We start from the raw sequence: 455,033 nt of genomic DNA, 5'->3' as shown, positions 1-455,033 counted from the left end.
GCTGGTCGATGCCGGCAAGCTGCGCTGGCTCAACCTGTGGACCGCGCAGCGCTCGCCGCGCTGGCCGGACGCGCCGACACTGCGCGAGCTCGGCTACGACATGGTTTCCAGCTCGCCCTACGGCGTCGCCGGCCCCAAGGGCATGGCACCGCAGGTGGTCGCCGTGCTGCAGGACGCGCTGCGCCGGGCCACCGAGGACCCGCGCTACCTCGCCACGCTCAAGCGCATGGACCAGGAGCCCATGTATCTCGACAGCGCGGCCTATACCCGCTTCGCCCTGCAGCAGATCGCCGAGGAGAAAGCGCTGGTGGAACGGCTCGGCATCCGCGCCGATTGACGGCGCAAGCCTCCCGGCGGCCGGACGCCCCTGCGCGCCCCGCCGGTCTCCGCCCGCGCCGGCCCCGGCGCGGCCCACACTTCACACTTCCGGACCGCCACGCAGCATGAGCACCGCCCCGACCGACATCCCCTTCGACCCGCGCGCCCACCGCCTGTGCGAATCGCGCTACTTCGACGACTTCCGTCTCGGCGAGCGCTTCGTGCTGCCGTCGCGCACCATGACCGAAGCGCTGTTCGCCGCCTTCCAGCTCGCCAGCGGCGACAACCACCCGGTCCACTACGATGCCGAGTACTGCCGCGCGCGCGGCATGCCGCACATGCTGGCCCACGGCTACCAGGTGCTGATCCAGACCGCCGCCGGCGCCGGCCTGTTTCCGCACATGGTGGAGGATTCGCTGATGGGTTTCATCGAGCAGCGCAGCCGCTTCCTGCATCCCGTCTTCGTCGGCGACACGCTCTACGCCGCGCTGGAAGTCTGCGAGCTGTCGCCCAACCGCAGCACCGGCGTGCTGGCGCTGCGCAGCACCGTCCATAACCAGCGCGGCGAGCTGGTGATGGATGGCGAGCAGCGCTACCTGCTGCGCAAGCGCCCGGCCGGCTGAACCGGCATGAGCGCCGGCGGCGGGAAATTTCACAATTCCCGTACATCGGCTGGCTACCCCAGGCTTCGCCGGCTATACTGCGTCGTTCTCCGGCGCGGGGATCCTCCCCTCCCCGCGACACCGTGCCGGGCGGCGCGTGCCCTCTCCTCCCCGAGGAACGCGCGCCGCCCGACACCATCCGGCCCGCCGGCCCGCCAGCCTGGCCTCGGGCCGCCCTGCACAGGAGGACGCTCACCGACATGCATGGCCTGCACCTCACCGCGGATCTCTACGGCTGCCAGTGCGACCCCGCGCTACTGACCGACGAAACGGCGCTCGCCGAACTGTGCCGGCAGGCCGTCGCCGGCGCCGGCCTGAGCCTGGTGGCGCAGAAATACCACCCCTTCCCGCGCTGGCGCGGCCAGCCCGGCGGCGTCACCGGCGCCTGCCTGCTGGCGGAATCCCACCTGGCGGTGCACACCTGGCCCGAGCGCGGCGGCGTCACCCTCGACGTCTACGTCTGCAACTTCTCCGCCAACAACTCGCCCAAGGCCGAGGCCCTGCTCGATGCGCTGCTGGTCGCCTTCGCGCCCGCGCAACAGAGCACCAACCGCATCCTGCGCGGCAGCGACGAGCCGCAGGACAACGCCAACGAACTGCTGCTGGAATGGCTGAACGCGGACTGCGCCTACGGCTTCCGCGCCACCCGGCGGCTGGAAACGCTGCGCTCGGCGCACCAGTTGCTGGAGGTGTTCGACACCCCGCAATGGGGCCGCCTGCTGCGCATCGACGGCCGCTACATGACCTCCGAGCGCGACGAGTTCTTCTATCACGAACCCATGGCCCATGCCGCCGCGCTGGCGCACCCGGCGCCGCGCAGCGCGCTGGTGCTGGGCGGCGGCGACGGCGGCTGCAGCGAGGAACTGCTCAAGCATCCCGGCCTGGAACGGCTGGTGCTGGCCGAACTCGATGCCGAAGTGGTGCGCCTGGCGCGCAAGCACCTGCACACCATCCATCGCGGCGCCTTCGAGGATGCGCGGCTGGCGCTGCGCATCGGCGACGGACTGGCCTATATGGAGGCCCAGGCGGCCGACCCGCAGGGCGAGCGCTTCGACCTGATCGTGCTCGACCTGACCGATCCCGACACGCCCGCGCATCCGCTCTACGGCGAGACGGCGCTGCGCGTGGCCGGGCAACTGCTGGCGCCCGGCGGCGCACTGACCCTGCACATCGGCTCGCCGGTGTTCCAGCGCGAGCAGGTGGCGCGCCAGCTCGCCCTGCTGGGCCGGCTCTTCGCGCACGTGCGCCCCTTCGGGCTCTACGTGCCGCTGTACGGCTGCTACTGGGGCATGGCCTGCGTCTCCGACAGGCTGGACCCGCTCGCCGTGCCGGCGGAGACCATCGACGAGCGCATCCGCACGCGCGGCATCGGCGCGCTGCGCTACTACAACGGCGCCGTCCACCAGGCCCAGTTCGCGCTGCCGAACTTCTATCGCGAGCTGCTGCCGGGGCAAGGCACCCCCACCTGCTGAACGGCACACGCCCGCCGCGCGCCGCCAAAAAAACGGGGCGGGACCGGCCAGCCGGCCCGTCCCGCCCCACGCCTAAGCTGGTGGCAAAGGCCCCGCCCGCGGCGGGACCCTCCTTGCGGTCATACAGTCATGCGGTCACGCGGTCACGCGGTCACGCGGTCACGCGGTCACGCGGTCACGCGGTCACGCGGCCATCGGATCACGCGCTCATTGCGTCTCGATCCCGGCTGTCTTCACCACCTTGCCCCACAGCGCCAGCTCGCGCTGGATGCGGTCGGCCAGCGGCTTGGGACCGGTCACGTCGAGGTCGTAGCCGACTTCGCTCATGCGGTGCTTGAACTCCGGCACCTCGCCGACGGCCTTCTGCGCGGCCACCAGCTTGTCGACCACCTCGGCCGGCAGCTTGGGCGGCCCGACCAGCGCATACCAGCCGGTCAGGTCATAGTCCTTCAGGCCCGACTCGATCAGCGTGGGCACGTCCGGCAGCGCCGGGTTGCGCGTGCGCGAGGTCACCGCCAGCGCGCGCACCTTGCCGCCCTGGATATGGCCGATGGCGGTGCCGGTGATGTCGAACATGAAGGTGACCTTGCCGCTCATCACGTCGGTCATCGCCGGCGCGTTGCCCTTGTAGGGCACGTGCAGCATCTTGACGCCGCTCATCTGCGCCAGCAGTTCGGCGGACAGGTGGTTGGAGGCGCCGATGCCGGCCGAGCCGAAGGAAACGCCATCGGGATGCTTGCGCGCGTACTCGACCAGCTCCTTGACGTTCTTGGCCGGGAAGTCCTTGTTGATCACCAGCACGTTGGTGTAGTCGGTGATCAGCCCGATGTAGCTGAAATCCTTGGTCGGGTTGAAGTTCACCGTCTTCTGGATCAGCGGCGTCATGGTCATGGTCGGGCTGGCGACGAAGTACAGCGTGTAGCCGTCCGGCTTGCCCTTGGCGGTCAGGTCGGCGGCGATCGCGCCGCTGGCGCCGGCACGGTTGTCCACCACCACCGGCTGCTTCAGCACGCGGCCGAGCTGGTCGGCGTAGATGCGTGCCGCGGTGTCCACCGGGCCACCCGGCGCATAGCCCACCAGCAGCCGGATCGGCCGGCTCGGGTAGCTCTCCGCCCAGGCACTGCCCTGCACGATCGTCAGCAATGCCGCTGCCGCGGCCATCCATCGCTTCATCTGTCTTCTCCTTTGATGTCCTTCGGGTCTTGTACGGTTCCCTGCGGTCTCCGCGGTCTGTGCGCGTTGCTGCGGGAACTCGTCGGGGCGCCGGCGGCACGCTTGCCGCCGCGCTGCTTGCCGCTCTTGTCGTCGGCTCGTCGGTTCGTCGGTTCCGTCTCAGCCCAGCAACGCCCGCAGCGGCTGCTTGAGCAGCTTGCCGCTGGCGGTGGTGGGAATGCTGTCGATCACGCGGATCTCGGCCGGCCGCTTGTAGGGCGCCAGGTTCTCGCGCAGGTAGGCATCGAGCGCCGCCTGGTCCGGCACGGCACCTTCCTGCGGCTCGACGAAGGCCACCACTTCCTCGTTGCCGTCGGCGGCCGTGCGCCCGACCACCGCCGACTGCCGCACGCCCGGGAAGGCGTTGATGACGGCCTCGACCTCGATCGGGTAGACGTTGAAGCCCGAGCGGATGATCAGGTCCTTGGAGCGCCCCGAGATGAACAGCGCGCCGTCGTCCGCCAGGTAGCCCAGGTCGCCGGTATTGAGCCAGCCGCCGGGCAGCAGCGCCTCCGCGGTCTGCTCCGGGTTGCGGAAGTAGCCGGCCATCACGCCCGGGCCGCGCACGCGGATCTGGCCGCGCCCGCCCGCCGGCAGCGGCTTGCCTTCGCCGTCGGTGATGGCAATCTCGACGCCTTCGACGATGTAGCCAGCCGAGCAGTCGGCACGCGGCGCTTCCATGCGGGTGATGAACAGCGAGCCGGCGTACTCCGTGATGCCGTAGCCATGGTGCAACGGCTGCCCGAACCATTGCTCGACCTCGCGCTTGAGGGTGGGATCGAGCGGCGCGCCGCCGGTGTACAGGTAGCGCAGGCGCGGATAGCCGCCGGCCGGGTGCACGCGCCCGGGCGCCACCGCCATCAGCCGCGTGAACATGGTCGGCACCCCCTGCAGGATGGTGATGCCGGGCTCGGCCAGCGCGTCGAACACCTCGCCGGCATCGAAGCGCGGCCGCAGGATCAGGCTGGCGCCCGCGTACAGCGTGGCCATCAGCACGGTGGCGATGCCGAAGATGTGCGACATCGGCAGCGCGCCGTAGGCGATGTCGGCCGGCCCCAGCTCGCGCGAGGTGGCCGAGATGCGGGCGAAGTGCGTCAGGCCGGCATGCGGCACCATCACGCCCTTGGGCGCGCCGGTGGTGCCCGAGGTGTAGATCAGCGTCGCCACCTGGCGCGCCTCCTCCGCCGCCACGCGCTGCGGCACGGTGGCGGCGCGCAGCACGTGCATGCCGGCATCGAACACCGGGCAGCCGCTGGGCTGCGCGCCCAGGCGCTGCCCGTGCGCCGCCGCCACCTCGGAGACGTGGCCGGTGAAGAAGGTCAGCAGCGGCTCGGCATGGGCGCGGATGGTGTCGATCTCGCGCGCCGACAGGCGGGCGTTGACCTGGATCGGCCAGGCGTGCAGCGCGCTGCAGGCGAACAGCATGACCACCATCTCGTTGCAGTTCTCGCCGGCCACCAGCACCCGGTCGCCCGCGCCCACGCCTTGCGCCGCCAGCCAGTCGCGCGCGGCCTCGATGCGCCGCCACAGCTCGCCGTAGCTGACGATGCCGCCGGCCTCGCGCAGGCAGGGCGCCTGCGGTGCCTGCACGGCCCAGTGGCGGGGAATCTCGTGGATGAACTCGGGACGGAAGGACGACATGGTGCTCCGGGATGGCAAGGATGCGTAAGACAGGGCCGGGATGGCCGGCGGGTATTCAGTCGATGCAGTTCAGTCGGTGCGGCTCAGCCGGCTCGGTTCAGTCGGCACGGATATGGGCCGAGCGGATCAGCCCGTCCCACTTCTCGTACTGCGTGCGCATATAGGCGCCGAACTGCTCCGGCGTGGAGGGGAACGGCACGGTGCCCTGCTGGGCGAGCCGCGCGGCCAGGTCGGGCTGGCGCAGCGAGGCCACGATGTCGGCATTGAGGCGATCGATCACCGCGCGCGGCGTCCCGGCCGGCGCCGCCACGCCGAACCAGGCGGTCAGCTCGTAGCCCTTGACGCCGGCCTGCGCCAGCGTCGGCACGCCCGGCAACTGGTCGGACGGCCGCTCGGTGGTGACGGCCAGCGCGCGCACGCGGCCTTCGCGCACGAAGGGCAGCGCGGTGGAGATGCTGTCGAACATCATGGTGATGCGCCCGCCCAGCAGGTCGGTCATCGAGGCGGCGCTGCCCTTGTAGGGCACGTGGCGGATGTCGACGCCGGCCAGGTGGGTGAACAGTTCGCCGGCCAGGTGCGAGGACGAGCCGATGCCGAAGGAGCCGTAGGTCAGCTTGCCCGGGTCGCGGCGCGCGAGCGCCAGCAGTTCGTCGATATTGCGTGCCGGCACCGACGGATTGACCACCAGCACATTGGGCAGGTAGGCCACCGAGGCAACCGGGGCGAAATCCTTGAGCGGGTCGTAGCCCGGCTTGTCGTACAGGCTCTTGTTGACCGCCAGCGAGCCGAAGGTGCCGAACAGCAGCGTGTAGCCGTCGGCCGGCGCGCGTGCCACCGCCATCGCCGCGAGGTTGCCGCCGGCGCCGGGCCGGTTGTCGATCACCACCGACTGGTGCAGGCGCGCCCCCAGCGCATTGCCGATCTCGCGCGCCAGCAGGTCGGTGGCGCCGCCCGGCGGGAAGGGCACGACCAGGCGCAGCGGCTTGTCGGGGTAGGAGGCTGCGGCGGGCGCGGCGGCATGTGACGCCGCAGGCAGGCCGCCTGCGGCCAGTGCCAGCAGCGAGATTCCCAGCGCCAGCGCGCGAGAGGTCCAGCGGGCCATCGGTTTGTCTCCAGGTTGCGCGCTCGTTGCGGCGCGTCATGTCGTCATGCCCTCGGCTGCGGCACGGCATGCCCCGTCGGGGAGGCACCGCCGCAGTGTGCGGCAGGGCCTGCCCCCTTGCTATTCCGATTTGACTAAGGCCACCTTTGGCCTGGACGGAAGCGCCCGTCCCGCAAGGCCTGGCGGGCGATGGTTTCGCTGCTGCGAAGAGGCGCTTTGCCATTGCGGAAGAAGCGAACGGCACGCCGCCCATACAATCGGCCCACCATGGCGAGACGGCCTGCGCGCCGTCTCCGACACTCAGGGGACAAGCAGATGGATTTGCGTTTCACCGCTGCGGAACAGGCGTTCCGCGAGGAAGTGCGCGGCTTCGTGCAGGCCAAGCTGCCGGCCGATATCCGCGCCAAGGTGCTGGGCCACCAGCGCATCGAGAAGGACGACTACGTACGCTGGCACCGTATCCTGCACGCGCACGGCTGGGGCGCGCCGAGCTGGCCGAAGCAGCACGGCGGCACCGGCTGGAACGCGCTGCAGCGCCTGATCTTCGAGATCGAGGCCTTCCGCGCCGGCGCGCCGCGCCTGCTGCCGTTCGGCCTGACCATGATCGGCCCGGTGCTGATGAAATACGGCAGCCCCGAGCACCAGGCCCGCTTCCTGCCGCGCATCCCGACCGTCGAGGACTTCTGGTGCCAGGGCTATTCGGAACCCGGCTCGGGCTCCGACCTGGCTTCGCTGAAGACGCGCGCGGTGCGCCGCGGCGACAAGTTCATCGTCAACGGCCAGAAGACCTGGACCACCATGGCCCACTTCGCCGACTGGATCTTCTGCCTGGTGCGCACCGACCCCGAGGCCAAGGCGCAGGAAGGCATCTCGATGCTGCTGATCGACATGAAGTCGCCCGGCGTGACGGTGCGCCCGATCAAGACGCTCGACGGCGGCCACGACGTCAACGAGACCTGGTTCGAGGACGTGGAAGTGCCGGTGGCGAACCTGCTGGGCGAGGAGAACCGCGGCTGGACCTACGCCAAGTACCTGCTCGGCCACGAGCGCACCGGCATCGCCGGCATCGGCCACTGCAACCGCGAGCTGCGCCAGCTCAAGCACTACGCCAGCCTGGCCACCGATGGCGCCGGCCGTCCGCTGATCGAGGACGTGCGCATGCGCGACAAGATCGCCCGCATCGAGATGGACATCATGGCGCTGGAGATGCTGCTGCTGCGCGTGGCCACCGCCGATGCAGCCGGCCAGGGCCCCGGTCCCGAAGCCTCCATCGTCAAGATCCGCGGCTCGGAGATCCAGCAGGACCTCGCCATGCTGCAGATGGAAGTGGCCGGCCCCGACGCCTGGCCCTATGCGCCGGAGTGGCTCGAGCCGGGCGCCACCCAGCCGGTGGCCGGCCCAGACTGGGCCGCGCCCGCCGCCTCCACCTACTTCGACATGCGCAAGACCACCATCTACGGCGGCGCCACCGAGGTGCAGAAGAACATCATCTCCAAGATGATCATCGGATTCTGAAGGAAGCAGCGCACATGGATTTCACCTACAGCGAAGAACAGCGGATGCTGGCCGACAGCCTGCGCCGCTTCATCGATGCCGAGTACGGCTTCGAGGCGCGCCGCAAGAGCGCACGCGGCGGCGGCAGCCTGGACCGCGCGGTGTGGAAGGGCCTCGCCGAGATGGGCGTGCTGGGCCTGACCATCGACAGCGAATACGGCGGCTTCGGCGAAGGCGCCACCAGCCAGCTCGTGGTGCAGCGCGAACTGGGCCGCGGCCTGGTGCTGGAGCCGGTCACGCCCAGCAGCGTGATGGCCGCGGCGGTGCTCGGCGCCTACGGCAGCGCCGCGCAGAAGCAGGACTGGCTGCCCGCCATCGCCGCCGGCGAGCGCATCGTCACGCTGGCCTACCTGGAGCCGGGCACGCGCTACCGCCCCGAGGCGGCGCGCGCCAGCGCCAGCCGCAGCGGCGGCGGCTACGTGCTCAACGGCACCAAGAGCCTGGCCTGGCACGGCGAGGCGGCCGATGCCTTCCTGCTGACCGCGCGCGTCGCCGGCAGCGACGAGATCGCCCTGTTCCTGGTGCCGCGCGACAGCGCCGGCCTGAGCGTGAGCGGCTATCCGACCATGGACGGCCTGCGCGCCGCCGACGTGAAGCTGGCCGACGTGGCCGTGCCGGCCGACGCCCTGGTGGGCCAGCCGGGCGACGGCCTGGCCGCGCTCGACCTGGGCCTGTCGCACGGCATCGCGGCGCTGTGCGCCGAGGCCGCCGGCGCCATGGAAAAGCTGATCGAGATCACCGCCGAGTACCTGGGCACGCGCCAGCAGTTCGGCAAGCCGCTGGCCGCCTTCCAGGCGCTGCAGCACCGCGTGGCCGACATGCTGGTACAGAAGGAGCTCGCCATGTCGATGGCCTACGTCGCCGCCCAGGCGCTGGACGAGGCCGACCCGGCGCAGCGCCGCCGCATGCTCTCGGCCGCCAAGGTCACGGTGGCCAAGGCCGGCCGCTTCGTCGGCCAGCAGGCGGTGCAGCTGCACGGCGGCATGGGCATGACCGACGAGCTGGCGGTGGGCGACTACTTCAAGCGCCTGACCATGATCGACCCGCTGCTCGGCGACAGCGACTACCACCTGCAGCGCTATACGCAGGTGATGGCGGCCTGACGGCGCCCGCGGCGGGCCGGGAGGGCAGCGGCATGCACGCCGCGCCCCCCTTTTCCCCCTCCCCCGCGCCGATTGCCATCGGCGCGGGCCGGCACCATACTGTGCGCTATCGCCATCCCACCCGGGCGGGTTTCCGATGAGCCACGCGCACGACCATGACCATGAGCACGATCATGCCGATGAGCATGATCACGACCACGGCGGCAGCCCGCTCGCCGAGATGGACCTGCGCGTGCGCGCGCTGGAATCGCTGCTGGTCGACAAGGGCTATCTCGATCCCAAGGCCCTCGACGTCCTGATCGAAACCTACGAGAAACAGGTCGGCCCGCACAACGGCGCCCGCGTGGTCGCCAAGGCCTGGGCAGAACCGGCCTACCGGCAATGGCTGCTGGCGGACGCCACCGCGGCCATCGCCTCGCTCGGCTACAGCGGCCGCCAGGGCGAGCACATGCAGGTGCTGGAGAACACGCCCGCGGTGCACAACCTGGTGGTCTGCACCCTCTGCTCGTGCTACCCGTGGCCGGTGCTCGGCCTGCCGCCGGTCTGGTACAAGTCGGCGCCCTACCGCTCGCGCGCCGTCATCGATCCGCGCGGCGTGCTCGGCGATTTCGGCGTCTCGCTGCCGGCCGACACCGAGGTGCGCGTGTGGGACTCCACCGCCGAACTGCGCTACCTGGTGCTGCCGATGCGGCCCGCGGGCACCGAGGGCTGGGACCAGGCGGCACTGGCCGGGCTGGTCACGCGCGATGCCATGATCGGCACCGGCGTGGCGCTCGCGCCGTCTTCCATCGCCACGCAGGCGCCGGGAGCACGGCCATGAACGGCGCCCAGGACCTGGGCGGCATGCAGGGCTTCGGCCCGGTGCGCCCCGACCCCGACCCGCACCCCTTCCATGCCGACTGGGAACGCCGCATGCTGGCCATCACCGTGGCCATGGGTGCCTGCGGCAAGTGGAACCTCGACGTCTCGCGCGCCGCGCGCGAAAGCCTGCCGCCGGCGCAATACCTGTCCAGCAGCTACTACGAAATCTGGTTCGAGGGCCTGAAGCGGCTGCTGCTCGCCAACGGCATGGCCACGCCCGCGGAGATCGAGAGTGGCAGGCGCCAGGTCGAGCCGGTGCCGGTGGCGCGCGTGCTGGCGGCCGACCAGGTCAGCGCGGCGATGCTGCGCGGCGGCCCCAGCGAGCGCCCCGCCCCCGGGCCGGCACGCTTCGCCGTCGGCGATGCGGTACGCACGCGCCAGCTCCACCCGGCCACGCACACCCGCCTGCCACGCTACTGCCGCGGCCGGCGCGGACACATCGTCAGCATGCATGGCGCCCATGTCTTTCCCGACACCAACGCCATCGGCCAGGGCGAGCAGCCCCAATGGCTGTACACGGTGCGCTTCGAGGCCGCGGAGCTGTGGGGCACGGACACCACGGCATCGTGCGTGCACGTCGACTGCTGGGAACCCTATCTGGAAGCGGTGGACGCATGAAGCCAAGCGAACTCGACACCCTGCGCGCCAGCCTGCCCGACCTGCCCTGCGGCAGCGAAGGCCCCGTGTTCGGCGCGCCCTGGCAGGCGCAGGCCTTCGCCATGACGCTGGCACTGCACCAGCGCGGCGCCTTCACCTGGAGCGAATGGGCGGCACACCTGAACCGCGCCATCCTCGACGCCCAGCAGGCCGGCGACCCCGATCTCGGCGACACCTATTACGAGCACTGGCTGACCGCGCTGGAACGCATCAGCGCCGAGAAGGGACTGGTCACCGACGGCATGCTCGAACAGCGCCGCCAGCAATGGGATGCGGCCGCGCGGCGCACGCCGCACGGACAGGCGATCGTGCTAGATGCGCCAACACCGATCGCCAAGCACACGGTCTTGGCTCCCTCTCCCCGCATGGGGAGAGGGCGGGGGTGAGGGGTGGTTCAGCAAGGCGCCACATCCAGCGAAGCCAACGGTGTGGTCCAGCACGCGAGCGCCCAGGCGAAGCCGTCGGTGTGATCCAGCCCGCGAGCACGGAAACGAAGCGGATGGTGTGATCCCAGCCACCACGGCACAGCCAGCGCCTGCCCTCTCCCCCGGCCCCTCTCCCGCACGCGGGAGAGGGGAGCAGACCAACGCGGTCACCCTCGCCTTCAGCTTCCGCTTGCCGCCGTGGCGCAGGCCTGCTTGTCCCAGCTGCCACAGCGCGCGGCCCAATCGACGAGGGCCTCCTTCAACCGTTCATAGCGCGAGAATCCGCTCAGGATGCTGGTCACGTCGCCGCTCAGGCGTTCCGTGCGGCGCGCCTGGACGGTGCCGTCGGCATCGGTGAAGGTCGCTTCCAGCGTCACCGCGCCGGTATCCAGCGGCAGGAACAGCGCGGCGGCCGAAAGCACGTTCAGCGCGGGGCTGACCGGCTGGACATCGTACAGCGCGACATCCATGCGCAAGGCGTTCTTCGCCGGCGCGGCCGGCGTACCCGACGTACCCGGCGCGGCCGACGTCTTGGCGAGTTGCTCCGCCAGCGCCGCGCGCAGCGTCTCGTAGCCGGCCTGGTCCTCGTCATCCAGCTGCGCGGGGCGGCGGATGTCGATGCGGCCGACTGCCAACCCGTCATAGCGCGCCGGGCTGAAGCCCGGCCGGCTGGCGAGGTGGAGCGTGCGGCTTTGCGTCACGAGCGACAGGGTACCGGCACTGCCGGCGGCGCCGGTGTCCGGCGGTGGCAGGCTGGCACAGGCCGAAAGACCGAGCGCGAGAAGGATGGCACTGAGGGTTTTGCTGGACATGCGGCATTCCTTTCAAGGTGAAAGACAAAATCGGCAAAGCGTTGATAACGCCCTGCCCGCTGCCGGCGCGTCGCCGGATGGCGCGCGCACGCTGCCGCACAGCCTGGCCGGTAAGGCCTGGCTGCGTGGTGGCAATGGAATACGGCGAGAAAGACCTGGCGCCCTGAATCAGGAATACCTTGACTCAGTCCGCCGACGAGCCGCGCGCTGCCTTCCTGGCCCGGTGCGGCCTCTCGACAGCCTTGATGCTTCGACGAATCAAGACCCGGGCCACAAGGCAGGCTGCAAGCGGGCTACAGGCGGCCCGACGACCGGCGCCCGGCCCCCGTCCCGGCGCGGCCGGCGGTGAACTGCAATCACCAGGCGAGCGGGCAAGGGCATAACGCGGCGTATGTTAGCGGGCGGCTGGCGCGACTGACAATTGGATTTATTGATTTTAAAAAATATTTTTCCGATTGATTGACAGACACAATAATGTCTGTACAGCCTGCAGCCGAATAAAAGGGAAAATAAATTAATCAGGAAATATAAACCGGGCGGCTTTGTACACAGCTTCCGGTGATTATCAATGCTACCTTTTGTCGCAGGAGGGATGCAGGCAGGGTGTGGTGGAGTCCGACCGGGGCGGAGCGGCCGGCGGCAGCGCAGGGGAGCGCTGCCGCCGGCAATACCCGGGGCCGCGGGGCAGAATGCCGCGCCGGCAAGCGGACGGCCGCCGCTTCAGATCACCAGTTCGATCAGGAACGGGCCCTTGCGCTGGTTGGCCGAGCGGAACAGGTCGGCGAAGCTCTCCATGTCGGCCGCGCGCGCGGCTTCCACGCCCATGCCGTTGGCCAGCTTGACCCAGTCGAGGTCAGGATTGCCCAGGTCCAGCATGTCGAGCGCGGTCTTGCCGGGGTTGGCGCCGACGCCGGCCAGCTCGCCCAGCAGGATGGCGTACTTGCGGTTGGCCAGCACCACCACGGTGACGTCGAGCCGCTCGCGCGCCATGGTCCACAGCGACTGCAGCGTGTACATGCCGGAGCCGTCCGCCTGCAGCGCCACCACGCGCCGTCCGGGCACGGCCACGGCGGCGCCGGTGGCCAGCGGCAGGCCGTCGCCGATGGCGCCGCCGGTGAGTTGCAGCCAGTCGTGCGGGGCCGCATGCACGGTGCCGGGATAGAAGGCACGGCCGAAGCTGACGCTCTCCTCCACCACCACCGCCTGTTCGGGCAGCAGCGCGGTCAGCGTCTGCGCCACCGCCTCAGAGGTCACCGCGCCGCGCGCGATCTCCGCGCGCGGGCCACCGGCCGACGGCTGCACCTTGGGCGCGCCGAGCTCATCCGCCAGCCGCGCCAGGGCTTCGCCGAGGTCTTCCTCGGGACGCGCCAGCACGTGGATGACCGCATCCTCGGGATAAGGGCGCGGCGACTGGCCGGGATAGGCAAAGAAGGTCACGGGCGGCGGCGCGCCGACCAGGATCACGTTGCGGATGCCGGCCAGCCTGGTGCGCGCCGCCTCGCCCGAATAGGGAATGCGCTCGACGGCGAGACGGCCGCGCCCGCGCGCCACGCGCGCGTTCGACATCGGCGTGATCAGGCGCGCGTCGGTGGCGGCGGCGATGCGGTGCGCATCGGCCAGCGCGGCCTCGCGCAGCGCCGCGCCGGCGAGCACGACCAGCGTGGGCTGGCCCGAACGCAGCACGCGCGCGGCCTGCTGCACGGCATCGGGCGAGACCTTGGGCACCGGCAGGTCGGGCAGCGGGGCGGCCACGCGGCCACCGGCGTCCCAGCACACGTCGGAGGGCAGCACCAGCGTGGCCACGCCGCCCGGCGCGCCACGCGCGGCCTGCACCGCGGCGGCGGCGTCGGCACCGACCGAGGCGGCGCGGGTGGCGGTGCGGGTCCAGACCGAGACCGGGCGCGCCCAGCCTTCGGTATCGGCGGTCAGCGGCGCATCGAGCGGACGGTGATAGGTGGCCTGGTCGCCGACGATATTGACCACCGGCGTGTTGGCCCGGCGTGCGTTGTGCAGGTTGGCGAGACCGTTGGCCAGGCCGGGGCCGCAGTGCAGCAGCGTCGCCGCCGGCTTGTCGGCCATGCGCGCGTAGCCGTCGGCGGCGCCGGTGACCACGCCCTCGAACAGGCCGAGCACGCAGCGCATGCCGGGAATGCGGTCGAGCGCCGCGACGAAGTGCATCTCGCTGGTGCCGGGGTTGGCGAAGCAGGTGTCGACGCCGCTGGCCAGCAGGGTCTTGACCAGGCTTTCGGCGCCATTCATCGGTTCGTTGGTGTCCATGTTGTTCTTGCGGTGGTAGGTGGGAGGGAGGAAAAGCCAAGCTCGGCCGGGCGCGAACGCGCCTCAGGGGCGTGCGCCCCCGGGATCGAGCAGGTCGAAATCGAGGCAGACATACTCGGTCGGGAATTCGATGCGGGCGTAGTAGACGATCACGTCGTCGACGCAGGCATAGCGCCGCAGTTCGGCCAGCGGCGCACCCACCGGCAGTTGCAGCCGGGCGGCGGAGTCGGCGCCGGCGGCAACGATCTGCAGCCGCTGGCGGGCGGCGTTCACCTGCAGCCCCGGGAAGCGGTCCAGCACCGGCACCGAGGCGCCCTGGCGGAAAGCCTCCGGGTCGCGCGCGAACACGCCCGCCTCGATGAACACCTCGCCGATGGCGAAGGGCCGCCCCTGCTGCGTGTGCAGGCGGCGCAGGAAGCGGTAGGCCGGGGCACGCGCGGCCGCGCACGGCATGCCGAGCTCGGCCGGCAGGGCCACCTCGCCGTCCGACTCATGCAGCGCCTGCGTGGCCAGCCGCTCGCCCACCGCCACCGCCTGGTGCCAGCTGGTCGGCAGGTTCAGCGGCCGCCGTTCGCGGCAGCGTGCCTTGACAAAGGTGCCCTGCCCGCGCGCCCGCTCGATCAGCCCCTCATCCTCCAGCACGGAGAGCGCGTTGTGCATGGTCATGCGGGCCACGCCGAACTGCCGGCTCAGCGCATCGAGCGAAGGAATGCGCTGCGCCAGTGCCCACTCGCCGCTTTCGATGCGGCGCCGGAAGATGGTGGCGAGCTGCAGGTAGACCGGTTCGCGGCTGCGCGACAGCAGGTCGTTGGCGGGTGGTTGCGGCGGCAAGGGATGGTGGCCCGGGATGGCGTGGTGTGGTGCGGCGTGGCGCGGCCCGGCGCGGAACAGCGTCCGCACCGCAGCCCGGCAACTCCGGATGACCCCTCACTCTATTAAGGTCTACATACCTAGACCACTAGGGTTAACCGCAGGACCGGCCCGCCGGCGCGGCGGCGGGCTCCGCACTTGTTCCCATTGTCCGAACCCGGGGCATGCATTAGGCTGGGCCTCCCCCTGGCACCCGCGCGGCCCTCCCGCACCGCCGCCGGCTACTGGAGACGCGATGCAGCCCCTTGACCCGATGCCGTCGCCGCATGCCACGCGCCTGACCGTGTCGAGCTTCGACCAGTGGCGCGAGATCATCGACACCCGCTTCCTGCCGCTGGACTATGCGCGCGAGTCGCACGGCCGCTTCCACTGCGAGGTCAGCTACGCCCGCTTCGGCGCCTGCGCGGTGGCGGACATGCAGGTCAGCGCGCACCGCGTGGCGCGCCTGCGCCGGCATGCCGAGGACTCCGATGCCGGCTTCTTCAAGGTCTTCTGGCAACTGCACGGGCGCAGCCGGGTGGCGCAGCGCGAGCACCAGGCCGCGCTCGATCCCGGCATGTGGACCCTCTACGACACTGCCCAGCCCTACAGCATCGAACTGGACGACGGCGCCCGCGCGATGGTGCTGCTGGTGCCGCAGGACCAGGCCTACGGCTGGCGCGACGCCGCCACGGCGATGGGCGGCCAGGCGCAGCGCGGCGAGGGCGCCGCGCGCATCGCCATGTCGGCGCTGGGCGCGCTGCTGCACGACAGCAGCACCGGCCATCCGCTCGACGCCCACGCGCAGCGGGTGCTGCAGGACTCGGTGGTGGCACTGATGGAGACGGCCCTGCGCAGCGGCGGCAGCGGCGGCGGCGGCCAGCCCGCGCTGGCGCCCTCGCGCGCCGACGAAGCGCGCCTGCAGCGCATCCACGAACTGGTGGACGCGCGCCTGCACGAGCCCGAGCTGTCGGCCCAGCACCTCGCGGCCGCGCTCAATATCTCCCGCCGCACGCTCTACAACCTGTTCCGCGAGATCGGCCAGACCCCGCACGCCTATATCCAGTCGCGCCGGCTGCGGCAGGCCGCGCTGCGGCTCGCGCAGGACGGCGGGGTGCAGCGCAGCATCACCGAAGTCGCCTTCGCGCTCGGCTTTGCCGACGCGGCCCACTTCAGCCGCGTGTTCCACGAGCGCTTCGGCATGAGCCCGTCGCAATGGCGCCAGCGCCACGCCGCCACGCGCGCCTGAGGTGGCACGCACGGCGCGCGGGCATCGTTGCACGCAGCGGCAAGCGGTGTGCACCGGCAGGCAAGCCAGCGCCGCGAGCGGGTGCTACTTTTGCCGTTCCCGAACAGGCACATGCCGAGAACGACAGGAGACAGAGATGAACGCACCGATGCAGGGACACCAGGGCCTGGAGCGGGCCATCCGCAATGCCATGCTGATCGACGGCGCCTGGTGCCAGGCAGCCAGCGGCGAGACCTTCGCCGTGTTCGACCCCGCCAGCGGCAGCGAGATCGCGCGCGTGCCGGCGGGCGCCCAGGCCGACATCGATGCCGCCGTCGCCGCGGCGCGGCGCGCCTTCGAGGGCGCGGCCTGGCGCGACACGCTGCCGGCCCAGCGCGAGCGCCTGCTGCTCAAGCTGGCCGACCTGGTGGAGCAGCACGGCGAGGAACTCGCGCGCCTGGAGACGCTGAACAACGGCAAGCTGCTGGCCCATTCGCAGGGCATGGAAGTGCCCGGCGCGGTGCAATGGCTGCGCTATATGGCGGGCTGGGCCACCAAGATCGAGGGCAGCACGCTGGAGGTCTCGGTGCCGTTCCCGCCGGGCACCCGCTACAGCGCGATGACGCGGCGCGCGCCGGTCGGCGTGGTGGGCGCCATCGTGCCGTGGAACTTCCCGCTGCTGATGGCGGTGTGGAAGATCGCGCCGGCGCTGGCCTGCGGCTGCACGGTGGTGCTCAAGCCCGCCGAGGAGACGCCGCTGACCGCGCTGCGCCTGGGCGAACTGGCGCTGGAAGCCGGCTTCCCGCCGGGCGTGCTCAATGTGGTGACCGGCGACGGCGTGCCCGGCGCGGCGCTGGTGGCCCACCCCGGCGTGGACAAGATCACCTTCACCGGCTCGACCGAGGTCGGCCGCCTGATCGGCGCGCGCTGCGGCCAGGACATCCGCCGCGTGGCGCTGGAGCTGGGCGGCAAGAGCCCGGTGATCGTGCTCGACGACTGCGATCCGGCCATGGCCATCCAGGGCGCGGCCGGCGCCATCTTCTTCAACCAGGGCCAGGTCTGCACGGCCGGCTCGCGCCTGTACGTGGCACGCAGGCACTACGAGCAGGTGGTCGAGGGCCTGGGCCGGGTGGCCGACGCCACCGTGCTGGGCTCGGGCTTCGACCCCGCCAGCCAGATGGGCCCGCTGGTGTCGTCGCGCCACCGCGACAAGGTGATGGGGCTGATCGGCGGCGGCCGCGCCGAAGGCGCGGAGATCGTCGCCGGCGGCACCGCGCTGGAGCGCGAAGGCTATTTCGTGCGCCCCACGGTGGTGGCCAACAGCGCCTGCAAGGACCTGACGCTGGTGCGCGAGGAAGTGTTCGGCCCGGTCGTGGTGGCCATGCCCTTCGACGATCCCGAGGCGGTGCTGGCCGAGGCCAACCGCAGCGAATACGGCCTCGGCGCCAGCATCTGGAGCAACAACCTGCGCGCGGTGCAGCGCCTGGTGGACGGGCTGCACGCCGGCACGGTGTGGGTCAACACGCACAACGTGGTCGACCCCAACCTGCCGTTCGGCGGCTACAAGGCCTCGGGCGTGGGCCGCGAGCACGGCCGCTCGGCCATCGATGCCTACACCGAGCTCAAGTCGGTCTGCATGGCCTATTGACGATTGACCGGCCGATCTCCGGCCGGTCGCCGGCTGCGCGGCGGCCGGCAGCTTTCCCCGGCGCTCCCCTCGCGGGAGCGCGGCAAACCCGCGGCACCGGGAGGACCGCGGTGCAGTGCCCCGCAGCCTGAGCAGTCCTGAGCAGTCCTGAGCAGTCGACCCGCGGCCGCTGCAGCCATGGCGGCGGCAGGCGCCGTGTCCGCAACGGGAACGGCGGCAAGAAGCAGCACGGCAACAAGAACAAAGACCGAACCCCAGGAGACATCATGACCCCAGCATCGCAGCCCGCCGCGCGGCGCCTCGCCCGCGTGGCCGCCATCGTCGCCCCGCTCGCCCTGGCCATCGCCGCGGCCCCGGCCGCCACGGCCCAGGACAAGGCGCCGGGCAAGGCCCAGGGCAAGACCCACGACAAGGCCGCGCGCATCCGCGCCGCCACCGGCGCCGTCGACGGCGCCTTCATCCAGGCCAATGCGGCCAAGACCGGCGACTGGCCCAGCTACGGCCTCGACTACGCGGAAAGCCGCTTCAGCAAGCTCAAGCAGATCGACAGCGGCAATGTGAAGCAGCTCGGCCTGGTGTGGTCCTACAACCTGGAGTCGACACGCGGGGTCGAAGCCACCCCGCTGGTGGTGGACGGCATCATGTATGTCACCGCCTCCTGGAGCGTGGTGCACGCCATCGACACACGCACCGGCCGCCGCCTGTGGAGCTTCGATCCCAAGGTGGACCGCTCGATCGGCTACCGCGGCTGCTGCGACGTGGTCAACCGCGGCGTGGCGATCTACCAGGGCAAGGTCTACGTAGGCGCCTACGACGGCCGCCTGGTCGCGCTGGACGCGGCCACCGGCCGCAAGCTGTGGGAGAAGGACACCATCATCGACCACAAGCACTCCTACACCATCACCGGCGCGCCGCGCGTGGTCAAGGGCAAGGTCATCATCGGCAACGGCGGCGCCGAGTACGGCGTGCGCGGCTACGTGACCGCCTACGACGCCGACACCGGCGAGCAGAAGTGGCGCTGGTTCACGGTGCCGGGCGACCCCGCCAAGCCGTTCGAGGACGAGGCGCTGGAACGCGCCGCCAAGACCTGGGACCCGGCCGGCAAGTGGTGGGAAGCCGGCGGCGGCGGCACGGTGTGGGACACCATGGCCTTCGATCCCGAACTGAACCTGCTCTACATCGGCACCGGCAACGGCTCGCCGTGGTCGCGCAGCCGGCGCAGCCCGGCCGGCGGCGACAACCTCTACCTGGCCTCCGTGGTCGCGCTCGACCCCGACACCGGCAAGTACGTGTGGCACTACCAGGAGACCCCGGGCGACAACTGGGACTACACCTCGACCCAGCCGATGATCCTGGCCGACCTGCAGCTCGACGGCCAGCCGCGCAAGGTCATCCTGCACGCGCCCAAGAACGGCTTCTTCTTCGTCATCGACCGCACCAACGGCAAGTTCATCTCGGCCAGGAACTTCGTCGACGTCAACTGGGCCAGCGGCTACGACAAGGACGGCCGCCCGATCGAGCTGCCGGCCGCGCGCGACGGCGCCAAGCCCTACGATGCCATCCCCGGGCCCTACGGCGCGCACAACTGGCACCCGATGTCGTTCAACCCGCAGACCGGGCTGGTCTACCTGCCGGCCCAGCACGTGCCCATCAACCTGATCGACGACAAGAACTGGACCTTCAACGGCAGCCAGCCCGGCCAGCCGCACGGCAACCTGGGCTGGAACACGGCCAAGTTCCTCAATGCCGAGCCGCCCAAGAGCCAGCCCTTCGGCCGCCTGATCGCCTGGGACCCGGTGCGCCAGAAGGCCGCCTGGACACAGGACTACGTCTCGCCGTGGAACGGCGGCACGCTGACCACGGCCGGCAACCTGGTGTTCCAGGGCACCGCCGACGGGCGCTTCCTCGCCTACGACGCCACCAGCGGCGAGAAGCTGTGGGAGACGCCCACCGGCACCGGCGTGATCGCCGCGCCGGTGACCTACCTGGTCGACGGCAAGCAGTACGTGTCGATCGCGGTGGGCTGGGGCGGCGTCTACGGCGAGGCGCAGCGCGCCACCGAGCGCAAGGGCCCGGGCACGGTCTACACCTTCGCCGTGGGCGGCAAGGCGCCGCTGCCGGCCTTCGTCGCCTACCAGCAGGGCGCGCTGCTGTCGGGCGTGAAGTACGACCCGGCCAACGTGCAGGCGGGCACCATGCTGTACGTCAGCAACTGCGTGCTGTGCCACGGCGTGCCCGGCGTCGACCGCGGCGGCAACATTCCCAACCTCGGCTACATGCACACGGCCTACATCCAGAACCTGGACAAGTTCATCTTCAAGGGGCCGGCGATGTCGCGCGGCATGCCGGACTTCACCGGCAAGCTGAGCATGGATGACGTGGAGAAGATCAAGGCCTTCATCCAGGCGACGGCCGACGCCGTGCGACCCAAGCCGTGAGGGAGGCGGTACACGCCGGCCGGCGTCGCCGCTGGCTGGCCGGCGCGCTGCTCGCCACGCCGGCCGCCATGCCCTTCGCCGCGGCCCCGGCCGCGGCCTGGGCCGACGAGGCCACCCTGTCGGACGTGGTGGTCAGCGCCAGCCGCGCCGAGCAGAAGCGCTTCGACGCGCCGGCCGCCATCGACGCGGTGACGCTCGACCCGCTCGCCTCGCCCACGCCGCTGGTCAACCTCTCCGAGGTGCTCGGCGGCGTGCCGGGCCTCAGCGCGCGCGAGCGGCAGAACTACGCGCAGGACCTGCAGCTCGCCGTGCGCGGCTTCGGCAGCCGCTCCACCTTCGGCGTGCGCGGCGTGCGCCTGCTGGTCGACGGCATCCCCGCCACCATGCCGGACGGACAGGGCCAGGCGGCCACCGCCGACCTGGCCAACGCCAGCCGCATCGAGGTGCTGCGCGGCCCCTTCGCCGCGCTGTACGGCAATGCCTCCGGCGGCGTGGTGCAGGTCTTCTCGCCCGATCCGCCCAAGGACAGCGCGACGGCGCGCGCCACCACCGGCATGGGATCGGACGGCCAGTGGATGGCCGGCGTCAGCGCCGCCGGCGGCACCGGCGCGCTCGGCGCCAGCGTCGATGCCTGGACCTTCACCACCGACGGCTACCGCGGGCACAGCGCGGCGCGCCGCCGCCAGCTCAACGCCAAGGTGGTGGCCGAGCCGGCCGCCGGCACGCGCGTGACGGCCCTGCTCAATGTGTTCAGCCAGCCGCTGGCGCAGGATCCGCTGGGGCTCACGCGCGCCCAGGCCGACGCCAACCCGCGCCAGGCCATCGCCCTGGCCAACCAGTTCAACACGCGCAAGCAGATCGAGCAGAACCAGGGCGGCGTGGTGGTCGAGCACCGGCTGGGCGCGCAGGACAGCCTGTCCTTCCGGCTCTATGGCGGCACCCGCCAGCTCACCCAGTACCTCGGCATGAGCGGCGCCGCGCCCAGCTCGGCCGGCGGCATCGTCGACATCGGCCGCAGCTACGGCGGCGGCGCACTGTCCTGGCAGCACGAGACGCGGCTGGCCGGGCTGCCGCTGCAATGGAGCGCCGGCCTGGAGGCCGACGGCATGCGCGACGCACGCACCGGCTACGTGAACCAGAACGGCACGCAGGGTGCGCTGCGGCGCGACGAGACCGACCGTGCCAGCAGCCTGGGCGCCTACGCCCAGTTCGACTGGACCGTGCACCCGTCCTGGCGCCTGGTCGGCGGCCTGCGCGCCAGCCAGGTCCGGCTCTCCATCGACGACCACTACATCACCGCCGCCAGCCCCGACGACAGCGGCAGCGCCGCCTACCGCCGGGTCAATCCCGTGCTGGGCGTGGTGTGGCACGCGCTCGACTCGCTCAACCTCTACGCCAACCTCGGCCGCGGGCTGGAAACGCCGACGCTCACCGAGGTCGCCTACGGCCCCGGCGGCAGCGGCGCCAACCTGGGGCTGCAGCCATCCACCAGCCGCCAGGGCGAGCTCGGCCTCAAGTGGCAGCGCGGCACCCAGCGGCTCGAAGCGACGGTGTTCGACGCCGACAGCCATAACGAGATCGTGCCGCTCTCCAGCGACAACGGCCGCACCACCTACCAGAACGTCGACGGAGTGCGGCGGCGCGGGCTGGAACTGGGCTGGAGCGGGCGCTTCGGCCCCGCCGACCGCTTCGGCGCGGCGCTCAGCTATACCTGGCTGGACGCCTTCTTCGGCCAGGCCTTCCGCAACGCCCAGGGCCTGCTGGTGGCGGCCGGCAACCGGCTGCCGGGCACGGCGCGCCAAAGCCTGGCCGCCGAGGCCAGCGTCGAGGCGCTGCCGGGGCTGGTGCTGGGCGCCGGCGTACGCGTGGAAAGCCGCGTCTTCGCCGACGACCTCAACACCCAGGCCGCGCCCGCCTACGCCACCTTCAACCTGCGCGCCGGCTATGCCTTCCGCGCCGCCGGCACGCGCTGGTACGCCTACGGGCGCCTCGACAACCTGGCCGACCGCCGCTACATCGGCTCGGTCATCGTCAACGAGAGCAATGGGCGCTACTTCGAGCCGGCGCCGGGGCGGCGCTTCTTCATCGGGCTGCGCGCGGAGATCTGAGCGCCGGCCCGGGCGGTCGGCGCAGGCCAAGGCCCAGGACCAGGCAGAGAACCAGGTGAGAAACTAGGCAAAGGCCAACGCGGGCGCGGTCGACGCGCCGGTGGCGGGGACGTCCGCCGCCACGCCGGCCGGCACCGCGAGCCAGGCGCGCACCGCCGCCTCGATCGCTTCGCCGCGCGCCTGCTTGCGCCGGTAGGCGGCACGCTTCTTCGACGGCACGGTGGCCAGATCACGGCGCGGCTGCGCCACCGGCACCGAGACATTGCCGCAGGGCAGTCCCTGCCCGCCGGCCTCGGTCCAGAAGCTCTCGTAGTCGGCCTGGATGGCGCGCGGCGTGCGGCGCTGGCGGCCGACATGGTTGCGGCGCGACACCGCCACCACGCGCTCGGCGCCGAGCGCGGCGCCCAGCGCCAGCAGCGCCTCCATCACGGCATCCTTGGGACGCAGCCCGTCGCAGGCGCGCGTCGCCTCGCGGATCGCGTCGCGGCTGTCGGGGCCGGCCGGCCCCTGCAGGCCGCCGACGAACAGCTCGATGCCGTGCTGGCCCTGCGCCAGGTAGAAGCTGAGCTGTGCCAGGCAGGTCCCGCGCGCGAGGTCCATCCAGTAGAAGGCCAGCTCGCCCTCCTTCGGATTGGGGCCGGAGTCGGCCAGGCGCAGCGCGTAGGGCACGTCGGGCAGCGCCCAGCGCAGGCCGCCGTCGAGGTAGATGCGCTCGCTGACGGCCGCCGGCAGCTTGTCGTGCATCAGGCGGTAGTGCTCCAGCAGCACGCGCGCGCGCTCGTCGAAGCCGAGCCCGAAGCGGGCCAGCGGGCGGAACGGCCGCTCCAGCAGCACCGGCCGCGCCGACGCCACGCGCCGCAGCAGGGCGCAGGATGCCGCCGCGCGCAGCCAGGACAGCACCGCCATGGCGCGGAAGGCGGCACGCCCGATCAGCTTGAGCCGCTTGAGCCACCAGCGGCGCACGCCGACCGGATGGCAGGCCGCCGAGACATTGGCCACGGTCCCCAGGTACCGACAATACAAAAGCGGGCCAGCCCAGGACGCCAGTCCCCTGGCGTGCGGCCCGCTGGCGAGCCATGACAGGCTCGACAAAGGTTCTTGCACGATTGAACGCTCCCCTGTTGCCACGGCGGGCGGTGCCGGTTTCCGGTCTGTTCGCCTGCCGCCTTGATGCGACACCTCAGATCCGGCGGCCTCCTCCCGGGCCGCCTGTCGCCGCGCCGCCACACCCCCGTTCAGCACCGGGATTTTTGTAACTGGCGCGGCACTTCTGTAATTGACTGTAACGCAATGAAATATATGGCGTTGACGGCGTGGACAAAAAATTACAAACCAACGCCCGGCCCCTGTTTCGCCCCCCTCCCTTCTTCGGTAGGGGCCGGCCGCCGGATGCGCGTCGCTAAGATGTGCTCGCGGCGGCGCTGGTGCGTCACTCCATGTCTGCCGTACAACACAAAGGACGGGGTTGCGCCGATCCGGCGCAGGCTATCCGAGCCTGAACACAACAAGAACGAAGGGATCTCGATGAAAGCAAACAGGGAGAACCGGCCGCTGGCCGGCAAGGGCCTGCTTTGGCCCGCGCTGGCGGCTGCGGTCGCGGCATTGGTTGCCTGCGGTGGTGGTGATGGTGGCAGCAGCAGCAGCAGCAGCAGCGGAAGCGGCAGCAGTGGCGGGAGCAGCAGCCCGGCACCCAACCAGCCGACCCAGGCCTCGCTGCAAGGCACGGCTGCCACCGGCGCCTTCATGGCCGGGGCCACGGTGACGGTCTTTGACGCCGACGGCAAGCTGGTCGGCACCCAGACCGCCGATGCCAATGGCGGCTACCGCTTCGACCTCGGCGACTTCAAGGCGCCGTTCGCGGTCATCGCCAAGAGCAGCAGCGGCGTCACCCATGTCTCCGTGCTGGCGGCCAGGCCGTCCAACACCACCGCCATCGTCAACACGACACCGCTCACCACCGCCATTGCCGCCCTGCTGACCGGCGGCGACCCGCTCGCCTTGACCCAGCCGGGCGTGCTCCGCAGCAAGGCCGGCAGCGAGCAGGTGCAGAGCGCCATCGCATTGCTGCGCCAGGCGCTGCAGAACGTAGCCACGGAGACCGGCCTGGATCCGGCCCGCTTCGACCCGATCGCTACGCCGCTGACGCGCCAGGGCGAAGGCGCGGACGCAGTCCTCGACTTGGTCAAGGTCTCGCTGACCGGCAACGGCGCCCGCCTGGTCAGCGTCGGCGTGCCGATGGGCACCGACAGTTCCCAGACCCAGCTCACGCTGACCCAGGATGCCCTCGGCAAGCCTGCCGCCGCCCTGCCCAAGCCGACCGTGAAAACCACGGCCGCCGATTTCGAAGCCATCCGCGCCGCGCTGCAAGCCTGCTTCGCCGGCAAGCCCGAGACCCGCCGGAGCGGCAGCACCGTGCTCGGCAGCTGCCAGGCGGCCTTCGCTGCCGACTACAAGAACAGCAGCTACAACCTGTCGGACGACCTCAGCGGCCTGTTCTCCCGCGACGACATGACCGGCGCCCGTTTCGGCACCCCGCAGATCGTCTTCCACGCGACCAATGCCGCCAGCCAGCCGACCGCCCTGCTGCGCCTGCCCTATGTGCGCAACGACAGCGAGAAGAGCACCGGCCACCTGACGCGCCTGGCCACCAACCGCGCCGCCGCCGGTGCCCCGGCCAAATGGGAGCTGACCGGCAACCAGCACGACTACGACGCCTCGGTGGCGCCGCGCATCACCCGCGTCACCGAGCTGAACCCGGCCGCCGGCGTGGTCTCCCGCTACGAGACCGGCCTGCGCGTGTTCTTCAACCCGAACCGGGGCCCCGGCGCCCAGGCCCAGATCGTGCGCGTGAGCGGCCCCGGCCTGCCGGCCGCCGGCGTGGTGCTGGCGCGCTCGCGCGTGTGCGGCACCAATGGCTACCTGTCGGTGCAGAACACCCGCGGCAGCCTCACCTATGCGGCAGACGATCCGATCTCGCCGAACAAGACCATCCAGACCACCGCCCAGAACACCACCCACGTGGTGCTGGCGGCCAGCCCGCTGCGTGCCGGCGACACGCTCGACTGGAGCCGCCTGGCTACCAGCGCGTCCTACCCGGCCACACCGCTCAGCGACGCGCAGTTCGCCGCGCTGCCGGAATTCGGGCGCTACCGCTTCGAGGTCTGGAACCGCCCCATCGGCGGCGGCTACTACGACGGTGCGCTGGCGGCCGCGCCTGACGTGGTCTTCACCACCATGGCGGGCAGCGGCGTGGTACCGCCCGCGCGCCTGGCGCAGCTGTCGTGGAACGGCATCGCCGCGGCGAGCCTGGGCTTCGTCACCGCCGGCAGCGACAAGACCGGCTTCCAGCCCACCGTCGACGTGGCCTGGAGCAACGATGTCACCGACGAGCCGGTCGACCAGGCCTCCGCCTTCGGTGTCACACCCGCTTCGCCGCTGCCGCAGCGCATGTATGCGCAGGCAAACTACCTGCCGCGCAATGTGAAGACCATCACGCTGAAGCCGGACATGGTGGGCTCGTCCGCGGGCGAAAGCTGCATCGGCGCCGGCTTCGCCGCCTTCAACCAGGCCGGCGACCAGCGCAACCTGGAGATCCGCTCCAGCACCGCGGACGATATCTACAAGTACGTGCGCGTGGTCGGCACGGTGCGCTGAGGCACAGCGAAGCCGCATTCCGGCGCGCGTCATGCGCGCGCCGCTACCGCCCCCGCGGCCCCCGCGGCGGGCGGCCGCAAGCGACAGGGCCGGCATTGCGCCGGCCCTTTTCTTTGTCCGGGGTTGCCGCGGCGCGCCCGCACTGGCGGCGGCTGTTCGCCTACCGAGCCGCGCGCCGCTCGGTGGCGAAATACGCCAGCGCCAGCAGCGGCAGCGCCAGCCCGAAGCGGCTCGCCAGGGTCCAGCCGCCGGTGGCGTAGGCCCAGGCACCGAGCGCCGAGCCGGCCGCGCCGCCGACGAAGAACAGAGCCATGAAGAGGCCGTTGAGGCGGCTGCGGTGCTCGGCGCTGAGCGCGAAGATGGCGCGCTGGCCGACCACCAGGTTGGCGGCCACGCCGAAGTCGAGCACGATGGCCGCCGCCGTCAGCACACCCAGCGCCAGCAGCGGGCCGCTCGGGCCGCTCGGGCTGATATCGCCGCAGGCAAAGGCGCCGGCGGCCAGCACCATGGCCAGCGCGGTCATCTGCCGGCTGCGCCCGCGGTCGGCCAGGCGGCCGCCGATCGGCGCGGCGATGGCGCCCGCCACCCCGGCCAGCGCGAACAGCGCGATGCCGCGTTGCGACAGGCCGAAGGCCGGGCTGGCCAGCCACAGCGGCACCGTGGTCCAGAACAGGCTGAAGGCACCGAACATGCAGGCCTGGTAGGCGGCGCGCCGGCGCAGCACGGGCTGCGTGGCCAGCAGGGTCGCCATCGAGCGCAGCAGGTCGCCGTAGCGCACCGTCGGCGACGGCTGGCGGCGCGGCAGCAGGCGCCGCAGCACCACCGCCAGCACGGCCATGCCGAACGCCGAGGCGGCGAAGATGGCGTGCCAGCCCCAGCGATCGGCCACCAGGCTGGCGACCGGGCGCGCCAGCATGATGCCCAGCATCAGCCCGCTCATCACGTTGCCGACCACGCGGCCGCGCGAGGCTGCCGGCGCCAGGTGGGCGGCGTAGGGCACCAGTACCTGCGCCGCCACCGAGCACAGGCCGATGGCGCCGGCGGCCACCAGGAAAGGCGCGGTATGGATGGCGACGGCGGCCAGCGCCAGGGCCAGCGCGCTGGCGCCCAGCAGCGACACGATCAGCAGGCGGTTCTCGACGATGTCGCCCAGCGGCACGATCAGCAGCAGGCCCAGGCCGTAGCCGAGCTGGATCAGCGTGACGATCAGGCCGGCCGCCTGCGGCGTCAGGCCGAGCGCCTGGCCGATCGGCCCGATCAGGGGCTGGGCGTAGTAGAGATTGGCGACCACCAGGCCGCAGGCGGCGGCCAGCAGCGGTGTCATCCAGGCGGCGCCGCCGACCGGCCCCGCGTGCGCACCGGCGGCGGCTGGGGTGGAAGACAAGGCGCTCTGGCAGGCCTGGCTGGCCTGGTTGGCCTGGCTGGTGTGGCAGGAGGAGGGGCTGGGCGAGGTCATGGCGGTCCGGCACGGGAGGGCGTCGCAGACAGCAGGCGCGTGCCCCGGCGGCATCCTTGTGGCAATGCAGCAAAGCACTGCATGATGCCTCAACTGCACCAAGCCTGCAGACGCGGGCGCGGCGCCCCGCCCCTCGTCAGGACCTCGTGATGCGGCGCTGCATCAGCCGGCCGCGCGCACCTTGACCTTGGCGGCCGCCTCCTTGGCGCGCTCGCGGGCGGTGTCGACGTCGGCGGCGTGCGCCAGGGCCACACCCATGCGCCGCTTGACGAAGCTCTCCGGCTTGCCGAACAGGCGCAGGTCGGTCTGCGGCACGCGCAGCGCTTCGTCGACGCCCTCGAAGACCACGGCCTTGGCGTCCACGCCACCGTAGATCACCGCGCTGGCGCCCGGGCTCTTGAGCGCGGTGCTGACCGGCAGGCCGAGGATGGCGCGCGCGTGCAGCTCGAACTCGTTCTGCCACTGCGTGATCATGGTCACCATGCCGGTGTCGTGCGGACGCGGGCTGACCTCGCTGAACCAGACCTGCTCACCCTTGACGAACAGCTCCACGCCGAAGATGCCCTGCCCGCCCAGGTCAGCGGTCACGGCGGCGGCGATCTGCTGCGCCTTCTGCAGCGCCGCCGGATGCATCGGGTGGGGCTGCCAGCTCTCGACGTAGTCGCCGCTGACCTGTATGTGGCCGATCGGCTCGCAGAACTGCGTCTCGACCTCACCGCCGGCGCCGCGCGCGCGCACCGTCAGCAGCGTGATCTCGTAGTCGAAGTCGATGAAGCCTTCGACAATGATGCGGCCGTGGCTGACGCGGCCGCCGGCCATGGCGTAGTCCCAGGCGGCGCGCACGCCGTCGGGGCCGTCGATCTTGCTCTGGCCCTTGCCCGAGCTGCTCATCACCGGCTTGACCACGCAGGGATAGCCGATGCCGCCGTCGATGGCGGCCTGCAGCTCTTCCAGCGAATCGCAGAAGCGGTAGGGGCTGGTGGGCAGGCCCAGGGTCTCGGCGGCAAGGCGGCGGATGCCCTCGCGGTCCATGGTCAGGCGCGCGGCGCGCGCGGTCGGCACCACCCGCGCCACGCCGGCCGCTTCCAGCGCTTCCAGCGCGGGCGTGGCGATGGCCTCGATCTCCGGCACCACCAGGTCGGGCTTCTCCGCCTCGATCAGCGCCTTGAGCTGGTCGGCGTCGCTCATGGCGATGGTGCGCGCATGGTGGGCCACCTGCTGCCCCGGCGCGTCGGCATAGCGGTCGACCGCGATGGTCTCGACGCCGAGGCGCTGCAGGGCGATCAGCACTTCCTTGCCGAGTTCGCCCGAGCCGAGCAGCATCACTTTGGTCGCGCAGGGAGAGAGGGGGGTTCCGATGTGGCTCATATCAGGTCTGTCTGCTCAGTCAGGTCGCCCGGGCCGGAGGATCCGCGCCGGGTAAAAGCGCGATTGTAAATCCTGCGCCGCCCGGCGGCGGCGTGCGATGGCCTGTCCGCGCATGCGCTCGGGGCCCGATACCCGTTGCGGAAGCGGTGCCCGGAGTCCTGGCGCCCGGAGTCTTCGATCCGCTGCGCAAGCCGTTCCAACTAGAACCTGCAGGTCCGCCCGCCTAAGCTCCAGCGGTCCGGCAGGTCGGCCGAGGGCGCCTGCAGCAGCATGGCCTGGCCGCAGCGGCGGCAGCGGTAGGTGTAGACCTTCTGGCCCGCCTCGTCGCGCAGCACCGGGCCGGGCACGAGGTCGCGGTGCGGCGGGAAGTGCCCTGGCCGGCCCGCCTGTTCATGGCATCGCTCGCATGGTGGCATCTGCTGTCTCCTTGCCGGCCCCGCGTCCCTCGTGCCGCACGGCGGCCGCCGGCAGTGATATGCGGCACCGCAACATTGATTATAGAAAAACTCTGAGAACCCGCTTCAGACAATGGCATGTCGTGTGATGCATTGCGCAATTCCAGGACCCGGGCGCGCCGCATCCGGCATCTGTTCGCCGCGTCGGCCGCCAGCAGGGAGCGGACGACAGCGGTAGCATGCGCGGTGACCCACACTGCCCGCCGCCGGCGGGCCCGACACGGAGGAGAACACGGCATGAAGCAGGAAGCGGTACTGGTGACAGGCGCCTCGAAGGGCATCGGCCTGGCGATCGCGCAACGGCTGGCGGCAAGCGGCCGGCATGTGGTCGGGCTGGCGCGCGGCGCGGCGGAGGCGGATTTCCCGGGCACGCTGCTGCCCTGCGACTTGTCGCGCGTCGACGAAACCGACGCGGTGCTGGCACAGGTAAGCGCCCGCTTCGACATCGTGGGACTGGTCAACAACGTCGGCCTGGTGGCGCCGCAGCCGCTCGGCGGCATCGACCTGTCCGCGCTGCAGACGGTGTTCGACCTCAATGTGCGCGTCGCGGTGCAGGTCACGCAGGCCTTCGTCGAGGCGATGCGCCAGCGCGGCCATGGCCGCATCGTCAACATCTGCAGCCGCGCCATCCTCGGCGCGCGCGACCGCACCGCCTACTCGGCCGCCAAGAGCGCGCTGGTCGGCTGCACCCGCACCTGGGCGCTGGAACTGGCGCCGCACGGCATCACCGTCAACGCCGTCTCGCCCGGACCGGTCGAGACGGAACTGTTCCGCCGCTCGCGCCCGGTCGGCAGCGAGGCGGAACGGCGGGTGCTGGCCGGCATCCCGATGGGCCGCATGGGCCAGCCGGACGAAGTAGCGGCGGCGGTGTGCTTCCTGCTGTCTGCCGATGCCGGCTTCATCACCGGGCAGGTGCTCGGCGTCGACGGCGGCGGCGGCCTGGCAGGGCGCTGAGCGCTGAGCACCAGGCCAGCCCGACCGGCCCGTGGCGGTCCACCCCCGGTGCCGCCGGCAGCCGTCCCCGTCCGGTACCGCATGGCCCCGACCGCAAGGCCGCGCCCGCCACTCTTTACACAATCTTTGCACCGCCGGGGATTAGATAGAGGTGTGGCGGGACGGCACGCCAGCCCCCGCCCCCCTCAAGAGGCTAGAGGCTAGAGGCTAGAGGCTAGAGGCTAGAGGCAAGACAAGCGCAGGCAAACGGGAGAGAAAACCATGCTCAAGGTACTGGTACCGGTCAACGGCTCGAAGCATGCCCTGGACGCCGTGCGGCACGCGGCCTTCATGTACCGGGACAAGTGCGTGTCCGATATCGTCCTGCTGAATGTGCAGGAGCCGCTGGAAGCGGGCCGCGCCGCGGCCTTCCACCGCCTCGACGCCCTGCGCCGGCTCGAGGCGCGCGATGGCGAGGCCGCCCTGCAGGAGGCCCGCCGCATCCTGGAAGACGCCGGCACCCCCTATGTCGCCCAGGTCAAGGTGGGCGACATCGCCCGCACCATCGCCGACACCGCCGCCGCCAACGATTGCGACGCCATCGTGATGGGCACCGCCGCGCGCTCGCCGATGGGCGCCCTCTTCGCCGGCCACCTCTCCAACCGGCTGCTGCGCCTGTCGCGCGTGCCGGTGACACTGGTCAGGTAGGCCGGGCGGCTGCGCGCCCCGCCCGCCGCGCCGCGCGCCATCGCCCCTCTCACTGCACGTTCATCGGCAGCAGCACCATCTGCTTGCCCTGCAGGTGCAGCCGCTCCTGCAGTTCCACCGGGGTCTGGTTGTGCAGCCAGGCGGTGAGGAAGTTCACGCGGCGGAAGATCAGCTTGCTGGCGAAGCAGACGCTGTTGGGGTACTGGGCGGTCACGGCGTCGACCAGGCCGATGAACTCGCGCACCGGATTGGTCCCGTAGGCCGCGCGCGCTTCCGCCGCGAGCCCGTGGCGCTGGCTGCAGGCCACGTAGTAGCGCAGCGATTCTCCCACGGCCTGCTGCAGCCGCTGCAGCGTCTCCTGGCCTTCATAGCTCTGCGCGTCGACCTCGCCCACGGCCAGGAAGACCACGTTCTTGAAGTGCCCGGGGAACAGGCGCTGCACCCATAGCAGCGCATGCATGCTGGCGCCCCGGTGCTTGCCCACCAGCAGCACCGCGGTCGGCGCGGCCGGGTCCAGCGGCCGCACGCGCTCGGCATCGACCAGCGGCGCGCTGCCGGCGAAGAGCGCATCGGCGCGCGCCAGCTCGGCGCGGGTGGTGGTGTAGTGGCGCTTCACGCCCAGGCACAGCGCGATCACCAGCCCGGTCACCAGCACCGTCAGCCAGCCGCCGGCGCCGAACTTCTCCACCAGCGTGATGACCAGCACCGAGGCGGTCACCGAAAAGCCCAGCAGCGACAGCGCGAAGCGCACCAGCCAGCGCGGCTGCGTGCGATGGCGCCACCAGTACACGCACAGGCCGAACAGCGACATGCTGAAGGTCAGGAAGACGTTGATGCTGTAGAGCACCACCAGCACCGACACCTCGCCGCGCGTCCACAGCAGGATCAGCAGGCTGGCGACGCCCATCACCACTACGCCGTTCTGGCGCACCAGGCGCGCGGACAGGTCGCGGAAATGGCGCGGCACCCAGTAATCGCCCGCCATATTGGAAAGCACCGCGGGCCCGTCGAGGAAGCCGGTCTGCGCGCCCACCAGCAGCAGCCCCGCCTCCGAAGCCAGCACCAGCGCCAGCAGGCCGTGCGCGAGCGCGTCCGAGCCCAGCCCGAGATTGCCGATCACGCTGCGGAAGACCACCGCGTTGAGGGTCTGCCCTTCCTGCGGCGCGGCATGCCACAGCATGTACAGCAGGATGATGCCGCCGGCGGTGAAGGCCAGCGAGCTGGCCATGTAGAACATGGTCCATTTGCCGTTGGCCACGCGCGGCTCGGCCAGCATGTTGACATTGTTCGAGACCGCTTCCAGGCCGGTATAGGTGCCGCCCCCGAGCGAGAAGGCGCGCATCAGCAGCGCCGCCACCACCATGGTGCCCATGGTCTGCGACAGGTGCGAGGCCTCGCCCACCGCATCCGGCACCACGGCGGCCAGGCGCTGCCCGTGCGCGGCGACGCCGTAGACGATCAGGCCCAGGTGCAGCACGACGAAGGCGAGGAAGATCGGCATCAGGACCAGGATCGATTCCTTCATGCCGCGGAAGTTCAGGCCGGTCATCAGCACCACGATCAGCAGCTCGGTGGCCAGCTTGAAACCCTGCGCCCCGACCGGCAGCAGGCTGAAGAAGGCGTCGACGCCGCTGGCCAGCGAGGTGCTGACCGTCAGCACGTAGTCGACCAGCAGGGCCGCGCCCGAGACCAGGCCGGGCACCGGCCCCAGCAGCGCGGTCGAGACCCGGTAACCACCCCCGCCGCTGGGGAACAGTTCGATGACCTGGTTGTAGCCGACGGCGATGATGAAGACCGTGGTGGCGGTGGCCACCGCCAGGAACAGCGCCAGCGGCGTATGCGCGCCCAGCGCCAGGAAGGCTTCCTCGGGACCGTAGCAGGAAGAGGACAGGCCGTCGGCACCGAGTCCCACCCACGCCAGCAGCGGCACCACGGCGATCGCGTGCCGCGTGCCCGGGGCGAGCGGATCGAGCGGCTGGCCGGCCAGGAGGTTCCACCACTTCGATTGGCGCGCCATGGTCTTCTCCCGTCCCCGTCTGCCGCGCGGCAGATGCCGGCGCGCGGGATGCCGGGCCGCAGGCACGTCCACGCCGAAGGCCGGGGACGTGGCCCGGATGCAACCAATCTAGGCGAGGGACAGGCGGCACGCAACGCCGCCGCGTGCGCCAGGCAGACCTGGCGCGCCAGGTGTCAGGCGCAAGACAACTCAGGCATGCTTCGCCTGTTCGCACAGGGGACAGATGCGCTGCAGCCCCCCGTCCTGCAAGGCGCCGGCAGTCTCCGCGGCCGGCGGCTCGCAGCGGCAGCCGGCCACGGCCGGGACCGTGGCCGGCACAAAGCGGTAGTGCACGCCCAGTTGCACGCGCCGCTCCCAGGTGCCGGAGGGGTCGAGTTCCAGCAGCCAGAGCCGCGTCTGCAGCGACCAGTGCAGCACGGTCTCGCTGCTCACGCCGAGCTGGCGGGCAGCGTCGGCGACCGACCAGTGGTGCGAGGCGATGCCGAAGAAGGCGCGCAGCTTGTCCTGCGGACGCAGCCGCGCCATCGGCGTGCCGGTCAGCCGGTTGAAGCGGCGCCGGCAGGCGTGGCACAGGAACTGCGGCAAGCCCGAGCTGTCGTGGCCGCACGGGCTCGCGTCCTGCGTGCCGCAGCGCGGGCAGGACGGCGGCTGCCGGCTGTCCGAGCGCAGGCGGCGCCAGGCCGCCTCGAGAAAGCCGGCCAGCGCCTGGTCGGCCGCCTCGTCGGCGACGCTGGGGCGCCAGTGCATCAGCGCCGTGGCGCCGTCATCCGCCGCCGTCCTGCCCGTGCCCCGCTCTTTGCTGCGTGCTCCGCCGCGTGCTCCGCTACGCTCAGCGGCGCGCATTGCCCGGCAGCACGGAGTTCCGGTTATCCGATTTGGCCGGCTTGGCCGGCTTCTGCGCACCGCCGCCGGCGGACCTGGCCGAGGCCCCCGCCAGCGCCGGGGCCAACGCGAGACAGCAGGCCAGCATGGCCACGGCCAGGCGTCCCGGCGTCGTCTTGGTTCCGTTCATCTTCCTTCTCCCTGCGGGCCAGCGCGCCGGGTGGGGCGCGCGGGCAAGATCGTCAAGCCGATGGTGGCCCCGGCGGAGCGGCTGCGCAAGTGCCGGCAGGTGCCGGCAAGCCTCCGGCACCGCCGCCATCAGGCGCTCGCGCCCCCCGCCAGCGCGGCAGGCTCGGCGCCAGCATAGTCGCCATCATGATTGCCGTTGTTGCCGCCGTTGCCCCCACCGTTGCGGCGGCGGTTGACCCAGGCGAACACCACCGGCAGCACCAGCAGCGTCAGCAGCGTGGTGGTCACCATGCCGCCCACGATCACCAGCGCCAGCGGCCGCTGCGCCTCCGAGCCGATGCCGTGCGACAGCGCCGCCGGCAGCAGGCCCAGGCCGGCCAGCATGGCCGTCATCACCACCGGGCGCAGCCGCAGCGAGGCACCCTCCACCACCGCTTCATGCAGGTCGTCCGCGCCGGACTGCGACAGGCGGTTGATGTAGGAGATCAGGATCACCCCGTCCTGGATGGCGATGCCGAACAGCGACAGGAAGCCGATGCCCGCGGAGATGCTCAGCGTCTCGCCGGCGATATGCAGCGACAGCAGGCCGCCGATGGCCGCGAACGGCACGTTCAGCACCACCATCAGCGCGTCCTTGAAGTTGCCGAAGGTGCTGTACAGCAGCAGGAAGATCACCAGGATGGTCACCGGCACGATCACCGCCAGCTTGCCCTGGGCGATCTTCATCTGGTTGAACTGGCCGTCCCAGAAGATGGTGTAGCCGGCCGGCAGCGCCACGGCGCGCTTGACCTCGGCCTGCGCTTCGGCCACCGCGCTGCCGAGATCGCGCTCGCGCACGCTGAACTTGATGGCGATATAGCGCTTGCCGGATTCGCGGTAGATGAAGAAGGGACCGTCGGTGGCCTCCACCTTGGCCACCATCGACAGCGGGATGCGCTGCCCGTCGGGCGTGTCCACCAGCAGGCGGTTGATCACGTCCGGGCTGCTGCGCGCGCTGTCGTTCAGGCGCACGGTCAGGCCGAAGGTCTTCTCGCCATCGAGGATCTGCGTGACCGGGTCGCCGCCGATGGCGTACTGCACCACGGTCTGCAGGTCGTCGACGCTGAGGCCGAAGCGCGCCATCTTCTCGCGGTCCACCGAGATGTTCAGCGTGGGCTGGCCCAGTTCCTTGAAGATGCCCACATCGGCCAGGCCCGGCACCTTCTTCAGCACCGCCTCCACCTCCTTGGCCTTGTCCTGCAGGGCAAGCAGGTCGGAGCCGAAGATCTTGACCGAGTTCTCGCCCTTGACCCCGGACAGCGCCTCGTTGACGTTGTCCTGGATGTACTGCGAGAAGTTGAACTCGATGCCCGGCACGCGGTCCAGCCGCGCGCTCAGGCGCTCCACCACCTGCTGCTTGGTCGTGCCCTTGGGCCAGGCGTCGCGCGGCTTGAAGTAGAGCGCGTATTCCTGGTTGTAGACACCGCCCGAATCGGTACCGTCATCGGGACGGCCGATCTGCACCGCCACGGCGGCGACTTCGGGCTGCTCGCGGAAATAGGCGCGCAGCTCCTTGGCGACGCCGGCCGAGTAGTCGAGGTCGGTGGTCACCGGCAGCGTCACGCGCAGCCACAGGTTGTTCTCTTCCAGCGTGGGCAGGAACTCGGTGCCCAGGTAGCGCGAGCTGTACAGGGTGGCGCCCAGGCCGAGCGCGGCGGCCAGGAAGACCATGCCGGGGCGCTTGAGCAGGCCGCGCAGCAGCGGCTTGTAGCCGCGCAGGATCCAGGCGATGAAACGCGGCGAATGCGGCCGCAGCGAACCGCTGAAGACGAAGGAGGTCACCGCCGGCACGAAGGTCAGCGCCAGCACGATCGAGGCCAGCAGCGCGAAGCCCATGGTGAAGGCCATCGGCTTGAAGATGATGCCCTCCACCCCGCCCATGAAGAACAGCGGCGAGTAGGCCACGATGATGATGCCGGTGGAGAAGATCATGGCCCGCTGCACTTCGCCGGTGGCCTTGACGATGGCGTCCTGCGGCTTGGCCTTGCCCTCCTCCAGGTGGCGCATGATGTTTTCCATCACGATCACCGCCGCGTCCACGATCAGGCCGAAGTCGATGGCGCCCAGCGAGATCAGGTTGGCCGGCACCTTGAAGTGATCCATGTTGATGAAGGACACGCACAGCGCCAGCGGGATCACCGCCGCCACCACCGCGGCCGCGCGGAAGCTGCCGAGGAAGATGAACAGCACCACCAGCACCAGCGAGATGCCGACGAACAGCGCATGCTCCACCGTGCCCATGGTGAGGTCGAGCAGGTTCTGCCGGTCGTAGAAGGTCTTGACCTTGACGTCGGGCGGCAGCACGTTGCGGTTGATCTCGTCGATCTTGTCGCGCACGCGCGCCAGCACCTCGGTGGCATTCTCGCCGCGCTTCATCAGCACGATGCCCTGCACGATGTCGTCATGCTGGTCGAACTGCACCATGCCCAGGCGCTGAGCATGGCCCTCGCGCACCTCGGCGATGTCGCGCACCCGCACCGGCACGCCGTTGGTCGCCGCCACGGTGACGTTGCGGATATCGTCCAGCGTCTGCAGCAGGCCCACGCCGCGCACCACGAACTGCTGCTCGCCGGCCTTCATCAGCCCGCCGCCGGTGTTGGCGTTGGCATTGGTCACCGCGTCGATGACCTGCTTGAGCGTGAGGCCGTAGGCCTGCATCTTCTCCGGCGTCGGCACGATCTGGTACTGCTTGACCATGCCGCCGAAGGCCGTGATGTCGGCCACGCCGGGAACGTGCTTGATCTCCTTGTAGACGCTGTAGTCCTGCAGCGTCTTCAGCGTGGTGACGTCCACGCCGTTGCCTTCGATGCGGTAGCGCAGGATCTCGCCGGTGGCATCGCCGTCCGGAGAGAGATCCGACTGCACGCCCTGCGGCAGGTTGGCCTGCGACAGGTAGGTGACGAAGTTCTGGCGCGCCTTGAAGCTGTCGACGCCCTCCTTGAACTTCACCGTCACCACCGACAGCCCGAACAGCGACACCGAGCGGAAGGACTGCACGTCCGGCACGCTGGCCAGCGCGTTCTCCACCGGGATGGTGATCTGCTGCTCCACCTCCACCGTGCTGCGGCCCGGCCATTGCGTGATGGCCTGCACCGTCACCGGCGCCACGCCGGGATAGGCCTGCAGCGGCAGGCGCAGGAAACTCAGGACCCCGACCACCAGCAGGGCGACGGCCAGGAAGACGATCATCAGGCGCCGCTTGATGATGGCTTGAATCGGCGAGAAGGCCATCTCAGGACTCCTGCTTGAGCAGCATCTCGTTGAGCAGCATGCCCCCTTGCGTGAACACCTTGAGCGGCTGCGCCAGCGGCACGCCGTCGGTCACGGCGAACATGCCGTCACCCTGCGGCATGCCCTGCACCACCTGCCGGCGCACGTGCTGCGCGTCCGGCTGCGTCAGCAGCACCAGCTTGCCCTGGTCCTTGACGATGGCCGACTGCGGCACCACCAGCGCCTGCCGGCTGCCGGTCACGATGCGCGCGGTGGCGTACATCTCCGGCTTGAGCAGCCCGTCCGGGTTGGGCACGTCGCAGCGCACCTGCAGCGTATGCGTGTCGGCATCGACGTTCGGCGCGATGAAGCTCACCCGGCCGGTGTAGCGCCGCCCCGGGTAGGCCGCCGTCTCGATCTCGATGGCCTGGCCCAGCTTGACGTTGCGGATATCGTGCTCGTACAGGTTGCCGGTGAACCAGACCGAGCTGGTGTCGATCACGCTCATCAGCGCGTCGCCCACGTTCAGGTAGGAACCCTGGTCCATCTCACGCTTGACGATGGTGCCGCTGATCGGCGCCCGGATCGTCAGCGTCTCGCTGACCGTGCCGCGCTCGCGGATGCGCGCGATGTCCTCGCTGCTCGCGCCCAGCACGCGCAGCTTGTTCTCGGCCGACTGCATGGTCTGGCGCGCATCGTCCAGCAGCTCCTTCAGGTCGCTGCTCGACAAGGTGTGGTAGGCATTGTGCGACAGCAGGAACTCGTTCTGCGCCGCGATGTAGTCGGGCGAGTACAGCTCGGCCAGCGGCTGGCCGGCGCGCACCTTGGCGCCCTCGTACACCAGGATGCGTTCCACCCGGCCCGCCACCCGCGCCGAGGCCAGCTTGGCCTGCTGCACGTTGTAGGCCAGCCGGCCCGGCGTCGGCATGTCCACCCGCACCGGCTGCGCGCTGAAGGTCGCGCTCTGCACGATCTTCGGGTCGAAGCCGCCTTCGGGCAGCGCCAGCGTGGTGGGGATGGCGCGTGCGCGCGGCTGCGCGGCCTGTCCGGCCGCCGCGTCGGCCAGCGCCGTCGGCTTGCCCGGCGCACCCTCCTTGCCTGCCGTCTCCGGCCCCTGCGCCGTATTGCGCTGCGCCCAGAAATTGCCGCCCACGGCGCCGCATGCCAGCGCCACCACCAGGCCGGCGCCCATCATCAGGTTCTTGTTCATCCGCTCAGATCCCGCTAATCCTGCATTCCATCAAAGAGATTCCCGCCCCACCGCCGCCGCCAGCGTGTAGTACGCCTGGCGCGCGTCCGCCTCCGCCTGCGCCACCGCCAGCTCCGCGTTCTTCAAGGCGGTGCTGGCCGTCAGCAGGTCGGTGAAAGCGGCGTTGTTGTTGGCGTAGTTGGTGAAGGCCATCTTGTAGGCGGCCATCGCCTCGGGAAGCTGCCGGCGGCGCAGGAACTCCATCTGGTTGACGGCCTGGCGCAGGGTATTGTGTGCGGTGTTCACGCCCAGCAGGGTCTGCTGGCGCACGGATTGTTCATTGGCGTCGGAGGCCACCTTGTTGGCCACCGCCTCATCCACCCCGTAGCGTTCCTTGGTGAAGAAGAACAGAGGAATGATGATGTCGAATTCGATGCCGAAACTGGCCGGCCGGAAGCCCAGCGGCGGATTGTTGCCGTTGACGGTGCCGACGATCTGGAAGTCGGGCAGGTAGGCCTTGCGCGCCAGCCGCACGCCCTTCTCGGCCGCGTCCACCAGGTGGCGCGAGGCGCGTACGCTCGGATGCTCGCGCAGCGCCATCTCCTCCAGCTCCGGCAGCGGCGCGGCCGGCAGCCGCGTCGCGCTGCTGTCCCGGCGCAGTTCCAGGGGGAAGGCCGGCGCCTTGCCGATCAGCGTGTTGATCGACTTCAGGCCGTTCTCGTACTGCCGCTCCAGCGTGAAGGCATCGTTCTGCGCGCTGCTCTGCGCCACCTGCGCGTTCAGGTAGTCGACGTAGCCGGCCGCGTTGTTGGCGTAGCGGATGCGCGCCACCTGCTTGACCTGTTCGAGCCGCTTCAGGTTGAGCTGCAGCACCTCGAGCTGGGCCTTCTGCGACAGCGACTGGAAGTAGGTGGTGCTGAGCTGGGCGTAGAGCTCGAGGAACAGCGCGTCGCGCTGCGCGTCCAGCGACTCCGCCTGGGTATCGGCGATCTCCGCCGCCAGCGCCTTCTTGCCGGGGAAGGGGAAGGACTGCGTCACCGTATAGCTGAACTGCTCAGCGCGGGCGAAGGCCAGCGGGCTGCTCCTGGGCAGGTTGCCCCAGATGAAGCCGACCTGCGGGTTGTTGGGCGCGGCGATCTGCGGCACCTGGGCCTTGGCGGCCTGATAGAGCGCGCGCGCCTGGATCAGTTGCGGATTGTTGGCACGCAGTTCCTGCGTCAGCTCCCACAGCGAGAAGCCGGGGCCGATCACGCCCGCGGCTGCATCCTGCACGGCAGCCTCGGCGGGGCGCCCGGCCGCGCGCGCTGCGGCGCCGTCGGCCGCCGCCGCAGTCGTCGTCGCCTTGGGCGCGGCCGGTGCGGCAATGCGGTCCCAGCCGGACAGCGGGCCCGCTCCAGCGCGGCTCGCCGGCGCGCTCCGGCCGCCGCGCATCACGGCGGCAGGATCGGTATCGTCTTTCAATTCGATGGCAAAGGCCGGCTGGCCGAGCTGCGCCAGCAAAGCCAGTACCCCCGTCGCCAGGCCGGCGGGCGTCATCTGCTTCAACACGCGTTCTTCCCTTCTTTTCTCTTTTGTGCTGCATTTATCGCAAGTACAGCTTTCAGCGACCTTTCCGCGCGGTTACAGATGGCTTACTCGCTACCTAGGGATTTCCCCTGCACGTGGCGACCTGGCGCCGCGCATGCCCTGCTGGCGACGGGTGCGCGCCGCCTCGGCGCCACCGTAAGATGACGGCTTGCCAAGATCCCCGCGGAGGGAATGCCATGCAAGCAAACAGCGCCGGCCTGCCGGACCTGGCCCCCCTCGGGGCCGCGGAACTGGCCCGGGCCCTGGCCGCCGGGCACGTGAGCGCGCTCGCCGCCTGCGACGCCGCCATCGCCCGCATCGAGGCCGGCGACGGCGCCATCAATGCCGTGGTGGTACGCGATTTCGAGCGCGCCCGCGCGCAGGCGCGCGCCGCCGACGCGGCGCTGGCGCGCGGCGAGCGCCGGCCGCTGCTGGGCGTGCCGATCACCGTCAAGGAATCGTTCGGGGTGGCGGGCCTGCCCAGCACCTGGGGCCTGGCCATCGCGCAGCAGGCGCGCGTCACCGAAGACGCCGTCGCCGTGGCCCGCCTCAAGGCCGCCGGCGCCGTCCTCCTGGGCAAGACCAATGTGCCGGTGGTGCTGGCCGACTACCAGAGCCGCAACCCGGTCTACGGCCTCACCCGCCATCCGCACGACCTGTTGCGCACGCCGGGCGGGTCGTCCGGAGGTGCCGCGGCCGCGCTGGCGGCGGGCTTCGTGCCGCTCGAGCTAGGCTCCGACATCGGTGGCTCGATCCGCGTGCCGGCGCACTTCTGCGGGGTGTGCGGCCACAAACCCAGCCACGGCCTGGTACCCACGCGCGGCCATGACTTTCCCGGCTACCCCAGCGCCCCCGACGTGCTGTCGGTGGCCGGCCCGCTGGCACGCCGCGTGGCGGACCTGGAACTGGCGCTGGAGGTGCTGGCCGGCCCCGACCGCGAGGCCGCGGCCGCCTACCGCCTGGCTTTGCCGGCGGCGCGCCGCGACGGCGACATGCGCGGCCTGCGCGTGCTGGCCCTGGATGCCCACCCGCTGGCGCGCGCCAGCGCGGCCGTGCGCGGCGCGGTGGCCACCGCTGCGGAGCGCCTCGCCGCCGGCGGTGCCGAGGTGGCGCGCCACAGCGAATGGCTGCCCGACCTGGCCACGCTGCACGAGGACTACGCCCGGATCCTGCTCACCATCACCACGCGCGGCGGTCCGAACCCGCCACCCTCCATCTCCGCGCACGAATGGCTGGGCCTGATGGACCGGCGCATGCAGTGGCAGAACTGCTGCCGCCGGCTGTTCGAAGCCTTCGACGTGGTACTGATGCCGCCGTTCGGCAGCGCCGCCTTCCCCCACATCGACAGTGTCGACTGGGATGCCACCACGCTGGACCTGGACGGCGAGCCCGCGCTCTACCGCGAGCAGCTCGCCTGGGCCGGGCTGGCCACCCTGCCCGGCCTGCCGGCGACCGTGGTGCCCGTGGCCACCGATGCGCAGGGCCTGCCGCTGGGGGTGCAGGTGGTGGGGCCGCTGCTGGAAGACCGCACGCCTCTGGCGGTGGCGCGCTGGCTGCAGGAATCCGGCGCCTGACGCCAGGCGCGCGGCCGGCACCGGCGGTGCGCCAGGGGCCCGCCCCTCACTCGGCGCAGGCCGGCGCGCACAGCGCCTTGCCGGTCTGCACGAAGAAGCCGTCGTAGATCTCCCGCTCGAGCACCGTCTTGGTACGGGAATCGCCATTGCTGTCCCAGACCGTGCGCTCGAAGCGCGCCCGCACCAGGGTGGCACGGCCGCCCTGGCCGGCGCGCACCAGCACGATGGCGGCCAGCCGCTCGTGGTCGGGCTTGGCCGGGAGCATGCCGGCGCGCTGCTTGATGGCGCCGCGCAACAGCTGGCGCCATTTCGGCAACAGGGTCTGGCTGCGGCCCGCCTCCACCAGCCCGGTCTCCTTGTCCACCGAGACGGGGGCAAAGCCCAGCGCGGTCAGGGCGCCGGCCACGGCGTCGAGGGTCCGCTCCGGCGTGGTGCCGGTGAAGACGCGGTCGCGCAGACCCTGCAGGGTCTGCCGCTCGGCCTCGCTCAGATCGACCTCGACTTGGCTGGAGCTGTAGCGCACCAGGTTGCCGCCGCTGCCGATCTGGCGCTCATTGGCGGGCGGGTCGGCGCAGGCGGCCAGCAGGATGGCGGCCGCCAGGCAGGCGCGCCGGCCTGCGCCGGCTGCGATGGTGCGCCACTTCGATGCCGCGGGCGCGGGGGACGGCGATATGATCCGCATCGGGGTTGTCGGGGGGGCTGTCCAGTCGCGCCATGATAGGGAGCCGGCCCGGCCGCCACAAACGAGTTTTCTTGACCGACGCTTTAGATTTGCTTTGCCCTCCACCACCACCAGCCACAACAGGAACGACGAGCCACGCCCCATGCGACGCCTGCCGCCACTGAACGCCCTGCGCAGCTTCGAAGCCGCCGGACGCCTGAACAGCCTGACCCTGGCCGCCGAGGAACTCCACGTCACGCAAAGCGCGGTGGCGCAGCAGATCCGCGTACTGGAAGCCTTCTTCGGCCAGAAGCTGTTCGAGCGCGATGGCCGCTCCTTGCGCCTGACCCAGCGCGCCCAGCACTACCACGTCGACGTGGCGAGCTGCATCGGACGCCTGGCCGAGGCCTCCGAGCAGATGTTCGACGCCCCCGACCGCCGCCAGGTGCGCGTCAACAGCTCGGTGTCGTTCGCGCATGGCTGGCTGCTGCCGCTGCTGGCGCGCTTCCACGCGGCACACCCGGGCATCGAGGTCCAGGTGGTGGCCACGCCCGACCGCGACAGCGAGCGCATCGAAGAAGGCTGCGACGTGGTGATCCGCCGCTACACGCCCGAACTGCGCCGCCAGGGCTTCGTCTCGCGGCCCCTGCTGGCCAATGCCGCGGTGCCGGTCTGCTCGCCGCATCACCCGGCCTTGCCGGACTGGCGCGCCCCGGCCGATCTGCGCCACGCGCCGCTGCTGCACTACGCCGGCATCGCGCGCGCCTGGCAGTACTGGTTCCACCAGGCCGGCGTGGCCGCCGGCGAGACCCTGCGCGGGCCTTTCTACGAGGAGTTCTTGCTGGTGGTCAAGGCCGCGCAGAGCGGGCTGGGTGTCTGCCTGGCACCGCGCGCGGTGGTGCAGGACGACATCGAACATGGCCGGCTGGTGGCGCTGTTCCCCGAGGTGCGCCTGGAAGGACCGCCCTACCACTGCCTGTACCGCGACGATGCCGACGACCGCGCGCTGGGCTCCTTCACCGCGTGGCTGTTCCGTACTGCCCGCGAGCGGCACGGGCCGGCGCTCGACGGACTCGCGGCGGATTGAGCCGGCCCCTGCGTGAGGCAGGGCGCCGCGCCCGGCAGGCGCGGCGCACACCGAGTTGCGCCAACATCACCCTGAAACGGGCTGGCACCGCCCTGCCCGTTGACGTTTCGTCGGCGTTTCGTCGCCGTTCCTCCGCATTTCACGACAACCGCCCGCATTCCGTCGCAGCGGCCCGGCGCCGCGGCCGCCGTCCGGCGATGATGCCGCATCGCCCCACCACGACGCCCGCCGCCAGGCCTCCTTTGCCCTGGGACCGGCGCCGCCAACCCGGAGACATGCCATGCTGATCGCCATCCTGCAACACACGCCCGGCTGGGTCTGGCTGCTGCTCGCGGCCCTGGTCGCCTACGGCCTGGCCCAGAGCACGCCAAAGCAGGTATCGACCGCCCGCGCGATGGCGGCGCCGCTGGTGATGGCGGTGCTGTCCTGGAGCGGCCTGGCGGCGGCCTTTCCGCACCAGCCGCTGGCGCTGGCCGCCTGGGGCGCCAGCGCCGCGGCGGCCCTCGGCCTGGCGCGCCGGCTCGGCCTGTGGCGCGGCATGCGGCGGGCGCCGTCGGCGCGCCACCTGCTGCTGCCGGGCAGCTGGCTGCCGCTGGCGCTGATCCTGTGCCTGTTCGCCATCCGCTTCGCCGCCGGCGTCGCCCTGGCGCGCGACCCGGCCCTGGCCCTGCGCAGCGACCTAGGGATTGTCTTCGCTTTCGCCTATGGTGGGGTCAGCGGTATCTTTCTGGCTCGCGGGCTGCAGGCCTGGAGGCTGACGCGCAGCGCGCTGCCGCAGGGCCTGCCGGGCTGAGCAGGCTGGGCGGGCCGGGCGGACGCCCAGCCCGCCACCGGCCATCCCGCCGCCACGGACCGCGCCCCCCAACGAGACCAGCCGCCCGCCATGCACGACCTGGACCGCTTCCTGCTCCATACGGCCGTTCCCGCCGTCTTCCTGCTCGCGCTGATCGAGGCCATCGTGCTGTCGCGCCGGCAGCGCTACGACTGGCGCGCCTTCTGCGTCTCCACCTTCGACCTGGCGGCGCGGCTGGCGGTCGGCATCTTCCTGCCGCTGTCGATCGCGGCGCCGCTGGTGCACGCGGCCCACGCGCACCGCGTCGCCACGCTGCCCCTGGACAACTGGGCCGCCGTGCCGCTGCTCTTCCTCGGCCAGGAGTTCTGCTACTACTGGTATCACCGCGCCGCCCACCGCATGCGCTGGTTCTGGTGCAACCACGCGGTCCACCACTCGCCCAACGAACTCAACCTGTCGGCGGCCTTCCGCATCGGTGTGCTGGGCAAGGCCAGCGGCACCGCCCTGTTCTTCGTGCCGCTGGCCTGGCTGGGCTTTCCACCGGCCATCGTATTCGCCGTGCTGTCGCTCAACCTGCTCTACCAGTTCTGGCTCCACGCCACCTGGATTCCCCGCCTGGGCTGGCTGGAGGGCATCCTCAACACGCCCTCGGCGCACCGCGTGCACCATGCCTCCAACCTGGACTACCTCGACGCGAACTACGGCGGCGTGCTGGTGGTGTTCGACCGGCTCTTCGGCACCTACGTGCCGGAGCGCGCCGACCTGCCCTGCCGCTACGGCCTGGTGCACCCCATGACCAGCTACAACCCGCTGCACGTCGAGTTCGCCCAGTGGCGCGCGCTGCTGCGCGACCTGGCGGCAGCGCGCAGCCTGCGCGCCGTGCTGGGCTACCTGTTCCTGCCGCCGGGCTGGTCGCCCGACGGCCCGGGCGAGACCACGGAAGCGCTGCGCGCGCGGCGCGATGCCGGCGGCGCGGGTGCGGGCGCGATCGCGGGCAGCGGCCACACCGGAGCGGCATTGCCGGCGACGGCACATGGCCCGAGCGGGAGCTGATGGCATGGCCGGCCTTCTCCAGCCCGCCACCTGGCGCATGCGGCTGCTGCGCGAGCTGGTCTTCTGCGCGGTCATCTCGCTGTCCTGCGCGCTGTTCTTCAGCACAATGTTCCGCGAGCCGTTCGCCACCAACCTGCTCTACGCGGCCTGCATCACCGCCACCATCCAGCTGCTGATCCGCGCCGGCCGCTTCGCCATCCTGCGCTGGTTCGAAGCGGGCCGCAGCGAAGTCGAGCTCGGCGCCGCGCGCGAGCGCAGCTGGCCGCACTGGAAGCTGATGCTGCCCTGGATCGTGCTGTCCGGGGTGCTCGGCTACGTCGGCGGCCACGCCATCGCCGCCTGGCTGAGCGGCGCCCAGGACCCGAGCCTGCTGGTCGAGGGCAACCCGCGCGCGCTGCTGCTGAGCCTGTGCGTGGTGCTGGCGCTGTCGCTCGGCATCACCTACTTCCACTACACGCGCGCACGCCTGGCGGCCACCGAGGCGCGCGCGCAGGCCGCGCAGCGCAGCGCCGCCGAGACCCAGCTGCGGCTGCTGCAGTCGCAGCTGGAGCCGCACATGCTGTTCAACACGCTGGCCAACCTGCGCGTGCTGATCGGCCAGGATCCGCAGCGCGCGCAGGACATGCTCAATCACGTGATCGCCTTCCTGCGCGCCACCCTCGACGCCTCGCGCGCCGGCACCCATCCGCTTGCCACGGAGTTCGCCCGCATCGGCGACTACCTGGCCCTGATGCAGATCCGCATGGGCGAGCGGCTTCGTGTCGAGACCGAGCTGCCGCCCGCGCTGGCGGCGCTGCCGGTGCCGCCGCTGCTGCTGCAGCCGCTGGTGGAGAACGCCATCAAGCACGGGCTCGAACCCGCCGTGGGCGGCGGCTGGATCCGCCTCGCCGCACACCGCGAGGATGACTGCCTGGTACTGACCGTGCGCGACACCGGCGTGGGGCTGGGCGCGCTGCCACCCGACCCCGGCTGCTTCGGCACCGCGCAGGTACGGGAGCGCCTGGCCCACCTGTTCGGCGAGCGCGCGGCGCTGGAACTGCACGCGGCCGATGATGGCGACGGCGGCACGCTGGCCATCGTGCGCCTGCCGCTGGCGGACACTGCCGGGCCGGACGGCCGCGCGGCCCGCCACCCTGGCCCTGCCGCGACCGCGCGCGCCACCGGCGCCGCCCACGCCACCCGCTCCCCTCACAACAGCCATTGACCCTTCGATGCACGCCACCGCCCTCATCGCCGAAGACGAAGCCCTGCTCGCCGCCGACCTGCGCGCACAATTGCTCCGGCTGTGGCCCGGGCTGGAGATCGTGGCGACCGTCGGCGACGGCGCCAGCGCGGCCGAGCGCGCGCTGGCGCTGCAGCCGGACCTGCTCTTCCTCGACATCCGCATGCCCGGCATGAGCGGCCTGGAAGCCGCGCAGGCGCTGGCCGAGGACTGGCCCGACGGCGGCCGGCCGTTCCCGCTGATCGTCTTCGTCACCGCCTACGACAACTACGCCCTGCCCGCCTTCGAGCACGCCGCCGCCGACTACGTGCTCAAGCCGGCCCAGCCCGAGCGGCTGGCCAAGACCTGCGCGCGCCTGCAGGCGGCGCTGGGACGGCGCGCGCAGGCGCAAGGCGCCGCCGCCTGGGAGGCGCCGCTGGACCAGTTGCGCGCGCTGCTGCAGGCCGGCGTGGCGCAGCCGCCCGTGCGGCCGGCCCCGCTGCAGGTGATCCAGGCCAGCGCCGGCAACACCATTTCCCTGGTGCCCGTCGACGAGGTCATCTATTTCGAAGCCGCCGACAAGTACGTGCGGGTGGTCACGGCCACGCACGAGCACCTGATCCGCATGACCTTGCGCGAGTTGCAGCTGCGGCTGGATCCGGCCGTGTTCTGGCAGGTCCACCGCAGCACCATCGTGCGCTGCACCGCCATCGCCAGCGCGGTGCGCGACGACGCCGGCCGGCTCACGCTGCACCTGCGCGGCCATGGCGACACACTGAGCGTGAGCCGGCTGTACGCGGACCTGTTCCGCGCCATGTAGGCCCGCGCCGGCATGCGCCGGCGCCGGACTGGATATACAATTCCGGATGTATATCCAAGCAGGAGGTTGCAATGCAAGTCGCGAAGTGGGGTAACAGCCTCGCCGTGCGCCTGCCGGCAAGCGTGGTGGAAGCGCTGGAATTGCGCGAGGGCGACGATATCGAGATCGTGGTCGAGCAGTCCCGCACCTTCGCCATCCGCAGGAAGCCGGGAACGGATGAACTGCTGCAGCGCCTGCGCCGATTCCGTGGCCGGCTCCCGGCCGACTTCAAGTTCAGCCGCGACGATGCCAACGAGCGGGACGATGGGCGGGATTGAGTCCTCCCGCGCAGCGGGTCGCGGCAAGGCCGAAGGATTCCTTGACAGCAATGTCCTGCTCTACCTGCTGTCGGCCGATGCCGCCAAGGCCGACCGCGCCGAAGCGCTGCTGCGCAGCAGGCCGGTCATCAGCGTCCAGGTGCTGAACGAAGTCACCCACGTCTGCGTGCGCAAGCTCGGCATGCGCTGGGACGAAGTCGACGAGTTCCTGACGCTGGTCAAGAGCCTGTGCCGCATCGCGCCGTTGACCGTGGACATGCACGACCTGGCGCGGCGTCTCGCCGCGCGGTACGGCCTGGCGTTCTATGACGCCTGCATCGTGGCTTGTGCGTCGCTCGAGGGCTGCGAGACGCTCTACAGCGAAGACATGCATCACGGCCTCGCCGTCGAGGGCGGGCCGGTGCTGGCGAACCCTTTCCTCTGAAGCCGCCGGCGGCATGCGCCGGAGGCGGCGCCCGGCCCTCCCCGGCCCCGATGGAAAAAGACCCGCCATCGCCCGGGGGCAATGGCGGGTCTCGCCGCGTCCGCGCCGCGCTTACTCGGGCAGCGCGCCCGACAGGCGGTTGTGTTCGCCCACTTCCTCATCCGGCCAGCTGCGGCCGACCATCCATTCGTAAAGCGTGGGCAGCACGATCAGCGTCAGCAGCGTGGCGGTGATCAGGCCGCCGATGATGACGATGGCCAGCGGACGCTGTGTCTCCGAACCGATGGCGCGCGAGATCGCCATCGGGAACAGGCCCAGCATGGCCAGCAGCGCGGTCATCAGCACCGTGCGCAGGCGGTCCATGGAGCCGGTCAGCACGGCCTGGCGGACCGGCATGCCTTCCTCGCGCAACTGGTTGAAGTAGGTCACCATCACCACGCCGTTGAGCACCGCCTGGCCGAACAGCGCGATGAAGCCGATGGCGGCCGACACCGACAGCGGGATGCCGGTCAGGAACAGCGCAAACACGCCGCCGATCAGGGCGAACGGGATGTTCGAGATGATCAGCGTGGCGCTCTTGAACGACTTGAAGGCGTTGAACAGCAGCAGGAAGATCAGCAGCACCGACAGCGGCACCACGATCGACAGCCGCGCCATGGCGCGCTCCTGGTTCTCGAACTCGCCCGACCAGTTGATCTTGACGTCGTCCGCCTTGACGTTCTTGGCCACCAGCGCCTGCATGTCCTTGACCACGCTGCCCATGTCGCGGTCGTGGATGAAGATGCCGATCGAGGTGGTGCGCTGGCCGTTCTCGCGGCTGATGTTCATCGCGCCGGAGGCGGCGCGGAAGCTCACCAGCTGCGACAGCGGCACCTGCGCGCCATCGGCCGTCTGCATGAAGATGTTGGGCAGGTTGGGCAGCTCGCGCTCGCCCGGCTTCAGGCGCACGGCCACGCTGAAGTGCTTCTCGCCCTCCCACAGCTCGGTCGCGGCCTTGCCGGCCAGCGCGGTCTCCATCAGGTCCTGCACGTCGGCCACGTTGATGCCGTAGCGCGCGGCCTGGGCGCGGTCGAAGTCGAGCACATACTGCGGCAGCTCGCCGTCGCGGTCGATGAAGGCGCGCATCACGCCCCGGACCGACTGCACGTTGGCCAGGATCTGGTCGGCCACCGCCTTGTTGTGCTCCAGGCTGTCGCTCTGCACCTTGATGACGATCTGGCCCTTGATCTGCGAGATGCTCTCCAGGATGTTGTCGCGCACCGGCTGCGAGAAGTTGGGCTCGATGCCGGGCAGCCGGCGCAGGTTGCGGTTGATCTCGTTGATGATCTTGCGCTTGTCGTAGCCGGCGCGCCACAGCTTGTCCGGCTTGAGGTCGACCAGGATCTCGACGGTGTTGATCAGCTTCGGGTCGGTGCCGTCGTCGGGGCGGCCCACCTTGGAGATGGTCGAATTGACCTCCGGCGTCTGCCGGATCACGCCGCGCAGCCGGCGCGCCTGGTCGCGCGCCTCGTCGAGCGAAACCGAGGCGGGCAGGTCGAAGCTGACCCACATCGAGCCTTCGTCCAGCTCGGGCAGGAACTCGCTGCCGAGGAACTTGCCCACGCCGACGGTGGCCACCAGCAGGCCGACCGCGATGCCCACCACCGAGCGCTTGTGGTCCAACGCCCAGGCCAGCATCGGTTCATAAAGCCCCTTGCAGAAGCGCACCACGAAGTTGTCGTCGTGGGCGATGTTCTTCTTCAGCAGCAGGTAGCACAGCAGCGGCACCACCGTCAGCGAAACGATCAGCGAGCCCACCAGCGCGCCCGTCACGGTGTAGGCCATGGGCGCGAAGATCTTGCCCTCGTGGCGCTGCAACGTGAAGATGGGAATATGGGCCGCGATGATGATGATCATCGAGAACACGGTGGGCCGGCCCACTTCGGTGGTGGCCTGCAGGATGGCGTGCATGCGCGCCTTGTTGTCCTGGATCTGCTGCTCCTTGAACTCGCCCAGGCGCTTGAAGATGTTCTCCACCACGATCACCGCGCCGTCGACGATGATGCCGAAGTCCATCGCGCCCAGCGACAGCAGGTTGGCGGGAATGCCGACCCAGGTCAGGCCGATGAAGGTCGACAGCAGCGCCAGCGGGATCACCAGCGCCACGATGGCGGCGGCGCGCACATTGGCCAGGAACAGGTAGAGCACCGCCATCACCAGCAGCGCGCCTTCCACCAGGTTGCCGAACACCGTGTGCAGGGTCTTGTCGATCAGCGTGGAGCGATCGTAGTACGGCACGATCCTGACGCCGCGCGGCAGGATCTGGTCGTCGAGCAGGTCGATCTTCTTCTTCAGCGCTTCCAGCACCAGCGAGGGGTTCTCGCCCTTGCGCATCACCACGATGCCCGAGACGATGTCGTCCTCGTCGTCCTGGCCCATCAGGCCCTGCGGCGGCGCCGCGCCGATCTTCACCTCGGCGATGTCCTTGACCAGGATGGGCGTGCCGTTGTTCTCCGCCACCACCACGTTGGCGATATCCGCCGAGGTGCGGAAGCTGCCGAGCGAGCGCAGCAGGTACTGCTGGCGGCCGTGCGCGACGGCGCCGCCGCCGGCATTGGCGTTGCCACGCTGCAGCGCGGTGAAGAGCTGGGCCAGCGAGATCTTGTAATCGCGCATCTTGCCCAGGTTGGGGTTCACCTCGTACTGTTTGATGCTGCCGCCGATGGTGACCACGTCGGCCACGCCGGGCACCTGGCGCAGGTTCTTCTCCACCACCCAGTCCTGCAGCGTGCGCAGTTCCTGCGGCGTATAGCCCTTGCCGGCCAGGCGGAAGCGGAAGATCTCGCCGATCGCGGTGGACAGCGGCGCCAGGTCGGGATGCACGCCGTCCGGCAGGTCGACGCTGCGCAGGCGCTCGATCACCTGCTGGCGCGCGGTGACGTCGGTGGCGCGGTCGTTGAAGGTGACCATCAGGAAGGACAGCCCGAACTGCGTGTGCGAGAACACCCGCACCGAGTTAGGGGTGCCGGCCAGCGCGGTCTCGATCGGGATGGTGACCTGGCGCTCGACCTCCTCGGCGGCGCGGCCGGGATAGAGCGTGATGACGTTGACCTGGATGTCGGAGACGTCCGGGAAGGCTTCGATGGGCAGGTTCTTGAAGGCGGCCAGGCCGCCGCCGACGAAGATCAGCAGGCCGAGCCAGACGAACAGCTTCTGGTGCAGGGCGAAATTGACGATGCGCGAAATCATGGGGCGGCCGTCCTCAGTGCTTCGCGTCCGAGCCGGCGGCCGGCCGGCCCTGCTCCGCCGCGCGCGCGGCGTTGACCGCGGTGGCGTCGCGCAGGATGTCCTGCAGGTAGAGGTTGCCTTCGGTCACCACCACCTCGCCGTCCTTGAGGCCCTCGCGCACCTCGGTGATGCCGGGCAGCGACAGGCCGACGCGGATCTGGCGCCGCTCGAAGATATTCGGCGCGGTGCGCACGAACACATAGTTGCGGTTATCGGCCAGGAACACGGCCTTGGCGGGCACCGCGATGCCGTCGAAGGAGGCGGCGCGCAGCTTGGCGGTGACGAACATCTCCGCCTTCAGGCGGCGGTCCGGATTGGGCACGGCCAGGCGCACCTTGACGCTGCGCGCGGTGGGATCGACATAGTCGGCCACCTTGACCACCTTGCCGGTGAAGGTCTCGCCAGGGTAGGCGGCCGACACCAGCTTGACGTCGACACCGGGCTGGAACAGGCCGATGTCGGCCTCGGCGGCATCGAGCTGGGCCCACAGCGCGGTCGGGTCGGTCACCAGGAACAGCGGCGCGGCGGGGGGCTGGTCGGGGCGCAGTTCCATGCCGGGATTGATGTTGCGCTCCACCACCAGGCCCGCGATCGGGCTGCGCAGCGCGAAGCGCTGGTTGACCACGTCGGCGCCGGCCTGGCCGTACTGGCGCAGGGCCGCCTGGGTACGCTGCAGGTCGGCGGCGGCGCGCGCGGCGTCGGCCTGGCTCTGCTCGAGTTCCTTCTGGGCGACGATGCCGGCCTCGTAGAGTTCGCGCTGGCGCGTCAGCGCCTTGGCCGCCACCGCATGATCCGCGGCGGCCTTGCGCGCGTCGGCCTGGGCCGCGCCGAAATCCGGCGAGGTCAGCGTGGCGAGCGCCTCGCCGGCCTTCACGGTGGTACCGGGCTGGACCAGGATCCCGGTGACGCGGCCGGCGAAGGGAGAGGCCACGCGCACGGTGCGGTCCTCGTCCCAGACCAGGCGGCCGGGCAGGCTCACCACGCGCTCGCCGCCGCGCTTGACCGCCTCGCCGGCGATGCCGGGCAGGGCCTTGACGCTGGCCGGGAAGGTCACGGTGGCGCCGCTGACCTTGGGCTCATCGTCGGCCTTGGGCGCCTCGCCCTTGCCGCAGGCGGCCAGGGTCAGGGCCAGGGCTGCCAGCGACAGCGCGGCCAGCCGGGCGGCGGCGCTCGGCGCCGACGGCGGCAGCGGCTGGAGCCGAGGCTGGGGCTGGCGTTGGGACAGGGACTGCGGATCAAGGACGCGGCGCATCGGTACTGACCTGGGAATTCGTGGAAGGAAGGGCCTGGCTCGGCAGGCTGGCGGGGCTGGTGGTGCCGGCGGCCTCCGCCGGGGGCGTGCTGGAACGCTGCAGCGCGGCGCGATAGGCCGACAGCGCCTTGGCGAATTCGCTCTGCACGCCGACCGCGTCGAGGCGCGTCTGGCGCAGCGCGCGGCGCGCATCGAGCAGGTCGAGCACCCCCGAGGCGCCCTTGTTGTAGGCGAACTCGGCGCTGGCGGCCACGCTCTCGGCGGCCGGCAGCACCGCCTCGCGCATCTGGCGCAGCGACTGGCGCGCCGCCTCGACCTGGTCGTGCAGGCGCCCGATCTCGTTCTGCGCCTCGAGCAGCACGCGGTTGCGATCGTCGAGCGCGGCGTAGTAATCCACCTCGGCGCGGCGCGCCTCGCCGCCGAAGCTGTGGCGCACGAACAGCGGGATCGAGATGAACACGCCATAGCTGTTGCCGCTGCCGGTGGTATTCGTCTCGGACACCGGGTAGTGCTCGGCCTGGGCGCCGATGGTGACATCGGGCACGCGGCCGGCGCGGGCCAGGTCGCGCGCGGACGCGGCGGCGGCCAGGCGGGCCTCGGCCGCGGTGACGTCGGGGCGGCGTTCCAGGGTGTCGGGGGCGACCGCCGGCGCCGGTGCATCCAGCGCGGGCCAGTCGGGCACCAGGCGATTGCTCTGCAGCGTGCCGGGCACGCCGATGGCCTGCGCCAGCATGGCCTTGTCGCGCAGGTGGTCGGCGCTGGCCTGGCGCAGGTCGGCCTGCGCGCGCAGCACGTCGAGCTGCAGCTTGGTCACGTCGGCGCGCGACACGTCGCCGGCCTTGAGGCGGGTCTCGTTGGCCTGCTGGGTGCGGCCGTACAGCGCCACCGTTTCCGTCAGCACGGCCACGCGCTCCTGGCTGGCCGCCGCATCGTAGAAGGCCTGCTCCACCGCCGTGGACTGCTGCGCGGTGACGGCCTGCAGCATCTCGCCGGCGGCGGCGCTGGCGCGCCGGGCGGTCTGCTCGCGCAGGCCGCCCTTGTTGGCGGTCTCGATGAGCTGGTCGATGCGGAAGGTGGAATCCACGGTCTTGCTGCGCGGGCCGCCGCTGCCGACCCCGAGGTGCGGGTTGATGTTGGCCATGCCCAGGCTCAAGACCGGATTGGGCCGCTGCGAAGCCACCTGGATATCGGCCTGGCTGGCTTCCTCGCCGCGGCGCGCCGCGATGATGTCGCGGTTGCAGCGCAAGGCGTCGAGCCTGGCCTGGGCCAGGGTCAGGGCGGCCTTGGCCGGCGGCGGCAGGCAGGGGCCGTCCGGCGGCAGGGGCCCGCTGCCCGCGTGCGCGCTGGCGGCGACGGCGATCAGGGCGGCGGAAGACGCACAAGTCAGGGAAAAACGCACGATCAGAAGGCTTGGGTTCGAATCAGAAGGTGGATGCGGGATCGCGCAAAACTAAAGAGATGTATGGCGCACTTCGCAGTGAATTTTCATCCAGCTGCCGCCATCCGCCGGCTACGCGATGGAATTCCGGCGGATTTCGCCAGAGTGGACTGCGCCCGACGGTCCCTGCGAGATTTAAACCGCAGATGATTACAAACAGCTTTCAAACTGACAAGGAAATACGTTGCCGCGTCGCATTCCCGCACCGGCCGCACCGGCCGCAGCACGGCCGGGTGCCTGTCATCCGGGTAGCAGGCATCACCCGGCATCAGCGCAGCGCTTGCCTGCAGCGGCTCCGGCGCAACAATGTTTTATGATTAAGACTTTGAATCCTGGATCCTGACCCAGGCCGAACGGCGCCCCTGCTCAGCGCGCGGCCCGGCGGCCCCGCCACCTCGCCGGGGCCATGTCGACCCACGGCCCCCCGCGCCCCCCCTCGCTTCGATCTCCCGACGATGTCCACCTATTCAATACTGCCCTTCCTCGCCCTCTTCACCCTCGGCGGCCTGCTCGGCGCGGTCGGCGGACTGTTCGGCATCGGCGGCGGGCTGATCGCCATCCCGGCGCTGGGGCTGCTGTACGGCATGGACCAGCAGCTGGCGCAGGGCACGGCGCTGGTGATGATCGCGCCCAATGTGCTGATCGGCTTCTGGCAGTACCGGCGGCGCGCCGAGATCCCGCTGCGTACCGCGCTGCTGCTGGGCATGTCGGCCGTGCTCGCCACCTACGCCGCGGCACGCCTGGCCACCGCGCTGGATGCCGCGCTGCTGCGCCGCATCTTCGCCGCCTTCCTGATCGGACTGGCGCTCTACTTCTGGTGGCGCCTGCTGCCGGGGCGCGCCGCCACGGCGCAGCGGGCGCGGCTGTCGCCGCGCTGGCTGCCGCTGGTCGGCGTGGTGGGCGGGGCCTTCTCCGGTTTCTTCAGCGTGGGCGGCGGCGTGGTGGCGGCCCCGGCCCTGGTGGGGCTGTTCGGCCAGCGCCAGGCCGCCGCGCAGGGGCTGGCGCTGGCCTTGGTCACGCCGGGCGCGCTGGTGGCGCTGGCCGCCTACGCGCACGCCGGCCAGGTCGACTGGGCGGCGGGACTGCCGCTCTCGCTGGGCGGCATGCTGACCATCTCCTGGGGCGTCGCGCTGGCGCACCGGCTCCCCGAGCGGCGCCTGCGCGCGCTGTTCGCCATGTGCCTGCTGGCGATCGCGCTGGTGATGCTGGTGCGCGGCTGAGGCCGCCGCGCCGTGGCGGCCCCGAACGCACCGGACGTCAGAACGGGTAGTGGCGCGGCGCCGTCTGCACCGTCACCCAGCGCAGTTCGGTGAAGGCATCGATGCCGGCCTTGCCGCCGAAGCGGCCGTAGCCGGAATGCTTCATGCCGCCGAACGGCATCTGCGCTTCGTCATGCACGGTGGGGCCGTTGATATGGCAGATGCCCGCCTCGATGCGCGCCGCCACCTGCCAGGCGCGTGCGATATCGCGGCCGAACACGGCCGAGGAGAGGCCGAACTCGTTGTCGTTGGCCGTGGCGATGGCGGCCTCCACCCCCTTGACGCGCACCACCGCCTTGACCGGCGCGAAGGACTCCTCGCGGAAGATCCGCATCGACGGCGTGACATGGTCGAGCACGGTGGCCGGCATCAGCGTGCTGTCGGCCTTGCCGCCGCACACCAGCGTGGCGCCCTGCGCCAGCGCGTCGTCGATCAGGGCATTGCAGCGCTCCACCGTGGCCAGGTCCACCACCGAGCCCAGTACCACCGGGCCCTGGCGCGGGTCGCCCAGCGGCAGGCTGCGCGCCTTGGCGGCGAACCTGGCGACAAACTCGTCGGCCACCGTCTCATCGACCACGATGCGCTCGGTGGACATGCAGATCTGCCCGGAATTGGCGAAGGCGCCGAAGGCCGCCGCGGCCACCGCGGCATCGAGGTCGGCGTCGTCGAGGATCACCATCGGCGCCTTGCCGCCCAGTTCCAGCACGACCGGCTTCAAGTACTTAGCGCAGGTCTGCGCGATCAGCCGGCCCACGCGCGTGGAGCCGGTGAAGTTGACGCGGCGCAGCGCCGGGTGGGCCACCATGGCCTCGACCACGGCGCCGGCGTCGGCCGGCGCGTTGGTGACGAAGTTGACCACGCCGGGCGGCAGGCCCGCCTCCTGCAGCGCTTCGATGATCAGCCCGTGGGTGGCCGGGCACAGCTCCGAGCCTTTCAGCACCACGGTATTGCCGCAGGCCAGCGGGGTGGCGATGGCGCGCACGGCGAGGATCACCGGCGCGTTCCACGGCGCGATGCCGAGGACCACGCCGGCCGGCTGGCGCACTGCCATGGCCAGGCTGCCGGGCACGTCGGAGGGAATCACCTCGCCGGCGATCTGCGTGGTCAGGGCGGCGGCCTCCAGCAGCATGCCGGCGGCCAGGTGCACATTGAAGCCGGCCCAGATGGCGGACGCGCCGGTCTCGGCCGCCATGGCGGCGGTGAAGTCCTCGGCGCGCGCTTCCAGCGCCTTGGCGGCGCGCATCAGCAGCGCGCGCCGCTCGCCCGGGCCCAGCGCGGCCCAGGCCGGGAACGCCTGCGCGGCAGCCTCGACCGCCGCCACCGCGTCCTCGGGCGTGGCGGCGGGCGCGCGCGTGGCCACGCTCTGGTCGAGCGGATTGCGCCGCGCGAAGGTGGCGCCGTTGGCGGCCGCGCGCATGGCGCCGCCGATCAGCATCTGGATATCCTGCATCGCTGTCCTCGTCTCCTGGTTCGTGATGGCGCCGTGATGGCGGCGCGACGCTGCGCCGGCCCTGGCCGGCAGTGCCGTGCCACGCAGGCGATGGTAGGCAAGGCCGGCGCGCGCCGCTGTGCCGGGCGTGCACTTCGGGCTGTGCGCGGCGTGCAAGCCGGCCGGGGTTAACCCCGAGCGGGCCGCCGCGGCCGGTGCGCGGGGCAGCCCTATAATGCAGCGGATCCGGCCATGGCCGGACGCACGGCAGCCCCCACGAACGCCACCACGAACGCCCATCCGCATGCAGACCGTCACCACCCTGACCACCGAACCGCTCGCCCCGCGCGAGCGCGCTGCGGCGTGGCGGCAGTGGATGCACGAGCATTTCGGCGGGCTGCAGTCGGATCTCTACGGCGCTGGCGAAAGCACCGATCACGCTGATCGCACAGATAGCGCGGGCTTCCGCGGCAGCCTGTGCGCCTGCCACGCCGGCGGCGTGATCCTCACGCGCCTGCGCGCCGACCGCCACCGCGTGCTGCGCAGCCGCGCCCTGGCCCGCCAGAGCGAGCAGCCTTACCTGAAGATCGTGGCGCCCGCGCTTGGCGTGGCCGAGGTCGAGCAGGCCGGGCGCACCGCTCAGGTGGGCGCCGGCGCCTGGGCCATCTATGACACCACGGCGCCCTACGCCGTCTCGAACCCGCTCGCGTGCGAACACCTGGTCGTGATGGTGCCCAAGGAACGCATCGCCGCTTCGGGCCTGCGCCTCGACGCGCTGATGGCGCGCCAGGTCGGTGGCGCGGCCGGGATCTCACGCGTGGCGCTCGAATCGATGCGCCACACCTTCCGCGAGCTGCCGCACATGAGCGACGCGGCCGCGCACGGCGCCGGCGAAATGCTGCTGCAACTGGTGCAGCTGTCGCTGCTGGAACTGCAGGGCGTGGAGAGCGCGCCCAGCCAGCGCGCGCTGCTGCTGGACCGCATCCGCCAGGCCATCGGCGCGCACCTGCGCGACCCGGGTTTCACCCCCGAGCGGCTGGCGCAGCTGCTGAACTGCAGCCGCCGCCATCTCTACAACGCCTTCTCCGGCAGCGGCGAGACGCCCGCCGAGCGCATCCAGCGCCAGCGCCTGGAAGGCTGCATGCGCGACCTGCGCGCGCCGCAGCTGGCGGGCCGCTCGATCACCGAGATCGCGCTCTCATGGGGCTTCGGCAACCTGTCGCACTTCAGCCGCGCCTTCCGCGCGCACACCGGCCTGAGCCCCAGTGAATACCGCGAACATCGCGGGAGTCCCGGGCAGGCGCGGCCCTGAAGCCCAGGCCGCCGCGCCGGAGACATCAAGAACATCAAGACATCAGGATTTCAGGGCATCAAGGCGACAGCGCGATGGCGCTCAGGTGCGTGCCGAGCGCGATGCCGCCGGCGCCGCTCGCGGCCGTCAGCGCGCCCCGGCATTGTCAAGTGCGGGCGGGAACGGAAGCGCCGCAGCGCCGCCAGCCGGCCGGCCGAGCCGCCACGTGACGAAGGCTCCGCTGGACAGGGGAGATAACGGACAGCATGGCGGACGGCGTTACGGGCGCGTTACGGACACCGTAACGCGGGAAGCGCCCTGAACGGGCTCCGGCGACGGCCCGTGCCAATCCCCGCCTCCACCCGCGGATCCTTGCGCCACAAGGGATTGTGGGCAATCGAAGGCAGCGCGGCCGGCGCCGCGCGACAGCCCGAGGCCACGGGCACGCCAATTGCAGTCCGACCTCTCCGAGTCAAACAACGATCTTAGAGGGGAATTACCGTGCGCAATCCGCATCTCCTGCTCGGCATCACTGTCGGCACCCTGGTCCTGCTCGGCGGCTGCGCCAACGGCAGTGACGGCGCCATGGGCGCAACCGGCCCGGCCGGCCCGGCCGGCACGGCGGGCACCGCCGGCAGCCAGGGCACTACCGGCGCCACCGGCAACGCAGGCCCGCAAGGCACCACCGGGGCCACCGGCAACAATGGCAGCAATGGCACCACCGGTGCCTCGGGCGCGACCGGCACCACCGGCACCACGGGCTCGACCGGAGCGACCGGACCGTCGGGCAGCACCGGCGGGACCGGCGCCACCGGTGGCACCGGCGCGACGGGTGGCAGCGGCGCCACCGGACCGACCGGCGCCACGGGGTCCACCGGCGCCACCGGCCCCTCCGGGCCATCGGGCACGACCGGGTCCACCGGGTCCACCGGCACGACCGGATCCACCGGCGCCACGGGCGCCACCGGCCCCTCGGCGCTCAACCAGCTCGGCACCACCATCGGCGGCGTCGGCAGCGCGGTCAGCAACCTGGGCCAGGGCGCGCTGGCGCCGGTCACCCAGCCGGTGGGTTCGGTGGTCAGCCAGGTCGGCGGCCTGGTCGGCAACCTGAGCCCGCAGTCCGTGACCGCCCCGGTCACCCAGCTGACCACCACGGTCGGCAAGGCTATCGAGCCCCTCACCTCCGCGCTGGTCAGCACCACCCAGACCCTGGGCCAGGCCACCGGACTGGGTGCGCCGGTCAACAACCTGCTCACCACCGTGGGCGGCGCGGTCGGCCAGGTCGGCAACCAGCTCACCCAGACCAATGCACCGATCGTCTCCACCCTGGGCGGTGTCGTCAGCACCACCGGCGCCACGGTGGCATCGCTCGGCGGCCTGCTCAATGCGCCCACCGGCGGCACCGGTGGTACAGGCGGCACCGGCAGCAATCCCCTGGCACCGGTCACCAGCCTGCTCGGCAGCCTCGGCGGCACGCTCGGCGGGAGCAGCGGCAGCAGCAGCGGTCCGCTGGCGCCGGTCACCAACCTGCTGGGAGGCCTGACCGGCGGACTGCAGAACGGCGGCAGCAGCAGCGGCAGCAATCCGCTCGCCCCCGTCACCAACCTGCTCAGCGGGGTGGCCGGCGGCAGCGGCGCCGGCAGCGGTAGCGGCGGCGGCACCAACAGTCCCGCCAACCTGCTGGCGCCGGTCACCAACCTGGTCGGCGGCCTGACCAGCGGGCTGAGCGGCAGCGGCAGCAGTGGCAGCAGCAGTGGCTCGACCGCCAGCCCGCTGGCGCCGGTCACCAACCTGCTGGGCGGCCTGACCGGCCAGAAGAAGAACTGAGAGAACTGAGGCACGGCAGCGAGGCCGCGCCGGTGCCCCGCGGGGATGCCGGCGCGGCCTTCCCCGCCCGCCTGCCCCGTTTCAGCCGGCGCGCCCGCGCCGCGCCACCTCGCTCTCGGCATGCTGCCGCACGCGCGCCAGCATGCGGCGCCGGATCATCCCGCTGACCGGCCGGATCAGGTACCAGTACGGCGCGAACTGACGCCGCACCGCCGCCGTCGGACAGAACACGCGCGTCTCGGTACGCAGCACCGTGCGCCCGGCGGCGTCGCTGCCGGTGTCGAAGCCCATCACCAGGCTGCACACATCGTTGCGGCCGTGCATGCGGAACTGCTCGGGCGAGCGGATCTCCACCAGGCCGTAGTCGGGGCGCCAGAACGCCCCCGTCAGGCCGAAGGCGAGCCCGCGGTCACCGTCGCGACCGAGAAAGGTGAAATCGTCCAGGTCGAGCGGCTGCCGCTGCGACAGCCCGAACAGCCGCGTCGGCAGTTCGCGCAGGCGGATGGCCGTGCGGATGAAGGGATCGTCCTGGGCGCGCTGGCGCGCGGCATGGTCCAGCACGATGCCTGCCGGCGCGTCGATGGTGATGGCGTGGCGCTCGTGGAAATCGAAACGGGGCAGGAACTGATCGAGCAGGGTCATGGCGCGGCGCACTCCGGCGTGCATCAACGGACAGGGCGACACTATGCCATGCCGCCGCGCCGCGCCCGATCTGGTATGAAGCGGCGCGCCGCTCAGTCGTCCAGCTGCGCTTCGATGCGGGCCGTCAGGCGGGAAAACCAGAGGCGCAAGGCCGGATCCAGCGGCGCCAGCGGCAGCGAGCAGGCGAGGATGCGGTAGACGCCGCTACGCGGCAGCTTGGATGCACTGGCCGGATCCAGCCAGGCCGGATTGGCGGCCAGCAGCTCCAGGGTCTCCAGTCCGATCAGGATAGGCCACAGGCAGGCCAGGCGCAGACGCAGCGCGGTGGCGGGAATGGCCAGCGTGTAGTCGATCGCTGCGCGGAAATGCGCCAGCGCGGTACGCAGCAGCTCCTGCAGCAAGGGCCGGGCTTGCCGCGACGCCTCCGGCTGCAGCAGGTCCTGCGGCTGCAGGCCGCAGCGCGCCAGCATCGGCTGCGGCAGGTAGCAGCGCCCGATGCGCAGGTCCTTGCCGCAGTCGCGCAGCACGTTGACGAGCTGCAGCGCCTTGCCGAAGCGCACACCGCGCGCCAGCATGACGGCCGGTTCGTCCTTGAGCGTGCCGGGCAGGTGAGCGTACGTCATCCGGGTCCAGAACTCCCCCACGCAGCCGGCCACCAGGTAAGTGTAGTTATCGAGTTCCGCCGCTGCCTGCAGCGCGACGATGCGGCCCGAGCGCTCGTCGGGAAAGGTGCGCAGGTCGAATTCCATGCCCTCGGTGAGTGTGGACACGATCCCGCGCACGGCTTGACGGTCGTCGGCATCGAGCTGCGCCAGCACATCCAGCGCGGGTCCCAGCGATTCCAGCAGGACGCGCTCGTCCGACTGCGCCTGCTGGGCGCCGACTTCCACGGCCAGGCGCCGCACCAGCGTGCCGTCGTCGGCGGCGCCGTTGACCCGCTCGCGCAGCGACAACAGCAGGGCCAGCCGTTGCTCCGGCGGAATCAGCGAGGTGTCGGCGATGGTATCGGCGGCACGCGCCAGCAGGTAGGCCAGGCCGACCGGATCGCGCATGCCATGCGGCAGGACGCGCAGCGTCAGGTAGAAGGAGCGCGAGACGCCTTTCAGGAGCGGACCGAGCAGGAAGGCCCGGGAAGAATCGGACATGGCGGGAGATGCGGAATGGAGCGACAAGGCCGCGCTGCGGGAGGAGCGCAGCGCGCGCAGCCGCATTGTATCTTCCTGCGCTCCACGCGCTGCCCGGAAAGAAGCGGGCGGCCCGACTTGCGGGCTCCCGGCTGTGGGCGATCGAAGGGAAATAGGCGAACGGGGCCGCCTGGAGCGGCGGCCCCGTTCGTGCGTGGCGCGGGCAGGCCTCGATGCGAGCGGCTTACGCCGCGACGAAGCCTGCCGCGACCACAAGGTGAAAGGGCGAAAGGACGAAAGGACGAATGGACGAAATGGCCCAGGGAAAGAGGCCGGCCGGAGCGGCGCGCGCGATGCGATTCGCCCGCCTCCGCTCCAGCCGGGCAACGTGCCCGAAGGCGACGGCCGCCAGTCCCGCTCAGGCCGTCACCCTGCGTCCGGCACGCCGGATGCCGGTCAGTCGCGGATGCTGCCGTAGTTGACGCCGGCAAGCGGCATCCACGCGGCATTGCCGCTCGAGCTGCTGCTCTTCACGAGGCCGAAGTTCAAGCCAACGAGCGTGCCATATTGCTGGGCGTAAGCCGGCACCTGCGCGACGCGGGTCGTCGTCGTCGAGCGCTCGATCGTGCCGAAATTCGCGCCCGCCAGGCCACCCAGCCGTGCGTAGTAGCCACCGGAAACCGTGCCGGCCGACGAAGACGATGCGATCGCCCCGCCGTTGAAGCCGACCAGGCCGCCGACTTGGCTGCTGTGGCTTCCGCTCGCCGAACCGGTCGAGCTGGACTTCTCCACCGATGCGCCCATGTAGTTCTCACCGATCAGACCGCCGACATAGGCGCGCTGGTCGCCCGCGACGTCACCGGATGCGCTCGACGACGACACGCGGCCGGCGTTCAAGCCGACCAGGCCGCCGACCTTGCCCGAGCCCACCACGGTGACCGAGCCCGTCGCATCGGAGCCGAGCACCGAACCCGTGTTGCGGCCGACGAGCCCGCCGGCGACGCTGTCAAACATGGCCAGGACCTTGCCCGACGCAGTCGATCCGTCGACGGTGCCGCTATTGGTCGCCGCGAGGCCGCCGATGACGCTCTCGAAATCGCCGGTGACCGAACCCGTCGACGCCGATGCCTTCACGGTGCCCGCATTGGCACCGACCAGCCCGCCGGCCCGCGACATCATGCCGGCCATCACGCTGGCCTGCGACGACGACGCGCGGATCGCGCCGTCGTTCACGCCGACCAGACCGCCCGCCGTCGCGAAGTCACCCCCGACCACCTCGCCGCCAGCCGACGAAGCGAGCACTTCGCCGCTCGCCGCATTGCGGCCGACCAGCCCGCCTGCGATGCCGCCCCTGCCCACCATGACGTTGCCGCTTGCGCTCGACGCGTCGACCTTGCCGGCGTTATGCCCGACCAGGCCCCCGGCCACGCCGGCAGCACCGGCCTCCACGGTGACGCTGGACGTCAACTCGCGCAGGCTCGCGAAATTGGCACCGACGAGGCCGCCGACGTTCGACGCACCGGCCGTCACCCTGCCGGCTGCCGTCGATGCGTGGATGACGCCGCGATTCTCACCGGCCAGGCCGCCCACGCGAGCCATGTCGCCAGCTTTCACGAGCCCGTTGAACCCGGATGCATCCACCCGTCCGGCATTGTGGCCGACGAGACCGCCCACGGTCGCAATGTGCCTGGCCTCCACGTCCGCGAAGCCCGTCGATCCCTTGACCACGCCGCCGGCGTTGCTGCCGACCAGTCCACCGATGCGGCCGCCGGCGCCGAGCGCTGCCACGGTGCCCGTGACCGTCGACGCATCGACGACACCACGGTTTTCCCCGACCAGCCCGCCTGCGTTGCCGGTCGAGTAACTGACGACCTGCACGTCGGCACGGCTGTTGCGGATCATCGCGTCGTCGGAGCCCGGCGCCATGAACGAGATATTCTCACCGACCAGGCCTCCGACGGCCTGCGCATCCCTGCCACCGACGACGCGCCCCATCACGGCTGCGCGCTCGATCGATCCACCCCAGTTGCTGCCGACGAGCCCGCCGACGAAGGTGCGCCCCTCGCCTCCCACATAGACGTTCGTCGCCTTCACATCCGAGATGGTGCCAGTGTTGTAGCCGGCCAGCGTGCCGACGCTGACCGGCGACCAGCCGTACGGCACGACAGCTTGAGCCGACACCTTGTCCAGACCGAGGTTGGCGATATGGCCGGAGTTGACGGCGAAGAGACCGACGGCATTGCTGCCCTGATTGGAAACCGACAGATCGCTGATGGTGTTGCCAAGTCCATCGAACACGCCGTCGAAGGCGCCGCGCGCGCCGATGCTCCGGAACGCCGCGCCCTTGCCGTCGACCGCGTTGCCCAGCACGTAGCGTCCCTTCAGGTCACGGTCCACGTTGCGCAGGTCCGCCACGTCGTGGATCACCTGGTAGGCGTCACCGTTCGCCGAGAACGAGGCATTGCGGCCCGACAGCGTCACCGATGCCTTGTCCTGCGCGAAGCGGTGGCCCTGCGCCGAGTTCAGCGCCAGCGCGGCCTGCTCGCCCGTCAGCGCCAGCTTGTCGTCCACGCGGATGCCGCCGGCCGCGTTCACCGCCACGCCCGCCTTCGCCCCGCTCGCCGTCAGCGCCTGCTGCAGCGCCACGTCGCCCTGCTGCGACGTCAGCGTCAGCGCGTGGTCGCTCGACCAGTTCACCGCACCGTTCACCGACAGGTCGCCCGACGTGTTGGTCAGCGCCACGTTGCTCGTGCCCAGCGCGCGCGACAGCGTCTGCGCGCCGATCGCGCTGTCCGCGCCCTCGACGTTCGCGTTCGCCGACTCGATCGTCCACGTGCCGGTGCGGCCCGCGGCACTGCGCGTATCGACCTGCGCATCGTCCGCCACCTGCACGCGCTCGCCGCGCGTCGCCACCGTGCCGCCGGCCGCGTTCAGCTTGCCGCCGACCTTCACCAGGCCGCCGTCCAGCACGATCCTGCCGTCGCGCGCGCTCAGGCCCTGCGCTTCGATGGTGCCGCTGTTGTTCACCACCGCGTTCAGCAGGCCGTTGGCCGCGCGCGCCGTCATCAGCACCTCGCCGCCGTCCGCCTTCAGCAGGCCGCCGTTGCTGGCCTGCGCGTCCATCGCGCCGCCTTCCACCTGCAGGTTCAGCAGGCCCTTGCCGTCGAAGTTCACGTGGAACGCCTCACCCGCGCCCAGCGCCACGCGGCCCGCCTGCGCCCGGATCACGCCCGTGTTCGACACGCGCGCGCCCAGCAGCGCCACGCTGCCGCCTTCGGCCGCCGTGATCGTGCCGGCGTTCTCCACCGACTGGCCCGAGGCACCCGCGAAGCGGTAGTTGCCCGCCAGGAAATCCGCATCCGAGATCTCCTTCGTCGACGCCACCAGGCCGCCCACGTTCACCTGCGAACCCGCGCCGAACACCACGCCGTTCGGGTTGACCAGGAACACCTTGCCGTTGGCGTCGATCTGCCCCTGGATCTGGCTGCCGTTGTTGCCGATCACGCGGTTCAGCGCGATCGACTGGTTGGTCGGCTGGTGGAACGCCACGCGCTCACCGCCGCCCACGCTGAAGTCCTGCCAGTTGGTGACCAGGCGGTCGGTCTGCTGCTGGATCGACATCGACTTGCCGTCCGCCGAGCGCGAGATATCCGCCTGCCCCGACACGATGGCTTCCCCGGTCGGCAGCGCGAAGGCCGGCAGCGCCGCCAGCCCCAGTAGCGACAGGGAAGCGGCCGCGAGCCGCTTGCCGCCGCCCGACTTGCCATGCCGGCGCGCGGTTTCGCTCACCACGCACCAGCCACCCTGGGCCTCATTCCATACCAGCGAATAGGTCTTATTCATTTCCAATCCTTCTTCATACTTCGTTAAAACAGGTCCATCTGCGATGGACCTCCGATCAGGCCGTCCGGCAAGGCCGGGCGGCCCGAACCCCGATGCCCGACAGGCAGGCCGTCGAACCCGGTGCACCGCGAAGCGGCCGAGCAACGGAATCGACCCGCCGTTGCCGATCGATTCGCATACCTGAATGAAAAATGAAGGGCTGCAAGCAACGATTCGCGGCCTGCATCGCGGATATCGACACGACTAGTGCCGGGCATGCCTGCATCGCGTCATGCGACACGGAAAAGCCGGCCCTTCGTGATCGGACCGGCCGCGACTCGATTGCCGCCTTCGAAGAGCGGGATGGGCGAGCAGCGCCACATCCCGCGTTGACGCGGATTACCGCTTGCCGTCGATCATCCCGATATTGAGATCGGCAAACGGTTCAGCCGATGCCGCGCCCGTCGTATGGCTCGATTCGATGCGTCCGGTGTTGATCGCGGCGAAACCGCCGGTAAACACCGGCCGCGCCTGCGTCGGGTATTCGATCTTCGAGCTCGTCCGGGAAGAACGGATCGTGCCGGCGTTCCCGCCCACGAAGCCGCCGCCCCACGAAGCCGCGCTCGACACCGTTCCCGACGATTCCGAATCGGAGATCAGCGCCTCGTTCCAGCCTGCAAAGCCGCCGATGAATCGCCCGCCGGCGACCGTCACGTTGCCGGACGCCTTCGAGCCGCTCACGACGGCACCCCGGCCCTTGTTGACGCCGACCACACCGCCCACATAGCTGTCGCGCCCTGCGGAAACGTTCGACGTCGAACTCGACGATGCAATGGTGCCGTGGTTCTCGCCGACAAGCCCGCCGATCGTGTTGTCCAGGCCGCCGCGCACCGTACCGCTCGACCGCGAATCTTCGATCGTCCCGTCGTTGACGGCCACGAGCCCACCGACCTTGCTCGTGTTGCCTGCGCTCACGCTGCCCTCCGCCGCACTCTGGCGAATCGCGCCGGCATTCGCACCCGCAAAGCCACCCACCGTGGTCGCACCGTTTCCGCTTACGTTGCCGGATGCGTGCGACGCGGCGATCTCGCCTCTGTCGTTGCTGCCGATAAACCCGCCGATCGTGCTGCCCGCCGCTGCAACAACGTTGCCGCTTGCCGATGCGTCGCGAATGGTGCCGCCGGAATTGCTGCCGACCAGCCCGCCGACCGTCGCTCCGGTCGTTGCGCTGACGCTGCCGCTCGCCGACACGTTCGACAGCTCCGCATTGGCGCTCCAGCCGATCGCGCCGCCAACCGTGCTCGCTTTTCCGGCCGACACTGCCATCGACGAAGCCGAGCGGTCGATCGCACCACCGGCCGCGAAGCCGACCAGACCGCCCGCGATCAAGTTGTCGCCCACCGTGAGCCTGCCACTGCTCGACGAATTCGCCACGGTCGAATCCGAGTTCATGCCAACGAGGCCGCCCGCCATATACATGCCGCCCGAAATCTGTGCCTTCGGGGTCGTGATCTCGGCATCGGCGCGACTGTTCACGATCCGTGCGCCGGCGACGTTCTGGGCGGCAATCCCGCCGATCGTCATCGTCCTGTCGTTGCCGCTGACACGGCCCTGGAAGCGCGCGCTGTCGACGACGCCGCCGTCGTTCACGCCGACGAGTCCGCCGGCAACGCTATAGCCCGTGCCGATGGACGAGACGGTCATTCCCGACGCGCGCACGTTCGAAACCGTTCCCCGGTTGTAGCCGACAAGACCGCCGATTCCCGCAACGCTGCGACCTGCCGCACCGCTCACGGCAAGCGAATCGAGCGCAAGATTGGCGATACGGCCGCGATTCCCGGCAAACAGGCCGACGGACGGGCTGCCACCGGTGACCTTCAGCCGGGAAACCGTGTTGCCGAGACCATCGAACACGCCGTCGAACGAGCTGTTCGCAGCGATGCTCTGGAACGCCGCGCCCTTGCCGTCGACCGCATTGCCCAGCACGTAGCGTCCCTTCAGGTCACGGTCCACGTTGCGCAGGTCCGCCACGTCGTGGATCACCTGGTAGGCGTCACCGTTCGCCGAGAACGAGGCGTTGCGGCCCGACAGCGTCACCGATGCCTTGTCCTGCGTGAAGCGGTGGCCCTGCGCCGAGTTCAGCGCCAGCGCGGCCTGCTCGCCCGTCAGCGCCAGCTTGTCGTCCACGCGGATGCCGCCGGCCGCGTTCACCGCCACGCCCGCCTTCGCCCCGCTCGCCGTCAGCGCCTGCTGCAGCGCCACGTCGCCCTGCTGCGACGTCAGCGTCAGCGCGTGGTCGCTCGACCAGTTCACCGCGCCGTTCACCGACAGGTCGCCCGACGTGTTGGTCAGCGCCACGTTGCTCGTGCCCAGCGCGCGCGACAGCGTCTGCGCGCCGATCGCGCTGTCCGCGCCCTCGACGTTCGCGTTCGCCGACTCGATCGTCCACGTGCCGGTGCGGCCCGCGGCACTGCGCGTATCGACCTGCGCATCGTCCGCCACCTGCACGCGCTCGCCGCGCGTCGCCACCGTGCCGCCGGCCGCGTTCAGCTTGCCGCCGACCTTCACCAGGCCGCCGTCCAGCACGATCCTGCCGTCGCGCGCGCTCAGGCCCTGCGCTTCGATGGTGCCGCTGTTGTTCACCACCGCGTTCAGCAGGCCGTTGGCCGCGCGCGCCGTCATCAGCACCTCGCCGCCGTCCGCCTTCAGCAGGCCGCCGTTGCTGGCCTGCGCGTCCATCGCGCCGCCTTCCACCTGCAGGTTCAGCAGGCCCTTGCCGTCGAAGTTCACGTGGAACGCCTCACCCGCGCCCAGCGCCACGCGGCCCGCCTGCGCCCGGATCACGCCCGTGTTCGACACGCGCGCGCCCAGCAGCGCCACGCTGCCGCCTTCGGCCGCCGTGATCGTGCCGGCGTTCTCCACCGACTGGCCCGAGGCACCCGCGAAGCGGTAGTTGCCCGCCAGGAAATCCGCATCCGAGATCTCCTTCGTCGACGCCACCAGGCCGCCCACGTTCACCTGCGAACCCGCGCCGAACACCACGCCGTTCGGGTTGACCAGGAACACCTTGCCGTTGGCGTCGATCTGCCCCTGGATCTGGCTGCCGTTGTTGCCGATCACGCGGTTCAGCGCGATCGACTGGTTGGTCGGCTGGTGGAACGCCACGCGCTCACCGCCGCCCACGCTGAAGTCCTGCCAGTTGGTGACCAGGCGGTCGGTCTGCTGCTGGATCGACATCGACTTGCCGTCCGCCGAGCGCGAGATATCCGCCTGCCCCGACACGATGGCTTCCCCGGTCGGCAGCGCGAAGGCCGGCAGCGCCGCCAGCCCCAGCAGCGACAGGGAGGCGGCCGCGAGCCGCTTGCCGCCGCCCGACTTGCCATGCCGGCGCGCGGTTTCCCCGACCACCGCCCAGGTACCCTGGGCGTCGTTCCACACCAATGCGTAGGTCTTGTTCATGCTGGTTTCCCTTCTTGTCATTCACGTCAGTAGGAATCCCGTCCACAGGACGAGGTACGACAGAGCGCCTCAGAAGTACTGAGTCGCCTGAAGCCATACGCTGGGCGCGCGCGCCGGCGAGCCCGCAGCCGAACTGAGCGGCCAGGCCGCGGTCAGGGTGGCCTGCCGCTTGCCGTCGCTCCAGCCGGCGCCGACGCCGGCCGCCTGCAGCTGCTGGGTGTTGCGCTCGCGCGTCCACGGATGCTTGTTGAACTGCACCTGGCCGGCGTCGACGAAGGCACTGAGCTGCCAGCGCGGCGCCGGCAGGTAGCGCAGCTCGGCGCTCGCCTGCCAGCCCTGGTCGCCGCTGCCGGCGCCTAGCGCGTAGGCGCGCACGCCGTAAGGGCCGCCCAGGCTGAATTTCTCCGAGCCGTCGAGGTTGCGCGAGGCAAGTTGTCCGCTGAACTGCGTGTAGAGCTGGAAGCGGCGGCCGAGCGCCTGCAGGCGCAGCGCGCTCACGTTCAGCTTGGTGAAGCTGCCCATGGCCTTGGTGTACCGGTCCGAACCGAGTGCATCATTGCCACGCAACCGGCCGAGGCCCAGCGTCATGGACAGCGCGCTGCGGCCGCCGCCGAACCAGCCGTCCTCGCCATTGCCGCTGACAGAGACGCTCCACAGGCCGACGTTCTTGTCGTTGCGCACGTCGAACTGGCCGTAGGTATCCTTCAGGTCCTTGTTGTCGTACTGGACCTGCGCCGTGACGTTCAGATTGCGGCTGCGCAGCAGCGGCTGCGCGACGAAGGCGCTCTGCACGCTCGCGCTGCCGCGGTAGTCGAGCTCCGCGAAGCTGCCGGTGAGGTGGTAGCGCATCTCCGAATAGGCCACGCCGACGCGCGTCGACACCGGTCCCAGCGGCAACTGGTAGGCCGCGCGGTAGTAGCTCTGCCGCTCGTCGCTGGCGAGGCCGCGCAGGCTCAGCTGGTCGCCCAGCCCCAGCGGCGAATTGAGGTTGACGCTGCCGCTGAAGCGATAGCGGCCCGACGACGTGTCGCCGAAGTTGTCGAAGTCGAGCGATCCGGTAACGAGGGGCCCGCCTTCGACATCGACCACCAGGTCGGTCGTGCCGGGCTCGATTCCCGCGCGCAGCGTGCCGCGCGCGGTGGCGCCGGCCAGGTCGTCGAGCAACTGCAGGGTGCGCTCGAGGTCGGCGCCGCGCACCACTGCTCCCGGCCGGAGGGCGGAGAGCGGCTGCTGCAGCGCGCCGTCGCTGACGCGCGAGCGGTTGTTCAGCACGATGCGGCCGTAGCGCCCCTCCACCACCGCGATACGCACGACACCACCGTCGATCTCCTGGTGGGGCAGGTAGGCGCGGGCCAGCACGTAGCCACGCTCGCGGTAGTAGGCGGTGATCCGTGCGGCGGCCTGCTGCAGGTCGGCGAAGCCCAGCTCGCGGCCGGCGAGGTCCGCCAGCTGCGGCAGCAGCTCATCGGCATGGAACACCTGGTTGCCTTCGAGGGTGAATGCCTGCACGAACATGCGCGGCCCGCTGTCCGGCGTGACATCCGCATCGGGCTGGGGGGTTGTGATCTTGATCTCGGGCACCGGCGCGGCCGGCAGGACTGGCCGAGCGGTTTCGATGTCACGCATCGCCTGCCCGGCGTTCGGCACCTGGGCGTGCGCCGGCAAGGGAAGCAGCAGCGCCACGCCGGCCCGCCAAAGCAGCGACAGGCCCGGCGGACGGCCCGGCGGACGCGCGGCACGCGCGGGGGGGCGCAAAGGCGTGTAGCCACGCAGGCTCACGCGGAATGAGATGGTGCCGACGGCACCGCTGACAGCGGGATGCGGAACGGCGAGTTCGCGTTCGAAGTGTTCAGGAAACACCGGAATCATCCCTGCCGTGAGGCGGTACGCGCGGCCGCTCGAGAGTGAAGAATGCGACCATCTGGAATCGCTGGCGATGCCCGCCAGTGCTGCTATGTGGGTACGGTGGATCGGCCCGACGGGCCGGAAAAGGCGGTGGAATTTCTGGGGACAATGGTCAGCGATGGCCTCCGGGCGCGTCCATCAGGACATTCTGAAAATCACTCGGAAGAAATTCGCCTCCTTCGGACATTGCCTTGTACGGCTGGCACCGGCTCGCCCGACGCAGCGCCGGCATCGGCGGCCGGCCGCTGGATCATGGAGATCGGGGATGAGGGAGAGGCGGTCGATGCGATGCGGGGCGGCGCCGGGCATCGCGCGCATGGGCCGCTATGGCCGTGCGCCTAGGCAACGGCTCGGCGTGCCCGCATGAGGTCGCGGGCACCGGGCGGTCTCAGTGATTCAGGGGCTCTGGGGCTCTGGGGCTCTGGGGTTCAGAGGGCCGGCGCGGCACGCGGCGTGCTGCCGCTGCATGCGCGAGACTGTGCGCGAGACTGTGCGCGAGACTGTGCGCGACACTGTGCTCGACGGCCCGGGCGGGGCGGTCGAGGGCCGCCCGTGCGATGCGGATGTTTGCGGGTTCCCACCCGCAGCAAAGAGAAGGAGAAGGCGGTGAAGCGTGACGCTCTGGACAAGCGCTTCGCTGCCGCGCTCAGCGGGCCGTGTCGCCTGCCGCCGGCACGGCGCGTCGGCCCTTGCGCGCCAGCGCCGCGGAAGCCGCCCACAGCGCAAAGCCACCCAGGGCCAGCAGGCTGCCGACCCAGCCCGGCGAGGTCCAGCCATGCCCGGCCGCAATGGCCAGGCCGCCGAGGAAGGGCCCGAGCGCATTGGCCATGTTGAAGGCGGAGTGGTTCAGCGCCGCCGCCAGGCTCTGCGCGTCTTCGGCCACGTCCATCAGGCGTGTCTGCAGCACCGTGGCCAGCGAGCCGCCGAGGCCGATCAGGAAGACACTCAGCGAGATGGCCCAGACGTTGCCGGCCATCAGCGGGAACAGGGCCAGCATGGCGGCGCTCCACAGCAGCAGCACACCGGCGGTGCGCATCAGCGCGCGGTCGGCGAACAGCGGCACCACCATATTGCCGGCGGTCAGCCCCAGGCCGAACACGCTCAGCACCAGCGGCGCCGTGCTCGCCGAGACGTGCGTCACTTGCGCCAGGATGTCGGCCAGGTAGGTGTAGACCGCGAACAGGCCGCCGAAGCCGACGGCGCCGATGCCCAGCGTCAGCCACACCTGCAGGCGTGTCAGCGCGCCCAGCTCGCGCAGCGGGCTCGCGGACGGATCTGCCGGCGTGCTGGGCGCGAACAGCCGCACGCAGGTCATGGTCAGCACGCCCAGCGCGGCCACCAGGCCGAAGCTCCAGCGCCAGCCGACCGCCTGGCCCAGCCAGTTGGCCAGCGGCACGCCGATCACGGTGGCGCAGGTGAGGCCGAGGAAGATGCGCCCCACCACCAGCGTGCGCCGGTGGGCCGGCACCAGCGAGGCCGCCGTCAAGGCGGCGATGCCGAAGTAGGCGCCGTGCGGCAGGCCGCTCAGGAAGCGGAACAGCAACATCCAGTGGTAGTCCGGGGCGACGGCGCTCAAGGCGTTGCCGACGCTGAACATGGCCATCAGCAGGATCAGCTGGGTGCGGCGGGCGAGCCGCGCGCCCAGCACCGCCATCACGGGCGCGCCCACCACCACGCCCAGCGCGTAGGCGCTGATGACGTGGCCGGCCGTCGGCGCGTCGATGCCCAGGCTCTGCGCGAAGGCAGGCAGCAGGCTCATGGTGGCGAACTCGGTGGTGCCGATGGCGAAGCCGCCCACGGCCAGCGCGAACAGCACCAGGCCGACCCGCTGCGGCGGCGCGTGGTCCGTGGCGCCTTCGGGTCGGACATCGGCGGGGGTGCGGGCTGGTGCGGGGGGCTGCATCGGGGGTGGGCCTTGTGGAAAACGCAATGTGGCGGGCCCGCCGGTCAGGCGGCCGCCGGCGGGGCGGCTGCGGACCGGGTCGGCCCGCAGTGCAGGCCGGTCATTATATTGCGATGCAGCAAGCCGTGCAGGCGACGCCACCCGCCGCACCGCCGCACCGCCGCTGCCCGCCGACCGCCGCCTCAGGCCAGGCCGGCCTCGGCCAGCTGCCGGCGCCGCACCTCGCCCTGGCGCCGGAACATCCAGCCCGGGTACTCGGACGGCAAGGCGCTGGCCTGGTCCAGCACGGCCAGTTCCTCGGCGCTCAGCGCGATGCCGGTGGCGGCGATGTTGTCCTGCAGCTGCTCCAGGCGCCTGGCGCCGATGATCACGCTGCTGACCACCTTCTGGTGCAGCAGCCATGCCAGCGCCACCTGCGCCACCGAGACGCCGCGCACGCTGGCCATGCCCTGCATGGCATCGATCACGTCATAGGCACGCTCCAGCTCGACCGGCGGGAAGTCGAACACGGTGCGGCGGCTGCCGGCCTCCCCCTTCGCCTGGCGGCCGTACTTGCCGCTCAGCAGGCCGCCGGCCAGCGGGCTCCACACCATCAGCCCCACGCCTTCGCTCTGCAGCATGGGCACCAGCTCGCGCTCGAGGTCGCGCCCGGCCACGGTGTAGTAGGCTTGCAGCGAGGCGAAGCGCGACAGGCCGAGCCGCTCGGCGATGCCCAGCGCCTTCATGATCTGCCAGGCGGCCCAGTTCGACACGCCGATGTAGCGCACGTGCCCCTGCTGCACCAGCGTGTCCAGCGCGCGCAGCGTCTCTTCCACCGGCGTGGCCGGATCGAAGCCATGCACCTGGTACAGGTCGATATGGTCGAGCTGCAGCCGCGACAGGCTGGCCTTGACGCCTTCCATGATGTGGTAGCGCGACAAGCCGCGCGCATTGGGCCCCTTGCCGGTCTCGCCGAACACCTTGGTCGCCACCACCACGTCGTCGCGCCTGACCTTGAGGTTCTTCAGGGCCTGCCCCGTGATGATCTCCGAACGGCCCTCGGAGTAGACATCGGCGGTGTCGATGAAGTTGATGCCGGCCTCCAGCGCGGCCGCCACCAGCCGCTCCGCGTCGGCCTGCTGGACGTCGCCGATCTGGCTCCAGAGCTGCCCTTCCCCGCCGAAGGTCATGGTGCCCAGGCACAGCTCCGAGACGAACAAGCCGGTATTGCCGAGTTTCCTGTAACGCATGGTCGAGACTCCTGGATCGTAGGATTGGCGCCCGGACGGGCTCGCCCGGGCGCAGGACTGGCAGCGTGCCGGCAGGTGCCTGCCGGCCTGTGCCGCGCGTTCCGCGGCCGCTGCATCGCTGGAGGATTATGCAATCCGCCAGCCGATCCGGCGCTGCCGGATTCTCGCGCTTTCCTGCCTATTCCTACGCACCGGGATGAGCGCCGGCGCGAACCTCGCCCGTTATGGGCGGGCGCATGTGCACGGACAGCCATTCCGTTGTGATGTTTCCTCCTGCCCCGCGCTCAGGCGCGCTTCCGGCGCCCGCCGCGCCATACCCGATCCTGCGGGATTCCTGCCTGATTCTCCGATTGTCACCACCCTGTGCCGCCGGAGAAACAGGCAACCGGAAGAACGGAGTAAGCTGGCACCGGTACCGTCCCGCCGCCGCGCCATGACTGCCCTGCCCGACCGCCCCGCCACCGCCTCGATCGCCGAGCCCGCCACCGCGCCGGAGACCCGGCCAGCCCCGCATGAAGCGCACGACGCGCAAGCCGCGCATGACCCGCTGGCACTGCCGCGCCGCGAGCTGGTCGCACTGCTGGAGCGCCACACCGGCACGCTCGAAGGCACGCGGGAAACCGCCGTGCCGGGACTGCGCATCCATCGCATGCAGCACCCCACCGGGCCCCACCATGCGATCCAGACCGCCGCCTTCGCCGTGATCGCGCAGGGCTCCAAGCGCCTGCTGATCGCCGACGAAGCCTACGAGTACGACCCCATGCACTACCTGGTCTCCTCGGTCGACCTGCCGGTGGTGGCGCAGGTGTCCACGGCCAGCGCCTGCGAACCCTACCTGGGACTGCGCCTGGAACTGGACACCGAGGCGATCCGGGCCCTCATCGGCGACGCCAAGCTGCCGCCGCCGGAGCGCAGCGAGCCGGCGCGCGGCATGTACGTGCACCCGCTCGACCCGGCACTGCTCGATGTGGTGCTGCGGCTGCTGCGCCTGCTCGATACCCCGCGCGACATCCCCATCCTGGCGCCGATGATCAAGCGCGAGATCCTCTACCGCCTGCTGATGAACGGCCAGGGCGCGCGGCTGCGCCAGATGGCGCTGCACGACAGCCAGGTCAGCCGCGTGGCCAAGGCCATCCGCCTGCTGCGCGAGCGCTTCGCGCAGCCGTTGCGCGTCGACGAGATCGCGCGCGACGTGCACATGAGCGTCTCTTCGCTGCATTTCCATTTCAAGGAAGTCACCGCCATGAGCCCGCTGCAGTACCAGAAGCACCTGCGCCTGCAGGAAGCGCGCCGCCTGATGCTGACCGGCGACGTGGGCGTGGCGCGCGCCGCGCGCGCGGTGGGCTACGAAAGCGCCTCGCAGTTCAGCCGCGAGTACAGCCGCCTGTTCGGCGCGCCGCCGCTGCGCGACAAGCAGCGCTGGGGGGAAGCCGGCGGCGCCGCGACGCGGCCCGCCTGAGCCGGCCCGGCTACCCCGGCGGCGCCCCTGCAGCGCGCGCGGCCCCCCAGTACAATGGGCCGGCGCCGGCCGCGGCCGGCACATCCCGACACCATGAGGAAGACAAAGACAATGCTCTGGAAAGCAGCACCGAACCTGGCCGACCTGCAGGCCCTGCACAAGGACACCGCCGTGACGCATCTCGGCATCGAGTTTCTCGAGATCGGCGAAGACTCGCTCACCGCCCGCATGCCGGTCGACCGGCGCACCGTGCAGCCCTTCGGCATCCTGCACGGCGGCGCCTCGGTACTGCTGGCGGAAACGCTCGGCAGCTGCGCCGCCAGCCTGTGCCTGGATCCGCAGACGCACTACTGCGTCGGGCTCGACATCAATGCCAACCACCTGCGCTCGGTCACCTCGGGCTACGTGATCGGCAAGGCCACGCCGATCCACGTCGGACGCTCCACCCACGTCTGGTCCATCGATATCCGCAACGAGGAAGGCAAGCCGGTCTGCATCTCGCGCATCACGATGTCGATCCTGGCGCGCGGTTAATTCTCGGTTTGTGCGCAGTTCATGCCGGCCGGAGGGGCAGGACTTCCCCTCCGCGCATCCACGCATCCGCGCCCCGCTTCACCCGGCGCGGAACGACTGCGCCGCCGCCTCCATGCAGGCCAGCAGGCGCGCTGCTGCCGAGGTCAGCGGGCGGTCGCGCCGCACCACGATGCCGGCCTCGATCTCCGGCAGCGCCTCGCGCACGCCGATCGCCACGATCGGCTGCTGGCGCAGTTCCAGCGCGAAGGTCGGCTCGGTCACCAGCGCCACCACGTCGGTGGTCTTCAGCAGGGCCACGGTCGGCGCCAGCGACTGGCATCGCAAGATGCGTTCCGGCGCGGCCAGCCCGTTGTCGGCGAAGAAACGGGCGAAACCGCGGTCGAAATCGTCGCCCGGCTCGCTGGCCAGCAGCCACTCCGCCTCCTGCAGCCTGGCCAGCGTGCGCACGCGCGCCAGCGGATGGCCGCGCCGTGCCGCCACCAGCAGGCGCATCGGCAGCAGGGTGCGGTGCTGCGCATAGTCCGGCCAGCGCATGCCCGGCACGCTGTTGACCACGGCGAAATCCGTCTGGCCGTCGCGCAGGGCCTGCAGCGCCTGGGACAAGGCCGCCTCGCGGAAGCTCACCGTGGTCTTGGCGTCGGCGCGCCGGAACGCCGCGAATGCCTGTGGAATCATCGCGCGCGCCACCGCCGACGACACCGTCGCGGTGACATGGCCGCCGGCGCCGTCGCGCATCGCGATCAGGTCCTCGCGCGCGCGCCGCATGTCTTCCACCAGCAGCCGCGCCCGCACCAGGAAGGCCTCGCCATACTCGGTCAGCCGCACGCCCGACACCGAACGCAGCAGCAGCGGCACGCCCAGGCTCTTTTCCAGTTCGCGCAGGGTGAAGGTGACCGCCGGCTGCGACAGCCCGAGCGCGCGTGCCGCGCCGTGCAGGCTGCCCTGTTCGACGACCGAGAGAAAGACCTGCAGTTGCTGTGGCTTCATCGCTGGCGCTGGCTCGCTGGCTCGCCGGCATCCCGCCTGAGGCGGTCGGAGGGATACGGCAGGCGGTGGGCGGAAGACAGAAGGCAAAGCCGCAGTGTAGGCCATGCCCCGGCGGGTGATAAGAAAACCTGATCGCCTTCCAGAATTCTTGTCTTGTGCAAGCGCCGGTGCCGGTCGATCATTGCCGTCGGCACTCCGGCGCCGCCGCCCTGCCCCTTAGCCCTGCCCCTTCCCCTTCCCCATCACGACACAAGCGAGACAGACCGATGGACGTCGCACGACATTTCGCCGAGACCTATGCCGAGGCCCGCGAGAAATTCACCGCGGCCGCGCGCGCCCGCGGCCTGGAGATCGAACGGGCCATCCACCCCGGGCAAACCGGCCCGGACGGCGAGCCGCTGTCGATCGACAGCGCGCTGTTCGCGCCGGACGGCGCCCGCTCGGTGCTGGTCGTCACCTCGGGCACGCACGGCGTCGAAGGCTTCTGCGGCTCGGGCTGCCAGGTCGGCCTGCTCGGCGACGATCTGCTGTTCACCAAGCTCACCGAGGCGCGCGTGGCGCTGCTGCTGGTGCATGCGGTCAACCCCTACGGCTTTGCCCACCTGCGGCGCGTCAACGAGGACAACGTCGACCTGAACCGCAACAGCGCCGACTTCGCCGCGGCGGCCGCCAGCAACCCGGCCTACCTGGAAGTCGACCCGCTGCTGCTGCCGGCGACCTGGCCTCCCGGCCCGGCCGACCAGGCCGCGCTCAACCAGTTCATCGCCACGCGCGGCATGCAGGCGCTGCGCGACGCCATGACCGGCGGCCAGTACCGCGTGCCCGACGGCATGTTCTACGGCGGCAGCGCGCCCTGCTGGAGCACCCGGCAGATGGGCGAGCTCCTGGCGCGCCACCTGCCGCGCTTCGCCGCGATGGTGTGGATCGACGTCCATACCGGCCTGGGCCCGTACGGCCACGGCGAGAAGATCTTCGTCGGCAGCGACGCCGCCGAGCTGGCACGCGCCAACGCCACCTGGGGCGCCGACGTGCTGCCGATCACGGCGCCGGGCTCGGTTTCGTCGGTGGTGGAAGGGGCGCTGGTGAATCTCGCCTACACGCAGTACCCGGGCATCGAGAAGACCATCATGGCGCTCGAGTTCGGCACCCTCGATTCGATGCAAGTGATGCAGGCCCTGCGCGCGGACCACTGGATGCACCGCCATCCCGACGTGCCGGCCGACACCCGCGCGGAGATCCGCCAAGGCCTGCGCGACGCCTTCTACTGCGACAGCCCCGACTGGAAAGGCCAGGTCTACGGCCAGACCCGCGTGGCGGTGCTGCAGTCGGTGGCGGCGCTGGCGCGCCACGCCCGCGCCTGACACGTTCCGGCCGGGGCGGGCCGCCGGCGCGGGGAAGCGGCGGCCCGCCCCGCCAGGCCGGACCTATCCGTCATCGCCCGTCCGCCGAGGAGGCTCCAGGGCTGTGTGACCGGCGCTGGCTGGTGCCTCCCGGCCCTGTTCGCATTCGTCTTCCTATTCCTCTTCATGGCAACGGGATGCAAACGGGAGGTCCTCTTGCCCCCCGCCTGGATCCATCCGGCTGCGCGAAGCCTATCGCAGTGGCAGGCAGATGCGCGTCTGCAATTGGGCGGGCAGTGTGGTACGCGGGTCGTTCAGGTATTGCTCGAACATGGGGAAGTCCGCGGGATCCATGCCGCTGCGGGGCAGCCATTCGGAGAACATCCAACCGTACGGCTTGTCCATCTCGTTGTACGGTCCGGTGTAGGTCAGCATCGCGCAGCGGATGGCTGGGATCTCGAAGCGTTCCAGTTCGTCACCCAGGTCTGCGTCGGGCGCGACCGGCATGCCCGCCATCGAACGCAGCTGGCCAGCCGGCACCTGCCCGGGATCGTCGAAATAGACGCCGAAGCCGATGGCATCGGGGCGGGCCAGGCCACGGCCGGCGGCCAGCATGAAGACGCGGGTGAAGACCGGACCGATTTCCTGATAGCTGCCATGGTGCGGCAAGGCGGCCAGCACGGTGCCGGGGAAGGTTTCGATGGTGATGGGGTACATGCCTAGCTCCTCGGGGTTGAAGGGACGGGAGCGGGCCGCGCGGTAACGCCCCGGCGAGATGCCGAAGGTAGCGCCGAACGCGCGGTTGAAGGCGGCGTCCGACGCGTAGCCGGCACGCAGCGCGACATCGCGCAATGGCACCCCGGTGCCGCCCAGCACGACCGCCGCACGATGCATGCGGATGCGCTGCACGGTGGCGTTCACCGATTCACCCATCATCGCACGGTAGACGCGGTGAAAGTGATACGGCGACAAGCAGGCGAGGTCGGCCAGCAGATACAGATCCGGGGCGGCGTCGGGGTTGCTTGCCAGCCAGCGCAGGACGGGGTCCATGCGGCGGGCGTATTGGGTGCGGGTCTGGGGTTTCAATTGCGGGCTCCTTAGGGAGCAATGTAGCCTTGCTGGATTTGCAGATCTTGCGGTTTTTCGCAGCGGGCTGGCACGAAGAGGGCCAACCCGCCCGGTCCTTGCTGGAGGGCCGCAACCGCGTTCGACGAGCCGGCCAAACGAACCGTTCAGGGCGGCTCTCCAAGGCTCTCCGACAATCCGACGGCGCCACCACGCTCTAGCAAACGGGTCGCCACCGGCAGGCCGGGGCCGCATGATCGAGCGGGCGCGGTGTGGGGGGATGGGCGCATCGCGGTCCCTGGTCCACCGCGTCATTCCAGAGCCCCCGATCGACAGCGCCTCCGGGCTCTTTGCACCCGGCCTGCGAGCGGCATGCACCGCCGCCCGGATGCGCTGTCCCTGACGCAATGGACTAGGCGCGCCGGAACACCAGGCTGAAGTTGTTGGCCGGCATCGCTACCACCTCCTCCAGCAGCAGGCCGGCGCCCTCGCCCAGCGCCACCACCGCCTCCATGTCGCGCACGCCCCAGTCGGGGTCGGCCGCGCGCAGCTGGGCGTCGAAGGCCGCGTTGCTGGGCGCCGTATGCGCGCCGTCGCGGCGGTAGGGGCCGTACAGGTAGAGCACGCCGCCCGGCGCGAGCAGGCGGCCGGCGCCGAGGAAGAGCGCCTGCGTGGAGGCCCAGGGCGAGATGTGGACCATGTTGATGCACACCACCGCCTGCGCCGACTCCACGCCCCAGGGCTGCAGCCGCACGTCCAGTGCCAGCGGCGCGCGCACATTGGCCAGGCCGGCATGCGCCGTCCAGGCGGCGATCGAGTCGCGCGCAGCCTCGTCGGGATCGCTCGGCTGCCAGGTCAGGCCCGGCAGCGCCCCGGCGCAATGCACGGCATGCTGGCCGGTGCCGCTGGCGATCTCCAGCACCAGGCCGGAGGCCGGCAGCACGCGCCGCAGCACCTCCAGGATGGGATCCCGGTTGCGCTCCGCCGCGGGCGCCACGCGGCGTGCGTCGGAAGGGGGCTGGCTGCTGGTCATGGGGAGACTCTCCTCTGGCTGGACATGAAACCCGGCACAGGGGACGGCGGGCCGGGCCGGCGGGGCGCCGGATACCGCATCTTACCGCCGCGCCGCCACGGCCGCCGGCCGGCGCGGAGCGGGAGTGGCAAATCAGGTCGCCACAGCTGGAGCCTTCGGCCATTGCCCCCCATCCGGCGCTAAATCACACTGTCGGCCACCGACAAAGCAGACAAGTCGCCCGCGCCGACCGCGGCCGGGACGACCCCAGTGGAGACTATCATGCGCGACTACGCCGAGGCCATCGCCGGCTTCAATTACCAGGACGCCTTTGCCGAGCGGGTGAGCGGCACGCTCGACGCCATCAATGCCTGCGTCGAATGCTGCAGCCGCCATGCCCTGCCCGGGCGTATCGCGCTGTTCTGGGAAAGCCGCGACGGCAGCAGCGAGAGCTGGACCTTCACCCAGCTCGACCAGCTCTCGGCGCGCTTCGCCAACTTCCTCCAGGAGCAGGGCGTGCAGCCCGGCGACCGCGTGGCCGGCCTGCTGCCGCGCACGCCCGAGCTGCTGGTCACCATCCTCGGCACCTGGCGCGCCGGCGCGGTCTACCAGCCGCTGTTCACCGCCTTCGGGCCCAAGGCCATCGAGCACCGCGTGCAGAGTTCGGGCGCGCGCCTGGTGGTGACCGACGGCGCCAACCGCGCCAAGCTCGACGAGGTCGAGGGCTGCCCCGCCGTGGTGACCGTGGCCGGCGCCAAGGGCCGCGGCCTGGTACGCGGCGACTTCAGCTTCTGGGCCGAGGTCGAGCGCCGTCCCGCCGATTTCGCGCCGGTCATGCGCCGCGGCGACGACCCCTTCCTGATGATGTTCACCTCCGGCACCACCGGCCCGGCCAAGCCGCTGCTGGTGCCGCTCAAGGCCATCGCCGCCTTCGCCGGCTACATGCGCGACGCCGTCGACCTGCGCCCCGAGGACGCCTTCTGGAACCTGGCCGATCCCGGCTGGGCCTACGGCCTGTACTACGCCGTGACCGGGCCGCTGGCGCTGGGCCACCCGACCACCTTCTACGACGGCCCCTTCAGCATCGAAAGCACCTGCCGCGTCATCAACAAGTACGGCATCACCAACCTGGCCGGCTCGCCCACCGCCTACCGCCTGCTGATTGCCGCCGGCGAAGCCGCGGCCGGGCCGCTGCGCGGCAAGCTGCGCGCGGTCAGCAGCGCCGGCGAGCCGCTCAACCCCGAAGTGATCCGCTGGTTCGCCAACGAACTCGGCACCACCATCCACGACCACTACGGCCAGACCGAGCTGGGCATGGTGCTGTGCAACCACCACGCCCTCGGCCACCCCGTGCGCATGGGCGCGGCCGGCTTCGCCAGCCCGGGCCACCGCGTGGTAGTGGTCGACGACGAAGCGCGCGAGCAGGCCCCCGGCCAGCCCGGCACGCTGGCCATCGACATGACGCAGTCGCCCATGTGCTGGTTCGCCGGCTACCACGGCACCCGCACCGGCGCCTTCGTCGGCGACTACTACCTGACCGGCGACACTGCCGAACTCAACGACGACGGCAGCATCAGCTTCATCGGCCGCGCCGACGACGTCATCACCACCTCCGGCTACCGGGTCGGCCCCTTCGACGTGGAAAGCGCGCTGATCGAGCATCCGGCCGTGGTGGAAACCGCCGTGATCGGCAAGCCCGACCCCGAGCGCACCGAACTGATCAAGGCCTTCGTCGTACTCGACCCCGCGCAGCGCGCCAGCCCCGAGCTGGCCGAGGAACTGCGCCTGCATGTGCGCAATCGCCTGGCAGCCCACGCCTACCCGCGCGAAATCGAATTCGTCGCGGAGCTGCCCAAGACGCCGAGCGGCAAGGTCCAGCGCTTCATCCTGCGCAACCAGGAAGTGGCCAGGCAGCGCGACGCGCAAGGCTGAGGCACAGCCCGATCGTCCGGCAATCGTCCGGCGGCGGGCGCGGCCGCGCCCGTCGTCTCCCTCGCGCCGGGCGCTCTCCCCGCTCCCCGCTCTTCCGCCCCGGCGCAAGGCGCTCGCTGAACACCAAGGCGAGCGCCGTCGCCGCGCCCCCTCCGCCGCGCCGCAGCGGCGCGCCTCCGCTCGTGTCGCGCTGGCGGTTCCCGCTCCCCGCTCCCTGTTCCCTCCTCCCCGCAAGCGCCCGGGCCACGCCGCCCCAAGAGGAAGAAAGCGAATCCATCCGGCGCAATTAATTCATCCCACGCATAGCGCACAGTCCTTACACTGACGCTCGCACCAAACGGCCACGCAAACCCGGACGCCCCCTCGCTGAACGCGAATCCACCCGGGCCGGGGCCACCCATCCCTTCGGCGTTCCCAGCGCCGTTCCTGAGCCATGAAAGACCACGACAGGGCCACCCTCTGCTCCGTGCCGAACCGCACCCGCTGCGCCTCGGCACAAGCGAGTCCACAAAGCATGCCCTGCGATTTCCACTCCGCACTCCACACACGACGCAGATGAGTTCGCTTTTTCACACCAAGGGAGAGAATCTTGAAACCCGGCATCATTCCGCTGGCAGGCTTGTCCTTGCTGTCCGGCGGCGCACTGGCCCAGTCCAGCGTCACGCTGTACGGCGTCATCGACACGAGTGTCCGCTTTGCCAACCACCAGGCCACCAGCAGCGGTCCCCAGACACTGATCGGCCTGCAGGACGGCGCCTTCAATAACGCGCGCTGGGGCTTGCGCGGCGTGGAGGAACTGGGCGCAGGCAGCAAGGCCCTGTTCACGCTGGAGAGCGGCTTCAGCCCGACCACCGGCCGTTCGTCCCAACAGGGCCAGCTGTTCGGCCGCCAGGCGTGGCTGGGGCTTGCCAACGACACCTGGGGCACGATCAAGCTGGGCCGGCAGATGGGCGCCGCCTATCTGTTCGTCATCGGCGTCGACCCCATCAGCATCGGCAACTACAGCGAGTTGAGCTGGCAGACATCGCTGACGGGCCTGCGCTACGACAACACCGTCGACTACAGCAAGCAGTGGGCCGGACTCGGCGTGGAAGCGCAATACGCCTTCGGCGAGCGTGCCGGCGACATGGCCAGCGGCAGCACCGTGCAACTGGCGCTGACCTATGACACGGACAGCCTGCACAGCGGCGCCGTGGCCCAGCAGTCCAAGGATGCGAACGGCCACGCGATGCGCCTGTGGGTCGCCGGCGCGCGCTACGCCATCGGTCCCTTCACGCTGCACGGCTACTACCTGGACGCCTGGCGCCAGGCCGGCTTCGCCATCGGCGCCAACGGTTCCGGCACGCCGCTGGCCAATACCAGCATCGGCGGCAATGCCAATACCGTGCTCGGCGCCGGGACGCAAACGGCCGAGCGGCGCGACCAATATGCCGCTGCCGGCGTCACCTACCAGGCCACGCGGGCGCTCAAGCTCACCGCCGGGTATATGCGGGACAACGTCTCGGGGGTCCGGCCGGGCGTCGCCGGGCTGGTGCAGACGGTCTATGGCGTGGCGATGTACAGCCTGTCCAAACGCACCGAGGTCTATCTCGAGATGGACTACAGCCGTCTCTCGGGCGGCTCCATCACTGATCCCAACAACCCCTCGGGCTCCTTCGGCGGCACCCGCTGCCGCACGGGGGCGGGGGTGGGCCTGCGCACCCGCTTCTGAAACATCGGCGGGCGGAAGAGGCCGTCAACCGCTCCCGCCCGCCGCGCGCCGGTTCGCCAGCCGTCGCGGCGGCCGTGCTCGAAAAAAAAGCCCGCACGACGCATGACGTGCGGGCTGGAAGCGCCTTGCAGGAGGCACGATGAAGAACGGTGAAGCACGGTGAAAAAAACGAGCCGGCCCACGGGGAGGCCGTCCGGACATGGCCTGGCAGAACCTTGCGGCGCCGCGATGCTGTATCCGAGCCTTCAGCTTACGCCTGCGCCACGCATTCCCCAAGCGAATTAAAAGCATGGATTCCATTCGGATTATTCCCCCATCCAGTGGCCCTCGCGCGGCCCCTTGCCGGCCCCGGTACTCCGGCCCGGCGCTGGACATCCGGCGCGCGCCACTGGCAGAATCGCACCCAGCATGCAGCCTGCCGCTGTCCGGATGCGGCCGCCCGCCCCGGCCCCGGCGCTCCCACGCCCTTGAATCCGTTCTCCGCCACCGTTCCCATCTCCCTCGTCAACGGCTTCCTGGCCGGCGCCGACCCTGCGGCCATGCAGCGCATGGCCGGCCGCTCCGGCATCGCCTACGGGCTGCTGAAGACCCCGGGCGCGCGCGTCACCGAGGAGCAGTTCTCCACCTTGTACCGCCTGCTGGCGACCGAACTGGATGACGAGATGCCGGGCATCTTCCGCCGGCCGCTGCGTAACGGGACCTTGAAGTACCTGTGCCTGAGCCTGCTGGATGCCCCGCGGCTGGAGGTGGCGCTGCACCGCTTCGGCCAGTTCTTCCACCTGATCCTGGATGACTTCCGGCTGGAATCACGCCGCGCGGGGGCGCTCGGCCATGTCGAACTGACCGCCGAGCCGTCCGGCCCGGGCGTCAGCGAACTGGGCCGCGAGCTGATGCTGAAGCTGGTGCACGGCGTGGCATCGTGGCTGGTCGGCAAGCGGATCCCGCTCGCCATGGTGGAGTTCGACTTTCCCCGGCCGCCGCGCGCCGACGACTTTCTCTACCTCTTTCCCGGGCCGGTGCAGTTCGGCGGCGGGCACACCCGCCTGAGTTTCGACGCGGCCTACCTCGACCTGCCGATCCGGCGCCGCAAGGCGGACCTGAAGATCTTCCTGGCGCGCGCGCCGGAAGACTGGATCTTCGTCTCCTTCGCCGAGCAGATGATGTGCTACCGGGTGCGCCAGTACCTGGCCGACTGCCTGCCCGCCACGCCCACCATCGAGACCGTGGCGCAGGCGCTGCACTGTTCGGTGCGCACGCTGTACCGCCGGCTGACGGCCGAGGGCACGACCTTCCAGGCGGTCAAGGACGAGATGCGGCGCGACATCGCCATCCAGCGCCTGACGCGCACCACCGATGCCATCGCCGCCATCGCCTACGACATCGGCTTCGACAGCCCGACCGCCTTCCACCGCGCCTTCCGGCACTGGACCGGCAGCACGCCGAAGGCCTACCGCACCATGCCCGAGCGCCTGCACTGAGCGGATCAGCCGGCGGCGCCCTGCCTCACCAGTCCGCGGAATCCTTGAAATGGGAGGTGAAGGACATGGCTGGCACCGACCGATTCCAGGGATTCAGCGGACCAGGTGCTGGCCGAAGCGCTGCCGCAGCACCAGCTTCTGCAGCTTGCCGGTCGCCGTCAGCGGCAGCTCGGGCACGAACACCACGTCGTCCGGCACCCACCATTTCGCCACCTTGCCGGCATAGAAGTCCAGCAGCTCCTTGGCGCTCAGGCTGCTGCCGGCACGGCGCACCGCGATCAGCAGCGGGCGCTCGTCCCACTTCGGATGCGCGGCGGCGATGCAGGCGGCGAGCTCGATCTCGGGATGCGAGAGGGCGATGTTCTCCAGCTCGATCGACGAGATCCATTCCCCGCCCGACTTGATCACGTCCTTGCTGCGGTCGGTGATCTGCATATAGCCGTCGGCATCGATGGTCGCCACGTCGCCGGTGGCGAACCAGCCGTTCTCCAGCGCGCTGCCTTCGGCGCCGAAGTAGCGCTCCACCACCCAGTGTCCGCGCACCATCAGGTCGCCGGCCGAGCGGCCGTCCCAGGGCAGCTCCTCGCCCGCGGCCCCCACCAGCTTCATGTCGATGCCGGGGATGGCGCGGCCTTGCTTGGCGTCGATGCGCGCGCGCTCCTCGGCCGTCTTCTCCGCGTAGCCGTGCGACGGCGTGCAGACCGTCCCCACCGGGGACAACTCCGTCATGCCCCAGGCATGGACCGCCCGGATGCCCAGGCCGCCCAGGGCTTCGGCCAGCTGCGGCGGACAGGCGGCACCGCCGACGATCACGCGCGCCAGCGTGGCACAGCGCTCGCCGCTGCGGCGCATGTGGTCGACCATGCCGAGCCAGACGGTCGGCACGCCGGCCGACACCGTCACCCCTTCCTGCGTGAACAGTTCAGTGAGCGAGGCGCCGTCGAGCCGGGGCCCCGGCATCACCAGCTTCGCGCCCACCAGGGCGGCGGAGAACGGCAGGCCCCAGGCGCTCACATGGAACATCGGCACCACCGGCGCGACGGTGTCGGCGGCATGCAGGTCGAGCGCGTCCGGCAGGGCCGAGGCATACGCCATCAGGTAAGTCGAGCGATGGGAATACAGCACGCCCTTCGGGTTGCCGGTGGTGCCCGAGGTGTAGCACAGCAGCGCCGCCTGCCGCTCGTCCAGCTCGGGCCAGGCGAAGGATTGCGGCTGGCCGTCGAGCAGCGCCTCGTAGCTTTCGAGCGGCACCGGAAAATCGTCCGGCAGCGCCGACGCATCGCCCAGCAGGATCCACCGCTCGACGTGCGGGCATTGCGGCGCGATCTGCGCGACCAGCGGCAGGAAGGTCGCATCGAAGCAGAGGAAGCGGTCCCGCGCGTGGTTGATGATGTAGCTCACCTGCTCGGGGAACAGGCGCGGGTTGATGGTGTGGCAGACGGCGCCGATGCCGGCCGTGGCGTAGTAGATCTCCATGTGCCGGTAGCCGTTCCACGCCAGCGTGCCGATGCGGTCGCCGGGCGCGATGCCCGCGGCGGTAAGCGCGTTGGCAAGCTGCATCGTGCGCCGGTGGCAGTCTGCGTAGGTGTAGCGATGGATGTCGCCCTCGACCCGGCGCGAGACGATCTCGACGCGGCCGGCATGCCGCGCCGCCTGCTCCAGCAGCGACGGCAACAGTAGTGGCGCATACATCATCTGGCCGAAATGGTCCATGGGCGGGTCTCCTGGGAATATAGTGGGCGGAAGAGTGCGGGCATGGCCCGGAGCGGGCCGGGATGCCGGCAGTCCGGCGGGCTGGCTTGCAATGGCCCGCGGTGGCCTGTGGCGGCCCTTCTAGGGACAAGCCCGCGCGCGGGCATTGACAGGACCGGCCGAATTTCTGACAAATCCTGCCAACCGCCGCGCCTGCCCCGCCACGGCGCAATTCGGCAGGTTTTGTCAATGAATGGGCAGTTTTTGTTAGCCTGTACAGGTGCCCCGGAGCTACGATCACGCCTCTGAGCAGCCATGCGGGCAAGGCCGCTGGCTGGATACAACCCGACAGGAGACACGCGATGACCTACCGCGCACCGATCAAGGACATGCTCTTCGTGATGAACGAGCTGGCCGGCCTGGAGGCCGTCAGCCAGCTGCCGGGCTACGAAGAGGCGACCCCGGAGACGGCGCAGGCCGTGCTGGAAGAGGCGGCCAAGTTCAACGAGCAGGTGGTGGCGCCGCTGAACCGCGCCGGCGACCTCGATCCCAGCCGCTGGCAGGATGGCGCCGTGACCACCACGCCTGGCTTCAAGGCGGCCTTCCGCCAGTTCGCCGAGGGCGGCTGGCAGGGCGTGCTGCACCCGGCCGAGTACGGCGGCCAGGGCCTGCCCAAGCTGATCGCCACCGCCTGCAACGAAATGCTCAACAGCGCCAACCTGTCGTTCGCGCTGTGCCCGCTGCTCACCGACGGCGCCATCGAGGCGCTGCTGACGGCCGGCAGCGAGGCGCAGAAGGCGCTGTTCCTGCCCAAGCTGATCGCCGGCGAGTGGACCGGCACCATGAACCTGACCGAGCCGCAGGCCGGCTCCGACCTGGCAATGGTGCGCACGCGCGCCGAGCCGCAGGGCGACGGCACCTACAAGGTGTTCGGCACCAAGATCTTCATCACCTACGGCGAGCACGACATGGCGGACAACATCGTCCACCTGGTGCTGGCACGCACGCCGGACGCGCCCGAGGGTGTCAAGGGCATCTCGCTGTTCATCGTGCCCAAGTTCCTGGTCAACGCCGACGGCTCGCCGGGCGCGCGCAACGACGTGCACTGCGTGTCGATCGAGCACAAGCTGGGCATCAAGGCCAGCCCGACGGCGGTGCTGCAGTTCGGCGACCACGGCGGCGCCATCGGCACGCTGGTGGGCGAGGAGAACCGCGGCCTGGAGTACATGTTCATCATGATGAACTCGGCGCGCTTCTCGGTGGGCATGCAGGGCGTGGCGGTCTCGGAGCGCGCCTACCAGCAGGCGGTGGCCTATGCGCGCGAACGCGTGCAGAGCCGCCCCGTCGACGGTTCGGCGCGCGAGGCGGTGGCCATCATCCACCACCCGGACGTCAAGCGCATGCTGATGACCATGCGCGCGCTCACCGAAGGCGCGCGGGCGCTGGCCTACGTGGCGGCGGCGGCCTCGGACGCGGCGCACCAGCATGCGGATGCCGCGGCGCGCGCCGAGAACCAGGCCTTCTACGAATTCCTGGTGCCGGTGGTCAAGGGCTGGAGCACCGAGCTGTCGATCGACGTGACCAGCCTGGGCGTGCAGGTGCACGGCGGCATGGGCTTCATCGAGGAGACGGGTGCGGCGCAGCACTATCGCGACGCGCGCATCCTGCCGATCTACGAAGGCACCACCGCGATCCAGGCCAACGACCTGGTGGGGCGCAAGACGGTGCGCGACGGCGGCGCCGTGCTGCGCGCGATCTGCGCGCGCATCGCGCAGACCGAGCAGGCGCTGGGCGCGCACGGCGGCGCGGCCTTCGTGGCGGTGCAGGCGCAGCTGGCCAAGGGCCGCGCGGCACTGGAGGCAGTGGGCGAGTTCGTGGTGTCGCAGGCCAAGGCGGACCCGAACGCGGTGTTCGCCGGCAGCGTGCCCTACCTGAAGCTGTGCGGCATCGTGTTCTCGGGCTGGCAGCTGGCGCGCGCGATGCTGGCGGCCGACGCCCGGCGCGCCGAGGACCCGGCCTTCCACTCGGCCAAGATCGCCACCGCGCACTTCTTCGCCGAGCACGTGCTGTCGCAGGCCGGCGGGCTGCGCGACGCCATCACCGCGGGTGGCGCGGCGGCCACGGCGCTGGACGAAGCGCAGTTCTGAGCGGGCGCGTGGACGCCGCCTGGCCGGAGCCGGCCGGCGGCGGTCCAAACGCGCCGGCAGGCAGGCGCAAAGGCAAAGACAAACACAAACGGGCGCTTCCTGGCGGAAGCGCCCGTTTTATTTGCACGGCAGCGCCCGCCGCCACGTGGCGGCCTGCCCTGGACCGCCCTGACCGCGCTCCCGCCATCTGCCATACTGTGCGCTCCGGCCACCCGGCCCCGCACGACGACCAGGCATGAGCGAGCGCGACCACCACCCGCAAGCCCCGCGCGACTACGACGAGCCGGGCCCCGCGGCCGCCGGCGGCCTGCCGCTGCCGGTGCTGCTGAACCGCGCCGCCGTGGCCGTGCTGGCCATCGGCCTGCTGGCTTCGGTGGCCATCTTCATGACCGCCGGCCCGGACCAGGCCGGCCTGCTGGACGACGACGCGGCGCGCCGCCAGTACGAATTCGAGCTGGAAAAGATCGGCGGCAAGGCCGCCGTGCTGGCGGCGGACTTCGCCAACTGGTTCGGCAGCCTGTGGCATGGCCGCACGCTGGCCTTCACCGTGGCCATCCTGAGCGTGCTGATCGCCGGCGCCTGCGCCTGGGTGGCCAGGGAGATCGCGCTGCACGCCAGCCACGAGGCCGCGCACGGCGAAGACAGCCGGCCGCAGCAGCCGCCGCGCCGCGACGGCTGAGGCGCGGCGCCGCCCGCGCCCGTCACCGGATCACCGGAGCGAGGCAGCGGCAGGCGTCAGCCAGCGCACCAGCGCCACCACGCCCAATCCCCACAATCCCAGCACGAGCAGCGCCGCCGGCCAGCACACCGGCGCCGGGCCGGCTGCGTCCGCCGCCCGCCGCTGGGCCTCCAGCACCGCCGCCGGCACCAGGCGCCGCACCGCCAGGATGGCCAGCGGCACCAGCACCAGGCCATGCAGCGGGCCCAGCACCGGCACGGCCGCCGGGACCACGCCGAGGGGCGACAGCGCATAGCCGGACACGGCCCGCGCCAGCCAGCGCACCGGGCGCGGCGTGCCCGGATCGCGCGCGGCCAGCCAGAGCGCATGCACATCGGCGCCGGCCGCCGCCGCCCAGCGCTTCAGCCGCGCCTGCAGGCGCGCGGGCAGGTCGCGCCGCCAGACGCGCAGCCGCACGTCGTCGAACACCGGCACGGCGGCCAGTATCAACAGCAGGCCGGCCAGCGGCAGCGTGGCGATGAATCCGAAGCGATGGAAGCCGAGCGCCCCGCTGACCCCGCCGAGGAAGAACAGCCCCACCAGCGTGCCCAGCACGCGCAGCTTGCGCCGGTCGGCGCGCACCGCCGGGCCGGCATCGTCGGCCAGGCCCAGGTTCCAGTAGAACAGCTTGCCCAGCTCGATACCGATATCGGTGATCATGCCGGTCACGTGCGTGGTGCGGATCTCCGCCTTCGACACCTTGGTCACCATGGCGTTCTGCAAGCCCATGATGAAGCAGAGCACCATCACCGTGGCCGGCACGAACAACCACTCGAGCCGCTCCAGGTTGCCGCCCAGCAGGCCGAACACCAGCAGCAGGAAAGCCTCCAGCAGCAGCGGCAGCGCGTACTCGCTGTGCAGGTGCTCGCGCCGGCCCCAGTGGATCAGCACCGCCGAGCAGGCCGCGCCGGCCATGAAGGACAACAAGGCACCCAGGCCGTCCAGCAGCAGGCCGATGCTGCCCAGCGCCAGGCTGTCCGCCATCGCGGAGATGATGCCCGACATATGCGAGGTGTACTGGTGCACGGCGAGAAAGCCGCCCGCATTGGCCGCCCCCGCCACGAAGGCGAGAAAGCAAGCCAGGCGCCGGTTGGCCTCGGGGCTGCGCTCGCGACCACTCAGCTGGCGCAGGTAGGTGATTGGCATGATGGGGTCCGTCGAACGTGGAAGGAGCGGCGCGCCGCCCGGGCAGGCGGGGCGGCGGCGCTAACGGCGTCTGCCCGGCGCCTGCCACCAGCCGCGCTCCGTGGCGAAGCGCCGGCCTTGCCGCAAGCGCCTGGCCGTGGCGCGCAGCTTCAAGGGATGGGCCGCCTCCAGCCCCTGCGCGCGGGCCAGCAGCGTGTCCAGGGGCGGCAGCGCCGCCCCGCCCTTCCACGCGAACAACGTGTAGTTGCAGCCATCTTCGGACAACGCCAGCGAGACCCCCTCACCGAACGCGGCACGGACCGCGTCCAGGTAGAACGGGATCTGCTCGTCGTCCTCGAGGAAATTCGCCACCAGCACGCCATCGTCGGCCAGCCGCTCGAGGCAGTCCTCGTAGAAGGACGGCGAGCCCAGCCGCGCCGGCATGCCGCCGGCCAGGAAGCCGTCCACCAGGATCACGTCCGGACGCGCCTCCCGGCCCTGGACGTAGTCGGCGCCATCGGCGCAAACCACCTCGAAGCGCTCGCCGTCCGGCGGAATATGAAAGGTCTCGCGCAGCGCGATCACCGCCGGGTCGATCTCGACCGCCACCACCTTGGCCCCAGGCAAGTGGTGATAGCAATACTTGGCCAGCGAACCGCCCCCCAGCCCGATCAGCGAGATCCGCCCGATCCGCGCCGGCTCCGGATGCAGCAGCAGGAAGCCCATCATCGCCTGCGTGTAACCCAGCACCAAGGCATTGGGATCGCGCCGCGACATCAGGCTTTGCGTGGCATGCAGGTCGAAATGCAGCGACAACGCCCGCTCCGTCTCCAGCACCACCGGCGTACCGTCGTGCGGCGCCTCGGCCAGGAGCTTCAGATAGGTAACCAGGGAAGCGCGCGAAGAATCCATCTACCAGCCTCGTCATGGATGGACACGGAGCGCCGGCACCGGCCGCGCCGGCGCCGCCCGGGATCCGGCCCCATCCGGCCGCCGTCCCGGCATCGCGCCTGCGCGGACGTGGCCGCGACGTCACCCATGACAACGCGGCAGGCAGGCTTTGCGATGAATTGCATACAATGATAATCACATTATCATAAGATGCAACTTAGGTGCGCGCGGGTGCCGTGTTGGTCTGCCGCCAGGGGAGATGGGGAGATGCCGGCCAGGGACTGGATGCTCTCAGCCGACGGCGAACCGGCGTCTGACTTTGCTAGCTAGCAAGATCAGAGTGCACGGGACGCGACCACCTGCGCTCCGGCTGACGGCTCTGTCGGCGCGCCCCTTAAGGATTCCGTGATCAGATCTATATCGGCGCTCCGCTCGATCTCTTTCAGCGATTGCGCATGATGCACGTGAAGTCACCCGTCTTACCGAATGGCAAGGTGTTGCAATACAGACTTGAGGCTGCCATCAATCTTCGTGATTCATATCCGCGAATCAAGACTCAGACTCATCCTGCACCAGATGCGTCGTCGTAATAGAAACCAACGCCCAGCTCGGCTCGATGCGATGCCAGCATCTCAACTGTCCGCAGCGTAATCAGTGGCCCTCCGCCTGTCCCGTTGCCTGGCCAGAACACCGAGAAAAAATACCCGTATCCAGCAGCGCTAAGCTCATTGAGAAGCCTGCCAGGTCGCACTCTCGCGACCAGCCAGGCGATATGCTCGTCAATATCGCTCCCTGACACCTTCCCATCTGTATTGATATTCCACCAGTATCGTGGTCTGTCGGCCGACTGGAGTATTCCCTTCATCTCCAACCGCGAACGCATCGCGAGGCGCTCTGGCGATTCGTTGTCTGTGAAATCGAACTGGCTGATCGACCGGTAGGAGAACATCGAGACAGGCAAGTCGGCGTTATGCCTGGAGTTGATGAATAGAGTACAAAAGCAGTTCATTAACGATTACTCCCAGCCTCTTCCGCCACCACGAGCGCGAGGGTTCGCCCTGTCCGGCCAGGACGAGCATTGCTCTGCGCTTGGCCCTTCTGCATATCGTAGTCTTGCTTGATGGCATCAGCACATTGCTGATTCGGGATGTCTAGCGGCTTCTTCGGATTGAAACCCGGCTCGTTCTCGCTAAACCAGCTTCCTTTCCGCTTTTCCGCTTCCCACCACTTCCAGAAATCTGGGTCTTTGATGCCAAAGTTCTTATCTCCCGGCGCGAGTCCGTCAGGGTCCACGTAGCCAATCGGATCCCCACCCACATACGCATACCCATTCGTCTGCCCAGCCGCCCACCCGATCGGATCCGGACTGACGAAGCGCCCCGTCTCCGGATCGTAGTAGCGTGCCCGGTAGCAGTACAGCCTGGTGGCATCGTTCTCCCGCCCCGTGTACTGCTGGGTGTTGCGGCTGGCCTGTCCCAGCACCCGCGTCTTGCCGTAGGGCTCGTAGCGATATTGCGTCTCCAGCGTCGCGCCCAGCCCGTCGCTCAGGCCGATCACGTTGCCGTTGCCGTCCTCGCTCGGTGCGGTACCAGTCCTCGCGGATCCGCGCTATGTCCGCGACAGGGCCATATCCGGAGTGCGTCGGTAGCCCATGCGTGAGGCTCGGTTCCCCACCCTATTGAATGCGCGATGGCCCAAGCCTCCGCCACTCAATACCCGAAGTCCTCCAGCACATACCTGGCCTGACTGAATCCCTTGTCCGCTGCCTGCTTCAGCAGCCTGATCGCAGCCTCGGTAGGCTTGCCGTCCTGGAACTCGCGCAAGGCGAACAGATACAGCGTTTCCGGATTTCCGAGTGCAAACGCCTTCTCGTACCAAGCGTTCGCCTTTGATAGATCGACTGGGTAGCCATACTGTCCTGTCTGGTAATACCAAGCGAGAAGGTGCTGCGCCTCGCCATAGCCGCCCTTCGCAGCACGTTCCAGCCAGTGGTTCGCGATCCTGATGTCTAGGGACACTATGTCACCCCAGCGCTGCATGCAGCTCAGTTCCCACTGTGCCTCCAGATTTCCATCATCGGCCAGTGCTTGGAGGCGCTCGATCCAATGCGCACAGCGCTCCGGATCCACGGCAGTGCCCTCACCCTTCTGACACCACAGGGCTGCCATAATGCAGGCATGCCCCCCTGCCTCAGCGCGGTCCTCTATCAATGGAGAGGCTTGGCCGTCATCGTCGGCGGTATATGCGGCACTGCTTTCCTGACCGCATCGAATCTCGCCCCCATTCCGCCCTTCTCAGTCAGTCGCCCCCGTGCAGACGGAACTCTCGTGGTTCCATCGTCCTCCTCGGTCCAGGCACCTATCAATTGCTAACTCGCGCCGCAGCCAAAGTACTATTGCCATGGCGGCGACAATCGCTACAGCAAGCCCAAAAACAGTTGATCTTTTCATCATCAGTAATTGTCCGCCAACCCACTAGGTCGAACTGGTGAACATAATTGAGAGCACGACTGAGAAGAACTTCCACCCTGACTGCGGCCATATTGATTAGCTGCCTGATCTGCGGCCGAGGCGCTTGCAGGATCTCCTTTGATTTTCTGATCGAACCACTCGCGTCCATTGGAAATCCAGCACGCCATCTTCTCACCTTGCTTGCCTCGCTGGGTGGCTTCACAGTTCGCCTTACAGTGAAAATACTTGTCCGCACCAATCGTATTAGCCTCCCGCATATCTCGGTATTTTCCAAGAAAGTCCCCAACAGCACCGATATATCCGTGACCAGGCAGCGTTCCCTTTCCTGCTGCATACGAGCCTCGACCCGGAACATTCCCGCTCAGCCCAAATGGGTCGGTGCGATTGAAAGGATCCCCACCCACATACCCATACCCATTCGTCTGCCCTGCCGCCCACCCGATCGGATCCGGACTGACGAAGCGCCCCGTCCCCGGATCGTAGTAACGTGCCCGGTAGTAGTACAGCCCGGTGGCATCGTTCTCCCGCCCCGTGTACTGCTGGGTATTGCAGCTGGCCTGTCCCAGCACTCGCGTCTTGCCGTAGGGCTCGTAGCGGTATTGCGTCTCCAGCGTCGTGCCCAGCCCGTCGCTCAGGCCGATCACGTTGCCGTCCATCGAGAAGAATCACTACGTGTCCTCAGAGGGCAGAGCCGTTCCCTTCAGGCGAGCAGGTAAGCCGGAGTACGGTAGCACTTGAATTACTGTCGTCCGGTGGGGCGCTCGCAGTCACCGACTTTGACTCGGGAGTCAGTCGAAGAGGCCGACGCGCCGACGCTCGCAATAGGAGGAGACCTCCAAGGCTAGTCGTCCTCCCGACGTACGGTCTCCGTTTCGCCATAGACGTCCAACGCAAGATCGATTCCAAGATCACCAAGACGTCTTAGCAACGAACTGCCGAACGTGCCCCCTGTGTTCCCTGTCGAATACCACCCGATAAAGAACTCCGATCGACCGCCGCCAGCCCGGATTCTCAAGAAAAGATCTTGGTACTTAAGCAATTCTTCTGACATGCGCTCAAGTAGATCGGCCAGATCCTCATTGGCCTCCCGCGTAATTGGAAATAAGCAATAGCTCCTCTTATAAACACCACCCAGTGCGAGTCCCGCTGGATTAGTCCTAGGCTCCCCGAGCCGGTGCACCCACCTTGGTTTCAAGGCTAGAGTTGCGCAAATCTCGTCGGCACCAACGTCAATGCTGAAGGTTCGAAGTGAGACGACAAAATCGAGAGTTTTCATTTTTCACCTACGGCAGGTACGGACCAACTGGACCGTTGTCGACAGCGTTTCCTTTATGATCACCAGTAATTACGTGACCATCAGGTGTAATTCCCACCCAATCTTGCGGCCCTGCCTCGAGCCCACCTTTGATTCCATGCACATCGTCCTTATCCTATCCCCGTGGCCCCTTGGCCTGATCGATCGGAATCGTTCCTGGTGGACAATTCTTCAGTTTCGAGCCCGGCTTCGGTTTCGACGCCATCATGGCGTCCTGCACGATCGGCCCCGTGAAATTCCAGCCGACCCACGCACCAATCGCACCGCCGACAGCTCCGCCAGCAGCCGCTCCTGCAGCAGGATTCAATCCTAGCGGATCGCGATACCCGACAGGATCCCCACCCACATACGCATAAACGTTGCACTTGAGTCTTGCGGCAGCCCAGTCGGTTCAAGCCTCACACTCCGCGAGGCAAGGATGCTCCGATGATGTCGGGACAACCATCCCCCCAGTTTTTTAACTCATCACTCAAATGAAAATGAGCAATCTCCTCATGGCTTAGGCCATCAAACCTCTCAGCACAGGAAATCAGGAATTCCCCAATTTTTCTCAGAGAATCCGGACTTCCCTGGATGGAAACATCAAGACACTCAATCAAGCCACCCTCAAACACCACTTCGTTTTTTGGGTGACAATAAACCTTATATTTATCCATATTAATAATATAAATTCAGATCATTAAATTATCACTTCCGCTCTAACCTCACATCCAATCCGGCATGTCACTTGGGTCATCGTAGCCATACGGGTTCATTGGATCTATCGCTCTCATCGTAGACTGGGCCCAGTCCTTCAGTAGCAGGAGGTCTCCAATTGCTCCGAGAGCAAAGCCCTTCTTCATTAGAAATTCGCGCAGCTTCTTATTCTTAGGAAGATCGCTTGGACATTTACCATGACTTCCCGTCCCATCCTTATTGATGGCCGTTATAAGATTCCCATTTTTATCGTAAATGTGAGCGTGACTTTGCTGACCCGCGACGTGAGGTGGGTCAATCCGAACAGTGTTCGTTGTACCCGGTACCTGTTTGGGGATGCCAGAGTTTGCAAGCCCAGACGGGTCGGTGTAGATAATCGGATTCCCGTTTACATATGCGTACCCATTCGTCTGCCCAGCCGCCCACCCGATCGGATCCGGACTGACGAAGCGCCCCGTCTCCGGATCGTAGTAGCGCGCCCGGTAGTAGTACAGCCCGGTGGCATCGTTCTCCCGCCCCGTGTACTGCTGGGTATTGCGGCTGGCCTGTCCCAGCATCCGCGTCTTGCCGTAGGGCTCGTAGCGGTATTGCGTCTCCAGCGTCGTGCCCAGCCCGTCGCTCAGGCCGATCACGTTGCCATTGCCGTCCTCGCTCGGTGCGGTACCAGTCCTCGCGGATCCGCGCTATGTCCGCGACAGGGCCATATCCGGAGTGCGTCGGTAGCCCATGCGTGAGGCTCGGTTCCCCACCCTATTGAATGCGCGATGGCCCAAGCCTCTGCCACTCAATACCCGAAGTCCTCCAGCACATACCTGGCCTGACTGAATCCCTTGTCCGCTGCCTGCTTCAGCAGCCTGATCGCAGCCTCGGTAGGCTTGCCGTCCTGGAACTCGCGCAAGGCGAACAGATACAGCGTTTCCGGATTTCCGAGTGCAAACGCCTTCTCGTACCAAGCGTTCGCCTTTGATAGATCGACTGGGTAGCCATACTGTCCTGTCTGGTAATACCAAGCGAGAAGGTGCTGCGCCTCGCCATAGCCGCCCTTCGCAGCATGTTCCAGCCAGTGATTCGCGATCCTGATGTCTAGGGACACTATGTCACCCCAGCGCTGCATGCAGCTCAGTTCCCACTGTGCCTCCAGATTTCCATCGTCGGCCAGTGCTTGGAGGCGCTCGATCCAATGCGCACAGCGCTCCGGATCCACGGCAGTGCCCTCACCCTTCTGACACCAAAGGGCGGCCATGGCGCAGGCCATCGGCTCTCCCGCCTCGGCGCAGGTCTCCATCAATTGAAAGGCTTGGGCGCCATCGTCGGCGTCGTATGCTGCCATCGCCCTCTTGAACTCGGGAGATCTCTTCCGCATCCATCAACTCCACCAGTGCTTCCTTCGGTTGCCTGACCACCAGGAACAATCTCCCCCACCCGCGACGATACGAAGTGACCAACGGGATATCAGGCCCCAACGACGGACGACTTGGCAGTTGATCTCTCCCCGAAAAACTCCCTCCCGCTTGCCATACCAGTCGCTCGCTTGAGACATCTCCTTGCCCTCCTGAATGGCGCTGCGCCTGGATCCATTCCTAGCGACATCGGCACTCAACGGGGCCGCGACCGCGCATGCCCCGTGTTACTACCTCTGGATAAATTGGCTCCAGGTTGCCTTCCTTGCCAATTTCAAGGCACTGCCTGCGACAAGCCGCTTCGGAAGAGGAGACATCCTTCAGGAAAAAGGCGGCGGCGATATTCAATCCAACGAAAGTGGCGAACGCAAGGCAAACGATTATCCATATCGGAATACGATGCCATGCCTTTTCAACTGAACTCAGTAATCCACTAAATCTCATTTCTATCGCATTGAGATCTGCCTAGTCTCCGGATCTTGGTAATGCGCCCGCTCGTAGTACATCGCTCTCCCCACCTGCAATGCCGCGTGTTCCTGCTAGCCGGCCCCTCGGCCCTTCACTTCTGGCACCGGGAACGGGCGCGATGTGACTGCGCCCAGCACACATTGACTCAGCGCCCGAATTCCTCCAGCACATAAATGGCCTGACTGAATCCGTTAGCAGCCGCCCGCTTCAACAATCCGATCGCTGCCTCGGTTGGCTTGCCATCGCGAAACTCTCGCATTGCGAATAGGTACAGCGTCTCCGGGTCCTCTTGCTTCAGCGCTCGCTCATACCAAGCGTTTGCACGCGCCAGATCAATCGGATATCCGTACTGCCCTGACTCGTAGTACCAAGCTAGGTGGTGTTGCGCCTGGCCATGCCCTCCCTCTGCCGCACGCTCCAGCCAGCGGTTCGCGATCTTGACGTTCCTGGGGATCACCTCATTGCCCCAGCGCCGCATGCAACTCAAGTTCCACTGCGCGTCCAGATCACCTCTTCGCGCGAGCGCCGCTAATCGACTGATCCAGAACGCGCTGCGCTCTGGATCGGCATCCGTGCCTTCCCCTCTCTTGCACCACAATGCGGCGAGGAAGCATGCGGCCGGATCCCCTTCATTGGCACACTCCTCCATTAGGCGAAAGGCCTGCACATTGTCATGGGCATCGTAGGCTTCGATTGCCAGTTTGAATTCGGCTGTGATTTTCCTCACTTTTCGCTCCTAGAAGCACACTCTCAATCGATCGACCAGTGCCACCGCGTGCCGACCTCTACAGCCGTATTAGCCTTTCGCATCGCTCGGCAAGGACACACCGATAATGTCCGGGCAATCCTTACCCCAGTTTTTCAACTCATCACTTCAATGAAAATGAGCGACCTCGTTATTACTCAAACCATCAAACCTATCCGCACAAATAATCAAGAACTCCCCAATCTTCCTTAACGAATCCGGATTTCCTTGAATGGAAACATCAAGGCATTCCAGTAATCCACCCTCAAAGACCGCGCCCACCTTGGGATGGCAATAGACTTTGAATATATTTTCCAAAATACCCCTCAATACATAGATTCTTTCACGAAAAACCAACGTCTCTCGCGTTCATATATCGAAGTTCCCGCGCTCATCCGGAATCCAATACGGCATCCGGCTTGAATTGTCGTACCCATGTGGATTGGTTGGGTCAATCGCTTGCATAGTGGACTGAACCCAATTTTTCAGGATAAGAAAATCCCCAAGCACCCCAATAGAAAAGCCCTTCTTCATGAGGAAATCACGCAGCCTCTTATTCTTCGGAAGGTCATCTTGACATTTCCCATGGCTTCCCGTCCCATCTTTGTTGATGGCAGTTATCAGATTCGTAAATATGGGCGTGACTCTGCTGACCGAGAGAGCCTGGGAATGTCGTTGCTACATGCCGCATCTAGTCGCGCCCGACCGACACGGTGATCTTCAGTGGCAGTCCAAGTCGTGCCACTTGTGTCAGAAGGTCTGCACTGAGGCTGAGGTCGCAGTTCGCATTGCCATCTGAGTCACTGCCGAGTGCAATAAACACGTCGACATAGGCCTCCTCTACCCCAGCCACAGTGGGAAACGTCTGACTTGGCCGCACTTTCTCGACGAGCTGAGCGAGTTGCACCTCAAGCAATGGCGAATCGGATTCAATGACAAGGCCCCATAGCCCGCATTTCGCCGTGATTTCGTGCCCCGACGACGAAATTCTCTTTTCGCCGCAACTCCGTTTTCTGTTTGGTTCGATCCCCAGGATCTCCGTGATCCGATCCGGGTCCAACTTCGTTCCCGTAACATAAAGAGCAATGATCAGCATCGGTTCATCTTTCATCATTTCGCCTTTACGCCGTTGAGATTGCCGTAGGGCTCGCGACGGTTGGCGATTTCGCTGTAGCGGCCAAACGCTTGTGCCACACTCGCGCCGCCGTGGATGTAGTCGAGCCACTCGTCGCCCTAATGGCAGCTGCGCAATCAAGGGACAGCGTAAAACGAGATTTCCATCTTCGCTTGATGGCGGGCTAGCAGCTCCGCGATTTGCACGGTGATAACTGGACCTCCACCAATACCCTGATCTTGCCAGAAGACGCTAAACCAGTATTGAAAATCATCACCAAGAATTTCTCTAATCGTTGGATCGACCTTGATTTGGCTAATAACCCAGAGGAAATGATCCTCAATATTTCCCCCGCCCACCATACCATCTGAATTCAATTGCCAGTGATACCTTGGAATCGGGACGTCTTCCAGACCCACTGCACGGCGGAAGCGCATGCGGCGATTCCGTTGCTCTTCAGATGCGTTATCAACAAACCCCCACTTTGTATGCGCTAGGACAGGCAAAAAATCAGGCGGGAGTGAGTCCCGCACATCGGATATTATGTGTAGAATACAAAAAATACTCACCTTTACTCCTCCCACCCGCCTCGCATGCCGCGAAGCCCGCTTCGATTCCCACCTCTAATTTTCCCACCACGCCCGGAATCGCGCGTCTTGCATGCCTCATACTCGTCGACCATGCGATTTGCCATTTCCCTGTTTGGTAGGTCATAAGGCTTATCCGGATTGAAGCCGTTATGGCTTTTATCGAATGGTCCATACCATAACTTATTCGTTTCCCACCACTTCCAGAAGCCCGCATTTTTGATGCCAAAGTCCCTGTCTCCGGGCGCGAGTCCGTCAGGGTCCACGTAGCCAATCGGATCCCCACCCACATACGCATACCCATTCGTCTGCCCAGCCGCCCACCCGATCGGATCCGGACTGACGAACCGCCCCGTCTCCGGATCGTAGTAGCGTGCCCGGTAGTAGTACAGCCCGGTGGCTAAACCCAGACCTGGCCAACGCCGAATCTCATCTGCCAACGACGCTTACCACATGGGTGAGCGTCGTTGGCAATGCCTTTCAATCTGAATCGCAATTAAAAGATACCGTAATCTTTACACCTAATCGACCTAACCATTCCAAATCTACCGATGTCAGCTCGGATTCATACGATCCACCTCCATTCCTATCGGATATCGCTACAAATATGCTGATTTCCGCATAATCAACACCTGGAATTTGCAATGGCAAATAACGTGCAGCCTCGAGCTTTGATCTCAAGCATGAAATATGGTCCGAAAGCGACGAAGAGTGAGCATCAGAGTCCAAAGACCAGAATCCTATCTTAGCCGCCACCTCATGTTTTGTTGATGTCTGCCAAAGCTCACCCTTCACTCTAGATTTTGTGGCTGCAACGCCGAGCATTTCGGTAACGAGATCGGGATCAATGGCATCTCCACGGAGAAGCAAAAATACATCAACCAATGATTTTGATATTTCCATTTACAGACCCCACTCAATAGTCACCCAAGTTCCCAACAACCTCCCCTTCCGGGTCAACAACATCACCAGTAGACGGATTAACCCCATATTCGTCTTTAGGACGGCTCATGTTATCCCCTTGTTTAACCCCCTTATGAAAACGCCGTCTTCCTTCATTTGCACCACAGCCATCTCTTCTTCCCCATTCGGCCGCACCTTTATCTCCGGGCCAATAGCCAGATGGATAGTTCGTTGCCAGAATGGGCCCCAACACATTCCAGCCAAGGTAAGCACCGATGCCTGCTCCGATCGCTTCAGCCGTCGGGGGAAGTAGTGGAAGCAGCATCGCAAACTGTCCCGTCGGATCAGTGCGAGAGATCGGATCCCCACCCACATACGCATACCCATTCGTCTGCCCTGCCGCCCACCCGATCGGATCCGGACTGACGAAGCGCCCCGTCTCCGGATCGTAGTAGCGTGCCCGGTAGTAGTACAGCCCGGTGGCATCGTTCTCCCGCCCCGTGTACTGCTGGGTATTGCGGCTGGCCTGTCCCAGCACTCGCGTCTTGCCGTAGGGCTCGTAGCGGTATTGCGTCTCCAGCGTCGTACCCAGCCCGTCGCTCAGGCCGATCACGTTGCCGTTGCCGTCCTGCAGCAGGAAGCGCTCGGTGCCGTCCAGATCCTGGCGGATCTGCGGCATGTCCAGCGCCGGGCCGTGGAGTGTGGTGCTTTTGTCGCTGCCGGGTAACTCTTGCGCCAGGTTGATGCCGTCGTGGGCGTATTCGATGAACTCCCCGCCCTGGGAGCTCGTGCTGCGCAGGCCACTGGGATCGTAGGTGAATGCCACCTGCCCCGTGGCGGCAGTGGTGACCCGGCGCAGTTGGTCGCGCTCGTTCCAGGTGTAGGTACGCACGCCGTCGTCGATCAGGTTGCCATTGGCGTCGTAGCGCAGGGTGCGGCCGGCCCAGCGTGTCAGGCGGTTGCGCGCGTCGTACTGGGCGTCGGTCACGCTGGCGCCGGGCAACTCGATCGGGTTGAGGCTGCCGCCGATGCCGGAGCGGCGCCCGGCGGCATCGTAGCTGTAGCGGATCTCGCCCAGCTTGCCGCCCGCGCTGCGGTAGTCGAGCCCGGTGAGCTGGCCGGCGGCGTCATAGCTGTAGTCAGTGACGAGCCGGGCACGGCCGCCCTGGCCGGTGGCGGTGCTGCGCACGAGGCGGCCGGCGCGGTCCCATTCGAACTGCAGGGCGGTGGCACGGCCGTCTTGGCTGATACGGGTCACCCGGCCGACCGGATCGTAGGCATAGCGCAGCGTGGGGGAGTCCGGGATGACGCTCGAGCCCTTCATGCGCATCGTCGTCAACTGACCGGGCGTGCTGGCCTCGTAGGTACGGTACACCCGCGTGATGCCGGACATCCACTCATACACCAGGCGGCCGGCGTTGTCGTAGCGCAGCAGTTTGAGGCCGACATTGGTGTCACCCAGGTTGAACCCATTCCCCAGGTCGATGATGTCCAGCTGGCTTTTCCATGGCCAGTTGTCCGCCGTGGCCGCGCCGTATTCGATCGTCTCGGGCTGGCCCCGCTTGTCGCGCTTGATGGTCATGCGCTTGCCGCGCGGGTCCACCGTCTCGCTCAGCGCCCCGGCCAGGTCGTAGCCGTAGGTAGTGCGAGCGCCGTCGGCTTCGGTCCTGGTGGCGACGCGGCCGATCGGCGTATGGGTGAAGCGCGTGGTGTTGCCGCGTTCGTCGGTGCGCGCGGTCAGGCGGCCGGCGGCATCGTAGGCGAAGGCGATCTTGCCGTTGCGGGCGTTGACGATTTCCAGCACGCGGTCCATGGCGTCGTAGCGCACCTGGGTGGCGTGGCCCAGCGGGTCGGTTACCCGCGTGCGGCGGCCCGCGGCGTCCGTCGCGTAGCGCACGGTGCGGCCGAGCGGATCGGTCACGCTGGCGAGGTCGGCGCCGCTATAGCCGTAGGTGGTGGCGTGGCCGAGCGGATTGGCGGCACGCGTGCGCCGCCCCTGGCTGTCGTAGGCCTGGGTCCATTCGCCGCCATCGGGCGCGCGCACGCGCACGAGGTTGCCGCGGCCGTCGTACTGGTAGGTCCATTCGCCGCCGTTGGGCAGCTTGAGCCGGGTGGGGACGTTCCACACCGGGTCGTAGGTGGCTTCGGTGACGCGGTCGCCGTAGCTGAAGGCGGCCACCTGGGTGCGCCTGGCCAGGTTGCCGTTGGCGTCGTAGGCATACAGCGTGACGCGGCCGCGGTAGTCCTCGCTGCGCACCAGCCTGCCGCTGGCGGCGTCGTAGGTGAAGCGGTGCTCGTTACGTTCGAGGATGTTGCCGTTGGCGGCCTGCTGGTTGGCCACCACATTGCCGTTCGCATCGAAGTCGACCTGGCGCACGGCGCCGCGCCGGTCCGTCACTTCGGTGCGGGTCACGGTGCCGCTGGACGGCGTGTAGGCGAAGCGGAAGGTGCTGCCGTCGGCCAGGGTCTGCCGCACCACGCGCTGCGCGCCATCGTACTCGTTGACCAGGGCCTTGATGCCGAGCGCGTCGGTAATGCCGACCAGGCGGTCCTGGCCGTCCCACTCGTAGGTGGTGGTGCCGCCGTCGCGGGCGGTCGCCTTGACCAGGCGCAGGCGCGCGTCGTAGGCATAGGTGGTGGTGCGGCCGAGCGGGTCGGTGATGCGGGAGATCAGGCGCCGCGCGCGCACGTCGTCACTGCCCGAGTAGCCGATCTGCAGCCTGCGCCCGCTCGGGCCCTGCACCGCGATCAGCAGGCCGGTCTGCTCACGGGTCAGCGTGAGGCGGTTGCCGTTGCGATCGGCCACTTCGCTCAGGTACCAGCGCTGGCCGATCAGCGAGAAGGTCCAGCGGTGGCGGTCGTGCAGGGTCAGCACCCGCTCGCGGGCGCCGTTCTGCGCGATCTCGGTGCCGTACAGGTTGCCGCGGCTCCTGCCGTTGCGCCAGCGGCCGTCCGCCACGCGGGCGAAGGGGATCGCCACGCCGCTGGGCAGCACCAGTTGCAGGCGCGCGCCGCCTTCCGTCTCGCGCAGGTAGAGGTCGTAGTGGGGCTGCATGCCGAGGCCGAAGGCCCCCAGCACGGCCTGGCCGTCGGCATTGCGCAGCGAGCTGCGGTAGACGCGCCCCATCTGCAGCGGGATCAGGTCGGCCACGGTGTGGTCGACCACCGCGTAGTCGAACTGTCCGGTGAACAGGTTGACCGGGTCGCCACCGCTGGCTTCCGCGCACTGGCCCGCATCGGCATCGCCGCAGCCGCCGCTGACGTCGTCCATGCTGACGTCGCCGACGATGTATTCGACGTTGTCGGGCGCATCCAGCGACAGTGGCGTGTCGTCCGGCATATAGGGCTTGCCGCCGCCGGGCGGCGCGCCGGCGCAGTACTCGGTGGCGAGCGTGGCGCTGCACAGGCCGCCCAGCCCGCTGGTGACGGTGGAGGCGTAGAGCAGGCAGTTCTTCGAGCCGGGAAAGGCGCCGGCCGCGGCGAACTTGTCGTAGCAGTCTTCGGCCCACGCGGCGGGGGCGAGGCCGGTGATCACGCAGGCCAGCAGCAGCTTGCCGAGCCAGTGGCGCGGCAGGATCGGGGGCTTCCAGTGCAGGCGAGACCAGGACAGCATGGTCGATGCTCCTTGGTGAGGCGGCCGGGTCGTGCCGGCGCCCGGGCGAACGGGGGCCGCGGGCGCGGCCCCGGGAGGGCCGGCCCGGCAGCGGGCGGCGAAGCGGAGAGAGCGGGAAAGGCGTGGCGCCGCGCGGCGGCGCCGGCTCACCCGGTGTGCCCGGCGCTAGGACGTGCGGCGGATCGCGACCAGGTTGCCGGCCGCGTCGTACTCGTAGGTGACGGTGGCGCCGCTGGCCTTGTCGGTGACGCGGACCAGGCGGCCCAGTTCGTCATAGGCGAGCACCAGGTCGGCGGCGCTGGCCGCGCCGGTGCCGCAGAGGGCGCCGGCCAGGGCCAGGGCGGCGAGCCAGCGCGGTGCGGGCCGCCGCGGCGACGCGGGGCGGGTCTGCAGGAAGCGAGTCATGGGTCGATCGTCTCGGTGGACATTGCAACGCATGGCTGCGGGGCCGTCGCGGGAAAGCGGGAGAGAAGCGAGGGAGGAACGGAAGCGATGGCCGGGCCGCAGGGCCTGCCCGCACCGCCCTGCGGGGCGGCGCGGGATGAGCAAAATGCTATGGCCTCGCGGATCGCGCGTACATAGGACGAGTCTGCAAGTTGGCGACGAATGCGAGCCGCATCCGTGCCGTGGCGTGGCGTGGCGGAGAAGGGCCCACCTCGAGCGGGCCGGCCCCGGGGACGCCGCTCAGCCCTCTGCCAGGATCTGCCGGATCGCCTGCTCGAAGGCTTCCGGCGGCTGGCCGCCGCTCACCAGGTAGCGGTCGTTGAAGATGATCGACGGCACCGACTGGATGCCCATCGCCTGGTATTCCCGCTCTTCCGCGCGCACTTCGTCGGCGTAGTCGCCGCGCGCCAGCACGCCGCGCGCCTGTTCGGCGTCCAGCCCGACCGAGGCGGCCGCCTCGACCAGCACGTCGTGGCTGCTGGGATCCTTGCCGTCGCCGTGGTAGGCCTGCAGCAGCGCCTGCTTGAGCGCGAGCTGCTTGCCTTGCAGGCCGGCCCAGTGCAGCAGCCGGTGGGCGTCGAAGGTGTTGTAGACGAACTCGCGCGGGCCGAAGGCGAAGCCGACGCTGGCGCCGCGCTCGCGGATCATGGCCTGGGTTTCGGCGATCTGGGCCGGGGTGCGGCCGTATTTCTTGCCGAGGTAGTCGACGATGGCCTCGCCCTGCGGACCCATCTGCGGGTTCAGTTCGAAGGGATGCATGGCGATGCGGGCATCGACCTCGCCATCCAGGCGCGCCAGCGCCTGCTGCAGCGAGGCCAGGCCGATCGCGCACCAGGGGCAGGCGATATCGGAGACGAAGTCGATCTTGAGGGGAGCGGGCATGGTGATCCTGGCTTCTGGGTGCGGTGAGCTGCGCTCCGGGTGGAGCGCAGGATATTCAGGCCGACAGCGTAGCCGGAATCGCCGAAGCCTGCAGGGAGCCGCGCCGGGCGCGCCGCCGGAAGCGCTGAGCGACGATGGCCGGCGCTCAGGCGCCCTCGCGCATGCCGCGGTAAGCGCTGGGGGCCACGCCGTGCCAGCGCTTGAAGGCCTGCGAGAAGGTCGACAGGTCGCTGAAGCCGAGCCGCGCCGCGATCTCGGTCAGGCTCAGGTTCCCCTCCTGCAGCCATTGCCGCGCCAGCGCGGAGCGGTGTTCGGCCAGCAGCGCGCGGAAGGAGCTGCCGTCTTCCTGCAGGCGGCGCTTCAAGGTGCGCGGGCTGGTGTGCATGCGCTGCGCCATGCCGTCGAGCGTCGGCGGCTGCCCGCCCGGGGCGCTGTCCAGGTAGTGGCGCACCAGCGCGGCGGTGCCGAGGCGCGCGCGCCGTTCTTCCAGCAGCCGGCCGCACATCTGCTCGCACATCGCCACCGTGACCGGATTGGCCTGCGGCAGGGGCCTGGCCAGCCAGGCGCGGTCGAACAGCAGGCTGTTGCGCGCGGCGCCGTAGGTGGGCGTGGCACCGAACACCGTCGGCAGGTCGCGCCGGGAGTTCCCGCGCGCCGGCGCCCTGGCCGTGAGCGTGAAGGCCCGCACGCGGAAGTCGCCGCCGCCGATTTCGCGCAGCAGCACCGCGGCGGCGGCCATGTCGCGCTCCAGCAGGAACTGGCGCAGGCCATCGGCGAGCGCCGGCTCGCCGAAGCCGAGCACCCCGAGTTCGTGTTCTTCGTGGTAGGCAATCCCGCAGAAGGCGAAGGTGAGCGGCAGGAAACGCAGCGCCAGCGCCATGGCGTCGGCTCCCGTGGCGCTGCTGATCAGGCCGTAGCCCCACACGCCGTAGGCGGAGAAGTGATATTGCAGCCCCACCTCCAGCCCCAGTCCGGGCGGATGCTCCAGCAAGCGCAGCAGGTTGCCGGCGACGCGCAGTTCCTGCGCGGCGCTCACGCCCTGGTTGGGGTCGGCCAGCCGTTCGGGCGACAGGCGCGTGCCGGCCAGCAGCTGCGCCGGCGCCAGGCCGCGCGCCACGCCGAAATCCACCAGCAGGTGGACGCTCGCCGGACTTCTCGTGAACTCCCAGAAGCGCATGAGGGGATACCCGGAAACGGTCTGATGTGGCCCGAATACTAAAACAACTGTCCCCGCGCGCCATTGGAGGATTCCCCAGCCGGCCGCAACATTGGCGCCAGCACAGAACTACAGGAGACAGCCCATGCCCGCCACCGCTCCCACCCCCGCCGCACCCGGCGCCACGCCGGACGAACCGCTCGCCGCCATCCTCATCGGTGCGGGCTTCGCCGGCATCGGCATGGCGGTGGCCCTGCGGCGCGCCGGCATCGAGGACTTCCTCATCCTCGAACGCGGCCGCGACGTCGGCGGCGTGTGGCGCGACAACAGCTATCCCGGCGCCGCCTGCGACGTGCCGTCCCATCTGTACTCCTTCTCCTTCGAGCCCAACCCGGACTGGTCACGCACCTTTGCGCCGCAGGCGGAGATCCACCGCTACCTGCAGCACTGCGCCCGCAAGTACGGCCTGGCGCCGCACCTGCGTTTCGGCGCCGAGGTGGCGCAGGCACGCTACGACGAAGCGCGGGCGCTGTGGCTGGTGACGCTGGCCGACGGCGCCACCCTGCACACGCGCCTGCTGGTCAGCGCCACCGGCCAGCTCAGCCGGCCGGCGCTGCCGAAATTGCCGGGCATCGAGCACTTCCGTGGCCACAGCTTCCATTCCGCGTACTGGGACCATGGCTACGACCTCTCGGGCAAGCGCGTCGCCGTCGTCGGCACGGGGGCCTCGGCCATCCAGTTCGTGCCGGCCATTGCCGGCAGCGTCGGTTCGCTGGCGGTGTTCCAGCGCTCGCCGGCCTACCTGATGCCGCGCCCGGACCGGGCCTACCGGGGCTGGGAGAAGCTGCTGTACCGTCGCCTGCCATGGGCGATGCGAATGCACCGCGCCGGCATCTACCTGCGCTACGAATCGCGCGCGCTGGCCTTCACCCGCTTCCGCTGGCTGATGAAGCTGGCGGTGGGCCTGCCCTTCCGCCGGCTGCTGGCGCGGCAGGTGCCCGATGCCGCGCTACGCGCCAGGCTGACACCCGACTACCCGATCGGCTGCAAGCGCATCCTGCTGTCGAGCGAATACCTACGCGCCATGAGCCAGCCCAACGTGACCCTGGTGACCGCCGGCATCCGCCGCATCACCGCGGATGGCATCGAGTGCGCGGACGGAGCGCACCATGCGGTCGATGCCATCGTCTACGGCACCGGCTTCGCCGCCACCGAGTTCCTCTCGCCCATGCGCATCACCGGCCGCGATGGACAGGACCTGAACGAGGCCTGGCGCCACGGCGCCCAGGCCTACCTGGGCCTGACGGTGCCGGGCTTCCCCAATTTCTTCATGCTGTACGGGCCCAATACCAATCTCGGCCACAACTCCATCGTCTACATGCTGGAAAGCCAGATCGCCCATGTGCTGCGCTGCCTGCAGGCGATGCGCGACGCGCGGGCGAGCGCCATCGAGGTCGACGAGGCACCCTACCGGCGCTTCAACACGCGCGTGCAGCAACGCCTGGCCGGCACCGTATGGAATGGCTGCACCAGCTGGTATGTCGACGCCAGCGGGCACAACAGCACCAACTGGCCGGGCTTCACCCTGACCTATCGCTGGCTGGCGCGCCACTCCAGCCTGGCCGCCTACCGCCTGACGCGGCCGCTGCCCGGGCCGACGGGACCCGCCGGCGGCGTCGAGGTGGCCGAAGCGCGCGCCTGGCCCGAGGCGGCCGCCGCGGGGTTCCTGCGTGCCTTCCTGCGCGTGGCCTTCCGCACGCTGATCGGCCCGCCGCTGGGCGCGCGGGCGCAGCGGTGCATCGTGGCCCTGCTGACGCCGCTGATGCCGGGCGCCGGCGGCACCGCCCGCTCGTGGCGCCGCGCCGGCGGCATCGCGCTCGAAGTGGTGGCACCAGTGGTGGCGCCAGTGGTGACGCCCGCAAGCGGCGCGGCCTCTACCGGCGCCATCCTCTACCTGCATGGCGGCGCCTTCTGCCTGGGCAGCCCCGCCACCCACCGCAGCATCACCACGCGGCTGGCCGCCGCCGCCGGCATGCCGGTGTGGGTGCCCGACTACCGGCTCGCGCCCGAGCATCCGCATCCCGCCGCGCTGGAGGACGCACTGACCAGCTACGCGGCCCTGCGCGCGGCCGGCCACGCTCCCGGGCAGATCGTCATCGCCGGGGATTCCGCCGGCAGTGCCCTGGCGCTGGCGCTCGCCCTGGCACTGCGCGAGCGCGGCGATCCCGCGCCGGCGGCCCTGCTGCTGCTGTCCCCGGTGACCGACCCCACGCTCGGCGGCGACACCTTGGCCTCGCGGCGCAAGCAGGACCCGATGATCCGCCGGGCCTGGCTCGAACAGGGCCTGCGCTGGTATGACGGTGGCACCGGCGGCAGCGGCTCCGCCGCGCGGCCGCTCGCAACGGACCTGCACGGCCTGCCGCCGATGCTGGTCCAGGCCGGCGACCAGGAAGTGCTGCTGGCGGACGCCACCCGTCTCGCCGCGCACGCACAGGCCTGCGGCGTGCCATGCCGGCTCGAAGTCCACCTGGGGCGCTGGCATGTCTTCCACTTGCAGGCTTTCTACCTGCCTTCGGCCAGGGCGGCGCTGCGCGGGCTGGCGGCCTTCGCGCGCCGGCAGGTGGCAGCGCAAGCGCCGGCCGTCGCGTCCGAGGCGCCACCGCGGCCAGAACCCGCGCTGCCGCCTGAGCACGGCGTTCCTGCGGCATGAGGTGGCGTGAAGTTGTGTGAGGCGGCGTGAGGCGGCGTGAGGCGGCATGAGGCGGCGTCGCCCGGCTTCAGGCCCCGGGCGGAGCACCGGCGGATGTCGGGGAACGTCGGGTCACAGAACTGCCGGTACCCGTGCCGGCTCGCCTCACTCCGGCAGGCGCACGCGCGCCTCGATGTCCCGGGCCAGCGCCAGCAGCGGCCCCGCCAGCGCCGCCTCGACTTCCGCCGCCTCCTGCTGGCTGGACACGCTGACGTTCAGCACATGCACGCCATAGCCTTCGCAATGCACCGGCGCCGCCAGGGCCACCACCTGGGGCTGCCACGACGCCACGCAGTAGCCGCGCGTGCGCACCGATGCCACCGCGGCTTCGATCTCGCGGCGCAGCTCGCGCCAGCCGCGCCCGCGGGCGCGCGCGGCGAAACCGGCCAGCATGGCGGCGAGGTCGACCGGCGCCAGCGTGGCCAGGTAGGCGCGGCCCAGCGAGGTCAGCGCCATCGGGATGCGCTGGCCCGTCACCACGGTGCGCAGCGACTGGCGGCGGTTGTAGCGGAACGACTCCAGGTAGATCATCTCGTCGCCGTCGGCCACCGCCAGCCCCACATTGATCCGGTGCCGCATCGCCACCTCCACCATCATCGGCGTGGCGACCTTCAGCACCTGCGAGCTGTCGCGCATCGCGTGCGCCATGCTGAGCACCGGCGCGCCCAGGCGGTAGGCACGGAAGTGCGGGATGTATTCGAGCATGCCGGTCTCGATCAGCGACTGCGTCAGCCGGCTGACCGTGGAGCGCGACAGGCCGGTGCGCTCGGCGATCTCGCTGTTGCCGAGCATGGAGGAGCCGGCGCGGAAGGCGCGCAGCACGGCCACGCCGCGCTCCAGCGAGCGGTTGGGGGTGGCCTTGCCGCGCCCCGGCTTGAGGCGGGTGGTGGTGAGTGGGCTGCTGGGCATGGTGGACACGAAGGGGCACCGGAGCGTGCCATGCTACGCGAAACGGCGGGCCCCGCCGTGGCGTGGCGCGGACCTCAGCCCGAGCGCGCCGGCCCCGCTTGGGGCCGCGCCAGCCAGTCCTGCAGCAAGGCATTGACGCGCGCGTGCGCCTCGTACTGGACCCAGTGCCCGGCGCCGGCCACCACCTCGACGCGCGCCGCCGGCGCCGACGGCGCGCGCGCGGCGCGGGCGATGCCGTCGATCGCCTCGGGCGTCACCGTCACATCGTGTTCGCCCCAGGCCAGCAGCACCGGCCCGGCGTAGCGCGCGACCGCCGCCTGCAGGCCGCCCGCGCGCGAGATCGGCTTGCTGCGGAAACGCGTGGCGCGGCAGGCGCGCGTGTGCAGGGCGAGCGCGGCATCGTCGATGGCGGCCGGCTCGGCGAACATCAGGGCCGCCAGGTTGGCCCGCATCACAGCGGCGAGCGACGCCTCGTCCGCGCAACGCCGCCAGTCGGCCAGTTCGTGCACGAGCCGGCGCGGCCCCCCGTGTCCGGCCGGGCCGAGCAGCGCCAGGCTGGCGGGCGCGCGGCCCAGGGCGGGATGGCTGGCCAGTTGCGCCGCCACCAGCCCGCCGAAGGAAAAGCCCACCAAGTCGATGGGGCCATCGCCGCGTTCCGGCAGGGCGGCCAGCGCACGGGCCAGCACCTCGACCAGGCCGGGCAGATCGGCCTGCGCCGGCATGCCCGAGTCGCCGTAGCCCGGCATGTCGGGCACCAGCAGCCGGCGCGTGCGCGCCAGCGGCGCGAGGTTGCGCGTCCAATGCTCCCAGCTGCCGTGGCCGCCGTGCAGCAGCACCAGCGGCGGCCCGTCGCCGCAGCATCGCCACGCCACCGGACAACCGTCCACGTCCACCACCACCCGATCGTGCTGCGTTGCTGCCATGCCTGTCCTCCTCCAATGCCACGCCGGCCTCAGTTTGCCGGGGAAACGGCTGCCTCGCCAGCGTGCGCGCCGGCCAGCACCGCGACGCCGTCGGCTGCCACCACGCCCTGACCCTGCGGCAACACGAAGACCGGGTTGATCTCCGCCTCGAGCAGGCGCCCGCCCAGCGACGCCACCATGCGCGAAAAGGCCACGATGGCATCGGCCAGTGCCGCCACGTCGGCCGGCGGACGCCCGCGGAAGCCGTGCAGCAGCGGCGCGGTCTTCAGCGCGCCGATCATCTCCATGGCGTCGGCGCGGGCCAGGCCGCGGCCCTCGGGCAGCATGCGCAGCACGGTGTCGCCGAACAGTTCGGCGGCCACCCCGCCCATGCCGAGCAGGATGGCAGTGCCCAGCGCATCGCGGTGCATGCCGAGGATGACCTCGACGCCGCCGCGCACCATCTCCTGTACCAGGTAGCGCGCCGGCGCCGCGCCGGTGGCGGCCTCGACCTCGGCCGCCATGCGCGCCATGCGCGCGGCGATGGCCGCGGGTGCCACATTGACCGCGACGCCGCCGACATCGCTCTTGTGCGTGATCTGCGCCGACAGGATCTTCAGCACCACGCTGTCGCCCAGGCCCTGCGCGGCCGCGCGGGCCGCCTCGGCATCGCCCACCACTACCTCGCGCGCGACCGGCACGCCGAAGCCGGCGAACAGCGCCTTGGCCGCGGCCTCGTCCAGCGATCCGCTGCCGAAGGGCGCCAGGTCGGGCAGCGGCAGCGGCGCCGTGCCGGCCTCGGCCGCATCGACCGTAACCGGGCAGGCAGCGGAGGCGCCGCGCGCCGCGCCCAGCATGGCCTCCAGTGCCACCGCGCACGCCTCCGGCGCCGCGAAGGCCGGCACGCCGCGCCGGTTCAGCAGCGCCGCGGCCTCGGGCGCGTGCGGGCTCACATAAGCGATCACCGGCTTGTCACTGGCGGGCAGGCAGTCGCGGATCGCGTTGGCCATCAGGTCCGGCATGCCGACGCCGGACGAACCCACCACCACCACCACGGCGTCGTAGCCCGGGCTGTCCAGCAGGATGCGGATGGCGGCGCGCAGCAGCTCGGGCTGCAGCCCGGCCAGGGTGACGTCGATCGGATTGCGGTCCAGCGCGGCGTGGTCGCCCTGCTGCAGCGCGCGCAGCCTGGCGGCGGTGGCCGCGTCCGGCGCCGGCGTCTCGAAGCCGGCCACGCCCAGGCTGTCGGACACCAGCGTGCCGGCGCCGCCGGTCGAGGTGAGGATGGCGATGCGCTGGCCGCGCAGCGTCCGCCCCGTGGCCAGCGCGGCGGGGACATCGAGCAGGTCGGAGAAGGTCTGCGCGCGGATCACGCCGACCTGGCGGAACAGCGCGTCGTACATGCGGTCGGCGCCGGCCAGCGCGCCGGTATGCGAGACCGCGGCGCGTGCGCCGCTCTCGGAGCGGCCGATCTTGAAGGCCACCACCGGCTTGCCTGCGCGCGCCGCCTTGCGCGCCGCGCGGCAGAAGGCCTCGGGATCGCGCACGCTCTCGACATAGAGAGCGATCACGCGTGTCGCTTCGTCGTCGGCCAGGTAGTCGACGAAGTCGGCCAGGTCGAGGTCGGCCTCGTTGCTGGTCGAGACCAGCTTGGACAGGCCGATGCCGCGCGCCGCCGCGCGCGACAGCAGCGCGCCGAGGATGCCGCCGCTCTGCGACACCACGCCGATGCTGCCAGCCGGGAAGCGGTCCATCTCCAGGGCGCCGCTGGCCGACAAGGGGATGCCGTCGGTCAGGTTGACCAGGCCGATCGTGTTCGGGCCGAGCAGGCGCATGCCGCCGGCGGCCTCGAGCAGCTCGGCCTGGCGCCGCGCGCCATCGGCGCCGGTCTCGGTATAGCCGCTGGCCAGCACGATGGCCGCGCCGGCGCCCCTGGCGGCCAGCGCGCGCACCGCCTGGTGCGCGCGCTCCGCGCCCAGCAGCACGATGCCCACGTCGGGCACCTCCGGCAGCGAAGCCACGTCGGGATAGCAGCGCAGGCCGTCGATCGACTCGACCTTGGGGTTGACCGGGTAGATCGCGCCGGCGAAGCCGTGCTTGCGCAGGTAGGACACCGGGCGGCCGGAAGTCTTGGCCGGGTCGGCGGAGGCGCCGATCACGGCAACGCTGCGCGGCGAGACGAGACGCTGGATGGCGTTCATGGCTTCACCCCTCGCTGGCGGTGCGTGCCGCCGCCGGCTGCATGCCGGCCTGCGCGGTCCTGGCGAGGAAGGCCAGCACCGATTCGCGGTGCGCGCTGCTGGTGTAGCAGATGCCTTGCGCCTGGCTGCCTTGCGCGAACACCTGGTCGGCCGGCAGTTCGAAGGACTGGTTCATGATGCTCTTTCCCAGCGCGATCGCCGTCGCCGAGCCGCGGCTCAGTTCGGCGGCCCAGGCCAGCGCATCGTCGAGCAGGCGGTCGGCGGCGCTCAGCCGGTCGGCGATGCCGAGCGCCTTCGCCTCCTGCGCCGCCACCTTGCGGCCGGTGAAGACCAGTTCCTTGGCACACGACAGGCCGACGCGGCGCGGCAGGAAGTACATGCCGCCGCCGTCGGGAATCAGGCCGCGGTCGATGTAGGACCAGGAGAACGAGGCCGCCTCCGAGGCGATGACGAAGTCGCAGCACAGCGCGGTGTCCGCGCCCAGCCCGGCGGCGGCGCCGTTGACCGCGGCGATGGTGGGCTTGGGCATGGTGTGCAGCAGCTTGACGGTGTGGTGCACACGCTGCTGCCGGCTCCAGCCGTTGAAGGCGACCTCGCCCGCCGGGGCCTCCATGCGGCGCTGCATGCCGGCGACGTCGCCGCCGGCGCAGAAGCCCCTGCCCTTGCCGGTGATCACCAGCGCGCGGATCTCGCGGTCGGCGGCGACGCGCTCCAGCGCGTCGATGAACTCCGCGCGCATGTCGTCGCTCATGGCGTTGCGCTTGTCGGGGCGGTTGAAGGCGAGCAGGGCAATGCCCGAGACGACGTTCAGTTCGATGAGTGCGTAGGGTTCCATGGTGCGATCCGGTGAATGGCGGTTCTGTGGTGCTGTTCTGCGGTCCTGCTGTCCTGTTCCGCTCTGCTGAACGGTTCTGTGGTCCCGTACAGCGGCAAGGCCGCGCGGCTCAGTCGGCGCTGATGCCCGCGTTGTGAACGACCTTGCTCCAGCGCTGGCTCTCGCCCTTGACGTAGCGGCCGAATTCGTCGGGCGTGCCGGCGCCGACCGCCAGGCCTTCCTGGTCGGCGCGCTGGCGGAACAGCGCGCTGCCCACCGCCTTCTTCGCCGCCGCGTTCAGGCGCGCGATCACCTCCGGCGGCGTGCCTGCCGGCACGAACAGGCCGTACCAGCTATCGGCCGCGTAGCCGGGCACCCCGCTCTCGGCGATGGTGGGGATCTTGCTCAGGCCGGGCGCCTGCGAGCGCTGCGCCGTCGTCACCGCGATCGCGCGCAGCTTGCCGCTGAGCAGGTGCGGCGCCACCGCGGCGGCCGTGGCGAACATCACGTCGACCTGCCCGCCCATCAGATCGGTCAGGGCCGGTCCCGCGCCGCGGTAGGGGATGTGGTTGAGGTCCACCTTGGCCAGCGCCTTGAACAGCTCGCCGGCGAGGTGGGCCGAGGTGCCCGAGCCCTGCGAGGCATAGCTGACCTTGCCCGGCCGCGCCTTGGCCTGGGCGACCAGGTCCCGCACGGTGCGGATGGGGCTGTCCGCGCGCACCACCAGCACATTGGGCGAGCGGCCGACCAGCATCACCGGCGCGAAGGCCATGTCGGTGTCGAAGGGCAGCTTGCGGTGCAGGCTCGGGTTGACCGCGTGCGCCATGGTCGCCATCACCAGCGTGTAGCCGTCCGGCGCGCTCTTGGCGACGGCTTCGGTACCGATGATGGTGCTGCCGCCGGGCTTGTTGTCGACGATCACCGGCTGGCCCAGGTCCTCGGCCATGGTGATGGCCATGGCGCGGGCGATCAGGTCGGTGCCGCCGCCCGGCGAGAACGGCACCACCAGGCGCAGCGCATGGTCGGGGAACGCCGCCAGCGCCGGCCGCGGCAGCGCGGCGGCAAGACCGCAGAGGAAGGCGAGGAAGGCGAAAGCCGCGGTCGCCCTGAGGCGAAGGCGGACGGCGCGGGATGACGGCATGCTGGTCTCCTGGAACGGTGCGGGAATGGTGCGGGAACGGTGCGGGACGCCGCGCCCCTGCCGGCGGCAGGAAGCGGGTGCGTTTCTTTGCGTTTCGTTATGGGAGACAGCTTAGTCAGCGGGGCCCTGCGGCACACCCCCGCAATTCCATGACGTGGAATTGCGGGCGCGGCGCGGGACCATGTGCCGAACCGTCCAATGGAGATCGGGCAGGGTCGGTCCCGGACGAACAGGATCGGACGTGGCCGGAGAAGGATCGAGGGAGATCGAGGGGGACCGAGAGAGATCGGGAAGGCCGCTCCGGCACCCGTGTTCGGGGTATATCCCGATTCCGGCCGGCAAAGCCGCCTCGCTAGACTTTGTTCCAGGAAAGAACAACGGTTCTTATATAGAACATCGGCGTGACGGCCCCGCGGTAAAGGCCGCCAGCGCCAGGGAGACAGACGTGAGAATCCAAAGGGCCTGCCGCGCGCTGGCCTGGCTCGCCGCCGGCGCCATCACCCTGGCCGCCGGCACCGCCCGCGCCGAGCCGTGGCCGGAGCGCCCGGTGAAGCTGGTGGTGCCGTTCGCGCCGGCCGGCGGCAACGACGTGTTCGCGCGCCTGATCGCGCAGAAGGTCAGCGAGGGCCTGCCGCAGCAGATCGTGGTCGACAACCGGCCGGGCGGCGGCGGCAACCTCGGCACCAAGCAGGTGGCACGCGCGCGTGCCGACGGCTACACGCTGCTGCTCGGCCACACCGGCACGCTCGCGGTCAATCCCGCCCTCTACGCCGACCTCGGCTTCGATCCCCGGCACGATCTGGTGCCGGTCGCGCCGATCGCCAGCACGCCGCTGGTGCTGGTGGTGCGGGCCGACTCGCCGCTGCATACGGCCAAGGACCTGATCGCTGCGGCCCGGGCACGGCCCGGCGCGCTCAACTATGCCTCCAGCGGCAACGGCACCGGCTCGCACCTGACCGCGGTGCTGTTCGCCAATACCGCCGGCATCCGGCTGGCCCACGTGCCCTACAAGGGCACCGGGCCGGCGCTGACCGACCTGCTGGGCGGCCAGGTCGACTTCACCTTCAGCGTGATCCCGCCGGTGCTGCCCTTCATCCGCGCCGGCAGGCTGCGCGCGCTGGCCGTGACCGGGGCGCAGCGCAGCGAACTGCTGCCCGAGGTGCCGACGGTGGCGCAGGCCGCGCTGCCGGGCTTCGAGAGCACGCTCAGCTACGGCATTCTCGCGCCGCGCGGCACGCCCGGCGCGGTGATCGACGACCTCCATGCGCGCATCGACAAGGTGCTGCGCCTGCCCGACGTCGCCGCGCGCCTGCGCGCCGAAGGCGCCTCCCCGCTGATCGCGTCGCCGGCGGCCTACGCCGAGCTGATGGCACGCGAGGCGGCCAAATGGAAGCGCGTCGTGCAGGCTTCCGGCGCCACCATCGAATAGGCCGCCACCGAATCAGCCCCTACCCAATAAGGCGCGGGATCTCCCGCGTCCCGACACCCTGGATCGACATGACTTTCCCCCTCGTCCCCACTCATTGCCCCCGCAAAGCGCCACGCGCAGGCAGCGGGGCCGCGCCGGCCCGGCGCCGCGCCCTGGTCGGCGCCCTGCTGGCCTGCGCCGCGCTCGGCCTCTGCGCGCCGGCCGGCGCGCAGGGCGAAGCGGGCTACCCGGCCAAGCCGATCCGGCTGATCGTGCCCTATTCGGCCGGCGGCGGCGCCGACAATGCCGCGCGCATCATCGCCGCGCAGTTGTCGCAGTCGCTGAAGCAGCAGGTGATCGTCGACAACAAACCCGGCGCCAGCGGCACCATCGGCGCGATGGCGGTGGCCCAGGCCCCCGCCGACGGCTACACGGTGCTGTACGACGCGTCGACTTTCGCGGTCAATCCGGCGCTGCGCAAGCTGCCGTTCGACCCGGTCAAGGACTTCATCCCGGTCTCGCTGGCGGTGACCGCGCCGAACATCCTGGTGGTGCCGCCCGGCGCCCCCTACCAGACGCTGGCGGCCTTCCTCGACGCGGCGCGCAAGGCGCCGGGCAAGATCACCTATGCCTCCTACGGGCCGGGCAGCCCGGCCCACATGATCGGCGAGCTGCTGAAGAGCCAGGCCAAGGTCGACCTGGTGCACATCCCCTACAAGGGCGGCGCGCCCGCGCTGACCGATCTGATGGGCGGGCAGGTCGATGCCTACTTCGCCAACGCCGCCTCCGGCATTCCCTACGTCAAGAGCGGCAAGCTGCGCGCGCTGGCGGTGACATCGGCCCGCCGCATGCCGGCGCTGCCGGACGTGCCGACCCTGATCGAAAGCGGCCTGCCGGGGTTCGAGGTGCTGGAGTGGAATGGCGTCTTCGTGCCCAAGGGCACGCCGGCTCCGGTGGTGGCGCGCCTCGCCGCGGCCGTCGCCGCCGCCATGCACGACCCCAAGGTCAAGGCACGGCTGACGGAGCTGGGTGTGGTCCCGGTCGGCGGCACGCCGGACGAGTTCTCCCGCTTCCTGCACGGCGAGCTGGCGCGCTGGGCGAAGCTGGTGAAGGACAACCGCATCACGGTCGACTGAAGCCGGGAGGAGACGAGAGACGAGAGCCGGGGCCCGGCGCTGCGCCCCCGCAGTTCCCGGGCCCGGTGTCACGGCAACGGAACGCCGATGGAACGCCCGCTTTGACAAAGTTGCGACTCGCAACTATATTGGGTTGCGCAGCGCAACCTGTGCGAGCCGAGCCACCTTAGCGAGTCAACCATGGACCTCGTCGACGTCCCCGCCACCCCGCGCGAAACCACCATCCTGGAGCTGCGCGACTTCTCCCGCCGACTGGTGCGCGAGCTGGGCTTCATGCGCGCGACCCTGGCCGAAAGCGATCTGGCGCCCTCGGCCGTCCACGCCGTTCTCGAGATCGGCATGGCGCCGGGCATCAGCGCGCGCGACCTGGGCAAGATCCTCAGGCTCGATAAATCGAACACCAGCCGGCAACTGGCCAGGCTGGAAGCCGATGGCCTGGTGGCGCGGCGGGCCTCGCAGGAGGATGCGCGCTCCGCCAATCTCTACCTGACGCCGGCGGGCGAAACCCTGCGCAGCAAGATCGACCGCTTCGCCACGGATCAGGTGTCGAGCGCCTTGCGGCGCCTGCTGCCCTCCGACCAGCAGGCACTGCTGCGCTCGCTGGCACTCTATGCCGATGCGCTGGCGCAGGACAACGACAGCAAGGCGAGCGTGGCAGACGCCGCCTCCGCCGGCATCGTCGAGGGCTACCAGCCCGGCTGCATCGGCGACATCGCTGCCCTGCACGCGCGCTTCTATGCGCAGCACTGGGGCTTCGGCGCCTTCTTCGAACAAAAGGTCGCGACGGAACTCGCCGCCTTCGCCGGCGCCTTGCCCGCCGCCGGCAAGGCGCTCTGGCTGTATGTCGAGAACGGGCGCGCCCTCGCCTCCCTGGCGATCGACGGCGACCTCGACACCGGGGTCGCGCACCTGCGCTGGTTCATCGTCGACGACGCCCTGCGCGGCGCCGGCATCGGGCGGCAGCTCCTCGCGCACGCGATGCGCTTTGTCGACGCGCGCTTCCGCGAGACCTACCTCTGGACCTTCAAGGGACTCGACTCCGCGCGCCACTTGTACGAAGCCTTCGGCTTTGCCTTGCACAGTGAAGCGGAAGGCGAGCAGTGGGGGAGCAAGGTGGTCGAACAACGCTTCACGCGGCGCGCATGACGCAAGCTTCCCCCGCATATCCTTACGAGGAAACATTCGTTTGAGCGCGCCGCCGCGCTGACTAAGCTGGCCCTTTCGACACGATGGGCCAGCCATGTTCCGCCGCACTCCGCTCCGCTCCCTCCGTTCCCTGCGTCCGTTGCGCTCCGCCCTGCGTGCGGCCCTTGGCAACATGAGCGCCGCGGCCACCATGGCTGCCACCGCTGTCACGGTTGTGTTCGCCGGCCTCGCGGCGGCCAGCCCCGCGGCCGCGGCCAACGACACCGCGCAGGCCATCCGCATCGTGGTGCCAGTGGCCGCCGGCGGCAGCGCCGACAAGCTGGCCCGCACGCTGGCGCCCCGCTTGAGCGAGAAGTGGGGGCGCCCGGTGGTGGTGGACAACGTGGTCGGTGCCAGCGGCACGCTCGGCGCGGCCCAGGTGGCCAAGGCGCGGCCGGACGGCAGCACGCTGCTGCTGGCCGGCGAGGGCGTGACCCTGAACGCCGTGCTGTACAAGAGCCTGCCCTATGACTCGGGCCGCGCCTTCCGCGGCGTCACCAAGGCGGTGGTCAACCCGCAGATCCTGGTGGTACGCCCGGACCTTGGCGTGAAGACCTTCGGCGAGTACGCGGCCCTGGTGAAAAAGCGCCCCGGCGAGATCGCGCTGGGCCTGCCGGGCAACGGCGGCATCGCCCATGTCGCCCACGAGATGCTGGCGCGCCAGCTCGGCATCCGCGTCAACTACATCCCCTATGGCGGCGGCGCGCCCGCCACCATGGACCTGCTCGGCGGGCATATCGACGCCACGCTGATCACGCTGGCGGCCGTCACCGACTATGTGCGCAGCGGCCGCCTGACCGCGCTGGCGGTCACCACGCCCTATCGCGCCAAGGCGCTGCCGCAGGTGCCGACCCTGGCCGAATCCGGCGTGCCCGGCTTCGCCGTGGAGAGCTGGCAGGGACTGATCGCGCCGGCCGCCACGCCCACCGCCGTGGTGGAACAGCTCAGCCGCGACGTCGCCGCCGTGCTGCAGGCACCGGCGGTGCGCGCCCAGCTCGAAGAGGCCGGCTATGCCGTGGTCGGCTCGACGCCGCAGGAGCTGGACGCCACCTTGACACGCGACCTGCCCCGCTATGCCTCGGTCATCGCCGCGGCCGGCATCTCGCTGCACTGACACCGCCGCGCCAGCCGCCGTTCCCGCCCCGCAACCGGCGCCTTCGCCTTCGACATGAGCACCGCTTCCGCCCCGATCCCGCCGCCGCGCGGACTCACCGGCACGGCCGACGACGCCCTGCCGCTCTACGTGGTGACGCCGGCCGGGCTCGCCGCGCTGCTCGACGTGCTGCCCGCGGCCCAGGCGCGCTGGGTGCGCGCCACCGGCTTCGCCGCCGAAGCCGGCACCACGCTGCTGCTGCCCGCACCCGACGGCGCGCTGGCCGGCGCCGTGGCGAGCGCCGATCCGGCCCAGCCGCTGTGGCAGCTCGCCGGCCTGCCGGCGCAGCTTCCCGCGCGCCGCTACGCCCTGGCCGCCGTACCCGGCACGGTGGCGCCCGAGCGGCCGCTCGCTGCGCTGGGCTGGGCCATCGGCGCCCTGCCCGGCGGCTGGGAGGCCGGCACACCGGATACCCCGGATGCCCCGGATTCCGCCGTGGCCGAACTGGTCAGCGACGCGGCCGAGCGTGCCGCCGTCGCCCCGCTGGCGGCCGCCACCGGCCTGGTGCGCCGCCTGGTCAATACCCCCGCCAACGTGCTCGGCCCGCAGCAGCTCGCCGACGAGGTGCGCACGCTGGCGCGGGCGCATGGCGCGCGCTACGAACAATGGACGGGCGAGGCGCTGCCCGGCGCGGGCTTCCCGCTGGTGCACGCGGTCGGGCGCGCGGCGGCACAGGCCCCGCGCGTGGCCGCGCTGCACTGGGGCGAGCCCGGCGCGCCGCGCCTGGTGCTGGTCGGCAAAGGCGTCTGCTTCGACTCCGGCGGGCTCGACCTCAAGCCCGCCGCCGGCATGCGCTGGATGAAGAAGGACATGGGCGGCGCCGCCCACGCCATCGCGCTGGCGCAACTGCTGATGCAGGCGCGCCTGCCGGTGCAGCTGACCCTGCTCGTGCCGGCCGTGGAGAACGCCGTCGGCGCCGGCGCGCTGCGCCCCGGCGACGTCGTGCGCGCCGGCAACGGCCTCTCGGTGGAGATCGAGAACACCGATGCCGAAGGCCGCCTGGTGCTGGCCGACGCGCTGGCCCATGCGCTCGACGCGCGGCACGGCGCCACCGCCCTGGTGATCGACTTCGCCACCCTGACGGGCGCCGCGCGCGTGGCGCTCGGGCCCGAGCTGCCGGCCCTGTTCTGCCACGACGATGCGCTGGCCGCCAGCCTGCTGGAGCAGGCCCGGCGCGTGGCCGACCCGCTGTGGCGGCTGCCGCTGTGGCAGCCCTACCAGGCCATGCTCAAGTCTTCCAGCGCCGACCTGCAGAACGCCGCCGCCAACCCGCACGCGGGCGCCATCACCGCCGCGCTGTTCCTGTCGCGCTTCGTGCCGGCCGGCACGCCCTGGCTGCACCTGGACCTGTTCGCCTGGAACCCGGAGGCGCGCCCGGGCCGTCCGCGCGGCGGCGAGGCGCAGGGCCTGCGCGCGCTGGCGGCCTGGCTGTGCGAGCGCTTCGGCGGCGCCGGCGGCACGCCGGGCGACTGAGCACTACGACTGAACATCGCCACCAGCGCGTTCCGATTTTCCGCAGGACGCCCCGCTGCCCTGCCACCTTGTCCCTCTTTCCCGTGGAGACCCTCCCGATGCTGCAACGCCTGGCCCGCACGGCCTCCCTCACCGCCGCCTTCGCCACCCTCGCCGCGTCCCTGGTCACCGCGCCGCCCGCACTCGCCGAGACCGTGCGCTGGGCGCGCTCGACCGATGCCTCGACGCTCGATCCGCACGCGCTCAACAACGGCCCCAATCACAACCTGCTGCACCAGGTCTACGAGCCGCTGATCATCCGCACCGCCGACGGCAAGCTGCTGCCGACGCTGGCGGCCTCCTGGCAGCGCACCGACGATCCCACCGTGTGGGAATTCCAGCTGCGCAAGGGCGTCAAGTTCCACGACGGCAGCCTCTTCACCGCCGATGACGTGGTCTTCTCCCTGCAGCGCGCCAGGGCCCCGACCTCGGACATGAAGTCCCTGCTGGTGTCGATCACCGAAGTCAGCAAGGTCTCGCCGTTCGTGGTGCGCATCAAGACCGCCGGCCCCAACCCGCTGCTGCCCGAGAGCCTGACCAATATCCAGATCCTGAGCGCGGCCTGGGCCAAGGCGCACAACGTCGAGCAGCCGCAGAACGCCTCCGCCAAGGAGGAGACCTACGCCACCCGCCATGAGAACGGCACCGGCCCCTATGTGATCGCGTCGCGCGAGCAGGACGTGCGCACCGTGCTGAAGCTGTTCCCGCAGTACTGGGGACGCGGCCAGTTCCCGCTGGAGATCGACGAACTGGTGTACCTGCCGATCAAGTCGCCGGCCACGCGCGTGGCGGCGCTGCTGTCGGGCGAGGTCGACTTCGTGCAGGACCTGCCCATCCAGGATGCGGCGCGCCTGCGCACCGAGCCGCGCCTGCGGGTCAACCAGGCCGCCGAGAACCGCGTGATCTTCTTCGGTCTCAACGTGGGCAGCGCCCCGCTCAAGTACGCCGACGTCAAGGACCGCAACCCGCTGGCGGACCGCCGCGTGCGCGAGGCCTTCCAGCTCGCGATCGACCGCAACGCCATCAAGACCGCGGTCATGCGCGGCCTGTCGGTACCCACCAACATCATCGCCCCGCCCTTCGTGCACGGCTACGACAAGGCCTTCGACGTGGTCGGCAAGAGCGACGTGGCACGCGCCAGGGCGCTGCTGGCCGAAGCCGGCTATCCCAACGGCTTCGCCATCACCCTGCATTGCACCAACGACCGCTACCTGAACGACGAGGCGATCTGCCAGGCCGCGGCCGGCTTCCTCGGCCGCATCGGCGTCAGGACCACGGTGGCCGCGCGTCCGCTGGCGCTCCAGACCGCGGCCATCAACAACCTGGACACCGACTTCTACCTGTACGGCTGGGGCGTGCCGACCTACGACTCGGCCTACATCTTCGACTACCTGGTGCATTCGCGCGGCAAGAACTCGCGCGGGGCGACCAACGCCACCCGCTACAGCAATGCCGAGCTGGATGCCAAGATCGTCTCGCTGGCCGCCGAGGGCGATGCGCGCCGGCGCGACGAGACCATCCGCAGCATCTGGACCACGGTGCAGAAGGAGCTGATCTACCTGCCGCTGCACGACCAGATCCAGACCTATGCGATGGTGCGCAAGCTCGACATCCCGGTGAATCCGTCGAACACGCCTTATTTCAAGCTGTTCAAGCTGGCCAAGGGATGACGCCGCCGCCCGCTCCCGCACAACCCACACGCCACACGCTACGCCGATGCTTGTCCATCTGATGCGCCGCCTGGGCCAGTCGCTGCTGGTGCTGCTGGCCGTCTCCTTCCTCTCCTTCCTGGTGTTCCGCCATCTCGGCGATCCCACCGTGAGCCTGCTGGGCGAAGATGCCTCGCTGGCGGAACGCCAGCGCCTGGTGGCCGAACTCGGCTTCGACCAGCCGGTGCCGGTGCAGTTCGCGCGCTATCTCGACAACGTGCTGCACGGCCGCTTCGGCATTTCCTACCGCGTGCGGCGCCCGGTCACCGAGGTCATCGCCGAACGCGCGCCGGCCACGCTGGAACTGGCGGCGGTGGCCGCGCTCGTCGCCCTGCTCGGCGGCATCGTGCTGGGCGTGCGCGGCGCGCTGCGGCGCGACGGCTGGACCGGCCGGCTGCTGGCCGCCGCCTCGCTGGTGGGCGTGTCGCTGCCCACCTTCCTGATCGGCATCGGCCTGATCTACCTGTTCGCGGTCCGGCTGCACTGGCTGCCCTCGTTCGGGCGCGGCGAGGTGGTCATGCTGGGGGGCTGGAGCACCGGGCTGCTGACCGCCTCGGGCTGGCTGTCGCTGATCCTGCCGGTGGCCACGCTGGCCTTGTTCAAGCTCACCCTGATCCAGCGCCTGGTGCGCGCGGAGATGCTGGAAGCGATGCGCAGCGACTACGTGCGCTTCGCCCGCGCGCGCGGGCTCGGCGAGCGCCGCATCGTCTACGGCCACGCGCTGCGCAACACCCTGATCCCGGTGATCACCATCGCCGGGCTGCAGGTCGGCTCGCTGGTGGCCTTCGCCATCGTCACCGAGACGGTGTTCCAGTGGCCCGGCCTGGGCGCGCTGTTCATCGCCTCGATCCAGGCCGTGGACGTGCCGGTGATCGCCGCCTACCTGCTGCTGATCGCGCTGCTCTACGTCGTCATCAACCTGGTGGTCGACCTTGTCTACGCGCTGGCCGATCCGCGCCTGCGGCGCGCCTGAGTGTGCCTGTGCGATCGAGCGTGCCTGCACGCGCCGCCCCGTCCTCTCATCGCCAACGTTCCACCCTCCACCTTTCCCGCCCCGACATGAGCCAACCGCCTCTTCCACGCCCGGGCCTGCTGGCCCGCTGGCGCCAGTCCGACCACGCGGCACTGCGCACGCTGGCGCGCTCGCGCGCGGTGCAGGCCGCGCTGCTGACCCTGGGCCTGCTCCTGCTGGCAGCGCTGCTGGCGCCCTGGCTGGCACGGCAGAATCCCTTCGACCCGGCCGCGCTGGAACTGCTCGACGCCTTCACCCCGCCGTGGCGGCACGGCCCTTCGGGCGCCTTCTACCCGCTCGGCAGCGACGACCAGGGACGCGACCTGCTGTCGGCCATCCTCTACGGCCTGCGCGTCTCGCTGCTGGTCGGCGCCGCCGCGGTAGCGCTGTCGCTGCTGGCCGGCGTCGCGCTGGGGCTGCTGGCGGGCTATGCCGGCGGCTGGTTCGACGCCCTGGTGATGCGCGTGGCCGACATCCAGCTCACCTTCCCGGTGCTGCTGGTGGCGCTGCTGATCTTCGGCATCGCGCGCGGCCTGCTGCCGGAGGGCTATCGCGACGACATGGCGGTGTACGTCATCATCCTCGCCATCGCCTTGTCCGAGTGGGTGCAGTACGCGCGCACCATCCGCGGCGTGACCCTGGTCGAGAAACAGAAGGACTACATCGCCGCGGCGCGCATCAGCGGCCGCTCGCGCAACGCCATCCTGCTGGGCCACCTGCTGCCCAATATGCTGGCGCCCGTGCTGGTGATCGGCACGCTCAGCTTCGCCCTGGCCGTGGTGGCGGAATCCACCCTGTCCTACCTCGGCGTCGGCCTGCCGGCGACCCAGCCCTCGCTGGGCACGCTGATCCGCATCGGCCAGGCCTTCCTCTTCTCCGGCGAATGGTGGATCCTGCTGTTCCCCGCCCTCACCCTGCTCGCGCTGGCGCTGTCGGTCAACCTGCTCGGCGACTGGCTGCGCGACGCCTTCGACCCCAAGCTGCAATGACCACCGAAGCCCTGGCGCCGTGCGCGCCGCCGCCCCCCGCGCCCTCCTTGCCTTCCCCGCCCTCCAGCAGCGCGCCACCGCTGCTGCGCGTCGACGGCCTGTCGGTGCATTTCGACACCCCGCGCGGCCCGCTCAGCATCCTCGCCGAGGTCGGCTGCACGCTCGCGCCGGGCGAGATCCTCGGCGTGGTGGGCGAGTCCGGCGCCGGCAAGTCCATGCTGGGCAAGGCCATCGCCGGCCTGCTCGACCCCGGCGGCCATCTCGGCGCCGGCAGCATATGGCTGCGCGGCGAGCGCATCGACACGCTCGGCGCCGAAGACCGGCGCCGCCTGCGCGGCAAGCACATCGGCATGGTGTTCCAGGATCCGATGACCAGCCTCAATCCGGTGCTCACCATCGGGCGCCACCTGGAAGAGACCATCCGCACCCACCTGCCGCTGACGCCGTCGCAAGCACGCGAGCGCGCCCTGGCGCTGCTGCAGGCGGTCGGCATCGCGCAGGCGGAGGCCCGGCTGCGCCAATACCCGCACCAGCTCTCCGGCGGCATGCGCCAGCGCGTGGCCATCGCCCTGGCGCTGTGCGCCGACCCTGCCCTGCTGATCGCCGACGAGCCCACCACCGCGCTCGACGTCATCGTGCAGGCCCAGGTGATCGAGGTGCTGCGCCGCCTGTGCCGCGAGCGCGGCACCGCGCTGATGCTGGTCAGCCACGACATGGGCGTGATCGCGGGCGTGGCCGACCGCGTGATGGTGATGCGGGCCGGGCGCGTGGTCGAGAGCGGCCCGGTGGCCGAGGTGCTGGAGCACCCGCGCGCGCCGTACACGCGCGCACTGGTCGCCGCCATACCGCCGCTGGACCGGCGCCTGCGGCGACTGCCCACGCCCGACGACGCGGTGCCGCCCGCGCCGCTCGCCGTGGCCGCGCAGCCGGCACAGGCCGCACAGCCTTTGCCAACCGTGCACATGCCGGCCGGCGCCGCGCCGCTGCTGCAGGTGAGCGGCCTGTCGCGCCGCTTCGACCTGTCCGCCCCGTGGCTGTTGCGCACCCTGGCGCGCGAGCCGCGCCGCGTGCTGCAGGCGGCGCGCGAAGTCAGCTTCGCCATCCCGCGCGGCACCACCTTCGGGCTGGTGGGCGAGTCCGGTTCGGGCAAGAGCACCGTCGCCCGCATGATCGCCGGCCTGCTGCGCCCGAGCGCCGGCAGCGTGACGCTGGACGGCATCGATCCCTGGTCCGGCACGCAGGCCGCCGCCGCGCTGCTGGGGCGCTTCCAGATGGTGTTCCAGGATCCCTACGCCAGTCTCAACCCGCGCTGGCGCGTCGGGCGCATCGTCGCCGAGCCGCTGCTGGCGCTGCGGGCACGCGACGCGGCGCTGGATGCCGGCGCGATACGCGAACGGGTGGCCCAGGCGCTGCAGCGCGTGCGCCTGCCGGCCGATGCGGCGCGGCGCTACCCGCACCAGTTCTCCGGCGGCCAGCGCCAGCGCATCGCGCTGGCGCGCGCGCTGGTCAGCCGGCCCGACTTCCTGATCTGCGACGAGCCCACCTCCTCGCTCGATGTCTCGGTGCAGGCGCAGGTCCTCAACCTGATGCGTGACCTGCAGGATGAGCTGGGCCTGACCTATCTGCTGATCAGCCACAACCTGGCAGTGATCCGCCAGATGTGCGACCAGGTGGGCGTGATGCAGGCGGGCGAGCTGGTCGAATGCGGTCCGGCCGGAACCGTGCTGGACACGCCGCGCCACCCCTATACGCGCCGCCTGCTGGCGGCAGTGCCCGACCTGGGGCACGGACGGCGGCCGCTGGCCGCCAGAGCCTGAAGCAGGGAGGAGCAGCGCAGGGAGGAGCAGCGCAGGGCGGGGCAGGCCGGGCAGGCGTCCTCAATGCACCCGCGGGAAGCCGTGCCGTTCGGCCAGCAGGTCGAGGATGCGCCGCGTATCGGTGACGAAGCGCAGCACGCCATGGACATGCGCGTCGGCCGGCGGCGCGGCGTCGCCATCCAGCACCAGTACCGGCAGGCCCTGGTTGTCGGGGCCGAGCACGGCCGCCACGGCGGCGCGCGGCCGCGCGAACGGCACGCGCACGATCTCCAGGCGCGCCGCGCGCGCCGGGTCGGCGGCCAGCAGCCCTTCGATGGGCAGGCAGTCGGGGCAGACGAAGCGCTCGCCCGGACGAGCGGCATCGGTGAATCCGGGTTCCAGCAGGAAAAGGCGGTCGCGGCTCATGGTGGTCGGTGATAGCGGTGGACTGGGTCGAGGATGGATGTGATCGGGCGTGGCGGCGGCATGGCTGCCCGCCGCCACGCCCGGACTCAGAAGGTGCGCCCTTCCTTCAGGCGGGTGGTCTCGCCATTCAGGTCATGGGCACCCGGCACCTGCGTCTTGTGCCGCAGCGGGTTGTGGCTGGAGACGGCGCGCCGCGGCGCGCGCTGGTCGAGATCTCTTGGTTTGCTCATGTCATGGCTCCTGGTGCCGCCGCCGGCCATCCCGCCGGGGCCTGTGGATATGGCCGCCCGCTCGAAGTGGTCGGCGGCGAAGAACGGTGGTCAGGCCGCCTGCCGGGCCGGCGCCGTGGCGTCCTGCATCACCGGCGCATGAAGCGGCACCTGAAGCGGCACCGGCAACGGCAGCACCGCATCGAGCAGGCGGCGCGTGGCCGCGTGCCGGGCAGGATCGTGCAGCGCGGCGCTGGCGAAGCGGTCGACGATGCGCCCGCGCTCCATCACCGCGATGCGGTCGCAGAACGAGGCCACCACGCCGAGGTCATGGCTGATGAACAGATAGGTCAGGTCGAGCTCGTCGCGCAGGCGCCGCAGCAGTGCCAGCACCTGTGCCTGGATGGAGACGTCCAGCGCCGAGGTCGGCTCGTCCAGGATCACGCAGGCCGGGCGCGGCGCCAGCGCCCGCGCGATGCCGATGCGCTGGCGCTGCCCGCCCGAGAACTCGTGCGGGTAGCGCGCCAGGTGCTGTGCCTGCAGTCCGACGTGCTCCAGCGCCTGCGCGGCCAGTGCCTGCGCCTGGGCGGCGTTGCGCGCCACGCCCAGGCGCAGCAGCGGATCGGCGATCTGCGCGCCGATGGTGCGGCGCGGATTGAGCGAGGCACCGCTGTCCTGGAAGACGAACTGCACGTCGCGCCGGAAGCCCGCCAGCGCGCGCCCGTGCAAGGCGGTGACGTCCTGGCCGCCGGCCAGCACGCTGCCGCCGGAGGGTTCCAGCAGGCGTGCCGCGAGACGCGCCAGGGTCGACTTGCCCGAGCCCGATTCACCGATCAGGCCGAGGATCTCGCCACGCCGCAGCGCCAGGTCGGTGGGCTGCAGGGCGACCACCTCGTCCGCGCCACGCCGCAGCCAGCCGCCGACACCGCCGCCGCCAGCGCTACCGAAGCGGCGGCCGATACCGCGCAGCGCGAGCACCGTGCTTTCGCCCTGCCCCGGCGCGCCCGCTTCGTACGCCGGCACGGACACCGACGCCGGCTCCGGCGCCCTGCCCTGCGGCACGGCCGCCAGCAGGGCGGCCGTGTAAGGATGATCGGGCGCGCGCAGCACGTCGGCCGTGCGGCCGTGCTCGACCACGCGGCCGGCGCGCAGCACCGCCACGCGCTCGCTCAGGTAGGACACCACGCCGAAGTCGTGGGTGATCAGCAGGATGGCGGTGCCGTCCTCGCGGTGGAGATCACGCAGCAGGTCCAGGATCTGCTTCTGCACGGTCGGATCGAGCGCCGTGGTGGGTTCGTCGGCGATCAGCAGCCGCGGCCGCGCCATCACTGCCATGGCGATCAGGATGCGCTGGCGCATGCCGCCCGACAGCTCGTGCGGGTAGGCGCGCAGCACCCGCCCCGGCTCGCGTATGCCGACCCGCTCCAGCCAGCTGCCCGCGGTGGCGGCGGCCTGCGCGCGGCCCAGGCCGAGCCGGTAGCGCAGCCCTTCGGCCATCTGCTCGCCGATGCGGAAGGACGGGTCGAGCGAAGACAGCGAATTCTGGAAGACGATGCCGATGCCCTGCCCGCGCACCGTGTTGTGCTCGGCTTCGCGCAACCCGAGCAGTTCGCGCCCGTCGAAGCGCACCTGGCCCCAGGCGCGGCAGCCGCGTGCCGGCAGCAGGCCCATCACGGCGGCAGCGGTCAGGCTCTTGCCCGAGCCCGACTCGCCCACCACGGCCACCACCTCGCCGGCGCCGACCTCCAGGTCCACCCCGTGCAGCACGCGCTGCGGCCCGTGCGCGCCGGTGAATTCGATGCCGAGCTGGCGGATGCTGAGGAGACTCATCGCAGGCTTCCTTGCCGGCCCGTGCCGGCGTTTCGCGTTGTCATGGAGGCCGGGCCCGGCTCAGTCGCGCGGATCCAGCGCATCGCGCAGGCCGTTGCCCAGCCAGTTGAATGACAGCGCCAGCACCACGATCACCAGTGCCGGCGCGGTCGCCACGTGCGGCGCGCCCAGCACCATCACCTGCACGCCTTCGGCCGCCATGCGGCCCCAGTCGGCCTGCGGCGGCTGCGTGCCGAGGCCGAGGAAGCTGAGCCCGGCCTGGAACACGATCATGCCGCCCACCAGCGTGGTGCCGTAGACCACGGCACCGCTGGCCACATTGGGCAGCAGCTCGCGCAGCAGCACGGCGGCGGCGCCGGCGCCGCCGGCGCGGGCCGCTTCCAGGTACTCCTTGTCGCGCTCGGCCCGTACCGCGGCATAGACCACGCGCGTCAGGTAGGGCGTGGCCGCCGCGACCACCGTCAGCGCCACCGCCCAGGTGCCGGGCCCGAGCGCGGTGGCCAGGCCGATGGCCAGCAGCACCATGGGGAAGGCGAACAGGATGTCGATGATCCGCATGATCAGCGCCGACCAGGGATTGCGGTAGTAGCCCGCCAGCAGGCCCAGGGCCAGGCTCAGCAGCACCGCCAGCACCACCGGCGGCAGGCTGCCGAGCAGTGCGCGGCGGCCGCCCCACAGCAGGCGGCTGGCGATGTCGCGCCCCTGCGCGTCCAGCCCGAGCAGGTGGTGCGCCGTGCCGGGCGGCGCCAGCCGCTGCAGCGGATCGGCGGCGTCCGGATCGAAGGGCGCCAGCCAGGGCGCGAGCAGCGTGGCCGCCAGCACCAGCAGGATCAGCGCGAGCCCGGCCAGCGCCAGCCGGTTGCCGGCGAAGCGCCGCCACGCCGGGCGCGGAGCACCGCCGGCGGCGTCCGGCGCCGGCGCCGGTGTGGGTGCCGATGTTGGTGCCGGTGTCGGCGCCGATGTGAACCCGGTCGACGGCATGTTCACGGCTGCCCCTGTGCGACGCCCCCGCGCAGGCGCGGATTGAGCAGGTCGAGCGCGATGTCGGTGGCCAGGTTGACGGCGATGAAGCACGCCGTCACCAGCATCACGCCGGCCTGGATCATCGGATAGTCCTTGCCGGCGGCGGCGTTGTAGAGCTGGGTGCCGATGCCCGGCCAGTTGAAGACGTTCTCGACGAAGATCACGCCGGACAGCAGGTAGCCGATCTGCAGCCCGGTGACATTGAGCACCGGCGGCAGCAGGTTGCGGCCCAGGTGGCGCCCCAGCAGCACGCGCCGCGGCAGCCCCTGGGCGCGGAAAGTGCGCAGGTAGTCGGAGCCGAGGATCTCGATGACCTGCGCGCGCACCAGCTGCGCCAGCACCAGCATGGAGATCAGCGCGGCCGACAGCGCCGGCAGCACCAGGTGGTGCAGCAGGTCGGGCCAGTCCTGCTCGCCGCGCATGTCGTACATGCCCGAGACCGGGAACCACTGCAGCTTGACGCCGAACACCCAGATCAGCAGCAGTCCCGACCAGAACACCGGGAAGTTGTGTCCGACCTGGATCAGCAGCATGGCGGCGCCGTCCAGCCAGGTGCCGCGCCGCAGGCCGCTGGCCACCCCCACCGCCACGCCCCCGGCCAGGCACAGCAGCACCGCCGCCCCGGCCAGCACCAGCGTGTTGGCGAAGCTGCGCCCCAGCACCTCGAACACCGGCGTGCGCAGCACCAGCGAAGTGCCCCAGTCGCCGGCGGCCAGGTGCTGCAGCCAGAGGCCGTACTGCACCCAGACCGGGCGGTCGAGCCCGTACTCGCGCCGGATGGCGTCGAGCGAATCCTGCGTCAGCGTGCCGCCCAGCGCATTGGTGATGGGATCGCCGCCGCCGGCATGGGCAGCCAGGAACACCAGCACCGAGACCACCAGGAAGATGGGCAGGGCCTGCAGCAGGCGCAGCACGATGGCGCGGCTCATTTCTGCAGCGAGACCCGGGTCAGGTCGTAGAAGTTCTGCGCCGGCACGTTGAAGCCCTGCACCTTGGGGCTGCTGGCGAAGTGGTTGCGGAAAGTCACCAGCGGCACGAACAGGGCCTCGCGCTGCGCCAGCCCGTTGGCCTGCTTCCAGGCCGCCAGCGCCGCGCCTTCGCTGGTCTGCGCGGTGGCCTTGGCGATCGCCTGCGCCACCGCCGGGTCGACCACCTTCTCGCCGCCGCCGCGCGTGACCACGTAGCCGTCGTAGGCCAGCTTCAACCAGTAGGGCGTGACGAAGCCCCACTCCATGGTGAACAGGCCGGTCTCCGGCGCCAGGTTGGCCAGCTTGCTGGTGTAGGTGAGCCACTCCTGCGAAACCACGTCGACCTTGATGCCGACCTTGGCGAGATCGCGCTGGATCCACTCGATCGACGGCTGGTTGGCCACGTCGGTGATGATGGTGAAGTGGACCTCGCCGTCCTTGTAGCCGGCCTGCTGCAGCAGCTTGCGCGCGCGCACCGGATCGTAGGGATAGTCGCGCTGGGCCGGATCGTAGGCGCTGTTGCCGATGTTGTAGAGGCTGTAGGCGGCCTGCGCGCGGCCCTTGAAGATGGTGCGCGCCAATCCCTCGCGGTCGATCGCCAGCAGCACCGCCTGCCGCACCGCCAGCTTGCTGGTGTAGGGATTGCGGTAGTTCCAGCTCAGGAACAGTTCGCCGGCGGTGGTGCTGTCGTGTACGGTGTAGCCACTCTTCTCCAGGCCGTCGGCGGCATCGGCCGGCACGCGCGTGAGGATATCGATCTCGCCCGAGCGCAGTGCCGCCAGGCGGGTCGCGTCGTCCTGGATGGGACGGAAGATGATGCGGTCGAGCAGCGGACGCGGGCCCCAGTACTGCTCGTTGCGCACCAGCACGGTCTTCTCGCCGTGCACGCGCTCGACGAACTTGTAGGGTCCGGTGCCGGTCGGGTGCAGCGCCAGCCCGTCCTGGCCGTACTTCTTCAGCGCCTCCGGGCTGAAGATGCCGGAAACGTAGTTGCCTTGCGGCAGCAGCCGCGGGAAATCGGTGAACGGTCCCTTGAAGACGAACTGTACGGTGTAGTCGTCGACGACCTTCAGCTCCTGCAGGTTGCCGTAGACCGGCTTCATGGTCGCCGCCGCGCGCACGTCGTAGTACTCGAAGGCGGGATCGGTGAAACGGCGCACGTTGAAGCGCACCGCCTGGGCATTGAAATCGGTGCCGTCATGGAACTTGACGCCGCGGCGCAACTGGAAGGTGAAGGTGCGCGCATCGGGGCTGGCCTGCCAGGCGGTGGCCAGCGCCGGCACCAGCGGCGGCGGTCCCGCCTTGGCCGGATGGGACAGGTCCTCGGCCAGCAGCGACTCGTAGATGTGCTTGTCGACGCGGTAGGTCTCCCACGAATACTGCCGGTTCGGGTCGTAGACGGTGGGCTCCTGGTACTGGCCCACCACCAGCGTGCCGCCAGTCTTGGGCTTGGCCTGCGCCATCGCCGTGCCACCGGCCACCACACCCCACGCCAGCAAGCCGGCCCCCGCCAGCGCCGACAGGCGCAGGCCCGTGCGCCGGCCGCGCTGCGCGCGCAGGCCCCGCGCGATGCGCGACAACAACCCAACCGCCATGATCCTCGACTCCTTTGCAATAACGTGGGGAAAAGTCTAAGCAGACAAGCCTGCCATCCCAACGAAGGATTCCGGATTTGCTCATGCCGGCGCGCACCGGCCTGCAGCCAGCGGCCGGCGGCTATGGATCGGCGGCTATGGACCGGCGGCTATGGACCGGCGGCATCGGGCGCGGCGGCGATCAGCGCGCGCGTATAGGGATGCGACGGCGCCTGCCAGAACTCCGGCTGCGCGCCGCCGTCGACGATGCGCCCGGCCTGCATCACCATCACCCGGTCGGCCAGGTAGCGCACCACCGCCAGGTCGTGCGAGATGAACAGGTAGGCCAGGCCGAACTCTGCCTTCAACTCGACCAGCAGGTTGAGGATCTGCGCCTGGATCGACACGTCGAGAGCCGACACCGGTTCGTCGCAGACCACCAGCGCCGGGCGCAGCAGCAGCGCGCGGGCGATGCCGATGCGCTGGCGCTGCCCGCCGGAGAACTCATGCGGGTAGCGCGCCAGCGCGCCGGCCGGCAGGCCGACCCGGTCGAGCATGGCCAGCACGGCCTGCCGGCGCAGGCGCGCATCGCGCTCACCGTGCACGCGCAGCAGGGTGTCGAGCGCGTCGCCGACGGTGCGGCGCGGATTCAGCGAGGCCTGCGCATCCTGGAAGATCATCTGCATGCGCGGGCGCAGCGCGCGCAGCGCCGCGGGTGCCAGCGTGCCCAGCTCGGCGCCGTCCAGCCGCACCTGCCCGGCGCTGGCCGGCAGCAGCTGCAGGATGGCCTTGCCGAGCGTGGACTTGCCGCAGCCCGATTCCCCGACCAGCCCGAGCGTTTCGCCGGCCGCGAGCGTGAAGGACACGCCGCGCACGGCATGGATGGATTCGCCGCGGCGAACGTGGTGCACGTGCAGGTCCTGCACCGAGAGCAAGGAAGACATAGAGGCAGGTCAGGCCAGCGCAGTGGAGAGGGATGTGCCAGCCGGTACAGGTACAGGCGCGGGCGCCGACGCTGCCGCCGCGCGCAGGACCGGCACGCAGGCCACCAGGCGGGCATCGGCCGCGCCGCCCGGCAGCGGCCGCGGCTCGGGCGGACTCGCGCCGCAGCCGGTCTCCGCCTGGGCACAGCGTGGCGCGAACGGACAGCCGCTGGCCTGCGCGGCCGAGGAAACGCTGCCGGGGATCTCGTCGAGCGGGCCGTCGCGGTAGAAGCGCTGCTGCGCCAGGCGCAGCGAGGCGCGCAGCAGGCCGCGCGTATAGGGGTGGGCGGGCGCGGCGAACAGCGCCTGCGCCCCACCCTCCTCCATCTTGCGTCCAGCGTACATCACCACCACGCGGTCGGCCCACTGTGCCACCAGGCCGAGATCGTGCGTGATCAGCAGCAGCGCCATCGACAGCTCGCGGCGCAGCCGGTCGAGCAGGCCGAGGATCTCCGCCTGGATGGTGACGTCGAGCGCGGTAGTGGGCTCGTCGGCGATCAGCAGGCGCGGCCCGCAGGCGATCGCCATGGCGATCATCGCGCGCTGGCGCTGCCCGCCCGAGAGCTGGTGCGGATAGGCATCGTGCTGGCGCGCCGGCTCGGGCAGGCGCACCAGGTCGAGCAGCTCCACCGCGCGGGCACGCGCCGCGCGGCGTGACAAGCGCTGGTGGCAATGCAGCACCTCGGCGATCTGCGCGCCGATGGTCTGCACCGGATTGAGCGCGCTCATCGGCTCCTGGAACACCATGCCGATGTCGCGCCCGCGCAGCGCGCGCAGTGCCGCCGGCGGCAGCCCGAGCAGCTCGCGGCCGTCGAGCCGCACGCTGCCGGCGGCAATGTGTCCGGGCCGGGGCAGCAATTGCATCAGCGCCAGTGCCGTGGCCGACTTGCCGCAGCCGGACTCGCCGACCAGGGCCAGTGTCTGCCCGGCCTCGACGGCGAAGTTCAGCGCATGCACCACCGGCTGCGCACCGAAAGCGATGCGCAGGCCTTCGACTTCCAGCAGCGCGCTCATCGCAGGCTCCGGAGTGGGCGGCGGCGGGCGCCGCCATGGGGGTCGATGGTGTGGTTCATGCTTGGCGCAGGCGCGGATTGAGGGCGTCGTTGAGGGCATCGCCGACCAGGTTGAGCGACAGCACGGCGACGATGATGGCGCCGCCCGGCAAGGCGGTCAGGTACCAGGCGCTGCGCAGCACCTCGCGTCCGGCGCCGATCATGCTGCCCCAGCTCACCACGTTCGGATCGCCCATGCCGAGGAAGGACAGCGCCGACTCGATCAGGATGGCGCTGGCCACCATCACCGAGATGGTGACGATCACCGGCGGCAGCGCATTGGGCAGGATCTCGGCGAAGATGATGCGGCGGCTGCGATAGCCCAGGCTGCGCGCGGCCAGCACGAAGTCGGCCTCGCGCAGCGTACGGAACTCGGCGCGCACCAGGCGCGCCACCGTGGGCCATGAGGCCAGCCCGATCGCCAGCGCGATGGTGCTCACCGAGGGCCCGGCGATGGCCACGATGACGATCACCAGCAGGAAGCCGGGCACCGTCTGCACCAGTTCGACCAGGCGTGTCAGCAGCGCGTCGGCGAGGCCGCCGAAGTAGCCCGCCAGCGCGCCCACCACGGTGCCGATGACCAGGCTGAGCGCGGCCGCGGCCAGGCCGACCAGCAGCGACACGCGCGCGCCGTGCACGATGCCGGCCAGCACGTCGCGCCCGAGGGAGTCGGTGCCGAGCGGATAGGCCGGATCGGCGCCCGGCCACAGGAAGGGCTGCGCCACCATGTCGAGCGGATCGCCGGGGAACAGGTGCCCGGCCAGCAGCGCGAACAGGCCCAGCGCCAGCAGCACCAGCAGGCCGGCGACGCCGGCCGGGTTGCGCAGGAAGATGCGCAGCGCGCCGCTGCGCGCGGCCGCGGCGGGCAACGGCGCCGGGGCGGTGCCGGCCACCGCGATGGTGGCCGCGCCGGCGGGAACAGGAATCGGTTTCGCCATCGGGTCTTGCTCCTTGCGGTGACGGGGATGGGGATGGTGGCGATGCAGGGGCGCGGCGGCGCGCCTCACGCCGCCTTGATGCGCGGATCGAGCCAGGCCTGCAGCAGGTCGACCAGCACATTGGCCAGCACCACCAGGAAGGACGACAGCAGCAGCACGCCGAGCAGCACAGGGAAATCGCGCGCCAGCACCGCCTCCAGCGCCAGGCGACCGAGGCCGGGCCAGCTGAACACGGTCTCCACCACCACCGTGCCGCCCAGCAGCGCGCCGAAGTGCATGCCGGCCATGGTGGTGATCGGCAGCAGCGCGTTGCGCAGCACGTGGCGCAGCGTCACGCGCCACGGATGCAGGCCCTTGGCCTGCGCCGTGCGCACGAAGTCCAGCCGCTGCACCTCCAGCATGGCCGCACGCGTCAGGCGCGCGTAGATGGCGATATAGAAGGAGGCCATGGCCAGCGCCGGCAGCAGCAGGTGGCGCGCCACGTCGGCGGCGTGCGCCAGCCCGCCCAGGCCGGCGCCGATGGTGGCGGTGCCCTCGCTCGGCAGCCAGCCCAGCCGCACCGAGAACAGCACGATGGCCATCAGGCCGATCCAGAAGCCCGGCACCGAGTACAGCAGCAGCGCGGACAGGGACAGCAGGCGATCGGTCCAGCCGCCCGCGCGCGCCGCCATCACGGTGCCGGCGGCCACGCCGAGCGCGAGCGCCAAGGTCAGCGCGGCGCTGGTCAGCAGCAGCGTATTGGGCAGGCGGGCCAGGATCATGTCCGCCACCGGCATGTTGTAGCGCGGCGAGAAGCCCAGGTCGAGATGTGCCAGCCCCCACAGGTAGCCCAGCAGGCGGTGCAGCAAGGGCTGGTCCAGGCCGAAACGCGCGCGCAGCAGGGCCATGGTGGCCTCGGTGGCCGAACCGGACTCGCCGGCCAGCACGTCGGCGGCGTCGCCCGGGGCGAGCTGCAGCAGCAGGAAGTTGAACACCACCACCAGCAGTGCGGTCGGCAGCGCGCGCCACAGCACCCGCCGCAGCACCGCGGCGACGCGGCGTGCCGGGGTGGCGGGCGCGGTGACAGGCGCGGCAGGCGCGCCGGGCACGGCGGACGGCGATTGCGCTTCGCTAGGCATGGCCGCCCTACTTGTCCAGGTAGACGTCGGCCAGGTTGGACTCGACGCCGTCCGCGGTCAGCGAGTGGTCGTGCACGCGCTTGTTGGCGATGGTGATGAACTGCGGCGAGACCAGGTTCAGGTCAGGCACCTCGCGCCCGACGATCTGCTGGAACTGGCGGAACAGCGTCACGCGCCGCGCCGGCTCGTTCTCCACGGCAGCCTCTTCCAGCAGCTTGTCCACCTCCGCATTGGCATAGTGCGTGCCATTCGAGAAGGGCACGCCCTTCTTGAAGTTCTTCGACCAGTACAGGCGCTGCACGCCGACCGTGGGGTCGAACAGGTTGCTGGCGCCGTTGACGGTGAAGTCGAAGTCGCGGTCGGTGTAGATGCGCTTGACGAAGGCCGGCAGGTCCTGCGAGCGGATCGCCACCTCGATGCCCACGCGCCCCAGCGCCGAGCGCAGATAGTCCGCCAGGCGCTTGCCGTCCTCGCCGATCGGGTTGTAGTCGAGCGTCACGCGGAAGCGCGGCGCCGAACCCTGGCGTGCATAGCCGGCCTCGTCGAGCAGGCGGTTGGCGGCCTGGATGTCGAAGGGGTAAGGCGTCGGCGCGCCGTCATGGAAGGCCGACAGGCCCGGCGCGATGGGCGAGGCGGTGCGGGTGCCGTAGCCGTAGTAGACGGTCTTCAGCACCACGTCGCGGTTGACCGCCTGCGCCACCGCCTGGCGCACCTTGAGGTTCTTGAAGTAGGGATTGTCGAGGTTGAACTCCAGCCGCGTCACGTTGTACGAGTAGCTGTTGCCCTTGGTCTCGAAGACCAGGCTCGGCACCGTCTTCAGGCGCGCCAGGTCCGACAGCGGCACCGGCGTGCGGTAGCCGAGGTCGACCGCGCCGGTCTCGAAGGCGATGGCGCGTGCGGCCGGGTCGGGAATGAACTTGACCACGAGGCGGTCGACGTAGGGCTTGGGCTTGTCCCAGTAATCGGGGTTGCGCTCGTAGACGATGTGGCTGCCGCGCACCCACTCCTTGAAGCGATAGGGCCCGGTGCCTACCGGCGCGCCGTTGTACGGGTTGGAGACCGGGTCGGCGTGCTCGTAGAGGTGCTTGGGCACGATCGGCGACTCGGTCGCGGCGAGCGCCTTGATCAGGTAGGGCGCGGGCCTGGACAGCACGATCACCGCGGTGTACGGATCGGGCGTGCGCACCTCGGTGACGTTGGCGAAGGTGCTGCTGCCGCGCGGGTGCACCTTCTTCAGCAACTGGATGGAGAAGGCGACGTCGGCCGCCGTGAAGTCCTTGCCGTCGTGCCACTTGACGCCGCGGCGCAACTGGAAGGTGTACTGCTTGCCGTCCGCGCTGACCTGCCAGGCGGTGGCAAGCTGCGGGCGCGGCGTCAGGTCGTAGCCGTAGGCCAGCAGGCCCTCGGTCACCTTGGCGCTGACGCTCAGCGCCGGCGTGGCCACGTTGGCCAGCGACACCAAGGTCGGTGGCTCGTAGTTCAGCAGCAGCGTCAAGGTGCCGCCGCGCACCGGCTGGGCGGAGGGCGCGCCGGGCACGGCGGCAGTGGTAGCAGCGGTGGCGGCGCTGGCCGCGACGGCGAAGCTGCCGGCGATCAGCGGCAGGAGGGTGCGGCGCAGCGCGCGCGCGGGCAGGAAAACTCGGGTCATCGGCAAGAGTTCAGCGTGGGACCATGCGTGGAATCACGCTTGGGGCCAGCAAGGCTGGCTGGGTGAGTCGGATCGGCGCGGCCGCGGAACGCGCGGCCGCTGCATCGGTTTGCGTGGGAGCGTGGGTCAGGCGCCTCCCTGCGGCACGGCCTCAGCGCCGCTGGCACTACCAGGCGCGCCGTAGCGGGCGTGCGCCGCGGCCGCGCTGACCAGGCCGTTGCGCACGTCTGCGGCCAGGCGTGCCGGCTCGCGCCGGGCCGGCGCGCCGATGCCGCCGCCGCCCGGCGTCTGCACCACCAGGCGCTCGCCGGCCGGCACCACCTGGCGGCCCTTGCCGCGCAGCGGCGTGCCCGAGGCCAGCGCCACCGTGCCGGGCGCGCCGGCCTCGCCGCCATCGGCGCCGCGCGCCGGGTACAGCAGGCGGTCCCAGGCGGCGGCCAGCACCATCGGCTCGCCGTCGCCGTGCGCCACCTCGATGACCTGGCCCAGGCCGCCGCGCCACTGCCCGGCGCCGCCCGAGTCGGGGCGGTACTCCTTGCGCCAGAACACCAGCGGGCTTACGGTTTCCAGCACTTCCACCGAGACATTGCGCACGCCGCTCGGGAACGAGGTGGTCGACAGGCCGTCCTTGCCGGGGCGGGCGCCGGTGCCGCCGGTGGAGAAGCTGGTGATGGCGAAGGGCCGGCTGCGCATCAGCGCGCCGGCGGCGTCACCGGCCAGCGGCTGGCCGCCGGAGAGCTGCAGGTTCCACAAGCTGGAAGCGCCCTCGGCGGGCACCGCCTCGGCACGGGCCTGGCGCAGGCAGCCGAACACCACGTCGGGCAACATCTGGCCGACGATATGGCGCGCGGTCACGGCGGCGGGAAAGGGCGCGTTGAGGATCGAGCCCTCCGGCGCCAGCACCTGCACCGGCGCCAGCGAGCCGGCGTTGTTGGGAATGTCGGCGCCGATCAGGCAGCGCACGCCGAAGGAGGTATAGGCATCGGTATAGGCCTTGGGCACATTGATGCCGCGTGCCACCATCGGCGACGAGCCGGCGAAATCGACGCGGATACCCTCGCCGGAGATGGTCAGGCGCGCGCGCAGGGTCAGCGGCGACTCGTAGCCGTCGATGGTCATGCTGGTTTCCCAGCTGCCCTGCGGCCAGGCGGCGATGGCCTCGCGCATGGCCTGGGCCGAGCGCGCGATGATGTACTCGCCGGCCGGCTGCAGCGAGGCCAGGCCGAACTCGTCGAACAAGGCCAGCAGGCGCCGCGCGCCGATCTCGTTGCAGGCCACCAGCGCGTGCAGGTCGCCCACCACCTGCACCGGCTCGCGCACATTGGCGCGCACGATATCGAACACCGCCCGGTTCGGCTCGCCCGCCTCGAACAGCTTCAGGATCGGCAGGAACAGGCCCTCGTGGTACACCTGCGTGCCGTCCGGGCCCGCGCCGATGCCGCCGATGTCCACCACGTGCAGCGTCGAGGCGAACAGCGCGACCACCTCGCCCTGGCGCAGCACCGGCGTCACCATGGTCATGTCGAACAGGTGCCCGGTGCCCTTCCACGGGTCGTTGGTCAGGTAGACGTCGCCGGCGCGCATCTGCGCGGTGGGAAAAGCCAGCAGGAAATGCTTGACCGACTCGGCCATGGAGTTGACGTGGCCGGGCGTGCCGGTGACGGCCTGGGCGACCATGCGCCCGTCGGGCAGGAACACGCCGGCCGAAAGGTCGCCGGCTTCGCGCGTGGAGGTGCCGAAGGCGGTGCGGATCAGGGTCTGCGCCTGTTCCTCGACCACCGACAGCAGCCGGTTCCACACCAGCTGGTGGCGCAGCGTGTCGCGCGCGCCGCCCTCGCCGGGACCGGGCCGGGAGGCGAATGCGGGCAGGGGGGCGTTCATTGCAGCACCTCCGCGCCAGCCATTGCCTCGGCCACGGCGGCCGCCGCCTGCGCCGCTTCCACGGCGTCCAGCACGAGGTGGCCATCGCCGTCCAGCACGAAGCGGAAGCCCGCCGGCACCACCGTGGTGGTCTCGTCCTCGACCACCAGGGCCGGGCCGTCCACTGCCACCCCCGGGGGCAGCACGGTACGCTCGTACACCGGTATCCCGCGCGCCGCACCGCTGCCGGCCTCGACCACCACGCGCACGCCCTGGGCGACGGCATGGCGCGCCGGCGTGCCGGCCGCGGCAGCAGTCCCGGCGGCATCCAGCCGCGGCGCCGCCGTGCTGACGTTGACCGACCAGCTGATCACCTCGACCGGATTGCCGGGCAGCGTGCGCGCATACAGCGCGGCGTAGGCCGCCTCGAAGGCGGCGGCCAGCACCTGGGCATCGGCGCTGCCGAGCGCGCCGGCCGGCACCTCCACCGGAATCTCGTGGCCCTGCCCCGCATAGCGCATGTAAGCCAGGCGTTGCACTGCCAGCGCCTGGCCCGGCGCCGCCTGCGCCACGATGGCGCGCGCGCTGCCGGCGAGCTGTTCGAGCACCGCATTGGCGGCGTCCGCGTCGAAGGCATCGAGGCGCTGGTAGAAGCTGCGCACCGCCTGGTAGGCGATCGGCGCCCACAGGAAGCCCAGCGCCGAGCCGACCCCGGCCGACTGCGGCACCACCACGCGGCGGATGCCGAGGCGCCGCGCCAGCGCCGCCGCGTGCAGCGGGGCGGCGCCGCCGAAGGCGACCAGCGTATAGTCCTCCACCGTCTTGCCCAGCTCGCTGGCATGCACGCGCGCGGCATTGGCCATGTTCTCGGTGACGATCTCGGCCACCGCCAGCGCCGCATACTCCGGCGCCGCCTCCAGCGCCGGCGCGATGCGCGCCTGCAGCGCGCGGCGCGCCAGCTCCGGCTGCAGGGCCACCTTGCCGGCGGCGAAGCGGGCCGGATCGAGCACGCCGAGCACGGCGTTGGCGTCGGTCACGGTCGGCTCGGCGCCGCCCAGGCCATAGCTGGCCGGGCCGGGATCCGAGCCGGCGCTGTCCGGGCCCACCTGCACCCGGCCGAGCGCATCGATGCGCGCCACCGAACCGCCCCCCGCGCCGATCTCCACCATCTCGATGACGGGGATGCGGATCGGCAGGCCGGAGCCTTTCAGGTGCCGGTGCACGCGGCCGAATTCGAAGCTGCGCGTGATCTGCGGCTGGTAGTCGTCGATGAAGCAGATCTTGGCGGTGGTGCCGCCCATGTCGAAGGACAGCGCGCGCGCGATACCGGACTGCTCGGCCACGCGGCGCGACAGCACCGCGCCGCCGGCGGGGCCGGACTCGACCAGGCGCACCGGCTGGGCGATGCCCGCCTCGATATTGGTGATGGCGCCGCCCGAGGTCATCAGGAACAGCGGACTGCGCAGGCCCAGCGCGGCCACGCGCGCGCGCAGCCGCTCCAGGTAGCCGGCCACCTGCGGCTGCACATAGGCGTTGGCGCAGGTGGTGGAAAGACGCTCGTACTCGCGGATCTCCGGGCACACCTCGGAAGACAGCGACACCCACAGCCGCGGCGCCAGCTCGCCCAGGATGGCGCGGATGCGCTGCTCGTGGATGGGATTGGCGTAGCCGTGCAGCAGCGTCACCGCCACGCTCTCGACCTGCGCCTCGAGCAGCTGCGGCACCAGCGCCGCCACCGCCGCCTCGTCCAGCGGCAGCAGGGTGCGCCCCTTGCCGTCGATGCGCTCGGGCACGCCGAAGCGCAGGTAGCGCGGCACCAGCGGCGCGGGCTTGTCGAGAAAGATGTCGTACTGGGCGAAACGGTCCTCCCATCCGATCTCGACCAGGTCGCGGAAGCCCTCGGTGGTGATCAGCGCGGTGCGGGCGCCCTTGCGCTCGATCAGCGCATTGGTGGCAAGGGTGGTGCCGAGGATGAACAGATCGACCTGGGCCAGCGTCAGGCCGGCGCTGGCGAGCAGCTCCTGCACCCCCTGGATGACGCCGTTCTCGGGCGCCTCGGGCGTGGTCAGCACCTTGCTGGTGTAGCGGCGCGCGCCGGCCAGCAGCACGGTATCGGTGAAAGTGCCGCCGACGTCGACGGCCAGCCGGATGCCGGCGCCGTCCGGCAGGGAATCTTGTGCGTGCATGTCGCAGAGTGTGATGGGAAGGATGGGCCTGCGCGCGGGCACGGCGGGGCCGCGCACTCGACCGGGACCGCGACAGCGGAAAGCGCCGGCGCCCCGGCGAGACCGCACGGAGGCACGCGACGCGCCTTGCAGAGGGGAACGACGAGACGGCGGCGCCCTGCCGGCGGACACGGTGGCGAGCCGCCGCGCCGCGCAGGAAGCCGGGCCAGCTTAGACGCGCGGCCGGCCTCGGCGGAACGAAGCATTCCGTGCTTGCTTATGCGCCGCCACAGGTGATGGATATGCGTATTGCTTCGTTCGGGATGCCGCCCGGCGGCACGGCCGAGGCGCGCGGGGATGCCGGCGCACCGCACGGGCACGCCTGCGGATCGCCTGCGCCTTCCCCGGCGATCCGGCGGCCCGGCCGCTGGCGCGCTGCGGCGCCACGGTGTCCCTGCGCATGTGACGCCGGCGTCCGGCGGCGCATGTCGATAGCCGTTTTTATTGGTTCGCTTTTGCCGGCCGCCCCCGCATAGTGGGCTCCTGATGGCTATAGACGGCAATGCCCCCCGGCGCCGCCGCCAACCAAGGAGACCCCCATGACGGCCGAACTTCTCGACAAGCCCTTGCACGCCGACCTCGAAGCGGCACGCCGCGCCGGCGCGGCCGCCGGCCTGCCCTATGCCGGCAGCGTCACGCCGCAACAGGCGTGGGCGCTGCACAGCGCCGGCGAGGCGGTGCTGGTGGACGTCCGCTCGGCGGAGGAACGCAAATTCGTCGGGCAGGTGCCCGGCACCCTGCACGTGGCCTGGGCCAGCGGCACCAGCCTGACGCGCAACCCGCGCTTCGTGCGCGAACTGGAAGCCAAGACCGGCAAGGAGGCCGCGATCGTGCTGCTGTGCCGCAGCGGCAAGCGCTCCGCGCTGGCCGCCGAGGCCGCGGCCAAGGCCGGCTTCACACAGGTCTTCAACGTGCTGGAAGGCTTCGAGGGCGACCTCGACGAGGCCGGCCAGCGCGGCACCCGCAACGGCTGGCGCTTCCACCGCCTGCCCTGGCTGCAGGACTGAGCCTGCCCGGCGGCGCCGGCTGGCGCGGCGGCCGCAGCGGTGGCGGCACCGCAGTAAACACTGCAGTAAGCACCGCAGCAGGCATCGCAGGAATCGACGCAAGGACCAACCAGACGGAGGAAGTGCTGTGACGGTGTTCGATGTGGCCAAGGTGGTCGACGACCTGCAGGATCTGCGCCAGCGCTGGCGCGAGGCGCAGCGGCGCTCGCTGGAACCCGGCGGGCGTGAGCTGCCGGCGCGCGAGACGCTGTCCCACATCATCGACACCCTGAAGGGGGTGCTGTTCCCGATGCGGCTGGGCCCGCCCGACCTGCGCCAGCAGACCGAGAACTTCTACGTCGGCCATGCGCTCGACGCCGCGCTGCACGGCCTGCTGGCGCAGGCCCGCCTGGAACTGCACCACAAGGCGCGCCACGACAACGCCGACCCGGCCGGCATCGAAGCGCGCGCGGTCGCGGCGGTGCACGCGTTCGCCGGCCGGCTGCCGGCCATCCGCGTGCTGCTCGACAGCGATGTGCTGGCCGCCTACCACGGCGACCCCGCCGCGGGCAGCGTGGACGAGGTACTGCTGTGCTATCCGGGCATCCTCGCCATGATCCACCACCGCATCGCGCACGAACTGTACGGGCTCGGGCTGCCGCTGCTGGCACGCATCCTGTCGGAGCTGGCGCATGCGGCCACCGGCATCGACATCCATCCCGGCGCCCGCATCGGCGCGGGCTTCTTCATCGACCATGGCACCGGCGTGGTGATCGGCGAGACCGCCGTGATCGGCGACCGCGTGCGGGTCTACCAGGCGGTGACGCTGGGTGCCAAGCGCTTCCCGCGCGACGCCGCCGGGCACCTGGAGAAGGGCTACCCGCGCCATCCCATCGTCGAGGACGATGTGGTCATCTATGCCGGCGCCACCATCCTCGGACGCGTCACGCTCGGCCGCGGCGCGGTGATCGGCGGCAATGTGTGGCTGACCGAGAACGTGCCGGCCGGCGCGCACGTGACGCAGGCGGTGTCGCGCCACGAAACTCGCCACGAAACGCGCCATGAAGCGCGGCACGGCAGCGGCGATGGCGCGGCCGCGCATACCCTCGGCAACGCGGCCGGAGCACTGGCGGGGCCCTCGCCATGAGTGCGCTGATCCGCGACTTCGGCGCCCGGGTGCGCCGCCTGCGCGAGACCCACGCGTGGTCGCAGGAACAGCTGGCCGAGCGCGCCGGGCTCAACCGCTCCTACGTGGGCGAGATCGAGCGCGGCACCGTGATCGCATCCATCGTCACCGCGGAGAAGCTGGCGCGCGCCCTGCACGTGCCCATCGCGACACTGCTGCCCGGCGCCGCGCTGCTGTCCTGAGCGCGGCGGCGCCCCCCTCCGCGAGCGCCCGCTTGATGGCTATAGCATGTTGAGCCGCCGCGGCGCGCTCCCGATAATCCGTTTCGTCATAAGCATCTGTGTTCTTCTTCTAAGCCACCGGAGTCTCCCATGTCGACACAAGTGAGCGGCCAGACGGCGCTCGGCGACAACGCCGCAAGGCAACTTGCCAATGCCACCAAGACCGTCCCGCAGCTTTCCACCATCACGCCGCGCTGGCTCACGCACCTGCTGCAGTGGGTCCCGGTGGAAGCCGGCATCTACCGCCTGAACCGCGTCAAGGATCCGGAAGCCGTGCAGGCCACCTGCACCGCGCGCGAGGACGAGGGCGTGCTGCCGACCACCTTCGTGCCCTACGAAGAGCAGCCGCGCGAGTACTTCCTCAACGCGGTCAGCACCGTGCTGGACGTGCACACCCGCATCTCCGACCTCTACAGCAGCCCGCACGACCAGATCAAGGAGCAGCTGCGGCTCACCATCGAGACCATCAAGGAGCTGCAGGAAAGCCAGCTCATCAACAATGCCGACTACGGCCTGCTGGCCAACGTCGACGACAGCCAGCGCATCTTCCCGCTCACCGGCGCGCCCACGCCCGACGACATGGACGAACTGCTGAGCAAGGTGTGGAAGGAGCCCGCCTTCTTCCTCACCCACCCGCTGGCGATCGCCGCCTTCGGCCGCGAATGCACGCGGCGCGGCGTGCCGCCGCCCACGGTCAGCCTGTTCGGCTCGCAGTTCATCACCTGGCGCGGCATCCCGCTGATCCCGTCCGACAAGGTGCCGGTGGCCGACGGCAAGACCAAGATCCTGCTGCTGCGCGTGGGCGACAAGCGCCAGGGCGTGGTCGGCCTGTACCAGCCCGGCGTGGCCGGCGAGCAGGGCCCGGGCCTGTCAGTGCGCTTCATGGGCATCAACAACCAGGCCATCGCGTCCTACCTGATCTCGCTGTACTGCTCGCTGGCGGTGCACTCGCCCGACGCGCTGGCCGTGCTCGATGACGTGGAGATCGGCAAGTACCATGACTATGCAGACACCTACCGGTAATGCCGCCGCGGGCGGCGCGCTGCCGGAGGTGCCGGCAGCCACGCTGCCGGCCGGCCTGCCCGACCCCGCCACGCTGGCACGGCTGGCGGCCGGGTTCTTCCGCGCGCTGCCCGGCCACGCCGCCGCGCCCGAAGTGAACGCCGGCAGCGGCGCGGTGGGCGGCCTGCCCTCGGCGCTGCCGGCGGCCGCGCCGCTGCTGTCCTCGCTCAGCAACCCGGCCCCCGCCGGCTCGCCGCTGGCCGGGCCGGGCGGCAGTGGCACCGGCGTGCCCGGCCTGCCGCCGCAGGACGCGCTGCAGGGCCGCGTGCCCGGCGCCAACCTGCTGCCGGGCGCCCCCACGCACGTGCTGTCGCTGGGCAACCGCGCCCCCGCGCTGGTGCCGCACGGCGCGGCGCAGAACGGCCTGCCCGACAACGTGGTGGCGATCGCGCCGGCGCTGGAGCCGCGTGCCGGCGGCACCGCGCTCGGCGTGCCCGAGGCCGACGGCCTGGGCGCCACCGCCGCGACGCCAGCCACGCCCTCGCCCTACTACTTCCTCGACCACGCCGCCCGCGGGCCTGCAACGACCGCGCCGGCCACCTTGCCGGGCACCACCGTCGACCCGCGCGCCTTCGGCCTGCCGGACGAGCACGCGCTGCGCGACCTGCTGCCGCTGCGGCGCTTCGAACCGTCCGCGGCGCCGGCCGCGGGCCACGGCCCGCACGCCCACTACGCGCTGGAAGAGGCACGCGCCGCCGCGCACCCGCGCGAAGCGCGGCGCGGCACACCGTTCGCGCCGGCGCGCCCGCCGTTCGACATCGAGGCCGTGCGGCGCGACTTCCCCATCCTGGCCGAACGCGTCAACGGCAAGCCGCTGGTGTGGTTCGACAACGCCGCCACCACGCACAAGCCGCAGGCGGTGATCGACCGCCTGGCCTACTTCTACGCGCACGAGAACTCCAACATCCACCGCGCGGCCCATGCGCTGGCCGGCCGCGCCACCGATGCCTACGAACACGCGCGTGAAACGGTGCGGGGCTTCATCGGCGCCGCCTCGCCCGAGGAGATCATCTTCGTGCGCGGCACCACCGAAGCGATCAACCTGATCGCCAACTCCTGGGGCGAGCAGAACATCGGCGCCGGCGACGAGATCATCGTCTCGCACCTGGAGCACCACGCCAACATCGTGCCGTGGCAACAGCTGGCCGCGCGCAAGGGCGCCGTGCTGCGCGTGATCCCGGTGGACGACAGCGGCCAGGTCCTGCTGGATGCGTACCGCAAGCTGCTCGGCCCGCGCACGCGGCTGGTATCGGTGACGCAGGTCTCGAACGCGCTCGGCACCGTGGTGCCGGTGGCGGAGATCGTGGAGCTGGCCCACCGCGCCGGCGCGCTGGCCCTGGTCGACGGCGCGCAGTCGATCTCGCACCTGCGGGTCGACGTGCAGGCGCTGGACGCCGACTTCTTCGTCTTCTCGGGCCACAAGATCTACGGCCCGACCGGCATCGGCGTGGTCTACGGCAAGCGCGCGGTCCTCGAAGGCATGCCGCCCTGGCAAGGCGGCGGCAACATGATCGCCGACGTCACCTTCGAGCGCACGGTGTTCCAGCCGCCGCCGGCGCGCTTCGAGGCCGGCACCGGCAACATCGCCGATGCAGTCGGCCTGGGCGCGGCGCTCGACTACGTGTCGCGTCTCGGCATCGAGCGCATCGCGCACTACGAGCACGAACTGCTGGCCTACGCCACCAGCGTGCTGGCCCCGGTGCCCGGCGTACGCCTGGTCGGCACCGCGCGCGACAAGGCCAGCGTGCTGTCCTTCGTGCTGCACGGCTACACCACCGAGGAGGTCGGCCGCGCGCTCAACGAAGACGGCATCGCGGTGCGCTCCGGCCACCACTGCGCCCAGCCGATCCTGCGCCGCTTCGGCCTGGAAGCCACGGTGCGGCCCTCGCTGGCGTTCTACAACACCTGCGACGAGGTCGACGCGATGGTGGCCACGGTCCGGCGGCTGGCGGGACGGCGCCGCTGAGGGAGAGGCCGCGAAGGCGGGCGCGGCGGCGCGGGCGGCTCCCCGGGGCAGGGCGCCGGCGCGCCGCGCGCGCCTGGCCACGCCGCCCCCCGGCGCACGACTCCATCGAGGGAACGGCCCGGCGGGGCCATGAGATGATGCGCTCCCCCCCCTCCCCCCCGGAAGTCAGGAAGCCAGACATGCAAGAGCAGGATCGCCAGGTGAGGGAGCCCGCCCACGGCAAGCCCGGTCAAGCGGTGACGGCCGGCTAAGACCACGTCGGGGCCGGCTTGGAGCCGGGTCCGGCCCCAGCCGGCGGCGGCCGCGCGGTCCGCCGCGGCGCCCCGTTCCGGCAAGGAATCGTGCAGGACGACTTCAGCCCGGAGCTCCGCGCGCCGTTATCCTTCGGATTGGTTCGATCTTGCGCCCTGCCGCCCGCCTTCCCCGGGGCGGCAGGCGCTTCCCGATGGATATCTCATGGATCACCCCGACCCCAGCCAGGGCCATGGCGCCGACGCGGAGGCACAGGCAGATTCCCTGCCGGCGGCCGGGCGGGAATCCGCCCTCGATCCGGCACGCATCAGCCTGGCGCTGCAGGACCTGGCCTGGCTGCAGTGCCGGGGCCAGCTGCTCGGGCGCGGCGGCGCGGCGATGTCGACCATCCTGCTCGGCGTCGATCCGGTGGCGCGGCTGTTTTTCTTCGAAGGCTGCCGCACGCCAGCCGAACAGGATTTCCTGCTGGCCTCGGGCGAGGTGCGGTTTTCCGCCCGGCTGCGCGACGTACCGATCGGCTTCCCGATCCTGAACCCGCGCACGGTGCGCTACCGGGGCGGGCTGGCCTGTGCCGCCGAATTCCCCACCCGGCTCGACTTCGACGAGCGCCGCGAGCAGCCGCGCGTGCAGATCGCGCCGGAGTACAACTTTTCCTGCACGCTGCCGGCGCGGGACGGGCGCGTGCAGCGGCTGGGCATCGACAACTTGTCGCAGACGGGCGTCGGCCTGCGCTCGAGCGCGGCGCAGCAGGACGTGCTGCCCACGGGTACCGTGGTGGAGCGCTGCGAACTGCACTTCGGCGTGCACGGCATGATGGAAGCAACATTGCAGGCCACCGGACACGGCATCATCCGGCGCCATGCGCTGGTCCAGCACCTGGTCGGCTGCCGCTTCCTCGCCCTGGACCCGGCGCAGCGGACCTTCCTGCAGCGCCTGGTCTACCGTTTCGAGACGGCCGGCCGCGAGATGTAGGCCTGCCGCACCGCGGGCCGGCGCCCGGCGGCCAATGCAGGGACTAGGTCGAGCCGCGCTCGACGACACGGAAACCGACATCCACCACCGCCGGCGCCACCGACTCTCTCCGGCAGCGCGCCAGCAGCAACTGCGCCGCCCGGGTGCCGATGCCGGCGCCGTCGACCTGCACCATGGTCAGCGACGGGCTCAGGTGCGCGATCCGGCCATCAGGCCCAAGCTGCTGGAGGCGGGCTTCGAGATCGTGGCCAACACGCCGGAGCAGTTCTCGGTCCTCCAGGCCGGTGAATTCGCGCGCTGGAAGAAGGTCATCGAGGTCGGCAAGATCTCGGCGGACTGAGCGCGCGGCGGCCGGGCGCGCCAACCTGTCCTCAGTCCCCGGCCAGCTCCGCCAGGTGGGATGCCAGGCCGCCACCGCCGCCGGCGGCATTGACGTGCTCGAAGTAGCCGTACCACCCCGACGCCTCGATACCCGCCAGCAAGGCATCCCGGGCCGCCGCGTCAGCACAGCGCCAGATGCCCAGGTAGCGATGGCCCGCGGCACGCTCGACCCCGGCATCGGCCCGGCCCAGAGACAGGATCTCGATCCCGAGCGCTCCAAGGCCTTGCATGCCCTGGGCGATGCCGGCCAGGAAGCGCTCGCGCTGTTCCGGTGCCAGCGTCCGCCACGCCGGCTTCGGCGTGTACAGCTCGACGAGATAGTGATGGCCGGATGTGGTCATGTCGTTCCCCTTGTTGCGGTTCCGCGGTTCCGCGGTTGCGTTGTTGCGTTGTTGCGTTGTTGCGTTGTTGCGCTGCTGCGCTGCTGAGTTGCTGGGCCGATTCACGGCATCCCTACTTCACGTTGCGCAAGGCACGCTTGCAGATGCGCGCGGTGGCCTGCGCCGGGCTCTGTGCCGACCACTGCTCGCACAGCGCACTGACCCAGCGCGGCTGGTCCTTGGCCGCGTCGTTGAGCCAGTTGGCCACCGAGTCCTGCACATAGCCTGACGGATCGGCCCGCAATGGCGACAACACCGGCAGGGCCATGGCGGGATCCTTCTTCAGCGGTGCCAGGTGCGCGCACCAGACACCGCGCGGACGCAGCGCCTCGCAGGCGAAGCGGCGCAGGCGCTCCGAGGGCAGCGAAGTCCATCCCGCCAGCCGCTCGATCGCGGCGGGCAGCGCCGCAGCCAGGTGAGGCCGCAGTGCCAGCCAGGCCCATTCGCGCACACCGAAGTGCGGATCGTCCGCCAGCTGACGGATCGCGTCCAGGCGCGCGTCCAGGTCCAGGCCGGGCTGCGCGCCGATCATGAAGCAGGACCAGCCCCGCACCGTGTCGGAGCCGTGCCGGGCGCAGGCGTCGATGCCGGCGCCTCCCAGTTCCGCCCACAGCAGGTCGGCGATGCAGCGCATGCGCTGCAGGATGCCCTGCCGGCACGCCATCCCGGCGGCCTCGTGCAAGAGCGGCGGCAGCGCCGGGAATACCGCGCCCAGCAAGCGCGCCTGGTCCACCGCCAGGCACTCCGCCAGCGTCGCGCTCTGCAACTCGCCGCGCGACAGGGCGGCAAGCACGTCGGGGGCGATATCGGCGGCGCGGCTCGCGCCCTTGCGGGTTGCCGCCGCGTTCGCCGCGTTCATGCGCCCCGCTCCGCCGTACGGGCGGCCAGGTCCGCTGCCACCTTGGCGAGCAGCGCCGAGAGCTGGTGCCGCTCCGGCTCGGACAGGCCGCCGAACAGGCCGGCGATCCAGCCGCCATGCTGCGCGAACACAGTCGCGGCCAGTTGCTTGCCCTTGCGCGTGAGCCGGACCTGCACGCCGCGACGGTCCTCGGCATCGGCCCGCCGCTCGACCAGGGCCTCGCGCTCCAGGCCATCGAGCAGGCCCGTGACCGTGGCGCGCGTCACGCCGGCCTGCTCGGCCAGCACCTTGGGCGCGATGCCCGCGCCGGCCGCGTCCAGCAGGAACAGCAGCACGAAGCGTCCTTCGGACAATCCATGCGGCGCCAGCATCGCCGCGCAATCGCGGTCGATCGCGGCGGCCAGCGACAGCGCCTGGAAACACAGGCGGATATTGTCCACGTCCGGCAGCCCACGGCGTTCCGCCTCGTCCAGCAAGGCCCGGTATTTTTGCTCAAGCTCAATCATAGTCGCCATATTATATGGTGCCTAATTACATGTCAAAGATCCGGCGCAGCTCAAGTACGACCTCGACCTGCAGGAAGCGGCAGCCTCGCATATCCGCGGCGAGGCGGCGGACGCCTGAGCCGGCACGCCGCGCCGGTCCGCTTCCCCAGGGAACTCCTGAACGGCAACCGCCAATCCGCGACAGTCTTGCGCGCACGTCCTGCCGATAATCGTCCCGCGATCGCATCCACGGCACGCCCCTTGCGCAGCCGGGCGCGATCCGCGCACAACGATATCGAGCATGGAGACCGCAATGCCCACCCCAATCCCCGACGCCGAACTGCGCGCCCGCCGTGAGCGCATCGTGCTGGACCACTTCGCCGACGAGGTCCGGCAGGATTTCGACGCGGTGCTGTCGACCTTCCCGCACCCGCGCTACGAACTGATCGCCACCGGGCACGTCTTCGACGGCCATGACGATGTCCGGCGCTACTACGCGCAGAGCCGCCAGGCCTTCCCCGACCAGCGCAGCGAGATCATCCAGCTGCGCCACGCCGACGATGCCGTGGTGGTGGAGTTCTGGCTGCTCGGCACGCACCGGGGCAACCTGAACGGGCTGCCGCCCACCGGCAACCCGTTCCGCTGCCGCATGACGGCCTTCTTCCTGTTCGACGGCGACAGGCTGGCCTGCGAGCGCATCTACTACGACAGCCTGTCCATGCTGCGGCAACTGCTGGCCGGCCTGCCGGCCGAGCGCAGGCACCAGGCCATCGAGGCCTTGCTGGGCGACGCCCGGGCGCCCGCGACGGCCACCGCCTGAGCGGCATGATCCCCACCGAAATCCGGAGACATCGACCATGACCCTGCCAGAAGCCACCACCCACCAGGATCGCCTGCTGACCCTCAATGTCGAGACGGCGCCGCGCCTGCCCACCGAAGTGCCGGGCGTGACCATCACGCCATTGTTCCTCGACCGCGAGAATGGCGTCTGGGTACTGTACGGCTGCTTCGCCCCCGGCACCGTGCTGCCGACGCATTTCCACACCGGTACCGTGCATTTCTACACGACCAAGGGACGGTGGAACTACGTGGAGTATCCCGGCGACCCGCAGACCGCCGGCAGCTACCTGTACGAGCCGGGCGGCTCGATCCACACCTTCTCGGTGCCGGCGGAGGCAAGCGAGGCGGCGGAGGGCATCATGGTCGTGCACGGCGCCAACATCAATTTCGTCGGCGGCGAATACCACAGCATCATGGACGCGGGCGCGATCGAAGCGGCGATCCTCGGCGCGGTGCAGGCCGGCATGATGCCGATGCCGCGCTATATCCGCCCCAGGGGCGGTGCGGAATTCTCGGTCGGCTGAGGCACCGGCCGGGATGCGAGCCCCGGCGCCGGCCCGACATCGAGCCAAGCCTCAGGCCAGGCGGCGCAAGGCCGCCTGGTCGAGCAGCGTGACACGCCCGTAGTCGAGCCGGAGCATCCCCTGCGCCTCCCATTCCTTGAGCTGGCGGTTCACGCTCTGCCGCGAGACGCCAAGCATCTGCCCCAGGTCTTCCTGCGACAGCCGCAGCGCCGCCGGCTCTTGCGGGACGCCCGTCGCGGACAGGTCGTGCGCATGCTTTGCCGCCAGCAGCCGGCGCGCCAGCCGCATGGGCAGCGGCAGCAGCATGGTCTCGTCGATCCACTCCAGTGCCCAGCGGTAGCGCCGGCAGACCAGGCGCATGAACTCCAGCAGGAAAGCCGGCCGCTCGTCGACGATCTCGTGGAAGGAAGTGGCCGGCACCATCAGCAGTTCGCTGTCGACCATCGCGCGCGCATCGTAGACACGCGGCGCATCGATGAAGAGCGACACCTCACCGAACCATTGGCCCGACTCCAGCATGCTGAGCACCGCCTCCTTGCCGCTGGCCGCGGTGACGCTGAAGCGGATCTGGCCCCGCTCCACGCAGAACAGCGCATCGGGCGACGAACCGTAGGTGAACAGCACGTCGCCCCGGGCCAGGCGCTTGCGGATGGCGTGCGCGCGCAGCAGGGCTTCCAGTTCCGGTGAGAGCAGTTCGGCAGGAGCACCTTCCGGCCTGGTGGTGGAGTGGTCTCGCATGGTGTCGGACGGCATCGCGCGACTTCGGGAAAACGACCGCTGCAATATACCAAGCCATCCCCGCGCCGCGGAATGGCCGGCGACGGCGAGAAGGGTATTCCCCCATCCGCGACTGCCAAAAGGCGACAGTGTCCCGCGCGCCCGCTGCCGACAATCGATGCGGGCGCGACAAGTCACACCGCTCGCCCGCGCCGATCGCCCGCAGCGATGGCATCCACCCGAGACAAGACCAGAACAGAACAGAACGGAGACATCCCCCAATGAGCCTCGCCACGCCAACAGGCGCACGCCTGCCCGCACCGGCCCATGCCGGCCCCACCGTGCCTGCCGTCCATGCCGCCCCGACGGGAGCGGCGCGATGAACGGGCGTACATCGATCCCGGCACGCGCGGGCGACGAGGCTGCGCTGTTCCACCGCATCGGCTGGCGGCTGCTGCCGGTGCTGTGCCTCTGCTATGTGTTCAACTACCTCGACCGCACCAACGTCGGCTATGCGCAGTTGCAGATGAAGGAACAGCTGGCCTTCAGCGATGCCGTGTTCGGCCTGGGCGCAAGCCTCTTCTTCGTCGGCTACGCGGTGTTCGAGGTACCGAGCAACCTGCTGCTGGCGCGCATCGGCGTGCGCGCGACGCTGCTGCGCATCCTGTGCCTGTGGGGCCTGGCCTCGGCGGCGATGATGTTCGTGCGCACGCCGACGCAGTTCTACGCACTGCGCTTCCTCATCGGCGTGTTCGAGGCCGGCTTCGCGCCGGGCGTGCTCTACTACCTGACGCTGTGGTTCCCGCGCCGCCGGCTGGCGCAAGCCACCGCGCTGTTCTTCATGGCGTTCAGCGTGGCGCCGATCCTGGCCGGTCCGATGGCCGGCGCGATCATGACCTACCTCGATGGCGCCGCCGGCCTGCGCGGCTGGCAATGGCTCTATCTGCTGGAGGGCATCCCCTGCGTGCTGCTGGGCATCGTGGCCTTCCGCACGCTGCCGGACCGGCCCGCCGAGGCCGCCTGGCTGCACGAGGCCGACAAGGCAAGGCTGCAGGCACTGCTGCGCGCGGACTCGCCCGCGCCGCCGGCCGATCCCCACAGCGGCCTCGGCGCCGCCATGCGCGATGCGCGCGTCTGGGTACTGGGCTTCGTCTCCTTCCTGCTGATCCTCGGCATCTACGCGCTCGCCTTCTGGCAACCGACCATGCTCAAGGGCATGGGGCTGACGGTGATGCAGGTCGGCCTCTACGCCATCGTGCCCGCCACTACCGGCGTGATCGCCTCGCTCCTCGTCGGCCGGCACTCGGACCGCACCGGCGAGCGCCGCTGGCACTTCGCCGCGGGCGCCCTCGCCGGTGCGGCCGGCCTGATGCTGACCACGCGCTTCCAGCACGATGCCTTGCCGGCGATCCTGTGCCTCGCGCTGGCCGCGGCCGGCACTTCCAGCGCGTTCACGGTGCTGTGGTCCATGCCGGGCAGCCTGCTGTCGGGACGCAGCGCGGCCGCCGGCATCGCCATCGTCAGCACGGTCGGCGGCAGCGCGGGCATGGTGGCGCCGGTGGCGGTCGGCGCCATCAAGGCGGCCACCGGCGGCTTCACGTTGAGCCTGCTGTTGCTCAGTTCGGCCCTGGTGCTTGCCGCGCTGATCTTCGTACTGTATTTCCGCCCCGGCCGGCCGGCGATGAGCGGGCCTCGCCGGGCGGAAACGGCCTGATCAAAGGGCGTCAACGCGCGGCCGCAGCCGGCGGCGGCGCGCACGACTCGCGCACCACGAGATGCGGCGTCAAGCTGACCTCCCGGCGCGCAGGCGCGGCGCCTTCCTTGCCCTGTGCCGCGCCGTCGATGGCACGCAGCACCATCTCGGCGGACGACGTGCCTGCCGCCTCCAGGTCCCAGCTCACCGCGGTGATGGCCGGCGAGAAGAGCTGCGGCAGGTCACCGTCGCCGATGCAGATCAGGCTGACATCGCGCGGCACGCGCAGTCCGCTCTGCTTGAGCGCCTGCAGCACGCCGGAGAGGATGCGCGTGCCGAGGCAGAGAAAGGCAGTGGGACGTGCCGGCGCCGACAGCAGGGCCAGCGCATCGCTGAACGAGAGATCCATGGCCGAACGGCTGGTGCGCACCAGCGCCTCATCGGCCGGCAGGCCGCGCTCGGCGAGGGCCGCGCGGTAGCCCTCGATGCGCTCGCGCCCGGGGCGCAGCGCGCCATCGGACGACATCAGCGCGATGCGGGTGTGGCCGAGATCCAGCAGGTAGCGCGTGGCCTCGCCGGCACCACGGCGATGATCGACGTGCACGCCGGCGCCGTGCGCGCCGAAGTCGCGGTCCAGTGCCACCACCGGCAGGTCGCGCGCGATCTGTTCGAGATAGGCCGGCCGCTCTTCCTCGCACGGTCCCAGGATCAGGCCGTCCACGCGGCGCCGGCGGAACAGGTCCACCATCATCCGCTCCTGTGCCTTGCTGTTGTGCGTGTTGCCGACCACCATGGCGTAGCCCTCGCGCTGCAGGCGGGTCTCGACCGCGGTGATGATGCGGCCGTAGAGCGGGTTGGCGAGGTCCGAGACCAGCACGCCGATGACGCCGGAAGTGCCGGTGCGCATGCTCTGCGCGATCGGGTCGGGCGCGTAGGCGAGCGCCTTGGCGGCACGCTCGACCGCCTGTACCGCGGCTTCGCTGACCGGCCCGCTGCGGTTGAGCGCGCGCGAAGCGGTGCCCACGGAAACGCCGGCGGCGCGGGCGACGTCTCGGATCGTGACCCGCGCGGGCGGGTCGGCGCGTTGGCTGCGCGGTGGACTACTCATATCGTGCTCAGGGGCCGGTGGGCGGTTGCCGGGGATTCTTGGAGGGGAGAGACTGGCCTGGCGCAGCTCGGGGGCCATGTCTTGCCCGGCCGGCCATTATCGCCGAAGCGGCTGCGCAGGCCGATGCGGTTGCGCGGGCGATGCCCGGTCCACTGAACTAGTCCACGGAATCGCTGAAATCGGTCGGTACCTGCCATGCCAATTCAATGATTCAGTGGTCTAGTAGACCGCCCGTCCGCCACTGATATCGAACACCGCGCCCGTGCTGAAGCTGCATGACGGGGAGCACAACCAGGCCGCCATCTCCGCCACCTCCTCGACGCGCACGAAGCGCTGCATGGGCACGCGCTCCAGCAGGCGCTGGCGCAGCAGCTCGCGCTGCGCCGCGTCGTGCGTGCCGAAGATCTCGGTATCGGCCGCGCTCGGCGTGATGCAGTTGAGCAGCACACCGCTGGCCGCCAGCTCCTTGCCCAGGCTCTTGGTCAGAGAGATCAGCGCCGCTTTCGAGGCCGCGTAGGCACCGGCGAAGGGATTGCCTTCCTTGCCGGCGATCGAGGCCACGTTGACCACGCGCCCCCAGCCGTCGGCCACCATCATTGGCACCACGGCCTGCACGCAGTGCAGCGCGCCCAGCACATTGATGTCGAAGACGCGCTGCCATGCAGCGGGAGCCACCTGTACGGTGGGACCGTTCGGCCCCAGGATGGCCGCGTTGTTCACCAGCAGGGCGGGCCGGCCGAGCGCGGCGACGGTGTCATCCAGCGCGGCCCGCACCTGTGCGGCGCTGCTGATGTCGACCGCCACCGCGGCCACGGCGCGATGCTGCGCACGCAACACGGCGGCGGCCGCTTCCACGGCCGCGGGGTCGAGGTCCCACAAGGCCACGGCATGGCCCTCGGCGGCGAGCCGGCCGGCGATCGCCAGCCCGATGCCGCGCGCCGCGCCCGTGACCACGGCCACCCTTGGCACCGGCACCGGCACCGGTGCGAGGACCCGCTCGGCAGGCGCGCTCATCGTGCCACTCCAATGCGGCGGATCGGCTCGCTGCCGTCCCAGCCCTGCGCTGCCTGGGCGATCATGGCGAAGTACTCGCCCTTGCCGCCCGCCATCTCCGAGATCTCGACGATATTGCCCGGCAGGTCCGGATGCACGTAGTAGGCAAAGCGCCCGCGCGCGCCCATGCGCCCGCCGTGGCCCTCGACATAACCGCGCGCGCGCAGCGCAGCGCCATCGGCATCGAAGCCGTCGTCGGTCCAATAGGCGATGTGCTGCATGCCCTCGGCGCCGCGCGCGAGCGAATCCAGGTAGAGCGAGGGCGCATCGTTGCGCTGCTGGATCAACTCGATCTGCACGCCGCCGGAGTTGGCCAGCGCGATCGACAGCGCCGGCAATGCCGACGGCGCGCCGTAGTAGCGGAACTCCGTGGTGCCGACCTCTTCCTTGTAGAACCAGGGCCCCACGCCCAGCACCTCGCTCCAATGCCGCATCGCCTTCTCGATGTCGTGCACCACGTAGCCGATCTGGCGTACCGCGCCGAACCGCAGGCTCATTCCGCTCTCCTTGTCCGATGGTCTGATGTGATATGGAAACGATTCCATTCAAGCAGTCTAGAGGAATTGCGAGGTACTGTTTTCCTAGCGTTAACCATGATTGTTATGTCATCAATGGTCGCCGAGACTCTTATGGAAACGTTTCCACTCTTTTAAAAAAGAAGACCCTGGAGCCGAGGCTGTCACCCCAGCCGGAGCGGGAGACGTCCCCCCCCCCGCCTGGAACGGGTGCCGCCCGAAGGAGACAACCATGAGACAGCCCCACCCGGCCACCGGCCGCGCGCGCCGCCTCGCCGGCCCGCTGCGCACCTGGCTGCCCGCCGTGGCCGCCGCGCTGCTGGCGGTGCCGGCCGCGCCGGCCGCCGCGGCCGGCACCGCCGGCTACCCCGAACGCCCCATCCGCATGCTGCTGCCATTCGCCGCCGGCGGCGGCGGCGATATCCTCGGCCGCTTACTGGCCGAGCGCTTCGCGCTCCAGCTCAAACAGCCGGTGGTGGTGGAAAACCGGCCCGGCGCCGCCGGCACCATCGGCACCCATGCGGTGGCCACCGCGGCTCCGGACGGCTACACCATCATGATCGGCGGCATGTCGACGCATCCGCTGGCACCGGCCGTCTACTCCCGGCTGCCCTACGACCCGGTCAAGGATTTCCAGAGCCTGGGCACCATCGGCAGCTCGTCCATCGTGATGCTGGCGGCCAATCCCTTTCCTGCCGACAACCTCAAGGAACTGGCGGCGCTGGCCCGCAAGCAGGCCGCGCCCATGCAGTACGCGAGCTGGGGCGCGGGCTCGACCGGCCACTTCTGCGGCGAGGTGCTCAGCCAGAAAGCCGGCATCCCGATGCAGCACGTGCCCTACAAGGGCACCTCGCAGATCATCACCGACCTGCTCGGCAACCACATCCCGCTGGCCTTCGTCGACATGGTCACCGCCACGCCTTTCGTCAAGGACGGCAAGCTCAAGGCGCTGGCGGTCTGCACGCGGCGCTCGCCCAGCCTGCCGCAGGTGGCCAGCTACAAGGAACAGGGCATCGACTTCGACCGCGAACTGAGCTGGGCCATGTACGTGCCGGCGAAGACGCCCAGGCCCATCGTCGACAAGCTCTCCGCGGTGCTGGAGACCACGCTGAAGGATCCCGACGTGATCGGCAGGCTGCTGGCGCTCGGCATCACCGCCAGGTACGCCTCCGGCGCGCAGCAGCAGGAGAACAACGCGCGCGATATCCCCGCCTGGAAGGCCATCGCGCAACAGGCGCACATCTCGCTCGATTGAAGCGCCGCGCCACCACACCCATGCGGGCAGGCCTTGCGCCCGCCCGCAGGCTTCAGCATCCCCCTCCACGGAAAGGAACGCCACATCATGTCCAACCCGCTGAACGACGCCCGCCTGCAGACCGTGCGGGACCATATGGCCCTCGAATGCGTGCATGACTGGGACGCCGTCATCGGCACCTTCGCGCATCCGCGCTACGAGATGCACGGCAGTGGCCTGGTCTACGACGGCGAAGAGGCGGTGCGCGGCTACTTTGCCGCCTCGCGCGCCGCCTTCCCCGACCTGAGCAACGAGATCATCGCCATCGCCGCCGCCGGCGACACGGTGCTGGTCGAGTTCTGGCTGCAGGGTACCCACCTCGGCCCGCTGCAGGTCGCCGGCAGGACCTTCGCGCCGACCGGGCGCACCTTCCGCGTGCGCATGGCCGCCACTTTCGAATTCGCCCCCGGTTCCGACAAGATCGTGTGCGAGCGTCCCTACACCTCGGCCGACGCCAAGCTGCGCGCGCTCGGGCTGCTGTAAGGCGCGCCCGACGCCCTGCGCAAGGAAGGCTCTGCTGGCAGCGCGATGGACGGCACCCGCCGCGGCCACGGGACTGTCGGCGCTTGCCGGGCAGCCACGGGAGACGGAAGAGGCGCGCGTGGTGCGCCGGGCCGGGCCCGCCTACAATCGAAGCGGCCCGCCCCGGCGTCGGCACCGATCCGCGGCGCGATGGCAGAGGCGCTGCGCGCCGCCGGCGGCATGCAGCGCGCCCGTTCCAGATCCGCAACCAGGTGAAAGATGTCCGCCGAACTCGTCATCGATCTCTTGCACGAAGCCGCCTACGGCACCCTCGCCACCCACTCGACCAGCGCGCCCGGGTATCCCTATGCGACGGTGGTGCCCTATGTCACCGACGCGGCCCATCGTCCGGTCCTCTGCCTCAGCGCGCTGGCCGAGCACACCCGCAACCTGCTGGCCGATCCGCGCGCGAGCCTGTCGGTCCTGCAGCCGGGCGCCGCCGACGTCCAGACCGCGAGCCGGCTGACGCTGCTGGGCGAGGCCGAGCGGATCGAGCCGGACGGCGGCCTGCGCGCGCGCTACCTGCGCTATGCGCCGAACACCGAGGCGCTGCTCTCGCTCGACTTCCACTTCTACCGCCTCAACCCGCGCCGCGTGCGGTATATCGCCGGCTTCGGCCGCATGGGCTGGGTCGAGCAGGCCGAACTCGATGCGCTGCCGGGCCTGGACGCCGGCGTGGAAGCGGACCTGCTCGCCACGCTGGCCACGCAGGTGCCGGATGGTGTATGCGTGCTCGGCCTGGATGCCTGCGGCATCGACCTGGCCGTCGGGGGGCAGCGCGTCAGGGAACGCTTCGCAGAGCGTCCGCTGCAGCCCGAGGCGATCGCCGGCGCCGCGCGCGACGTCCTCGCCCGCCCGCGCTGACGGCCGCGGGCCGCGAAGCGACACCCGCCCTCGCCGCAGCGCGGCGTCCTCAAGATGCGATCCGGCCGGCCGATAACCGAGCGGGATGCCCGGCCTTGCGCGCAACGGTAGCCCCTCACGCCGGCAAAGGCTGCCGGCCCTCCCGAACATCTGGCATCAAGGTATGGCAAAGAGAATGTTGACGGCAGCCGCGTGTGGCGCTGCCATGGTCTGGCTGCAGGGCTGCACGGTCGCCCCGACGCCGCAGGAGAAGGCCGCGAGGCTGGCTTCGACACTGAACGTCTACGAGGACAACCGCATCGCCTACCAGGCCCGCGGCGGTTCCTGGAGCAGCTGGGGCTGGAGCAAGGACAAGCAGGCGGTGCTGGCGCTCGAGATGCGCGGCCAGGCCTACAACGCCCGCGACATCGCCCGCGTCACGGTGGTGGAAGTGCGCCCCAGCCGCAGCATCACCTACCGCGTCACCCTGGTACTGAAATCCGGGCAGAGCATCACCGACGACGTCGACTTCAATGGCAACAACGTGGCCTGGCTGGCCTGCGATACGCGCAAGGCCTGCACGCAGCGCTCCCCGTTCGGCAGCAGCGATTACCGGCGCGACCTGGGCGGGATACTTACCGCCATCACGGATGCCGACCTGATGCGCAGCGAGCCGAGCCGCGCTCCCGGCTCCGATCTGATGAACGACTACCGTGCCATTCCGAGCGCGGGCAGCAATCTGCGTGAAGTGGTGTTCCTGGACGAGCCGGGCAAGGCCGAGCTCGTGGCGAAGCTGGATCGCCTGGACGAGCGCTGGAAGCAGGTGCTGCAGCGCCGCGAGCAGCAGCAGGCGGCCGAGCGCGCCGCGCGCCAGGCGCGCGAGGAAGCGATCCAGAAGGAAGCCGCGCAGATGCGCGCGCGCGTGCGTATCGGCACCCAGACCAACTGCGGCGCGGTGTTCGAGGTACGCCTGCCGATGGTCGGCGTGCAGACCATGAATGGCATGCAGTTCCTCCCGCTGTCACAGCTCTACGGGCCCAGCGCGAACTGCCGCTTCGTCAACGGGCAGTACGTCGGGCGCTAGTGCCTAGCGTTGATGTCGGGCGTTGGCGCCGGCGTCAGAGTGGTGCAGGCTGGGCCGGCGCCTTCGCCGCCGGCGCGGAGGCGGCCGGTTGCTTCTTGTCGGCGGCGGCGCTGTAGGCGAAATACCTGGCCTTGGCATTCTTGGCCCAGTAGGCCACGGTGAACTGCCGGCCATCGCGCGCTGAGAGCAATTCCAGGCTGCCGTTGGCGGCCGTCCACTCGGCATAGCCGTTCTGTGCGCCGGACTCGGTCTTGCGCTTCGCCTCGTAGCGGCCATCCAGCTTGCCGCTCACCTCGTCCAGCACCGTGCGCTCGAAGGTCAGCGTCACCAGGGCCACGTTGTCCTGGTCGTCGCAGTTGACGATGGCGCGGGTCAGGCCCGGCAGGTTGAAGCGGGCCAGGTTCTTGATCTCGATCGCGTCGCCGCCGGCCCAGGGCGTCTTGCCGCTGCGCACGTGGTTCTGCGTGGAGGTCAGGCGCGCGCACTTGGTCTTGCCGAGTTCCAGGCCGAGCGGTGCCGCCACGTTGCCGGCGGCGGCGGCCGAGGCGGCCGAGGCGACGGCGCCCCTGGCCGGCGCGGCGGTGCCGGCCGCATTGCCTGCCGCACGACCGGTCGCATTGGCGGTCGCATTGCCGGTCGCATTGCCGGTCGCATTGCCGACCGTGTTACCGGCGGCATGGCCGGTGGCGGCCTGGGCCAGCGAGGTGGCGAGCACGGCGGCGAGGAAAAATGCCTTCTTCATTCGGGAACATCTCCAATCGGTATCCGCAGGATTTTACGGCCTCGGCGCCGCACGGCTTGAGTGAAGCCGTCCAGCGCCGCGCCGGCCCGATGTTCCGATGCCCGGATGCCCCGCCCGGAGCGGATGCGTCCCGCCCGCAGTGCCGTCAGGCCTGCTGCGGATCGTAGAGCTTTTCCTTGATGCAGAGCGCCGGCAGCAGGCCGCACAGGAAGTAGGCACCGCCCATCACCAGGAAGCCGAGCCCGATCGACCCGTCGGTCGCGATGAAGCCGATCGCCGCCGGGGCGATCGCCGCGCCGAGGCGGCCGACGTTATAGGCGCCGCCCACCGCCGAACCGCGGATGCTGGCCTCGAAGCTCTCCGTCATGTAGGTAGCGTTCACGCCGTACGGAATGCCGTAGAGAAAGCCGAAGATCGTCATCAGGTAGACGATGTTCGCCGGCGAGTGATACAGCACGATGACCGGCAGGAAGACCGCCGAGCCGAACGCGCCGATGGCGAACACCGCGCGGCGGCCGAACCTGTCGGCCAGCCATCCGGCCGCGATCTTGCCGAAGATCATCGCCAGGTAGGTGCCCACCATATAGCCGGTCATCGAGGAGAACTTCACGTGCAGTTCCTTCTCGAGGTAGGTCGGCATCCAGTTGTTGACGCCGTAGTAGCCGAACTGCAGCAGGCCCGCCGTGAGCGACCACAGCAGGAACATGCGGCGATGCGCCGGATTGCCGAAGATGCGCTGCATCGCGCTCGGCCCGGCGTTGCCGCGGCGCCGCGCGAGATCGCCCCTGGCGCGCGCGGCGAGGTAGCTCGCGGGCTCGGGGATATAGCGCTGCATCAGCACCGCCAGCACCACCGGCACGATGGCGAGGAAGAACAGCCAGCGCCAGCCGAAGGACGGCAGGATCCAGCCGGCCAGCAGCGTCGCCACCACGTAGCCGACCGACCAGCCGGCCTGGAGCGTGCCGAGCACCGTGGTGCGGCGCGCCGAGGCCGAGCGAGGCGATGAAGCGGAACACCGCGAACTGCCAGAAGTCATGGGTCAGGCCGAGTGCCGCCGTGCCGAGCGAGAAGACGAGGATGGTCCAGACCACTGTGCGCACGCGGCCGAAGCGGTCGGCGGCCCAGCCGCCATAGATGCCGCCGAAGGCCATGCCCGCCAGCGTGATGCTGCCGAGCGCCCCCGCCTGCACGTTGGACAGGCCGAACTCCTGCTTGAGGCTGGACAGGCTATAGGACAGGAACATCAGGTCGGCGCCATCGACCATCAGCCCGAGAAAGGCGAAAACGAACACCGCGATCCATACCCGGTCGCGTGCGGCCAGTTCGCGCTGGCCGGTCAAACCCACTTCCATCTACTCCTCCAAAGGACGCGCCTGCCTCCCGATCGGCCAGATCCAGCGGATCCGACGATGCGGGCGGACTGCGGCACGTGTCATCACCATGACCCGGCGGCGGGACCGGTACGCGCGCGGCGTCCGTTCCTCTGCTGCGGGCGGCGCCCCGCCTCCGCCCTGCCCGCACGGGGCAAGGGGCTGCCAGGAGGCGCCGATCGCCTGCTGTCCTGCACTGCTGCGCGTGTCACCGGCCCAGGGCCGTGCCCACGCGCTTGACCAGCGCCACGAGGCGCGGGCCGATCTCGTTCTCCAGCATCTCGCGGCTGACCACGAAGGCCGGGCCGCCGCAATTGAATGCCATGCGGGTGCCATCCGGCGCGGTGAACGGCACGCCGACGCTGGCGATGTCCTTGTCCCAGTCGCCGACCGACAGGCAGAAGCCGCGCTCCGCGTATTCCTGCCGGGCCTGCTCCAGCCCTTGGCGGATACGCGGCCACGCCTCGGCGTCCTGCAGGCGCACCTGTTCCAGCACCTCGTCGCGCTCGGCGTCGCCGGCCGCGGCCAGGTAGGCGCGCCCCATCGACGTGGTGGCGATCGGCAGGCGCACGCCGATCCCGCGCATCACCGTGATCGGCGCGCTGCTGCGTACCCATTCGATGTAGACCACCGAGAGCCGGTCACGCACGCCGATCGACACCGAGGCGCGCGCGTGCTCGGCCAGCTCCTGCATCAGCGGCCGCGCCACGTCGCGGATGTCGAGGTTCGACAGCATCGCGTAGCCGAGCGACAGCACGCCCGTGCCGAGGCTGTACTTGCCCAGCGCCTCGCTGTAGCGCAGGTAGCCCAGCTTGGCCAGCGTGCCCGCCAGCCGCGCCACCGTGGCCTTCGGCAGGCCCGCGCGGCGCGCCAGCGCCGACAGGCCGAGGTGGCGCTCGCCCGCGCCGAAGCAACGCAGCAGTTCCAGTCCGCGCGCCAGCGCGGTGACGAACTGGCGGTCCTTGTCCGCGGCGTCGTCGAAACGGGTGATGTCCCGCTGCTCGTAGTTCGGCTTCGGCGCCGCCTCGGCGCCACGTCGGCGGCCACCCGCCACCCGGCTGCCGGTGGATCCCTTGCTTGGACCGGATGCTGTCATAGCGAAAAACTCCATGTCAACGAATTTCAAATTTCGGTTCGCATAGCGGACCATCATAACGGAGACACTGCCGCGAAGGAAATGCCTGCGAATGCCGGCGTATATCGATCCATCCCGCAACAATAGGTCCGATAACCATCGAAATAGGCAATATTAAGGCGAAACCCCGCTATCCATGTGCTGCAGCCTCCATGCGATGGAGGCGCTGGCGCAGCCCTTAGAACAATGAATGGTCCGCAATGCGGACCGAAATGGGGAGCAAGAAAATGTGTGGGGGAAGAAGGCCTGCCACGAAGGCAGCTGGCCCGATGGGTCTTGCGCGAACGGAAGAAGCGGAAGACCCGGCAGGCTAGTTCCCGAGCCTGCGCCGGGGCTTTGCGGCGGCGGTGCGCGCCGGCGGCTTGTCCTGGCGCGGGGCGGGCACCAGGTCGATGCTGCGGCCGGCCTCATGGCCGCCGTCACCGTCGGTGAGGTCGTGGGTCACGTCGAGCACGAAGCGGTCGGCGCGATAGAGGTAGAGGCCGGCATAGGCGATGCGCCCGTCGCGCGCAGTCCACCAGCGCCGGACGCGCACCAGCATGTCGGCCATGCTGCAGTCTGCGCCGCCGGCCAGCAGGTCGGCCGTTTCCTGGTCGGCATAGGCGGCGGTGATTTCCTGGCGGGCCTTGTCCAGCGGGATGCGGTTGTACTGGCGGACCAGGTAGCCGATCTTGTGCCGCTCGTCGCTGCCCGCCGGGAAGCGCGCATAGGTTTCCCGCGCGACATAGCTATCCATCACGCCGTAGGGCTCGCCGTCGTGCAGGTGCAGGGCGCGGATGCGCAGATAAGGCGGGTGCTCGGGCTGGCCGGTGCGCAGCGCCGCGGGCAAGGCGTCGACCGGCTCGCGCAGCAGCACACGGATGGCCTGGCCCGGCGCCAGGCGCAGCGGGTCATTGATGGCGTGGCGCAAGCGTTCGTTGTCCGCCGGCGAGACCACGTCGGCGGTGACGAAGGTGCCGCGGCCCTGGGCACTGCTCACCAGTCCCTCGTCGCTCAGGCGGGCCAGCGCCTGGCGCACGGTGATGGTACCCACGCCGTGAGCGGCGCACAGTTCCGGGATGGTCGGCAGCTGGTCGCCGCGCTTCCATTCGCCCTGCAGGATGCGTCCTCGCAGCAGGCTGGCGATCTGGAGGTAGAGGGCGACACCCTTGCGCCCGGACTTCTGCAATGTGCTCAAGATCACAAGCTCCCGGATTCACGCCTGGGCGCCGCCGCCGGCCGGATTCCCGGCCTGCCGGCGCGCCGGCAGGCTGCTGCGGACGGGACCGGCAGGGCGCAAGCGCCCCGGGTCACGCTCAGGCCTTGGCGACGGCGCGCAGGCCCAGCGGCTCGCCGCCGGCCACGATCGCCAGCAGGCGATCGACGTTCGGGTGTGCGCCCGGGCGGTTGCGCGCGTCGGCGGTGTGCTCGGCGAACACGGCGAGGCCGTGTTCGGCCGCCTTGGCGTCGAGCGCGCCGAAGGCCTGCTGCAGGTAGTGGTACACGGCCAGCGAGCCCTGCTTGCCCGGCACGTTCTCGATGCTGGCGCTCACCGCGCCGCCGGCGTCGACCAGTTCGATGCGCTCGATGCCGTCGATGGCGGGAAGCTGGGCGAGGTTGTCCTTGAACACATGGCTCGGCTGGATCACTGCAGTCACTGAATTCACTCCATGGATTTGTCACGCCGCGTGGCGCGGCGGGCCGTATCTTATCCGATCGAGCCCGGGACGGCCGGCGTCAGGCAGCCGGCCGCCGGCGCGCCCCGCCGTCGCTTTCGCTCTCGCTCAGCGCGCCGTAGATCCAGTGGCGCAGGTCCCGGCGGATCTGGCTGGCGGTCGACGGCAGCAGCTGGGTCATGAACACCACCGCCAGGTCCTCCACCGGATCGATCCAGAAGCTGGTGCTGGCGCCGCCGCCCCAGAAATAATCCCCCGCGCTGCCCGGCATCATGGTGGCGGCCACATCCTGCGTGACAGCGAAGCCGAGGCCGAAACCCAGCCCCGGATAGACCGCCTCGCTGAAGCTGGAGCGCGACATCCTGTCCAGCGTGTTGCCGCCGGGCAGATGGTTCATCGTCATCAGCGCCACCGTCTTGGGGCTCAGTACCTGCTGCCCGTCGATCGAGCCGCCTGCCAGCAGCATGCGGCAGAAGCGAAGATAGTCGTGGGCGGTCGACACCAGGCCGCTGCCGCCCGAGGCCAGGGCCGGAACGCGGCGGAAGCTGCTGTGCGCGGGGTCGTCCTGCAGCGCCAGCCCGCCTCCGGGCGCCGGGCTGTAGCAGGCGCACAGGCGCTCGGCCTTGCTGTCCGGCACGAAGAAGCCCGTGTCGGGCATGCCGACCGGGCCGAAGACCGCCTCCTGCAGGTAGTCGGCGAAGGGCCGCCCGGAGATCGTCTCGACCAGATAGCCCAGCACATGCGTCGCCACCGAATAGTTCCACGCTTCACCCGGCGAGTAGTCGAGCGGGAGCTGGCTCAGGCTCTCGATCATGCCGGCCAGCCCGGTCGGATTGTCCGGTTCGCCGAGGGCGAGCTCGCGATAGGCCGCGTCGACATTGGTGCGGGCCTGGAAATAGTAGGTCAGGCCCGCGGTATGGCGCAGCAGGTCCACCACCAGCATCTCGCGGTTAAGCGGGCGGGTGTGGAAACCGCCGAGGCTGCGCGCGCCGGCCACGGCCACGCCGAGATGCTTCCACGCCGGGATGAAGCGGGAGACCGGATCGTCGAGAGCAACCAGGCCTTGCTCGACCAGTGTCATGAACGCCACGCTGGTGACCGGCTTGCTCATGGAGTAGATGCGGAAGATGGCGTCCTCGCGCATGGGCCGGGCGCGCTCCAGGTCCATCGAGCCGATTACGTTGCGGTGCACGAGCTCGCCGCGCCGGTGCACCAGCGTGACCGCGCCCGGTAGCCGGCCGGGCGCCACGTAGCGCGCATCCAGCCACGCATCGAACGCCGCCAGCCGTCCGGCCGAAAACCCCAGTCGCTCTGCCTTGGTCATCTGTGTTTCTCCTGTGTTCTGTGCTGGCACCGGCCCGAACGAACGGGAAACGGATGTGAAACGGACGGAAGGAGACGGATGCCCCCTCGCGCTCCGGCGCACGTTGCTGCCGCATCAAGTCATTCTAAAAATAGAATGATAGCATCTTTGCGCATGACAAAGCACTTGCTCCAGGCCTCGGGCAAGCCAGCCACGGCAATCAGGCAGCCAGGTAATCAGGCTGTCAGGGAGAAGGAAAGGAAGAGCGCTCAGGCTACGTCCGGCACCGCCGCGCGCACGCCCATCTTGGCGCCGACGCGCGCCTCGTCGACCAGGAAATCGATGAAGGCCCGCACCTTGGTCGGCAGGAACTTGCGGCTGGGGTAGACCACGCTGACGTCGCGGCGCGGCAGCTGGTATTGCGGCAGGACATGCACCAGCCGCCCGGCTTCGATCTCGGGCCGCACCACGTAGGAGCCCAGCATCGCCACGCCCAGGTCGGCCAGGGCAGCCTGGTGGGCCAGTTCGGCATTGCTGCAAAGCAGGCTGGCCCGAACCGGCACCGTCAGCTCGCCTTCCGGGCCGGTCAGGGTCCACTCGGTATCCAGGCCTGTCAGGCGCATGGCGATGCAGCTGTGCTGGCTCAGTTCGCGCGGGTGGGTCAAGGGCGGGTGGGCGCGCAGGTAGCCGGGCGAAGCGCACATCACGATCTCCGCCGAGACCAGCGGCCGCGCCACCAGGTGCGGGCCCAGGCCCAGGTCCGACAGCATCACGGCAACGTCGCGCCCCTCCTCCACGATGTCGACATTGCGGTCGGACAGCATCACGTCGAAGACCACCTCGGGGTAGCGCTGCTGGAAACGCGCCATCAAGGCCGGCAGCAGGTGCAGGCCGAACATCACCGGTGTGACCAGCCGCAGCGTGCCCGACAGCGACTGGCTGCGCGCGGTGACCAGGCCTTCCGCCTCGTCGAGGTCTTCCAGGATCTGCTGGCAGCGCTGCAGATAGGTCTCGCCGGCGTCGGTCAGGGACAGGCTGCGCGTGGTGCGGTTCAGCAGGCGGGTGCCGAGGTGGCTCTCCAGGTCGGCCACGTAGCGGGTCACGACGGCGTTGGACATTTCGAGCTGCTGCGCTGCACGGGCGAAGCTGCCCAGTTCCACCACCTTGGTGAAGACACGCATCGATTGCAGACGATCCATGGCACAGTCCCCCGGCCTGTCCCGGAATTCTTTCCGTAGCGCGGCCTATTTATTGTCAAAAACAAAACCAATCATTTCCGCCGCCAGCATTTATTGAAATAAGGGAAACGCCTAATATTCCGCCATCGGATGTCGCAATGCAGCAGACCAAATACAAGACGCGGCATCCCGTTGAAGAAACGGAGTGAGTGAGCCATGAAGACCTACCAATACGCCCTGATCGTCGTCACCGCCATCGCCGCCGCCCTGACGGCCGCTCCGGCGCTGGCCAAGAGTGGCAGATTCGACACTTACAGCGACGGCGCCCGTACCGCCCGCTATGACGTCTACACCGACGGCGCCAAGAGCGGCGCGAAGTTCGACACCTTCGTCGACGGCGCCAAGAGCGGCGCGAAGTTCGACACCTTCGTCGACGGCGCCAAGTCCGCCAGGTTCGACAGCTACAGCGACGGCGCCCGTTACGAAACGACCGACCGCGCACCGCTGTAAGGCGCGGCGCGGCAGGCCGCATACCGGCGCGCCTTGCGCGTGCCCGCCGCCCTCAGCGGAACGCCTCGCTCCAATACCCTTCCACCTGCCTGACCAGCGGCTCGGGCAACGCCACATAGTGCTCGCGGTCGGCGTCCGCCTGCCCCTCCTGCAGCACCCAGCGGAAGAAGGCTAGCGCGTCCCTGGCATCGCCCGCGCTCTTGCCGCGGCGTTGCATCAGCACGTAGACCACCCCGGTGATGGGCCAGGCCTTGTCCCCGGAGGCGTTGGTGATGACCTGGTAGAAGTCCTGCTGCGGCGTCCATTGCGCCGACGCCACCGCCGCGCTGAAGCTATCCCAGGTCGGCTGCACGAAGACGCCCGCCTGGTTACGCACCGCGGCGTAGGCCAGCTTGCGCTGCAACGCATAGGTCAGCTCGACATAGCCGATCGCCCCCTTGACATTACGGATGTAGAGCGACACACCATCGCTGCCGCTGGCGCCGAAGCCGACCGGCCAGCGTACCGTGGTGCCGGCGCCGACCTGGCGTTGCCAGCCATCGCTGACCTTGGACAGGTAATCGGTCCAGTTGAAGGTGGTGCCCGACAGGTCGCTGCGGTGGACCACCACGATCTTGCGGTCGGGCAGGACCAGGCCGGGATTGTCGGCGGCGATGGCCGGATCGTTCCAGTTGCTGATCGTGCCAAGGTAGATGCGGGCCAGCAGCGGCCCCGTGAGGTGGAGCTGGCCGGGCTGGATGCCGTCCAGGTTCACCACCGGCACCACGCCCCCGACCACGAGCGGGAACTGCGCCAGCCCGGCGCTGTGCAGTTCCTCCGGCCTGAGCGGCATGTCGGTCGCGCCGAAGGTCACCGAGCCGGCCTTGACCTGCTGGATGCCGCCGCCCGAGCCGATCGGCTGGTAGTCCACCGCCTTGCCGGTCTTGGAGTAATAGGAGGCAGCCCACTTGGCCAGCACCGGGTAGACGAAGGTCGAGCCCGCGCCGGTGATCTCGCTGCCGTGCGCAGCAGGCAGGAGGAACGCCAGGGACAGCAGGCACGCCAGGGACAACAGCGACCGCCGGATGAGGCCCGGCAGCCAGCGCCGCGCGGCGCCGCTCAGGTCGGAACGGTCCATACCGGCACCTCCGCTTGTTCTTGCTCTTGCAGGATCCAGGATCCGCGGCCGCATCGGCGCATCGGCGCATCGGTACGCCAGGCCGGCCCGCGCCGCGCCGGGTGCCGCGCGATCGCGATCAGGCGGCGCGGCGATTCCGAGGCAGCGATAGGGCCATTCTAGGACGCCGCGGGGCGCTGCACAGGACGGCGTTGTCCCCGGCCGGCCGGCGCCCCGCGGGAGCGTCCGTCACTGCACCACGAATTCCGTGAACAACACCTCGCCGACCTGCCCGTCGGCGCGGCTGCCCTTGGCCACGGCAGCGACCTGCGCCAGCAGCGCCTCGCGCAGCGCCGCCTTGCCCTCGGCGGAGACGATGCGGTCGGCATGCTGGCTCGCCAGCGTGTTGAGGACGCGGTCGCGGATCTCCGGCATGCGGGCGGTCAGCGCCTCCTTGGCGTCGGGGCCGGCCAGCTTGAGGGTGATGGCGATGCGCAGCAGGTGGGCCGCCGAGCCGTCGTCGCTCAGGTTCACCACCAGCGGATCGAGCGGCAGGTAGGCCGGCGCCGCGGCCGGTGCCGGCGCGGCGCCCGCCGCCTTGCCGCGCAGCCCCCACCACCAGTAGCCCGCGCCGGCGGCCGCGACGACCAGCAGCACGGCCAGGACGGCCAGCAGCAGGCGCGTGCCGGTCTTGCCGGCACCCGGTGCGGCGGACGTCGGCTTCGATTGGAGAGTGGCAGCTTTGGACATCGTAAGGTGGTCTTGGTGAACGAAAAGGCGGGACCGGGACGCCACCGGTCCGCGCATGCATGGTGCGTACCCGCAACATGGGCAGCACATGCTCGGTACATACGGAGCACATGTTCAACACATGTTCAACACATGTTCAACACATGTTCAACACATGCTCGGCACATGTACCGCACATCATCGGCGCACCATCGTCTAACGGCAGGAAGCGGTCCGGCTTGAGTCCGGCGCGCCGGCGCGGGCGGCCCGTCCCGGCGCACCTTGCATGGCAATAACGCAACGCCCCGGCAGCCCTGGGCGCCGCGCAGGGCGGCGCCCAGCCGACTTCGCACGCCACTGCGCGCAAAGCGGCCGATGGCGCGGCCACGCGGCCTGCCCGCATGCTACGATCTCGCGAAAATACAATGCCGTAGCCGCCTCCCCGCGATCGCCATGCACAGGAACCGCCCGAACAGGAACGTCAAGTTCTCAGCCAGCCCCGTGCTGCAGACCCGTACATCGCTCTGGCGCTCCAAGCTGGTGGTCGGCTTCATCACCCTCGCCTTCGGCGGACTGGTCGCCCGCGCCTTCTGGATCGCCGGCCCCGGCAACAGCTTCTTCATCGCCCAGGGCGAAAAGCGCTACGAGCACGCCATCGTGATGCCCGCCGTGCGCGGCAAGATCGAGGACCGCGACGGCCACGTGCTGGCCACCAGCCTGCCCATGCGCACCATCTGGGCGGTGCCGGCCGAAGTCCCCGCCGACCTGCCCGACCAGCAGCTGGCCCAGGCCGGCAAGCTGCTCGAGATGCCGGTGCGCGAGCTGCGCAGCAAGCTGATCGGCGAGCGCAAGTTCGTCTACGTCAAGCGCCAGGTCTCGCCCGAGGTCGGCAAGCAGATCGAGGCGCTCGGCATTCCCGGCGTCTACGAAAGCAGCGAGTACAAGCGCTTCTACCCCGAAGGCGAAGTGACCGCCCACGTGGTCGGCTTCACCAATGTCGAGGACAAGGGCCAGGAAGGCATGGAACTGGGCGAGGAAACCCAGCTCGAAGGCCGCTCGGGCGTGCGCCACGTCATCAAGGACCGCATCGGCCACACCATCGAGGACCTGGACGATTCCACGCCGGCGCGCGTGGGCGCCGACGTCCGCCTGACGCTCGACACGCGCGTGCAGTACGTCGCTTACCAGGCGCTGAAGAACGCGCTGGAGCGCACCGGCGCCAAGGCCGGCATGGCGGTGGTGATCGACGTCAAGGCCGGCCAGGTGCTGGCGCTGGCCAACCTGCCCACCTACAACCCCAACGACCGCGAGCACCTGACCGGCGAGCAGCTGCGCAACCGCGTCTTCACCGATGTGTTCGAGCCGGGCTCCATCCTCAAGCCCTTCACCATGGCGCTGGCGCTGGACCTGCACCGCCTCACGCCTGCCACCCTGATCGACACCGGCCCGGGCCGCTACGTGTTCGAGGGCGCCACCATCACCGACGACAGCGCCAACGGCGTGCTGACGGCGGCCGGCGTGATCCAGAAGTCCAGCAATATCGGCATGACCAAGGTCTCGACGATGCTGCACGCCGAAGAGATGTGGGACATGTTCACCGAGATCGGCCTGGGCCAGGCGCCCAAGCTCGGCTTCCCCGGCGCGGTCACCGGCCGCGTGCGGCCGTTCAAGAAATGGCGCCCCATCGAACAGGCCACCATGGCCTACGGCTACGGCATCTCGGCCTCGCTGTTCCAGCTCGCGCGCGCCTACACCATCTTCGCCAACGACGGCATGCTGGCCCCGATCACCATCCTCCAGGGCGACCCCGCCGCGCAAACCAAGGGCGTGCGCGTGATCGACAGCAAGACCGCCGCCGAGATGCGCCAGATGCTGGCCGGCGTGGTCAGCGTGGGCGGCACCGCCACCACCGCCCAGGTCGACGGCTACAGCATCGGCGGCAAGACCGGCACCGCCTACAAGGCCGGCGCCCACGGCTACGACCACTCCAAGTACCGCGCCTCCTTCGTCGGCCTCGCGCCGCTGTCCGCGCCGCGCCTGGTGATCGCCGTGTCCATCGACGAACCCAAGGCCTCGCAGCACTTCGGCGGCCAGGCCGCCGGCCCGGCCTTCGCCGAGATCGCCTCGCAGGCGCTGCCGCTGCTGGGCATCCGTCCCGACCTGCCGTTCAAGCCCGGCGCCATCCTGGCGGCGCCGACCGACATGCCGCAGGACAACCTGCCGGCCGGCAAGCCCGGCGGGCCGCTGGGCGGCCACGCCTGAAGCAGGATCCCCGCGTGGCCGGGGCCGGCCACGCCAGGCGCCCCCGCTCCCATGCGTGCCCATCGTGACGATCATGACAAGCGACCTGGAAACCGAGAACCGCGCGCTACGGGCGCGCGTCTCTGCGCTGGAAAGCGAGCTGTCCTTCCTGCGCATGCATACGGCCGTCCTGCAGGGCATGAAGGGGGAAACGCTGGTCGCCGACCTTACAGGCGGAGAACTGACGGACTTTGCGGCTGAGCACGATATCGTCGTGGGTGGCTCCGTCACCGTCGAGGTGAAATTCAGCAAACTGAACACACCAGTCGCGCGAGCGGCAACCAGGCGCTGGAACTGGAGCAAACCCCTCGGCTGGAAAGACAAGGGGAAAAGCTTCGCCTTCCTCGTTCTCGTCGGCGAAAAGGACATGCGCTATCCGAATCAGTACCTGGACGATGCGCCGTACGTGTTCTTCCTGATCCCCAAGGCCAGGGTCGGGGAGATCCTTACCCAGGGGAGCACCATCGGTGCCAACGTCCAAATCACGACCCACCTCGCCAGAGCCCGTTCGCCGGCATCACTAGCACTGAAGTCATTCCATGTCCCAGCCGCAACGGTGACCGCTCTGCTTGGACGCGCCCGAGCGACCTAGCCTCCGGACCCGAGGGCTCCGATGCGCATCACCGAGATCCGCGAGCACCCCATCCCGGTCTCACGCTACGACGATCCCTCCTGCCCGCCGGCGGCCTGACCACCAACCTGCTGGCCATCACCACCGACGCGGTGCGCGACGGCCGCCCGCCTGGCCGGCAGCGCCTGTCTGGCGGTGGACGCCATGAACAGCTATCGCGCCGACACCGCGCCGGCCGCGGCCGATGCGCTATGTGAGTACGGACTCTGGTGGTTCGAGGACCTCTGCGACCCGCTCGACTTTGACACCCAGGCCGCTGTGGCCGCGTGTCACCCTCATCCCATCGCCGCCGGCGAGGCCCTCTTCTCGGACGCCGAGGCTCACCTGCTCGACCGCCACGGCGGCCTGCGCCGCGCGCACGGCGTGCTGGTGTTCGACCCGGTGCACTGCTACGGCCTGCCGGGCCACCTGCGCATCCTCGACGCCCGCCTCGCCACCGGCGGCTGGCCGCGCCACGCCTTCTGGCCGCACGGCGGCACCTGTTCGCGCTGCACGTGGTGGCAGCCCTGGGGCTGGGGGGCCGAGGTCAATCCACTCGCCTTCGCGCCCTTCCGCGGCGCGGCCGACGGCAGCTGTGTCGACGCCGGCATGGCGACGCTGCCGCAGGCGCCTGGCATCGGCTTCGAGGGGCATGGGGAGGCCTGGGGGGTGATGCAGCGGGTATTCGGCGGGTATTCGGCGGGTATTCGGCGCGGGGGCCTGAGGCAGGGCGGACAGGGGAAGGCAGCCGCCGCCCCGGCTGGCGCACCGATCCGTGCACTGCCCCCTGGCTCCTCGTCGGACAAAGGGCCGCATCGCATAAATATGCCTTATAGATAACTTAACAATGCATTTATTGACTTTTATCCTCAGAATAATAAATTATTGAACCTTGGATAAAAGAGGATAAAAGCATGCTCTACTTCGCACGGCCATCGCTGGCGGCAGAGCTGGCGGACCAGCTCGAAGGCAGGGCTGTGTTCGGCGACGCCCAGAACGGGCTGTTCCTGGCCGCACCCCGCCGCACGGGCAAGTCGATGTTCCTGCAACACGATCTCAAACCCGAACTGGCGTCACGCAACGTGCTCGTGATCTACACCGATCTCTGGTCCGACCAGCGCCGCGACCCGGGCGACCTGATCGCCGAAGCCATTGCGCGCGAACTCCAACAGCATCTGGGCGTCGTGGCGAAAACCGCCAGGAAGGCCGGCCTGGCAAGCGTGACCATCGCCGGCACGCTCAAGGTCGACACCTCGGGTATTGGGAAGATCGACGGCACAACCCTGGTCCAGGCACTGCGCACCTTGCACGAAACCGCCGGACGCCCCATCGCGCTGATCATCGACGAAGCACAGCATGCCCTGACCAGCGAGGCGGGGGAGACGGCCATGGCAGCGCTGAAGTCAGCGCGCGACCAGCTCAATACGCCCGCGGAGGTCGCCCTCATGCTGGTCATGTCCGGCTCGGATCGCGACAAGCTGCTACGCCTGGTCAATACCAATGGAGCGCCGTTCTACGGTTCGTCCATCCACAAGATGCCAACGCTTGGCAAGGGCTATGTCGACCATGTGACCGCGCTGATCGAAGCCCAGCGGCCTGAGCTGAAACCCGTCGACCACCTCACGCTGCTCGAAGCCTTCCAGCTCTTCGGCCAGCGCCCCCAGTTCTTCCACGCAGCCATCGGCCAAGCCTTGAACCCCCTGGAGTCCACGAGCGGCGAGGGGTTCGAGCAAGGCGTGCTGGCCGCGGCAAAGGAAAAGCGGGCGCAAGATGCGGCGCAGATGCGCTCAGACTACCTGGGCCTGAAGCCGCTGGAGCAAGCCGTGCTGTGGCGCATCCTGGCCGTCGGCCAGAATTTCCGTCCCTATGATGCAGACGCGCTGGCGTTCTACCGCCAGCAGTGCGCCGGTCTCAGCATCACCGCGCAGAAAGTGCAGGCCGCGCTCGAAAGCCTGCGGGCGCGGACGCCGGCGCTGATCTGGAAGTCGGCACGAGGGGAGTACTCGGCGGACGATGCCGCCATGCACGCATGGTTCGGCGAACTGCAGGCGACAGGACAATGGCCGCCTGCGGCCGAGCCGGAAATCCGCTAGCGCCGTGGGGACGGGAAGGGGCAAGCCCCCCTCAATGCCCCGTCCCCGCCAGCAACTCGCGCTTGAGCTTCTTCGCCAGCGACCACTTGTGCACCTCGGTCGGGCCGTCGTAGATGCGGAAGGCGCGCACTTCGCGGAACACCTGCTCGACCACCGTATCGCGCGACACGCCCAAGCCGCCCAGGATCTGCACGCAGCGGTCGGCCACGCGGAACAACGCGTCCGACACCGCCACCTTGGCCATCGAGCTTTCGGCGGTGCCCAGCGAGCCGCCGTCGAGCACGCCGGCGCACCAGTCGATCATCAGCGCGGCCTGCTGCAGGTCGATCAGGTTGTCGGCCAGCATGAAGCCCACGCCTTCATGGTCGATCAGCAGCTTGCCGAAGGCCTTGCGCGTGGTGGCGTAGCCGGCGGCGATCTCATGGGCGCGCGCGGTGGCGCCGAACCAGCGCATGCAGTGCGACAGCCGCGCCGGCGACAGCCGCACCTGGGCATAGCGCAGCCCTTCGTTGACCTCGCCCAGCACCTGGTCCTGCGGCACGCGCAGCTTATCGATGGCGATCAGCGCATGGCCGCCCGGCATCGAGCTGTCGATGGTATCGAGCACGCGCTCGATGCGGATGGCGGGATGCGGCAGGTCGACCAGGAACATGGTCGCCTGCACCTTGTCCGGGCTGCCGGTGCGCGCCATCACGATGCCCACCGCGGCGCCTTCCGCCCCGGTGATGAACATCTTGCGGCCGTTGACCACCCAGGTATCACCGTCGAGCACGGCGGTGGTCTGCAGCATCGACGGATCGGACCCGGCGCCACCCTCCTCGGCCGGCTCGGTCATGAAGAAGGCCGAGCGCGCCTCGCCGCGCACCAGCGGTTCGAGGAAGCGCTGCTTCTGCGCGGGCGTGCCCACCTTGCCCAGCAGGAACATATTGCCCTCGTCGGGCGCCATCGTATTGACCGCCACCGGGCCCAGCGGCGACAGGCCCGAGCGCTTGAGCACGGCGGCCGTCTCGAGCTGGTTCAAGTGGCTGCCGTCGGCCAGGATATGCGGCGTCAGCACGCCGGCCGCGCGCGCCTTGGCGCGCAGCTCGTGCACCAGGTCCTCGGAGGGACCGTGCGCGCCCAGGCGCGCATCGCGCTCGTAGGGAATGACGACGTCGCGCACAAAGGCTTCGACACGGTCCGCGATGATGCGGCTGCGTTCGGTGGGGCAAGGGGTGAACATGGCTGTCCTTCTCTCGATGTCTGTCTTCACGATAGGAAGCAGGGATGGGGGAGCGGAGATCGGGTCCTATCCCGGCTCAGAGCGTGTTGACCAGGTGACCGCCATCGACGGCGAGCACCGAGCCGGTCATGTAGCGCGAGGCGTCGGAAGCCAGCAGCAGCAACGGACCGTCCAGGTCCTCCAGCTGCCCCAGGCGCCGCTGCGGAATGCGCTGGATCATCGCCTTGCCGGCTTCGGTCTCCCACAGGCCGCGGTTGATGTCGGTGTCGAAGTAGCCGGGCGCCAGCGCATTGACGCGGATGCCATAGCGCGCCCACTCCAGCGCCAGCGTCTTGGTCAGCTGCACCACGCCGGCCTTGGACACCGCGTAGGACACCACCCCGCCGGCCTGCCGCAGCCCCAGGATGGACGCCACATTGACGATGCTGCCGCCGCCGCGCTCGCGCATGCCGGGCGCCAGCGCCTGCGCCACATAGAACAGGCCCTTGAGGTTGGTGTCCATCACCGCATCCCAGTCGGTCTCCGGATGGCGCAGGGCCGCGCCCTCGCGCGCCACCCCGGCATTGTTGACCAGGATATCCACCGGCCCGGCCGCGTCGGCCAGCGTGGCACGCGATGCCGCATCGGTCACATCCAGCGCCACGCAGCGCACCGCGCCACCGGCGCCGACGACGCCGGCGGCCCCGATCTCGCGCGCCAGCGCCTCCAGCGCCTCCGCCCGGCGTGCCGCCAACACCACCTCCGCACCGTGCGCGGCCAGCACGCGCGCGAAATGCGCCCCCAGCCCGCTCGACGCCCCCGTCACCAGGGCGCGCTTGCCCCGAAGTTGCTCCGACACCACCGGCATGCCTGCCTCCTGACAATTGTTCCCTCAGATTGTAGGACGATTTAATAGGAAGAAGCCAGCCCCATCCGGCCCTCGGCTACAATGCCCCGATGCCTCCGCGCCGCCTCCCCACCTCCGCACCACCCCAGGAACCCCGTCCGGCCAGCGACCACACCACCGCCCCCGGGCTCGATCCGGCCGGCGACGGCAGCGCCTCCGACACCGTCTTCTACGGCATCGTCAACGGCCTGGAACTGCAGCGCTTCGTGCCCGGCCAGCGCCTGGTCGAAACCGACCTCGCCGCCCACTTCGGCGTGGGCCGCAACTCCGTGCGCGAAGCCCTGCAGCGCCTGGCCGCCGAAGGCATCGTCGAGCTGCCGCGCCACCGCAGCGCCGCCATCCGCGCGCTGAGCCCGCAGGACACCCTCGACGTGCTCGACGTGGCCGAACGCATCACCGGCCTGCTCGCCCGCAGCGCCGCGCGCGGCAGCGCCGACGCGGACTGCGCCGCGGCCCTGCGCCAGGCCATCGACGATCTCGCCGACGCCGACGCCGCGCATGACAGCGCCGCCTTCGCCTCGGCGCGACGGCGCTTCTACCGCACCCTGCTGGAGATGAGCGGCAACCGCGAACTGCGGCGCCTGTTCCCGGCCATCCAGATGCCCATCGTCTACGCCCAGCACCGGCTGGGCTCCCTGCAGGCCCTGCGCCTGCGGGACTACCGGGTGATCGCGGAGGCCGTGCTGGCGGGACGGGCCGAGGCGGCCGATGCGGCGGGAACGGCCCATGTGCGGAACGTCAGGGAAGCCATCGGCGTCGAAACAGCAAGGGAGGCGGCAACCTCGCCCGCGACCCGCGCGGCAAAGCGCTAGGCTTGGCCGCGGCAGGGCGGCCGCGGCATCACGGCAAACCCTCGCGGCCATGCGCCGCGCAACCCATCGAGCCTCACGGTTGGACCCAATGTTCTCTGCAGCAATCTTCGACATGGACGGCCTGCTGATCGACTCCGAGCGCACGATCATGGACACCTGGCTGTCCGTCGCGCGCGACTTCGGCGTCGACATCGCGCCGGCGCGCTACCTCGAGATCGTCGGCCGCGCCGCGCCCGAATGCTTCGCCATGCTGACCACCATGCTCGGCAGCGAAAGCCTCTTCCGCGAGGCCCAGGCGCGCGTGCGCCAGCGCCTGCACGCGCCGACCGACACACCGCTGTTCCCGCTCAAGCCCGGCGCGCACACCCTGCTGACCACCCTGGCCGAGGCCGGCATCCCCTGCGCCGTGGCCTCATCGTCGAACCGCCAGGAGATCGAGTCCCGCCTCGACCAGGTCGGCGTGCTCGGCTTCTTCCGCGCCCTGGCCGGCGGCAACGAAGTGCCGCGCGGCAAGCCCGACCCCGCCGTCTACCAGCTCGCCGCCAGCCGGCTGCAGGCCGCGCCGGCCACCTGCCTGGCCTTCGAAGACAGCGAGAACGGCGCGCGCGCGGCGGATCGCGCCGGCATGCGGGTGGTCACCGTGCCCGACCTGAAGCTGCCGACCGAGGAAGTCGCGGGGATGAGCTTCCGCCTGCTGGGGCGGCTGGATGAGGCGGTGGAGCATGTGCCGGTGTGGTTTGCCGGCCGTGGCGGGGTGGGAATGGCCTGAGGCAGGCGCAGCGCCGTCCCAGCCACAGGACAGCGCCATCCCGCCTGCTTGCGCCCATGCGCTGACCGCGTACTCGAAGGAGATCGGATGTCCTCCCTGCCTCACGCCATCATCGGCCTGCTCGCCACCCTGCTCCCGCTGGCCACGGCACAGGGCCAGCCGGCCCCGGACCCCGGCAGCCAGCAGGCGGACGGCGCCCGCGCGAAGCCGGGCATGCCGTCATCGCCGGAAGACGACGCGCGGCGCGCGCGCTGGTGCCGGAAGCATGGCGGCATCGACGTCACGCACCAGGGAGAACCGACGCCCGGCCCGAATTCGATGGACGTCGTGATCTGCCAGCGCACCGATGGCGGCCCTGGGTTTTCCGGCGCATATATCCCGCAGCAAAGGGGACAGGGCAAGATCTCGCCAGACGTGCGGATGAAGATTGCGCCGCCGGCCGATCCGGCCCCAGCGCGAATGCCGCCGCTTCATCAGGACCCGCACGGTAGAGCCAGCGACTGAACCACCGGATGGCCCCGGACATCCTGACTCGCGCCGTACATCGGCCAGCCGGTGCCATCAAGCCGGTCTCGCCTCCCGTCTCACTCAACGCCGCGTCCCGAAGGCCTCCCGCACGCCCCGCCCCGCCGCCTCGAACACCGCGCCGGCCGCGGGCGTCAGCCCCTTCATGTGGAGGCAGCCATGAATCATGCCATCGAGCTGCCGCACGCTCGCCTTGACGCCGGCGGCGGCCAGGCGCGCGCCGTAGTCCTCCGCCTCGCTGCGCAGCGGATCGAATTCCGCCGTCAGGATGGTGGCCTCGGGCAGCCCCTGCAGCCGCGGCGCGAGCAGCGGCGACACGGTCGGGGCCTCGCCGTCGCCCGGGTCGGCGAGATACATCGCGAAGCAGTACCGCATCAGTTCGCGCGTCAGGTAGTAGCCCTCGCCGAAGCGCTGGTAGGACGTGCCATCCATCCGGTGGCTCAGCACCGGATAGATCAGCAGCTGGTGGGCGATGGCGATGCGGCCGTCGTCGCGCGCCAGCAGGCAGGAGGCAGCGGCGAGATTGCCGCCCGCGCTATCGCCGGCCACGCCGATGCGGCCGGGATCGAGGCCGAGCCGCGCGGCGTTGTCGAAGACCCAGCGCAGGGCGTCGAACACGTCGTGCAGGGGCACCGGATAGCGGTGCTCCGGCGCGAGCCGGTAGTCCACCGACAGCACCACGCTGGCGGTCGCGTTGGCCAACTCGCGGCAGGGGTTGTCGTAGACCTCGGCCGAGCCGAGGCACCAGCCGCCGCCGTGCGCGAACACCAGCGCCGGCTGCGCCATGCCGCGCGCCATGCAGGCCTCGGGCCAATAGCCGTGCACGCGCAGCGTGGCCCCGTCCCGCGCCGGCACCTCGAACACCGCCACGCGCCCGACGCTCGCCTGCGGCCCGTGCAGCTGGCGCAGGCCGGCATCGGTATCGGCGCGCAGGCGCGCGACATCCGCCGGCGCCGCGCTCTCGCCTGCCGCCGCCCACTGGCGCAGCAGGCCTTCTATCCCGGCATCGAGCGGCATGGTCACACCCCGCCTTGGAGGAAGGGCAGCAGGTGCCCGATGAAGGCGTCGGCTGCCTCCTCCATGATGAAGTGCCCGCAGTCGGGAATCACCACCCCCTGCAAGTCATCGGCGTTATCGCGCAGGGTGAGCAGCGGCGCGTCGCGCGTGGCGTGCTCGGCGCCGATGGCCAGCACCGGCATGGCGAGCTTGCGCTGCGCGCGCTGCTGGTTCTGCCGGATGGTCTCGGGAATCGCGCGGTAGTAGGCGAAACCGCCGCGCAGGCCGCCCGGCGAGGCATAGGCATCGATATAGGTATCGACCGCCACGCGATCGCGCCGCCACGACCAGCGCTGGAACATGAAGTCCAGGTAGGCCCGCTCGCGCCCGGCGATCAGCGTCTCGGGCAGGTCGGCCAGCTGGTTGAACATGAAATGCCACAGGAAGATGTTCTCGCCCGGCGGCGCGAAGATCGACGGCGCGGGTGCCAGGCCGGGAATCACGGCCTCGGTCAGGGCCAGGCGGCGCACCACGCCGGGATGGTCGCTCGCCAGCGCATAGGCCACCCACATGCCCACGTCATGTCCCGCCACCTGGTAGGTGGCGTGGCCCAGGTGGGTCATCACGCGGTGCAGCGTGGCGGCGGTGGCGCCGGTGTCGTAGCCGGTGTCGGGCCGGTCGGAGAATCCGGTGCCGGGCGGGTCGACGGCAATGGCCTGGAAACCGTGCGCAGCCAGTGCCTGCATCACGTGGCGCCAGGCGTACCACGTCTGCGGCCAGCCCGGAATCAGCAGCACCGGGTGGCCGCTGCCGGCGCTCACCACATGGATGCGCTGTCCGTCGAGCCGCACGTAGTCGTGGGCGAATTCATGGCCGGAATCGGAACGGGGGGCAAAACGGGGCATGGCTGACATCGCGGGTCTCGGTGAAGGTCTCGGTGAAGGTCGCTGAAAAGGTCTCGATAGGAAAGCGGGACGGTGGGATCACAGGATCGCGGGCTCCCGCTCCTGCGCGATGCCGAGCATGGCGTGGATCTGCCGCCGGTCGACGGCGGCGCCGGCGAAGTCGTCGAAGATGCGTTCGGTCACGCGGATGATGTGCCGGTTGATGAAGTCGACGCCCTCGCGCGCACCATCCTCCTGGTCCTTCAGGCAGCACTCCCATTCCAGCGTGGCCCAACCGTCGTAGTCGTACTGCGCGAGCTTGGCGAAGATCGCCTTGAAATCGACCTGGCCGTCGCCAAGCGAGCGGAAGCGCCCGGCGCGCTCCAGCCACGACGTATAGCCGCCATAGATGCCCTGCCGGCCGCTCGGCCGGAACTCGGCGTCCTTCACATGGAACATGCGGATGTGCTCATGGTAGAGGTCCAGGTAGGCGAGATAGTCGAGCTGTTGCAGCACGAAATGGCTGGGATCGAACAGGATCTTGCAGCGCACGTGCCCACCCACCAGTTCATGGAAGCGCTCGAAGGTCGCCCCGTCGTGCAGGTCTTCGCTGGGATGGATCTCGTAGCAGAGGTTCACGCCCTGCTCGTCGCAGAGGTCGAGGATCGGCCGCCAGCGCCGCGCCAGTTCATCGAACGCAGCCTCGATCAGCCCGGCCGGGCGTTGCGGGAAAGGGAACAGGTAGGGCCAGGCGAACGCGCCGGAAAACGTCCCCATGTCCGTCAGCCCCAGGCGCCGCGACGCCTTCGCCGCCAGCGCCAGCCGCTCCAGCGCCCAGGCCGTGCGCGCCGCCGGATTGCCTTGCACGGCCTGCGGCGCGAAGTTGTCGCACATCGCGTCGTAGGCGGGATGCACCGCGACGAGCTGCCCGAAGATATGCGTCGTCAATTCGCTGACCTGCAGGCCATGCGCGGCAAGGGTTCCCCGGATCTCGTCGCAGTAATCCTGGCTGTGCGCCGCCGTCTCCACATCGAACAGCCGCGTGTCCCATGCCGGAATCTGCAGGGCCTTGAAACCCGTGCGCGCCGCCCAGCCGGCCATGCCGTCCAGCGTGTCGAACGGCGCAACGTCATCGCTGAACTGGGCGAGATGCAGGCTGGGTCCTTTCATGGTCTTCATACGTGCCACCTTCCTTGTGTCGTCGTTAATTCCTTGTCGATCGACAAATAATAGACGGCGAGGATGGCGCCGGTCAACTCGGGTGCGCGATAAAATTCCGCCCACGGACATTTGAGCGAGACAGGAAGATGGCAGGCAGGCCGAGGGAATTCGACCGGGACGAGGCGCTGAGACAGGCGATGCTGGCGTTCTGGCGGCGCGGTTACGAAGGCACGTCGATGTCGGACCTGGTCGAAGCGCTAGGCATCGCGTCCGCGCGCATCTACGCGGCGTTCGGCAGCAAGGAAGCCCTGTTCCGCGAAGCCGTCGCGCTGTACGAAGCCGGCGAAGGCGGCTTTGCCGATCGCGCCCTGCGCGAGGAAACGGAGGTACACGCCGCCATCGAGCGGATGCTGCGCGATGCCATCCTGCTCTACACCAAGCGCGACCTGCCGCATGGCTGCATGGTGGTATCCGCTGCCACCAATTGCTCGGCGCAGAACGACGGCGTGCAGGACTGGCTGGTGGCGCACCGCCGCCAGCGCACCAAGTCCGTGATCGAGCGCCTGCAGCGCGGCGTGAAGGAAGGCCAGCTCAAGCCGGATACCCCTGTGCGCGCCCTGGGCGATTTCTATGCGGTGCAGTTGCACGGCATCTCGGTGCAGGCGCGCGATGGGGTCTCGCGCGAGCACCTGCTGGCGTCGGTACCGCTCGCCATGGCGCCGCTGTCGCTCGCCGCAACGATGCGTTGAGGGAGAAGCGGGCGAAGGGATTCCCGCCGGTTATGGCCCGATGCCCAGGAGCGCATTGCCGGAACCGATCCCCGCCCCCCACACTCCTGAGCGTCCTTGGCACAGGAGGAGACAACGCATGGAGAAGGAAAAGACATCCCGCCGCCGCGCGCATCGGCCGCGCAAGGACCGGGCAGCGGCCGCGATGGCATTCCTGATGGCGCTTGGCGGGGCGGCGGTGGCGCAGTCGCCGGCCCCCGATCCCGCTGCCGCTGCCGTTCCCACTGCCACTGCCACTGCCGGTAATGGGATCGGCCCGCAGGCGGGCGGCGTCATGCAGGGCTTTCCTCCTCCGCCGCCGATGCGCGTGAACAAGGCCAACGCCTTCCTGCCGCCCTATCTGCGCTGGTCCTTCCGCCATGCCCGCGAAACCTCGCCGACCGCGGGACTCCGGCATGCCCGCACGCCCATGCCGCTGCCGGAGCGTCCCGCGCGTGATCTCGACGATCTGCAATTCCCGCTGGACGGGCAGCCGGTGAAACTGGCCGACTACCTCCGCGACACTCACACCGACGGCTTCATCGTGCTGCACCAGGGCCGCATCGTCTTCGAGCGCTACCTGGAAGGTTTCGGACCGGCGCAGCCGCACATCTGGGCTTCCATGACCAAGTCGGTCACGGGCCTGATGGCGGCCATGCTGATGGTCGACGGCAGGCTCGACCCGGACGCCAGGCTGTCCGCCTACGTGCCCGAGCTGGCCGGCACCCCCTTCGGCGACGCGACGCTGCAGAAGAACCTCGACATGGAAGTGGCGGTCGCCTACGCACCGGAGCTTCCGCCCGACCTGGGGCTGTTTGGCGCGGTCGGGCTGATCCCGCGCCGCGCCGGCGCGCCGGACAATATCTACGCGTTCCTCAAGACGGTCTCGGCTGCCCAGGCGCCTGCCGCGCCGGACTACTGGTTCTACCAGAACGGATCGCCGGAAGCCGTCGCCTGGGCGCTGCGCCGCATCGCCGGGCAATCGTGGGCGGAGCTGGCGCAGGAACGGATCTGGTCCAGGCTGGCGGAAGACGACGCCTATATCCAGGTCGATCCGCTGGGCACGGAGATGGCCAGCGGCGGCCTCAGCACGACGCTGCGCGACGCGGCCCGTTTCGCCGAAGCCGTGCGCCGCGCCGAGGCCGGCGATGCCGGCGCGGGCCTGCCGGTGGCCGCCGTGCGCCGCGCCCTGCGGCCGCGCGCCAACCAGGCGGGCTTCGCCAAAGGCCGTCTCGCGGCCGGCCGGCCCGGCTACACCTATGGCGACTACTGGTACCAGGTCAATGACAGCGACGGCTCGGTCGAGGCCGGCGGGCGCTTCGGGCAGAAGATCTACATCAACCCGAAGCGGGAACTGACGGTGGTGAAGTTCTCGTCGAGCCCGGATTCGGCCCCGCGCGCCGCCACGGCGGAAACAGGAAGCGTGGCGGCCAACGCGGCGGCCAACAACCGGTCGTTGGAATCCGAGACAACCTTCATCGCGGCGATCCAGGCCATCTACGCGGCCATCTCGCGCTGAAGCCGGCCATGGGCGACGTGGCACTCAGGTCCGTGCCACGCATAGCTGCCGCACGGCGTCGCACGTGGATGGCGCCGAAGGCCACAGCACGGCCCCAACGCTATCTTCAAGCCGACTCGCCCGACTTGCCCTGGCGCCTCGCGCCACCCCCTGACGCGGCGCGCCCCTTGGATGCCGCGCCGCGCCGCGCGGCGCCGGCCTGCGCGGCGCGGCCGGCCGCCATCGCATCCTCCAGGTAGCCCTGGACCACGCGCTGGAACTCGGCCAGCGCCGCGCCGGGATCATCCACCGTCGCATCCAGTCCCAACGTGACGGCCGCCTTCATCAGGTGCTGGACGATCACCGCGCGCAACCAGGCCTCCGGCGCCGGCAAACCCGGCGCGAGGGCCGCCAGCACCGCGGCGATGCCGCCGCGCATGCGCTCGCGTACGCCGGCCGCGCCCGTCGCCTCGGCCGAAACGAGGGCCGGCACATCGGCCAGCGCCACGAAGGCCGGATGCGTGGCGCGGAAGGCCAGGAACAGCGTCGCCAGCCGCCCCGCCACGATGGCCACGTCGAGCGACGGCACCTCCTCGCGCAATCTGTCGAGCACCGCTTCCAGCTCGCCCACGTACTGCTCCAGCAGTGTCGCGGCGACCTGCTCCTTGGTCGGGAAGAACTGGTAGAGCGAACCGATCGACGACTGCGCGCGCGCGGCGATCGCCGTCATCGTCGTGGCCTCGAACCCCTTGTCGGCAAACTCGGCGCTGGCGGCTTCCAGCAAGGTGGCGACGCGCGCATGGCCGCGCGCGCGGCGCGGCGCCTTGGGCTCACCCGGTAGCGGCGTTGGCTTCTGCGTTGACTTTTGTGAGTTCATCCTCATATACTATTCGTGAGCACACCCTCACAATATACCAGCAAGCCATCCCCACCCAGGCGCCACGCCAGGCGCCTTCTCCCCCTTCACGGAGCCGCATCGTGCTGCCGAAACTCGACCCCAACACCACCGCCCTCGTCCTGATCGATCTCCAGCAAGGCATCCTTGGCTTCGGCAAGGCGCCGCGCCCCGGCAGTGCCGTCGTCGCCACCGCGGCCACGCTGGCCAGGCGCTTCCGCGCAGTGAACGCGCCCGTCGTGCTGGTCCGGGTCGGCTGGAGCGCAGACTTCGGCGACGCGCTCAAGCAGCCCATCGACCAGCCCACGCCGCTGCCCCCCGGCGGCCTGCCGGCGAACTGGTGGGACTACCCCGCCGAACTCGCGCCGGAAGCGCGCGACATCCAGATCACGAAGCGCCAGTGGAACGCCTTCCACGGCACCGAGCTCGACCTGCAACTGCGGCGCCGTGGCATCCAGACCATCGTGCTCGGCGGGATCTCGACCAATATCGGCGTCGAGTCGACGGCCCGCGCCGCGTACGAACTCGGCTACTCGCTGGTGCTGGTCGAAGACGCCATGAGTTGCGCCGCGACGGAGCAGCACCAGGCATCGCTGGACTTCATCTTCCCGCGGCTGGGCCGGGTGCGGCAGTCCGGCGAGGTGCTGGAAGCCCTGGCGGAATGAGGGCGGGCGGCGGGCAATCGCCGCGCCGGCCTTGCGCAGCCCGCCCAACGTGCAGCAACTGCTCGTGCACGAGATCGAACTCGCCTTCCGGCGCGACGATGCCATCTCCGTCTACACCAGCGCACCGGACGCCTTCCGCCCCTTCTTCGACGTAGCCCGCAACGCGTTGGACGCCTACGGCGACAAGCCGGTGCCGTTCTGCCAGGAAGCGATCCTGCCGGGCATCCAGGCCGTGCCGCTGCCGGCCACACACCCGGCCATGCCGGCTATCTGCTCGGCGACGGCGCGCACGCGCTGCTGGTCTGGGGCGACATCGTCCACTTCCCGCACATGCAGCTGGCCCAGCCCGAAGTCACCATCGCCTTCGACAGCGACCCGGCGCAAGCGGCCATGACGCGCGGCCGGTTGCTCGACCGGGTGGCGAACGACATGCCAGCCGTCATACCAAGAATCCTCCGTCGGCTGATTCCGCAAAACAGCGAGTGTTTGCTGAAATAGGCCGTTTCCGGAATCATCCAATAGGAATCTCGCTTTCACCGGGGTAGCCTCCTTGCCTATCCCGTGCTTGACCCTGCTTGATGCATCGGTATGTGCGGACCCTTCGCTAGTCCTTTTGACTCTCGCTGGAGCGCCACCGCATGAGCCATCGACTGCCGTTCTTGAGTCCCCGCACCGTCACCCTGCGTAGTGACGGGTTGTCCGAGATTCTCGAACAAGCCACCTTGACAGTTGCACGCGTCACGGGCAAGGAAAGCTTGAACGACCTGTTCTCCTACGACATCGATCTCAAGACCCCCGATACTCAGTGGGGCCCCGGTGGGCCGGCAGCGAACCTCGATCTGCCGTCCCTCCAGGGCAAGGAACTGACGCTGGAGATTCAACTGGAGGGCTACGGCAGGGGCCTTGCCGGCAACGTCGGTGCCGGCACGAGGGAGATCACCGGCATCGTTACCCAGGTCATCGGGCCGATCTCAGAAGGGCGGCACTATGTCTATCGCCTCACGCTGCAGCCATGGCTGTTCCTGGCGACGCTCACCTCCGACTACAGGCTCTTCCAGCAGAAGACTGTTGTAGAGATCCTGAGCGAGCTGCTGGCGGACTACATATTCCCGGTGGACAATCGCCTGGACGTTGCGCGCTATCCCAAGCGCGAATATCAGGTCCAGTACGGTGAAACCGACTACGCCTTCTTCAAGCGCCTCACTGAAGAATGGGGGATTACCTTCTTCTTCGCGCATTCGGAACGCCGCCACCGACTGGTACTGACCGATGGCAATGGAGCATTCCGTCGCTGCGCCAGCCCTGCTTATCACACGCTCCTCTGGCGTCCCTCGCCGGACCGCGCCGACGCCGAACACCTGTACGACTTTCACGTGCATGACCAGTTGGTTTCCGGCAAGTGGTGCAGCAATGACTACGACTTCGTCAAGCCGAGGGCCGACCTGGCCGTGGCCACGGACGATCCGCGCGACACGGCCCATGCCGGCGGAGAGATCTACCGCTATCCTGGCGACCATGCCCAGCCTGCCACGGGCAACGATCCCTGGCGCGAAGGCGACATGCTTGCCCGTATCCGCATGGAAGCGATCCGGCAGCACGGCAGCCGCGTCGCCGGCGCCGGTAATGTGCGATGCATTGTGGCGGGTACCACTTTCGCCCTCCAAGGCTTTGCCCAGGCCGCCGCCAACCGCGAGTACCTGGTCATCGCCACGGAACTGACACTGGAAGACGTGGCCGAGGCCTCCGGCCAGGGTCACTCGTGGCATTGTGTGGCCGCCTTCCAGGCCCAGTCGAGCACCGAGATTTTCCGGCCCGACCTCACCCTGCCAAAGCCGCTCGCCTTCGGCCCGCATACCGCCACGGTCGTGGGGCCGGATGAACAGGAACTCTGGGTCGATGAGTTCGGCCGCGTCAAGATCCAGTTCCACTGGGACCGGCTCGGCCAGCGCAATGCCAACAGCTCATGCTGGGTGCGCGTGGCACAGGCCTGGCAAGGGGATCAGTACGGCGCCAGCCACCTGCCGCGTATCGGGCAGGAGGTCATTGTCCATTTCACGCACGGCGATCCGGACTGCCCGCTCGTCACCGGGCGGCTGGCGAACCGTGTCAACCAGTCGCCATGGCACCTGCCCGACCAGCACGCGCTGTCAGGATTCCGCAGCAAGGAACTGTTCGGCGAGCGCCACAACACCTTCCTGCAAGACGACACCCAGGGCCAGATCCAGACCCAGATCGGCAGCGACCACCAGGCCACGATGCTCAGCATGGGCCATATCGTGCGAGTGGCCGATCACAGCGGGCGACGCGAGAAGCGCGGCGAGGGATACGAGCTGCGCACCGATGCTTGGGGCGTGCTGCGCGCTGGCTCCGGCATGCTGCTGACTGCCGAAGTGCGGCCGAACGCGGTCAGCTATCACAAGGATATCTTCGAGACGACAAAGCGGCTGGCTGGCGCCTGCCAAGTCCACCAGGCATTGGGTGACGCCGCCGACCACCTGGGCGCCCAGGCATCCGAGCAATTGGATGTAGCCAAGGCCCTGGCGGCACAGCACGACACCCTGCAAGGGCAAGGCGAACAAGGAGAATTCGCCGCGCCACACCTGGTGCTGGCGGCCCCGGCCGCGATCGCCGCCACCGCCGCGCAGGACATTCACCTGCACAGCCAAGGGCACACTGCCTTGACGACGGGAGAACATCTGTCATTGGCCACCGCCAAAAGCCTGTTAGCCAGCGCCATGGACCGCATCGTGCTGTTCGCACACAAAGCGGGAATGCGGCTGTTTGCCGCCAAAGGCAAGATCGAGATCCAGGCACAGAACGACGCCATCGAGATCATCGCGCAGAAGGTGCTGAGACTCATCAGCGCGCAGGACCGCGTCGAGATCACTGCCGCCAAGGAAGTGCTGATCGTCGGCAATGGCAGCTATGTACGCCTGAACGAAAGCGGCATCGAACTCGGCACCGCAGGCACATGGACGGCTCACGCCGCCAGTCACGCCATGCCAGGGCCGAAGACCGCCGGGCAGGCGATACCCGTCATGCCCGATGGAGACTTTCGGCAAGTCGAGCATTTCGTGCTGGCGGACCACCACGCAGGCACCCGCCTGGTGAATCAGTGCTATCGCATCACCTTGGCCAGCGGCCGCGTCATCGAGGGAAAGACGAATGCCCACGGTGAAACGGAGTTAGCCACCAGCAACGCCAGCGAGATCGCCAAGATCGAAATCCTGCGCAATACGGATCCGAACAGCGTCATCGCCGTACTGACCCAGATGGTGATCACCCCGAAATGAACCCATCCGCACCCGAGGCCGAGAAGCGGCCACAAGCCAAGAACCCGCCAACCCGCACCATCGGCGGCAAGCCCATGCCGCTCGACACGGATCAACTGACCACCGAAGGCAGGCCTCCCCGCTATGCCCTGTGCGAACCCTATACCTTCGGGATGCGGCTGGCCGAGCCTGCCACCGATGGAGGTCTCCACAAGTACCGGTATCCGGTGGCAGAGGCTTATACGGATGCGATGCAGGCGCTGTTGACGTTCGGCATCGAATGGCCGGCGATCCCTGGGGCGAAGGGGCCGTTTTTGCCGGCTGGGCGTGAAGGGTTGAGGGCTAAGGCAAAGCCAAGCGGGGTAAGGATGACTTGGCCGGTAACTGGAAAACAGACAGATGCGTTTATCGAGGCGATAGTTCCCATTGTAGAGGCTGCGTTACAAGCCACGGCGTTTCGGCTACCGGCGCCGGCAATCCCTGCCATTGCCTTTTTCGACGATAAGAAGCAGACGTCAGCAGCCGGCACGCTCGACTACAAGTACTGGGAATTGCAAATCAATCCTTCACTGATCGAGGAAATTTGCAAAAGCCGGGAGCCAAGTAGCCGGGATCTGAAGCTGGCCCTGCTGGCCGCAACCTTGTATCACGAGGCGCGGCACGCCCAGCAGTTCTTCTGGATGTTGGCGATGGTGAAGCAGTTCCCGATGGATTACCCGGGTCTTGCGCTATTGCAGACGGTATTCCCGGAAATTTTCAAAAAATCTCTTCCCAGTATCGCTGATACCGCTCCGCTCCCCGACGAACCGACTGCGCGCATTGCCATCAAGCGCATGGTGATCGGGTACTACTACGCCCTGCTAGTCACGCAAACCCGAGATCTGGAGAAACAGTCCAATGCTCAAGGCCAACTGGCTGAATATCAGCGCGAACTGGAAATCTGCGACAAGCAGGCGGCCGAACTGCTCCTCCGCGTCGGCAGGAACGGACGGCCGATCGACTACAAGCAGTTGCCCAGCACTGTGGGATACCGGATCCGCCCCTGGGAGGACGATGCGTTTGCGTGCGATTTCGTGGTTAGTCAACTGTGGTTGGCTCGTGCTCTGCCTGAGCCCGATCGCTGCAACCGCTTCTACGACCTCCGTGCAGGAGAACAGCCCGATGCCAGCCTGTAGTGCCGATGCCGCCCCCTGGTGCGGCCAGCCGCTGCTTCATACGCCGAAGCCCGAAGACCTCAATCATCTGACCCCGGAGCAGGTTGCGCTGTACCTGGAGATTGCCAAGACCGGCATTCGGCTGGTGCGGGACGCTGCGCCGTTTGATGAGGAAAAAGAGATCTTTGGAGAACTAATATTTCACGGCAAACATCACAATGAGTTTACTTATACTAGACCGGAGCTGAACGGAGTATCGATTAAAATCAGACTAGCCAAACCAGAAAACGGATCATCTAATTCCGTGATTCGTTTTTACATTGGGGTAAGAAAACGATTAGCAGGCATCGATAAGCAAGCACTGGAGGAACAGCTGCAGTTGCAGCGAGCAGAAAACTACGTGGCGATCAACCTGGACAGGCAACCCTATATTAATTTTGAGTACGAGGTTGGCATGGACCCAGTTTCCTGCTATCCGGTCACCGTGCTTCTGAATTATTTTAAGGACGAAGCCTATTCTACGTTGGACTCACGCGCAGAGCGGGAGGCAAAGTACCTGGGGCCGGTCCTCATCGAGCGCGCCTGGATGACCCCGGAAGAAACCATGGTGCGCGCGCGCCGCGTGCCCCAATGCCGAAGCCGGCAACCAGCACCACGGTCGGGCCTGTGGAAGCCGACGATTCCGCACGATGTGCCCAATGCCGAGTATTTCAAGCGCCACGAGGCCTATGCCCAACGGGTCCAAAAGGGGCAGCCGATGCTTTCCGTCGGGATCGGCTCGCCAGCGCAGGAAGCCAGGGTCTTATGGACCTGGGTCGGGGAATGACACGCCTTGCAGCTTGCCGTTCGCTTGCAACGTCGTGCTTAGCCCGTTGGGGTTGGCTCGTGCTCTGCCTGAGCCCGATCGCTGCAACCGCTTCTACGACCTCCGTGCAGGAGAACAGCCCGATGCCAGCCTGTAGTGCCGATGCCGCCCCCTGGTGCGGCCAGCCGCTGCTTCATACGCCGAAGCCCGAAGACCTCAATCATCTGACCCCGGAGCAGGTTGCGCTGTACCTGGAGATTGCCAAGACCGGCATTCGGCTGGTGCGCGACGATGAGCCCTTTGATGAGGTGAAGCAGATATTTGGTCGGCAAGTTTCTTATGACAAGAATGACAACGAGTACACCTACGCCAGGCCAGAACTCAATGGCATTCTATTTTCAATCAGATTATCCGGTTCAGCCCCCTCCTCATCCACATCGACAATCCGATTTTACATTGGAGTAAGAAAACGACTAGCAGGCATCGACAAGCAAGCACTGGAAGAGCAGATGGATCTACCGCTAGCAAAAAAAAACTTGGCGATCAACCTAGACAGACAATCCCATATTAATTTCGGATATAAAATCGGCATGGATTCGGTCTCCTGCTATCCGGTCACCGTACTCCTGAATTATTTCAAGGACGAAGCCTACTCCACCTTAGATCCGCGCGCGGAGCAGGAGGCAAAGTACCTGGGGCCGGTCCTCATCGAGCGCGCCTGGATGACCCCGGAAGAAACCATGGTGCGCGCGCGCCGCGTGCCCCAATGCCGAAGCCGGCAACCAGCACCTCGGTCGGGCCTGTGGAAGCCGACGATTCCGCACGATGTGCCCAATGCCGAGTATTTCAAGCGCCACGAGGCCTATGCCCAGCGGGTCCAAAAGGGGCAACCGATGCTTTCCGTCGGGATCGGCTCGCCAGCGCAGGAAGCCAGGGTCTTATGGACCTGGGTCGGGGAATGACACGCCTTGCAGCTTGCCGTTCGCTTGCAACGTCGTGCTTAGCCCGTTGGGGTTGGCTCGTGCTCTGCCTGAGCCCGATCACCGCCACTGCCTCAATGGCATGCACTCCGGGAAATCTTGACTTCGAGCCCAAATTCGAGCCCGGCCGATCGCAGTTGTCTGGCACGGAGGTACTGCGGCTCGCAGAATGGCGCGCAGATCAGCGCGAGCGCTATCCGAATGGCGGCGAAATCCATGCCGAGGTACAAGCCAACACGGAAGCCGGGGTACCGCACAAGCTGGCCGAGGCGAGGCTGGCCACGTTGCTTGGCCTCCTCCGAAATCTCGGCATCACGGAAGAGGAGATGGAGAAGCCTGGCATCGTGGACCGGGCCATCGACTCTGCCCATCTGCGTAGTGCCGAACTGAGGCCGAAGGTGCTTGAGTACCTCAACACTGCCGGCATCTCCATCCATCCGCGATGCCCCCATCCGTGTTGCCTTGGCTCTGAGCCAATAGAAAGGCGGTGATGGCGCTCACGCGCATCGGCTTATGCCCATCGGGCGAACTGATCGGCATTCGGGCGCGGCGCAGCCAGGCGCACCGCTCATGCACGCCATCGCCCCCCCCGAACTTCCCGCAGCCATTCCGACATGACGCCCACCAAAGCCTGCCCCGTCGTACTGAGAGCCGTGCAGAACCACCTCGAAATCCTCGCATTCGAACATCCGCTGGCGGGCCTGCAACTGATCAAGGGCACGATCGAGGCCGGCGAACACCCGGCGGATGCCGCCGTCCGCGAGTTGCACGAAGAATCCGGCATTGAAGGCGTGGCAGCGGTCGACCTGGGCCTGTGGGAATCCGGCTATGAAGGCCAGGTCTGGTCGCTTCACCTCTGCCAGGTCGCCCATCCGCTGCCGGACACCTGGGTGCATCACACGCAGGACGATGGCGGCCATGACTTCCGCTTCTTCTGGCACCCATTGGATCAGGTGCCGTCGGATCGATGGCATGGGTTGTTCCGCGATGCGCTCTCGACCATCTCCGAGCGGCTCGCGACGATGCCCTAGCGTTGCTCCGGGTACAGCCCGCCCCCCGCCCGGCACAATGCGCCAGCCAGTGCGCTACCATTCCCCATCGCCGCCAGTCTCCCCGCGGCCAAGCCCGCCACCATGACCGCCCGCCAAGCGCATCCCCGCCCCGACTGGGTCCACCGCGCCGCCCCCGTCGCCGGCGTGGAACGCATCGAAGCCTTCTTCCACGGCAAGGCCTACGCCATGCACCGGCACGACACCTACGCCATCGGCCGCACCCTGGCCGGGGTGCAGAGCTTCCAGTACCGGCGTGGCATGCGCCACAGCCTGCCCGGCCAGACCCTGGTGCTGCACCCCGACGAAGCGCACGACGGGCAGGCCGGCACCGACGCCGGCTTCCGCTACCGCATGATCTACGTCGAGCCCGCGCTGTTCCAGGACGTGCTGGGCGGCACGGGCCTGCCCTTCATCGAAGGCGGCATCAGCACCGACGCCCGCCTGCGGGCCGCCACCGACACCCTGCTCCAGCAAGTCAGCCACCCGCTCGAACCCCTGGAGCAAAGCGACGCCCTGGCCGAACTGGCCCACGCGCTCGCCGCCGTGTCCGGCCAGCGCCCGATGCGCACCACCGGCGACTTCCCCAGCGCCCGGCGTGCGCGCGAGTACCTGCACGCGCAAGCGCACCGCGTCGTCACGCTGGAAGAACTGGAACACGCCACCGGCCGCGACCGCTGGAGCCTGTGCCGCGACTTCCGCACCTTCTACGGCACCACCCCCTACCGCTACCTGGTCATGCGCCGCCTGGACACCGCACGCCGGCTGATGCTGCTCGGCCTCAGCCTGGCCGACGCGGCCGCATCCGCCGGCTTCGCCGACCAGAGCCACATGACCCGCCACTTCAGCAAGACCTACGGCCACACCCCCGCGCGCTGGCTGCAGATCGCCAGCGCGCCGCGCCGGCGCTGAGCCCACGCAAGATCGTTCAAGACCGGCGCCGCGCCCCGGCGTAGCCTTGGCTTCATCCATCCCCCACCAAGGAGAAGCCCATGTCCCACACCGAAAACTCCGCCCAAGCCCCCGCCACGCGCGGCCAAGGCATCGCCATCCCCCTGCTGGACAAGGCCCGCCGCATCGACGGGCACTGGCAACCGCGCGTAGTCGCCGAAATGAACGACTACCAGTTCAAGGTCGTGAAGATCGAAGGCGACTTCGTCTGGCACCAGCACGCCGACACCGACGAAACCTTCATCGTGCTGGAAGGCGAACTGCGCATCGACCTGCGCGACCGCAGCCTGCTGCTGCGCGCCGGCGAATTGGCCGTGGTACCGAAAGGCGTGGAGCACAAAACCTATGCCGCGGCCGAGGCCAAGCTGCTGCTGATCGAACCACGCGGCGTGCTGAATACGGGCGACGAAGGCGGCGAGCGCACGGCGGCCAACGACATCTGGATCTGAACCACTGGACGCCCCCGCCGCGCCACCAAGATCCCAGGAGGGCCGCCCGCAAGCGGCCCTCGCACTTTGCCGCTCAGATCATCTCTTGCACACGGCTAACCGCCTCATCCAACTGCGCCTTCAGAGGCTCCAGCAGGCAACGGATGCCACAGGGAATGGCGCTAATCCAGGATGGTTTGAAGACGGGCGAGCGCATCCTCCACAACCTCGGCAGGTGCCCGTTCGATCTTCCTCGCACCGCGAGCCTCAAGATCCAGAGTGCGCACCATGTTCACCAGCGCGACGCCTTGAGTCTCCGTGCCCGCCCCGGACAACGGTACGGCAAATCCGGCGAATCGAGCGAAATCGCCGCCCTGCGTAATCGGTGCCACCAGGGCAACACCCAGAGCGTTGAATGCTGCCGGTGACAGCACGAGCGCGGGACGGAAATCCCCTTGCTGCTCACGCCCCTCCGTTGGGTTCAGGCTCACCCGCACAATGTCGCCCCGGTCGAACTTCGCGCGCCTCACCATACTTCGCGCCCAACCGGCTTAGCCCCGCTCCAATCATCCAGCCCTTCAGGCGTCGGCGCCTTGGAGTCGCACTGCGCAAGCAGTTCATCGAGTGAATACTTGTGCCTGGCTGGTTTAAGCATGACACCATCCGGACGCACCTCCACGGACAGTTTGTCGCCCAACGCCACCTTGAGTTGTTCAAGCAAGGTCGTGGGCAGGCGCACGGCCGCGCTGTTACCCCATTTCTGAATCGACAGTTCCATCGCTACACTCCCATGTGTAGATCCATTGTAGATACGTATACTCCGAGCATCAAGACGATGTATCTACAATGTAGATATCAGATGAAACACCAAAGTGCCACATTCACCTCTCTGAGTTCCCAGGCCGAGATTTCCAGATATGGCGGAATGTGAGCCAGTACCCACATGCCCCAGGTGACGCCCAACAATGGGATGAGCGCGTCCCGCCCTGATCACCGATCCGAAGCGAATCGAATGCGGGCAGCGGTAAGTCGCCATGCTGCCTTCGATACGGACGAGAACCGTATCGGGCGTGCCAGGCCTGGAGGCCCGACCCTCTATCGCGGCGATGGCACTGGCCTGTAATCGCCCGGCGTGCGCCAGCGCGACTCTGGCAGGAGAGGGCAAACCCAGCTGGCGCAGATCGATGGCCGGGACGGTGGCCCGTCGCATTATCCACCCGTCCCGTGCGTCTTGCGGGGCACGTGTAGAGTGTCCTGCCCCCCTGATGGATCGCACCCCATGGCGAAAAAAGCAAATAATAGTTTCCGTTTTTGAGCAAGATGGATATTATTTCTTGCATCATGCCTCGAAAAGCCAATGCCGTCACGACCCTTCCTGGACCGGTCAGCCGCTCGCTGGTTCAGCTCGGCCTCAACCTTCAGGTCGCCAGGAAGCGCCGCAAGGAGACAATGGCCGCCTTTGCAGAGCGGATGCAAGTCTCGGTTCCCACGCTCCGGAAGATGGAGCAAGGCGATCCTTCAGTGTCGGTGGCGGTCTATGCGATGGCGCTCTGGCTGGTCGGCCGCTTGAAGTGGCTTCCAGAGATCGCCAACCCTGCCGCCGATGATGTGGCGCTCGACCTGGAGCTCTCGCGCCTGCAGCGGCCGGCGGTCAAGTCGCAAGCCAAGTGGACGAAGCCATGAGTGACCACCTGTATGTCTGGCTCTATCCGCCCGAGGGCCACGAGCCGCGCCTGTGCGGCCGCCTGGATCTGATCGGTGGGCGGCAATGTCTCTTCTCCTATGCGCCCGAGTATTTGAGCCGGCAGGATGCTACCGCTCTCTGCCCCGACCTTCCGCTGCGCCCTGGCCAGTACACCGCGCCTGCCAGCTTGGAACTGCATCCGATTTTCGAGGACGCCGGACCGGATCGATGGGGGCGCCGCGTCATCGACCGGGTGTACAACCCCCGGCGGCGGGCCGCGATCGACTATCTCGCTCTCGCAGGGGAGGACCGGATCGGTGCCCTTGGCTTCTCAGAGTCGGATGGGGTCTACCAGGTCAATCACGCGCCGGTCTTTCGCCGCGGGGATCTACCGAGCCTCATCGAGGCCGCACGCGCGGTAGAACTGCAGATGCCGATCGACGATCGGCTTCGGCGCCTCCTTCGCCCGGGCGGCACCGCCGGCGGAGCCCGCCCCAAGGCAGTCATTGAAGACGACGGTATTGCGTGGATCGCGAAATTCCCCGCCGAAGGCGATGATGTCGACTTCTGCGCAATCGAGCATGCTTCGTTACGCCTGGCTCGCCTGTGCGGTATCGAGACGCCGGAGTCGCGCTATTTGCAATTGGGGCGCAGTCAAACCCTCCTGGTGAAGCGCTTTGACCGGGAGCCAGACGGCAGCCGCATTCACTTCGCCAGTGCCCGGACGATGCTGCTCGGTGAAGGGATTCAAGAAGACCAGATGGCTTATGCGGATATCGCCGAGTTCGCCCGCCGCTTCTCACCCACGCCAGCCGAGGACAGTCGCGAGGTGTTCCGGCGGATGGTCCTGAACATCCTCATCGAGAATACCGACGACCACGCTAAGAATCACGCGTTCCTGCATAGCGGCGGCGATCGCTGGCGACTGTCGCCCGTCTATGACATCCAGCCGCAGCTACAGGGAATTCCCTACCAGCAGCTCATCGTCGGCGACGCGGGCACGGACCCGAGCTTGGCAAATGCGCTCTCGCAAGCAGGGCGGTTCATGCTAACGCCGGCTGAGGCATACACCGAGGCCGAGCAGTTGCTGGACACCGTGTCACGCTGGCGAGAGGTTTTCCTCGAATCTGGCGTCAGCGAGCGTGATATCCGCGAGCTTGAGCCCTTCATGTTGCGTGACGCTGTACTGCCGCCGCAGCCGAGCAGGCGTCGCTCCGGGCGCTCAAGCGGCTGAGCCGCGCTCAAACGCACGAGTCGCCCATTTCATGATCCCGAAGTATGCTGGCGGCCTACCATGATGGTCTATCTCGTTCGCTCCTAAGCCAGCGAGCATCGTCCGGAGCGCGCGCTCGTTCAATACATAGTCGGCATCGACAATAGCCGGTCGCGTAACAAGGGGCAGGCCTCATTCGAAGAGAAAGATTCGCCGTTCGAGGCAGATTCATCCAAGCCCTACCCGACGTACGACGAATCACCTCGCACCACCATCCTCCACGCGCACGAGCCGTTCGCCAGCACCGCCCCGCTCGCAAACAGTGAGCGCGAGTTCGACGAACTGCTCGGCAAGATGGTGCGCATCCTCGCCAACACAGGCCGCCTGAACGCAGTCGCCATCCGCGCCGTGGCAGACCTGGCCGCTGCCGCCGGGATACCGCGAGGAGAGACGGGCAGCTACTCAGCCCCTCTGCCGGTTAGCAAGCCATCCGATCTGGCTCACCCGCTGGATTCCGCCCGAGAACGCGGGCGGCTCGCAGCCATCCGGGAGTGGGAGAGCCCGACCAATCTGCCACTGAAGGAAGCCGCCGCACTGGCCGGCCGCTCCGACCGCATGCTGAACCTCGACCGCCAGGCCGGCCGCGTGTACGCGTTGGTCCTGCCCGGACGCGAGCGCGGGTTCCGCTACCCATCATGGCAATTGACTGTCGATGGCAACCGACTCGCGGCAGCATTGGGGCCCTTCGTGGCAGCCGGTGCCAGTTGCTGGGTCATCCACAACTTCATGCACCGCCCGCAAGACGCCCTGCAAGGCCTCACGCCGGCGCAGTGGGTTGCGGACCCCGTGCGCCCCATCGCAGCCGTGGTACAGATGGTGCAGGCGCGCTATCGGGACGAACAGGGCGCCGCGTGAGTTACACGCCGGAGGCGTTGGGCTGTCCATTGCCGCCTGCCGATCTGGACGGGCGGCCGCTCTCGCGCATCACGCTCGACCTTGCGCTGACCCCGCTCTGGCGCATCCATCGCGCGCATCTTGGGCCTATCCACTACAACCGGCGCGCGGCTGGCGCTACGCCCTATCGATTCGACGCGGCCGGTGGTGAGTTCGGCGTTCTCTATGCCTCGCCGAGTTTCGCCGCCTGCATGGCCGAGGCGGTGATCCGCGAGCGCTTTCACGGGCAGCGGCAACCGCTGTCAATTGAGCAGCACCCATCAATTCGACTGCATCGCCCATCTATTATCCAGCCATGATTTTTAATGGCGACTCCCGAGACAGCGGGCAGTGCTGGATGAGATTTCAGCAAGACGCGAGGCAGAGAGAAAGACGAGAGCCTGAAACTCGGCTTGTAGCTTGTAACGTCCGGCGGTCAATGTGCTGGAGCTTGATACACAGAGCACAGGATGCAAAAGCGAAAGGCCGCCGAGTATCCCCGCGACGATTTCTCGACATTGGAGTCGCGATCGGCTGAGCCCGGTCTCGGGAAGATGCCAGGCTGCTTCACACTACCGAGCAGAGATTGTGCAGTTCGTCAGCTAACGTTGGGTGAGCGCTCGCCGGATACGGCGGCTCGGCGGCTTTCGCGCAGATTCGCCATACCTGAAACTAGCGACCCGAGGGCGGAATCGCGGCCGGAGCGAGGTCGAGTTCTCTCGCGTAAGCGTCTAGATGCTCTCCTACATGGGCCTTCAACGTCTCGACGAATCGCTTGATTTTCGCGTCAACGAACTGGCGCGACGGATAGACGGCGTAGACATTGCGGACATGTGTGTGGTACTCCGGCAGCACGCGAACGAGCGCGCCGCTGCGCAGGTCGTCGATTGCCGAGAACGCGGCGAGCAAGCCGATGCCCGCACCGTCACGCAGCGCCTGTGACATCGAGTCCATATCGTTGACGCTGAAGTGCGGACCCGTAGCGCGAAAGACCGCGTTACCGGCAGGACTCTCGAGATGCCACTCGTCCGGCGCGTAGTCGACGGTCCCGAGTTGAACGCACTGGTGGTCGATGAGGTCCTCTGGACATTCTGGCGCTGGATGCGCAGACAGATAGGCCGGTGATGCCGCGAGAATGCAATGACTGGCACCGATGTTCTGGCTGATGTATCCGGAGTCGGGTAGCGCCCGTGTAATCACGATTCCGACGTCGAGTTGTTCTTCGAGCAGATTCGGCATGCGCTGGGACAGCAGAAGGTCGACCGAGACCTCAGGATACGACTTGCGGTACGCCATGACGGCGCGAGTCACCAGATTGCGTCCTAGTCCAGGGACCGAGTGGACGCGCAGCGTGCCGCGGGGCTCGAGCAGCGCGTCGCGCGCCTCGGCCTCAGCATGCTCCAAGTCGGCCAGGATGCTCACGCATCGGTCGTAGAACCGCCGTCCTGCGTCGGTGATGACGAGGCGGCGGGTCGAGCGTTGCATGAGCCGGGTATCGAGTGCCCCCTCAAGCACCGAAACGGCGCGAGAGATGTTTCCCACAGTCGTATCGAGGTGGTTCGCAACCGCAGTGAAGCTCCCCATTTCGACGACTTTTGCAAATACCGACATGGTATATAACTTATCCATCCCACCTGTCCCACTCGTCTGAATTCATCGTCTCGGCCCCGCGCCGCGCGGTCCACGCGCCATGGTGCGCGGGCGTCCGGCCATCATAGGCGATCGCCGCCTTGTGTGTTGGTAAGCGTAACCGGTCGGAGCGCACGGATTCTCCCTCTCACGGAAAGAGTCATTCCTTCTACCCAGGCTAAAACCGGCCAGGCTTCCCGCTTAGACTGCGTTCCGCAGACAGACATTTACTGACAGCCGCAAGCCAAGGCCGCTTCCTCCAGTGTCGCCGGGCCTGACCAGCTCAGTTCTCGGCCTGGGCATGAAAGCTGATTGCTTCGATTTACTGACTATATTGAGGTTGGGAAAATGAACGCTCATTACGACTCCCTCTATCTTTTCATCAACGGAGAATGGATTGCTGCCAGCGAACGCAGCACTGCCCCGGTCGTCAATCCCGCTACGCTGCAGGAACTGGGCCGGGTGCCGCTTGCAACGGCGGCTGACCTCGACCATGCGCTGCGGACGGCAAAGCGCGCGTTCGACGTATGGCGCAATACGGTGCCGGCGGAACGCGCACGTATTCTTAAAGGCGGCGCGGACCTGATTCGCGAGCGCGCCGCTCGCATTGCGGAACTGCTGACGCTTGAAGAGGGCAAGCCGCTCGCCGAGAGCCGCGATGAAGTGCTGCGTGCTGCCGAGTACTTCGAATGGTTCGCGGAAGAAGCGCGTCGTATCGACGGTCGCGTTGTCCCGTCGAATCGCCCTGGCGTGCAACAACTGGTGAAGAAGCAGGCCATCGGGCCGGTGGCCGCCTTTACGCCGTGGAATTTCCCGGCTATCACGCCTGCCCGGAAGCTCTCGGCAGCGCTGGCTGCCGGTTGTAGCGTCATCATCAAGCCGGGCGAGGAAAGCCCCGCGACTGCGCTCGCGCTCGCCCGCGCACTCGACGATGCAGGTTTGCCCAAGGGCGTGCTGCAGGTGGTCTTCGGCGTGCCCGATGAGGTGTCGAAGACGCTGATTGCGTCGCCGGTTATCCGCAAGGTGACATTCACCGGCTCCGTTCCCATCGGCCGACTGCTTGCCGCGCGTGCCGCCGAAGGCGTCAAGCCGATTACGCTCGAACTTGGCGGCCACGGCCCTGTGCTCGTGTTCAAGGACGCAGACGTCGAACGGGCCGCAGTCGAAGGCGCGGCGAACCGCTTCCGTGGCACCGGCCAGGTCTGCATCTCGTCGACTCGCTTCCTGATTCAGCGCGAGGTCTACGACGAGTTCGTCGGCCACTTCGTGTCGGCCACCCAGGCGCTCAAGGTGGGCGACGGGATGCAGCCCGGCACGCAGGTCGGCCCGCTCGCGAACGCGCGCCAGATTGCCAAGATGGAAGAACTCGTCGCCGATGCGATTGCGCGCGGTGCGAAGGTGCTCGCCGGCGGCAAGCGCATTGCGGGCGATGGTTACTTCTTCGAACCGACCGTGCTCGCCGACGTGCCGATGGACGCCCGCGTGATGCACGAGGAGCCGTTCGGTCCCATTGCGGTGCTGATGCGTTTCGACGAACTGGAAGACGGTCTCGCCGAAGCGAACCGCCTGCCGTACGGCCTCTCGGCCTATGCGTTCACGAGCAATGCGCGCACCGCCATCGACGTGGGCGACGGGCTGGAAGCCGGCATGATCGGCATTAACCAGTACCGCATCGTGTCCACCGAGCTTCCGTTCGGCGGGCTCAAGGAAAGTGGAATCGGCTCCGAAGGAGGCGCCGAAGGTATCGAGTTCTATCTCACGAACAAATTCATCAGCCAAGTGTGAGAAGCGCCCAATCATGTCAAAGGTCAATTTCGACAGCCCGCGCGAAGCCGCGCGTGCATTCACGCCGAAGCTCGCTGCACTCATCGACGACGTGCTGTTTCCGCAGGTCTGGGCAGACCCAGCGCTCTCGCCGCGCGATCGCAGCCTTGTGACCGTCGCCGCATTGATTATGGGAGGCCACCACGACGAACTTCCCGCACACCTGCGACGTGCCCTGAGTAACCGCGTCACGCGTGAGGAACTCGCAGCAACCATTACCCACCTCGCGTTCTACGCAGGTTTTCCGGCCGCTATCTCGGCTTCTGCGGTTGCGCAATCGACCTTCGGCGAAGTACAGGCATAAAAGGACAGGCATTCATGAAAGCCATCACCTTCAACGAATTCGGCGACGCCGATGTTCTCAAACTCGCCAACGTTCCCGACCCGGAGCTGCGCCCCGACGATCTTCTGGTCCGTGTACACGCAGCAGGCGTGAACCGCGCTGACCTCACGCATCGACGCGGCGGTTATGGCCGCCCGAATTTCGGAGACTCGACCATCATGGGGCTGGAAATCGCCGGTGAGGTGCTGGAAGTAGGCGCATTGGTCGAAGGCTACAAGGTCGGCGACCGTGTGATGGGTGTCGTCGGCGGCGGCGCGTATGCTGAACTAGCGCGCATCGACTGGCGCATGGCGATGCCGATTCCGGAGCCGCTCGATTACGTGCACGCGGCGGCCATCCCCGAAGTGTTCGTCACGGCGCATGAAGCGATGATGCATCTCGGACGGCTTAAGCAAGGCGATTCCGTGCTCATCCATGCGGCGGCGGGCGGCGTGGGTTCCGCCGCGGTTCAGCTCGCATACGCGACCGGAGCGACTGTGTTCGCGACCGCCGAGGCAACGAAGCACGAACGCGTTGTTCAACTGGGCGCCGACCATGTGATCGACTACCGCACGCAGGATTTTGCAGCTGTCGTGGCCCAGAAGACAGGTGGACGGGGCGTCGACGTTGTGATTGATTTCATCGGGGAGCCGTATTTTGCACGCAATATCGCTTCCCTCGCGCACGGGGGGCGTCTTGTGCAAGTTGGGATTCTGGGTGGGGGCGGGCAGGTAAGTGTCGACATGGAGACTATTCTGTACCGCCACATCCAGATTATCGGCACGGTCATGAAGTCGCGCGCCCCGGCTGAAAAGCACGCTATGGTCCGGCGCTTCCGTGACCATTGGCTCAACCGCTTTTCCGGTGGCCGGTGCCTAGAGCCCGTTGTCGACAGTACGTTTCCTCTGGCGCGAGCTGCCGACGCCCATCGACGCATGGAATCTGCGGGGAATGTGGGGAAAATCATCCTGACGACGAGTTAAGGTGCGGCGACAGGCTGTCGGATGCGCTCCGGCTTGGATGGCTGAAACTTGTCGAGTTTCAGCCACCTATCGCTGCCACGAAAAGTGTCCGGATTGCAATCGATGCGCGACGCATTATGAAGATCCACGAGAACGAAACTCCGGGCAGCTTAGCAGACTTGTGGTCGCGCACAACGCATCGCATCACGTGGACCAGCCAAGTACGTACCAGAGACGTTTCTGGGGCACCACAATTAACGGATTTCATACAGATCGACCCTAAATAGCCAGTCAAATCCCAAGCAAATCTTCCGATGGCTTTGTACCAACAATGACGGGTTGAAAGTACTGCCCATCCAATCGCTGAACGTCTTCGAAGCCAGCATTCAACATCAATTCACACAGTCGAGTTGCGGATACAGCGTAGTACCTTGAGCGCATAACGTGAGTATGGATGATGCCGGTTGTCAGTTCCTCTTCCACGATGAAGAACGCCAGGTCATAGTGGACTCCAGTGAAGTCCCAGACCTGAAATAGCACATAGCGTTTGCCATCCTCTATGCGAGCTCCGTAGTGCTTCACCAGATTCTTGCCTCGCTCTTCTTTTTCGTAGTCTCTAACAGTGATTAGGCACCCTCCCCCCGGCTTCAGACAGTCAAAGAATTGCCGAAATGCGCTAAGCAAATCATCGTCTGTCAGCAAATGTGGAACGCTGTTGTCGCAGGAAATTAGTACATCGAATCCAGCCCCGTGTTGCGCATGAGCGTTTAGCATGTCAGCCACAGAAAATTGAATGGCTAGTTTGCGCCGCTCAGCTTCTTTTTTTGCTCGCTCAATCTCTTTTTCCGAAAGGTCTGACGCACTAATTGAGTAGCCTAATTCAGCCAGTCCCAGAGCCTGGGTCCCAATGCCACAAGACACATCAAGCAATCGCGTACTGCCAGGCCAATTTTGCTGAATGATGTTGTCTAATTGCCTCCCTTGAAGCTCCACACTGCGCGTCCAGTTTGGATAAATCAGATGATATAACGGTGAAATTTCATCATAGAAATTCATCTTTCCTCCTGCGAAATGTCTACGGTAGCAGATCAGCATTTCAATGTCTGCTAGTGGCCGAACCCGGCCGGCACCCGACCGGTCGCCACCGATCGGAGCCAAGCGTCCCCACCAGGGGAGTTTGACCATGAAATGCCAGATTTGCGGGCGCGAGCTGAATCGAGACGGTGACCGATTGTCAGCGAGTCGCAGTGGCGATTGTTGGGTATGCATCGGAGAAATCGAAGCAGAGACCGGCGACAAGGCATCGCTGGAAAAGGTGCACGACGGGCATTTGCGCTGACTCCGACCGGATTGGCCGGACACCTTAGATGGCGATGACGGTCAGTATCCGACAGCCATTGGCACGTCATCAAGCGCCGTTCCAGGTTCGAAAACAGGCACTGAGCCGGAGGCGTGCAGCCGTCATCCGTATCCGCTGGCTGCTCTGGCTGCTGCAGTGGCACGGCTGCCCGACCGGCCTACGGCACGGCACGCGTGGCGTAGGCCGCGTCAGCCTCCGCACGCACCGCCCCCGGTGGCCGCCCGACCACCCGCTTGAATGCGCGGCTGAACGCGGCGAGCGACCCGTAGCCAAGCCGGTACGCAACGGATTCGATCGCCTCGCGATCACGTGCGATCCATTGCGCGGCGAGCCGCATCCTCAGCTCGGTCAGGTAGCGCACGGGCGTCATCCCAGTCGCCGCGAGAAATCGCTCGGCGAACACCGAACGCGACACGCCCGCTTCGGCGGCCAATTCCGCGACGCTCCAGTTTTGGCCCGGATCGCGGTGCAGCGCGACGATCGCGCGGCCGAGCTTCGGGTCGAGCAGCGCTTGCACCCAGCCCGTTGCGTCGCCGCAGCCGCACTCGACCCAGCCGCGCACGATGAACGAGGCGACTACGTCCGCGAGCCGCGCGAGGATCCCCGCGAAGCCTGCGCGCTCCGAGCAGGATTCGCGCTCCATCGCATCGAGCATCGGACGGATTTCGGGGTAGCGCGCGAGCAGTGTGCCGACGTGCATGAACTCCGGCATCGTGCCGACGAGCGGCTGCATTCCGCCAAGATCAAACTCCATGCACGCGCTGAAGATCAGCGCGTCGCCGCCCGTCGGATCAGATCCCGTGCACGGCGGTGGCGTACCGACCGACGCGATCGAGTCGCAGATCTTCTCGGTCTCGAAGGCACCGATGGGACGGCACAGCGCGTCTGGATCGGACACAAGTGCGTGCATGCTGCCGTGCGGCAACAGGATCGCGTCACCGGTTTCAAGCCTCATCGTTGCGCCAGCCGCTTCGCGCAGCAGGACCGGCCCGCGTCCGACGAAATGGAACTGCGCGCGTCCCGGGACGTGCCCGAAGCTCAACCCGAACGGGCGCGGGACCTGGATGCGGCGATATTGGACGCCGCTCAGGCGCATCCCCAGCAGCAGCTCGCTGACGAGATCGCGCACGTCGGGAACGGGAAGGGAAGCGGACATTGGATCCGGACGATTGATCAATGATTGCGGATTGTATGTCATATACCGTCTTGCCATCGCTGCTTACGATATGCCGTCATTGCACTTTTCCCGATTTTTCCTCTCACGGAACGACGCATGAATCCCGGAATTTCCAAGGCCGCCCCGCTAGCGGCCCCCAGCGAACCCGCCTGGAGTGCGGTCTTCGCAATGTCGCTTGGCGTGTTCGGCCTCGTCACGGCCGAATTCCTGCCCGCGAGCCTGCTCACACCGATGGCTGGCAGCCTCGGTGTGACCGAAGGTGTCGCCGGACAGACGGTGACGGCCACCGCAATGGTCGCGCTCGTCGCGAGCCTGCTGACCGCTGCCGTGACGCGTACGATCGACCGGCGGAGCGTGCTGCTCGCGTTTTCGGTGCTGTTGGTCGCGTCGAATCTCGCGGTTGCGTTTGCGACCAACCTCATGGCGATTCTGATTGGCCGCATTGTGCTTGGCATCGCGCTCGGAGGCTTCTGGACGATGGCGACGGCCACCGCGATGCGGCTCGTGCCTGCTGCGATGGTGCCGCGCGCACTGTCGATTATCTTCAGCGGCGTGGCCGTTGCGACGATCGCCGCAGCCCCGCTCGGCAGCTACTTCGGCCACCTGATCGGCTGGCGCAACGTGTTCCTGTTAGCAGCCACGCTTGGCGGCGTCGCGTTTCTGTCGCAGGTCGCGACGCTGCCGTCGATGCCGCCGAGTGGAACGACGCGCCTGCGCACGCTGATCGACGTGCTGCGCCGGCCGACCGTCGGCCTCGGAATGTTCGCGACGGCGCTTGTGTTCACGGGACATTTTGCGTTCTTCACGTACCTGCGGCCGTTCCTCGAACAGGTCGCGGGCGTTGGCGTAAACGGTCTATCGGCGATCCTGCTCGGCTACGGCGTCGCGAACTTCGTCGGCACGTCGCTCGCCGGCCGCGTGCTTGAACACCGGCTGCGGCCCATGCTGATCGCAATGCCCGCGCTAATGGTCGTGCTCGGGATCGGGCTCGTAGCGCTCGGCCGCGCGCCGATGATCGATGCGGTGCTTGTCGCGCTTTGGGGGATGGCTTTCGGCGGCGTGCCGGTCGCATGGTCGACATGGGTCACGCGCACCGTACCCGATGAAGCCGAGAGCGCGGGCGGCCTGATCGTCGCGGCCGTACAGCTCGCGATCGCGACCGGCGCAGCGGCAGGTGGCGTCATGTTTGATGCAAACGGCGCGGCTGGTGTGTTCGTCGGGGCCGCCGTCGTGCTGGCCATCGCGGTTGCGACGATCGTGACGGGCGTGCCGAATCGAGTGGAGAGTCGCGCGTGCGCGGGCTGATCCGCGACAGCTACGCCGACTTCGGCCCGACCCTGGAGGCCGAGACGCTGCGCGAGCGGCACAGCATTGAGATTTCCAAGGCTTGTGTTCGCCGGATCATGATCGATGCCGGGCATGTCAGAAATTTTGTGTTTAGGGCATAACATGTCGCTAACGAGCATGTATGCCACGCAAAACCAAGACCAACCAGGCTGCTGAGCGCGAGCTGCCGAGCATTCCCGAGGACCTGATTGCCCATTTCGTAAAGGGCCCGATGACCGCCGAGGCGGTTCAGGATGCCTCGATGGCGTTCAAGAAAGCCCTGATCGAGCGAGCTCTGGGCGCCGAACTTGGCCATCATCTGGGCTATCCGCCGGGCGCTGAGCGCCCGGCCGGCACGGCCAATCAGCGCAACGGCAAGACCGCCAAGACCGTCCTGACCGACGATGGCCCGCTGCGGGTGGAGATTCCGCGCGATCGGGACGGCAGCTTTGCCCCGATCCTGATCCCCAAGCACGAGCGGCGCCTCACCGGCTTCGACGACAAGATCATCGCCATGTACGCCCGGGGCATGACCGTGCGCGAGATCCAGGCGTTTCTGGCCGAACAGTACGGCACCGAGGTCTCGCCGGAGTTCATCAGTTCGGTGACCGATGCGGTCATGGACGAGGTGACCGCCTGGCAGGCCCGTCCGCTTGAGGTGATGTACCCGGTGGTGTTCTTCGACGCACTGCGTGTCAAGATGCGCGAGGACGGGGTGGTGCGCAACAAGGCCGTCTACCTGGCCTTGGGCGTACTGCCAGACGGCACGCGCGACATCCTGGGCCTGTGGATCGAGACCACCGAAGGCGCCAAGTTCTGGATGAAGGTGTTCAATGGACACCGCGCGCCGGCTGATGCTGCACGGCCTCAGCCTGGCCGACGCGGCCGCATCCGCCGGCTTCGCCGACCAGAGCCACATGACCCGCCGCTTCAGCAAGACCTACGGCCACACCCCCGCGCGCTGGCTGCAGATCGCCAGCGCGCCGCGCCGGCGCTGAGCCCACGCAAGATCGTTCAAGACCGGCGCCACGCCCCGGCGTAGCCTTGGCTTCATCCATCCCCCACCAAGGAGAAGCCCATGTCCCACACCGAAAACTCCGCCCAAGCCCCCGCCACGCGCGGCCAAGGCATCGCCATCCCCCTGCTGGACAAGGCCCGCCGCATCGACGGGCACTGGCAACCGCGCGTAGTCGCCGAGATGAACGACTACCAGTTCAAGGTCGTGAAGATCGAAGGCGACTTCGTCTGGCACCAGCACGCCGACACCGACGAAACCTTCATCGTGCTGGAAGGCGAACTGCGCATCGACCTGCGCGACGGCAACCTGCTGCTGCGCGCCGGTGAGATGGCCGTGATACCGAAAGGCGTGGAACACAAACCGTACGCCGCGGCCGAGGTCAAGCTGTTGCTGATCGAACCGCGCGGCGTGCTGAATACGGGTGACGAAGGCGGCGAGCGCACGGCAGCCAACGACATCTGGATCTGAACCACCGGACGCCCGCGCCGAGCCACCAAGATCCCACGAGGGCCGCCCACAAGCGGCCCTTGCGCCTTGCCGCTCAGATCATCGCTTGCACGCGGCTGACTGCCTCATCCAGCTGCGCCTTCAGCGGTGCCAGCAGGCAATGGATGCCCACGGTATCCATGTCGGCCTCCTCATCGGCCTCCTCATCGGCCTCCAGCAAGCGCAGCACCGCCGCGAGGCCGGCGCTGACGCGCCATAGCTCCACGCAGCCCTGCTGGGTCACGTCGAGGATGGTGTTGCTGAGGGCGCCAAGCTCGTAGGCGAGTTCCTGGGCGCGGAGGCTGTCCTTGGCGCTGGTGTTGGCGGGGTAGGTCAGCGCGATCAGGTCGGCGATGAGGGGAGATTGGCGGGTGATGGCGAATTGGTGCGCCGGGGATTCGAGAAGAGTGGATTGCTCAGCGCAAGGAGTACGAGCGGACATGGCGCCTCCGTGGAACTCGGTTGGTCGGGTCCTGGATCTTTCGAGTTTCCACTCTCGATCGCCGTTGTTTGCGGCGAGTTGGGGAGTGTGGGCGCGACGCTGACTGCTGTCAATCAGCCACTTCTGACGCGAGCTTCGTCCTGCGTTGATAGCCGAAAGAGGCCCTATTGTTGGGAAGCGGCTCGCTAGAAGACGCTGCTTTGATGACCGCTTCCGACCCTTTTCGGCCGTTCGATAGCATTGGATTGGGCGGTCGGCTTGGCCTATTGTCGTCAGCCGCGATGTACTGCGGCAGATCCAACGCGCAGCGTGATTGCCAATTTACTTGGCGTCCCGCAAGGCTTTCTCCCATGCCGGGGCATCCTCGGCGAGTTCGCGATAGCAATCAAGATTCGCCAGTTGTCGGCCACTGGGAATGTCGACTAGCCTACACGCCATGTTGAAGTGCAACGATCCAGTCTCATAGGCGACCTGTTTTCCCTTCTCCCAAAACACCCATCTCCACACAAATGGATCTCCTTGGATTCGACGGATAACATGCCTCCGCTTGGCGATAACCAAGGTGGAGGGGTAGCTCTGACCGTCCGCCAACGGATAGCTTTCTGTCCAACCTTCAAGGCCCTTCGGCCCCGCCCGATGCGCTGATTCGACGGGCTTGTCTGCCCGCGATGCCTGAGCCAATGCAGCGCCTGCCAACAAGAGCATGCCGATCATGGCAAGCCTTCTGCCTGTGCATTGCATGATTGATGAGAGCGATTTGGGGTAGCTCAGTCTAGCGGATGTTCAGGCGCTGGACTCAACTAGAGGGATACCGGAACGGCCGCTTCTGGCCGATTTCCCACATACGCTTCCGTCATGAGAATGGCGGGGGACAAGGCCTCCGCCTCCACAGGAAAGGTCTACCCAAACAAGGACAGGTTCTGTGCAGAAACATCAGAGCGACCGTGCGTGGACAGCAATAAGGCCGGCATGGCGAGACAGGGCCAACCTGTGGTAAGGAGACCTGGCCTTTCGCCCGGCCGCCATGCCTTTGACCTTATTGTTCACTGCCCCCTAGAAGGACGATGTGAGGCTCGATACCTTGCGGTCGCTGGGAATGGCAGGAAGCAGAAGGTAGCTGTCGTACTTACCCCCGGTGTGCAGCGTCTGCTGACCAGCGAAGAGTTTCGCGTCACGTCCCTCGTGCATGAACGGCGCGGAGCCGCGGAAAACTCCGGTGGCCAGATGAGGGAATGCAAAGTCCTGCCCCTGTACGGTTAGGGCGAGAGTGTAGCCAGGAGGAACTACTACGCTGGTAGGCCAAATCTCGACGTCCGCCGCATACGGCTCCCCGGGTTCCACGTGCATTGGTTGAACGTGTGAGTGATAAGGCCTCCCCAGCTGACTTTTCTCGGTGTTCAACTCGCGATGCGACAGGCGCAACCATCCTTGGGCAACGGGCACTGCAGGGGCGTTCGCTCCCTCGAACGTGACGTCCTTGCCGTTCGGGTCAAGCAACCGAAGCGTGACGAATAAGTCTGCATCTGCTGTTGACGAACTCACCCAGAGGCGTGCCATGAGTGGTCCGGTGAACTCACGAGGCTCACTGCTTGCCGGAAGTTTGAAGGTGACGCCGTCAGATGTAGCTTGATAGCTGACCGTAGTAGCACCGCCGGGCTGCGTTGCGTTGAGAGACAAGTCGTCTGCTTGGAGGTACCAGCGCTCGAAGCGCGTATCGGGCAGTGGCCAAGCCGTCTCGCCCCGCACCTTGTTCCCTTCGACTGGATTCCGCACTGTCACGACGACTGGCGGCTCATTCTTGAAGGCCGATGAGTCGCCCTTCAGAAAGCGGTCAAAGAAGGACTTCTGGAGTTCAAAGTTTCGGTAAAACGCAGAAAAGTGGTCTCCAGAATGAAGCCTCAACCATTTGTCCTTCGAAGCGATGCCCTTGAAACCCTCAATGTTGCCGCGAAGGTGGAGACCAGCGCCGGCCCAGTTGCCGGCGGACAGCGTCGGGATGCTTATTCGCGAGAGGTTCGGGCTCCGCTGCGCGTAGTAGGTGCCGTCAAAAGGTCGCGCAAGCGTGTCATTCAGTAAGGGGGTGCGGCTACTCTCAAGGGCCGCTTGCGAAATCGCTTCGCCGACGGCCGGGCCACCGGTCACAGCGTCACGAAATGCCGAATTGCCGTTTCCATGTTGGTTTGGCAAAACTTGACCTGCCGTCCACATCTTTGTGAACATCGTCGATGCAATGCCACCGTGGTACGACATCTCTCGGTATGAGTCCGACGAACCTTCCCACGGAATAATGGCGGCGAGCCCCTTTGGCTGGAGAGCTGCGACTTGCCACTGGTTGATCGCATAATAGGAAATGCCGAGCAGCCCTACCTTTCCGGTGGACCAGGGCTGTGATGCAGCCCATTCGATAAGTTCCCTGTAGTCCTGCGTCTCGCGAGCACCGAGCGGGTCCAGATACCCCGCGGTCTTGCCCGATCCACGCGAGTCGGCGTGAATGACGACATAACCTGCCGGAACCCACCGCTCTGGGTCCGGCATTTCCCAGCGCATGAACGCGCATGTCGACGCAGTGCACAGGTCAGGTACCTTGGCAGAGACTTTCTGCCATGCATCGCGGTAGGGCTCGGCTGTTTGCCAGGCGACGTCCTTGCCGTAAAGGCCGTGCGTCACGATGACCGGATACCGGCCTGGCGCTTCCGGGCGAAACACGTTGATGCGTAGCGTGTTGCCATCACTCATCGCAACGCCGCGATTGTACTCAAACACAACTCCACGTTGTGGAAATGGCTTGTCCTCGCCGGCGAGACTCGCCGGAGGCCGAATGTTGCTTTGCGACTCAACTGCGATCGCGAACTGCCCAGACAGGCAGGCAGCACCCACTACAGCGGCGATGAACTTAGCGCCGGGGCGCCTAGGCAAAAGAGCTGCCTTGTCTGTTCGGGAAAAGAAGGTTGTCATGCTGTCTCCTTAACGCACTAAACTATGCGTTAGATGATTAAAGCACTGAAGTGTGCTTTAATCAAGAGATGACGACCAGAACTCCGACTTCGCCAACCGAGGCGCCACCTTCCAAAAAGCACCGTATTGGCGGACGCAGTGCTCGCGTGCTTGAGCAAGTAGTTGAGGCCGTGGCGGCTGAACTGAGGGAGGGCGGCCTTGCCAGCTTCTCGGTACCTCGAGTCGCACAGCGCGCTGGGGTGCATACAGCGACTATCTATCGGCGGTGGCCAACCAAGGCCGAGTTGCTCGCGTTCGCGACCGGAAGGTTAGCTGCCGAAGCCCTGCCAGTTCCAGACACGGGATCGCTGCGAGGTGACTTACTCGCTATTCTTCGAGACGTTCGTGACTTCCTTGATGCCCCCGTCGGGGAGATGATGGTGGCCGCAGCATTTGGTGTGGGAAACACACCTGAGTTGCAGAAGATGTTGCGCCTTTATTGGAGCGAGCGGGTCGCAGATAGACGCGCGATGTTTGCTAGAGCACGCCTTCGTGGCGAAATTTGGCCAGAGGACGACCCTGAAGAGTTAATTGAACGTGCTATTGGGCCGGTGTACGTTCGCCGTTTTATTAGTCGGCGCCCGGTTGACGACGGGTTCATCGAACGGACTGTCGACAGCGTCCTAGCTTTTGTCGGCCAACGCTAGCCGAACGGTTGGAGTGGTCGCATGGATGCTTGTTAAGCGACGCGGGAAGGCGTGGTATCCAGGTAGGATTAAGTAGTCTATTTGCAGATCAGACCACTGAGGTAGTTCGACTATCCCCTCCAACTGGAAAAATCTCGGTTGAGCAAGCATATGTAACAACTCTTGATGGGGTCAATCGCCTTACGGCGATCACCTTTTCGCGACGTCAATCACGTAGTCTGGGCGGGTGATCTGTGGCCATTGTTCGAGCGCGGTGGGCTCAATGCCCTGCCCAAGGATGGCTGCGACCTCGTCGGGGCTGTAGATGCGGTTTTCGAGCATGGTGTCGGGCCTGTCAGAAATTTTGTGTTTAGGGCATAACATGTCGCTAAGGAAATGGAATGGACGCCTCCCACCTGTGGGCGATGGAGGACAGTAGTGGGGGAAGTGGCTAGCCACAGACCTCCGGCTGTGCCCATCAGGAGATCATGTAGGTCTCGACAGGCAAACCGGGAGATCCGAGATGAAGCCAATTCCAGTTGGAATCGACATCGCCAAGAATGTCTTTCAGGTGCACCACGTGGACCAGGACACTGGCGTGATCGTGAATAAGCCGATCCCCCGGGCGAAGTTCCTTGAATACTTCGCCAACCGCGCGCCTTGCCTGATAGGCATGGAGGCGTGTGGAGGCTCTCACCACTGGGCGAGACAACTCACAGGGATGGGTCATCAGGTAAGGCTAATGCCGGCGGAGTTCGTCAAAGCATTCAATATTCGCAACAAGAACGACGCCGCGGATGCTCGAGCGATCTGGCTGGCGGTGCAGCAGCCAGGTAAGGCGATCGCCGTAAAGACTGAAATGCAACAAGCCATGCTCGCACTGCACCGATCGCGCGAGCAGTTAGTGAAGTTCCGCACAATGCAGATCAACTGCCTGCGGGGGCTGCTGACCGAATACGGCCAAGTGATGGGGAAAGGCCGCTTGGCCTTGGACAAGGCAATGCCCGATGTACTCGCCCGAGTGGCCAACCGCTTGCCAGCAGTACTGATTGACACGTTACGTGAGCAGTGGAACGGGCTCACGAAGCTGGATAAGCAAATTGCCACAATCGAGCGAAGGCTGCGCGAATGGAAGCAGGAGGATCGCGCCGTGAAGGCCATCAGCGAAATCCCAGGCGTCGGGCTACTGACGGCCACGGCGGCTGTTGCAATGATTGGCGACGCAAAGGCATTCAGATCGGGCCGTGAGTTTGCCGCGTGGGCCGGACTGGTGCCGAAGCAGACTGGCTCTGGCGGTAGAGTCAATCTGCATGGGATCAGCAAACGCGGTGACACCTATCTGCGCACGTTGTTGATTCACGGCGCTCGTAGCGTCTTGCAACATGCGAAGGCATCAGGACCGTGGGTCGAGCAAATGAGCAAACGGCGACCGCCGAATGTGGTAATCGTCGCGTTGGCCAACAAAATGGCGCGCACGATTTGGGCGGTATTGGCCCATGGCCGGTCATATCAAAAAGGGCACGTGAGCGTAGCGCCTGTATGAACGGCTCATTAGATCACATGCATAGATAGCTTGTAGAGCGGAAGGTTGCGTTGGCAATCGAGCGTGATGGCGCGACAGGTCGGACCAGGACTCGCTAAACCTGAATACATGTACGAGCTCCAAGCTCGCCAAGGAAATGAGGTGCGAGTCAGCGGATTCCATAGGGGCCCGCAGCACAGAAATCGCTGCAGTAAGGCCGGATATAAAGCTGCGAACCGTTCCTGCCATACCTGATGCTCGAAAAACTAGCGCAAACGGGAGGCGGGCTGGTGGTGTCGCCGTGCTGCACCGTGGCGATTGAGAAGCTAAACCCAGCTAGGATTCGACGACTCCTTTAGACATGTTCGGTGTTCACGGCGTTGGCGGACTGGTGGGCGCGTACTCACGACGGTGTTCGCTCTCCCCGCGCTAGTATCGATAAATAATGGCATGGCGTTCACAATTCATAAAATTAAAAACCACAATGGTGATTCATTGGAATCAAAATTTATGTCGAAGCGCCACGCGCAGCATTAACTGGTTTTGATTCGATGAAATACTGCTCGCGGACGTCACCTGTGCGAAGTCCAACACAGTACCAGTCGAGTCTCCACCAACGCGCTGGTAGGCACCCTGCACGTAGATGTCCGTCCGCTTCGAGAAGTTGTAGTCCGCCATTAGGCCAACCGTCTGATAGGTCGGATGCTGCACGCCCGTCGTCACATTGAGGTTTGCTCGTGTGTAGACGTAAATGGCACCAACGAACAGCGCGGGGGTGAGTTGATATTTCGCGTTCAGCTCGAAGTTCTGGAATCGCAGCGACGCCGCCGGCCCTGAAGGCGGAGTAATTGCGCCAGAATACGCGTTGCCGAGCGGTTCGATGACCTCGGTATTGGTATACGAAAAGCCCAGCGTGGTCGCACCAAACGCGTAGTTGGCACCCGCGCCGAAGATTCTCAGCCGTGTGCCAATAAAGTTGGCGTCCCCGGCATTGTTGAGCGCCCCGCCGGCGGTCGCCGACGGGTTGTCCGTTTGCTGATAGGCCGCGGCAATCAGCAACCCGCCATGCGCATACTGACCGCCGAAGCTGTAGTGCCGATTGTTTGCGAAGTCTGTGCTATTGCTAAAGCCGTACATACCAGCGAACTGGAAACCGCCGAACGTCGGGCTCGTGTACTTCACCGAGTTATTGACGCGGAACGAATTGTCGGTGTTGTCGTTATCGTACACGTGCGAAAACATGAAGCCGGCCCAATTCCCGTTCGCGGTAGTCTGCGCAACGTAGTCCACTATCGCGTCGTACTGGCGTCCCAGCGTGACCGCCCCGATGCTGTCGTTTCGCAAGCCGACATAAGCCTGCCGACCAAACAACAGCCCACCCTGGCCCAAGCGACCCGTACTCACGTTGAAGCCGTTTTCTAACTGGAAGACCGCCTTTGTCCCACCACCGAGATCCTCAACCCCTTTGAAACCCCACCGGCTGCCTTGAGCGAAGCCGCTCTGCAGCTCAAACAAGCTATGTCCATCAACATTGTTCGTGTAGTTGATACCCTCATCAACCACACCATAGATCGTCACCGCACTCTGCGCCATTGCCGGAATGGAAATGGCAAATAATATTGATCCAATGATTTTATTTCTCATTATCTCTTCCTTATTTTTTTCGAGGCATGCTGGCGCAGCACCTGGCATCCGGCGCTGTCTGCTGGCAAATCAGAATGCATGTCCCCCGGGCGGCCGCTCGTGGTGAAGCTGTTGGTGGCCACATCAACTACCACGGTGATACCCATTGCTTCGCCGAGTCGAAGATTACGAATCCGCTATGCCCCATGAAAATTGAAATTGCGGCATAGGGCGTACTGCAGCGGAATGCGTCATTTCATTCACGATGCCAAACTGCCCGGAAACCCTTGTCGGCAATTGGTCAGCGTAGCGCGGTAGCGATCGATACTCTCGAGGGGGTTCCGGTTACGATGTGGGTAATCCCTAGGCGCTCCCATCCGATACCGCGCGCGTGCAGGCTGATTTTCCCCAAGCCGCTGGCCGGATTGCTCGGACTACAACTCGGCGTGGTCGGCTGGCAAGATCAGCGCCTGCGGCACGTTCGCTTTACTGCCAACGTAGAAGTAGATCACGGCTGGAACAACCAGACCAACGATCCAGGATATGTCGACACCACCGAGCGCCTCCACCCATGCACCGGTGTAGAAGCTGGTCGCAATGAAGGGCATTTGCACCGCTACACCCAACACATAGACCGTCATGCCCCTGGCATTCCAGCGACCATAGCGGCCGTCCGGGTTGAAGAGCGCTGGCACGTCGTAGCGCTCCTTGGTGACAAAGTAGTAGTCGACCAGGTTGATGGCGCTCCAAGGAGTAAGGAACGCAAGGAGGAACAACAAGAAGGCGGAGAACTTCTTGAGAAAGTCATGCTCCCCGGCCGCCAAAGCGAGCGCGGTCGAAAACCCAACCATGACCACGACGAAGAAGAATTTCGTACGGCCGGAGATGGTCCGTTGTCCACCAAGTCCGGTCAGGATGGCGGCGACCGACATGACGCTCCCATACGCATTCAACGTGGTGATCGTGAGTTTGCCCAAGACGATCGTCAGGTAGAGCAAAATGGCCGCTACCCCAGTTGCGCCCAGGTCGACGATGAAGCTCACCTCATGTCCGGCGAACTGGTTGCCCGCCAACGCCGCAGCAAAGACACCGAAGACCATGGAGATCTGCGAACCCAGCACCGAACCAATGCCCACCGCTAGGAATGTCCTGAAAGCCGAGGTCGAGCGAGGCAGATAGCGCGAGTAGTCGGCGACATATGGTCCGTAGGCAATCTGCCATGAGGCGGAAAGGGAAACCGCCAGCAGGAAGTGCCCCACATCGAAGCTGCGATTCTGTAGCAACGCGCCAACGTCCTGCCCTTTGAGTAGGCTGGCGAACAAGTACAGGAACGCCACAACGCCAATCACGCTGGAGACTCGCCCCATGAAATGAATGGTGCGATAGCCGAATGTGGCGAGCATGATCACCAGGCCCGAGAACAGCAGAATCGCGCTGGCGTTGCTTATACCCATCAGATGGCTGAGCGCTTGGCCGGACAGAACCATGCCCCCCGCTGAGAAGCCTACATACATGATGCAGACAAGCACCAGGGGCACAATCGCACCGTAGACGCCGAACTGGACTCGACTGGAGATCATCTGCGGGAGCCCGAGTTGAGGTCCTTGCGCGCCATGGAGCGCCATCACTGCGCCGCCCAGGATCTGTCCAATCAGGAGGCCAATGAGGGACCAGAACACATCGCCGCCAAGCACCACTGCCAGTGCACCCGTTACCACAGCGGTGATCTGAAGATTGGCGCCAAGCCACAAGGTAAACTGACTGGCCAGGCTGCCATGCCTTTCCGATTCCGGGATGTAGTCAATCGAGCGGCGTTCAATGAGCCGGGAGGAAGTCGGGCCTGACGTTACGCCTGAGGTTAGGTCCCGACCTGAGGGTGAGATTGCGGAGGATTCCGCGCCGAATTTCGAAGCGTCCATCTTTGTCTCCTGCGTAGAGGCTTACCTAGCTGTCTCAGTCGACCGCTGGCAGTCTATTTCTTTTGGTGCTGATCAGATGTTCGGAGGTTAGCGCCGCTTTTGCTTGCTGATGTTGGCAGCTAGGACACATAGGATCTCGAACATCAACGTGGCAGCGACCAAAGCCGTATTGCCAGTTGGGTCAAACGGAGGCGACACTTCAACCACATCACCTCCGATGAGATTCAGGCCCCGTAGTCCACGAATCATGTGCTGGGCCTCGATCGTTGTCAGTCCACCGATTTCCGGTGTGCCAGTTCCGGGCGCGTACACGGGATCCAGTGCATCGACATCGAAGGTCACATACGTGCGGCCGTTTCCAACTACGCGCCAGGCTTCCTGGATCACGGCATCGACACCCATCGACCGAAATTCATCCATGTCGATGACTCGAATGCCCTGACGTTCACCCCAATCATTCTCACTGTCGTTGTACAACGCCCCACGAATACCGATTTGTATGGTCCGCTTCGGATCCAGCAATCCCTCCTCGATTGCCCGCCGAAAGGGGGTGCCATGTGTGTAAAGGTTATCGCCAAAATAACGATTCCACGTATCTGTATGCGCGTCAAAGTGCACCATACCAACGGGCCCATCCTTTGCAAGCGCCCGCAAGATCGGCAACGTTACCAGGTGATCTCCACCCACCGATAGCGGCGCAATATCAGCCTTGCATACTACGTCGTAGAATGCGGTGATCCGATTTATCGAATCAATCAAATCCACCGGATTGACGGGTGTATCCCCTAGGTCCGCGCAATTGCAGATCTCGAATGGTTTGATGCCGCTGCTTCGATTGACATTGCGCACCATCGTCGAGATATCACGCACCTGACGAGGGCCATGTCGCGCGCCCGGACGATTGGTGGTACCACCATCCCATGGCACCCCGATCAACCCGATATCCACGTCTGGAATGTTCTCATCCTTCAGGCCGATATGCGGCAGCCGCATCAATGTGGCCAAGCCTGCATAACGCGGCGTCACCGTGCCGGTGACCGGCGCAAACATATTTTCTTCCATGAGTAAGGTCCTCGCGGTTAGTACGACTGGACCGGCGCTCCGATGCTGTAGTCCGGCCCTCAGTCAAAGTCGTCCATTTAGTCTTGCACGCGAGTGCCACATGTTGAATCAGAACTTCTCGAACTTTAGTTTTGGATTCCTCGAACCTTCCCAATCTGCCATTCATGGTCGGCGGGCGTGCTAGGCTGTCCGTGCGATACGACGTAAGCTGTAGGAGCCACTAGTGCAAGCCCACGGAGTGCGGAAGGAGGGGTATTGGTATGATCAGAATGACCGACGTCGATCTACGGTTGTTGCGCATATTCAAAACGGTTGCTGATTTGAAAGGTTTCTCAGCAGCGGAATCTGCACTCAATATGAATCTGTCCACCATAAGCTCCCACATGACGGATCTCGAAAAGCGACTAGGCCTAAGGCTATGCGAGCGCGGTCGGCGGGGCTTCCATCTGACCGAAGAGGGCCATTCTGTTTATCAGGCGGCCGAGAGCTTGCTGAACTCAGTGGAAGAATTCCGCGCGGACATCGGCGCCATACGTCATGAGATTAGCGGCGAGTTAGCAATTGGCGTTGTAGATAACACCATCACCGACGTGCAGGCAAAAATTACGGGTGCGATCCGCACCGTCAAGAAAAAAGGCGGCGATCTCTTTTTGAAGATGGAGATAAAGTCCCCGGACGAGATTGAGGCTGCGGTGCTTGAGCGAAAAATACATGTTGGCATCGGACCCTTCCGAATTATGCATCCCGGTTTGATGTACCTGCCACTCTACACAGAGAATCTGCGTCTTTACTGTAGCCATCTCCACCCTCTTTTCAAATCGGCTCCGAATGACATCAACACGGAGGATTTACAGAAGCTGGATTATGTTGCGAGGGGTTATATGCGCGAATCCAAGGAGCTGAGCGCCGCTAGCAACTTTAAAGTTGCGGCCACCGTCTATCACATGGAAGCCGTCGCGACCCTCGTTTTGTCAGGAAACTTTATCGGCTTCCTTCCAGAGCATTATGCCTTGCAGTGGGTCGAGCAAGACCTGATGCGAGCGATACATCCCGCGTCTCTGAGCCACAGCGCCGAATTCTCGCTTGCGTTGCTAAGAGGTCGTGAACAGACGATGGCTGTCCGAGTATTTGTAGATGCGTTGCAATCTTCTTTGCAGCCAACTCGACGTATGTCAACGTAGCTCTCGCATTTGTGACCCCGAGTTCGACGGTTTCGCGCGCAAACTGTTGATGCCGAAAGCAGCGTTTTTTCCCATGGCGACGTTTGCGAGGGAAGACCATTGGGGAACTCCCTCGGGGCATTCACGAATGCGGCTGGTAGCCAAAGTCCGGGTCGCGAGAGGCGACATCTTTCGCACAGTTTCAACGGCGGATGCCGCTTAGTCTCTAGCTTCAAGTGCAACACCTTGAATCAAGTAAGGTGTTGCGATGAGGAAGTACAAGCATCTGAGCGCGGAGGAACGCGCGGTCATCATGATCGAACAGCGGAAAGGCAGTTGCACAAGGGCCATCGCGCGCCTGCTCGGGCGAAGCGCCTCGACCGTTTCGCGCGAACTGACGCGCAACGGCGATATGTCCGCGCTGCCCTACGATGCAACGCAGGCGGCGTCGGCATACCGCGTTCGTCGTCAAGGTTGCGGCCGTCGGCGCAAGCTGCTTGCCGGCAGTACGTTGTATCAACATGTGCATGACCGGCTGGTCTATTGGCGCTGGTTGCCGCAGCAGATTGCTGCCAGACTTCGTCGTATGCATCCCGATGACCCCGATCAACGTGTCAGCCACGAAACGATATACGCTCACCCGCGAGGTGGACTCAAGCAAGCGATGGTAGAAACATTGCGCCAGGAAAAGCCCGTGCGCGGTGTCCGGCGTACCACGCTTGCCGGCGGCGGATTCGTGCCCGAGGCGCTGCGCATCGTTCACCGGCCCGAAGAGATTGCGTTGCGGCAATTGCCGGGCCATTGGGAAGGCGACCTCATCAAAGGTGCATTCAACCGTTCGGCGGTGGGCACGTTGGTTGAGCGCAAGACGCGCTTCGTGGTGCTGTGTCGCATGGACTGCTGCACGGCTCAAGATGCCCTGGAGGACTTCACACGGCAAATGAAGAAGCTGCCGGCCTTTCTGCGCGAGAGCCTGACCTACGATCGCGGATAGGAAATGACCTGCCATGTCGAGCTCTCCCGGCGATTGAATCTCGATATCTGGTTTGCTGATCCCCATGCGCCGTGGCAGCGCGGCAGCAACGAGAACACCAACGGTTTGCTGCGTCAGTTTCTGCCCAAAGGCGTCGACCTATCGGCAGTGACGCAGACCCAGCTCAATGACATCGCTAAATTGCTCAACGGCCGACCTCGCCAGACCCTCGGCTGGGATACGCCCGAGGAAGCAATGGCCAAGGAGCTGGAACTCAATGGATTTGCTGAGCGTTGCACTTGACTCTTGAGACCGCCGGTCCATTGTGTCGCTTGAATATGACGATCTCGTCCAGCCGGCCACCGCGTGCTTCAATCATTCAGTGCATCGCAGCTTCATAATCCCACATAGGAACAATCACCGGCCGGCTTGTGCGTGCGTTGGAAAACACTGGTAACCACGCGATGCAGGCCGAGGGATGCTGCGTGGTCTGACAAATAAGGCGAAGCGCGAAGTCGCCTTCAATCGCCGGTCCGTGGTGTACATCGGACGTCCGAACGTCCTTGTAGCGGAGCGACCGAACGATGCCTACTGGCCGAAGTCGGTCTCCGCCTCTGACAAACAAACAGCTGGACATCGGCAATTTGGCTATTCGACCGCTCCCAGCATCCACTCAGAACGACCAGCCAGAACGAGCACTGAGCAGCCTGTCATCCCAAAAGGAATGCCCTCTGGCTTTGACGTCATGAAGTTCATGAACTACCATGACCTCATGACCAGCGTAAAACGCCCCTCTCGGAAAAGCCCCAAGCGCCACACATCGAGCGCCCTACCCGCCGCAGCGCCAAGCCCGCGCGACACACGCTCGGGTACGCGCCTTACGCGCCAAGCAGATCTCGCAGCTTCGCCCGCGGCGAACAAAGGGCAGCCCCAATTCGAAGAGGAGAATTCGCCGTTCGAAGCAACTTCATCCAAGCCCTATCCGACGTACAACCAACCACCTCGCGCCACCATCCTCCACGCGCACGAGCCGTTCGCCAGCACCGCCCCGCTCGCAAACAGTGAGCGCGAGTTCGACGAACTGCTCGGCAAGATGGTGCGCATCCTCGCCAACACAGGCCGCCTGAACGCAGTCGCCGTCCGCGCCGTGGCAGACCTGGCCGCTGCCGCCGGGATACCGCGAGGAGAGACGGGCAGCTACTCAGCCCCTCTGCCGGTTAGCAAGCCATCCGATCTGGCTCACCCGCTGGATTCCGCCCGAGAACGCGGGCGGCTCGCAGCCATCCGGGAGTGGGAGAGCCCGACCAATCTGCCACTGAAGGAAGCCGCCGCACTGGCCGGCCGCTCCGACCGCATGCTGAACCTCGACCGCCAGGCCGGCCGCGTGTACGCGTTGGTCCTGCCCGGACGCGAGCGCGGGTTCCGCTACCCGTCGTGGCAATTGACTGTCGATGGCAACCGACTCGCGGCAGCATTGGGGCCTTTCGTGGAAGCCGGTGCCAGTTGCTGGGTCATCCACAACTTCATGCACCGCCCGCAAGACGCCCTGCAAGGCCTCACGCCGGCGCAGTGGGTTGCGGACCCCGTGCGCCCCATCGCAGCCGTGGTACAGATGGTGCAGGCGCGCTATCGGGACGAACAGGGCGCCGCGTGAGTTACACGCCGGAGGCGTTGGGCTGTCCATTGCCGCCTGCCGATCTGGACGGGCGACCGCTCTCGCGCGTCACGCTCGACCTTGCGCTGGCCCGCTCTGGCGGATCCATCGCGCGCATCTTGGGCCTATCCACTACAACCGGCGCGCGGCTGGCGCTACGCCCTATCGATTCGACGCGGCCGGTGGTGAGTTCGGCGTTCTCTATGCCTCGCCGAGTTTCGCCGCTTGCATGGCTGAGGCGGTGAGCTTCGACACAAGAAGATCCCGACTGCCAACTCTAGAACCGCCTTAAAAAAATACCCCCGCCAAAGGCGGGGGCACACTATCGCAACAGTCCACTTCCCGTCGATCCGAACCGCCTCATCAGCGCCCCGGTCCCCACGCCAGGCGGACGACGGACAACCAGTGCAAACACCACGCACTGGCCGCCCTCCATCCTCCCGGACAACGACGGCAACTGGATGCCGAGGCGATCAGAACCGCTTGTCAAACGACAACTTCCCTTGCACGTCGCTGCCGCCGAAGTAGTAGACCCCCAGCCCCACCTGCATATCGCTGGCCAGGCGGTAGTTCAGCGCACCCTTCACGCTGAACTGCGTCTGCCCGAAGCCCGGGTTGCGCACCGAGAAGCTAGCGTTTTCCGTGGCGACGCTGGCCATCACCGAATGGTCGCGTCGGCTGTCGCGGATGACCTTGACGCCGGTGTCGAAGCCGAAGCGGTCGGTCAGGTTGCCGCTCAGGCCCACGCCCAGTACGAAGGCGGTGCCGCTTTGCTTCATCTGCTGCACGGACAGCGCGTCGGACGGCGAGGCGGCGTTGACTTCGGTGAAACCGCTGGTGCGGACCGAGTACGGGGCGACTTCCAGCGTGGTCTGCAGGCGCAGCTTGCTGCCGTTGTACACGTGGGCCAGGCCGATGGCGCCCAGCCAGGCGTCGGACGAGACGCCGTCGGCCTTGGCGGATCCGTTGCCGGTCTGGCGGTTCATGTCGCTGCGGTAGTAGCTGAACGCGGCGCGGGCCAGTGCGTGCAGTCCCAGCCCGCCGGGCAGTTCGGTGGCGGCCGACAGTGAGCCGGTGACGCCGTTGGACCTGCCGTTCAGGTAGTTGCTGCTGGTGGAGACGTCGTTGACCACCACGTTGGCCTTCCATACCGTGCTCTTCACCACGCCGGTGTAGCTGCCTTGCAGGCCGTCGGTCTTCAGCGCATAGGAGGCATAGCCGCCGTTGTCGGCATTGCGGCGGCCGCCGAACACGCTGGCGTCGACGCCTTGCTGCGTCCTGCCGATATCGCCGGCGATGTCCGTGCCGGGCGAGAAGAACAGGGCTTGCTTGCCTTGTTCGGTCAGGCTGGTGTAGGCCTCGGGCGAGAACTTGGCGAACACGGTCTCGGTGCTGCCGCCGGCCGCGAGCGTGGTGACCAGGCGGTCGAGCAGGCTGCCGCCGTTGAACTGCTTGACGTTGCCGGCCGAGTTGACCTGCAGTCCGCTCAAGATGGCGTTCTCGTTGCCGTTCTTCACCACGGCTTGGTAGAAGCCGCTGTAGCCGCCGCTGCCCAGGCCGATCACGCTGCCGGTGCCCAGGCTGAACAGGGCTTCTTGTCCGTAGTTCTTCTGCACGGTGGAGAAGGCGCCGGTCAGCTGCCCCGGGGTGTAGGAGAACAGCGGGATCACTTCACCGAACGCGACATCCGCGCCGCCGTTGTAGTTGGCGATGTTGAGCGTGGTGCCGTTCTGGATCTTGAGCGCGCCGGTCACCTTGACCTGGTCGAAGTCCGTGCCGGCCACCCGGTTGAAGGCGGCGTTGGCGATTTCCATCTTGCTGGTGGAACCGCTGCCCAGGGTCAGGTTCTCCACCTGCAGGCGGCCGGGGGAGTTACCCGGGGACAGCAGCGCGTTGGCGCCCATCGTCACGTTGCCCGACAGCGAGCCGTTGCCGGACAGGACGCCGCCGATGATTTCCGTGTTGGAGGCGGTGACCGTGCCCAGGACCGAGTGGTCGGTGGCATTGCCGAGGTGCAGCGTCGGGACCGCGTCCGCGTTGTTCGAGACCACGGAGATGGTGTTGGCGGCCAGCGAGCCTTGCACGTCCAGCTTGGCACTGTCGTTGACGTTGACGGTGCCGGCGCTGACGTTGGCTTGCGTGTTCACCGTGAGCAGCGCGTTCGAGTTGAGCGCGATGGTGCTTGCCTTGGCGGTGCCGCCGGAGGCCACCGACAGCATGGCGCCCTGGTTCAGCTGGATCAGCGGGAAGGACAGCGTGCTGCCCGAGGTGACCGTCGCGGAGACGGTGCCGGTGCTGCTGCCAAGCGTGAAGGCGCTGTTGGTATCGGTCGACGCCAGCGTGTTGCTGACGTTGAAGCTGCCGCCGCGCACGTCGAAGATGCCGGAGCCGGTCACCGTGCCGGAGAAGTCGCCGCCTTGCTGGACGGTCAGGCGGTTCGAGCCCAGGTCGATGTTGCCGGCGCCGCTCAGCGCGTTGATGCTCTCGTTCCCGCTGACCAGCTTCAGGGTGCCGACCGTGCCCTGCTTGCTGTTGACGGCCACGTTCATCGTCTGGCTGAGGATGGAGTCGCCATCGAGCGCGACCGTGCCTTGGTTGATGACCAGGGTGCCGCCGAGGTTGACGGCGCCGGCCGGGCTGCCCGCCGCACGGGTCAGCGTGAGCGTGCCGGTGCCTTCCTTCACCACGGAGCCGGCGCCGACGATGGCGCCCGCGTACCGGGAGTCACCCGACTGCGCCAGGTGCAGCACGCTGCCCGACTGCACGTTGACGACACCCGAGGCGTTGCCGGCCAGACCGGCCGTGGCGACGGTGCGATCGCCAGCCACGTTGACGGTGCCGTTGTTGGTCACCGTGCCGGTGCTCGCCAGGTTGGCATTCAGGTTGGTGGTGCCGTTGTTCGTCACCGACGCTACGGTTTGTACCGCATTGACGTTGAAGGTGCCGCTGTTCGTCACCGCGCCGATGGTATCGGCCGTGCCTGCCGTGAAGGTGGCGCCGCTGGCGATCTTCACCGCGCCGGTATCGGCCAGGGTGCCGCCGCCGGTGGTGTCCAGCGTCCCTGCGTTCACCAGGGTGCCACCCAGGTTGGTGCTGGCTCCCGTCAGCATCAGCGTGCCGGCGCCGTTCTTGGCGAAGGCGCCGTTGCCGGTGAAGGTGCCGGCGAAGAGGGAGCTGCCGCTCTGGTCGATGGTGACCGTGTCGGCCGCGTTGGCCATGGCGAAGCTGCCGTTGCCGATCAGGGTCGGGGTGTGGATGGCCTGCGCACCGCTGACCGTCCAGCTGCCGTTGTTCAGCACGCTGCCCGCGCTCAAGCCGCTCGATTGCGTAACCGCTGCTCCGCTGTTGTTCGCTACGGCTGCCGCGGTCTGTGCCGCATTGATATGGAAGGTGCCGTAGTTGTTCACCGCGCCGATGGTATCGGCCGTGCCCGCTGTGAAGGTGGCGCCGCTGGCGATCGTTACCGCGCCGGTGTCGGCCAGGGTGCCGCCGCCGGTGGTGTCGAGCGTGCCCGCGCTCACCAGGGTGCCGCCGGTGTAGGTATTGGCGCCGGTCAGCGTCAACGTTCCCGCGCCGAGCTTTTCCAGCCCGCCGTTGCCGGCGAGGGTGCCCGCATAGGTGCTGGCCCCGCTCTGGGTCAGGTGCAGCACGTCGGTGGCCTGCGCCAGGTTGATCACGCCCGAGGCGCTGCCGGCCAGGCCGGTCGTCGCCACGGAGCGGTCGCCGGAGACATTGACGGTGCCGTTGTTGGTCACCGCGCCCGCGCTCGCCAGGTCGGCGTTCAGGTTGGTGGTGCCGTCGTTGGCCACCGACGCCACGGCCTGCACCGCATTGACGTTGAAGGTGCCGTGGTTGGTCACCGCGCCGATGATATCGGCCGTGCCCGCCGTGAAGGTGGCGCCGCTGGCGATCGTCACCGCCCCGGTGTCGGCCAGGGTGCCGCCGCCGGTGGTGTCCAACGTGCCGGCGTTCACCAGGGTGCCGCCCAGGTTGGTGCTGGCTCCGGTCAGCGTCAGCGTGCCGGCGCCGTCCTTGGCGAAGGCGCCGTTGCCGGTGAAGGTGCCGGCGAAGGTGGAATTGCCGCTCTGGTCGATGGTGGCCGTGTCGGCCGCGTTGGCCATGGCGAAGCTGCCGTTGCCGGTCAGGGTCGGGGTGTGGATGGCCTGCGCGCCGCTGACCGTCCAGTTGCCGTTGTTCACCACGCTGGCCGCGGTTACGTCGCCCGATTGCACCACGGTGGCGGTGGCGTTGTTGGCCACTGCCCCGGTCACCGCCAGCGTGCCGGCCGTGGCGAAGGTCGCGCCGGCATTGTTGGTCACGCTTTGCATGGTGCCGCCGTCGACCAGCGAGATCACGCCGCGGTTGCTGACATCGCCCGCCGTCAGCGCGCCGCCGGCCACCATCTGGCCGCCGGCCTTGACGTCGACGGTGGTCATCGTTTCGGCGCCGCCGAGGACCAGGGTGCCGCCGTTGATGGTGACGCTGCCGCCTGCGGACTGCATCAGGTGGCCGAGATTGGCGTGGTCATCGATGGTCGAGACCAGGCCGCCGTTCAGGACGAAGGCGCTGAGCTGGTTCTGGCCGGTCAGGTAGAGCGTGCCGTTGTAGCCGGCGGCGCCGACGTTCAGGCCGCCGTTGGCGATGTTGCCGGACAGGTAGGCGGTGTAGCGCGCATCGGGGGAGATATTGCCCTGGCTGCCGAGGTACTGGCCGTAGACGGCGACATTGCCCTGGTTGCCGGCCAGGTCGATATTGTTCTGGAAGCGCACCGCGCCCTGGCTGTATTCCGAGCCGAACACCAGCGTCGAGTTCGCCGACAGGTAGGAGCTGCCCCATTGCAGGGTCTGGCTCGTGCCGGACGGCGTCAGGCCGAGCGCCACCGTGATGCCGGCGGAAGTGCCGGCGGCGAAGCCACCGGCACCATTCCAGATGAACTGTCCGGGCACGGCCGAGCCGGCGCGCTGGGTCACGTCCGAGCTCAGCAGCAGGGTGCCGGCGTTGCTGGTGGTGAGGCCGGACGCCAGGTTGCCGGCGCCGTTGAAGACGACGCTGCTGGCCGCGTTGATGCCCACGCCCAGGTCTGCCTGCAGCGTGCCGCCCGTCAGGATGGTCTTGCCGGAGTAGGTGTTGTTGCCGACCAGCTGCACCAGGCCGCCGCCGCCGATCTGCAGGTCGGCGCCAGCGCCGGGGGCATAGCCGCCGCTGCCGATGCTGGCCGAGCTGTCGTCGGCGATCTGGCCCTCGATGCGGATGGTATTGCCGACGCCGGGCGCCAGCAGCACATTGGAGCCCTTCATCATGAAGATGTCCGAGCCCGCGGCCTGGCCGGCCTGCCCGCCGTTGTTGCTGGAGCCGGCGAGCACGGTGTTGTCGCGGAACAGCACATTGCCCGTCAGCGTCAGGCTGCCGCCCGAGCGCACGAAGATGGCGCCGCCGTAGCCCGAACCGCCACCGCCGCCGGTGCCGTCGCCATCGCTGCCCACGCCGCCGCCGAAGCCGGCCTTGCCGCCGGCGCCGGCGCTGCCGTCGGCCGCGTTCCCGGTGCCGCCGCCCAGCCCGGCTGCGCCGCCCGAGCCGCCGCCGGCACCGAAGCCACCGGCGCCACCGGCGCCGCCGTCACCGCCATTGCCGCCGTCGGTGATGCTGAGCGCGCCGGTGCCGCCATTGCCGCCGGCACCGCCGGCGCCGCCGCCATAGAAGGTGGACCCGTTGCCGCCGCCGCCACCGGTGCCGCCGTCGCCGCCACGCCCGGCGGTGCCGTTGGCGAGGTCGACGCCCCATTGCGCCAGGTTGGCGATGGCGACGCCGAGATCGACATAGGACTTGGCCGCTGCCGCGACGTGCGCCGCGGACAAGGCTGCCGCGGGCGGGAAGGTGGCGAGCGCCGCCGCTGCCTCCGAGGTATTGGTGACGGCGTCGACGGTGGCGCTGATGACGGCCTCGGTCATCTCGTAGTTGAAGGGGATGCCGTTGCTGCCGGAGCCCGCATTGCCGCCCTTGCCGCCCGCCGCGCCGTTGCCGCTCTTGCCGGAACCGCCGTTGGTGCCGCTGCGCCCTTCGCCATCGGTCACGTAGACGATGGCCTGCGGGCCGGACACGCCGTTGCCGCCGTTGGCGCCCACGGTACCGGTGGCAGCGATATTGTTGAGCGAGCCGCCCACGCTGTAGGGCGAGCTGGCGAGGAAGCCGGTGACGGTCGCGCCCGGGGTCAGGTTATTGCTGAGGGTGACCACATTGCCGCTGATGCTGGTGATGGTGGTGCCGTCGGGGATGCCCGAGCCGCTCACCTGCATGCCGACCTGAAGGCCCGACGTGCTGGTCAGCGTGAGGCTGCGCGCGCCTTGCGCGGTGATGCTCTGGACGATCAGCGCGGTCGGGTTGCCGGTGAGCGCATTGCTCAGCGTCACCACGCCCGACGCCGGGTCGATGGCGACCACGGTGGTATTGGGCGGAATGCCCGTGCCCGTCACCACCGAGCCGACCTTCAGGTGGCTGTCCACCGCCGTCAGCTGGATGGTCGACTGGCCGACCGTGGTCGCCGGCAGGCTGGCCGAGAACTGCAGGGCCGACGAGGAGATCGCCTGCGACAGCGTGACCTGGTTGCCGTTGATGGCGACGATCTTGGTCCCGGCCGGGATGCCGTCGCCGGTGAGCGTCATGCCGACCGACAGGCCTAGGCCGGTCGCCGGCAGGGTCAGGACCTGCCCGCCGCCGGAAACGGCGAACTGCGAGGCGGAGAACTGCGTGACGTTGACCAGGCTGAGCGACTGGCTGCCGCTGACGGTGACGGCGTTGCTCAGCGTGATGCCGGTAACGGCGTTGTTCTGGTCGCGCGTCACGTTGGTGATGGTCGTGCCGGCGGGGATGCCGGTGCCCAGCACCGACATGCCGACCGCGACATCCGAGATGGCCAGTGCGCCGAAGTTCGCCGAACTGATGACGTTGGTGCCCGCGGCCAGCTGTGCGCTGGTCAACGACTTGATCGACTGGCTATCGACGGCGACGGGCTGCGCGAAGGTGACGGCGTTGCCGCTGACGCTGGAGATGGTGGTGGTGTTGGACCCGGTGCCGCCGACGCTGACCACCTCGCCGGCCTGGACCAGCGGGTTGGCCGCGCTCATGGTCGCGCCCGTCACCATGATGGTGCCGTTGTTGTTCACCAGCGTCGGGGTCAGCTGGAACGCGGTCACCGACGACACGGAGGCGCTCTTGTCCGACAGCGCGATCGTCTGCGCGCTGACGCTGACGTCCGGCGTGCTGCCGCCGTCGCCGCCCCGGGCAACGTTCTGCACGAAGCTCACGTTGTTGAGGGTCAGGTTGGCGCCGCTGTTGACGAAGAACACGCCACCCAGGCCGCCGCCGCCGCCGCTGCCGGCGCCGCCCTGCGTCACGAAGTTGGTGAAGATGGCGTTGCTGGTGACCGCCGGGGCCGCCTGGCCGGCCACGCCGACCATCCAGCCGCCGGCGCCATTGCCGTCCACGATGCTCTGCGTGACGGCGTGCGCCCCGCCGGCCGACGTCAGCGCGATCGCGGCGAGCGTGCCGAGGCGCGCCGAGCGCGAGCGCCCAGGCTTGCCGCGTCCCCGGGCCGTTTCCGCAACGGCCACCCAGCTGCTCGAGGCAGCGTTCCAAACCAAACGAAATACGTGATTCAAAGATGGCCGTTTCATTGACGGAGCTCGGTAAAGTCGGAATGAGGTGCCAATGCTATGAAGCGGCCATCCCGCCGGAAAGCGCGCGTCTTTGCGCAACTGCATGCGGAGTTTGCTCAGGACAAACTTTTTTGGGCCCGCGCAGGGGTGCTTGACGGACGGCGAACCCGGCGCGGAACCGCGCCACGCAAGGCCGCCCGGCGGGACACGGGGCGGGCCCGCCGAGCCGGGCCGATATTGACGGACGACCACCCCTCAAGGTGGTCCAAATCCGGCCGATAACCCAGGTTGTCGCCAAGTACCACCCTGAACCGGCCAACGCCGCAGGGCGGTATTCCGCCTCCCCGGCGGGCATCTTTCCCCCACCCTGAACCCAGACCGAACACGGGAGTTGCCATGTCTAACGCTGTTGCACAGGCGCGCTGCGACGCTCTTGTGGGGCTGCGCATCCTGGTCGTCGACGACAATCCCGACGATCGCCGGCTGCTGGCGGAGTATCTCGGCGCCAAGGGCAGCCGCGTCTATCTCGCCGAGGACGGGCACGATGGCTTCAGGAAGGCACTGGCGATTCTTCCCGACCTGATCCTGCTGGATGTCGGCATGCCGGTCTGCGACGGCCTGACGGCGTCGCGGCTGCTGAAATCGGCACCCGACACGCGCGCGATCCCGATCATCTTCCTGACCGCGGCGGGGCGGCCGGCCGAGCGGGTCCAGGGTCTTCAGTCGGGCGCGATCGATTACATCGTCAAGCCCTTCGAGCTGAAAGAAGTGTCGCTGCGCCTGAGCATCCATGCGCGGGCGGGCCGCCACGGCCGGGAGGCCGATCCCAACCGGGATGCCGGCGCGGACACCGGCACGGCGGGCAGCAGCGCACTCGATGCGCACCTGTTCCGCGATGCGCGCCGCCATCTGCTGTCGCGGCTCCACGAGACGCCGGCGCTGCCGTCCCTGGCGAGCGCGCTCAGCACGAACGCCTTGCGCCTGAACCTGGCGTTCAAGCGCTGCGCGGGCGTGACGGTCCTGGATTTCCTCTTCGAGGCGCGCATGCAGTATGCCGCCAGCCTGCTGACCCGCACCACCATCGACATCCAGGCAGTCGCCAGCGCCACCGGGTACACGACCCGGCAGAACTTCTCGACGGCTTATCGCCGGCGCTTCGGCATGTCACCGAACGAATCCCGCCAGCAATATGTCGAGGCCGCCGCTGTCGAGGCGGTGCGGAACTGACCGTGCGGCGAGCTTTGCGAATCGGTCGATCTTGTTTCTCGGACGATCTTTTTTCCGGGCACGCGGCGGCAGCGCAGCAGGCCCGGCCGGCATTCCGGTATCGTACCGAGCCCATGCCCGCCGCCCCACCCGAAGGGAGGGGGCGACGGCCATGTTTTTGCACCGGTCGCCGCCGGCTCGCGCTGTCTTCCGCCGTGCCGGCAACGGCCTGCCGGCGGCGCCTCGCCCTCGCGTCCGCCATTCGTCCATTGCCCCTCCCCCCTGCGCCATGACCCGTATCCTCGTCGTCGATGACCAGCCCAGTGATCGCAGCCTGCTTGCCGATTTTCTCGGGCAGCAGGGTTTTCGCGTGTACATGGCGAGCGACGGCCTGGATGGCGTGAACAAGGCGCGTGCCAGCCGGCCCGACCTGATCCTGATGGACATCGCGATGCCGCGCTGCGACGGCATGAGCGCCTGCCGGCAGCTGAAGGAGGACCCGGCCACGCGCGATATCCCGGTCATCTTCCTGACGGCGTCCGGGCATCCGGAAGAACGCGTCGCCGGGCTCGAGGCGGGCGCGATCGACTACATCACGAAGCCTTTCCACTTCGATGAGGTGCGCCTGCGCGTCGCCATCCACCTGGCGCTCGAGGTCGAACCGAGCACGCCCGCGCCGGCGGCCGACATCACCGCGCCGGGCACCGAGGCCAGCAGCTTCGACGTCGCCCTCTGCCGCCAGGTGCGGGCCATCGTGCTGGCGAACTTCGTCGATGTGCCCGATGTGGAAGCGCTGGCGCGCCAGACCAGCACGTCGGCACGGCGGCTGTCGCTGGCCATGAAGCGCTGCACCGGCTTGACGGTGTTCGACTACGTGCGCGAAGAGCGTTTGCGGGAGTCGAAGCGCTTGCTGTTCGAAAGCGATAGCGATATTGCGACGATCGCCATGCGGGTCGGCTATACGAGCGGCGCGAACTTCGCGACCGCCTTCAAGGCGCGCTTCGGCATCTCGCCGACCGACATGCGGAACGCGCGCGACCGCCAGGGCGCCGTGCGGGGAACTCCGTGATCCTGCCCCGCTTCCGCGCCGGCGGCCGGCTGTCGCGCCTGCTGTGCCTGCCGCGACCGTCGTTCGCGTCGTTCGCGATGCTCGCGCTGTTCGCTTTGTTCGCTTCGTTCACGATGCTCGGCCCACACCAGGCGCTGGCGGCAGGCAAGGTACCGTGGCCGCAGGCGGTCGATATCGCCCCGATCGATGCGCAGCGCCCGCTGGCGACGGAGCTCATGCTGTTCGATGATCCCTCGCACAGCCTGGATGCCGCCGCCGTGCTGCGCCAGCCGGACTGGCAGGCGGTGACGCCGCGCACGCTGTCACGCGGCTTTACCCGCTCGGCCGTGTGGATAGGCGGCACCTTCGTCAACCGTGGCAGGCAGCCCGTCACGCGCTGGCTGGCGCTCGATCCGGTACGGCTCGAAGACGTCGCCTTCTACGTGGTCGATGAGGCCGGCACCGCGGCCGTGAAACGCTACCGCTCCGGCATCGGCGCGCCGCTGGCGGCACGGCCCATCGGGTCCGCGCAGATCGCATTCCCGGTCACGCTCGCCCCGGGCGAGCAGATGCGGTACCTGGTCCGTGTGCAGAGCCGCTCGGCCCTGTTCCTGTCGCTGCAGATATGGGAGCCGGGCGCATTCCAGGACGCGCAATTGCGCGAAGCGATCGTGCACATGCTGCTGGCAGGCGCGATGCTGGCGATGGCCGTCATCTCCGCGGTCCTGGCGGTGGTCTGGCGCGACCGCATCTTCGTGCTGCTGACGGCCACCATCCTCGCCGAAGTCGTCTACGAACTGGCTTTCGAAGGCTTCCTGTACGCGCTCTTCCTGCCCCAAGGGGGGGAATGGGTGCTGCGCTCGCCGAGCATGGCCGGCAGTACCAGCGTCGCCCTGTTCTCGACCTTGCTGCTGTGGTTCCTGGGCTTCGAGCGCGTGCGCGCCTGGCGCTGGATCTACCTGGCGGTGATCGCCGCGCATGCAGGCGTCGTGGCCTGGACCGCCTTCGGCGACTACCGGACCAGCGCGTCGATCGCGGTGCAAGGCACCTTCCTCTGCAACCTGGTATGGGTCGCCTCCTTTATCGACGGGATCCGGCGCGGGATACCCAATGCGCGCCTGATCCTGCTTGCCTTCCTGCCGGATTGCACCACGCTGTTCTTGCGCCTGGCGACCGTCGCCGGGTTCATCTCGCCCGAGTGGAGCGCCGGCACCGCCCAGATCTGGGACAGCCTCGGTGTGCTGCTGCTGCTCTCGTTCGTGATCGGCGGCCGCTCCCGCCAGCTGGTCCTCAAGCAGAAGCGTACGCAGCAGGCGCTGCTGGCGGAGCGCGAGGCAACCCGGGAGAAACTCGAACAGGCGGTGACCACGCGCACGCGCGAGCTGCGGGAAGCGCTGGTCCGTGCGGACGACGCGGTCCGCGTCAAGACCGACTTCCTCGCGCGCATCAGCCACGACCTGCGCACGCCGCTGACGTCGATCATCGGCTTCGCCGACCTCATCCAGGCGGATGGCCGCGAGGATGCCGAACGGGGACGCATCATCCGCCGCAGCGCCACGCATATGCTCGGCATGGTCAACGACCTGATCGACTACGCCAACGGGCGCGACGCCGACGCGCTGTCGCCGCAGCCGGTCTATACCTATGCCTTGCTGGACACCGTCGCGCAACATGGCGCCGCGCTGGCGGCACGCGGCGGCAATGCCTTCTCCGTCGAGATCGCCGGCAACCTGCCGCCCGTGATCGAACTCGACGACCGGCGCATGCAGCAGGTGCTCGGCAACCTGCTCGACAACGCCGCCAAGTTCACCGAACACGGCACCATCCGCCTGACCGTCACGGGCCGCGCGGACGCGGCGGCGCCGCGCCGCTGGAACCTGCGCTTCGCCATCGCCGACAGCGGCTGCGGCATCGCCGCCGCCGACCAGGCGCGCGTGTTCGAGCCGTTCGTGCGCGCGCTGGAGGACGACCACCGGCCGGGAATCGGCCTCGGCCTCTCCATCGTCAAGCTCTGGACCACGCGCATGGGCGGCACGCTGCACCTCGACAGCGTGCCGGGCACGGGAACCACCGTCGTCATGGAACTGCTCGTCAACGAGATGGACGAAGCGGCGATCAGCAGCCTGCGCATGCATGAGCCGGCCGCTGCCCTGCCGCAGATCGATGGCCGCGGCCACCGCGTGCTGGTGGCCGAAGACACCGCCGAAATCCGCGAGCTGCTGCGCGACGACCTGCTGAGCCTGGACTTCGACGTCGAGGTGTACGGCGACGGCGCTGCGGCCGTGCATCGGCTGTCGTCCGCCGATGGCGCGCCGCTCTCGCTGGTGGTGACGGACCTGCTGATGCCGGGCGCTTCCGGACAAGCGGTCCTGCACGCGGCGCGGGAGCGGCACCCGGGCGTGCCGGTGATCATGATGTCAGCGGTGCCGGCTCACCAGTCCAGGGACGACGAACACTTCGATGCCTCGCTGCAGAAGCCGGTCAGTCTCGCCGACCTGCGCAACACCATCGCCACCCTGCTGAACCTGCCCCGCGCCGACCAGCTCACGATCTCCACGGCAGTCGACGTCGAGATGCTGAAGCTACCCTCGAAGAGCCTGCTGGACGAGGCGCGCATGCTGGCCGAGCTCGGCGCCATCTCCGACCTGCTCGACTGGACGGACAAAGCCGCGGCGCTGGACCCCGCGTGCGCGCCCTTCGTGATGAAGGTCAGGCAGCTGGCCAAGCGCGGCGAACTGGACGAGCTGCAAACGATGTTCAGCGGGAGCGTGCCGGCCGCCGGCGTGGCGCTGTAGCAGCGGCTTCCGGGACCATGCTCCCTGGGGCATGAGGGATCTGCGGTACAGCGCATTGGCTTGTTGACACATCCCTTGTACGCGCGTACAAGACATCAAGCAAGATCTTCAAGCAGCAACTTTGAAGTACTGGTTGCGTAACACGCTTCAAGCCTTTCCTTGTTTCTTCCTTGATCTTCGCGCTCCGCCGGCACCCTTGCCTGGCGGGTCTTCAGGAGGAATCCAGACATGGAAACCGGCACTGTCAAGTGGTTCAATGATGCCAAGGGCTTCGGCTTTATTACGCCCGATGCTGGCGGCGATGACCTGTTCGCGCACTTCTCGGAAATCCAGGGACAAGGCAGCGGCTTCAAGTCGCTCCAGGAAGGCCAGAAGGTCCGGTATGTGGTTGGCGTAGGCCAGAAAGGGCCGGCGGCAACGAAGATCGAGCCGATCTAAGTGTTGCTGCGCTGTGCTGTGAGAGAAGCCCCGCCATCTGCGGGGCTTTTTTGCAGGCCGGTTGGCGCGCACTCCTTATGAACGTCCAGGCGCCGACAAGGAAGCAGCGGAAGCGGCGTCGCGCATAAGATGCCGCTCGCCAAGACGCACGCCATCTCTATTTGGCAGGATACTGGCTTGGACTGCACACCTGCATGCGACCGCACCTCAGTGCGCATTCCCTTTCATGCCCTCGGCTTCCATCGCGGCGTGCCATTCCTCGTACGCCTCGATTGGCTCCATGGCCTCGTCGACGAACGCGGTTGCGCGTTCCGCTGCGGCCTGTGTCTCGGGGGGGACATCGCTCTGACCGTCTTCCTCGGTACCTGGTGGTAACAGCATGTCCTCAAGCATCGCGCGGAGTTCTGGCGTATTCCATGGCTTGCCCAGCCTGGCCCTCCGGTTCAGATAGTGACGGATTTCCGAGTCTTGCTCGGCGGTGAGCGGAAGCCCTCGGAACGTAGGGTCCGTGTTGTGATGAATCATGATGCGCCTCCCGAAGCGGTCTGCGCTTTCAATGTCTTTCCATGTAGAGATAGTGATTCCCTGCGGCCCATGTCGCGCGTTGCGAGTGGTCGCTGTGCCGCGTGCGTGCTTTTCGCCAGGCTGACTCACGTCTTCTTCTTGGCGACACCCTCGTTGGCGACGCGGGATTGAACGCTGCTGAACGGGGTGGCCGGCACGGACGGCTTCTTGGGTTGCTTGGGCTTCTTGGGTTCGCGGTTGCCACGTAGTTGACTCTTGGCCATGGCGGTGCTCCTGAAGATTGGCTTGCCGGGTTGGCAATCCCAGCATACGCGCTTAGTCTCCGGCAAAGGGAAAAAACTTTCCTGCGGCGCGAGTGGCTAACGCAACGGAGAGAAATCGGGCTGGAGGGAAACGGGCGCATACTGGAACTGGCGCCGCGCACGCCAGCGAGCAAGGAAACGCTCGGCGTCACCGGACAACAGGAGCCCACCATGGCACTGAACTTCCCGAATCCCAGCCGCAGCTACGACGCCTCGCGGCACTGTGTTTGCTTCTGGGGCTACGACGGTGCGCGCGAGGTCGCTTTCCAGGTCACTGACACTGTTCTTTCGCTCCTGAGTCATGGGGCTGCCTTCGAAGAGACCGCCTTTCTGGACACGTTCGATCGCTATCGCGACCCGATACTGACAATGGCCAGAGATATCTACACACCAGGAATGCGCAACACGTACACCATTTCGTAGGGGCGGCCTGCCGGCGAAGCTGCGGGGGGGAGGCGCAACTGCCGGATTCACCATCGGGATGTCTCGTGTCCCACGGGTGCCGTTCCATCGGAGGGCCTTCCGGTTGGCAACCGACGGCACAATGAGGTGGCTCCCAGGGTCGCTTGCACGCAAGTACATGGTGCACCGCTTGCAAAGCCACTTTGTAAGGGAGATAGGTCGGGAGGCAATGGACCTCTATACTCGTAACCAGAGCGCTCCTGAAACCTGAAGGTCTCGGGCCCGCCTGCCTTTCGTTTCCGGGCTGTCCCCCTCGACGACGTCTGAGGATTGGCGACTGCAAAAGTCACTTACGGGGATTCCTGGAAATTCCATGCACGACGCCACTCGGCGACCTCTGCGCGCTCGCAGCCTCCGTCACCACGAAAGCCGGCCGTTGAATGACGACCACATACCGGAGCCTGCCCGCTACACGCCTGATGCATGACCAGCAGGTCGATGCGTTGTCGGAGGGAAGCCATCACAGATTCGGATTCATACGCCTGGCAGCAACGCAATGGCATCGGGCTGCCACGCTGCTGATTGAACCAGGCCAGCTGCGGATGATTGCCGGTTGCGACTCGAATCTCAAGGAATCCACGAAGCAGTGGATTCACGAACGGGGCGGTGCAGTGATCGACGAGCACAACGACCTGATGCCGGACTTCAGGTGGGTATGATTGCCTTGCCTCCAACCCTCTACGACATCACTCCTCCGATCTTGGGCTCCATCTTGCGAAGCGTGCCGGAACGACAAGGAGATGAGTATGCAATGCACCGTAGAGTACAGGGGCTTTGCGATACGCCTTGACCTGCTGGAGACCCCCGAGGGGATGTTTGATACGTGGTTCCAGATCAAGGGGCCGATTGAAGCCCGTGAAGCAGTCTACGGCACACCCCTCAAGGTGTTCGGCTCTCCGTTTTCACGCCGCTGGGCGCACTTGGTGGGCGAGCTCGCCGGACGGGCGCTTATTGATCAGATCCTAGGTGTCGACGAATTCTGAATCGAATCCTGCAGCTTCACGAACGCGTTGGCGCGCATCGCATGGTACTGGCAACGCACCGTGTCACGCTCAAGGCAGACACGAGCACTTAACGGATCTGAGAGGATCTGAGCGTCCTTCATCCACCTGCGGCTCTATCGAAGTTCACCAACCGGCTCCAGTCATGCACAGTGCAAGCTCGCCATCCAGTTTTCTCTGCACATTGATCGCCGATGGCAAGGGCCTTGCCTATCACGTGTCGGTCAGTTACCGCGACAGCACGCATGCCGAGGGTATCCAGTTCACCAGCTTTGTCGGCGCGGGAAGGCGTTCTTTTACTGTTCGAGGCGCCAATAGCAATCAACAACCGGCGATCGACCAAACCTCGGAAGTGCTTTGTCGAATCGCGATCGGCCAAGTCATGCGAGATCGTCTCTTTGACAAGGCCAACGAGGGAGAGCATCTGCTGGATCCGGAAGCATTGCCCTGGGAGGGCGAGCTCAGGCCCGTGGGGACCGGCGCTAGCGCAAAGCAACCACGGCGGCGCTGGCCCGGCTAGAACGATGCGCGATGGCCGGCCGGACGGCTGACGCACTGGCCGAGCTGTCAGCCGCCTTCCGCAGCGCGGTACGCGGGTAGCCGCCGTGCGGGGTCTTCTGCCAGCGCCCGAATCTGTCGACAAGATGGGGGACGGAGTCGATCGGGCCGCTGAATCCACGGCCGAACCTGGCCGCTTGCAAGCCCGGCGGTTCGGGAGCGGCTCAGACCGCCCCATTGCCAGCGATCAAGCGATGGCATAGCTATCCGGCCTGCACGCCACCGCCGTCCACGATAATGGTCTGCCCCGTGACATAGGGATTGGTCATCAGATAGACGTAAGCCAGCGCGAGCTCCTCCGCCTCGCCGACACGCCCGACCGGCAGGGCCGCCCCGCTCGCGGCGTAGAGCGCTTCGCGGTCTGCTCCGCGATAGCTACGCCGACTTCGGCCCGACGCTGGCTTGCGAGAAGCTGCGCGAGCGCCATGGCATCGAGATATCGCGCAGGTTGCGCACGCCGCATCATGAGCGATGCTGGCTTCTGGGTTCCACCGAAGCTACGCCCGCCCAAGGTCCACCAGTCGCGTACCCGACGGGCCTGTCTGGGCAACCTAGTGCAGATCGATGGTAGCGATCGCCCCCGGTTCGAGGAACGGGCACCGGCGTGCGCCGTGATCGCGCTGGCGTGGAAGTAGATTCATTGCGCATCGCCAGGTGATATCTGCAGGAAACAGGTCGCTCGCCGGCGCCGGAATGCACTTGACCTCCGCGCCTGGCGCATGAAATGACATCGAGCTTCATGGCTTTGCGCATCTTGTCGCGACGTGGCAACACCCCACATCAAGGGGCATCTAGCCGCCTTACCGTATGGCAAGGTGTTGCACTTCAGATTCGTAGACCAATGCGTTTGGGCAGCGACATTCCCTTGACGGAATATAGTCTGGGAGCTATATTCGATGCATGGGATGGGACGTAGAGTACACATCAATCTTTGGCGACTGGTGGGAGGACCTCTCCGAAGCGGAGCAGGAGTCCGTTGCCGCCTCGGTCTCGTTGCTGGAGCATTTCGGACCGAACCTTCGACATCCGCACTCGAGCGGGATCAATGGCTCTCGGCATGGGCATATGCGGGAGCTTCGCATACAGCATGAGGGGAGGCCGTACCGAGTGTTGTACGCTTTCGACCCGCGCCGCGCGGCAATTCTCCTATTGGGAGGGGACAAGACGGGCAACGACAGGTGGTATGACGAAAATGTTCCGCGCGCCGATGCACTCTATGACGCGCATCTGGCCGAACTAAAGCAGGAGGGTCAAAACGATGGCTAAGAAATTTTCGGAACTGCGGGCCACGATGGCGCCTGAGTCCCGGGCTCGGGCTGATGCGAAGGCCCAGCGCCTGGTAGCTGAAATGGCGTTGAGCGAGCTGCGTCGTGCACGCGGTCTGTCCCAGGAGGCCCTGGCCTCGGTGCTGCATGTTAAGCAGCCAAGTATCGCCAAGATGGAGCAGCGTACCGACATGTATATCTCAACGCTGCGCAGCCACATCCGTGCCATGGGCGGCGAACTTGAGATTGTGGCGCGCTTCCCAGATGGCGCCGTGCGGATCTCCAACTTTGCAGAGATCGGCGATACCGCGCAAGTAGACTAGGCAGTTCCTACCACCCTGCCCCTACGTCCCTTCACCAATTCTGCGCCGCCGGGCGCTGCGCAACAGCTTTCACCAAGTCGCCAGTCCCGGTAGGTACACCGGCGAGGGCAATGCCGCCCAGGAAAGTAGCCAGGCTGCCGCGCACGAGACCTGCCCAGATGGCGATCGCACAGCCGGCCAGCGCGAGGGCGCCCCGCCATCGCTCGAGCCAGCCGAGCACGTCAGCGACGACGCTCGGGCCGTGCCCTTCTGTCGTTGTCCCTGCGACGGTCGCCGTCGCCACGATGCCGAGCATGACAACCGCCGCAATAGTTTGCCTGCGAGGGCCGCCGCATGAGACCGCGCGGGCGGACCGCCAAGAACTTGAGTTTGACAGCATGCTCGTTCCTCCGTTGTGTTGAGTATCACCCTAGGTTTTGTACCAGATGCCTTCTCCCTCGCAGCGTGAACGTGCCATTGCGCAACTTCGTGCCGCAGGCCTTCTGCGTGCCAGCGAGCTTCGCAATGCCGGAATCACGCCATCAACTCTCGCCCGGCTTGAGCGCGACGGTGCTGTCATGCGTGTGGGCAGAGGTGTCTACCAGCTTTCCGATTCGCAGCTCGACAGCCAGCATTCCCTAGCCTTGGCGTCCAAGCTCGTCCCGGGCGGCGTCGTCTACCTATCGTCCGCACTGGCCTTCTATGGTCTGACGGACCAGATTCCCGCCAAGGTCTGGATGGAGATTGATCCGAAGGCTTGGCGGCCGCGCATCGACTGAAGCGCTTTACGGAAGAGCAAAGCACTCGGTTTCTGAAGGAAGCCGAGGCCGGTATGCTGGTCAAGGAACTGTGCAGGAAGCACGGGTTCAGTGACGCGTCGTTCTACACTTGGCGCGCCAATCACAAGCGCGTTTATCGCCTGTACCTTGCGGCGGGGCTGGCTGTACGGCGCCGTCGTAGACGCCATGGCGTAATGATCGAGCGCGAACAGCGGGCCTTGCCGAATGCACCCAACGAGGTGTGACTCATCGATTTCGTGATGGATGCGCTCGCCAACGGCCGGCGCCTGAAGTGCCTGGCCATCGTCGACGATTTCACGAAAGAGGCTGTCGACAAGTCGTCGACCACGGCATCTCAGGCTTGTATGTCGCTCGGGCATTGAACCGTGCCGCTCGCTTCCGTGGCTATCCCAAGGCGGTGCGAACGGACCAGGGACCCGAGTTTACGAGCCGCGCGTTCGATCAGTGGGCGTATGCGAACGGCGTCACCCTGAAGTTGATTCAGGCAGGCACGCCCCTGCCCTAATTGGCCGCTTGCTGCCCAATAGCGGACGCCGGGCCCGCCCGATGCCGAAGGACGGCTACCGACCCTGAGCGGTCCTTCGAAATTCTCCAAAGCGGTCGGTCAAAGATGCAGCTTTGCCGTCAGAAGCGGCACTTCTGCCTTGCATGTCCTTCGATTCCGTCTCTGTGCCGCTGCCGGATGGCAGCGATGCTATGGCTTTCGCCGGTCATCGAGTTTCAATTGGCTCGGTATTTGATAGATGACGTACTTGTATTTCGGTATCAGCCTGCGTTCCGCTACGACACCGCCGAGAGATTCGGCAATGCGTCGACTGGGGTAGTTTTCTTCAGCAACAGGATAGGTGAAGCGATCGATGCCCAGTTCGCGGCTTGCCCACGTTGCCACAAGACTAACCGCTTCACGGCCAATGCCTTCGCGGTGGCGATCCTCTCGAATCCAAATGCCCAATTCCGCACTAGGGCTCTTAACGTGATGGAGCCCCGCCAATCCAAGGAATCCCCCGCTATCTCGTTGACGGACTGCAAATACAAAATCCGTTCCTTCGGCTATCGCCGGTAACCACGCTTGCCAGACGAGATCAAAGCTCTCTCTGTCAGGAGGCGGCTCCCATGACATCAAACGAGTCAGTGAAAGCGTGATGCACGGAAATGTAGCGTCAGCATCACTTTCAGAGAAGGGTTTAATCGAAAGTCGACTAGATTCGATACGGATTTCATCCGGGTGCAGCACCAAGGTTCATCCCCATGTGTTTACCGATGTCGTCGGATTGTGGCCGATGTGCATCGGCCTGTCGAACGTCTCAAACTGGCCGAACCCGGCCGGCAGCCGCTTGGTCGCCACCGATCGGAGCCAAGCGTCCCTAACCGGCCTGGCCGAGGCGCGACACCTTGCGGAGCGCGTCCGGGCGATAGCCCCGGCTCGGGCGCGCGGCTCCGCAGTCCCCCGCCAGCATGCGGACAGTTGAACTTGGCGCCACCGCGCCGCCACCGCCCCACACGGCGCGGGACGCCGTCGCGTCCGGCCAGCCCCACCCCACAGCAACCCCGCCAGAGCGTCCCACCCCGCGCAAAAAGCACGCCCGTGCCGACATCTGAATTCTGCCAGCCACGCGACAACTGAGAACCGCCTAGACATCGGGTGTTGGGCGTTTTTTCTAATGTCGTAGGGGATGCGGACGATTTCAACTTAGCCTGGACAGACGGTGTGGTGGCTAAATTGTAATATCCGCACTTCCCCGCGCGATGGGGTGGACGCTGCGCCGGCACCCGCTTGCCCCTGCTCCTCCCACTGCTGGCCGCCCGGCCCTTCGTGCCGGCCGACGTTCTGGCTGGCTACCAGTCACGCCAGGCCGCGCGCGGCCGGCATCGTGACCGTGCGCCAGCGCGGCACGGTCAACGGTGTCACCTTCGTGAGCCTGGAGGATGAGACCAGCATCGTCAACGTGATCATCTGGCCTGACGTGTTCGAGCGCTATCACAAGGAGATCTTGGGCTCCAGCATGGCGGGTGTCTACGGCCAGTGGCAACGCGAGGGCGAGCGCGGCACCTGATCGCCCCGCGCGTGATCGATCTGTCGTGGATGCAGGGCGAACTGGAGGCCACGAGCCGGAATTTCTGTTGAGAGGCAGCCTTGCTTCGATCAGAAGGCAGGCCAGCGTAGAGAGGGAGCTTTCTGAGATCCATCTGCTGTCGGAGATTGGCATACCTCTTCGACGCCATCCTCGTGCAGGATCTTGCAAGTTGGGCAACGTCGCTCGCTCTGTGTTCGATGATCACCGATGCATCGGCGACTTGGATTCGGATTGCAAGCGAAGCGCGCAGCGCGGGTGGTGCGAGTGCGTGAGCGGCCCACGCCGAATGGCCATGACGGCATCAACGATGCGGGGCGTGACGGCATGGCCGGCGCCGTCACGTCACGCCCGGATGAAATCCACCAACGCCCGCAGGGCCGTGGGCAGGTGCCGCCGTCCCGAGTAATAGAGAAAGAACCGGCTCAGCGGCGCTCCCCAAGTATCCAGCACGGCCGCCAACTGGCCCGCAGCCAAATCCTCGCGCACCATTGCCTCGTAGACGTAGGCGATACCCGCACCATCACGTGCGGCCTGGATCATCAGTGCATCGTCGTCGAAAACCAGTGGGCCGGTGACCTCCATTTCCAGCAGCTCGCCATCGATCTGGAACTCCCAGGCGTAACGGTGGCCGCTCGGGAACCGCCGCCCGATGCAGGCGTGGTCGAGCAGCTCGCGCGGCGTCTGCGGCAGGCCGCGTGCCGCGAGGTAGGACGGCGCGGCCACGCACACAAAACGCTGCGGCGGTCCGATCGGTACCGCCACCATGTCGCCGGCCAGGTTTTCGCCGAAGCGGATGCCAGCGTCGAAGCCATCGCCCACCACGTCGGCCAGGCTGTCGTCGGTCGCGACTTCGACCTGCACGCGAGGGTACTTCGCTACGAACCCGGCCAGCATCGGTGCTAGCAGTAGACGGGCCGCCGGGCGTGGCACGTTTAGTCGGAGCGTGCCGGCCGGTTCGGCCTGCAAAGCGCTCACGTCCGCCAGGGCTTCGGCCACCTCGCGCAAAGCGGGGTCGAGCCGCACCAGCAGTCGCCGGCCGGCCTCTGTCGGCGTCACGCTGCGCGTGGTGCGGTGGAGCAGGCGCACGCCCAGCCGTTCTTCCAGACCGCGCAGTGCATGGCTCAGAGCCGAGGCCGAGACGCCGCGCTCGGCAGCCGCCTTGCGAAAGCTGCGATGCCGCGCTACCGCCGCGAATGCGTCCAATTCGTGCAGATCAGGCATCATAGAGGTAAATAAATGAACCCAATTCAGTAGTTCATCAAGCATAACCCACCTTATCGCCATCTATCTGTCGCGTGACACTGACGCCTTCACCCATTGATCGACAGGTTTGACCATGCAGCAGCAACGACTCGGCAGCGCCGATTTCACGATCTCGCCCATCGGGCTGGGCACCTGGGCTATCGCCGGGCCAGGCTGGGAATTCGGCTGGGGTACGCAGGACGACGCCGACAGCTTGGCCGCACTGGAATGCGCGGTGGAGCGCGGGGTGAACTGGATCGACACCGCTGCAGTCTACGGCCTTGGTCACGCCGAGGAAGTCGTTGGCCAGCTGCTGCGCCGCGTGCCGGCCTCGCGCCGCCCGTTGGTGTTCACCAAGGGCAGCCTGGTCTGGGACCAGGCGTCCCGGCAGATCTCGCACTCGCTGGCGCCGAATACGCTGGGGCGCGAGATCGAGGACAGCCTGCGCCGCCTCCAGGTCGAAACCATCGATCTGTACCAGATCCACTGGCCGGCGTTCCCGCCAGGCGGATCGGACGAGGGCATCGAGGCCGCGCTGTCGGCGCTGGCCAGGGCGCGCGAGCAGGGAAAGATTCGCGCCATCGGCGTCTCCAACTTCGACGTAGCTCAGCTCAAGCGCGCCCAGGCGGTGACAGATATCGCCTCATTGCAGCCGCCGTACTCGGCGCTAATGCGCGAGGTCGAGGTCGCAATCCTGCCTTTCTGCGAGCAGGCCGGCATCGGCGTCATCGCCTATTCCCCGCTGCAATCGGGCCTGTTGACTGGCGCGATGACGCGCGAGCGTATCGCCGGCCTGCCCGATGACGACTGGCGCAAGACCCGCAGCCCGGACTTCCAGGAGCCGCGTCTGACGAAGAATCTCGCGCTGGTCGCAGCCTTCCGCCGGATCGGGGAGCGCCACGGGCTGACGCCCGCGGCCGTCGCCATCGCATGGGTATTGCGGCAATCGGCAGTGACCGGCGCCATCGTTGGCGCGCGCCGACCAGCGCAGATCAATGGGCTCCTTGGGGCGGCAGACTTTCGCCTAGACGCGGACGAAATGGCCGAGATCGTGCCGCTGCTACCCGAAGGCATGGGCACCAATGTGCCAGAGGCCACGTCCTGAGCGACGGTTCCCGCACTGCTTACAACAACATTGCACGCCCACCCCGTCGCTGCCTGGCTAAAGGCGGCGACGAGGCGATTCTGCTCTTGACGTCATCGGGCGCGGCGATCAAGGGCGCCCCTGCCCTGGTAAGTCGCGTCCCGATAGCGGACCCCAGGCCATCTCGATGAGATGGCGGCTATCGACCCCTCTCGGCCATTGGCCTTAGCTGGGGTGGACGGCTGCAATGGCCGATTTTGCGACAGTCGAGCAGGCCGTTCCACCGACCGCTTTGGGGCCCGCTAGCGTCTCTGTGCATCCCAATGCGGCGGTCAGCTTCGACCGCGGCGGCAAGGCGCAATCCGGAATGTGGACGATATGATTACCAGTAGTCATCGTTGCCTCGCAACAGCTCCGGATTCACCACCCGGATGCTTCGAAATGCAATCTCGATCAACCCGCGCCTCTCTAGTTTCTTCAAAAGCTCGTTCAACGTCTGGCGCGACACGCCGACTATTGCAGCCAGGTCCACTTGGGACACCTTGACGGTGACAGGACCAACTTGTCCATTGCCCGGGCTCTGTAGCTGCAGCAATTCCGCCAGCTTTGAACAAACACGCTCTTCCGGTGAAATCAGCTTTGAATCCGAGATGTAGCGCAGCATGCTGGCATAGCGCTGCGCAATGAACAGTGCGAGGTAGCGGTAGAAGATCGGATCTTCCATTGCGATTCGCTCGAATTGCGCCTTGGAAAGCAAGAATATCCGGACGTCCGTGTCAGCTATCACTGCCACGGTGGTCTTCGCATTGGTAATCAGTGCCAATGGGCCAAACCAGAAGCCGGGATCCCCTACGTGATAGAGGTTCTCCTCGCCGCCAACCAGCACGCGCGTAACGCGGACGTGGCCCTCCAGCACAGCGCCCATCGCCTTAGGCGTACTTCCCTGCGCGGAAATCACCGCCCTCTTGGTGAAGGTGCGCACTGTCCCGCGGGAAATGAGCTTGTCCTGCAAGGCTGCGGGCAGATTCGCAAACCACGCATTGCTTACAAGGATGCGTCGGAGTTCTTGATCAGTGAAGTCACCAGGGGTGGGCATGGACAAGAAACGAGATGAGTTGTCGCCTGGGCGACAAGTGGCAAGGCCCTTCAAATGTAGCATGCCCTCCAGTCTGGCCATGCTGGCCGGAACGCCTGACAACAGCAAGGAGACGAGTCGTGAAACAGCATTCTGGTTCGAGATCGGTCAATTCGGCCGCATGCCATCAAGTCCGCCGCCGAATCGCCATGGCACTGGCGTTTGCCGCTGCCTGCGGCGCAGTTGGCACGGTAGCCGCGCAATCGCGGCCGTCGAGGTCTGATGGGGCTGCGGTCGCGGATGTTGCCAAAAATGTGGCTCCCGGCCCGCGCAGTTGCTTCTGGTCACGTGGCCCGGTCAGTGCCGATCCGTACATTAATATCGCATACCCTGATGCCGCCACGTTTTACTGGAGCGCGACGTTCTCAATTCCCGAGGGCGCCAGGCTTTCCATTGAAGGCAACTTTCCGCACTCGCGGTATATGTCGCTGATCAGCTATGACGGCGCCGGCGTTCCTGTCGAATCGGTTGCCGACTATCTGATCAGGCCCGCAGCGAGTGCGGTGAATCCCTTCCTGCCCGGCGCAAATCGCAATGCTGAAGCACGAGGATATTCGCTGACGGTAGTTGACGCGGCGCCTCCGGCCGACCAGCCTGTGGGCATGAACCTGCTCGGGCAGCAACGCACAACATTGCACGCCCCGAAGTATGGATCCGGTCAACAGCAACTCCTCTATCGCATCTATGCGCGAGACAAGCAAATGGACGAAACTGGAGGCGTCGGACTGCCCATTCCCGTGCTGACACTCGCGGACGGCCGGGTGCTGAGGGGTGATGCGGCGTGTCCTGCCTTGCGCGCCCAGCAGCCGATGCAGATCGATCCGGCAGCGCTCGCGGTCCCGAGGGAGAAATACCGCGAACTTGTTGCCATCGCCAGGGAGGTCGGCAGAGAGAAGAATCAGCCTGCGTATCCGGCAACCAACCCGCCCACCTGGTATATCCAGTACGACCGAGAATATCTCTACAGCCTGTACACCGGGAAACCGCTGGCTAGCCCGAAGAAGAGTACTGGGGGCTTCTATCCGAACCTCGACAACCAGTACATCCGCACCATCGTCAACCGCAAGCTGGGCAAGGTGTTCGTCATTCGCGGCAAGGCGCCAACCACGCCGCGCACCGCCAACGGGGATGCGGTGATGGGCACGGGCGAACTCAGGTACTGGTCCATGTGCTCGAACCAGGGCTTTGCCAATACACGGGTAAATGGCTGCGTCTATGATGAGCAGGTGCCGGTTGGTCCGGATGGCTTCTACACTATCGTAGTGAGCCGCAAGGAAGACCGTCCGAGCAATGCAATCGCACAATGCGGCATTGCCTGGCTGCCAATGGCAGATGACGGGGATGGCGCTGGCGACGCCGATGTCTCGGTGGTGCAACTGCGGCACATGCTTGGGACGACGGACTTTCCCCATGCGGTACAGGCCATCTCAAAGCCGGGCGATGAGCGCGAGGTGATGGGCGACTATTACCCGGCAGGCCGCTACATGTCGACGTCAGCCTTCGAGACCGCGGTGCCATGCATGCAGGGCAGGCATTGATTCGCCGCAGCGCCGGCGAACTTCTCTCGGAGCGGTCGGCCGCTGGCGACATCGCAGAGCCACCGCTCCACTTTAGTACCCGATGGGTCAGGACCTGCCCCCTCCATCGAAGGCTGGGCCAGCAGGCGCGGAGCGAGCGAACTGCGAAAGGCTGGGGCAGTTCGCTCCGCGCCAACTGGTTGCCTCGAATAGGCCTGCAACGGCGGGCCAAGGGCGGCCGCCCGAGTGGTCACAATGGAAAATGCGTGAACGCCCGCTCCTGGCCCGGCCAACGCCTTCCCTTGGTCGAACGGCAGCAAATCGGCCGACCCGGTCTTTCGGTATGCACCCGGCGGATGACTCAAACTGGCCGATCTCCGCCGCCAGCTCTTCTCTCGACGATCGGCGACGGCTTTTGACAGCTCCCGACCCTTCTGAGACATCCGACTGCTGCATGACGAATGGCTCCTTTGGCAGATGAACGGTCAATGGGTCTGACTCGAAGAGCTCGCAGGGGTTCGGCGCGTCAGGTGCGGCCAGCCAATCTTGGTGGTGCCAGCTCTGCGCTCAAAATGCCGGCAGAATTTCACCAGCGGCGGAATCCCGTCAGCCGCAAGCCGCTGGCGCCAACGCCTGGTATGCAACCTCGCGCGCCGACTGGAATTCCTGCTGCGTGCGCGCCACCAGTTCACGAACCGACTCGACCTGGCGGACGCCCGATACCGAGTGCCCCGCGCTCCAGATATCGCGCCAACGCTTGATGCCGGCCGAGCCCTGGCTGCCGTACAGCGCATCCGCACGCTCGCGGGTCATGTTGGTCGGCAGGTTGGTCGGGTCGAGCCCGCTGGCCACAATCGACGGACGCAGCGAGTTGGTCTCCAGCCCGGTAAAGGCGCGTGACAGCAGCACATCGTCCAGCTCGCTATTGACCAGCATGTCCTTGTAACCGTCTACGGCCATGCTTTCGCGCGTGGCGATGAACTTGGTGCCCATATAGGCCAGGTCGCAGCCCAGTACCTGCGCTGACAATAGCCCGACGCCGTCCGAGATGCCGCCGGCGAGCACCACCGGCCCGTCAAAGAAGCCCCGTACCGCGCGCACAAAGGCAAAACCGTTGGCCCATCCGGTCTGCCCGCCGGCACCAGCGGTCAGCAAGATCAGGCCATCCACCCCCGCGGTCACCGCCTTGCGCGCATGCCGCACGGAGGCCACGTCGGCAAACACCAGGCAGCCAATTTCGTGCAGCGGGCCGACCACGGCGTCCGGCGCGCCGACGCTGGTGATGACCATTTCCACGCGATGCCGCAACAAGCACTCCAGCTCCTGCTGCAGGGCCTCGCGGCGCATGATCAGGTTAGGGCAGAACGGAGCGTCTGCTGGCGACAGCTCCTTGCCGAAGCGTGTCAGCCATGCGTCGAGTTCTTCCGTCGAGCGGCAGTTTGCCGTGGGAAACGAGCCGATCACGCCGGCACGGCAAGCGGCCAAGACCAGATCCGGTCCTGAAACACGGAACATTGGCGCCGCGATCAGTGGTAGCGCCAGGCGCCGGGCGATTGATTGCGGCAGGCGCTGGCCGTAAGCAGAAGTAGCGTTCATATCGATGCAGGTGGGATAAGCCATGCGGGATCAGGCGACATTGCGGCCCTGGCCGCTCCAGTGGCGGGCGCGCAGCTCCTTTTTGTCGAGCTTGCCCAGCGCGGTCAGCGGCAGCGCGTTGACAATCTCCACGCGCTTGGGCGTGTTGACGCTGCCCTTGAGCGCCTTCACATGGTGGATCAACTCTTCCGCCGTGGCCGACTTGCCCGCTCGCAGCACCACGTAGGCCGTCACCGCCTCGCCCCACTTGGGATCGGGCACGCCGATCACGGCGCTCATGCTGATCGCCGGATGCGTGGCCAGTGCATCCTCGATCTCGCGCGGATAGACATTGAAGCCGCCGCTGACGATCATGTCCTTCTTGCGGTCAACAATAGAAAGGCGTCCGCATTCGTCGGCCACGGCGATATCTCCGGTATGGAGCCAGCCGCCGGCAAAGGCCTGCTCCGTCAGTTCCGGCTGGCGCCAGTAGCCGCTCATTGCCGCGGGGCTGCGCACGCAGATCTCGCCATGCTGGCCGGGCACCACCTCGCGGTGATGCTCGTCGAGCAGGCGGACTTCGCAGCCGGCCAGCGGGAAGCCGCAAGCATCCAGCAGTGTGGGCCGCGACAGGTCATGGTCTTCCTTGCGCAGCGCGGTAATCGGCGAGCATTCGGACTGGCCATACAGCTGGCAGAACACCGGCCCAACGCGCTCGATGCCCTCGATCAGGCGTTGCCGCGACATCGGGGCGCCGGCGTAGAGCAGCGTTTCCAGCGACGACAAGTCAAAAGTATCGAAGCGTGGATGGTCCAGGAGACCGTAGACCATGGTCGGCACCATCATCATCGCGTTGATGCGCTCGCGCGCAACGGTCGCGGCTATCTCCTCTGGATCGAAGCGTGCCATGAGGTGGATCGTGCCACCACGCAGCAGCGTTGGCAGGACATTGGTACCGGTGACGTGGCTGATCGGCGCCACTGCGAGGAAGCGCGGCGCCAGCGGCATGTCGAAATTGCTGAGCATTTGTAGCGCGGCATGGCCGTTGGCGCCGCCAGATTTGGCCACGCCCTTGGGCCGGCCGGTGGTACCACCGGTATAGGATAGGGTCGCCATGGCCGAGGCCAGCGACAGGTCGACCGGCTCGCACTCCACAGCGCCCTCAGCCAGCGCCATCAGGTCGGTGCCGGCGTCGCCCGCGCCCACCGTCAGAATGCGGCTGTCCGGCAGGCGCGCGGCGATCTCGCCGGCACGGTGGCCGTAGTTGGCGGCATCGATGATGACTGCTGCCACGTCCGCATCCTCGACCTGGAAGCAGTGAGCGTCGAGCGAGCCCATTGGGTGCAGCCAGCTCGTGGCCGCGCCCAACCCCTGCGCCGCCATTGCCGCGCACCACATGTCGGCACGGTTGGCGCTGAGCAGCGCCACGCGCGTGCCGGCCTGGATGCCATGCCGTTGGAGCGCGGCCTGGAAGCAGCCGATTAGCGTGGTAGCCTGGCGGTAGCGCAACTGGCCGCCGTCCCACTGGAACGCAACCCGCTCAGGATAGCGGCGCAGCGCCGCCAGGGCGAGAGAGAAGAAGGAAGGTATGGCGTGGATGGTCATGGAAGGGGCAGGAAAAATTGAAAATGCGGGCGCGGGCACGAGTACCGGCGCGTCGCCGAGTAGCGCGCGGCACCGGACAGGCACATGGCTCAATCGGCTCGGATGGCGGCGTTGGTAATGATGGTTCGCCATTTCTCCTCGTCGCGCCGTAGCTTGGCCGCGAACTCATTGGGGCTGTTGCCGACGATGGTCACGCCCAGCTCTTCCATTCGTTTGGCTACCTCGGGATCGTGTAACGACTTTCCCACCGCGACGGACAGCTTCTTCACGATCGCCGGATCGGTCTTGCCCGGCGCCAGGATGCCGAACCAGCCCTCGATGTCGAGGCCGCGGATGCCAAGTTCGCCAAAGGTCGGCGTGGTCTTGAAGTACGGCGAGCGTTCGCTGCTGGTGATGGCGAGCATCCTCAAGCGCTCGTTGCCGGCGTTGGCACGCGCGCTGGCGAAGTCCAGGAAGGCCACCGGAATATGGCCCGCTTGCAAGTCGGACAGCAAGGGCGCGCCGCCCCGGTACGGCACGTGGACCATGCTGATGCCCGCGCTCTGCTTGAACAGCTCGCCCAGAATATGCGACGAGGTGCCATTGCCGTACGAGCCATAGCTGTACTGGCCCGGCCGCTGTTTCGCCATGGCGATGATATCCGTGACGCTACCGATCTGCGCCGAGGTGGCACCGATCAGCACGAAGCTGGAGCGCGCCACCTCCGCTACCGGTGCAAGGTCGGTGAAGACGTCGTACGGCGGCTTCGTCTTCTGCACCGACGACTGGACCAGCGCGGTCCAGGTGAACAAGATGGTGTAGCCGTCCGGCTGGGCACGAGCGACTGTCGTGGTGCCGATCACGCTGCTGGCGCCGGGCTTGTTCTCCACCACCACGGGCTGGCCCACGGTCTTACCGAGCTTGTCGGCGACCAGGCGGGCCAGGATGTCGGCGCCAGCGCCGGCGGTCGAGGGGACCACCATGTGGATCGGCTTCTTTGGGTAGTCGGCCACCTCAGCGGACGCTGCCATGGCCGGGGCGGCGACCCACCCTGCGACACTTGCCAAAGCCACGGCGCAAGCCTTTGTCGAAACGCAAACGGTCACGGCTGTCTCCTAATGTCTATTTGTCGGCAGGCCATCTGTCACGCGGCCGCTTCGAGCAGGATGCGGACGGTCAGGTCGGGAGCGGTCACCATCAGATCATGCTGATGGTCCGGCAGGTCAATCAGGCGCCAGTCGGGTTGGCCGCGGATGCGCTCGACGGCGCCATCGAACGCCACGCTGGAAAAGCGCCGCGCGCGCACATAGGTCTTGCGGACGAGCGCCGTACGCACGGCCGTGGTTCCCTGCTGTGCGGCGAAGGTGGCATAAGGCTGCGGCGTCATCATGCTGGTGACCCAGGCGATGTCGGGACTGTCCTCTCCGACGAAGGCTGCCGCGGGAAACGGTGGCAGCGAGAAGCCGTCGCTGACGGCCACGGCCTTTTCCAGCCGCTCCTTGACAGCGGGGGGGAACATACTGACCACCGACTGTCCCGTCTCCGCAAGGAATGCGTCGAGGTACACCAGCGAGCGCACGCGCTTGTCGAGCGCCTCCACCGCGCCGCTGATCACCATGCCGCCATACGAGTGCCCGACGAGGACGATGGACTGCAGGTCTTCCCATTGCACGAGCCGGACGACGTCTTCGACATGGGTCTGCAGCGTGATCGACCGCGACAGCAGGTGACCGCGTTCGCAAAGGCCGCTGAGCGTCGGCACCCAGACGCGGTGGCCGGCCGCTTGCAGTCGCTCGGCCACCCTGCGCCAGCACCAGGCGCCATGCCAGGCGCCGTGAACGAGGACGAAGTCGGTCTCCGCGCGTGCCGCGGACGATGATCCGGCGCCGGCGGGCGAGGCCTGTGGGCCTGCGCAGGCCGAGAGCGCCATTGCCGCGCCGGTGGCGAGGATGTCGCGACGAATGCCACTTTGCATTCTGATGTCTCCTGGGTCTTTGTTTGCAAATCGATTCGATGCCTCATCGTTCCACGGGCGGAACGATGCCAGTGCTAGAACAACTTCGCGGTTTCTCGCCTGGCGCCTTCGTATTCGCGCGCAGTGGCCGCCACCAGCTCCGCCACGCTGGGAATGCCGGTGACACCCGAGGCGGAATGTCCCGCTCCCCGCCCGTCCAGCCAGCGCTTGGGCCCGTGCTTGCCCTTGCCGCCGCCGTAGAGGGCCGCCGCACGCTCCTCGCTGATGTTGGCGGGCAGGTTGTCCGGGTCCAGCGCTGCCGCGATGATCGAGGGCTTGAGCATGTTCGTCTCCAGCCCGTGAACGCGCGCGTGAGCATCACATCGTCCAGCCGCGAGGAGGCGAGAATTTCGACGCGATCTGCGAGCGATCCCTTGGGATGCATCCCCATTTTCACCGCGCCGCACAGGTGCACGGCCACCTGTGCGCACCAGCTGTCCGCGCGGTTGGCGCTCAGGATGCCGACGCGCATGCCGCGCGAGAATCAGCACCTTCTGTATGCGGCCAATCAGGGCAGTGGCCGCGCAGTAGGACATCTCGCCACCTTCCCACCTGAAGGCCGTGCGATCCGGATGCCGCGCCAGCGCGCGCAGCGCCTGCAGCCCGGCGGTCAGGCCGGAGTGTTGGGTCTGGTGCGTCGTCTGCATCTGTTGCTCCCGTCAGGCAGCCAGGCGCGCGAGCGCCGCCTTAGCGTCGGCGTACTCGGTCTTCATGCGCGCCACCACGTCAGCCACGGGCGGGCAATCGTCGATGTCGACGATGCCGGCCGTGCACTGCTCAATGACGAGATCGGGGCCGGAGACGATGAACAGGGGCGAGGCGATGACGGGCAAGGCGAGCTTGCCGTCCAGCGTGGTTGGCATGGGCATGGGGAGGCCTTCCTTAATCGACGCGGATGTTGCCGTCCCGGATGGCGCGGCCCCAGACCTGCGAGTCTTTTTTCATATCGGCGGCAAAGGCGTCGGGGCCGGCGACGGTGACGATGAGGCCCGGGTCTTCTTCGAACCGGGCCGCGACTTCCGGCGTGCGGACAATACGCGCGATCTCGTTGTAGAGCTTGTCCACGGCGGGCTTGAGCGTGCCGGCGGACACGAACACGCCGTACCAGCCATAGGGTTCGAAGCCCTTGAAGCCCGCTTCGGCGAACGAGGGCACGTTGGGGATGTTCTTGTAGCGTTGCCTCTGGCCGATGAGCCGCGTCACCGTGTCCACCGACGAGTTCACGACGAACTTGATGGGTTGCGCGGGATAGCTCGACTGAGGTTGAGCCTGGGCCTGCGAGGCGGTGGCGAAGAGAAACAGCACGAGCGTGGCGCCGCACCGGATGAAGTTCTGCATGCCTGTCTCCTGGATCGCGTTCAGGCGCAGTGTCGTGCATGAAGCGCCTGCACTCAATTGCGCATCTCGCCAAAAACAATTGGCGAAAAAGATCAAGCCGGTTTCAGTAGCGCTTTAGGATTCTCCACCGGGCAACGTGAGTACCGGGTCGAACCTCACCACGCGCGCGGTGCCGTCCGGCGTCACGTCGACCAGACGGCCGTCGGCCAAACGGTACTCCACCTTGCCGGAGGAGGCCCGGTGCTCGCCACCGTCGTGCAAGAACAGCTCACCCAGCTCCTTCAGGTGGAAGGCCCGGAAGTTGCGGATCGTGCGCCCAGCCGGCCGGTTACCGAGGCCAGCAGTCGGAACGGAACGTCCTCGTGCACTGGTTGCGCGGCCCGCCTGCCTCATAGTGCGCGTGGAAGGCCGACGGGTCCAGCCATCGACGCTGTCGCTGATGAAGTAGGCCAGGTGGCCCTCAGGTAGCCACTCGCTCAGAGAAGACGGCAACAGGAAGTCCTGGTCGGGTTCGTAGGGCAGGGAGCTCTCTTTCGGATGACAATCCTGCCGCAGTTCATGTTAACTGACGAGCCGCTCGGACGGTCGCGATGTTCGCCAGGGGTCGGCGGGCTCACGGACCTCGTGTTGGAGTGCACGAACATGCCGCCGTACCGCGTGGCGGTCGCGCGTGCGACCGGCCGGCCGGTCCACGACATGGAGCGGAATGGGCCACGCAGTCTCTGAGCGCGCATGGAACGACGGCGCACAGCAGGCGTTGACGCGACGGCTGAACTGCCGCGAGCGTTTTCGCCAATCGCCGCGAGCAGGCCAGCCATTGCCGCGGCCCGACGGGGGCCGTACGATCCGCCGCAGCATGAACCGATCCCCGCCCCGCCACGGCGCCTTCCGCGCGCGGCGCGCCCCCGACCTGATTGCCCTGCACCGCACCGGCGATGCGGCGACCGAGGAGAAGATCTGGCCTATAATCAGTGCGCCGCGTGCGGCAGCGCCTCCATGAACCTCACACACCACACCGTCGCCATCCAGCACGTGCACAGCATCGTGGGCGGCGCGCGGGCGCGGGGACTGGACACAGCACCGCTGCTGGCGCGCGCAGGCATCCCCGCCGCGCTACTGGAGTCGCCGCTGGCGCGCATCTCGCAGCAGCAGTACGCGCTCCTGATCCACGTGCTGCGGCGCACCCTGCGCGACGAGATGTGGGGCCTGCTGTCGCGGCCGCTGCCGCCGGGCAGCTTCGGCCAGTGCATGCGCCAGCTGGTGCGCTGTGCCACGCTGCAGGAGGCGCTGCGCGACGGGTTCGCTTTCTACCACTTGCTGGTGCCGGACTTCGTGCCGCGCCTGAGCGTGCGCGGCGACACGGCGCACGTGCAGTTCGTGTTGCGCCGTCCCGCCGATGCGCGCCTGGATTACGCGATCAAGGCCTTCATGCTGCTCTCCTACCAAGCGGCGTCGTGGCTGGTGGCGCGCCGCATCCCGCTGCTAGGCGTCGACTATACGAGCGGGGTCACGAGCGGCGACACTTCGCGCGTGTACCAGGTGCCGCTACGGCAGGCGCAGCCGCACGTGGGGCTGTCGTTCGAAGCGCGCTGGCTGGACCTGCCGATCGTGCAGTCGCAGCAGAGCCTGCGCGAATTCCTCGCGGGCTCGCCGGCCAACCTGATCGTCAAGTACCGCGACACGCGCAGTGTCACCGACCGCATCCGCCGGCTGCTGCGCAAACGCCTCGGTGGCGAGATGCCCTCGCTGGACGAAGTGGGCGAGGCACTGGCCGTCACTCCGCAGACGCTGCGCCGGCGCTTGCGCGAGGAAGGCCGCGGCTTCCAGCAGATCAAGGACGAGCTGCGACGGGACGCCGCCATTGACTTCCTGCTGCACACGCAACTGCACCTGCTGGACGTCGCCAACCGTGTCGGCTTCTCGGATGCCAGCACCTTTCATCGCGCCTTCAAGCAGTGGACCGGCGTCGCGCCGGGCGAGTACCGGCTTGCGCACGGACCGGCCGAGCACTGAACGGTTTCGCCAAGTCGTTTGGCGCTTCCCGCAATTGGTGGCGGCTCTGCAGCCGGCTAAGCTTCGCCACATCTTCCACTACACGATCGCCGTGTTCCACAACTCGGCGATCCGCGCGCATGAACACCATGGACTTCTCCGCCTTCGACTTCAGCAACCGCCACGTGTTCGTCGCGGGTGGCTCCAGCGGCATCAACTTCGGCATCGCACAGGCCTTCGCCCGCGCCGGCGCGAAGCTAACCGTGATCAGCCGCAGCGCCGACAAGGTGGCAAGCGCGGCACGGCAACTCGAAGCGCTGGGCACGCAGGCGCTGGGCCTGTCCGCCGACGTGCGCCAGCCGCAAGCGCTGGAGCAGGCCTTCGCCACGGCGACGGAGCGCTTCGGCCCCATCGACGTGCTGGTGTCCGGCGCCGCCGGCAACTTCCTCGCCAGTGCGCTCGACATGTCGCCCAACGCGTTCAAGACCGTCGTAGACATCGACCTGCTCGGCAGCTTCAATGTGGCGCGCATCGCGCACGCACACCTGCGCAAGCCGGGTTCCTGCGTCATCCAGATCTCCGCCGGCCAGGCCTTCATTCCCACGCCGTTCCAGGCGCACGTGTGCGCGGCCAAGGCCGGCGTCGACATGCTCACGCAGGTGCTGGCGCTTGAATGGGGCGCGCAGGGCGTCCGCATCAACTCCATCGTGCCGGGACCGATCGCCGACACGGAAGGGTTGAAGCGGCTCGCGCCGACGGGCGACACCCTGGACGCGATGGCGAACCGGGTCCCGCTGAAGCGCCTGGGCCGCATCGACGACATCGCGCGCATGGCCCTGCTGCTGGCCAGCGACTGGGGTAGCTACATCACCGGCGCGATCATCCCGGTGGACGGCGGATTCGCGCTGACGGGGCCGCGCGACTTCACGGCAGCCGCGGCCGCTTCGAAACGGGCGCACGCATGAAGACCGTCGACGACAAGCCGCGCAGCGGCCGCCAGCGCCACGTGCCTTTCTCCGAACACCTGGGCCTGCGCGCCGAGAAGGCCCAAGGGGCGGCGACTCGTCGGTGACGCTGGAGCTACGCCCGGAAATGCTCAACCACCATGCCTCCGGTCACGGCGGCGTGGTGATGACCTCGTGGACATGCGCATCGCCTTCCTGCGCCCCGCCAGCGGTCGCCAAGGGCCGCGCCACCGGGTGGCCGCTCCGTGTGCTTCTGCGAGGGACCATCACCGATGCGAGTGGCGAGGTCGCTGCGCAGGCCATGGGCACTCTCCGGTACCGTGACGGTGCCTGAGCGCCGAGCCGGCAGGAGCGAGTCCCCCAATAGCGTTTCGGCCAATCGTTTTGGACCCATCGGCGATTGTCGAATTCGACCGGCGGGAACAGACGCCTGCCCTACATTCAAGGAGAAGAATCCATGACGCGTCCGCAGCGCCCCGTCCACGTCGTCGGCGTCGGCATGATCCCTTTCAGCAAGCCAGGCCAGAGCGCGCCCTACACGGTGATGGGCGCGCGCGCCGCGAAGCTCGCGCTGGAGGATGCCGGCGTGCCCTACGAAAATGTCGAGCAGGCCTACGTCGGCTACGTGTACGGCGACTCCGCCGCCGGCCAGGCGGCGATCTACGGCGTGGGACTCACCGGCATCCCTGTCTTCAACCTCAACAACAACTGCGCCACCGGCTCCAGCGCGCTCTTCCTGGCGCGCCAAGCGGTGGAAAGCGGCATGGTTGAGTGCGCGATCGCGCTCGGCTTCGAGCAGATGCAGCCCGGCGCGCTCAAGGGCGCGTGGGAGGACCGGCCCTCACCGATGACGCACTTCGCCGAAGTGATGACCGAGAAGCAAGGCTTCAGCCCCGAAGCGCCGCGTGCGGCGCAGTTCTTCGGCGGCGCCGGCCGCGACTACATGGCGCAGTACGGCATCCGCCGCGACACCTTCGGCCGCATTTCGGTGAAGGCACGCCAGCATGCCGCGCGCAATCCGCTGGCCGTGTTCCGCCAGACGCTGACGCTGGACGAGGTAATGGCCTCCGCGCCGGTTTTCGATCCGCTCACGCGCTTCCAGTGCTGCCCGCCGACCTGTGGGGCGGCCGCCGCCATCGTCTGCTCCGTCGAATTCGCGAAGAAGCACGGCCTGGACATGCGCGTGGTGATCGCCGCGCAGGCCATGATCACCGACACGCCTTCGACCTTCGAGAGCAAGGACATGCGCAACCTGGTCGGCTACGACATGAGCGCCGCTGCCGCGAAGCAGGTGTACGAGGACGCTGGCATCGGCCCGGAGGAACTGGACGTGGTGGAGCTGCACGACTGCTTCACCGCCAACGAGCTGATCACGTACGAAGCACTGGGCCTCACCCCCGAGGGCACGGCGGAGAAGTTCATCGTCGAAGGCCACAACACCTACGGCGGCCGCATCGTCACCAATCCCTCTGGCGGCCTGCTGTCCAAGGGCCATCCGCTGGGCGCCACCGGGCTTGCACAGTGCTACGAGCTGGTGTCGCAGCTGCGCGGCCGCGCCGAGCAGCGCCAGGTCGAAGGCGCGCGGCTGGCGCTGCAGCACAATCTGGGGCTGGGCGGCGCCTGCGTCGTCACGCTTTACCAAGCGGCGTGAGGTCTGGATAATCGACCGCCGCCACATCGGCCACCAGTTGCCCACTTTCCACGCGGACGTGGAGAAGGGCCGCCATCTGCGAGGAGCTGATGCGCGCGACGGCCCTGGGCTTCAGCAACAACGTGCACAGCGGCATCGTGGCCCACGGCACCGAAGCGCAGAAGCGCTGCCGCGCATGGCCACGGGCGAGCTGGTCGCCGCCATTGCCATGAGCGAGCCGGGCGCAGGCTCCCACCTGCAGCGCATCCGGACGAAGGCCAGGCGCGACGGCGACGCGTGGCGCATCACGGGTAACAAGACCTTCATCATCAACGGCATGCACGCTAGCTTGGTGCTGGTGGCCTGCAAGACCGGCGCGGACGCGGGCGCGAACGTGATCCTGGGCGGCTTCGGCGGCAAGGCGGCAGCCGGCGGCGCGGCTGGTGTCAGGCCCAGCGCAACGTGAAGTCGGGCTCCGCCGATGACGCGGCTTTCCTGATGGGCAAGCCGAGACGGTCCTCATCATGCCCGGCTATGGCCTCGCCGTGGCCCGCGCCCAGCACGCGCTCAAGCAACTGACCGAGTAGCTCACCGGGAACGGCGTAACCGTGAAGTACGCGATCCACTTGGTCGCCGGCCGCATGCCGGGCCATGTGAACGTGCTGCTGGCCGGGCCGAGGTGCTGTACGACCAGGTCTTCGAAATGGAGGACATCAACAGCGAGTTCGGCCAGGCCGACGTGGTGCTGGTGCTAGGCGCCAACGACGTGGTGAACCCGGCGGCCAAGACCGATCCCAGTCGTCCATCGCCGGCATGCCGATTCTCGAGGCCTTCAAGGCCAAGACCATCATCGTCAACAGGCGTTCGATGGCGTCCGGCTATGCCGGGTTGGATAACGAACTGTTCCACATGGACATGACCCTGATGGTGTTCGGCGACGCCAAGAAGATGGGCTTTAAGGCCGTCGAAGCATAACTTTGACGCACGGAGAAACTGGGTCTGCTGGATTCCAGTATTACCTCCGAACGTTCCCAGATGCCGGAGCCTGGGATGTCGTGATAATTCCCGCATTGTCGAGAGAGGTCGATATCAGCAAACAGGGATCTCGCCCTCAGCGGTAACGGCCTGAATGAACTGTGTCGGATGTCGGAGGCGCTCCGGCCATTCAAAGCGCTAAACGCGAATGACCGTACGTGGCCGAACTCGGTCAACCGCAGCGAGGCGGCAATCGTCGCCTCCCGACCCTGAGCCGACATTCACGTACTCAACGGCAACCACTGCTTTCGGAATTCAAATTGCCATCAGGGGCTCTGCTGCAAAGGCTCGGTGGAGCAGCGCTACGAAATCCGGCGCAGAAGGTATGTCGATGGCACCAAGGCTTCGCACTTCGACAGCCGGAGTCCATGAGTTCATGACCACTGCACCGTGAAGAGCCTTCAGCGAGTCCATCGTGATGTCCTGATGCTGTTGCGAGATGCCCATACGTTCAAGCTGACGCATCACTATGGACATCGTGGTGCCCCTCAGCATCGGAGCCCGAGGCCACAGCACGGAGCTACCGTCCCAGAAAGCCAGATTCCAAATGGTCGCCTCGCTAAGTCGACCCTCTGCATCCACGAACGCAGCGTCGTCAAAGCCATGTTCCACAGCCTTGCGAAGAAACCACGTTTTTGCGATTTCTCCAACATGTTTGATTTCAGGCAGCATTCGCTGGTGGTCCACCATATCCAGCCGCAAAGGCCCTTGTGGGCCATTGAATGCGGATGATGTCCGGACCAGCATGCTCAAGGGAGCTTCGCTTTCTGCTGCCGTGAATTCTCCTGCAGATGAATAGATGGTGGCAGTCAAGGATAAGTTGCCTTCAGGCTTCAGCTCTAGTGCTGAGCGAAGGTATTTTCTGACATCCTCATCCGCCAATGAGCGTCCGAACATAGCAAGGGAGGCCTTGCGCAAGCGCTGAAGATGGAGATCCAGACCACGCACCTTGCCTTCTCGTACCTGCAAGGCGGTGAAATGGGCGTAGCCAGCGAACGCGACTGGAGCCAAGTCGACCGAAGATGCAGTGCGTCCATCACATTGCGCTGTTGCTTCGCTGGAAAGGGTGTTGACGATACCTGTCATCCATAACTCCTCGTTGATGAAAGCGTTAGGTTAGACTTTGACAGCGCTGTCAATGTCAAGTCCTGTTGCAAGGAGGTTCGGAATGCGGATTGGAGAGTTAGCCCAACGTAGCGGTGTCAGTGAACGAATGTTGCGCTACTACGAGCAGCAGGGACTGTTGCAACCTGCCCGCACCGAAGCGCGTTATCGTGACTATGACGACTCACAGCTTTTGGCAGCCATTCGTATTCGCCAACTCAATGCGTCCGGCTTGAAATTGAACGCAATCCGGGTTCTGCTGTCCTGCGTAAGGGAAGACGACCCCGCAGTTTTTGAGGACTGCGACGAAATTCGGGCAGTTCTAACCAGCGAATTGCAGCAACTAGAGATAAGGCTTCGCGAATTGACTGAGAGCCGGGATACCGTGGCGAGCTACCTGGCCGCACTGGATTTGTCCGAGTCTTAAGGCGCGTGTTCCAAGCAGGGCGCTCGACGCATGGTGCTTTTTCAGCTTCAGGGCTGCAACAGACGCCAGTTACGTGACGAGCCGAGGTCCGTTAACTGTGCTCCGCGGACTCTGAACTGTTCTAACCCGGTGGCAGCAATTGGCCGGACCCAGCCGGTTGCAAATCCGGTGGTCCGGAAGCCGCTCAGACCGACCCAATGTCGACGATCCATCCAGCCTATGGCTATCAGACCAGCACGCCACCGCCGTCCACGATGACGGTCTGCCCCGTGGCATAGCGATTGGTCATCAAGTAGACGTAAGCCTGCGCGAGGTCCTCCGCCTCGCCGACACTCCCGACCGGCAGGGCTGCCCCGCTCGCGGCGTAGAGCGCTTCGCGGTCGGCTTCGGGCAGATTGGCCCACAGCGGCGTGCGCACCAGGCCTGGACTCACCAGGTTGACGCGAATGGGCGCCAGCTCCACCGCCAAGGCCCGCGTGAGGCCTTCCAATGCGCTGCAGGCGCTGGCCAGTGCAACCCAACCCTTATGTGGCCGCAGGCCGGCGACACCACTGGTCAGCACCACGGAGCCGCCGGGACGGAGATACGGCGTCGCATGCTTGACCGCGGCGATGGCGCCGAAGACGCGCAGATCGAAAACCTGGCGGACCGTATCGAGATCCATGTCGGCGAGCGCTCCGGTCTGCAGCGCATCGCCGGCACTGTAGACCAGGTGGTCGAACGGTCCGAGTCGTTCGAACAGCCCGCGTACAGCAGATGCATCGCTCAGGTCGACCGTGCAGCCCTCGGCCCCGTCGCCGAGGCTGGCGACGGCTGCGGCGACGCGCTGGCTGCGTGATGACACCACCGTCACCGAGGCACCGGCGGCCAGCGCGGCACGCGCCGTGGCAAGGCCGATCCCCGAAGTGCCGCCCAGCAGGACGACGCGTTGATGCTGAAGGTTCGTGCTCGCAATAGTCATGGTGGGTCCTTGCTGTCGGTTGTGGGGGAAGCGAGAACCTGAGTATTATTGTTTAGTCAGGGTTGATAAAGCCGCCATTTCTTCGAACACTCCTTAATAGGACTTGCGAATGGATCGATTCAGCAGCATGGCGATCTTTGCACGCGTCGTCGAACGCGGCAGCTTCGCGGCTGCGGCCGAAGGCAGCGGCATGACGCCCACCATGGTCGGCAACCATATCCGTGAGCTGGAACGGCGCCTCCAGGGCCGGCTGCTGAATCGCACCACGCGACGCCAGAGCCTGACCGAACTCGGCAGGCGCTATCACGCGCGATGTCTCGAAATCCTGGCCCTGGTGGACTCCGCCGAGTTGGATGCGCGCGAGATGCAGAGCAGTCCGCGCGGTCGATTGCGGGTGAGCAGCCCGGTCATCTATGGCACACGCGTGCTCGTACCGGCGCTCTCCGGCTATCTCGACCGCTATCCCGAGGTCCAGATCGAGCTGTCGCTCAATGACCGTTTCGTCGATCTCGCCAAGGAAGGCTTCGATGTCGCCATCCGCGCCGGTGTGCTGCCGGACTCGGGCCTGATTGCGCGGGCCTTGACCCATTCCCCGCGTATTGCCTGCGCGTCACCGGCCTACCTGGCGCGCCACGGGCATCCGCGGGTGCCAGCGGATCTGCTGCAACACCATTGCCTGGCCTTTATAGGGGCGAATGGCCCCGAACGTGAATGGCGCTTTCCACGCCCCGACGGCAATGGCGTGGAGCGCATCGCGGTGCGCGGTCATCTCGACGTCAACGGCGGTCTCGCGCTGCGCGAAGCCGCGCTGGCAGGACTGGGCATCATTCTGCAACCCCAGGTGATGCTGCAGGACGACCTGGATGCGGGCCGGCTCGTCCGTCTCTTTCCCGACTGGCCGGCCCCGACCTGGCCCGTCCACGTGGTGCATCTGCCCGATCCGAACATGCCACCCAAGCTGGTGAGCTTTATCGATTTTCTCCTGGCGACCCTGGGGCGCGACAAGACTTGAGGCGTTGCCATCGATGTCCAGCGCGAGCATGCCGGCCGCCGGGGTTGCGCGGTAGCGCCGGGGTTTCCCGGCGCGTGGCGTGCAATACGCCCCCGCTCGAAAGCCCTTGACCTTGTCACAGTGACAAGGCGCCCAATGTCGGGCCAGGAGGCGTCCATGACCCATCACCATCCCCCGACTTCCCATCACGCACTGGCCACGGCACTCGAGCATGCGGACGCGTCGCGCCGTCTTGCGGCCGCGCTCGGTGCCGGCACGGCGCCCGATCCGGGCCAGATCACGCTGCTGGTGGCGCGTTGCGGCGTCGAGCCGGATTTCTTCGTTCGCGACATGCTCACCTGGGCGCTGACCCAGCATGCGCGGGATCTGACCTTGCCCTTGCTGCGCGACGCCCTGCGCTCGCCGGTGGCGCAAGCGCGCAGCCAGGCACTGCATACGCTCTCGAAGATCGGTGACCCCACGGCCTGGCCATCGATCACGACCGGACATCTGCATGACCCCGATCCGGAGGTGGCACGGACGGCGTGGCGCACCGCCGCGGGGCTGGTGCCGAGCGGGCAACGGGCTGCCCTGGCACACGAACTGGTGCTCGAGCTGGGCCGCGGCGACAAGGACCTCAAGCGGAGTCTGAGCCGGGCATTGCTCAGGCTTGGCGACGACGCCGTCGCCCCGCTCGATGCGGCGGCGGCCCGGCACCGGGACCCGGCGGCGCGCGTTCATGCCTGCGCGAGCCTCAGGCTGATCGCCGACCCGGAAGGTGCGTTCGTGCTGGATCCGGCCGACGCCTGGCGTGCTCGTACCCCCTTGCTCAGCGCCGGCGAAGCGGCAAATTGACGGCGATCGATGTGGTGCGCCGCGCCTTGGCCGGGGCGATGGACGCCGTCGGCGGTTTGATAGAATTTTCGAGGCCCGCCTGGCGCCCAGGCCGGGACGCGGGGCGGCATGACCCAGATGACACCGGAGACAAATGATGCGCATCAGCGAGTTGGCCGATCGTTCCGGCGTCAGCGCGCGCATGCTGCGGCACTACGACGCGATCGGACTGGTCAGCCCCTCGGGACGTACGGAAGCGGGATACCGCGCGTACTCGCAAGCCGATGCGTGGCGCCTGTTCCAGGTGGAAAGCCTCCGTTCGCTGGGCCTTGGGCTCGCCGAGGTGCGTCAGGCGCTCAGCCGGCAAGCACCTCGCCCCGATGTACTCATCGACGCGCTGATGGTTCGCTGCCGGGAGCGGCTGGCCGCAGAGCAAGCCTTGCTTTCCCGGCTGGCGGCCGTATCCGCCGCCTCTCCCGAGGATTGGCCAGCAGTGCTGGAAGTCGTGCACCTGTTGCAAGGACTGGACTCGGCGCATGCGCCTGAGCGACAGCGTGCTGCATTCGACGCCGCGTCCAGCGATGCCCCGCTGGCAACACTCATCGCCCACGCCCTGCTTCAGGAGCAGGAGCCGAATGTCGCGGGTACGCTGCACTGGGCGCTGGGAAGAACCGAGGGCAGCGGCGTCGGCGTACTTGGCGCGGCACTGCAGGATCCGGATCCGGCACTGCGCGAACGTGCCGTGCTTGCGCTGGCGAAACTCGGCGGCGCCGAAGCGGTGGAGACGCTGCGTGGCTCGCTCCTCGACCCCACGGAGCGCGTGCGGTATCGCGCCGCGCGCGTGCTCGGCGGATGGGGGATAGCCGACGCCATTCCCCTGCTGATCGAGCAGGTTCTCGTCGGGGCGCACGATGTCGAGGCAGCCGATGCGTTGGCCGATCTGGCGGACGACCCAGCGATCGCCAGGCAAATCGTGGAACGCTTTGAAGCAGCGATCTCCGACGGCGCAGCCGATGCCCAGACCCGTGGCCGCATTTGCCAGGCGCTCGCCGAAATCGACGACACGGCGTCGGCCCTGCTTGAACGGCTGGCCGCAGATCCGGATCCGGCAGTGGCGCGCACCGCGCGCTACGTGATCGGCATTCGCAATCCATTCAGACGCCAGGTATCTGCGTAGCGGCCGTGCTCCGACGTCGCCTCACCGCGGAGAACCGACAGCGTCCATCGGCGCCTGCCGACCCAGGGAGAGGGTGCCGCGCCACGCCGCGGCGATCGGTTTAAACTACGCGCACCCGGCTTCCCGAGGAACACCGCGACATGGACCGCACGACACTCGACGCCTACGACGCTCACGCCGCGGCGTACGCACAAGACTGGCTCGACCAGCCGCCGCCAGATGACATGTATGCCTTGCTTGAGCAGTACTTCTCGCCAGGGCCGACCGCGGACGTCGGCTGTGGCGCGGGGCGTGACACCGCCTGGCTCGCATCGCGCGGGTTCGATACCACCGGCTACGACGCGAGTGAGGCCCTGCTGGGCGAGGCGCGGCACCGCTATCCAGGCCTGCGCTTCGAGCAGGCGGCGCTGCCGGAACTCGCCGGCGTGCCGCTTGGCGCGTTCCGCAACGTGCTCTGCGAGACCGTACTCATGCATCTGGACCCGCCAGCCGCTCTGGCGTCGGCAGCCCGGCTGGCCGCGCTGCTGGCTCCCGGCGGCACGCTGTACCTGAGTTGGCGCGTCAACGACGACACGCAGCGTGACGCGCGCGGCCGCCTGTATGCGGCGCTCGATACCGCGCAGGTGCGCGCCGCCCTCGGCGACACCATCGACGTGCTGGATGAGCAAGACCTTGTCAGTGAATCGTCGGGCAAACGCGTGCATCGGCTGATCGTCCGCAAGAACGGCTGACCCTGTCGCACCACGGACAATGATGTCCGTTTCAGCACGGCCAGCCCCGGACGGCTTTCCCCCGCATGGACTCGACCTTCCGATTTTCCGACCTTCCAGGACAGTGACATGACCGAAGGCGCTCTGACATTTACCAGTCAGGCCGAATGGGAAGGCTGGCTAGGGCAACACGGCAGCACTTCGGCCGGAGCATGGCTGCGTCTGGCGAAGAAGGGCACGGAGCAGCAGACCGTCAGCTACGAACAGGCGTTGGAAAGCGCCCTCTGCCATGGCTGGATCGACGGTCAAAAGCAGGCCGAGAGCGACCAGTACTGGTTACAACGCTTCACCCCACGCTCCGCAAGAAGCATCTGGTCCAAACTCAACAAGGACAGGGCGGAAGCGCTGATCGCCGCAGGCAGGATGCGCCCGCCCGGCATGCGCGAAATCGAGAAGGCGAGGAAAGACGGCCGCTGGCAGGCTGCTTATACGTCGGCCAGTCACTCGATCGTGCCGGACGACCTGCGGGCGGCTTTGGACGCCAATCCGGCAGCCAAGCAGTTTTTCGCGACACTGAACAGCCGTAACCGCTATGCCATCCTGTTTCGGCTACAGAATGCAAAAAAGCCGGAAACAAGGGCGCGGAAAATTGAAGAATTCGTCAACATGCTGAACCGGGGCGAAACCTTCCATCCGTAGGCCTTGCACTTCTTCCGGAGATTTTGCCAAACGGGGCATATAAGCCTTGATGACCGGACCGAGTGAACACAGACATCAGGCAATCCTTCGTCGGGCAGGCGTTCCGGGTCGGATTGCGGACCGGCGCGACTGTCGGCACAACTACCGGCCATCCACCCGCCGGACCAGGATCGGTATTGGCTTGCCCGTCACCAGAGCAACGACCACGTGACCGGCCTTGCCTGCATCCTGGTTCGGTGAGAACCGGCAGAAGGCCTGGGCCGTATTCTGGATGCAAGCGATCTCCACGCCGGCCAGCCAGTCAGGCGGGAAGTAGCTCTGGATCTCTTTTGCCGTGCTGTTCCTGTACTCGCAGCCCGCATCGCAGGAGATGTTCTTCCACTCTTTCCCAGGTATTTTCCCTGATGCCTCCCATTTCCCGTTTGAATGAGAGAGTCGGTAAAGGACACCGGTGGGAGCACGATTTTTTCCCAGGTACTCATAAGTTCCAGCATCGGAATCCGACAGGCCGCCCGCGAAGGCTATTGGCATGGCAGTCAATGCCGCAATGAGAGAGATTACCCGCCTCTTTTCCATCACCACCTCCTTTTAAAGTCAAGGCATTGCCAACACGGCCAATCTTGGGTGATCGCGGCAGAGCATGCCGCCAACCCACGTTCCGGAAATCCGTCGGCAACCGCCTTGCGCGCACAGCCTGCTTCTTCCCAATCAGCAGCATTCCAATGGACGCCGGCCATGCTAGTTCACGCCAGCTCCTGGTAGTTTGGGATTCCACGCAATGGGTTTCAGATCCGCCCTAATGCGGCCAGCTGGAACCAACCCAGGTCGCCCGGATGATCCCGTCGTTGCCTCTGCGCAGGAACCGGCGCCCCGCTCGCGACCGGCAGGCAGGCAGGCAGGCAGGCCAACCGACCATTTCCTTGCGCGGTAATGCCCCTTCTGGCAAGGTTCTGGGTGCCATCGCTGGTTGCCATCGGAACGCTCACCGATTGACCAATCGGTATCTCACTGCAAAAGGAAACCTGACCTGTCGCTGCAACCATCCGTCCGACGCGATCTGCTGATCCTGTGGCTTTCCATCGCTGCGGCCGCTCTTGTGCTGGGGTGGTTGCTGCTGCTCTTGAGCCGCCAAGGCGCCGGCCCCCAGATTGCGCATGCGCGCCAACTTACCTCGACCAGTTGCCAGGCGCTGCAAGCGGGCGCGGCACGCGTTCGCCAGCAACTTCCGTCTGCGGGCGATCGACGCCGATCCATGGCACCCGCCGCCGCGCAGGCGGTGCTCGATCTGGCGCTGCGCGACCAGCCGGGCATGGAAGGCGGCTTCTGGCGCGCGGATGCGGGTGTGGTGGCCTATGCCTTCCCGACCTACGACGGCACGGGCATCAAGCGCGATCCGCCGAGCGCCGAGCTGGAGCGCATTGGCTCCACGGCCCAGCGCGCGCAGGATTCCGCGGGCCTCGTGACCGACGTCCGGCCAGGCTTGCGCGAGGCCGTGGCGTTCGCCGCTTGCCCGGTGGAAGCGGTTGGCGGGGATGGCGGGGATGGCGGGCGCCTGATCGCCTGGACCCTGATGCGCGTGCCGCTGCTGGCCGCGGAAACGGTCAACACCTTGACCCTTGCGGTGAGCCTGCTGCTGGCGCTGGTCGCGGTCTCCGGCGCCTGGCTGGGCTGGATGATTTCGCGGTGGCAGCGCCAGTCGGCCCATCTGCAGCAGCAGCTGGCCCAGTCCGAACGCCTGGCCACGCTGGGACGGGTGTCCGCCGGGCTCGCGCACGAGATCCGCAATCCTCTCGGCACGATGCGCATGAAGGTGGAGAACGCGATGGCGGCGCCGGCCGACCTGCGCGAGGCCCGTGTGGCCGGCGCGCTGGAGGCCGTGCTGGCACAGACCGAGCGCCTCGAGACGCTGGTATCGAGCCTGCTGGCGTTGACGCAGCCGTTCCGCGCGGAGCGCCAGGTCGTCGACCTGGCAGCGTGGCTGGAAGAACGGCGCAATGCCCATGCCGAAACCGCGCAAAGGCTTGGCATTCGGATCACGCTGGCGGTTGCGCCGGAGCTGGCCGCCAGCGCGCGGGGGCTGGCGCTGTTCGACCCGGCGCAGATGGCGCGGGTCTATGACAACCTGCTGCTCAATGCGATGGCGCACACGGGAGAAGGCGGCGAGATCGAACTCGGTGCGCGCGGTGCACGCGGTCCGCGCGGCCCACGCGGTGGCGCATTGCTGTTGTGGGTGGCGGACGATGGCTCCGGCATTCCGGACGACTTGCGCGATACGCTGTTCGAGCCGTTCGCCACCGCCCGCGCGGGAGGCACCGGCCTGGGACTGGCGTTGGTGCGCGAGATCGTGCAGGGCCACGGCGGGCGGGTCGCTCTCGCCGAGTCGGCCAAGGGAACGCGCATCGAGATGGAGCTGCCATGGCCAAGATCCTGATCGTCGACGATGACGCCGCGTTCCGCGGCAGTCTTGCGGAAATGCTGCAGGACCTGGGACATGTGGTGCTGCAGGCCGAGGCCACCGATGCGGGCCTGCACAGGCTGCGCACCGAGAACGTGGATGCGGCCATCGTCGACCTGCGGCTGCCGGGGGAGGATGGCCTGGCCTTCCTGCGCCGCGCGGCCGGCATCTCGCCGGTGCCCTGCATCATGCTCACCGCCTATGCGAGCGGCGGCAACACCATCGAGGCGATGCGCCTGGGCGCGTTCGACCACCTGACCAAGCCCGTGGCCAGGGCCGCCCTGGTCGAAACGCTGGAGCGCGCCCTGCGGCGGGACGCCGATACCCCCGACCGGCCTCAGGCGGCCGTCGCGGCGCCTGGCGCCAGAGAGCCCGTGGATGGCTCCGAACTGGTCAGCAGCAGCGAGGCCATGCGCCAGGTCTTCAAGCGCATCGGCATGGCCGCGGGCAGCGACGCCACGGTGCTGGTCCTCGGCGAGACGGGAACCGGCAAGGAACTGGTGGCGCGCGCCCTGCACCGCAACAGCGGCAGAGCTGCCGGGCCCTTCGTCGCGGTGAACTGCGCCGCGATCCCGGCCGAGCTGATGGAAAGCGAGCTGTTCGGCCATGTCAAAGGGGCGTTCACCGGTGCCGTCCATGAACGCATCGGGCGCTTCCGCGAGGCCGATGGCGGCACCCTGTTCCTCGATGAGATCGGCGACATGCCGCTGTCCACGCAGGCGAAGATCCTGCGGGTGCTGCAGGAGCGCGAGATCACCCCCCTCGGCGCCAGCCGCGTCCAACCCGTGGACGTGCGCATCGTCGCCGCCACACACCTCGACCTGCCCGCCGCGGTCAAGGCGGGGCGCTTCCGCGAAGACCTGTGGTACCGCCTGCAGGTGGTGCCGCTGTGGCTGCCACCGCTGCGTGAGCGCCTGGGCGACGTGCTGCTGCTGGCCGAGCATTTCCTGCGCCTGCTGGGCGGCGACCCGCCCAAGCGGCTGAGCGCCACGGCGGCCCGGCTGCTGCTGGCCCACTCCTGGCCCGGCAATGTGCGCGAGCTGCGCAATGCCATGGAACGTGCGGCCATCCTCAGCCACGGATCCGTGATCGAGGTCGAACACATCGGCTTGCAGGCGGCGGCCGCGCCGGCCCCGGGTCTGGACATTGACTGGGACGGCCCGATGGCACTGGCCGTCGCCCGCGTGGAACGCGAAATGATCGTGCGCGCCCTGGCGGCGACGGCCGGCAACCGCGCGGAGGCGGCGCGGCGACTCGGCCTGTCCCGCCAGCAGCTTTACCGCAAGCTGGCCGAGTTCGACCTCGATTGAGCCTGCCGTAGCGAAACCGGTGTCCGCTGCGGTGACACCCTGGCGTCACCGCAGCGGACAGTCCGTCCCGTGGCTTCCGCGCAAACCCTTGATTTCATTGCAACTCCTTGTTGGCATGGTGCTTGCGCCACAGCTTGTGGCGTTTATCCCAACCCAAGGAGTTTCTCCATGTCTACGCATTTCATCGCCCTGTCTGCAGCGCTTGCGTTCGGCCTGTGCAGTCTGCCCGCGCATGCCATGCCGCCCGGCCCCGCCCCCCATCTGCCGCCGGCACCGCATCAGCGGCTGGATGCCCCTGGCCTGATCGGCCAGTACGCGGTGGAAGGCCAGGTCCAGCGGATGCTCACCAATCCCTACGGCGAGGTCGACGGACTGCGCCTGAGCGACGGAACGATCGCCAAGTTTCCGCCGCATATGGCCGATGCACTCACGGCCACGGTCAAGGTCGGGGACACTGTCCGCGTCATCGGACGAGCCGAAGCGCGGGGCACGGTCAGGGCTGACGCCATCGTCCACGCCGGCAACGGGCGCACCGTGTATGACCAGCCGCCGCCGGCAGGCGAAGGCCGCGTCCTGCCGCCGCACCTGCGCGCCCAGCGCCTGCAGCCCCTGCAGGCGGAAGGCCGCGTCGAGTCCGTCCTCACCGGTCCGCGGGGCGAAGCCAACGGCGTCATCCTGAGCGACGGCACCATCGTGCGCTTCCCGCCTGAGAGCCTGCGCCTTTCCGTGCAGGCGGGCGCGCCGTTCGCGGCGTCCGGGCTGGGCACGCGCAATGCGTTCGGCACCTCACTGGAGGCCGTCAGCATGGGCACCACCCTGTCCGCCCTGCAGCCGCTCTACGACCGCGTGCCGTAAGCACAAGCCCCCATTTGTCCCGGGCCGGCGCGGCGGATGCCCGCTCCGGCCCGGCGCAGCGTTCCCGCCGATCGGGCTTCGGCTTCATCTGCCTGTGCGCCTTCTTCGTGCTCAAAGGACCGCTGAACTAAGAACCGATGATGGCAACACCAACCCTCCCCACGGCGCACACCAGTTCGCGCAGCTGGCTGTCCGGCCTGAACTTCTTCCTGGCCGACGTCCGCGACGGCCTGGGGCCCTTCCTCGGCGTGCTGCTGGCCAGCCATGGCTGGCGCGCCGATGACATCGGCTACGTGATGGCCGCCGGCGGCGTCGCCGGCATGCTGGCGATCACGCCGATGGGCGCATGGGTCGACACGTCGCGCCGCAAGCGGACGCTGCTGGCAGGCAGCACCATCACGCTCATGCTCGCCACGGCGGCACTGTGGAGAGTGCCGTCGTTCGGCGTCGCCATCGCCTCCCAGGTGGTGTCCGGTGCGTTCGGCGCGTTGATGGGTGCCGGCGTCATGGGCATCACCTTGGGCATCGTCGAGCAGAGGGACGTGTCCCGGCAACTCGGCATCAACGAGGCCTGGAACCATGCCGGCAACGTGGTTGCGGCGGCATTGGCCGGGCTGGCCGGCTACCGCTGGGGGCTGTCAGCCGTGTTCGCCTTGATGGCCCTGATGGGATGCGCCGCGCTTGCCTGCTTGTGGAGGATCCATCCACAGGACATCGATCATGAGCGGGCCCGTGGCGGTGGCCCCGCATCCAGGCAGCCGGAGCAGCCGGAGCAAGGACGCAGCCCTGCGCCGTCCATCCTGCGGGTGCTGACGGATTCGCGCGAGCTGGGCCTGCTCGCGATCACCATGCTGCTGTTCCATCTGGGCAATGCCGCGATGCTGCCCCTGTTTGCGCAGTCGATCGTCACGCGCGGACTGGGGGACCCCAGCGCCTTCACGGCATCGATCGTCATCGTGGCGCAGCTGGTCATGATTCCCGCGGCGCTTTGGGCCGGACGGCACGCCGGCCGGCACGGGTACCGGGCCCTGATCATTGCCGCCCTGTCGGCCCTGCCCTTGCGCGGGCTGGTCGCCGCTTGCTGGGAGTCGCCATGGGCATTGATTCCGGTGCAGGTCCTCGACGGCATCGGCGCGGGCCTGCTGGGCGTCGCCTTGCCTGGACTTGTCGCCTGCCTGCTGCGGGGCACTGGACACGTCAATGCAGGACTTGGCGCGGTGATGGCGATCCAAGGCGCGGGGGCAGCCATGAGTCCCGCGCTGGCCGGCTGGATCGCGCATCGCTTCGGCTATAGCGCGGCGTTCGTCGCCTTGGGCGTCGTTGCCGCGATCGGACTACTGACCTGTCGCTTCGGCCTTCTCTCCCGAATGCATCCGCCCGGCTCGGCAGGCGCTCCGCTCGCCGGGCACGGGGATGCGCTGATCGGGACATTCGAGGGAAAGCCGGAGCGAACCGAAGCCGCAAGAACGACGGCTTGCCCATCGGGATCACCATGACCGGAGTCCAGCGTGGTACTGACAGACTTCGTCTTGGCGTGCCGGTGGCACGACGAGCCGGATCCGGCTTCGGGCGGGTTGCCAGGCGGCGCTGGCTTGCCAATCAGCCTCGCCGTACCGACGGAATCTGGGGCGGTTGCCAGTGTCTTGGAATCGCGATAGCCTCTGCTGCGATTACCCCCGGAAGCATGATGCGCATTGCCAAATGACTGCCACCATCGTAGGAATCTTTCTGCTTGTCTACCTGGGGATGATTCTCGGCGGGCTGCCGTTCTTTCAACTGGATCGGACGGGCGTGGCATTGCTTGGCGCGATTGCCTTGATCGGCGTTGACGCAGTGCCCCTGGAGGCCGCAGCAGGCTCCATTCACCTGCCGACCATCATTTTGCTGTTCTCCTTCATGGTGGTGTCCGCGCAGATGCGCCTCGGCGGCTTCTACGACTGGGCCACACAGCGGTTCGCTGCGTGGTCTTATCGGCCGGCCGGTCTGCTCGCGGCGCTGATGCTCGGTGTCGCGGCACTATCAGCGGTATTCAGCAACGATATCGTTTGCCTGGCCGTGACGCCGGTGCTCATCGAAGCCTGTCAGCGACGGCGCCTGGATCCGGTGCCCTATCTGCTGGGCCTGGCCTGCTCGGCCAATATCGGCTCCGCGGCCACCTTGATCGGCAACCCGCAGAACATGCTGATCGGACAGACCCTGCGCCTGCCGTTCTTCGGCTATATCGCCGAGGCGGCGATCCCGGTGGGCCTTGGCCTGCTTGCCGCGTGGGCGATGATCACCTGGCAGGTGAGCGGCCGATGGGAGGGGGCCGCGCCGGCGCCCGCCACCTCGGCGGGAACGTCCGATGGTGTGGCCGACGGTGCGGCCGATCGCGGCAACGGCGTGCCGCTCGATCGCTGGCAGACGGCGAAGGGCCTGATGGTTGCCGCGGTGCTGTTGATCGCCTTCCTGGTTGGCCCATGGCCGCGCGAGCAAGTGGCACTGATCGGCGCAGGCGTGCTGCTCCTGAGCAGGAAGATGCACTCCACGCGAACGCTCGGCCTGGTGGACTGGGAACTCCTGGTCCTGTTCATGGCGCTCTTCGTCGTCAACCATGCCATTCAGCAGTCCGGCGTGGCGTCACAAGTGATCGGCGATCTCGCGCGTGCAGGGCTGCATCTCGACCAGCTGGCCCCGCTGTTCGGGGCAACCTTTGTGCTGTCGAACCTTGTCTCCAACGTGCCGGCTGTCATGCTGCTGCTGCCGTTGGCACATCACGAGATGGCCGGGCCGCTGCTGGCGCTGGTGAGTTCGCTGTCGGGCAATCTGCTGATCGCCGGCAGTATCTCGAACATCATCGTGGTGGATGCCGCGGCCAGGCGGAACGTCCGCATCGATTGGCGCCGTCATGCCAGGATCGGTATTCCAGTCACGCTCGCGACGCTGGCGATCTCCGCGCTCTACCTGACGGTACGGGTAAGCTTTCTCACTTCCTGATCGCGCCGCAGGTCATCGTCCTGGAAAATGCTTCTTCGATAATTCGTGTATTGGCAACCGAAGGGGCCGTATGCACCTGACTTTGGATCTGGGCACCATTATTCTCCTGCACATTACCTCGTTGATGGCAGGCGCTGCGGCAATCCTGCATAGCCGCAAGCGTACCGCCCGGCGCATCGGCTTAGGGCGTCTCGCCATTGCCTTGATTACCTTGGCAATCGGTGCAGTACTGGCCGCATTCGGAGAACGTGCCGCATTACCGCTCTGGCTGTGGACGCATTTGAGCCTGGTCCTGGGCACGGTCGCCTATCCGCTGCTCTGGGACGGCATGCGGCGCCTGAGCGGCCGCCGCCGCAGCCTTTACTGGATTGTCATACTCGTGCCGGCGGCATGGTTCGTCCTTGGCATCGTCTCAGGATTCCCGCTCGTCGATGCTCGACGGGCAAGCGTCTTTCACCTGACCGCAGTGACATTCCTGGCGGCTTCGGCAGTCGAGATATGGCTGGACCGGCATAGCGAGCCCCTGCCTGCGCGCCGTCCGCTGGCTGCGTGCCTGCTGGTGAGTGCGCTGATCTATGCGGTGCGCCTCGTCTGCATCGTTTTCGATATTCCATCGGCATTTGACTTTGCCACGGCTTTTTTTCTTCAGATTTTCGTCAATTTCTGGATTGCGCTGCTGGTGGTGACACTGGTGCGGGAGCGGCGCGAGGCGGGCCTTCAACTGGCGGCAGACACCGATGCGCTGACCGGCGTCGGCAACCGCCGGTGGTTCCTCGCGCGCCTTCCCGCAGCACCGCTGGCAAACAGCGCTCTGGCGATCCTGGACGTGGATCACTTCAAGCAGATCAACGACAGGTTTGGCCATCCTGTGGGTGACCATGTGCTGGGGTCGGTTGCCAGAGCGGTCCGGGATGCGCTGCGGGAGGGAGATGTCCTGGCGCGATTCGGCGGCGAGGAGTTCGTGCTCTTTCTTCCGAATGTCGATGCGCAAGGCGCCAGGGCGGTCGCCGAGCGGCTGCGCCATCGAATCGAAACCATGTCGGTTGTCATCGATGGCGCGCGCATCAGTGTCACCGTCAGTATCGGTGTGGCCTGGAGCGGCCAGAAAGGCGGCACCTGGGATGCCTGGATACAGACGGCGGACACGGCTTGTTATGCGGCGAAGGGCGCCGGGCGCAACCTTGTGAAGACGAGCGTCGTGTAGATCCCGCCGCAGTCAGGTGACATAAGGTGGCGTCCGGTGTGGCATCGAAACACCAGGCCTGGCACTATGGCGCGAGGAACTTCACCACCGCGCCCACCGTGGCGTGCGGCTGCTCCTCCATCAGCCAATGGCCGGCATCGGGAATCACCAGTTCCTGCACATTGCTGGCGGCATTGCGCATGACGATCGCCTCGTTCTGGCCAAAGGACTTTTCACCGCCGATTGCCAGCACCGGCATGGGCAGCTTGGTGGCCAGCGATTTCTGATTGTCCTCGGCGTCCTGCGGAATCGACAGGAATTGCGCGAATGCAGAGTGCATGGCGCCCGGCTTCGCATAGATCCGGGCATAGTGAACCCGCGTCGCCTCGTCGATCTTCGAGGCATCCCCTGCGAATTCATTCCAGAACCTGTCCAGGTAGATCCGCTCCCGGCCTTTCACCAGCCGCTCCGCATCCGGGCCGCCGAAAGAGAAATGCCAGAGGGCGGGCATGCGGACGATCTGTTCCCACGGCGGAATCCCCGGCACCGGGGCGTCCATCACGATCAGCCGCGTCGTCTTGTCCGGATAGCGCGCCGCATAGGCATAGGCCACCATGGTGCCGATGTCGTGGCCGACCACGTCGGACTGGTCGATTTTCAATTGCGTCAGCACCGAGCGGATGTCGGCCGCCTGTGTGCGCTTGTCATAGCCGCCTTCGGGGTGTGATGACAGTCCCATGCCGCGCAGATCCGGAACCACCACGGTATGCGTGCGAGCCAATTCGGCGGCCAGGGGTGCCCACATATCGCCGGTATCGCCGAAGCCGTGCAGCAATACCACCGCCGGCCCGCTGCCGCCGACGCGCACAGACAGGGTAGCCCCGTCGGTCTGGATATTCTGGTGACGGAATCCTGGCGGATACGGCTTCACCTGGGCTTGCGCAGGCTGGGTGATGGCAAGCAAGAGGACGACGGCGGCAAACAGTTTTCGCATGGTCTTTTTCTCTCGGGGCGCAGTGGCCAGGGTCGATCAGGAAGCGGCCCTCTGGAGGGGACGCAGAAAGTGCGTGGCGCGAACCTGCTAAAGCGTAGTGCAAGCCGCGCGTGGCGCAAGCATGATTTCTTCCGCTCCTGCATCGAGCTCTTGGAAAAACTCGCGGGAGCCGGGTGATTCCCTGGCCGACCGGCTCACCGCGACCTTGGAAATGGCCTTCTCGTGCGCCCGCCGACGCTCGACCGTGGCTTATTTCTGCGCCATCGCCTCGAACACGTCGGGGTACCGGCCACCCGAGATGTTCTCGGGAGTAAATGTCGCCTCCAACTGCGCGCACTCCCCCGCGGTCAGAGCGAGATCGACAGCCGCGGCATTCTGCTCCAGATGCGCGATGCGCTTCGCACCTGGAATAGGCACGATATCGTTCCCCTGTGCCAGCACCCAGGCGAGGGCGACTTGCGCAGCGCTTGCCCCCTTTGCCGCTGCGATTTCCTCGATCACCGTGACCAGTCGCCGGTTCGCCTCGATGTGGCCAGGCTGGAAGCGCGGCAGGCTGTGTCTGAGATCTCCCGGCTCCAGCTCGGCTGCGGCGGGCACTTTGCCGGTCAGGAAGCCGCGCCCCAACGGGCTGAACGGGACGAAGGTGATACCTAGCTCTCGGCAGACCTCAAGAACGCCGTTCGTTTCGACATCACGGGTCCAGAGAGAGTATTCGCTCTGCAGGGCAGCGATCGGATGGATGGCATGAGCGCGGCGCAGCGTCTCGGCAGAGACTTCGGAAAGGCCGATCATGCGCACCTTGCCCTCTGTCACGAGATCGGCCATCGCGCCGACGCTATCCTCTATCGGCACTGCTGGATCCACGCGGTGCAGGTAATACAGATCGATCACATCGGTCTGAAGCCGCTTCAGCGAGGCCTCGGCTACAGCCTTGGCGTTCTCAGGCCTGCCATCCGTTCCCGTGATCTCGCCGAAATCGGTTCGATCGCGGCTGTAGGTGAAGCCGAACTTCGTCGCGATGACCACCCGCTCGCGATAAGGCTTGAGCGCCTTGCCCAAAAGGATTTCGTTGCGGTACGGGCCGTAGACCTCAGCGGTATCGAACGAGGTGACGCCGAGATCGATCGCCCGATGTAGCGTCCGGATCGAAGCCGCCTCATCTTGCACACCATAGGCCTGGCTCAGCCCCATGCAGCCCAGGCCAATGGCCGAGACCTCAATTTTTCCGAGCTTGCGATGCTCCATAAGGCGTTCCTGTTTGCATTGGGTTTGTGATGAACGCAGGTTAAATGAGGCGAACAACGATGATAAGTGCTGTAATAGAGATTGGCTTAATCTAATATTTCGATCAATGGATCGAACACAGCTTTCCCAACTCGTGGTTTTCGTGACCGTGGCCGAGACGGGCAGTTTTCGCGCTGCGGCCGATCGGCTCGGCATCGCGCCCTCGGCAGTCAGCCATGCGGTCTCTACACTGGAAGACAGCCTCGGTTTGCGACTCCTGGCGCGAACCACGCGCTCAACGCGCCCCACCGAGGAAGGGGCGCGTCTGCTCAGCCGGGTAACCGCGCCGCTTGCCGAGATCGAGACCGGATTGACAGAAGTGGTCGAAGGCGCGGCCGCGCCCTCCGGCCCCTTGCGGATCACCATGCCGCTTTTCGCGGCCGACGAACTCGTCATGCGCCGCCTGCCGGAGTTCACTGCGCTCTATCCCATGATCGAACTGGATATCCGTACCTCGGACATTTTTGAAGATATCGTCGAAAGCGGTTGCGACGCCGGCATCAGGCTCGGGGAAAGCCTGGAGGCCGACATGATTGCCGTGCGCGCGGGCGGGCCCCGGCGCGGCCTCATCGTCGCCGCGCCGGCCTATTTCGCCAAGCATCCCAAGCCAGCACATCCCCGCGACCTTGCGGCACACAACTGCATCCGTCGCCGGTTCGAGAGCGGACGCGTATACCGTTGGGAATTGGAGCGCGACGGGCACGCAATCAGTGTGGAGGTGAAGGGAAACCTGATCCTTCCACAGCAGGCCCTGATGCGGCAGGCGGCGTTGGACGGTCTTGGATTGGCTTTCCTCTTTGAGGAATCGGTCTCGATCGACGTTCGCGAGGGTCGCCTGATTGCAGTCATGGAGGATTGGTGCCCGTTCTTCGATGGCTTTCACATCTACTACCCTTCCCGGCGACAGATGCGACCGGCGTTGCGGGCCTTCATCGAGTTCTTTCGCTATCGCGCATAGCAGAGTCCTTTCGAACGGAACGCGGACCGCTGGCAGAAACGCATCGCTCCATCCGCGCGGGGCCTGCCACGTGCACCGGTTCTTGCGGATAACGGACAAGGCAGCGGACTTCGACCAGATCGACGCGCATGACCCGAGTCGGGTTTGACAAGACCGACCAGCCTCGATGGCAATCCGCCGATGCGGCGTGACGGGCGTCAGGACCGACCGGTCACGCGAGAACATAGCTTGTGTGGGCGTCGGCTACGACCAGTCGTTCCGTACTTCGCCACCCCTATGGCGGTTGGTTCGGTCGTACTACTTGTAGTAGCCGACGCCGCATCCCAGGCCGGCGACCGCGGTAACGAAGCTCGCCTTCGGCACCCACGTCTTGTCAGCGCCAGCCTTGGGAGACATGTAGCTGACCTCATTGACCTGGCCCTCTTTTGCCGCGTCATAGAGCCTCGGGCCATACACGTCGCCCGTAGGGTCCTTGAATGTCCTCACACTCTTGCCGAGCAGCCCCCTGACGTTGGGATTGCCGACCGCGACGAGGAGTCCGTCGCTGAGATTGAAGCAGAACGGATAGAGATCGCCGACCAGAAAGCCGTTATCGCCCTTGTTGATCTGGTCGAGCGTCTTGGCCTTATCGGCTTTGATGGCCGCAACCGTCTTTTCAAGCATGGCCTTAGCGTCCGCCGCAGTACCTTGCGCGAATGCCGTAGTCAAGAACAAGGCGGCCATGACGCCTGGCGCGCCGATCACGAGCCTACGAAACATGGACATTCCTCTCTGCTCTTCGAGCAATTTGCAGTTAGCGGTAAAACAGTCATCTCTTTGTCGGCCAGTGGGAGCTATCACGGGCGAGTTACGGTAGCGACGACATCGGGCTTCAACACCGTGATGACCAATTCGTGAATCGCCTGCTTTGCCTCGCTGGCCGCCTGCTCGTCATAGCCGACCGTCACGCCACGCTCGACACACGGGTCATCGTAGGTAAAGGGTTTCCCGGTTCGCGCGTTGACCAGCAAGCCGTTCTCCAGCTCCATGGTCCTGCAGTTGCGGGTTGTTTGCGCCCGCGGAAGCTGCACAGCCGGCGTGAGGGCCCGCGAGTCGAAGGCATGATTGGCCCTGGGATACTCGATCAGCATGGCGTCGTTACCGTTCGCCCTCAGTCTATCCACATAGCCACGGCAAGGGCCGACCGGATCGTAGTTGTCTGCGCTGCCCTGGAGAATTCTCAACGGCTTCGCAACAAGGTCGTCGTCTTCGCGATACGTATAAGAGCAATCAGGATAGAACGCGACGTAGGCCGCAAACTCCGTCCCGGGTGAGGCGTGCAATCGATGAAACCGCTTCAGGCTTGCATAGAGTGCATTCTGCCCGCCTCGCGAGAACCCCACGAGCATGATCCTTGCCGGGTCGATCCGCGGGTGTTTTGAGAGAATCGCGAGCGCGCGAAAGGCGTCTTCGATTTGCGCCAGGCGAGGTAGCTGAGCCTGGTCGTTGATGGTGCTGGTAATGCCGCGGGCGGAAAAGCTGTCGAGGACAAAAGTGGCGACGCCCATGCCCAGAAGATATTCCTCCCAGTCGGTCACCGAACTGCCGATACCGCTTGAGCCATGCAGCAGAATCACCAGTGGGAGCCGGTCCACCCCGGCCTTGGGAAGCCGAAGTTCGCCCGCGATCGTTGCCGGCCGCCCGCCCTCCACACCGCTCAGGAACTCCTGGTCCGACCTCGTGACAGTCGGAACGGGAATGACCTCGGTCCGAGCGACCTGCGCCAGTCCGTCGGACGACAGGAACCCGAGGACAACGAGCAGGCAGAGGTGGACAGCCGAGCAGGTGATTGCGGCCTTCATGGCGCCCTCCCTCTTGTATTTCATTGTGAGCGCAGATTCACATGCGCAACATTGGCTCCCCAATAGTCTAGGTAGTGCGATGCTCTTCTGCTAAACGATTTTTCTTGCGCGAAAGAAAGGGGCCTGAAACGAGCTGGCGCTTGCATGCCTGCCTGCCCCAGCCAGCCCTGGCCCGGTCAGAAAGCGTCGAACTGTATCTGTGAGACTGCACAATTGGCCAATATGCTAAGCCGTCCTCAACCACGCAAGCCAGCGGTCAGTCAAATCCTCGTCGCCGCGACGAGCCGCCAGCGTTGCCCCATCGCCATGTTGCAGATACTAGGCAAGGCCTCTTCCATCAATGTGCGCAAGGTACTCTGGACCTGCGTCGAACTGGACCTCGCGTTCACCCGCGAGGACTGGGGATCGGGCTTCCGCGCCACCAGTGCACCCGAGTTCCTTGCCCTCAATCCCAACGCGATGGTGCCCGTGATTCGCGACGGAGACTTCACGCTGTGGGAATCGAACACGATCCTCCGCTACCTGGCCAACCGAGAGCATGCCATCCATCTCTACCCGACGGCGGCGGCGGCCCGCGCTCGCGTGGACCAATGGATGGACTGGCAGGCCACGGACCTGAACAGGTCGTGGTCCTACGCGTTCCTGGCGCTTGCCAGGCGTGATCCGGACTATCAGGATCCGGAGCAGATCGCGCGCTCCAGCGCGGCATGGGCCAGGCACATGGCAATCGTCGAAGGACAACTCGAGCGCACCGGAGGCTTCATCGCCGGAGCGTCGTTCACCCTGGCCGACATCCCGATCGGCCTCTCGATCAACCGCTGGCTCGAAACACCTCTGGCGCACGAAGGCTTCCCGGCGACGCTGGCCTACATGGAGCGCATGGGCAGCCGGCGGGGCTTTGTCGAGTATTGCCGCAACGGCACCCCCTAGTCCACTGCGTCATTCGACCCTTCTGGCACGACGCTCACGATGTTACGACTCGTCGACATGTTCTTCTACGGCCTCCACATGGACGCCGCTGGCCTGGCAAAGAAGGGGGTGCATCCGCGCCAGCCGCGCATCGGGTATATCCGCGACCACCAGATCGTGGTCGCGACCAAGGCCGTTCTGACGCGCGCAGACGGCAAAGTCGCGGCGGGAATGGTCTACGCGCTCACGCACCGCGAGATCGACCGACTCTACGCCGGACTCGACGACTACCGTGCCGAAGCGTTTATCGTGCAGATTGACGCTCCGGCGCAGAGCGATCCCGTCTTCATTCCGGCGTTGGCCATGGTGCATGTCGCGCCATGCCTCCATGGTGCGCTCGACGCGGACTACATCACTCGGCTTGGCGCCATTCTCACGGCCTTGGGTCTCCCCACTTCGCACTTGCCCCACGTCGGATAGATGGTGAGTCCCGGGCGATTGGCGCTCCTCATAGGGACGTTTGGATGCGTCTTCCCGAGGGTCCGACCCCTCAAGCATATTGCGCAAGGCCGTGGCCGAGGGACCAGTTTTCCTTCGCGACTTCCACGAGGCTGACGAACACATCCTCCGGACGGATACCCGGGCTTTCGCCAAGCAGTTCCGCGGTTCGTCGAAACAGGGCCTTTTTTTGTTCCACGGTGCGAGTGTTGTTCGCCGTGATCTGTATGAACACGAGGTCGTCGCTCCGAGCGACGCCAAGGTAAGACGAGCCGTAGCGGAAGCTGGCGGCCTCGTGCTCGGTGATCGTCATGAACTGGTCGTCCGCGGGAACGTTGAAAGTTTCATGCATCGCGCGGTAGATGCCGTCGAAGATTGCCTGTCTGTAGGCCTCAGTCTTGCCGGCGCGCAGTGCGATATGAACGAGTGGCATGTGTGCTCTCCTCCTTGGTTGTCGCGACTGATACTATCCATTCCGATACGCTATGCACGCATATTTCAACGATAAACTTTTGAAATGACTGTGCCCTCCCTGGACTTGGACGCCGTAAAAGCCTTCGTCCGCATCGCGGAGCTTGGAAGCTTTACGCGTGCTGCCGAGGCATTGCAGACGACGCAGGCCGCAATCAGCCTGAAGCTGAAGCGGCTCGAAGACAGACTGGGTTTCCGACTCATCGAGCGGACGCCTCGGTACGTGGAACTCTCGGCGCGGGGCGCATCGTTCCTGGCGCACGCGCGCGAACTGCTGGCGGTACACGACCGCGCGTTGTCCGCGCTTGCCGGTGTCCGGCAGCGCGTCACCATTGGCATCAGCGACCATGTCGCGGGACCGGAACTGCCGGCCTTGATCGCACGGATGAACGCGCAAGACCCGGAGTTGTTGCTCGAAATCCGCATAGGGTCGTCCGGTGATCTTCTGCAAAGCTTCGACCGCCGGGAGCTCGACACGGCCATCGTCCGCCTGCATGTCGGCCGGAGCGACGGGGAACTGGTTGCCGAAGAGAAGCTTGGATGGTTCGCCGCGCCGAACTGGCAGCATCGAGCGGGCGAACCTCTGCCGCTTGCCACGCTCGCCGAGCCCTGTGGCGTGCGCGCGATGGCCGGGAGCTTTCTCGATGCCGCCAAGGTGCCATGGAGAGAGGTCTTCGTCGGCGGCGGCGTGGCGGCCGTCGCGGCGGCAGTCATGGCCGGGCTGGGCGTTGCTGCCCTGGCACCGCGGATGCTGCCATTCGGTGCGATCGACATCGGCTCGAAGCTCGGCCTGCCCGAGCTGCCGCGCCTGCCCATCCTGCTTCACACCAGGGCGAAGACCGGCCGTACGGCTGACGCACTGGCCGAGCTGTCAGCCGCCTTCCGCAGCGCGGTACGCGGGTAGCCGCCTATCGGGAGTCTTTTGCCAACATCCGAATCTGTCGACAAGATGGGCGACGGAGTCGATCGTCCCGTTGAATCATGACCGGGGGCCGGCAGTGCGCCGAGGACGCTTGCCGACACTGGGCGGCCGTTCGGCAGCACCCGACGGACGTGCCGCTTGTTGTCGCGACACGCTTGGCGCCACGCCGGTCCATCGCTTGAAGGCTTGCGAGAACGAGGACAGGTCGCTGAACCCCAACTCGTGGGCGATCTCTTTCACGGACAGGCGTCCCTCGGCAATCAGCGCCTGCGCCCTGGCCCTGCGCACAGCGTTCGAGATGTCGCGGAAGCAGGCACCCTCTTCCTGGAGCCGGCGCTTGAGCGTGCGCTCGCTGGTGTTGAGCAGCGTCGCGATGTCCTTCAACTGCGGAGGGCTGTCAAAGGCGTGCGTGGCCAGGTATTCCTGCAGAAAGGACACCATGTCCGGGCGAGTCCGCCTGCGCACCAGCAACTCGGCACACATGCGCTCGCACATCGCCGCGGTGACGGCGTTCGCTTGCGGCAGGGGCCGCTCGAGGTGAGCATGCTCGAAGGTGATCGCGTTGGCGCGCTGGCCATGCCGAACCCTGGCGCCCAACACATGGCTCTTCCCGCCGGGCTCCGCGTCGCAGGCAAGGTCAAATGCCACGAGTCCGAAAGCGCTGCCGATCACGTCGCGCAGCACCCGGCAAGTGGCCCCCATGGCCCGCCCGACGAAGAAGCGCTGCAGATCGGCAGGCAGTTCCGGCGCTGGCTCGAAGGTGACCACGTCGCACGGCCCGGCGCGGCGATGCACGATCCCGACGTAGGTATAGGTCAGCGCCAGATAGCGGCGTGCCAGCGCGACGGCCGCCTCGCCCGTCGCGCTGCTCAGCAGGCCGTACCCCAGAAGCCCGTAGGCCGAGAGGTGGTAGGACAGGCCGACCTTCAGGCCGAGATCGGCTTCGTGCCGGGTCAATCTCAACAGGTTCGCGGCAACGGCCAGCTCCTGCGCGGCCTGCACCGTGAAATCTGGATCGGCGAGTTGCTTCAGGGGAAGCTGTGAGCCTCTGAGCAACGCCGATGGCGCGACGTTGCGACCGCGTCCGTACTCGATCATGAGTAAAACGGAAGCCGGACTACGTGCAAAGTTCCAGACATTCATGTGGCGCCTCGCCCAGGGTGTTGGCCTGGATTCTAAAGCGATTGGCCCACCCCGACATGGACCGCGCAGGGGGGCGCGAGCAAGATTGCGGCATCGTAACCCGCGCCGCGAGATCAGCATGGATTCTGCACGTCTTGTCAGTCACGCCCGAACACTGATGCTCGCGATCGGGCTGTCGAGCAGTCTGGGCGCGCCTGCGCGCGCCGACGAAGCTTACCCGTCCAACCCAAGCCATACAGCCGCCATGCCGATGACCTACGCGAGCCAGACCATCTGGCGCGACATGCAGCAGTTCCTCCCACCTGACTTCCAATGGCAACAGGGGCAACTGCCCCAAGAGGAATGGTGGCACTGGAGCGGCCATCGCCTCCATCTCGATACGTACCGCAACCCGCAAGCGACGGTGAAGGTCATTCTGTTCCACGGCGTCGGCACCAACGGCCGGCAGATGTCGATGATCCTGGGCGAGCCGCTGGCGCGGCGCGGCTACGAGACCATCGCGGTCGACATGCCGGAGTACGGCATGAGCGAAGTCGCCGCAGGCTCGCTGGTCCGCTACGACGACTGGGTGCGTGCCGGCAGCGATCTGGTCGACGCTGAGCTGGCACGCGACAATCGCCCGATCGTGCTGTACGGACTGAGCGCGGGGGGCATGCTCACGTACCAGGTGGCCGCGCGGAACAAGAAGGTGAAAGGCATCGTCGGCATGACCTTTCTCGATCAACGCCTGCAGGCGGTGCGCGACGAGACCGCGCTCAATCCGTTCATGAGCCGCGTGGGAGGGGCGATGATGAGTCTCGCCGCCAAGACACCGCTGAGATCCATGCGCATGCCGATGGCAGTGGCAAGCAAGATGTCCGCACTGGTCAACGACCAGGCAGCACTGAAGGTCTGGCTATCCGACAAGCGCTCCGCAGGCAATGCCATGACGATAGCCTTTCTCAGTTCTTACCTCTCGTATCAACCGGCGGTGGAACCGGAGGCATTCGACATCTGCCCGATCCTGCTGACTCAGCCGGCGGCGGACCGATGGACGCCCTTGCATCTTAGCGAACCGTTTCTCAAGCGCGTGACACGGGTGCCGGTGAAGGTCGTCATGCTGGAAGGCGCGGGGCACTATCCGCTTGAACAACCAGGGCTCTCTCAAATGGTGGACGCCATCGACTCATTCTCTCGTGACGTCACCGCGCGCCCCCCCGAGACCGCGGCTCTCCCCTGACCGGGATAGCGCCCGCTGCCAAGGCAGCTTCCGCTTCTGCCGGGAACCCCATACCGCGCCGACCGGACGTCGGCCTCTGGGTGGAGGCGATCGCATCCTCCGGGCCTGGCCGGCTCGCGCCACCCGTGTGCCACCTCGGGCAGCACCGCCACGCCAGGTCGATGGAATCGGGAGAATCTTCAACCATCCTGTTGCGGCTATCATTTCGCCCTGGCCCGGTCGACACGCTTGATTGCCAACGGCGGGAGGTCCCGCACACACCGACAGACAGACAGACGATATCCGCCTCCATGTCCCGATTCGCCCTATCCATCGTCAAACCCGCCGTAGACGACATCCTGTCCGGAACCAAGCAGGTAGAAATCCGTTCCTGGCTCCCACCGAAGATCCCGATGCGCGATCTGGTGCTGGTACAGAACACGATCTTTCTACGCCAGGACGGACAAGAAGACCCGAACGGCATCGCCCTCGCCGTGGTCGATATCGTAGGCGTACACGATTGGACGCCGGAGATAGCCCGCGCCCAAGGCAAGCAATGGAGTGCCGGCTACGTGTGCTGGGAACTGGCGAATGTGCGAGCGATCGACCCGCCGGCCCCATGCGTGGCCAAGCGCGGCATCTACGCGGTGGAGCTGCTTCAGGACCCGGTAGCGTAGCCAGGTCGCCAGCGGATTCGGCGACCTGGAATCCGTTGCCGCCATCGATACCCAGATCATGACGCTGACCCTACATCCCCTCCTTCCGGACTCGGCAAGCGACGCCGCGCAAGTCTGGCGCATCTTCAGCGAAGCGCCTTCGTATTCGCAACGGGTCGAGGGACGCCCGCCTGCGCATGCCGACGTCGAGGACTTTTTCCACGGCATGCCTGCCGGTAAGGAAGCCTCCGATAAATTCCTGATCGGGCTCCATGCCGGCACGGAGATGGTGGGCTGCGCCGACGTGATTCGCGCCTACCCAGCCCGCGACTGTGCGTTCATCGGCTTGTTGCTCGTCTCGGAAGCCCATCAGGGCCGGGGCTGCGGCAGGACTGCATTGGGCCTGATCGAGGCCATGGCGCGCGGCTGGGACTGCACGAGGCTGCGGCTGGCGGTGATTTCCACGAATCCACGCGCGTTCGCGTTCTGGCAGCGGGAGGGCTTCGGCATCGTGGATCGCAGGAGCATTCCGCGCTTCACCGGTGACGTCATCGTGATGGAGCGCGCCATACGGTAGCCTCCCTCCGGTCCCTGCCACCGCATTCCTCCGGCTTCCGGCCGCAAGCACCTGCCAATGTCCAGGCCTGGGCATCGATCGGGGCCCAGGCTCGCGGCACCTTTCCCTCGTGGGCACGTCGGCGCTCCCGCCGCGGTGCGCGCGGAATCGACGCGGAGAGAATGCGCCCCGCTCTTCCATCCCGCTAAAGCCTTCCGGCGCTATCGCCGTTAATCGCGACGAGCGGAACTCTGCCACGGCACGCAGCATCTGCCGCGCGGCGGGTTCCACGTCGAAGACGATAGCGCCGTTCGAGGCGCAGATGAGGACATCACAGGGATGAAACGGTATGCAAGCAGCCTGCTGCTGGGCTTGGCGAGCCTGAGCGCAGTGGCACAAGAAGCGCCGAAAGAGGGGAATGTGGCAGCGGCTCCCGCCACGGCGGAAGCCAATCTGCCAGAAGGCGTGACCACCGAAAAGGATCCGCTCAAGCAGGCTTACCTGGCCAAGGCAGCGTTGAAGCCAGCGCTGTTCCGCCCCAGCGAAAACATGCCGCAGGTGGTCAACGAGGACCTGCTGCGCGGCATGTCGGAGAGCGGCAAGGCACCGGGCAACGCGTCGGAGTTCGTCGGCTACCTGCCGAAGCTGAAGGTTCTGCCCTGCGCCCAGGGCTGCGAGGGCAAGGACTACGAGCGCGCCGTGGCAGAGTTCATCAAGGGCTACCGGGGCAATGGCAGGTCCTTCAAGGAACGCGGCGAGATGATTGTCCAGGTCCGCTGGTACAACACGCGCCCCTTCCTGATGCGCAAGCTCCCCTACGGTGCCGATGTATTCGGCGTGTCGTTCCTGCTCGAAGGCAAGCTGGTCTCGCTTGGCAAGAAGTCCGGTGTCGGCGTGTCCGTCAGCTCGTACGAACTCGCTCGCGAGATCGGCGCACGGCTGGCCACCGAACTTGCCTTCACGCTGGGGATGGGCGTGAAGCCGACCTACCTCTCGGTCACGAACCATCTCAGCACCGGCGTCGGCGGTGCGGTGATGGCCGCGGGCGCCACGGTGGACGGCATGCTCGGCGTGGAAGACGTCCGCCCGCGCATCGAACCTGCCACCGAGGCGGACAACAAGCTGCTGCCCGCCATGGACGGCATCAAGCCGGGAGAAGTCGAGCCCATCGCCGCCATGCACTACATCAATTCGATCGTGTTCTGAGGCAGCAGCCCCGGTCTCAAGCGCAGTCGAATACGGAGAAGACCATGTTGGATGTGCTCAACATCTTGAACGGAGTATTCCTCGTTGGCGTAGTGGCGTCCAATATCACGCTTTATGCCGACGCGGATTTCATCCATGCCGACCAGGACACGCTCGACACGGCTACGGCCGTCAGCATGCACAGGGAATGGTGGCGGGATGACAGCCAGTGCAGATTTCTCGGACTGATGGTGCCGTTCGCCCGCGATTGGCCGGAAACGCAGAAGCACGGCGACATCGAGACCATCAACCCGCCCGCCCCGGACAAGATCGCGGGCCAGGCATTCCTGATCAACCGCAAGGTCTGCCCCGGCAAGGCAGACGAGGCCATCTTCCGCGTGGCCGATCGCTGGCGGAGCACGGGCAAGCTGCTGGAGAAGCATCACTTCGGCGCGGAAGACCTGTCCGGCATGCGGGAGGAATACCGCCCCAAGTGGCTCCCGCAGGTACTGGCGCGCATCGAACGGCTTGCGCAGCGTGACAAGGAGGCCAGGGCATTCCTCGACTTCACCGCTGCCGCTGCCGCTGCCGCAGCCGCTGCCAAGGCCGGACCAGGAGCGCAGCAGCCTGCGGCGGCAGGCGTCCGGGAAACGGTGCCTGCCGGTGATTCGGCCGGCACCGCGAGCGCCGCCGGCAGGACGGATAGCGCACGATAAGTTCGCCGGTCATCGCAGGGTCCCGCCGATGCCACGCGTCGGCGGGCGGCGCACCATGGCACACCACCGCGAAATCAACGTCTTGCGACGATCCGAATGGGAGACGAGACGCTCCCCAAGAGCGCCGCCCTTCCTTTGACATCGAGCGGGACAGTCACTCACATCCCGCCATACCGCGCATCATAGACCCACCGCCTCACCTTCCCCCACCCCAGCCGCCCCGCCTCCGCATGCGCCGGATTCACCAGCACATTCCACTCTTCCGGCACCACGATCGAAGGCACCAGCAACAGCGCGGAGCGGCCGGCGGCCACCCAATCCTCGCCCGCATCCAGGCTGACCTTGCCGGCCGGCACGGCATCCCAGCCGATCGGCGCCGTGGCGGCCGTGAGGCGGCCGGCGGCTTCCCAGACGTCGTCGGGGATATCGATGCGCACCAGGTAGCGGTTCAGCGGCAGCCCGCCGGCGCCGATGTGCACCAGCGTTTCCAGGCAGGCCAGCGCGATGGACGAGGCCGCGTACACCATCGGGGTGCCTTTGCGGTTCCAGCGGCCGCCGGTGATCCTGGCGCCGGTGCCGCTGGGGTCGTCGGCGGTGTAGGTCGGGGTGTCGGTGGCAATGCGCCAGGCCGTCCTCACGCGTAGGCCCCGCTTTCCATCTTGGCGAGCAGGTCGGCCACGATCTGCTGGCCGGCGACGGTGTCCATCAGGTCCGCGGGCCGTTCGCCGCCGAGGGCCGGGGCCGGCTGGTCGAGCCAGTGCGCGACCCACTGCGCGGCATTGAAGCCGGCCGGCTGGCCGGAGCGCTCGACCAGCGCCTGGACCTGGCCCACCAGCTTGGCCATGCCGATCACACGCTCGCTCTGGTCGCTCGACAGCCGTTCGTCGGCCTTGGCCTTGCGGTCGACGGTGGCGCGCGGCAGTTGCAGGGTGCGCATCAGGGTGTCCTTGCTCAGCCCCATGCGTTCGGCCAGCACGGCGATCTCGCTGGCGGGGATGCCGGCGCGGATCAGGGCGATCACGCGCAGGGTGCCGGCGGTGGATTGCGAGGCTTCATAGAAGGCGCGGAAGTCCTCGATGCCGTGCAGTTCGCTGTGTTTGGTGCCGCGCTTGACGGCGTGGCGCGCGGGGGCCGCGCGGCGCGTGGCCGGGGTGCGGCGTGGCTTGGCTTCGGCGGTGGTTTGCATCGCGGACTCCCAAATGAGTATTGATTGTAGCTCAAATGGTAACTCCCGCCGGCGGGGATGGCGGCACCGGCGGGCACCGGGTGCCCCTGGCGCCAAGCCAGGCTCAGGCGCCAGGACTCAGATCCAGCTCATAGCTGGTACTCCGCCCACCGGAGGCCGATTTCCGCAGCACGCCTTGCGCCAGCAGGTCATTGATATCCCGCAGCGCGGTATCCGGCGAGCATTTGGCAATGGCCGCCCACTTGCCGGTGGTGAGCTTGCCCTCGAAGCCGTCGAGCAGTCGGTTGATCAGCTTCACCTGCCGTTCGTTCAGCGGCCTTCCGGCCAGGCGCTGCCAGAACCGTGCCTTGGCCAGGACCGCATCCAGGGTGTGTTGGGCGTAGTCGAGCGCACGGCCCAGGGCGTCGAGGAACCAGGCAAGCCAAGCGGTGGCGTCGAGCGTGCCCTTCTGCGTGCGTTCCAGGATGTCGTAGTAGGCCTTGCGCTCACGCTGGATCTGCGCGGACAGGCTGTAGAAGCGCTGCGGGCTGCCATCGGCGCGTGCCAGCAGCAGATCACCGATGGCGCGGGCGATGCGGCCGTTACCGTCGTCGAAGGGGTGCAGGGTGACGAACCACAAGTGGGCCAGGCCTGCCTTGATGAGCGGCGGCTCGGCGGTGCCGCCATTGAGCCAGGCGAGGAAGCGCGCCGTCTCGGCCTCCAGCCGATCGGCGGGCGGCGCCTCGAAATGCACGCGTTGGCGACCGATGGGGCCGGATACCACCTGCATGGGCCCGCCGCCATCGTCGCGCCAGCCGCCGACCCGGATCCTGGAGAGGCCGGAGTAGCCGGTGGGAAAGAGTGCCGCGTGCCAGCCGAAAAGCCGTTCCCGGGATACCGGCACCTTACTGTTGGCGGTGGCATCGAGAATCATCTCGACCACGCCTTCGACGTGCCGATCCACGGGGGCCAGCGCACCGATATCGACACCGAGCCGGCGGGCGATGCTGGAGCGCACGGACTCGACGTTCAGCCGCTCGCCCTCGATTTCGCTGGTCTTCACCACGTCATCGGTGAGCGCCGCGAGGCTGGCCTCGTCGCGCAGTGCCATGCCGACGTCCGCCAGCCTCCCCAGCAGCATGCCCTGAGCATGGCTGACTGCCGACATCGGACCAGCCAGTGCGGCAAGATCGAACTGCCAGGCTGGCCAGCCGTCGGCCTGCCAGATATAGAGGTATTCACCGCGTTCCATGCGGTGATTATGAGGACCCCTCTCCGCATGCACAAGAGATTCGACGTACATCTTGCGGAGATTGGGCAATCCATTCGCCGCGCCAAAACGGAAATCGCCTTATTCACCGCATATTATTCGGCGAATAAGCCCACCAATCTCCGCGTCCCGCCACGGCACCCCAGTCAACCCGACCCCGCCCTCACTCCCGCCGCGCCCACCACCGCGCCGGCACCGGCCGAACGGCGTTGCGCGTCGCTCACGGCGGCAGATGGCTACGCCACCGGGTGAGTCACCGCCTCAGCCACAGCGTCGCCGCCAATCCCGACTGGCTGCCGGACATGAGCGGCCGCCTGAAGGAAATCACCGCGCCCACGCTGATCACCTGGGGCCGCGACGACCGCTTCGTCCCGCTCGACAGCGGCCTGCGCATGCTGTGGGGCCTGCCCGACGCGCAGATGCACGTCTTCAGCCGCTGCGGGCACTGGGCGCAATGGGAGCACGCGGAGCGCTTCAACCGGCTGGTGCTGGATTTCCTCGCCGAGTCAGCAAAGTGAGCAAGGCGCGCCGCGGCGGGATCGCGCCCGGCTCTGCCGCTCGCGCGGCCGGCGCCGCAAGCCATCAAGCGGCGACAGCGAAGGTCATGCGGCCTCGCCCGCCGGCGGCGCCGCATGACACACGGCCTCGACGCGGTTGCCGGCGGGGTCGATCAGGAAGGCGGCGTAGTAATCGCGGTGGTAGTGCGGCCTCAAGCCGGGCTCGCCGTCAGAGCGGCCGCCGGCCGACAGCCCGGCCTGGAAGAAGGCATCCACCTGCGCGCGCGAAGGTGCCTTGAAGCACCAATGCCGCTTGCTGTCGCCGACCTCACCGGAACCCTGATAGACCGCCAGGAAGGTGGATGCCGTGTCGTCCGCGCTGCAGCGCTCGCCGTAGCCGACTGCGGCGGGCCGGTCATAGACCTTGCGCGCGCCCAGGGCATCCATGACGGCATCGTAGAAGGGCCGCGCCACCTCGATATCGGGCACGCTGATCGAGACGTGGTCAAGCAGGTGCATTGTTCTTCTCCATCGGTCCTGTTGGTCCTGTTGAACTCGCGCGAGTCTATACGAGATCGGACTTTCGTGAAGGATGGGTCCATCGTCCCGGACGGGAAGATGGACCTGGCACCGGCCGCCGCGAGATCGCCTGTGCCAACAGGTAGAGCAGGCTTGGACGCGGCGCGACGCGGCGCTTCGTTCTATCCTTGATGGGCGGGCGTACCGGGCGCATTCTGCAGCCGGGCCCGCGCCATGGCGATCGGCAGGCCTGCCGTCACGGCTCCGGAAGCCGGGCGTGGATACGATGACGCGGCGACGCGGTAGCGATATGAACCGGGTTCACGCAAAAAGCGTGGTGTGCGGACTGATGCTTGCCTGCCTGTCGGCGGCTTGCGTATCGACGACGGGCGTCAAGGTCGAGCCGGAGCAGTTGGCGAACTTCATCCCGGGTTTCTCCACCCTGGATGACGTCACCGGCCAGCTCGGAACGCCCACGTCCCAGGCGACGCTGGGCGACGGCTCGACCGTGCTGGTCTACTCGTTTGCGACCGCCAAGCCTCACGCCGAGAGCCTGATTCCGCTCATCGGCCCGCTGTTTTCCGGCAACGACATCCAGTCGTCCACGGTCCTGTTCGAGTTCGACCAGAACGGGGTGCTCAGGAGCCAGCGCAAGTCGGGCTCCAGCGGGACTTCGGGCCTGACCGTACTGCCTCATCGTCGGGACGGCCAGGACTAGGACGCATCGCCGATCCGCGCGGTGGCGAGCGGGGTGGCGAGGTGACGCGGGAGCCTGCCCTGCCCTGCCCTGCCAAGCGAATGGGAAGACGGCCTTTCGTCCGGGAGCCATCCTGACGGCAGTGACGGCGTCAGGATGAAAAGCCCACGGACGCGCCGGCATTCGGGAGGTCCTCCCCCCGGCAGCAGGTCATGGTGAAGCGGGTGCTCAGGATCCGCTGGCCGGGGCGATGTTCTGGTTCGCCCGGAACAGGTTCTGCGGGTCGTAGGTCTGCTTGATCTGCGCGAGCCTCGCGTAGTTCGGCCCGTAGGCCGCGCCGATGCGCCCGCCCTCCTCCTCGGTCAGGAAATTGACGTAGACGCTGCCGGCGGCGAACGGTTCGGTGACACGGAAGAAGTCGCGCGCCCAGGCGATGCAGGCCTGGTCTTCGTCGGGACGTTCCCAGCGGGCATGCACGTTCATCACGAAGCGGGCGTCGCGGTGGTGGTAGGCCATGGCGTCGGGCGCGACCCGGCTGGCCTGGCCGCCGATCAGGCCGATGAAGATGTCGGTCAGCGGCGACGGCAGGCGCGCGGCATAGTCGACCATGGCGTCGATGGCCTCATCCGGCAAGGTGGCGAAGTTGTGCGACTTCCAGTAGTTGCGCGCCCCGGGGCCGAGGAGCGGGTCAAACATCTTCTGCCACGCGGTGTAGGGCATCACGCCGACGTGGGCGCCCAACGGCGTGCCGAAGGCATGTACGGGCGCGAGCAGCGCTTGCCCCTGGGCCGGGTCGCCGGCGTAGAAGACCGGCAGCGCGAGGATGTCGGTGCCGTGCACGGACGACGGCAGGAACGGCAGCGGTGGCGCCTTGCGCAGCACCACCCAGACGCTCAGCTCATCGGGCATGGTGTCGACGAAGGCCCGGTACTTGCGCAGCACCGACTTGGCCTCGTCGGCGGGGAAGACGATCAGGCCGGCCAGCACGTCCGGCCCCACCGTGTGCAAGCGGAATTCGAACAGTGTCACCACGCCGAAATTGCCGCCGCCGCCACGGAGCGCCCAGAACAAGTCCGGATGTTCCTTTTGATTGGCAAGCAGGCGCTGGCCGTCTGCCGTCACCACGTCGCAGGAGACGAGGTTGTCGACGGTCATGCCGTACTTGCGCGAGAGCCAGCCGAAGCCGCCGCCCAGCGTCAGGCCGGCGACGCCGGTGGTCGAGTTGATGCCCAGCGGCGTGGCCAGGCCGACCGCCAGCGCCTCGTGGTCGAAGTCGCCCAGGGTGGCCCCCGGCTCGACGTAGGCGCGACGGGTGGCAAGGTTGATCTGCACGGACCGCATGCGCGAGAAGTCGATCACCAGTCCGTCGTCGCAGAGCGCGCTGCCGGCGATGTTGTGTCCGCCGCCGCGCACCGCCAACTGCAGGCCGTTGTCGCGGGCGAAGTTCACCGCCGCCACCACGTCGGCCACGCCGGCGCACTGCACCATCAGTGCGGGGCGCTTGTCGCACATGGCGTTCCAGATCGCGCGCGCGGCGTCGTAGCCGGCATCGGTGGGGGTCAGGACGGCGCCGCGCAGGTTCTGACGCAGTGCGTCAACGCGGTCATTCGGAATCGCAGGCATAACAGCCCTCCTTGCTTCATACAGCGGCCGGACGCCGCCGGGCGGAGGAAGCCCGCCCGGATCCCTGGCCAGAATTGCCCGAGCCTTGTCACAATGCATGAAACGAGCCATCCGGCACCGCAGGCTGGTTGCACGGCGACCAGGCATCTGGGCGGTGCGCAAAATGCCTCCTTCTGTTACAGCGCTGATCCAGCCTCATGCCGACGTTCCGGATCGCGCGAGGTGTGCCGTACCGTCCATGGCTGCGTCCCGCTTGACCAACAGCCGCTCGCCACCTTGAATCCAGGAAAATGGGGACAGCCACGGACTTCCTGAGGCGAGCGACCTGATCGTCTCGTTCCGTTTCGCCCGCCCCCGGGGAGAGGGGTGTATGGGCGGTCACACCGAGCGCGCCGCACCGCGCATGCCGAGCCGAGCCAATACGACCGGAACCACGGGAGGCAGCGTCGGCGGCTGCCTCTGCTTGGTCAAAACCGTGAATTCGACGGCACCCCGACTCCGGGTCGAGCGCGAACCTCAGCGCTTCCGGCTGCGCCCGTCAGTCATCAGCAACCGGTCTCATCAACGCCGCCGTGCGGGCGCCGGTCGTCTTCCCTGCGGCAGGTCTGCGTCAGGAATGAAACGCCTCTTATGGCTTCGCTTCGCGCCGCTGCGCCATGTCGATAATCGGCGCCCGGTACCCAGGTGGCATGCGGGATGCCGATTTTCCCGTCGGGCGGATTGACGCCGAGGCGTGGTCTTTGGGAGAGATGGAAAATGCGAATCGATCGACTGTTGCTTGCTGGCGTCGTTGCCCTGGGTGTCCTCGCTCCAGGACAGGCGAACGGTGAGGTAACGGAAACGCGAACCGGCACGCACCTCATCACGCTAGGTACGCGCGGCGGGCCGATTCCCGCCAAGGACAGGGCGCAGTCGTCGAATCTGTTGATCGTCGACGGGACGTACTATCTTGTGGACGCCGGCGATGGCGTGCTGCGCCGCTTGACGCAGGCGGGAGCCAGTTTCCGCCAGATCGGGCAGGTATTCATCACGCACGGCCACGATGACCACACTGCAGGGTTGGGCACCCTCATGTCGGTTGCATGGGATTTTCAGCGCCATGATCCCATCGCCGTCTATGGCCCGCCCGGGACTGTCGCGCTGGTGAAAGGCGCCATTCAGTACTTTACGGTGAATGCGGAAATCCGCTGGGCCGAAGGCAGGCGCACGCCGCTCGAGGATGTCTTCGTCGGCCATGATGTTGCGCCAGGGGTGGTCTACCAGGACAAGAACATCCAGGTAAGCGCTGTCGAGAACACGCACTTCCATATCCCGGAGGGCAGTCCATATTATGGCAAGTACAAATCCTATGCCTATCGCTTCCAGACACCCGACCGCGTCATCGTCTTTACTGGCGACACCGGTCCCAGCGACGCGGTGACCGAATTGGCAAGGAATGCCGATACCCTCGTGTCGGAGGTCGGCTCCAGCGAAGACGTGAAGCAGGTGTTGATCCGGAACGGGACTTGGCAAAGCATGACCGCGCAACAACAAGCCGCGTTCATGCGGCATGAAGTCGAGGAGCATCTGACGCCGGATGAGGTCGGGAAAATGGCGGCGCGCGCTAAGGTCAAGACGGTGATATTGACTCACCTCCTGCCGACGGTCGACGAGCATGACGATTACGAGCGCTATGTGACCGAGGTCAAGAAATCCTTCTCCGGACAAGTGGTCGTTGCCAAGGACCTGATGGAGTTCTGACCTGATCTGGCCGACGTGCGCGGACGGCTGCTCGCGGGGAAGCCGACTGAGCGCATGGGCCGACGCCTTGCGTCCCAGGCCGGCTGCGGTGGCACAATCCGGGTCTGCTTGGACTACTGGAGCGCTCGGCATGCGGATACTCGTTATCGAAGACGACGCCGGCATTGCGGCCAACCTCTACGATTATCTCGAACACACAGGCTACGAAGTCGACCTGGCATCGAACGGCATCGCCGGCTTGCAGCTGGCGCTATCGCAGCCGTGGGATGCCATCCTGCTGGACCTCTCATTGCCCGGCATGGATGGCCTGGCACTGTGCCGCAAGCTGCGCGAGGAAGCGCGCCGGGATACGCCCGTGCTGATGCTGACCGCCAAGGATACCCTCGACGACAAGCTCAGCGGATTCACGCATGGCGCCGACGACTACCTGGTCAAGCCGTTCTCGCTGAAGGAGGTCGGCGCGCGCCTGGGCGCGCTGATCAAGCGCTACAAGGGCCAGGTCGCGCAGGGCATCTTGTGCTGCGCGGACGTCCGCCTGGACCTGGCCACCTTGACGGTCATGCGTGCCGGCCGTCAGGTCAAGCTGCCGCCGAAGTGCCTGCAACTGTTGCGTATCCTGATGCAGTCGCCGGCTCGCGTCTTCAGCCGGGTCGAACTCGAGACACAGGTGTGGGGCGAAGCACTTGGCGACAGCGATACGCTGCGGGCGCACGTCTACACGCTGCGCCGTGCGCTGACGGCCCCCGGCGAAACGAACCTCATCGAAACCGTGCACGGCCTGGGATACCGGTTCGTCGCAGGCCGTGCCGATGCGGAATAGCCTGCGCCTCAAGGTTGCGCTCGCCTTCTCGGCGGTGACGATCCTGCTGCTGATCGCCCAGGCGCTTGGCGTCAAGACACTGGCGGAGGCACAGGAGGAGCGTCTGATCGACGCGCTGATCCAGGAGGACATCGGCAACCTGCTGCAGTCGTACCGCAGCGATCCGGCCCTGCTGCCGCCCTTCGATCGGCACATGAATGGCTATGTATCGAGCGGTGCCCGGCAGCCGGTCGTGTTGCCGGCAGCGGTGAAGGATCTTCCGCCCGGCACGCACGAGATCCTCGTCGGCGGCCAGGAAATCCACGTTGCGGTCGCCCCGTTCGGCAACGCACGCTTGTACCGGGTCTACGATTTCGGCGCCTACGAGCAGCGCTTCAAGCAAGTCATCAACGCCCTCATGGCAGGCACCGGCGTCTTCGCCCTGCTGACGATCTGGCTTGCCTATGCCCTATCGGGCCTGCTGGTGCGTCAGGTGGGGGGGCTGGCCCGGCAGGTCAAGGCGCTCCGCCTTGGCGATGCGGCGTCGGTCAACCCCGGCCGGTATGACGAAGCCGAGGTCGCCGAACTGGCGAGCGCGTTCAATGCCTACCACCAGCGCATGTCCAGCATGGTGGAGCGCGAGAAGTCATTTACCGGGAACGTCAGCCATGAACTGCGCACCCCGCTGACCATCGTCAAGACCGGCTGCGAACTGCTCGATCAGGACGATGCGATCCGCGGCAAGTCCCGCGTACGGTTGCAGCAGATCGAACGCGCGGCCGACACGATGCGCGAGGTGATCGAAGCCCTGCTGATGCTGGCAAGAGAAGCGTCGGCCGAGCACCAGGAACCTGTGAACATGGCGGACATGGCCCGGACGGCGCTGGCGCCGTTCGCCGACAGCCTGGCCGCCAAGGGTGTCGAGGCGATGGTCGACATCGATCCTGGCCTGCATGTCACGGCGAATCGTCCAGCCCTTGCCATCGTGCTCTCGAACCTGGTCGACAATGCGGTGCGCCATACGGCACAGGGACACATCCGCTTCAGCTATGAGGACGGCAGGCTGGCGCTCGAGGATACCGGCGCGGGCATCTCCCCGCAGGCCTTGCCACATGTGTTCGAGCGCCTCTACCAGGCTGGGCCGGAAGAAGCCCGGGCAAGCGGTTGCGGCATTGGACTGGCGATCGTGAAACGGATCTGCGACCAGTATGGCTGGGCGATCGAACTGGACAGCGAACTCGGCCGTGGTACGCGCGCGTCACTTCGTTTCGCGCCCACCCCAGCATCGGGCGCGTCTTGACGGAAACTTCACAACCGCTTGCTTAGCATGGGGCCAAGTGCCGCCGTGTCGGCGGCGCACCGATCGGATCGTGCCGCCTGCACGCCTGCACGCCTGCTGTTCGCCGGTCGCCTGACCCATGTGTTGTGTCGACAAAACCTAACGAAACCCGTCCGGCGAAGTCGGATGACGCCGACGTCGCGGTGCGCTGCCGAGGCCTGAAGAAGGCGTTCGGCTCAGGCGATGCCCTGGCGCCAGCCCTGCGTGGCATCGACCTCGATATCCGCTACGGCGAACTGCTGATGCTGGTCGGCCCTTCCGGCAGCGGCAAGACCACGCTGCTGTCGATCATTGCCGGCATGCTCGATCGGGATGCCGGGCAATGCCGGGTCCTCGACCACGATTTCCAGCAGCTCGGCGCGGATGAGCGCGCACGCTTGCGAGGGGAGTCCATCGGGTTCGTGTTCCAGGCATTCAATCTGCTACCGACGCTCACGGTCGCCGAGAATGTCGCGGTGCCGCTGTTGATCCGGGGTACGCGGCGCAAGGAGGCCGTTGCCAAGGCGGAAGCCATGCTGGCAGCCGTCGGCTTGGATGAACGTGCGAATGCGCTGCCCGCACAGTTGAGCGGAGGCCAGCAACAGCGCGTCGCGATCGCCCGCGCGCTGATCCATGAGCCCAGGCTGATCGTCTGCGATGAGCCGACCAGCAATCTCGACCACGCAACCGGGCACCACGTCATGGCCTTGCTCCAGCGTGAAGCAAGGCAACCCGGGCGCTCCCTCATCGTCGTCACGCACGACAACCGCATATTCGAGTTTGCCGATCGCATCGCGTACCTGGACGACGGCATGATCGTCAGTGTCGATGGCCCGGCGCTACCGGGAGCGTTGCAATGATCCGCAGGCACCTGCTGCCGATACTCGCCGTGGCGGGGGTGATCGTCACGGTCATCGCCGTCGTCGTCGACAGCCGCCCGGCGGCCCCCAACGGTCCGGCAGTACCGCCTGCCACGGCACCGTTTGCCACCCAGGTGGCGGGGACCGGCGTCATCGAGGCGAACGGTGGCAACATCGCCGTCGGTACGCCCGTGCCCGGCATCGTTACCGGCATCTATGTCAAATGGGGCGACCGTGTGAAGGCGGGTGACCGGCTCTTCAAGCTCGACGATCGCGATCTGCAAGCGCAGTTGCTCCCGGCGCTGGCCACCGAGAAGGAGGCGGCGGCAAGGGCCGCGCAGGCCAGCGACCTGCTCAGGCTGGCCGAGAGTGTGCCGGATCCGCGCGCCATCAGCGTAGAGGAGCTGAGCAACCGCCGCTCGGCCGTAGCGATCAGCGCAGCCGTGCTCGCCGGGGCCAGGGCCCGGATCGCGCAGATCCGGCTGGACATCGAGCGCCGTACGGTATGCGCACTGACGCCGGGAAAGGTCCTGCAAGTCAATGTGCGGCCGGGCGAGTTTGCCCAGGACGCAGCGCCGGCCGTGCCCCCGATCGTGCTCGGCGACGACACCCGGCTCTATCTGCGCGTGGACATCGACGAGTTCGATGCGGGGCGGGTCCGGCCGGATGCGCCGGCGCAGGCCTTCGTCCGGGGCAATCCCGGCCTGCACACCGCGCTGCGGTTCGAACGAATCGAGCCATACGTCGTGCCTAAGACCACGCTGACCGGCCGCAGCACGGAGCGGACCGACGCGCGCGTGCTGCAGGTCATCTACAGCTTTGACCCGGCCTCGCTGCCGGGCACCTATGTCGGCCAGCAGGTCGATGTGTTCATCCAGGCGTCCGGGACGGCGTCTCCGGGGGCACCGGCATCATGATGGCCAGGCACCGCCGCTGCCTTCCCGCGATGTTGTGCGCGACCCTGTCCGCCTGCGCGGTCACGGCCGTCCCCACGCCGCCGGCGCCGGGCATGCCGGCACACTGGCACGAGGCGCCCGATAGCCACGTGTCGGCCACGCAGGCCGATGCGGCCTGGTGGACCACGTTCCACGACCAGGAGCTCGACCACCTGATCGAGCGCGCCCGGCAGTCCAACGTGGATCTCCAGCTCGCCCAGGCACGGTTGCGCGAGGCGCGTGCCAGGCGCACGATCGCAGGCGCCGCGCGGCTCCCGTCCATCGGCGCCGCGGCCTCCATGCGGCGCGAACAGGACAGCGAGAACGCACCGAACCCGCTGCTCGTGAAACGGGATGGCGAGATCGAGTCACCGGGCCAGCCGGAGAACCTGTTCCAGGCCGGCTTCGATGCGAAGTGGGAACTCGACCTGTTCGGCGCCACGCGCCGGGCCACCGAGGCGGCGCAGGCCGATCTCGATGCTGCCGCCTATGACCGTGGCGCCCTGCTGCTCTCGCTGCTCGCGGAAGTGTCGAGAAACTACATCGAGCTGCGAGGCATCCAGGCACAACGAGGTATCGCCCGCGCGAGCCTGGCAAGCCAGCAGGATACGCTGGCGCTGATCCGTGCGCGTCGCGCCGGCGGCCTGGCCGCGGACCTCGACGCTGCCCGCGCCGAGGCTCAGGTCGAACGCACGGCCGCCCGGTTGCCCGCGTTCGATTTGGCGTACAAGAAGGCGCTCCATCGCCTGGACGTGCTGGTCGGCGAGCCGCCCGGTACATTGGCGGACGAGTTGCGCACGGAACGGCCGCTGGCCGCCCCGCCAGCCCTGCCACCGCTGGGCCTGCCCTCGGACCTGCTGCGCCAGCGCCCCGACATTCGCAGTGCTGAACGCGCAGTGGCTGCAGCCGGCGCGCGGCTGGGGATGGCCAAGGCGGACCTCTATCCCAGGTTCACGCTGCTCGGCACGGTGGGGCTCGCCAGTGTGGCGGCAGGCAATCTCTTCTCCGGCGCCAGCGTGCTGTGGTCGGTCGGCCCGTCGATCACCTGGCCCATCCTGCGGGGGGGACAGGTGGTCGCCACCATCGAGGTGCGCGACGCCCAGCAGCAGCAGGCGCTGATCGCGTACCGCCGCGCGATCCTGCAGGGCATGGAGGATGCGGAGAACGCGATGGCCGGATACCGGCACGAGCAAGCGCGCCGGGCGGCTCTCGCCAGGACCGTCGACATGGAAGGACAAGCCGCCGCATTCGCCCAAGGGCGGTATCTGGGCGGCCTGGCCGACTTTCGCGAGGTGCTCGACGCGCAGCGCGCTCTCTTCCAGGCGCAAAGCGATCTGGCGTTAAGCGACACAGCCGTATCGCTCAGCCTGGTTGCCTTGTACAAGGCGCTTGGCGGCGGCTGGAACACGGACCCGCAAGGCGCGGGAGCGGCGCGGCCGCTGGACCAGGGAGGCGAGCCGAGGTGATCTACATTGCCGTCAGGATGCTGCTGGGAGATCGGGCCAAGTATGCCGGGCTGATTGCCGGCATCACGTTCACATCGTTCCTGGTCACCTTCGCCGCCTCGTATTTCACGGGCTTCATGACGCAGGGCTTCGCGCTCATCAGCGAGAACGGCGCGGCCGACGTCTGGGTGATGGAGCCGGCGGTGGAAGCGGTGGAGCAGACGACCAATATGTCCTGGGTGGCACTGGACCGCGTGCGCAGCGTGCAGGGCGTGGCGTCAGCGGTGCCGCTGGTCGTGGGTACGGTTCAGGCGCGCCTGCCGGGCGGACGGGTCCAGCCCTTCCAGGTCATCGGTGTCGACGATGCCTCACTGCCCGGCATTCCGCCCCTGCGCGACGGCCTCTCGCCCATGGCGCTGCGCGCGCCGGACGCGGTGGTCGTCGATGCCGGCGGCGCGGCCGACAAACTGGAGACCCCTGTCGACAAGGCAGACCAATGGCCGTTCGCCCACCCCCATCTTCAAGCGCCGACACGGGAACTCGCCGCGGGGGACGAACTGCTCGTCAACGACCGCCGTGTGCTGGTGGCAGGACGCTCCGACGGCCTGCCAAGGTATCCGCCCCGGCCATTGTTCTACACCACGCTGAGCCATGCCTTGCGCATCCTGCCTCCCGAGCGGCGGCAGCTTACGTTCGTCCTCGTGCGGGCGGCCAACGGCGTCGCGGCCCGGGGACTGGCGACACGCATCGAGGCGCAGACCGGCCTGCGGGCGCAGTCCTCGGCGGACTTCAAGGCCAGTACCGTGCGCTGGATCCTGGCCAACTCGGAAGACGTCGGCGACATCGCTGCCATGCTCACCTTGGCGATGTCGGTAGGCTTCGGCGTGACCGGCATCATGCTCTACATGTTTACCCAGGAGAATCTGCGCCAGTACGCCGTACTCAGCGCGATGGGCACGATGGCTCGGACGTTGCTCTCGATGATCTTCGCGCAGGCGGGACTGTGCGCATTGATCGGTACCGGGCTGGGCATCGGCCTCTGCAGCATGCTCGGCAGCCTCGCGGCCAATGCCGGCTTCCCATTCCGCATCATGTGGTTCACGCCGCTGTTCGGCGCCCTGATGGTGCTCGTGGTCAGCATCGTCGCGGCGGCACTCAGTGCGCGAACGGTGTTGAAACTGCAGCCCATGGTGGTCTTCTCGGGGCGCTGAGTGCCGGATTCCGGGCACGGTGGCGACAAGGGAAGAACCGCTCCGCCGGGTCACCGCCACGGCTCCGGGGGCGCAAGCGCGGCGCTAGCGGCCATTCGCCACTGGCTCACGACCGTCCAGCTCGCTCGCGAGGGTTGGCCGGGATTCGCAATGATGCCCGGCGGCAGCTCGCGCGTGGCGGAGGCGCGCCGGAACCCGGCTGTCAGGTGCGGATCTGCCCTGCGGGTTCCCGGCGGCGCAGGCGTTCAGTCGTCATCGTCGTCATGCCAGTGACGCCGTTCGCGCTGGCGCTCCCGCCATTCGTGTTCTCTCCACCGCTGCTCGCGCCACTGGCGCTCTCTCCAGGCGCGAGCCTGCCAAGCGTCATCGTAGTAGGCCGGAGCCGCGACGACGGGCGCCGGTTGGACGATGACCGGGGCCGGTTCGTAGTATTCGGGCGGCGGGGCGACAAATACTGGCGCCGGCAAGCCGATGCCGATGCCGACATCCACCCGCGCCTCAGCCATGTTGGAGCCCAGCGCCGTAACGCCGACCAGAAGCACGAGTGCTGCAGCCTTCCGCATGATTTCTCTCCTTTCGTCTCTTGCAGGGACTTTAGGTGAGCACGGCTCGGCCGTGTATTAGCAAATCCGCACAGCGGTGACTTTCTGTAACGCGACATCGTGGTGCCAGTTGCGCGGCCGGCTGGGCGCTCCGGCGCGGCCGGGCTTCTGCAGCCGAAGCGAGCCCGGGATATGGGCTTGCGAGGGCTTGCGAGGGCTCGCGAGGGCTCGCGAAGGCTCGCGACATCCTCGCGTCCAGATAGCGGCGCAGATAAGTGGTTGCATCGATACCAGGACGAGAATGCCCGGGGAAAAACGCACGGCTGGATTTGCGACTAGACTTAATCAAAAGACAAAGTTCATAGCCACTGACAAGTGGTGAAAGGAGTTCAAGCGCGAGCGAAATGGTCTGGGCGACCCTTTCTTGCCGGCAGCAGCCGGCATCCCTGGGGAAGTGTCGGTTACGAGTCAAGGATTCGCGCTTGATGGCAGGTCGAGCAGCGTGGAATGGGTGCCGAGGCGGATTACCGGATTGCCTGATTACCGGATTGCTTTGGATGCCGGCCGCATGACTGCAGGTTGAAGCCAATTCAACGCGTGCCGCATCGGCAACATTGATGACGGGATTCACTTGATATGGCAGGGGGTATGCCATGAGCACGATTCGCACTGTCGCGATGGCTGCTGCGGCGCTGATTTCTATAACGGGATGCACCGGAACTCCAACTGCGACCTACTACGACGATATCTATACCTTCGGATATGATTCCGGGATTCCCGGAAATACTGAAATCGCCGGGTATGATTCCGCCATCCCAGGGGATGCCTACACCTATTATGGATACCCGGACTGCAGATACCCATATGACGGATACGATTATTATTACCTCCACTGCGGATACCCCTATTACCCCGGGTATTACTATGGCGCCGCCGCCTTCCTCGATTCCGTGTTCATTGTGGACTTCCATCGCGCGCGGCATCATCGGTTTCATCACGGATTCCCGGACCGTGGCATGGGCTTCGCCAGCAGTCCGGGCATGAACCCGGGTGGCAGGCCGGGTAGGGTTCCTGGCGGCGGTCAGGCAATGCGCCCCGGTGGCGGTTCCGGCATGGGTTCCGGTCGCGGCAGTCCGGGCATGTTCGGTCGAAACAGTCGGCCCATGGAAATCGGTTCTGGTCCGAGCCTGGTTCATGCGGGCCGTCCGGAGACGTTCGCCGGCCATGGTCAGGCCATGGTCCCTGGTAGCGGTTCAGCCGTGGTCCACGTGGGTGGTCCGGTTGCGCTCCCCGACCGTGGTCGGACTACATCCCCCGGTGGCGGTCCGGCGATGAGTCGTGGCAATGTTGCAGGTATCGGCCATGGTGGCGGTGGCGGTGGCGGTCGAGGTATGGCGCGCGGCGGATTCGGTGGGATGTCCAATGGAGGCGGCCATTAGCCCTCTGAGCCGTTCCGGACGTCACACCGTTGGAACGCCTGAAGATCCTGGTCCGCGTGCTCACCTCCAGCGCCGGCAGCCGACCCGACGGATGACGCCATCACCTGATCCGGAAGGGCTGACCGCCGCGTCGTCGTGGGTCGCGACCACGTCGATCAGCTCGTTCTCCAGCGTGGAATCGTTGTAGATGGTGGCGTGGGTGGGCGCATGCATTGCGATGGTTGCCGCTACGCCTCGCAGCGAGAACTCAGGCGCCCGTGTTCCCCTGGCGCCGCAGCACGACATGCGTGGCCTTTTCCGATGCCACGAACTCAACGCATCCGTAGCCCAGCGCCCGCAAGTCGACCCCTTCGAGCAGCGATTCTCCCCGGCCCAGCAGGACCGGCGCGATGGCGATGTGCAGTTCATCAATGAGGCCCTCGCGAAGATACTGCCGGATCGTGTCCGGCCCGCCGCCGATCCGCACGTCCATGCCGGCCGCGGCCTCGCGTGCGCGGTCGAGCGCTGCGCGAATGCCTTCCGTGATGAAGTGGAACGTCGTGCCACCCTCCATCTCGATGGAAGGACGAGCATGATGGGTCAAGACGAAGACCGGCACGCGATACGGTGGACAATCTCCCCACCAGCCTTTCCAGCTTGTGTCCGGCCAGTCCCCACGAATGGGACCGAACATATTTCTTCCGAGAATCCAGGCCCCGACATCCTGGAAACCGCGGGCGGCGAAATCATCGTCGATCCCGGTCGTACCGCCGTCCTTGCCGAACAAGGTCCGCTGGAATGTGCGTGTCGGGACCAGCCACTGGTGCAGTTCCGTCCCGCCAATGCCAAGCGGATGGTCGATGTCCTGATCCGGACCGGCCCCGTAGCCGTCGAGCGAGATGGTGAAGCCGTCAACGCGAACGCGTGCCATCGTTTGCCTCCGTCTGGACGCCTGACAGGTAGTCGACGGACGCCGACGTCCGGTCATGCGTGTTGCAGCAGGGAGAGGTTGCGCCGCGCGTAGGCTCTTGTCTTCCCGGCGAGTCCCCTCCACAAGCCGTCTCGATACTACTGTAGTTGGTGGAATGCTCGATGGAGACGGCCATTCGCCACATGACGTTCGCCACCGCTTGATCAGCACGACATTGCCGATGCCTCGTCGGGCAAACGCGTGCCTCGGCTGATCGTCCGGAGGAAGGGCTTACCGCGCAACAACAAGGCCGCGGCGAAGCGGCGAAACACCGGATTGCCCGGCGCCCCACCGATGCGAAGACAGGCGCTTGCGACGGGTGATGCGCGCAGCCTTTCCCCGGAGCTCCTTGATGAACCTTTTTGCTTCTTCGCCGATTTCCGGGGCGGGGTGGGTGTCTCGAAACGACCCGTTGAATCCACGGACAGGAAGCTCCGCTCACCCCTCTCCCCCGGGGAGCCCAGAGCCCCCTAGAACTTCAATATCTCCCCCGCCGAATCCAGGATCCGGGCGGAAGACCGCTGGGCACCGCGCACGATGCGGTTCACGTCGTACGCCAGCAGACGTCCGTGCCGTTTGATCAGTCGCCCGTCGACCAGCACTGTGTCGACATTGCTGGTGGTGCCGCTCTGCACAATGGCCGTTTCGATATTGCCGATCGGCCAGATGTTCAGGTCCTTGGCCCGCACCAGGATGATGTCCGCGCGCTTGCCCTCGGTGATGGATCCGGTAATGTCGCCGATCCCCATGGCAACGGCCCCGTTGATCGTCGCCATTTCGATCACCTCTTGCACGCTGATGGCAGACGCCCGCTCGCTTGGCGTGCCGGCCCATGGCACCCCGAGATTCCAGGTGAAACGCATCATTTCGAACATATCCGGCGGGGCGATCGAGGTCGCGTCGCTGGACAATGAAATGGTCAGCCCGGCGGCGCGCATCGCGAACAGGGCGGCGCGGGCATCGCCCGTGCTGCTGAGCCGGAGTTCGGAATGTGTCGCGAACGAAAGCGGCGTCTTCGTACGTGCCATCGCCGCCAGGTCTTCAGTGGTCGCGGGGATGTAGTGCGCGATCATGAAATCCGGGCCGAGGTAGCCCCGCCTCTCGTAGTCGACGGCATCGACGTTGTTGGGGGACTCCTGCGGTGCATGGATGGCTACGGGAAGTCCGCTCGCCTTGACGAATTTCATTTCCTCGTGGAAGACCGCATCGGTACTTTGCTGCGGGCCGCGCAGGTTCAGTCCCAGATGAACCAGTCCGTCGAACGGGGAATCGGCACCGAACCATTCGCGCCGGACGCGCGCAAGATCGTGGTACCGGTTGACCTCGTCGACCGGTAGCTTGTCGATGTGCCCGTATGAGTAACGTGCGCGCAGCAGCGAGTGTTGGTGCGCGCGCAGCTCGGCGTCTGCGTGGGCCGGAGAGCGGGTATTGTGCGACCAGTTGTGCACGGTGGTGGTCCCGCCGTTCACCAGTTCGGCGCACGCGAGAAGTACGCTGTTATAGAAGTCCTCGGGCGTGTACAGGCCTGACGTGGCGCTCTTGGCGGGGTAGTAGGAAAAGCCACCGTTGCGCGCGGTGAAGCTGCGTCCGATCGCGCTCCACATGTGGTAGTGCGAGTTGACGAAGCCGGGCATCACGATCATGTCGGTGGCATCGATCAACTGCGCACCTGGCACACTCAATCCCCGGCCGATCCGTTCGATCACACCGTTCCGGATCAAGATGTCCGCCCGTGGCAGGACGCCCTGGTTCCGGTCTACCGTGATGACCATCCCATTCTTGATCAGGTAGGTGCCGCGACGGACCGCAGGCGCCGCCGATGGCGTGCCCGCCCGCGCCGGAGCGGCGAGCGAGGGTATCCCGGTGGTTGCCAGGGCGATCATTGCGCCCGCAGCCTTGGTGAATGCTCTTCTGGTGGTTCTCATATTGGTTTCCCGGTTCGACGCGGATGACAGGAGAGTCGGTGTTGTCAATGCGACTTGATAAAGAAGGCAATGGTCATGGCCAGCCCCGTCAGGACCACGAAGCCGCGCACCACGGCCGGCGGCAATCGCCGCGCCATCGCGCCGCCGAAATACCCGCCGGCGGTGGCGCCGGCGGCCATCCATAGGGCGTGCGTCCAGGCGATGGCACCGCTCGCCGCATAGATGGCGACGGCCATCAGCGTCAGGATCACGGAGACGAAGTTCTTGATGCCATTCATCCGGCTCAAATCGGTATGCCCGAGCGCGCTGAGAGCCGCCAGCAGCAAGATGCCGAGACCGCCGTTGAAATAGCCGCCATAGATCGCGATCGCAACGATGCCGATGTCCGCGCCCCGGTCGCGCCGGGCATCCGCCGCGGGGCGCCCTCGGCGCACGAGCCTTGGCCCGCAGGCAAAGAGAAGGGTCGCGGCCAGCAGCAGCCAAGGCACGATGCGGCCGAAGGCGCTGTTCGATGTCGACAACAGCAAGGCCGCGCCTGCCGCCCCGCCCAGCACTGACAACACCCCCATGCGAAGCAGCGAGGGCGACATCGGCCCGGACAGTTCCTTGCGCAGGGCCCAGGCACCCGCCACGTAGCCGGGCAGGAGCGCGGCAGTCCCCGTGGCATTGGCAGATACCAGCGGCACGCCGACCATCGCCAAGGCCGGCAGCGTCAGGAAGCTGCCGCCGCCTGCCACGGCATTCAGCGTGCCGGCCAGGGTCGCGGCGCCTCCGAGCAATACCCAATCCGCCGGCGTCATGGCTGGCGCACGCGCAGAGACATGCGATCGGTCCGCAGAGACATGGCGAGAGCGATCCCGACCACCGATAGCAAGGTGATCTGCAGGAAGCCGGCCGCGCTCCAGCCAAAGCGTGCCGCGATGCCGCCGATGATGTAACCGGCGAATGCGCCGGCGCCGTAGAGTGTGGTCACGAAGACACCGGTCGCGCGGTTCGTCAGCGAGGCGCGCACGGACTTGATGTGGTATCCGGCCAGGTTCACGTACAGCACGCCACTCACCACCAGCCCCCAGGCAAAGGACAGCACCGATTGGACCAGCATGCCCGTCGGCCCCGAGAACAGGAGGACGCCGAGCAAGCCGGCCCCCGCGAAGCTCAGCGACAGCACCAGTTTGGGATGAAAGCGGTCGCCGAGCCAGCCGCCGAAGATGGAGGCGAACACCCCGCCTCCGAAAATGCTCATGACCCGGCCGGTGTCGGCGGGCGTGTAGTGCAGATGCTCACGCAGATAGGTGGGATACATGCCGAGGTAGCCATAGATGCACAGTCCGCCGATGATGCTCATCCCGGTCAGCAGTACCGTGTTCCGGTTCCACATCGTCGTGGCACCGCGGGTGTCGATGCGGGTGTCGATGGTGCCGGCCTTCTCGGTCATGCGCTGGCTCACGGCCACCGCGATCAACGCCATCGCGGCAAATCCGGCCAGGCCGAACACGATCAGCGGCAAGCGCCAGTTGCGCTCGAAGCCGATCAGGTGCCCGCCGAGCAGCGGCCCCACGATGGCGCCGACACCGAAGGAGAAGTTGATGGCACCGACCGCAGTCGCGCGGAAGCGCGCGAAATAGCTCGCCGCGATGGCGATCACCACGGTCAGTTGCATCGCCTCGCCGATACCGGTGGCAGCGCGGTACACGATCATGTCGCCGAAGCCGCTCGAATAGGCAGTCAGCAGCGTGGCCAGCGAAAAGACCGCGATACCGAGCTGCAGCACGGCCTTGCGCGACCAGCGCGCCAGCAGGTATCCCGTCGGCACCCCCGCCAGCGCCATGCCAAGCGTGAAAATGGTCGAGAGCAGGCCGGTGTCGGCGAGGCCGAAGCCGAACTCCCTGCGCACATCCGCGGCGATCAGCGGAAAGATCTGCCGGTCCATCGCATTGAGCGCGTAAGAGGCGAGCAGCACGAGAAACATGCCAATCTCCAGGGCTGTGACGGGCGTTTCGCTGCGCCCCTCACCGGGCAGCGGATTGGCCGATGTCGCGGAATTCACTTGGTGTCTCCTTCTCGTCAAGCGAGATTGTTCTGGATTGCCCGGACTCAGGCCGGGCTCAGGCCGGACTCGGGCGGCTATCGGTCGATTCGCGCTGCCTTGTACCAATCGAGGATCTGCTCCCCGGTCAGGAAGGCGACGTCCTCGCGTGCCCGGATGTGTGCCAGCGCCTCCCGGAAGTAGCGCAGGCGGTGTGGCGCACCCATGATGTACGGATGCACGACCAGTGCCATCACGCGGGCCGAGTGCTTCGCATCGGCGTAGAGCTGCTCGAACTGGTCGATCGCGCGGTCGCGATACTCGCTGGCCTTGTGATGCTGGATCAGCATCATCGCCACGTCATTGCACTCCTGCGTATAGGGAACGTTCACGATGCGGCCACCATCGCGCGTCTTCAGCTCCACGGGCTGGTCGTCGAGCACCCAGTCGCAGACATACTCGTAGCCTTGCTCTGCCAGGATGTCCGGCGTGTGCCAGGTTTCCGTGAGTCCCGGACCAAGCCAGCCGCGCGGGCGCTTGCCGGTATAGGCACGGATCGCTTCGGTGGTCTTCGCGATGTCGATCGTTTCATCGGGCACCTTCTGCATATTGCGCTGCCCGAAGCCATGGCCGATGAACTCCCAGTTGCGCGCCTTGGCCGCCCTGGCGATCGGCTCGTATGCCTGGATGGCCGAGCCATTGATGGCAAGCGTCGCGCCGATCCCCAGTTCGTCGATGACGTCCAGCATGCGCCAGAAGCCGACGCGGTTGCCGTACTCGTGCCAGGCCCAGTTCGGGATATCGGGCATCGGAGAGCCACCGGCGGGAGGCGTCAGCACCGTGCGCGGCATGGTCTCGTTGATATCCCACTCCTCGACATTGACAATCACCCAGACAGCCAGGCGCTTGCCGCCCGGCAACGTCAAGGCGGGACGCTCTGAAATGGCTGAATACGAAATGCGCTCAAGCGGCTTCATGGTGTGCTCCTGGTGTGCTCCGTTGGCTGGGGACTCAGACAATCTCGACCTGCAAGGGGGCGAGTCCTTCGATGCGTCCGGTAAGCCTGTCACCGCGCTGCACCGCGCCGACGCCTTCCGGTGTGCCGGTGAAGATCAGGTCGCCCGGAAGCAGCCGGTATTGCCTGGAAAGCTCGCTGACGATCTCGTGGACGTTCCAGATCATCTTTTCGAGCAAGGAGTCCTGTCGCACCGTCCCGTTCACCGCAAGGCTGAGTGTCCCAGAACGGAGATGCCCGACCTGCGCCGCGGGATGGATGGGGCCGCACGGGGCCGAATGGTCGAATGACTTACCCAGCTCCCACGGCAGGCCGCGCTTATTGCATTCGCGCTGGCGGTCCCGCCGTGTCATATCCAGGCCCGCGGCGTAGCCGAAGACGTGGTCCAGCGCGGTGTCGGGCGATACGTTTACCGCCTCGCTACCGATGGCGATAACCAGCTCGAATTCGAACTGAAAATCGTCGGTGAACGTGGGATAGGGGACACGCCCATCGGTGACAATGGCATCGGCCGGCTTCTGGAAGAAGAATGGCGGGTCGCGCTCGTCGCCCTCCCCCATCTCCCGGATATGGGCAAGATAATTGCGCCCCACGCAATAGATGCGCCGCACCTGGAAGCGTTGGTCACTGCCAACAATATCAAGGAAGCTTGGGGCAACGCGCGGGAGTTCGGTCGACTGCGCGATGTTGTCTGCACTGGCACTAGGCATAGGGATTGTCTCTTAGTAAGATGTTCTGGTGGATGGAGTGACTAGAGTTTAGAGTTGAGGTCATTCGCTCTCAATGCACAGGTTTGCGAAAAGATGTGCAATCCTTGCGATCCTTTGTCCGGCGGTTTCCCATGCACCAGGCGCATCCCTCAAACGACCCGCTGCCCCCCCTGCACCACAGCGGCGAAAAGCGCGCGGCCATCCGGAACTACACCATGGCCACCCGGGCGCAGAGCGCCTATTTTGGTATCCACAACCAGAGCAATTGCCTGCCCAATCCGGTAGCGCACCGTCACGAATACTTCCAGATCTACGTCAACATACGAGGCGAGACGACTCACTACATCGGGGACCAGCAGCGACCCATTCGCCCCGGCACGGTAAGCTTCGTGCTGCCATTCGTCGTTCACTACATTCCAAATCAGGCGGACGGCCAGTTCTACGTGATCAACATCAGCAAGGAGTACTTGCTGCCGTCGCTTGATCTTGACGTTTTCGCGTTATCGGATGTGCCTCTCGCGCACGCACCGGAACTCGCCCCCTTCCGCTTCCAGCATTGCCTGGATTTTCAGTTCGATGAGCTGGACACGCAGTCCCTGCAGGAGCTTTGCGAGCGCATGGTACAAGAGGCGCAGCAATCGTCGAGTGACGACACGGCCAGCAGCCTGCTGATCCGCAGCCACCTGCTGAACCTGATCGGCATGGTATGGCGACGCCATGGCGACAAGATTCGCGGTTGCGAGGCCAACGGACGGCATCTGCAGCCGTACAAGCAATCCGTGCTTCGCTGCATGCGCTATATCACCGACAACCTCGCCGGGGAGCTGACACTGGGCGATGCAGCCCAGGTCAGCCATGTGTCCGCAACCCATCTGGCCCACCTGCTGAAGAATGAAACCGGGAAGACCTTTCTGGAACTGGTGACGGAAAGACGGATTGAGCGGGCGAAGAGCTTGCTGGTTTTCACATCCGCCTCCGCCGCGGAAATCGGGCAAAGCACGGGATTCGGCGAGCCGAATAACTTTGCCAGGCGCTTTCGGCAGATCGTAGGGTCGACGCCATTGGCATTTCGACGCCAATTCCAGAACGTCGGCGCGCGCACCTGGGTTGAGTAGCCCCCGGCTGGCGAATGCCGGGCCGCCTCCGGATCGGTGCAGCGTCCCGCGGACACACCTTAAGCTCCTCCCTCAGCCTGCCGATAACCAGATGCCGGAATTTCCGCTTATCGTTATCGGCATGAAAGACCGGCAACCATCACGCTTCGCAAGCCGTCGTTGGCACTGCTTGCATGCGACCCATGCATCTCAACAATGCCATAGCCGGACGCAATGACATTCACCCAGACAGATATCGTTCTCGCCGAGGTCTATTTCCCCATCCTCGTCGACTGCGCCATCACGCGCCAGACCATCACGTACAAGAACCTCGTCGGACGGGCTCAGGCCCTCCACCCTTCGCTGATCGAGGTACAGAACGCCATACCCGTCTCGACGGGCAGGCGGCTCGATGTGGTCAAGTACTTCTGCGAAACGCTCGGCTTGCCGGACCTGGCCGGCCTCGTGGTGAATGGACAAACGGAAGAACCCGGTGGCCGATACGATAAGCGGCACATCGCCACCGAGGTCCAGCAGGAAGCCTTCGATTTTGACTGGCGCAGCAAATCGCCCGAATTCGCGACGTACATCGTGACGCAGAGAAAGCTCGTTACGCCTCTGGTCAAGCGCAAGCCAGAAGAGGCAGGAAAACTCCGCTATGCCTATTACACCGCGCACAAGGACGAGCTGCCCGCCAACATTGTGGATTTCCGGGATGCGATTGACCTGCTACTAGTCGAGGGACACGAGCCGGAAGATGCATTCGAAATTGCCCGCACAGGATCCAACACGACAGTCGACCCAGCCGCAGGTCGGTGAAGCTTTTGCCTTGGCCGGTCTTGGCCGGTCTTGGCCGACTCGACCGGGCCGGGCGAAGGCGCGCTATCTATGTCATGGCAAGGCCTGGAATTGCACGCTCGAATCGCTCAAGAATCGCTTCGCCAGCTTGGTTATGGGTTCGGGCTCAGTCGACGTGTAGAACGTGACACTTGACTGTCGAGCACGCACGAATTCTGGATGTCGTGCCAGGTAATCTGCCAGGCTGCTGGCTGTCACTTTGGGTTGAGAAAGAATCTCGACATCGTGTGGCAGAACCTCTGCAAACAAGTCCTCAACCAATGGATAGTGGGTGCATCCGAGCAATACCGCGTCCAGGCGTTTCTCACCCAGGCGTCGCATCAACAATGTCACATAGCGTCTGACGGCGCGCCTGAGATCCTCTACCGGGGCATCTGCCTCGATGAGGCGAACTAGACTTGGGCACGCTTGCTGCACAAGATTGACGTTAGGCGCTCGCTTCGCGGTTTCTTCGACAAATACCCGACTTTCCACGGTATAGCGTGTAGCAAAGACGGCGACGGTCTTCGTTGCGTGCGTTTGTGAACTGTGATCGGATCCAGCTGACCAAGGGACGCCCGTCATCGCCTCTATCATTGGGACGACAACACCAATCACTCGTTTGTCCGGGTAGCGATCTGGAAGCCACGTTTGCTGAAGACGACGGAGACCAGTCGCTGCCGCCGTGTTACATGCGACAACGATCAAAGAACAACCCAATTCAAAAAGTCGCTCCAACGATGATACTGTGAGTGCATAGATCGTATCGGCATCTCGATTCCCATAAGGTGCGCTGCCGTGGTCACCAAAGTAGACGAAATGCTCGTCAGGAAAGGTCTCCCGAAGTGCTTTGAGGACCGTCAATCCACCACTACCAGAATCAAATACTCCGATCATTAAAAAAGCTCCGTCGGGAAAGCATAATTACTTGTTCGGTGTTAATGGCGCTTAAACCCAATCGATGCGGATGCAGCGGGATCGACGGGAGTTGCGCAGATGCGGAGTGCATGGCCCCGGCTTCGCATAGGGCAAGGTCGATGTGATGACGTTTCGTTCAGTGACGCGCCCAAAGCCTCTCGAAGACCTGCCGCAATTCGGCTTCGATCAATGCGACCACCTTCGCAAGCCGCCTCAGTACCCCATCACGGCTGGTTACCGGACATGGTGGACTGACAGGTTTGTCCACCCATAGGCCAAACGCCACGCTCAACGCTGTCAGGCCGCTGGATATCCCCAACAAATATAGGAGTGCGCCCATCATCTTCATTGCAGGGATGATCCTTTGGATGAAACCCGTCGAGAGGCTGTACTGTCATCATGCCGCGGCGATGACTGGTCGTAGATTGTCAACGAATCACGCTGCCATGTCGATGGACCGCTGACGGCCGATTCCGGCCTGCGGCTCGTTGCAGAACCGCGACCGTGCTTCACCGACTCGAAGCGGCCCGTCGCCCCAGCACAGCATTGCGGCAGCTTCCAGGACACAACGACCGTTCGTCGACGTGTCGAAAACGCTGATCGGTTTGACGCGAAACAACCGCCTGGCGAGAGAAACTCTGGATAGGCGCGCCCTATGACGAGCGACAGGCACCGCTTTGAGGTGCCATGCCCTGGGCTTCTTCAAGAAGCCACTTCGCGAAAGCCTGCAAGGGCATCTCGCACAATTCGATCGGCTCGGGAAGAACGAGGCAGAAGTTCTTGGTGATCGCTTTGCCGTCTGGCCAGGGCGCGACCAAACGGCCTTGTTCCAGCTCCGCCCCGATGTAAAGACGCGGCACCAATGCGACCCCCAGGCCGGCCAGGGCCGCCTCGATCAGCATGGAATGGAGATCGTAGCGCGCGCCAACCGCCGGATTGGCGAGCACGATCCCTGACTCCTGTGCATAGACCTGCCAGGCGTCAGGATTCTGTCGCCGGTGAAGCCTTGGCAGCGCGTCGAGCGACGTGTCCGCGCCCGCGTCTGCGAGGAACGCCGGGCTGCAGACGGGCACGAGCACCTCCTCCAGCAGGTGATGGCGATGCATGCCCGCCCATGCCGGATGCTCGAAATGAATGGCCGCGTCGAAACCGCTGCCGGCAAGCAGGAAGGGTTCCAGACGTTCGGCGATATGCACGGTGATGTTCGGATGCGCCGCCTGGAAACGTTTCAGCCGCGGGATAAGCCAACGCGTGGCGAAGGTCGGAACTGCGGCGATATCAATGCTTGCGCCCTCGCTGGGCTGCCCCATCAGATACAGGGAGTCCCGCTCCAGCCGATCCAGGGTCTCGCGAACCTGCGCCGCGTATCGCGTGCCGTTAGGCGCAAGCCGTACCCGATTGCCAACGCGCTCGAACAATGCGACGCCCAAGAACTCCTCCAAGCGACCGATCTGACGGCTGATGGCGCCCTCGGTGCGCGCCAACTCCTCGGCAGCGCGGGCGAAGCTGCCATGTCGAGCCGCCGCCTCGAAAGCCAGGAGCGCGGAATTGCTTGGAATCTTGCGTCGCATTGAGGTCTCGCCAATCGGATGGGCTTACGGCCAGCTTGAGCAAACATCACTGAAGGATGACGTTTTCTCGATTTCAATGCGTGAAATATAAGGCTAGCCTTACATCACTGCAATGAACATCGATCATGGCAGATCGATGCGCTTCCGTCACGAAGGCCAACCCGATGATCCACGCGGTGGAGTGCAGCTTCGCCGATTCCGACAGCGAAGCCGAATGGAACGACTTCTATCGCGGTGAAAAGCTGCCACCCTCACGATGACGCAACAACTGACGAGCTCCCACGCCCCGTCGACAGAACAGGAAAAGTAGGCCTGCGATGCCAAACATTGCTTTCTATCTCGATGCGGAGCAAACGCCGTCTGACGAGAGCCTTGCCGGGCTTTCCGACGATTGCATCGAACTCTGTACGAATGTCCTGGAGGCTGAACTCAAGAACGTTCACATCATCTACGTCAATATCCGGAGTGGATATGGACACCCCATCTTCGCGGAAATCCGATATCGCCTCGAGGCATTTCGCACGCCCACGGTAATGAACCGTTTCATGGAAGCCCTGGACAACGCCATCGTTCGCCGCACGGGTCTCACGGCGCGCATCCGTTGTTTTGCTTATGCCGCGCCGAATATCCATGCGCGAAACTGACCGGTCTCGATAAGAAGAATGTCCATGCCTAACTTTCCGGTTCAGCAGGTCGGGGATGTCACGATTACCGCCATCAGTGACGGCTATCTCACCGCCAGCCTCGACTTCCTCTCCAATATCGACAGCTCCGAGGCTGCCAGAATGCAGGGCGATGCAGGGCAGAAAGAAGCCTGCGCCGTGCATATCAACTGCTACGTGGTACGCGGAGCGGGCCGCACCATTCTCATCGACGGTGGGGCTGGCGGTATCAAGCAATGGGGCGGCCGCCTGGAGGCCAATCTATGGCTGGCCGGCATCGAACCCGCCACGATCGACACCATCCTGCTCACTCACGCTCACCCCGATCATGTCGGAGGGCTGGTGAAACCGGCCGGGAACATTGCCTTTCCGAATGCGGAGCTTGTGGCGCATCGGCGCGAGGTCGAGTTCTGGCAGGATGACGGAAACCTGGCTCGCGCCAGTGAACGGGCCCGCGGCAACTTCGCGATAGCGCGCCAGGTGTTCGACGCCTACAGCGGCCGACTCCGTACGTTCGATGAGGGCGAAGTGCTGCCCGGAATCAGGGCGATGCCGCTACCGGGGCACACAGACGGACACACCGGGTATCTCCTCGAATCCCGTGATCAGGGTGTTCTCGTCTGGGGGGATATCGTTCATTTCCCTCACATCCAGATTGAACGGCCAGACGTATCGATTGCATTCGATCAAGACCCGTCCCTGGCGGCCTCCACCCGATCGCGGCTTCTGGACGTGGTCAGTTCGGAGGGGCTTTTGATCGCCGGTATGCACTTGGGCGAGCCAGGTTTCGCGCGGATACAGCGAGCCGGACGGGTGTACGGCCTGCATTATCAGACCGCAGCATGAGGCGGTGGGCAAAAGGCCGGCCAGGTACCCGTCGCTAAGCTGCGACCGTCCCGGAGCGGCTCGAAGCGGACGGCCAGGAAAAACCGGCTATCGCGGATCGAAGCTCAGTTCAAGCCGGGTGCCGCCGGGTTCCACCACCATGGCATGCCATTTGGGACCGCTCCCGGACAGCTCCGGCGGGAACTCGACCTGAACACCGGGGTGGGAGCGTATACGCGCGAAGATAGAATCGAGTGCGGATCGATCCGGAACCTTCAACGCGAGGTGGTGAAGGCCGACAATATTCTTGCGATCGAATGCCGTGAAGGCGCCGACATCGGCGACCTGCCAAAGCGTGATCTTCGAAACGCCATCCGTGACATAGGCAGCCGGGTAGGCAGGATTGCTACCGAAGATTCGCCAGCCCAGACACTCCGTGAAAAAGCGTTGTGAGGCTTCGAGATTGGCAACGGTAAGCCCGATGTGGTCAATCCCCATTGTCGTGGCGGACATCCTCTCTCCCCGTCATTTTCGTTCCGGCTGGAGAGCGATTGTAGCAATGTGCCGGTTCAGGCGCAGTGCGGACGTGCGGTCCGAGCGGTCCCTGCAGCATCCACTGGCTCCCGGATGAGGCAGGGACGCGGGGCGCCTCGGAGTGGCCGGTGGCGACGTCCGCCAACCCCGATCCGATAGCCAGCGGCTGTGCTGGATTTGATAGCAGGCACGGCCTATCCTTTTCTCGGATCAGCGTCGGCGGCGGGGTAGCTGGCGATTCTCCCAGGCATTGGAGGCCCCGGCGGCGAACCTGCCCTCTGCCATGACATGACATGACAGCGGACAGCCTCCGCGCAGCCAGTGCATTGCCGGACAGGAGGCGAAAATGGGTGCTTCGCAATTGCGGCGGGCCCTCGTGGGGCTCTCCGGCCTCGCCTTGGCCGGGTCGATGGCGTTGGTGCAAGCGGCGCCGGTCTCGTTCACCGTGGCGCTCAGCGGAACGCAGGAGGTGCCTCCTGTCCAGACCAAAGGAAGCGGCTCCGCCAACCTCACCTTCGACCCCGGCACCCGGGTCGTCACCTGGACCATCACGCTCAGCGACCTGTCCAGCGAGCCCACCATGGCGCATTTCCATGGGCCAGCCACGCCCGGCAAGAACGCCGACGTGAAAGTCTGGATTTCCAGGAAGGACGCGGCGCTCACCAGCCCCTTGCAGGGGCAGGCCACGCTGTCCCCGGCTGACGCGCAGGAGCTTCTTACCGGCGAGATGTACATCAACGTGCACACCAAGGCGCATCCGGCCGGCGAGATCCGCGGCCAGGTGCTGCCGCCGAAGGGTCCTTGACGCCTGCGCCTGCGTTCAGAGATACGCCATGAGAAGCGCCGCGGCAGCGGCGCCGACGCCCAGCAGAAGCAGCGCCAGCATTGCCGGCGCCAGCCGCGGCGCGGCGATGCGCGCCGGCAATGCTTTGCGGCCGGTCAGCATGGGCAGCAGCAGGTTCTGGCCCTTGGCCAGCGCGTATAGCGCGATGGCCAGCACATGCAAGGCCGTCGCCGCCAGCAGCGCGTCCCACAGGATCGCGTGGAGCGCCTGGATCGCATTGGCGATCGAGACGGGAACCCATGCGGTGAACGGTCCTTTGTCGGCCATATCGTTGTTGACGTAGATGCCGCTCAGTGTCTCGCCCAGCATCAGGGCCAGCAACAGCAGCACCATCCAGCCGCCGGCCGGGTTGTGGCCGACCTGCAGGTCGGCTTCGCGGCGGAACAGGTGCCGCAGATGGCGGAGCGCGGCGGCGGGCGACGCCAGAAAGCTCCGGAACCGTGCGGTTTCGCTGCCGAAGCAGCCCCACAGCAAGCGGAACAGCAGCAGCGCGAGCAGCGCCTCGCCGATGCGCACATGCCAGCCCATCCAGTTCAGCCACCAGCTTGCATAAGCCCCTGCTACCAGCAGCACCGCCAGCCAGTGGAACAGCCGCGTCGGCAGATCCCAGACCAGCACCGGACAGGACCCGACCGGCCCGGGTGGGTCGGGCAATCCTTCTGGCTCCATAGGCTGACGACTGATCATTGCGGCGGCTGTGGCAGCGCCGCCGGCACCAGCCCGTACCTGGACATGACACCGATCAGCTTGTCGCGATCGGGCGGCCCGCCGGCATTGACGATGGCTCCGATATCGAGAAAATACTGTGCGCCGATGTCAGGCGTGATGACGATCAGCGCGCGGGCCGTGGCATGGTGCGGGTTGCTGAAGCGATGGACCGATCCGCGCGGGGTGAACATCCATTCCCCCGGCGCCAGGTCTCGGACTACGCCATCGACTGCGTACTGGAGTATTCCCTCCAGCACATAAACGCATTCTTCGTTGTGCGTGTGGCTGTGTGGCGGCGGGACTTGCGAGCCGGGGGGCACGGTCAACTCGAACACCCCCATGCCACCTGTGGCACTGCCGTCGATCAGGTACCGGATGCCCAGTTGACCCAGGTTGATCAGCTTGCCTGACACCGCTTCGCTGGAAGTCATTCTCAATCTCCTTCCGATCAAGGATTCTCGATAGCCCGCCAAGGTTGCAGCCGGGGGCGCCGCAACGCCATCCGGATTATGCGCCTCGCAGGGACGAATCCTGCCTGGCGGCGGTCACCGGCCGCCTGCGGCCGGTCACGGCAAGCAGGGGGGGAAAAGCAAGAGGCCCCGGGATATCGCCTCGTTGGCTTTGGCGGCACGCAAGCAGTAATCTTCGGTACTGGATATCGCAGCAAGGCAAAGCCCCGGCCACTGCAAGGCGACTTGGATTGCGCTGGGGAAATATCCGGATGAAGCCCCCTGCGTCGCGCATCGGGGCAAGACGGTCAACCGACGATTGGAATTGAGGAGCCAGGCCGATGGAAAGCACCAGCGCAGTCGTGGCGGCGGCAGTCGCCTTCGTGGGCAGCCACTTTCTCTTGTCCCATCCGCTGCGCAAGAGCCTGGTCGGCGCCATCGGCGAAGCCGGATTCCAGGGCGTCTATTCGCTGGTGGCCGCCGTGACGCTCGGCTGGATGATCGTGGCCTACCGGCGCGCGCCCCTGACGGCACCGCTATGGCCGGTCGGAAGCGGACTCAGGGCGCTTGCGAGCGTGCTCATGCTGATCGCCTCGGTCCTGCTGATGGGTTCGCTGATCCGCAACCCGGCGCTTCCCACCGGCGGCCGGCCCGGCACGTTCCCGGAAACGGCGCACGGCGTGTTCGCGGTGACGCGCCACCCGATGATGTGGTCGTTCGCCCTGTGGGGGCTGTGCCACATCGCGGTGTTCCCGGTGGCCAAGAACATCATCGTGGCGGTGGCCATCATCGTCCTCGCGCTCGTCGGCGCCGCGCTGCAGGACCAGAAGAAGGAGCGACTCCAGCCCGATCTCTGGCCCGCCTGGGAGTCGAAGACGAGCTACCTGCCGTTCGCGGCGATCGCCGCCGGCCGCGCGCGGCTCGGCGGCTTCGGCCTGCACGCTTTGTTGGGCGGCCTCGTGGTCTGGCTCGCGGCATCCTGGGCCCATCTCCCGCTGGCCGGCACGGCCGCGGGCATCTGGCGCTGGCTGTAGCCGCAGAAGCGGACGCCACGGCCGCGGCCGGCGGGAGCGACGCCGGTGCGCCTGCCGCTCAGCGCAGGTCGCGGAAGCGGCTCGGGCTCATGCCCACATGGCGCCGGAAGGCGGCCGAGAAGTGGCTCAGGTTCTTGAAGCCGCAGCGCCGCGCGATGTCCAGCACGGGCGTATCGGGTTCATCGCGCAGCAGGGTACGCGCCCGCTCGAAGCGCAAGGCGGTCATGTAGCGGTGCGGCGTCTGGCCGAACGAGGCGTGGAAAATCCGCAGGAAATGGTCCTTCGACATGCAGGCGACCTGGGCCAGGTCCTGCAGGCGGATGTCTTCGTGCAGCCGCTCGGCGAACACTTCGGCTAGCTTGCGCATGACGCTCTGCCGCAGCGTGCCGCCGTGCGCACCGCGGTGCCTTCCGGCATCGGGGCCGTCCAGGCTGTAGCGTTGCACGAGGTGCCGGACCAGCAGCACCTGGATCTGGTCGAGCACCAGGGATTCGGTGCGCATGCCGTCGGTGGCGTTGGTGGGGGACTCGCTCGCCAGCATGCGGAAGAAGCCGTCGAGCCAGGGGTCGGTGACGGCGAAGAACGCGTCGATCTCGGGGCAGGCGTCCTGCTCCAGGGTGTCGCGGGAGAACTCTTCGAACACCGAGTGGGGCAGGTAGAGATGCAGGACCTGGGTATGGCCGCCGACGCGCCATTCGGTATCGGAGGCACGCGGCATGAAGGTGAGCGCGCCGATGCGCGAGCGGAATCCGGTCACCAGGCCATGCCGGCGGCGCTCGACATCCGTGTTGCCGGAGAGGTGGTAGACCAGCACATGGTCCGCGTTGCCATACAGCCTGGCCTCGCAGGGCGGATGGTTCCAGCGCGCGCCGAAGATGGTGCCGCTATGGCTCGCCAGCAGGCGTTCGGGCCCCCGCCCGGTCTCCCGGGCAATGATCTCCAGGGCGGTTCTGTTTGCTTCCATGGCGGGGGTCTCCTGTCTTCCTGGCTCCAGGCCTTGTTTTGCTGCCATTCTAGGGAGTCGGGCCTGCAAAAAAATAGGGCGTTGTGCGGATATCGCGATCATTCCGGCGGGCAGCGTCCGGATGCCCGCCGGGGTGCCTGCCCGGTCCCGCGCCAGGCACCGGCTGTGCAAGGATCGCAACTTGTTCCGATATCGCGCAGATGTTCATCCCCGGCGCTCTCCAGCGTCGCCTGGCTGATAGATTGGCTCGCGCCATCCCCCGCGGATGGCCACGACGATCCCAATCCAGGAGACATTGCCTTGACCCTTTCGACCCCCGTGCCGGAGCCGGCCTCCGCCTCCTCCGTCAAGCTGACGGCCCGCCTTGGCCGCGACTTCATCGATGCCGACGCGATCCCCTGGACGCCCTGGGTGATGGCCGGCACCTATTTCAAGCTGCTGGCGGTAAACGAACTGAGCGGTGGCTTCACCATGCTGCTCAAGGTCGACGCCGGCACCAAGGCCCCGGTGCACGCGCACCTGGGGTCGGCGGAAGCCTTCCTGCTGGAAGGCGGCTTCTACTACGACGCCGACGATCCCGGCCAGGCCGGCTGCTACACCTACGAAGCCGGAGGCGCGGTGCATGAACCCGTCTCGCCGCAAGGCTGCATCATGTTCGCGGTCAGCCATGGCCCGCTGGGCGGCTGCGATGCGCAGGGACAGGTCAATGCGGTGGTGGATTGCCGCACCATGCTGGCCCTGGCCGAGGCCAACGGCACGGCCGGCCATGTCGTACGCGTGACGTCCGCGCACTGAAGGCGAACGCTGGCGCCGCTTGTCCCTTGCGGCTTGCTGCTTGGCGCTTGACGCTTGCCTGGCGGGGCGGGCGGCACCGCTGCCCGCCCCGCCCCTTTCGCGAACCGCTCGACCAGCAGGCATGCAAGCGCCCGACGGCAGCCATGCAGACAAGAGACAGAAGACAGAAGACAAAAGACAGGAGGCAGGTGATGGCAGGAACACTGCAGTCCCGGGTGGTGGTGGTGACCGGCGCCGGGGCCGGCATCGGCGCGGCGGCCGCGCAGACGATGGCGCGCGAGGGGGCGCGCGTGGTGGTCAGCGATATCGACGCGGCGGCCGCGGAGGACACCGCGCACCGCATCGCGCAGGCCGGCGGCGAAGCCGTCGCCATGGGCGTGGACGTATCGCGGCCGGAGCAGATCGACGCCCTGCTCGAACTGGCGCTGCGGCACTACGGGCGCCTCGACGGCGCCTTCAACAATGCCGGCATTCCCGGCCCGGGCGTGCCGCTCGCACAACATGACGAGGCGCACTTCGATGCCTTGCTTGCCGTCAACCTGAAGGCGGTGTGGTACGGCATGAAGCGCCAGATCGAGATCATGCTGCCCGGCGGCGGCGGCGCCATCGTCAATACGGCCTCGGTGGGCGGCCTGGTCGGCAAGCCCGGCCTGTCCGTCTATTGCGCCACCAAGCACGCGGTGCTGGGCCTGACCAAGACCGCCGCCCTGGAGTACGGCAGCCGCGGCATCCGGGTCAATGCCGTCTGTCCCGGCGTGGTGCGCACGCGCATGGTCGACATGGTGATCGCCGCCCAGCCGGAGACCGAGAGCACCTGGGGCACGCTGCAGCCCATCGGGCGCTTCGGCACGCCGGAGGAGATCGGCGAGGCGGTGGCATGGCTGATGTCGCCGCGCGCCTCGCTGGTTCATGGCCACGCGCTGGTGGCCGACGGAGGCTTGACGGCGGCCTAGGCGGGCCGGCCGCCATCGTCGCGGCCGCCGGCGCGAACTGCGCGGCGGCCGCGACGGTCAGCGCGCTACCGGTGCACGTGCGCGGCCACCCCGTCGCGCTCGGCCATCTCGAGCATCAGCTTGTAGTCGACGATGCCGGCGATGCTGCCGTCACCCGCAAGGCCGGCGATCGGGCCGTCGAACACGCAGAACAACACGCAGCCGTTGGCCGTGCGGGGCTGGTGGATGTCGCCGGCCGGCTCGAAGATGTAGTCGCCGGGCCGGCCGATGTCATCGGTGTCGTAGCAGATGTCCCCTTCCATCACCAGCACTTCGATGGCGCCGAGGTGATGGTGGATCGGCGCTTCCACCCCGGGCTTCACCTTGAGCAGGCAGGTGAAGCCGCCGTTGCGGCCGTTCACGCTCAGCAGCTTGTAGTCGACGCCATCCATCACCCACGGCTTCCAGGGGATGGGGCCGAGTCTCTGGAAGCGTGGATAGGGCAAGGTGATCCTGGCGCGGGCGCCGGCATTGTCGTCGCAGGCGGCGGCGTCGCTCAGCAAGGCACTCATGCGGTTGTCTCCTATGTGGTGGTGGGCAGGGAAAACGGGGACCGGCACGGGCCGGTGGTCCGTCACCATCATAGGGAGTGCGCTCGCTCACGCGAGCAGGGTGCGCGACAAGATCACGACAACTGCAAAGCACCGCGTTTTCGACAGCGCCGGCGCCGCCACGGCGGCAGCCGCTGCAGCCACGGCAGACGCGGCGGGCCCCTGCGTTGCGCCCGCCATCCCGGTCGGCCGGACCGCGCGCAGCAGGGCGATCAGGCCGCTGGCATCGCGCTGGACCAGCGCGTGGCGGCAAGCCATGCGCCGCGGATCTTGCGCCGCATGGCCCCGCTTCACCACGAAGCCGCATCAAGCTGGATCAAGCCGCCTCACCCCCGCCCCGGCGGCTCCCCCCCTCCTCCACGAAGCGCCGCACCGCCCCAGGCCGCGCGACGCGATGGCCTGCAGCGCCGGCCTGACCTCGGTGATCACGAGCGGCACGACTCCTACCGTCCCGGCCTCCCGGCGTCCCGGCCATGCGCCTCGGAGGACCGGCAGACGGAAAGGGCAGCATCGCCGAAATCGCGATAACGAGAACCGATCACCAGATCCGCGCGCCCGAGGGAAATCACCGATGCGCGTCCACCCTCCATATAAATAGCATACCAACCATCCGCCTACGATCAATGACAACCGGACGACGGGAGGCATTGTATGCGGTTCAGATGGCACCTCCCGTCCATGGCCAGCCTGGCGGATTGCACCGGTAATGCCTTGGCGGCAGCACTCCGGCCTGCATGACGCGGGGTCTGCCATGCATCGGGACCGTCTTTCGGCACCGAATTCTTCCCATAAAAAACGTGTACCAACGATTGGTTAGCACATTCAAATAGCAGTTCCCGAACCGCGATGACGACACGTTGGTCATCGCGGTTCCCCTCCCCAAGAAGAGAAAGGAGACAAGATGAAGTTCAGAATGGCAGTGTGTTCCGCCGCGGGTATCCTTGGCATGCCCGGCCTGGCGCATGCGCAATCTTCCGTGACGCTGTATGGCGTGCTGTCCGTCGGCGTTGCCTACGTCAACAACGAGGGCGGCCAGGCTGCAACCAAGATGGTGCCCGGCACCTTGCAGAACAATCGATGGGGCCTGCGCGGCAGCGAAGACCTGGGTGGCGGAAGCAAAGCTGTCTTCGCACTGGAGAGCGGCTTCGCGATCGACGACGGCAAGTCACAGCAAGGTGGCCGGCTGTTCGGGCGGCAGGCCTTCGTCGGCCTCAGCAACGAGCGCTATGGCACCCTCACGTTCGGCCGCCAGTACGACGCGGTGTACGATGCCCTCGACATCATGTCCGCCCCGGTCGCGGCGGCCGGCCTCGCGACACATGTGGGCGACAACGACAACGTTTTCGGCAGCTATCGCCACAACAACGCGATCAAGTACGTCACACCGGACTGGGGCGGCCTCCGAGGCGAGTTGAGCTATGCGCTGTCCGATGTCTCCAGTGCGGCCAACAACCGCTCGTTCAGCGCCGGCGGCATCTACGAGAGGGGCTCCCTGCGCTTGGCGGGCGCCTACCTGCAGCTTGACAACCCCGGCCTCAACGCCGGCAACAATGCGAGTGGAGCGGTCACGGACGACTACTTCGGTGCTCCGTTCGTGCTGTTTCATAGCAGTCCGCTCAATCCCGCGATCGGCGTGCGCAAGCAGCAGGTCGCGGGCCTGGCTGCCGGCTACGGTTTCGGCGCGGCGCGAGTCAACGCGATGTACACCTATGTCAACTACGCCTATCGCGACAACAGCGGACTGCGCCTGCACAACTTCGACCTCAATGGCACCTACCATCTGACGCCCTCCCTGGTGCTGGGCGCAGGCTATGTATTCACTGCCGGCAGCTACAGCGGCATCTCCAGCACCCCGCGCTGGCACATGGCCCAACTCAGCCTGGACTACTTCTTGTCCAAGCGCACGGATGTCTATGTCTATGGCACCTATCAGAAGGCCGTAGGCGCCAAGGCGGATATCTATCTCTTTGCCCCCTCCAGCAACGACCGACAGCTGGTGATGGTGGCCGGCATCCGCCACAAGTTCTAGCCCGGCCGTACGCCGCCGCGCAACGCCTGGCGGATACGGCCAAAGGAAGCGAGCATCGCGGCCAGCGTGCGCGCTTCGGCAGGCAGAGGCCGGTCGGCAGCGCGCATCAGTCCGACCTGCCGCGGCGGCAACATGTCGTCGAGCTCCAGCGCCAGCAGCCCATGCGGGCTGCCCGCGCGTTCCAGCACGCCCCGCGGCATCTCGGCAAGGTAGTCGGACGCTCCCATCAGAAGAACGGCATCCATCAGCGAAGACAGTACCAGCACCGAGCGAGGCGGTGGCAAGCCGTGCCCTGCCATCTTCTGCTCGAAGCGCTGCCGCACATTCGACTGCGTGGAGGTCGATGCGCCGGAAGCGGGAACAGACCAGGCGTCCGCCAGCACGATCCAGTTGCAGTCCCTCAATGCGGACGCCTTGCGCGCCGCTGCCAGGGGATGCCCCTGCCGGCACAGGATGGCCGGCACGCTGTCGTACAACGCACTGCAGCGCAAACCGGCGCGATCCGCAGGAGGTGGCAGTGTGGCGATGGCCAGTTCGATGCGTCCAGCGCGCAGCGCGTGCACGATGGCCTCCGAAGCGCCATGCATCACATGGAGTTCAACATCGGGAAGCCGTCTCTGAAACTCGGGCAGCACGTGCGTGCCCACGAAAATTGACGGGTCGAGCGACAACCCGATCCGCACGGTCGAGGCACGCTGGCACGCCATGCTGCGCAGCGCCTGCTCGGCGCGCTCCCATTCACGCAAGACAGCCTCGGCATGACGAAGCGCGATCTCGCCATGCGACGTCAAGGTGATCCCCCGCCCGTTGCGCACGAACAGGCTCAGGCCATACTGTTGTTCGAGCCGCTGCAAGCTCAGGGTGATCCCGGCTTGCGACGCACGACGGGCGCGCGCCGCGGCCCGGATACCGCCGTGGCGCACCACGGCGGCAAGGTCGTGGAGTTGCTGGATCTTCATGCAGGTCCTGCCCTCTGCCCGGCGCCGGGCACGTGCACCAGTCAGTCCATTGCGTCAGAGCGAGCGCCCCCGCGCGACGGTGCCTCCAGGTCGCAGGCCAGGCGCTAAGCGCTGATTCCCGCATACCATGTCCTTCCCTCCCATTTCAATGATTCAGCGGACTAGATCAGGAAGGACTCCAGCGCTTCCGGCGCGAACAGGTCTTCGGGCCTGAGGCCGGCCGGGGACAGGCCTTGCTCGTGGTGGTAGCGCAGGAAGGTTTCCAGCACGTGGCGGTTGGCAGCAAAACCATAGGGCCACCAGTCCCGGCCCATCACGCTTTCGGCTTGCTCGACGTGAGCCGGCAGCCAGGGCAGCATGGTCTTGAGCGCTGCGGTCTGGCGCAGGTCCTCGTACGCCTTCCGCTGCGCCAGTTGAAGCGCCTTGTACAGTGACTGCGCAAGCCAGCGGTTGGCCAGGTAGACCTCCCGGCGGATCACCACCGTATGCATGATCGGGAAGATGCCGGCGCGTCGATAGTAGTCCTGCTCGACCGCCTGGTAGTCGGGAAACAGCCGGCGAACGTGGTGCGGGCGAGTGTGGAAGGTCGATGGCGTGCGCGCCGTGAACAAGGCATCGATCTCCCCGTCAGCCAGCATGCTGGCCAGGGTCTGCTCCGCGCCGATCGCGCGGAGCCGGAAACGCTCCGGCAACTCCAGGCGCAGCTTTTCCTCGCGCCCCGGTTGCTCCTCGCCCCCCGTCCAGTACTCCATGGCATCCGGCGCCACACCATACTCGTCGGCGAGGATGCCCCGGATCCAGACGGGGGCCGTCATCTGATACTCGGGCACGCCGATGCGCCTGCCTGCTAGGTCCGCCGGGGTCTCGATGCCACTGGCGGCGGAGACGAATATGCAGGAATGACGGAAGAAACGCGACGGGAACACCGGGACGGCGATAAAGGGCGAGTCACCCCGCGCCAGGGACACGACATAGGACGATAGCGACATCTCGGCAATATCGAACTCATGGTGGCGCAGCATGCGGAAGAACGTCTCTTCCACGGGCTGGGCGAGGAAATTGAGATCGACGCCGTCGATGGCGACCTCGCCAGATTTCAGTGCGGCCACTCGGTCATAGTCCCAGCAGGCCATGGTCAAGCGCAATCGGCTCATATGCAAACCTCCAGTCAGTGAATGGAAACTCCAGGAAATCGCCCCGCGCCGAGACACGGGGACACAAGCAATGACCCGTGCCCCGCAACCCGCCTCCGCCATTTGATAGGCAAGCATATGGTTGGTATGCTGGCAATCGTTGTATCGATCATTGGTACAATATTCAAATCAGGGACCGCCCACTGCCACCGGCCGTTTCGGGGCGGCGCCTTTCAGGAGCATCTCGTTCTATGTCGCTTGAAATCTTCTACTCGCGGGCCGGCCATTTGATCCGTCGCCTCAACCAGATCTCTGTCGCGCTGTTCCTCGAGGAAGCCGGCAGCCATGACCTGACGCCCCGGCAGTACGCCGCCCTGAAGATGATCGACGAGGTCCCCGGCATCGACCAGATGACCCTGTCGAACATGATCGCCATGGACAAGACGACCATGGTCAAGGTCATCGACCGCCTCGTCGAGAAGGGACTCATCACGCGCACGCGGGCACCGCATGATCGCCGCTTGAACCTGCTGCACGTGACACCGGCGACCCGTGCCACGCTGGACCAGATCGAGCAGGAACTCGACCGCAGCGAGGCGCGCATCCTGGCCCCGCTGAGCAAGTCCGAGCAGCGCCTCTTCATGGAGATGCTCACAAAGCTGGTCAACGTCAACAATGCCTACTCGCGCGCACCGCTGGATGCTTCCCGGATGGAAGACCTGGCGGCACAGGGCCGGCTCGACCTGCCCGGTACACGGACGCCCGAGGAAAAATCGCCCGCACGCAAGTCCCCGGCCAAGACGACCGGCACCGCCAGCAAGCCATCGCCCGCGCGCGCCCCGCGCAAGGCAGTACGTCGCGGCGGCGAGACCGCCTAGTCCTTGGCGGCAGAGAAAGCGCTCCCGAGCGGCGGTGCATCCAGGTCGCAGGCCAGGCGCAAAGCACGGGCATCGCACGGCGATGGCACGCCTTTGCCATGACGCATACGGCCTGGAATCGCTGTCGATCGCAGGTGCTTTTCCAATGACGCAGTGGACTGGGGCCTGGCGCAGCAAGGCAGAGCTCGTCAGAAATCGAAGAACACCGTCTCGTCCCGGCCCTGCAGCACCACGTTCCACCGCAGCACTCCAGGCCCTTCGGCCTGCGCCACCAGCGTAGCGCGGCGCTCGTGCGGGACAAGCGCCAGCACCGGGTCGGTCCGGTTGGCGGGCTCGCCTGGGAAGTAGACCCGTGTCACGAGCTGCTTCAGGATGCCGCGCATGAACAGCGCGACCACCAGGTGTGGTGCCTGCAGGCTCCCGCCCGGCCCCGGCACGGCGCCAGGCTTGACGGTAGTGAAGCGGAACCACCCCGCCTCGTCAGTCCCCACCCGCCCCCAGCCACGAAAGCCGGACAGCGGCGCCCGTCCGCCCTCTGGATGGGCGTAGCGCCCCTGCGGGTCCGCCTGCCAGACTTCCAGCATGGCGTCGTCGACCGGTGCGCCGTCGGCATCCAGTACGCGGCCGGAAAGGGAAACGCGCTCCCCCGCCTCGCCCGGTGCCAGATCCTCGCTCGTCAGCCAGGTGAACCCGATATGCAGGTAAGGACCCGCAGTCTGTGAAGTCGTTGCTTGAAGGCTCATGATCCATTCCTCCTGTCGATGATTGCCGCTGGGCGGCCGGCCTTGCGCATACCGGCCTTAGCGACGTACCCAGCCACCGGACGGCTCCCACGGCGTTTGCTCGCGTCCGCGCAGCACGATGTCGAAGCGGTAGGCCAGCGCGAACTCCGGCACCGTGTGCTCCCAGTCGAGCCGGCTCACCAAGCGTTGCCGCGCCTTCGCGTCGGGCACGCACAAGTACATGGGGTCGTAGTCCAGCAGCGGATCGCCGGGAAAGTACATCTGCGTGACCAGCCGCGTGGCGAAGGCGGGGCCGAACACCGAGAAGTGGATGTGCGCCGGGCGCCAGCCGTTGTAGTGATTGCGCCAGGGATACTCGCCTGGCCGGATGGTGAGGAAGCGGTAACAACCCCGCGCGTCGGTCAAGGTTCGGCCACAGCCGGTGAAGTTGGGGTCAAGCGGTGCGTCGTGACGGTCAGCACGATGCGGATAACGACCGGCGGCATTGGCCTGCCAGATCTCCACCAGCGTGTTCGGCACAGCACTGCCGTTCTCGTCCAGCACCCGCCCGCTGACGATGATGCGCTCGCCGAGCGGCCGGCCGTCGTGTTGCGACGTCAGGTCGTTGTCGTGCGCGCCGAGATCCTGGTGGCCGAACACGGGCCCCGTGATCTCGGACAAGGTCTGCGGGAGCAACACCAGCGGCACTTTGGGCGAGCGCTTCTGCGTCGCCACGTAGCGAGGGAACAGGTAGTCCGGCTGCGTGCCCGCGGCCGGCCGGCGATAACCCAGTACGTCTTCCATCTTCCAGACTCCAGTTGAGAGGGTTCCTCAAGGCGCGGCCGACAGTGTCCCCGCGTCGAAGCCCGCCACGCGCTTGTAGCGCTCTTGCCATGCGAGCAACTCCTGCGCTGAGATCACGTCCTCGAGCCGCTCGAACGGTTTCCCGCCGGTACGTTCCTCCACGACCAGCAGGATGGCATCGGGTGCAATCTCGCGATTCGCCAGCACCACGTCGCCGGTAGCCTTCAAGCGCTTGTGCTCGTAGGCCTGCAGTGCCCGGCGCGGATCGTCCTCCGCGGCCAGCAGATCGGCCAGCGCAGTCGCGTCGATGATGGCCTGCGCTGCACCGTTCGAGCCGCGCGGCATCATCGGATGCGCGGCGTCGCCCAGCAGCGTGACCCGCCCCACCGTCCAGAAGCCGAGGGGATCCTGATCGACCATCGGGTACTCGTAGACCGCATCCGCCTCGCGCAGCATGGCTGGTATGTCGAGCCATTCGAACTGACTGTGCTCGAAAAGGTGCAGGAAATCCTCGAGGCGGCCCTGGCGGTTCCAGTCCCGCTCCTCCTCTTCGGGCTTGGCGAACTCGATGACCCAGTTGATGAGCTGCGTGCCCTCGCCGTCGATGTTGTCGCGGATCGGATAGGTAATCAGCTTCCCGGTGTGGTAGGTACCGACATAGGCCATGCTGGCACCCGACATGAAGGGCTTGGCGCGCGTAACGCCGCGCCACTGCGTGGAACCCTGGTAGCGCGGCCTGGCCTCGGCCGGGTGAAACTGCTTGCGGATCACCGAATGGACGCCGTCGCAAGCCACCACGACCTGCGCGCTGACCGGTGCCAACGGCGCGCCGCTGCCGCTGTCCTGCAGGTGGACGGTGACACCCGCGTCGTCCTGCTCCACGCCCGTGCAGCGCTGCCCGAGGTGCAGGACATCGGCGCCCAGGCGTTCCTCTACCGCGGCGAGCAGGGTCATCTGCAGGTCACCGCGATGGATCGACACCTGTGGCCAGGCATAGCCGGCAAACTTGCCACGCGGCTCGCGATGCACGAGCTGGCCATGGCTGGTGAAGAAGCAGTACTCGCGCGTCTCCTGGCCCTTCGCCAGCAGGCGCTCCTGCAGTCCAAGTCTGGCGAGTTCCTTCATCGCGTGCGGCAGCAGGTTCAGCCCGACGCCCAATGGTTTGAGTTCCGTCACGCTCTCGTAGATGCGACAGCGGATGCCGACGCGGTGTAGCGCCAGCGCCAGCGTCAGGCCGCCGATGCCGGCCCCGATGATGACGACTTCCTTTTCCTGCGAATGCTGCATGAATATCTCCTTGGCTTGTTTCGGAGCGAGTGCGAGCCTGCCCTGACGGCATCGCTTTGTTGTCTTCCATGGGCACGGGCGCCGGTCAGGGTCCGGCTAGGTGCGTGGCGCCCTGCGGCTGTCGCGCGACAGCACGCCGAGCCATGTCGTTCCTCAGTCCAGGTGAGCGCCGGACTCGCGCACGACCTTGCCCAGCCGGATCGTCTCCGAACGCATCAAGGAGGCGAATTCCTCCGGCGTGCCGGTCATCATCTTGGCGCCCTGCTCCGCCATCTTCGCCACGACCTCGGGATCGCGCGCCGCCTTGGCGAATTCCGCGTTCAGCTTCGCCACGACGGCCTTGGGCGTACCCGCCGGGGCAACCACGCCGAACCAGGCGTTCAGGACGAAATCGGGATAGCCTAGTTCGATCATGGTCGGCAGGTTGGGCAGCAGCGGCGAACGCTGCGTGTCGGCAATGGCCAGGGCGCGCACCTTGCCCTCGCGCACCAGCGGCAACGAGTCGACGATACCGTTGAAGAAGAAGTCGAAGCGCCCCGCCACTGCGTCGGCAACCGCCTGCGACGAGCCCTTGTAGGGCACGTGCGTCGCTTCCAGCCGGGTCCGCGAACGGAACATCTCGGCCAACAGATGTCCACCGCTGCCGATGCCCATCGAGGCATAGCTGAGGCCGCCCGGCCGGCCCTTGCTCAGCGCCGCCAGGTCCGCCGGCGAGCGGGCCGGACTCGATGGCGGCACGACCAGCACATGGGGAAACGAGAACAGGGGCGCCACCGGCGCGAAGTCCTTGACCGGGTCATAGCTCAACTTCGTATAGAGGGAACTGTTGATCGCGTGCGAACCGACGCTGGCCAGGTAGAGCACATAGCCGTCCGGGCGCGCATTCTTGACGGCGCTGGCCCCGATCTGGCCGCCGCCGCCGGGCCGGTTGTCGACCAGCACGGGTTGTCCGGTGTACTCGGTCACTTTCTCGGCGATACGGCGCGCGCCGACGTCCGCCGCGCCGCCGGCGGTGAATGGCACGACAATGGTGATCGGCCGGGCCGGGAAATCCTCGGCGCGCGCGACCACAGGACAGGCGCCGAACGTTGCCGCCAGGAACAGTAATAGGCAGGCGCGCAGCAGGCCGCTGCGCAGGAAGGGGTTCAACATGAAGCTGTCTCCTAGTTTTCGTGTGGTATGCATGTGGCGGCCCCCGGCGCGGACGGATGCCGGACGCCGCGGTACGCCGAGATCTTCAATCCGCTCGCCTCTCCTCGCGCAGGTAATCCAGCCTGCGCATCAGTTCGCGATCGCTGACCAGCATCAGCGTGGCCTGCTCGCTCACGGCCTGGTGCCGGACCCACTGCCACCGTGGCAGCGTGAACACGTCGTGCTGCTGCCAATGGAACACGGTGTCGCCGATGTCGCTGCGGCCACTCCCTTCGATCACGACGACCATCGCGGTCGCGGTGGTGCGCACCGCGGCAGTTGTCCGGCCGGCCGCCAGGCGCAGCGCCTCGACGTCGATGGTCGGCATCACGGGGCCGCCGTCGGCCGGATTGAGGTAGCGCAGGCGGCGCGAGCCGTCGACGCCCGGGGCCATGGCGGCCAGCACCCGGTCGGCGCGCTCCCAGGCGTAGCGATAGAGCGGAGAGTAAGGCACCACCGCCGCGTCGCCTTCCGGGAGCATGCCGCCCTCCGCCAGGCTATCGTCAGGCGCTGCCGCCAGGCCACGGGGTGGCACGGGACCCGGCCCCATCTCGAAGAACACCGCGCCGAGTTGCCGCGCCAGCGGATAGTCGAGCCCATCGAACCAGACCATGCGCTCGCTTCCCTCGTGGCAATGCTCGTGCCAGCTCCATGCCGGCGTCAGGATCACATCGCCGGGGACCATTTCGCAGCGTTTGCCGTCGACCGTCGTGACCGCTCCGCTGCCGCACATGACGATGCGCAGCGCGGCAAGCGTATGCCGATGGGCATCGGCCGACTCTCCCGGATTGAGAACCTGCAATCCGCCCGACAGTGTCGGCGTGGTAAAGACCGTGCCAGGGAAATCGGGATGGGTCAGCAGTAGCACCCGCCGTTCAGCCTCCTCCATGTCGACTTCGCGGGCGGCACGTTCCACCAGCGGCCCCATCGTCTGCCACGGCCAGATCAGCGGCGCGTGATATTGGGGCTCGCGGGTATTGAGACGCATATAGCGATCCCACAAGGGTTGTGCATGAACCTCGTCGAGTGCCTCCAACAGCGGCTTGCTGCCGCTGCGCTGCCGTTCCGCCGTCATGCCTCGTCTCCATAGGCACGTACCCGGACATCCATGGCATCCAGGCCATCGCAGGCGGCATGCAGGAAATCGCCTGGGTGGATCGGACCCACGCCTTCCGGCGTGCCGGTGAACAGCAGGTCGCCTGGCTTGAGCGTGTAGAAGCGCGAAGCGAAGGCAATCAGCTCCGCGACGCTGAGCACCATGTCGGCCGTGGACGTGTTCTGCCTCACGATGCCATTCTGCGACAACCACAACCGCAGGGCGTTCGGATCTTCGATCTCATCCCGAGTGGTCAGCCAGGGGCCAAGCACCGTATAGCTATCGATCGACTTGCGGAAGCTGCGATCCTCGGTACCGCGTACGGTGATGTCAAGGCCGACCGCATAGCCGGCGACGTAGTCCAAGGCTTCCTCCACCGGCACCTCGCTCGCGGCGCGACCGATCACTGCTACCAGCTCCACCTCGTAGTCGGTCCGCCGCTCGGGAAAGCGCACCGCGACTCCCTGGGCAGCCCCCACCAGGGACGATGTCGCCTTGAGGAACAGACCTGCCTTCTCGATATCCGCCAGGTTGTGTCCCGGAGAAATATTGCTCGCCAGCATCTCAGCGATATGCGCGTGATAGTTGACCGGCGCCGCCACGATCTTGCCTGGCAAGCGCACCGGCGCAAGCAGGCTGACGGCGCTGGCCGGCGCGGCTTGCCGCGCCAGCAGATCCGACGGCAATCCGGCGCGAACCTGGTCGAGGTAGGCGATCAGGGGATCGCCATCCACCGGCGGCAAGCCCTCCAGTACTCGCGTGACAGCTTCCGTCACGTCCACCACCTGTCCTGACAGGACGACGCCCACGCGGTCATTGTTGAATCGACAGAGCTTCAAGTTTGTCTCCAGAAGGAAGAGTTGGCACCCGGCGGTATAAGGAACGACCATCCCGACCACTTCTCAGGCAAGCAACGCGTGCTTGGCGTTGTCTCTTCGGGTCGTTTCGATATGGTGAGTATACCAACGATTGGCGTACGGTCAATAAATTGATATGCACACCAACCTTATGTACACTCCAGTCACGATCGAAGTCACCAGGCCTGCCGCCGGCCAGAAGACATGACGGCGGCGACGCCTCCGGCCCCGGGGGCCTGGCCTGTTTCACCACCCATGCAAAGGAAAGCCATGCCGATCCGCATTGCCGCCATCGACGTCAGTCACTGGCACTCAATCTATGACGCCGCCTACCTGAAACATCTGGTTCAAATGGAAGACGTGGAGGTAGTGGCACTGCATGATGACGATGCCGAGATCGCTGCGAAGCGTGCACGGGCCATCGGGGTCGGTGCCGTCTACGCCGACCACCTGGCGATGCTCGACAGCGAGCAACCGGATTTCGTCGTTGCGCTCGGCCGTCACGACCGCATGGCGCGGCGTGCGCATGACCTGCTGGATCGGGGCATCGACTTCCTGATGGAAAAGCCGATGGGACGCAACGCCGCCGAAGTCCGTGGCATTGTCGACAAAGCCACGGCGCGGGGCGCCTTCGTCGCCGTTCCACTGCCCCAGCGCGACGCGCCATTCATGCGCAAGGCGCGCGAGATGCTTGTCGAGGGGCGCTTCGGCCGCCTGTCCCACATCTACATCCGCATGAACCGCTTCAGTTCCGCACGCTACCCCGCCTGGGATTCCGCCTGGATGCTTGACCCGGAGGCGTCGGCCGGCGGCTGTCTGCGCAATCTGGGCACGCACGGCCTGGACGCGCTGCGGGTGCTGGTCGACGAGCCGTGGGTGGTCACCGCAGCACAGATCAGCAATGGTGCGCTCGGCCAGGCGGTAGAAGACTATGCAAGCGTGCTGCTGCGCAGCGAAAGCGGTGTGCTCGCCACGCTGGAAGTTGGCAATGCCTACCCGCGCCGCACCACCGAAGGCGCCACCAATCTGCCAAGCCGGGATCGGCTGCTCGACGGCGCCGACGGCGAATGGAAGATCTGCGGCCAGCATGCGCTACTGATGGCCAAGGATGGCATGCTGCGCATCGTCGGCACGGACGACGAGACATCCCTGCCCGGAGAGCCGGATGGGAATCCTGCGTTCGGGATGCTGCGCAAGACCCTGGACGCATGGCGTGCCGGCGGCCCTCCCCCGGCGAGTGCGCGGGACTGCTTGCGTGCCGTCGAACTGATCGATGCGGCATATGGCCTGGCCGATCCGCTCCGGCGCTGAGCTCCTCGCCTGTCTCCGGCGCCCGTAGCGCATTGCACGCGCCAGGCCCCCGCTTGCTCGACCCGGCGCCACGACCTCAGGCATACTTCACGCCGATGCCGGCAGCGTGCGGGGCCTCCCGCCCGCCTCTGCCGGTCCTGCCCCAAGCCTCCCGGCATGGCAGCCAAGCGTGTGGAGTCAGCAGAATGGAACAAGTCGGGAGACTGGTCCGCAGTGCCAGCCTGAACGGCTACATCGAACTGGTGCAGTCGCTCGGGCAAGACCCCGGTGCCCTGCTGCGCAAGGCGGGCTTGTCGATGCGGCTGCTGAAGGACCCCGAGGCCCTGATTCCGAGCCGCGCCCTGCGCGAGCTGCTGGAGCTGACCGCCAGCGCCACCGGGGTGGAGGACCTCGCGCTGCGGCTGGCGGCGCGGCGCGGGTTTTCCAACCTGGGGCCGATCAGCCTGGTGCTGAAGGAAGAGGCCTCGCCCCGGCTGGCGCTCGATACCTTGTGCCGCTACCTGAAGCTGATCAGCGCCGCCCTGGTGACGCACATAGAGGAAACGGACCAGACCGTGGTCATCCGCGAGGATCTGCTGCCCACCCCGGGAGCGGCCACGCGCCAGGCGATGGAGCTGACGGTGGCCATGATGTTCCGCATCCTGCGCGAACTGATCGGCCCGCAGTGGCGGCCGCAGCAGGTCTGCTTCACGCACCGCGCGCCGGCGGACCTGTCGGCCCACCGCGCCTTCTTCGGCCGCCAGCCGAAGTTCAACCAGGCCTTCAACGGTATCGTCTGCGCGGCGGCGGACCTGGACCGGCCGCGCGCGCCCGCGCAGTCCGGCGCGGCGCGGCTGGCGCGCGACTATCTCGATGCCGCGCTGCGGCGCCGCGGCGAGGGCACGCGCGAGTCGTGCCGCGAGCTGATCCTGGCGCTGCTGCCGGGCGGCCGCTGCACGGCCCAGCAGGTGGCGCGCCACCTGCGCGTCGACCGGCGCACGCTGCACCGCCATCTCGATGCCGACGGGCTGAGCTTCTCGGCACTGCTCGACGAGGTGCGTTCACAACTGGTACTGCGCCACCTCGCCGAAAGCGACCTGCCGCTCGGCGAGATCGCCAGCCTGCTGGGCTTCGCCACCCAGAGCAGCTTCAGCCACTGGTTCCGCGCCGCCTTCGGTTGCAGCGTGACGCAGTGGCGCAAGCAGAACGCCGCGCCGGCGGCGCGGGCCCTGGCGGGCTAGCGTCGGCCTGGCACGGTGGTGCAAAGGAAGTTGGAAGCGCGCTCAGTCCACCGACAGCACGATCTTGCCCATGTGCTGGCTGCGCAGGATGTAGTCGTAGGCGTCGCCGATCGCGTCCAGCGCGAACACGCGGTCGATCGGCAGGCGCAGCTTGCCGGCGCCGAACCACGGCAGCAGGTCGCGCGCGCAGGCCTCCACGCAGGCGAGGCGCTCCGGCTCGGTGCGCGTGCGGAAGGTGGCGCCCATCAGCTTCAGGCGGTTCAGCCACAGCAGGTTGAGGTCGAGGCAGGCGGTGCTGGCGCCGCCGAGGCGGGCCAGGTTCACCAGCCGCCCTTTGACGGCGAGGCTCTGCACGTGGTCTTCGAACACCGTGCCGCCGATGGTGTCGAGGATGACGTCGACGCCGCGCCCGTCGGTGGCGTCCCGCAGGCGTCCGGCCAGCGGCTCCTGTCCGGCCAGCAGGCCGACGTCGACGCCGTAGCCGGCCAGGCGCGCCAGTTTTTCCGCCGAGCGCGAGGAGGCGATCACCGGCCGCGCGCCCAGCGCCGACGCGATCATGATCGCCGCCATGCCGACGCCGCCCGAGGCGCCGTTGATGTAGACGGACTCGCCGGCCTGCAGCGCGCCATTGCTGACCAGGGCATCGTGCGCGGTGATGAAGACATTGGGAAAGGCCGCGGCGTCGACCCACGACACCGTGTCCGGCACCGCCATCAGCGCCTGCGGCGCGGCGAGCACGTACTGCGCGTGGCAGCCGCGGCCGTGGCCCATGACGCGGTCGCCCTCGCGCCAGCCGCCGGCCCCCTCGCCCACGGCGGCCACTTCCCCGGCGAACTCCACCCCGGCAGTCATCGGCAGGCCAGCGCGGTGCTCGCGCATGTACTTGATCTCGCCGTAGTTGACGCCCGATGCCCGTACCCGGACCAGCACTTCGCCGGCCTTCGGCGTGGGTGCGGGGATCTCCTGCACGATGACGCGCCCGCCGTCCGCGCCGGGTAGTACCTGTGCCGCTTTCATGCTTGCTCCTGTCGGTCCTGCCTGTTCATGTCCTGTTCCCCCGCCGGCCGGGCGGCCTCACTGCGGCGTGAAGCCGATCGAGCGCAGCAGCGCGCCCTGGCGCTCGTAGGATTCGCGCACGTCGCGCGCCAGCGCCTCGGTGGCCACCGGCGTGCCGGCCTCCATGCCGAGTTCCTCCAGCTTCTTCTGCAGGCCGCGCGACTGCATCGCCTGGATGGCGGCCTCGCGCACCTTGGCCACGATGGCCGGCGGCACGCCCGACGCCGCCCACAGGCCCATCCAGCCCACCTCGTTGAGTTCGGGGTAGCCCAGTTCCGCGAAGGTGGGCACGTCGGGCAGCGCGGCGATGCGCTTGGGGAAGGCGATGGCGAAGGCGCGCAGCCTGCCGCCCTTGATCAGCGGCAGCGACGAGGCCGGGCCGTCGAACATCAGCGCGACCTGTCCGCCCATGATGTCCTGCAGCGCGGGCGGCGATCCCTTGTAGTTGACGCTGCCGGTCTGGAGTCCGGCCAGCCGGTTGAACTGCACGCCGATGGTCTGGCCGCGCAGGCCGATGCCGAAGTTAGCGTAGTCGAGCTTGCCGGGATTGGCCTTGATATAGGCCACCAGCTCGGCGAGGCTCTTCGCCGGCAGGCCCGGATTGCCGACCAGCACCAGCCCCTGCCGGGTCAGTTGCGCGACCGGCACGATGTCCTTGAAGGGATCGTAGGAAACCTTGATGGCATGGGGCACTTCGGCGGCGATGCCCTTCTGGATCAGCAGGAAGGTATAGCCGTCACGCGGCGCGGACAGCATGGTCTGGACCGCGATGGTGCCGGCCGCCCCCGGCTTGTAGTCGACGATCACCGGCTGCCCGAGCGCGCGCTGCAGCTCGACCGCATAGAGGCGCGCGACGATGTCCGCGGTGCCGCCCGGCGGGGCGCCGAGCAGGATGCGCAGCGGCCGGGCCGGCCATTCGGCGGCAGCGGCGGTGCGCATGGCCGGCGCGAGCGCGCCCAGGGCCAGCGCGAGCGCCAGCGTGGGCGCCGCAAGCCGGCGCAGGATCGGGGTGAAGCGTTGCATGGCAGTCTCCTCGTTGTGATGTCCGGCCGCATGCCGGCACCTGGCCTCTTACCGAGCCGCCGCGCTCAATGCGTCTTGCGCAGGAAGCCCTGGGTGCCGCCGTTGCGGTTGGGCGCGAAGCCGTTCGCCTGCAGGGATTCCTCCACCGAGTCGTAGAAGACGCCGATCTTGCTGATCTCGCGCGCCTGGCGCGCGCTGGCGATGTCGCGGCCGAACTCGCGCGAGATACGCACCAGCTGCTCGATCTGCTCCACGGTGCTCATCTTCGCGCTGCGTTTCTGGTTCCAGATCACGTCCTCGGTACCGCAGCGCACGTGCAGGCCCATGGCGATGCCCATCATGTTGACCGGCAGCACGTTACGCACATTGCTCTCCACCGTGACCACCGCGCCGTCGGGTACGCCGCGCATGAAGTTGGCGAGGCTGTAGACGTTGGGCGTGTCCATGCCGCCGCCGATGGCGACCCAGTTCATGACCAGCGGCCCCTTGTAGAAGCCGCGGCGCATCAAGCGCTCCACCGACTCGAAGCTGTTGGTGTTGTAGCACTGGAAGGCGCTCTGGATGCCCCTGGCGCTCAGGCGGCGCACATGCTCCTCGACCCAGCCCGGCTGCGCGGGCACCGTCATCTCCTTGTAGGCGTGGAAGATGGCGGGGTTCTCGCGCGAGGTGCCGCGGAAGTCGGCGTCCTCGGCGTGGTCGGTCACGTTCATCTGCGAGGTGTTGACGGTCACCGTGACCTGGTCCGGCACCGGCTCCAGCTCGGCCAGCATGTGGCGCGTGTCGTCCGACAGCCATTTGGCGGCCTGGCCCTCGTTCTCGGGCGCAAAGGAGATCGAACCGCCCACCTGGATGATCATCTCCGGCACGGCGGCGCGCACGCCGGCAATCAGCTCGTTGAACTTGGACAGGCGCTTGGAGCCCTTGCCGTCGAGCTCGCGCACATGCAGGTGCAGCACGGTGGCGCCGGCGTTGTAGCAGTCCACCGCCTTCTGGATCTGCGCCTCCATCGTCACCGGGATGTCCTCCGGGAAGTCGGAGGGCAGCCAGCCGGGCGCGTAGGGGGCGGCCGTGATGATCAGCGGCTGCTGGTTCTCGGGAAAGAGATGGCCGTCGAGGAAGTTCATGGGGTGTCTCCGGGTAGGGGGTGCCCGCGCTTCGGCAGGGAGCGCTCGGGCGGGGGATCGGTGCTTCGGGGCAACGCTGCCGCGCGGGCGCTCAGCAGGGGATGTCGCCGATGATGCCGGCGCGCTCCATCTTGCGCGGCGCCGGCCAGTAGTCGTTGAGGGCGTAATGCTGGGTGGAGCGGTTGTCCCACACGGCGACGTCGCCTTGCTGCCATGACCAGCGCACCTGGTACTCGGGAATGGTGGCGCGGCTGATCAGGTAGTTGAGCAGCAAGGCAGCGCCCGGCGCCTTGTCGATACCGTGGCGCACATTGGCCGGCGTGCTGTAGTTGGTGAAATGCGTGGTGAAGCCCGCGCCCACGAACAGCACCTTCTCGCCGGTCTCCGGATGGGTGCGCACCACCGGGTGCTCCACCGCCGGATGGTCCTGGGCCAGCTTGGCGCGCGCTTCCGGCGTCATCACCGCGCCGAAGCTCTGCTCGATGCTGGCGCGCGCGCGCAGGCCGTCGAGCTTGCGCTTGACCTCTTCCGGCAGCTCTTCGTACGCCTTCACCATGTTCACCCAGATGGTGTCGCCACCGATCTCCGGGCACTCGATGCAGCGCAGCACCGCCCCCATGGCCGGATTGGGCCGCCACAGGCCGTCGCAGTGATAGTTGTTCTCGTAGCTGTGCGGGTTGTCGCTGCGGTAGATGCGCACCAGGCCGGGATGGTCCGGGTCGCTGCCCGCGACCGGATGCGTCTCGAGCGCGCCGAAGCGCCCGGCGAAGGCCACGTGCTCGGCGCGCGTGATGTCCTGCCGGCGGAAGAACAGCACCTTGTACTGGAGCAGTGCCGCCTTGATCTGCGCGAACAAGCCGGCGTCGCGCGCCGCCTCGCCCAGGTGGACCGACGAAATCTCCGCCCCGATGGCCGGGGTGATGGGCCTGATCTTCATTTCCGCGTCTCCTCCGATGTCTCGCCGTTCGTGCCGGCTGTGGCTATCTTCGGGCGCGCGGCGGGCTTGCGCTTGCTTATCTGGGACATCCATTTGCCGAATTGGGACATCCGGCGCGGAATGGGGGGAACGGCGGGAGAACGGCGGAAGACGGCGGAAAACGGGAGCGACCGGGTGCCGCAGCGGTCGGCAAGGTCGGGGAAGCGCGGGGAACCGGGGAAACCGACGATGGCCCGGCCACGGCGCGGCGGGGATGAACACGGACGAGCACGGACGAAGCGGTGCGGGCCGGTGGCGCGCGGCCAGGCGAGCTCAGGCGTCCGGCGGCGCTCCGTCCCGCGCCCCCTCCTGCGCCCCCTCCCGCGCGCCCTCCCCCTCCACCCGCAGCCGCGGCAGGAACTGCGGATACTCGCGCTGCATGAAGTCGATCAGCCCTTCCCGCACCTGGCAGCGCAGGTCCCACACCTGGCCGGAGGAAGCCGCGGTGCACAGCACGCGCAACTGCATGGTGCGCTCCGTGGCATCGGTGACCACCAGGTTGAAGAAGCGCTGGTCCCACTGCGGCGCGGCCTGCACGATGCGCTCCAGTTCGGCCCGCAGCGGCGCCAGCGGCATGCCGTAGTCCACATGGAAGAACACCGAGCCCATCAGCTGCGAGTTGTTGCGGGTCCAGTTCTGGAACGGCTTCTCGATGAAGTACTGCAGGGGAATGATGAGGCGGCGCTCGTCCCAGATGCGCAGCACCACGTAGGTCGAGGTGATCTCCTCCACGCGTCCCCACTCGCCCTCCACGATCAGCACGTCGTCGAGGCGGAGCGGCTGGGTCAGTGCCAGTTGCAGGCCGGCGATCATATTGCTGAAGACCGGCTTGGCAGCGATACCGGCCACCACGCCGACCACGCCGGCCGAGGCCAGCAGGCTGGTGCCGACCTGGCGGGCGCCGGGGAAGGTCATCAGCAGCATGGCCGCGCCCATCACCACCGCCAGCGTCATGGCGATGCGCGCCAGCACCCGCGTCTGGGTGTGGATGCGGCGGGCGTTGATATTGTCCGCGACATCGACCGGATGGCGCTCCATCACGCCCAGGGCGAAGCCCGCGATCATGTGCGCCACCAGCCAGGTGGTGGCGACGATCATCAGCAGCCCGTTGAGACGGCGCACCGTGTCGATCCATGGCAGCGCGTCCGGGGCGGCCTGCCAGACCGTCTGCAAGGCCAGCAGCAGCAGCACGGCCTTGGACGGCGCGCGCGCCTTCCTGACGATGGCATGCGGCACGGGCGCGGACCGGGTGATGCGCAGGAGCAGCACGCGGCCGATGCGATGCGCCAGCAGCGCAACGGCGACGGCGACCAGGGCCGCCATCCAGGTGCCGAACCAGGGATGTGTGAGGAGAAGTTCGAGGCGCATGGTCGTCCTTCGTCTGGCTTGCCGCGGGGCTACGGCGAGGCTATCGAATAACGACCGGAGGATCCGGCAGAAGTTTCGTCGAGAACGACGCAAAGGCCTCGGGAGCCGACCGCCTTACCTGCGCGGCCGGCTCCGCCGCTGTGGCCCCGGCAGCGGAAGTCTGCGGCGCCCGGACGGCTCAGGTCCTCTGCTCCTTTTGCCTGCGCCTCGCTCCCGCATGCACCGCCGTCAGAAGATATGCTTCATCCCTACCATCGCCCCGAACTGGTTGCCGCCGGGCGCAGGGGTCGCGCCGGCCTGCGCGTTGCTGACCGAAAGCGCGAGGTTGCCGCCGTTGTCGATATAACCGGCGGTGGCATAGACCGAAGTCCGCTTGGTGAACGCATAGACGCCGCGTGCCGCAAACAGCCATGCCTTGTTCGCGCTGTCGTGGAAGCGCAGGTGGAACGCTTCGCCGTCGAGGCTGAGCGCCGGCGTGAGCTGATACGTGACGCCGCCATAGAACATGTCGCTGCGCGGTGTGGCGCTGGCCCGGTTGTCGCGTCGCAGCCAGCCCAGCCCGATCCGTGCCTTGTCGTCGATCTTCACGTAGCCATTGATCGAGAGGCGATCGTCGCGCAGCCCGCTATTGGTCAGTCCGGCAAAGGCGCCGGGGCCGCCCCGCAGCGAATCGTAGGCTACGCCCACGCTCCATGCCGCGGCATCGTACTTCAGCATCGCCGACCACTCGCGGCAGGCCCGCTTGTCGGCCGGGTTCTCGCCGGCGCAGTTGGTGCCGGACGGGCTGGGCCCGGCGTTGACCGTGTCGCGCCCGAAGCTGTAGGTCGCACCCGCGGTCAGGCCGCCGAATGTCCCCTTGTAGGAGATCGCGTTGTCGGTGCGCGCGTTGGGGATATAGCTGTCCAGCGAACCCGAGCCGAACGCGTTGGGGCCGAGGATGTCCGGCTCGGCCATGGCCCAGAACAACATGGTGTACTGGCGGCCCAGGGCCACCTGCCCCCAGGGCCCGGACAGGCCGACCAGCGCCTGGCGGCCGAACAGGCGGCCCCCCTGGTTGCTGGCCCCGCTGTCGGGGGCGAAGCCCGACTCCAGCCAGAACACGGCCTTCAGGCCGCTGCCCAGGTCTTCGGTGCCGCGCAGGCCCCAGCGCGACGGCACGGTGCCGGTCAGCGCGGGCATGCGGACCACGCTGTCGTGCGCGGCGCCGATACCGTTGAGGTACTCGATACCTGTGTCGACAACGCCATAGGCGGTCACGTTCTGCGCGGCGGCGGCCGCGGGCAGCAGGGCCGCGATGATGGCAGCGGATAGCTTGGATGTCATGTGTTTCTCCTCCGTTCTGGCTTTTTTTGTGCGAGCGAGGCCCTGCCGGCCGGCGGCCGGCAGGCTTGCCTTGCTCGTCAAGGGATGGGGGGGCCGGCACAGGGCCGGCGGGGAATCAGTGCGTGCTCAGGCGCACCGGCTCGCCAAGGGATGCCTGTGACCTGCCCAGCAGCCCCACACTGGCGATCGCCACCAGCAGCGGGAGCGCGAAGGCGTAGTACAGATTGGCGGTGGGCCAACCGGCGTCGAGCAGCGAACCGGCCACGAGCGGCGCGAGCACGGCACCGAAGCGGCCCATCCCGATCGACCAGCCCATGCCCGTCGTGCGCGTCTGCGCCGGGTAGAGGATCGGCGCATAGGCATAGAGTCCGACCATGCAGCCGAAGATGCCGGCACCGATCAGGATCGCCAGCACGAAGGCCGTCGACAGCGCGCCGGCATACAGGCCGAAGCCCACCATCAGCAGCGCCGTCACGATGAAGCAGCTCCACAGCAGCGGGCGCAGTCCGATGCGCGCGGCGAGGAAGGCGAACGCCGTGCCGCCGACGATGCCGCCCACGTTCAGCAGTACGCCGCCCGTGATGCCTTGCTGCGCGGACATGCCCGCCGCCACCAGCAGCTTCGGTGTCCAGGAAAGCACGAAGTAGAAAGTGAACATCACGAGGAAGAACGACACCCAGATCATCAGCGTCTGCAAGGCCAGGCTGCCGCGAAAGAGGCTGCGCACGCCGCCGGCTTCGCGGGCTTGCGCGGCCGCGCGCACAGGCAGCGCGGTGACGGTCGGGCGGCCCATGCGTGCGAGCAGCCGATTGAGCTTGTCGAGCGCGCCCTCGGGACGCCGGGCGATCAGGAAGTCGAGCGATTCCGGCAGCCGTGCCAGCACGACCGGGATCATCGCCAGCGTGACCAGGCCGCCGAACACGAATACGCTGCGCCAGCCGTAGCGGGCCAGCAGCACCCCGGCAATGGCGCCGCCGATGGTCGCGCCGACCGGATAGCCGGTGGCCTGCAGGACGATCGCCGTGCTGCGCCACTTGTCGGACGCGTACTCGCCGGTGATCACGTTGATGCTCGCGAGCATGCCGCCGATGCCGAGCCCCGTCACGGCGCGCAGCACGGCGAGCTGCGGCACGTCCTGCGCCAGCGCCGAGCACAGCATGCCGGCCGAGATCGTGCCCAGGCAGATCAGGATCAGCGGTCGCCGGCCGATGCGGTCGGCCCACGGCGCCAGGAACAGCGAGCCGGCCGCCATGCCGAACAGGCCGGCGGAGAGCAGCACGCCGATCTCCTTGCCCGTCAAGTGCCAGGCGGCGGAGATGTGCGAGGCCGAGAAGGCCATCGCCAGCACGTCGAAGCCGTCCAGCATATTGAGCACGATGCAGATGGTGACCGCCATCACCTGGAAGCGGGTCATGGTGCCGTGGTTGATGGTTTCCCTGATGTCGGGCTGCATGGGTCTACCTCCAGTGGTTTTGTTGTATTGGGTGCCGCCACGAACGGACGGCTTTCGGGGGAGTGATGCGGATGAAGCGGATGAAGCGGATGAAGCGGATGAAGCGCTGAACGCGTGTCCCGGGTCTTGAATTCGTGGAAGAACCGAGTCTGCCGAGAAGCCGTGCGAGGCCAGGAACGAAGCGCAGCAAGGCTGGAGCCTTGCGCGCCTTCGTGACGGCGCATCGCGTGGCCCTCCGACGGACTCATGGCGGACTGAGTCAGTGCGTCCGTGATTCAGGGCACTAAAGATCCAGCACGAGCATCCCGCTCTTCGCGCGCGAACAGCACGGCAGGAACTGGTCGTTGGCGGCGCGTTCCTCCTCGGTCAGGTAGGCGTCGCGATGATCCGGCTCGCCGGACAGAAGGCGCGTCAGGCACGTGCCGCAGACCCCTTGCTCGCACGAGGTCGGAATCTCCACGCCGTGCGCGGCCAGGGCCTGCACCACGGTCACGTCCGGCGCGATCCCGATGATGCGGCCGCTGCTCTGCACCTTCACCTGAAAGGCGCCGCCGGGGGCGGCAGGCGCCTCCGGGGCCGCGAAGTACTCACGGTGCAGCCGGGCCTCGGGCCACCCGGCCGCGCGCGCGGCGTCCAGCACGGCGGCCATGAAGCCGGACGGGCCGCAGACGTAGAGATGCGCGTCGGGGCGCGGCGCGGCCAGCAGGCCCGGCAGGTCGGCCTGCCGGCCTGGCGCGTCGTCGTGATACAGGTGCGTGCACCCGCGCAGGTCGTCGGCCGCAAGCCGCTCGCGGAACGCGGTGCGCGCCGCGCTGCGGGTGCAGTAGTGGAACTCGAAGGAGGCGCCGGCGCGCGCGAGGCTCTGCGCCATCGCCAGGATCGGCGTGACGCCGATACCGCCCGCCACCAGCACCGAATGCCCGGCGTCGGCGTGCAAGGGGAAATGGTTCTTCGGCGCACTGATCTCGAGCGTATCGCCGGCCGCCAGCGCATGCATGGCAGCCGAGCCGCCACGCGAAGCGGGATCGCGCAGCACGCCGAGCAGGTAGCGGTGCGTCTCGGCCGGGTCGTTGCACAGCGAGTACTGGCGCACCAGTCCGTTGCCGGGATGAACATCGACGTGCGCCCCGGCGCTGAAGGGCGGCAGCGTGCCGCCGTCGGCGGCCACCAGTTCGAACACGGCGATGCCGTCGGCGGCATCGGTCTTGTCTGCGATCCGGACCCGCATCATGCCGCTCCCCGCTGCCCGGAGGCCTGGGCCTGGGCCTGGGCCTGTTCGTGCGCGATCAGCCGGTCCAGGATGCGTCGCGCCTGGACGCCGCCGGCGTCGATATTGAGCTTGAGCAGCTTGCGCTCGGGATGCGCCAGCAGGTTGCGCTGCTGCGCCTCCAGCATGTCCAGGTCCTCGGCGAAGATCTTGCCCTGCCCCTCGCGGATGGTCGCCGTCAGCGCGGCATCCTCGGCCTTGAAGTTGCGTGCCATGCCCCAGAAGTACCAGATCGAGGTCTCCGTTTCCGGCGTGATGAAGTCCACCACGATGCTCGATGCCTTGTGTTCCGGCGCCGCCTCGTAGCCGCCCTTGCCCGCGTGGGCCACGCCCACCTCGATCATCACGTGGCTCGGCGGCGTGAAGCGGCAGATCTGCCAGCGGTCGCACGGCACGTCGTCGGCCAGGCCGTTGCCGCGCAGCGCGGCGGCCCAGAAGGGTGGCGGCAGGATTCCCTCCATGTGGCGGCTGGTGACGACCGTATCGCCTTCCACGCGCGTGGCCGGCGCAGACTCCTCGATCTCCGCCTGCCCGATGCTCGACGCATGCACATAGGTCTCATGGGTCAGGTCCATCAGGTTGTCGATCATCAGACGGTAGTCGCAGCCGATGTGATACAGGCCACCGCCATGCGCCCAGGCCGGGTTCACGGCCCATTCGAGGTGCGGGATCAACGTGTCGTCGGCGAGCGCGGCGTCGCCGGGCCATACCCAGACGAAGCCGTAGCGCTCGATGGCGGGATAGCTGCGGATCGACGGGAAGCCGCCGACACGCTGGCCGGTCATCGCCGCGCACTTGCCATCGCGGCCCATGGTCAGCCCGTGGTAGCCGCAGACCAGCTGGCCGTCGCGCACGAAGCCGAGCGACAGCGGCGCGCCGCGGTGCGGGCAGAAGTCCTCGAGCGCGGCGACCGCGCCGTTGCCGTCGCGGTACAGCACCATCTTTTCGTTGCAGAGGGTGCGGCCGAGCGGCTTGCCTGCGAGTTCGTCGGGCGTGCAAGCGACGTACCAGGTGTTTTTCAGGAACATGACTATCCCCTCCCGGCGCGCGCAGCGCCAGGATCCAGGTGGTTGACGAAGAGAGAGAGGTGCGGAGCCGGTGTCGCGGTCAGGCCGGACGGCCCGTGCGCCGGATCAGGCTGCCGCCGAGCACTTGCGACATCGCCTGCTGGTTCTGCAGCGCGATCTTCAAGTTCCGGTTGGCGATGCGGCTGTGTTCGCGCATCAGCGCCTCGGCCCGTGCGCCTTCGCGCTGCTCGATGGCTTCGACCACGGCGCGGTGTTGCGCCTGGGCCAGAAGCAGCATCTCGCGCGCGCTTTCATCGATCGACTGCACCATCACGAAGGCGCTCGCGGAAGCGAACGGCAGGCTGGTGACCTTCTCGATCTGGCGCGCGACCAGCGCGCTGCCGCACGCGTCGGCAAGCAACTGGTGGAAGCGTGCGTTCAGGTCGACGTACTGGGAGAACTTCACGGCAGTCAGCTCGCCGGTCAGTGCGGTGTCGATCTGCGCGATGACGTCGCGCATGGCGTTGAGAAGGCTCGAGCTGACGCCGCGTTCGGCGGCCAGGCGGGCAGCCAGTCCCTCGATCGTGCCGCGCAGCTCGATGGCGTCGCTGATCTCGCTCTCGGCGAATGAGCGCACGGCAAAGCCACCGGAGGGAATCGGCTCGACCAGCCCTTCCTCCTGCAGCCGGATCAGCGCCGCGCGGATCGGCGTGCGCGACACGCCGAGACGGTCGGCCACCCACAACTCGGAGATGCGGCTGCCGGGCGGCAGTTCACCGCCGAGTACCAGCTCGCGCAGGCCTAGCAGGGCCCTGACCGCCTGGGAAGAACTGGTGCCGGACTTGCTGTCGCTGAGGTTGTCGTTGTCCGTATCCATCCGTGACGTCTCCTTCGGGGGGCGAGCCGCGCGGGACCAGGCGGCTTTTGATGTTGTGTTGGATACAGAATGTATCCAACACTTGAATCTGCAGCAAGAGAAAGCTCGGATAACCAGGGTAAACATGGATTCAATGCGGCGCATAAGGCCTTATTCAGCCAATCCTCCGACTTCACCCCATCCATTTCATGCAATGCTGTATACAGCACATTGAAAACAGCTCTCACGACGGCGCACCGTCATCTACCGCGGGATGGAAGGCCGTGCCGCTTCCGAGTCGTTGCGACCGCCGTCCATGCGCTCGGCAAATCGCCGGGCAAGCCACAAGAATCCAACCCGGGAAACCCATGCGCCAAGGCTTGAACCTGACGTTACGTCATGATTTATTGTGCGTTTCAGCGGAGGAATTTCGATGGCATTGAAGATTGGAGAGCTCGCAAGACGCGCGGGCCTGACCGTGCGGGCGCTGCACCACTATGACGCGATCGGATTGCTGTCCCCCTCCGCCCGTTCGGATGGCGGGTCTCGCCAATACAGCCACGAGGACGTGATCCGCTTGCACCGGATCCAGGCGCTCAAGCATTTCGGCTGTTCCTTATCGGACATCAAAGCCTATCTGGACGATGCCGGAATCGAGCCGGCTGAGATCATCCACCGGCAGATCAGCGTGCTCGACGAGCAGGCGCGGCGCGCCCAGGCACTGCGGGACGGTCTTCAGCACCTGGCGGAAAAGATCACCCGCGGCAGCGAAACCGGCATGGCGGACTGGCTCAACCTACTGGAAATGATGACCATGTACGAAAAACACCTCTCGAGCGAGGACCTGGATCATTTGCGGGCGCAGCAGCAGGCGTCGGGTTCAAACCTCGATGCCCGCAGGGCCGAACTGATTGCCGAGACCAGACGATCGATGGAGTCCGGGCGGCTGCCGGAACATCAGGAGGCACAGGTACTGGCCTGGCGCTGGGTGCAGCACATGAAGGATACGACGGGAGACAACGCCCAGCTCGCGTCGCGACTGAAGGCCATGCAGGAACGCGAACCCAGGGCCCGGGAAATCACCGGCTTCACGCCGGCAATGCATCAATGGATTTCCTTGTCGGTGGTCAACGCCAGGGCAAACCTGTTTGCCAAGTACCTGTCACCGGTCGAACTGGAAGACGTGCGCCGGCGCATGATCGCCCACGTCGACGATTGGCCGCAGCTGTTCGCGGAGGTGCGAGCGCAGATGGAGGCCGGCGCGGGGGTGGCCGATCCGGCCGTCCAGGTCCTGGCCCGCCGCTGGCAGGAGCTGTTCCGCGATTCGTACTGCGGTGACGATGCCGCGCTCGAAGGCAGGATTCACCTGGCGCTGCAGAACGAACCCGGACTGTCGGTCGGCATCGGCCTGGATCTGCCGCTGATCCTGTTTATCCAGAGGGCGATCCTGTCCTTGAGAGAGCGCGCACAGACCTCCGTCAACACCGGCCCCAGGCCAAGCGCGCAACGCGTCGCGACCTTGCGGGCGGCACACCGGCTCCTGGATACGCCGTTGATCCTGGACGACCCGCTGGCCCTGAGAATCCTGGGCAGCAGCAATGAAGCCGCCGTGCGCGGCAACCCGGGGCACTACGATGACCCATTGTCCAGGGGGCTCAGGCTGTCCCTCGCGGTGCGCAGCCGCTATGCCGAAGATACGTGGTCGAAGGCTGCGCAGCATGGCGTACGCCAATACGTCATCCTGGGCGCCGGGCTGGACACCTATGCCTATCGCGGGCCCCACCAGGCGGGACGGATCTTCGAGGTGGACCTGCCGGCGACGCAGCAATGGAAACGGGAATGCCTCAGTGCCGCCGGCATCGGGATTCCGGCGTCGCTGACCTACGTGCCCACGGACTTTGAACACGGCAGCCTGGCAGGCGCCTTGTCGGATGCCGGCTTCAAGGTGGACCAGCCCGCTTTCTTCTCGTGGCTCGGCGTCTCGATCTACCTGGAGGAAGCGGCGATCCTGGAGACCCTGCGCTTCATCGCTTCGTGCGCGGCCGGCAGCGCCGTCGTCTTCGACTATGTGGCAGATCCTGCCTTGCTCACGCCCATGGAGCGCGTGGGGACGGAGCTGGTGCGCGCGAAGATCGCGGAAAGCGGAGAGCCGTGGAAGACCTTTTTCGATCCGGCAGCGCTGGCCGAAAGCCTGCGCGCGCTGGGATTCGGCAAAGCGGACAACGTCAGCCCGGAGGACCTGAGCGATCGCTACCTGGCCGGACGCACGGATGGCTTCCGCATGGGCAGCGCCATGCGATTGATGCACGCCGTGGTCTGAGTTCACCCCAGGCGATACACCCCGCCCTCGTCCACCCGCACCCGCCCGTCGGCCAGCAGTTCGGCCAGGTGCCGCGCGATCGTGCGGGTCTCGGCGTCCACCACCCAGAGTCCCTCGTAGCCCTGCGGATACAGCAAGCGCCGTTCGACCAGCTGCGCCAGCGTCTGCGGGCCTTCGCCGAGCCAGGCCAGCAGGCGCTGCTCGCGCTCGTCCAGCTTGGCCGCGAAAGCAGCAAGATCGCGCAGGTAGCGTTCGCGCTCGGTATAGACGCCGCGGTGGTGCGAGGTGACCCACACCTTGGCCGGAATCTCCGGCAGCCGCGCCAGCGTGCGGCGGAAATCCGCCAGGCTGGAGCAGGCGTCGCCATAGTAGGGCCCGAAGCCGGTCAGGTCGATATCGCCGATGAAGGCCACGCCTTCGGGTTCGACCAGCAGTACGGTGTGGCCGGCCGTATGGCCGGGCATGTGGAAGGCGCGGATGCGGACCTGGCCGAGGTCCCAGGTGGCGCCATCCACATAGGCCTGCGCGTCGGGGCGCGGCGCGTAGAAGAAGTCGCGCTGGAAACGCGCCAGCATCTCCGCCGCGTAGCCGGCATGGCTGCCATAGGCGGCCAGCAGGCCGTCCCAGCTGCGCGCCGCGGGCAGGTCGGCCTCGTGCACATGGACCGCGGCATGGGGCAGGCGGTGCAGGCCGGCCATGTGGTCTTCGTGCACGTGCCCCATCACCACCAGCTCGGTGGCCTCGAACTCCGCGCCGATGTGGTTGGCGACGATGGGCGTATCGAAGGCCGCGCGGGTATCCGAGCCGCGCACCAGCACCTGGTTGCCGTCGGGATACTTGCCGCTCTTTTCGCCGAAGAACACCGAGACCCGATCGAAATCGACACGCTGGATCGGGGCACGGGAACGATGACTGCCGACAAGCTGGTCCATGGGGATCGTCCTTCTGTCGAGGGAGGCCGCGGCAGCGGCGATCGCATCCGCGATCGCCTCGGCGGGCTCGCCGCGCACGCTGCCAGGGGCAGCGCAGATGGTATCACCCGTGGTCCTGGCGCGTGCGGCGCGTGCGGCGCGTGCGGCACGTGCGGCACGTGCGGCGCGGGACGGCTGCACCCGCGGCAGCGGCGGCAGCGGCAGCAGGCACGCGAGCGCGTGCAGCCGCAGGCCGCGGAACAAGCGCGCGAGGCCGCGGCGGAGGATGCGCTGTTCGGCCGCACCGGGCCTTGGACGGGATGGCGGAATAAATCCGACCTGTCAGCCGTTCAATGCATGTACGGGGTTCTCGACGCCCCGCCCGCCTGGCGGAAAATGCGGAAAATCAGGCAGCGCAGCAGGAGGCACATCATGAACGGGCGCAGGCTTTGCCAGATCGCCCTGGCATGCGTGGCAACGGCCGCGATGGGCGGCGGCGGTCCCGCGCTGGCCGCCGGTCACGGCGGCGGCGGTGGCGGCATGCACGGCGGTGGCGGCGGCATGCACGGCGGCGGCTTCCACAACGGCGGCGGCTTCCACCATGACGGTTTTCACCGTGGGCATGCACGTGTGGCCTTCGCGGTGGGCGGCGGCTGGTGGGGCTGGCCCGACTGGGGGTGGTGGGGATATCCGTACGACGGCTGGCCCGACCCTTACGCCTACTCCGGCTACTACGCGCCCGCGGCCCAATACATCGAGAAGGGCGATGATTCGGACCTGGCGTCGGCCAACGCGTGGTGGTACCGCTGCGACCGGCCCGGCGGCTACTATCCCTACGTCAAGGAATGCCCGGGCGGCTGGCAGCCGGTACCGGCCCGGCCGCCGTCGCCGTAGGGCGCGCGGATACCCGGGTAGCGGTGACGAGGCACGGATGACGAGGACCAGATGAAGCGGCGTTCCCTCCCCCTCCTGGTAGCAGCTGCGCTCGCCATGGGCGGCTGCACGAGCATGCCGACCGGCCCCAGCGTGATGGTGCTTCCGGGCAGCCACAAGACGTACGAGCAGTTTCGCGGGGATGACTTGAACTGCCGCCACCTGGCGCTGGACCGCGTCAGTGGTGCGAGCCCGTCTCAAGCCTCCGGCAATGCCAGCGGCACCGGATACTCCGGCTACGATGCGCAGCAAGAGTACGACGCAGCCTACCTGCAATGCATGTATGCCGCCGGACACCGGGTCCCGGCCTACGGGCCGATGCTTGCCGCGCCGCCGGCGCGGCCGCCCGCGAATTACAGGCCCGATTTCCCGCCGCCGGCACCACAAGGACGCACCCCCTGAATGCCCTGGCCAGCGCGAGATGGGAACTGCCACTCCGAGGCCTTGGGTCACTTGACCTGCGACAAGCTGGCAAGGAATGACTTGAGCGCAGGAAGAACGTCTTCAGGGCAGTCTTCCAGCACGGTATGCGAGGCGAAAGGCAGATTCAGCAGGCGCGCCCCTTCGACCTGCTCGACCAGCTCAAAAGCCTGACGGCGGGAAACCAGGAAGTCCTCATCGCCATGAACAACAAGGAGCGGGCAGGCGATCGAGCGCACTGCCGGCCCCGGATAGGCGTTGTCATCGTTCCCGAGCCACATGGCCGCGGTTGCACCGAACAACATCGCAAAATCAGGCGCGGGGTTTTCAGCCTCGTAGTGCTGGACCTGCTGCGGGAACATGCCACGCCACTCGTCCACCGTGATGCCCTGATAGATTGCGCGGGCCGGGTCATCGGCCGGCAGTTGCCAATGCGCGCCAGCCGCCACGACAAAGCGAGGCCGGACGGCACCGGATGCGGCAAGGCGCAATGCCACGATACCGCCGTCGCTGTGGCCGATGATCCCGGCATCTGTCAGGCCAAGCTCGGCCAGAACGGCGGCGGCATCCTGTTCGAGCCGACGGTAGGTGAGAGGGAGGTCGCCCAACGCCGATCGCCCATGCCCACGGCTGTCGATGGCAATCAGCCGATAGTCCGCTGCCAGATGCTTCGCCAATGGCAGGAAGTCGTCTCGGCTTCCCAGGCCGCCATGCAGCAAGATGATCGGCTGCCCGCCCGCCTTGCCTGCTGCCGACACAAACAGGGCGGCATCGCCCGCGATCACTGTCTTACCGATGTTGAACATGCTTTCTCGCTCGAAATCCCATGGATGGAGTTCAGCCCTTTGTCTTCATCCACTTACGCAGGCGGCTGCGCGCGTTGGCATAGGGGGACGCCGTGTTGAACTGGATCATTCTTCCCATCGTCCATTTCCCATACCATGATGTCCCGTAAAGCTCGTGCTCGCTATGGGTCTCGATCTGCAAGACAATGCGATCCTTCGCAGCCACCAAACGGTCCAGGAGTTGCGGCCAGGGGACGATCTCGTGGTCGCGATAGAACTTCTGCGCGAGGCGGCCCAGTTCGTTCCACTTGAAGCCGGTCTCGGGGAAATCGACCGGCTCGCCGGCCGCGTCCTGGTCAAGCCATTTCAAGACCAATTCATTCCAACCGACCAGATAGGCAGCGAGGTTGGCAACGCTCATCTGCGTTCCCTTCGCATGACCTTCCAGGCTGCGTTCATCGACCAGCGACAGCGGCACGGCGCGTAGCTCCTTGATGAGCTTATCGAAGTTTGCATCAATCGCTTTGAGCAATTCGTCCTTGTTCGTGGGAACGGCCATATCTTCTCCTTCGGATCCAGTCGATCAGGGTCTTGATGATGTGAGCGCTGCCGGCTTCGGCGCATGTTCTAAAGCGCTCAGCCCAGCGGATGACGCCAGCCGACGTGGCCGGTCGCGCCAGCATCGGAATCCATTCGAGGTCCGGCCTGGAGGCTGGGCGCGATGCGGGATTCGAGAACGTGGTCAGCCTGGCCATGGCGCCTGGGCGGATCAAGGAACTCGAAGGACGGTTCTTGCCCAAGCTGGACCGCCCGGAGGACGTTCGCCGTTACGAGCACAGCACCAGGCGACAACGTACCAGGAGAGAGCCCAGCCATGCTTGACCCGCGTCATGTCACCAGCCGGCGCATGGAAGTGGGCGCCGGCCTACGACGTGACGTTCTGCGAGGGGTCAGGCGGGTACCAGATGGACGTGATGGGCGAGGCTCCGGCTCTCGACCGGCGGGCCATGCTGAGCCTTGCTGATGAAGCGGAGGTCCAGGCGGATGCTGCCAGCCGGATCATCGACCGACTGTGCGACGTGGCCGGCCAGTTTGCGGCCATGGCTGCAAACCAGCTCCAAGACGATGGCGTGGCGTGATCACGATGGCCCGACGCTGGTGCTTGCGTTGCCTCGCCCGCAACCGGCGCAGAAAAAAGGCCGGCAAGCCTGCCGGCCGAACGTCCCGGCTCGTTGCAAGAGGCCAAGGTCGATATGACGGATCTGCGGCGCGCCCCGACAGCGCGCCGGTGTTGGTCAGCGCGCGCTCAGAAGCGGTGGCGCACGCCGAGCATGGCGCCGGTCTGGTTCTGGCCCGGCAGCGTGTTCTGGGTGCTGGTCAGGCCATAGGCGGCGTTGCCGTGGTTCTTCACGTAGCCCAGCAGCAGGTAGGCGTCGGTGCGCTTGGAGAGCGCGTAGTCGGCGTCCAGCACGAACATCAGCGAGTCCTTGCTGTCGGTGCGCGCATCGGTGTAGTACGCCGCGCCGGTCAGGCTGAAGGCCTGGGTGAACTTGTACGTGGCACCGCCCCAGTACAGGTTGTCGTGGCGCGCGGTGGCGGTGGTGACCTCGTCGCGCAGCCAGCGGTAGCCGGCGAACAGCTTGGCCTGGCCCAGGCTGTACGAAGCGCCGACGGCAGCGCGGCGGGCGCTGGCGCCGGAGGTCGCCACGGTGGTGCCCTGGTACTGGTCGTAGGCCACGCCCACCGACAGCGGGCCGTTGGCGTAGGCCATGCCGCCGCCGAAGTTGGTGCCGACGCGGAAGCTGCCCGGTACTTCGCTGCCGTTGGCGATGGTGCTGTCGCGGCCGGTGCTGTAGAAGGCCGTGGCGGTCAGGCCGCCGAAGGTGCCGGTGTACTTGAGCGCGTTGTCGGCACGGCCGTTGAAGCCGTTGGTGTCGACCGCGTTGAGCGAGTAGCTGTTGCCGACCGCCATCGGGTCATAGTCGCCGAACAGCTGGAACAGCGCGTTCTGCTGGCGGCCGAGGGTGATGGCGCCGTATTCGCTCTGCAGGCCGACATAGGCCTGGCGGCCGAACAGGCGGTTGCCCTGGCCGGAGGTGCCGGTATCGATGTTGAAGCCGCTCTCCAGCACGAAGATGCCCTTCAGGTTACCGCCCAGGTCTTCCACGCCGCGGATGCCCCAGCGCGAGCCGGACAGGCCGCCGGAGGTCACGCCGAACAGGTTGCCGCCCTGGCCGGGGGTGCTTTGGACATGGCTCTGGTAGCTGACGCCGGCATCGGCGATGCCATACAGGGTGACGCTGGAGGAGGCCGACTGGGCTTGGGACGCGGCGGGCACGGCGAGCGTGGCGGCGGCGAACGCGAATGCGATGTTCTTTTTCAACTGGAATCTCGATGTGGTGTTGCCAGGGAGCCTTGCCCGGAGCGCGGCGCGGATGGATCGACGCGCGGGGCCCTGGCATGGCAGGCCGCATCATGGAAAAACCAGATGACAATTCCGTGAAACAGTTACATCAAAACAACAATCTTTGTTCCCGAATAAGAAATGACTGTTCGTGCTGGCGAACAGTCGCGGACAGGCATCTGACACGCCACTTTCCGGACGATTCGAGTGGTTCAAGCGGTACTTACAGCACTGGCGTGCCGGCAGCGCTGCCAGGGTCGCTCCGGTGACGCTCTGGCCGCTCTGTGCCCCTCAGTGCCGCCAGTACTGCCGGCCTCGTCGGGGCCCCACATATAGACAATATTTTCTAGACATTCTTTTCTAGAAAGAATAATCTACATGTATCGAATCCTCCATGCGGCGCCGGCAATCCCGATGCCGCGCCGCACCCGCTCCTGCCATGAACCGCTTCCCCGCCAGCCCCCTCAAACCCACCAGCGCCGAGCTCGACGTACTGCAGACCCTATGGGAAACCGGACCGGCCACGGTCAAGGCGGTGCACCAGGCCATGGCGGCCGATCGGCCCGAGCTGACCTACGCGAACGTCCTGCGGCTAATGCAGATCATGCACGGCAAGGGCCTGCTGGAGCGCGACGAGAGTGAACGCTCGCATGTCTATGCGCCCGCACAGAGCCAGAAGTCGACCCAGGCCAGCCTGCTGAAGGACCTGATCAGCAAGGCCTTCGCCGGCTCCGGCAAGGCCCTCGTGCTGGCCGCGCTGCGCGGCGGTCACGTCAGCCAGCAGGAGCGCGCCGAGATCGAGGACCTGCTGCGCGGGGACGGCAAGTGAGTGGCCCGATGGCCGGCTTCGGCTGGATCGCGGGCGATGTGCTGCTGACCTTCCTGTGGCAGGGCCTGTGCATCCAGGCCGCGGCGGCCTGCCTGCTGTGGTGGATGCGCCCTGCCAGCGCCCGTGCCCGCTATGCGGTACTGTGCGCCGCCCTCGTCCTGTGCGTGGTCGTACCCGTGCTGGACGCGGCCGCCCGACTCGACACCTGGCAGGCATCGGCCGTGCTGCCGGATGGCGCCGCCGGCATCGTCACGCTGCCGGCGACCTGGTCCGGCGTGCTCGCCGGCATGCCGGCCATGGCCACGCCGGCGCTCCCGTGGCGCGCCTGGCTGGCGATGGCGTGGCTGGCGGGCGTGAGCGGGATGACGCTGCGGCTGCTGCTGGGCATGGCCTGGCTGCGGCAGGTGATCCGCTCCAGCCGGCCCTGGACGGATGCGGCATGGACAGCGCGCGTGGAGGCGCTATCGCGGCGGCTGCGCCTGCCGCGCGGCGTCGCGCTGCGCATCGCGCCCGGCCTGTCCAGCCCCGTGACGGCGGGCTGGTGGCGGCCCGTGGTGCTGGTGCCCGCCGGCCTGGTGAGCGGCATGCCGGCCGACCTGCTGGAGGCGCTGCTGGCGCACGAGCTGGCGCATGTCCGTCGCCTCGACTACCTGGTCAACTTCCTGCAGCGCGTGATCGAGGCACTGCTGTTCTTCCACCCTTCGGTGTGGTGGCTGTCGCGCCGCCTGGGCGAGGAGCGCGAGCACATCGCCGACGATATGGCCGCGGCCTGCATCGGCGCGCCGCGCACCCTGGCGCGCGCGCTCGACAGCCTCAGCCGCGGCATGCCGGAGCCAAGCGCCGGCCTCGACCTGGCGCAGCAGGCGCGCGGCGGGGCACTGGCCCAGCGCATCCGCCGCCTGCTGCGCCCGGCGCCGGCGCCCTCGCGTGCCGCGCTGGCGGCCCCCTGGCTTGCCGCGGCGCTGGGGCTGGCCTGCGCCGCCGCATGGACCGTCCCGGCCGCCCCGACCGCGCCGTCCGGCTCCGGCCTGGCCGGCATCGAGGCGCTGGTCAAGGCCAGCGGGGCGGCCCACGTGCTGGTGGTGGATGCCGCCTCGGGGGCCAAGCTGATCGGACGGGCTGAGCATGAGGAAGTCCCGATCGCCTCGCTGACCAAGCTGATGACGGCCATGGTGGTGCTGGATACCGCCCCGGACCTCGCCCGCCCCGTCCGCATCGAGCGGGAGGATGCCGAGGCCACCCGCAACAGCGTGTCGCAACTGCCAGTGGGCGCCAGCGCGACGCTGGGCACGCTGCTGAAGCTGGCGCTGATGTCGTCGGACAACCGGGCCGCCCACGCACTGGCGCGCAGCTATCCCGGCGGTACGCCGGCGTTCGAGCGGTCCTTGCGCGACAAGATGGCACAGCTCGGCCTGATGCACACGACGCTGCGCGAACCGACCGGCCTGTCGCCGGCCAATCGCTCCACGGCTGCCGACATCGAGCGCATCGTGAACGCGGCGGCCGCCTATCCGGAGATCGCGCGCGACAGCACGCGGCCGGCGGAAACCGTCAACATCGAGGGCGGTGCCCTCCACTACCGCAATACCAACCCCTTGGTCGGCCGCCGGGGCTGGGACATCCAACTGTCCAAGACCGGCATGTCGCCCGCGGCGGGCCGCTGCCTGGTCATGCGCGTCCGGGTGCAGGGACGCGACCTGACCCTGGTGCTGCTCAAGGCGCGCCAACAGCCGGCGTAGCCGCGCTGCCTCCTCCCCGGCCGCGCCGGCCCCGGCCCCGGCGCCGGTGCGGCCGTTCCTCCGTGCTCCACCCTTGATCGATTGCCATGAAGCCAAGACTGAACTGGCGCGGGATGTCCCTCGCCCTGATCCTTTGCGGGCCGTGCGCCGTGCCGGCCTCCGCCCTCACCCTCTGCACCGTCGTCGCCGACGCGGTCGACGGCCGCGTGCTGCAGCAGCGGGGCCAATGCGCCGAGCGCTATACGCCGGCATCCACCTTCAAGCTTCCGCTCGCCCTGATGGGCTTCGACGCCGGCATCCTGCAGGACGAACACACGCCCGCATGGCCGTTCCTGCCCGGCTACCCGGCCTGGGGCGGCGAGCCGTGGCGCCAGCCGGTGGACCCGGCCCGCTGGATCCACTACTCCGTGTTCTGGTACTCGCAGCAGCTCGCCGCGCGCCTGGGGCAGGATCGCCTCCAGCAATACACGTCGGCCTTCCAGTACGGCAACCAGGATGTCTCGGGCGAACCCGGCAAGCAGAACGGCACGCAGGGTGCGTGGTTCAATGCCTCGCTGCGCATCTCGCCGCTGGAGCAGATCGCCTTCCTGCGCAAGATCGCCAACCGGCAGCTGCCCGTCAGCGCGCATGCCTACGACATGGCCGAGCGTCTCTTCGCGCAGGAGCAGAGCCCGGACGGATGGCGCGTGTACGGCAAGACCGGGACCGGGTCGCCCGGCTCGGACGGCAGCTATGACCGCGACCATGCCTACGGCTGGTTCGTGGGCTGGGCGGAGAAAGGCGAGCGGAAACTGGTGTTCGCCCGCCTGATCCAGGACGAGCAGGCCACGACGCCGAACGCGGGCGTGCGGGTACGCGACGCCATCCTCCGCGAGTTCCCCGCCCTCGCCGGCACCGGCACCGGCACCGGCACCGGCATCAGCATCAGCAAGAAGGACTGAGACCGCCGTGCATCCCGATCCGCGCAATGGGCGGATCGACATGCTGCGCGGCGTGTCGATCCTGCTGGTGCTGCTCCACCATTTCAATATCGCCTACCCGCTGCAGGACACCGTGCTGGCGGCAACCCTGGGCTGGCCCGCCGTGCGCGCCGTGGCCCGCAACGGCAATTACGGCGTGACGATCTTCTTCGTCATTTCCGGCTTCCTGATCACCACCAATGCCCTCGAGCGCTGGGGCAGCCTGGAGCGGATCCGGCTGCCCGGCTTCTACGCCCTGCGCGCGGCACGCATCCTGCCCGGCCTGTTCCTGGCACTGCTGGCGGTGGACACGCTGGCCCTGGCGGGGGTGCGGATCTTCGACAACCGCGCGGGCGCGCCGGTATCGCTGTGGACCGTCAATCTCGCCGGCGCGACCTTCTGGATGAACGTCCTCATCACGCAGCACGGCTGGATCAACTATCCGCTGGGCGTGCTGTGGTCGCTGTCGGTCGAGGCGGTGTTCTACCTGCTGTTCCCGCTGGCCTGCGTGGGCCTGCGGCGCCCGTCGGTCCGCCTGGCCCTGGCGCTGGCGGCGATCTGCATCGGCCCGTTGTACCGCTACGCCCACGCGGGCGACGAGGGCGGATTCCTGTACGCCTATCCGGCCTGCTTCGACGCCATCGCGATCGGCTGCTGCGCGGCGGTGCTGGCACGGCAGCGGCCGTTCCCCGTGCTGCAGCAGCGCGCCGTCCGCGCGCTGGTCGCGGCCGCGATGGCGGCGCTGTACCTGGCCTGGCCGATCGCGCAAAGCCATGTGCTGGGCGTCAGCGCAATGGCCCTGGCCACAGCCTTGCTGCTGCTGGGAAGCGGCCGCGCCGCGCCCTTGTCGCGGCCGGCCCGGGCACTGGCGGCCTGCGGGCGCCGGAGCTACGAGATCTACCTGTTCCACCTGCTGGTGCTGGGCTCGATGCGCACGCTCATGCCTGCGGCCATGATCGCCGGGGATGCGAAGACGGTCCTGCTGGCTGCCTACCTGGTGCTCTCGGTCGCGGTGGGAGCGTGCGTGGCCTGGTCGTGGTCGGACCCGATCAATGCGGCATGGCGCCGCCGGTGGGTCCGCTACCCGGCCAGCGCGCCATCGGCGGACGGGCGCGGCGGACCATCCGCTGCGAACTGAAGCAGGAGCACGCACAGATTGCGACGGTGCACTTGAGTCGGTAGCGGAGTCATGGGGATCAAACGAGGGCTGACGAGCGCATGCCAGCCGATCCCCCAGCCTCAAGGCAATCGTAGAAGGCAGGATCGCTTGGCATTCGTTTCGTTTGTTGCGTTTTTCGATTGTTTCGTTTAACGTAGATCACTGATCAACGCCCAGGAGTGATGCCGTGACCGCCGCCTATTCGAGAGTAACGCTACCCGTGGAACGGGAAGTGCAGGCTGCCGTGCAAGGTCAACGCGCCTTGGCGGCTTATCTGGCCACCCAGGTCGAGACCCAGCGCATCCAGATCTTCGATGACAAGAATCAAGCTCATCAGGTGGAGCTGCCAACATCGGCGCTCCGCCTGCTGGTGGACATCCTGGCCGAACTGGCCGGCGGCAATGCCGTCAAGGTCGTGCCTGTTCATGCCGAGTTGACCACGCAGGAAGCGGCCGACCTGCTCAACGTCTCCCGGCCGCACCTGGTCAAGTTGCTGGAAGACGGCGCGCTGCCGTTCCATCGGGCTGGCAAGCACCGCCGCGTGCGCTTTTCGGACCTGATGCAGTTCAAGGCCGCGCGCGATCAGGCCAGTGAGCAAGCCATGGCCGAGTTGGCGCATCAAGCCCAGGTGTCTGACATGGGTTACGAATGAGGCATTCGCCATTCACAGCCCTGTATGACGCTTGCGTGCTGTATCCAGCGCCACTGCGCGACTTTCTCATGTGGCTGGGCCTGTCGGGGCGGTTCCGTGCACGGTGGAGTCCGCAGATCCACGACGAATGGAAGCGCAATCTGCTGGCTAACCGCGAAGACCTGACGCGCGAGCAACTGGATCGCACATCGGACCTGATGGATCGCGCTATCCCTGATGCCTTGGTCCTTGACTACGAGGCACTTGCCGTCGAACTACGGTTACCGGACCCAGACGACCGGCACGTACTCGCCGCCGCCATTCGTTGCGGCGCCAGCGTCATCGTCACCTTCAACCGGAAAGACTTTCCGGACGACGCATTGGCACCGTTCGGCATCGAGGCCCGGCACCCCGACGAATTCATCGACAACCTGTTCGACCTGGATGCGGCCGCTGTCGTTGCCGCCGCCCGGCAGCAGCGCGCGCAGCTCAAGCATCCGCCCATGGATGTCGACCGCTACCTCGACGTGCTGCAACGCCAGGGCCTGCTGCAAACCGTCAAGGGCCTGGGCCAATACCGTTCCATCCTGTAGGTCGCGACTCGCGGCAGCGCGAAGGGATCCATGATCGATCCCCGCCGCGAGCCGGCCTGGATATCTTCGTCGGGCAAGAAATGGGCCGCGCTGGACAGCCTGGGCGCGGCCGCCGTGCGCCATGGATGACGACGACTTCCGCACCGTGCACAACGACCTGTACTGAGGCAAGCGCAGCGTGCGCCGCCTCAGCGCTGCGCGTGCAGGCCGAACAGCCCGTGCCAGAAGGACTCGAAGGGGGTGGTGTGCCGCCGGGACTGCGCCTCCGCGCCCGCGGCAGCCGCCGGCGCCTCGCCTTCGGCCCCGGCCTCGTCTTCCGCCCGGGCCTGGGCTTCCGCTGCCGCGGCCTCGGCCCGCCGTGACTCCTGCAAGGCCCACACGCTGTCCGCGATGCGCGCGGCCAGCTCCGCCTCGCAATCCCGGCCCAGCAGCACGCCGAAGATCACGTCGCGGTTGTGGCCGTCGCCGGCAAAGCGCATGGCCAGCGCCACCATGGCCTCGTAGTGCTGCTGCGCGGCGCGCTCGGCCTCGCGTTGCGCCGCGCGCTCCTGTTCCTGTTCGGCCTCGTGCTCGGCCTGCCAGCGCTCCATCTCGCGCGCGTACACCTCGTCGTAGACCTGGCGCTGCACCGGGTCGGACAGAATGGCGTAGGCATCACGGATCTCCTGGAAGGCGGCATGTGCCTCCGCCTCGCGGCCCAGGTTGCGGTCAGGGTGGGACTTCATCGCGGCGCGGCGGTAGGCGCGCTTGATCTCTTCCAGAGAAGCGTGCTCCGGCACGCCGAGGATCGCGTAGAGAGTGGTCATGGTGCGCTGGCGGGTGGGCGGGTGCTGCGATGGACGCCGCTCATCCTAGCATGGGCCGGAACGCTTTTGCTGCAGCGCGGCAGCCCCCCGCAGGCATGGCTTCGGGCGTACCGGTTCGGGTGTACTCTAGGGCTCTTGCCAACCTCGGCCGCCAGCGCGGCCTTCTCCCCTCATCTCCCTATGCAACTCCTCGCCAAGCTGTGGAAAGAGAACAAGGGCCTTGCCGCCTTCCTGTTCCTGATGGTGCTGTTCCGTGGCGCGATCGCCGACTGGAACGTGGTGCCGAGCGGCTCCATGCTGCCGACCCTGCGCATCGGCGACCGCATCCTGGTGGACAAGATGGCCTACGACCTGCGCATCCCGCTCACGCACCAGCGCCTGGCCTACCTGAGCCAGCCGCAGCGGGGCGACATCGTCACCATCGATTCCGCCGCCGCGCACACGCTGCTGGTCAAGCGCATCGTCGGCGTGCCCGGCGATACCGTGGCAATGCGTGACAACGTGCTCTACATCAACGGCGAGCGCGCCTCGTACCAGCCGCTGGACGCCACCGCCGCGAACGTCGCCCCCGATGCCGGCGCCGCCTATTTCACCGAAGCGGTCGGCGGCATGGCGCATACGGTCCGGCTGTCACCGCTGGCCCCGAGCCCGCGCCGCTCGTTCGGGCCGGTGCCGGTCCCGGCCGGCCAGTACCTGATGCTCGGCGACAACCGCGACAACAGCGCCGATTCGCGCTACTACGGCTTCTTCCCCCGCGAGGAAATCATGGGACGGACCCGCCGGGTCGCCTTCTCGCTGGATCCGGAGCACTACTACCTGCCGCGCCTGCAACGCTTCGGGGCGGAACTGGACGGCGCGCGCGGTTGACGGCCACAGCGCGGATGGGCCGGCCTTCGCTTCAGCGGCTGCCGGTCCCCGCCACCACCCTTGCCAGCTGGCCCTGCGCCGTATCCAGCCACGCCTGCTGTCCTGCGGCGATCCGCGCGAAGCCGGCACTGCCCAACGGATGCGCGGCCAGGCGCTGCCAGTAGGCACGTGCCAGCGGCATGCCGTCACCCGCCTGCGCGATACGGCGCGACAGCGTGGGCTGGCTGACGGCCAGCCGCCGGCACAATTCCGCGGCGGGGACGGGGCCGTCGCGCAGGAGATCCTTCAGGAGGTCGGATGCCACAGGCATGAATGACCTGGCATCCACCGTGAATAGATAGTCTCGACACAAGGCACGCCCCCGAACATGCCGCATATGCCACAAAAACACCGGCACGCTGCAACTCGCCTCCACCCGCCCGAAACCGCCTCCCTACCGCCCGAAGGCCGCGAACTTTGACGGCAAGGTGACCATCGAGTAGGCGCAGGACAGGGCAGTGGCATGGCGGTCCTCGGCCACCACCGTGCCACTGCCCCTACCGCCCCGCCAGCCGCTGCAAGGCCTGCGGCGCCACCAGCTCGATCTCGCGGTAGCGGCGCCGTATCCAGCCGGCGGCCTCCCAGGCCTGCAGGTACTTGGCCACCGTCTGGCGCGAGCGGTTGACCATGTCGCCCAGCTCCTCGGCGGAGATATGCACCACGCGCTCGGTGCTGTCCGCCAGTTCAAGCAGCCGCTCGGCCATGCGCGCGTCCACCGGCGCCTGCTGCGCGCTCTCCGCGTGGTCGAAGGCCATGCGCAGCCGCGCGCAGATCTGGCGCACGATCAGCTGCATGCCTTCCGGATGCACGGCCAGGATGCGCTGGAAGTCGTGCCAGCCCAGCGCCACCAGCTCGGTGCTGCCGACCGCGAAGCCGTCATGCGTGCGCGGCTTGCCATCGAGCAGCGAGATCTCGCCGAACCACTGGCCGCGCCCGACCACGGCGTAGACCGCCTCGCGCCCGCCCGCGCTGACGCGGCTCATGCGCGCCCGCCCCGACAGCACCAGGTAGAAGTTGGTCGGCGCATCGCCGCGCGCGAAGATCATCTCGCCATCGGCGTAGCGCTCGCGGCGCGCGGCCTTGGCCACGGCATCGAGCACGCGGGCCGGGGCGTTGCGCAGCCAGCCCGATGCGAGCACGCCGCGCGGCAGAGGCGCCTGCGGCTCCGCCGCCTTGGCCGCCGCCTTGGCCACTGTCCTGCCCCTCGCCCTGGCACCGCCCTTGCCGGCACTTCCTGCCTCTCGCTTCACATCCGTCCCCCCGCCTGATGACACCGAGATTGTCCAGGACTTAACAGACTTTGGCATCGTCCCCGGCGCAGAATGCCTCGACCCCAAAGGAAACGACAAGCCAAGGAGACACGGACATGGCACAGATGCAACGGGTGGAGACGGGCAAGGATTCCGTCAAGCAGCGCGTATCCGACGCGGAGTGGCAGACCCGCGTGGACCTCGCCGCGGCCTACCGGCTGGTGGCGCACTTCGGCTGGGACGACCTGATCTTCACGCATATCTCGGCGCGCGTGCCGGATGCGCCGGACCAGTTCCTGATCAACCCCTACGGCATGCTGTTCGACGAGATCACCGCGTCCAGCCTGGTCAAGGTGGACCACCACGGCGCGCCGGTGCTGGAGACGCCGTATGACGTCAACCCGGCCGGCTTCATCATCCACAGCGCGGTGCACGAGGCGCGCCCGGAGATCGGCTGCGTGATGCATACCCATACCCCGCACGGCGTGGCGGTGTCGGCGCAGAAGGAGGGCCTGCTGGCGATCTCCCAGCAGGCGATGTTCGCGCGCATGGGCCTGGCCTACCACGACTACGAGGGCGTGGCGCTGCGCGAGGACGAGAAGGCGCGGCTGGTGGCCGACCTCGGGCGCGGCAAGCAGATGATCCTGCGCAACCACGGCCTGCTGACCTGCGGGCGCTCGGTGGCCGACGCCTTCCTGACCATGTACACGCTGGAATCGGCCTGCCGCATCCAGATCCTGGCGCAGAGCGGCGGCTCGACCCTGACCACGGTGCCCGAGTCGGCCAGCGCCGACGTCGGCGAGCAGGCCCGCCAGGCCACCAAGGGCAAGGGCTCGGGCCTGGCCTGGCCGGGCCTGCTGCGCCGGCTCGACCGCATCCAGCCGGATTTCCGCAACTGATCCCGCGGCATACGCAGCATACGCGGCATCCCCAGGCAAGCGCGCGAATGCCGCGCAAGCCGAGACGCTCGACGGGCCGGGCCGACGACACGGCCGGCCCCGACAGCAGGCGGCCGCCCCCGGGGGCGGCCGCTCACGCATCGTCAAGACCATCCGAACACGCATCCCCATGGCCATTCTCGTTCACCTGCCCTCCTTCATGGCAACCCCCATCACCGCCGCCCTGCGCGAGGCCGCGCCCGACATTCCGGTCTGGAACGGCCGCGAGAACGCGCCCGCGGACGAGGTCGAGGCCCTGCTGGCCTGGGGCCTGCGGCCCGGCGTGGTGCCCGCCTTTCCCAAGCTGCGCCTGGTGTGCGCGGCAGCAGCCGGCGTCGACAAGCTGCTGGCCGCGCCCGACCTGCCGGCCGCCCTGCCGGTCACGCGCGTGGTCGACCCCGGCCAGCAGACCGGCATCGCCCATTACGTGCTGGCCACCGCGCTGCGCCACGCCCGCGCGCTGGGCACCTATGCCGAGCAGCAGCGGCGCGGCGAATGGCGACGCCATCCGGGCCGGCCGCTGTCGCGCTGCCGCGTGGGGGTGCTGGGACTGGGCGAGATCGGCAGCGCGGTGGCACGCACCTTCGCCGCCATCGGCTTCCCGGTGGCAGGCTGGAGCCGCGGCGGCAAGGGCCTGCCCGGCGTGGCGGACTTCACCGGCGACGACGGCCTGGCCGCGCTGCTGGCGCAGAGCGACATCCTCGTCTGCACGCTGCCGCTGACGCCGCAGACACACGGCCTGCTGAACCGGCGCACGCTGTCGATGCTGCCGGCCGGCGCCTACTTCATCAACGTGGGCCGCGGCGAACACGTGGTCGAGCCCGACCTGCTCGCCCTGCTCGACGCCGGCCACCTCGCCGGCGCGGCGCTCGATGTCTTCTCCAAGGAGCCGGTCGAAGCGGGCGACCCGGTGTGGAACCATCCTCGCATCGAAGCCACGCCGCATATCGCCTGCGATCCCTCATACGAGCTGGTGGCACAGCAATGCGTCGAGAACCTGCGCCGCGCGCGCGCCGGCCAGCCGCTGCTGAACCTGGTGGACCGGGCGGCGGGGTATTGAGGCAGGGCGGATGGCGCAATGCAGGCGCAATGCAGGCTCCCGAGCGCGCCGGTTGCCTCCCCGCTCCAGACCGACGGCCTCGTCCAGTGCGACGCCGTCCGCATCACGCCGGCCCGCTCCCCTCTCCCGCCCGCGGGAGAGGGGCCGGGGGAGAGGGCAGGCGCCGGCTGAACGTGGCGGCGTGGATCGCACTGATGGCTTCGATTCCGTGCTCGTCCGTGCTCGTCGGCTGGACCACGCCGACGGCTTCGATTCCGTGCTTGCGTGCTGGATCACACCAGCGGCTTCGATTCCGTGCTTGCGTGCTGGATCACACCAGCGGCTTCGATTCCGTGCTTGCGTGCTGGATCACACCGGCGGCTTCGTTGGGCGTGGCGCCTTGCTAAACCACCCCTCTCCCCCGTCCTCTCCCCGCGCGGGGAGAGGGAGCCAAGACCTCGTGCTTGGCGATTGGTGTTGGCGCACCAGTCGGCTTCGGCAAGCGCATCGTGCCGTCCCGCGCAGCACCTCTGCGAAGCGCTGCACCTGCAGCAGCGCCGCCACCGCCGGCAGCGCCAGGTAGTTGGGCAGCACGCCGAGCCGCAGCTCGCCCAGCAGGCCGGCGGCACTGCGCTGCGCGCGCTCGCGGCTGGCCTGCAGCCCGGCCAGCAGTTGCCTGGCATCGCGCAGGAAACCGGTGCCGGCGGCGGTCAGCTCCACGCCCTTGGGCAAGCGCCGCAGCAGCGGCGTGCCGATGGCCTCTTCCAGTTCCTGGATCTGGCGTGACAGCGCCGGCTGCACGATTCCGACCGATCGGGCGCCGGCCACCACGCTGCCGGCCTCGGCCACGGCAATGAAGTAGCGCAGGTGGCGCAGCTCGATGCGGCGCAGGTCGGCTGCCCCGCTGCCGCCCTGCGCACGCTCCGTTCTGGCGATGTCCGACACGGTGCGGCGTCAGCCCGGCGCGCCGAGACCCAGCACGTCCTGCATGTCGTATTCGCCCGGTTGCCGGTGCACCACCCAGCGCGCCGCGGCGAGCGCGCCGCGCGCGAACATGCTGCGGTCGCGCGCGGAATGGGACAGCGTCAGGATCTCGTCTTCCGCGGCGAACATCACGCTGTGCTCGCCGACGATGCCGCCGGCGCGCAGCACGGCAAAGCCGATCTCGCCCGGCGGGCGGGCGCCGGTGATGCCGTCGCGCCCCCGCTGCGCCACCGCCTCGAGCGCCACGCCCCGCCCCTGCGCGGCGGCTTCGCCCAGCATCAGCGCGGTGCCCGACGGCGCGTCGACCTTGCGCCGGTGGTGCGCCTCGACGATCTCGATGTCCCACTCCTGCTGCGGCAAGGCCTTCGCCACGCGCGCCACCATGCCCAGCAGCAGGTTGAGGCCCAGCGAGAAGTTGCCCGAGCGCACGATGGGGATATACCGCGCGGCGGCGGCGATGGCCGCCAGGTCCTCGTCCTCGAAGCCCGTCGAGCCGATCACCAGGGCCGGCCCCCCACGCGCGGCGCAGGCGGACGCCAGGGCGGCGGACGCCGCGCCGCTGGTGAAATCGATCACCACGTCGGCCTGCGCCAGCGCGGCCGCCAGCTCGACCTGGCCGTCGGCCGCCGCGCTGCCCGCGCGCGCGATGCGGGCCACCACCGCCAGCGTCGGGTCCTGCCCCGCCAGCTCGATCACGGCCCGGCCCATATGGCCCCGCGCTCCGGCGATAGCGATGCGGATAGGTGTAGTCATGCCTGTGTTCCTCATGGATGCCTGGTGGCCGGGGGAGCCATACCGGATGCCACCGGCTGGCCTCCTCTGCCATACCTTTCAAGCATAGCAAAGCGTACTCGATAGCATTGGAGTGGATCGGCGGCGCCACGGTGACGGCGCGGCGGTTGCAGGAGCTGGGCGCGCGCCCACACTGCTGGCGTACCTCCCCGTGCGGGGTGTGCGCCGCGCGAAGATACCCTGCAGACGTCTAGACCAATCCGCGCATTGATCCATCTTCCCTGCGGCACGTGCCGATGCTTAAATGGGCGCCTCCCGATCACCGCCCCGTGCCGCCATGAGCGATCCGCGCAGCGCCACCTTCTCCGGCGATTCCGGCCTTCCCGCAGCCTCGGCGCGCCGCCGCGCGCTGGTCGCCGCCTGCACCGCCCACGCTGTCCATGACGGCCTGACCGACCTCATCTACGTGCTGCTGCCGATCTGGCAGTCGCAGTTCGGCATCAGCTACGCGCTGGTCGGACTGCTGCGCGGCTCGTACTCCGGCATGATGGCCGGCTTCCAGTTGCTGGCCAGCCGCGCGGCGCGGCGCTGGGGCCGCGAACGCCTGCTGGTGGGCGGCACGGCGCTGGCCGGCCTGGCCTATCTCGTGGCCGGGCAGGCCGGCGGCGTGGCGGTGCTGCTGGGCGCGCTGCTGCTGGGCGGGCTGGGCGCCAGCACCCAGCATCCGCTGGCGTCGTCGCTGGTGACCGAGGCGCATGAGGCGGGCGGCGGCGTGAAGGAGGCGCTGTCGCAGTACAACTTCGCCGGCGACATCGGCAAGACCCTGATCCCCGGCGCGGTGGGCCTGCTGCTGGCGGTGGCGAGCTGGCGCGCCAGCGTGACCCTGATGGGCCTGCTGGGCCTGGCCGCCGCCGCGCTGCTGTGGTGGCTGATCCCGGCGCGCGCCGGCGCCGTCGGCCCGGGCAAGGCCGCCAAGGCCACCGCGGGCGAGGGCTCGGCGAGCGGCCTGCGCGCGCTGCTGCTGACCGGCACGCTGGACAGCGCGGTACGCATGGGCTTCCTCACCTTCCTGCCCTTCCTGCTCAAGGGCAAGGGCGCGGGTACCGCCGGCATCGGCCTCGCGCTGTCGCTGCTGTTCGTCGGCGGCGCCTTCGGCAAGCTGTTCTGCGGCTACCTGGGCGCGCGCATCGGCATGATGAAGACGGTCTGGATCACCGAGTCCGGCACCTCGCTGCTGATCCTGGCGGCGGTGTGGCTGCCGCTGCCCGCCATGATGGCGATGCTGCCGCTGCTCGGGCTGGCCCTGAACGGCACCTCCTCGGTGCTGTACGGCGCGGTGCCGGAACTGGCCGGCGCCGGCAGGCGCGACCACGCCTTCGCGCTGTTCTACACCGGCACCATCGGCGGCGGCGCGCTGTCGCCGGTGCTGTTCGGCCGCCTCGGCGACGTGGCCGGCATGACCGCCGCCGTGGTCACGCTGGCGGTGATGCTGCTGCTCACCTTGCCGCTGTCGTGGCAGGTGCAGAAGGGGCTGCAGCGCTGAGGGCGGGCTGCGTCAGCCGCCGGTGAAACGCGGCGGCCGCCGTGCCACGAAGGCCTGCACCCCTTCGCGCGCATCGGCGCTGCCGGCCCGTTCGCGCAGCAGGGCATGCTCCAGGTCCAGGTGGGCCTGCAGGCTGCGCCCGGGCAATCCGCCGCACAAGGTCTTGATGGCGGCCAGCGAGCCCGGCGCCGCCTGCGCCAGCCGCACCGCCAGATCTTCCGCCGCCCGGGGCAGTGCCGCGTCCGCGTAGAGCGCGTCGACCACACCGTGCGCCAGGCAGCCTTGCGCGTCGATCGCCTCGCTCAGCATCAGCCATTGCTGGGCCCGTACCGCGCCGATGCGGCGCGCCAGGAACCAGGACGCGCCGAGGTCGGGCGACAGGCCGATGGCGGCATAGCCGGTGCGCAGTTTCATCGACTGCGCCGCCAGCACGAAGTCCGCGCACAGCGCCAGCCCGATGCCGGCGCCGCCGATCGGGCCGTTCAGCGCCGCGACCACCGGCAGCGGCGCCGTCGCCAGGCGGTGCAGCGCCGGGTGCAGCGGCGCCAGGATGTCGTCGACCAGGCCTGCCAGGCCGTCGCCCGCCGCGGCGAACTCGTCGATGTCGCCGCCCGCGCAGAAGATGCGCCCCTCGGCCGCCAGCAGCACCACGCGCGGCCGCGCCGCCAGCACCGCGTCGATGGCGCGCACCAGCGCCCGGCTGGCGCCGCGCGAGATGGCATTGGCGCGCTCCGGCCGCTTCAGCACGATGCGCCCGACCGGCCCGTCCACGCCCCAGGCGATCCCCTCTTCCTGTTCCATCGTTTCCTCCTTCTCCTCCCGTTGGTCCCCTTGGTCCTTGCCCGCGGCTCAGATGCCGGTCAGGCCGCCGCTGCACACCAGCGTCTGCCCGCTGACGTAATCCGACTCCGGGATGCACAGCAGGTAGACCGCTCCGGCGGCCTCCTCCGGTGTGCCGCCGCGGCCGAGCGGGATGCCCCGCTCCATGGCCGCCAGCAGGTCCGGGTTCACGCCGACCTTGATGTCGCGACCCTCGATGCGGGCGGTCGAGTCCTGCGCCGCGCTGCCGGTCAGCCGGGTCTGGATCAGGCCGAAGGCGACGCAATTGACGGTGACCTGCATGCGTCCCCACTCCTTGGCCAGCGTCTGCGTCATGCCGACGATGCCGGCCTTGGCGGCGGAGTAGTTGGCCTGGCCGGCATTGCCGAACAGCCCGGCCACCGACGAGATGTTGACGACCTTGCGCACCACGCGCCGGCCGGCCTCCGCCTCGGCCCTCGACAGGCCGCGGATCACCGGCTGGGCGGCGCGCAGGATGCGGAACGGCGCGGTCAGGTGGCAGTCGAGCATGGCATGCCACTGCTCGTCCGTCATCTTCTGGATCACGTTGTCCCAGGTATAGCCGGCATTGTTGACGAGGATGTCCAGGCCCTGGTATTCGGCCATCGCGGTGCCGACGAAGCGCTCGGCGAAATCCGGCGCGGTGACGCTGCCGAGGCAGGCCACCGCCTCGCCGCCGGCGGCGCGGATGGCCTGCACGGTGTCCTCGGCGGGGGCGGCGTCGAGGTCGTTGATGACCAGGCGTGCGCCTTCGCCGGCCAGCTTGAGCGCGATGGCGCGGCCGATGCCGCGGCCGGAGCCGGTGACGAGGGCAACCTTGCCTTCGAGTCTGCGGGTCATGATGGCGTCTCCTTTGCTATGTCTGTGTGATCTGTGCGGTCTCTGTGCGATCGGCTCGCCCGCGCCGGTCAGGGCAGCGCCACCAGCGCTTCGCCGGCGATCTTGACCTGCCCGAACTGGTTGGTGCTGCGCACCTCGACGCGCACGCAGCGCTCGCCGCCGCGTTCGAGCTTCTCCAGCACCCGGCCGCTGCATTGCACCGCATTGCCGAGATGGGTGATGCCCTGGAAGCGCGCGTCGAAGCGGCGCAGCCGTGCCTGCGGCGCCCAGGCGGTCAGCAGGCGGCCCAGCCAGGCCATGCCCAGCATGCCGTGCGCGAACACGTCCGGCATGCCGGCCCGGCGCGCGTAGTCGAGGTCGATGTGGATCGGGTGGTGATCGCCGGAGGCGCCGGCGAACAGGGCCAGCATGCGGCGGTCCACCGCCGGCAGGTGCAGGGGCGGCAGCGCGTCGCCGACCTGGACCGAAGCGAATTCAGGGCTTGCCATGGGGATTCCTCCGCGCCGCTCAGTGGCGCACGACGGTGAGCGAGCGCAGGCGCGCCACCGCTTCGCCGCGCTGGTTGACGACGTCGGACGCGACTTCGATGAACTCCAGCGCGCCGCCTTTCTTCTCATAGATGTCCTGGATGCGCGAACGCACCGTCACGGTATCGCCGGCCACCACCGGAGCCAGGTACTCGAAGCCCTGCTCCGCATGCAGGACCTTGGCGTGCGGCACGCCAAGCCGGTCCAGCATGCCGAACATGGCACCCGAGTCCAGCTCGGCCGCGAACAGGAAGGTCGGCGGCGCGGGCAGGTCGGCATAGCCGGCGGCGCGCGCGGCCGCCTCGTCGCTGTAGATGGGATCGGTCTCGCCGATCGCCTTGGCGAAGAAGCGCACGCGGCCCCGCTCGACCGTCAGCACCGAGGCGCCGAGTTCATGGCCGATCCATTGCTTGTCGATCATGGTCAGCTCCTTTCGTACAGCGTGACGACACAGGCGCCGCCCAGCCCCAGGTTGTGCTGCAAGGCCAGCCGGGCGCCCTCGACCTGGCGCGCGCCGGCCTGCCCGCGCAATTGCTCGACCAGCTCGGTGCACTGCGCCAGCCCGGTCGCGCCGAGCGGATGGCCCTTCGACAGCAAGCCGCCCGAGGGATTGGTGACGACCTGCCCGCCGTAGGTGTTGTCGCCATCGTCGACGAACTTCTCGGCGCCGCCCACGGGGCACAGCCCGAGCGCCTCGTAGGTGATCAGCTCGTTGTGGGCGAAGCAATCGTGCAGCTCCGCCACGCGGATGTCTTCCGGCCCGACGCCGGCGGCCTCGTACACCTGCCTGGCGGCTTCGCGCGTCATGCTGAAGCCCACCACCTCGCGCATATCGCGCGCGTCGAAGGCCACGGGCGTGTCGGTGGTCATCGCCTGGGCGCGGATGCGCACCGTGGTGTCGAGGCCGTGGCGCCTGGCGAAGGCCTCCGACACCAGCAGCGCGGCCGCCGCACCGCAGGTCGGCGGGCAGGCCATCAGCCGGGTCATGACACCGGGCCAGATCATCGGCGAGGCCATCACCTCCTCCGCCGTGACCACGGTGCGGAACAGCGCCAGCGGATTGTTGGCGGCGTGGCGGCTGGCCTTGGCGCGGATCCGCGCGAACGTTTCCAGGCGCGTGCCGAATTCCTCCATGTGCGCCAGCCCGGCGCCGCCGAAGTAACGCAGCGCGAAGGGCACCCCGGGCACGTCGACCAGCTCCTCGGTCACGGCGTCGAAGCGTTCGAAGGGGCTGGGCCGGTCCTCGAACACCGAGCCCAGCGCGCCCGGCGTCATCTGCTCGAAGCCGAAGGCCAGCGCGCAGTCGACGGCGCCGCTCGCCACCGCCTGGCGCGCCAGGTACAGCGCGGTCGAGCCGGTCGAGCAGTTGTTGTTGACGTTGATCACGGGGATGCCCGTCATGCCGACCTCGTAGAGCCCGCGCTGGCCGGCGGTGGAGTCGCCGTAGACATAGCCGGCGTAGGCCTGCTGTACCTTGTCGTAGGCGAGGCCCGCGTTGGCCAGCGCGGCACGGATGGCACGGGCGGCCATCACCGGATAGGCTTCGCTCGCCCCCGGCTTGGAGAAGGGAATCATGCCGACGCCGGCGACGATCGCGGATGCAGCCATGGTGGCTCCTGGTGGATGGTTCGTGGGAGGACTAACCGACCTGGCGCGCCAGCGCTTCCCAATAGGGCTTGCGCAGCTCGGTCTTGAGGATCTTGCCGGCCCCCGAGAGGGGCATGGCATCGCGGAACTGGACGCTGCGCGGACATTTGTAGCCGGCGATCAGCGTCTTGCAGTGGGCGATCAGCGCCTCGGCCGCAACGTCGGCGCCGGGCCTGCGCACCACCACGGCATGCACGGCCTCGCCCCATTCCGCGCTGGGGATGCCGATCACGGCGCAGGACGCCACCGCGCCATGCTGGGCCAGCGCGTTCTCGACCTCGGCCGAATAGACGTTCTCGCCGCCGCTGATGATCATGTCCTTCATGCGGTCGACGATGAAGATGAAGCCGTCTTCGTCCATGTAGCCGCCGTCGCCGGTATGCATCCAGCCATCGCGCAGCGCCTCCGCGCTCTGTTCCGGCTTGTTCCAGTAGCCCTGCATCACGTTCGGTCCGCGCGCGACGACCTCGCCCACGCAGCCGCGCGGCGCTTCCCGCCCCAGCGGGTCGACGATGCGCACCTCGGTGCAATAACTGGCGCGTCCGGCGGAGCGCAGCTTGCCGAGGCCGCGGCCTTGTGCGCTGTGGTAAAGCGGCGGCAGGATGGTCGCCAGCGGCGACAGCTCGGTCATGCCGTAGGCCTGCACGAACTCCACGCCGGGCAGGGCCGCCATCGCGCGTTCCAGCACCGCTTCCGCGATCGGCGAGGCGCCATAAGCGATGGTGCGCAGCGCGCGCAGGTCGCGCGGCTGGCGCATGGCCGGATGGTCGACCAGCATCTGGATCATGGTCGGCACCAGCAGCACGTGCGTGACGCGGTCGCGCTCCAGCGTCTCCAGCACCCCTTCGACGGAGAAGGCGGGAACCACCGCATGGGTATTGCCCTCGATCCAGTGCGGCATGGCCAGGCCCATGTCGGCCAGGTGGAACATCGGCGCGGCATGCAGATAGGTGCCGCCGCGCGTCGCCAGGCCCTCGGCGTGCAGCGCCAGGCCGGAGCTGCACAGGTTGGCGTGGCTGAGCATGACCCCCTTCGGAAAACCGGTGGTGCCGCCGGTGTAGAAGATGCCCGCCAGGTCCTCGCCGCGCCGCATGGCATCGGGCACCGGGGCGGTGGCGGCCAGCAGGGCCTCGTAGCCGTGCATGCCGGGCGGCACGGCGCGCGTGCCGGGCGCGCCGTGACTGCCGCCGTCACCATCGCCGCCGTCATCGCAGTAGATCACTTCGCGCAAGGTGGTGGCCTCGCCGCGCACCTGCTCGACCAGCGCGCGGAAGTTCTCGTCCACCAGCAGGATGGTCGAGCCCGAGTCGTTCAGGGCATAGAGGATCTCCGCGGCGGACCAGCGCGTATTGCACGGGTTCATCACCCCGCCGCCCCAGGGCACGGCCATCTGGTACTCCACGTAGCGGTCGGAGTTCAGCGCCAGCATGGCCACGCGGTCGCCCTCGCGCATGCCGAGGGCCTGCAGCGCGCCGGCCAGGCGCGCCACGCGTTCCGCCAGCTGGCGGAAGGTGCGCTGGCGCCGGCCGCAGCGCACCGCGATGTGGTCAGGTTTCTGCTGCACCGCACGATGCAGCCCTTGGGTCAGGTACATGCTGGTCTCCGTCCCGCCCGCATGATTGCGGGTCGATTGCGTTATCGATGCCACCCATGTTAGAAACGCTGGCCCGAGCCGGCCATTGCAAACCGCATCGTTCCGATGGCAGAACACCTCAATCCATGGCACCGCCGCCCGTGACGTCCAAAGCCCCCGTGACCGTGCCCGTCGCCCTGGTGCACGGCATGCTCGCCGGCGTGCAGGCGCGCGGCGAACCCATCGACGGCTTTCTCCACGATGCCGGCATCGCGCGCGCGCCGCTGACGCACCCGGCCGCCCGCGTGACGGCCACGCAGTACGTGGCGCTGTTCCGCGTGCTGATCGAGCAGCGCGAGGACGAGTGCCTGGGCTTTCTCGCGCGCCCGCTGAAGCCGGGCAGCTTCGCGCTGGTCGCGCGCGCCGCGCTGAACGCGCGCGACCTCGACACCGCCATCCGGCGCGTGGCCCGCACCTTTTCCCTGCTGCAGGACGATGTCACGCTGGAACACCGGCGCGACGGCGCCCTCGCCGGACTCGCGCTGCGCTTCCACGAAGCGGCCACGGGCCGTCCGGTGTTCCTCCACGAGATGCTGGTGCGCGTATTCTGGCGCCTGCTGGCCTGGCTGGCGGGCGGCCGCCTGCCGATCGCGCGCTTCGATTTCGCCTTCGACAATCCGCCGCACGCGGCCAGCTACGGCAAGATCTTTCCCTCCGACCTGGAGTTCGGCCGCGAGCTGACCACCTTCTGGTTCGACGCGGCATGGCTGCAGGCTCCGATACGGCGCGACGAGGCCGCGCTGCGCCACTTCCTGGCCCATGCGCAGGCCAACATCATCGTGCCGCGCAGCGGCAACGACCTCGTCAGCGCACGCGTGCGCACGCATCTGCAGGGCGCGCGGCCGGCCTGGCCGGACCTCGCCGAGACCGCCGGCGCGCTGCACATGTCGACCGCCACGCTGCAGCGGCGGCTGGCGCTCGAAGGCGCGTCCTTCCAGTCATTGAAGGATGCGCTGCGGCGCGACCTGGCGATCGAGCGCCTCAATACCAGCGCAGTGCCGCTGGCCGAACTGGCGCAGGAACTCGGCTTCACCGACAGCGCGGCCTTCCAGCGCGCCTTCAAGGGCTGGACCGGCAGCGCGCCCGGGGCGTATCGCCGGCGCGGCGGGACGACGGACGCTTAGTGTCCCGAGTCTTCCATTCGTCGAGAAACCCGGTCCGTCGAGCAGCCGGGCGAGGCGGGGGCGAAGCGTTGCAAGGCCGGAGCCTTGCGGGCGGCGCTGGCAAGCGGAGAGGCGGCACGGCTGCGGGCGCCCGCCCTCCCCCCCCGGCCCCTCTCCCGCGAGTGAAAGTGGGAAGCGACCGCCCGCCTGCGCGGGGGGCATTCGCCCTGCACCAAGCGCGGCTGACTCGGCGGCAACGCTCACCGGCGGCCGGACGACGGGGCGATCGCCTCCGCCACCAGCCGCTCGCCCCGGGGCGCGACGCGCTTGCCGGCGCGGTACTCGCGCCCGGGCGCGGCGGCGGATCCGACTTGCGGCCCGCCTGGTAGTCCGCCTGGTAGTCCGCCCCCCACCGGCCGCACCCCCACATAGGCCGCGCGCGGCCGGATCAGGCCCGGCTGCGTGCGCTGCTCCAGCCCATGGGCGATCCAGCCGACGGCCCGCCCCAGCGCGAACAGGCCGAAGGCGGCGCCGACGGGCAGGCGCAGATGCCTGCGCACGGCGACCAGGGCGAAGTCGATCGATGGCTGCTGGCCGGTCAGCGCGCTGGCGAGGGCGGCCAGCTGCTGCCAGCGGCGGTGCCTGGGCAGGACGCGGGACAGCAGCGCGGCTGCGCGCACGTCGCCATCGGGATACAGGTGATGGCCGAATCCCGGCAGGTCGCCGCCCCGGGCCAGGCGTTCGCGCATGCGGCGCTCGATCGCGTTCCTGCCCCGCTCGACACCCAGTTCATCCCACAAGATCTCGCCGCGCGCGGTGGTGGCGCCATGGCGGTCGCCGCTCAGCGCGGCGAGGCCGCCGATCACGCCCGCGCGCAGGCTGGCGCCGGTCGAGGCGATACAGCGGGCCGTGAAGCTCGAGGCATTGAGTTCGTGGTCCGCGCACAGTACCAGGGCCATGCGGATCAGTTCCGCGCCGGCGGCGTCCACGCCCCACGCCCGTGCGCACTGGAGATGGAGCGGTGCCACATCGGGCCGCGTGCCCAGCAGGCAGGCGGCCAGCAGGCGCAGGAGGTCGGCACACCCCCGCACCAGGTCCGCCGCGCAGGGCTGCTGCGCGGCGGTGGCGCTGTCCTCGCTGGCCACCGCGAACAGCGGCAGCAGGCTGGCCTCGGCGCGCTGGCCGCGGTAGTGCCGCTGCAGACCCGCCAGCGTGCGGGAGCGCGCCGGGGCGCGCGCGCCGAATGCAGCCGCGGCATCGCACTGCCACATCTGGGCCGCCACGTCTTCGAGCGTGGCGGCGGCGGCCAGCTCGGTGGCGCTGGTGCCGCGATAGAACAGGCGCCCGTGCTCGACCAGGGTGATGCCGGACTCGAGCACGGGCAGCCCCCAGTCGAGCGTTGCCTTGGCGACCTCCCCCGGCTTGCGGCCGCGCGCACGCTGCTGCGCCAGGCGCTCCACATCGGCGGCGAGATAGCGGCGCTCGCGCGCGCGCTCCGCTTCCCGCGCGCGCAGCAGGCCACGGCTGACGTAGGCGTAGAGCGACTGGCGCGAGACCCCGAGCCGCGCGGCGGCCTCGGCGGAAGTCAGGTAGGTCGGCATGGGATGGCCTTGGCTGGGAAGGGAAGAGAACAGAAGGGAACGGAAGGGAACGGACAGGTTGATCGGCAGTATCAAGCTTGACGCCGCGGGCGCCGCGGACGATCGTTGCCGGCACGCCGGACGCGGCAGGCGCACGCAGCAGCGCGCCGCAGACGGCGCGGCATAGCACTGTACTTCAGGCACGCAACGAACGGAGCAAGTCGATGACCCAAGTGGTGATCATCAGCGGCGGCGGCACGGGCATCGGCCGCGCGGCAGCGGAACATTTCGCGCAACAGGGCGACCAGGTCGTCATCCTCGGACGACGCGGCGCGCTGCTCGAACAGGCCGCACAGGCCATCGGCGGCCGCTTTCCCCAGGCACCGCCGGTGATCGCGCTGCAGGCCGACCTGGCCGCGCCGGACCAGGTCGAACGCGTGCGCGACGTCCTGCGCGCGCGCTTCGACGCCATCGACGTGATCGTCAACGCGGCGGGCGGGCATGTGCTGCGCCAGGTGCCCGCCGAGACCTATGCCGATGGCCTGGCCGGCGTGGCGCGCCGCTGGACGGACAACTTCCGCCTCAACACCCTGTCCGCCGTGCTGCTGACCGAGGCACTCGCCGACCAGCTGCGCGCGCCGGGCGGCCGCATCCTGTTCCTCAGCTCGATCGCCGCCTACCGCGGCTCGGGACAAGGCTGCTACGGCGCGGCGAAGGCCGCCCTGCACCCCTACAGCCAGGACCTCGCCAAGGCCCTCGGCCCGCGCGGCATCACGGTCAACGTGATCGCTCCGGGCTATGTGCAGGACACCGGGTTCTTCGGCAGCGCCCTGTCGCCGGCGCAGCGCGACAGCAAGGCCGCCGAGGCCATGACCCTGCGCGCCGGCACGCCGCAGGACATCGCCGCCACCATCGGCTGGCTCGCCTCGCCCGGCGCGGCGCACGTCACCGCGCAGATCGTGCAGGTCAACGGCGGCGCCGAGCGGGGGCGCTAGTCAAGAAGCCAGGACCGCCGGCCAGGCACGCGGTCCTGGCTCCCTCTCCCCGCATGGTTTCGTTGTCGGCGCGGATCACCGCGCCGGGCCAGACACTGGCCTGCGCGGCCAGTTCGGCGCGGCCGATCACGGTGGCCTCGGCGGCGACGTAGGCGGAGGCGGCGATGGCGGGCGCGTGCCCGCCCAGTCGGTAGAGAGGCATGTCGGGTAGTGTGGGCTGCGGGCTGCGGGATGTGGGAAGCGCGGCGGGTCGTGCGGCCCGTTTATTCGACGACCACGTGGCTGGCCTTGACCAGGCGCGCATAGCGCTCGGCCTCGGCGCGGAAGAAGCTCGCCGCGGCAGCCGGCGTGCCGGGCTCGACCACGGTGGCGAGCCGCTTCATGGCGTCGGCGACATCGGGGCTGGTGAAGGCGGCGGCGAAGGCGTCGTGGATGCGCTGGATGTCGGCCGGCTTCATCCCGGGCGGGCCGATCACGGCGAACCAGCCCTCGACGTCGTAGCGCGGCAAACCCTGTTCGGCGATGGTCGGCAGGTCCGGAGCCGCCGGCGAGCGGGCGTGGCCGCACAGGCCGATGGCGCGCAGCGTGCCGGCCTTCAGGTAGGGCAGCACCGCGTTCAGCGCCACCACGCCCATCTCGACCTGGCCGCCCAGCAGGTCTGTGATCATCGGCCCGGTGCCCTTGTAGGGCACGTGGTGGGCCTTGACGCCCGCCTCGCCCAGGAACATCTCGCCGGCCAGGTGGAGGATGGTGCCATTGCCGGACGAGGCCAGGTTGTAGGCATCGGGCTTCGCCTTGAGCAGCGCCACCAGTTCCTTGACGTTCTTCGCCGGCACCTTGGGATTGACCACCAGCACCAGCGGCGTGGCGCCGATCACGCTGATGGCGGTGACGTCCTTGACGGCATCGAAGGGCATCGCGCGGTACACGCTCGGATTGATGACGTGGTTGTTCGACACCAGGCCGAGCGTGTTGCCGTCCGGCTGCGCCTTGACCACCGCCGCCGCGCCGGTGATGCCGCCCGCGCCCGGCAGGTTCTCGATCACCACCGGCTGCCCGAGTGCCTTGCCCAGCGCGGGGGCGGCGGCGCGCGCGATGACGTCCACGCCCGAGCCGGCGCTGATCGGCAGGATCAGCCTGAGCGGCCTGCCGCCCTGGGCCAGGGCCGGCGCCGGTGGCAGGCAGGCCGCGGCGGCGGCGAGCGCCGCCAGCTTCAGCAGGGTGCGGCGGGCGGGCCGGGCGGGGGAGTCGGCGTGCGCGGGGGCACGCGGGTCGGGCTGGTGCATGGTTGTCTCCGGTCTGGGTTTTGTCTTGTCCTGGCTCTGTCGTGGCCTTGTCTGCGCGCTCGATGACGGGGCGCCGCGCGCTCAGCTGCCGCCGCACGCCTCGGCGCGCCCGGGAAAGAGTTCGGCGTTGTGTTCGCCGGCCTTCGGCAAGGGGCGGCGCACGCCAGGGCGGCGCCCGCCCATCAGCAGCGGCAGCAGCACCGTGGGGGCGACGCTGCCGTCGTCCATCGGCATCGGCACCAGCCCGCCGCTGCCCACCAGGTGGGGGTCGTCCAGCAACTGGTCCGGGCGCATGATCGGCGCGTAGGGCACCCCGGCCGCTTCCAGCCGGGGGGCCAGGTCTTCGGCGCGGTGGTGCCGCAGGATGGCGCCCAGCGCTTCCAGCAGTTGCGGGCGCACGGCCACGCGCGCGGCGTTGTCGGCGTACTCGGGGCGCGTGGCCAGCTCCGGGTGGCCCAGCACCTTGCACAAGGTGATGAACTGCTTGTCGCTGACCGCGCCGATGAAGAGCTGCTCGCCGCCGGCCAGCGTGAAGACGTCGTACACGCTCCAGGCCGAGACGCGCGCCGGCATCGGCGGCGGGATCTCGCCCGTCATGGCGAACTGCTGCATGTGCTGGGCGGCCAGGAACACGCAGTTCTCGAACAGCGCGCTCTGGATCTCCTGCCCGCGGCCGGTACGCTCGCGCTCGCGCAGCGCGGCCAGCACGCCGATGGCGCCGAACATGCCGCCCATGATGTCGTTGACCGAGGCGCCGGCACGCAGCGGGCGTCCCGGCGGGCCCGTCATGTAGGACAGGCCCGCCATCATCTGCACCACTTCGTCGAGCGCCAGCCGCTTCTCGTACGGCCCCGGCAGGAAGCCTTTGTGCGAGGCGTAGACGAGGCGGGGAAAGCGGGCCGACAGCGCCTCGTAGCCGAGGCCGAACTCCTGCATCAGGCCCGGGCGGAAGTTTTCCAGCAGCACGTCGCACTGGCCGGCGAGCTCGATCGCGGCAGCCTGTCCGGCGGCGGTGGTGATGTCCAGCACCACGCTCTTCTTGTTGCGGTTGAAGGCGCGGAAGAAACCGATGCCCAGGCCGGGCAGCCGGCGCGTCTTGTCGCCGCCGGGCGGCTCGACCTTGATCACTTCGGCGCCGAGGTCGGCCAGGATCATGCCGCAGGTGGGGCCCATCACCATATGGGAGAACTCCACCACGCGGAGGCCGGCGAGCGGCAGCGCGCCGGCCTCATCGGGCCTGCCGGCGCGAGCGGCCGCCAGGGTGTCTTCGTGCTCGTCGATGGCCATTGCGTCTCCCCTCAGGCCGCCGCGCGCGCGGGCGCCGCGGCAAAGGTCCTGGGCAGGCCGGCGCGCGCCAGCGTGCCATGCAGCGTCTCGCCCTGCAGCCACCCGGCCACCTCGGCACGCAGGGACAGCAGGCGGCCGATGTCGAGGCCGGTGTCGATGCCCATGCTGCCCAGCATGTAGGCCAGGTCCTCGCTGGCGACGTTGCCGCTCGCGCCGGGCGCGTGCGGGCAGCCGCCGATGCCGGCCAGGCAGGCGTCGAAACGTGTCACGCCGCATTGCAGTGCCGCCAGCACATTGGCCAGCCCGAGCCCGCGCGTGTCGTGGAAGTGGCCGCACCACAGGCGCTCGCCGGCGATGGCGAGGGCGCGTTCGAACAGCGCGCCGACCATGGCGGGGTCGGCATAGCCGACGGTGTCGGCAAGGCTGACGCGGTCGGCGCCGGCATCGAGCAGCGCCTGCATCAGGCGCAGCACTTCGCCGGCATCGACCGCGCCCTGGATGGTGCAGCCGAAGGCGGTGCCGACCCCGCCCTCGATCAGCGTGCGCGCACCGGCCGCGTCGCGCGCCGCGCGCATGCGGGCCACCTCCGCGACCACCTCGTCCGGGGTCTTGCGCAGGTTGGCCAGGCTGTGGGCGTGGCTGGCGGAGAGCGGCACCACCATCAGGTCGGCGCCGCTGGCGATGGCGTCCTGCGCGCCGCGCAGGTTCGGCACCAGCACCGAGACCGACAGGCCCGGCAGGGTACGCGCGAAGGCCACCAGCTCGGCGGTGTCGGCGAGCTGCGGCAGCAGGCGTGCCGGCACGAAGGAGCCGACCTCGATCTCGCGCTGGCCGGCGGCGTACGCGGCGGCGATCCAGGTCTTCTTGTGCGCGGTCGGCAGGATCGCCTGCAGGCTCTGCAGGCCGTCGCGCAGGCCGACCTCGCGGATCACGGCGCGGCGGGGGTAGGTAGAGGTCATGGCGGGGAACGGGGAACGGGAATCGGGGAACGGGGAAGCGGGAATCGGTGGGGAGGGCTTCCCGGCGGGAAGCGACGGGATTCACTCTATGGCCTTCCGCTGTCCTGGAGAAGCGATGATTTGCGCACGATAACTTTCCGAAATGGAAAGCCTTGCGCCGCGGCCTCGGCTGGCGGTAACGTTGCCGGGTCGGCATCCTCCCGGCCCGCTGCCGGCCCGTGCCTTCCCGACCGGAACCCTGGACTCCCCACCTGCGCCATGCGAGACCTCGACCTCACCACCCTGCGCCTGTTCGTCGCCGTCTGCGAGACGCGCAATATGGCGCGCGCCGGCGAACAGGAACACATCGTGGCCTCGGCCATCAGCAAGCGGCTGGCACAGTTGGAGGAAACGGTGGGCGCCACGCTGCTGGAACGCCGCCGCCGCGGCGTGATCCCGACGCCCGCCGGCGAGATCGTGCTGGCCCACGCGCGCGCCATGCTGGCCGCCGCCGGCCGCGTGGCGCGCGACATGGCCGACTACGGCGCCGGCGTGCGCGGCCAGGTGCGGCTGCTCGCCACCACCTCGTCACTGGCGGAATCGCTGCCGGACGACATCGCCGCCTTCCTGCGCCAGCCGGAGCACCGCGATATCGGCGTCACCATCGAGGAGAGTCTCAGCACGGAGATCGTGCGCTCGCTGCGCGAAGGCTCGGCGCCGCTCGGCATCTGCTGGGATGCGGCCGACCTGGAGGGCTTCCAGACCCGGCCCTACCGCAGCGACCACCTGGCCGTGGTGGTGCCCGCCACCCATCCGCTGGCACGGCTGGAGGCCTGCCGCTTCGAGGACACGCTGGCCTTCGACCAGGTCGGCATGCCGGCGCAGACGGCCGTGCAGACCATGCTGGAGCGGCACGCCGCCATCCTCGGCCGGCGCATCGCCTACCGTGCCGTGGTGTCCACCTTCGAGGCCGCGCTGCGCTGCGTGCGGGCCGGACTGGGCATCGCCGTCTTCCCGGCGGAAATCGCGCAGCAGGTCGCGCCGGCGCTGGGGCTGTGCATCATCCCCTTGCGCGACGGCTGGGCACGGCGCCGCTTCGCCATCTGCTTCCGCGACGTCGCTCTGCTCTCTCCCGCCGCGCAACTGCTGGTCGGCTTCCTCGAGCGCAGCGCGGCGGCAGCGCCGGACCCGGTGCGGGAGCCCGCCGGCATCGGGCCGGCCGACGCAGCCGACGCAGCCGACGCAGCCGGCGCTTCCGGCGCGCGGCCGCCGCGTACGGCGCGCCAAGGCAGGCAGCGCCCCACCCGCTAGCCGGCGCGCGGCGCTGCGCTCAGCGCGCCGCCGCCCGCATGCCGGGCACGGCGTCCAGGAAGGCCGCGATGCGCTGCGCCACCTGCTGCTCGCGTTCGCGATGGGGCACGTGGCGCGTGTCGGGCATCAGCTCCATCTGCGCCGGCCCGCCGGCCAGGCGCGTGAACATGTCCGGATGCACGTCGGAGCCGTACTCGTCTTCGCTGCCGTGGATGGCCAGCAGCGGGCAGCGCACCGACGGCAGCGTGTCCGCCAGCGACCAGTCGGCGAAGGCCGGTCCCAGCCAGGTCCCGATCCAGGCATCCAGCACCCACTGCGTCTTGCCGCCGTGATAGCGCGCCAGGCGCTGGAACTGCTCGGGCTGGGCGAACTGGACCTTGGCATCGCGGATGCCGGCCAGCGTCTTCTCTTCGACGAAGGCCTGGGCCGCTTCGGTGACCAGGGCTTCGCAGTCATCGCCGGCCGCCGCAGCGCAATAGGTCGCCATGCCGCCGCCGACGCTGTGCCCCATCACGACGAAGCGCCCGATGCCGAGCTGCGCGCGCAGGCGCGGGAAGACCTCGGTGGACTCGGCCCGTACGAAGTCCGGGCCGAGCCGGTCGGCGCGTGCGTCGGACTCGCCGAAACCGGGCCGGTCGTAGGCGATCACGCGGCGCCCGCTGTGGCGCGCCAGCGTGGCCGGGAAGGTGCCCCACAGGCGCACGCAGCCGAGCGAGTCGTGCATCAGCACGATGGGCGGCAGGCCGGCCGCGGCGGCATCCCCGTCCTGCCAGCTGCGCGCGAAGACGCGTCCGTGGGCGGTGTCGATCCAGTGGTCCTCGGTGATGAGTTGCGGTGCATCCATGGTGCTTTCGTGATCCCTATTTGTTGTCCCGTATCCGAGCAGATGCCGGAGCACGCCTGCGGCGGCCACGCCGACGATCACGGTCGGCAGCAGCGGCAGACGCGCCGCCGCCAGCACGGCCAGGGCCGGTGCCGGCGGGTCGGCCGGCCTCGCGCAAGCAAGGGCGGCGCGATCACGGCGATCAAGACACATCCGGGCACATTTTCCATCACTGCGCGCCTTCGTGGGCCGAGCGCAGTACCAGGCACCCGGGTCAGACCGGGGCGGCCGGCATGCGCAGCTCCTGCGGCGTCATCTCGTAGGCGCGGCGGAACGCGCGCGAGAAGTCCGACGGGGTCTTGAAGCCGCAGGCGTAGGCGATGTCCTTGACCGGTATCTGCGGGAAGGCCACCAGCTCGTGCGCGGCCAGGCGCAGGCGCAGCCGCTGGATGTAGCGGGCCAGCCCGCCCTCGTGCTGGAACAGCCGGTAGACCGAGGGGCGCGCCAGGCCCAGCGCATCCAGCACGCTGTCCGGCGACAGTTCGGCCTCGTGCAGGTGGTGCCGGATATGCCGCAGCACCTGGCCGTACATCTGCGCGCGCTCCACCGCGCGCGCGTTGCCGAGCAATCCGGCCTGCCGGCCGTAGGCCTCGGCCAGCAGGCGGACGATGGCACGCAGATGGAAGCCCGCCTCGGCCGCCAGCATGTGCCGGATGCGGCCCGCCAGGGCCGCGCACCGCTCGATGATGAGCCGGGCGATCGGCACGTCGGCGCCGATCGCCCGGCCATGGATGGTGGCCGGGTCGACCAGCAGGTCCTCCAGCACCTGGCCGGACACGAAGAGGGTGATGACGCGGCAGGCGTGGCGGATCATGCGCACGGGCTGGTCCATATCGAGCCCGAGGATGCCGTCGGCCACGGCGGCGTCGGTGCGCCTGGCGCGCCGCCCCGACAGGATCCCGGTGCCGCCCGACAGGAAGATGTGGAAGGCGAAGCTGCGCACGCTGTCGCGCGAGATGCGGGCGATGGTGCGCTCGATCTGCAGCGTATCCGTCACGCAGTCGGTGAAGGCGATGCCGCCGGCGTCGTAGCGCGCGATGGCGCCGCGGAAGGGCTGCGCGAGCTGGTCGCGCAGCGGCAGCACATCCATCACGTGTCCGACGCGGCCGCGCCATGCCAGCAGCTGCTGGTGGAACGGCTCGCCCGCGACGTCGAAGTAGCTGAAGGTGACGCGCTCGGCGTCCGGCGCGGGATGGCCTGGCCAGATCGGATGATTCGGCATGGAACGTGGCGCGGCCGGATGGGATGGGGGCATATGTCGGCCGGGATAGCCGGACGACCGTAGCGGCATCGGCGCGGCGCTGTCAAGAGCGCCCACGCATTTTTTCCCCCGGCGCCGCCACAGAAACTGAGACGCATGGTCAAGCCCTCCGGCGATGGGATTGCATGCTTCCCCATGCTTCCCTCACTCCGGCGCCCGCGGCAAGAGCCAGCCAGGCGTGCACCGGTCCGGTGCCTGCGCGCCGGGCAGGGAACGCGGAGGACAAGCTGCGCCATCCACGAGCGCGCGGCCTCCGCAAGCCAGAACAGCAGAACGGCGGAACAACGACGGGACGACGCGCCGGCCTACGGCGCGCGATCCCGGGTCCAGGGTCAAGGGTCAAGCGTCAGGGGGCGGGAAGTCATGCAGCACAACAGGAGCGCGGCGCCGGGCCGCAAAGAGTGGGATCGCGAAGCGCTGGACCGCGCATTCTCGACGTTCGCCGGCATGGAAGGGGGCAATCCGGCGGCGGCGGTCTGGATCTGCGACGCCATGCCGCTCTTCCTCGGCATGCCATTGCCGCTGGCCTTGCAGGGCCGCCCCGAGCCGGACGCGTGGGATGCCGCCTACCGCCGCCGCCATGCCCACCTGCTGCCGCGCTGGCAGACGCACTACCGCATCGCGCGGGTGATGGCGTCGGCGCGTGCCGCGGCGCTGCCCCCCGGGCGCAGCCTGATGTCGGCGCCCGACTATTTCCACCGCCACCTCTATGCGCCGCGCGGCTGGGAATTCAAGCTGAACCTGTTTCCGCTGCCCGAGCGGCTCGATGCCGCCCTGCCGTGGACCAAGGTCTTCGCCGAGCAGCCGGAGCTGCGCTCGCGGCCGGCCTTCCTGCGCCTGTGCCGCGAAGGCGGACGCTTCCGCTTCCTGCATGGACTGCGCCAGCGCCACCGCCCGCGCGTGCTGCTGTGCCTGGGCGAGCGCCATCGCCACGACTACCTGCGTGCCTTCGGCTTCCAGGACGTGGCGGGCAGCGAAGCCGTGCTGCAGCCGGCCGACACCACCCACCGCCTGCAGATCTTCCAGCACGAGGGCACCACGCTGGTGGTGGCGCCCTCCTTCGGCGGCGTGCAGGGGCTGAGTTCGGACGTGTTGCTGGAAGCGCTGGGCACCTTCCTGGCCCAGTGGCTGCGCGCGACGGACTTCCCGCCGCTGCTGGACGAGGTGGAGCAGCCCGGCGCGCCCGCCGCGGGACCGCTGTTCCCGCAGGCAGCCGGCGCCGTGCCGATGCACGCCGGCGCAGCCGCCTGAGCGGCCACCCGGACGGCACCTCCGGCGTGCGCATCGGCCCGCGTCCGGCCGCTCAGAACTTGTGGCGGATCCCGACCGCCATGCCCAGCATCGACGACTGGCCGCTGGCCGGTGCGTAGCTGTTGCCCAGCGACAGGCTGTTGGCAAAGCCGATCGACGCCGAGTCCAGCGCCAGTCCGGCGTTCCTGGCGTAGGCGGCGGTGAAGTAGAGATCGGTGCGCTTGGACAGGCTGTAGCCGGCGATCAGGTTGAGCTGCCAGGGGTTGGCGAGCGCGCTGTTGCCGTACAGGTTCTTCAGGTTGTCGTAGGCGTACTCGAGCGTCAGGCTGAGGGCCGGCGTGACCTGGTAGATGCCGCCCACCCAGTAGTAGTCGTCGCGCCCGATCACCGCGCCTGTCGCGCCCTGGTTCTGTCCCCAGCGGTAGCCGCCGATCAGGCGCGCAGGGCCGAAGCTGTAGCTGAGCGCCACGGCGGCCTTGCGGAAGCTGCCGCTGCCGCTGCCGCTGCCGATGCTCGGGTTGAACTGGTCGTAGCCGAGCGCCGCGGCCAAGGGGCCGGCGCCATAGGTAAGCGCGGCGCCGTAGGCGCTGTCGCGGCGGAACTGCCCCGGGTTCTCGCCGTTGCCGCCGATGGCGGCGCCGCCCGCCACCACCTGCGGCAGGGCCAGCCCGGTGCCGAACGACCAGTGCGCGACGGCCGTCAGGGCGCCGAAGGTGCCGCTGTACTTGATGGTGTTGTCCTCGCGGAAATTGGCGCCGGTCAGCATCACCACCGGCTCATACTGCGTGGCGAAGTAGGCCGGCACGAAGTTCGCCATGCTGTCGAACAGCGAGGTGTACTGCCGGCCCAGCGAAAGCTGGCCGAGCGTCGCGCTCTGCAGGCCGACGAAGGCCTGCCGCCCGAACAGCCGGCCGCTCTGCTGGAGGGTGCCGGTGTCGAGATTGAAGCCGCTCTCCAGCACGAAGTTCACCTTGAGTCCCTGCCCCAGGTCCTCGACGCCGCGGAGGCCCCAGCGCGAGCCCGACAGGCCGCCCGAGTTCAGGCGCACGACCTGGTTGGCGGGCCCGGAATTGAAGCCGTTGGCGGCGGTCGGCACCGTGCCCGCGTGGTTGACGAACTCGACGCTGGCATCGGCCACGCCGTAGAGCGTGACGCCGGACTGCGCGCTGGCGGCGCCCGCACAGGCCAAACAGGCCAGCAGCGCGGCGGCCGCGATGCGATGACGTTTTTTCATTTTTCTCCTCCTGGTGTTATCGATGGGGTGGTGACGGGTGTTGCGGGGGGTCGGGAAGATCGGGGGCTGGAGCATCCCGGCAACAGGGCGGGCCCCGGGGTGCTACGGATCGCTATCGGTCGCTAGGGATCACTGCGTTGTCATCGCTTGCCGCCTGCCGCGTGGCGCGGCGGCCGGGCTCGCGCCGGTCCGCTTCCGTTTTATTTGATATGGTGGCAAATAAGGATTCTAAATTAATTGCCAGCATCTCAAATAAGTGGATACCACTAGCCGGCGGTAGCAGAATTCAACGGCGGGGACTCATGGCAGCGACCGATCGCTGAACGCAGGCGCGCGCAGGAAGCGGCGCCGGGGGCCGGCAGCCCTGCCCTCGCGCGCAAGCGAGGGGCAAGAGCAGGAGAAGGAAGCTATGCCGCCTTGGCCTTGCGCTTCTTCGGCGCCGCGGCAGCCGTGCGCCAGGCCTCGATCCCGTCCAGCGTGATACGCAGCCCTTCCTCGAAGGCCGTCTCCGACGACAGGCGCGAGAAGGCCTTGGCGACGAAGCGCGCGCCGGGATACTGCCCGGCCGGCACCTGGCTCAGCTTCTCTTCGATGAAGGCCTGGTGGTAGGCCGGCAGCTGGCGCGAGGCTTCCGCCATGCTGGTCGAGACCAGGTACTGGGCGATCAGGTGGTAGGCCAGCGCGACCTGCTCGGCACTGAATCCGCCCTGCATGATGGCGGACGTCATCCGGTTGAAGAACTCCATGCCGTAGTCGGTCTCGCCGGGCTCCACGTCCTGGAACAGGCGGAAGCGGTTGTGCGAGGCCACGTAGATGCTGACGCCCGGATTCTCCAGCGCCACCTGGAAGCTCAGCCGCGCGATGCGCTCCACGTCGCCGCGCCAGTCTCCGCTGAGCGCGGGCGTGCGGCTCATGCGCATGCGGTAGTAGTCGTTGAGCACACCCGACACCAGCTTGTCGCGCCCGCCCAGGTAATAGTGGATCAGGCCGGGCGCGACGCCGAAGTCCTTGGCCAGCTGGACCATCGAGATCTGGTCCAGCGGCATGGTCCGGGTCAGCGCGATGGCGTGCTGCAGGATGGCCGTGCGGCTGAGCATGGGCTCGGCGCCGATCGGCGAATCGCTCTTGGGCGGGCGGCCGCGCCGGCGCGGGATGGGTGCGGGTGCGGGTTGGGCGGCGGCGGGCTTGCGTGCGGCGGACATGGTGGGGAAGCGGGGGATCGACGGGATGCGGATGGAAATTGCGCCGGTCCCAATTCTACTCCGCCCGCCGTGCCGGCCCTGCCCTGTGCCGCCCTGCCCCGTGCCGCCCGCTCAAGCGGACACCGCCACCTCGCCCGCCGCGCCGTGGGCCGCCGGGCGCCGGTAGCGCCCCAGCGACAGCACCAGCAGCGCGGCCACGCCCAGCATGGCCGGCAGCACCAGCAGCGGCAGCGCGTAGTCGCCATGGCGGTCGAACCAGGCGCCCAGGCCGACCGGGCCGATCACGGCGCCGAAGCCGTAGCCCGAGAAGGCGATGCCGAACAGGGTGCCGAAGGCGCGCAGGCCGAAGTAGGAACGCACCAGGTAGGAGATCAGGTCGCCCTCGGCGCCGATGGTCAGGCCGATCAGCGTGGTCGCCAGCAGCAGCGTGCCGTAGTCCCCGCCCGCGCGCAGCAGCAGGATGCCCAGCGCCCCGCCGGCGAAGAAGACCGCGGCGACCAGCGGCGCGTGGATGCGGTCGATCAGGATGCCGGTGGCGATGCGGCCGACCAGCAGGCCCACCCCCACGGTGGAGGCGCTGCGGGCAGCCTCGGCCGGCGTGAAGCCGCGGTCGGCGAACATCGCCGGCAGGTGCGGCCCCAGCGACAGCGTGGCGGACGAAGCCAGCACGAAGACCAGCCAGATCGCCCACAGGCGGTAGCTGCGCAGGGCCTGGCCCAGCGTCATGCCGTCCGCCGCGGCGGAAGGCCCGCCCGCGGCGCGCGTCGGCACGTGCCGTTCGCGCAGCAGCGCGCAGGCCAGCAGCGACAGCACGATGGTGCCGCCGCCCAGCGTCGCGTAGGCAGCGCGCCAGCCGTGCGCGGTGACCAGGTACTGCGCGCTCATCGGCATCAGCACGGTGCCCGCGCCCAGGCCGCACATGGCCAGGCCCAGCGCCAGGCCCAGGCGGCGGTCGAACCACTGCGGCAGCACGGCGAGGTAGCCCAGCACCGAGGTGGCCGCCCCCGACACGCCGACCAGCACCGACAGCCAGACCCACAGCGCCTTGCTGCCGTTCTGCAGCGCCATGGCCGCCGTGGCCAGGCCGAACACCACCGCCGAACAGGCGATCACGCGCCGGATGCCGAAGCGGTCCATCAGCGAGCCGACCAGCGGGCTGACCACCGCCAGGCCGAACATCGACGCCGCATACGACAGCGAGGCCTCCGAGCGGCCCCAGCCGAACTCGGCGGCCAGCGGCCGCACGAAGACGCCGGCCGTCGCGTTGAAGAGCGGCGCGTAGCCGGCCAGCATGCCGAGTGCCGCGCCGAGGATGACGGCGGCATAGGTCCAGTTGCCGGCCGGCGGCCGGGTATCGTTCGGGGGCTGCATGGGTGTTGTCTCCAGGATGGTCGGGCACGCCTCTGCGGGCGCATGCCCCGGGGGAAAAGCGGAAGGCCGGCGCTGCCTCAGCCGAGGCCCGCGCGGCTGCCGAGGTAGGCGCCCGCGGCCGGCGCCACCGCCTCGATGCCGAGGCGGCGCATCATCTGCCGCGCGGTGCAGACCGCGGTCGAGGTGACCGGGATGCCCAGCATGGCCTGCGCCTGCTCGATGGCGGCGAAAGACGGCATCTGCACGCAGGCCGACAGCACCACGGTGTCCACGCCGGCCACGTCGAGCCGGCGCACATCGTCCAGCAACTGCATGGGATCGCGCGCGCCCACCTCCAGGTTGTCGAGGATGGAGAAGTTGACGGCATCCTTGACCTCGATGCCCTCCGCCTCGATGTAGTCGACCACGGTGTGCGTGAGGGCGTCGCTGTAGGGCGCCAGCAGCGCGATGCGGCGCGCGCCGAAGTCCTTCAGTTCCTCCACCAGGGCCCCGGCCGAGGTCATGATGGCCGGCGCATGCGGCTCGCCGGCGAGGGCGGCGGACAGGTCGTCGACCACCTGGCGGTGGTAGCCCCGGCCCATGCACATGGTGGCGACCAGGCAGGCCGTGCTCATCACGTCGACGCGCGCGTCGGCGAGTTCCAGGGCACAGCGCCCCATGTCGCGGTTCATCCGCTCCAGTTCCTCGGCCACCACCCGGTGCATGCGCACCCGGCTGGCGTGGAAGGAGAAGCGCTCGGGCCGCGTGCGCATGCGGCCGGCGAAGATGGCCGGGATCTCCCGTTCCATGGTGATGTTGGAGCTGGGCACGATCTGCCCGATTCGGTATTGCATGACGTATTGCCTCGGCGGCCGGGGTTCAGGGGAATGCGGGGGACGCGGATGACGCGGAGGACCCGGATGACGCCGGCGACGGCGGCTGCAGCCACACGGCCAGCACCGCGCGCAGCGAGTCCGGGATCGGCGTGCCGACCCGTTCGTCCAGCCGCACGCAGATCGGCGAGAAGATGGCGTCGAAGACCGGGCTGCCATCGGGCCGCCGCGCCACGCAGCGCAGGTCGAAGGAGCGCGTGCGGATGGCCTGCACCGAGCACGCGATATCGATGACATCGTCCGGCCACAGCGTGCCGATGAACTCGAAGCGCATCGCCTTGCACGGCGTGCCCACACCATGCGCCGCGCCCAGGCGCCCGCCGCCGCCCGCGAGGTGGTCGGTGAAGAGGCCCACGGCACCCAGCAGGTAGTCGGTGAAGCGGCCGGTATAGACCACCCCGGCCGGGTCGCAATCGCCCCAGCGCACGGTGCGGCGCACGACGAAGGGGCGCTCGCTCAGCACATACTCGGTGGCGCGCATCATGGCTGCTCCGCCACCAGGCCGGCCACGCCGCCCGCGGCCAGTTCCGCCATCAGATTGGGGAACTGGGCCTGCAGGCGCTGCAGGTCGACGCGGCCGGTGCGCGTCATGAAGCGGTAGACGAACTCGTGCGGCGTCGGCAATTCCATCCACTCGCGGATGCGCTCGTACCAGTTGTACGAGGCTTCCGAAGCGCTGATCAGCTTGGCCTTCTGCGGGCGGCGCACGTCGTCGTACTGCTGCAGTGCCGCCGGCACATCGTGCGGGTGTGCGACGATGGCATCGGCGAGCGCCATCGCGTCTTCCATGGCGATGCGCGTGCCGGAGCCGATCGAAAAGTGGGCGCTGGTCAGCGCATCGCCGATCAGGACCTTGTTGCCGGCGTGCCAGGTCTGGTTGACGATGACAGGAAACTGGCGCCACGCCGAATTGTTCGAGACCAGGCGGTAGCCGCCGAGCTCCGGCGCGAACACGGTCTCGAACAGGACCTGGCGCGCCGCGTCCGTCATCGCTTCCATGCCGAAGTCCAGCCAGGTCTGGTGATCGCACTCGGCCACGAAGGTGCTCATGGTGTCCGAGTACGGGTAGTAGTGCGCGACGAAGTAGCCGCCTTGGTGCTTGCGGAACACCAGCGCGGGGTTCGGGAACGGCTTCTCGACGCCATACCAGGCGAAATGATTGCTCAGGTGGCGGCGGGTGGTGCCGAAGGCATCCTCGTGGGCGGCGCGCAGCCGCGAGTTGACGCCGTCGGCACCGACCACCAGGTCGGCCTGCAGCGCGTCGAAGTCCTCGATACGCTGCTGGAAGGCGATGCGCACGCCCAGCGCGCGCGCCCTGGCCTGCAGGATGGCCAGCAGGCGGATGCGGGGAATGGCGCCGCCGCCCGCGCCCGGGCGCTTCATCGTGATCGGATGCTCGTGGCAGACGATGGAATGGCGGTCGCTGAAGCGCATCGCCTGCGCCAGCTCGTCGACCACCACCGGCGAGGCCGCGCGCAGGTTGGACAGCCCGGTATCGGCCAGCACCACGCCGAAGCCGAAGGTGGCGTCTTCCGGATTCTGCTCGTAGACGTCGATCTCGACGCCGGCCATGCGCTCCTTGAGCAGGATCGAGAGGAACAGGCCCGAGGGGCCGCCGCCGATGATTGCGATCTTCATGCCGGCTCTCCCGCCGTGACCACCAGCGCGTCCATGTCGAACTGCTGGATCGAACCGCGCAGGCCGCCGGTCAGCGCGCCGTACCAGACCGCGGGCTTGAAGCCGAGCGCCTTGCGCTGGAAGCGCAGCCCGGGGTTGCCGTCGATGCGCACGTAGCCGTTGGCGAGGCGGGTGGTGGCATAGCCCTCGCTGTGCCGCGCGGCCTCGACCAGGGCGGCGAACTCGGGCACGTCCAGCACGTAGATCGAGGCGCGCTGCGGCGCGCCGGCGGCCGCGCCGGTGCCGGCATCGGTGCCGGCCTCCGGTCCCGGATCGATGCGACTGCCCTTGCGCTGCCACACCGGCTCGATCGAGTCGAAGCCGGCGCCGTCGCGCCCGGCCTGCTCCAGCTCGATCGCGGCCTCGATGGTGCGCGCGGCGTCCTCGCGGTCGGCCGTGCCGAACGGCCGCATCTGCCAGGTGATCTCGATCGGGTAGCCGTTCGGATCGTTGAAATAGATCGACTCGATCACCTCGTGGCGGATCTGGTAGCGCACCGGGATGCCGGCCGCCTCCGCGCGCTGGCGCCAGGCCAGCAGCTCGGCCTCGTCGCGCACGCGCCAGGCGGTGTGGGTGGCGCGGTCCTGGTAGTGCTCGCGCACGGCCAGCCAGTCGGGCCGCTCGGTGCCGATGTAGTAGAAGAAGGCGATGGTGCTGCCGTTGCCGCTGTCGAAGAAGAAGTGCAGGAAGTCGGCATGGTTGTCCGGCCCCCAGCCCTTGGCGGAGATCGCATGCACCAGCGGCAGGCCGAGCCGGTCGCGGTAGAACTGCACGGTCTCGGCAAGCTTCCAGGTCGGGCGCGCGGTATGGTGCACGCCGTGCAGGGCGAGGACGGGGAGGACGGGGAGGTCGGACGCAATCGTGGCTTGGGTCATCTCACTTTCCTTCAGTGATGGCAGAGGCGGTGGCGGTGGGGGCGGTGGAGGCGGTGGGGGCTTCGGCCTCCAGCACCTGGACGATGCGCTGGCGCAGCAGCACCTTGCTCAACTTGCCGGACGCGGTCAGCGGGAACTCCGTGACCACCTCCAGGCGCTCGGGCCACTTGAACTTGGCCAGCCCGGCCTCCTGCAGGAACTGCGTCAGCACGGGCAGGGTCGGTGCCGGCGCGGCCGGCTTGGGAATGATGAAGGCGCAGACGCGCTCGCCGTACACCTTGTCGGGCATGCCGACCACCGCGCAGGCCAGCACGGCCGGGTGTTCCTGGATCACGTTCTCCAGCTCCTCGGCGTTGATCTTCTCGCCGCCGCGGTCGACCACGTCCTTGATGCGGCCGCAGAAGAAGTAGTAGCGCCGGCCGTCGACCACGCGCGAGCTCATCAGGTCGCCGGAGCGGTAGAAGCCGTCGGCGGTGAAGCGGTGCACGTCTTCCTGCTCCGACTTGTAGTAGCCGCGGATGGTGTAAGGACCGCGGAACAGCGCCTCGCCGACCTCGCCGTCGGCGACCTCGTCCTCCGTGCCCGGATGGACGATGCGTACCTCGTCCTGCGCGCACACCGGCCGCCCGACCGAAGCGTCGCGGATTTCCGGCGCGTCGTCGGGGCGGGTGAACATGATCACGCCCTCGGTCATGCCGAAGATATGGCGGGTGGGCGAGCCGGTCAGCCGGGTCAGGTTGGTGGCGTTCTTCGGCGCGATGAAGTTGCGGCGCGCGCGCGCCTGCGCATCGCCCTTGGCCAGCTCCGGCGCGATGCGCATCAGGATCGGGCCCGCCACGCCGAACCAGGTGGGCGCATAGTCGCGCACCAGTCCCTGCAGGTTCTCTTCGCCGATGTCGGGCGACACCGTCACGGTGGCGCCGCTGAGCAGGAAGGGGCCGAAGAAGCAGCCCATGTTGAGGTTGTGCAGGTAGGGCGTGGGGAAGAACAGCACATCCTCCTGCGTGTAGCCGTTGAACGCGGCCACCGCGCGCATGTTGTACAGGTACTCGTTGTGGAAGCGCGGGATGATCTTGGGCACCCCGGTCGATCCGCCCGAGAGCTGGAACACCGCCACCTGGAAGGGCTCGTGGCGCACCGCGGCGAGGCGCTCGCGCGCCGCCTCCAGCGGCATGTCGCGGATCAGGTCCTGCAGCAGCACGGCGCGGCCGCGCCGCTGCCCGCGCGCCTGCAGGATGAAGGCGAGGCTGCCGACCTCCTGCTGCATCGACTCGGCGAAGGCGACGTCGTCGAACTTGGCATCGTCGCCCTGCACGAAGTGCAGGCGGGCCTCGCAGAGATTGCCGAGGTAGCCGATCTCCAGCTTGCGGAAGGCCTGCAGCGAGCACAGCGGAATGATGCCGGCCTTCAGGCAGGCGAAGAAGGTCAGTAGCAGCTCGTTGCAGTTGCCGCACTGGAAGATGGCGCGGTCCAGCGGGCGCATGCCGAGGGCGAGCAGGGCCGCGCCCAGGCGGTCAGTGGCCTCGTCGAGCTGGGCGTAGCTGTACTCGCCCTCCGGGCCCGCCAGGGCCAGGCGCCCGGCGTGCGTGCGGAAGGCGTCCTGGAAGCCGCCGGCGAGCGTCTCGCGGTTCAGCACGCCTTGTTCCATGTAGCGGCGCAGGCGCGCCTCGTCCGGATAGCGGACCCCCTCCAGGAGCACGGATGGCCTGACGCTGTCGATCTGCTGCATGTCTGTCTACCTCTGTCTGTCGTTTTCGGTGTCTCGATCGGTCGATGGCGCCGCCGGGGCGTGGCGGCACACCGGCCCTAAACCATGGTCTCGCGCAGCCATTCCACGATATGCCGCCCGGCCACGCGCTGGCCCGGCTCCTCGTCGCGGCCGAGCGCCATGCCGTGATGGTTGCCGCGCACGCGCAGGTGGCGCTTGTCGGCGGCGGGGATCTGCTCGTAGATGGCGCGGATCTCGGCGGGGAAGGTGCACTGGTCGCCGGTGTACTCGATCAGCAGGGTCGGCTGGTGCAGGCTGCCGAGCGTCTTGTCCAGCGAGGCGTTCGACGACAGCCCCGACCACGTCGACAGCCACGATTCGGGCGTCACCACGCGCGCGAACCCCACGCTGCCCCAGTTGGAGACGAAGGGGTCCCTGCCCCACAGCGAACCGGGCTTGCGGTCCGACGGGTCGAGCGTGGTATCCCAGGCACGCAGGTCGGCGTCGGTGCGCCACACGGTGAAGACCGGCGCGTGCGCGGCGACGCGGCGCTCCAGCTCGCTCGCAGTGCCAGCCTTGACGCGCCGGCGGGCCTCCTGCTTGGCCTGCAGCAAGGCACGCGCATGCGCGTCGATGTGTGCCACGCGCGCCGCCTGCGCCTCGCGGTAACGCGTGACGAACCCGGGCGCATAGCGCGCCTGCCCCGTCTGCGCGTCGTAGCCGTTGGCCGCGGCGAACGGGTCCAGCGCCGGGTCGGCACGCATCGGATCCTGCTCGTCGACCACCGAGGCGTCGAGGCCGCTCATCAGCAGCTTGCCCTGGCCGGGATGCGGCGACACCAGGATCATGCCGTCCACCTCCGGCATGTGCACTTCGCCCAGCAGCGTCGGCCGGCCCGCCGGCGTGCGCGCGATGCGCAGCTCGCGCGGCGTCAGCGCCTGCCGGTTGTAGAAGGTGTAGAGGCCCGCGCCGCCCGAGTTGCCGAGCAGCACGATGCGCTCGTAGCCAAGGTCGCGCAGGTGCGACATGCCCGCCGCCACATCGAGCAGGGCGATCTCGTGCTCCAGCCGCAGGTCGTTGCCGATCGAGCGCGGCCCCTGCACCCAGCAGGCGCAGCCGGCGTCCAGCACGAACGGCACGAGATAGTGCGTGATCGCCATCTCGCGCGGATGCATCAGCGAGACCACGGTGCGCTCCTTGCCGGTGACGGTGAAAAGGAATCCCAGCGTACGCTGCCCGTCGGCGGTGCTCAAGGCATACGGCACCATCTGGTAGGGGCGTGCCATCAGCCGCGCATCCCACGATGCGCCGCGCATCCCCGCCGTCACCTGGGCCTTGTCCTGCTCTGTCACGATGCCGTCTCCTTGGTTCTGGATGCCGCGGCCCCATCGGCCCGGCATTATTGACATAGTCTCAAATAAAGTCGCGTGAAAGTCGCGCAGAAGAGTCACGCTGACGTCGCAGACAGGCGACACAAGCGGCCTCACCGCTGCCTGCAGCAGGATCCGGCACGGCAGGCGCCGTGGAAGCCGGCGTCACGCTTTATTTGATATGCTGTCAAATATCGGCGTTATTTGAATGGATGTCAAATAGTGGTTTCCCCTGAGGCGACCGGAGCGGCCGAGGCAGACAGGGCGCATCGCCAATGCGATCCAGCGTGCGGCAAGGAAAGCCGCCACCTTGCCATCACGCCGCGATGGTGGCCCCGTGGCCCTTATCGACCTCACTCCGTGCCGCAGGATTGCGGTGTGCCGGCAACCTGCTCGCATGGCGAGGGAATCCATCGGAATCGATGAGCGGGAACGGCCGCTTCAGGCCCGGCAATGCAAAACGCCCGATGAGATTCATCGGGCGTTCATCGCCATGGGCCGTCAGGTCCGGATGGCGCGATCAAGACCTGGCAAGCTATATCAGGACTTGACTGCCCCAGTCTTCTACTCGGCGGTAATGACCAGCCGCCCCTGTTCGACAGCGATCCTGACACGCTGCCCGGCCTCGAAGCCCGCGTGCTCGATCCACCGGCCGGCGAGCTTCATCCACGGATAAAGCGGCGGCGTGGAGCGGCTTCTCCCGTTGCGCTGATGGCGTTGCGATTGCTGGATGGTCACAAAACGTTCCGTGACGGGCGAACGTGCCTTAAGATTGGCGTCAGCCATGATCAACTCCTTTGGTGAGTTGGTGGTGGTCAGCGGGCCGCGGGTGTTGGTGCACTCACGGCCCGCGCTTCTTCAGCGGTACTTCGCTGATCCTTATCGATCGGCTCCCGAGTCGCCTCGCGTCGCAGCCGTCTTGACCGCGGGCGTCTGCCTCGCAGCATTCCAGCGCCTCGTCTGGTACTTGATAACGAGGCTGTCGATGACTTCCTTGACAATGGCGCGCTCGTCGTCCGAAAGCTGGCTAACGGCTTCGAACTGCGAGACGAGGTCATCGGATGGAGCACGCTCCCCCTCCTCGAACAGCAGCCAATCGGTCGAGATGGCGAAGGTTCTGGCGATCTTGCGCAAGACTTCTGCGGAAGGCTCGGAAGAGCCGGCCTCATAGCGTTTGATCTGCTGGACGTGGATGCCGATGGCACCGGCCAAGCCTTGCTGCGTCAGGGCACGCGCCTTGCGCAGGGAAATGAGTCGGGCAGACAAGCTCATCGAAGCGAACTCCATGGAAAGTAACGCCATAGCAGTACGCCTCCGGATCGCAGCGCCCTGATGACAGCACCACACCACTTTAGGTACGGAACCAGAACACGTAAATCAACTTCACAAGATTTAACTCAAAAGCAGATTCACGGCCCGCCTTTCCGACGTATGGATCGAACGACTGCAGGCCAAGCGGTAGCCCGGCCTGCCCCGCAGCCGGGCACAGCGATGCGCGCCCCGCCCGGCGATATCAGGCAAGGCTGATCCAGGTGGTCTTCAGGTCGGTGTACTTGTCCAGCGCGTGCAGGGACTTGTCGCGCCCCGAGCCGGACTGCTTGACTCCGCCGAAGGGAACCGTGACGTCGCCGTCCATGTAGCAGTTCACCCAGACCAGGCCCGCCTGCAGCCGGCGCGACACGCGATGGGCGCGCGCCAGGTTCGCCGTCCACAGGCCGGAGCCCAGCCCGTACGGCGAATCGTTGGCCATGCGTACCGCTTCCTCCTCGGTGTGGAAGCGGGTCACGGCCAGCACCGGACCGAAGATCTCCTCGCGCACGATCTTCAGCGCCTGGCTGGGGCATTCGAAGATGGTGGGCTGCAGGTAGAAGCCGCCGCTGTCGGTGCGCACCCGCTCGCCCCCGAGGCGCAGGCGGGCACCCTCTTCGCGGCCCGCGTGCACGTACGACAAGACCCGGTCGAGCTGGGCCCGGTCGACGATGGCGCCCATGGCCGAGGCGGGATCGAGCGGATCGCCCGGCTGCATCGTGGCGGCGCAGGCTTCGAGCTTTGCCATGAAGCGGTCGTAGATGCCGTCCTGCACGTAGAGCCGCGAGCCGGCGATGCAGATCTCGCCCTGGTTGTTGAAGATGCCGACCGCCGCCGCGCGCGCGGCACGGTCCAGGTCGGGACAGTCGTCGAAGACGATGTGCGGCGACTTGCCGCCGCACTCCAGCCAGACACGCTTGAGGTTGGACTGCCCGGCGTACTGCAGGAAACGTTTGCCGGTGGCGGTCGAGCCGGTGAAGGCCACGCAGTCCACGTCCGCATGCAGCCCCAGCGCCTGTCCCGCGACAGCGCCCAGGCCCGGCACCACGTTGAAGACACCGGCCGGGATGCCGGCCAGTTCGGCCAGTTCGGCCAGCCGCAGCGCCGTCAGGGGTGACTGCTCGGCCGGCTTGAGCACCACGCTGTTGCCGGCGGCCAGGGCCGGCGCCACTTTCCAGCTCGCCATCAGCAGCGGATAGTTCCAGGGAACCACCGCGGCCACCACGCCCAGCGGTTCGCGCGTGATGGTCGCCAGCACCTCGGGCGCGGTGGGCGCGATCTCGTCGTAGATCTTGTCGATCGCCTCGGCATACCACGCATAGGTGCGCCCGGCTTCCGGGATGTCGTAGCCGAGGGTGTCGGCGATCGGCTTGCCCATGTCGATCGTCTCGAGCACCGCGAGTTCTTCGCGGTGCGTGTCGACCAGGGCGGCCAGCTTCAGCAGCGCGGCCTTGCGCGCGCTGCGTGGCAGGCCCGACCAGACGCCCTGGTCGAAGGCGCGGCGCGCTGCCGCCACCGCGCGGTCCACGTCGGCCACGCCGCAAGCGGCCACGGCCGCGATGACCTGGCCGGTGGCCGGGTTCACGGTGTCGAAGGTGGCACCGTCGGCGGCATCGGCCCAGCGGCCGTCGATATAGGCCTGGGTGCGCAACGGCACGCGCTCGGCCAGGGCACGCCAGTAAGCGAGGTCTTTCATCTCAGTCATGATGCGTTTCCAGCGGAAGGTAGTCGCATGCGCGGCGCCTCAGGCGCCGGCGGGAAGGCCGGCCCGCGCCACCATGGCGCCGAGCAGCACATTGGCGCCGGCCTCGAGGTGTTCGGGCCTGGCGTCCTCGATCTCGTTGTGGCTGATGCCGTCCTTGCAGGGCACGAAGATCATCGCCGTGGGCGCCACGCCGGCGATGTAGACAGCGTCGTGGCCGGCCCCGGTGACGATGTCCTGGTGCGTGAGACCGCGCGCGGCGGCTTCCGCGCGCACCTGCTCGACCAGTTCCCGCGCGAAGGGAGTCGGCTTGAAGTACTGCACCTGCTGCACGTCGACCGGCAGCACCGCCCCGGTGGTGGTGCCATCGGCCACCGCCGCGCAGGCGGCGCGGAAACGCGCGTCCATCCGCGCGAGCTGCTCCGCGTCTTCATGGCGCAGGTCGACGGTGAAGCGGACGGCGCCGGGAATCACGTTGCGGGAGCCGGGATGGAGGTTGACCACGCCGACCGTGCCGCGCCCGTGCGGGGCGAAGTCGCGGGCGATCTTCACCACTTCCTGCATCAGGAAGGTCGCGCCGAACAGCGCATCGCGGCGCATCGGCATGGGCGTGGGGCCCGCGTGCGCCTCCATGCCGGTCACGGTCACGTCATACCAGCGCACGCCGAGCGAGCCGGTGACGACGCCGATCACGCGGTCGGCGGCCTCCAGCACCGGGCCCTGCTCGATATGCGCCTCGAAGTAGGCACCGACCTCGCGGCCGACCGGCGCGCTGCCGGCGTAACCGATGGCGGCCAGCTCGTCGGCGACGCGCTTGCCTTCGCTGTCGCGCGCCTCCAGCGCCGTCTCCAGCGCAAACACGCCGGCGAACACGCCGGAGCCCATCATCACCGGCAGGAAGCGCGAGCCCTCCTCATTGGTCCAGATGGCCAGCTCCAGCGGCGCCTCGGTGACGATGCCCCGCTCGGCCAGGGTGCGCATCACCTCCAGCCCCGCCAGCACCCCGTAGCAGCCGTCGAACTTGCCGCCGGTCGGCTGGGTGTCGATATGGCTGCCGGTCATGACCGGCGGCAGCGCGTCGTTGCTGCCCGCGCGGCGGCCGAAGATATTGCCCACCTGGTCGACCGTCACGGCCAGCCCGGCCTCGCGCATCCAGCGCACCAGCAGGTCGCGGCCCTGGCCGTCCAGCGCGGTCAGCGCCAGGCGCGCATTGCCGCCCTTCGGGGTGGCCCCGATCGCGGCCAGGTCCATCAGCGCTTGCCACAGGCGCTCGCCGTTGATGTTCAGCGTGTTCATATCCGTGCTCCTTGCTGCGGGTCGTCAGGCTTCGGACTGGCGCGCGAGCGCGTCGGCGCGGATGCCGGACAGGGTCATGCCCGGCGCGATGCCATCGGGGTCATAGCGCAGTTCGAGCAGGGCGGGCAGGCGCTCGGCGTTGGCGAACGCCAACGCGCGTTCGAACGCGGGCCCGAAAGCCGCGTCGCTGTCGACGATCTCACCGTAGCCGCGATAGGCGCGTGCCAGTTCGCTGAACTCGGGATTGTCGAAACCCAGCGCGACGGTGCGGCCCGGGAATTCGCGCTCCTGGTGGGCACGGATGGTGCCCCAGATGCCGTTGTTGAAGACCAGCACGACGATGCCCACACGGTATTGCATGGCCACGCCGAGCTCTTGCAGGTTCATCTGGAAGCAGCCGTCGCCGGCGAAGCAGACCACGGTGCGGCGGGGATCCTCCAGCTTGGCGGCGATGGCGGCCGGCAGGCCGTAGCCCATCGAGCCGACGGTCGGCGCGAGGCTGGTGCCGACGCCGCGGAAGCGGTGATAGGCATGCGGATAGAGGGCGTAGTTGCCCGCGCCGACGGTGAGGCAGGCGTCGGCCGGAAGGTGGTCACGCACGTGGCAGGCGACCTTGTTCAGGTTCAGCTTTCCCGGCGCGGCCTTGGGCTCCTGTCCGGCCAGGTACTCCTCGTGAGCCTCGTGGGCCCGGCGAGCCTGGTATGCGGCGCCGGAACCCGTGCGCTCGCGCGCGGGGGCGAGCCGGTCGACGGCGGCGGCAAACGATGGCGCGTCGGCCACGATCGGCAGCGTCGGGTGGAACACGCGGCCCAGTTCGCCGGCGTCGGGATACACGTGCACCAGGCGCTGCTGCGGCAGCGGGCTGGCGATCACCGAATAGCCCTCCGAAGTGGCCTCGCCCATGCGCGTGCCGACCGCGATCAGCAGGTCGGCCTGCTGCACGCGGCGGCGCAGTGACTCTGGCATGCCCCAGCCGACGTGGCCGGCGAAGTTCGGGTGATGGTTGTCGAAGCATTCCAGCCGGCGCCACGCCACGCCCACCGGCAGGCCGAAGCGTTCGGCAAACCCTTCCATACTGCGCGCGGCCTGCGGCGTCCAGCCCGAGCCCCCCAGCAGCAGGAAGGGGCGCTCGGCGGCGGCGAGCAGGCGCGCCAGTTCGTCCATGGCGTCGGGCGTGGGCGCGGCGTGGGCGCGGCGGTAGCGCGGCACGTCCGGCACGCTGGCCTTGCCCCACAGCGTGTCCTCCGGCAGCGCCAGCACCACCGGGCCGGGACGCCCGCTGGTGGCCACCGCGAAGGCGCGCGCGATGAACTCGGGGATGCGCTCGGTACGGTCGATCTGCGCCACCCACTTGGCCATCTGGCCGAACATGCGGCGGTAGTCGATCTCCTGGAAGGCCTCGCGCTCGGCGAAGTCGTTGCCCACCTGGCCGACGAACAGGATCATCGGCGTCGAATCCTGGTAGGCCGTGTGCACGGCGATGCTGGCATTGGTGGCGCCGGGCCCGCGCGTGACGAAGCAGATGCCGGGCTCGCCGGTCAGCTTGCCGTGGGCCTCCGCCATGTAGCCGGCGCCGCTCTCCTGGCGGCAGACGATGGGCTGGATCTTGTCCTGGTGGTCGTACAGCGCATCGATGCAGGGCAGGTAGCTCTCCCCCGGCACCAGGAACACGCGCTTGACGCCCTGGATGATCAGCTGGTCGATAAGAATCTGGCCGCCGTTGCGCTCTGTCGGCGCCGCTTGCAGTCGCGGCGCTTGCGTGCTGTTGTCTGTGCTCATGTCTGTGCTCTGCTGTCCTTGCGCATCGCCCCCAGCGGACGCGATGCCTGTGAATTCCTGCCCTGCCCGGTGGCGTGCCGCCTGCCCGGCGGTCCACGCCTCCCATGCACAGGTACTTGGTCTCGAGGTACTCCTCGATGCCCAGGCTGGAACCTTCGCGCCCCAGGCCGGATTGCTTGACGCCGCCGGAAGGCCACGCCCGGCAGGCCGGCGCCGGCAGCGGCGTGTCCTCGGCCGGCTCCGGCACACGGCGGATGGCCGCTGCCTCAGCCGAGCAGCGCGTCGGCGAGGATGCCCAGCGCCTCGTCCATCACGGCGTCGGGGATGGTGAGCGGGAACAGGAAGCGGATCACGTTGCCGTCCACGCCGCACGACAGCAGCAGCAGGCCGCGCTCCAGCGCGCGCGCCTGCACCTGGCGCGTGAAATCGGCATCCGGGCTGCCGTCCGCCTGCTTGAACTCGACCGCGATCATGGCGCCGACGCCACGCACCTGCGCGATCTGCGGCACGCGCGAGCGCAGCCCTTCCAGCTTGTCCCGCAGGCGGTCGCCCAGCACCGCGCCGCGGTCCACCAGCTTCTCTTGCTCCAGGACCTCCAGCACGGCCAGCGCCGAGGCCACCGCCAGCGGGTTGCCCGCATAGGTGCCGCCCAGGCCGCCGGGCGCCGGGGCATCCATGAGCTCGGCGCGCCCGCACACGGCCGACAGCGGCATGCCGCCGGCCAGGCTCTTGGCCATGGTGGTGAGGTCCGGCGCCACGCCGTAGTGCTCCATGGCAAACAGCTTGCCGGTGCGGCCGAAGCCGGTCTGCACTTCGTCGGCGACCAGCACGATGCCGTGCTCGTTGCAGAGGGCGCGCAGCGCCTTGACGAAGGCGGCGGGCGCCACATGGAAGCCGCCCTCGCCCTGCACCGGCTCGAAGATGATGGCCGCCACGCGCTTCGGATCGATATCCGACTTGAACAGCTGCTGCAGCGCCTTCAGCGAGTCCTCGACCGACACGCCGTGCAGTTCGCTGGGATAGGGCGCGTGGAAGATCTCGCCCGGGAAGGGGCCGAAGCCCACCTTGTAGGGCGCCACCTTGCCGGTCAGCGCCATGCCCATCATGGTGCGGCCGTGGAAGCCGCCCGAAAAGGCGATCACGCCGGGCCGGCCGGTGGCCGCGCGGGCGATCTTGATGGCGTTCTCCACGGCTTCCGCGCCGGTGGTGAAGAAGGCGGTCTTCTTGGCGAACGCCCCCACCGCGCGCGCATTGATCTTCTCGGCCAGCTCGACATAGCTGGCGTAGGGCACGATCTGGTAGGCGGTGTGGGTGAAGCGCGCCATCTGCTCCTGCATCGCCTGCAGCAGGCGCGGGTGGCGATGGCCCGTGTTCAGCACGGCGATGCCGGCGGCGAAGTCGATGTAGCGCTTGCCTTCGACGTCCCAGATCTCGGCATTGTCGGCCCGCTCGGCGTAGAAATTGCACATCACGCCGACGCCGCGCGGGGTGGCGGCGTCCTTGCGGCGAACCAGGTCTGCATTCCTCATGTCTTGCTCCATGCGTTGCGGCTTGCGCAGCCGCTGTCTCGTGTCCATGCCAACGTCTCGATGGCGGGGCGGCGGGCAGGCGGCCGGCGATGGACCGGCCATGCGGCGCCTGATGGGATCTGGCCGGGCCAATCTGGATTTCGTGGATGGCCCACTCTCCAATTGGGCTGGTGGCCGGACCAATTCTAAGCAGAAGCCTGTGGAGGTGGCAAGATTTTCTTGGAAAGATGCCGCATGGCCGGACCAATAAGATTTGCAAGGTAGCAAACGTGCTCAATAAAGCATCACGCGGCCCGCGACGAGCGCGCCCACGGATCTGCGCCGGTCCGCCCACCGGATACCCCGGCGGGCGCCGCGCCGCAGGCGGTGCCCACCCGAATCGCTTCGGCCTGTCTTTGCCCTATAATTGGCCGGACCATCCGCAGGCCGAGTGCCCCAGGCACGGCCAAGACCCGAGTCCAGATGACGCCCCACCGGCCGTGGCGGCGCCGCACCTCCCGCCCGCACCGCTTATGTCGTCCCTGCAAGCCGTTTCCGCCCAGCGCCTGTATCGATTGATCGCCGACCAGATCGCCAGCAAGATCTCCGCCGGCGAGTTCGCCCCGGGCGAGCGCCTGCCGGCCGAGCGGGAACTGGCGGAGCAGCTCAACGTGGCACGTTCCACGCTGCGCGAGGCATTGATCGCCCTCGAGATCGGCGGCTACATCGAGGTACGCGTGGGCAGCGGGGTCTTCGTCGTCGACCCCAGGGACCGCTCCATGCCGATGAGCACGGACAGCCGGCCGGCCGACGAGGGTGCCGACGGCAGCGGCGCGGCCAACGCCGCCCTGCTGGCCGCCGCGCGCGAGGCCAGTCCGTTCGAGCTGCTGGAAACACGGATGCTGATCGAGCCCGAATGCGCGGCGCTGGCGGCCCAGCAGGGCTCCAAGGAACAGATCGCGGCCATCGAGGAGGCGCATCGGCAGATGAATCCGGACCAATCGCCGGAAGCCAGCGATTTCGCCCATGACCGCGCCTTCCACCAAGCCATCGCCGCGGCCTGCGGCAATGCCGCGCTGGCGTCCATGGTGACGCACGTGTGGGATCTGTGCGAGGCCAGTCCGCTCTATAAGCGCCTAGACAAGCACTTCGTCGATGCCCCGGCCTGGCGCGCCGCCATCGGCGAACACGAACGTATCGTGTCCGCCATCGTGGCGCGGGATCCCATCCGCGCCCGCCACGCCATGTCCTTCCACCTGCTCGCCATCGTCTCGCGGCTGTCCGAGGACATCACCGCCTGAGCCGCGGCGCGGCCAGCGCCGCGCACCGCAACGACCCGCTGACGCACCACCGACGCACCACCGACGCACCACCGACGCACCGCAGCCGGACCGAATCCGGGCCGAATCCGGGCCGCCGGCACCACGGCCGTGCGCGCCACGGTCCCGGCCTCGCCTCTTTGCCGGATCTTGATGCTGGCACACGTCTTGCAATCGGTCAGACCAGCAGCTTGGCCCCGCCCCACATGGCCGGACCACCTGTCCACCAGACCTAGAGAAACTACCTATAACCCAGCCGCTTCGGCTCCGATAGGATATATTGGCCTGACCACCCGCTCAATTCCATCATAGATGGTGAAATAAGCAGCGCTTCACGGCAACCGGCCGGACCAAAAGGCCGGACCACCAGCGGCCATCGGCCAGCCCGGACGGCGCCAGCCAGCGCCAGCGCCTTGCCTAACCCCCTGGATCCCGCACCGGATCCCGCCTTACCGGAAACATCGTCATGACCCCAGACCACGCCTCCCCGACCCCAGCGGAACGCGGCGCCGCCCCCGACAAGATGCGCAGGATCGCCGTCGCCAGCGTCATCGGCACGACGGTCGAGTGGTACGACCTGTTCATCTTCGCCACCGCCTCGGCCCTGGTCTTCAACAAGGTGTTCTTTCCGGCCTTCGATCCGCTGATCGGCACCCTGCTGGCCTTCGGCACCTTCGCTTCCGCCTACCTCGCGCGCATGGTCGGGGCGGCGCTGTTCGGCCACTTCGGCGACAAGGTCGGCCGCAAGTCCATGCTGCTGGTTTCCCTGGTCATGATGGGCGCGGCGACCTTTGCCATCGGCCTGCTGCCCGACTACGCCGCGATCGGCATCTGGGCGCCGATCCTGCTGCTGACCCTGCGCGTGATCCAGGGCCTGGCCCTCGGCGGCGAGTGGGGTGGCGCCGTGCTGATGGCAGTGGAACACGCACCGGCCAACCGCCGCGGCCTGTACGGCTCCTGGGTGCAGATCGGCGTGCCGGCCGGCACCCTGATCGCCAACCTGGCCTTCCTGGCCAGCAACGCCGTGCTGTCCAACGAGGCGCTGCTGTCGTGGGGCTGGCGCATCCCCTTCCTGGCCAGCATCCTGCTGGTCGGCGTGGGCATGTACATCCGCCTCAACACGGCCGAGACCCCGTCGTTCAGCAAGGTCAAGGAAAGCGCGGCACAGGTGAAGGTGCCGCTGGCCGAGGTGATGACCAAGTCGTGGAAGCAGGTGCTGCTGGGCGGCATCGCCACCATGTCGACCGGCACCGCCTTCAACCTGATCGTGGCCTTCGGCCTGACCTACGGCACGCAGACGCTGGGCTTCTCGCGCAACGCGATGCTCGCCATCGCGCTGATCTCCTGCGCGCTGTGCATCGTGCTGCTGCCGCTGTTCGGCCTGCTGTCCGACAAGGTCGGGCGCAAGCCGGTGATCGTCGGCGGCATCATCGCCGAGGCGCTGCTGGCCTTCCCGCTGTTCTGGCTGCTGGACACCAAGGTGTTCGGCCTGGCCCTGCTCGGCTACCTGCTGATGATGAGCGCCTTCGCCGCCAACTACGGCCCGATCGCGACCTTCCTGGCCGAACTGTTCGGCACCAAGGTGCGCTACTCCGGCTTGTCGATCAGCTACATGCTGTCCGGCCTGCTCGGCAGCGCCGCCACCCCCATCATCACCACCGCGCTGCTGTCCGCGACCGGCCGCGGCTCGTCGGTGGCCTGGTACATGATCGGCTCTGCGACGCTGTCGGCCGGTGCCCTGCTGATGCTCGCCGAGACCCTGGCCCGCAATGCGGCCAATGGCAGGGCGCTGGCCGGCTCGGGCGCCGCGCCGCGCTGACACCCGGAGCCCGCTGCCAGTCCTTACCCTGGATTCCCCATCATGCTTGCTGACCACGACCCGGCTCAAGGCCCGGACCAAGACCTGCTGCAGCGGCTGGACCGCATCAGCTTTCCCACCCTCGGCCACTTCCTCGAGGACGGCTTTGCCAGCCACGCGATCCGCACGCTGGTCCCGGGCCTGCGCATCGTCGGACGCGCCGTCACCTTGCGGCTGGCCACGCCCAATGCCTTCGCCGTCAACCGCGCCATCGCAACCTTGCGGCCCGGCGACGTGCTGGTGATCGATCCCTGCGGCGACAGCGCGCATGCGGCGATCGGCGCGGTGACCGGCACCGCGCTGCAATGCGCCGGCGCGCGCGGCGTGGTCAGCGACGGCGTCGTGACCGACATCGCGGAGCTGGGCGGGATGCGGCTGCCGGTGTTCGCCCGCGGCACCAGTGTGCTGACCACCAAGAAGCAGGAGGCCGGGGGCAGCGCCGTCAACGTGCCGGTGCAGTGCGGCGGCGTGACGGTCCACCCCGGGTGGCTGGTGCTGGCCGACGACAATGGCGTGCTGTTCCTGCCCGCCGAGGTGGCGGCCGCCCATGTCGACCAGGCGCTGGCCTCGGACCAGGCCGAGCCGGCCATCCTCGCGCGCCTGCGCGCGGGCGAGCCCGCCTCGGCGGTGCTTCAGCTTGCCCCGTAACGCGTCCGCCATGCCTTCACAAGACACCCCCTGCCGCCCGCGCCCGCCGATCCTGCGGCGCAGCTGGCTGTTCGTGCCCGGACTGGACGCGGCGCGGCAGCAGGCCGGCCTCGACAGCGGCGCCGATGTCCTGGTCGCCGACCTGGAAGAGTTCACCGCGGCCGAGGACCGCCCCGCCGCGCGTGCCCGCATCGTCGCGCTGATGGCGGCGTGCCGCCAACGCGGCACGGTCGGCGCCGTGCGCATCAACCTGCTCGAGCGCGATGGCGGCGACGACCTGCGCGGCGTCATGCCGGGCGCGCCGACGGCGATCCTGCTGCCGCACGTCGAGCGTGCCGAGCAGATCCGTGCCCTGGACGCCGAGATCGGCGCGCTGGAGCAGGCGCTCGGCCTCCCGGCCGGCGCCACCGAGATCGTGCCGACCCTGGAATCGGCACGCGGCCTCGTCAATGCCGGCGCGATCCTGTCGGCCAGCGCGCGCGTCAGCGCCTGCCTGCTGGCCGCCGAAGACCTGAGCGCCGACCTGGGCGTGGTGCGCGGACCGGATGGCATCGAACTGCGGCACATCCGCGCGCGCTTTCTCGTCGATTGCATCGCCGCCGGCTGCGTGCCGATCGACTGCCCGTTCAGCTACCGCGACACCGCCGCCCTGCAGGCCGACCTCGAATGGGCGCGGCGCATCGGCATGAAGTCGCGCTGCACGGTCCTGCCCGCGCAGGTCGCCTCCATCCACGCGGCCTTCACGCCGTCCGCGCAACAGGTCGCCGATGCCGAAGACCTGGTGCGGCGCCACGCGGCGGCGCAGCAGGACGGCGGCGGCAGCGGCCAGGCCGCGGCGGTCGATCCGCCCGACTACCACACCGCGCGCCGCACGCTGGCCCGCCATGCCAGCCTGCTGGCCTGGCAGCGGGGATCGGCGCCGTAGCGCCGGCCGCTCGCGCGCCGTCCCGTCGCTGGCCACCGGCCGCCGATGCCCCGGGCAGCACCCGCCGCCCGGAGCCTCACGCCTCCAGTTGCTCCAGCACCTTGCCCTTGGTCTCGATGCCGAGCCGATGCACCACCACCGCGGTCAGCAGCGGCACCAGCGCCAGCGCCAGGAAGGCGTGGTCGATCTTGCCGCTGCCGATGGTGCCCGCCACGAAGGTGGGGGCGACGATGGCGCCGAGCTTGAGCCAGGCGCCGCCGAAGCCGCAGGCGGTGGCGCGGATGCTGGTGGGATAGAGCTCAGGCGTGTAGACGTAGGCCGTGATGAAGCCGCTGGCCAGCAGGCCCATGGCCAGCGCGCAGAAGGTGGCGACCACGTACAGCGAGCTGTCGTGGAACACGCCGGCCAGCCCCAGCGACAGCGCGCACAGCAGGAAGGACACATTGATCACCGGCTTGCGCCCGACCTTGTCGACCAGCATGGCGCAGGCCAGCGAGCCCAGCACGCCCAGCACCGAGGCGGCGGCGGCGAGGTTCAGCGCGAGCTGCAGCGGCGCGTGGTAGACGGTCTTGTAGATGGTGGGCAGCCAGGTCGAGAGGCCGTACTGGATGAAGCCGCAGGTGGCCCACAGCATCCACACCGCCAGCGTGCGGCCGCGGTAGGCGCGGCCGAGCAGGTCCTTGACGCTGCGGCGCGGGTGTTTCTGCATCAGGGCATCGTAGTCGCGCTCGCCGTCCAGCGGCGGCAGCGGGCCCTTGGCGCGCGCTTCGAAGACGGCCAGCGCGGCATCGGCCTCGGCCAGCCGGCCCCGTTCGGCCAGCCAGCGCGGCGATTCGGGCACGGCGCGCGGCAGGATGAAGAGCAGCACCAGCGGCACACCGCCGATGAAGTACATGATCTCCCAGCCGAAGCGCGGCACCAGCCAGGCGCCGACGGCATTGGACACCAGCAGGCCGATCGGGAACACCACTTCGTACAGCAGCACGAAGCGGCCGCGGCCGTGGGCGCGCGTGACCTCGTTGATGTAGGTGGCGGCCACCGGCAGTTCGCCGCCCAGCCCCAGGCCCTGGATGATGCGCAGCGCGGCAAACATCTCGAACGAGGTGGAGAAGCCGCAGGCGATGCTCATCAGGCCGATGATGCCCGCGCTCCAGCCGATGGTGCGCAGGCGCCCGATGCGCTCGGCCAAGGCCGGGAACAGCAGGGTGCCGAGCAGCTGGCCGAAGGCCGGCGCGCCGATCAGGAAGGCGACCTGGGCCGGCGACAGCGACCACTGGGCGATCAGCAGCGGCAGCGTGGCGGCGATGACGATGACGTCGAAGCCGTCGAAGAAGGTGGCCAGGCCGATCAGCAGGCGCGCGCGCACATGCATGGCGTTGCCGGGCATGCGCTCGATGCGCGCGACGATCTGGCCTGGAGTGGTGCCGGCGGCCGCGGCCTGGCCGGCCGGCATCGCGTCGCGCGGCAGGCCGGGCGGCGGGGCGGACACGCTGGCGCCGTCGGCGGCCAGGGGGGCGGTTTCTTGTCTCTGGATCAACACGCTATGCCTTTCGTGGTGTCGGCCGGGGGCGCGCGGCTGGTGGGCCGGCGCGCGAGCGGCGTTTGGCAGGGCGGCCTGCGCGAGCGGCGGGATGCCTGCGCGTGCCTCCGGTCTACTGACGGTCTGGAACCGCCGTGCCGGATGTCCCGATGCCGGGATCGTGCCGCCGGCGCGCGGCCGGCGGCGTCTCATGCCTGGAGTGGCTGCTCTCGTGCGTCTCCGCGAGCCTTACAGGTCGAGCACGAGCCGCGCGCCCTTGCAGCCGGACACGCATACCATCATGGTCTTGCCGGATTCGCGCTCGTTCTTGCTGAGCACGCTGTCACGGTGCTCCGGCACGCCTTCCAGCACGCGCGTCTCGCAGGAACCGCAAACACCTTCGCGGCAGCTGTGGTCGACGTCGACGCCGGCTTCCAGCAGCGCATCGAGCAGGGCCTTGCCGGACGGCACCGTCAGGTGCTTGCCGCAGCGTGCCAGCTCGACCGTGTAGGCGCCGTCCTGCACGGCCGACACGGCCGGATCGGCGGCAAAGCGCTCGATGTGCACGTGCTGGTGGCCGTGGCCGGCGCAGGCGGCCTCGAAGGCCTGCAGCATCGGGCCCGGCCCGCAGCAGTAGAAATGCGTGTCGGCGCCATGGCCTGCCAGGCGCGCCGGCAGGTCGGGCGGGCCGCCCTGCACGTCGTCGAAATGCACGCGCAGCGCATCGCCGTACTGTTCCAGTTCATCGAGGAAGGCGGCCTCCTCGCGCGAGCGGGCGCAGTAGACCAGCTCGAAGGAGCGGCCGAGCTGCGCCAGCCGGCGCGCCATGCAGGCGATCGGCGTGATGCCGATGCCGCCCGCCACCAGCACGGTGTGGGCCGCGCCCTCGTCCAGTTCGAAGTGGTTGCGCGGCACGCCCACCGTCAGCGTGCTGCCCACGCGCAGCTGCTCGTGCACATAGCGCGAGCCGCCGCGGCTGGCGCGGTCGTTGAGCACGCCGACCACGTAGCGGTCGCGCTGCTCGGGGGCGCCGCACAGCGAGTAGCTGCGCACCAGTCCGTTGCCCAGGTGCAGGTCGATATGCGCGCCGGGCGTATAGGCCGGCAGTTCGCTGCCGTCGACGGCGCGCAGTTCCACGCTGACGATGCCGCGTGCCTCGTAGCGCATGGCCTGCACGCGCATCGTCAAGGTCTGGCTGGTACTCATGACTGTCTTCCTTCCTGCTGTTGCCGCGGTCTCGTTGCCGCTGTCTTGCTGCTGTCTCGTTGCTGCTGTCTTGCGCGCGCCTCGCCGGGCCGCTCAGCGCTTTTCCGTGAGGAACTTGCCTTCGGGGCCGCCCGCGTTCTTCTGCCGGCGCGTGTTGCCGTCCAGGCCGCCCTCGACCGCCCATTCCGCGAAGCGGGTGGGGCCGGGCTCGAACTCGCGCGGTTCCCAGCGCGCGTCGAGCTGGTCCTCGTCGGCGTAGTACTCGATCAGGCCACCGGCCGGGTTCTTGAAGTACCAGAAGTAGGCCGAGGAGATCGGGTGGCGGCCCGGGCCGAGCTGGGTATCCCAGCCACAGCGCGAGACGTGCAGGCCGCCGCCGAACACTTCGTGGATGTCGCGCACGGTGAAGGCGACGTGGTTCAGGCCGCTCTTGCCGTTGGGCAGCTGCAGCAGGAACAGGTCGTGGTGGCCGCCCTCGGGGGCACAGCGCAGGAAGGCGCCCCGCTCCGGATAGCGGTCGGACGGCACGAAGCCGAGCTTGCCGGTATAGAAGCGTTCGGTGGCGGCCACGTCCTTGACGAAGAACACCACGTGGCCGACCTCGACCGGCTGCGCGCGCTCGTAGATGGGCGCGCGCTGGTTCAGGCGCGGCTTCTCGTTCCAGGTGTTCATGCGCGCGCATTCGAGCTGCACCTCGCGCTTGCGGGTGAGCTGGAAGCGCACGGCCAGGCCGTTGGGGTCGGTGCAGCCGACGCGCCCGCCGGCCTCGGTGAAGCCGGCCTCGCCGCGGATCGCCTCGGCAATGCCTGCCAGCGCGGCGGGGGTATCGACGCCCCACACCACCTCGCGCAGGGTCGGGCCGTCCTCGATGGCCGGCGGCAGCGCCGGGTCGTCGCTGCGGCGCACCAGCACGCGGCAGCCGTTCAAGGTCTCGAAGTCCAGCCCGGCGGCGTCTTCACGCGTGAGGGCCAGGCCCCAGTCGGCGAAGAAGCGCTTGCAGGCGTCCAGGTCGTCGGCACCGTAGACGATTTCGTCGATGCCCAGGATCGTGTTCATCTTGCTGTCTCTCTCTTGTGGGTCGCGCGGCGCCGGCTCAGTTGGCCCAGGGCAGCGGCTGCTCGTTCAGGCCCCAGTACACGCTCTTCTGCTCCATGTACTGCAGGATGCCCAGGCGGCCCTTCTCGCGCCCCAGGCCGCTGTCGCGCCAGCCGCCGAACGGCGTGGAGATCGAGAACTGCTTGTAGGTGTTGATCCACACATTGCCGGCCTGCACCGCGCGGGCGAAGCGCCAGGCGCGCTTGTAGTCGCGCGTCCAGATGCCGGCGGCCAGCGCGTAGACGCTGTCATTGGCCTGCTCGACCAGGCTTTCCTCGTCTTCGAAGGGCATGGCCACCAGCACCGGGCCGAAGACCTCTTCCTGGCACAGGCGCGCGCGGTTATCCAGCCCTTCGATGATGGTGGGCGTGTAGAAGTAGCCGTTCTCGCAGCCGGGCACGACCGGGCGCACGCCGCCCGTGCGCAGCTGGCCGCCGTCTTCCACGCCCATCGCCACGTAGGACTCGATGCTGTCGCGGTGGCGGTCGGTGATCAGCGGGCCCATCTGGGTGCGCTCGTCGGCCGGGTCGCCCACGCGCAGGCGCGCCGCGCCGGCGGCCAGGCGCTCCAGGAAGGCCTCGTAAAGCGGGCGCGCGACGAACAGGCGCGAGCCGGCGATGCAGGACTCGCCCGAGGAGCTGAAGATGCCGTACAGCACGCCGTTGACGGCGTGGTCCAGGTCGGCGTCCTCGAACACGATGGTGGGCGACTTGCCGCCCAGCTCCAGCGACACCGGCATCATCTTGTCGGCGGCGATGTGGGCGATATGGCGGCCGGTGCTGGTGCCGCCGGTGAAGGACACGCGGCGCACCAGCGGATGCTGGGTGATGGCGTCGCCGATCACCGAGCCCTTGCCGGGCAGCACGCTGACCAGGCCCTTGGGCACGCCGGCCTCTTCGCAGATCCTGGCCAGTTCCAGCGCCATCAGCGGCGTGACCTCGGCCGGCTTGACCACTACGGCGTTGCCCGCGGCCAGCGCCGGCGCCATCTTCTGCGCTTCGCTGGCGATCGGCGAGTTCCACGGCGTGATGGCCGCCACCACGCCCATCGGCTCGTGCACGCTCAGGGTCAGGCAGTCGCCGCGCGACGGCGTGAGCGCTTCTTCCAGCGTTTCGCAGGCCGCCGCGAAGAACTGGAAGGTGCCGGCGGCGCTGGCCACCAGCGCGCGCGTCTCGCTGATCGGCTTGCCGTTGTCCAGGCGCTGGCGCTGCGCCAGCGGCTCGGCGCGGGCGCGGATCAGCTCGGCCACGCGGTAGAGCACGGCGGCGCGCTCATGCGGCTTGCGCCGGGCCCAGCCGCTGGTCTCGAAGGCGCGCTGCGCGCCCTGTACCGCTTCCTCGACGTCGGCCACGCTGGCCGCGTGCAGCTCGGCCACCACCTCGCCGGTGGCCGGGTAGCGCGTCGCATAGCGCTCGCCCGTGCCCAGGCGCCATTCCCCCGCCACGCAGATCGGCAGGCATTGTTCCGTGTTCATCTCGCTCTCTCTTGCTTGGTCCGGGCCGGCCGCGGGCCGCGCCTCAGATGGATACCGCGTGCGCGCGGTTGCCCAGCGCCCGCACCACGCTGAACACCGTCAGCGCGGAAGTCTTGGGGTTGGCCGCCAGCGGCTTGCCGCGCATGGTCAGCTCGAAGCCGCCGAAGGCGCCGCGCGCGGCCACGTGGTGCACGTTCTCCTGCTCGCCGGGATCGGCCAGCAGCTTGACCCGCGTGCGGTCCAGGCCCAGCCCGGCCAGCGACAGCGTGGCCGCGACGTTGGCGTTCTTCGGATAGAGCCGCGCGGCATCGCGCGCGCTGCCCTCGAAGATGACCCGGGCCTCGGTCAGCGCGCCGAGGTCGCAGACCTGCTCGGCCGGCGTGCCCAGCCAGGCGCGCGGCGGCTTGCGGCCGGTGTAGACCACCTCGTCGAGGCCGCCCACGCGGGCCGCGGCCAGCGCGTCGATGGCGCCGATGGCGCCGGACAGCAGTTGCACCTGGGTATGGCCGCGCCGCGCCGCGGTTTCCAGCCGGTCGGCCAGGCCGGGCTCCGACAGCGCGCCCACCGAGACCACCAGGCAGGCGATGCCGCGTTCCAGTGCCGGCACCACATGCTCGGCCAGCGCCTGGTGTCCGGCGCACTCGACCAGCAGGTCGGGACGGCTGTCGCCGAGCCTGTCGACCACGCGCGCGCCGGGCGCCAGCGCGGCCAGCGCCGCGCGCGCCTCGGCCTGCGCCGCCTCCGGCACGATCACGGCATCGAAGGCGACGTCGAGATCGTCCTTGAGCAGTTCCAGCACGCCGCGCCCGATCGCGCCGCAGCCCACCATCGACACGTGCAGCATCTCGCCTCTCCTTGCCTCAGGCCGTCACGGTGGCGCGCTCGGCGGCGCGCGCTTCCTGCTCGCCCTGCGCGTCGGCCGGCGTCGCCTTGTTGACCGGCGGGCCGGCGAAGGCGGTCTTGAAGCTGCCGATGGCCAGCATGTCGATCTCCAGCAGGAAGGGACCGGCTTCGGCCGTGGCCGCTTCCAGCGCGGCGGCGGCGTCGGCCAGGTTGCCGACGCGGCAGTGGCGCAGCGCCAGCGACTGGGCCAGCTGGGCGTAGTCGGGCGTGTGCAGGTCCACGTAGTGGCGGCGGCCGCCGTACTGGGCGTCCTGGATGTTCTTGATCACGCCGTAGCCGCGGTCGTTCATCAGCACGATGACGAGGTCGGCGCGCTCCTGCACCGCGGTGGCCAGTTCGCCCAGGTTGAGGATGAAGCCGCCGTCGCCGGCCAGGCAGAAGGTCTTCTTGCCGGAGGCGGTGGCCGCCGCGCCGACCGCGGCGCCGATGCCCATCGCCAGGCCCTGGCCGATGCCGCCGCCCAGCGCGTGCACGCCGGCACGCGAGTCGAACAGGCGCAGCTCGCGGTTGCCCCAGGTGCTGTTGGACACGGTGACGTCGCGCACCCAGTTGAACGCGCGGCCCACCGCAGCCTGCAGCGACTGCACCAGCGCGGCGTAGGGGCCGAGGCCGTCGACCAGGCTGCCGACCGCGGTGTCGTGCGCGCGGCGCAGGTCGGCGGCGAAGCCGGCGTCGACCTTGAGCTTGCCTTCGAGGCGGTCGGCCAGGCCGGCCAGCGCCAGCGCGGCGTCGCCGCAGACGAAGGCGTCACTGGCGTAGCAGCGGCCCTCGGCGGAGGGGTCGGCGTCGATGCGGTAGAGCGGGCGCGGCAGCTTCAGCTCGTACTTCAGCGTCTCGTTGCCGCGCAGGCGCGAGCCCACCACCACCATGGCGTCGCAGCCCTGGTAGAAGGTCTCGACCGGCTTGTGCAGGTTGTAGGCGCCCAGCGAGCGCGGGTCGTCCTCCGGCACGATGCCGCGGCCCTGCGTGCTGGTGACCACGCCGAAGCCCAGGTCCATCAGGCGCTTGACCTGCGCGCCGGCATGGCGCGCGCCACCGCCCAGCCACAGCATCGGGCGCTTGGCGCGGGCCAGGTGCTCGGCCATCGCATCGAGGGCCTCGGCCGCGGGCACGTGCGTGGGCACGGCGAGCGGACGCAGGTCGGACGGCATCGGGATCAGCGCCGACTGGATATCGATCGGCACTTCCACGCTGACGGGGCCGCTCGGCGCGGTCAGCGCAGTCTGTACCGCGAGCTTGAAGGTCGACAGCGCGGTGTCGGCGCTGCGCACGCGGAAGGCGGCCTTGGACACTGCCTTGAGCATGGTGAGCTGGTCCGGTGCCTCGTGGATGTAGGCCAGGCTCTGGTCCAGGTAGGGTGTCTCGATCTGCCCGGTGATGTGCAGCAGCGGCGTGCCGGCGGTCAGCGCTTCGACCATGGCGCCGGCGGCATTGCCGGCGGCGGTGCCGGTGCTGGTCAGGCACACGCCCAGGCCGCCGGTGGTGCGGGCGTAGGCGTCGGCCATATTGGTGCCGCCGGCCTCGCCGCGCGCCGGCACGAAGCGGATCTTGCCGCGCTCGCCCATGGCGTCGAGGATGGGCATGTTGTGGATGGAGATCACGCCGAAGGCGGCCTTGACCCCGCATTGTTCGAGAAAGGCCGCGATGGCGGCGCCGACGGTGACTTGCGGTTGTTCGTTACGCATGACGGGAGTGTCCTCCGGAGATATCGATATGGCTGCCCGTGGTGTACGAAGACAACGGCGAGGCAAGGAACAGGATGGCGCGCGCGGCTTCCACCGGCAGGCCGAGGCGACCGAGCTGGATATGCTTCTGCCCGGCCAGGCGCGCGGTCCACGCGGCCCAGTCGAGATGGCGGTCTTCGTCAGGGCGCGCCTCGAAGCGGCGGCGCCACTGGCCGGATTCCACCAGGCCGAGCAGGATCCCATTGACGCGGATGCCCTTGGGGGCGAACTCGGTGGCCAGCGAGCGCACCAGGTTGTGTACCCCGGCGCGCGCGGCCGAGGTCGCCACCATATGGGGCTCTGGCTGCAGCGCCAGCAGCGAGTTGACGCAGACGACGGCCGCGTCGCGCGTGCGCTCCAGCTGCGGCAGGAAGGCCCGCGTCGGGTGGATCACGGAGAAGAACTTGAGCCGCAGTTCTTCGGCCCAGGCCTCGTCCTCGGTATCCGCGAAGGTCGACACGCGGCCCTGGCCGGCGTTGTTGACCAGCATCTGCGCGGGTCCCAGCGCAGCCTCGGCGGCGGCGGCGAAGGCGCGCACCTGGCCCGGGTCCAGCACGTCGCAGCGCGCCGCATACAGCTTGGCGCCGGGAAAGCGTGCGCGCAGGCCGGCTTCGGCTTCGCGCAGGCGGGTTTCGTCCCGGCCGCACAGTGCCACCGATGCGCCCGCTTCCAGCAGCAGCTCCACGGTGGCCAGTCCTATGCCCGACGAACCGCCGGTCACCACGGCCACGCGGCCGTCCAGATCGATCATCGGCATCCCATCACCTTGTTCATCATTCTCGGTATAAGTTGACTACCTTGTGCTCCGCCGCCGGACGGTAGTCCAGCAGGCGCGAGAGCTCGTCCGCCGCATGACGGACCTGTTCCACCATCGGGCCGAGCTGCTCCGGGTCGATGCGCGAGGCCGGAATCGTCGCGCCCATCGCCGCCGCCACCTTGCCGCTGCGATCGCGCACCGGCGCCGCGATGGTGGAGATGCTCGCTTCGAAGAAGCCTTCCTGCAGCACGTAGCCGCGCTGGCGGTCGTGCTGCACCATCTCGAACAGCTGCTCGACGGTGCGCGGAGTGCTCTCCGAGAACACCTCGAGCTGCGATTCCGGATAGAGCTCGCGCAGTTCGGCCAGCGACAGGTCTTCCAGCAGCACGCGGCCGAGCACGGTGGCGTGCGCCGGCAGGCGCGTGCCCACGTTGACGGAGCTGGCGAACGGCGTCGGCGCCACCGACTTGGCGACGTAGACGATCGAACGGCCGTCGCGCACCACCAGGTTGCACGGGTAGTGGATGTCGTCGCGCAGGCGGTCGAGCAGCGGCCGGCCCAGCTCGGTCAGTTCCAGCGAGGCCAGGTACTCGAAGCCCAGGCGCAGCACGGCCATGCCGAGGCGGAACTCGCGCCCGCCGTCGGTGCGCTCGACGAAACCCATCATCTCCAGCGTGGTCAGCAAACGGAACACCGTGGAGCGGGGCACCTGCAGCCGGCGCGCCAGTTCGGCCGCCGACAGCGTGCTGTCCTTGCGGCTGAATTCGCACAGCAGCCGCAGTCCGCGCTCCAGGCCCGGCACGATGTACTTTTCCTGGAGGTCTTCGGGCAGGGTGGCTTTGCTCATGGTCGTGTTCATCCTTGCAGTTGGCGTTGGCGATGGATCAGTGTGACACGGCGGCGCCGGGAGCGGCCGCGGCGGGCAGCAGGCCGCGCAGCATGCGCGCCAGTGCCTGTGGCTGCTCGATATAACACACATGACCGGCATCGGGCACCAGGCCGAAAGGCAGGCCCAGGCGCTGTGCCAGCGCCTCGCTCGCCGCCGGCGTGGTGACCACGTCCGCGCCGCCGCAGGCCACCCGCGCGTCCACCCCGGCGGCTCGCCGCTGCAGGTAGGGCTCGATGGCATCGCCGCACAGCATGGCCACCGCCTGGCGGTAACCGTCCACGTTCAGGCGCCGCATGTTCCAGCGCACCCAGTCGCGCGCGCCGGCATCGGCGGCCGCGCTCAGCAGGCGCTGCGGACCGCGCTCGGCCAGGCCCTCCACGCCGAGCTGCGCCAGCGCCTGCAGCCGCTGCGCCGACACCTGCGCCGCTTGTTCCTGCTGGCCGGGCGCGCCGTAGCCCTGCGCCGGGCTGAGCAGCAGCAGCCGCGACGGCAGCAGCGCGGGACGCGCCTGCGCGACGAAGGCCGCGGCCATCAGCGCGCCCAGCGAGTGGCCGACGATGACGTCGGGACGCAGCGCCAGCGCCTCCAGCAAACCCGCCAGCCGCGCCGCATAGTCCGACGCGCGCGGCGCCGGTTGCGCCAGCGCGGCGGAAGCGCCGTAGCCGGGCGCGTCCCATGCCAGCACGCGCGCCTGCGCCGCCAGCAGGCTGGCGCACGGCAGCCAGGAGGCCGCGCCGGAGCTGATGCCGTGCAGCAGCACCACCAGCGGGCCCTGCCTGCCGCCGCTGCGGTAGGCCACGCGGGCGCCGTCGGCCAGCACGGCCGTGCGCTCGGCGAAGCCCGCGTCCAGTTCGGCGAGCAGGGCCGCCGGGGCCTGGACGTGGTCCGCTGCGGAGGCAGGCGCGCTGCCGGGCACGGGAGCGTTCACGATCTCACCCGCGCTTGATCTGGGCGAGCGGGTGCTCGGGCGGATAGGTCGGCGTGACCGGTTTCCTGGCGCCGAGCATCACGCACATCAGCGCGTCTTCCTCGCCGATATTGATCTCCTCGCGGTACACGCCGGGCGGCACCGAGACCAGGTCGCGGTCGGTCAGGATGGTCTCGAAGCGCTCGCCGTCCTTCTCCAGGATCAGCTTGATCTTGCCGCGCAGGATGAAGAACACCTCTTCCACGTCGGTATGCAGGTGCGACGGGCCTTCGTGGCCGGCCGGGATGATCATGGTCGAGAAGGTGAAGTGCTCCGACGGCACCGTATTGGTGTCGGCCGCAACGCCCGTGCCGCCCGTGCCCAGGTAGCGCATCTGCGCGCGGCGGTACTTGGGGTCGTGGTCGGCCTGGAACTTCAGCGCGTCCCAGTCGTAGCGGCGGGTGGAGAAGCGCGCCACGCGGCTTTCCATCCATTGGTCGAAGCTGGCGCCCTCGGGGCGCTCCCATGTCCGCTTGACCTGCGTCGCTTCGCTCAGATCGCTCATCTCTTTCTCCTTGCTGATTCAATGCATCACAAAACCGCCGTTGACCGCCAGCGTCTGGCCAGTCATGAAGCGGGACAAGTCGGACAGCGCGAACACCACCGCGCCGCATACGTCTTCGGGCAACTGCTCGCGCGGGATCGCGCGCTGCTCGCGGTACAGCTCGTGGCGCTTGGCCGGCACGTACTCGGTGGCTTCCACCAGGGTCAGGCCGGGCGCGACAGCGTTCACCGTGATGCGCGCCTCGCCCAGTTCGCGCGACAGCGAACGGGTCATGCCGAGGATGGCGCTCTTGCTCGCCACGTAGGCCAGCAGCCGGGGCGCGCCCCACAGCGGCGTGTCGGAGGCCAGGTTGACGATGGCGCCGCGTCCGGAGGCGCGCAGCGCGTCCAGGCAGGCATTGGTCATCAGCCAGGTGCCGCGCACGTTCACCTGCATCACGCGGTCCCAGGTGGCAATATCGATCTCGTCGCTGGCGCGGCCGCCCGAGTCGGTCACCGCGGCGTTGTTGACCAGGCCGTCCAGGCCGCCCAGGCCGGCGATGGCCTGCTGCGCGCAGCGGCGCACCGAGTCCGGATCGGCCAGGTCCAGCTCCAGCGGCAGCACGGTGAGGCCGCGCTGCGCCAGGCCGGCCGCGGCGGCGCGCACGCGCTCGCCCAGCACGTCGGCCATGGCGACGGCGGCGCCGGCCTGCGCGATCGCTTCGGCGAAGGCCAGTCCCAGGCCGCGCGCGGCGCCGGTCACCAGCACGCGCCGGCCGGCCAGCAGGCCTTGGTTGGCGGCGTCAGGCATGGCTGGCGGCTCCGCTGGCGGGCTGCAGCATGGCGATCGGCTGCTCCGCGACTTCCTGTTCGGCGCGTCGGCGCAGCAAGCGGCGCACGCGGGTGATGCCGATGTCGTGCTGGTACAGCGTCTCGTGGTCGCGCGCGTTCGGCGCCAGCGACTCCAGCACCACGCGGTCCTGCTCCAGCACGTCCCAGTGCAGGCGCTCGAGGCGGTTGCGGTAGAGGAAGCGCCAGGCATCGCGCTGCCAGCCCTGCACGTGGCGGGTACGCCAGAAGAAGACCATGCAGTGCTCGGTATCCACCGGGGTGGCGATGCCGACGATGCCGAAGGGGCCGCCGGGGCCGACCTTGCGCTGATAGGGGATGGACAGGCGCAGCCACAGCGCGCCGGTCTCGCCGAACTCGACCCAGTCGAAGTTCACGCCGCGCTGGCCGGTCTTCTCGAAGACCAGGCCGTGCTCGGTTTCGACCACCTGCATCACGGCCGACTTCTCGCCGCTGGCCATCGAGTGCGAGACTGCGTGCAGGTAGGCACCGTGCATCGGGTCCATGACGTTGTCCACCGCGTAGCGGTAGTTGCAGTCCCAATGCGCCACGCACAGGAAGTGGCTGTGCTCCTCGCTTTCCAATTCCTCCGGCAGGCGCAGCGCGTCGACCTCGCCCGGGGCGCGGTCGCCGAACCAGACGAAGACGGCGCCGGCCTTCTCCTGCACCGGGTAGCTGCGCACGCAGGTCTTGCCCTCCATCGGGCAGCTGTCCACCGCCGGCACGCTCTTGACCTGGCCGTCGCCGCCCACTTCCACGCCGTGGTACCAGCAGGCCACGCGGTCGCCCAGGTTCCAGCCCATCGACAGGCGCGCGCCGCGATGCGGGCAGCGGTCTTCCAGCGCCTGCACCTGGCCGGCGCCATCGCGCCACAGCACCAGGTTCTGGCCCAGGCGCGTCACGCCGATCGGCGCATGGCGCAGCGACCACGAGGCGGCCACCGGGTACCAGTAGTTGCGCAGCCCCGTCTCGAGGCGCTCTTCCACGCGTGCCTGCTTGTTCGTTTCCATCGTCATCTCTCGGTTCCTTATCACCCGTCGTGCCCGTGGTGCCGTTGCGCTCAGGCGCCCAGGCGGCGCATCTCGGCGAGGAAGCGCTCCTCGTTCCAGCGCTGGCCGTCGGCACTCAGCAGGCCGGCGGCATTGAAGGCGCGCACGATGTCCTCGGGGGTCTCGGCACCGCCCTCGAAGGCGGCCTGCAGCGCGTCGCCCAGTGCGTTCTCGTAGGCGGTCGGCGCCGCCGCGCGGGTCTGCCACACGAGATTGGCGACCTTGCCGGGCTGCTCGATATAGCCCTTGCCGGCCACGTTGTTGGGCACGGCCTTTTCCCAGGGCGCGAGGTTCGGGTTGTATGCGGCGTCGTCCATTGCGCTTGCTCCTATCCTTCTGGTGCCGGCGCTCGGTGCCGGCTCGGCGCCACATCATCGCGGCGGGGATCTTGTCTTGCGTTTCGTTTCACTAACGAAACAGCGATTCATATATTGAACAAGCAGAACTATAGACAAGGAATCGGGAAATGCAGACTGGGGTTAACCCGTTGATGTGCCAAGACCGGCGCGGTGCGAACTCTGATGCACTTGCCGAAGCCGACGAGATGCACCAACACCGAGCGCCAAGCACAAGGTCTTGGCTCCCTCTCCCCGCATGGGAGAGGGCGGGGGAGAGGGGTGGTTTAGCAAGGCGCCACATCCAGCGAAGCCCTCGGTCTGATCCAGCACGCGAGCGCAGAGACGAAGCCGATGGTGTGATCCAGGCCGCCGCGGCCGGCGGGCGCTTGCCCTCAGGCCTCCAGCGACATCGGCATCGCGCGGCGGCGCTGCCGGGTGGCCTGGTAGAAGGCGTGCGCCACGGCGGGTGCCACCGGCGCCAGCGAGACTTCGCCGCAGCCCTGGGGCGGGCGGTCGCTGGCGACGATCTCCACTTCCACCTTGGGCATCTCGGCCAGCGAGATGACGCGGAAGTCGTGGAAGTTGCTCTGCTGCACCGCGCCGTCCTGGAAGGTGATCTCGCTCTTGAGCGTGTTGCTGAGCGCGAAGCCGATGCCGCCCTCGATATTGGCGCGGATCAGGTTCGGGTTGATGGCGCGGCCGGCGTCGACGGCGCAGACCACGCGCCGCACCTGGAACGTCTTGCCCGTCCGCTCCAGTTCGACCGCCATCGCCACATAGGTCTGGAAGGCCTCGCCGCGTCCGGTGTAGAGGCTGAAGGTGAAGCCGCGCGTCACGCCGGGCCTGGGCTTGCTGTCCCAGCCGGCGCGGGCCGCGGCCGCGTCCAGCACGCGCACGGCCAGCGGATCGTGCGCCAGCAGCTTGCGCCGGTAGCGGTAGGGATCGGCGCCGGCCGCGTCGGCCATCTCGTTGACGAAGCTCTCCAGCATGAACACGCTCGAGGTACTGCCTACGCTGCGCAGGAAGCTGACCGGAATCGGCTGCTTCACGTCGATCATGTCGACCTTCAGGTTGGGCACCTGGTAGGCCAGGTCATAGATCGCCTCCAGCATGGTCTCGTCCCAGCCGCCGTTCTGCGCCATGCGCTCCTTCTTGATGACACCGTACAGCGACTGGCCGGTGACGCGCGCATGCATGGCCAGCGGCATGCCTTGCGCATCGAGCACGGCGCGGAAGCGGCCCGAGACGCCGGGACGGTAGAAACCATGGCGGATGTCGTCCTCGCGCGAGCGGATCACCTTGACCGGCTGGCCCACCGCCGCCGAGGCGCGCGCGGCGTGGATGACGAAGTCGGGCAGGAATTTGCGGCCGAAGCTGCCGCCCAGGAAGGTGGTGTGGACGATCACCGATTCGGGCTGGCGGTTGAACAGCCTGGCGAGGGCGTTGCGCACGAAATCCTGCCCCTGGATCGGGCCCCAGACCTCGATGGCATCGTCGCGCACGTGCACGGTGGCATTCACCGCCTCCATGGTCGCGTGCACGATGTAGGGCGTGTGGTAGTCGGCCTCGACCATCTTGCCTCCGGCCTTGGCAAGCGCGTCTTCCGGGCTGCCCAGGTGGGTGGCGACGACGGCCCCGGGAGCGCCGAGCGCGGCGACGCGGGCAGCCAGGATGGCGTCGCTGTGCAATCCCTGGGCGGCGCCGGGGTCGATCTCCAGTTCCAGCGCGTCGGCCGCCTTCCTGGCCTGCCAGTAATGCTGCGCCACCACGATGGCCGCGTCCGGCGCCTGTACCACGGCGCGCACACCCGGCATCTTGCGGATCGCCTCGGCATTGCGCAGTCCCGTGACCTTGCCGGTCACCTGGGGCGGCATCTTGAGCGCGCCGACCAGCATGCCGGGCACCTTGACGTCGATGCCGAATTCGGCGCTGCCGTCGACCTTGGCGGGCGTGTCCAGGCGCGGCAGGTCGCGCCCGATCAGCTTGTGGGCGGCCTCGTTCTTCAGCCGGGGCGATGGGTTGAGCGGCAGCCTGGCGGCATCGGCGGCCAGCTCGCCGTAGCCGAGCGAGCGTCCGCTGGCGCCGTGGATCACGCGCCCTAGTTCGGTGTGGCACTGGCTGGGCCGCACGTCGAGCCGGCGTGCGCCGGCGCGCAACAGCACCTCGCGCGCCTGCGCGCCGGCGATGCGCAGCCGCTCGTAGAACAGCGTGGCCGACATCGACGCGCCGACGAACTGCTGCGGCTCCTCGTAGGCCGCCCCGGTACGGTAGGCATCGCGCCCGGTGACGAAGACCACCTCGACCTGGCGCCAGTCGGCGTCGAGCTCGTCGGCCAGCACCTGCGGCAGGCCGGTGTAGACGCCCTGCCCCACTTCGCATTGCGACAGGCCGAGCCGCGTCCTGCCGTCCGCTTCGATCCAGATCCAGTCGGTCAGCTCGTGACTGCCGTGCGGGCCGCTGTCCACGGTGCGGCCGGCCAGCGCCGGCAACGGGATGCACAGCGCACCGGCCGCGGCCACGCCGAACCTGAGGAATCCGCGCCGCGACGGGCTGGCGGGCGCTTCCAGCGCAGTCTCATTTCGCGGCAGCATGGATCGCCTCCCGGATGCGGTGGTAGCTGGCACAGCGGCAGATATTGCTGATCGACGCATCGATCTGCTGGTCGGTGGGATGCGGGTGCTGCTTGAGCAGCGACGCCACCGCCATCACCATGCCGGACTGGCAGTAGCCGCACTGCGGCACGTCCTTGGCGATCCAGGCCTGCTGCACCGGATGCGAGCGCTCCGGCGCCAGCCCTTCGATGGTGGTGACACGCCGGCCGGCCACCGCGCTGGCCGGCGTCACGCAGGAGCGCTGTGCCACCCCGTCGATGTGCACGGTGCAGGCGCCGCACATGCCGATGCCGCAGCCGTACTTGGTGCCGGTCAGCCCGGCCTCGTCGCGGATGACCCACAACAGCGGCGTGTCGCCGTCGCCGTCGAAGCGGCTGGGCTTCCCATTCAGCTCGAATTCCACTCGTTTTCTCCTGATGCCCGATAGCCCGCGCCCATGGCAAGGCTGTCTTTGCGTTTTATATATAAAACACTGATTCCTATGCAGAACATCGAGGACTATAGAGCCTGCTTCCGGGAAGAATCACGCGGGTTAACCCCGATGCCAGCCGGCCGGCTCGGGCGCGTGCTGCCCTCCGATTCCGGCCTGCCGGCCCGCCCGCCTTGATTCATCGGCCTTGCCCGTTCACCCGCCGCGCCCGCATGGATTCACCGGCGCCAGCCGGCAAGCCGGCGGCCGGACGCAATGGCCGTCGTATTCGCGCTGCACTAGGGATATCCCGGGTCCATCCTCCACGGCATTGGCGGCTATATTGAGTCAATCGTTCCGTATATGGATTGTTGTTTCATATACGGAACACGGAGAGAACAAGGCGAGGTCCCGCCGGCGCGTTGCCGGCACCTTGGCCTGCCCCCCGAACCCGCCGATCCGCAAGGAGGATCCCGCCACCAGACCACCACTGCCCCAGGGCGCCGCGCGGCGCGCGTTCCCGAGCCGGGGAACGGCATCCACACCACGACTGACCGCTATCTGCTAACGGAAAAGAGAAGGAATCGAGAAATGAAACTTGCTAGGCTTGTGGCCGGCTTGCTTGCCGCCGCGCCCCTCGTCGCCGCGGCCCAGTCGGTGACGCTGTACGGCGTCATCGACACCGGGATCGAGTATGTGAACAACGTCGGCGCGGCCAAGGACGGCCTCGCCCGCGTGCCCACGCTGACCGGCACGGTGCCGTCGCGCTGGGGCCTGCGCGGCACCGAGGACCTGGGCGGCGGCCTGAAGGCGAACTTCGCGCTGGAATCGGGCTTCGCGCCCGACAGCGGCGCGTCCAACCAGGGTGGCCGCCTGTTCGGGCGCCAGGCCTGGGTCGGCCTGAGCAGCAGCAACTGGGGCCAGGTCAGCTTCGGCCGCCAATACACCATGTTGTTCTGGGCCACGCTGGACACCGATATCCTCGGACCCAACGTCTATGGCTCCGGCTCGCTCGACAGCTACCTGCCCAACACGCGCGCCGACAACGCGATCGCCTACAAGGGCAAGTTCGGCGGCCTGACGGCGGGCGCCACCTACAGCTTCGGCCGCGACACCGTCAACGCCGGCCCCAGTCCCTCGGGCACCAACTGCGCCGGCGAGAATCCCGCCGACGTGCGCGCCTGCCGCGAATGGTCGGCCATGCTGATGTACGAGACCAACTGGTGGGGCCTGTCCGCCGCCTATGATTCGCTGCGCGGCGGTCCGGGCGCCTTCGGCGGCCTGACCAAGAGCAGCCTGACCGACAACCGCCTGTCGCTGGGCGGCTACATGCTGCTGGCCAACACCAAGCTGGGAGCCGGCTGGCTGCGCCGCGACAATGGCGGCAGCCCCACGCCCAAGAGCGATCTGCTGTACGCCGGCGCGTCCTATGACATCACCCCCGCCTTCAACCTGGCCGGCCAGGTCTACTGGCTGAAGTACCACAACAGCGCCAACAAGGCCTGGCTGTACGCCATCCGCGGCACCTACGCCTTCAGCAAGCGCACCTCGGTCTACGCCACCGCCGGCTTCATCGACAACGGCGGGCAGCTCGCGCAATCGGTCAGCGGCGGCGCCGCGGGTTCCAATCCCGCACCCGGCGTGAACCAGCTCGGCGCGATGATCGGCATCAAGCACGTGTTCTGAGCGCCGGGGAAAGCCCGGAAAGCCGCCGCGCGCGCCGCCTGCCGGCGCGCGCGGCGCTTCTTTTCTTTTCCGAGACCATGCGCGAGCAAGCTCGGGCGTAAGGGGCAAGCGCGAGAGGCCGGCGCGCAGACGACGAGCGGACGTGCGCCGGCACGCCGCCGCCCGAAGCGGGCAGCACGTGACGGCCCGTGCGGCCATGGCAGCGCCAGGGAACAGGAGGAAACGACGGGGACGGCAGAGCATGCGGCCCGCGTGCCCCGGCGGGCAAGACGCGGGCCGGCAGCAGACTCAGAAGCCCAGGCTGGCGAGCAGGTCGTCCACCTGCGACTGGTCCGACACCACGTCGGCCTTGCCTTCGGGATTGACCTGCGGGCCGTTCATCAGCGTGGCCGGCGCCTCCGCGCGGCGCTCGGCCGGCACGTTGTCGATCAGCATCTGCAGCAGTTCCTGCTCCAGCGAGCGGATCATGTCCATCATCTTCTTGATGACCTGGCCGGTCAGGTCCTGGAAATCCTGGGCCATCATGATGTCCAGCAGATGCGCGCCGGTGGCGCGGGTCTGCTGGGGCACGTCGGTGAGGAAGGCGCGCGTGTCGAGCACCAGCTCGCGCGCGTCGGCCAGCTCCGCCGGCTCCTTGAACCAGGCATCCCAGCGCTGCTCCAGGCCCTCGGCCTGCTTCTCCATCTGAGCCTGGATGGGCTGGGCCAGTTCGACGGCATTGAGCGTGCGCTCGGCCGCCTGCTCGGTCATGGCGGCGATGTACTTCAGCCGGTCGCGCGCGTCGGGAATGGCCTGCGCCGCGCGCTCGATTTCCTTGTCGAGCCCGAGTTCCCGCATGCTGTCGCGCAGCATGCGCGTCAGGTTGCCGATGCGATGGATGATCTGCTCGGCGGTATCGTTGCTGTAAGACGGTGTCGTCGCCATGGTGCCTACCTCAGGTGCCTTCCTTGCCCAGCTTCTCGAAGATCTTGGTGATCTTCTCGTCCAGCGTCGCCGCGGTGAACGGCTTGACCACATAGCCGTTGGCGCCGGCCTGCGCGGCGGCGATGATGTTTTCCTTCTTGGCCTCGGCCGTCACCATCAGCACCGGCAGCTTGGCCAGCGCCGGTTCGGCGCGGATGGCCTGCAGCATGCTCAGGCCGTCCATATTGGGCATGTTCCAGTCGGAGACGACGAACTGGAAGCTGCCATCCTTGACCTTCTCCAGGCCGGCCGCGCCGTCCTCGGCCTCTTCCACGTTGGAAAAGCCCAGCTCCTTGAGCAGGTTGCGGATGATCCGACGCATGGTCGGAAAGTCGTCGACCACGAGGATCTTGATGTTCTTGTCCACTCTAACGGCTCCAAAACGGTTGTGGATGATTGCTATCTCGGCAGGCTCCGGAGAGTGCCAGGCTTCCGGCTCCCTGCCCTTGTACGTCTTGCCGGCGTCTTGCCGGCGTCTTGTTATCGTCTTGTTATCGTCTTGTTATCGTCTTGTTATGTGGTGCTGCGCCGACCCCTCCGTCGCGTCCACCGCGTGCCTCAGACCCGCTGAGCGCGCGCACCGAACGTGGCCAGCCGCGCCATCACGCGCTGCGTCATGGCCGACAGCGGCACGATCTCATCGACGCCGCCGGCCGCGATGGCCTCCTTGGGCATGCCGAACACGATGCAGCTGTGCTCGTCCTGCGCCAGGTTATAGGCGCCCGCATCGTGCATGCGCCGCATGCCCTGCGCGCCATCGCGGCCCATGCCGGTCAGGATCACGCCGATGGCATTCTTGCCGGCATGCTGGGCCGCCGAATCGAACAGGACATCCACCGCCGGCCGGTGCCGGTTGACCGGCGCCTCCTGCGACAGGTGCGCCACGTAGTTGGCGCCGCTGCGGGCCAGCCGCAGATGCATGTCGCCAGGCGCGATGTAGGCGTGGCCGGGCAGCACCCGCTCATTGTGCTCGGCCTCCTTGACGGTGATGCGGCACAGGCCGTCGAGGCGCTGCGCGAAGGACCGCGTGAAGCCGGCCGGCATGTGCTGCACGATCATGACGCCGGGGCTGTCCGGCGGCAGCGGCATCAACAGTTCCTTGATGGCCTCGGTTCCGCCGGTGGAGGCGCCCACGATGATCAGCTTCTCGGTGGACAGCAACGGGCTGCGCAGCAGCGGCGCGGGCGGCGTGCCGGCGACCGGGCTGGCGGCGGCCGGCGCGGCCGTGCGCACGCGCGCGCGCGAGACCGCGCGGATCTTGTCGGCGATGGCGTCGGTGTACTCGATCAGGCCGTCGCGGATGCCGAGCTTGGGCTTGGTGACGAAGTCCACCGCGCCCAGCTCCAGCGCGCGCATGGTGATCTCCGAGCCGCGCTCGGTCAGCGACGACACCATCAGCACCGGCATCGGGCGCAGGCGCATCAGCCGCTCGAGGAAATCGAGGCCGTCCATGCGCGGCATTTCCACGTCCAGCGTCAGCACGTCGGGGTTCAGCCGCTTGATCATCTCGCGCGCCACCAGCGGGTCGGGAGCGGTCCCGACCACCTCCATGTCGCTCTGGCTATTGATAATCTCGGTCATCAGGCTGCGGATCAGCGCGGAATCGTCCACGCACAGCACCTTGATCTTTGCCGCGCTCATTATTGTCTCGGGTCCTTTCGCTTCAGGATGTCGTGAAGGCAGTCGGGCGGCGCTCGAACAGCTCGGCCCGGCCGCGCTCCGGGGCGGCGGAAATGGCTCGGGCCAGCGCGCGCTCGTCGCGCGCCACCAGCACCTGGTCGTCCTGGCGCGTCAGGCGGCGCACCAGCGCCAGCCCGCTGCGCGGGAAATAGCTGACGCGGCGCGCGTGCGGTCCGCGCAGGTCCTGCGCCGCCACGCGGATGTTCTCGGTCTTCAGGTAGCGCAGCACGAAGTCGGCGTTGCGGTCGCCGATGTTCAGCGTGGTCATGTTGGCGAGCACGGCGCCGCCGCCGAACACCTTGGCCTCGAGCCGCTCGCGCCGCGCGCCGGCCTTGAGCAGTTCGTTGATCAGCACTTCGAGCGCGTAGCAGCCGTAGCGCATCGACGGCGACAGCATGCGGTCGGCGCCGGCGTTCTCGTCGTCGGGCAGCATGAAGTGGTTCATGCCGCCGACACCGGCCACCTCGTCGCGGATGCAGGCTGCCACGCAGGAGCCCAGCACGGTGGTCAGCACCACGTCCTCGCTGCTGACGTAGTACTCGTTGGGCAGCAGCTTGATCGCCTGCTTGCCGAACTCACGGTCGAAATAGGTACGGGTGGCGATCGCCTCCGGCATCTGCGGCGTACGCATCATCCACCTCCCGCGCGGCTGGCCGGCGAGGCCAGCTCGTAGACCGTCTGTCCGCGCAGCTGGAAGGCGCGCGTGACGTAGGAGAAGTTCTCCGAATGCCCGGCGAAGAGCAGCCCGTGCGGCTTGAGCAGCGGCACGAAGCGCTCCAGGATGCGACCCTGCGTGGGCTTGTCGAAGTAGATCATCACGTTGCGGCAGAAGATCGCGTCGAAGCGCTCCTGGATGCCCCAGTCCGGCGCCAGCAGGTTCAGCGGCGCGAACTCGATGGTCGAGGCCAGTTCCGGCTTGACCTTGACGGCGCCCGAACGCTGTCCGCTGCCCTTGAGGAAGAAGCGCTTGAGCTGCTCCATCGGCAGCTTGGCGACCTGCTCGCTGGTGTAGATGCCGCTGCGCGCCTTGGCCAGCACCTGCGTGTCGATGTCGGTCGCCAGCACGGTCGCGGCGCGCTCACCGAGCGCCTCGGCCAGCGTGATGGCGATCGAATACGGCTCCTCGCCGGTGGAGGCCGCCGCGCACCAGACCGAGTAGGGCCGGCCGTGTTTCTTGGCATGCTCCGCCAGCAGGGGGAAGTGATGCGCCTCGCGGAAGAACGAGGTCAGGTTGGTGGTCAGCGCGTTGACGAACAGCTCCCACTCGGGGGAGCGGTCGTCCGACTCCAGCTGCTCCAGGTAGGTGGCAAAGTCGACCAGTTGCAGCGCGCGCAGCCGGCGCGCCAGCCGGCTGTACACCATTTCGCGCTTCTGGCTGCCGAGCGAGATGCCCGCGCGCCGATGGATGAGCGCGCGGATCTTGTCGAAATCCCGCTCGGTCAGCAGGAAGTCGCGCTGCTCGTCGCGGCGCGCGGCGGCAGGCGCCAGCACATTGCGGGTGCCGCCGGCCGCCTGGACTGCTGAGCGTGGCTGCGTCATTTGCTGGCTCCGATGCTGCGTGGTCTGGTTGGGCGGAACGCGGGGTGCTGCAGCGCCGGCTTCAAGCCAGCGCGACCTCGATCAGTTCCATCTCCGGGCTGGTCATCAGGCGTTCGATGTCGATCAGGATCAGCATGCGGCCTTCGACGCTGCCCAGGCCGGTCAGGTACTCGGTCGACACCGACACGCCGAATTCGGGTGCCGGCTTGACGTCACCGCCGTTCAGCGTCAGCACGTCGGAAACGCCGTCGACGACGATGCCGACCACGCGACCGGCGATGTTGAGGATGATCACCACGGTCTGGTGGTCATAGCGCACATTGCCAAGGCGGAACTTCACCCGCAGGTCGACGATCGGCACGATCACGCCGCGCAGGTTGGTCACGCCCTTGATGAAATCCGGCGCATTGGCGATGCGGGTGACCGCGTCGTAGCCGCGGATCTCCTGCACCTTGAGGATGTCGATGCCGTACTCCTCCGATCCCAGCGTGAACACCAGGAATTCCTGCCCGGCAGCCTCGCTGCCGGGCGCGTCGATATGTCCGATGCCGGCCATGATGTTGGTTCCTCCAGATCCAGAGCTTGAGCGGTTACTGCACCACCACCGCATCGTGCCGGCGCACGCCGGTACGCTGCAGCGCACCCACGTCGACGATCAGCGCCACGCTGCCGTCGCCCAGGATGGTGGCGGCGGAGATGCACGGCACCTTGCGGTAGTTCGTTTCCAGGTTCTTCAGCACCACCTGGTGCTGGCCGATCAGCTGGTCGACCAGCAGCGCGAAGCGCTTGCCCTCGGCCTGCAGGATCACGGCGATGCCCTGCGTGGGCTCGCGCACGGCATCGGCCACGTCGAACACCCGGTGCAGTTCGAGCAGCGGCAGGTACTCGCCGCGCACATGCATCACGCGTTCGGTGTTGGCGGCGGTGCGCACGTCATCGGCCTTGGGCTGCAGCGACTCCATCACGCAGTTCAGCGGCAGGATGAAAGTCTCGGCGCCGACCCGGACCGACATGCCGTCGAGGATGGCCAGCGTCAGCGGCAGCACGATACGGATCGTGGTGCCCTGGCCCGCGCGCGAGGAGATCTCGACGTGGCCGCCCATTTCCTGGATGTTGCGCTTGACCACGTCCATGCCCACGCCGCGGCCGGACACGTCGGTCACGGCCTCGGCGGTGGAGAAGCCCGGCGCGAAGATCAGTTGCCAGACTTCCTCGTCGGGCATCGACTCCGACACCGCCAGGCCGTTCTGCATGGCCTTGGACAGGATCTTGTCGCGACGCAGGCCGCCGCCATCGTCGCTGACCTCGATCACGATGTTGCCGCCGTGGTGCTGCGCCGACAGGATCAGCTGGCCGGTCGGCTCCTTGCCCGCGGCGACGCGCTTGTCGGGCGTCTCGATGCCGTGGTCCAGGCTGTTGCGCACCAGGTGGGTGAGCGGATCGATGATCCGCTCGATCAGGCTCTTGTCGAGCTCGGTCGCCTTGCCGAAGGTGACCAGGTCGATCTGCTTGCCCAGCTTGGCGGCAAGATCGCGCACCAGGCGCGGGAAGCGCGAGAACACGTAGTCCATCGGCATCATGCGGATCGACATCACCGCTTCCTGCAGGTCGCGCGCGTTGCGCTCGAGCTGGCCCATGCCGGAGAACAGCCGGTCGAACAGCACCGGGTCGAGCGTGGACGCGGTCTGCGCCAGCATCGATTGCGTGATCACCAGTTCGCCGACCAGGTTGATGATCTGGTCGACCTTCTCGGTGGCCACGCGGATCGAACCGGACTCGTGCCCGTGCGCGGCAGCGGCCGGCGCGGCCTTGGCCTTCTCCTTGGCGGGAGCGGCCGCTGCGGCCACGGCCGGCGCCGCAGGCGCACTCGCCACGGCAGCGGTTTCCTGCACGGCGGCCTGGACCGGCTCGGCGGCGGGCTCCTGCACCACCGCGGGCGGCGGCGCCGCATCGGCCGGCTCCACCACGATCTGCTCGCCGTCGATCACGAAGCAGCACACCGCGATGATGTCGTCGGCGCTGCACTGCGTCGACAGCCAGATCGCGAGCTCGCCGTCGCGTTCCTGCTGGCCGGTGATCTCGCCGAGATTGGCCAGTTCCTCGCGCAAGAGGGCCTGGTCGGCGGCCGACACCTTGAGCAGGCGCACCTTGAGCGCACCACCGGCTGCCACGGCAGCGGGGGCCGCCGCCACGGGGGCCGGCGCAGGCGCCGGTGCGGGTGCCGACGCGGCGGCAGGCTCGCCACCCGCCTCGCGCGCCAGCTGCTGCAGGACCGCGCAGATGCGCGCCAGCGTTTCGGGATCGGGTTCGGTACCGTTGCGGTAAGCGTTCAGCTGATCTTGCAACACGTCCTTGGTTTCCAGAAAGGTGTCGATGATGGTCCTCGACAGCGCCATCTCCCGCCGCCGGGTGCGATCCAACAGGTTTTCCAGCAAGTGCGTGGTCTCGGTCAGCGCGGCGAAGCCGAAGGTGGCGGCGCCGCCCTTGATCGAGTGCGCGGCGCGGAAGATCGCATTCAGCTCTTCCGCGTCGGGCGCCTCCAGATCCAGGCCGAGCAGCAATTGCTCCATTTCAACGAGCAGCTCCTCGGCCTCCTCGAAGAAGGTCTGGTAGAACTGCGTGATATCGATATCGACAGACATGGCCGTCCTGACTCTCTAGATCCAGATTGCGGAATGCGGCGCGCCGCACGCGCGGGTCGCCTGCCTCATTTGCTCTTGCCCTGTGCTGCCGGAGCGCTCGCGTCGGCCCCGAGCGCTTCCTTCATGTCCTCGCCGGCCTGGCCCGCGCGTGCTTTCACCGCGACGTCCGCAGCGCTGGCGTTCTCGGCCTCGAAGCGGGCCTGCGCGCGCGCGTTGAGCACGACGATGCTGATGCGGCGGTTCACCGGCGCCATCAGGTCCTTGCGATCGAGCGGCATGGTCGCGGCCAGGCCCAGCACGCGCAGCACCTTGCCCTCGTTCATGCCGCCCGAGATCAGCTCGCGCCGCGAGGCATTGGCGCGGTCGGCCGACAACTCCCAGTTGCTGTAGTCACGCTCGCCATTGCTGTAGTTGGCCGCATCGGTGTGGCCCGACAGGCTGACCTTGTTGGGCAGCTCGTTGAGCACCGGCGCGATCTCGCGCAGGATGACGCGCATATAGGGTTCGACCATGGCGCTGCCGGTACGGAACATCGGGCGGTTCTGCGTGTCCAGGATCTGGATGCGCAGGCCTTCGCTGGTGATGTCGAGCAGCAGTTGCGGACGGAACTGCCGCAGCACCGGGTTGTTCTCGATGATCTGCTCTAGCCGGTTCTTCAGCGCGCGCAGGCGTTCGCCCTCCTGCTGGTCGCGGCGCTTCTGCACCGCGTCCGGATCGTTGTCGGTCGCGCGCTGCACCTCGCCGTCCTTCCTCAGCGGGTCCATGCCGCCGCCGGGAATCACGCTGCTGGACAGGCTGCTCTTGTCGCCGCCGGCGATGGCCACCTTCAGCGGCGTGCGGAAGTACTCCGCCACGCCGACCAGCGTCTTGGGCGAGCTCGCGCTCAGCAGCCAGAGCACCAGGAAGAAGGCCATCATCGCCGTCATGAAGTCGGCGTAGGCAATCTTCCAGCTATGGTTGCCGTGCGGCTTGGCGCGCGCCTTGCCGCGCCGGACCACGATCGGGTGGCTGTCGTGCGAATTGCTCATCGCAATACCTCCTGCCCGTCAGGTAAGGCTCTTGACCTCGCGGACATGGTCGTCCAGCTCGAGGAAGGAGGGACGTTCGCTGGAGAACAGCACCTTGCGGCCGAACTCGACCGCCACCAGCGGTGCGTAGCCGTTGAGCGAAGCCAGCAGCGTGACCTTGATGCACTCGTACATCTTCACGGTCTCGGAGACCTGGTGCTCGATGCGCGAGGCCAGCGGCGAGACGAAACCGTAGGCCAGCAGGATGCCGAGGAAGGTACCGACCATGGCGTGCGCGATCAGCGCACCCAGTTCGGCGGGAGGCAGGTCTGCCGAGGCCAGCGCGTGCACCACGCCCATCACCGCCGCCACGATGCCGAAGGCGGGCAGGCCGTCGCCGACGCGCGACAGCGCGTGGGCCGGAACTTCCGCCTCGTGGCGGAAGGTCTCGATCTCGTGGTCCATCAGGGCCTCGATCTCGAAGGCGTTCATGTTCCCGTTGACCATCATGCGCAGATAGTCGGTGAGGAACTCCATCATGGCCGGATCGGCCAGGATGCGCGGATACTGGCTGAAGACGCTGCTGGCGGCGGGGTCGGCGATCTCCTTCTCGAGGAAGAGGATGCCTTCGCGGCGTGCCTTGGACAGCAGCACGTACAGCAGGGCCATCACTTCCATGTACAGCGCCTTGCTGTAGCGGCTGCTGCGAAACAGCGTGGGCAGGGCGCGCATCGTCGCCTTGAGCGCCTTGCCGCTGTTGGAACTGATGAAGGCGCCGAGCGCGGCCCCCCCGATGATGATCAGCTCCGCCGGCTGGTAAAGCGCGCCCATATGACCGCCGGTGATGGCGTATCCGCCAAGCACGGCCGCCAGCACGATGACATAGCCGATGACAACTAGCACGATGATTCCCCGTCAGATAAACACTCCGGCGCGCGGCGGCGCGCCGGGGCCGGGGTGGCGGCCGCGAGCGGCCGCTACTCCGGTCCCGCGCTCGCCCGGCCCGGACGAGCCGCGCTCAGGCGACGGCTCGAGTGGACGGGGCGTCCTTCGAGAGCTTCTTCGCTTTGCCCGCCCGCGACGGCGGCCGGCACAGACTGCATACGAAACGAGCGTGCGGCTCGTAGGCATGCGTCACGAACTGGCCACCGCAGCAGGTGCAGGTGGAAAGCTGGAGCATATTGCTCTCGAAAAACCTTACTAACGTCCAGGCACGGGTGAAACTTAAGACAATTTCGCTTCCCAGCAGCGACACGTGCTCGAGGTAGAGCCGGTAGCTGGCGATGATGGCGCGGATACCCGCGGTCTCGCCCTGCTGGACCATGAACTGGTACGCCGAGAAGAACAGGGAGGAATGGATGTTCGGCAGCCAGGTGGTGAACCAGTCTGTCGAGAAGGGGAGCATGCCCTTGGGGGGCGATACGCCGCGCAGCTCCTTGTACAGGCGGATCAGGCGATCACGCGACAGCGTGGTCTCCGCCTCGAGTACCTGGAGCCGGGCACCGAGCCCGATCAGCTCGATGGCCAGTTGGGTCTGGTTGGCGTCCTGCAGGACGCTCTTGCGGTTGGGCACCGGAGCCGCGGTGAAGCTGCGGACGGGCTGAGCCTGGAGCAGCGCGGTCAATTGAGCGACTCCAGCGGTTGGCGCGCCAGCAGGATGGCTGCGTGGGTCTGCTGCATGTCGTGGCCCTTGGCGGTATGCGTCAGGCTCGACAGGAGCGCGTGATCGTCGAAGCGGAAGCGGCAGAGCACCATATTGGATGCCGCCAGCTTGACGAGCTGCGCTGAGGTCAGCTTGGCCAGGATGTCCGCAATCTCCTTGCTGACTCCCAGCCGGAACATGGCTTCGACTTGATTCTCACGCACCAGCCGTTGCGCGAGCAGCAGATAGGCGAGGTTAACCTCCCTGATCTCCTGGAGAACTTCACTGCTTTCCAATTTTTCCCCGCTACCAAAAACCCGCGAATTGCTTGTCCAGCGCTTACCGACGGCTCAAGAAGCAACCGGCGGCCGGATCGTTTGTATGCAAAATCGACGGGTACGACGTACGACAAAAGGAACAGCTTCCCGCTGGACTTGTCTGGAACACTTAACTTATGCGTTACAAGTGTTACAGAGTGTAAGCACAGCTGGTACGTTTTATATCGGCAATCGGACCCGCCTGCCAATCCCCACTAACGTTGGGATGAATGCAATGTCGCACCAAACATACAAAGGCGCGGAATTGTGACAGCCGTCATCATCGCGTCATCTGATTTACATCAAGGATCTAGCGGTGCGGCACGCGGGTGGAAGCTCCTCCGGCGTGTGCAGGCAAGCGCATTCCTCTATTGACGAGCGGGGGCTCCGTAGACTAGCAAGCGCCTGAACCAGGCGGCGAGCCGGGAGAAGATGTCATCCGGCTCGTCGCGGAACAGCTCGGGACGCACATGGGCGAGCTGCGCCATCACCCGCTCGAATTCGTCGGCGCTGACCGAGCCGTATTCGAGCGCAAGGCCGAGCAGTGCCTTGACCTCGCCGACATGGGTGCGCGCGCGCACCACATTGCGTTCGGTCTGCACTGCGTACATCAGGTCATAGGCACGCTGCCGCAGGCTCTCGGCAAGCCGCCAGGACGGCGTCAGCATGCGTTGCTCGACCACGCGGACATCGACCGCGGAAGACGCGATCTGGCTCGCCAGCGACTCGGCGAAAGCGGCATCGACACCGGAATCGGCCAGGATCTGCCGCGACCACTGGCGCGCCTGTTCCTGTTTCTGCTGCGGCGTCCAGTCGCATTGCGTGGCCAGCGCGAAGCCGAAGCGCTCGGCATCGCGCATCAGCGCCGATACGGTGTTGGGCAGTTGCTTGTCCAGCACCCGCTTGAGCCAGGCGTACTCGCCGCTGGACAGCAGCCGGCCGACGGCGCGCTCGGTCAACGGCGACTCCTGCTCGAGCAGGCGCGCGCGCAGGAAGGCTTCGAAGGTCGGCGGCTCGAACGCGTGGTCCATGCCGGTGGACAAGCGCACGAACTGCTCGTAAGCGGTTCTCAGCCTGGCGACGGCTTCGTCGGGCAGCGCCAGGGTTACGTCGGTATGCATGTCGGCTCGCAGAAACGGGTACGGTCGCACCTGGCCGCCGGCCCGGACACCCTGGCGGGCGCCGCATGGGCCGGGCGGACGGCTGGTGCTTCAGGTCAGAAAGCGCTCCAGTCGCCGTGGTCCGATGCCGTTCCGGCCACGGCCGGACGTGCGGCCGGCGCACTGGCGGCCGGGCGGGCCTCCAGCGGGGCCTCCGCGGCGACGGACGGCTCGCGGCGGGCCGGACGCGGCGCGGCCGGCTTGGCCGGCGCTGCCTTGATGACGGCCGGCGTGCGCGCCACCGTGGTGGCCTGCAGGTCGGCCGCGGCGAGACGGAAGCGCGCCACCGAGTCCTGCAGGCGGCCCGCCTGCTCTTCGAGCGATCCGGCCGCGGCGGCGGCCTCTTCCACCAGCGCCGCGTTCTGCTGCGTCACCTCGTCCATCTGCGCCACCGCCTGGTTCACCTGCTCGATCCCCGAGCTCTGCTCCGCCGATGCCGCGCTGATCTCGCCCATGATGTCCGTCACGCGCTTGACCGCCTGCACGATCTCTTCCATCGTCTGGCCCGCCTGGCCTACCAGCGTCGTGCCGTTGTCCACCCGCGCCACCGTGTCGCCGATCAGGCCCTTGATCTCCTTGGCCGCGTTCGCGCTGCGCTGCGCCAGGCTGCGCACCTCGCCCGCCACCACCGCGAAGCCCCGTCCCTGCTCCCCCGCGCGCGCCGCTTCCACCGCCGCGTTCAGCGCCAGGATGTTGGTCTGGAACGCTATCCCTTCGATCACCCCGATGATGTCGACGATCTTCTTCGACGCCTCGTTGATCTCCTGCATCGTCTCGACCACCCGGCCCACCACCTCGCCGCCCTTGAGCGCCGTCTCCGAGGCGTTCGCCGCCAGTCCGCTCGCCTGCCGCGCGTTGTCCGCGTTCTGGCGCACCGTGCCCGTCAGCTCTTCCATGCTCGACGCCGTCTCTTCCAGCGAGGCCGCCTGCTGCTCCGTGCGCTGCGACAGGTCGCCGTTGCCCGCGGCGATCTGGCGCGAGGCCGAAGCGATCGACCCGGCCGAGGCCTTGAAGTCACGCACCATGCCCGATAGCTCCTGCTGCATCTCGCTCATCGCATGCACCAGGCTGCTCTTGTCGCCGGAGCGGACCGTGACTGCCGTGGAGAAATCGCCGGCGGCGATGCGCGAGGCGATGGCCACCGCATAGCCCGGCTCGCCGCCGAGCTGGCGCGACAGCAGGCGCGCGATGACGTAGCCAAGCAGCACCGAGACCGCCAGGCCGCCGAGGACCAGCGCCAGCATCCAGACGCGGGTGGCGTCGTAGACGCCGCGCGCCTCGTCCATATTGGCGCGGGCACGCTCGTCGCGGCGCTTGACCATCTTGGCCATCAGATCCTCGAGCGCGTGGCTCGCCTTGATCAGTTCCGCGCTCTCGGTGAACACCTGGCTGTCGAACTGCGACGTGTCCAGTGGCTGCTTGCCCACCATCTCGACATACTTGGCCATACGCTCGCGGTAGGCCGGCATCAGCGTATCGTACTGCTTGACCAGGGCCTGCCCCTCGGGCTGGACGAACACCGCCTTGGCCTTGCGGATGCGCTCGTCCACGGTGGCGAGCGACTTCTCGATCAGTTCCTTCTCGGCCGAGCGCTCGCCCATGGTCGACGCGGACAGCAGGCCGATCTGGGCGCGGCTGGCATAGACGAGGTTGACGTTGCCATCCTGGACGGCCTTGAGCGCCTGCAGATCGTCGTTGTAGATCTTGCCGGTCCACTCAGCCATGCGTCCCATGTTCACCACGCCGAGCAGCCCCATCGCGGCGCCGATGACGGACACGACCAGAAAGCCGACGATCAGCTTGGTCGTGACGCGCAGTTGATTGAACCATTGCATGACAACTACCCCCTAGTCTCTGAAAAGTGCGGCGGCCGTTTCGCCGCCTTCTGCAGGTTTGCTCGTTCTTGCTTCTTCTTGTTGCTTCTTCTTGTTGCCTTTGCTACCCGTTACTACCTGTTGCTACCCGCTGCTACCCGTTGTTTCCTGTTATTTCCCGTTGTCGCCCGCCGGTGCCTGCCGCCGCCCTGGGTGCCGCTCCCCGACACGCCCCGGCGCGGCGGCGCCGCATCCGCCGCCTGCGCGGCTCAGGCCTGCGCGGCTCAGGCCTGCGCGGAGGCCGGCCGCAGCGCAGGCTCGGCGCGCCGGGCGCGCTGCGGCCGCGCCTCGGCCTGCAGGCTGATGCGGAAGGTGGCCACCGCCTCGCCCAGGCGGCCTGCCTGGTCTTCGAGCGATCCGGCCGCGGCGGCAGCCTCTTCCACCAGCGCCGCGTTCTGCTGCGTCACCTCGTCCATCTGCGCCACCGCCTGGTTCACCTGCTCGATCCCCGAGCTCTGCTCCGCCGATGCCGCGCTGATCTCGCCCATGATGTCCGTCACGCGCTTGACCGCCTGCACGATCTCTTCCATCGTCTGGCCCGCCTGGCCTACCAGCGTCGTGCCGTTGTCCACCCGCGCCACCGTGTCGCCGATCAGGCCCTTGATCTCCTTGGCCGCGTTCGCGCTGCGCTGCGCCAGGCTGCGCACCTCGCCCGCCACCACCGCGAAGCCCCGTCCCTGCTCCCCCGCGCGCGCCGCTTCCACCGCCGCGTTCAGCGCCAGGATGTTGGTCTGGAACGCTATCCCTTCGATCACCCCGATGATGTCGACGATCTTCTTCGACGCCTCGTTGATCTCCTGCATCGTCTCGACCACCCGGCCCACCACCTCGCCGCCCTTGAGCGCCGTCTCCGAGGCGTTCGCCGCCAGTCCGCTCGCCTGCCGCGCGTTGTCCGCGTTCTGGCGCACCGTGCCCGTCAGCTCTTCCATGCTCGACGCCGTCTCTTCCAGCGAGGCCGCCTGCTGCTCCGTGCGCTGCGACAGGTCGTTGTTGCCCGCCGCGACCTGGCGCGTGGCGGTGGCGATGCTGCTCATGCCTTCCTGGATCTCGTGGACCACGGACAGCAGGCTGCGCTGCATGGTCTGCATGGCCTGCGCCAGCGCGCCCACCTCGTCGTCGGACTGGTAGTCGTAGCGCGTGGTGAGGTCGCCCGCGCCCATGCGCAAGGCGAAGTCGAGCATCTCGTCGACCGGCCGGTGCACACGCGACAGCAGGCGCACGCCGGAGGCGAAGGCACATGCCAGGGCCAGGCCGAAACCACTCCACAGCCACGGGCGCAGCGCCGCCGCGGCGGTGCCGCCCTGCCACTCCACCGCCAGCAGCGTCAGCAGGAAGCAGGCCAGCGCCGTGCCCTGCGACCAGACGATGCGCCGCTTCAAATTGGGCCGGAACAGGCTGGCGAGCCGGCCCGCCAGGCCGGTGCGGACCACGGCGCCGTCACGGACCACCAGCCCGCTGCCGCCCTGGCGGATGCGCGCATAGGCCGCGCTGGCCGCGGCGACCTGCTCGGGCGCCGCCATCGCACGCACCGAGGTGTAGCCGATGACCCGGCCGTCGACGCGCGTCGGCGTGACGGTGGCGTTGACCCAGTAGTAATCACCGTTCTTGCGCCGGTTCTTGACCAGCCCGCGCCAGGAATGGCCTGCTTCGAGCGAGTGCCACAGGTCGGCAAAGGCCTCGGGAGGCATGTCGGGATGGCGCACCAGGTTGTGCGGCGCGCCCATCAGCTCTTCGTGCGAATAGCCGCTGACTTCGACGAAGGCCCGGTTGGCGAAGGTGATCCGCCCCTTCAGGTCCGTGCGCGAAATCAGGTAATCGTTGGGGGAAAGCTGGTACTCGTGGCTGGTGACTGGCTGGTTGTTTCGCATGATTTCAGGAACGGCTGCCGCGGCGCGGGCGCGCCGCCGGCATCACGCCGCGGCTGCCGCGTCGAGCGCGGCCAGTTCTTCGGTATCGAGCAGTCTTTCGATGTCGACGAGAATCAGCATGCGGTCCTCGATCGAGCCCAGGCCGCGGATGTAGTCGGTATCCATATCGCCGGACATCAGCGGGGCGGCCTTGATCTGCGCGGGGGCCAGCGTCAGGACATCGGAGACGCCGTCGACCACGATGCCGGTGGTGCGATCGTGGAGATCGACAATGATCACCACGGTGTACTGGTCGTAGCTGACCGCTGCCTGGCTGAACTTGATGCGCAGGTCGATGATGGGAACGATGATGCCGCGCAGGTTGATCACGCCTTTCAGGTAGGCGGGCGCGTTGGCGATCTGCGTGACGGTCTCGTAGCCGCGGATTTCCTGCACCTTGAGGATATCCACACCGTATTCCTCGCGGCCCAGCCGGAATGCCAGGAACTCCGCTCCCGCACCATCGGCCTTGATGTTGTCCGTCATCTTCCGCTCCTGTTGTCTACCTGTATCCCGGCCGGCCGCTCGCGCGGCAGGCAGCAGCGCGCCCGCTGCGGCACGGCATCGCCCTGTTCAGCCTCTGAGATAACGGCAGGCGGGCGCCTGTCTGAAGGCCGGCTTGCCGCCGCGCTCACCCCACGTCAGAGGGGGATAGCAAGGCACCGACGGCGTGCAGGAGCTGGGCAGGATCGAACGGCTTGGGCAGGAAGCCGGAGGCGCCCGCCTCGCGCACGCGGGCGCGCACGCCGTCGTCGCCCTCAGTGCTGAGGACGAGGATCGGCAGCGCGGCGTGGCGCGGCATGGCGCGCAGGGCACGGATCAGCGCAAGACCGTCGACGCCCGGCATGACGAGATCGGTGACCAGCAGGGAGAAATCCGCGCCCGCGGCCAATTCGCTCGCCTGGGCCCCGTCGCCGGCCTCGGTCACCGGATAGCCGGCAGCACGCAGGCAGGCGCAGATCATGCCGCGCAGCGAGGGCGAATCGTCGACGACGAGGATGCTCTGGGAAGACATGACGACTCCATTGATGCGGCGTGTCGGCGCCGGTCCGGAGCGCGTTCCAGCCGGCCCGCGCCAGCGCGCATGGGCCCGGTGCCAGCGCGCCTGCGGTATTTATCGGCACATCGGGCGCTGTCTTTAGGTCCGTCTTCAGGTCCGTCTTCAGGTCCGTCTTCAGGTCCGTCTTCAGGTCCGTCGCGGCGCCGTCCGCGGCAGCCAGGAGCGGGCCGGTCCCCGACCCGTCCCGCACTGGCGCCGCTCAGGCCGCGGCAGCCTCGCTGTCGCGCAGCAGCTCGGCGAACACCCCCGGCTCGAGCGGACGCGCGAGCAGGTAGCCCTGGACTTCGTCGCAGCCCATGCCGGCGAGGATATCGAGCTGCGAGGTGGACTCGACACCTTCGGCCACCACGCGCATGCGCAGCTCATGGGCAAGCGCCACCATCGAGCCGACGATGGCGCGCCCCTGCGCGTCGGCGTCGAGCCCGCCGATCAGGGTGCGGTCGATCTTCAGCGTGCCCACGCGCAGCCGCTTCAGGTAGCCCAGGCTGGAATAGCCGCTGCCGAAATCGTCCAGCGCCACGTGGATGCCGAGCGACTGCAGCTCGGCCAGCGTTTCGAGCGACTTGCCGATGTCCTTCATCGCGGCCGTCTCGGTGATCTCCAGCGTGACGGCTGACGGCGGGATGTCGTGCTGGTGGATCTGCTCCATCAGGTACTGCGGGAAATTGCGGCTGGCGAAGCGCAGCCCCGACACGTTGATGGCCACCGGCACGGTCGGCAGCCCCAGGTCGCGCCATTGCCGGACCTGCCTGCAGACGGCGGCGATCACCCAGTCGTCGAGCTTGTCGATCTGCCCCGACTGCTCGGCCACCATGATGAACTCGGCCGGATTGACTGCGCCCAGCAGGGCGTGCCGCCAGCGGCACAGCGCCTCGGCACCGACCACGCGGCGCTGCCGCACGTCGAACTTCGGCTGGTATTCCAGCGACAAGGCGTCGTCCTCGATGGCCGGCCACAGGTCGCGCCGGATCACGCGCACGCGGCGCGCGCGCTCGCCTGCCGCGGAGTTGAACTGGCGCACCTGGTTGGAACCGCTCTCGCGCGCCTCGGCCAGGCTGACGCGGGCGGCCTGCATCAGCGTCTCCGAGGTCTGGGCGTCGCGCGGGTAGATCGCGATGCCGATGTTGACGCCGATCTGCATCTGCAGCCCGCGCGCCGCGACAAACTCGCCGAGGGAGCCCAGCAGGCGCGATCCGAGCTCCTGTGCGCGCCCGTAGCTGACCAGCTCCGGCACGCCGACGGCGAACTCGTCGCGCGCCAGGCGGGCCAGGAAGTCGTGGGGCTCGAGTACGGCCTGGGCCAGGGCGCTCGTATCCTGGGCCAGGATATCGTCGGCGCGCACTTCGAACACCTCGTCGACCTCGCGGAAATCGGCAATATGGACCAGCAGCACGGCGCACCCGGTGTCGGCGAAGCGGGCATGGGCGATGGCCTGTTCCAGCCAGCGCGCAAAGGCGGCGCGGTCTGGAAGCTCCTCGGCGGCGTTGTATTCGCCGACATGGCCCTCGCCCTGCGCGCTCGGGCGCACCGTCAGGCTGCCTGGCGAACGGCCGTGGGCGCGGCGCACCAGCCCCCTGGCATCGCCGGATGGCGCCACGGCGGCTGCGTCAGCCGCGCCACCGGGAGCCGGCGGCACGGCGGCCAGGTGGGCGCGCCCGCGCAGCGCCAGCCAGGCCACGCTGGCCAGCATGAGCACGCCGACGGCGAGCCAGACCGGCGACAGCGGCGTGAAGGCGTCCAGGCAGGCACGCGGCATCGCACCCGGCCGGCCGCACGCGCGGCCCAATTCGATACCCGCGGTGGCCATCAGGCCGGTGGCCAGCGCGGCGGCCACCACGGCGGTGCCGCGCCAGTGCAAGGGCGCGCGCCGCAGCAACTGGACCATGGCGGCCGCCGCGGCACCCACGCCGAACGCCGCAGCGGCGGCCTGCTGCCCCTCGCCGAGGTGCAGCAGGCTGCCGGAAGCCAGCACGACCCAGGAGGGCATGCCGACCGAGGCGCAGGCACTCAGCAGGAACATCCACTGTGTGTAGCGGACCCCCCACTTGCCCGGCATGCGTTTCCCGCCAGCCGCGCCCAGCCCCAGCCCGAGCCCGAGGGCCAGGCAGAGCGGTATGACGAGTAACAGGAGGCTGTCAATCATTGCAGGCATACGACTGCCGACGGCAGCCGCGCGTTGAAGGTGAGCACGATCGCGAAGAAGCAGGCGGTGCGGAAAAAGCTCGCATCATGTCATTTCGGCTACGCCGTGTGAACCCGGCGTCCGCTGCAAGGTGCTCAGAAAGCCGTCCAGTCGTTGCCGGAACTGCCGCCGCCGGCCACGGTGGACGCCCTGGTGCGCGCCGCCCTGGATACCGTGCCAGTCCCCTCACGCCGCCGGCATTCTCCCGGAAGCACCACCGAGGCCAGGACACCGGCAGCGTTCGCCAGCCGCCGGCCGGGGCCCCGCGCCGGGCCGCGCAGCGCCGCCATGCCAGGCCGCGGGCATGGCAGGGCCGGGCGCATTGCCGATGCCGTGCGCGACTGAGCCTGGATCTCAATGTTTTTAAGAAAGGACATGATGCACCTCGGACAAGACGGACCCCGGGGGACACGCCAATGCCCCATGTTGTCGGACCGACACATCGACGATCCACTCGCAGGATATCGGCTGGGCAGAATCTTTCTTGAGGCGAGCCAGCCGCGCGGGGCATTGCGCCAGCCGCCAACGTCAGACTTATCGGCTTTGTTATGCGGGAATCACTATTCTTCCACCCAAACCCCTATGAACGCGGCCGCGGTCGAATAGCCGGCGTTATCGGCCTGCCGCGGATCGCCCCATCTCAAATGCACATTGCGTGCGCTGGCGGCGCGGAAAAAACCGCGATTCCTGCAGACTCGCGGGCGGTGCAAAAGTTCATTTGCCCACGGCCAGCACCAATTTTTTTGTGTATCGATCCTCAAACGGGTTAAAGGCATTTGCAGGGCCCGTCCGGCTCGTTATAATTCATGCGAATCTTCACGCTCCCACCCCTAAAATCGAGGCAAGCAATGGCGACATATCAGGAAATCGTTCAGCAGATCAACGCACTGCAGAAGCAAGCAGAGGAAATCAAGGCGCGCGAACAGGCTGCTGTGATCGCTGATATTCGCCAGAAAATCGAGCAATATGGCCTGACCGCCGACGACCTCGGTTTTGGCGCCAAGCCGGTCGCCGGCAAGAAGGCAAGCCGCAAGGTGCCGGTGCGCTATCGCGACAATGCCGGCAACACCTGGACCGGTCGCGGCAAGCGCCCGGGCTGGCTGACCCAGGCCCTGGCCGCCGGCAAGCAGGTCGAGGACTTCCTGATCCGCTGAGTTCCAACCGGCTGGCGCCTGCGTGGCAGCTGCTGGTGCCGCGCCGCCAGCAGCGCCGCCCCGGCTCCAGGCCGGGTTGCCGCGACCATGCCCAGACCCGGCGCCGCGTTCATGCAAATGGACGCGGCGCGGCGTTTCCGTTCCGGGGGGGACGGCCCGGGCGCCTGGTCAACGCAGCCCGGCCTTTGTTCTTTGTTTTTTCTGCGCGCGATTATGCAGGGGCTTACCGCTTGCGCCCGCTGCGGGGCCCCGCAGCAGGAACCCGCTGCGGGAAAAGCCCTGCCGATGGCATTCAGGCGCCGGCAAACCCGAGCGGATTCATCGACTGCCAGCGCCACGAGTCGGCACACATCCGCTCGATATCATGGCGCGCACGCCACCCCAGCAAATCTCCCGCCAATGACGGATCGGCATAGCAGGCCGCAATATCGCCCGGCCGACGCGCGACGATCTCGTAAGGAACGGTCCGCCCGCTGGCTGCCTCGTAGGCCTTGACCACCTCCAGTACGCTGTAGCCGCGTCCGGTCCCCAGATTGACGGTCAGGCCAGCACCCGCGCGGCGCAGATATTCCAGGGCGGCAAGATGGCCGTCCGCCAGGTCGCAAACGTGTATATAGTCGCGCACGCCCGTGCCGTCGACCGTCGGATAATCACCGCCGAAAACCATCAGTTTCTCGCGGCGCCCGCCTGCCACCTGCGCGACATAGGGCATCAGATTGTTGGGAATTCCACCCGGATCTTCCCCGATCTGCCCGCTTTCATGCGCACCGACCGGATTGAAATAGCGCAGGTAGGCGATGCGCCAGGCAGGATCGGAGCGCTCCAGGTCGCGCAGGATCTGTTCGCCCATCAGTTTGGTCTGGCCATAGGGGTTGGTGGCCGACAGCGGAAAATCCTCCAGGATCGGCACCGCATGGGGATTGCCATAGACCGTCGCCGAGGAACTGAACACCAGTTGCTTGACGCCGGCCTCGCCCATGACCGAACACAGCGTCACGAGGCCCTCGAGATTGTTGCCGTAGTAGGCCAGCGGCTGGGCCACCGATTCGCCCACCGCCTTCAGCGCGGCGAAGTGGATCGCCCCGCTGATCTCGTTCTCTGCGAATAGTTGGCGCAATAGTGAGTCGTCACGCACATCGCCCTCGACGAAGCGGGGTGCCTGTCCGGTGATGGCGGCGATACGGTCCACCACGACCCGGCTGCTGTTGCACAGATTGTCCAGGCCGATCACCTGATAGCCGGCCTCCAGCAGCGCGACCCAGGTGTGCGAGCCGATGTATCCGGTCGCGCCGGTCAACAACAAGGTTTCAGACATGAAGTTTCGATTCCTGATGAGATGTTCGTCGGATTTTGTGACGGGCGCCGGCATTCAGGCCGATGCCGCGGGTGCATCGTGGTCGGTCATCTGCCCGCTGCGCGCCATCCACGCTTCATACGCGGCGCGCAGGCGCCAGCCCGACTCCAGGTCGCGCATGCCGAGATACTGCGCCACCGCCGCCGGTCCGGCGCCGGCATCGAAATGCAGGGCGCCATAGGTGTTGCGCAAGGTCTGGGGCGAGGCGCGTTCGCTGCGCCCGTCCAGCACCCCGGCCTGCCCGAGCAGGCGCTCGATGCGGCGATACACGGACGCCGCATGCATGGCCCGTCCATCGGGCGTGGCGGGGAAGACCAGCGAACCCAGCGCGCCGCCGCTGGCGCGCACCGCCAGCCAGGCTGCCAAGGCGGGCCGCGCGAAGGCCAACAGGGGGGCCTCATAGGCACGCCCATTGTCCGGCCTCACCATGCGCACCGCCTGCAGCCCGTCGGTGAACTGGTCGAGACCCAGTGCGCGCACCTGGCCGACCTTCAGGCCGGCGCCCAGCAACACCGCCAGCAAGGCCAGGTCGCGCGCGCGCTTCCACTGCGTGGGCGAGTACTCACCTTGTGCTTCGGGCCCGGCGCAGGCCGCGGCCAGTTGCGAGATCAGGCAATCCCGCTCCGCCGGCAGCAGGAAGGCCATCGGATCGTTTTCGCCATCGGCCAGGCGGGCCCGCACCGCCTGGGTGGCCGGATTGTGCAGGCCTTGCTGCAAGGCGGACAGGTGATGGAAGACCCGCTCTATCAGGCGCGCGTAGCGGTAGCGATGGTGCTTGTGCAGTTGCTGGGCATCGAGGAATTCGCCGATCTGCTGTGCAGACCAGCTCAGCGGCGCCAGCCCCCGCTCGCCGGACCAGCGCAGCAGCTTGCCCCACATCGCCCGATAGACGACGGCGGTCGCCTGGCCGAAGCCATGGCTGGCCAGCCAGCCATCGAAGGCGCGCTCCGGCTGGCTGCGCCAGGCCGCCAGGTCGGCATCGAAGAGGGCCGGCTGTGTCCGGTCGACACCAGAGTTTGTGCTCACTGACGCGCCTCTAGCTGGTAGCGGCCGAGCCTGGCCTTGCTGAAGGGTGTTCGCATGGGGGCATTGTAATCAATGCACCACAGCATGCGGCGGCGTACCCCACGAATTCGGGCGCCACCGTGGCGCGGCCGCGCCCCGGCGTTGCCACCCCCGGCTGCGCGAAGAATCGCCCCGGAATGACAATAAAGTTAAATCGCTGCAACAGAATTAAAAAACGCTAAATGGCATTTTCTCCAGCCCCGTAATACATTCGAGACATTGCCACCTGCATGCACGATGCCGACTTCCGGCCAAGGTGTCCATGCATGCCTTTCGTCAGGAGTTCCACGATGACCGGACATCAGCCACAGGTCCATGACCCCGCCGCCCCGGCTTCGGGCGGCGGCTCGGTGCCGGCTGCCCGGTCACGGGAGCCGGCACCGGTCTATTACCGCCTGCCCGATACGCCGGACGGCCACCATATCAAGGAATACCCGAGCGGCCTGCGCATCCTCGTGCGCTTCGTCGGCGTAGAGGAGCAGGTCGTCAAATACACCATCTGAGCGCATGTCCCGGCCGCCGCCGCCGGGCCGCCATCGCGTCTCCTCCTGCCCATTGGGCCAGGATTCCGCCCGCGCCATGCGCGGGTTTTTTCTGCCGTTCCTGTCCCGGTCCCTTGGCATTGCCGCAGGATAAAAGAAAAAGCCGGCGCTGCGCGCCGGCTTTTTCCGTGCCAGTCCAAGGCTCGTGGCATCAGCCCACGGTGGCGCCGGAGGACTTGACCACCTTGGACCACTTGGCGGTCTCGGACTTCATGAAGTTCGCCAGGTCGGCCGGCTTCTCCGGATGCGCTTCCGCGCCCTGTTCGGCGAGTTGCTTCTGCACTTCCGGCTTCTGCAGGATCTTGACCACTTCGGCGTTCAGGCGGTCGACGATCGGCTGCGGCGTGCCGCCGGTCGCGTACAGCGCGAACCATGAGGTCGCCTCGTAGCCCGGCACGCCGGCCTCGGCCACGGTCGGCACATTGGGCAGTGCCGGCGAGCGCTTGGCCGAGGTCACGGCGAGCGCGCGCAGCTGGCCTGCCTTGATGTGCGGATAGGACGAAGGCAGGTTATCGAACATCAGGCCGATCTGGTTGCCCAGCAGGTCGTTCACCGCGGGGGCGCTGCCCTTGTACGGAATGTGCTGGATGTGCAGGCCGGTCATCGAGTTGAACAGTTCGCCCGACAGATGCATCGACGAACCGCTGCCCGAGGAGCCGAAGGACAGCTTGTCCGGGTTCGCCTTGACGTAGGCGATCAGTTCCTTGACGTTCTGC

410 protein-coding genes and 14 pseudogenes (2 of these 424 only partly in view) are annotated in these 455,033 nt (G+C 68.1%); 185 read left to right on the top strand and 239 right to left on the bottom strand.

All coding sequences use genetic code 11. The features are described 5' to 3' along the window. The 3 genes from BKK79_RS28315 to speE form a co-directional block, all read left to right on the top strand. Positions 1–337: the end of a Bug family tripartite tricarboxylate transporter substrate binding protein gene (locus tag BKK79_RS28315; protein WP_071016757.1), read on the top strand. It extends 653 nt beyond the left edge of the window; only the last 337 of its 990 coding nucleotides appear in the window; the start codon falls outside the window, past its left edge; it ends in the stop codon at positions 335–337. A 106-nt stretch (positions 338–443) separates the two neighbouring features. Beyond that, positions 444–941 carry a MaoC family dehydratase gene (locus BKK79_RS28310; RefSeq protein ID WP_071016759.1) on the top strand — a complete coding sequence of 166 codons (498 nt, stop codon included), beginning with the start codon at positions 444–446 and terminating at the stop codon, positions 939–941. A gap of 239 nt (positions 942–1,180) precedes the next feature. Next, the gene (gene speE / locus BKK79_RS28305; protein ID WP_071039476.1) at positions 1,181–2,452 is read left to right on the top strand and encodes a polyamine aminopropyltransferase; all 1,272 of its coding nucleotides are present in this window, start codon (positions 1,181–1,183) and stop codon (positions 2,450–2,452) included. Positions 2,453–2,659: 207 nt separating this feature from the next. Here speE and BKK79_RS28300 read toward each other — a convergent pair whose 3' ends face one another. From BKK79_RS28300 to BKK79_RS28290, 3 genes are all read right to left on the bottom strand, one after another. Then, complete coding sequence (locus tag BKK79_RS28300) at positions 2,660–3,625, bottom strand: Bug family tripartite tricarboxylate transporter substrate binding protein (RefSeq protein WP_071039475.1); 966 nt, start codon at positions 3,623–3,625, stop codon at positions 2,660–2,662. A 159-nt stretch (positions 3,626–3,784) separates the two neighbouring features. After that, complete coding sequence (locus BKK79_RS28295; protein WP_071039474.1) at positions 3,785–5,305, bottom strand: class I adenylate-forming enzyme family protein; 1,521 nt, start codon at positions 5,303–5,305, stop codon at positions 3,785–3,787. A gap of 97 nt (positions 5,306–5,402) precedes the next feature. After that, on the bottom strand, positions 5,403–6,407 hold the full coding sequence (locus BKK79_RS28290) for a tripartite tricarboxylate transporter substrate binding protein (RefSeq protein WP_071016766.1): 1,005 nt from the start codon (positions 6,405–6,407) through the stop codon (positions 5,403–5,405). Between the two features lie 315 nt (positions 6,408–6,722). Here BKK79_RS28290 and BKK79_RS28285 point away from each other — a divergent pair, with 315 nt between their 5' ends. The 5 genes from BKK79_RS28285 (at position 6,723) to BKK79_RS28265 (ending at position 10,968) form a co-directional block, all read left to right on the top strand. Next, positions 6,723–7,922 (top strand): acyl-CoA dehydrogenase family protein, encoded by a 1,200-nt coding sequence (locus BKK79_RS28285; protein WP_071016768.1) that lies wholly within the window; start codon positions 6,723–6,725, stop codon positions 7,920–7,922. 14 nt (positions 7,923–7,936) lie between these two features. Beyond that, positions 7,937–9,064: an acyl-CoA dehydrogenase family protein gene (locus BKK79_RS28280; RefSeq protein WP_071039473.1), complete on the top strand. Its 1,128-nt coding sequence runs from the start codon at positions 7,937–7,939 to the stop codon at positions 9,062–9,064. A gap of 136 nt (positions 9,065–9,200) precedes the next feature. Further along, on the top strand, positions 9,201–9,884 hold the full coding sequence (gene nthA / locus BKK79_RS28275; RefSeq protein ID WP_071039472.1) for a nitrile hydratase subunit alpha: 684 nt from the start codon (positions 9,201–9,203) through the stop codon (positions 9,882–9,884). Continuing rightward, positions 9,881–10,543 (top strand): nitrile hydratase subunit beta, encoded by a 663-nt coding sequence (gene nthB / locus BKK79_RS28270; RefSeq protein ID WP_071039471.1) that lies wholly within the window; start codon positions 9,881–9,883, stop codon positions 10,541–10,543. The genes nthA and nthB overlap by 4 nt, the downstream gene beginning before the upstream one ends. After that, positions 10,540–10,968 carry a nitrile hydratase accessory protein gene (locus BKK79_RS28265; protein WP_083384252.1) on the top strand — a complete coding sequence of 143 codons (429 nt, stop codon included), beginning with the start codon at positions 10,540–10,542 and terminating at the stop codon, positions 10,966–10,968. The genes nthB and BKK79_RS28265 overlap by 4 nt, the downstream gene beginning before the upstream one ends. A 218-nt stretch (positions 10,969–11,186) precedes the next feature. Here BKK79_RS28265 and BKK79_RS28260 read toward each other — a convergent pair whose 3' ends face one another. From BKK79_RS28260 to BKK79_RS28250, 3 genes are all read right to left on the bottom strand, one after another. Further along, entirely contained in the window at positions 11,187–11,819 is a 633-nt protein-coding gene (locus tag BKK79_RS28260; RefSeq protein ID WP_071039470.1) for a DUF3313 family protein, read from the bottom strand. Positions 11,820–12,539: 720 nt separating this feature from the next. Beyond that, the gene (locus BKK79_RS28255) at positions 12,540–14,078 is read right to left on the bottom strand and encodes an acetolactate synthase large subunit (RefSeq protein ID WP_071040412.1); all 1,539 of its coding nucleotides are present in this window, start codon (positions 14,076–14,078) and stop codon (positions 12,540–12,542) included. 81 nt (positions 14,079–14,159) lie between these two features. Beyond that, positions 14,160–14,927 carry a GntR family transcriptional regulator gene (locus tag BKK79_RS28250; protein ID WP_198173427.1) on the bottom strand — a complete coding sequence of 256 codons (768 nt, stop codon included), beginning with the start codon at positions 14,925–14,927 and terminating at the stop codon, positions 14,160–14,162. A 274-nt stretch (positions 14,928–15,201) separates the two neighbouring features. Between BKK79_RS28250 and BKK79_RS39410 the strand changes: the two genes are divergently transcribed. The 4 genes from BKK79_RS39410 to BKK79_RS28230 all read left to right on the top strand — a co-directional run bounded on the left by BKK79_RS39410 (position 15,202) and on the right by BKK79_RS28230 (position 22,367). Beyond that, positions 15,202–16,194, top strand: coding sequence for a helix-turn-helix domain-containing protein (locus BKK79_RS39410; protein WP_198173335.1), 993 nt, complete (start codon positions 15,202–15,204; stop codon positions 16,192–16,194). A 136-nt stretch (positions 16,195–16,330) separates the two neighbouring features. Next, positions 16,331–17,821 (top strand): phenylacetaldehyde dehydrogenase StyD, encoded by a 1,491-nt coding sequence (styD, locus tag BKK79_RS28240; RefSeq protein WP_071016777.1) that lies wholly within the window; start codon positions 16,331–16,333, stop codon positions 17,819–17,821. Between the two features lie 266 nt (positions 17,822–18,087). Continuing rightward, positions 18,088–20,259, top strand: coding sequence for a PQQ-dependent dehydrogenase, methanol/ethanol family (locus BKK79_RS28235; protein ID WP_071039468.1), 2,172 nt, complete (start codon positions 18,088–18,090; stop codon positions 20,257–20,259). Beyond that, positions 20,256–22,367: a TonB-dependent receptor family protein gene (locus BKK79_RS28230; protein WP_071039467.1), complete on the top strand. Its 2,112-nt coding sequence runs from the start codon at positions 20,256–20,258 to the stop codon at positions 22,365–22,367. Before BKK79_RS28235 ends, BKK79_RS28230 begins: the two co-directional genes overlap by 4 nt. Positions 22,368–22,430: 63 nt before the next feature. Here BKK79_RS28230 and BKK79_RS28225 read toward each other — a convergent pair whose 3' ends face one another. Then, entirely contained in the window at positions 22,431–23,471 is a 1,041-nt protein-coding gene (locus BKK79_RS28225; RefSeq protein WP_232346338.1) for a DUF535 family protein, read from the bottom strand. 420 nt (positions 23,472–23,891) lie between these two features. Between BKK79_RS28225 and BKK79_RS28220 the strand changes: the two genes are divergently transcribed. Beyond that, positions 23,892–26,021, top strand: coding sequence for an Ig-like domain-containing protein (locus BKK79_RS28220; RefSeq protein ID WP_071039466.1), 2,130 nt, complete (start codon positions 23,892–23,894; stop codon positions 26,019–26,021). Between the two features lie 160 nt (positions 26,022–26,181). Here BKK79_RS28220 and BKK79_RS28215 read toward each other — a convergent pair whose 3' ends face one another. The 3 genes from BKK79_RS28215 to BKK79_RS28205 form a co-directional block, all read right to left on the bottom strand. Continuing rightward, complete coding sequence (locus BKK79_RS28215; protein WP_071040410.1) at positions 26,182–27,345, bottom strand: MFS transporter; 1,164 nt, start codon at positions 27,343–27,345, stop codon at positions 26,182–26,184. Positions 27,346–27,639: 294 nt separating this feature from the next. Continuing rightward, entirely contained in the window at positions 27,640–28,845 is a 1,206-nt protein-coding gene (gene purT / locus BKK79_RS28210) for a formate-dependent phosphoribosylglycinamide formyltransferase (RefSeq protein ID WP_071039465.1), read from the bottom strand. A gap of 200 nt (positions 28,846–29,045) precedes the next feature. Next, positions 29,046–29,261: a hypothetical protein gene (locus BKK79_RS28205; protein WP_071039464.1), complete on the bottom strand. Its 216-nt coding sequence runs from the start codon at positions 29,259–29,261 to the stop codon at positions 29,046–29,048. Positions 29,262–29,537: 276 nt separating this feature from the next. Here BKK79_RS28205 and BKK79_RS28200 point away from each other — a divergent pair, with 276 nt between their 5' ends. Continuing rightward, a complete protein-coding gene (locus tag BKK79_RS28200; protein ID WP_071016794.1) occupies positions 29,538–30,254 on the top strand; it encodes an SDR family oxidoreductase in 717 nt (238 codons plus the stop codon). A 261-nt stretch (positions 30,255–30,515) separates the two neighbouring features. Then, on the top strand, positions 30,516–30,941 hold the full coding sequence (locus tag BKK79_RS28195) for a universal stress protein (RefSeq protein ID WP_071016796.1): 426 nt from the start codon (positions 30,516–30,518) through the stop codon (positions 30,939–30,941). 49 nt (positions 30,942–30,990) lie between these two features. Here the strand turns inward: BKK79_RS28195 and BKK79_RS28190 are convergent, their stop codons facing one another. The 6 genes from BKK79_RS28190 to BKK79_RS28165 all read right to left on the bottom strand — a co-directional run bounded on the left by BKK79_RS28190 (position 30,991) and on the right by BKK79_RS28165 (position 39,955). Then, on the bottom strand, positions 30,991–32,958 hold the full coding sequence (locus BKK79_RS28190) for an APC family permease (protein ID WP_071016798.1): 1,968 nt from the start codon (positions 32,956–32,958) through the stop codon (positions 30,991–30,993). Between the two features lie 189 nt (positions 32,959–33,147). Next, complete coding sequence (locus BKK79_RS28185; protein WP_157903320.1) at positions 33,148–33,705, bottom strand: DUF746 domain-containing protein; 558 nt, start codon at positions 33,703–33,705, stop codon at positions 33,148–33,150. An 82-nt stretch (positions 33,706–33,787) separates the two neighbouring features. Then, positions 33,788–33,970, bottom strand: a complete 183-nt coding sequence (locus tag BKK79_RS28180) for a hypothetical protein (protein WP_071039462.1) — start codon at positions 33,968–33,970, stop codon at positions 33,788–33,790. Between the two features lie 128 nt (positions 33,971–34,098). Further along, positions 34,099–37,239, bottom strand: coding sequence for an efflux RND transporter permease subunit (locus BKK79_RS28175; protein WP_084085269.1), 3,141 nt, complete (start codon positions 37,237–37,239; stop codon positions 34,099–34,101). A 1-nt stretch (position 37,240) separates the two neighbouring features. Beyond that, complete coding sequence (locus BKK79_RS28170) at positions 37,241–38,428, bottom strand: efflux RND transporter periplasmic adaptor subunit (protein ID WP_071039461.1); 1,188 nt, start codon at positions 38,426–38,428, stop codon at positions 37,241–37,243. Between the two features lie 30 nt (positions 38,429–38,458). Then, the gene (locus tag BKK79_RS28165) at positions 38,459–39,955 is read right to left on the bottom strand and encodes a TolC family protein (RefSeq protein WP_232346468.1); all 1,497 of its coding nucleotides are present in this window, start codon (positions 39,953–39,955) and stop codon (positions 38,459–38,461) included. Between the two features lie 215 nt (positions 39,956–40,170). Between BKK79_RS28165 and BKK79_RS28160 the strand changes: the two genes are divergently transcribed. Further along, on the top strand, positions 40,171–41,547 hold the full coding sequence (locus BKK79_RS28160) for an amidase family protein (protein ID WP_071039460.1): 1,377 nt from the start codon (positions 40,171–40,173) through the stop codon (positions 41,545–41,547). A 46-nt stretch (positions 41,548–41,593) separates the two neighbouring features. Here BKK79_RS28160 and BKK79_RS28155 read toward each other — a convergent pair whose 3' ends face one another. After that, positions 41,594–42,229, bottom strand: a complete 636-nt coding sequence (locus tag BKK79_RS28155; protein ID WP_232346467.1) for a hypothetical protein — start codon at positions 42,227–42,229, stop codon at positions 41,594–41,596. A 142-nt stretch (positions 42,230–42,371) separates the two neighbouring features. Here BKK79_RS28155 and BKK79_RS28150 point away from each other — a divergent pair, with 142 nt between their 5' ends. The 7 genes from BKK79_RS28150 (at position 42,372) to BKK79_RS28120 (ending at position 47,903) form a co-directional block, all read left to right on the top strand. Continuing rightward, on the top strand, positions 42,372–43,295 hold the full coding sequence (locus BKK79_RS28150) for a LysR substrate-binding domain-containing protein (RefSeq protein WP_071039459.1): 924 nt from the start codon (positions 42,372–42,374) through the stop codon (positions 43,293–43,295). A 136-nt stretch (positions 43,296–43,431) separates the two neighbouring features. After that, the gene (locus BKK79_RS28145; RefSeq protein WP_442873305.1) at positions 43,432–44,088 is read left to right on the top strand and encodes a DUF6622 family protein; all 657 of its coding nucleotides are present in this window, start codon (positions 43,432–43,434) and stop codon (positions 44,086–44,088) included. Between the two features lie 90 nt (positions 44,089–44,178). Further along, a complete protein-coding gene (locus BKK79_RS28140) occupies positions 44,179–45,141 on the top strand; it encodes a sterol desaturase family protein (RefSeq protein WP_071039457.1) in 963 nt (320 codons plus the stop codon). Positions 45,142–45,145: 4 nt separating this feature from the next. Next, complete coding sequence (locus BKK79_RS28135) at positions 45,146–46,345, top strand: sensor histidine kinase (RefSeq protein ID WP_071039456.1); 1,200 nt, start codon at positions 45,146–45,148, stop codon at positions 46,343–46,345. 7 nt (positions 46,346–46,352) lie between these two features. Further along, on the top strand, positions 46,353–47,162 hold the full coding sequence (locus tag BKK79_RS28130; RefSeq protein WP_071039455.1) for a LytR/AlgR family response regulator transcription factor: 810 nt from the start codon (positions 46,353–46,355) through the stop codon (positions 47,160–47,162). A 71-nt stretch (positions 47,163–47,233) separates the two neighbouring features. After that, positions 47,234–47,479: an AbrB/MazE/SpoVT family DNA-binding domain-containing protein gene (locus BKK79_RS28125; RefSeq protein WP_071039454.1), complete on the top strand. Its 246-nt coding sequence runs from the start codon at positions 47,234–47,236 to the stop codon at positions 47,477–47,479. Further along, on the top strand, positions 47,466–47,903 hold the full coding sequence (locus BKK79_RS28120) for a PIN domain-containing protein (protein WP_071039453.1): 438 nt from the start codon (positions 47,466–47,468) through the stop codon (positions 47,901–47,903). The genes BKK79_RS28125 and BKK79_RS28120 overlap by 14 nt, the downstream gene beginning before the upstream one ends. A 111-nt stretch (positions 47,904–48,014) precedes the next feature. Here BKK79_RS28120 and BKK79_RS28115 read toward each other — a convergent pair whose 3' ends face one another. The 3 genes from BKK79_RS28115 to BKK79_RS28105 are packed head-to-tail and all read right to left on the bottom strand — an operon-like array spanning position 48,015 to position 53,785. Further along, positions 48,015–51,131, bottom strand: a complete 3,117-nt coding sequence (locus BKK79_RS28115; RefSeq protein ID WP_071016818.1) for an efflux RND transporter permease subunit — start codon at positions 51,129–51,131, stop codon at positions 48,015–48,017. A 13-nt stretch (positions 51,132–51,144) separates the two neighbouring features. Continuing rightward, the gene (locus BKK79_RS28110; protein ID WP_083384255.1) at positions 51,145–52,422 is read right to left on the bottom strand and encodes an efflux RND transporter periplasmic adaptor subunit; all 1,278 of its coding nucleotides are present in this window, start codon (positions 52,420–52,422) and stop codon (positions 51,145–51,147) included. Next, entirely contained in the window at positions 52,406–53,785 is a 1,380-nt protein-coding gene (locus tag BKK79_RS28105; protein ID WP_231908263.1) for a TolC family protein, read from the bottom strand. The genes BKK79_RS28110 and BKK79_RS28105 overlap by 17 nt, the downstream gene beginning before the upstream one ends. Before the next feature lie 530 nt (positions 53,786–54,315). Here BKK79_RS28105 and BKK79_RS28100 point away from each other — a divergent pair. Continuing rightward, on the top strand, positions 54,316–55,080 hold the full coding sequence (locus BKK79_RS28100) for a sulfite exporter TauE/SafE family protein (protein WP_071016819.1): 765 nt from the start codon (positions 54,316–54,318) through the stop codon (positions 55,078–55,080). Between the two features lie 37 nt (positions 55,081–55,117). On the opposite strand, the gene BKK79_RS28095 is transcribed toward BKK79_RS28100, so the two are convergent. Continuing rightward, positions 55,118–56,569, bottom strand: a complete 1,452-nt coding sequence (locus BKK79_RS28095; protein ID WP_071039452.1) for an aldehyde dehydrogenase — start codon at positions 56,567–56,569, stop codon at positions 55,118–55,120. A 283-nt stretch (positions 56,570–56,852) separates the two neighbouring features. On the opposite strand from BKK79_RS28095, the gene BKK79_RS28090 reads away from it, so the two are divergent. Further along, positions 56,853–57,860 (top strand): helix-turn-helix domain-containing protein, encoded by a 1,008-nt coding sequence (locus BKK79_RS28090; RefSeq protein WP_071016823.1) that lies wholly within the window; start codon positions 56,853–56,855, stop codon positions 57,858–57,860. Positions 57,861–58,340: 480 nt separating this feature from the next. Continuing rightward, positions 58,341–59,666, top strand: a complete 1,326-nt coding sequence (locus tag BKK79_RS28085) for a collagen-like triple helix repeat-containing protein (RefSeq protein WP_071039451.1) — start codon at positions 58,341–58,343, stop codon at positions 59,664–59,666. 81 nt (positions 59,667–59,747) lie between these two features. Here BKK79_RS28085 and BKK79_RS28080 read toward each other — a convergent pair whose 3' ends face one another. From BKK79_RS28080 to BKK79_RS28050, 7 genes are all read right to left on the bottom strand, one after another. Then, positions 59,748–60,308 (bottom strand): hypothetical protein, encoded by a 561-nt coding sequence (locus tag BKK79_RS28080; RefSeq protein WP_071040407.1) that lies wholly within the window; start codon positions 60,306–60,308, stop codon positions 59,748–59,750. Between the two features lie 92 nt (positions 60,309–60,400). Continuing rightward, positions 60,401–61,453, bottom strand: a complete 1,053-nt coding sequence (locus tag BKK79_RS28075; protein WP_071040406.1) for a phytoene/squalene synthase family protein — start codon at positions 61,451–61,453, stop codon at positions 60,401–60,403. A gap of 435 nt (positions 61,454–61,888) precedes the next feature. Continuing rightward, positions 61,889–65,419: a two-partner secretion domain-containing protein gene (locus tag BKK79_RS28070; protein WP_335582946.1), complete on the bottom strand. Its 3,531-nt coding sequence runs from the start codon at positions 65,417–65,419 to the stop codon at positions 61,889–61,891. Positions 65,420–65,653: 234 nt separating this feature from the next. Then, a complete protein-coding gene (locus tag BKK79_RS28065) occupies positions 65,654–68,713 on the bottom strand; it encodes a two-partner secretion domain-containing protein (protein ID WP_071039449.1) in 3,060 nt (1,019 codons plus the stop codon). Positions 68,714–68,782: 69 nt separating this feature from the next. Next, entirely contained in the window at positions 68,783–70,339 is a 1,557-nt protein-coding gene (locus BKK79_RS28060) for a ShlB/FhaC/HecB family hemolysin secretion/activation protein (protein ID WP_083384707.1), read from the bottom strand. Positions 70,340–71,264: 925 nt separating this feature from the next. After that, positions 71,265–72,521 (bottom strand): MFS transporter, encoded by a 1,257-nt coding sequence (locus BKK79_RS28055; RefSeq protein WP_084085267.1) that lies wholly within the window; start codon positions 72,519–72,521, stop codon positions 71,265–71,267. Between the two features lie 182 nt (positions 72,522–72,703). Then, positions 72,704–73,750 (bottom strand): aldo/keto reductase, encoded by a 1,047-nt coding sequence (locus BKK79_RS28050; RefSeq protein ID WP_071016829.1) that lies wholly within the window; start codon positions 73,748–73,750, stop codon positions 72,704–72,706. A gap of 433 nt (positions 73,751–74,183) precedes the next feature. Between BKK79_RS28050 and BKK79_RS28045 the strand changes: the two genes are divergently transcribed. Continuing rightward, a complete protein-coding gene (locus BKK79_RS28045; protein ID WP_084085265.1) occupies positions 74,184–75,209 on the top strand; it encodes an AraC family transcriptional regulator in 1,026 nt (341 codons plus the stop codon). A 111-nt stretch (positions 75,210–75,320) separates the two neighbouring features. Continuing rightward, a complete protein-coding gene (locus BKK79_RS28040; protein WP_071016831.1) occupies positions 75,321–75,743 on the top strand; it encodes a hotdog fold thioesterase in 423 nt (140 codons plus the stop codon). A 78-nt stretch (positions 75,744–75,821) separates the two neighbouring features. Here BKK79_RS28040 and BKK79_RS28035 read toward each other — a convergent pair whose 3' ends face one another. After that, the gene (locus tag BKK79_RS28035; protein ID WP_071016833.1) at positions 75,822–76,730 is read right to left on the bottom strand and encodes a LysR substrate-binding domain-containing protein; all 909 of its coding nucleotides are present in this window, start codon (positions 76,728–76,730) and stop codon (positions 75,822–75,824) included. A gap of 266 nt (positions 76,731–76,996) precedes the next feature. On the opposite strand from BKK79_RS28035, the gene BKK79_RS28030 reads away from it, so the two are divergent. Continuing rightward, a complete protein-coding gene (locus tag BKK79_RS28030) occupies positions 76,997–78,091 on the top strand; it encodes a M14 family metallopeptidase (protein WP_071039448.1) in 1,095 nt (364 codons plus the stop codon). A 231-nt stretch (positions 78,092–78,322) separates the two neighbouring features. On the opposite strand, the gene BKK79_RS28025 is transcribed toward BKK79_RS28030, so the two are convergent. Then, the gene (locus BKK79_RS28025) at positions 78,323–79,156 is read right to left on the bottom strand and encodes an AraC family transcriptional regulator (protein WP_071039447.1); all 834 of its coding nucleotides are present in this window, start codon (positions 79,154–79,156) and stop codon (positions 78,323–78,325) included. Positions 79,157–79,547: 391 nt separating this feature from the next. Next, positions 79,548–80,168, bottom strand: coding sequence for a DUF938 domain-containing protein (locus BKK79_RS28020; protein WP_071016839.1), 621 nt, complete (start codon positions 80,166–80,168; stop codon positions 79,548–79,550). Between the two features lie 261 nt (positions 80,169–80,429). Here BKK79_RS28020 and BKK79_RS28015 point away from each other — a divergent pair, with 261 nt between their 5' ends. The 3 genes from BKK79_RS28015 to BKK79_RS28005 all read left to right on the top strand — a co-directional run bounded on the left by BKK79_RS28015 (position 80,430) and on the right by BKK79_RS28005 (position 85,268). Next, positions 80,430–82,079 carry an acyl-CoA synthetase gene (locus tag BKK79_RS28015; protein ID WP_071016840.1) on the top strand — a complete coding sequence of 550 codons (1,650 nt, stop codon included), beginning with the start codon at positions 80,430–80,432 and terminating at the stop codon, positions 82,077–82,079. 589 nt (positions 82,080–82,668) lie between these two features. Continuing rightward, a complete protein-coding gene (locus BKK79_RS28010) occupies positions 82,669–83,790 on the top strand; it encodes a porin (RefSeq protein ID WP_071016842.1) in 1,122 nt (373 codons plus the stop codon). Between the two features lie 539 nt (positions 83,791–84,329). Then, a complete protein-coding gene (locus tag BKK79_RS28005) occupies positions 84,330–85,268 on the top strand; it encodes an AraC family transcriptional regulator (protein WP_083384709.1) in 939 nt (312 codons plus the stop codon). Positions 85,269–85,361: 93 nt separating this feature from the next. Here the strand turns inward: BKK79_RS28005 and BKK79_RS28000 are convergent, their stop codons facing one another. Further along, complete coding sequence (locus BKK79_RS28000; protein ID WP_071039446.1) at positions 85,362–86,981, bottom strand: 3-(methylthio)propionyl-CoA ligase; 1,620 nt, start codon at positions 86,979–86,981, stop codon at positions 85,362–85,364. A gap of 341 nt (positions 86,982–87,322) precedes the next feature. On the opposite strand from BKK79_RS28000, the gene BKK79_RS27995 reads away from it, so the two are divergent. Next, positions 87,323–89,107: an acyl-CoA dehydrogenase gene (locus tag BKK79_RS27995; RefSeq protein WP_071016846.1), complete on the top strand. Its 1,785-nt coding sequence runs from the start codon at positions 87,323–87,325 to the stop codon at positions 89,105–89,107. 235 nt (positions 89,108–89,342) lie between these two features. Continuing rightward, positions 89,343–89,786, top strand: a complete 444-nt coding sequence (locus BKK79_RS27990; RefSeq protein WP_232346466.1) for a hypothetical protein — start codon at positions 89,343–89,345, stop codon at positions 89,784–89,786. Between the two features lie 30 nt (positions 89,787–89,816). On the opposite strand, the gene BKK79_RS27985 is transcribed toward BKK79_RS27990, so the two are convergent. The 9 genes from BKK79_RS27985 to BKK79_RS27960 form a co-directional block, all read right to left on the bottom strand. Continuing rightward, a complete protein-coding gene (locus tag BKK79_RS27985) occupies positions 89,817–90,971 on the bottom strand; it encodes a DUF1275 family protein (RefSeq protein WP_071016847.1) in 1,155 nt (384 codons plus the stop codon). Between the two features lie 60 nt (positions 90,972–91,031). Next, positions 91,032–91,862 (bottom strand): fused MFS/spermidine synthase, encoded by an 831-nt coding sequence (locus BKK79_RS27980; RefSeq protein ID WP_071039445.1) that lies wholly within the window; start codon positions 91,860–91,862, stop codon positions 91,032–91,034. Between the two features lie 541 nt (positions 91,863–92,403). Beyond that, complete coding sequence (locus tag BKK79_RS40655; protein WP_157128542.1) at positions 92,404–92,850, bottom strand: hypothetical protein; 447 nt, start codon at positions 92,848–92,850, stop codon at positions 92,404–92,406. Next, positions 92,850–93,398 (bottom strand): RHS repeat-associated core domain-containing protein, encoded by a 549-nt coding sequence (locus tag BKK79_RS27975; protein ID WP_071039444.1) that lies wholly within the window; start codon positions 93,396–93,398, stop codon positions 92,850–92,852. The genes BKK79_RS40655 and BKK79_RS27975 overlap by 1 nt, the downstream gene beginning before the upstream one ends. A 152-nt stretch (positions 93,399–93,550) precedes the next feature. After that, positions 93,551–93,970 carry a tetratricopeptide repeat protein gene (locus BKK79_RS27970; RefSeq protein ID WP_198173416.1) on the bottom strand — a complete coding sequence of 140 codons (420 nt, stop codon included), beginning with the start codon at positions 93,968–93,970 and terminating at the stop codon, positions 93,551–93,553. A gap of 323 nt (positions 93,971–94,293) precedes the next feature. Then, positions 94,294–94,968 (bottom strand): RHS repeat-associated core domain-containing protein, encoded by a 675-nt coding sequence (locus BKK79_RS42085; RefSeq protein WP_084085263.1) that lies wholly within the window; start codon positions 94,966–94,968, stop codon positions 94,294–94,296. Between the two features lie 1,057 nt (positions 94,969–96,025). Next, positions 96,026–96,283, bottom strand: a complete 258-nt coding sequence (locus BKK79_RS39400; RefSeq protein ID WP_084085261.1) for an Imm32 family immunity protein — start codon at positions 96,281–96,283, stop codon at positions 96,026–96,028. Between the two features lie 48 nt (positions 96,284–96,331). Then, entirely contained in the window at positions 96,332–96,955 is a 624-nt protein-coding gene (locus BKK79_RS42080; RefSeq protein ID WP_071039442.1) for an RHS repeat-associated core domain-containing protein, read from the bottom strand. 152 nt (positions 96,956–97,107) lie between these two features. Then, a complete protein-coding gene (locus tag BKK79_RS27960) occupies positions 97,108–97,653 on the bottom strand; it encodes a tetratricopeptide repeat protein (RefSeq protein WP_198173415.1) in 546 nt (181 codons plus the stop codon). A 226-nt stretch (positions 97,654–97,879) separates the two neighbouring features. On the opposite strand from BKK79_RS27960, the gene BKK79_RS40645 reads away from it, so the two are divergent. After that, positions 97,880–98,143 carry a hypothetical protein gene (locus tag BKK79_RS40645; protein WP_157128540.1) on the top strand — a complete coding sequence of 88 codons (264 nt, stop codon included), beginning with the start codon at positions 97,880–97,882 and terminating at the stop codon, positions 98,141–98,143. Positions 98,144–98,336: 193 nt separating this feature from the next. On the opposite strand, the gene BKK79_RS27955 is transcribed toward BKK79_RS40645, so the two are convergent. The 9 genes from BKK79_RS27955 to BKK79_RS27930 all read right to left on the bottom strand — a co-directional run bounded on the left by BKK79_RS27955 (position 98,337) and on the right by BKK79_RS27930 (position 107,656). Then, positions 98,337–98,918: a tetratricopeptide repeat protein gene (locus tag BKK79_RS27955; RefSeq protein ID WP_071039440.1), complete on the bottom strand. Its 582-nt coding sequence runs from the start codon at positions 98,916–98,918 to the stop codon at positions 98,337–98,339. A 709-nt stretch (positions 98,919–99,627) separates the two neighbouring features. After that, a complete protein-coding gene (locus tag BKK79_RS27950) occupies positions 99,628–100,050 on the bottom strand; it encodes a DUF4279 domain-containing protein (protein ID WP_071039439.1) in 423 nt (140 codons plus the stop codon). 137 nt (positions 100,051–100,187) lie between these two features. Then, a complete protein-coding gene (locus BKK79_RS40640) occupies positions 100,188–100,487 on the bottom strand; it encodes a hypothetical protein (protein WP_157128539.1) in 300 nt (99 codons plus the stop codon). Positions 100,488–100,621: 134 nt separating this feature from the next. Further along, positions 100,622–101,077, bottom strand: a complete 456-nt coding sequence (locus BKK79_RS42370; RefSeq protein ID WP_084085259.1) for an RHS repeat-associated core domain-containing protein — start codon at positions 101,075–101,077, stop codon at positions 100,622–100,624. Between the two features lie 40 nt (positions 101,078–101,117). After that, positions 101,118–101,540 carry a DUF4279 domain-containing protein gene (locus BKK79_RS39390; RefSeq protein ID WP_084085257.1) on the bottom strand — a complete coding sequence of 141 codons (423 nt, stop codon included), beginning with the start codon at positions 101,538–101,540 and terminating at the stop codon, positions 101,118–101,120. Between the two features lie 13 nt (positions 101,541–101,553). Then, the gene (locus BKK79_RS27945) at positions 101,554–105,153 is read right to left on the bottom strand and encodes an RHS repeat-associated core domain-containing protein (protein WP_071039438.1); all 3,600 of its coding nucleotides are present in this window, start codon (positions 105,151–105,153) and stop codon (positions 101,554–101,556) included. A gap of 165 nt (positions 105,154–105,318) precedes the next feature. After that, positions 105,319–105,558 (bottom strand): RHS repeat domain-containing protein, encoded by a 240-nt coding sequence (locus BKK79_RS27940; protein ID WP_071016853.1) that lies wholly within the window; start codon positions 105,556–105,558, stop codon positions 105,319–105,321. A gap of 279 nt (positions 105,559–105,837) precedes the next feature. Beyond that, positions 105,838–106,479: a DsbA family oxidoreductase gene (locus BKK79_RS27935; protein ID WP_071016855.1), complete on the bottom strand. Its 642-nt coding sequence runs from the start codon at positions 106,477–106,479 to the stop codon at positions 105,838–105,840. 145 nt (positions 106,480–106,624) lie between these two features. After that, positions 106,625–107,656, bottom strand: a complete 1,032-nt coding sequence (locus tag BKK79_RS27930; protein ID WP_071039437.1) for an AraC family transcriptional regulator — start codon at positions 107,654–107,656, stop codon at positions 106,625–106,627. 124 nt (positions 107,657–107,780) lie between these two features. On the opposite strand from BKK79_RS27930, the gene BKK79_RS27925 reads away from it, so the two are divergent. Then, positions 107,781–110,345 carry a flavin-containing monooxygenase gene (locus BKK79_RS27925; RefSeq protein WP_071039436.1) on the top strand — a complete coding sequence of 855 codons (2,565 nt, stop codon included), beginning with the start codon at positions 107,781–107,783 and terminating at the stop codon, positions 110,343–110,345. A 144-nt stretch (positions 110,346–110,489) separates the two neighbouring features. On the opposite strand, the gene BKK79_RS27920 is transcribed toward BKK79_RS27925, so the two are convergent. From BKK79_RS27920 to BKK79_RS27900, 5 genes are all read right to left on the bottom strand, one after another. Further along, positions 110,490–111,293 (bottom strand): IclR family transcriptional regulator, encoded by an 804-nt coding sequence (locus tag BKK79_RS27920; RefSeq protein ID WP_071039435.1) that lies wholly within the window; start codon positions 111,291–111,293, stop codon positions 110,490–110,492. A 74-nt stretch (positions 111,294–111,367) separates the two neighbouring features. Beyond that, complete coding sequence (locus tag BKK79_RS27915) at positions 111,368–112,216, bottom strand: alpha/beta fold hydrolase (RefSeq protein ID WP_071039434.1); 849 nt, start codon at positions 112,214–112,216, stop codon at positions 111,368–111,370. A 29-nt stretch (positions 112,217–112,245) separates the two neighbouring features. Beyond that, the gene (locus tag BKK79_RS27910) at positions 112,246–114,396 is read right to left on the bottom strand and encodes an acetate--CoA ligase family protein (protein WP_071039433.1); all 2,151 of its coding nucleotides are present in this window, start codon (positions 114,394–114,396) and stop codon (positions 112,246–112,248) included. A 4-nt stretch (positions 114,397–114,400) separates the two neighbouring features. After that, positions 114,401–115,231, bottom strand: coding sequence for an enoyl-CoA hydratase/isomerase family protein (locus BKK79_RS27905; protein ID WP_071039432.1), 831 nt, complete (start codon positions 115,229–115,231; stop codon positions 114,401–114,403). Between the two features lie 109 nt (positions 115,232–115,340). Next, on the bottom strand, positions 115,341–116,351 hold the full coding sequence (locus tag BKK79_RS27900; RefSeq protein WP_071039431.1) for a tripartite tricarboxylate transporter substrate binding protein: 1,011 nt from the start codon (positions 116,349–116,351) through the stop codon (positions 115,341–115,343). 445 nt (positions 116,352–116,796) lie between these two features. Here BKK79_RS27900 and BKK79_RS27895 point away from each other — a divergent pair, with 445 nt between their 5' ends. From BKK79_RS27895 to BKK79_RS27855, 9 genes are all read left to right on the top strand, one after another. Then, positions 116,797–117,780 (top strand): Bug family tripartite tricarboxylate transporter substrate binding protein, encoded by a 984-nt coding sequence (locus tag BKK79_RS27895; protein ID WP_198173414.1) that lies wholly within the window; start codon positions 116,797–116,799, stop codon positions 117,778–117,780. A gap of 68 nt (positions 117,781–117,848) precedes the next feature. Beyond that, the gene (locus BKK79_RS27890) at positions 117,849–118,895 is read left to right on the top strand and encodes a tripartite tricarboxylate transporter substrate binding protein (RefSeq protein ID WP_084085251.1); all 1,047 of its coding nucleotides are present in this window, start codon (positions 117,849–117,851) and stop codon (positions 118,893–118,895) included. A 180-nt stretch (positions 118,896–119,075) separates the two neighbouring features. Next, complete coding sequence (locus tag BKK79_RS27885) at positions 119,076–120,041, top strand: bifunctional helix-turn-helix transcriptional regulator/GNAT family N-acetyltransferase (protein ID WP_071039430.1); 966 nt, start codon at positions 119,076–119,078, stop codon at positions 120,039–120,041. 172 nt (positions 120,042–120,213) lie between these two features. Continuing rightward, positions 120,214–121,194 carry a tripartite tricarboxylate transporter substrate binding protein gene (locus tag BKK79_RS27880; protein WP_071039429.1) on the top strand — a complete coding sequence of 327 codons (981 nt, stop codon included), beginning with the start codon at positions 120,214–120,216 and terminating at the stop codon, positions 121,192–121,194. A gap of 54 nt (positions 121,195–121,248) precedes the next feature. Next, on the top strand, positions 121,249–122,706 hold the full coding sequence (locus tag BKK79_RS27875; protein ID WP_071039428.1) for a leucyl aminopeptidase family protein: 1,458 nt from the start codon (positions 121,249–121,251) through the stop codon (positions 122,704–122,706). Positions 122,707–122,804: 98 nt separating this feature from the next. Further along, on the top strand, positions 122,805–124,415 hold the full coding sequence (locus tag BKK79_RS27870) for an ABC transporter substrate-binding protein (RefSeq protein WP_071039427.1): 1,611 nt from the start codon (positions 122,805–122,807) through the stop codon (positions 124,413–124,415). A gap of 46 nt (positions 124,416–124,461) precedes the next feature. Next, positions 124,462–125,427, top strand: coding sequence for an ABC transporter permease (locus BKK79_RS27865; RefSeq protein ID WP_071016875.1), 966 nt, complete (start codon positions 124,462–124,464; stop codon positions 125,425–125,427). 86 nt (positions 125,428–125,513) lie between these two features. Next, a complete protein-coding gene (locus BKK79_RS27860; protein WP_071016877.1) occupies positions 125,514–126,455 on the top strand; it encodes an ABC transporter permease in 942 nt (313 codons plus the stop codon). Continuing rightward, positions 126,452–128,272 carry a dipeptide ABC transporter ATP-binding protein gene (locus BKK79_RS27855; RefSeq protein WP_084085249.1) on the top strand — a complete coding sequence of 607 codons (1,821 nt, stop codon included), beginning with the start codon at positions 126,452–126,454 and terminating at the stop codon, positions 128,270–128,272. The genes BKK79_RS27860 and BKK79_RS27855 overlap by 4 nt, the downstream gene beginning before the upstream one ends. 60 nt (positions 128,273–128,332) lie before the next feature. Here BKK79_RS27855 and BKK79_RS27850 read toward each other — a convergent pair whose 3' ends face one another. From BKK79_RS27850 to BKK79_RS27795, 12 genes and pseudogenes are all read right to left on the bottom strand, one after another. Then, positions 128,333–128,677, bottom strand: coding sequence for a DUF3088 domain-containing protein (locus BKK79_RS27850; RefSeq protein WP_071016879.1), 345 nt, complete (start codon positions 128,675–128,677; stop codon positions 128,333–128,335). A gap of 86 nt (positions 128,678–128,763) precedes the next feature. Next, positions 128,764–128,907 (bottom strand): hypothetical protein, encoded by a 144-nt coding sequence (locus BKK79_RS40635; protein ID WP_157128538.1) that lies wholly within the window; start codon positions 128,905–128,907, stop codon positions 128,764–128,766. 90 nt (positions 128,908–128,997) lie between these two features. Continuing rightward, positions 128,998–130,716, bottom strand: coding sequence for a dipeptide ABC transporter ATP-binding protein (locus BKK79_RS27845; RefSeq protein ID WP_071039426.1), 1,719 nt, complete (start codon positions 130,714–130,716; stop codon positions 128,998–129,000). A gap of 60 nt (positions 130,717–130,776) precedes the next feature. Beyond that, a complete protein-coding gene (locus tag BKK79_RS27840; RefSeq protein ID WP_084085247.1) occupies positions 130,777–131,697 on the bottom strand; it encodes an ABC transporter permease in 921 nt (306 codons plus the stop codon). Between the two features lie 2 nt (positions 131,698–131,699). Next, positions 131,700–132,668 carry an ABC transporter permease gene (locus BKK79_RS27835; RefSeq protein WP_071016883.1) on the bottom strand — a complete coding sequence of 323 codons (969 nt, stop codon included), beginning with the start codon at positions 132,666–132,668 and terminating at the stop codon, positions 131,700–131,702. Then, positions 132,665–134,302, bottom strand: coding sequence for an ABC transporter substrate-binding protein (locus BKK79_RS27830; RefSeq protein WP_071039425.1), 1,638 nt, complete (start codon positions 134,300–134,302; stop codon positions 132,665–132,667). Before BKK79_RS27830 ends, BKK79_RS27835 begins: the two co-directional genes overlap by 4 nt. Before the next feature lie 149 nt (positions 134,303–134,451). Beyond that, positions 134,452–136,278, bottom strand: a pseudogene (locus BKK79_RS42365) (ABC transporter ATP-binding protein). A 55-nt stretch (positions 136,279–136,333) separates the two neighbouring features. Then, entirely contained in the window at positions 136,334–137,254 is a 921-nt protein-coding gene (locus BKK79_RS27815; protein WP_084085245.1) for an ABC transporter permease, read from the bottom strand. Positions 137,255–137,319: 65 nt separating this feature from the next. Beyond that, the gene (locus BKK79_RS27810) at positions 137,320–138,372 is read right to left on the bottom strand and encodes an ABC transporter permease (RefSeq protein ID WP_084085244.1); all 1,053 of its coding nucleotides are present in this window, start codon (positions 138,370–138,372) and stop codon (positions 137,320–137,322) included. 7 nt (positions 138,373–138,379) lie between these two features. After that, positions 138,380–140,020, bottom strand: a complete 1,641-nt coding sequence (locus BKK79_RS27805) for an ABC transporter substrate-binding protein (RefSeq protein ID WP_084085242.1) — start codon at positions 140,018–140,020, stop codon at positions 138,380–138,382. A gap of 126 nt (positions 140,021–140,146) precedes the next feature. Continuing rightward, positions 140,147–141,901 carry a hydantoinase B/oxoprolinase family protein gene (locus BKK79_RS27800; RefSeq protein ID WP_084085240.1) on the bottom strand — a complete coding sequence of 585 codons (1,755 nt, stop codon included), beginning with the start codon at positions 141,899–141,901 and terminating at the stop codon, positions 140,147–140,149. Continuing rightward, the gene (locus BKK79_RS27795; RefSeq protein ID WP_071039423.1) at positions 141,898–144,066 is read right to left on the bottom strand and encodes a hydantoinase/oxoprolinase family protein; all 2,169 of its coding nucleotides are present in this window, start codon (positions 144,064–144,066) and stop codon (positions 141,898–141,900) included. Before BKK79_RS27795 ends, BKK79_RS27800 begins: the two co-directional genes overlap by 4 nt. A gap of 578 nt (positions 144,067–144,644) precedes the next feature. Between BKK79_RS27795 and BKK79_RS27790 the strand changes: the two genes are divergently transcribed. The 6 genes from BKK79_RS27790 to BKK79_RS27765 all read left to right on the top strand — a co-directional run bounded on the left by BKK79_RS27790 (position 144,645) and on the right by BKK79_RS27765 (position 150,750). Continuing rightward, positions 144,645–145,112 carry a rhodanese-like domain-containing protein gene (locus BKK79_RS27790; protein ID WP_071016892.1) on the top strand — a complete coding sequence of 156 codons (468 nt, stop codon included), beginning with the start codon at positions 144,645–144,647 and terminating at the stop codon, positions 145,110–145,112. Between the two features lie 127 nt (positions 145,113–145,239). Beyond that, a complete protein-coding gene (epsC, locus tag BKK79_RS27785; protein ID WP_084085239.1) occupies positions 145,240–146,238 on the top strand; it encodes a serine O-acetyltransferase EpsC in 999 nt (332 codons plus the stop codon). Further along, complete coding sequence (locus BKK79_RS27780; RefSeq protein WP_071016894.1) at positions 146,235–146,459, top strand: helix-turn-helix domain-containing protein; 225 nt, start codon at positions 146,235–146,237, stop codon at positions 146,457–146,459. Before epsC ends, BKK79_RS27780 begins: the two co-directional genes overlap by 4 nt. Before the next feature lie 129 nt (positions 146,460–146,588). Next, the gene (locus BKK79_RS27775) at positions 146,589–147,521 is read left to right on the top strand and encodes a family 2A encapsulin nanocompartment shell protein (RefSeq protein WP_071016896.1); all 933 of its coding nucleotides are present in this window, start codon (positions 146,589–146,591) and stop codon (positions 147,519–147,521) included. Next, the gene (locus tag BKK79_RS27770; RefSeq protein ID WP_071039422.1) at positions 147,496–149,526 is read left to right on the top strand and encodes a family 2A encapsulin nanocompartment cargo protein cysteine desulfurase; all 2,031 of its coding nucleotides are present in this window, start codon (positions 147,496–147,498) and stop codon (positions 149,524–149,526) included. Before BKK79_RS27775 ends, BKK79_RS27770 begins: the two co-directional genes overlap by 26 nt. Positions 149,527–149,982: 456 nt before the next feature. Further along, entirely contained in the window at positions 149,983–150,750 is a 768-nt protein-coding gene (locus BKK79_RS27765) for a flagellar brake protein (protein ID WP_071016899.1), read from the top strand. Between the two features lie 43 nt (positions 150,751–150,793). Here the strand turns inward: BKK79_RS27765 and BKK79_RS41705 are convergent, their stop codons facing one another. Beyond that, complete coding sequence (locus BKK79_RS41705) at positions 150,794–150,925, bottom strand: hypothetical protein (RefSeq protein WP_232346470.1); 132 nt, start codon at positions 150,923–150,925, stop codon at positions 150,794–150,796. 18 nt (positions 150,926–150,943) lie between these two features. Here BKK79_RS41705 and BKK79_RS41700 point away from each other — a divergent pair, with 18 nt between their 5' ends. After that, positions 150,944–151,090: a hypothetical protein gene (locus BKK79_RS41700; protein WP_335582944.1), complete on the top strand. Its 147-nt coding sequence runs from the start codon at positions 150,944–150,946 to the stop codon at positions 151,088–151,090. A 31-nt stretch (positions 151,091–151,121) separates the two neighbouring features. Here the strand turns inward: BKK79_RS41700 and BKK79_RS27760 are convergent, their stop codons facing one another. The 3 genes from BKK79_RS27760 to BKK79_RS27750 all read right to left on the bottom strand — a co-directional run bounded on the left by BKK79_RS27760 (position 151,122) and on the right by BKK79_RS27750 (position 152,873). After that, complete coding sequence (locus BKK79_RS27760) at positions 151,122–151,472, bottom strand: DUF6616 family protein (RefSeq protein WP_071016901.1); 351 nt, start codon at positions 151,470–151,472, stop codon at positions 151,122–151,124. A gap of 112 nt (positions 151,473–151,584) precedes the next feature. Beyond that, a complete protein-coding gene (locus tag BKK79_RS27755) occupies positions 151,585–152,370 on the bottom strand; it encodes a DNA alkylation repair protein (protein WP_071039421.1) in 786 nt (261 codons plus the stop codon). Then, the gene (locus BKK79_RS27750; protein WP_071021858.1) at positions 152,367–152,873 is read right to left on the bottom strand and encodes a MarR family winged helix-turn-helix transcriptional regulator; all 507 of its coding nucleotides are present in this window, start codon (positions 152,871–152,873) and stop codon (positions 152,367–152,369) included. Before BKK79_RS27750 ends, BKK79_RS27755 begins: the two co-directional genes overlap by 4 nt. A 295-nt stretch (positions 152,874–153,168) precedes the next feature. Between BKK79_RS27750 and BKK79_RS27745 the strand changes: the two genes are divergently transcribed. Further along, positions 153,169–153,675, top strand: coding sequence for an ester cyclase (locus BKK79_RS27745; RefSeq protein WP_071039420.1), 507 nt, complete (start codon positions 153,169–153,171; stop codon positions 153,673–153,675). 37 nt (positions 153,676–153,712) lie between these two features. Further along, the gene (locus BKK79_RS27740; RefSeq protein ID WP_071039419.1) at positions 153,713–154,219 is read left to right on the top strand and encodes a 2,4'-dihydroxyacetophenone dioxygenase family protein; all 507 of its coding nucleotides are present in this window, start codon (positions 153,713–153,715) and stop codon (positions 154,217–154,219) included. A gap of 51 nt (positions 154,220–154,270) precedes the next feature. Here BKK79_RS27740 and BKK79_RS27735 read toward each other — a convergent pair whose 3' ends face one another. After that, a complete protein-coding gene (locus tag BKK79_RS27735) occupies positions 154,271–154,972 on the bottom strand; it encodes a Crp/Fnr family transcriptional regulator (RefSeq protein WP_084085236.1) in 702 nt (233 codons plus the stop codon). A gap of 343 nt (positions 154,973–155,315) precedes the next feature. Between BKK79_RS27735 and BKK79_RS27730 the strand changes: the two genes are divergently transcribed. Further along, the gene (locus BKK79_RS27730) at positions 155,316–156,650 is read left to right on the top strand and encodes an MFS transporter (protein WP_071016908.1); all 1,335 of its coding nucleotides are present in this window, start codon (positions 155,316–155,318) and stop codon (positions 156,648–156,650) included. Between the two features lie 10 nt (positions 156,651–156,660). On the opposite strand, the gene BKK79_RS27725 is transcribed toward BKK79_RS27730, so the two are convergent. The 3 genes from BKK79_RS27725 to BKK79_RS27715 all read right to left on the bottom strand — a co-directional run bounded on the left by BKK79_RS27725 (position 156,661) and on the right by BKK79_RS27715 (position 159,287). After that, positions 156,661–157,737, bottom strand: a complete 1,077-nt coding sequence (locus BKK79_RS27725) for a LacI family DNA-binding transcriptional regulator (RefSeq protein ID WP_071016909.1) — start codon at positions 157,735–157,737, stop codon at positions 156,661–156,663. Positions 157,738–157,956: 219 nt separating this feature from the next. After that, positions 157,957–158,751 (bottom strand): SDR family NAD(P)-dependent oxidoreductase, encoded by a 795-nt coding sequence (locus tag BKK79_RS27720; protein ID WP_071039418.1) that lies wholly within the window; start codon positions 158,749–158,751, stop codon positions 157,957–157,959. Then, on the bottom strand, positions 158,748–159,287 hold the full coding sequence (locus BKK79_RS27715; protein WP_071016913.1) for a VOC family protein: 540 nt from the start codon (positions 159,285–159,287) through the stop codon (positions 158,748–158,750). The genes BKK79_RS27720 and BKK79_RS27715 overlap by 4 nt, the downstream gene beginning before the upstream one ends. Before the next feature lie 250 nt (positions 159,288–159,537). Here BKK79_RS27715 and BKK79_RS27710 point away from each other — a divergent pair, with 250 nt between their 5' ends. From BKK79_RS27710 to BKK79_RS27695, 4 genes are all read left to right on the top strand, one after another. Continuing rightward, the gene (locus BKK79_RS27710) at positions 159,538–160,560 is read left to right on the top strand and encodes a Bug family tripartite tricarboxylate transporter substrate binding protein (RefSeq protein ID WP_084085234.1); all 1,023 of its coding nucleotides are present in this window, start codon (positions 159,538–159,540) and stop codon (positions 160,558–160,560) included. An 87-nt stretch (positions 160,561–160,647) separates the two neighbouring features. After that, on the top strand, positions 160,648–161,082 hold the full coding sequence (locus tag BKK79_RS27705; RefSeq protein ID WP_071039417.1) for an ester cyclase: 435 nt from the start codon (positions 160,648–160,650) through the stop codon (positions 161,080–161,082). Positions 161,083–161,340: 258 nt separating this feature from the next. Continuing rightward, on the top strand, positions 161,341–161,985 hold the full coding sequence (locus tag BKK79_RS27700; protein WP_071039416.1) for a HugZ family pyridoxamine 5'-phosphate oxidase: 645 nt from the start codon (positions 161,341–161,343) through the stop codon (positions 161,983–161,985). A 205-nt stretch (positions 161,986–162,190) separates the two neighbouring features. Next, a complete protein-coding gene (locus tag BKK79_RS27695) occupies positions 162,191–163,048 on the top strand; it encodes a hypothetical protein (RefSeq protein ID WP_071039415.1) in 858 nt (285 codons plus the stop codon). A gap of 34 nt (positions 163,049–163,082) precedes the next feature. On the opposite strand, the gene BKK79_RS27690 is transcribed toward BKK79_RS27695, so the two are convergent. From BKK79_RS27690 to BKK79_RS27660, 7 genes and pseudogenes are all read right to left on the bottom strand, one after another. Next, on the bottom strand, positions 163,083–163,790 hold the full coding sequence (locus tag BKK79_RS27690) for a hypothetical protein (protein ID WP_231908174.1): 708 nt from the start codon (positions 163,788–163,790) through the stop codon (positions 163,083–163,085). Between the two features lie 145 nt (positions 163,791–163,935). Continuing rightward, positions 163,936–165,034: pseudogene (locus BKK79_RS27685) on the bottom strand (MFS transporter). Between the two features lie 334 nt (positions 165,035–165,368). Next, positions 165,369–166,256 (bottom strand): IclR family transcriptional regulator, encoded by an 888-nt coding sequence (locus BKK79_RS27680; protein ID WP_084085640.1) that lies wholly within the window; start codon positions 166,254–166,256, stop codon positions 165,369–165,371. A gap of 349 nt (positions 166,257–166,605) precedes the next feature. Next, positions 166,606–167,472 carry a GntR family transcriptional regulator gene (locus BKK79_RS27675; RefSeq protein WP_156811395.1) on the bottom strand — a complete coding sequence of 289 codons (867 nt, stop codon included), beginning with the start codon at positions 167,470–167,472 and terminating at the stop codon, positions 166,606–166,608. 118 nt (positions 167,473–167,590) lie between these two features. Then, on the bottom strand, positions 167,591–167,923 hold the full coding sequence (locus BKK79_RS27670; protein WP_071039414.1) for a DUF2322 family protein: 333 nt from the start codon (positions 167,921–167,923) through the stop codon (positions 167,591–167,593). A gap of 88 nt (positions 167,924–168,011) precedes the next feature. Further along, positions 168,012–169,274 (bottom strand): serine hydrolase domain-containing protein, encoded by a 1,263-nt coding sequence (locus BKK79_RS27665; protein WP_071016929.1) that lies wholly within the window; start codon positions 169,272–169,274, stop codon positions 168,012–168,014. A 248-nt stretch (positions 169,275–169,522) separates the two neighbouring features. Further along, positions 169,523–170,452 (bottom strand): LysR family transcriptional regulator, encoded by a 930-nt coding sequence (locus tag BKK79_RS27660; protein WP_071016931.1) that lies wholly within the window; start codon positions 170,450–170,452, stop codon positions 169,523–169,525. Between the two features lie 195 nt (positions 170,453–170,647). On the opposite strand from BKK79_RS27660, the gene BKK79_RS27655 reads away from it, so the two are divergent. Continuing rightward, positions 170,648–170,941, top strand: a complete 294-nt coding sequence (locus BKK79_RS27655; protein ID WP_071039413.1) for a hypothetical protein — start codon at positions 170,648–170,650, stop codon at positions 170,939–170,941. Positions 170,942–170,993: 52 nt separating this feature from the next. Here the strand turns inward: BKK79_RS27655 and pstS are convergent, their stop codons facing one another. Both pstS and BKK79_RS27645 read right to left on the bottom strand, forming a co-directional pair. Continuing rightward, positions 170,994–172,058 (bottom strand): phosphate ABC transporter substrate-binding protein PstS, encoded by a 1,065-nt coding sequence (gene pstS / locus BKK79_RS27650; RefSeq protein WP_084085232.1) that lies wholly within the window; start codon positions 172,056–172,058, stop codon positions 170,994–170,996. 228 nt (positions 172,059–172,286) lie between these two features. Continuing rightward, entirely contained in the window at positions 172,287–172,787 is a 501-nt protein-coding gene (locus tag BKK79_RS27645) for a flagellar basal body-associated FliL family protein (protein ID WP_071039412.1), read from the bottom strand. A 432-nt stretch (positions 172,788–173,219) separates the two neighbouring features. Between BKK79_RS27645 and BKK79_RS27640 the strand changes: the two genes are divergently transcribed. The 4 genes and pseudogenes from BKK79_RS27640 to BKK79_RS27625 all read left to right on the top strand — a co-directional run bounded on the left by BKK79_RS27640 (position 173,220) and on the right by BKK79_RS27625 (position 177,770). Next, the gene (locus tag BKK79_RS27640; protein ID WP_071039411.1) at positions 173,220–175,028 is read left to right on the top strand and encodes a peptidoglycan D,D-transpeptidase FtsI family protein; all 1,809 of its coding nucleotides are present in this window, start codon (positions 173,220–173,222) and stop codon (positions 175,026–175,028) included. A gap of 73 nt (positions 175,029–175,101) precedes the next feature. Then, positions 175,102–175,659: a hypothetical protein gene (locus tag BKK79_RS27635; RefSeq protein WP_157128535.1), complete on the top strand. Its 558-nt coding sequence runs from the start codon at positions 175,102–175,104 to the stop codon at positions 175,657–175,659. A 135-nt stretch (positions 175,660–175,794) separates the two neighbouring features. Beyond that, positions 175,795–176,364, top strand: a pseudogene (locus BKK79_RS27630) (enolase C-terminal domain-like protein); the annotation flags it as partial. Between the two features lie 290 nt (positions 176,365–176,654). Continuing rightward, positions 176,655–177,770: an AAA family ATPase gene (locus tag BKK79_RS27625; RefSeq protein WP_232346464.1), complete on the top strand. Its 1,116-nt coding sequence runs from the start codon at positions 176,655–176,657 to the stop codon at positions 177,768–177,770. A 31-nt stretch (positions 177,771–177,801) separates the two neighbouring features. On the opposite strand, the gene BKK79_RS27620 is transcribed toward BKK79_RS27625, so the two are convergent. Both BKK79_RS27620 and BKK79_RS27615 read right to left on the bottom strand, forming a co-directional pair. Then, positions 177,802–178,992 (bottom strand): acyl-CoA dehydrogenase family protein, encoded by a 1,191-nt coding sequence (locus BKK79_RS27620; RefSeq protein ID WP_071039408.1) that lies wholly within the window; start codon positions 178,990–178,992, stop codon positions 177,802–177,804. 76 nt (positions 178,993–179,068) lie between these two features. Beyond that, positions 179,069–179,839: an SDR family NAD(P)-dependent oxidoreductase gene (locus tag BKK79_RS27615; protein ID WP_071039407.1), complete on the bottom strand. Its 771-nt coding sequence runs from the start codon at positions 179,837–179,839 to the stop codon at positions 179,069–179,071. Positions 179,840–179,928: 89 nt separating this feature from the next. Here BKK79_RS27615 and BKK79_RS27610 point away from each other — a divergent pair, with 89 nt between their 5' ends. The 3 genes from BKK79_RS27610 to BKK79_RS27600 all read left to right on the top strand — a co-directional run bounded on the left by BKK79_RS27610 (position 179,929) and on the right by BKK79_RS27600 (position 181,963). Then, positions 179,929–180,690, top strand: a complete 762-nt coding sequence (locus BKK79_RS27610; RefSeq protein WP_083384276.1) for a GntR family transcriptional regulator — start codon at positions 179,929–179,931, stop codon at positions 180,688–180,690. A gap of 88 nt (positions 180,691–180,778) precedes the next feature. After that, entirely contained in the window at positions 180,779–181,459 is a 681-nt protein-coding gene (locus tag BKK79_RS27605; RefSeq protein ID WP_071016950.1) for an HAD family hydrolase, read from the top strand. A gap of 87 nt (positions 181,460–181,546) precedes the next feature. Beyond that, positions 181,547–181,963 carry a hypothetical protein gene (locus BKK79_RS27600; protein WP_071016952.1) on the top strand — a complete coding sequence of 139 codons (417 nt, stop codon included), beginning with the start codon at positions 181,547–181,549 and terminating at the stop codon, positions 181,961–181,963. Between the two features lie 84 nt (positions 181,964–182,047). Here the strand turns inward: BKK79_RS27600 and BKK79_RS27595 are convergent, their stop codons facing one another. The 3 genes from BKK79_RS27595 to BKK79_RS27585 form a co-directional block, all read right to left on the bottom strand. After that, entirely contained in the window at positions 182,048–183,001 is a 954-nt protein-coding gene (locus tag BKK79_RS27595) for an alpha/beta hydrolase (RefSeq protein ID WP_071039406.1), read from the bottom strand. Positions 183,002–183,003: 2 nt separating this feature from the next. Beyond that, the gene (locus BKK79_RS27590) at positions 183,004–183,894 is read right to left on the bottom strand and encodes an alpha/beta fold hydrolase (RefSeq protein ID WP_071039405.1); all 891 of its coding nucleotides are present in this window, start codon (positions 183,892–183,894) and stop codon (positions 183,004–183,006) included. A 69-nt stretch (positions 183,895–183,963) separates the two neighbouring features. After that, positions 183,964–185,043: a sugar phosphate isomerase/epimerase family protein gene (locus tag BKK79_RS27585; protein ID WP_071016958.1), complete on the bottom strand. Its 1,080-nt coding sequence runs from the start codon at positions 185,041–185,043 to the stop codon at positions 183,964–183,966. A 128-nt stretch (positions 185,044–185,171) separates the two neighbouring features. Here BKK79_RS27585 and BKK79_RS27580 point away from each other — a divergent pair, with 128 nt between their 5' ends. Together BKK79_RS27580 and BKK79_RS27575 are read left to right on the top strand one after the other, a co-directional pair. Next, positions 185,172–185,774 (top strand): TetR/AcrR family transcriptional regulator, encoded by a 603-nt coding sequence (locus tag BKK79_RS27580; RefSeq protein ID WP_071039404.1) that lies wholly within the window; start codon positions 185,172–185,174, stop codon positions 185,772–185,774. A gap of 118 nt (positions 185,775–185,892) precedes the next feature. Next, positions 185,893–187,311 carry a serine hydrolase domain-containing protein gene (locus BKK79_RS27575; protein WP_071039403.1) on the top strand — a complete coding sequence of 473 codons (1,419 nt, stop codon included), beginning with the start codon at positions 185,893–185,895 and terminating at the stop codon, positions 187,309–187,311. Between the two features lie 106 nt (positions 187,312–187,417). On the opposite strand, the gene BKK79_RS27570 is transcribed toward BKK79_RS27575, so the two are convergent. After that, positions 187,418–188,167 carry a TetR/AcrR family transcriptional regulator gene (locus tag BKK79_RS27570; protein ID WP_071039402.1) on the bottom strand — a complete coding sequence of 250 codons (750 nt, stop codon included), beginning with the start codon at positions 188,165–188,167 and terminating at the stop codon, positions 187,418–187,420. 101 nt (positions 188,168–188,268) lie between these two features. Between BKK79_RS27570 and BKK79_RS27565 the strand changes: the two genes are divergently transcribed. From BKK79_RS27565 to BKK79_RS27520, 10 genes are all read left to right on the top strand, one after another. Beyond that, positions 188,269–188,850 carry a hydrolase gene (locus tag BKK79_RS27565; protein ID WP_231908175.1) on the top strand — a complete coding sequence of 194 codons (582 nt, stop codon included), beginning with the start codon at positions 188,269–188,271 and terminating at the stop codon, positions 188,848–188,850. Positions 188,851–188,899: 49 nt separating this feature from the next. Continuing rightward, complete coding sequence (locus BKK79_RS27560) at positions 188,900–189,244, top strand: hypothetical protein (protein ID WP_198173413.1); 345 nt, start codon at positions 188,900–188,902, stop codon at positions 189,242–189,244. A gap of 244 nt (positions 189,245–189,488) precedes the next feature. Beyond that, the gene (locus BKK79_RS27555; RefSeq protein WP_071039400.1) at positions 189,489–192,143 is read left to right on the top strand and encodes a type VI secretion system Vgr family protein; all 2,655 of its coding nucleotides are present in this window, start codon (positions 189,489–189,491) and stop codon (positions 192,141–192,143) included. Then, positions 192,140–193,297 carry a hypothetical protein gene (locus BKK79_RS27550; protein WP_157128534.1) on the top strand — a complete coding sequence of 386 codons (1,158 nt, stop codon included), beginning with the start codon at positions 192,140–192,142 and terminating at the stop codon, positions 193,295–193,297. Before BKK79_RS27555 ends, BKK79_RS27550 begins: the two co-directional genes overlap by 4 nt. Further along, on the top strand, positions 193,284–194,102 hold the full coding sequence (locus BKK79_RS40625) for a hypothetical protein (RefSeq protein ID WP_157128533.1): 819 nt from the start codon (positions 193,284–193,286) through the stop codon (positions 194,100–194,102). Before BKK79_RS27550 ends, BKK79_RS40625 begins: the two co-directional genes overlap by 14 nt. A 122-nt stretch (positions 194,103–194,224) precedes the next feature. Further along, the gene (locus BKK79_RS40620; RefSeq protein ID WP_157128532.1) at positions 194,225–195,043 is read left to right on the top strand and encodes a hypothetical protein; all 819 of its coding nucleotides are present in this window, start codon (positions 194,225–194,227) and stop codon (positions 195,041–195,043) included. A gap of 59 nt (positions 195,044–195,102) precedes the next feature. Beyond that, the gene (locus tag BKK79_RS40615) at positions 195,103–195,552 is read left to right on the top strand and encodes a hypothetical protein (protein ID WP_157128531.1); all 450 of its coding nucleotides are present in this window, start codon (positions 195,103–195,105) and stop codon (positions 195,550–195,552) included. 123 nt (positions 195,553–195,675) lie between these two features. Further along, positions 195,676–196,092 carry an NUDIX hydrolase gene (locus BKK79_RS27530; protein ID WP_071039395.1) on the top strand — a complete coding sequence of 139 codons (417 nt, stop codon included), beginning with the start codon at positions 195,676–195,678 and terminating at the stop codon, positions 196,090–196,092. 102 nt (positions 196,093–196,194) lie between these two features. Next, positions 196,195–197,022, top strand: coding sequence for an AraC family transcriptional regulator (locus tag BKK79_RS27525; RefSeq protein WP_071039394.1), 828 nt, complete (start codon positions 196,195–196,197; stop codon positions 197,020–197,022). A gap of 80 nt (positions 197,023–197,102) precedes the next feature. Beyond that, positions 197,103–197,510: a cupin domain-containing protein gene (locus tag BKK79_RS27520; protein ID WP_071039393.1), complete on the top strand. Its 408-nt coding sequence runs from the start codon at positions 197,103–197,105 to the stop codon at positions 197,508–197,510. Positions 197,511–197,671: 161 nt separating this feature from the next. On the opposite strand, the gene BKK79_RS27515 is transcribed toward BKK79_RS27520, so the two are convergent. Continuing rightward, positions 197,672–198,022, bottom strand: a complete 351-nt coding sequence (locus tag BKK79_RS27515; RefSeq protein WP_071039392.1) for a type II toxin-antitoxin system ChpB family toxin — start codon at positions 198,020–198,022, stop codon at positions 197,672–197,674. Continuing rightward, positions 198,016–198,267, bottom strand: a complete 252-nt coding sequence (locus tag BKK79_RS27510; protein WP_071039391.1) for an AbrB/MazE/SpoVT family DNA-binding domain-containing protein — start codon at positions 198,265–198,267, stop codon at positions 198,016–198,018. The genes BKK79_RS27515 and BKK79_RS27510 overlap by 7 nt, the downstream gene beginning before the upstream one ends. Positions 198,268–198,809: 542 nt before the next feature. On the opposite strand from BKK79_RS27510, the gene BKK79_RS27505 reads away from it, so the two are divergent. The 4 genes from BKK79_RS27505 to BKK79_RS41690 all read left to right on the top strand — a co-directional run bounded on the left by BKK79_RS27505 (position 198,810) and on the right by BKK79_RS41690 (position 201,639). After that, positions 198,810–199,172 carry a helix-turn-helix domain-containing protein gene (locus BKK79_RS27505; RefSeq protein ID WP_071039390.1) on the top strand — a complete coding sequence of 121 codons (363 nt, stop codon included), beginning with the start codon at positions 198,810–198,812 and terminating at the stop codon, positions 199,170–199,172. Then, a complete protein-coding gene (locus tag BKK79_RS27500) occupies positions 199,169–200,407 on the top strand; it encodes a type II toxin-antitoxin system HipA family toxin (RefSeq protein WP_071039389.1) in 1,239 nt (412 codons plus the stop codon). The genes BKK79_RS27505 and BKK79_RS27500 overlap by 4 nt, the downstream gene beginning before the upstream one ends. 333 nt (positions 200,408–200,740) lie before the next feature. Then, a complete protein-coding gene (locus tag BKK79_RS41695) occupies positions 200,741–201,301 on the top strand; it encodes an integrase (protein WP_232346463.1) in 561 nt (186 codons plus the stop codon). Next, on the top strand, positions 201,298–201,639 hold the full coding sequence (locus tag BKK79_RS41690; protein ID WP_232346462.1) for an RES family NAD+ phosphorylase: 342 nt from the start codon (positions 201,298–201,300) through the stop codon (positions 201,637–201,639). Before BKK79_RS41695 ends, BKK79_RS41690 begins: the two co-directional genes overlap by 4 nt. Positions 201,640–201,991: 352 nt before the next feature. Here the strand turns inward: BKK79_RS41690 and BKK79_RS27490 are convergent, their stop codons facing one another. After that, on the bottom strand, positions 201,992–202,948 hold the full coding sequence (locus tag BKK79_RS27490; protein WP_071039388.1) for a LysR family transcriptional regulator: 957 nt from the start codon (positions 202,946–202,948) through the stop codon (positions 201,992–201,994). Between the two features lie 348 nt (positions 202,949–203,296). Between BKK79_RS27490 and BKK79_RS27485 the strand changes: the two genes are divergently transcribed. Genes BKK79_RS27485 through BKK79_RS27475 form a run of 3 tightly spaced genes read left to right on the top strand, consistent with a single transcriptional unit; the run spans position 203,297 to position 206,077 of the window. Continuing rightward, on the top strand, positions 203,297–204,733 hold the full coding sequence (locus BKK79_RS27485; RefSeq protein ID WP_071016984.1) for an NAD-dependent succinate-semialdehyde dehydrogenase: 1,437 nt from the start codon (positions 203,297–203,299) through the stop codon (positions 204,731–204,733). Between the two features lie 13 nt (positions 204,734–204,746). After that, positions 204,747–205,076: a carboxymuconolactone decarboxylase family protein gene (locus BKK79_RS27480; RefSeq protein WP_071039387.1), complete on the top strand. Its 330-nt coding sequence runs from the start codon at positions 204,747–204,749 to the stop codon at positions 205,074–205,076. Positions 205,077–205,090: 14 nt separating this feature from the next. Beyond that, positions 205,091–206,077 (top strand): NAD(P)H-quinone oxidoreductase, encoded by a 987-nt coding sequence (locus tag BKK79_RS27475; RefSeq protein ID WP_071039386.1) that lies wholly within the window; start codon positions 205,091–205,093, stop codon positions 206,075–206,077. Positions 206,078–206,347: 270 nt separating this feature from the next. On the opposite strand, the gene BKK79_RS27470 is transcribed toward BKK79_RS27475, so the two are convergent. Together BKK79_RS27470 and BKK79_RS27465 are read right to left on the bottom strand one after the other, a co-directional pair. Beyond that, entirely contained in the window at positions 206,348–207,112 is a 765-nt protein-coding gene (locus tag BKK79_RS27470; RefSeq protein ID WP_071039385.1) for a class I SAM-dependent methyltransferase, read from the bottom strand. Between the two features lie 461 nt (positions 207,113–207,573). Further along, positions 207,574–208,614 carry an AraC family transcriptional regulator gene (locus BKK79_RS27465; protein WP_084085223.1) on the bottom strand — a complete coding sequence of 347 codons (1,041 nt, stop codon included), beginning with the start codon at positions 208,612–208,614 and terminating at the stop codon, positions 207,574–207,576. Between the two features lie 75 nt (positions 208,615–208,689). Here BKK79_RS27465 and BKK79_RS27460 point away from each other — a divergent pair, with 75 nt between their 5' ends. The 4 genes and pseudogenes from BKK79_RS27460 to BKK79_RS27450 all read left to right on the top strand — a co-directional run bounded on the left by BKK79_RS27460 (position 208,690) and on the right by BKK79_RS27450 (position 211,405). Further along, positions 208,690–209,898 carry an MFS transporter gene (locus BKK79_RS27460; protein ID WP_071039383.1) on the top strand — a complete coding sequence of 403 codons (1,209 nt, stop codon included), beginning with the start codon at positions 208,690–208,692 and terminating at the stop codon, positions 209,896–209,898. Then, positions 209,886–210,041, top strand: coding sequence for a hypothetical protein (locus BKK79_RS40605; RefSeq protein WP_157128529.1), 156 nt, complete (start codon positions 209,886–209,888; stop codon positions 210,039–210,041). The genes BKK79_RS27460 and BKK79_RS40605 overlap by 13 nt, the downstream gene beginning before the upstream one ends. Before the next feature lie 20 nt (positions 210,042–210,061). After that, positions 210,062–210,754 (top strand): annotated as a pseudogene (locus BKK79_RS27455) (IS256 family transposase); the annotation flags it as partial. A 243-nt stretch (positions 210,755–210,997) separates the two neighbouring features. After that, a complete protein-coding gene (locus BKK79_RS27450) occupies positions 210,998–211,405 on the top strand; it encodes a cupin domain-containing protein (protein ID WP_071039382.1) in 408 nt (135 codons plus the stop codon). Between the two features lie 73 nt (positions 211,406–211,478). On the opposite strand, the gene BKK79_RS27445 is transcribed toward BKK79_RS27450, so the two are convergent. The 3 genes from BKK79_RS27445 to BKK79_RS27440 form a co-directional block, all read right to left on the bottom strand. Next, positions 211,479–211,865: a DUF1484 family protein gene (locus BKK79_RS27445; RefSeq protein ID WP_071039381.1), complete on the bottom strand. Its 387-nt coding sequence runs from the start codon at positions 211,863–211,865 to the stop codon at positions 211,479–211,481. A gap of 321 nt (positions 211,866–212,186) precedes the next feature. Next, positions 212,187–212,579: a hypothetical protein gene (locus tag BKK79_RS40600; RefSeq protein WP_157128528.1), complete on the bottom strand. Its 393-nt coding sequence runs from the start codon at positions 212,577–212,579 to the stop codon at positions 212,187–212,189. A 339-nt stretch (positions 212,580–212,918) separates the two neighbouring features. Then, positions 212,919–214,820 (bottom strand): CocE/NonD family hydrolase, encoded by a 1,902-nt coding sequence (locus tag BKK79_RS27440; RefSeq protein ID WP_198173412.1) that lies wholly within the window; start codon positions 214,818–214,820, stop codon positions 212,919–212,921. Positions 214,821–214,888: 68 nt separating this feature from the next. Here BKK79_RS27440 and BKK79_RS42360 point away from each other — a divergent pair, with 68 nt between their 5' ends. Continuing rightward, a complete protein-coding gene (locus tag BKK79_RS42360) occupies positions 214,889–215,506 on the top strand; it encodes a TetR/AcrR family transcriptional regulator (protein ID WP_084085221.1) in 618 nt (205 codons plus the stop codon). 189 nt (positions 215,507–215,695) lie between these two features. On the opposite strand, the gene BKK79_RS41995 is transcribed toward BKK79_RS42360, so the two are convergent. Then, the gene (locus tag BKK79_RS41995) at positions 215,696–215,827 is read right to left on the bottom strand and encodes a hypothetical protein (protein ID WP_257787600.1); all 132 of its coding nucleotides are present in this window, start codon (positions 215,825–215,827) and stop codon (positions 215,696–215,698) included. A 181-nt stretch (positions 215,828–216,008) separates the two neighbouring features. Between BKK79_RS41995 and BKK79_RS27435 the strand changes: the two genes are divergently transcribed. Continuing rightward, entirely contained in the window at positions 216,009–217,028 is a 1,020-nt protein-coding gene (locus tag BKK79_RS27435; protein WP_071039379.1) for an IS110 family transposase, read from the top strand. 480 nt (positions 217,029–217,508) lie between these two features. Here BKK79_RS27435 and BKK79_RS27430 read toward each other — a convergent pair whose 3' ends face one another. The 3 genes from BKK79_RS27430 to speB form a co-directional block, all read right to left on the bottom strand. After that, complete coding sequence (locus BKK79_RS27430; RefSeq protein ID WP_071039378.1) at positions 217,509–218,651, bottom strand: porin; 1,143 nt, start codon at positions 218,649–218,651, stop codon at positions 217,509–217,511. 413 nt (positions 218,652–219,064) lie between these two features. Then, entirely contained in the window at positions 219,065–220,549 is a 1,485-nt protein-coding gene (locus BKK79_RS27425) for a purine-cytosine permease family protein (RefSeq protein WP_084085219.1), read from the bottom strand. An 87-nt stretch (positions 220,550–220,636) separates the two neighbouring features. After that, positions 220,637–221,611 (bottom strand): agmatinase, encoded by a 975-nt coding sequence (gene speB / locus BKK79_RS27420; protein WP_071039377.1) that lies wholly within the window; start codon positions 221,609–221,611, stop codon positions 220,637–220,639. A gap of 260 nt (positions 221,612–221,871) precedes the next feature. Here speB and BKK79_RS27415 point away from each other — a divergent pair, with 260 nt between their 5' ends. From BKK79_RS27415 to BKK79_RS39360, 4 genes and pseudogenes are all read left to right on the top strand, one after another. Continuing rightward, on the top strand, positions 221,872–222,792 hold the full coding sequence (locus BKK79_RS27415) for a LysR family transcriptional regulator (RefSeq protein ID WP_071039376.1): 921 nt from the start codon (positions 221,872–221,874) through the stop codon (positions 222,790–222,792). Between the two features lie 247 nt (positions 222,793–223,039). Continuing rightward, positions 223,040–224,047: pseudogene (locus tag BKK79_RS27410) on the top strand (IS30 family transposase). Between the two features lie 175 nt (positions 224,048–224,222). Beyond that, complete coding sequence (locus BKK79_RS39365) at positions 224,223–225,398, top strand: hypothetical protein (RefSeq protein ID WP_157128527.1); 1,176 nt, start codon at positions 224,223–224,225, stop codon at positions 225,396–225,398. Continuing rightward, positions 225,319–225,690: an RES domain-containing protein gene (locus BKK79_RS39360; RefSeq protein ID WP_232346461.1), complete on the top strand. Its 372-nt coding sequence runs from the start codon at positions 225,319–225,321 to the stop codon at positions 225,688–225,690. The genes BKK79_RS39365 and BKK79_RS39360 overlap by 80 nt, the downstream gene beginning before the upstream one ends. Before the next feature lie 181 nt (positions 225,691–225,871). Here BKK79_RS39360 and BKK79_RS27400 read toward each other — a convergent pair whose 3' ends face one another. Beyond that, the gene (locus tag BKK79_RS27400) at positions 225,872–233,068 is read right to left on the bottom strand and encodes an autotransporter-associated beta strand repeat-containing protein (protein ID WP_442873297.1); all 7,197 of its coding nucleotides are present in this window, start codon (positions 233,066–233,068) and stop codon (positions 225,872–225,874) included. Positions 233,069–233,491: 423 nt separating this feature from the next. Between BKK79_RS27400 and BKK79_RS27395 the strand changes: the two genes are divergently transcribed. The 4 genes from BKK79_RS27395 (at position 233,492) to BKK79_RS27380 (ending at position 238,537) form a co-directional block, all read left to right on the top strand. Continuing rightward, positions 233,492–234,277, top strand: a complete 786-nt coding sequence (locus tag BKK79_RS27395; protein ID WP_083384716.1) for a response regulator transcription factor — start codon at positions 233,492–233,494, stop codon at positions 234,275–234,277. A 31-nt stretch (positions 234,278–234,308) separates the two neighbouring features. Continuing rightward, positions 234,309–235,325 carry a response regulator transcription factor gene (locus BKK79_RS27390; protein ID WP_335582943.1) on the top strand — a complete coding sequence of 339 codons (1,017 nt, stop codon included), beginning with the start codon at positions 234,309–234,311 and terminating at the stop codon, positions 235,323–235,325. Continuing rightward, complete coding sequence (locus tag BKK79_RS27385; protein WP_232346459.1) at positions 235,322–238,099, top strand: hybrid sensor histidine kinase/response regulator; 2,778 nt, start codon at positions 235,322–235,324, stop codon at positions 238,097–238,099. The genes BKK79_RS27390 and BKK79_RS27385 overlap by 4 nt, the downstream gene beginning before the upstream one ends. A gap of 228 nt (positions 238,100–238,327) precedes the next feature. Next, on the top strand, positions 238,328–238,537 hold the full coding sequence (locus BKK79_RS27380; RefSeq protein ID WP_071016999.1) for a cold-shock protein: 210 nt from the start codon (positions 238,328–238,330) through the stop codon (positions 238,535–238,537). Positions 238,538–238,744: 207 nt separating this feature from the next. Here BKK79_RS27380 and BKK79_RS27375 read toward each other — a convergent pair whose 3' ends face one another. Both BKK79_RS27375 and BKK79_RS41260 read right to left on the bottom strand, forming a co-directional pair. Continuing rightward, positions 238,745–239,062, bottom strand: coding sequence for a hypothetical protein (locus BKK79_RS27375; protein ID WP_071037351.1), 318 nt, complete (start codon positions 239,060–239,062; stop codon positions 238,745–238,747). A gap of 125 nt (positions 239,063–239,187) precedes the next feature. Beyond that, positions 239,188–239,325 carry a hypothetical protein gene (locus BKK79_RS41260; RefSeq protein ID WP_198173314.1) on the bottom strand — a complete coding sequence of 46 codons (138 nt, stop codon included), beginning with the start codon at positions 239,323–239,325 and terminating at the stop codon, positions 239,188–239,190. Positions 239,326–239,535: 210 nt separating this feature from the next. Between BKK79_RS41260 and BKK79_RS27370 the strand changes: the two genes are divergently transcribed. The 4 genes from BKK79_RS27370 to BKK79_RS39355 all read left to right on the top strand — a co-directional run bounded on the left by BKK79_RS27370 (position 239,536) and on the right by BKK79_RS39355 (position 241,347). Further along, positions 239,536–239,787 carry a DUF1488 domain-containing protein gene (locus BKK79_RS27370; protein WP_071017003.1) on the top strand — a complete coding sequence of 84 codons (252 nt, stop codon included), beginning with the start codon at positions 239,536–239,538 and terminating at the stop codon, positions 239,785–239,787. A gap of 419 nt (positions 239,788–240,206) precedes the next feature. Then, positions 240,207–240,485, top strand: coding sequence for a hypothetical protein (locus tag BKK79_RS27365; RefSeq protein ID WP_071017005.1), 279 nt, complete (start codon positions 240,207–240,209; stop codon positions 240,483–240,485). Positions 240,486–240,572: 87 nt separating this feature from the next. Further along, complete coding sequence (locus BKK79_RS27360; RefSeq protein WP_071039373.1) at positions 240,573–240,809, top strand: hypothetical protein; 237 nt, start codon at positions 240,573–240,575, stop codon at positions 240,807–240,809. A 163-nt stretch (positions 240,810–240,972) separates the two neighbouring features. Further along, positions 240,973–241,347 carry a hypothetical protein gene (locus BKK79_RS39355; RefSeq protein ID WP_083384286.1) on the top strand — a complete coding sequence of 125 codons (375 nt, stop codon included), beginning with the start codon at positions 240,973–240,975 and terminating at the stop codon, positions 241,345–241,347. 241 nt (positions 241,348–241,588) lie between these two features. Here BKK79_RS39355 and BKK79_RS40595 read toward each other — a convergent pair whose 3' ends face one another. Further along, positions 241,589–241,711 carry an SDR family oxidoreductase gene (locus tag BKK79_RS40595; RefSeq protein ID WP_231908265.1) on the bottom strand — a complete coding sequence of 41 codons (123 nt, stop codon included), beginning with the start codon at positions 241,709–241,711 and terminating at the stop codon, positions 241,589–241,591. 20 nt (positions 241,712–241,731) lie between these two features. Between BKK79_RS40595 and BKK79_RS41685 the strand changes: the two are divergent. From BKK79_RS41685 to BKK79_RS27350, 3 genes and pseudogenes are all read left to right on the top strand, one after another. Further along, positions 241,732–242,002, top strand: a pseudogene (locus BKK79_RS41685) (ISNCY family transposase); the annotation flags it as partial. Between the two features lie 283 nt (positions 242,003–242,285). Then, entirely contained in the window at positions 242,286–242,651 is a 366-nt protein-coding gene (locus BKK79_RS27355) for a type II toxin-antitoxin system RelE/ParE family toxin (protein ID WP_071017009.1), read from the top strand. Then, positions 242,644–242,973 carry an XRE family transcriptional regulator gene (locus BKK79_RS27350; RefSeq protein WP_071017011.1) on the top strand — a complete coding sequence of 110 codons (330 nt, stop codon included), beginning with the start codon at positions 242,644–242,646 and terminating at the stop codon, positions 242,971–242,973. Before BKK79_RS27355 ends, BKK79_RS27350 begins: the two co-directional genes overlap by 8 nt. Positions 242,974–243,004: 31 nt before the next feature. Here the strand turns inward: BKK79_RS27350 and BKK79_RS27345 are convergent, their stop codons facing one another. Then, positions 243,005–243,268, bottom strand: coding sequence for a hypothetical protein (locus tag BKK79_RS27345; RefSeq protein WP_071039372.1), 264 nt, complete (start codon positions 243,266–243,268; stop codon positions 243,005–243,007). A gap of 130 nt (positions 243,269–243,398) precedes the next feature. Here BKK79_RS27345 and BKK79_RS39345 point away from each other — a divergent pair, with 130 nt between their 5' ends. Beyond that, entirely contained in the window at positions 243,399–243,731 is a 333-nt protein-coding gene (locus BKK79_RS39345; protein WP_157128526.1) for a type IV toxin-antitoxin system AbiEi family antitoxin domain-containing protein, read from the top strand. Positions 243,732–243,784: 53 nt separating this feature from the next. Continuing rightward, positions 243,785–244,248 (top strand): annotated as a pseudogene (locus BKK79_RS27335) (DDE-type integrase/transposase/recombinase); the annotation flags it as partial. A gap of 198 nt (positions 244,249–244,446) precedes the next feature. Here the strand turns inward: BKK79_RS27335 and BKK79_RS39340 are convergent. Continuing rightward, positions 244,447–244,986 carry a GNAT family N-acetyltransferase gene (locus BKK79_RS39340; protein ID WP_442873304.1) on the bottom strand — a complete coding sequence of 180 codons (540 nt, stop codon included), beginning with the start codon at positions 244,984–244,986 and terminating at the stop codon, positions 244,447–244,449. Between the two features lie 637 nt (positions 244,987–245,623). Here BKK79_RS39340 and BKK79_RS41680 point away from each other — a divergent pair. Then, a complete protein-coding gene (locus tag BKK79_RS41680) occupies positions 245,624–245,806 on the top strand; it encodes an OB-fold nucleic acid binding domain-containing protein (protein ID WP_071039369.1) in 183 nt (60 codons plus the stop codon). 363 nt (positions 245,807–246,169) lie between these two features. Here BKK79_RS41680 and BKK79_RS27320 read toward each other — a convergent pair whose 3' ends face one another. Beyond that, entirely contained in the window at positions 246,170–247,051 is an 882-nt protein-coding gene (locus tag BKK79_RS27320) for a LysR family transcriptional regulator (RefSeq protein WP_071039368.1), read from the bottom strand. Positions 247,052–247,163: 112 nt separating this feature from the next. Between BKK79_RS27320 and BKK79_RS27315 the strand changes: the two genes are divergently transcribed. Next, positions 247,164–248,174: an aldo/keto reductase gene (locus BKK79_RS27315; protein WP_071039367.1), complete on the top strand. Its 1,011-nt coding sequence runs from the start codon at positions 247,164–247,166 to the stop codon at positions 248,172–248,174. 361 nt (positions 248,175–248,535) lie between these two features. Here BKK79_RS27315 and BKK79_RS27310 read toward each other — a convergent pair whose 3' ends face one another. Continuing rightward, positions 248,536–249,330, bottom strand: a complete 795-nt coding sequence (locus BKK79_RS27310; RefSeq protein WP_232346458.1) for a Crp/Fnr family transcriptional regulator — start codon at positions 249,328–249,330, stop codon at positions 248,536–248,538. 38 nt (positions 249,331–249,368) lie between these two features. Here BKK79_RS27310 and BKK79_RS27305 point away from each other — a divergent pair, with 38 nt between their 5' ends. After that, positions 249,369–250,826, top strand: coding sequence for a hypothetical protein (locus tag BKK79_RS27305; protein WP_232346457.1), 1,458 nt, complete (start codon positions 249,369–249,371; stop codon positions 250,824–250,826). Positions 250,827–251,411: 585 nt separating this feature from the next. Here BKK79_RS27305 and BKK79_RS27300 read toward each other — a convergent pair. From BKK79_RS27300 to BKK79_RS41675, 8 genes and pseudogenes are all read right to left on the bottom strand, one after another. Then, entirely contained in the window at positions 251,412–252,425 is a 1,014-nt protein-coding gene (locus tag BKK79_RS27300; RefSeq protein ID WP_084085209.1) for an NAD(P)H-dependent flavin oxidoreductase, read from the bottom strand. Between the two features lie 6 nt (positions 252,426–252,431). Then, positions 252,432–253,985 (bottom strand): AMP-binding protein, encoded by a 1,554-nt coding sequence (locus tag BKK79_RS27295; protein WP_071039364.1) that lies wholly within the window; start codon positions 253,983–253,985, stop codon positions 252,432–252,434. 89 nt (positions 253,986–254,074) lie between these two features. Continuing rightward, entirely contained in the window at positions 254,075–254,995 is a 921-nt protein-coding gene (locus tag BKK79_RS27290) for a Bug family tripartite tricarboxylate transporter substrate binding protein (RefSeq protein WP_084085207.1), read from the bottom strand. 113 nt (positions 254,996–255,108) lie between these two features. After that, on the bottom strand, positions 255,109–255,939 hold the full coding sequence (locus BKK79_RS27285; protein ID WP_071039362.1) for an alpha/beta fold hydrolase: 831 nt from the start codon (positions 255,937–255,939) through the stop codon (positions 255,109–255,111). Between the two features lie 74 nt (positions 255,940–256,013). Then, on the bottom strand, positions 256,014–256,262 hold the full coding sequence (locus tag BKK79_RS27280) for a hypothetical protein (protein WP_071039361.1): 249 nt from the start codon (positions 256,260–256,262) through the stop codon (positions 256,014–256,016). 375 nt (positions 256,263–256,637) lie between these two features. Next, positions 256,638–256,847, bottom strand: coding sequence for a hypothetical protein (locus BKK79_RS42355; RefSeq protein WP_071039360.1), 210 nt, complete (start codon positions 256,845–256,847; stop codon positions 256,638–256,640). Positions 256,848–256,860: 13 nt separating this feature from the next. Beyond that, on the bottom strand, positions 256,861–257,316 hold the full coding sequence (locus BKK79_RS27270; protein WP_071039359.1) for a tripartite tricarboxylate transporter substrate-binding protein: 456 nt from the start codon (positions 257,314–257,316) through the stop codon (positions 256,861–256,863). 258 nt (positions 257,317–257,574) lie between these two features. After that, a pseudogene (locus BKK79_RS41675) lies at positions 257,575–257,871 on the bottom strand (IS5/IS1182 family transposase); the annotation flags it as partial. A 441-nt stretch (positions 257,872–258,312) separates the two neighbouring features. On the opposite strand from BKK79_RS41675, the gene BKK79_RS27260 reads away from it, so the two are divergent. From BKK79_RS27260 to BKK79_RS41670, 4 genes and pseudogenes are all read left to right on the top strand, one after another. Further along, the gene (locus BKK79_RS27260) at positions 258,313–259,329 is read left to right on the top strand and encodes an AraC family transcriptional regulator (RefSeq protein WP_071039357.1); all 1,017 of its coding nucleotides are present in this window, start codon (positions 258,313–258,315) and stop codon (positions 259,327–259,329) included. 119 nt (positions 259,330–259,448) lie between these two features. Further along, on the top strand, positions 259,449–260,273 hold the full coding sequence (locus BKK79_RS27255) for an SDR family oxidoreductase (protein WP_198173409.1): 825 nt from the start codon (positions 259,449–259,451) through the stop codon (positions 260,271–260,273). A gap of 457 nt (positions 260,274–260,730) precedes the next feature. Continuing rightward, entirely contained in the window at positions 260,731–261,924 is a 1,194-nt protein-coding gene (locus BKK79_RS27245; RefSeq protein ID WP_071039356.1) for a lipid-transfer protein, read from the top strand. A gap of 166 nt (positions 261,925–262,090) precedes the next feature. Continuing rightward, a pseudogene (locus BKK79_RS41670) lies at positions 262,091–262,854 on the top strand (NAD(P)(+) transhydrogenase (Re/Si-specific) subunit beta); the annotation flags it as partial. Positions 262,855–263,193: 339 nt separating this feature from the next. Here the strand turns inward: BKK79_RS41670 and BKK79_RS27235 are convergent. Then, positions 263,194–264,024 (bottom strand): aminotransferase class IV family protein, encoded by an 831-nt coding sequence (locus tag BKK79_RS27235; RefSeq protein ID WP_071039355.1) that lies wholly within the window; start codon positions 264,022–264,024, stop codon positions 263,194–263,196. 52 nt (positions 264,025–264,076) lie between these two features. On the opposite strand from BKK79_RS27235, the gene BKK79_RS27230 reads away from it, so the two are divergent. Continuing rightward, entirely contained in the window at positions 264,077–264,469 is a 393-nt protein-coding gene (locus tag BKK79_RS27230) for a MerR family transcriptional regulator (RefSeq protein WP_442873295.1), read from the top strand. Positions 264,470–264,695: 226 nt separating this feature from the next. Here the strand turns inward: BKK79_RS27230 and BKK79_RS27225 are convergent, their stop codons facing one another. Continuing rightward, a complete protein-coding gene (locus BKK79_RS27225) occupies positions 264,696–265,430 on the bottom strand; it encodes an SDR family oxidoreductase (protein WP_071039353.1) in 735 nt (244 codons plus the stop codon). A gap of 109 nt (positions 265,431–265,539) precedes the next feature. On the opposite strand from BKK79_RS27225, the gene BKK79_RS27220 reads away from it, so the two are divergent. The 5 genes from BKK79_RS27220 to BKK79_RS27200 all read left to right on the top strand — a co-directional run bounded on the left by BKK79_RS27220 (position 265,540) and on the right by BKK79_RS27200 (position 269,841). Further along, positions 265,540–266,442 carry a LysR family transcriptional regulator gene (locus BKK79_RS27220; RefSeq protein ID WP_071039352.1) on the top strand — a complete coding sequence of 301 codons (903 nt, stop codon included), beginning with the start codon at positions 265,540–265,542 and terminating at the stop codon, positions 266,440–266,442. A 156-nt stretch (positions 266,443–266,598) separates the two neighbouring features. Further along, positions 266,599–267,276, top strand: a complete 678-nt coding sequence (locus tag BKK79_RS27215; RefSeq protein WP_071039351.1) for a HEAT repeat domain-containing protein — start codon at positions 266,599–266,601, stop codon at positions 267,274–267,276. A 133-nt stretch (positions 267,277–267,409) separates the two neighbouring features. Further along, positions 267,410–268,432 (top strand): HEAT repeat domain-containing protein, encoded by a 1,023-nt coding sequence (locus BKK79_RS27210; protein ID WP_084085203.1) that lies wholly within the window; start codon positions 267,410–267,412, stop codon positions 268,430–268,432. Positions 268,433–268,572: 140 nt separating this feature from the next. Continuing rightward, a complete protein-coding gene (locus tag BKK79_RS27205; RefSeq protein ID WP_071017027.1) occupies positions 268,573–269,163 on the top strand; it encodes a class I SAM-dependent methyltransferase in 591 nt (196 codons plus the stop codon). Positions 269,164–269,271: 108 nt separating this feature from the next. Then, entirely contained in the window at positions 269,272–269,841 is a 570-nt protein-coding gene (locus tag BKK79_RS27200; protein WP_071039350.1) for a YdeI/OmpD-associated family protein, read from the top strand. Positions 269,842–269,982: 141 nt separating this feature from the next. Here BKK79_RS27200 and BKK79_RS39325 read toward each other — a convergent pair whose 3' ends face one another. Beyond that, complete coding sequence (locus tag BKK79_RS39325) at positions 269,983–270,417, bottom strand: hypothetical protein (RefSeq protein ID WP_084085201.1); 435 nt, start codon at positions 270,415–270,417, stop codon at positions 269,983–269,985. Positions 270,418–271,093: 676 nt separating this feature from the next. Here BKK79_RS39325 and BKK79_RS27195 point away from each other — a divergent pair. From BKK79_RS27195 to BKK79_RS27170, 6 genes are all read left to right on the top strand, one after another. Further along, complete coding sequence (locus tag BKK79_RS27195; protein ID WP_232346455.1) at positions 271,094–272,272, top strand: two-component system sensor histidine kinase NtrB; 1,179 nt, start codon at positions 271,094–271,096, stop codon at positions 272,270–272,272. After that, on the top strand, positions 272,257–273,606 hold the full coding sequence (locus tag BKK79_RS27190) for a sigma-54-dependent transcriptional regulator (RefSeq protein WP_071039349.1): 1,350 nt from the start codon (positions 272,257–272,259) through the stop codon (positions 273,604–273,606). The genes BKK79_RS27195 and BKK79_RS27190 overlap by 16 nt, the downstream gene beginning before the upstream one ends. Positions 273,607–273,774: 168 nt before the next feature. After that, complete coding sequence (locus tag BKK79_RS27185; RefSeq protein ID WP_071039348.1) at positions 273,775–274,461, top strand: hypothetical protein; 687 nt, start codon at positions 273,775–273,777, stop codon at positions 274,459–274,461. Positions 274,462–274,601: 140 nt separating this feature from the next. Then, positions 274,602–275,957 (top strand): MFS transporter, encoded by a 1,356-nt coding sequence (locus BKK79_RS27180; protein WP_084085635.1) that lies wholly within the window; start codon positions 274,602–274,604, stop codon positions 275,955–275,957. Between the two features lie 205 nt (positions 275,958–276,162). Then, positions 276,163–277,437 carry an anion transporter gene (locus BKK79_RS27175; protein WP_071039347.1) on the top strand — a complete coding sequence of 425 codons (1,275 nt, stop codon included), beginning with the start codon at positions 276,163–276,165 and terminating at the stop codon, positions 277,435–277,437. A 70-nt stretch (positions 277,438–277,507) separates the two neighbouring features. Further along, complete coding sequence (locus tag BKK79_RS27170) at positions 277,508–278,641, top strand: GGDEF domain-containing protein (protein ID WP_071039346.1); 1,134 nt, start codon at positions 277,508–277,510, stop codon at positions 278,639–278,641. A 64-nt stretch (positions 278,642–278,705) separates the two neighbouring features. On the opposite strand, the gene BKK79_RS27165 is transcribed toward BKK79_RS27170, so the two are convergent. Continuing rightward, on the bottom strand, positions 278,706–279,614 hold the full coding sequence (locus BKK79_RS27165; RefSeq protein WP_071039345.1) for an alpha/beta fold hydrolase: 909 nt from the start codon (positions 279,612–279,614) through the stop codon (positions 278,706–278,708). Between the two features lie 249 nt (positions 279,615–279,863). Then, positions 279,864–280,859, bottom strand: a complete 996-nt coding sequence (locus BKK79_RS27160; protein WP_071017039.1) for an aldo/keto reductase — start codon at positions 280,857–280,859, stop codon at positions 279,864–279,866. A gap of 106 nt (positions 280,860–280,965) precedes the next feature. On the opposite strand from BKK79_RS27160, the gene BKK79_RS27155 reads away from it, so the two are divergent. Beyond that, entirely contained in the window at positions 280,966–281,856 is an 891-nt protein-coding gene (locus tag BKK79_RS27155) for a LysR family transcriptional regulator (RefSeq protein WP_071039344.1), read from the top strand. 297 nt (positions 281,857–282,153) lie between these two features. Here the strand turns inward: BKK79_RS27155 and BKK79_RS27150 are convergent, their stop codons facing one another. Further along, on the bottom strand, positions 282,154–282,615 hold the full coding sequence (locus tag BKK79_RS27150; protein ID WP_071040386.1) for a cache domain-containing protein: 462 nt from the start codon (positions 282,613–282,615) through the stop codon (positions 282,154–282,156). Positions 282,616–282,692: 77 nt separating this feature from the next. Continuing rightward, a complete protein-coding gene (locus BKK79_RS27145) occupies positions 282,693–283,697 on the bottom strand; it encodes a dienelactone hydrolase family protein (protein WP_071040385.1) in 1,005 nt (334 codons plus the stop codon). A gap of 306 nt (positions 283,698–284,003) precedes the next feature. Here BKK79_RS27145 and BKK79_RS27140 point away from each other — a divergent pair, with 306 nt between their 5' ends. Continuing rightward, entirely contained in the window at positions 284,004–284,627 is a 624-nt protein-coding gene (locus BKK79_RS27140; RefSeq protein ID WP_071039343.1) for a glutathione S-transferase family protein, read from the top strand. Between the two features lie 39 nt (positions 284,628–284,666). Next, positions 284,667–285,086 (top strand): hypothetical protein, encoded by a 420-nt coding sequence (locus tag BKK79_RS27135; protein ID WP_071039342.1) that lies wholly within the window; start codon positions 284,667–284,669, stop codon positions 285,084–285,086. Between the two features lie 70 nt (positions 285,087–285,156). On the opposite strand, the gene BKK79_RS27130 is transcribed toward BKK79_RS27135, so the two are convergent. Then, the gene (locus BKK79_RS27130) at positions 285,157–285,537 is read right to left on the bottom strand and encodes a tautomerase family protein (protein WP_071039341.1); all 381 of its coding nucleotides are present in this window, start codon (positions 285,535–285,537) and stop codon (positions 285,157–285,159) included. An 84-nt stretch (positions 285,538–285,621) separates the two neighbouring features. Between BKK79_RS27130 and BKK79_RS27125 the strand changes: the two genes are divergently transcribed. Next, positions 285,622–286,479 carry a LysR family transcriptional regulator gene (locus BKK79_RS27125; protein ID WP_071039340.1) on the top strand — a complete coding sequence of 286 codons (858 nt, stop codon included), beginning with the start codon at positions 285,622–285,624 and terminating at the stop codon, positions 286,477–286,479. A 75-nt stretch (positions 286,480–286,554) separates the two neighbouring features. Here BKK79_RS27125 and BKK79_RS27120 read toward each other — a convergent pair whose 3' ends face one another. After that, positions 286,555–287,640 carry an AraC family transcriptional regulator gene (locus tag BKK79_RS27120; protein WP_071039339.1) on the bottom strand — a complete coding sequence of 362 codons (1,086 nt, stop codon included), beginning with the start codon at positions 287,638–287,640 and terminating at the stop codon, positions 286,555–286,557. Positions 287,641–287,884: 244 nt separating this feature from the next. Here BKK79_RS27120 and BKK79_RS27115 point away from each other — a divergent pair, with 244 nt between their 5' ends. The 5 genes from BKK79_RS27115 (at position 287,885) to BKK79_RS27095 (ending at position 291,951) form a co-directional block, all read left to right on the top strand. Beyond that, a complete protein-coding gene (locus BKK79_RS27115) occupies positions 287,885–288,859 on the top strand; it encodes an alpha/beta hydrolase (RefSeq protein ID WP_442873303.1) in 975 nt (324 codons plus the stop codon). Positions 288,860–289,149: 290 nt separating this feature from the next. Continuing rightward, entirely contained in the window at positions 289,150–289,515 is a 366-nt protein-coding gene (locus BKK79_RS27110; RefSeq protein ID WP_071039337.1) for an ASCH domain-containing protein, read from the top strand. A gap of 58 nt (positions 289,516–289,573) precedes the next feature. Then, positions 289,574–290,071, top strand: coding sequence for a GNAT family N-acetyltransferase (locus tag BKK79_RS27105; protein WP_071039336.1), 498 nt, complete (start codon positions 289,574–289,576; stop codon positions 290,069–290,071). Positions 290,072–290,389: 318 nt separating this feature from the next. Beyond that, positions 290,390–291,256 (top strand): hypothetical protein, encoded by an 867-nt coding sequence (locus tag BKK79_RS27100; protein WP_071039335.1) that lies wholly within the window; start codon positions 290,390–290,392, stop codon positions 291,254–291,256. 44 nt (positions 291,257–291,300) lie between these two features. Next, positions 291,301–291,951 carry a hypothetical protein gene (locus BKK79_RS27095; protein ID WP_071039334.1) on the top strand — a complete coding sequence of 217 codons (651 nt, stop codon included), beginning with the start codon at positions 291,301–291,303 and terminating at the stop codon, positions 291,949–291,951. A gap of 158 nt (positions 291,952–292,109) precedes the next feature. On the opposite strand, the gene BKK79_RS27090 is transcribed toward BKK79_RS27095, so the two are convergent. The 3 genes from BKK79_RS27090 to BKK79_RS27080 form a co-directional block, all read right to left on the bottom strand. Further along, the gene (locus BKK79_RS27090; protein ID WP_071039333.1) at positions 292,110–292,589 is read right to left on the bottom strand and encodes an RES family NAD+ phosphorylase; all 480 of its coding nucleotides are present in this window, start codon (positions 292,587–292,589) and stop codon (positions 292,110–292,112) included. Next, on the bottom strand, positions 292,586–293,137 hold the full coding sequence (parS, locus tag BKK79_RS27085) for a type II RES/Xre toxin-antitoxin system antitoxin (RefSeq protein ID WP_071017048.1): 552 nt from the start codon (positions 293,135–293,137) through the stop codon (positions 292,586–292,588). Before parS ends, BKK79_RS27090 begins: the two co-directional genes overlap by 4 nt. A gap of 103 nt (positions 293,138–293,240) precedes the next feature. Further along, positions 293,241–294,368 (bottom strand): Fic family protein, encoded by a 1,128-nt coding sequence (locus tag BKK79_RS27080; protein WP_071039332.1) that lies wholly within the window; start codon positions 294,366–294,368, stop codon positions 293,241–293,243. A gap of 287 nt (positions 294,369–294,655) precedes the next feature. On the opposite strand from BKK79_RS27080, the pseudogene BKK79_RS27075 reads away from it, so the two are divergent. Continuing rightward, positions 294,656–294,904: pseudogene (locus tag BKK79_RS27075) on the top strand (alpha/beta fold hydrolase); the annotation flags it as partial. A gap of 84 nt (positions 294,905–294,988) precedes the next feature. Here the strand turns inward: BKK79_RS27075 and BKK79_RS27070 are convergent. Then, positions 294,989–295,402 carry a VOC family protein gene (locus BKK79_RS27070; protein ID WP_071017060.1) on the bottom strand — a complete coding sequence of 138 codons (414 nt, stop codon included), beginning with the start codon at positions 295,400–295,402 and terminating at the stop codon, positions 294,989–294,991. A 310-nt stretch (positions 295,403–295,712) separates the two neighbouring features. Between BKK79_RS27070 and BKK79_RS27065 the strand changes: the two genes are divergently transcribed. Next, positions 295,713–296,120, top strand: a complete 408-nt coding sequence (locus BKK79_RS27065; RefSeq protein WP_071039330.1) for a hypothetical protein — start codon at positions 295,713–295,715, stop codon at positions 296,118–296,120. Between the two features lie 207 nt (positions 296,121–296,327). Here BKK79_RS27065 and BKK79_RS27060 read toward each other — a convergent pair whose 3' ends face one another. Beyond that, positions 296,328–297,722 carry an FAD-binding oxidoreductase gene (locus tag BKK79_RS27060; protein ID WP_071039329.1) on the bottom strand — a complete coding sequence of 465 codons (1,395 nt, stop codon included), beginning with the start codon at positions 297,720–297,722 and terminating at the stop codon, positions 296,328–296,330. 756 nt (positions 297,723–298,478) lie between these two features. Between BKK79_RS27060 and BKK79_RS27055 the strand changes: the two genes are divergently transcribed. The 7 genes from BKK79_RS27055 to BKK79_RS27025 all read left to right on the top strand — a co-directional run bounded on the left by BKK79_RS27055 (position 298,479) and on the right by BKK79_RS27025 (position 306,030). Beyond that, positions 298,479–299,462, top strand: a complete 984-nt coding sequence (locus tag BKK79_RS27055; RefSeq protein WP_071039328.1) for an MBL fold metallo-hydrolase — start codon at positions 298,479–298,481, stop codon at positions 299,460–299,462. A gap of 130 nt (positions 299,463–299,592) precedes the next feature. Continuing rightward, positions 299,593–300,282, top strand: a complete 690-nt coding sequence (locus BKK79_RS27050; protein WP_071039327.1) for a response regulator transcription factor — start codon at positions 299,593–299,595, stop codon at positions 300,280–300,282. Then, a complete protein-coding gene (locus tag BKK79_RS27045) occupies positions 300,272–301,561 on the top strand; it encodes a sensor histidine kinase (protein WP_071039326.1) in 1,290 nt (429 codons plus the stop codon). Before BKK79_RS27050 ends, BKK79_RS27045 begins: the two co-directional genes overlap by 11 nt. 125 nt (positions 301,562–301,686) lie before the next feature. Next, positions 301,687–302,439, top strand: a complete 753-nt coding sequence (locus BKK79_RS27040; RefSeq protein ID WP_198173405.1) for an ABC transporter ATP-binding protein — start codon at positions 301,687–301,689, stop codon at positions 302,437–302,439. After that, positions 302,436–303,356 (top strand): efflux RND transporter periplasmic adaptor subunit, encoded by a 921-nt coding sequence (locus tag BKK79_RS27035; RefSeq protein WP_071039324.1) that lies wholly within the window; start codon positions 302,436–302,438, stop codon positions 303,354–303,356. Before BKK79_RS27040 ends, BKK79_RS27035 begins: the two co-directional genes overlap by 4 nt. Next, positions 303,353–304,840 carry an efflux transporter outer membrane subunit gene (locus tag BKK79_RS27030; protein ID WP_071039323.1) on the top strand — a complete coding sequence of 496 codons (1,488 nt, stop codon included), beginning with the start codon at positions 303,353–303,355 and terminating at the stop codon, positions 304,838–304,840. The genes BKK79_RS27035 and BKK79_RS27030 overlap by 4 nt, the downstream gene beginning before the upstream one ends. Next, positions 304,837–306,030, top strand: coding sequence for an ABC transporter permease (locus BKK79_RS27025; RefSeq protein WP_157128525.1), 1,194 nt, complete (start codon positions 304,837–304,839; stop codon positions 306,028–306,030). Before BKK79_RS27030 ends, BKK79_RS27025 begins: the two co-directional genes overlap by 4 nt. Before the next feature lie 245 nt (positions 306,031–306,275). On the opposite strand, the gene BKK79_RS27020 is transcribed toward BKK79_RS27025, so the two are convergent. Continuing rightward, on the bottom strand, positions 306,276–306,593 hold the full coding sequence (locus BKK79_RS27020; protein WP_071039322.1) for a hypothetical protein: 318 nt from the start codon (positions 306,591–306,593) through the stop codon (positions 306,276–306,278). A 632-nt stretch (positions 306,594–307,225) separates the two neighbouring features. Between BKK79_RS27020 and BKK79_RS40580 the strand changes: the two genes are divergently transcribed. Continuing rightward, positions 307,226–308,011, top strand: a complete 786-nt coding sequence (locus BKK79_RS40580) for a hypothetical protein (protein WP_157128524.1) — start codon at positions 307,226–307,228, stop codon at positions 308,009–308,011. Between the two features lie 60 nt (positions 308,012–308,071). Here BKK79_RS40580 and BKK79_RS41230 read toward each other — a convergent pair whose 3' ends face one another. From BKK79_RS41230 to BKK79_RS26990, 7 genes are all read right to left on the bottom strand, one after another. After that, positions 308,072–308,224, bottom strand: coding sequence for a hypothetical protein (locus tag BKK79_RS41230; protein WP_198173404.1), 153 nt, complete (start codon positions 308,222–308,224; stop codon positions 308,072–308,074). Between the two features lie 34 nt (positions 308,225–308,258). Further along, positions 308,259–308,921, bottom strand: a complete 663-nt coding sequence (locus BKK79_RS27015; protein WP_071039321.1) for a dihydrofolate reductase family protein — start codon at positions 308,919–308,921, stop codon at positions 308,259–308,261. 509 nt (positions 308,922–309,430) lie between these two features. Next, positions 309,431–310,885 carry an amidohydrolase family protein gene (locus tag BKK79_RS27010; protein ID WP_071039320.1) on the bottom strand — a complete coding sequence of 485 codons (1,455 nt, stop codon included), beginning with the start codon at positions 310,883–310,885 and terminating at the stop codon, positions 309,431–309,433. A 44-nt stretch (positions 310,886–310,929) separates the two neighbouring features. Further along, positions 310,930–311,685: a sulfite exporter TauE/SafE family protein gene (locus BKK79_RS27005; protein WP_071017081.1), complete on the bottom strand. Its 756-nt coding sequence runs from the start codon at positions 311,683–311,685 to the stop codon at positions 310,930–310,932. Next, positions 311,682–312,932, bottom strand: coding sequence for an MFS transporter (locus tag BKK79_RS27000; RefSeq protein ID WP_071017082.1), 1,251 nt, complete (start codon positions 312,930–312,932; stop codon positions 311,682–311,684). The genes BKK79_RS27005 and BKK79_RS27000 overlap by 4 nt, the downstream gene beginning before the upstream one ends. 77 nt (positions 312,933–313,009) lie before the next feature. Further along, positions 313,010–313,888, bottom strand: coding sequence for a polysaccharide deacetylase family protein (locus BKK79_RS26995; protein WP_071039319.1), 879 nt, complete (start codon positions 313,886–313,888; stop codon positions 313,010–313,012). 34 nt (positions 313,889–313,922) lie between these two features. Further along, on the bottom strand, positions 313,923–314,636 hold the full coding sequence (locus BKK79_RS26990) for a fumarylacetoacetate hydrolase family protein (protein ID WP_071039318.1): 714 nt from the start codon (positions 314,634–314,636) through the stop codon (positions 313,923–313,925). Between the two features lie 131 nt (positions 314,637–314,767). Between BKK79_RS26990 and BKK79_RS26985 the strand changes: the two genes are divergently transcribed. Next, positions 314,768–315,751, top strand: a complete 984-nt coding sequence (locus tag BKK79_RS26985) for a helix-turn-helix transcriptional regulator (RefSeq protein ID WP_084085197.1) — start codon at positions 314,768–314,770, stop codon at positions 315,749–315,751. Positions 315,752–315,964: 213 nt separating this feature from the next. Next, positions 315,965–316,549, top strand: coding sequence for a hypothetical protein (locus BKK79_RS26980; protein ID WP_071039317.1), 585 nt, complete (start codon positions 315,965–315,967; stop codon positions 316,547–316,549). Between the two features lie 72 nt (positions 316,550–316,621). On the opposite strand, the gene murI is transcribed toward BKK79_RS26980, so the two are convergent. Both murI and BKK79_RS26970 read right to left on the bottom strand, forming a co-directional pair. Further along, positions 316,622–317,464: a glutamate racemase gene (gene murI / locus BKK79_RS39320; protein WP_084085195.1), complete on the bottom strand. Its 843-nt coding sequence runs from the start codon at positions 317,462–317,464 to the stop codon at positions 316,622–316,624. A 674-nt stretch (positions 317,465–318,138) separates the two neighbouring features. Beyond that, positions 318,139–319,056, bottom strand: coding sequence for a LysR substrate-binding domain-containing protein (locus tag BKK79_RS26970; RefSeq protein ID WP_071039315.1), 918 nt, complete (start codon positions 319,054–319,056; stop codon positions 318,139–318,141). A 164-nt stretch (positions 319,057–319,220) separates the two neighbouring features. Between BKK79_RS26970 and BKK79_RS40570 the strand changes: the two are divergent. The 3 genes and pseudogenes from BKK79_RS40570 to BKK79_RS26960 all read left to right on the top strand — a co-directional run. Then, a pseudogene (locus BKK79_RS40570) lies at positions 319,221–319,304 on the top strand (sugar ABC transporter); the annotation flags it as partial. A gap of 69 nt (positions 319,305–319,373) precedes the next feature. Then, complete coding sequence (locus tag BKK79_RS26965; RefSeq protein ID WP_071039314.1) at positions 319,374–319,700, top strand: hypothetical protein; 327 nt, start codon at positions 319,374–319,376, stop codon at positions 319,698–319,700. 18 nt (positions 319,701–319,718) lie between these two features. After that, the gene (locus tag BKK79_RS26960; protein ID WP_071039313.1) at positions 319,719–320,564 is read left to right on the top strand and encodes an MBL fold metallo-hydrolase; all 846 of its coding nucleotides are present in this window, start codon (positions 319,719–319,721) and stop codon (positions 320,562–320,564) included. A gap of 87 nt (positions 320,565–320,651) precedes the next feature. Here the strand turns inward: BKK79_RS26960 and BKK79_RS26955 are convergent, their stop codons facing one another. Beyond that, positions 320,652–321,056: a VOC family protein gene (locus BKK79_RS26955; RefSeq protein ID WP_071039312.1), complete on the bottom strand. Its 405-nt coding sequence runs from the start codon at positions 321,054–321,056 to the stop codon at positions 320,652–320,654. 367 nt (positions 321,057–321,423) lie between these two features. On the opposite strand from BKK79_RS26955, the gene BKK79_RS26950 reads away from it, so the two are divergent. Beyond that, complete coding sequence (locus BKK79_RS26950) at positions 321,424–321,882, top strand: CHRD domain-containing protein (protein ID WP_071039311.1); 459 nt, start codon at positions 321,424–321,426, stop codon at positions 321,880–321,882. A gap of 15 nt (positions 321,883–321,897) precedes the next feature. Here BKK79_RS26950 and BKK79_RS26945 read toward each other — a convergent pair whose 3' ends face one another. Together BKK79_RS26945 and BKK79_RS26940 are read right to left on the bottom strand one after the other, a co-directional pair. Next, on the bottom strand, positions 321,898–322,575 hold the full coding sequence (locus BKK79_RS26945; RefSeq protein ID WP_232346454.1) for a cytochrome b/b6 domain-containing protein: 678 nt from the start codon (positions 322,573–322,575) through the stop codon (positions 321,898–321,900). A 29-nt stretch (positions 322,576–322,604) separates the two neighbouring features. Continuing rightward, positions 322,605–323,060, bottom strand: a complete 456-nt coding sequence (locus BKK79_RS26940) for a cupin domain-containing protein (RefSeq protein ID WP_071039309.1) — start codon at positions 323,058–323,060, stop codon at positions 322,605–322,607. A gap of 359 nt (positions 323,061–323,419) precedes the next feature. Between BKK79_RS26940 and BKK79_RS26935 the strand changes: the two genes are divergently transcribed. Then, positions 323,420–324,112 (top strand): NnrU family protein, encoded by a 693-nt coding sequence (locus BKK79_RS26935; RefSeq protein WP_071039308.1) that lies wholly within the window; start codon positions 323,420–323,422, stop codon positions 324,110–324,112. Positions 324,113–324,170: 58 nt separating this feature from the next. Here BKK79_RS26935 and BKK79_RS26930 read toward each other — a convergent pair whose 3' ends face one another. Further along, positions 324,171–325,076, bottom strand: a complete 906-nt coding sequence (locus BKK79_RS26930) for a helix-turn-helix transcriptional regulator (protein WP_071039307.1) — start codon at positions 325,074–325,076, stop codon at positions 324,171–324,173. 300 nt (positions 325,077–325,376) lie between these two features. Between BKK79_RS26930 and BKK79_RS41225 the strand changes: the two genes are divergently transcribed. Continuing rightward, positions 325,377–325,871: a 2,4'-dihydroxyacetophenone dioxygenase family protein gene (locus BKK79_RS41225; RefSeq protein WP_198173403.1), complete on the top strand. Its 495-nt coding sequence runs from the start codon at positions 325,377–325,379 to the stop codon at positions 325,869–325,871. A gap of 191 nt (positions 325,872–326,062) precedes the next feature. Continuing rightward, positions 326,063–326,824, top strand: coding sequence for a glucose 1-dehydrogenase (locus tag BKK79_RS26920; RefSeq protein ID WP_071039305.1), 762 nt, complete (start codon positions 326,063–326,065; stop codon positions 326,822–326,824). A gap of 65 nt (positions 326,825–326,889) precedes the next feature. Here BKK79_RS26920 and BKK79_RS26915 read toward each other — a convergent pair whose 3' ends face one another. Then, entirely contained in the window at positions 326,890–327,375 is a 486-nt protein-coding gene (locus BKK79_RS26915; protein ID WP_071039304.1) for a 2,4'-dihydroxyacetophenone dioxygenase family protein, read from the bottom strand. Positions 327,376–327,462: 87 nt separating this feature from the next. After that, complete coding sequence (locus BKK79_RS26910; RefSeq protein WP_157128523.1) at positions 327,463–327,672, bottom strand: hypothetical protein; 210 nt, start codon at positions 327,670–327,672, stop codon at positions 327,463–327,465. Between the two features lie 643 nt (positions 327,673–328,315). On the opposite strand from BKK79_RS26910, the gene BKK79_RS26905 reads away from it, so the two are divergent. After that, entirely contained in the window at positions 328,316–329,443 is a 1,128-nt protein-coding gene (locus BKK79_RS26905) for a porin (RefSeq protein ID WP_156811407.1), read from the top strand. Here the strand turns inward: BKK79_RS26905 and BKK79_RS26900 are convergent. Together BKK79_RS26900 and BKK79_RS26895 are read right to left on the bottom strand one after the other, a co-directional pair. Further along, complete coding sequence (locus BKK79_RS26900; protein ID WP_071039302.1) at positions 329,440–330,402, bottom strand: LysR family transcriptional regulator; 963 nt, start codon at positions 330,400–330,402, stop codon at positions 329,440–329,442. The two genes, BKK79_RS26905 and BKK79_RS26900, sit on opposite strands and share 4 nt — an antisense overlap. Positions 330,403–330,563: 161 nt before the next feature. After that, positions 330,564–331,556 carry a PhnD/SsuA/transferrin family substrate-binding protein gene (locus BKK79_RS26895; protein WP_071017107.1) on the bottom strand — a complete coding sequence of 331 codons (993 nt, stop codon included), beginning with the start codon at positions 331,554–331,556 and terminating at the stop codon, positions 330,564–330,566. A gap of 230 nt (positions 331,557–331,786) precedes the next feature. On the opposite strand from BKK79_RS26895, the gene BKK79_RS26890 reads away from it, so the two are divergent. Next, positions 331,787–332,413: a MarR family winged helix-turn-helix transcriptional regulator gene (locus BKK79_RS26890; protein WP_071017109.1), complete on the top strand. Its 627-nt coding sequence runs from the start codon at positions 331,787–331,789 to the stop codon at positions 332,411–332,413. 188 nt (positions 332,414–332,601) lie between these two features. On the opposite strand, the gene pcaG is transcribed toward BKK79_RS26890, so the two are convergent. The 6 genes from pcaG to BKK79_RS26860 form a co-directional block, all read right to left on the bottom strand. Beyond that, positions 332,602–333,156 (bottom strand): protocatechuate 3,4-dioxygenase subunit alpha, encoded by a 555-nt coding sequence (gene pcaG, locus BKK79_RS26885; protein WP_071039301.1) that lies wholly within the window; start codon positions 333,154–333,156, stop codon positions 332,602–332,604. 57 nt (positions 333,157–333,213) lie between these two features. Continuing rightward, on the bottom strand, positions 333,214–333,939 hold the full coding sequence (pcaH, locus tag BKK79_RS26880) for a protocatechuate 3,4-dioxygenase subunit beta (RefSeq protein ID WP_071017112.1): 726 nt from the start codon (positions 333,937–333,939) through the stop codon (positions 333,214–333,216). Positions 333,940–333,966: 27 nt separating this feature from the next. Then, the gene (locus tag BKK79_RS26875; protein WP_071017114.1) at positions 333,967–335,226 is read right to left on the bottom strand and encodes a flavin-dependent oxidoreductase; all 1,260 of its coding nucleotides are present in this window, start codon (positions 335,224–335,226) and stop codon (positions 333,967–333,969) included. Positions 335,227–335,379: 153 nt separating this feature from the next. Then, complete coding sequence (locus BKK79_RS26870; RefSeq protein ID WP_071017116.1) at positions 335,380–336,378, bottom strand: Bug family tripartite tricarboxylate transporter substrate binding protein; 999 nt, start codon at positions 336,376–336,378, stop codon at positions 335,380–335,382. An 85-nt stretch (positions 336,379–336,463) separates the two neighbouring features. Beyond that, a complete protein-coding gene (locus BKK79_RS26865; RefSeq protein ID WP_071039300.1) occupies positions 336,464–337,492 on the bottom strand; it encodes a cupin domain-containing protein in 1,029 nt (342 codons plus the stop codon). Further along, on the bottom strand, positions 337,489–338,403 hold the full coding sequence (locus tag BKK79_RS26860; protein ID WP_232346453.1) for a fumarylacetoacetate hydrolase family protein: 915 nt from the start codon (positions 338,401–338,403) through the stop codon (positions 337,489–337,491). The genes BKK79_RS26865 and BKK79_RS26860 overlap by 4 nt, the downstream gene beginning before the upstream one ends. A gap of 237 nt (positions 338,404–338,640) precedes the next feature. Here BKK79_RS26860 and BKK79_RS26855 point away from each other — a divergent pair, with 237 nt between their 5' ends. Together BKK79_RS26855 and BKK79_RS26850 are read left to right on the top strand one after the other, a co-directional pair. Next, the gene (locus BKK79_RS26855) at positions 338,641–339,681 is read left to right on the top strand and encodes a Gfo/Idh/MocA family protein (protein WP_071039299.1); all 1,041 of its coding nucleotides are present in this window, start codon (positions 338,641–338,643) and stop codon (positions 339,679–339,681) included. Between the two features lie 185 nt (positions 339,682–339,866). Beyond that, complete coding sequence (locus tag BKK79_RS26850) at positions 339,867–340,901, top strand: AraC family transcriptional regulator (RefSeq protein WP_071039298.1); 1,035 nt, start codon at positions 339,867–339,869, stop codon at positions 340,899–340,901. Between the two features lie 42 nt (positions 340,902–340,943). On the opposite strand, the gene BKK79_RS26845 is transcribed toward BKK79_RS26850, so the two are convergent. From BKK79_RS26845 to BKK79_RS26800, 10 genes are all read right to left on the bottom strand, one after another. Further along, on the bottom strand, positions 340,944–341,918 hold the full coding sequence (locus BKK79_RS26845; RefSeq protein ID WP_071039297.1) for a quinone oxidoreductase family protein: 975 nt from the start codon (positions 341,916–341,918) through the stop codon (positions 340,944–340,946). Between the two features lie 57 nt (positions 341,919–341,975). Further along, positions 341,976–342,980 (bottom strand): tripartite tricarboxylate transporter substrate binding protein, encoded by a 1,005-nt coding sequence (locus BKK79_RS26840; protein ID WP_071017128.1) that lies wholly within the window; start codon positions 342,978–342,980, stop codon positions 341,976–341,978. 65 nt (positions 342,981–343,045) lie between these two features. Beyond that, positions 343,046–344,104 (bottom strand): 3-keto-5-aminohexanoate cleavage protein, encoded by a 1,059-nt coding sequence (locus BKK79_RS26835; protein ID WP_071017130.1) that lies wholly within the window; start codon positions 344,102–344,104, stop codon positions 343,046–343,048. Positions 344,105–344,195: 91 nt separating this feature from the next. Continuing rightward, positions 344,196–345,041 carry a TauD/TfdA dioxygenase family protein gene (locus BKK79_RS26830; protein ID WP_071017131.1) on the bottom strand — a complete coding sequence of 282 codons (846 nt, stop codon included), beginning with the start codon at positions 345,039–345,041 and terminating at the stop codon, positions 344,196–344,198. A gap of 312 nt (positions 345,042–345,353) precedes the next feature. Continuing rightward, entirely contained in the window at positions 345,354–346,448 is a 1,095-nt protein-coding gene (locus BKK79_RS26825) for a mechanosensitive ion channel family protein (RefSeq protein ID WP_071039296.1), read from the bottom strand. Positions 346,449–346,676: 228 nt separating this feature from the next. Continuing rightward, positions 346,677–347,771 (bottom strand): porin, encoded by a 1,095-nt coding sequence (locus BKK79_RS26820; protein ID WP_071017134.1) that lies wholly within the window; start codon positions 347,769–347,771, stop codon positions 346,677–346,679. 115 nt (positions 347,772–347,886) lie between these two features. Beyond that, the gene (locus tag BKK79_RS26815) at positions 347,887–349,224 is read right to left on the bottom strand and encodes an MFS transporter (protein ID WP_071017136.1); all 1,338 of its coding nucleotides are present in this window, start codon (positions 349,222–349,224) and stop codon (positions 347,887–347,889) included. A 283-nt stretch (positions 349,225–349,507) separates the two neighbouring features. Further along, on the bottom strand, positions 349,508–350,452 hold the full coding sequence (locus BKK79_RS26810; protein ID WP_083384301.1) for a PDR/VanB family oxidoreductase: 945 nt from the start codon (positions 350,450–350,452) through the stop codon (positions 349,508–349,510). Then, positions 350,452–351,519, bottom strand: a complete 1,068-nt coding sequence (locus BKK79_RS26805; protein ID WP_071039295.1) for an aromatic ring-hydroxylating dioxygenase subunit alpha — start codon at positions 351,517–351,519, stop codon at positions 350,452–350,454. Before BKK79_RS26805 ends, BKK79_RS26810 begins: the two co-directional genes overlap by 1 nt. Before the next feature lie 79 nt (positions 351,520–351,598). Continuing rightward, positions 351,599–352,375, bottom strand: a complete 777-nt coding sequence (locus BKK79_RS26800) for a GntR family transcriptional regulator (RefSeq protein ID WP_071017141.1) — start codon at positions 352,373–352,375, stop codon at positions 351,599–351,601. Positions 352,376–352,787: 412 nt separating this feature from the next. Here BKK79_RS26800 and BKK79_RS26795 point away from each other — a divergent pair, with 412 nt between their 5' ends. Continuing rightward, complete coding sequence (locus tag BKK79_RS26795) at positions 352,788–354,674, top strand: SAM-dependent methyltransferase (RefSeq protein WP_071039294.1); 1,887 nt, start codon at positions 352,788–352,790, stop codon at positions 354,672–354,674. Between the two features lie 2 nt (positions 354,675–354,676). On the opposite strand, the gene BKK79_RS26790 is transcribed toward BKK79_RS26795, so the two are convergent. Beyond that, positions 354,677–355,606 (bottom strand): MBL fold metallo-hydrolase, encoded by a 930-nt coding sequence (locus tag BKK79_RS26790; protein WP_071040382.1) that lies wholly within the window; start codon positions 355,604–355,606, stop codon positions 354,677–354,679. 411 nt (positions 355,607–356,017) lie between these two features. On the opposite strand from BKK79_RS26790, the gene BKK79_RS26785 reads away from it, so the two are divergent. Both BKK79_RS26785 and BKK79_RS26780 read left to right on the top strand, forming a co-directional pair. Further along, positions 356,018–356,479, top strand: a complete 462-nt coding sequence (locus tag BKK79_RS26785; RefSeq protein WP_071039293.1) for a hypothetical protein — start codon at positions 356,018–356,020, stop codon at positions 356,477–356,479. 51 nt (positions 356,480–356,530) lie between these two features. Further along, positions 356,531–356,920, top strand: coding sequence for a glycine zipper family protein (locus BKK79_RS26780; RefSeq protein WP_071017147.1), 390 nt, complete (start codon positions 356,531–356,533; stop codon positions 356,918–356,920). Positions 356,921–356,967: 47 nt separating this feature from the next. Here the strand turns inward: BKK79_RS26780 and BKK79_RS26775 are convergent, their stop codons facing one another. Both BKK79_RS26775 and BKK79_RS26770 read right to left on the bottom strand, forming a co-directional pair. Beyond that, on the bottom strand, positions 356,968–357,744 hold the full coding sequence (locus tag BKK79_RS26775; RefSeq protein WP_071039292.1) for an alpha/beta fold hydrolase: 777 nt from the start codon (positions 357,742–357,744) through the stop codon (positions 356,968–356,970). A 31-nt stretch (positions 357,745–357,775) separates the two neighbouring features. Then, on the bottom strand, positions 357,776–358,282 hold the full coding sequence (locus BKK79_RS26770; protein WP_071017151.1) for a ClbS/DfsB family four-helix bundle protein: 507 nt from the start codon (positions 358,280–358,282) through the stop codon (positions 357,776–357,778). A gap of 319 nt (positions 358,283–358,601) precedes the next feature. On the opposite strand from BKK79_RS26770, the gene BKK79_RS42350 reads away from it, so the two are divergent. After that, positions 358,602–358,862: a hypothetical protein gene (locus tag BKK79_RS42350; RefSeq protein WP_198173402.1), complete on the top strand. Its 261-nt coding sequence runs from the start codon at positions 358,602–358,604 to the stop codon at positions 358,860–358,862. 167 nt (positions 358,863–359,029) lie between these two features. Here BKK79_RS42350 and BKK79_RS26760 read toward each other — a convergent pair whose 3' ends face one another. Continuing rightward, the gene (locus BKK79_RS26760; protein WP_071017157.1) at positions 359,030–360,106 is read right to left on the bottom strand and encodes a porin; all 1,077 of its coding nucleotides are present in this window, start codon (positions 360,104–360,106) and stop codon (positions 359,030–359,032) included. Positions 360,107–360,566: 460 nt separating this feature from the next. Between BKK79_RS26760 and BKK79_RS26755 the strand changes: the two genes are divergently transcribed. From BKK79_RS26755 to BKK79_RS26730, 6 genes are all read left to right on the top strand, one after another. Next, the gene (locus BKK79_RS26755; protein WP_071017158.1) at positions 360,567–360,956 is read left to right on the top strand and encodes a BlaI/MecI/CopY family transcriptional regulator; all 390 of its coding nucleotides are present in this window, start codon (positions 360,567–360,569) and stop codon (positions 360,954–360,956) included. Beyond that, positions 360,953–362,695 (top strand): M56 family metallopeptidase, encoded by a 1,743-nt coding sequence (locus BKK79_RS26750; protein WP_157128522.1) that lies wholly within the window; start codon positions 360,953–360,955, stop codon positions 362,693–362,695. The genes BKK79_RS26755 and BKK79_RS26750 overlap by 4 nt, the downstream gene beginning before the upstream one ends. An 86-nt stretch (positions 362,696–362,781) precedes the next feature. Then, positions 362,782–363,636 (top strand): class D beta-lactamase, encoded by an 855-nt coding sequence (blaOXA, locus tag BKK79_RS26745; protein ID WP_071039289.1) that lies wholly within the window; start codon positions 362,782–362,784, stop codon positions 363,634–363,636. Between the two features lie 7 nt (positions 363,637–363,643). Continuing rightward, the gene (locus BKK79_RS26740) at positions 363,644–364,792 is read left to right on the top strand and encodes an acyltransferase family protein (protein ID WP_157128521.1); all 1,149 of its coding nucleotides are present in this window, start codon (positions 363,644–363,646) and stop codon (positions 364,790–364,792) included. Positions 364,793–365,000: 208 nt separating this feature from the next. Continuing rightward, positions 365,001–365,465, top strand: coding sequence for a helix-turn-helix domain-containing protein (locus BKK79_RS26735; RefSeq protein WP_071017164.1), 465 nt, complete (start codon positions 365,001–365,003; stop codon positions 365,463–365,465). Further along, entirely contained in the window at positions 365,462–366,037 is a 576-nt protein-coding gene (locus tag BKK79_RS26730; RefSeq protein WP_071039288.1) for a PIN domain-containing protein, read from the top strand. Before BKK79_RS26735 ends, BKK79_RS26730 begins: the two co-directional genes overlap by 4 nt. Before the next feature lie 188 nt (positions 366,038–366,225). On the opposite strand, the gene BKK79_RS26725 is transcribed toward BKK79_RS26730, so the two are convergent. Next, positions 366,226–366,843 carry a J domain-containing protein gene (locus BKK79_RS26725; RefSeq protein ID WP_071039287.1) on the bottom strand — a complete coding sequence of 206 codons (618 nt, stop codon included), beginning with the start codon at positions 366,841–366,843 and terminating at the stop codon, positions 366,226–366,228. Positions 366,844–367,023: 180 nt separating this feature from the next. Here BKK79_RS26725 and lepB point away from each other — a divergent pair, with 180 nt between their 5' ends. After that, entirely contained in the window at positions 367,024–367,710 is a 687-nt protein-coding gene (gene lepB, locus BKK79_RS26720) for a signal peptidase I (protein ID WP_071039286.1), read from the top strand. A gap of 31 nt (positions 367,711–367,741) precedes the next feature. Here the strand turns inward: lepB and BKK79_RS26715 are convergent, their stop codons facing one another. Both BKK79_RS26715 and BKK79_RS26710 read right to left on the bottom strand, forming a co-directional pair. Further along, positions 367,742–368,014: a hypothetical protein gene (locus BKK79_RS26715; RefSeq protein ID WP_157128520.1), complete on the bottom strand. Its 273-nt coding sequence runs from the start codon at positions 368,012–368,014 to the stop codon at positions 367,742–367,744. 232 nt (positions 368,015–368,246) lie between these two features. Continuing rightward, the gene (locus BKK79_RS26710) at positions 368,247–368,942 is read right to left on the bottom strand and encodes a Crp/Fnr family transcriptional regulator (RefSeq protein ID WP_071017180.1); all 696 of its coding nucleotides are present in this window, start codon (positions 368,940–368,942) and stop codon (positions 368,247–368,249) included. Between the two features lie 173 nt (positions 368,943–369,115). Here BKK79_RS26710 and BKK79_RS26705 point away from each other — a divergent pair, with 173 nt between their 5' ends. Both BKK79_RS26705 and BKK79_RS26700 read left to right on the top strand, forming a co-directional pair. Continuing rightward, on the top strand, positions 369,116–369,898 hold the full coding sequence (locus BKK79_RS26705) for a class II aldolase/adducin family protein (RefSeq protein WP_071017182.1): 783 nt from the start codon (positions 369,116–369,118) through the stop codon (positions 369,896–369,898). Positions 369,899–370,067: 169 nt separating this feature from the next. Then, positions 370,068–370,997, top strand: a complete 930-nt coding sequence (locus BKK79_RS26700; RefSeq protein WP_071039284.1) for a 2-hydroxyacid dehydrogenase — start codon at positions 370,068–370,070, stop codon at positions 370,995–370,997. A gap of 510 nt (positions 370,998–371,507) precedes the next feature. Here BKK79_RS26700 and BKK79_RS26695 read toward each other — a convergent pair. Both BKK79_RS26695 and dapB read right to left on the bottom strand, forming a co-directional pair. Then, positions 371,508–371,867 (bottom strand): annotated as a pseudogene (locus tag BKK79_RS26695) (LysR family transcriptional regulator); the annotation flags it as partial. A 63-nt stretch (positions 371,868–371,930) separates the two neighbouring features. Then, positions 371,931–372,713 carry a 4-hydroxy-tetrahydrodipicolinate reductase gene (gene dapB / locus BKK79_RS26690; protein ID WP_071039283.1) on the bottom strand — a complete coding sequence of 261 codons (783 nt, stop codon included), beginning with the start codon at positions 372,711–372,713 and terminating at the stop codon, positions 371,931–371,933. A 316-nt stretch (positions 372,714–373,029) separates the two neighbouring features. Here dapB and BKK79_RS26685 point away from each other — a divergent pair, with 316 nt between their 5' ends. Continuing rightward, on the top strand, positions 373,030–374,235 hold the full coding sequence (locus BKK79_RS26685) for an MFS transporter (RefSeq protein WP_071039282.1): 1,206 nt from the start codon (positions 373,030–373,032) through the stop codon (positions 374,233–374,235). Positions 374,236–374,247: 12 nt separating this feature from the next. Here BKK79_RS26685 and BKK79_RS26680 read toward each other — a convergent pair whose 3' ends face one another. The 6 genes from BKK79_RS26680 to BKK79_RS26655 all read right to left on the bottom strand — a co-directional run bounded on the left by BKK79_RS26680 (position 374,248) and on the right by BKK79_RS26655 (position 379,683). Then, entirely contained in the window at positions 374,248–375,036 is a 789-nt protein-coding gene (locus BKK79_RS26680) for an enoyl-CoA hydratase/isomerase family protein (RefSeq protein ID WP_071039281.1), read from the bottom strand. Between the two features lie 48 nt (positions 375,037–375,084). After that, positions 375,085–375,915 carry an SDR family NAD(P)-dependent oxidoreductase gene (locus tag BKK79_RS26675; RefSeq protein WP_071039280.1) on the bottom strand — a complete coding sequence of 277 codons (831 nt, stop codon included), beginning with the start codon at positions 375,913–375,915 and terminating at the stop codon, positions 375,085–375,087. A 68-nt stretch (positions 375,916–375,983) separates the two neighbouring features. Further along, entirely contained in the window at positions 375,984–376,403 is a 420-nt protein-coding gene (locus tag BKK79_RS26670; RefSeq protein ID WP_071017193.1) for a MaoC family dehydratase, read from the bottom strand. 19 nt (positions 376,404–376,422) lie between these two features. Then, the gene (locus tag BKK79_RS26665) at positions 376,423–376,863 is read right to left on the bottom strand and encodes a MaoC family dehydratase N-terminal domain-containing protein (RefSeq protein ID WP_071017195.1); all 441 of its coding nucleotides are present in this window, start codon (positions 376,861–376,863) and stop codon (positions 376,423–376,425) included. A 2-nt stretch (positions 376,864–376,865) separates the two neighbouring features. Continuing rightward, complete coding sequence (locus BKK79_RS26660) at positions 376,866–378,050, bottom strand: lipid-transfer protein (protein WP_071039279.1); 1,185 nt, start codon at positions 378,048–378,050, stop codon at positions 376,866–376,868. Between the two features lie 31 nt (positions 378,051–378,081). Beyond that, complete coding sequence (locus BKK79_RS26655; protein WP_071039278.1) at positions 378,082–379,683, bottom strand: long-chain-fatty-acid--CoA ligase; 1,602 nt, start codon at positions 379,681–379,683, stop codon at positions 378,082–378,084. A gap of 140 nt (positions 379,684–379,823) precedes the next feature. Between BKK79_RS26655 and BKK79_RS26650 the strand changes: the two genes are divergently transcribed. Next, positions 379,824–380,846, top strand: a complete 1,023-nt coding sequence (locus tag BKK79_RS26650) for an AraC family transcriptional regulator (RefSeq protein ID WP_232346452.1) — start codon at positions 379,824–379,826, stop codon at positions 380,844–380,846. Between the two features lie 239 nt (positions 380,847–381,085). On the opposite strand, the gene BKK79_RS26645 is transcribed toward BKK79_RS26650, so the two are convergent. Continuing rightward, complete coding sequence (locus tag BKK79_RS26645; RefSeq protein ID WP_084085187.1) at positions 381,086–382,426, bottom strand: citrate synthase family protein; 1,341 nt, start codon at positions 382,424–382,426, stop codon at positions 381,086–381,088. 203 nt (positions 382,427–382,629) lie between these two features. On the opposite strand from BKK79_RS26645, the gene BKK79_RS26640 reads away from it, so the two are divergent. Then, positions 382,630–383,400 (top strand): SDR family NAD(P)-dependent oxidoreductase, encoded by a 771-nt coding sequence (locus BKK79_RS26640; RefSeq protein ID WP_071039276.1) that lies wholly within the window; start codon positions 382,630–382,632, stop codon positions 383,398–383,400. A gap of 58 nt (positions 383,401–383,458) precedes the next feature. Here the strand turns inward: BKK79_RS26640 and BKK79_RS26635 are convergent. The 4 genes and pseudogenes from BKK79_RS26635 to BKK79_RS26620 all read right to left on the bottom strand — a co-directional run. Further along, positions 383,459–383,602 (bottom strand): annotated as a pseudogene (locus BKK79_RS26635) (gamma carbonic anhydrase family protein); the annotation flags it as partial. A gap of 61 nt (positions 383,603–383,663) precedes the next feature. Beyond that, positions 383,664–384,686, bottom strand: a complete 1,023-nt coding sequence (locus BKK79_RS26630) for a tripartite tricarboxylate transporter substrate binding protein (protein ID WP_071039274.1) — start codon at positions 384,684–384,686, stop codon at positions 383,664–383,666. Between the two features lie 81 nt (positions 384,687–384,767). After that, on the bottom strand, positions 384,768–385,865 hold the full coding sequence (locus tag BKK79_RS26625) for a CaiB/BaiF CoA transferase family protein (protein WP_071021900.1): 1,098 nt from the start codon (positions 385,863–385,865) through the stop codon (positions 384,768–384,770). 119 nt (positions 385,866–385,984) lie between these two features. After that, on the bottom strand, positions 385,985–386,932 hold the full coding sequence (locus BKK79_RS26620) for a hydroxymethylglutaryl-CoA lyase (protein WP_071039273.1): 948 nt from the start codon (positions 386,930–386,932) through the stop codon (positions 385,985–385,987). Positions 386,933–387,190: 258 nt separating this feature from the next. Between BKK79_RS26620 and BKK79_RS26615 the strand changes: the two genes are divergently transcribed. Continuing rightward, positions 387,191–388,222 (top strand): LysR family transcriptional regulator, encoded by a 1,032-nt coding sequence (locus BKK79_RS26615; protein ID WP_084085186.1) that lies wholly within the window; start codon positions 387,191–387,193, stop codon positions 388,220–388,222. A 19-nt stretch (positions 388,223–388,241) separates the two neighbouring features. Here the strand turns inward: BKK79_RS26615 and BKK79_RS26610 are convergent, their stop codons facing one another. Continuing rightward, on the bottom strand, positions 388,242–389,066 hold the full coding sequence (locus tag BKK79_RS26610) for an alpha/beta fold hydrolase (RefSeq protein ID WP_071039272.1): 825 nt from the start codon (positions 389,064–389,066) through the stop codon (positions 388,242–388,244). A 253-nt stretch (positions 389,067–389,319) separates the two neighbouring features. Continuing rightward, positions 389,320–390,327, bottom strand: a complete 1,008-nt coding sequence (locus BKK79_RS26605) for a helix-turn-helix domain-containing protein (RefSeq protein WP_071039271.1) — start codon at positions 390,325–390,327, stop codon at positions 389,320–389,322. A gap of 402 nt (positions 390,328–390,729) precedes the next feature. Here BKK79_RS26605 and BKK79_RS26600 point away from each other — a divergent pair, with 402 nt between their 5' ends. After that, entirely contained in the window at positions 390,730–391,617 is an 888-nt protein-coding gene (locus BKK79_RS26600) for a hypothetical protein (RefSeq protein WP_071017222.1), read from the top strand. A 52-nt stretch (positions 391,618–391,669) separates the two neighbouring features. On the opposite strand, the gene BKK79_RS26595 is transcribed toward BKK79_RS26600, so the two are convergent. The 16 genes and pseudogenes from BKK79_RS26595 to gabT form a co-directional block, all read right to left on the bottom strand. Beyond that, complete coding sequence (locus BKK79_RS26595) at positions 391,670–392,851, bottom strand: porin (RefSeq protein WP_071039270.1); 1,182 nt, start codon at positions 392,849–392,851, stop codon at positions 391,670–391,672. A gap of 407 nt (positions 392,852–393,258) precedes the next feature. Beyond that, positions 393,259–394,053: a TetR/AcrR family transcriptional regulator gene (locus tag BKK79_RS26590; protein ID WP_071039269.1), complete on the bottom strand. Its 795-nt coding sequence runs from the start codon at positions 394,051–394,053 to the stop codon at positions 393,259–393,261. A gap of 111 nt (positions 394,054–394,164) precedes the next feature. Further along, on the bottom strand, positions 394,165–395,424 hold the full coding sequence (locus BKK79_RS26585; RefSeq protein ID WP_071039268.1) for an MFS transporter: 1,260 nt from the start codon (positions 395,422–395,424) through the stop codon (positions 394,165–394,167). A 77-nt stretch (positions 395,425–395,501) separates the two neighbouring features. Further along, a complete protein-coding gene (locus tag BKK79_RS26580; RefSeq protein WP_071017229.1) occupies positions 395,502–396,257 on the bottom strand; it encodes a maleate cis-trans isomerase family protein in 756 nt (251 codons plus the stop codon). Positions 396,258–396,282: 25 nt separating this feature from the next. Continuing rightward, positions 396,283–396,780 carry an acyl-CoA thioesterase gene (locus BKK79_RS26575; protein ID WP_071039267.1) on the bottom strand — a complete coding sequence of 166 codons (498 nt, stop codon included), beginning with the start codon at positions 396,778–396,780 and terminating at the stop codon, positions 396,283–396,285. Continuing rightward, the gene (locus BKK79_RS26570) at positions 396,777–397,934 is read right to left on the bottom strand and encodes an FAD-dependent monooxygenase (RefSeq protein WP_071039266.1); all 1,158 of its coding nucleotides are present in this window, start codon (positions 397,932–397,934) and stop codon (positions 396,777–396,779) included. The genes BKK79_RS26575 and BKK79_RS26570 overlap by 4 nt, the downstream gene beginning before the upstream one ends. Continuing rightward, complete coding sequence (locus BKK79_RS26565) at positions 397,931–398,848, bottom strand: VOC family protein (protein ID WP_071039265.1); 918 nt, start codon at positions 398,846–398,848, stop codon at positions 397,931–397,933. The genes BKK79_RS26570 and BKK79_RS26565 overlap by 4 nt, the downstream gene beginning before the upstream one ends. A 1-nt stretch (position 398,849) precedes the next feature. Further along, the gene (locus BKK79_RS26560) at positions 398,850–400,577 is read right to left on the bottom strand and encodes an AMP-binding protein (RefSeq protein ID WP_071039264.1); all 1,728 of its coding nucleotides are present in this window, start codon (positions 400,575–400,577) and stop codon (positions 398,850–398,852) included. A 77-nt stretch (positions 400,578–400,654) separates the two neighbouring features. Then, positions 400,655–401,842 carry an alpha/beta hydrolase gene (locus tag BKK79_RS26555; protein ID WP_071040380.1) on the bottom strand — a complete coding sequence of 396 codons (1,188 nt, stop codon included), beginning with the start codon at positions 401,840–401,842 and terminating at the stop codon, positions 400,655–400,657. Between the two features lie 648 nt (positions 401,843–402,490). Beyond that, entirely contained in the window at positions 402,491–402,712 is a 222-nt protein-coding gene (locus BKK79_RS26550; RefSeq protein ID WP_071039263.1) for a SymE family type I addiction module toxin, read from the bottom strand. Between the two features lie 93 nt (positions 402,713–402,805). After that, positions 402,806–403,213 carry a helix-turn-helix domain-containing protein gene (locus BKK79_RS26545; RefSeq protein ID WP_198173400.1) on the bottom strand — a complete coding sequence of 136 codons (408 nt, stop codon included), beginning with the start codon at positions 403,211–403,213 and terminating at the stop codon, positions 402,806–402,808. A 226-nt stretch (positions 403,214–403,439) separates the two neighbouring features. Further along, on the bottom strand, positions 403,440–404,939 hold the full coding sequence (locus tag BKK79_RS26540; RefSeq protein WP_071039261.1) for an aldehyde dehydrogenase: 1,500 nt from the start codon (positions 404,937–404,939) through the stop codon (positions 403,440–403,442). A 39-nt stretch (positions 404,940–404,978) separates the two neighbouring features. Further along, positions 404,979–406,232: a Zn-dependent hydrolase gene (locus BKK79_RS26535; protein WP_071039260.1), complete on the bottom strand. Its 1,254-nt coding sequence runs from the start codon at positions 406,230–406,232 to the stop codon at positions 404,979–404,981. Positions 406,233–406,256: 24 nt separating this feature from the next. Continuing rightward, a complete protein-coding gene (locus BKK79_RS26530; protein ID WP_071039259.1) occupies positions 406,257–408,011 on the bottom strand; it encodes a thiamine pyrophosphate-binding protein in 1,755 nt (584 codons plus the stop codon). An 88-nt stretch (positions 408,012–408,099) separates the two neighbouring features. Further along, positions 408,100–408,204 (bottom strand): annotated as a pseudogene (locus tag BKK79_RS42155) (aldehyde dehydrogenase family protein); the annotation flags it as partial. Between the two features lie 73 nt (positions 408,205–408,277). Continuing rightward, on the bottom strand, positions 408,278–409,540 hold the full coding sequence (gene gabT, locus BKK79_RS26525) for a 4-aminobutyrate--2-oxoglutarate transaminase (protein ID WP_071040379.1): 1,263 nt from the start codon (positions 409,538–409,540) through the stop codon (positions 408,278–408,280). 512 nt (positions 409,541–410,052) lie between these two features. Here gabT and BKK79_RS26520 point away from each other — a divergent pair. The 4 genes from BKK79_RS26520 to BKK79_RS26505 all read left to right on the top strand — a co-directional run bounded on the left by BKK79_RS26520 (position 410,053) and on the right by BKK79_RS26505 (position 414,269). Continuing rightward, positions 410,053–410,820 (top strand): FadR/GntR family transcriptional regulator, encoded by a 768-nt coding sequence (locus BKK79_RS26520; RefSeq protein WP_071039258.1) that lies wholly within the window; start codon positions 410,053–410,055, stop codon positions 410,818–410,820. A 484-nt stretch (positions 410,821–411,304) separates the two neighbouring features. Next, a complete protein-coding gene (locus BKK79_RS26515) occupies positions 411,305–412,657 on the top strand; it encodes an MFS transporter (RefSeq protein ID WP_071039257.1) in 1,353 nt (450 codons plus the stop codon). Positions 412,658–412,699: 42 nt separating this feature from the next. Then, positions 412,700–413,344: an RraA family protein gene (locus BKK79_RS26510; RefSeq protein ID WP_071039256.1), complete on the top strand. Its 645-nt coding sequence runs from the start codon at positions 412,700–412,702 to the stop codon at positions 413,342–413,344. Positions 413,345–413,354: 10 nt separating this feature from the next. After that, positions 413,355–414,269, top strand: coding sequence for an HpcH/HpaI aldolase/citrate lyase family protein (locus tag BKK79_RS26505; RefSeq protein ID WP_071039255.1), 915 nt, complete (start codon positions 413,355–413,357; stop codon positions 414,267–414,269). 76 nt (positions 414,270–414,345) lie between these two features. On the opposite strand, the gene BKK79_RS26500 is transcribed toward BKK79_RS26505, so the two are convergent. The 15 genes from BKK79_RS26500 to BKK79_RS26430 all read right to left on the bottom strand — a co-directional run bounded on the left by BKK79_RS26500 (position 414,346) and on the right by BKK79_RS26430 (position 430,537). After that, a complete protein-coding gene (locus BKK79_RS26500; protein ID WP_071021918.1) occupies positions 414,346–415,722 on the bottom strand; it encodes an MFS transporter in 1,377 nt (458 codons plus the stop codon). 315 nt (positions 415,723–416,037) lie between these two features. After that, positions 416,038–416,994: a PDR/VanB family oxidoreductase gene (locus tag BKK79_RS26495; protein WP_071039254.1), complete on the bottom strand. Its 957-nt coding sequence runs from the start codon at positions 416,992–416,994 to the stop codon at positions 416,038–416,040. Between the two features lie 93 nt (positions 416,995–417,087). Next, positions 417,088–418,050, bottom strand: coding sequence for a VOC family protein (locus BKK79_RS26490; RefSeq protein ID WP_071017274.1), 963 nt, complete (start codon positions 418,048–418,050; stop codon positions 417,088–417,090). A 37-nt stretch (positions 418,051–418,087) separates the two neighbouring features. Continuing rightward, complete coding sequence (locus BKK79_RS26485) at positions 418,088–419,563, bottom strand: aldehyde dehydrogenase (protein ID WP_071039253.1); 1,476 nt, start codon at positions 419,561–419,563, stop codon at positions 418,088–418,090. Between the two features lie 43 nt (positions 419,564–419,606). Beyond that, on the bottom strand, positions 419,607–420,407 hold the full coding sequence (locus tag BKK79_RS26480) for an aspartate dehydrogenase (RefSeq protein ID WP_071039252.1): 801 nt from the start codon (positions 420,405–420,407) through the stop codon (positions 419,607–419,609). A gap of 16 nt (positions 420,408–420,423) precedes the next feature. Further along, positions 420,424–422,151: a thiamine pyrophosphate-binding protein gene (locus BKK79_RS26475; RefSeq protein ID WP_071039251.1), complete on the bottom strand. Its 1,728-nt coding sequence runs from the start codon at positions 422,149–422,151 to the stop codon at positions 420,424–420,426. Then, positions 422,144–422,947: an SDR family oxidoreductase gene (locus BKK79_RS26470; protein ID WP_071039250.1), complete on the bottom strand. Its 804-nt coding sequence runs from the start codon at positions 422,945–422,947 to the stop codon at positions 422,144–422,146. Before BKK79_RS26470 ends, BKK79_RS26475 begins: the two co-directional genes overlap by 8 nt. Positions 422,948–422,963: 16 nt before the next feature. After that, the gene (locus BKK79_RS26465) at positions 422,964–423,794 is read right to left on the bottom strand and encodes an IclR family transcriptional regulator (RefSeq protein ID WP_071039249.1); all 831 of its coding nucleotides are present in this window, start codon (positions 423,792–423,794) and stop codon (positions 422,964–422,966) included. A 37-nt stretch (positions 423,795–423,831) separates the two neighbouring features. After that, on the bottom strand, positions 423,832–424,698 hold the full coding sequence (locus BKK79_RS26460) for an alpha/beta fold hydrolase (RefSeq protein WP_071040378.1): 867 nt from the start codon (positions 424,696–424,698) through the stop codon (positions 423,832–423,834). 70 nt (positions 424,699–424,768) lie between these two features. After that, positions 424,769–425,308, bottom strand: a complete 540-nt coding sequence (locus tag BKK79_RS26455; protein ID WP_071017285.1) for a cupin domain-containing protein — start codon at positions 425,306–425,308, stop codon at positions 424,769–424,771. Positions 425,309–425,326: 18 nt separating this feature from the next. Continuing rightward, positions 425,327–426,097, bottom strand: a complete 771-nt coding sequence (locus tag BKK79_RS26450; protein ID WP_071039248.1) for an SDR family oxidoreductase — start codon at positions 426,095–426,097, stop codon at positions 425,327–425,329. Beyond that, positions 426,090–427,145 carry an aromatic ring-hydroxylating oxygenase subunit alpha gene (locus tag BKK79_RS26445; protein WP_071040377.1) on the bottom strand — a complete coding sequence of 352 codons (1,056 nt, stop codon included), beginning with the start codon at positions 427,143–427,145 and terminating at the stop codon, positions 426,090–426,092. The genes BKK79_RS26450 and BKK79_RS26445 overlap by 8 nt, the downstream gene beginning before the upstream one ends. A 50-nt stretch (positions 427,146–427,195) precedes the next feature. Next, positions 427,196–427,501, bottom strand: coding sequence for a recombinase-like helix-turn-helix domain-containing protein (locus tag BKK79_RS26440; protein ID WP_071017289.1), 306 nt, complete (start codon positions 427,499–427,501; stop codon positions 427,196–427,198). Positions 427,502–427,914: 413 nt separating this feature from the next. Beyond that, a complete protein-coding gene (locus BKK79_RS26435; RefSeq protein ID WP_071017290.1) occupies positions 427,915–430,113 on the bottom strand; it encodes a xanthine dehydrogenase family protein molybdopterin-binding subunit in 2,199 nt (732 codons plus the stop codon). Next, positions 430,097–430,537: a (2Fe-2S)-binding protein gene (locus tag BKK79_RS26430; RefSeq protein ID WP_071017292.1), complete on the bottom strand. Its 441-nt coding sequence runs from the start codon at positions 430,535–430,537 to the stop codon at positions 430,097–430,099. The genes BKK79_RS26435 and BKK79_RS26430 overlap by 17 nt, the downstream gene beginning before the upstream one ends. Positions 430,538–431,134: 597 nt before the next feature. Here BKK79_RS26430 and BKK79_RS26425 point away from each other — a divergent pair. Beyond that, entirely contained in the window at positions 431,135–432,229 is a 1,095-nt protein-coding gene (locus BKK79_RS26425; protein ID WP_071017294.1) for a porin, read from the top strand. Between the two features lie 288 nt (positions 432,230–432,517). Here the strand turns inward: BKK79_RS26425 and cheZ are convergent, their stop codons facing one another. From cheZ to BKK79_RS26340, 17 genes are all read right to left on the bottom strand, one after another. Further along, positions 432,518–433,153 carry a protein phosphatase CheZ gene (gene cheZ / locus BKK79_RS26420; RefSeq protein WP_071017295.1) on the bottom strand — a complete coding sequence of 212 codons (636 nt, stop codon included), beginning with the start codon at positions 433,151–433,153 and terminating at the stop codon, positions 432,518–432,520. Between the two features lie 10 nt (positions 433,154–433,163). Beyond that, entirely contained in the window at positions 433,164–433,559 is a 396-nt protein-coding gene (cheY, locus tag BKK79_RS26415) for a chemotaxis response regulator CheY (RefSeq protein WP_071017297.1), read from the bottom strand. A 191-nt stretch (positions 433,560–433,750) separates the two neighbouring features. After that, positions 433,751–434,833: a protein-glutamate methylesterase/protein-glutamine glutaminase gene (locus BKK79_RS26410; RefSeq protein WP_071017299.1), complete on the bottom strand. Its 1,083-nt coding sequence runs from the start codon at positions 434,831–434,833 to the stop codon at positions 433,751–433,753. 22 nt (positions 434,834–434,855) lie between these two features. Continuing rightward, on the bottom strand, positions 434,856–435,503 hold the full coding sequence (gene cheD, locus BKK79_RS26405; protein WP_071021927.1) for a chemoreceptor glutamine deamidase CheD: 648 nt from the start codon (positions 435,501–435,503) through the stop codon (positions 434,856–434,858). Then, positions 435,503–436,411 (bottom strand): CheR family methyltransferase, encoded by a 909-nt coding sequence (locus BKK79_RS26400; protein ID WP_071017301.1) that lies wholly within the window; start codon positions 436,409–436,411, stop codon positions 435,503–435,505. The genes cheD and BKK79_RS26400 overlap by 1 nt, the downstream gene beginning before the upstream one ends. Before the next feature lie 61 nt (positions 436,412–436,472). Beyond that, complete coding sequence (gene cheW / locus BKK79_RS26395; protein WP_071017303.1) at positions 436,473–436,967, bottom strand: chemotaxis protein CheW; 495 nt, start codon at positions 436,965–436,967, stop codon at positions 436,473–436,475. Positions 436,968–437,001: 34 nt separating this feature from the next. Beyond that, a complete protein-coding gene (gene cheA, locus BKK79_RS26390) occupies positions 437,002–439,053 on the bottom strand; it encodes a chemotaxis protein CheA (protein WP_071017305.1) in 2,052 nt (683 codons plus the stop codon). 65 nt (positions 439,054–439,118) lie between these two features. Next, positions 439,119–440,081 (bottom strand): flagellar motor protein MotB, encoded by a 963-nt coding sequence (gene motB / locus BKK79_RS26385; protein ID WP_071017307.1) that lies wholly within the window; start codon positions 440,079–440,081, stop codon positions 439,119–439,121. Between the two features lie 18 nt (positions 440,082–440,099). Next, complete coding sequence (gene motA, locus BKK79_RS26380) at positions 440,100–440,963, bottom strand: flagellar motor stator protein MotA (protein WP_071017309.1); 864 nt, start codon at positions 440,961–440,963, stop codon at positions 440,100–440,102. Between the two features lie 115 nt (positions 440,964–441,078). Further along, complete coding sequence (flhC, locus tag BKK79_RS26375; protein WP_071039247.1) at positions 441,079–441,684, bottom strand: flagellar transcriptional regulator FlhC; 606 nt, start codon at positions 441,682–441,684, stop codon at positions 441,079–441,081. Continuing rightward, positions 441,681–441,998: a flagellar transcriptional regulator FlhD gene (gene flhD, locus BKK79_RS26370; RefSeq protein ID WP_071017312.1), complete on the bottom strand. Its 318-nt coding sequence runs from the start codon at positions 441,996–441,998 to the stop codon at positions 441,681–441,683. The genes flhC and flhD overlap by 4 nt, the downstream gene beginning before the upstream one ends. A gap of 389 nt (positions 441,999–442,387) precedes the next feature. Further along, the gene (locus tag BKK79_RS26365; RefSeq protein WP_071039246.1) at positions 442,388–443,140 is read right to left on the bottom strand and encodes a DUF4088 family protein; all 753 of its coding nucleotides are present in this window, start codon (positions 443,138–443,140) and stop codon (positions 442,388–442,390) included. 95 nt (positions 443,141–443,235) lie between these two features. Next, a complete protein-coding gene (locus BKK79_RS26360; protein WP_071017316.1) occupies positions 443,236–445,014 on the bottom strand; it encodes a methyl-accepting chemotaxis protein in 1,779 nt (592 codons plus the stop codon). 263 nt (positions 445,015–445,277) lie between these two features. After that, positions 445,278–446,921: a methyl-accepting chemotaxis protein gene (locus BKK79_RS26355; protein ID WP_071017318.1), complete on the bottom strand. Its 1,644-nt coding sequence runs from the start codon at positions 446,919–446,921 to the stop codon at positions 445,278–445,280. Between the two features lie 42 nt (positions 446,922–446,963). Continuing rightward, on the bottom strand, positions 446,964–447,446 hold the full coding sequence (locus tag BKK79_RS26350) for a chemotaxis protein CheW (RefSeq protein WP_071017319.1): 483 nt from the start codon (positions 447,444–447,446) through the stop codon (positions 446,964–446,966). 145 nt (positions 447,447–447,591) lie between these two features. Further along, positions 447,592–447,975 carry a response regulator gene (locus tag BKK79_RS26345; protein WP_071017321.1) on the bottom strand — a complete coding sequence of 128 codons (384 nt, stop codon included), beginning with the start codon at positions 447,973–447,975 and terminating at the stop codon, positions 447,592–447,594. A gap of 244 nt (positions 447,976–448,219) precedes the next feature. Beyond that, positions 448,220–450,163, bottom strand: a complete 1,944-nt coding sequence (locus BKK79_RS26340) for a putative bifunctional diguanylate cyclase/phosphodiesterase (RefSeq protein WP_442873292.1) — start codon at positions 450,161–450,163, stop codon at positions 448,220–448,222. Positions 450,164–451,050: 887 nt separating this feature from the next. Between BKK79_RS26340 and BKK79_RS26335 the strand changes: the two genes are divergently transcribed. Then, on the top strand, positions 451,051–451,356 hold the full coding sequence (locus BKK79_RS26335; RefSeq protein WP_071017325.1) for an H-NS histone family protein: 306 nt from the start codon (positions 451,051–451,053) through the stop codon (positions 451,354–451,356). Positions 451,357–451,648: 292 nt separating this feature from the next. Here BKK79_RS26335 and galE read toward each other — a convergent pair whose 3' ends face one another. Together galE and BKK79_RS26325 are read right to left on the bottom strand one after the other, a co-directional pair. After that, entirely contained in the window at positions 451,649–452,671 is a 1,023-nt protein-coding gene (gene galE / locus BKK79_RS26330; RefSeq protein WP_071017326.1) for a UDP-glucose 4-epimerase GalE, read from the bottom strand. 54 nt (positions 452,672–452,725) lie between these two features. Then, positions 452,726–453,736, bottom strand: coding sequence for a tyrosine-type recombinase/integrase (locus BKK79_RS26325; protein ID WP_071017328.1), 1,011 nt, complete (start codon positions 453,734–453,736; stop codon positions 452,726–452,728). Between the two features lie 329 nt (positions 453,737–454,065). On the opposite strand from BKK79_RS26325, the gene BKK79_RS26320 reads away from it, so the two are divergent. Then, the gene (locus BKK79_RS26320) at positions 454,066–454,278 is read left to right on the top strand and encodes a hypothetical protein (RefSeq protein WP_071017330.1); all 213 of its coding nucleotides are present in this window, start codon (positions 454,066–454,068) and stop codon (positions 454,276–454,278) included. A 190-nt stretch (positions 454,279–454,468) separates the two neighbouring features. Here the strand turns inward: BKK79_RS26320 and BKK79_RS26315 are convergent, their stop codons facing one another. Then, positions 454,469–455,033: the 3' portion of a Bug family tripartite tricarboxylate transporter substrate binding protein gene (locus BKK79_RS26315; protein ID WP_071017332.1), read on the bottom strand. Its footprint extends 452 nt past the window's final position; only the last 565 of its 1,017 coding nucleotides appear in the window; the start codon falls outside the window, past its right edge — the gene reads right to left on this strand; it ends in the stop codon at positions 454,469–454,471.

The sequence above is a fragment of the Cupriavidus sp. USMAA2-4 genome (assembly GCF_001854305.1).
GTDB classification, from domain to species: domain Bacteria; phylum Pseudomonadota; class Gammaproteobacteria; order Burkholderiales; family Burkholderiaceae; genus Cupriavidus; species Cupriavidus malaysiensis.
The sequence above is the reverse complement of the archived record's forward strand: the minus strand, read 5'-3'. Positions and strand labels throughout refer to the sequence as shown.

Coding starts and splice junctions, on each gene's coding strand:
- BKK79_RS28310 (WP_071016759.1), top strand. CDS start 444: ATGAGCACCGCCCCGACCGACATCCCCTTCGACCCGCGCGCCCACCGC.
- speE (WP_071039476.1), top strand. CDS start 1,181: ATGCATGGCCTGCACCTCACCGCGGATCTCTACGGCTGCCAGTGCGAC.
- BKK79_RS28300 (WP_071039475.1), bottom strand. CDS start 3,625: ATGAAGCGATGGATGGCCGCGGCAGCGGCATTGCTGACGATCGTGCAG.
- BKK79_RS28295 (WP_071039474.1), bottom strand. CDS start 5,305: ATGTCGTCCTTCCGTCCCGAGTTCATCCACGAGATTCCCCGCCACTGG.
- BKK79_RS28290 (WP_071016766.1), bottom strand. CDS start 6,407: ATGGCCCGCTGGACCTCTCGCGCGCTGGCGCTGGGAATCTCGCTGCTG.
- BKK79_RS28285 (WP_071016768.1), top strand. CDS start 6,723: ATGGATTTGCGTTTCACCGCTGCGGAACAGGCGTTCCGCGAGGAAGTG.
- BKK79_RS28280 (WP_071039473.1), top strand. CDS start 7,937: ATGGATTTCACCTACAGCGAAGAACAGCGGATGCTGGCCGACAGCCTG.
- nthA (WP_071039472.1), top strand. CDS start 9,201: ATGAGCCACGCGCACGACCATGACCATGAGCACGATCATGCCGATGAG.
- nthB (WP_071039471.1), top strand. CDS start 9,881: ATGAACGGCGCCCAGGACCTGGGCGGCATGCAGGGCTTCGGCCCGGTG.
- BKK79_RS28265 (WP_083384252.1), top strand. CDS start 10,540: ATGAAGCCAAGCGAACTCGACACCCTGCGCGCCAGCCTGCCCGACCTG.
- BKK79_RS28260 (WP_071039470.1), bottom strand. CDS start 11,819: ATGTCCAGCAAAACCCTCAGTGCCATCCTTCTCGCGCTCGGTCTTTCG.
- BKK79_RS28255 (WP_071040412.1), bottom strand. CDS start 14,078: ATGAATGGCGCCGAAAGCCTGGTCAAGACCCTGCTGGCCAGCGGCGTC.
- BKK79_RS39410 (WP_198173335.1), top strand. CDS start 15,202: ATGCAGCCCCTTGACCCGATGCCGTCGCCGCATGCCACGCGCCTGACC.
- styD (WP_071016777.1), top strand. CDS start 16,331: ATGAACGCACCGATGCAGGGACACCAGGGCCTGGAGCGGGCCATCCGC.
- BKK79_RS28235 (WP_071039468.1), top strand. CDS start 18,088: ATGACCCCAGCATCGCAGCCCGCCGCGCGGCGCCTCGCCCGCGTGGCC.
- BKK79_RS28220 (WP_071039466.1), top strand. CDS start 23,892: ATGAAAGCAAACAGGGAGAACCGGCCGCTGGCCGGCAAGGGCCTGCTT.
- BKK79_RS28215 (WP_071040410.1), bottom strand. CDS start 27,345: ATGACACCGCTGCTGGCCGCCGCCTGCGGCCTGGTGGTCGCCAATCTC.
- purT (WP_071039465.1), bottom strand. CDS start 28,845: ATGAGCCACATCGGAACCCCCCTCTCTCCCTGCGCGACCAAAGTGATG.
- BKK79_RS28205 (WP_071039464.1), bottom strand. CDS start 29,261: ATGCCACCATGCGAGCGATGCCATGAACAGGCGGGCCGGCCAGGGCAC.
- BKK79_RS28200 (WP_071016794.1), top strand. CDS start 29,538: ATGAAGCAGGAAGCGGTACTGGTGACAGGCGCCTCGAAGGGCATCGGC.
- BKK79_RS28195 (WP_071016796.1), top strand. CDS start 30,516: ATGCTCAAGGTACTGGTACCGGTCAACGGCTCGAAGCATGCCCTGGAC.
- BKK79_RS28190 (WP_071016798.1), bottom strand. CDS start 32,958: ATGGCGCGCCAATCGAAGTGGTGGAACCTCCTGGCCGGCCAGCCGCTC.
- BKK79_RS28185 (WP_157903320.1), bottom strand. CDS start 33,705: ATGCACTGGCGCCCCAGCGTCGCCGACGAGGCGGCCGACCAGGCGCTG.
- BKK79_RS28180 (WP_071039462.1), bottom strand. CDS start 33,970: ATGAACGGAACCAAGACGACGCCGGGACGCCTGGCCGTGGCCATGCTG.
- BKK79_RS28175 (WP_084085269.1), bottom strand. CDS start 37,239: ATGGCCTTCTCGCCGATTCAAGCCATCATCAAGCGGCGCCTGATGATC.
- BKK79_RS28170 (WP_071039461.1), bottom strand. CDS start 38,428: ATGAACAAGAACCTGATGATGGGCGCCGGCCTGGTGGTGGCGCTGGCA.
- BKK79_RS28160 (WP_071039460.1), top strand. CDS start 40,171: ATGCAAGCAAACAGCGCCGGCCTGCCGGACCTGGCCCCCCTCGGGGCC.
- BKK79_RS28155 (WP_232346467.1), bottom strand. CDS start 42,229: ATGCGGATCATATCGCCGTCCCCCGCGCCCGCGGCATCGAAGTGGCGC.
- BKK79_RS28150 (WP_071039459.1), top strand. CDS start 42,372: ATGCGACGCCTGCCGCCACTGAACGCCCTGCGCAGCTTCGAAGCCGCC.
- BKK79_RS28140 (WP_071039457.1), top strand. CDS start 44,179: ATGCACGACCTGGACCGCTTCCTGCTCCATACGGCCGTTCCCGCCGTC.
- BKK79_RS28135 (WP_071039456.1), top strand. CDS start 45,146: ATGGCCGGCCTTCTCCAGCCCGCCACCTGGCGCATGCGGCTGCTGCGC.
- BKK79_RS28130 (WP_071039455.1), top strand. CDS start 46,353: ATGCACGCCACCGCCCTCATCGCCGAAGACGAAGCCCTGCTCGCCGCC.
- BKK79_RS28125 (WP_071039454.1), top strand. CDS start 47,234: ATGCAAGTCGCGAAGTGGGGTAACAGCCTCGCCGTGCGCCTGCCGGCA.
- BKK79_RS28120 (WP_071039453.1), top strand. CDS start 47,466: ATGGGCGGGATTGAGTCCTCCCGCGCAGCGGGTCGCGGCAAGGCCGAA.
- BKK79_RS28115 (WP_071016818.1), bottom strand. CDS start 51,131: ATGATTTCGCGCATCGTCAATTTCGCCCTGCACCAGAAGCTGTTCGTC.
- BKK79_RS28110 (WP_083384255.1), bottom strand. CDS start 52,422: ATGCGCCGCGTCCTTGATCCGCAGTCCCTGTCCCAACGCCAGCCCCAG.
- BKK79_RS28100 (WP_071016819.1), top strand. CDS start 54,316: ATGTCCACCTATTCAATACTGCCCTTCCTCGCCCTCTTCACCCTCGGC.
- BKK79_RS28095 (WP_071039452.1), bottom strand. CDS start 56,569: ATGCAGGATATCCAGATGCTGATCGGCGGCGCCATGCGCGCGGCCGCC.
- BKK79_RS28090 (WP_071016823.1), top strand. CDS start 56,853: ATGCAGACCGTCACCACCCTGACCACCGAACCGCTCGCCCCGCGCGAG.
- BKK79_RS28080 (WP_071040407.1), bottom strand. CDS start 60,308: ATGACCCTGCTCGATCAGTTCCTGCCCCGTTTCGATTTCCACGAGCGC.
- BKK79_RS28075 (WP_071040406.1), bottom strand. CDS start 61,453: ATGTCCGATTCTTCCCGGGCCTTCCTGCTCGGTCCGCTCCTGAAAGGC.
- BKK79_RS28065 (WP_071039449.1), bottom strand. CDS start 68,713: ATGAACAAGACCTACGCATTGGTGTGGAACGACGCCCAGGGTACCTGG.
- BKK79_RS28060 (WP_083384707.1), bottom strand. CDS start 70,339: ATGCGTGACATCGAAACCGCTCGGCCAGTCCTGCCGGCCGCGCCGGTG.
- BKK79_RS28055 (WP_084085267.1), bottom strand. CDS start 72,521: ATGCAGCCCCCCGCACCAGCCCGCACCCCCGCCGATGTCCGACCCGAA.
- BKK79_RS28050 (WP_071016829.1), bottom strand. CDS start 73,750: ATGCGTTACAGGAAACTCGGCAATACCGGCTTGTTCGTCTCGGAGCTG.
- BKK79_RS28045 (WP_084085265.1), top strand. CDS start 74,184: ATGACTGCCCTGCCCGACCGCCCCGCCACCGCCTCGATCGCCGAGCCC.
- BKK79_RS28040 (WP_071016831.1), top strand. CDS start 75,321: ATGCTCTGGAAAGCAGCACCGAACCTGGCCGACCTGCAGGCCCTGCAC.
- BKK79_RS28035 (WP_071016833.1), bottom strand. CDS start 76,730: ATGAAGCCACAGCAACTGCAGGTCTTTCTCTCGGTCGTCGAACAGGGC.
- BKK79_RS28030 (WP_071039448.1), top strand. CDS start 76,997: ATGGACGTCGCACGACATTTCGCCGAGACCTATGCCGAGGCCCGCGAG.
- BKK79_RS28020 (WP_071016839.1), bottom strand. CDS start 80,168: ATGACCAGCAGCCAGCCCCCTTCCGACGCACGCCGCGTGGCGCCCGCG.
- BKK79_RS28015 (WP_071016840.1), top strand. CDS start 80,430: ATGCGCGACTACGCCGAGGCCATCGCCGGCTTCAATTACCAGGACGCC.
- BKK79_RS28005 (WP_083384709.1), top strand. CDS start 84,330: ATGCAGCGCATGGCCGGCCGCTCCGGCATCGCCTACGGGCTGCTGAAG.
- BKK79_RS28000 (WP_071039446.1), bottom strand. CDS start 86,981: ATGGACCATTTCGGCCAGATGATGTATGCGCCACTACTGTTGCCGTCG.
- BKK79_RS27995 (WP_071016846.1), top strand. CDS start 87,323: ATGACCTACCGCGCACCGATCAAGGACATGCTCTTCGTGATGAACGAG.
- BKK79_RS27990 (WP_232346466.1), top strand. CDS start 89,343: ATGAGCGAGCGCGACCACCACCCGCAAGCCCCGCGCGACTACGACGAG.
- BKK79_RS27985 (WP_071016847.1), bottom strand. CDS start 90,971: ATGCCAATCACCTACCTGCGCCAGCTGAGTGGTCGCGAGCGCAGCCCC.
- BKK79_RS27980 (WP_071039445.1), bottom strand. CDS start 91,862: ATGGATTCTTCGCGCGCTTCCCTGGTTACCTATCTGAAGCTCCTGGCC.
- BKK79_RS40655 (WP_157128542.1), bottom strand. CDS start 92,850: ATGAACTGCTTTTGTACTCTATTCATCAACTCCAGGCATAACGCCGAC.
- BKK79_RS42085 (WP_084085263.1), bottom strand. CDS start 94,968: ATGGACGGCAACGTGATCGGCCTGAGCGACGGGCTGGGCACGACGCTG.
- BKK79_RS39400 (WP_084085261.1), bottom strand. CDS start 96,283: ATGGATAAATATAAGGTTTATTGTCACCCAAAAAACGAAGTGGTGTTT.
- BKK79_RS27960 (WP_198173415.1), bottom strand. CDS start 97,653: ATGGCAGCATACGACGCCGACGATGGCGCCCAAGCCTTTCAATTGATG.
- BKK79_RS40645 (WP_157128540.1), top strand. CDS start 97,880: ATGGCGCTGCGCCTGGATCCATTCCTAGCGACATCGGCACTCAACGGG.
- BKK79_RS27950 (WP_071039439.1), bottom strand. CDS start 100,050: ATGATGAAAGATGAACCGATGCTGATCATTGCTCTTTATGTTACGGGA.
- BKK79_RS40640 (WP_157128539.1), bottom strand. CDS start 100,487: ATGCGCTTCCGCCGTGCAGTGGGTCTGGAAGACGTCCCGATTCCAAGG.
- BKK79_RS39390 (WP_084085257.1), bottom strand. CDS start 101,540: ATGGAAATATCAAAATCATTGGTTGATGTATTTTTGCTTCTCCGTGGA.
- BKK79_RS27945 (WP_071039438.1), bottom strand. CDS start 105,153: ATGCTGTCCTGGTCTCGCCTGCACTGGAAGCCCCCGATCCTGCCGCGC.
- BKK79_RS27940 (WP_071016853.1), bottom strand. CDS start 105,558: ATGACTCGCTTCCTGCAGACCCGCCCCGCGTCGCCGCGGCGGCCCGCA.
- BKK79_RS27935 (WP_071016855.1), bottom strand. CDS start 106,479: ATGCCCGCTCCCCTCAAGATCGACTTCGTCTCCGATATCGCCTGCCCC.
- BKK79_RS27930 (WP_071039437.1), bottom strand. CDS start 107,656: ATGCGCTTCTGGGAGTTCACGAGAAGTCCGGCGAGCGTCCACCTGCTG.
- BKK79_RS27925 (WP_071039436.1), top strand. CDS start 107,781: ATGCCCGCCACCGCTCCCACCCCCGCCGCACCCGGCGCCACGCCGGAC.
- BKK79_RS27920 (WP_071039435.1), bottom strand. CDS start 111,293: ATGCCCAGCAGCCCACTCACCACCACCCGCCTCAAGCCGGGGCGCGGC.
- BKK79_RS27915 (WP_071039434.1), bottom strand. CDS start 112,216: ATGGCAGCAACGCAGCACGATCGGGTGGTGGTGGACGTGGACGGTTGT.
- BKK79_RS27910 (WP_071039433.1), bottom strand. CDS start 114,396: ATGAACGCCATCCAGCGTCTCGTCTCGCCGCGCAGCGTTGCCGTGATC.
- BKK79_RS27905 (WP_071039432.1), bottom strand. CDS start 115,231: ATGGAACCCTACGCACTCATCGAACTGAACGTCGTCTCGGGCATTGCC.
- BKK79_RS27900 (WP_071039431.1), bottom strand. CDS start 116,351: ATGCCGTCATCCCGCGCCGTCCGCCTTCGCCTCAGGGCGACCGCGGCT.
- BKK79_RS27890 (WP_084085251.1), top strand. CDS start 117,849: ATGACTTTCCCCCTCGTCCCCACTCATTGCCCCCGCAAAGCGCCACGC.
- BKK79_RS27885 (WP_071039430.1), top strand. CDS start 119,076: ATGGACCTCGTCGACGTCCCCGCCACCCCGCGCGAAACCACCATCCTG.
- BKK79_RS27880 (WP_071039429.1), top strand. CDS start 120,214: ATGAGCGCCGCGGCCACCATGGCTGCCACCGCTGTCACGGTTGTGTTC.
- BKK79_RS27875 (WP_071039428.1), top strand. CDS start 121,249: ATGAGCACCGCTTCCGCCCCGATCCCGCCGCCGCGCGGACTCACCGGC.
- BKK79_RS27870 (WP_071039427.1), top strand. CDS start 122,805: ATGCTGCAACGCCTGGCCCGCACGGCCTCCCTCACCGCCGCCTTCGCC.
- BKK79_RS27865 (WP_071016875.1), top strand. CDS start 124,462: ATGCTTGTCCATCTGATGCGCCGCCTGGGCCAGTCGCTGCTGGTGCTG.
- BKK79_RS27860 (WP_071016877.1), top strand. CDS start 125,514: ATGAGCCAACCGCCTCTTCCACGCCCGGGCCTGCTGGCCCGCTGGCGC.
- BKK79_RS27855 (WP_084085249.1), top strand. CDS start 126,452: ATGACCACCGAAGCCCTGGCGCCGTGCGCGCCGCCGCCCCCCGCGCCC.
- BKK79_RS27850 (WP_071016879.1), bottom strand. CDS start 128,677: ATGAGCCGCGACCGCCTTTTCCTGCTGGAACCCGGATTCACCGATGCC.
- BKK79_RS40635 (WP_157128538.1), bottom strand. CDS start 128,907: ATGAGCAAACCAAGAGATCTCGACCAGCGCGCGCCGCGGCGCGCCGTC.
- BKK79_RS27845 (WP_071039426.1), bottom strand. CDS start 130,716: ATGAGTCTCCTCAGCATCCGCCAGCTCGGCATCGAATTCACCGGCGCG.
- BKK79_RS27840 (WP_084085247.1), bottom strand. CDS start 131,697: ATGCCGTCGACCGGGTTCACATCGGCGCCGACACCGGCACCAACATCG.
- BKK79_RS27835 (WP_071016883.1), bottom strand. CDS start 132,668: ATGAGCCGCGCCATCGTGCTGCGCCTGCTGCAGGCCCTGCCCATCTTC.
- BKK79_RS27830 (WP_071039425.1), bottom strand. CDS start 134,302: ATGGCGGTTGGGTTGTTGTCGCGCATCGCGCGGGGCCTGCGCGCGCAG.
- BKK79_RS27815 (WP_084085245.1), bottom strand. CDS start 137,254: ATGGCGAAACCGATTCCTGTTCCCGCCGGCGCGGCCACCATCGCGGTG.
- BKK79_RS27810 (WP_084085244.1), bottom strand. CDS start 138,372: ATGCCTAGCGAAGCGCAATCGCCGTCCGCCGTGCCCGGCGCGCCTGCC.
- BKK79_RS27805 (WP_084085242.1), bottom strand. CDS start 140,020: ATGACCCGAGTTTTCCTGCCCGCGCGCGCGCTGCGCCGCACCCTCCTG.
- BKK79_RS27800 (WP_084085240.1), bottom strand. CDS start 141,901: ATGAACGCCCCCCTGCCCGCATTCGCCTCCCGGCCCGGTCCCGGCGAG.
- BKK79_RS27795 (WP_071039423.1), bottom strand. CDS start 144,066: ATGCACGCACAAGATTCCCTGCCGGACGGCGCCGGCATCCGGCTGGCC.
- BKK79_RS27790 (WP_071016892.1), top strand. CDS start 144,645: ATGACGGCCGAACTTCTCGACAAGCCCTTGCACGCCGACCTCGAAGCG.
- BKK79_RS27780 (WP_071016894.1), top strand. CDS start 146,235: ATGAGTGCGCTGATCCGCGACTTCGGCGCCCGGGTGCGCCGCCTGCGC.
- BKK79_RS27775 (WP_071016896.1), top strand. CDS start 146,589: ATGTCGACACAAGTGAGCGGCCAGACGGCGCTCGGCGACAACGCCGCA.
- BKK79_RS27770 (WP_071039422.1), top strand. CDS start 147,496: ATGACTATGCAGACACCTACCGGTAATGCCGCCGCGGGCGGCGCGCTG.
- BKK79_RS27765 (WP_071016899.1), top strand. CDS start 149,983: ATGGATCACCCCGACCCCAGCCAGGGCCATGGCGCCGACGCGGAGGCA.
- BKK79_RS41705 (WP_232346470.1), bottom strand. CDS start 150,925: ATGGTGCAGGTCGACGGCGCCGGCATCGGCACCCGGGCGGCGCAGTTG.
- BKK79_RS27760 (WP_071016901.1), bottom strand. CDS start 151,472: ATGACCACATCCGGCCATCACTATCTCGTCGAGCTGTACACGCCGAAG.
- BKK79_RS27755 (WP_071039421.1), bottom strand. CDS start 152,370: ATGAACGCGGCGAACGCGGCGGCAACCCGCAAGGGCGCGAGCCGCGCC.
- BKK79_RS27745 (WP_071039420.1), top strand. CDS start 153,169: ATGCCCACCCCAATCCCCGACGCCGAACTGCGCGCCCGCCGTGAGCGC.
- BKK79_RS27740 (WP_071039419.1), top strand. CDS start 153,713: ATGACCCTGCCAGAAGCCACCACCCACCAGGATCGCCTGCTGACCCTC.
- BKK79_RS27735 (WP_084085236.1), bottom strand. CDS start 154,972: ATGCCGTCCGACACCATGCGAGACCACTCCACCACCAGGCCGGAAGGT.
- BKK79_RS27730 (WP_071016908.1), top strand. CDS start 155,316: ATGAACGGGCGTACATCGATCCCGGCACGCGCGGGCGACGAGGCTGCG.
- BKK79_RS27725 (WP_071016909.1), bottom strand. CDS start 157,737: ATGAGTAGTCCACCGCGCAGCCAACGCGCCGACCCGCCCGCGCGGGTC.
- BKK79_RS27720 (WP_071039418.1), bottom strand. CDS start 158,751: ATGAGCGCGCCTGCCGAGCGGGTCCTCGCACCGGTGCCGGTGCCGGTG.
- BKK79_RS27715 (WP_071016913.1), bottom strand. CDS start 159,287: ATGAGCCTGCGGTTCGGCGCGGTACGCCAGATCGGCTACGTGGTGCAC.
- BKK79_RS27710 (WP_084085234.1), top strand. CDS start 159,538: ATGAGACAGCCCCACCCGGCCACCGGCCGCGCGCGCCGCCTCGCCGGC.
- BKK79_RS27705 (WP_071039417.1), top strand. CDS start 160,648: ATGTCCAACCCGCTGAACGACGCCCGCCTGCAGACCGTGCGGGACCAT.
- BKK79_RS27700 (WP_071039416.1), top strand. CDS start 161,341: ATGTCCGCCGAACTCGTCATCGATCTCTTGCACGAAGCCGCCTACGGC.
- BKK79_RS27695 (WP_071039415.1), top strand. CDS start 162,191: ATGGTCTGGCTGCAGGGCTGCACGGTCGCCCCGACGCCGCAGGAGAAG.
- BKK79_RS27690 (WP_231908174.1), bottom strand. CDS start 163,790: ATGAAGAAGGCATTTTTCCTCGCCGCCGTGCTCGCCACCTCGCTGGCC.
- BKK79_RS27680 (WP_084085640.1), bottom strand. CDS start 166,256: ATGACAGCATCCGGTCCAAGCAAGGGATCCACCGGCAGCCGGGTGGCG.
- BKK79_RS27665 (WP_071016929.1), bottom strand. CDS start 169,274: ATGACCAAGGCAGAGCGACTGGGGTTTTCGGCCGGACGGCTGGCGGCG.
- BKK79_RS27660 (WP_071016931.1), bottom strand. CDS start 170,452: ATGGATCGTCTGCAATCGATGCGTGTCTTCACCAAGGTGGTGGAACTG.
- BKK79_RS27655 (WP_071039413.1), top strand. CDS start 170,648: ATGAAGACCTACCAATACGCCCTGATCGTCGTCACCGCCATCGCCGCC.
- pstS (WP_084085232.1), bottom strand. CDS start 172,058: ATGGACCGTTCCGACCTGAGCGGCGCCGCGCGGCGCTGGCTGCCGGGC.
- BKK79_RS27645 (WP_071039412.1), bottom strand. CDS start 172,787: ATGTCCAAAGCTGCCACTCTCCAATCGAAGCCGACGTCCGCCGCACCG.
- BKK79_RS27640 (WP_071039411.1), top strand. CDS start 173,220: ATGCACAGGAACCGCCCGAACAGGAACGTCAAGTTCTCAGCCAGCCCC.
- BKK79_RS27635 (WP_157128535.1), top strand. CDS start 175,102: ATGACAAGCGACCTGGAAACCGAGAACCGCGCGCTACGGGCGCGCGTC.
- BKK79_RS27620 (WP_071039408.1), bottom strand. CDS start 178,992: ATGTTCACCCCTTGCCCCACCGAACGCAGCCGCATCATCGCGGACCGT.
- BKK79_RS27615 (WP_071039407.1), bottom strand. CDS start 179,839: ATGCCGGTGGTGTCGGAGCAACTTCGGGGCAAGCGCGCCCTGGTGACG.
- BKK79_RS27610 (WP_083384276.1), top strand. CDS start 179,929: ATGCCTCCGCGCCGCCTCCCCACCTCCGCACCACCCCAGGAACCCCGT.
- BKK79_RS27605 (WP_071016950.1), top strand. CDS start 180,779: ATGTTCTCTGCAGCAATCTTCGACATGGACGGCCTGCTGATCGACTCC.
- BKK79_RS27600 (WP_071016952.1), top strand. CDS start 181,547: ATGTCCTCCCTGCCTCACGCCATCATCGGCCTGCTCGCCACCCTGCTC.
- BKK79_RS27595 (WP_071039406.1), bottom strand. CDS start 183,001: ATGCCGCTCGATGCCGGGATAGAAGGCCTGCTGCGCCAGTGGGCGGCG.
- BKK79_RS27590 (WP_071039405.1), bottom strand. CDS start 183,894: ATGTCAGCCATGCCCCGTTTTGCCCCCCGTTCCGATTCCGGCCATGAA.
- BKK79_RS27585 (WP_071016958.1), bottom strand. CDS start 185,043: ATGAAGACCATGAAAGGACCCAGCCTGCATCTCGCCCAGTTCAGCGAT.
- BKK79_RS27580 (WP_071039404.1), top strand. CDS start 185,172: ATGGCAGGCAGGCCGAGGGAATTCGACCGGGACGAGGCGCTGAGACAG.
- BKK79_RS27575 (WP_071039403.1), top strand. CDS start 185,893: ATGGAGAAGGAAAAGACATCCCGCCGCCGCGCGCATCGGCCGCGCAAG.
- BKK79_RS27570 (WP_071039402.1), bottom strand. CDS start 188,167: ATGAACTCACAAAAGTCAACGCAGAAGCCAACGCCGCTACCGGGTGAG.
- BKK79_RS27555 (WP_071039400.1), top strand. CDS start 189,489: ATGAGCCATCGACTGCCGTTCTTGAGTCCCCGCACCGTCACCCTGCGT.
- BKK79_RS27550 (WP_157128534.1), top strand. CDS start 192,140: ATGAACCCATCCGCACCCGAGGCCGAGAAGCGGCCACAAGCCAAGAAC.
- BKK79_RS40625 (WP_157128533.1), top strand. CDS start 193,284: ATGCCAGCCTGTAGTGCCGATGCCGCCCCCTGGTGCGGCCAGCCGCTG.
- BKK79_RS40620 (WP_157128532.1), top strand. CDS start 194,225: ATGCCAGCCTGTAGTGCCGATGCCGCCCCCTGGTGCGGCCAGCCGCTG.
- BKK79_RS27530 (WP_071039395.1), top strand. CDS start 195,676: ATGACGCCCACCAAAGCCTGCCCCGTCGTACTGAGAGCCGTGCAGAAC.
- BKK79_RS27525 (WP_071039394.1), top strand. CDS start 196,195: ATGACCGCCCGCCAAGCGCATCCCCGCCCCGACTGGGTCCACCGCGCC.
- BKK79_RS27520 (WP_071039393.1), top strand. CDS start 197,103: ATGTCCCACACCGAAAACTCCGCCCAAGCCCCCGCCACGCGCGGCCAA.
- BKK79_RS27515 (WP_071039392.1), bottom strand. CDS start 198,022: ATGGTGAGGCGCGCGAAGTTCGACCGGGGCGACATTGTGCGGGTGAGC.
- BKK79_RS27510 (WP_071039391.1), bottom strand. CDS start 198,267: ATGGAACTGTCGATTCAGAAATGGGGTAACAGCGCGGCCGTGCGCCTG.
- BKK79_RS27505 (WP_071039390.1), top strand. CDS start 198,810: ATGGATATTATTTCTTGCATCATGCCTCGAAAAGCCAATGCCGTCACG.
- BKK79_RS27500 (WP_071039389.1), top strand. CDS start 199,169: ATGAGTGACCACCTGTATGTCTGGCTCTATCCGCCCGAGGGCCACGAG.
- BKK79_RS41695 (WP_232346463.1), top strand. CDS start 200,741: ATGGTGCGCATCCTCGCCAACACAGGCCGCCTGAACGCAGTCGCCATC.
- BKK79_RS27490 (WP_071039388.1), bottom strand. CDS start 202,948: ATGGATAAGTTATATACCATGTCGGTATTTGCAAAAGTCGTCGAAATG.
- BKK79_RS27485 (WP_071016984.1), top strand. CDS start 203,297: ATGAACGCTCATTACGACTCCCTCTATCTTTTCATCAACGGAGAATGG.
- BKK79_RS27480 (WP_071039387.1), top strand. CDS start 204,747: ATGTCAAAGGTCAATTTCGACAGCCCGCGCGAAGCCGCGCGTGCATTC.
- BKK79_RS27475 (WP_071039386.1), top strand. CDS start 205,091: ATGAAAGCCATCACCTTCAACGAATTCGGCGACGCCGATGTTCTCAAA.
- BKK79_RS27470 (WP_071039385.1), bottom strand. CDS start 207,112: ATGAATTTCTATGATGAAATTTCACCGTTATATCATCTGATTTATCCA.
- BKK79_RS27465 (WP_084085223.1), bottom strand. CDS start 208,614: ATGACATACAATCCGCAATCATTGATCAATCGTCCGGATCCAATGTCC.
- BKK79_RS27460 (WP_071039383.1), top strand. CDS start 208,690: ATGAATCCCGGAATTTCCAAGGCCGCCCCGCTAGCGGCCCCCAGCGAA.
- BKK79_RS27450 (WP_071039382.1), top strand. CDS start 210,998: ATGTCCCACACCGAAAACTCCGCCCAAGCCCCCGCCACGCGCGGCCAA.
- BKK79_RS27445 (WP_071039381.1), bottom strand. CDS start 211,865: ATGTCCGCTCGTACTCCTTGCGCTGAGCAATCCACTCTTCTCGAATCC.
- BKK79_RS40600 (WP_157128528.1), bottom strand. CDS start 212,579: ATGATCGGCATGCTCTTGTTGGCAGGCGCTGCATTGGCTCAGGCATCG.
- BKK79_RS27440 (WP_198173412.1), bottom strand. CDS start 214,820: ATGACAACCTTCTTTTCCCGAACAGACAAGGCAGCTCTTTTGCCTAGG.
- BKK79_RS42360 (WP_084085221.1), top strand. CDS start 214,889: ATGACGACCAGAACTCCGACTTCGCCAACCGAGGCGCCACCTTCCAAA.
- BKK79_RS41995 (WP_257787600.1), bottom strand. CDS start 215,827: ATGCTCGAAAACCGCATCTACAGCCCCGACGAGGTCGCAGCCATCCTT.
- BKK79_RS27435 (WP_071039379.1), top strand. CDS start 216,009: ATGAAGCCAATTCCAGTTGGAATCGACATCGCCAAGAATGTCTTTCAG.
- BKK79_RS27430 (WP_071039378.1), bottom strand. CDS start 218,651: ATGAGAAATAAAATCATTGGATCAATATTATTTGCCATTTCCATTCCG.
- BKK79_RS27425 (WP_084085219.1), bottom strand. CDS start 220,549: ATGGACGCTTCGAAATTCGGCGCGGAATCCTCCGCAATCTCACCCTCA.
- speB (WP_071039377.1), bottom strand. CDS start 221,611: ATGGAAGAAAATATGTTTGCGCCGGTCACCGGCACGGTGACGCCGCGT.
- BKK79_RS27415 (WP_071039376.1), top strand. CDS start 221,872: ATGATCAGAATGACCGACGTCGATCTACGGTTGTTGCGCATATTCAAA.
- BKK79_RS39365 (WP_157128527.1), top strand. CDS start 224,223: ATGCTGCGTGGTCTGACAAATAAGGCGAAGCGCGAAGTCGCCTTCAAT.
- BKK79_RS27400 (WP_442873297.1), bottom strand. CDS start 233,068: ATGAAACGGCCATCTTTGAATCACGTATTTCGTTTGGTTTGGAACGCT.
- BKK79_RS27380 (WP_071016999.1), top strand. CDS start 238,328: ATGGAAACCGGCACTGTCAAGTGGTTCAATGATGCCAAGGGCTTCGGC.
- BKK79_RS27375 (WP_071037351.1), bottom strand. CDS start 239,062: ATGATTCATCACAACACGGACCCTACGTTCCGAGGGCTTCCGCTCACC.
- BKK79_RS41260 (WP_198173314.1), bottom strand. CDS start 239,325: ATGGCCAAGAGTCAACTACGTGGCAACCGCGAACCCAAGAAGCCCAAG.
- BKK79_RS27370 (WP_071017003.1), top strand. CDS start 239,536: ATGGCACTGAACTTCCCGAATCCCAGCCGCAGCTACGACGCCTCGCGG.
- BKK79_RS27365 (WP_071017005.1), top strand. CDS start 240,207: ATGACGACCACATACCGGAGCCTGCCCGCTACACGCCTGATGCATGAC.
- BKK79_RS27360 (WP_071039373.1), top strand. CDS start 240,573: ATGCAATGCACCGTAGAGTACAGGGGCTTTGCGATACGCCTTGACCTG.
- BKK79_RS39355 (WP_083384286.1), top strand. CDS start 240,973: ATGCACAGTGCAAGCTCGCCATCCAGTTTTCTCTGCACATTGATCGCC.
- BKK79_RS27355 (WP_071017009.1), top strand. CDS start 242,286: ATGGGATGGGACGTAGAGTACACATCAATCTTTGGCGACTGGTGGGAG.
- BKK79_RS27350 (WP_071017011.1), top strand. CDS start 242,644: ATGGCTAAGAAATTTTCGGAACTGCGGGCCACGATGGCGCCTGAGTCC.
- BKK79_RS27345 (WP_071039372.1), bottom strand. CDS start 243,268: ATGCTCGGCATCGTGGCGACGGCGACCGTCGCAGGGACAACGACAGAA.
- BKK79_RS39345 (WP_157128526.1), top strand. CDS start 243,399: ATGCCTTCTCCCTCGCAGCGTGAACGTGCCATTGCGCAACTTCGTGCC.
- BKK79_RS27320 (WP_071039368.1), bottom strand. CDS start 247,051: ATGATGCCTGATCTGCACGAATTGGACGCATTCGCGGCGGTAGCGCGG.
- BKK79_RS27315 (WP_071039367.1), top strand. CDS start 247,164: ATGCAGCAGCAACGACTCGGCAGCGCCGATTTCACGATCTCGCCCATC.
- BKK79_RS27310 (WP_232346458.1), bottom strand. CDS start 249,330: ATGGCCAGACTGGAGGGCATGCTACATTTGAAGGGCCTTGCCACTTGT.
- BKK79_RS27300 (WP_084085209.1), bottom strand. CDS start 252,425: ATGGCTTATCCCACCTGCATCGATATGAACGCTACTTCTGCTTACGGC.
- BKK79_RS27295 (WP_071039364.1), bottom strand. CDS start 253,985: ATGACCATCCACGCCATACCTTCCTTCTTCTCTCTCGCCCTGGCGGCG.
- BKK79_RS27290 (WP_084085207.1), bottom strand. CDS start 254,995: ATGGCAGCGTCCGCTGAGGTGGCCGACTACCCAAAGAAGCCGATCCAC.
- BKK79_RS27285 (WP_071039362.1), bottom strand. CDS start 255,939: ATGCAAAGTGGCATTCGTCGCGACATCCTCGCCACCGGCGCGGCAATG.
- BKK79_RS27280 (WP_071039361.1), bottom strand. CDS start 256,262: ATGCTCAAGCCCTCGATCATCGCGGCAGCGCTGGACCCGGACAACCTG.
- BKK79_RS42355 (WP_071039360.1), bottom strand. CDS start 256,847: ATGCCCATGCCAACCACGCTGGACGGCAAGCTCGCCTTGCCCGTCATC.
- BKK79_RS27270 (WP_071039359.1), bottom strand. CDS start 257,316: ATGCAGAACTTCATCCGGTGCGGCGCCACGCTCGTGCTGTTTCTCTTC.
- BKK79_RS27260 (WP_071039357.1), top strand. CDS start 258,313: ATGAACCTCACACACCACACCGTCGCCATCCAGCACGTGCACAGCATC.
- BKK79_RS27255 (WP_198173409.1), top strand. CDS start 259,449: ATGAACACCATGGACTTCTCCGCCTTCGACTTCAGCAACCGCCACGTG.
- BKK79_RS27245 (WP_071039356.1), top strand. CDS start 260,731: ATGACGCGTCCGCAGCGCCCCGTCCACGTCGTCGGCGTCGGCATGATC.
- BKK79_RS27235 (WP_071039355.1), bottom strand. CDS start 264,024: ATGACAGGTATCGTCAACACCCTTTCCAGCGAAGCAACAGCGCAATGT.
- BKK79_RS27230 (WP_442873295.1), top strand. CDS start 264,077: ATGTCAAGTCCTGTTGCAAGGAGGTTCGGAATGCGGATTGGAGAGTTA.
- BKK79_RS27225 (WP_071039353.1), bottom strand. CDS start 265,430: ATGACTATTGCGAGCACGAACCTTCAGCATCAACGCGTCGTCCTGCTG.
- BKK79_RS27220 (WP_071039352.1), top strand. CDS start 265,540: ATGGATCGATTCAGCAGCATGGCGATCTTTGCACGCGTCGTCGAACGC.
- BKK79_RS27215 (WP_071039351.1), top strand. CDS start 266,599: ATGACCCATCACCATCCCCCGACTTCCCATCACGCACTGGCCACGGCA.
- BKK79_RS27210 (WP_084085203.1), top strand. CDS start 267,410: ATGATGCGCATCAGCGAGTTGGCCGATCGTTCCGGCGTCAGCGCGCGC.
- BKK79_RS27205 (WP_071017027.1), top strand. CDS start 268,573: ATGGACCGCACGACACTCGACGCCTACGACGCTCACGCCGCGGCGTAC.
- BKK79_RS27200 (WP_071039350.1), top strand. CDS start 269,272: ATGACCGAAGGCGCTCTGACATTTACCAGTCAGGCCGAATGGGAAGGC.
- BKK79_RS39325 (WP_084085201.1), bottom strand. CDS start 270,417: ATGGAAAAGAGGCGGGTAATCTCTCTCATTGCGGCATTGACTGCCATG.
- BKK79_RS27195 (WP_232346455.1), top strand. CDS start 271,094: ATGGCACCCGCCGCCGCGCAGGCGGTGCTCGATCTGGCGCTGCGCGAC.
- BKK79_RS27190 (WP_071039349.1), top strand. CDS start 272,257: ATGGCCAAGATCCTGATCGTCGACGATGACGCCGCGTTCCGCGGCAGT.
- BKK79_RS27185 (WP_071039348.1), top strand. CDS start 273,775: ATGTCTACGCATTTCATCGCCCTGTCTGCAGCGCTTGCGTTCGGCCTG.
- BKK79_RS27180 (WP_084085635.1), top strand. CDS start 274,602: ATGGCAACACCAACCCTCCCCACGGCGCACACCAGTTCGCGCAGCTGG.
- BKK79_RS27175 (WP_071039347.1), top strand. CDS start 276,163: ATGACTGCCACCATCGTAGGAATCTTTCTGCTTGTCTACCTGGGGATG.
- BKK79_RS27170 (WP_071039346.1), top strand. CDS start 277,508: ATGCACCTGACTTTGGATCTGGGCACCATTATTCTCCTGCACATTACC.
- BKK79_RS27165 (WP_071039345.1), bottom strand. CDS start 279,614: ATGCGAAAACTGTTTGCCGCCGTCGTCCTCTTGCTTGCCATCACCCAG.
- BKK79_RS27160 (WP_071017039.1), bottom strand. CDS start 280,859: ATGGAGCATCGCAAGCTCGGAAAAATTGAGGTCTCGGCCATTGGCCTG.
- BKK79_RS27155 (WP_071039344.1), top strand. CDS start 280,966: ATGGATCGAACACAGCTTTCCCAACTCGTGGTTTTCGTGACCGTGGCC.
- BKK79_RS27150 (WP_071040386.1), bottom strand. CDS start 282,615: ATGTTTCGTAGGCTCGTGATCGGCGCGCCAGGCGTCATGGCCGCCTTG.
- BKK79_RS27145 (WP_071040385.1), bottom strand. CDS start 283,697: ATGAAGGCCGCAATCACCTGCTCGGCTGTCCACCTCTGCCTGCTCGTT.
- BKK79_RS27140 (WP_071039343.1), top strand. CDS start 284,004: ATGTTGCAGATACTAGGCAAGGCCTCTTCCATCAATGTGCGCAAGGTA.
- BKK79_RS27135 (WP_071039342.1), top strand. CDS start 284,667: ATGTTACGACTCGTCGACATGTTCTTCTACGGCCTCCACATGGACGCC.
- BKK79_RS27130 (WP_071039341.1), bottom strand. CDS start 285,537: ATGCCACTCGTTCATATCGCACTGCGCGCCGGCAAGACTGAGGCCTAC.
- BKK79_RS27125 (WP_071039340.1), top strand. CDS start 285,622: ATGACTGTGCCCTCCCTGGACTTGGACGCCGTAAAAGCCTTCGTCCGC.
- BKK79_RS27120 (WP_071039339.1), bottom strand. CDS start 287,640: ATGAATGTCTGGAACTTTGCACGTAGTCCGGCTTCCGTTTTACTCATG.
- BKK79_RS27115 (WP_442873303.1), top strand. CDS start 287,885: ATGCCGATGACCTACGCGAGCCAGACCATCTGGCGCGACATGCAGCAG.
- BKK79_RS27110 (WP_071039337.1), top strand. CDS start 289,150: ATGTCCCGATTCGCCCTATCCATCGTCAAACCCGCCGTAGACGACATC.
- BKK79_RS27105 (WP_071039336.1), top strand. CDS start 289,574: ATGACGCTGACCCTACATCCCCTCCTTCCGGACTCGGCAAGCGACGCC.
- BKK79_RS27100 (WP_071039335.1), top strand. CDS start 290,390: ATGAAACGGTATGCAAGCAGCCTGCTGCTGGGCTTGGCGAGCCTGAGC.
- BKK79_RS27095 (WP_071039334.1), top strand. CDS start 291,301: ATGTTGGATGTGCTCAACATCTTGAACGGAGTATTCCTCGTTGGCGTA.
- parS (WP_071017048.1), bottom strand. CDS start 293,137: ATGCAAACCACCGCCGAAGCCAAGCCACGCCGCACCCCGGCCACGCGC.
- BKK79_RS27080 (WP_071039332.1), bottom strand. CDS start 294,368: ATGGAACGCGGTGAATACCTCTATATCTGGCAGGCCGACGGCTGGCCA.
- BKK79_RS27070 (WP_071017060.1), bottom strand. CDS start 295,402: ATGCACCTGCTTGACCACGTCTCGATCAGCGTGCCCGATATCGAGGTG.
- BKK79_RS27065 (WP_071039330.1), top strand. CDS start 295,713: ATGAACCGGGTTCACGCAAAAAGCGTGGTGTGCGGACTGATGCTTGCC.
- BKK79_RS27060 (WP_071039329.1), bottom strand. CDS start 297,722: ATGCCTGCGATTCCGAATGACCGCGTTGACGCACTGCGTCAGAACCTG.
- BKK79_RS27055 (WP_071039328.1), top strand. CDS start 298,479: ATGCGAATCGATCGACTGTTGCTTGCTGGCGTCGTTGCCCTGGGTGTC.
- BKK79_RS27050 (WP_071039327.1), top strand. CDS start 299,593: ATGCGGATACTCGTTATCGAAGACGACGCCGGCATTGCGGCCAACCTC.
- BKK79_RS27045 (WP_071039326.1), top strand. CDS start 300,272: ATGCGGAATAGCCTGCGCCTCAAGGTTGCGCTCGCCTTCTCGGCGGTG.
- BKK79_RS27035 (WP_071039324.1), top strand. CDS start 302,436: ATGATCCGCAGGCACCTGCTGCCGATACTCGCCGTGGCGGGGGTGATC.
- BKK79_RS27030 (WP_071039323.1), top strand. CDS start 303,353: ATGATGGCCAGGCACCGCCGCTGCCTTCCCGCGATGTTGTGCGCGACC.
- BKK79_RS27020 (WP_071039322.1), bottom strand. CDS start 306,593: ATGCGGAAGGCTGCAGCACTCGTGCTTCTGGTCGGCGTTACGGCGCTG.
- BKK79_RS40580 (WP_157128524.1), top strand. CDS start 307,226: ATGAGCACGATTCGCACTGTCGCGATGGCTGCTGCGGCGCTGATTTCT.
- BKK79_RS41230 (WP_198173404.1), bottom strand. CDS start 308,224: ATGCATGCGCCCACCCACGCCACCATCTACAACGATTCCACGCTGGAG.
- BKK79_RS27015 (WP_071039321.1), bottom strand. CDS start 308,921: ATGGCACGCGTTCGCGTTGACGGCTTCACCATCTCGCTCGACGGCTAC.
- BKK79_RS27010 (WP_071039320.1), bottom strand. CDS start 310,885: ATGAGAACCACCAGAAGAGCATTCACCAAGGCTGCGGGCGCAATGATC.
- BKK79_RS27005 (WP_071017081.1), bottom strand. CDS start 311,685: ATGACGCCGGCGGATTGGGTATTGCTCGGAGGCGCCGCGACCCTGGCC.
- BKK79_RS26995 (WP_071039319.1), bottom strand. CDS start 313,888: ATGAAGCCGCTTGAGCGCATTTCGTATTCAGCCATTTCAGAGCGTCCC.
- BKK79_RS26990 (WP_071039318.1), bottom strand. CDS start 314,636: ATGCCTAGTGCCAGTGCAGACAACATCGCGCAGTCGACCGAACTCCCG.
- BKK79_RS26985 (WP_084085197.1), top strand. CDS start 314,768: ATGCACCAGGCGCATCCCTCAAACGACCCGCTGCCCCCCCTGCACCAC.
- BKK79_RS26980 (WP_071039317.1), top strand. CDS start 315,965: ATGACATTCACCCAGACAGATATCGTTCTCGCCGAGGTCTATTTCCCC.
- murI (WP_084085195.1), bottom strand. CDS start 317,464: ATGATCGGAGTATTTGATTCTGGTAGTGGTGGATTGACGGTCCTCAAA.
- BKK79_RS26970 (WP_071039315.1), bottom strand. CDS start 319,056: ATGCGACGCAAGATTCCAAGCAATTCCGCGCTCCTGGCTTTCGAGGCG.
- BKK79_RS26965 (WP_071039314.1), top strand. CDS start 319,374: ATGCCAAACATTGCTTTCTATCTCGATGCGGAGCAAACGCCGTCTGAC.
- BKK79_RS26960 (WP_071039313.1), top strand. CDS start 319,719: ATGTCCATGCCTAACTTTCCGGTTCAGCAGGTCGGGGATGTCACGATT.
- BKK79_RS26955 (WP_071039312.1), bottom strand. CDS start 321,056: ATGTCCGCCACGACAATGGGGATTGACCACATCGGGCTTACCGTTGCC.
- BKK79_RS26950 (WP_071039311.1), top strand. CDS start 321,424: ATGGGTGCTTCGCAATTGCGGCGGGCCCTCGTGGGGCTCTCCGGCCTC.
- BKK79_RS26940 (WP_071039309.1), bottom strand. CDS start 323,060: ATGACTTCCAGCGAAGCGGTGTCAGGCAAGCTGATCAACCTGGGTCAA.
- BKK79_RS26935 (WP_071039308.1), top strand. CDS start 323,420: ATGGAAAGCACCAGCGCAGTCGTGGCGGCGGCAGTCGCCTTCGTGGGC.
- BKK79_RS26930 (WP_071039307.1), bottom strand. CDS start 325,076: ATGGAAGCAAACAGAACCGCCCTGGAGATCATTGCCCGGGAGACCGGG.
- BKK79_RS26920 (WP_071039305.1), top strand. CDS start 326,063: ATGGCAGGAACACTGCAGTCCCGGGTGGTGGTGGTGACCGGCGCCGGG.
- BKK79_RS26915 (WP_071039304.1), bottom strand. CDS start 327,375: ATGAGTGCCTTGCTGAGCGACGCCGCCGCCTGCGACGACAATGCCGGC.
- BKK79_RS26910 (WP_157128523.1), bottom strand. CDS start 327,672: ATGGCTTGCCGCCACGCGCTGGTCCAGCGCGATGCCAGCGGCCTGATC.
- BKK79_RS26905 (WP_156811407.1), top strand. CDS start 328,316: ATGAAGTTCAGAATGGCAGTGTGTTCCGCCGCGGGTATCCTTGGCATG.
- BKK79_RS26900 (WP_071039302.1), bottom strand. CDS start 330,402: ATGAAGATCCAGCAACTCCACGACCTTGCCGCCGTGGTGCGCCACGGC.
- BKK79_RS26895 (WP_071017107.1), bottom strand. CDS start 331,556: ATGAGCCGATTGCGCTTGACCATGGCCTGCTGGGACTATGACCGAGTG.
- BKK79_RS26890 (WP_071017109.1), top strand. CDS start 331,787: ATGTCGCTTGAAATCTTCTACTCGCGGGCCGGCCATTTGATCCGTCGC.
- pcaG (WP_071039301.1), bottom strand. CDS start 333,156: ATGAGCCTTCAAGCAACGACTTCACAGACTGCGGGTCCTTACCTGCAT.
- pcaH (WP_071017112.1), bottom strand. CDS start 333,939: ATGGAAGACGTACTGGGTTATCGCCGGCCGGCCGCGGGCACGCAGCCG.
- BKK79_RS26875 (WP_071017114.1), bottom strand. CDS start 335,226: ATGCAGCATTCGCAGGAAAAGGAAGTCGTCATCATCGGGGCCGGCATC.
- BKK79_RS26870 (WP_071017116.1), bottom strand. CDS start 336,378: ATGTTGAACCCCTTCCTGCGCAGCGGCCTGCTGCGCGCCTGCCTATTA.
- BKK79_RS26865 (WP_071039300.1), bottom strand. CDS start 337,492: ATGACGGCGGAACGGCAGCGCAGCGGCAGCAAGCCGCTGTTGGAGGCA.
- BKK79_RS26860 (WP_232346453.1), bottom strand. CDS start 338,403: ATGGTCGTTCCTTATACCGCCGGGTGCCAACTCTTCCTTCTGGAGACA.
- BKK79_RS26855 (WP_071039299.1), top strand. CDS start 338,641: ATGCCGATCCGCATTGCCGCCATCGACGTCAGTCACTGGCACTCAATC.
- BKK79_RS26850 (WP_071039298.1), top strand. CDS start 339,867: ATGGAACAAGTCGGGAGACTGGTCCGCAGTGCCAGCCTGAACGGCTAC.
- BKK79_RS26845 (WP_071039297.1), bottom strand. CDS start 341,918: ATGAAAGCGGCACAGGTACTACCCGGCGCGGACGGCGGGCGCGTCATC.
- BKK79_RS26840 (WP_071017128.1), bottom strand. CDS start 342,980: ATGCAACGCTTCACCCCGATCCTGCGCCGGCTTGCGGCGCCCACGCTG.
- BKK79_RS26835 (WP_071017130.1), bottom strand. CDS start 344,104: ATGAACTTCCTCGACGGCCATCTCTTTCCCGAGAACCAGCAGCCGCTG.
- BKK79_RS26830 (WP_071017131.1), bottom strand. CDS start 345,041: ATGAAGATCAGGCCCATCACCCCGGCCATCGGGGCGGAGATTTCGTCG.
- BKK79_RS26825 (WP_071039296.1), bottom strand. CDS start 346,448: ATGCGCCTCGAACTTCTCCTCACACATCCCTGGTTCGGCACCTGGATG.
- BKK79_RS26820 (WP_071017134.1), bottom strand. CDS start 347,771: ATGACATCCAAGCTATCCGCTGCCATCATCGCGGCCCTGCTGCCCGCG.
- BKK79_RS26815 (WP_071017136.1), bottom strand. CDS start 349,224: ATGCAGCCCGACATCAGGGAAACCATCAACCACGGCACCATGACCCGC.
- BKK79_RS26810 (WP_083384301.1), bottom strand. CDS start 350,452: ATGCGGGTCCGGATCGCAGACAAGACCGATGCCGCCGACGGCATCGCC.
- BKK79_RS26805 (WP_071039295.1), bottom strand. CDS start 351,519: ATGTTCCTGAAAAACACCTGGTACGTCGCTTGCACGCCCGACGAACTC.
- BKK79_RS26800 (WP_071017141.1), bottom strand. CDS start 352,375: ATGGATACGGACAACGACAACCTCAGCGACAGCAAGTCCGGCACCAGT.
- BKK79_RS26795 (WP_071039294.1), top strand. CDS start 352,788: ATGGCATTGAAGATTGGAGAGCTCGCAAGACGCGCGGGCCTGACCGTG.
- BKK79_RS26790 (WP_071040382.1), bottom strand. CDS start 355,606: ATGGACCAGCTTGTCGGCAGTCATCGTTCCCGTGCCCCGATCCAGCGT.
- BKK79_RS26785 (WP_071039293.1), top strand. CDS start 356,018: ATGAACGGGCGCAGGCTTTGCCAGATCGCCCTGGCATGCGTGGCAACG.
- BKK79_RS26780 (WP_071017147.1), top strand. CDS start 356,531: ATGAAGCGGCGTTCCCTCCCCCTCCTGGTAGCAGCTGCGCTCGCCATG.
- BKK79_RS26775 (WP_071039292.1), bottom strand. CDS start 357,744: ATGTTCAACATCGGTAAGACAGTGATCGCGGGCGATGCCGCCCTGTTT.
- BKK79_RS26770 (WP_071017151.1), bottom strand. CDS start 358,282: ATGGCCGTTCCCACGAACAAGGACGAATTGCTCAAAGCGATTGATGCA.
- BKK79_RS26755 (WP_071017158.1), top strand. CDS start 360,567: ATGAACCGCTTCCCCGCCAGCCCCCTCAAACCCACCAGCGCCGAGCTC.
- blaOXA (WP_071039289.1), top strand. CDS start 362,782: ATGAAGCCAAGACTGAACTGGCGCGGGATGTCCCTCGCCCTGATCCTT.
- BKK79_RS26730 (WP_071039288.1), top strand. CDS start 365,462: ATGAGGCATTCGCCATTCACAGCCCTGTATGACGCTTGCGTGCTGTAT.
- BKK79_RS26725 (WP_071039287.1), bottom strand. CDS start 366,843: ATGACCACTCTCTACGCGATCCTCGGCGTGCCGGAGCACGCTTCTCTG.
- lepB (WP_071039286.1), top strand. CDS start 367,024: ATGCAACTCCTCGCCAAGCTGTGGAAAGAGAACAAGGGCCTTGCCGCC.
- BKK79_RS26705 (WP_071017182.1), top strand. CDS start 369,116: ATGGCACAGATGCAACGGGTGGAGACGGGCAAGGATTCCGTCAAGCAG.
- BKK79_RS26700 (WP_071039284.1), top strand. CDS start 370,068: ATGGCCATTCTCGTTCACCTGCCCTCCTTCATGGCAACCCCCATCACC.
- dapB (WP_071039283.1), bottom strand. CDS start 372,713: ATGACTACACCTATCCGCATCGCTATCGCCGGAGCGCGGGGCCATATG.
- BKK79_RS26685 (WP_071039282.1), top strand. CDS start 373,030: ATGAGCGATCCGCGCAGCGCCACCTTCTCCGGCGATTCCGGCCTTCCC.
- BKK79_RS26680 (WP_071039281.1), bottom strand. CDS start 375,036: ATGGAACAGGAAGAGGGGATCGCCTGGGGCGTGGACGGGCCGGTCGGG.
- BKK79_RS26675 (WP_071039280.1), bottom strand. CDS start 375,915: ATGACCCGCAGACTCGAAGGCAAGGTTGCCCTCGTCACCGGCTCCGGC.
- BKK79_RS26670 (WP_071017193.1), bottom strand. CDS start 376,403: ATGGCAAGCCCTGAATTCGCTTCGGTCCAGGTCGGCGACGCGCTGCCG.
- BKK79_RS26665 (WP_071017195.1), bottom strand. CDS start 376,863: ATGATCGACAAGCAATGGATCGGCCATGAACTCGGCGCCTCGGTGCTG.
- BKK79_RS26660 (WP_071039279.1), bottom strand. CDS start 378,050: ATGGCTGCATCCGCGATCGTCGCCGGCGTCGGCATGATTCCCTTCTCC.
- BKK79_RS26655 (WP_071039278.1), bottom strand. CDS start 379,683: ATGTACCTGACCCAAGGGCTGCATCGTGCGGTGCAGCAGAAACCTGAC.
- BKK79_RS26645 (WP_084085187.1), bottom strand. CDS start 382,426: ATGCCGACCTACCTGACTTCCGCCGAGGCCGCCGCGCGGCTCGGGGTC.
- BKK79_RS26640 (WP_071039276.1), top strand. CDS start 382,630: ATGACCCAAGTGGTGATCATCAGCGGCGGCGGCACGGGCATCGGCCGC.
- BKK79_RS26630 (WP_071039274.1), bottom strand. CDS start 384,686: ATGCACCAGCCCGACCCGCGTGCCCCCGCGCACGCCGACTCCCCCGCC.
- BKK79_RS26625 (WP_071021900.1), bottom strand. CDS start 385,865: ATGGTGATGGGCCCCACCTGCGGCATGATCCTGGCCGACCTCGGCGCC.
- BKK79_RS26620 (WP_071039273.1), bottom strand. CDS start 386,932: ATGACCTCTACCTACCCCCGCCGCGCCGTGATCCGCGAGGTCGGCCTG.
- BKK79_RS26615 (WP_084085186.1), top strand. CDS start 387,191: ATGCGAGACCTCGACCTCACCACCCTGCGCCTGTTCGTCGCCGTCTGC.
- BKK79_RS26610 (WP_071039272.1), bottom strand. CDS start 389,066: ATGGATGCACCGCAACTCATCACCGAGGACCACTGGATCGACACCGCC.
- BKK79_RS26605 (WP_071039271.1), bottom strand. CDS start 390,327: ATGCCGAATCATCCGATCTGGCCAGGCCATCCCGCGCCGGACGCCGAG.
- BKK79_RS26600 (WP_071017222.1), top strand. CDS start 390,730: ATGCAGCACAACAGGAGCGCGGCGCCGGGCCGCAAAGAGTGGGATCGC.
- BKK79_RS26595 (WP_071039270.1), bottom strand. CDS start 392,851: ATGAAAAAACGTCATCGCATCGCGGCCGCCGCGCTGCTGGCCTGTTTG.
- BKK79_RS26590 (WP_071039269.1), bottom strand. CDS start 394,053: ATGTCCGCCGCACGCAAGCCCGCCGCCGCCCAACCCGCACCCGCACCC.
- BKK79_RS26585 (WP_071039268.1), bottom strand. CDS start 395,424: ATGCAGCCCCCGAACGATACCCGGCCGCCGGCCGGCAACTGGACCTAT.
- BKK79_RS26580 (WP_071017229.1), bottom strand. CDS start 396,257: ATGCAATACCGAATCGGGCAGATCGTGCCCAGCTCCAACATCACCATG.
- BKK79_RS26575 (WP_071039267.1), bottom strand. CDS start 396,780: ATGATGCGCGCCACCGAGTATGTGCTGAGCGAGCGCCCCTTCGTCGTG.
- BKK79_RS26570 (WP_071039266.1), bottom strand. CDS start 397,934: ATGAAGATCGCAATCATCGGCGGCGGCCCCTCGGGCCTGTTCCTCTCG.
- BKK79_RS26565 (WP_071039265.1), bottom strand. CDS start 398,848: ATGACCCAAGCCACGATTGCGTCCGACCTCCCCGTCCTCCCCGTCCTC.
- BKK79_RS26560 (WP_071039264.1), bottom strand. CDS start 400,577: ATGCAGCAGATCGACAGCGTCAGGCCATCCGTGCTCCTGGAGGGGGTC.
- BKK79_RS26555 (WP_071040380.1), bottom strand. CDS start 401,842: ATGGCACGCCCCTACCAGATGGTGCCGTATGCCTTGAGCACCGCCGAC.
- BKK79_RS26550 (WP_071039263.1), bottom strand. CDS start 402,712: ATGGCTGACGCCAATCTTAAGGCACGTTCGCCCGTCACGGAACGTTTT.
- BKK79_RS26545 (WP_198173400.1), bottom strand. CDS start 403,213: ATGGAGTTCGCTTCGATGAGCTTGTCTGCCCGACTCATTTCCCTGCGC.
- BKK79_RS26540 (WP_071039261.1), bottom strand. CDS start 404,939: ATGACTGAGATGAAAGACCTCGCTTACTGGCGTGCCCTGGCCGAGCGC.
- BKK79_RS26535 (WP_071039260.1), bottom strand. CDS start 406,232: ATGAACACGCTGAACATCAACGGCGAGCGCCTGTGGCAAGCGCTGATG.
- BKK79_RS26530 (WP_071039259.1), bottom strand. CDS start 408,011: ATGAGCACAGACAACAGCACGCAAGCGCCGCGACTGCAAGCGGCGCCG.
- gabT (WP_071040379.1), bottom strand. CDS start 409,540: ATGAGGAATGCAGACCTGGTTCGCCGCAAGGACGCCGCCACCCCGCGC.
- BKK79_RS26520 (WP_071039258.1), top strand. CDS start 410,053: ATGTCGTCCCTGCAAGCCGTTTCCGCCCAGCGCCTGTATCGATTGATC.
- BKK79_RS26515 (WP_071039257.1), top strand. CDS start 411,305: ATGACCCCAGACCACGCCTCCCCGACCCCAGCGGAACGCGGCGCCGCC.
- BKK79_RS26510 (WP_071039256.1), top strand. CDS start 412,700: ATGCTTGCTGACCACGACCCGGCTCAAGGCCCGGACCAAGACCTGCTG.
- BKK79_RS26505 (WP_071039255.1), top strand. CDS start 413,355: ATGCCTTCACAAGACACCCCCTGCCGCCCGCGCCCGCCGATCCTGCGG.
- BKK79_RS26500 (WP_071021918.1), bottom strand. CDS start 415,722: ATGCCGGCCGGCCAGGCCGCGGCCGCCGGCACCACTCCAGGCCAGATC.
- BKK79_RS26495 (WP_071039254.1), bottom strand. CDS start 416,994: ATGAGTACCAGCCAGACCTTGACGATGCGCGTGCAGGCCATGCGCTAC.
- BKK79_RS26490 (WP_071017274.1), bottom strand. CDS start 418,050: ATGAACACGATCCTGGGCATCGACGAAATCGTCTACGGTGCCGACGAC.
- BKK79_RS26485 (WP_071039253.1), bottom strand. CDS start 419,563: ATGAACACGGAACAATGCCTGCCGATCTGCGTGGCGGGGGAATGGCGC.
- BKK79_RS26480 (WP_071039252.1), bottom strand. CDS start 420,407: ATGCTGCACGTGTCGATGGTGGGCTGCGGCGCGATCGGGCGCGGCGTG.
- BKK79_RS26475 (WP_071039251.1), bottom strand. CDS start 422,151: ATGCGTAACGAACAACCGCAAGTCACCGTCGGCGCCGCCATCGCGGCC.
- BKK79_RS26470 (WP_071039250.1), bottom strand. CDS start 422,947: ATGCCGATGATCGATCTGGACGGCCGCGTGGCCGTGGTGACCGGCGGT.
- BKK79_RS26465 (WP_071039249.1), bottom strand. CDS start 423,794: ATGAGCAAAGCCACCCTGCCCGAAGACCTCCAGGAAAAGTACATCGTG.
- BKK79_RS26455 (WP_071017285.1), bottom strand. CDS start 425,308: ATGAGCGATCTGAGCGAAGCGACGCAGGTCAAGCGGACATGGGAGCGC.
- BKK79_RS26450 (WP_071039248.1), bottom strand. CDS start 426,097: ATGCCTGACGCCGCCAACCAAGGCCTGCTGGCCGGCCGGCGCGTGCTG.
- BKK79_RS26445 (WP_071040377.1), bottom strand. CDS start 427,145: ATGGAAACGAACAAGCAGGCACGCGTGGAAGAGCGCCTCGAGACGGGG.
- BKK79_RS26440 (WP_071017289.1), bottom strand. CDS start 427,501: ATGGACGACGCCGCATACAACCCGAACCTCGCGCCCTGGGAAAAGGCC.
- BKK79_RS26435 (WP_071017290.1), bottom strand. CDS start 430,113: ATGCTGCCGCGAAATGAGACTGCGCTGGAAGCGCCCGCCAGCCCGTCG.
- BKK79_RS26425 (WP_071017294.1), top strand. CDS start 431,135: ATGAAACTTGCTAGGCTTGTGGCCGGCTTGCTTGCCGCCGCGCCCCTC.
- cheZ (WP_071017295.1), bottom strand. CDS start 433,153: ATGGCGACGACACCGTCTTACAGCAACGATACCGCCGAGCAGATCATC.
- BKK79_RS26410 (WP_071017299.1), bottom strand. CDS start 434,833: ATGAGCGCGGCAAAGATCAAGGTGCTGTGCGTGGACGATTCCGCGCTG.
- cheD (WP_071021927.1), bottom strand. CDS start 435,503: ATGCGTACGCCGCAGATGCCGGAGGCGATCGCCACCCGTACCTATTTC.
- BKK79_RS26400 (WP_071017301.1), bottom strand. CDS start 436,411: ATGACGCAGCCACGCTCAGCAGTCCAGGCGGCCGGCGGCACCCGCAAT.
- cheW (WP_071017303.1), bottom strand. CDS start 436,967: ATGGCCGGCATCGGACATATCGACGCGCCCGGCAGCGAGGCTGCCGGG.
- cheA (WP_071017305.1), bottom strand. CDS start 439,053: ATGTCTGTCGATATCGATATCACGCAGTTCTACCAGACCTTCTTCGAG.
- motB (WP_071017307.1), bottom strand. CDS start 440,081: ATGAGCAATTCGCACGACAGCCACCCGATCGTGGTCCGGCGCGGCAAG.
- BKK79_RS26365 (WP_071039246.1), bottom strand. CDS start 443,140: ATGCATACCGACGTAACCCTGGCGCTGCCCGACGAAGCCGTCGCCAGG.
- BKK79_RS26360 (WP_071017316.1), bottom strand. CDS start 445,014: ATGCAATGGTTCAATCAACTGCGCGTCACGACCAAGCTGATCGTCGGC.
- BKK79_RS26355 (WP_071017318.1), bottom strand. CDS start 446,921: ATGCGAAACAACCAGCCAGTCACCAGCCACGAGTACCAGCTTTCCCCC.
- BKK79_RS26350 (WP_071017319.1), bottom strand. CDS start 447,446: ATGACGGACAACATCAAGGCCGATGGTGCGGGAGCGGAGTTCCTGGCA.
- BKK79_RS26345 (WP_071017321.1), bottom strand. CDS start 447,975: ATGTCTTCCCAGAGCATCCTCGTCGTCGACGATTCGCCCTCGCTGCGC.
- BKK79_RS26340 (WP_442873292.1), bottom strand. CDS start 450,163: ATGATTGACAGCCTCCTGTTACTCGTCATACCGCTCTGCCTGGCCCTC.
- BKK79_RS26335 (WP_071017325.1), top strand. CDS start 451,051: ATGGCGACATATCAGGAAATCGTTCAGCAGATCAACGCACTGCAGAAG.
- galE (WP_071017326.1), bottom strand. CDS start 452,671: ATGTCTGAAACCTTGTTGTTGACCGGCGCGACCGGATACATCGGCTCG.
- BKK79_RS26320 (WP_071017330.1), top strand. CDS start 454,066: ATGACCGGACATCAGCCACAGGTCCATGACCCCGCCGCCCCGGCTTCG.